Here is a 395,314-nt window from a genome sequence, read left to right on the forward strand (position 1 = left end):
CAGCGCCGGCCAGCGGGCGTCGATGATCGCCTCGGCATGGCCGAGCCGCTGCCACAGTTCGTGGCAGATGTGCGGGGTGATCGGCGCCAGCAGCAGGGCCACGGTTTCCAGGCCCTCCTGGAGCAGGGCACGATCCAGGGCGCTGGCCTGCGGGGCCTTCTCCAGCACGTTCATCAGGGTCATCACCGCGGCGATGGCGGTGTTGAACTTGTGGTGCTGGCCGATATCGGTGCTGGCCTGCTTGATGGCCAGGTGGATGGCGCGACGGACGGCCTTCTGTTCGTCGTTCAGCGCATTCTTGTCCAGTGCCCCCGGCAGGCCCTGGCTGACATGGCCCTGGGCCAGGCGCCAGACGCGACGGAGGAAGCGGCTGCCGCCCTCGACGCCGGAATCGGACCATTCCAGGCTCATGTCCGGCGGCGAGGCGAACATCATGAACAGGCGGCAGGTGTCGGCGCCGTAGGCATCGATCATGGCCTGGGGGTCGACGCCGTTGTTCTTCGACTTGGACATCTTCTCGGTGCCGCCGATCTCCACCGGCAGGCCGTCGCTGGCCAGTTTGGCGGCGACGACCTTGCCCTTGGCATCGCGCTCGACGACGACGTCGGCCGGGTTGAACCAGTCCTTGCCGCCGTTATCGGCGAGGCGGTAGTAGGTGTCGGCCACCACCATGCCCTGGGTCAGCAGGTTCTTGAACGGCTCGTTGGAGCTCAGCAGGCCCTCGTCGCGCATCAGCTTGTGGAAGAAGCGCGCGTACAGCAGGTGCAGGATGGCGTGCTCGATGCCGCCGATGTACTGGTCCACCGGCAGCCAGTGGTTGGCCGCGGCCGGGTCGACCATGCCGCCGGTGTACTGGGGCGAGGCGTAGCGGGCGAAGTACCAGGAGCTTTCCACGAAGGTGTCCATGGTGTCGGTTTCGCGCTTGGCCGGCGCGCCGCACTTCGGGCAGCTGCATTCATAGAACTCGGGCATCTTGGCCAGCGGGCTGCCGCTGCCGTCCGGCACCACGTCTTCGGGTAGCACCACCGGCAGCTGGTCTTCCGGCACCGGTACGTCGCCGCAGCTGTCGCAGTGGATGATCGGGATAGGGCAGCCCCAGTAGCGCTGGCGGCTGATGCCCCAGTCGCGCAGGCGGAACTGGGTCTTGCGCGCGCCGTGGCCGCTGGCTTCGAGGTCGGCGACTATGGCGTCGAAGGCTTCTTCATAAGTTTTGTCGTCGTACTTACCGCTACTGATGGAAACCATCCAGTCTTCTTTGGATGCGTACCAATCCTGCCACTGGGTAGTGTCGACATATTCGTACTGATCAACAGGGCGTTCTACGTCACGGAGTTGATCTTTGATGTAAAGCTTTTTGTAGACCGGCTTAATTTCGAGGCCGTACTTATGGGCGAACTCGAAGTCGCGTTCGTCGTGGGCCGGCACCGCCATCACCGCGCCTTCGCCGTAGCCCCAGAGCACGTAGTTGGCGACCCACACCGGCAGCTTGTCGCCGGTCAGCGGGTGGATGACGTATTCGCCGGTGGCCATGCCCTTCTTCTCCATGGTGGCCATGTCGGCCTCGGCCACGGAGCCGGCCTTGCATTCGGCGATGAAGGCGGCGATCTGCGGGTTCTTCGCCGCGGCGCGCTGGGCCAGCGGGTGCTCGGCGGCCACCGCCACATAAGTGGCGCCCATCAGGGTGTCGGGGCGAGTGGAGTAGACCCGCAACTGGCCGGCTTCGCCGATGCTTTCGAGGTCGTAGTCGAAGACGATGTCGGCCCCGAAGCTCTTGCCGATCCAGTTGCGCTGCATGGTCTTGACCTGCTCCGGCCAGCCGTCCAGCTCGTCCAGGCTGCTCAAGAGTTCATCCGCGTAGGCGGTGATCTTGAAGTAGTACATGGGGATCTCGCGCTTCTCGATCAGCGCGCCCGAACGCCAGCCGCGGCCGTCGATGACCTGCTCGTTGGCCAGCACGGTCTGGTCCACCGGGTCCCAGTTGACGGTGCCGTTCTTGCGGTAGATCACACCCTTCTCGAACAGGCGGGTGAACAGCCACTGCTCCCAGCGGTAGTAGTCCGGCTTGCAGGTGGTGACTTCGCGGGACCAATCGATGGCCAGGCCCAGGCTCTTGAGCTGGGTCTTCATGTACTCGATGTTCTCGTAGGTCCACTTGGCCGGCGCGACCTTGTTCTTCATCGCGGCGTTTTCCGCCGGCATGCCGAAGGCGTCCCAGCCCATCGGCTGCAGCACGTTCTTGCCCTGCATGCGCTGGTAGCGGGCGATCACGTCGCCGATGGTGTAGTTGCGCACGTGGCCCATGTGCAGCTTGCCGCTGGGGTAGGGGAACATCGACAGGCAGTAGAAGGTGTCCTTGCCCGGCTGTTCACTCACTACAAAGGATTTCTGCGCGTCCCAGTGGGACTGCGCGGCGGCTTCGATCTCGCGTGGCTGATACTGTTCGTGCATGGCTACTGGCGCTGGGAAATGGGGCTTGCGGGAAACGCCGTAGCATACATGACCCCCCTCGGCTGAGGGAAACCCTGATTGCGCGGGCTGCCCGTCGCCCGGGGCAGGGGCCGCCGTTGGTCGCCGGGGACTGCCGGATGAAGGGTGGCCGCTAAGCTTGCTAGAGGGGCTGTTCGATCAAGCCTGCGCGAGGTGAAGGATGGGTGAGTTGCGAAGAGCGGATGCGCGCGGCAGTTTGTACGAGCGGCTGCTGCAGCGCCTCGCCTTGGCACTGGATGAGGCTGACAGCATGGGGCGGTTATCCGCCGAGACGCCGGGCGAGTTGGAGTTGCGCGGCCTTACCTCCGCCGAGCTGGAGTTGATTCGCGCCTACCTGGATCATGACCTGAACTGGCTGCGTGGCTGGCATGCGGCGGCGGAGGAGTTGGCGCAGATCGAGCAGTTGCCGGTACGGGCGGCCAAGTCGGAGCGGGCCCTGGAGCGGGCCGTCAGCCGGGCACTGGATACGACCCAAGTGCCTTTGAGTCAACCACTGCAGCTGTGCTGCGCGCTCTGCGGCATAGCGATCGATTGGCAGCCGGGGAGCGGAGTGCAGGCCTGCGCGGCCTGCGGTTCGCAGCTTTTTCGTTCGAGCAATGGCCACCGGCCATAGCTCTGTCGGTGTCTTGCCTGGGCGTGGTGGCTGATTCTGTCCGGGGGCGGGCGATGGCCTGTTAGGCTTGGCTCCCATTGGAGGGCGCCCGATGCCGATTCGCTACATGCTCAAACACCTGTTCATGCCGCCTGGCGGTTTGCTGCTCCTGCTGGTGCTCGGCTGGTGGCTGCGCAGGCGCATGCCACGCGTCGCCAGCTGCTGCTTCGTCCTCGCTGTCGGCGGTCTGTGGCTGATGAGCCTGCCGGTCACGGTGGAGTGGTCGGCGCGGTGGCTGGAGCGTGATCCGGCGCTGGCCGAGGCGCAATGGCCGATGCTGGCCCGGCGGGCCGAGGCGATAGTGGTGCTCGGTGGCGGTCGCGAGCGCGACGACCCGGCCTGGGGCGGCGATCAGCCCGCTTCGATGGCCCTGGAGCGGCTGCGCTACGCCGCACGCCTGACCAGGGCCACGGGCCTGCCGCTGCTGACCAGTGGCGGTTTGCACTATGGCCAGCCGCCCAGCGAGGCGGCCCTGGGGGCCGAGGTGCTGGCGCGGGATTTCGGTGTGGCGGTGCGTTGGCAGGAGGGGGCGAGTCGCACCACCTGGGAGAATGCCGCTCGGAGCGCCGAGCTGTTGGCGGCGGCGGGCATTACCCGGGTGCTGCTGGTGACCCAGGCCTGGCACATGCCCAGGGCGCGCTGGTGCTTCGAACAGCAGGGTCTGGAGGTGGTGGCGGCGCCGCTGGGGTTCTTCGGCGTGGCCAATGGCCGTCCCGCCGGCGGCTGGCTGCCGGAGGCCAAGGCCCTGTGGCAGAACACGCTGCTGCTCAACGAGGCGATCGGGCTGATCGCCTATCCCCTGTTCTATGGCCGGGAGGATGGCGCCGAATGACGGCCTAGACTGTGCGCGCCACTCGGCTGGCCAGCAGCGCCCAGCCCAGTAGCAGGGCGCAGAGCAGTGCCAGGGGCCAGGCGCGCCACTGCAGGTAGGGGGTCAGCTGCTGCATGGGCTGCACCTCGCCATAGAGCACGCCGCGTTCGAACTGTGGCAGCTGGGCGGTGATGCGCCCGAAGGGGTCGATCAGCACGGTCATGCCGTTGTTGGTGGCACGGATCATCCAGCGCCCCGCCTCGAGGGCACGCATCTGCGCCATCTGCAGGTGCTGCAGGGGGCCGATCGAGGTGCCGAACCAGGCGTCGTTGCTCACCGTCAGCAGCAGGTCGCTCTGGGCGGCCAGGCCCGCGGCGAATTCCGGATAGACCACCTCGTAGCAGATGTAGGTGGCGATGCGGTGGCCCCTGGCCTGCAGCAGCGGCTGCTCGGCGTCGCCGCGGGCGAAGTCCGACATCGGCAGGTCGAAGAAGGCGATCAGGCCGCGCAGCAGTTCCTGCAGCGGCACGTACTCGCCGAAGGGCACCAGTTTCTGCTTGAGGTAGTCGCCCGCGCCTTCGCCGACCACGCTGACCGCGTTGTAGTAGCGCGGCTCGCCGCGTTCGTTGGCCTGGCGGATCGGCACGCCGGTGATCAGCGCGGCGCCGCGCTCCCGGGCGAAGCGCGCCATCATCGCCAGATAACCGCTCGCCTGCTCCTTGAGCACCGGCACCGCGGTCTCCGGCCAGACGATCAGGTCGGTCGGCGCGGCGTTGAAGCTCAGGTCGCGGTACAGCACCAGCTGGGCGTTGAGCTGGGCCGGGTCCCACTTGAGGTTCTGCGGCACATTGCCCTGCATGGCGGCGACCTTGAGCGGTGCGCCGCTGGCTGTGGTCCAGGCGCGGTCCTTGAGCGCCAGGCCGGCGATCCAGGGGGTAGCCAGCAGCACCAGGCCGACGGCCAGGAAGGCCTTGCGGGCGCGTAGTCGGGACAGGTTGACCAGCAGGGCGGCGCAGAGCGCCAGGACGAAGGAGATCAGCCAGACGCCGCCGAGCGGAGCGAGTCCGGCCAGCGGCCCGTCGAGCTGGCTATAGCCGGCATAGAGCCAGGGAAAACCGGTGAGAAACCAGCCGCGAAAGGCCTCCTGGGCCAGCCACAGGGCGGCGAAGGCCAGGGCGTCGGCCAGCGGCGCCTCGACCCGGCGCAGCCAGCGCGCCCACAGCCAGGCGGCCAGGGCGAAGAACAGGCCGAGACCGGCGACGAAGCCCAGGGTCAGGAAGGCCGCCAGGGGCGGCGAGGCGGCGCCGTAGTCGTGGATGCTGACGTACACCCAGCTGGTGCCGGCGGCGAACAGGCCGAAGCCGTAGCACCAGCCGCGGCCGGCCGCCGGGCCTGGCTCGAGGTCGCGCAGGCCGAGGTAGAGCAGGGCGATGGACAGCAGCGCCAGCGGCCAGAGATCGAAGGGGGCCAGCGCCAGCGGGGTGAGGGCGCCGGCCGCCAGGGCCGCCAGGTTGCCCGGCCAGCCGGGGCGAGTGATCCAGTGCATCGGTACCGGTCCTTGGATGGAGGAGGCGCAAGAATAGAGTGGAACCCCGGCCGGGTGAAGGCCGGCCGGGGGGGGGCTGGGGCTGGCGCCTCAGCGTGCCAGGGGGGTCAGGCGCAGCAGGTGGATGCGCCGGCTGTCGGCATTGAGCACGCGGAAGCGGAACTCGCCGATCTCGGTCACCTCGTTGCGTTTGGGCAGGTGGCCGAAGGCGCTCATCACCAGGCCGCCGACGGTGTCGAACTCGTCGTCGGAGAACTGCGTCTCGAAGGCCTCGTTGAAGCTGTCGATCGGCGTCAGGGCCTTGACCAGGAAGTCGCCGGAGGGCAGCGGCTTGACGTAGCTGTCCTCCTCGACGTCGTGCTCGTCCTCGATGTCGCCGACTATCTGCTCGAGCACGTCCTCGATGGTCACCAGACCGGCGACGCCGCCGTACTCGTCGATCACCACGGCCATGTGGTTGTGGTTGGCGCGGAACTCGCGCAGCAGCACGTTGAGGCGCTTGGACTCGGGGACGAAGGTCGCCGGGCGCAGCAGGTCTTTGATGTTGAAGCCCGCCTGTTCCTCCTGCAGCAGGAGCGGCAGCAGGTCCTTGGCCAGGAGGATGCCGATCACGTCGTCGAGGCTTTCGCCGATCACCGGGTAGCGCGAGTGGGCGGCCTCGATGATCGACGGCAGGAACTCCCTGGGCGTCTGGCTGGACTTGATGCTGATCATCTGCGAACGCGGCACCATGATGTCGCGCACCTGCAGGTCGGCGACCTGGATGGCGCCCTCGACTATGGCCAACGCCTCGCTGTCGAGCAGCTTGTTCTCATGCGCCTCGCGCAGCACTTCCAGCAGTTCCTGACGGTTCTTCGGCTCTGGAGCAAAAGCCTGGGTCAGCTTGTTCAGCCAGGACTTCTGCTCGTTGCTCGATCGGTCTTCGCTCATGGGGGATTCGGAATCCTTGCTCGTGGGCAATCAGTCGTCGCCGGCGTAGGGGTCGGGATGCCCCAGCTCGGCGAGCAGTGTACGTTCCAGGGCTTCCATTTCCTCGGCCTCGGCGTCCTCGATGTGGTCGTAGCCGAGCAGGTGCAGGCAGCCGTGAATCACCAGGTGGGCCCAGTGGGCCTCCAGGCTCTTGTCCTGTTCGCGGGCCTCGCGCTCGACCACCGGGGCGCAGATCACCAGGTCGCCGAGCAGGGGGATGTCGAGCAGCGGCTCGCCGTCCGGCCCGTCGGGCACCTCGGCGGGAAAGGACAGCACGTTGGTGGCGTAGTCCTTGTGCCGGTAGGTGCGATTGAGCTCGCGGCCCTCGGCCTCGTCCACCAGGCGGATGGTCAGCTCGGAGTCGGCCGTGCGCTGGCGCAGGGCCAGTTCGCACCAGGCGCGAAACTGCGCCTCGCCGGGCAGCCGGTCGGCCCGGCTGGCGACCTGCAGGTCCAGTTCAACCATCGCGGCCGTCCTGCTCGTCGTCGAGTTTGCCGTGCAGGCGGTTGTCGTGCCGTTCGTAGGCCTCGACGATGCGCTGGACCAGGGGGTGGCGCACCACGTCCTTGGGCTTGAAGTGGGTGAAGCTGATGCCGGGCACCTCGTGCAGCACGTCGATCACATGGGTCAGGCCGGAGCGGGTGCCGCGCGGCAGGTCGACCTGGGTGATGTCGCCGGTGATCACCGCGGTGGAGCCGAAACCGATGCGGGTGAGGAACATCTTCATCTGTTCCATCGTGGTGTTCTGGCTCTCGTCGAGGATGATGAAGCTGTTGTTCAGGGTGCGCCCGCGCATATAGGCCAGCGGCGCGATCTCGATCACCTGGCGCTCGATCAGCTTGGCCACCTGTTCGAAGCCGAGCATCTCGTACAGGGCGTCGTACAGCGGGCGCAGGTAGGGGTCGATCTTCTGCGCCAGGTCGCCGGGCAGGAAGCCGAGCTTCTCGCCGGCCTCCACCGCCGGGCGCACCAGCAGGATGCGCCGCACCTGCTCGCGCTCCAGGGCGTCCACCGCGCAGGCCACGGCCAGGTAGGTCTTGCCGGTGCCGGCCGGGCCGATGCCGAAGTTGATGTCGTTGTCGAGGATGGCCTTGACGTAGCGCTGCTGGTTGGCACCGCGCGGGCGGATGCTGCCCTTGCGGGTGCGCAGGGTGACGCCGACTTCGCTCTTGTCGCCGACCGACTCCATGGCCGATTCCTGCAGGAACAGGTGCACCAGGTCGGGGGACAGTTCGCTGCTCTTGGTCTCGCGGTACAGGCGCTGCAGCAGCTGTTCGGCGGCGGCGGTCTGCTCGGCGGGGCCGACCAGTTCGAACTGGTTGCCGCGATTGCGGATCTCGATCGCCAGGCGCTGTTCGATCAGGCGCAGGTGCTCGTCGAATTGTCCGCAGAGGTTGGCGAAGCGGCGAGCCTCGAAGGGTTCGAGGATGAAACGAAGGGGTTCTATGGGTGCGTTCAAGGTCGTAGATGGCCGCCAGTCGGCAGGGGTAGTGAGGCGAAGAATAGCGCTAGCCGTCGAAGGGGGAAAGCTCGGCGGGCTGCGGCTTTAGCCGCAGGCGGGGCGGACCTCGGTCCGCCCCGCTGCCGGTCAGTCCGCCGCCGGCTCGCTCAGCAGGCTGCCGCGCAGCGAATGGGGCAGGGCGTCGTCGATGTGCACGTCGACGAACTGGCCGATCAGGCGCGGGTTGCCTGAACGGAAGTTGACGATGCGGTTGTGCTCGGTGCGGCCCTGGAGCATGCCCGGGTCCTTCTTCGAGTAGTCGCTGACCAGGATGCGCTGGACGCTGCCGACCATTCGTCGGCTGTTCTCGAAGCCCTGCTGGTTGATGCGGTTCTGCAGGATCTGCAGGCGTTGCTTCTTCAGCTCCTCCGGGGTGTCGTCGGCCAGGTCCGCCGCCGGGGTTCCCGGGCGGGCGCTGTAGACGAAGGAGAAGGAGAAGTCGAAGCCGACCTCCTCGATCAGCTTCATGGTCTGTTCGAAGTCCTTCTCGGTCTCGCCGGGGAAGCCGATGATGAAGTCCGAGCTGATCAGGATGTCCGGCACCGCCGCCTTCAGCTTGCGGATGCGCGACTTGTACTCCAGCGCGGTGTGGTTGCGCTTCATCGCCGCGAGGATGCGGTCGGAGCCGGACTGCACCGGCAGGTGCAGGTATTTCACCAGCTCGGGAATCTCGGCGTGGGCCTGGATCAGGGCGTCGGAGAACTCCAGCGGGTGGCTGGTGGTGTAACGGATGCGGTCGATGCCGTCGATGGCCGCCACGGCATGGAGCAGCTCGGCGAAGTCGGCGATCTGCCCGCCCGGGGTCTCGCCGCGGTAGCCGTTGACGTTCTGTCCGAGCAGGGTCACCTCGCGCACGCCGTTCTCGGCCAGGTGGACGATCTCGCCCAGCACGTCGGCCAGCGGGCGGCTGACCTCCTCGCCGCGGGTGTAGGGCACCACGCAGAAGGTGCAGTACTTGCTGCAGCCTTCCATCACCGAGACGAAGGCGCTGGGCCCGTCGACCCGCGGCTCGGGCAGGCGGTCGAACTTCTCGATCTCGGGGAAGGAGATATCCACCTGGGGCTGCTTGGTGGTGCGTGCGGCGTCGATCATTTCCGGCAGGCGGTGCAGGGTCTGGGGGCCGAACACCACGTCGACGTAGGGCGCGCGGTCGCGGATCGCCGCGCCTTCCTGGCTGGCCACGCAGCCGCCGACGCCGATCACTAGCTGGGGATTGGCCTGCTTCAGTTCGCGCCAGCGGCCGAGCTGGGAGAACACCTTGTCCTGGGCCTTCTCGCGGATCGAACAGGTGTTGAGCAGGATGACGTCGGCGTCTTCCGCGCGCTCGGTGACTTCCAGGGCTTGATGCTCGCCCAGCAGGTCGACCATGCGCGAGCTGTCGTACTCGTTCATCTGGCAACCGTGGGTTTCGATATAAAGCTTCTTGGTCATGCGGGCTCAACGGGCTGTTCGAAGGACCGCGCATTATAGTGCCCGGGCGCCTGGCTTCCTAGCCTTGCCTGCCCGGTGGCTGTGCTATGATCTGCGCCCCCCATTTTTCCTTCAGTCCGAACTGCCAGCCATGAGCAAGCGCGAGCCTATCTACAAGATCATTTTCCTCAACCAGGGTCAGGTCTACGAGATGTATGCCAAGCAGATCTTCCAGAGCGATCTGTGGGGCTTTCTCGAGGTGGAAGAGTTCGTCTTCGGTGAGCGTACCCAGGTGGTGGTCGACCCCAGCGAGGAGAAGCTCAAGGCCCAGTTCGATGGCGTGGTGCGCAGCTTCGTGCCGATGCACGCGATCATCCGCATCGACGAGGTGGAGCGCCTGGGCACGCCGAAGATCAGCGAGGCCAAGGGCGGCGGCAATATCATGCCCTTTCCCATGCCGATGCCGGATAAGTAGTTCCATGTAAGGTGGATGTTGCGGTTCGCATCCACCGCTCTGCGATCTGCCGATCGGAGCCGCCCGCTGGAAGCGGCCCGCGATGTCTTCCGTCCCTACGGCAGCGGGGCGAAGGGCGACGGGCTTTCCGCCGTCTGCAGTTCCAGCAGGTAGTTGCGGAAGATCTGCCCCAGTACCTGGCTGGCGATCTCCAGTTCTTCGCGCTGCATCTGCTCGGATACCAGGTCGGCGCTGTCCATGGCCTCGTCCGAACCGTTCACCGCCGCCATCTTCAGCACGATGTAGGCCTGTACGTTGTTCGCCGGCACTCCTTCGCCGCGGAAGAACATCATGCCCAGGCGGTGCTGGGCCTGGGCATGCCCCTGCAGCGAGGCCAGCTCGAACCAGTTCAAGGCCTGTGCCAGGTCGCGTGGCGCCCGTTGGCCGTCGTAATAGAACTCGCCCAGCTCGTACTCGGCCTGGGCGTCGCCGCCCTGCGCCGCTTGCTGGCAGGCGGCCAGGGCATCGGCTAGCTCGGTGGGGGCCGCGTTCAGCGAGCAGCTGCCGGTTGCGGGGATCAGCAGCGAGTTGCCGCCGGCATCGGCGAGCAGCGGCAAAAGAAGCAACAGGCAGCCCAGGGTCAGGGTGCGGCCGGTGCGGTTCATGGAAATCCGTTTACCTCAGGGTGCGGGGCGGGCCTGGGGCCCGGCCGACGAAACGCGTCGGCCGTCACATTATGAAATAAGCCATGGCGATCTTACAAAGTCTTTACCGGCTTTTCTGGGCACTTGGCGCTGCCGGGCAGTGCCAGGAGCAACCAGGCCGCCAGGCCATAGGCCGGCGCCAGCAGCAGCTGCAGCAATTCGAGCCGGCGCAGCGGTTCGGCCGCGAGACCGGCCAGCAGGAACAGGCCGGCGGCCCCGGACGCGATCAGCGGCGGTTGGCGCCGCGGCCACTGCACGGCGCCGGCATAGAGCATCAGCAGCGGGGTCGCCAGGCTGAGCAGCAGGCGATAATCGTCGAGCAGGTTCATCTGCCGGAACAGCTCGAAGAAGGCGCACAGGCCCAGCAGCCCACGGCCCCAGTTGGGCCTGCTCCAGCTCCAGCCGCGGCCCAGGGCCAGGGCGGCGGCGCCGAGCAGCGGCAGGCCGAGGAACGTGCTGGCCTGGCTCAGCCACAGCTGGGCGGCCTGCCCGTCCGGGCCTGGGCCGGCGGGCAGGGTCCCGACAGCGGCCGCAGCAGCCGGCAGGGCAAAACCCAGCAGGGCGCAGAACAGCGTCGGTTGATCGCCTTCGCCATAGCGCCTGCGGGCCCTGCCGATGACGATGGCGCACGCCAGGCAGGCCAGCGCCAACAAGGCTTCGCCGTAGTGCATCAGGCCTTCTTCAGTTGTTCGAAGGCACGCTCGGCGGCGTCCAGGGTGATCGCCAGCTCGGTCTCACCGTGGGCGATGGAGGTGAAGCCGGCCTCGAAGGCGCTCGGCGCCAGGTAGACGCCGCCCTCCAGCATCAGGTGGAAGAAGCGCTTGAAGCGTGCCGCATCGCTGGCCATCACGTCGTCGAAGGTGACGATGGCCTCGCCTTCGCTGAAATACAGGCCGAACATGCCGCCGGCCTGGGTGGTGACGAAGGGGATGCCGGCGGCCTCGGCGCGCTCGCTCAGGCCGGCCAGCATGCGGCGGGTGTAGTCGGCCAGCTCGGCGTGGAAGCCGGGGCGGCCGATCAGCTTCAGGGTGGTCAGGCCGGCGGCCATCGCCAGCGGGTTGCCGGACAGGGTGCCGGCCTGGTAGACCGGGCCGAGCGGGGCGATGCACTGCATGATGGCACGCTTGCCGCCGAAGCAGCCGACCGGCATGCCGCCGCCGATGATCTTGCCGAAGGTGGACAGGTCCGGGGTCACGCCGTAGTGGGCCTGGGCGCCGCCGAGGGCGACGCGAAAGCCGGTCATTACCTCATCGAAGATCAGCACCACGCCATGCTGGTCGCACTGCTCGCGCAGGCCTTCGAGGAAGCCCGGTGCCGGCGGCACGCAGTTCATGTTGCCGGCCACCGGCTCGACGATGATGCACGCCACCTCCTGACCGACCTCGGCGAGCATGCGCTCGACCGCCGGCAGATCGTTGAACGGCAGGGTCAGGGTGTGCCGGGCGAAGGCCGCCGGCACCCCGGCCGAGCTCGGCACGCCCTGGGTCAGGGCGCCGGAGCCGGCCTTGACCAGCAGGCTGTCGGAGTGACCGTGGTAGCAGCCCTCGAACTTGATGATGCTGTCGCGGCCGGTGAAACCGCGGGCCAAACGGATGGCGCTCATGGTCGCCTCGGTGCCGGAGCTGACCATGCGCACCATCTCCATGGACGGCACCAGCGAGCACACCAGTTCGGCCATCTCGGTTTCCATGGCGGTCGGCGCACCATAGGACAGGCCGTGTTCCAGCTGCCGGCGCACGGCGTCGAGCACGTCCGGGTGGCTGTGGCCGAGGATCATCGGCCCCCAGGAGCCGACGTAGTCGACATAGCGCTTGTCGTCCTCGTCGGTGACGTAGGCGCCTTCGGCGTGCTTGAAGAACAGCGGGGTGCCGCCGACGCTCTTGAAGGCGCGCACCGGGGAATTGACGCCGCCGGGGATGTGCTTCTGGGCATTGTTGAACAGGATTTCGGAACGGGACATGGGGCCTCTCAATATGCGTAGCGGGGCGAGTCGGCTCGCCCGGGAAAGCGGTCAGTCTTGGGCGAACAGGGCACCGAAGGCGCGGGCGCGGCGCTCGACCTCGGCGGCCGAGTCGGCGGCGAACAGGGCGTGGACCACCGCGAGCATGTCGGCGCCGTGAGCGATCAGTGGCGCGGCGTTTTCCAGGGTCACGCCGCCGATGGCGACCACCGGCAGCTGCAGATGGCTCTTGGCCTGGTCCAGCAGCTCGACCGTGGCGCCCGGCGCGCCAGGCTTGGTATGGGACTCGAAGAAGCGGCCGAAGGCGACGTAGCTGGCGCCTTCCTTGGCCGCCTGCTGGGCCAGGCCGAAGCGGGCGTGGCAGGTGCCGCCGATGATCGCCTGGGGGCCGAGCAGGGCGCGGGCGGCGGCCAAGGAGCCGTCGCTCTGGCCCAGGTGTACGCCGACGCCCAGGCGTGCGGCCAGCTCGGCATCGTCGTTGATGATCAGCGCCGCACCGTAGCGCTCGCACAGCTTGAGCAGGGCCTCGGCCTCACGCTGGTGAAGGGCGTCGTCGCTCGACTTGTCGCGATACTGCAGCAGGCGGGCGCCGCCGTTCAGCGCCGCCTCGACATAGGGCAGTAGCTTGCCGCCGGCCAGCAGCTGGCTGTCGGTGATGGCATAGAGACCGCGTAGGGTGGTCATGGCTCGCTCTCCTTCAACAGGCGTCCAGTGGCAGGCGACGGGGGATATGCTGGCCGTGGCCGGGCTGTTCGGCGTCGCGCAGGGTGCGCCAGGTGTAGTCCAGGGCCGAGCGCACGGCGCTGACCAACTCTTCGCCCAGGGCCAGGCGTCCGGCCAGGGCGCTGGCCAGGGTGCAGCCGGAGCCGTGGTAGCTGCCGGGCAGGCGCTGGCAGGTGAAGCTGTGGCGGCTGCCGTCGCGGCCGTACAGGCGATTGTGCACCTCATGCTCGTCGCCGTGGCCGCCGGTGATCAGCAGGTGGCGGACATAGGGCAGCAGCCTCTCGGCGCACTGGTCGGCGCTGCCGTCGGGCAGTTCGGCGAGGATGCGCGCTTCCGGCAGGTTGGGCGTGGCGATGGTCGCCAGCGGCAGCAAACGCTCGCGCATGGCGTAGCCGACCTCGTCCTTGCCCAGGGCGCCGCCGCCGCCGGCGCGCAGCACGGGGTCGCAGACCAGGGGTACGTCGGGCAGTTGCTGGCGCAGCTGGACGACGGTGTCGACCATCTCCACCGAGCCGAGCATGCCCAGCTTGATTGCGGCCACCGGCAGGTCGGCGAGCACCGCCCGGGCTTGGGCCAGGACCCAGTCGCGGTCGAGCACGCGGAAGTCGGCCACATCGACCGTGTCTTGTACGGTCAGCGCGGTGACGGTCGGGGCGGCATGGCAGCCCTGCGCGAGCAGGGCTTCGATGTCGGCTTGCAGGCCGGCGCCGCCACTGGGGTCGTGGCCGGACAGGCAGAGCACTACGGGGCGAGAGCAGGGTGTTTTCATGGTGCGCGAGCTTAGCATTATTCGGCCGGCTTGGGCCGTGGCAGGGCGCCGCAAGCGAGCGGGCCGACCCCGCCAGAGAACCGTCGTGCCGACCCGGGCATGGCGCGTAGGTGCTGTGCTAAAGTGAGGCGCACTAGAACAATCGTGCCATGCGAGGCGGCACCACAGCGGGGTGGGCTCTCCGGCGGATTTCGACACAGCCTTTATGGGGCCCCATGCGCTACATCCTGACCCTCCTGCTCGTGCTTTGGCCGTTGTTTTCCGGTGCCGTGGAGTTCGACGAGCACACCCGCGCACTGCCGCTCGGCCAGGCCGTGTATGTTTTCGAGGACGTGCGCGGCGATGCGACCATCGCGGAAGTCAGCTCGGCGGCGCTGCAGGGCAGTTTCCGCCGCCACGACAAGGCGGTGCTCAATGCCGGCTATTCGCGCTCGGTATTCTGGCTGCGGCTGGATCTGGAGTACCGCCCGCAGCAGGCGCAGGGCGCGCACAATTGGCTGCTGGAGTTGGCCTACCCGCCGCTGGACCATCTGGAACTCTATCTGGACGACGGCCAGGGCGGTTATCGCCTGACCCAGAGGACCGGCGACGCCTTGCCGTTCGCCAGCCGGCAGATCAAGCAGAACAACTACCTGTTCGAGCTCCAGTTGCAGCCGGATCAGCCGCGGCGCCTCTATCTGCGGCTGCAGAGCCAGGGCTCGATCCAGGCGCCGCTGACCCTCTGGTCGCCGACCGCCTACATGGAGGAGCAGCCGGGACGCATCTATGTGCTCGGCATCATCTACGGCGTGCTGCTGGTGATGTTGGTCTACAACCTGTTCATCTATCTCAGCGTTCGCGACACCAGCTACCTCTACTACATCCTCTATATCGCCTCGTTCGGCCTCTACCAGGTCTCGGTGAACGGCGCCGGCATCGAGTATTTCTGGCCCAACAGCCCCTGGTGGGCGAATGCCGCGACCCCCTTCCTGATCGGTGCGGCGGCGTTGTTCGGCTGCCAGTTCGCCCGCAGTTTCCTGCACACCGGCGAGCACAGCCCCTGGGTCGACCGCTGCCTGCTGCTGACGATGGCGGCCGGCGGCGTGGTGATGGTTCTGGCGCTGACCGCCAGCTATGCCCTGGCCCTGCGCCTGGCCACCTACCTGGCGCTGCTGTTCACCGTGCTGATCTTCGCCGCCGGGCTCATAGCCTGGCTGCGCGGCCTGCGCGTGGCACGTTATTTCATCATCGCCTGGACGGCCTTCCTGGCCGGCGGGGTGATCAATACCCTGATGGTGCTCGGTTACCTGCCCAACGTCTTCCTGACCATGTACGCCAGCCAGATCGGCTCGGCCCTGGAGGTCGGCCTGCTGTCCCTGGCCCTGGCCGACCGGATCAACGCGATGAAGGAGGAGCGCACACGCATCCTCCAGGAAAGCGGACGCAACCTGGAGGCCCTCAACCAGGAGCTGGCCAACAGCAACCGGCTCAAGGACGAGTTCCTCGCCACCGTCACCCATGAGCTGCGAACCCCGATGAACGGGGTGATCGGCTCCCTGGAGCTGATGCAGACGCTGAAGATGGACGTCGAACTGGCCCAGTACCAGAAGACCGCGGCCGGCTCGGCACGCGACATGATGCGCATGGTCAACGACATCCTCGCCCTGACCGAACTGCAGGCCGGCAAGCTCTACCCGCGCTGCGAGCCGTTCAGCCTGCGCGGGCTGTTCGACGGGCTGCTGACTCAGTACGCGCCGCAGGCCGAGGACAAGGGCCTGCGCTTCGTCCTGGAGCTGGACGAGAGCCTGCCCGATACCCTGGAGGGGGATGCCGGCAAGCTGGCGCAGAGTCTCGGCTACCTGCTGGACAACGCGATCAAGTTCACCGCCCGGGGCGCGGTCACCCTGCGGGTCGCGCGTGGTGGCGGCCAGGACGAGGGCCTGCCGCTCTGCATCGAGGTGTGCGACACCGGCGTGGGTTTCAACGCTCAGCAGGGCACGGCGCTGTATCAACACTTCCGCCAGGTGGACGGCTCCATGACCCGCGCCCACGGCGGTCTGGGCATCGGCCTGGCGATCAGCCGCCAGCTGGTCGAGCTGCTCGGCGGCAGCCTGCAGCACGAATCGCAGCCCGGCCAGGGCAGTCGCTTCCGGCTCGGCCTGAGCCTGGCCCTGCCGGCGCAGAGCGCCGCTCGTCCCGCGCCGGTGCGGCGGGTCAACACCCAGGCCCTGCGCCACCCCGCGCAATGCACCGTATTGGTGGTCGAGGACAACGCCATCAACCAGTTGGTGACCCGCGGCATGTTGCTCAAGCTCGGCTACCAGGTGCGCACCGCCGATAACGGCGCCGAGGCGCTCGAGCTATTGCGCCGAGAGGCAGTCGACGCGGTCCTGCTGGATTGCCAGATGCCGGTGATGGACGGTTTCGCCACCTGTCGGGCCTTGCGCACCTTCCCCGGCTGCGCCGAGCTGCCGGTGCTGGCGATCACCGCCCACAGTCACAGCGGCGACCGCGAGCGCTGCCTGGCGGCCGGGATGAACGACTACCTGGCCAAGCCGGTGAAGTTCGAGGAGTTGCGCGTGTTGCTGCACGAGTGGGTCCTGAGCCGTGCGCTGGAAGCCGAGTGTCCGCCGCCGTCCTGACGCTTTTGCCGGCCGATCTGCCGTAAATCCCGCTTTTTCCCCGACCTGAATCCTGATTCACTGAAACGAAGTGAATCGGGATTCAGGCCATGTCTCAGCACTCGGGCGCGCAGCGCCTCGATCGCGACCAGGAACTGCGCGAGCGCATTCTCGCCTGCGCCCTGGCGCGGGTCACGGAAGGGGGCTTCGCGGCCCTGACCATGCAGGCGCTGGCCGAGGATGTCGGCATCGCCACCGGCAGTCTGTACCGCCACTTCCGCAGCAAGGGCGAACTGGCGGCCGAGGTGTTCGCCGACGCCAGCCAGCGCGAGGTGGAGGCCCTGGCTGCGGTCCTGCGGGCCTCCGGTCGTCCGCGCGCGCGCCTGGCCGCCGGCCTGGGTCAGTTCGCCGCCCGGGCCTGGAACAGTCGACGGCTGGCCTTCGCCCTGATCGCCGAGCCGGTCGACCCCCAGGTCGACGAGCAGCGCCTGCTGTACCGCGAGGCCTATGCCGAGCTGTTCGTCGAGCTGCTGGAGGAGGGCGTCGCCGCGGGCGAGTTCCGGGTGCCGCACAGCGGCCTGGTCGCCGCCTGTCTGGTCGGTGCCATCGCCGAGTCCCTGGTCGGTCCCCTGTCTCCGCCTGCCCGCGCCGCCCGCGAGGCCGGATACCTCTCCCAGGATCTGAGCGACGTCAGCCAGAGCCTGATCACCTTCTGCCTGCGCGCCCTCGGCGCCGAGGAGCCCCAGCCATGAAGCCGAACCTGCTCGCCGAAACCCACGAGGTGTTCAACCAGGTGCCGCCGCTGGATGGCGCCAACCTCTACCGCCTCGACCTGCCGCTGCAGGAGTGGACGCGGCGCTACCAGGGCGACTGGGCCGAGGCGCGGATCGACGCCTACGGCGCCCTGGCCGGCGGCGAGCTGATGGCCGCCGGCTTCCTGGCCAACGAGAACAAGCCGGTGTTCAAGAGCCATGACCGCTACGGCCATCGTCTCGACCTGGTGGAGTTCCATCCGGCCTATCACCAGCTGATGGCCGCGGCCATCGAGCACGGCATCCCCTCCCTGCCCTGGACCGATCCGCGTCCCGGCGCCCAGGTGGCGCGCGCGGCTATGAGCTACCTGCACAGCCAGGCCGAGGCCGGCAGCGGCTGCCCGCTGACCATGACCTTCGCCAGCGTACCGGTGCTCAAACTGCAGCCGGACATCGCCGAACGGTGGCTGCCGAAGATCCTCGCCACCCAGTACGATCCGCGCAACGTGCCGATGGAGCAGAAGAGCGGCGCCACCATCGGCATGGCCATGACCGAGAAGCAGGGCGGCACCGACGTGCGCGCCAACACCACCCGCGCCTACCCGGTCGGCGCCACGGGCCCGGGGCAGGCCTACGAACTGGTCGGGCACAAGTGGTTCTGCTCGGCGCCGATGTGCGACGCCTTCCTCACCCTGGCCTACAGCGACAAGGGCCTGTCCTGCTTCCTGCTGCCGCGCCACCGCCCGGACGGCACGCGCAACGCGTTCTATATCCAGCGCCTGAAGAACAAGCTGGGCAACTGGTCGAACGCCTCCAGCGAGGTGGAGTACCGCGGCGCCCTGGCCTGGATGGTGGGCGAGGAGGGGCGCGGCGTGCCGACCATCATCGAGATGGTGGCGCTGACCCGCTTCGACTGCATGATCGGCTCCGGCGCCCTGATGCGTCAGGCCCTGACCCAGGCCGCGCACCACTGTGCCCATCGCCAGGTCGGCGGGCGGCTGCTGGCCGAGCAGCCTTTGATGCAGAACGTGCTGGCCGACCTGGCCCTGGAGAGCGAGGCGGCCCTGGCCCTGACGATGCGCATGGGCCGGGCCCTGGACCATCCCCAGGACGAGCAGGAGGGCAAGTTCGCCCGCCTGGTTACCGCGGTGGGCAAGTACTGGATCTGCAAGCGCGCGCCGGCGATGATCAACGAGGCCGCCGAATGCATGGGCGGCGCCGGCTACGTCGAGGACAGCATCCTGCCGCGGCTGTACCGCGAGGCGCCGGTCAACTCGACCTGGGAGGGTTCGGGCAACGTGCAGTGCCTGGACGTGCTGCGCGCCCTGGCCAAGGAGCCGGGCGTGCTCGATGCCTTGTTCGCCGAACTCGGCGACGGCCATGGCAACGCCCGGCTCAAGGCGCACATCCAGCGCCTGCAGGCGGACTTCGCCGACACCGCCGAGATCCAGTACCGCGCTCGCCAGCTGACCGAGGACGTAGCCCTGGCACTGCAGGCCAAGCTGCTGCTGGAGGCCGGCAATGCGACGGTGTCCGATGCCTTTATCGCCAGCCGCCTGGGCGCGGGCGGGCGGGTCTACGGCACCCTGCCGCGCGGCCTGGACATGGCTGCGCTGCTGGCGCGCAGTACGCCGCACTTGGTCTAGGGCCATGGAAGGCGAGGCCAGTATCTTCCAGCGCCTGCACGACTGGCTTGGCGGCGGCGCGGGTCGAGCCTATGGCATCTCGGCCTTGCAGGCCGAGGCCGGCTGGACGCGCTTTGCCGCACGACCGATGGCCGAGCACTTCAATCCCCTGGGGACGGTGCACGGTGGCTACACCGCCACCCTGTTCGACGCCGCGCTGGGTTTGGCCGTCTACTCGGCAGCCGAGCCGGACGTCGCCCATGTCACGGCCAGACTCGAGGTGACCTACCTGCGACCGATCGAGGCGCAGGTGCTGCCGCTGAGTGTCGAGGCCCGCCTGTTGCGGCGCGAGGGGCGGGCGGTGCTCGCCGATGCCACGCTGCGTGACTGCCATGGGCGGCCTTGTGCCCAGGCCAGTGCGCGCTTCGTGCAGCCAGGCAGCGCTCCGGGGGTTGACCAGGGGGCCACCCCGGGGTTGCAGGCTGGCGGCTCATCCAGTCTGGAGAACGCGCCATGACCCGCCAGCAAGCCTTCCTCGACGAGTACCGACTGGCCCGCCGGCAACGGGCGGCCGGGGATGTCCGTGGTGAACTGCGGCACCTGGAGCGCGCCCATATCCTCGCCCAGCCGGCCTTCGTCGATCATCTGCGCAGCCACCTGTGGCTGCTGGCCTGGGCCTGGCGTCGGCGCGACTGGGCCGAGCTCGTCGCGCAACTGCTGCGCCTGCCCGGCAGCCTGGGGTCGCTGTTCGGCCTCTATCCCCTGGGCAACCCCGGCACCCGGCGGGTCGGCGCCCTGACGTCGCAGCCGCTGCCGGCCGATCTCGCGCGCCTGCTGCGCTGAGCACGCCGCGCTATGCCAAGGCGCGTCGATGCGGGCAAGATAGGGGCCTGAGTTCAGCCAGGAAGCTTAGCCGTGAGCAGCAGTTCCGAAGACTTCGTCGTCGCGCATACCGCAGAGGAGGCGGTCGATCGTCTCGCCGCCCTGCACGAGCACGCCACCGGCGCCCTGAGCCGGGCGCTCAAGGGCTATCTCAAGGAACGCATCAAGCCGGACGCCGAGCAGCATCGACAGTTCCGCTACCCGGAGTTGCGCCTGACCTATCAGGGCCAGGGCGAGGTGCCGGCCACCGTGCGCGCCTACGCCAAGGTGCAGGTGCCCGGCACCTACAGCGTCACCGTGACCCACCCGGCGGCCTTCCGCAAATACCTGCTGGAGCAGCTGCGCCCGCTGATGCAGGACTTCACCGTGCGGGTGGAGGTGGGCACCAGCCTGCAGAACATCCCCTATCCCTATGTGGTCGAGCAGGGCGACGAGCTGGCCGGCACCGGGGTGACCGCCGCCGAGCTGGCACGGGTGTTCCCCAGCACCGACCTGTCGGCCGCCAGCGACGGCACCGCCGACGGCCTGTATGACTGGGAGAACATCGAGCCACTACCGCTGGCGCTGTTCGATGCCGCGCGCACCGATTTCTCCCTGCGCCGCCTGGTGCATTACACCGGCAGCGACTGGCGCCACGTGCAGCCGTGGATACTGCTGACCAACTACCACCGCTACGTCGACCAGTTCATCCGCCACGGCCTGGACATGCTGGTGGGCGAGTCGCGCTTCGTGCGCATGGTGCTGCCGGGCAACGTGGTGATCGAGCGCGGCATGGCCGAGGGCGAGATGCAGGCGATCATCGAGACGGTGGTCTGGCACCGCTACCAGATGCCGGCCTACCACCTGCAGGCGGCCGACGGCGACGGCATCACCCTGGTCAATATCGGCGTCGGCCCGTCCAACGCCAAGAACATCACCGACCATCTGGCGGTGCTGCGCCCGCACTGCTGGCTGATGATCGGCCACTGCGGCGGCCTGCGCCAGTCGCAGACCATCGGCGACTACGTGCTGGCCCATGCCTACATGCGCCGCGACGGCATCCTCGACCGGGTGCTGCCGCCGAACATTCCGCTGCCGGCCCTGGCCGAGGTGCAGCAGGCGCTGCAGGAGGCGGCCCGGCAGGTCACCGGCGAGCAGGGCGACGAGCTGAAGAAGCGCCTGCGCACCGGCACCGTGCTGACCTACGACGACCGCAACTGGGAGCTGCGCTGGGCCCAGGAGCGACCGCTGATCAACTTGTCGCGGGCGGTGGCGGTGGACATGGAAAGCGGCACGGTGGCGGCCCAGGGCTACCGCCTGCGGGTGCCCTACGGCACCCTGCTGTGCGTGTCGGACAAGCCGCTGCACAGCGAGCTCAAGTTGCCGGGGGCGGCCGGGGCCTTCTACGAGCGGGCGGTGACCCAGCACCTGCATATCGGTATCGCCGCGCTGGACCTGCTGCGCGGCCAGCTCAACTCGTTGCACTCGCGCAAGCTGCGCAGCTTCGACGAGCCGCCGTTCCGCTAGGGGCAGGCCGGCGTCAGCTCAGGCGCAGATGGAGTATCGGGAAGGGCCGCCCATCGCCATCCAGCGGTGAGCGGCGCTCGATCGCGAAGCCCTGGCTGAGATAGAAGCCCAGTGCCTTGGGGTTCTGCTCGTTGACATCCACCCGGGTCGCGCCCAGGCGTTCGATGGCGTCGCCGAGCAGGCGCCGGCCGATGCCTGTGCCGTGGACGAGCGGGTCGACGAACAGCATCTCCACCTTGCCATCGGCATAGCCGAGAAAGCCTGCCACCCTGGCGTCTCCGCCGCGTATGCAGCTGAGCCGTACCTGAGGGAAGTACTGATCGAGCAGGAGCGGCTTGAGCAGCTGGATATCCTGCTCGTCGAGGAAGTCATGAGTGGCGCGTACCGCTGCTTCCCAGACCTCGAGCAGGCGGGGCAGGTCGGCGGCGCCGGGAGACTCGACCGGGTAGTTCATGGCATGAATCATCTGTGGTCTTGGGTGAGCGGGGGATCAGGAGGTGAAGGCGGTGACGTCGCAGGACCAGGTGGCCGAGACCGCCGATGCCGGCCGCGTTGACCCGCTCGGTGGGTTTCACGTCCAACTCCGGCAACGGGCCGAACGCCGTGGAGCCGGCGCTTGGATCACTGCCGGTGATGATGGGGCAGGGTCGTCGGTTACACTGCGCCTCCCGTTCATCGCCTGTGGAAGCCCCATGTCGCGCCCGCCCCGTTCCGCCGTCCATCGCCGTCCGTCCGGCCAGCCTGCTGCGCGTCGCGTGGCCAAGGCGCCGCCGAGCGAGCCGCGGCTGATCCTGCTGAACAAGCCGTTCGACGTGTTGACCCAATTCCACGACGAGCAGGGCCGCGCCACCCTCAAGGACTTCGTCGCGGTCCCCGGGGTCTATCCGGCCGGGCGCCTGGACCGCGACAGCGAAGGCTTATTGCTGCTGACCAACGACGGCCGGCTGCAGGCGCGCATCGCCGACCCCAGGCACAAGCTGGCCAAGACCTACTGGGTGCAGGTGGAAGGCGAGCCGACGGCCGAGCAGCTGCAGGCCCTGCGCGACGGCGTTCAGCTCAACGATGGCCCGACCCTGCCGGCCGAGGCGCGGCGGCTGGACGAGCCGCAGCTGTGGCCGCGCAACCCGCCGGTGCGCTTTCGCAAGAGCGTGCCGACCGCCTGGCTGGAGTTGGTGATTCGCGAGGGGCGCAACCGCCAGGTGCGGCGCATGACCGCGGCGGTGGGCCTGCCGACCCTGCGCCTGGTGCGCGTGGCGATCGGCCCGTGGCGTCTGGAGGGGTTGGCGCCTGGGCAGTGGCGTGAGGTGCCGGCCCGGCTCGATTGATCAGTAGCCCGCCTTGATGATGGCGATGCCCTTGCCCAGCACCTCGCGCCAGGCTTGGCGGGTTTCGCCGCAGCACTGCCCATCATGCTCGCCGATGGTCAGCAGCAGGGCGTCCTGCCACAGCTCATAGAGCTCCGGACGGATATCCAGGCCCGCGCGTGAATGGCTGGCACCCAGTGCGCGCAGTTTGGTGTCGGGCATGCCACGGGCATGCATCACCAGGTTGAGGATGCCTTGGCGCAGCAACTGTTTCTGCCCGGTCATGTCGGTATTGGCGAACTTCTCGCGGATCTGCGGCGAGCTCGCGAGAAAGTGGCGGTAGAAACTGTCGAAAAAGTCCGGGCTTGCGCAGCAGCGTCCATAGCTCTGCATCACGCGGTCGGCGGCGTTCATAGAATCTCCTGAAAAACGCAAGATGCCGCGCTCGGGACCGAGGCGGCCTAGGGAGTGGGGGGCGGCGAGGCGCTCAGCCGATGCCGCGGGCGACTTCGATGATGTAGGTGATCACCGGTTTGGCGGCAAAGGCGAACAGGCACAGGCCGAGGGTGAGGAACAGAATGGCGGTGCCGAGCCGGCCCGCTTTGGATTTCTTCGCCAGGTCCCAGATGATGAAGGCCATGAAAATCATCAGACCGCTGACCAGCACATACATCATCAGCGATTCGAACTGTTCGGTTTCCATGGCGACCTCTGCGGACAATGGCGGTGAATACGCAACGGGCGGCGATTATACGCACCCGGCCCGCCAGGTACTAACCGAGCTGCAACGCCTCAGCTACGCAGGTGCTGCAGCGGCAACTGGGTGCTGGAAAGGATCTGCTGCAGGACGAAACTCGAGCGCACGCTGGACACCCCGTCGATGCGGGTCAGGGTGCCGAGGAGGAATTTCTGGTAGTGGTCCATGTCCGGTACCACCACCTTGAGCTGGTAGTCGGCGTCCATGCCGGTGACCAGGCAGCACTCCAGCACCTCCGGGCACTGGCGGATCGACTCCTGGAAGTGCTCGAAGCGCTCCGGGGTGTGCCGGTCCATGCCGATCAGCACGTAGGCGGTGAGGGTCAGGCCGAGCCGCTTGCGGTCCAGCAGGGCCACCTGGCCCTGGATATAGCCGTCGTCCTGCAGCTGCTTGACCCGGCGCGAGCAGGGCGAGGGCGACAGGCCGATGCGCTCGGCCAGGTCCTGGTTGGACAGGGTGGCGTCGCGCTGCAGTTCGGCGAGGATGTTCAGGTCGTAGCGGTCGAGTCTGTTCATGTTTTCGCGGCTTTTCTTTTTGGATTGCTTTAAATCATGCCTGGATAGTTAAAAATTGCGCAAGGCATGCTCTATTGAGCAATATTAGCAATCCTCTGTCGCGGCCGTTGCCTTAATCTTTACCTCAGTTTCACGGCCCGGACGACTCGTCCACCCGGCACGCCCAATCAGGTGCGCCGGCGCCGCCGGCCCTACCGGGCCGCCACGGCACCCGGGTCCGCACTGCCCAACCAGGCGGGCGACGAAAGCGGCGACATCATCGCCAGTACAGGACACCATTACAGAGGGGAGGCCGCGAGGCCTCCCCTTTTTCTTGCCTGTCGCCGGCATGCGCCGGCCGTCAGTGCTCGACCACCTCGGTCGGGTCGGCGTGCACCAGCACCTCGGCGCGGGGGAACTCGCGGCGGATGGCCGCCTCCACCCGCACGCACAGGGCGTGGGCCTGGGCCAGGCTGATCTCGCCGGGCAGCTCCAGGTGCAGCTGGACGAACCAGCGGGTGCCGGAGATGCGGGTGCGCAGGTCGTGGGCGCCGAGCACCCCCGGCACGCCGCAGGCCAGGGCGTGCATCTGCTCGCTGATCTCCGGCGACAGCTCCTGGTCCATCAGCACCGCCACCGCCTCGCGGACGATGCTGATGGCGCTCCACAGGATGTAGCCGGCGATGCCGATGGCGAACAGCGCATCGAACTGCGGCCAGCCGAGGCGGGCCAGGACCAGGGCCAGGAGGATGCTGCCGTTGAGCAGCAGGTCCGAGCGGTAGTGCAGGGAGTCGGCGTGGATCGCGGTGGAGCCGGTCTGGCGCACCACGTGGCGCTGGAACAGCAGCAGGACGAAGGTCAGCGCCAGCGACAGCAGCATCACCGCGATGCCCAGGGCCTCGGCCGTCAGCGGTCGCGGTTCGAGCAGGCGTTCGACGCCCTGCACCGCCACCAGCACCGAGCTGGCGGCGATGAACAACGCCTGGCCGAGGCCGGCCAGGGCCTCGGCCTTGCCGTGGCCGTAGCGGTGGTCCTCGTCCGCCGGGCGCAGGGCGTAATGCACGGCCAGCAGGTTGAGCAGCGAGGCGGCGCCGTCGAGCAGCGAGTCGGTGAGCCCGGCGAGCAGGCTGACCGAGCCGCTCAGCCACCAGGCGATGGCCTTGGCCAGGGCCAGGGTCAGCGCCGTGGCCAGCGCCGCGGCGGTGGCCAGGCGCATCAGGCGCGCCTGGTGCGCCGTCAGTTTCACGGCTCAGAGGCCCCGACGGGCTGGCGCTGCGCCGGGCGGCTGCGCATCTTAGGCCGCCGGGGCCAGGCCGAAGGCGGCCAGTTGCTCGACGCTGCCGCTGTGGCGGATCAGCCGTGGGTCGTCCAGCGGCAGGCTGTGGCCGGTGTGCTGCTCGATCAGCGCCTTGAGCTTGGCGTTGTCGATGCGACCTTCGGCGTCCACCGCCTGCTTGAGGGTGTCCGGGGCCATGGAGTACTGGCCGTTCGGCAGGTAGATGGCGCCGGTGGCGAAGTCGATGCCGAAGGCGATCAGCCCGGGGATGACGTAGAACAGGATGCCGATGGCGTCCATGGCCACCACCACCGGGTCGACCTTGCCTTCGATCTGGCCGCGGCGATCGGGGAAGAACAGGGTGCCGCAGGCGCTCAGTTGGGTGAACAGGGTGACGGCGAGAACGCCGCCGACAATGCGGGTGTGCAGGGGCATCGAGCATCTCCTTATGAGGGTGGCGCAACTATAGCAAGCCGCTTGTGGCAATACCGCTGCGACGCTTGCCGTTGCCGCTTGGACCCTGCGGGCAGGCGCGCGGTTCGCCGTTATAATCGCCGCCTTGACCCGGAGTGCCCATGACTGCCCTGCCTATCGACGCCCTGCTGGACGACCTGCGCCAGGCCCTCGCCGGCCGCCACGAGGCGGTGCTGGAGGCGCCGCCGGGCGCCGGCAAGACCACCCGCGTGCCGCTGGCCCTGCTGCACGAACCCTGGCTGGCCGGCCAGCGCATCCTCATGCTCGAGCCGCGTCGACTGGCGGCCCGCGCCGCCGCCGAGCGCCTGGCCAGCGAGCTGGGCGAGCGGGTCGGCGAGACCGTCGGCTACCGCATCCGCCTGGACAGCAAGGTCGGCCCCGGGACGCGCATCGAAGTGGTCACCGAGGGCATTCTCACCCGCCGCCTGCAGGAAGACCCGGCCCTGGAGGGCGTCGGCCTGGTGATTTTCGACGAATTCCACGAGCGCAGCCTCGACGCCGACCTGGCCCTGGCCCTGTGCCTCAACGGCCGCGCGCTATTTCGTGAAGCGGCGGGGCGCGGGACGGACAGCGGCGAGCCGCCGCTCAAATTGCTGCTGATGTCGGCGACCCTGGAGGGCGAGCGCCTGGCGGCGTTGCTCGACGAGGCGCCGGTGCTGCGCAGCGAGGGGCGCATGTACCCGGTGGACATCCGCTGGGGCCAGCCCTGGCAGGCCGGCGAGCGGATCGAGCAGAGGGTCACCCAGACCGTGTTGCAGGCGCTTGCCGACGAGCCGGGCAGCCTGCTGGTGTTCCTCCCCGGGCAGGCGGAGATTCGCCGGGTCAACCAGCAGCTGGCCGAGGCCCTGGAGGGGCGCGACGACATCCGCCTGTGCCCGCTGCACGGCGAGTTGGAACTGGGCGCCCAGCGCGCGGCCATCGAGCCGGCGCCGCCCGGCACGCGCAAGGTGGTGCTGGCCACCAATATCGCCGAGACCAGCCTGACCATCGACGGCGTGCGGGTGGTGGTGGATGCCGGCCTGGCGCGGGTGCCGCGCTTCGACCCGGGCAGCGGCATGACCCGCCTGGACACCCAGCGCATCTCCCGCGCCTCGGCCACCCAGCGCGCCGGCCGCGCCGGGCGCCTGCAGCCGGGCGTGTGCTACCGCCTGTGGTCCCAGGCCCAGCACGAGCAGCTGGCCAGCTACTCGGCGGCGGAAATCCTCCAGGCCGACCTGGCCGGCCCGGCCCTGCAACTGGCGCGCTGGGGCGTCGCTCCGGATGAGCTGGTCTGGCTCGATCCGCCGCCGCCGGCCGCCTACGCCCAGGCCCGGGATCTGCTGAGCCGCCTCGGTGCCCTGGACGGGCGCGGCGCGCTGACGGCTCACGGTCAGGCCATGGCCGAGCTGCCGAGTCACCCGCGCATCGCCCATCTGCTGCTGCGTGGCCAGGCCCTCGGCCTCGGTGCACTGGCCTGCGATCTCGCCGCCTTGCTCGGCGAGCGCGACATCCTGCGCGGCGGGGCGGGTGCCGACCTGCACAGCCGCCTGGCCCTGCTGGCGGGTGAGAGCAAGGCCGCGCGCGGCGCCCACCGGAGTGCCGGCCAAGGCGGGGTGCAGCGGGTGCGCCAGCTGGCCCGGCAGTTCCGTCATTACCTGCGCGGCCAGCCGAGCGAGGCGGTGGCCGACCCGGAACATCCGCGCTGGCTCGGCGCGCTGCTGGCCTTCGCCTATCCCGACCGCGTCGCCCGCCAGCGGCGCGACGGCGGGGGCGAGTACCGCCTGGCCAACGGCCGCGCCGCGCAGTTCGGCGAGCCGGATGCGCTGATGAAACACGAGTGGCTGGTGCTGGCCGACCTGGGCAGCCGCCAGGGCCAGCGCGAGGAACGCATCTACCTGGCCGCCGACCTCGAACCGGCGCTGTTCGATTCGGTCCTGGCCGAGCAGGTCGGTGAAATCGAGGTGCTGGATTGGGACGAGCGCGAAGGCGTGCTGCGCGCCGAGCGCCAGCGTCGGGTCGGCGAGCTGGTGCTCAGCCGCGAGCCCCTGAGCGATCTGGACGAGGCCCAGCGCAGCCGCGCCCTGCTCGGGCTGGTGCGGCGCAAGGGGCTGGCGCTGCTGCCCTGGACTCCGGAGCTGCGCCAGTGGCAGGCGCGGGTGCGGCTGTTGCGTGAGCTCGACCTGGCCGCCAAGGGCCAGAGCGACTGGCCGGACCTGTCCGACGCGGCGCTGCTGGCCAGCCTGGAAGACTGGCTGCAGCCATTCTTAAGCAAGGTCACTCGCCTCAGTCACTTCGCCAATCTGGAGCTGGCCGGCATCCTCCACGGCCTGCTGCCCTGGCCGCTGCCGCAACGCCTCGACGAGCTGGCGCCGCGCGCCCTGCAGGTGCCGTCCGGCTCGCGCATCGCCATCGACTACGGCGAGCGGCCACCGGTGCTGGCGGTGCGCCTGCAGGAGTTGTTCGGCCTGGCCGAGACACCGCGCCTGGCCGGCGGCCGCCAGCCGGTCAAGCTGCACCTGTTGTCGCCGGCGCGGCGGCCGGTGCAGGTGACCCAGGACTTGGCCAGCTTCTGGGCCAACACCTATGCCGAGGTGAAGAAGGACCTCAAGGGCCGCTACCCCAAGCACTACTGGCCGGACGACCCGCTGATCGCCGAGCCGACGGCCAGAGCGAAACCGCGGAAGTAAGCCTTTGTGCCGGCTATCGCTGGCCGGCACCTTGACCTCGGGGCCTTGGTGCCCAGGAACAGCAAGCTGAGACACTTTTTCCACCGTCAGCCACGCAACAATCCCCTCTGATCCGATTCAGAGGCCGTAGCGTGAGTGCTTTGCAAGCGATTTCCCTGACCAGCATTGTCGCCGGGCACAAATACAAGATCAGCATCACCTGGCTGTTGGTGGTGGTCGAGAACCTGCTGATGGCGCTGCTGCCGCTGTTTATTGGTTATTCGATAGACAGCCTGATGGCTGGCCAGTATCACGATGTGCTGGTGCTCGCCGGGGTGGTGACGGCCCTGGTGTGGGTGGCGGTGGCGCGGCGCATTTACGACACCCGCATCTATGGCGAGATTCGCATCCAGGTGGGGCTGGATGCCGACAGCCGCCTGCGCGAGCGCCCGGTGACGACCCGCAATGCCCGTTTGGGCATGTCCCGCGAGTTGGTCGACTTCCTCGAGAACGAGCTGCCGCCGCTGCTCACCGCGATCATTCAGTTGCTGGTAACGCTGGTCGTACTGGCCAGTTTCAGCCCCTGGCTTGCCTTGAGCGCCGGCTTGGCGGGGCTGTTGATGCTGGGCATCTATGCCCTGTTTCACCGCAGCTTCATTCGCCTGAACGCCCGGCTGAACAGCCAGGTCGAGCGCCAGGTCGGTGTGCTCAGCGCGCTAACCCCCAGTGGCCTGCAGACGCACCTGCGCAAACTCAAGAACCGCGAGGTGCGCCTCTCCGATACCGAGGCGGCGCTCTACGGCCTGGTGTTTATGGTGTTGTTCGGCTTTGTGCTGAGCAACCTGCTGCTGACCACCCAGCTGCACGCACCCAGTGCCGGGCAACTCTTTGCCGTGGTGACCTATTCGCTGGAGTTCGTCGAAGCGGCCTTGCTGCTGCCGATCACCCTGCAGACCCTCTCGCGCCTGACTGACATCCGTGAGCGACTCAATGCACAGTAATCCCAGGATGCGCCGCGCCCTGCCGCTACTCGGCGCTATCGGCCTGCTGCTGGCGGCCATCGCCGCGGTGATCATCAGCGAACCGGCGCCGATCAGCGCCAAACCGCTCGCCGCTGCCGCACCGCCGGTGACGGTGGTGGCGGTGCGCGCGCAAGCCTTCGCCCCGACCCTCACCCTGCTGGGCACCACCGCCGCGCGCTGGCAGAGCGAGCTCAAGGCCCGCAGCAGTGCACAACTGAGCTGGCTGGCCGATGGCCTGGAGCCCGGCACCCTGGTGCACAAGGATCAGTTGCTGGCCAGCCTCGACACCACCCTGCTGGAGGCCCAGCTGGCGCAGGCCAAGAGCGAGGTGGCCGAGGCTAAACTGCAACTGACCCGCACCCGGCTCGAGCAGACCGTCGCGCTGAAAATGCTGCGTGGCGAGCAAAACACCGCCTTCGGCCGCCGCGAGCCGCAAGTCGCCGCGGCGCAGATCGCCCTGCGCAAGGCGCAGTCCAGCGTGGCCAGCGTGGAAAAATTGCTCGCCGATGCGCAGATTCGCGCGCCCTACGATGCGGTTATTTTCCAGCGCAAGGTCAGCCCGGCGCAGCATGTCGAGCAGGGCCAGGTGCTGTTCGAGATTGCCGCCAGCGACAGCCTGGACGTCAAGCTGCCGCTCAGCGATGGCCAATGGCAACGCCTGTCTGGCGCGCTGGACCAGGCGCAGATCAGCCTGGAAGACCGCCAGCAGCACCGTTGGCCGGCCAGCGTGCGCTATCTGGCGCCGCTGGCCCATGAGGTTACCCGCCAGCGCGAGGTCGTGCTGCGGGTCGACAACCCCTACCAGCGCGCACCGCGCCTGCTGCCCAACCAGCAGGTCAGCGTGCATCTGCGTTTAGCGGAGCAGCGCAGCGCCATGCGGCTGCCTGCGAGCGCACTCACCCGCGACGACGAGGTCTGGACGGTGCAAGGCGCGCACCTGGTCAAGGAGCGCATCCGGCGCCTGCAGCACACCGCCGATAGCGTCTGGGTCAGCTTCGCCGATGCCCCGAGCGAACCGCGCCAGGTGGTGCTGTATCCCCTGCCGTCCATGCTGCCGGGGCAAGCGGTGACGCCGGTGGAGGGCGAGCTATGAACAGCCTCAGCCGCTGGTTTATCGCTAACCCGGTCGCGGCCAATCTGCTGATGGTGGCGATCCTGGTCGCCGGCGTGCTGTCGCTGGGGCAGCTGCGGGTCGAGTCGTTCCCGCAGATTGCCCCCAGCAGTCTGGTGGTGAACGTCGCCTACCCCGGCGGCACGGCGGCGCAGATCGACCAGAGCATCACTCAGCGCATCGAGGCGGCGATCAGCGGCATCGGCGGCATCAAGCAGGTGGTCAGCCAGTCCAGCGCCGGCATGGCCAGCGTGCGGGTACGCAAGACCGCAGCGGCCGACTTGGACAAGCTGCTCGAGGACGTGCGCAATCAGGTCAACGCGATCGAAGGCCTGCCGCAGCAGGCGGAAAAACCGCAGATCACTCGCGAGGAGTTCACCAACCTGGCCGCCTTCGTCATCGTCTCCGGCCCGCGGGACAACAGCGCCCTGCAACCCATTGCTCGGCAAGTCGAGCTGGCCCTGAAGCAGCACCCGCGCATCGCCAAAGTGGCCAACCTGGGCAGCCGCCAAGCGTTGCTGGTGATCGAGCCCGACCTCGACAAGCTGCAAGACCTTGGTCTGAACCTGGAGCAGGTCGCCGAGGCGATTGCCCGCAACTCCCTGGAAACCCGCAGCGGCGAGCTGAAAAATGCCGCCGGGCGCTTGCTGCTGCGCGGCGACGGCTACGCCGATGGCCTGCAGCCACTCAGCCGCATCGCCCTGCACAGCAGCGCGCAGGGAACGGTGACCCTGGGCGAGGTCGCGCGTGTCAGGCGCGACTTCCAAGACGACGGGGCGATCGTGCGCAATAACGGCCAGACCGCCATCGCGCTATTGGTCAGCACCGCCCAGCAGGACAACCTGCTGCAGATCAGCGAGGCCATCGCCGAAACCCTGGCCCGCCAGCAGAGCCTGCTACCGGCGGATATCAGCCTGACCACCATGGCCGACATGGCGCCGTATATCCGCGAACAGCTGGGCCTGTTGGGCGACAGCGCCTGGCAGGGCCTGTTGATCGTCATCGTCCTGCTGGGGCTGTTTCTCGAGTTGAAACTGGCCTTCTGGGTGGCCATGGGCATCCCCCTGGCGCTGGCCGGCACCCTCGGTGCGATGCAGGTGTTCGACTACAGCGTGAACGACATCACCCTGTTCGGCTTCATCCTGGTGCTGGGCATTCTGGTCGACGATGCCGTGGTGGTCGGCGAGAGCATCTACGCCCAGCGGCGCCCCGGGCGCTCAGCGGCCGAGGCCGCCTTGCAGGGCGTCAGCGCGGTATCCGTGGCCACGGTGCTCGGTGTGCTGACCACTATCGCCGCGTTCTCACCGATGTTGTGGATCAACAACGAACTGGCCAAAGTGCTGGCCGGGTTTTCCGCCGTGGTGATCTTCGCCCTGCTGTTCTCCCTGCTGGAAAGCAAGCTGATCCTGCCGGCGCATCTGTGTAGCGGCGACATGCGCATACCCCGCGCGCTACGCCGCGTGCAGCGTGGCGCGCAGGATGGCCTGCAGGGTTTTATCAGCCGCGTGTATCGGCCGCTGTTGAGCACTGCGCTCAAGCACAGCGCCGCCACCCTGCTCGGCTTCGCTGCCTTTATCCTGCTGGCCTATGGGCTGTGGAGCAGCGGCGCGATCCGCAGCGCGATTTTCCCCGAGATCCCCGGCCGCTATCTCACCGCCAGGGTCGACTTGCAGGACGGCGCCCCCCTGGCGCTGCAAGCCCAGGCGCTGAGCCGCCTGACCCGCAGCGCCGAGCAGATCGCCGGCGAGCTGGCGCAGGAATACGCCCTGGCGCAGCCGCTGCTGGTCAACCTGCTGGGCCATTCCGACGGCTATGGCGAGATCGAAGTGACCGCCGAGCTCAGCCATGAAGCCCTGCGCCGTCTGCCCGCCAACCTGCTGCTCCAGCGTTGGCGGGAGCAGGCTGGCGCCTTGGAAGGCGCTTACGCGGTGAGCTTCGCCGCCGCCGAGTCGCCGGCTGGCGGCAGCCTGCTGAGCATCGCGGCCCTGGACCGTGGCCTGGCCCGCCAGGCCAGCCAAGCGCTGGCAGCCAAGCTCTCTGGGCTGCCCGGAGTAGCCGATGTGTATGACGATGGCCAGGGCGGGCAGCCGCAAATCCGCCTCAAGCTCAACGCCTTTGGCCGCCGGCTCGGGCTGAGCCAACATCACCTGGCCAGGTTGGCCGGCGAGGCCTTCGGTCAGCGCGAGATCCACCGCCTGCTGGAAAACGGCCAGGAGACCAAGCTGATTCTGCGCTACCCCGCCAGCGCGCGGCGCAGCACCGAGCAGTTGCTGAGTACCCCGGTATTCCTGGATAACGGCCAAACCGTGCGCCTCGGCGATGTGGCCGAGCTGCGTGTCGAGCGCGAACCCGAGGTCTTGTACCGGCGCAACCGCGAGCAGGTGGTCAACCTGTATTGGCGGCAGAACCGCGACATCCAGGCGCCGGAGCGCACGCTGGAACAACTGCAGGGCGAGATTGCCACGATCGAGGCGCGCTACCCCGGGGTCAGCATCCGCGCTGCCGGGGAGTTCGAGGAAATCGACGAGGTGCAGGATGGCTTCAAGCAGGCCATGTTGCTGACCCTGCTGCTGATCTACATCCTCTTGGCGATTCCGCTCAAGTCGTACTGGCAGCCGCTGTTGATCATGGCGGTGATCCCCTTCGGCTTCGCCGGGGCGATCTTCGGCCACGGCCTGATGGGCTTGCCGATCAGCCTGCTGTCGATGTTCGGCATGCTGGCCATGACCGGCATCGTGGTCAACGACTCGCTGGTGCTGATCACTCACTTCAACCAGCACTATCGCGCCGGCATGGGCTTGCAAGAGGCGCTGATCAACAGCGCCAGCAACCGCTTTCGCGCGATCTTCCTCACCACCGTGACCACCGTGTGCGGCCTGTTGCCGCTGCTCAGTGAAACCAGCGAACAGGCCCAGTACCTCAAACCGGCGGCGGTATCGCTGGTGTTTGGCGAGTTGTTCGCCACCGGCATTACCCTGGTGCTGATCCCCGTGTTGCTCGGCCTCAGCAGTCGGCGCCAAGCCCAACCTGTGCCGGCGGCAGCGACGCCATGACATTGCCCCTCGCCGCGCCGCTGCGCATAGTAGCCACAGACGACCCGTGGCTCCTGGAGCAAGAGCAGATGCGCAATGCCGCCCCCTACATGCTGGCGCCGGAGTACGCGCTGTTGAAAAAACTGCCGCGTCACCAGCGCAAACGGTTCGAGACCGCACTGCAACTCATGCACTCGATGCCAGGCTCGGCGCTGGCCTGGCAGGAGGTGGCCAAGCGCAGCGCCATCTCGCCCTATCATTTCCACCGGCAGTTCACCCGGGTGTTTCATGAAACACCCGGCAGCTACCTCGGCCGCCTGCAGTTGCAATGGGCGGTGTCCATGCTGCTGGACAGCCCACAGAAAAAAATCATCGATATCGCCCTGGCCTGTGGCTTCTCCTCCTCGCAGGCGCTGGCCAAGGCCTTGCAACGCGAGCTGCAGCACACCGCCAAAGCCATCAAAGTGATCGGCCAGAGCGGCACGCTAGAGCAGCTCAGAAGCGTGCTCGAACCGCTGGCGCATCGCGTGTCGGCGGATCAAGCGCCGCTGGAGATCCAGCTGGCGGAAAACCTGCCCTGCCGCCTGGAAGTCTTCGACCAGCGCGCTCTACGCCTGGAAACCCTGCCGGATATCGGCTTCGAAGAGCTCTGCGAGCGGCTGGGCGACAAGCTCTACAGCCGTGCCATCCTCACCCCGGTGAAGCTGCTCGATGTGCCCTGGGAAGACTGCATGCAGTGGTTCGGCAGCTGGTGCCCAGCCAGCGCCGACGGCCCTAAACACAAGCTGATTCCTGCCGGCGAATACCTGACCTGCGAGTGCTATATCGTCTCGGACATGGGCTATCTGGCCGCCCTGGAGGGCATGGAAAAGCAGGCCGCCAAACTGGGCGTCAGCCCCGACTGGGAGGGCCTGTGCGTCGAACAGGTGCTTGAGTTGGATGGCTCGCTGAGCGGCGGCATCGTGCTGCGCGTGGAGGTTCCCGTGCTGCGCGAAGGTGGTCAGGCAGCTCTCAGCGGCTAATGGCCGCCATCGCTCTGTGCTTGAGCCGGTCAGCCATTGAAAAGAGGGAGGCTGGTGCCCTCTGAGCTTCGCGGCGCTGTGGCAAGCGGGACACACACCTGTTGCCTGGCTCGCCATTGAGCCGGGCGGGCCGCTGCGGCAAGCTGCAGGTCTTCCGTCATCCGGGTTCCCCCATGCACGACAGCGACTTCCCCGACGACGCCGCGCAGAGCGAGCGCACCCGCGCGACCATCCTGCGCTATCACCTCAGCTGGAAGCGACGCGACCTGGAGGCGGTGCTGGCGCTCTACCACCCGGACATCGAGTACAACGACTTCTTCCAGCAGCGCAGCATGCGCCTGGCCGAGCTGCGCGAGTACGTGGCCGACAACCTGCCGCGTGGCCCAGGCGAGCTGCTGGAGCATGTCGACCGCATCCGCATCGACGGCCATACCGCCTTCCTTCAGTACCGCTTCGCCTTGCAGGGCAGCGGCGGGCTGGCCTCCTTCCGCACCGGCGAGGCGATCACGGTGTGCGACGGGCTGATCTGGCGGGTCAACGAATACGCCACCCTGGTGCATGAGGCGCGACCGAGTGGCGCGGGCGGCGGTTCGCGTCCGGCCACCAGCCGCCTGGGCCTGTCCGCCCGCCAGCTGAGCGTGCTGGCCCAAGACCTGCAGGATTACTTCCTGCGTCATCAGGCCTTCCTCGACCCGGAGCTGGACCTGCAGCAGGTGGCCGCCGCCACCGGCTACAGCCGCAACCAGATCTCCCACCTGCTCAACCAGGTGCTGGGGCAGAGCTTCTACCGCTACGTCAATCAGGCGCGCCTGCAGTACCTGCTCGACGGTCTGCAGGCCGGCGGCGGCCTGGGGCGCATCGACGAGCTGGCCTTCGCCGCCGGTTTCAACTCGCTGTCGGCCTTCTACAAGTGCTTTCGCGAGCGTATGGGCATGACGCCCAGGGCCTACCTGCAGAAAATTTCCACGCGGGCCCGCACGTAAGACAAAGCCTGCGCCGCCTCACTACTCTGCGTCCATGGATCGATTGGTGGAGACGGCGATGAACGACTGGCGCGACATCAGCCTGTGGATGGACCAGCTCGACGAGCCGCTGGCAGCGCGCCCGAGCCTGCAGGCCGAGCTGCAGGCCGATGTGGCGATAATCGGTGCCGGCTACACCGGGCTGTGGACGGCCTACTACCTCAAGCGCCAGGCGCCGCAGCTGCGCATCGTGGTACTCGAAGCCGAGATCGCCGGCTTCGGCGCCTCCGGGCGCAACGGCGGCTGGCTGATGGGTGGCCTGCTGGGCGAGGACCGCATGCTGACCGCCCTGCCGGCCGCCGCGCGGCGCGCGACTGTCGATTTGCTGCACGGCATTCCCGACGAGGTGGCGCGGGTCACCGAGCGCGAGGGTATCGCCTGCGACCTGCGCAAGGGCGGCGTGCTCTACTGCGCCGCGCGCTATCCCGAGCAGCGGACCGCGCTGCGCCGTCACTTGCAGGAGCTGCGCGAGGCGGGCCTGGGCGAGGCCGACTACCGCTGGTTGGAACCTGCCGAACTGGGCCAGCAGCTGCGCATCGCCAATGCCTACGGCGCGCTCTACAGCCCGCACTGCGCGACCCTCCAGCCGGCCAAGCTGGCGCGGGGACTGGCGCGCTGCGTGGAGGGCATGGGCGTCGAACTCTACGAGCAGAGCCGGGCGCTCGACTGGCAACCCGGGCTGCTGCGCACCGCCGGCGGCAGCGTGCGCGCCGATTGGCTGGTGCCGGCCGTGGAGGGCTACGCCGCCGAGCTGCCGCCGCTGGGCCGCCACCAGCTCCCCGTGCAGAGCCTGATGGTCGCCACCGAGCCGCTGCCGGCGGAGGTCTGGGCCGAGATCGGCCTGGCGCGTGGCCAGGCCTTCAGCGAGGCCAGCCGCCAGGTCACCTACGGCCGGCGCAGCGCCGATGATCGCCTAGTGTTCGGCGCCCGCGGCGGTTACCGCTTCGGCGGGCGCCTGCGCACCGACTTCAACCTCACCGAGGCCGAACGGGAACTGCGCCGCAACCTGTTCGGCGAGCTGTTCCCGCAGCTGCGCGACGCGCGCCTGAGCCACGCCTGGGGCGGCAACCTGGGCATGGCGCGCCGCTTCCGCCCGCACATGTTGCGCGATACGCGCAGTCGCATCGCCCTGTCCGGCGGCTACGGCGGCGAGGGCGTCGGCGCCAGCAACCTGGGCGGTCGCACCCTGGCGGCGCTGATCCTCGGCCAGGACAACGAACTGACCCGCCAACCCTGGGTGCAGGCCGATTCGCCCATTGCCAGCCTGCCCAGCTGGGAGCCGGAACCCTGCCGCTGGCTCGGTTACAACGCCATCATCCGCAGCTTCGCCCACGAAGACCGGGTGTTGGCCGACCTCGACAGCTCGCCCTGGCGCCGTCGCCTGGCGCAGCGCCTGGCCGGCCTGATGGAAAGTTTCATGCAATGACCGCGGAGCAGCCGATGAACATCACCCACTTCAAAAACACCGCCACGCAGGCGCTGGGCGACGCGACCCCGGTGGCCGTGCCGCTCGGCGAGCCGCTGGCGACGACCCGCAGCCACAGCGTCGAGCGCGCCGATGGCGTCGAGACCGGCGTCTGGGAATGCAGCCCGGGGCGCTGGCGGCGACAGATCGTGCAGCAGGAGTTCTGCCACTTCGTCGCCGGCCGCTGCACCTTCACCCCGGACGGCGGTTCGCCCATCGAGATCCGCGCCGGCGACGCGCTGATGCTGCCGGCCAACAGCACCGGGGTGTGGGAGATCCAGGAGACCGTGCGTAAGAGCTTCGTGCTGATCGATTGATCGGCCCCGGCCCCTGTACATCCCCGCCTACCGGGAGATCACACCTAGTCCAGGGCCGGCAGCAGCAGGCGGGCGAGCAGCGGTAGCTGGCCGGAAAGCGCCTCGGCGTCGAGGCGCGACGCCTGGGCATCGAGACGGGTCAGGCGCGGACTGTGCACGAGGCGCTCGAGGCTGCCTGCCTGTTCCGGGCTGGAAATCATCGAGTAGTGCTCGGCCCACCGGCGCAGTTCGCCGTCATCGGCACGCGGCCGGCGCGCTTCCTGGCCGGGCGGGGTCCGGTTGAAGTCGCCGCCGAGCAGCCAGAGCGCGCCGGCATCCTGCAGCGGCGCGAGCAGGCGCTGGGTCGCGGCCAGCTGGTGGCGCTGGGTGTCATCCCCCGGAACCAAGGCGTCCAGCTGGGTATTGATCGCCGTCAGCCGGCCGCCCCCGCGCATGGGCAGGTAGCTGACCAGCAGCGCGGGCCGGGCGGCGAAGGCCTGCAGCAGCGGGTTGCCCGGGCGGCGCGGCAGCTGCACGCGCTCGGCGGATTCGATGTGGTAGCGGCTGAGGGTGGCGAGCTTCAGGCCGATGCGGCCCAGGCGCGGCGGCTGCAGCGTCAAGGGCGCCTTCCAGTAGAAGGCCTGGCTGCTGCAGGGGTAGCCTTCGTCCAGGCGTGCCTGCAGCAGCGCCAGTGGGTCCTGCCGGTCGCGGGTCTGGGCACCGTCGGGCAGCTCCTGCAGCAGCACGACGTCCGGGCGCTCCTCGCGCAGCACCCGTGCCAGCTCATCCAGGCTGGGGGCCAGCTTGCCGTCGGCGTCGCCGCCCAGGTGGCGGAGGTTCCAGGTCAGCACCTTCAAGGCCTGGCCCGGTTGCAGCACCGGCGCTGGGGCGCTGCAGCCGGCCGTGGCCGCTGCCCGTTCGGCCGGGCGCCAGGTCAGGCCATAGAGCAGGGCCAGCAGCAGGGCGAGGACGGATGCCAGGCCGAGCAGGGCGAGGCGCAAGGGGCGCGGCAGGGTCATGGGCGGGCGTGGCCACAGGGCCTTGAACTATGCTGGAAGGACGCGAGCATACCGGAGTTGAACTCCGGCGCCGACCACTGGCTGCGCCGGTTGCGAGGGCGATACTGCCCGTCGCCGTGGCGGTGCAGTCGATTCGCGCACGAGGAAGCAGGCATGAGTGAAGCTCTGATCGCCCAACGCGGTCCCTATGCGGTCGAGGTCAGCGCCGGCCAGGACTATTTCTGGTGCCGCTGCGGGCGCAGCGCGAACCAGCCGTTCTGCGACGGCAGCCACAAGGGCACCGGCCTGACTCCCTTGAAGTTCCGCGCCGCGACCAGCGAGACCCTGTATTTATGCGGCTGCAAGCGTACCGCTACGCCGCCCTGTTGCGATGGCAGCCATAAGCGGTTGTAGTGGGCGCCTGCAATCAGCCGAACAACAAAAGCCGGGGGGCAGGGTATGTACCGCAAGGTGTTCGCCAACAAGGTATTCGATCGCAAGGTGGTGCTGATCACCGGCGGCTGCGCCGGCATCGGTCGCGCCCTGGCCGTGCGCCTGGCCCAGGCCGGGGCCAGGCTGGTGATTCTCGACCTGCAACAGGACGCGCTGGACAGCCTGGTGCAGCATTTGGACGACCATCACAACGCCGAGGCCCTGGGCCTGCGCTGCGACGTCGCCGACGCCGAGGCGGTGCAGCAGGCCGTGGCCCTGGCCATCGAGCGCTTCGGCGGCATCGACGTGCTGATCAACAACGCCGGCATCACCCACCGCAGCAGCTTCGCCGAGACCGATCTGGAGGTGTTCCAGCGGGTCATGGCGGTCAACTACTTCGGCGCCTTGCACTGCACCCGGGTGGCCTTGCCCAGCCTGCTGGCCCGTGGCGGCCAGGTCATAGTGCTCAGCTCCCTGTCGGGCTTCGCCCCGCTGCTCTACCGCAGCGCCTACAACGCCAGCAAGCATGCCCTGCACGGCCTGTTCGAGACCCTGCGCTACGAGCTGAAGGGCTCGGGGGTGAACGTGATGCTGGTGTGCCCGGGGTTCACCGCCACCGATCTGCGCAAGAACGCCCTGGTCGGCGACGGCTCGGTGGCGTCGCAGCCGCCGTTAGCGATGGGCAAGGTGGCCTCGCCCCAGGATGTTGCCGAGGCCATCTACTTGGGGGCGCTCAAGCGCAAGCGCCTGCTGATCCTGTCGAACGTCGACTGGCGCGCGCGGCTGCTCGCGCGGTTCTTCCCGCGGCTGTTCGAGCGGGTGCTGTTGCCGCGTCTGTCGGGCCTCAAGCCCCAGGGCACGGGACGCTAGGCGCCCCTCGCGGGGCTGGCGGGCGCCTAGGCGGGCGCTCCGTCCATGACCTCGGCCGGTTCGCTGTACAGCTCGAACTCCTGGGTCGTATCCCAGAAGGTGGCCTCGATCTTGTGGCCGTCCAGGTCGCGCACGAAACAGCCGTAATAGGGCTCGCCGTATTCGACGCGGGCCCCCGGGGCACCTTCGTCACGGCCCCCGGCCGCCAGTGCGGCGCGATGGAAGGCGTCCACCGCGGCCTTGTCGGGGGCGAAGAAACCCACGTGGGTGCCGTTGCCGACGCTGGCCGGCTGGCCGTCGATGGGCGTCTGCAGCCAGAACTCCGGGTATTCGCGGCCATAGGCCACGGCGCCGGGGTGGGCGAGGATGCGCCGGCAACCCAGGGTCGCCAGCACCTGGTCGTAGAAGGCCAGGGCTTCCTCGAAGCGGTTACTGCCGAGGGACAGGTGGGACAGGATGCTGGGGTTGACGTCGGCCATGGGGGCTCCTCCTTGCAGGTCAGCCCCTACAGCCTAGCTGGCTTTCACTCGGCGGCCGGCAAGGCCTCGCGCAGCATGAACAGGCGGAACAGCGTCACCGTGGCGAACAGTTGCAGGAAGCCGTTGAGGCTGTACAGCAGCAGGCCGAACAGCGGCTCGGCCGCCTCCTCGCTGGCCGGCTGCAGCAGCCAGTCGAGCAGCCACAGCGGCACCATCACCCCCAGCACGCAGAGCAGGATCGGCCAGAAGTAGCCGCTGGTCAGCGCGAAGCTCTCGTGCAGCGCCTGCAGGGGCGAGAACCCGCGCAGCACCAGGAGGAATTCGGCGAAGGCCAGCTTGATCATGATCCACAGCCCCGGAAGGATGAACAGCGAGGCGCCGAGCATGATCGCCAGCGCACTGAGGCCGGCCAGCAGGGCGAAGCGCGGCCACAGGCCCAGGCCGGCGGCGAGCAGGTCGCGCAGGCGCGGCGACTGGCCCTGGCTGCGGGCATCGAGGAAGAGGATCAGCGCGGCGGTGTACAGCGGGTAGAACAGCAGGCCGATCAGCAGGCGATAGGGCAGCGCCGCGTCGAGTCCGACCCGGGCGCCGACCTGGAGCTGGACCACGGCCTCGAGCACCACCAGGGGCAGGCACAGACGGGCGATGGTCGGCAGGTTGTGGCTGAAGAAGAACCAGGCGTCGCGCAGGACGAGCAGGGGATTCATGGTGGTCGGGGTCCTGTGGGGCAGGGCGCCACTCTAGCCGATCGCGGCGGGAGGCTCCAAACCCTGTGCTCAGTCGCCGCGATAGTGCAGCAGCGGGTTGTCCAGCCCGGGAGCAGGCGCGGCAGGCCGGTGCTGGCCAGCTCCAGGGGCAGCTCCGGCAGCCAGGTAGCAGAGCAGGTGGTCGTGGTCGAGGATGGCCTCGTCGTACACCAGGGCGAGGTGGCGTCGGCACAGTTCGCCGAGTGGAGACCCTGTGCCGCGGGGGGCGGAGGCTTACGCCTGTTGCCGAGGCATATCGACCCGCTTGGGGCCGAGTCGGGCATACTGGCGCCTGATTCGAACCCCAGCGCCTGCCCTTGGTCAGCCGCTTGCCGAGGAACCCGGGTGAAGAAGATCGCCGTATTCGCCGATGTGCAGAACCTCTATTACACCGTGCGCCAGGCCTATGGCTGCCATTTCGACTATGCCGCGCTGTGGGCCGATATCGGCCGTGACGGGCAGATCGTCGAGGCCTACGCCTATGCCATCGACCGCGGCGACCCCAAGCAGCAGCAGTTCCAGCAGATCCTGCGCAACCTGGGCTTCAGCGTGAAGCTCAAGCCCTATATCCAGCGCAGCGACGGCTCGGCCAAGGGCGACTGGGACGTCGGCATCTGCATCGACGTGCTGGACGCCGCACCCCGGGTCGATCAGGTGGTGCTGGCCTCCGGCGACGGCGACTTCGACCTGCTGCTGGACAAGGTGCGCAGCCAGGGCGTCGAGGCGGTGGCCTACGGCGTGCCGGGGCTGACCGCGCAATCGCTGGTGCGCGCCGCCAGCCGCTACGTGCCGATCGAAGGCGCGCTGCTGCTGAGGAACTGAGCATGCCCGCCGAACGTATCGCCGTACTCGACTTCGAGACCACCGGCCTGACCCCGGGCCAGGGCGCGCGCGCCACCGAGGTCGGCGTGGTGCTGGTCGAGGCCGGGCGCATCGTCGCCCGCTACCAGAGCCTGATGAACGCCGGCGTGCGGGTGCCGGCCTTTATCGAGCAGCTCACCGGCATCAGCAACGCCATGCTGCGCGACGCACCGCCGGCGACCCGGGTGATGCACGAGGTGGCCGAGTTCGTCGGCGATGCGCCGCTGCTGGCGCACAATGCGGCCTTCGACCAGAAGTTCTGGGATGCCGAGCTGGCCCTTGTCGGTCGCCGGCGCCTGCAGCCCTTCGCCTGCTCGCTGCTGCTGGCGCGGCGCCTGCTGCCCCAGGCGCCCAGCCACAAGCTCGGCGTGCTCAACCGCTGGGCCCGGCTGCCGGATACCGGCCAGGCCCACCGCGCCCTGGCCGATGCCGAGATGGCGGCCAACCTGCTGGGCTTCATGGCCGCGCTGTTGCGCGAGCGCCATGGCGTCGGCGAGGTCAGCCACGCGCTGCTGTGCCGTCTGCAGAAGGTGCCGGCGGCGAAGATCCCCCAGGCCCTGGCGCGACTGAACTAGCGGCAGGCCGGCGCCGGGCTGTTAAACTGCGCGCCTTTGCATTCGCGCGCCGACGCCCGGTTGATACCTCATGACTTTCGCCTCCCTCGGCCTGATCGAGCCGCTGCTGCGCAGCCTCGAGGGCCTCGACTACCAGACCCCGTCCCCGGTCCAGACCCAGGCCATCCCGCCGATCCTCAAGGGCCGCGACCTGATGGCCGCGGCGCAGACCGGCACCGGCAAGACCGCCGGCTTCGCCCTGCCGCTACTGCAGCGGCTGACGATGGAAGGGCCGGTGGTGGCGGCCAACTCGGTGCGCGCCCTGGTGCTGGTGCCGACCCGCGAGCTGGCCGAGCAGGTGCAGCAGAGCTTTCAGGCCTACGGTCAGCACCTGCCGCTGCGCAGCTACGCGGTGTACGGCGGGGTCAGCATCAACCCGCAGATGATGAAGCTGCGCAAGGGCCTCGACGTGCTGGTGGCCACCCCCGGGCGGCTGCTCGACCTGTACCGGCAGAACGCGGTGAAGTTCAACCAGTTGCAGACCCTGGTGCTCGACGAGGCCGACCGCATGCTCGACCTGGGCTTCGCCCGCGAGCTGGACGAGCTGTTCTGCGCCCTGCCGAAGAAGCGCCAGACCCTGCTGTTCTCCGCAACCTTTTCCGAAGCGATCCGCGCCATGGCCAAGGAGCTGCTGCGCGACCCGCTGTCCATCGAGGTCAGCCCGCGCAACGCCGCGGCCAAGAGCGTCAAGCAGTGGCTGATCCCGGTGGACAAGAAGCGCAAGGCCGAGCTGTTCCTGCACCTGTACCGGGAAAAACGCTGGAGCCAGGTGCTGGTGTTCGCCAAGACCCGCAAGGGCGTCGACGAGCTGGAGCAGGCCCTGCTGGCCGAGGGCATCGCCGCCGACGCCATCCACGGCGACAAGCCGCAGCCGACCCGCCTGCGCGCCCTGCAACGCTTCAAGCAGGGCGAGGTGCAGGTGCTGGTGGCCACCGACGTGGCGGCCCGCGGCCTGGACATCGTCGAGCTGCCGCTGGTGGTCAACTTCGACCTGCCGATCGTCGCCGAGGACTACGTGCACCGCATCGGCCGCACCGGCCGCGCCGGCGCCACGGGGCAGGCGGTCTCCTTGGTGTGCGCCGACGAGGTGGAGCACCTGGCGGCCATCGAGACCCTGATCAACCAGGTGATCCAGCGCGTCGACGAACCGGACTTCATCCCCGACCACCGCGTGCCGGTCACCCAGGCCGGCGGCGTGGTGCTGAAGAAGCCGAAGAAGCCCAAGCAGAAACTGATACCCGGCTCGGGCAAGGCCGCCGGCAAGGGCAAGATCCACCTCGGCAACTGGTTCGAGGAAGACGACACGCCCAAGGCCAAGGCGGTGCGCAAGGTGCCGAGCTTCGCCGGCAAGCCGGCCAAGGGCGGCGGGCGTAAGCCGTAGGGTGGGTTAGGCGCGGCTGCCTGTCTCTGGCATCTGCACGGACGCTTGCCGCGCCGTAACCCACCATTGCGCCGGAGCTCCGCCGCCGCTGGGCGGCGTCAGTGCAGCATGGGTATCGCTGTGCTCAACCCATCCTACGTTCAGGGTGCTGCAGCCAGTCGAGCATGCCCAGACCGGCGGCGCGGCCGCTGGCGAAGCAGGCGGTGAGCAGGTAGCCGCCGGTCGGCGCCTCCCAGTCGAGCATCTCGCCGGCGCAGAACAGCCCGGGCAGCCGCGTGCACATCAGTCGTGCGTCCAGCGCCTCGAACGGCACGCCGCCGGCGCTGCTGATCGCCTCATCCAGCGGCCGCGGCCGCACCAGGGGCAGCGGCAAGGCCTTGAGCGCGGCGGCCAGGCGGGCAGGGTCATCGAAGCAGTCTTTCGGCGCCAGCTCGCGCAACAGCGCGGCCTTGACCCCGTCGATGCCCACCTGGCGATGCAGGTGCTTGGCCATGGAGTGACTGCCGCGGGGCTTGCTCAGCGCCGCCTGCACCTTGGCCAGCGGGCTCTGCGGCAGCAGGTCGAGGTACAGGGTGGCGCTGCCGGCCTGGTTGATCCGCTGGCGAATGGCGGCCGACAGGGCATAGACCAGGCTGCCTTCCACCCCGATTTCGGTGAGGACGAACTCGCCCAGGCGCGGCGCCTCGTCGTCCAGGCGCAGGCTGACGTTCTTCAGCGGCGCACCGGCGAACTTCTCCCGCAGCAGTGCACTCCAGCCGCTTACCTCGAAGCCGCAGTTGCTCGGTTGCAGCGACGCCGTCTCGATGCCGCGGCCTGCCAGCAGCGCCGCCCAGGCGCCATCGGAGCCCAGGCGCGCCCAGCTGCCGCCGCCCAGGGCCAGCAGGCAGGCGTCGGCCCGCACGGCGATCTCGCCGCCGGGCGTGGCCAGGCGCAGCGCGCCGTCCGCCGTCCAGCCCAGCCAGCGGTGGCGGGTGTGGACCTGTACGCCCAGCTCGCGCAGGCGCTTGAGCCAGGCGCGCAGCAGCGGCGCGGCCTTCATGTCGGTGGGGAACACCCGCCCCGAGGTGCCGACGAAGGTGTCGATGCCCAGCCCATGGATCCAGGCGCACAGGGCGTCGGCGTCGAAGTCCGCGAGCAGCCGGGCGATCTCCTCGCGGCGCTCGCCGTAGCGCGACAGGAACGCCGCCTTGGCCTCGGAATGGGTGATATTCATGCCGCCGACCCCGGCCAGGAGGAACTTGCGGCCCACCGAGGGCATGGCGTCGTACAGGTCGACGCGCACGCCGGCCTGGGCCAGCACTTCGGCGGCCATCAGGCCGGCGGGACCGCCGCCGATGACGATGGCCGAGCGGGAGGGTTGGGCAGGGGCTTTGATCATGGGACTGGTCGGGATGGCGAGAAGGAGGCGGGCATTTTACCCGAGGGGCGCGGCAGCAGGTTCCACCGAATGGAGCCGCGGTACTCAGGGTTTACCCCACAACTCCGACAGGTTGCCGGCGGGGTCCGCAATCGAGATGGCCTGGGTGCCGTCGCCGTAGTCCCAGCGATTGAGCGGTTCGATGCCTTTATCCCGCAGCCTTTCCAGGGCTTGAGCGACGCTGTCCACCTCGAACGCGAATGCCATCCCGTGTCCGCTTGGGCGGAACTCGGGGTAGGGAAAACGGCCGTCGCGGCCCGTGTGGATGGTGATAGTCAGGCCGCCTGGGGCCTGGAAGCTCTGCCATGGATTGCCCAGCCTGGACTCGCCACAGGCGAGCGTTGGCAACGCCAGGTCGGTGCCATAGAAACTGACCACCCGTGCGAAGAGTTCGTGCTCGACCGGAACCAGAATGCTCGTGCCGCAGATCATGCTGCCCTCCATGGACTAATCCTCCTTACTCGGTTGCAGTATGGGCTTCTAGCGAGCGGAGGCCCTGGCCGCTCCGCGCTAGGTCAAGACAATCTAGCCATTCCTTTGCCTCTACGCGTGAGTTGGCCACGGGCAGCAAGCGGCAAGGCTTTCGCCCGTGCCTCTCTGGATTGCCGGGGAGACGCCTCAGAACCACTGGTCGTTGCGTTTGCGCCGGCGGGTCATGCTTGGCAGGATCAGCCCGAGCAGCAGGCCTGCGCCGGCGATGCCGCCGCCATAGACCAGGTAGCGCATCAGCAGGCGGCTGTTCTCATCGCCCAGCTGTGCCTGGGTGCTGCGCAGCTCCGACTGGGTCGCGCTCAGCTCGGCGGTGAGGGCCTTGCGTGTGGCCTGCAGCTCGTCGATCAGCGCCTTGCGCGCGTCCAGGGTCTCCTGCATGCCCTGGACCCGGGTCTTCCAGCTGTCGTCGATGCGCTCGAGCCGTTCGCTGAACTCGGCCACCTGCTGCTCCAGTTGGGGCAGGCGCTCGGCCTGGCCGGGCATCTCCTGCAGGTCGCGGCTGGGAATCCACACGTTGTCGCCGGATTCGCTGCGCACCCGGCTGTAGTCGCCCTGGGTGGCGAGCAACTCGACCTTTTGTCCGGACTTGAGGGTGCCGACGATGCGGTAGCCGTCGGTCGGGCCGCTTCGCACATAGGTCTGCAGGCTGTCGCTGACCCAGCGCTCATTGCCGGCGGCCTGGGCCTGGCCGCCGAACAGCAAGGCGAGCAGGAGCCAGGGCAGGCGGGAGAGCCGGGTGGAGCGTCGAGGGGATAGGGACATGGCGATCTTCACATGAGAAAGGGATGAAGGCCTCGCGGTACGGGCCGATGACGGCGGGGACGTTGCCCCGCATGGGGTGCCGGCCAACCGGGCGGCGCGCCCGCTGCGGCCGGGCGAAAGGAGGGGCGAAGCGCTGTTGGCCCGCCACATCATCCCTGATGCCTCCCGCACACAGACCGCTTGCGCGGCCCTGGGTTCACTCCGGTTTGGCCGCAGGCATGCCATTGGGCCGTGTCGATGCCGATAGCACCGCTGGATGGACGCCCGCGCTCAGCCCGCTGGGGCCGGCTTGCGCTTGCGTCCGGTTGCCGCCTTGGGCTTGCCCGCCCGACGCTTCTTCTTCCAGGGCGCGGCGCCCGAGCCGGCAGCCGCCGCGCCGCTGATGCTCAGGCGCAGGCCGGCGCAGCGCTGCACCTGCTTGCTCATCCAGGCCGATTGCTTGGCGACGAATTCGTCCAGGCTCATCTCGCCGCTCTGCACCATGTCCAGGGCCTGCTCCCAGATGGCTGTGGTGCCGGGGTCGGCGATGGCCCGGGGCACCGCGTCGATCAGGCTGAAGGCGGCCGGGGTGGCGGCCAGGGCCTTGCCCTGCTTGCGCAGGTAGCCGCGCTCGAGCAGGCCCTGGATGATCCCGGCGCGGGTCGCCTCGGTGCCGATGCCGGTGGTGTCCTTGAGCTTCTGCTTGAGCCGCGGATCGTCCACCAGCCTGGCCACGTTCTTCATCGCCTTGATCAGGTCGCCCTCGGTGAAGGGCTTTGGCGGCTGGGTCTGCTGGTCCTTCAGGTGCACCTGCGCGACCACGCAGGCCTGGCCCTCGCGCAGGGACGGCAGGGTCTGCGTGGCGGTGTCTTCGCCGGTTTTGGCCGCGGCCAGCGCCTGCGGCAGGGCGCGTTTCCAGCCGGGCTCGACGATCTGCTTGCCCACGGCGCGCAGGGCCTGGCCGGCGCAGTCGAAGTCGGCCTGGGTGCGGTCGTACTGGTGGTCGGGGAGGAACTGCGCCAGGTAGCGGGCGCGGATCAGCTCGTAGACGGCTCGCGGCTTGCCGGTCAGGCGGCCCGGCTCCGGCACCGCGGCGGTGGGGATGATGCCGTGGTGGGCGCCGACCTTGGCGTCGTTCCAGGCCCGCGAGCGGCGCTGCGGTTCCAGCCGCCGCTGCAACTCGGCCAGCGCCGGGTCGGCCCGTCCCAGGGCCGCGAGGATGGCCGGCGCCTCGCCGTGCTGGCTCAGGGGCAGGTAGCCGCAATCGCTGCGCGGGTAGGTGATGGCCTTGTGCGTCTCGTACAGCGCCTGGGCGATGTCCAGGGTCTCCTGGGCGCCGAGGCCGAGCTTCTTGGAGCAGACCTCCTGCAGGGTGCCGAGGTCGAACGGCAGCGGTGCCACCTCGCGCATCCGCTCGGTGCGCAGGCGCTTCAGGCGGGCGCTGGCGGCGGCCGTCATGGCTTCGGCCGCCCGCTGGGCCAGGGCCTGATTCAGGCAGCGGCCCTGCTCGTCGCAGGTATCCGGCGCGGCGCGCCACTGGGCGCTGAAAGTCGTGCCGGCGCCCTGCAGCTGCACCTCGATGGCCCAGTAGGGCACCGGCACGAAGGCGGCGATGCTGCGGTCGCGGTCCACCACCAGGCGCAGGGTCGGGGTCTGCACCCGGCCCACCGGCAGCACGCCCTGGTAGCCGGACTGGCGGCCGAGCAGGGTGAACAGCCGGCTCATGTTCATGCCGATCAGCCAGTCGGCGCGCGAGCGCCCGAGCGCCGCGTGGTACAGGTTGAAGGTCGCGGCCCCCGGCTTGAGCGCCGCCAGGGCCTTGCGGATCGAGGCCTCGTCCAGGGCCGACAGCCACAGGCGCTGGATCGGCCCGCGATAGCGGCAGTGCTCGACCAGCTCGCGGGCGATCATCTCGCCCTCGCGGTCGGCATCGGTGGCGATCACCAGCTCGTTGGCCTCGCCGAGCAGGCGCTTGACCGCCTTGAACTGGCCGGCGGTCTTGCTCTTGACCAGCATCTTCCACTTATCCGGGACTATGGGCAGATCGGCGAGGGCCCAGCGCTTGTAGCGGGCGTCGTAGGCATCCGGCGGCGCGGTTTCCAGCAGGTGGCCGATGCACCAGGTCACCGTCACCTGAGCGCCGAGCCAGCAGCCATCGCCACGCCGGTTGGCGCCGAGCACCTTGGCGATGTCCTTGGCCTGGGAGGGTTTTTCACAGAGAAAGAGCCGCATGGCTGCCGTCGTCGGTTGTCGCGATGGCGCCAAGCATGGGCAGAAAGCGTCGTTCGGGCAAGAATTATCTGTATGTATGTACAGTTTATGTGTTGCGGGATCACCTGCCCGAGTCAGCGGGGGGGGGGTCAGCAAAGGGCGCGTCGCGGCGTGTGGCCGTGCTCGAGTACAGGGCTATCCAGGCTAACCGCTCGGTGGGCAAGCGGAGCGTTGTCCACCTTACATGGTCCGCCAGCTCGCGTAGGGTGGAAAACGGCGGAACCTTTTCCACCGGAGATATCCGGGCTACTTGCTGATCAGCGCCTCGCCGAAGCGCAGCCCCCGTCCCTGTTGATCCGCTGGCCAGCGGCTGGTTGTTGACCTCCAGGTCCAACGCCAGGCCGTCGTAGTCGAGTGCCGCGTCGTTGGGGGGCTGTATCCGCAGCTTCAGGGCGAAGCGCATCTCCAGACCCTGACCGGGTAGCGGTTCCAGGCCGACCAGGGCGATGCCGCCGAGCACGGTCGCGCGCTCGGCGGCAGGGGGCGGACAGTCACGGGCCTTCCACGGCAGTCGTCGGTGCGCGGTTGTGGGCGTTTTTTTGACTATCTTGTCATAGTGCGTCACCCGCCTCGCCAGGAGCCTGGACGCTCCCCTTGGCGTGGGGTTGCACCCTCCGTCGGGTGACACTGCTGTCCCTGTCCGAGGCGACGAGAGCAGGGCCCAGCGACTGGACGCCAGCCATCGGCATGCAGGCTTGCCACGTGCATACCAGTCGTCGAATAAAGGCCTGTCGGGCCAGCCTTCGTGCCAAGGTCGCGTCGGGTTCATGGCCAAGGTTGTTCCCCCGTGGTCAGCGCCATTGACCGATCTAGAACGAGTGCAGTTGGAGGCTTGTCGATGGTTCGCGCTAATACTGCGGGTGCCGGAACTAATCCCCACGACCCGCGACACAGTTCGCGCTCGAAGAAATGGCACCTGATGTATTTTTTTCTGGCCGGATTCGACGTATTGGTCGTGGTCCTCGGCGTGCTCCTGAATCATCAGATCGTCAGCTCCTATCATCGCTCCATTCAGGCCAACCAATCCTGGGTTCAGCAGTTGTCGAGTTACTCGGTGCTGGGCAGCTACGCCTCCGACGTCAACGCGCCGGGCAACGACGTGTTCGATTCGCGGGAGGTCGACCGCGAGTCGCGCAAGTTGAACCAGGCGCTGGCGGTGTTCAACGAGCACCTGGCGCTGGGCAAGGCACAGCTTCAGGCTCGGCTGGACGGGCCCGAAGAGCACAGCGCCGAGATACAGGGCTACACCCGGGCGCTGCAGGGGGAGGTGGAGGCGGTCGACGCCGCCATGGGAAAGATGGTCGACGAAGCCTTGCTGATCTTTTCCTACTTCCGGGCCGACGAGCCGGACAACGCGGGCAAGCGCATGGCGACCATGGACCGCAAGTATGCCGAGCTGCTGGCGTCACTGGCGACGGTGCGGGGGCGCGTCGGGCAGATCCAAGGCAAGCTGCTGGAGGAGGAACTGGCGTCGGTCGAGGTGCTGCGCAAGGTCGAGTACGCGATCATGGCCTTCGTGCTGGTGATGGTCAGCGCGGCTGTCGCATACGGGCGCAAGATTCGACGCGAAATGGAGGCCCACGCCGAGGAGCGCGAAGGTTACCTGGAGGAATTGCGCGAGAGCGAAAGACGCTTTCGCCAGCAGGCCTCGCTGCTGGACAAGGCCCAGGATGCGATCGTCGTGCACGGCATGGATGACCGTATTCTCTATTGGAACAAGAGTGCCGAGCGTCTCTACGGTCTGAACGCGCAGCAGACGCCCGAGGAGTCGGCGCGCACGCTGATCTACCAGGGCGACGGCACGCGCGATGCGGCCATCGCGACGCTGCTCGAGTCGGGCGACTGGGCCGGAGAGGTCACGCTCAGGCGTCCGGGCCGCAGCATTACCCTGGAAAGCCGCGCCACACTGGTGCGCGATGAGGCGGGCCAGCCCCAGTCCGTGCTGTCGATCAACACCGACATCAGCCAACGCAAGACCACGGAGCAAGAGGTCAACCGTCTGGCCTTCTACGACCAGCTGACCGGGCTGGCCAACAGGCGACTCATGCTCGATCGCTTGCAGCGCATCCTGGCGGGCAATGCCCGCAGCCTGCGCACCAGCGCGGTGATACTCATCGATCTGGATAACTTCAAGGCGCTGAACGACACCCTGGGGCACGATCGCGGCGACATGTTGCTGCAGCAGGTTGCCCGGCGTCTCGCCGACTGCGTCCGCGAAAGCGATACCGTGGCTCGTCTGGGAGGGGACGAGTTCGTGGTCTTGCTCGAAGACCTGGATGAAGCCCCTGTCGAGGCGGTGGCCCAGGCCCAGGATATCGGCGACAAGATCCTCGGCGCGCTGAACATTTCCTACCGACTGGATGGTTACGAACACCACAGCACCCCCAGCATTGGCATCGCCCTGTTCCAGGGGCAGCTCAGCAGCGCGGACGACATCATGAAGCGCGCCGACTTGGCGATGTATCGCGCAAAAGCCGCAGGCCGCAATACCCTGCGCTTCTTCGATCCGGAAATGCAGGCGGTGGCCACGGCCCGCGCCCGACTGGAAGCCGACTTACGCCGCGGCCTGAAGAGGGAAGAGTTCCTGCTGCACTTTCAGCCGCAGCTGAATAATGCGGGTTGCATCCTGGGGGCGGAGGCCCTGCTGCGTTGGCAACACCCCGAGCGCGGGAGCGTGTCCCCTGTCGAGTTCATCTCGGTGGCGGAGGAAACCGGGCTCATCTTGCCGTTGGGGCGCTGGGTGCTGGAGGCCGCGTGCGCGCAGCTGGTGGAGTGGGCGCAACATCCGGAAACCGCCCAGTTGAGCATGGCGGTGAATGTCAGCGCACGGCAGTTCCACCACCCCGATTTCGTCGAGGAGGTGCTGTCGGTGTTGAACTGCTCAGGCGCCGACCCGAGGCGACTGAAGCTGGAGCTGACGGAAGGTTTGCTGATCGAGGATGTAGAGAATACCGTCGCCAAGATGGTCGAATTGAAAGGCAGTGGCATCGGCCTCTCCCTAGACGACTTCGGCACGGGCTACTCGTCGCTGTCCTACCTCAAGAGCCTGCCGTTGGATGAGCTCAAAATCGACCAATCCTTCGTCAGGGACGTGCTGGTCGACCCGAACGACGCCTCCATCGCCTGCGCGATCGTCAGCCTGGGCCAGAGTCTGGGGCTGGGGGTCATCGCCGAAGGAGTGGAGACAGAAGCCCAGCGCAGCTTCTTGGTCGAGCATGGCTGCCATGTCCATCAGGGCTACCTATTTTCCCCGCCGCTGCCGGCCGGCCCCTTCATGGCGTTCGTGCGCGAGAAACTGATGGTCGAGAGTTGAGCTCCCAGGGCCCTGCTCCGCCCGTTTCACATCGTCCTCAGGGCGGGCCGAAGGCGTAACCCGCCGAGCGATGATGGAGGCTGTGGCGACAGTGCGTAGAGCAGAAGTGCCGGCCGCCATGGAGACCTCGAGCACCGACCCGAGCGGGCCAAATGACCGGCCCGACAAGGCTCGATGAGCCAAGAGCGGCGCTATTTCACCATGGGGTGTGATCGCTGGAGCGTTCGCGCAGGGTGGCAGACGGCGAAGCCTTTTCCACCGCCCAATCTCCGAGCGACCTGCTTTGCCCGGGCATAGGGTTCCGCCCGTAACGGCGATCACCTTTCGGCACTGCCGGGGTGAGCCATATTCAGGCCCGGCATCGCAAGGCCGCGCAAGCGAGTGGCTTGCCGGAAAGGCGCTATGTCATCACAAGGTGAGGGGCGTGAGGTCGCGGGTGGACAAGCTCACGCGCTGTCCATCCTGCGGAAGACCCTGCCCCCGGCTGGGCTACAGGACGATCAGCCCAACTTCAACCCGTCCCAGACCCTGGCCGCGCTGTGATGCAGGATACCGTGGCGCCGGGCCAGGGCGGCGCGGTCCTGGTCGTAGCCGCCGCCTATCACCCCCATCACCGGGATGTCGCGGCCCAGGCAGTGGCGGATCACCGTTTCGTCGCGGGCGGCCAGGCCCTGGTCGGTCAGTTGCAGGTAGCCCAGGGCGTCGTCGCGGTGCACGTCGACGCCGGCGTCGTACAGCACGATGTCCGGCTGATACAGCGGCAGCAGGTAGTTCAGCGTATCGTCCACCACCTTCAGGTAATCGGCGTCGCCCATGCCGCGGGGCAGGGGGATGTCCCAGTCGCTCTCGGCCTTGCGCGCCGGGAAGTTCTGCTGGCAGTGCAGCGACACGGTGATCGCCTCCGGGCAGTCAGCCAGCAGGCGCGCGGTGCCGTCGCCCTGGTGCACGTCGCAGTCGAAGATCAGCACCCGCTGGGCCTTGCCGCTTTCCAGCAGGTAACGGGCGATCACCGCCAGGTCGTTGAAGATGCAGAAGCCGGCCGGATGATCGTAATGGGCGTGGTGGGTGCCGCCGGCCAGGTGGCAGGCCAGGCCATGTTTGAGCGCCAGTTCGGCGGCCAGCAGCGAGCCGCCCACCGCGCGCACGGTGCGCCGGGCCAGGGCCGCGCTCCAGGGCAGGCCGAGGCGGCGCTGGTCCTCGCGCGACAGCTCGCCGTCCATATAGCGGGCGATATAGGCCGGGCAGTGGGCCAGGGTCAGCACCTCGGTCGGGCAGAGCTCGGGGCGCAGCAGCTCGGCGTCCGTGACCAGGCCGCCGTCCACCAGGTGGTCGCGCAGCAGGCGGAACTTCTCCATGGGGAAGCGGTGCCCGGCCGGGAAGGGCGGGCTGTAGTCGTCGTGGTAGACCAGCGGCAGGCGCATACAATAGGGCTCTTTCAGGCTGCGTCCGAGTATGGCGGCGCGGCCCGGCCCGACTCAAGCGGAGGCCCGATGCCCGCCCCGATCGAATTGCACACCCCACGCCTGCTGCTGCGGCCCTGGCGCGACGCGGATCGTGCCCCCTTCGCCGAGATGAATGGCGACCCACAAGTGATGCGGCATTTTCCCGCGCCCCTCAGCCGCGAGGAGAGCGACGGCCTGGCCGAGCGCCTCGAGGCGGATTTCGCCGAGCACGGCTTCGGTTTCTGGGCCTTGCAGCGCAAGGACAGCGGCGCCTTTATCGGCTTCACCGGCTTGCGCGCGGTCGGTTTCGCCGCGCCCTTCTGCCCGGCGGTGGAGATCGCCTGGCGTCTGGGCCGCGCCCACTGGCGCCAGGGCCTGGCCAGCGAGGCGGCGCGCGCGGCCCTGGCCTGCGGCTTCACGCAGTTGGCGCTGGAGCAGATCGTCAGTTTCACCACGCGGGACAACCTGGCATCCCAGGGCGTCATGCAGGCCATCGGCATGCGCCGCGACCCGGCCGGCGATTTCGACCATCCGGCGCTGCCGGCGGAGCATCGTCTGCGCCGGCATGTGCTGTATCGCCTGAGTCGCGCCGACTGGGAGGCTGGCCGATGAGCGAGATCGACCAGGTGCGCGCCTACCATCAACTGAGCCAGCATCGGCCGCAGCGCTTCGCCCCGGGGCCCGGTCAGCTGGACTGGGCGACTCAGCCGGCGCCGTTTCGCCGCTACGCCGGTACGCGGCTGATCGCGCTGTACCAGCGGCCGCAGGAGGAGTCGCCGGGCTACGACGCCGTGTTTGCCGCGCCGCTGGGCAGGCCGGCGCCGCTGAACCGGGCCAGCGTCTCCCAGCTGCTGTACGACAGCCTGGCGCTGTCGGCCTGGAAGGAGGCCGGCGGCAGCCGCTGGGCGCTGCGGGTCAACCCCTCGTCCGGCAACCTGCACCCCACCGAGGCCTATCTGCTGCTGCCCGCCGGCAGCCTGGAAGAGGACGCGCTGCTGGCTCACTACGCCCCGGACGTGCACAGCCTGGAGGTGCGCGCCGCGCTGCCGCCGGCCCTGGCCGATGAGTTGGCCCGGGCGCTGCCGGCCGGCGGCCTGCTGCTCGGCCTGGCCAGTATCCCCTGGCGTGAGGCCTGGAAGTACGGCGAGCGCGCCTATCGCTACTGCCAGCACGACCTCGGCCACGCCCTGGCCGCCGTGGCCATCGCCGCCAGCGTGCTGGGCTGGCAGGTGCGCCTGCTGCGCGGGGTCGCCGAGGCGCGCCTGGACGGCCTGCTGGGGCTGGACCGCGACGGCTTCCACGAGGCCGAGCACGGCGACTGCCTGCTGTGGGTCGGCCCGCCCCAGGACGGCGAGTTCGCCCTGCCGGATAGTTTGCTGCGCGGCCTGGCGTCCCTCGAACTGCAAGGGGCGCCGAATCGCCTGTCGCGCCAGTACCGGCCCTGGCCGGAGCTCGAACGGGTCCACGCCCTGTGTCGCGCACCGGCCCTGGCCCCCGGGCTCTGGCCCGCCGAGCCGGGGCGGGCGGCGGCGGACAACCCCGGTCTGCCGCTGCGGCCGATCCTGCATAGGCGGCGCAGCGCCCAGGCCATGGACGGCAGAAGTGGCATCCACGCCGAGCTGCTGTTGGCCTGGCTGCGCCGTGTGATGCCGGCGAACTCGCCGGTGCCCCTGGCGGTGACCGGCGAGCCGGCGGCGGTCGACCTGTTGCTGTTCGTCCACCGGGTGCAGGGGCTGACGCCGGGTCTGTACTGGCTGGCGCGCAGCGATGGCCTGATCCAGGACGGCCTGCGCGAGGACTTCCTGTGGCAGCGGGTCGACCCCGAGCTGCCCCTGTACCGTCTGCTGGAGGGCGACGCCCGCGGCCTGGCCGGCTTCCTCTCCTGCGGCCAGGACATCGCCAGCGACGGCTGCGTCGCGGTGGCCATGCTGGCGCGCTTCGACCAGGCGCTGGCCGATGGCCCCTGGCGCTACCCGCGGTTGTACTGGGAGTGCGGGCAGATCGGCCAACTGTTGTACCTGGAGGCCGAGGCGGCGGGGTTGTCGGCCACCGGCATCGGCTGTTATTTCGACGAAGCGCTGCACGAATTGCTCGGACTTGCCGACAGCCGCTGGCAAAGCCTTTACCATTTCACCCTTGGCCGCGCCCTGTGGGACGAACGTCTGTCCACCTTGCCGGCCTACCCCGATCCACTTTTGCCGCCGACCTCGGCGGCGCATTAGGAGTGCATGCATGAGTCAGGTATTGGACGAACTGGTCGCCCTGTTGAGCCTGGAGCCCATCGAGGAGAACCTGTTCCGCGGGGTCAGCCAGGACCTGGGGTTCCGCCAGCTGTTCGGCGGCCAGGTGCTCGGCCAGTGCGTGTCGGCGGCCAGCCAGACGGTCGAGGCCGACCGCCATGTGCACTCGCTGCACGGCTACTTCCTGCGTCCGGGCGATGCCAGCCTGCCGGTGGTCTACCAGGTCGACCGGGTGCGCGACGGCGGCAGCTTCAGCACCCGGCGGGTGATGGCGATCCAGAAGGGCAAGCCGATCTTCACTTGCAGCGCCTCGTTCCAGTACGACGAGGAGGGCTTCGAGCACCAGAACCTGATGCCCGACGTGCCGGGCCCGGAGGGCCTGCAGTCGGAGACCGAGCTGGCCAGCCTGGTCGCCGATTCCCTGCCCGAGCGCATCCGCGAGCGGGTGGTGGGCGCCAAGCCGATCGAGATCCGCCCGGTCACGGTGGCCAACCCCTTCGCCCCCGAGCGCAGCGAGCCGGTCAAGCACGTGTGGTTTCGCGCCGCCGGCGAGCTGCCGGGCGATCCGCAGCTGCACAAGTACCTGCTGGCCTACGCCAGTGACTTCAACCTGCTGACCACCTCGATGCTGCCCCACGGCGTGTCCGTCTGGCAGAAGTTCATGCAGGTCGCCAGCCTCGACCACTCGCTGTGGTTCCACGGCAACCTGCGCATGGACGACTGGCTGCTGTACTCCATGGACAGCCCCTGGGCCGGCAACGCCCGCGGCTTCTCCCGTGGCAGCGTGTTCAACCGCCAGGGCCAGCTGGTCGCCTCGGTGGCCCAGGAAGGCCTGATCCGCCTGCGCGAGGACTGGAAGTGAAACTGGGCGAGGCGCGCCACTGGGTGTTCGACATGGATGGCACCCTGACCCTGGCGGTGCACGATTTTCCGGCGATCCGCCGCGTCCTGGAGATTCCCGCCGAGGCGGACATTCTCCACCACCTGGCGGCGCTGCCCGAGGACGAGGCGGCGGCCAAGCACGCCTGGCTGCTGGAGCACGAGCGCGAGCTGGCGTTGGCGGCGCAGCCGGCGCCGGGGGCGGTGGAGCTGGTGCGGGCGCTGCACGGACGCGACTGCCGGCTCGGCATTCTCACCCGCAACGCCCACGAGCTGGCCCTGCTGACGCTGCAGGCCATCGGCCTGGGCGACTGTTTCGCCACCCAGGACATCTTCGGCCGCGGCGAGGCGCCGCCCAAGCCCCATCCCGGCGGCCTGCTGCAGCTGGCCGAACGCTGGCGGGTGGCGCCGGGCGAGCTGGTGATGGTCGGCGACTTCCGCTTCGACCTGGAGTGCGCCCGCGCCGCCGGGGCCCGCAGCGTGCTGGTCAACCTGGCGGAGAACCCCTGGCCGGAGCTCAGTGATGACTTTGCCCGCGATTGTGCCGAGCTGCTGGGGCAGTTGGGCTGACGTCTAGCCCAGCGCTGCGGGGGCGACCAGCAGTTCGCCGCGGGCCACCAGTTGCACATGACCGCCGACCCTGACCCGACCCTCCGCGCCGACGCATACCCTCAGCGTGCTGGGCCTGTGCAGGAAGCGGCCCTGGTTGAGGCTGAAGGTTTCGTCGCGCCCATGCAGCCCCTGCTCGACCAGGAAGGCCGCCACCGGGCCGGCGGCGCTGCCGGTGGCGACGTCCTCGATCACCCCGGCCGGGTCCCAGGTGCGCCCCTCGCGGCTGTCGACATCCAGCAGGAACACGAAGGCGGCGCCGCACGCGCGCAGCTCGGGGTCGAGCAGTCGGCGCTGCCTGGCCCCGGCCAGCCCGGCGGCCGTGACCGGCAGCAGCAGGTAGGGCAGGCCGGTGCTGACCACGGTGGCCGGGTAGCGCAGGTCCAGATGGTCGTCACCCAGGCCGAAGGCATCGGCCACCGCACGAGCAGCGGCGTTGTCCAGCCGTTGGCCGAACTCGGCCTGGCCCTGATCCATCTCGGCGTAGAAGCCCTGGCCCTGGCGCCGGGTGATGACGTGTACGCTCTTGGCACTCAGCTGCAGGGTCCATTCGGCGCATTCGGCAGGCGCGTGCAGGTGGTGCAGCAAGGCGGCCGCGCCGAGAACCGGGTGGCCGGCGAAGGGCAGCTCCTCCTCCGCAGTGAAGATCCGCGCGCCGCACTGCTCGGGGTTGTCGCCGGGCAGCAGAAAGATCGACTCGAATTGGCGCAGCTCCTGGGTCAGCCGCTGCATGGCGGCGGCGGACAGGGCATGGGCGTCGGGGAATACCGCCAGGCCGTTGCCCATCAGGGGGTGCTCGGCGAATACATCCAGCTGCCAGTAGTGCATGGCGGAGTCCTCGTGGTGATGTGCCGTCGCAGCCCATCCGCGACGGCTGTGGCGGCGCATGGTAGCAGGCCGCTCAGGTGCAGCGGCCGCCGGACTCCAGGTCCCTGAGGATGGGGCAGTCCGGGCGCTGGTCGCCCTGGCAGTGGTCCATCAGCTCCTGCAGGGTGTCGCGCAGGCCGCTCAGCTCGGCGATCTTGTGGTTCAGCTCGGCGATATGGCCGGCGGCCAGGGCCTTGACGTCGGCGCTGGCGCGCCCGCGGTCCTGCCACAGGGCCAGCAGCCGGGCCACCTCGGCCAGGGAGAAGCCCAGGTCGCGGGCGCGCTTGATGAAGGCCAGGCGGTGCAGGTCCTGAGCGCCGTACTGGCGGTAGCCGCTGTCGCTACGGCCGGCGGCCGGCAGTAGGTCGATGGACTCGTAGTAGCGGATCATCTTGGTGCTGAGGCCGGTCTTGCGCGCGGCTTGGCCGATATTCACGGGCGCTCCTCCTCTTGTCGGGGCTTCCAGGTCTTGAGCAGCAGGGCGTTGCTCACCACGCTGACGCTGGAGGCGGCCATGGCGGCGCCGGCGATCATCGGGTTGAGCAGGCCCAAGGCGGCCAGGGGGATGCCGACCAGGTTGTAGACGAAGGCCCAGAACAGGTTCTGGCGGATCTTGCTGTAGGTGCGCCGGCTGATGTCCAGGGCGGCCGGCACCAGGCGCGGGTCGCCGCGCATCAGGGTGATGCCGGCGGCGTGCATGGCCACGTCGGTGCCGCTGCCCATGGCGATGCCGACATCGGCGGCGGCCAGGGCCGGGGCATCGTTGATGCCGTCGCCGACCATCGCCACCACGCCGCTGCGCTTCAGTTCGCCGACCAGGCCGGCCTTGTCCGCCGGCAGCACCTCGGCATGCACCGCGGCGATGCCCAGGGCGTCGGCCACGGCCGCGCAGCTGCCACGGTTGTCGCCGCTGATCAGGTGGCTGTCGATGCCCTGGTCCTTGAGCCGTTCGACGGCTTCGGCCGCACCCGCCTTGAGGCTGTCGCCGAAGGCGAACAGGCCCAGCACGCGGGGTTCGGGCGACTGCTCCAGCAGCCAGGACAGGGTACGGCCCTCGGCCTCCCATTGCTGCGCCTGTTCGGCCAGCTCGCCGGGTTGCAGGCCGTTGTCGTCGAGCAGGCGGCGGTTGCCCAGGGCCAGGCGGCGGCCATCGATCTGCCCGGCGATGCCACGCCCGGCCAGGGCCCGGCTGTCAGCCACCTCGGGCAGGCTCAGCGCGCGCTCGCTGCAGGCGTCCAGCACCGCCTTGGCCAGGGAGTGCTCGCTGCCACGCTGCAGACCGCCGGCCAGTTGCAGCAGTTGCGCCTCATCGCCATCGACCGCCAGCAGGTTGACGATCCGCGGCGTGCCGGAGGTCAGGGTGCCGGTCTTGTCGAAGGCCACGGCGGTCACGCCGTGGGCCACCTCCAGGGCCTCGGCGTCCTTGATCAGGATGCCGTGGCGCGCGGCCACCCCGGTGCCGGCCATGATCGCGGTGGGGGTGGCCAGGCCGAGGGCACAGGGGCAGGCGATCACCAGTACCGCCACGGCGTTGAGCAGGGCCGTGGCCAGGGAGGCGCCGAGCGACAGCCAGATCAGCAGGGTGGCCAGGGCGATCAGCAGCACCACGGGGACGAACACCTGGCTGACCCGGTCCACCAGCTTCTGGATTGGCGCCTTGGCCGCCTGGGCGTCTTCCACCAGGCGGATGATCTTGGCCAGCACGGTCTCCGCGCCGAGGGCCGTGGTCTCGATCAGCAGGCGGCCCTCGCCGTTGATCGCCCCGGCCGTGACCGCATCACCCGGCTGCTTGGCCTGGGGCAGACTCTCGCCGCTGATCAGCGCCTCGTCGGCGTGGCTCTGGCCCTCCAGCACCCGGCCGTCGACCGGGAAGCGCTCGCCGGGCTTGACCAGCACCCGGTCGCCCAAGGCCAGGGCACTCAGCGGCACCCTCTCCTCGCGGCCGCCCCACAGGCGTAGCGCCTGGTCCGGGCGCAGGGCCTGCAGGGCGCGGATGGCGCTGCTGGTCTGGCGCTTGGCGCGGCTTTCCAGGTATTTGCCGAGCAGGATCAGGGCGATGATCACCGCCGCGGCCTCGAAATACAGCTCCGGCACCTGCCCGGCCGGGCTCTGAGCCCATTGGTACAGGCTCAGACCGTAGGCGGCGCTGGTGCCGATGGCGACCAGCTGGTCCATGTTGCCGGCGCCGGCGCGCAGGGCCTGCCAGGCCGCGCGGTAGAAGCGCGCGCCGAGGACGAACTGTACCGGGGTGGCCAGGACGAACTGGACCCAGGCCGGCAGCATCCAGTGCAGGCCGAAGGGGGCCAGCAGCATCGGCAGCACCAGCGGCGCGGCCAGCACCAGTGCCAGCAGCAGGTGCCAGCGTTCCCGTTGCAGGCGGCGGTCCGCGGCAGGCGGCTCCGGCTTCTCGAGATTCACCAGGCTGGCGCTGTAGCCGGCATCGGCGACGGCCTTGAGCAGCGGCTGTGGGTCCAGTCTGGGGCTGACCCGCAGCTGGGCCTGCTCGCTGGCCAGGTTGACGCTGACCGCCAACACCCCCGGCTGCTTGGCCAGGGCGCGTTCGACCCGGCCGACGCAACTGGCGCAGGTCATGCCCTCGATGGCCAGCTCCAGGGGCGCGCTGGGCACCTGGTAGCCGGCGCCCTCGACCGCGGCGATCAGCTGCGCCAGGCTGTCCTCGGGGGCCTCGATGCGTGCCTGTTCGCTGGCCAGGTTGACGTTGGCGTTGGCGACCTGCGGCAGCTTGCGCAGGGCACGCTCGACCCGGCCGGCACAGCTGGCGCAGGTCATGCCGGCAATCGGCAGGTCGAAGGTGGTGAGGCTGGTCATGGTCGATCTCCCAGGAAGTCGTCCCTAGGATCAACCTTGACCTATGGGTAAGGTCAAGCCCCGTTTCAGCGGTTCAGGGGGCCGGCAGCAGGTAGAGCCCGGCCTCGCCCTGGGCGATGCGGTAGCGGCTCACCTGCCCGGCCTGCAGGCTGAGGCGCTGGCCATCGGGCGGGAGAATGCCCGGCTGGCAGTCGTCGCCACCGAGGGTGGCCAGGCGCAGCGATACCTCGCCAGGAGGTAGGTTGAAGGCCGCCGACTGGCCCGGGAACAGTCGCGCGGCCAGCCGTTCGTGCAGGTACAGGCCGATCTCGCAGGGCGTGGCCACGATCAGGCGCTCCCGTGAGACGATCAGCAGGGCATCACTCTCGGCCAGGGCCGGCATCTGGGCCGTGGCGGTCACGCCCAGCAGGCCGGCCAGCAGTGAAAGGAACCGGCGCGACATGTCGGCCTCCACAATCCCTAGGGGTACGACCTGAGCTTGGTCGAGTCGCGGGGGTTGGACAAGTGCCGGCTTGACCTTGCCCTCAGGGTAAGCCGGAGACTGCAGGGACCCGGTGAGCGTTCAGGCCGGGTCCAGAACGAAGAGCATTTATGAGGAGATGCAAGATGCAGGTGTTCAAGGTGCAGGGCATGAGCTGCGGTCATTGCGTGCGGGCGATCACCCAGGCCGTCCAGGCGCGCGACCCGGCGGCCGAAGTGCAGGTCGATCTGCAGGCCGCCGAGGTGCGGGTGACCAGCCGGCTGTCGAACGAAGAGCTGCTCGAGGCGATCTTCGACGAGGGCTATACCGTCAGCCTGGCCTGAGGGCGGGGCCGGGCTCAGGCCTGCCAGTCGCGAAGCAGCCCGCGCAGTACGGCATCGATCAGCCCGGCGCTGTCCTGCAGCGGGTCGAACAGCAGCGGGTCGCGGGTCCAGTCGGTGAACAGGCCGACGATCTGGGCGTGCAGGGCGCGGGCGGCCAGGCGCGGGGTGACACCCGGGTGCAGGCGTTCGCGACAGGCGGGCTGAGCGAACAGGGCCTCCACCAGTGCGATGAACGCATCGACGAAACGGCGGTGCTGCAGCTCGGCATCGCGCAGTTCATCGGTGAATTCGCAGCGGTGCAGGAGGATGGTGAAGATGCGCCGCTTCTGTGCATCGCGGGCCAGATTCTCGATGGCTTCGATGACCAGGTCGCGCAACGACAGCAGCGAGGCATCGCCGTCGCAGCCGGACAGGCGTTCGGCCATCTGCTCCGGCGGCAGGCGAACCTGATTGAGCATGGCGTTGAACAGGTCCGCCTTATTGGAAAAATGCCAGTAGACCGCGCCGCGGGTCACCCCGGCCTGGCGGGCGATCTGCTCCAGGCTGGTATGGGCCACGCCCTGTTGCAGAAACAGTGTCTCGGCCGCCGCGAGGATGTCGCAGCGGGTCTGTTCGGCTTGCTCTTTGGTTCGGCGCATGGCGGTCGGGGGCTTTGTGGCTAGGCTTAAGTTTTACGCAACAGCGTGTAGTGATTTTATACACAATGGCCTGTTTACAGACAGCAGTGTATGTAACTAGCATCCCCGCCCCGTGCCTTACCTCTCGCGCTGTCCCGGAGACGCCCATGTCCTTTGTTCGCCACGTCCAACTCGTCCTCGGCGTTCTCGCCTGCGGCTACCTGCTGCCGGTGGCCCTGGCGGCCGAGGCGCCGCCGCCCCCGGAGGTGCTGGTGGAAACCGCCAAGGTCACGCTGCTGCCTCTGGTATTCGAGTACCCGGCCCGCACGGCGGGCTTTCGCGAGGTGCAGGTGCGGGCCCAGGTCAGCGGTATCCTGCAGGAGCGCACCTATCTGGAGGGCAGCCAGGTCAAGCAGGGCCAGGTGATGTTCCGCATCGACCCGCGTACCTATCAGGCGGCCCTGGCCCGGGCCAAGGGGGCGCTGGCCCAGGAGCAGGCGCGCTACCGGCAGGCCGAGCGTGACCTCAAGCGCATTCGCGAGCTGCAGAAGAAGGGCTTCGCCAGCGAGAGCGAACTGGATAACGCGATCTCCAGTTTCGAGCAGAGCAAGGCCAATATCCAGGCCGCCGAGGCCGAGGTGCAGGCCAAGCAGATCGACCTCGACTACACCACGGTGAAGGCGCCCATCTCCGGCATCACCAGCAAGGAAACCGTGTCCGAGGGCAGCCTGATGGTCGCCGGCGACCCCAATGCCAGCCTGCTGACCCGGATCACCCAGCTCGACCCGATCTACGTCAACTTCGCCGCCCCCGACCGCGACGTGGAAAGCGTGCGCGGCGGCCTGCAGAGCGGCGCCCTGGCCCTGGACGGCGAGCAGATGCGCGTGCAGATCCAGTTCGGCGACGGCTCCGTCTACCCGTTGGAGGGCAAGGTGAATTTCACCGACAGCCTGGTCGACCGCAGCACCGGCACCGTCAGCGCCCGCGCCGTGGTGCCCAACCCCGAGCAGGCGCTGCTCCCCGGCCAGTTCGTGCGGGTGCAGGTCTTAGGTATCAGCCTGCCCGATGCCATCACCGTGCCGGAGCGCGCCGTCGCCCAGGGGCCACGCGGCACCTTCGTCTATGTGGTGGACGAGCAGGGCATCGCGCGCACCCGCCAGGTCAGCACCGGGCGCACCGCGGCCGGCCGCTGGGTGGTGGAAAGCGGCATCCACGAGGGCGACCGGGTGATAGTCGAAGGGCTGCCCAAGGTGCGCCCGGACATGCCGGTGAAAGTCGCCGATGGCGACGGCCCGTCCGGCAAACGGTCCTGAGGAGCGCATCCGGTGATCTCACGCTTCTTTATCGACCGGCCGATCTTCGCCACGGTCATCTCCGTCATCATCATGCTGGCCGGCCTGCTTTCCATGCGCGCCCTGCCCATCTCCCAGTACCCGCAGATCCTGCCGCCGCAGGTGTCGGTCAGCGCCACCTATGCCGGGGCCAGCGCCCAGGTGATCGCCGAGACCGTGGCCGCGCCGCTGGAGCAGTCGATCAACGGCGTCGAGGGGATGATCTACCAGCAGTCCAATTCCGGCGGCAACGCCATGAGCCTGGCGGTGTACTTCGAGGTGGGCACCGATCCCGACCAGGCCACCATCGACGTCAACAACCGGGTGCAGTCGGCCCTGGCCAAGCTGCCGGAGGAGGTGCGCCGGCAGGGGGTCAAGGTGGAGAAGAAGTCCTCGGACATCCTCCAGGTGGTCACCCTGTTCTCCCCGGACGGCTCGCGTGACCCGGTGTACATCAGCAACTACGCGCTGATCAACGTGATCGACGAACTCAAGCGCCTGCCCGGCGTCGGCGACGCGCGCCAGTTCGGCTCCAAGGACTACTCCATGCGCATCTGGCTGCGCCCGGACAAGCTGGCGCAGTTCAACCTGACCCCCAGCGACGTGGTCGCGGCCATTCGCGAGCAGAACTCGCAGTTCGCCGCCGGCAGCTTCGGCCAGCAGCCGCTGCAGCAGGCCCAGGATTTCACCTACACCGTGACCACCCAGGGCCGCTTCACCGACCCCGAGGAGTTCGAGAACGTCATCCTGCGCTCGGATGCCACCGGCGCCAGCCTGCTGCTCAAGGACGTGGCGCGGATCGAGCTGGGGGCCCAGGATTACTCGCTGATGACCTCGCTCAACGGCCGGCAGAACGCCGCCTTCGGCATCTACCTGCAGCCCGGCGCCAATGCCCTGGATACCGCCGCGGCGGTGCGCAGCACCCTCGAGCGCCTGTCCCGGGACTTCCCCCAGGGCATCACCTACAAGATTCCCTACGACACCACCAAGTTCGTCAAGGTGTCCATCGACGAGGTGATCAAGACCTTCTTCGAGGCCCTGGTGCTGGTGGTGCTGGTGGTGTTCGTGTTCCTGCAGAACTGGCGCGCCACGCTGATCCCCTTGCTGGCCATCCCGGTGTCGCTGGTCGGCACCTTCGCCGGCATGTACCTGCTGGGTTTCTCCATCAACCTGCTGACCCTGTTCGGCATGGTGCTGGCGATCGGCATCGTGGTGGACGACGCCATCGTGGTGATCGAGAACGTCGAGCGCTCGATGGCCGCCGACAAGCTCGGCCCGCGCGAGGCCACCATCAAGGCCATGCAGGAGGTGACCGGCCCGATCATCGCCACCAGCCTGGTGCTGATCGCGGTGTTCGTGCCGGTGGGCTTTCTCGGCGGCCTGGCCGGGGAGATGTACAAACAGTTCGCCATCACCATCGCGGTGTCGGTGGCGATCTCCAGCATCGTCGCCCTGACCCTGAGCCCGGCCCTGTGCGCCCTGCTGCTCAAGCCCGGACAGCACGAGCCGGCGGCGCCGCTGCGCGCCTTCAACCGGGTGTTCGACCGGCTCACCGACGGCTATGCCAGCGGCGTGCGCTTCTTCCTCAAGCGCACCCTGGTGGGGCTGACGCTGTTCGGCGCGATGATTGCGCTGATGGTGCTGCTGTTCAATCGGGTGCCCGGCTCGCTGGTGCCGGACGAGGACCAGGGCTATGTGATCAACGCCTACTTCCTGCCGCCGGCGGCCTCCTTGACCCGCACCGAGGCGCTGACCAGCGCGGTGACCGAGCAGCTGATGGCGCACCCGGCGGTGGAGGACGTGGTCACCTTCGCCGGCTTCGACATCCTCACCTTCGGCACCCGCAGCAATGCCGGGGTGTCCTTCGTACCGCTCAAGGACTGGAGCGAACGCACCACGCCGGAGCTGGATGCGCGCAACCTGACCCGCGAATTCATGGGCATCGGCGCGGCGCAGAAGGATGGCGTGGTGATGAGCTTCAACCCGCCGCCGATCACCGGCATGAGCACCACCGGCGGTTTCGAGGGCTATATCCAGGACCGCAGCGGCGGCACGACCGAACAGCTGGCGGCCAAGGTCGCGGCCTTCCTCCAGGCGGTCAATCAGCGCCCGGAGCTGGCCGGGGTGCAGAGCACCTTCAGCGCCAACGTGCCGCAGTACTACATCGACCTGGACCGCACCAAGGCCCGCGCCCTGGGCGTGTCGATCAACGATGTGTTCACCGCCATGCAGGCGACCTTCGGCAGCTACTACGTCAACGACTTCAGCCTGTTCGGGCGCACCTGGCAGGTCAGCCTGCAGTCCGAGTCGGAGTTCAGGCGCAAGCCGGAGGACCTGGCCCAGGTCTATGTGCGTTCGGCCGGTGGCGAGTTGGTGCCGCTGTCGAGCCTGGTCAAGGTGCGGCGCATCCTCGGCCCGGACAGCTACGCGCGCTTCAATGTCTATCCCTCGGCGAAGATTCTCGGCGGGCCGGCGCCGGGCTACAGCTCGGGCCAGGCCCTGGCGGCGGTGCAGGAGGTGGCCGGCGAGGTGCTCGGCAGCGACTACAGCATCGGCTGGACCGGCTCGGCCTACCAGGAGCTGGCGACCCAGGGCTCCGGCAGCACCGCCTTCGTCTTCGGTCTGATCATGGTGTTCCTGATCCTCGCGGCGCAGTACGAGCGCTGGACCCTGCCGCTGGCGGTGGTCACCGCGGTGCCCTTCGCGGTGTTCGGCGCGATCCTCGCGGTGTGGCTGCGCGGCATCGACAACGACGTCTACTTCCAGGTCGGCCTGGTCACCCTGATCGGCCTGTCGACCAAGAACGCCATCCTCATCGTCGAGTTCGCCGTGCTCTGCCGGCAGCAGGGCATGAGCATCCTGGAGGCCGCCCTGGAGGCCGCGCGGCTGCGCTTTCGGCCGATCATCATGACCTCGCTGGCCTTCGTCCTCGGCGTCATGCCGCTGGTGGTGAGCAGCGGTGCCGGCTCGGCCAGCCGCCACTCGATCGGTACCGGCGTGCTCGGCGGCATGTTGGCGGCGACCGTGCTGGCGGTGTTCCTGATTCCGATGTTCTACCTGCTGGTGGAGTCGCTGGCGCAGAAGCTGAGCAGGGGACGCAAAGCCGCGGAGGCGGCAGAGTCCTAGATCGGGTTGGCGGCCTGCCGCCAGCCCCAATTCCACGCAGTCGGTAGGGGCGGATGCGCCGCAACCCGCCCGCGCTGCCGGCCCCGGCCTCTGCCATTACCTATCCGGACCCCCATGCCATTACGCCTGCTGTTGATCCTCGGCGCCTTGAGCGCCTTCGGCCCTCTGGCCATCGACTTCTACCTGCCGGCCTTCCCGGCCATGGCGCACGCCTTCGCCAGCGACGTCGAGCACGTGCAGCTGTCCTTGGCCGTCTACTTCGTCGGCCTGGCCATCGGCCAACTGATCTACGGCCCCCTGGCCGATCGCTTCGGTCGGCGTGTGCCGCTGCTGGTCGGCGTTTTGCTGTTCGCCCTGGCATCGCTGGCCTGTGCCCTGGCGACGAGCCTGGAGTGGTTGCTCGTCGCGCGCTTCGTCCAGGCCCTGGGCGGTTGTGCCGGCATGGTGGTGACCCGGGCGGTGGTGCGCGACCTGTGCGATCCGATCGCCTCGGCCAAGGTGTTTTCCCAGCTGATGCTGGTGATGGGCATCGCGCCGATCCTCGCGCCGCTGGCCGGCGGCCTGCTGCTCGGCAGCCTGGGTTGGCAGTCGATCTTCGTCTGCCTGGCGTTGTTCGCCGCGCTCTGCCTGCTGGCGGTGGCCCTGTGGCTGCCGGAGACCCTGAGCCGGGAGGCCGCGCCGGCGCCCCTGCGCGGTGCCCTGGGCGAGTACCGCCGGCTGCTGGGCGATCACCCCTTTATCGGCCACGCCCTGACCGGCGGCCTGTCGATCGCCGGGATGTTCGCCTATATCGCCGGCTCGCCCTTTGTCTTCATCGAGCTGTACGGGGTGGCCCCCGCGCATTACGGCTGGCTGTTCGGCAGCAATGCGGCGGGCTTCATCCTCGCGGCGCAAGTGAATGCCTGGCTGGTGGCGCGCCACGGCCCGGGCTACTGGCTGCGGCGGCTGGTGTGGTTCTATCTGGGCTGCGGCCTGGCGTTGCTGAGCCTCGCCATGGCCCGGCCGCCGGCGCTGTGGCCGCTGTTGCTCCCGCTGTTCGGCTGCATCGCCAGCCTCGGCGTGCTGCTGCCCAACGCCACGGCTTGCGCCATGGCCGGCCAGGGGCGGCATGCCGGCAGTGCTTCTGCGCTGCTCGGCAGCCTGCAGTTCGCCATTGCCGCCAGTGCGGCGGCCCTGGTCGGTGCGCTGCACGATGGCACGGCCTGGCCGATGGCGGCGGTGATCTGCGGCTGCGGCGTGCTGGCCACCCTGGCTTCGCGCCTGACCTTCCGGGCCGAGCGCCGCGCGGTTCAGCCCCTGGGCAGCGACCTGGGCTAGCTAGCCGGCGGACCCTCCGATGGGCGGTGCGGGCCTGCGCCTCGCGGCGAGTGCTGGCCCTGTTGCCGACGGGGGTACCGGCAAGGCCCCGCTCAGGCGCTGGGCCGATGGCTCGCCCATGACGACTGTTCGGTGCTGTGCTGGGCCGCCAGTCCGGCCAGCTGGGCGAAGTCGCTGGCCAGGGTGATGTCCGCGGTGCTGGGCCGCTTGGGCCTGTCGTAGTAGGTGGCCAGGGTACCGATGACCCGGCCCTGCTCATCCTTGAACGGCAGCGACCAGCAGGCATGCAGCCCGGCGGCGCCTGCTGCGGTTCGGTAGTCGCGCCAGTAGGGGTGGCTGGCGAGGTTCTCGGCGATCAGCAGTTCGCCGCTGCACGCGGCGTGGCCGCAGGCGCCGACCTCGAGTTCGGCCGGCATGCCGTCTATGGCCTCGCGATAGGCCGCGCACAGGTCGGGGGCGGCGGCGAGATGCAGGCGTCGCTGGTGGTCCTGCAGCATGATCGATACGCGCATCGGCGGGTTCAACGTCTGCAGGTGGCGGCACAGATCCTCGAGTATCCGGGCCAGCGGTCGGCGCTCGAACAGGGCTTCGAGCAGCGTGCTGCGGGCCTGTTGCAACTGTTGCTTGAGATGGTGCTCGTGGTTGTCGCGCAGGCTGCCGCTGAGGCGGTTGTCCGCCCGGCGGCGAAGTTGCAGCTCGACCCAGCGTAGCTGCCCGTGGCGGGTCAGCAGGCGGTAGTCGCCGCGCAGGGCGGCCTGTTCGCCCTGGGCGACGGCGCTTATCTGCTCGCTCAGGCGGGCGGCGTCCGCACTCTCGAAGAAGCGTGCCAGGGGGCGCCCGAGGCTTTCGTAGCCGATATAGCCGCTGAGCTGTTCCCAGGCCGGGTTGAGGAAGTCCAGGTGGCCGTCGGCATCGGTCGCGACAATCACCTCGGCCAGCTGCTCGACCAGTCCGCGGTAACTGGCTTCGCTGGCGCGCAGTCGCTCATCCAGGCGCTTGTGTTCGCTGATGTCGATATCGATGCAGTAGAGCTCCGGCTGGTCGCGGCTGTCGAGCCGCAGCGAACGGCTGGAGTAGACCCATACCGTGCTGCCGTCCTTGCGCTGCAGCGGCATTTCCCCGGCCTGGGGCGGCGGTCCGCCGAGTAGCCAGTGGTTGAGGGCGCTGGCCACCTGGTTGCGTGCCGGCAGCGGCACGATCAGGTCCTCCAGGCGCTTGCCGATCGCCTCCTGCACGCTGTAGCCGTAGAGCTGGGTGCTGGCGGCGTTCCAGTAGACCACCCGGCGCTCGCGGTCGTACCCCTGCACGGCGAGGCGCGGGGTCTGCTCGAACAGCTGGCGAAAGCGCTGCTCGCTTTCGCGCAGCGCCGCCTCGTCGCGCTTCTGGGCGCTGATGTCCTGCAGGGTGCCGAAGATCTGGCCGTCGGCGTCGACCTCGCCGCGCAGCATCAGCCAGGTAACCTGCCGCCGGTGCGGCTGGTGCAGGCGCGCGCCGATGCTCAGTGCCTGGTGCTGCACGAGGAGCGCCTGAACGGCGCGTTGCACGGCCTGGCGTTCGGCGGGATGGAGCCAGCCGAGCAGCTGCTCGAGGCTGCTGGCGGCGTTACCGGCGTCGCGTCCCAGCAGCTGCAGCGCCTCGGGGCTCCAGTGGAACTGTCCGTGGTATTCCCAGCTGCCCAGGACGGCATCGCGGCGGGCCTGTTGCAGCTGCCGCGACTGGCGCGTCAGGGCCCTCCGCAACTGCCCCTGTTCCTGACGGTCGCGGCGGACGAGGGCGAAGATCAGCAGGCCGCTACCCAGGACGAGGGTCAGGTCCTTGAGCGTCTGCAGGCGTGCGCTCAGCACGGAGTCGGAGACCGTGGCGGCCAGGAGGGCGTCGCTGGACAGTATCCAGAGGGCGCCGGACAGGGCGTAGAGGCCGGCCAGGTGCAGCGGGGTGAATCGTTCGGGTCGCATCCTTACCACCGATAAATAGGATGTTCGCGGGCGCGTGCTGGGCGTGCCGGGCACGCGCGCTGGCTGTCACTGAGCTGATTGCAGTCTAGAGGGTGGCGGCCAGGGGCGAGAGGTGTGACAGGCGCCTGGACCCAGGCCAGGCGCCAAGATAGCAGGACTGTGAATTAATTGCCGTCGTTAGCGCGTCCCAGTTCCAGATAGTTGACCTTGTGCAGCCTGCCCTGACTGTCGAGATAGGTGATGGTGGCGGGAACCACGCCGACCTTGTCCGAGTTGTCGGTGATGTGGATTACCTTGTGTACGTCCAGCTTCATACCATAGTGGTAGTCCACCGGCTCGATCTGGCTGGCGTCCTGCAGCAGCGGGGATTGTGCCAGCGCAGCAGCCGAAAAGCCGAAGGCGGCGACGAGTGCGAGGGGTATAAGGCGTTTCATCTGAGTGACCTCCTGCGTTGCCCTACATGGATATGGACGTGGCAGCACGGAGGCCGTTACGCGGCCGTCAGGCCGTTGGTCGGCATGGTCCCTGGCGGGGCCATGCCAGGACTCAGAAACCCTCGAGGACGATCTTGCCGCGGGCCTTGCCGCTCTCCAGCAGGACATGGGCGCGGCGCAGATTGGCCGCGTCGATGCGCCCGAAGTGTTCGCCGAGGGTGGTCTTCAGCACACCGGCGTCGATCAGTTCGGCGACCCGTTCCAGCAGGCGGTGCTGCTCGATCATGTCGAGGGTCTGGAACAGCGAGCGGGTGAACATCAGCTCCCAGTGCAGCGACAGGCTCTTGCGCTTGAGCGCCATGACGTCCAGCGGCTGCGCCGGGTCGTCGATCAGCGCCAGGCGGCCCTGGGGCGCCAGGACCTCGACCAGTTGCGCGTAGTGCTGGTCGGTCTGGGTCAGGCTGGCGACATGGCTGACCTGGGGCACGCCGATGCGCGCCAGCTCCTCGCCCAGCGGCTTGCTGTGGTCGATCACATGATGGGCGCCGAGTTCGCGGACCCAGGCCTGGGTCTCCGGGCGCGAGGCCGTGCCGATCACCGTCAGCCCGGTGAGCCGGCGCGCCAGCTGGGTGAGGATCGAGCCGACCCCGCCGGCGGCGCCGACGATCAGCAGGCTCTGGCCCAGGTCGGCCTTGCCCTCGACGATCTGCAGGCGCTCGAACAGCAGCTCCCAGGCGGTGATCGCGGTCAGCGGCAGGGCGGCGGCCTCGGCAAAACCCAGGCTCTTCGGCATGTGGCCGACGATCCGCTCGTCCACCAGATGCAGTTCGCTGTTGGCCCCGGCGCGGTCGATGGCGCCGGCGTAGAACACCCGGTCGCCCGGTTGGAACAGCGTCACTTCGCGGCCGACCGCCCGGACGACGCCGCTGGCGTCCCAACCGAGCACCTTGGCCTCGCCGTCCTGCGGCGCGACATGGCTGCGGATCTTGGTGTCCACCGGGTTGACCGAGATGGCCCGGACCTCCACCAGCAGGTCGTGGGGGCCCGGCTTGGGCTCGGGCAGCTGCACGTCCTGCAGCGACTCGGTCTGTTCGGCGGGCAGGGACTGGTAATAGGCGATGGCTTTCATGGGGGCTCCTCTAATGGCTCAGGCGATGCGTTGCATGAGTTGCAGGTCGACGTTCTGCAGCCACTGACCGTAGTGGCGGGTGAAGGCCAGGTAATGCGCACTGCGCTGGTGGGCGGCCAGTGCAGCGGCGTCGTGCCATTGCTCGAGCATCACGAACACCCGCGGATTGTCGCGATGGCGATGCAGGTCGTACTGCAGGCAGCCGGCTTCGGCGCGGCTGGCCGCGACCAGCAGGCGCAGGCCCGCCTCGACGGTGTCGGCCTGGCCGTCTTGGACGCCGATGGTGGCGACAAGGGTGAGCGGGGCGGGCATGGCAGGGTTCCGGTGTAGGACGGTGACCATGTTCGATTATTTGGCTGGCGAGAAAAACGGCGGAGAAGTAGAGTCTGTTTCAATATTCCTTTGAAAATGGGGCGCCCATGCTGCGTTTCGATGACCTGCAGCTGTTCGTGCGTACGGCGCAGAGCGGCAGCCTGTCCGCCGCCGCCCGCCTGCTGGACACCTCCCCGGCGGTGGCCAGCGCCGCGCTCAAGCGCCTGGAGCAGCAGCTGCAGGTGCGTCTGTTCGTGCGCTCCACCCGCAGCCTGCGCCTGACCGCGGAGGGCGAGCTGTTCCTCGAGCCTGCCCGCCAGGCCCTGCAGAGCCTGGAGCTGGGGTGCCAGCAGCTGGCCGGCAGCAAGGCCGAGATCAGCGGGCCGCTGCAGCTCTCGGCCCCCTCGGATTTCGGTCGCAACACCCTGCTGCCCTGGCTCGACGAGTTCCAGCGGGTCCATCCGCGGCTGCAGTTGCGCCTGCAACTCGGCGACCGGGTCAGCGACCTGTTCCGCGAGCCGGTGGATATCGCCCTGCGCTACGGCGCGCCGGAGGACTCCAGCCTGGTGGCTCTGCCGCTCGCCGCGGACAACCGCCGGGTGCTCTGCGCGTCCCCGGACTACCTGGCGCGCCACGGCGAGCCGCAGGGGTTGGAGGAACTGGCCCGGCACAACTGCCTGTTGTACATGCTCGGCGGTCGCTTGCATGAGCGCTGGCGCTTTTCCGACGGCCGCCGCGAGCAGAGCCTGACGGTGGCGGGCGACCGCAGCAGCGACGATGCCGACGTGGTGCGCCGCTGGGCGGTGGCCGGCTGCGGCCTGGTGTACAAGTCCTGGCTGGACGTGGCCGGCGACGTCCAGGCCGGGCGGCTCAAGGTGTTGCTGCCGCGGTGGCGGGGCGAGGCCACACCGCTCAACCTGATCTGCGCCCACCGTGCGCAGTTGAGCAAGCCGGTGCTCCTGTTGCGCGAGTTCGTCCAGGCGCGTTGCGCCGAGTTGCTGGCCAGGGCGCCCTGGCCGACCTAGGCTTGTTGCCAAGCGCACTGCGGCAATAGGCCACGTCTCGCCGCTTTGTCGTGATGCCGCCAACTGCTAGAGTCGCGCCCCATGAAACTGGCCCGTACCGACCGCTCGCTGATCGCCTGGATACTCTATTTCGGAGTTCTGTTCGGCGCGTTCGCCTGCAGCATCGGCCACGGCCAGATGGCCGGCCTGCAGCTCAGCGGCCTGGATGCGCAGTACTGCTCCTTCGAGGGCAACTTCGGTGCCGGCGCCGACCTGACCGGTTCCGGCATCGCCCCGGTCAACCCGGCCACGGGCTCGGGTTGTTCCCTCTGCTCCACCTTCGGCGCCCTGATCCTGGCGGCCTTCTTCGGCCTGCTCGGGTTGCTCGGCGCCGCCGGCCAGCGCTTCGCGCCGTCCTCGTTCGCGCCGCGCCCGCTGCGCTATCTCTGGCCCTCGGCCAACCCCCGCGCCTCCCCCTGGCTCGCCTGAGCCCGCTCTGAACCGTCGCGCCCAGGCGCCGCGGTCGACCCATAACGACATTCGAGCGATCTATTGCCGAGCGCGTCTGCCGCGTCCCTGGGCGTGGCCGGGCGCTGGCGGCACGCGTGCAACAAGGGGAGACACCCATGCGTCATCTATCCAGCCTCAGCCTGCTGGCCCTGAGCATCGGCCCGGCCTGGCTTGGCCTGGCCGGCGCGGCCCTGGCCGAGCCGGTGCAGCTGCAGGACAGCACCGTCATCGGCCGGCAGCAGCCCGACCCCACCGCCCCCACTATCGCCGAGAAGCGCGCCGATTTCGCCCGTATTCCCGGCGGCGCCGCGGTGGTCGATGCCGAGACCTACAAGAGCGGGCGCAGCAGCACCCTGCAGGACGCCCTGGGCATGGCCACCGGGGTGTTCATCCAGCCGCGCTTCGGCGCCGAAGAGGCGCGCCTGTCGATTCGCGGCTCGGGCCTGCAGCGTACCTTCCACGGTCGCGGCCTGTTGCTGCTGCAGGACGGCGCGCCGGTCAACCTGGCCGACGGCAGTTTCGATTTCCAGACCATAGAGCCGCTGGCCGCCGAGCACATCGAGGTGCTGCGGGGCGCCAACGCCTGGCGTTATGGCGCGGCCAACCTCGGTGGGGCGCTCAACTTCGTCACCCCCACCGGCAAGACGGCCCCACCGGCCAGTCTGCGGGCCGAAGGGGGCAGTTTCGGTTACCGGCGCCTGTACGGCGCCTTCGCCCAGGACTTCGGCGACTGGGACGGCTTCGTCAGCCTCGGCGACTACGCCCAGGACGGCTTTCGCGATCACGCCCGGCAGGACAGCCAGCGCTATTTCGCCAACCTCGGTGGGCGGATTAACGAGCGTCTGTCGACCCGCTTCTACCTGACCCATGTGCAGACCGACTCCGAGCTGCCGGGCAACCTGACCAAGGCGCAGCTGCGCCGCGATCCGCAGCAGGCCTCGGCCAGCAGCCGCAGTGGCGACCAGAGGCGCGACTTCGGCCTCAACCGCCTGGGCAACATCACCAGCCTGCAACTCGAGGGCGGGCACAGCCTGACGCTTTCCAGCTTCTACAGCGAGAAGTCGTTGTTCCACCCGATCTTCCAGGTGCTGGATATCGACAGCGAGGACTACGGCCTGCGCCTGGCGCACCAGTGGCGCAGCGACGACGGCTGGCGCTGGACCGGCGGCGTCGAGGCCAGCCAGGGGCGCAGCTGGGACTCGCGCTACCAGAATGTCGGCGGGCACAAGGGGCGCAAGGTCAACGAATTGCACCAGACCGCGCGCAACCTCAATACCTTCGCCGAACTGGAAGTGCCCCTGGCCGAGCGCTGGGCGTTGCTCGGCGGCCTGGCCTGGCTGCATCAGGAGCGCGACGTCGATGATCGCCTGCGGTGCAACGCTTTCGTCCCGGGTTTCTGCCTGGCCCAGGACGAGTCGTTCCAGCAGACCTATGTCGGCCGCACCGGGCGTATCGGCCTGCGCCATGACCCGGCCGAGGACGTGCAGCTGTTCGTCAGCCTCAGTCAGAGCTTCGAGCCACCGACCTTCAGCGAGCTGACCGGCGGCCAGGTGCTGAGCCAGAACGAGGCGCAGCGGGCCGACACCCTGGAGGCGGGCCTGCGTTGGTCGCGCGACTCCTTCGATCTGGACCTGGCGCTGTATCGCAGCGAGATCCGTGACGAGCTGCTGTCGCTCAACGATGCCGCCGGCAACCCCCAGGGCACGGTCAACGCCGCGCGCACCCTGCACCAGGGCATCGAGCTGGGCGGCGCCCTGCGCCTCGGCCAGCTCGTGCTGCGCGGCCAGTACCTGTTCAACGACTTCCGTTTCGACAACGACCCGGTCTACGGCGACAACCGCCTGGCCGGCATCCCGCGCCAGTTCCTCAAGGGCGAGGTGTTGTGGCAGCAGGGCGGTTGGTACGCCGGGCCGACCCTCGAGTGGGTGCCGACCCACTACAGCGTCGACCAGGCCGAAACCCTGTACACCGAGGGCTACGCCATCTGGGGGCTGAAGGGCGGCTACCGGCCTGCAGACGGCCTGGGCTTCTTCGTCGAGGGGCGCAACCTCGCGGACAAGACCTATGCCGCCACCACCGGGGTGATCGCCGATGCCCGCGGCCAGGACAGCGCACAGTTCCTCCCCGGTGACGGCCGCGCCCTGTACGCCGGCCTGGAGTGGCGGCTATGAGCCGCCGTCGAGTGACAGTCGAAGGAGTCGCGTCATGAAACAGCCTACCCCGTCCTTCTACAACCTGGCCTGGCGCTGGCATTTCTATGCCGGGCTGTTCGTCATCCCCTTCCTGATCCTGCTGTCGCTGACCGGGATCGTCTACCTGTTCAAGCCGCAGCTGGATCAGTTGATGTATCCCGAGCTGCTGCAGGTGCCGGTGGCGGAGCAGCGCCTGGACGCCGACCGCCTGCAGGAAGGCTGAGCCATGGCCGGCGCGCACGCTCGTTGTCATACCCCGCACACTTCGTTGACCACCCCAAGGAGAACCACCATGCCCATGAAAAAAGCCCTACTGCTGGCCACCCTGCTCGGCACCAGCCTGCTGGCCGGCGCCCACGAGTACGGCAGCGGCGAACTGCACATCGAACACCCCTGGTCGCGGGAGATGCCGCCGGTGGCGCCGACCGCCGCGGCCTACTTCGTGGTGCACAACAAGGGCGCCCAGGCCGACCGCCTGCTCGCCGTGCAGACCCCGGTGGCCGGCAAGGCGGAGATGCACGAGCACGTGCACGCCGACGGGCTGATGAAGATGCAGCGGGTGCAGAGCGTGGAGGTTCCGGCCGGCGGCGAGGTCAGGTTCGAGCCCATGGGCTATCACGTGATGCTGTTCGACCTCGGGCAACAGGCCAGGGACGGCGAGCGCTTCCCCCTGACCCTGACCTTCGAGAAGGCCGGTGAGGTCGAACTGGAGGTGGCGGTGCACAAGGATGCCCCCGCGCCGGCCGCGCACCAGCACTGAGGCACGGCTGCCGCCCGGCGACGACAGCGCCGAGCGGCGCCCGAAGGGCTAGACCAGGCGGGCGTCCAGGCTGTTCTGCGCCAGGCGCCGGGCCTGTTCCTCGGTCATGCCCAGGTGCTCGTGCAGGGCGGCGAAGTTCTCCCCGACGTAGCCGCCGAAGTAGGCCGGGTCGTCCGAGTTGACCGTCACCTTCACCCCGCGCTCGAGCATCGTCAGGATGTTGTGCTGGCCCATGTGCTCGAACACCCGCAGCTTGACGTTGGACAGCGGGCAGACGGTCAGGGGAATCTGCTCGTCGATGATCCGCTGCATCAGCCGCTCGTCCTCGATGGCCCGTACGCCATGGTCGATGCGCTGGATCTTCAGCAGGTCCAGGGCCTCCCAGATGTACTCGGGCGGGCCCTCCTCGCCGGCGTGGGCGACGCACAGGTAGCCCTCGCTGCGCGCCTTGGCGAACACCCGCTGGAACTTGCTCGGCGGGTGGCCCATTTCCGAGCTGTCCAGGCCCACGGCGATAAAGGCGTCGCGGAAGGGCCGGGCCTGCTCCAGGGTCTCGAAGGCCTCCTCCTCGGACAGGTGGCGCAGGAAGCTGAGGATCAGCCCCGAGCTGATGCCCAGCTGCCGCTTGCCGTCCGCGAGTGCCTGGCGAATGCCGCCGAGCACCGCCTCGAAGGGGATGCCGCGGTCGGTGTGGGTCTGCGGGTCGAAGAAGGGCTCGGTGTGCACCACGCCCTGCGCCTTGCACCGTTGCAGGTAGGCCCAGGTCAGGTCGTAGAAGTCCTGTTCCGTGCGCAGCACGTCGGCGCCCCGGTAGTAGAGGTCGAGGAACTCCTGCAGGTTGTTGAAGGCATAGGCGCCGCGCAGGCTCTCGACGTCGGGCCAGGGCAGTTCGATCTTGTTGCGTTCGGCCAGGGCGAACAGCAGCTCGGGCTCCAGGGAGCCTTCCAGGTGCAGGTGCAGTTCGGCCTTGGGCAGGGCATTGAGCCAGTCGTGCATGGGATGAGCCTCGTGTCGGGTGGGCCGGGGTTGGCCGCAGTTTAACCTGACCTCTGGGGCAGAATCTCCCGGCGCCGCGGCGATCGTTGCGGAGGACGGGCCGAGCGCAGCGCTACCCATGACGCCTGCACCTGTGCGACGGGTTGCGCCGGCCCAACCCAGCCGGGGTTCAGCCGGCGATCAGCGCCCGGGCCGCCTGGCGGTGGTCGGCGATCAGCTGGGCCAGGTCCAGGCCCTCGACCTGGCCGTCGATGACCCGCCAGGTGCCGCCGATCATCATCCGGTCGGCGCGGTCGGCGCCGCACAGCAGCAGGGCCGCGAGCGGGTCGTGACTGCCGGAGAAGCGCAGCTCGTCCAGCTTGAACAGCGCCAGGTCGGCCTGCTTGCCCACCGCCAGCTCGCCGATGTCGTCGCGCCCTAGCAGTCGGGCCGAGCCCTTGCTGGCCCAGCCCAGGGCCAGTTCGGGGGTGACCCGTTCGGCGCCGTAACGCAGGCGCTGCAGGTACAGGGCCTGGCGCGCCTCGAGGATCAGGTTGGAGGCATCGTTGGAGGCCGAGCCGTCCACGCCGAGGCCGATCGGCGCGCCAGCGGCCTGCAGGTCGAGGGTCGGGCAGATGCCCGAGGCCAGGCGCATGTTCGAGCTGGGGCAGTGGCAGATGCCGGTGCCGGCGGCGCCCAGGCGGGCGATTTCCTCGGGGTTGAAGTGGATGCCGTGGGCCAGCCAGGTGCGCGGGCCGAGCCAGCCGACGCTGTCCAGGTAGTCCACGGTGCGCTGGCCGAAGCGCTGCAGGCAGAAGTCCTCCTCGTCCAGGGTCTCGGCCAGGTGGGTGTGCAGGCGCACGTCCAGCTTGTCCGCCAGTTCGGCGCTGGCGCGCATGATCTCCGGGGTCACCGAGAAGGGCGAGCAGGGTGCCAGGGCGATCTGCACCCGGGCGCCGGCGCCGCGCTCATGGTACTGGCCGATCAGGCGCTGGCTGTCGGCGAGAATCACCTCGCCCTGCTGCACCGTCTGCTGCGGCGGCAGGCCGCCGTCGGCCTCGCCCAGGCTCATGGAGCCGCGGGTCAGCATCGCGCGCATGCCCAGCTCGCGCACCACCCCGACCTGCACGTCGATGGCGTTTTCCAGGCCGCCGGGGAACAGGTAGTGATGATCCGCCGCCGTGCTGCAGCCGGACAGCAGCAGCTCGGCCAGGGCCACCTTGGTGGCCAGGGCCAGCTTTTCCGGGGTCAGCCGCGCCCACACCGGGTACAGGGTCTTCAGCCAGGGGAACAGCGGCTGGTTGACCACCGGCGCCCAGGCGCGGGTGAGGGTCTGGTAGAAGTGGTGGTGGGTGTTGATCAGCCCCGGCAGCACCACGTGCTCGCGGGCATCGAAGACTTGGCTGCAGGGGGCTGCGGGCTGTTGCCCGGCGCCGAGCAGTTCGGCGATGCGGCCGTTCTCGATGACCAGGCCGCCGGCGGCGGACTGGTCGTTGGCGGTGAAGACGGCGAGGGGGTTCTTGATCCAGATGCGGGTGGCTGCCATGAGCAGGCTCCTCTGAGGTTGAGTTCAGGTTAGCCAGCTCAGTGTTGACCCTGTCTGCTGATCCAGGTGCGTCGGGCGACGTGGGGCGAAGATACCTGTCCGATAGGTCAGGATCAACCCCGGCCGTCGCATTGCTACAGGCGCCGCAGTTCGATGCGCCCGCGGCTGAGGCCGGCCAGCCACTGCCGCAGCTCGTCGAGCCGTACCGCGGGCAGGGCCAGTTGCAGCTCGGCGCCGCTGGCGTCGAAGCGCTCCTCCTCCAGCTGCGCCTGCAGCTCGCCCAGGCGCGCCTTGAGCAGCGGCAGCTCGGCGAAGGCGCAGTGGAAGCGGCAGCGGCTCAGCGCCACCAGCTCCACCCGCTGGCCGCCCTGCAGGCACTTGCTGGCGCTGCCGCCATAGGCGCGGGCCAGGCCGCCGGTGCCGAGCTGGATGCCGCCGTACCAGCGGATCACCAGCACCGCCACCTGGTCAAAGGCCTGGCCCTCGATGGCGGCGAGGATCGGCCGGCCGGCGGTGCCGCCGGGCTCGCCGTCGTCGTTGAAGCGGTACTGCGCACCGACCTTCCAGGCCCAGCAGTTGTGCGTGGCGCCGGGGTCGCTGGCGCCGGCGATGAAGGCTTGGGCCTCGGCCGTGCTGGTCACCGGGGCGGCCAGGGCGAGGAAGCGGCTCTTGCGGATCTCCTCGCGGTATTCGCAAGGCGCGAGCAGGGTGAAGACCATCAGGCGGTCGCGGGCGGGGTGAGGCCGCAGCCCTTGAGGATGATGCGCACCAGGTTGTCGGCGGCCTCGGCGAAGTCCTGCTTGGTCAGGCGCGAGCGGCCGGTGACCCGGCAGATCTGCGAGGCGAAGTCGGCGTAGTGCTGGGTGCTGCCCCACAGCAGGAAGATCAGGTGCACCGGGTCGATCGGGTCCATCTTGCCGGCGGCGATCCAGGTCTCGAACACCGCGGCGCGGCCGCGAAACCAGGTACGGTAGTCCTGATCGAAGTAGGCCGACAGGCACTCGCCGCCGCCGATCACCTCCATGGCGAAGATCCGCGAGGCCTTGGGGTAGCGGCGGGAAAACTCCAGCTTGGCGCGGATGTAGCGGTCCAGGGCCTCGGCCGGGTCGTCGTCGACGGTGAGGCTGTTGAAGGTGCTGTCCCACAGCTCGAGGATGTTGCTCAGCACCGCCAGGTACAGCCCCAGCTTGCTGCTGAAGTAGTAGTGCAGGTTGGCCTTGGGCAGGCCGACGGTCTGGGCGATGGTGTTCATGCTGGTGCCCTTGAAGCCGTGGCGGGCGAACTCCTCCTCGGCGGCGGCGAGGATCGCCTCCTCGTTCTTCTGGCGGATGCGCCCGGCGGGCTTGTCGGCGGGATTGGCGCTGTGCGCGGGTACTGCAAGGGTCATAGGCGATACCGGAGTGTGCATGGAGCGGGGGCAGTGCACTGATAACCCAGAGGGGGCGAGAGTGACAAGCGCGGCGGCGGAAAAAGCGGCAGTGGATATGGAGATGTCGCGATCAGAACCGGCGGCGCTCATGGGCCCTGGCGCTGGCCGTAGGCGGCCGGCTCGCGGCGTCCGCCCAGGTACCAGCCCAGCGCAGCCCAGACGGCGGCCAGCACGGCGCCGGCCAGGGCGGCGACCAGCGTGCCCTGGGCCAGGCCGTCGAGCAGCGCCTTGAGCCAGGCGCTGAGGGCGTCGCCGCCGCGATAGACCAGGGTGTCGATGACGTTCTTGGCCTTGTACTTGCTGTGCGCGTCCAGCGGGGCGAAGAGCATCTCCCGGCCGGGGCGGACGAAGGCGTACTCGCCGACCCGGCGCAGGATCATCAGGGCCGCCAGCATGGCGAAGGTCGGCGCCAGGGCCAGGCCGAGGAAGCCCAGGCACACCAGCAGCGGCACCCCGGCCAGCAGCGCGCGCAGGCCGAGCTTCTGCGCGACCCGCCCGGTGACGAACAGCTGGGCCAGCAACGACAGCGCCTGCACGGCGAAGTCGAGCAGGCCGAACACGCGCACCTGCTGGATCGGGTCGGGGAAGGTCTGCTGTACCAGGCGCGCCTGTTCGAAGTAGAGGAAGGTGCTGGCGCTGGCCAGCAGGACGACGAAGACGGCGATGCCCAGCAGGTAGGGCGAGGTCAGCACCCGGCCGATGCCGCTGAAGGGGTTGCCCGGCACCGGCTCGCGCGGGTGCTCGCTGGGCGGCGCGCCGGGGCGTCCGGCGCCGCCGACCGCGCGCCAGGCCATCAGCCGGCGCTTGCCTGTCAGCGCGCCGCCCAGCAGCCCGGCGGCGCAGAGCAGCAGGCCGCTATGGCCGATGGTGCCTATCAGCAGGGTGCCCAGTGCCGGGCCCGCCAGGCCGCCGCTGCTGGCGCCGGCGGCGATGAAGGCGAACAGGCGGCGCGCCTGGGCGGCATCGAACACGTCGGCCATCAGGCTCCAGGCCACCGACACCACGAACAGGTTGTAGACCGACAGCCAGACGTAGAACAGCCGCGCCAGCCACACCGAGTCGCCTTGGGCGAAGGCCGCGGCGAAGGCCAGCAGGTTGAGGACGAACAGGCTGTACACCCAGTCGACATAGCGCGAGCGCGGCACCCTGGAATTGAGCCAGGCGAACAGCGGGACGGCCACCAGCATGAGCACGAAGGTGGCGCTGAACAACCACTGCAGGTGCTCCACGCCACCGCGGATGCCCATCGCCTCGCGGATCGGCCTGAGCATGAAGTAGCCGCTGAACAGGCAGAACAGCAGGGCGAAGCCGCTCAGGGCCGCACGCAACTCGGCCGGTTCGGCATTGATGCTGGCGGCCAGGCGCTGGGCGGGCGTCATGGCGCCTCCGAGGTGCGGCCCGGGCTCAGGCGAAGGCCCGGGCGATCCGCTCGCGCAGCGCCGCGTCCGGCAGGCGGCCCCGGCCCGCGCCGAGGTTGTCGGCCATGTAGTGGGCCTTGGAGGTGGCGGGGATGGCCACGGTCACCGCCGGATGGGCGAGGATGAACTTGAGCAGCAGCTGGGCCCAGGAGTCGGCGTCGACCTCCGCCGCCCAGTCCGGCAGCGGCCGGCCGCGCACCCGCTGGAACAGCTGGCCGCGGGCGAAGGGCCGGTTGATCAGGGTGGCGATGCCGCGGTCGGCGCAATAGGGCAGCAGGCGCCGCTCGGCGTTGCGCTCGGCCACCGAATAGTTGAGCTGGACGAAGTCCACCGGCTCCTTGGCCAGCACCGCCAGCAGGTCGTCGTGGGCCGCCTCGCGGTAGTGGGTGATGCCGATGTAGCGCACCTTGCCCTGGGCCTTCAGTTCGCGCAGCAGGGCCAGCTGGGTGCGGGTGTCCTGCAGGTTGTGCACCTGCATCAGGTCGATCCGCTCGCTCTGCAGGGCGCGCAGGCTGGCCGCAAACTGCGCCAGGCCGCGTTCGCGGCCATGGGCCGAGACCTTGCTGGCGAGAAAGGCCCGGGCCTGGCTGCCGGTGCGCTGCAGCAGGGCGCCGGTGACGGCCTCGGCGTTGCCGTAGCTGGGCGCGGTGTCGATCAGGCGACCGCCGCCCTCGATAAAGGTGCCCATCACCTGCTCCAGGGGCGCGAGGCTGGCGTCGTCGAGGCGCACGTGGAAGGTACGCGAGGTGCCCAGGCCTATGGCCGGCAGCGCCTCGCCGCTGGCGGGAATCGTCCGCTGCAGCAGGCCGCCGGGTTCCTGGGCGAAGGTGCGTGGCAGCAGGGGCAGGGTGGCGGCGAGGCCGAGCAGACGGGCGCCGCGCTGGATGAACTGACGGCGGCTGGGCATGGGGCCTCCGGGACGCGTTGGACGGGGCCGGCGCAGGCGCCCACCCTGCGGGAGCGCGCACGCCTCAAACTAGGAGCATAGTCCCCGTGGCGCGGCGCTGCCCCTTCAGTTGCCCGGGTAGTCGCTCAGCACCTGCTCCTCCCCGCGAGCATCCAGGCCGATCACCTGGTAGGCGTCGCGGACATTGCCGCGCTCCATGCCGGGCGAGCCGGTCGGCATGCCGGGCACGGCGGCGCCGAGCAGGTCGGGGCGCTGGCGCAGCTTGAGGATGTCGGCCGCCGGTACATGGCCCTCGACGAACTGGCCGTCGATCAGCCCGGTGTGGCAGGACGACAGGCGCGGCGGCACGCCCAGGCGCTGCTTGACCGCGCCCATATCGGTCTCGACATGGTCGACGACCGCGAAGCCGTTGGCTTGCAGGTGGTCGATCCAGGCCTTGCAGCAGCCGCAGTTGGGGTCGCGGTGCACGTCGATGGTCAGGGGCTCGGCGGCCTGGGCCAGACCGGCGAACAGCCCGGCAAGCAGTAGGACTCGGCGCATTTTGGAAGGCTCCGTACAGGGTCGATGCGCCAGGATAACGCCGCCGCCGCGTCGACCCCAGCTGCCGGCTGTTTCCGGATATGCCGGGCAGGACCTATGCTGCTGGCATCAAGCCATGGGATGGGAGCTGTCGATGCGGTTGGCGCGCGTGATCTTGGTGGTGCAAATCCTGGCCCTGGGCGGCTTCGGCCTGGCCTATTTCATCCGGCCCCACGAAATGGCCAACCTCAGCGGCATGCTGTTGCTGGCACCCGCCGCGGCCACCGACGTGCGCGCCTACTATGGCGGCCTGCAACTCGGCCTTGCGGCCTATCTGCTGCTGGCCCTGGCGCGCCTGGAGCTGATCCGCGGCGCGCTGACCCTGCTGGTGCTGCTGTACAGCGCCCTGGCCCTGGCGCGCATCGGCGGCCTGTGGCTGGACGGCGGTGCCCAGCAGACCTTCAACCTGGCGGCGCTGCTGCTGGAAGCGGTCTCGGCCGGGCTGGCCTTCTGGGCGCTGCGCGGCCTGAACCGACTCTAGCGCTCAGCGCCGTTCCAGCAGCACCCCCGCTTCCATGTGGTGGGTATAGGGGAACTGGTCGAACAGGGCGCAGCGGGTCACCTTGTGGGTGTCGTCGAGCTGGGCGATGTTGGCGGCCAGGGTCTCGGGGTTGCAGGAGATGTAGAGGATGCGCTGGAAGTGCCGGGTCAGCTCGCAGGTGTCCGGGTCCATGCCGGCGCGCGGCGGGTCGACGAACACGCTGCCGAAGTCGTAGCTCTTCAGGTCGACATCGGCCAGGCGGCGGAACGGTCGCACCTCGTTGAGCGCCTGGGTCAGTTCCTCGGCGGACAGGCGCACCAGGGTCACGTTGTCCACGCCGTTGCCTTCCAGGTTGGCCAGGGCGGCGTTCACCGAGCTCTTGCTGATCTCGGTGGCCAGCACCTTGCGCACCCGGGTGGCCAGGGGCAGGGTGAAGTTGCCGTTGCCGCAGTACAGCTCCAGCAGGTCGTCGTCGCGCTGGCCGAGCGCCTCGAAGGCCCAGCCGAGCATCTTCTGGCACACCTCGCCGTTGGGCTGGGTGAAGGCGCCTTCGGGCTGGCGATAGCGGAAGGTGCGACCGGCCACCTCGAGCTCTTCCTCCACATAGTCCTTGCCGACGACGATGCGCTTGCCCCGCGAGCGGCCGACCAGGCTGACGCCCAGCTCGGCCGCCAGCTTCTCGGCCTCGGCCTGCCAGGCCGCGTCCAGCGGCCGGTGGTAGCACAGGGTGATCAGCGCATCGCCGGCCAGGGTGGTGAGGAATTCGACCTGGAACAGCTTGAAGCCCAGCGCCTGGCTGGCCTGCCAGGCGGCCTTCAGGCGCGGCATCAGCGCGTTGATCCGCGCGCTGGCGATGGGGAAGTCGTCCAGCAGGATGGGTGCGTGCTTGTCGCCGGCCTCGAACATGGCGTAGTGGCGATCCTCGCCCTCGCGCCACAGGCGGAACTCGGCGCGCAGGCGGTAGTGCTCGCGAGGCGAGTCGAAGACCTCCGGCGCGGGGGCGGCGAACGGCGCCAGCAGCTCGCTCAGGCGCTGCGTCTTGGCGTCGAGTTGGGCGGCATAGGTGGCGGGATCGAACTGGGGACGGCTCATGGACTACTCGACGGGTTCTACGGCTGAAACGGACAGGAGCGGGACGGGCCCGCTCCTGGAGGACTGGCTGGCCGGGCTCAGGCGAAGAAGCCCAGCTTGATCACGAACAACGCCGAGAGTATCACCAGCGCCGGGTTGAGGTCGCGCCAGCGGCCGGCCAGGACCTTGACCAGGGTCCAGGTGATGAAGCCGAAGGCGATGCCGTTGGCGATGGAGAAGGTCAGTGGCATGGCCAGGGCGGCCACCGCCACCGGCGCGGCGACGGTCAGGTCGTCCCAGTCGATCTGCGCCAGGCTGCTCATCATCAGCACCGCGACGAACAGCAGCGCCGGCGCCGTGGCGTAGGCCGGCACGGCGCCGGCCAGGGGCGCGAAGAACAGGCTGAGGAGGAACAGCAGGGCGACCACGCAGGCGGTCAGGCCGGTGCGCCCGCCGGCGCTGATGCCGGCCGCCGACTCGATGTAGCTGGTGGTGGTGCTGGTGCCCAGGGCGGCGCCGGCCATGGTCGCGCTGCTGTCGGCCAGCAGGGCGCGGCCGAGCTTGGGCATCTTGCCGTCCTGATCCAGCAGCTTGGCGCGCTGGGCCACGCCGATCAGGGTGCCGGAGGTGTCGAACAGGTCGACGAAGAGGAAGGCGAAGATCACGCTGAGCAGGCCGATATCCAGGGCGCCCATGATGTCCAGTTGCATCAGGGTCGGCGCCAGTGCCGGCGGCATCGACACCACGGCGTCGAGCTGGGACAGGCCCAGGGCGATGGACAGGCCGGTGACCGCCAGGATGCCGATCATCACCGCGCCGGTGACCCGGCGATAGGCCAGGGCGGCGATGATGAAGAAGCCCAGGCAGGCCAGCAGCGGGCCGCCCTGGGAGAGGTCGCCGAGGCCGACCAGGGTGGCCGGGTGATCGATGACGATGCCGGCGTTCTTCAGCGCGATGATCGCCAGGAACAGGCCGATGCCGGCGGCGATGCCCGAGCGCAGGGCCAGGGGGATGCTGTTGATGATCCACTCGCGGATCTTGAAGATCGACAGCAGGAAGAAGATCGCCCCGGAGAGGAACACCGCGCCCAGGGCGGTCTGCCAGCTGTAGCCCATGGTTAGCACCACGGTGTAGGTGAAGAAGGCGTTGAGGCCCATGCCCGGCGCCAGCGCGATCGGGTAGTTGGCCAGCAGGCCCATAATCGCCGAGCCGATGGCCGCCGCCAGGCAGGTGGCGACGAACACCGCGCCGTGATCCATGCCGGTCTCGGCGAGGATGCTGGGGTTGACGAAGAGGATGTAGGCCATGGTCAGGAAGGTGGTGAGACCGGCGAGGATCTCGGTGCGCACTGTGGTGTTGTGCGCTTTGAGTTGGAATAGGCGTTCCAGCATGGCGTCTCCCTGTGGCGCAGATGGCGCCGTTGATGTGCAAACCGCAAGCAAAGCACATCCGCGCACGGGCGGCGGTTTTTGCGGGCGATCTGGAAAAGGCGCGCATCATATCAGCTAGGCTTTAGCCGGTGAATTTGTGACCGAAAGGTCAGCGCAATCGCCTTTCCAGTCGAGGAGCAGAGCATGAGCACACGCGCCGTAATCACCGTAGCCGATGGCGTCGAGGACCTCGAATGCGTGACCCTGATCGACGTGCTGCGCCGCGCCGAGATCGAGGTGGTGGTGGCCAGCATCGAGGGCCGGCGGATGATCACCTGCGCCCGCGGCACGCGCCTGACCGCCGACGCCATGCTGGTCGACGTGCTGGCCCAGGAGTTCGACCTGATCGTTTTGCCCGGCGGCATGCCCGGCGCCCAGCGCCTGGGCGAGCACGAGCCGCTGGCCGAGCGGGTGCGCCAGCAGGCCAAGGCCGGCAAGTTCTACGCCGCCATCTGCGCGGCGCCGGCCATGGCCCTGCAGCCGTTCGGCGTGCTCCGCCAGCGGCGCATGACCTGCTACCCGTCCTTCAGCGATCGCCTGTCCGGCTGCAGCTTCGTCGACGAGCCGGTGGTGGTCGACGGCAACTGCATCACCAGCCAGGGCCCCGGCACCGCCCTGGCCTTCGCCCTGTGCCTGGTCGAGCAGCTGCGCGGCAAGGGCACCCGCCGCCAGGTGGCCGAGGCCATGCTGGCCGACTAGGCCCGTGCGAGGCGGTTGGCGGCTCGACTACGCGGCGGTGGTCTGCCTCAGCAGGCAGGACAGCCGGCTGTCGCGGCGCTCGATGAACTGCCACAGGCGCTGCGCGTAGTCCGCTGGCGCCGCCGCCTGCACCGAGGGACGCCGGGCTAATGCCTGGCGCCAGCGTTCGACCTTGTCGAGGCCGGCGAAGGTGGCGAAGTCGGCGATGCGCTCGAATACCAGCCAGTAGCGGAAGACCGGGGCGAAGGCCGCATCCACCAGAGAGAAGCGTTCGCCGGCGAACCAGGGCCCCGTCTGCAGCGTCTCCTCCAGCTGCTCGAAGCGCCGGCGCAGGGCCTGCTGCCGGGCGTCCAGCTGCTCCGCGTCGGCGGCGTTGTAGAAGCGCGCGATGTCGTTGAGCAGGGCCGAGGCGAACTCGATCCAGGCGCGGTGACGGGCGCGCTCGAAGGCGTCGGTGGGGTGCAGGCGCGGCGCCAGGGTTTCGTCGAGGTACTCGGCGATCACCGCCGACTCGAACAGCACGCCGCGCTCGCTGCGCAGCAGCGGCACCTTGCCCAGCGGGGAGAGGGCGAGGAACCAGGCGGGCTTGTCGCTCAGGTCGACGTCGCGGCGGCTGAAGGCCACGTCTTTTTCCGCCAGCACGATGGCCGCCCGTTGCACGTAGGGGCACAGCGGGTGGCTGACCAGTTCCAGTGAGGTGTTCATGGGGTGGCTCCTTCGGCTTTCAGGGCCAGCGGGCCGTCGCCGAGCAGGACGTGGACCAGGGACATGGCGGCGAGGAACAGCGGGTATTCCCAGCCGCCGCCGGGGTTGCTGAAGATCCAGCCGTTGGGCGCATGGATCAGCAGCGCGCCGAGCAGGATCGGCAGCAGCGCCAGGGACACCCAGCGGCCATGGAAGCCGAGCAGGATCAGCAGGCCGCCGAGGCTTTCCGCGACGATCAGCGGCAGGGCAAGGGCCGCCGGCAGCCCCTGGCCGGCCAGCCATTGCGCGAGCCCGGCGACGCCGAAGGTGAACAGCTTGAGCAGCAGCCCGTGGCTGATCCACATGGCGGCCAGGCCGATGCGCAGCAGCAGGCGTGCGGCGGCGGGGTAGCGGGGCAGTGCGAGACTGGGCATGGACAAGCTCCTGTCGGTCGGCAGTAGCGCCTTGACCCCAGGCTATGCTTTGCAATTCGGCGGATAAATTCCCAATATCCGCACAACGCCTATGCGGATTTGCATTGATGGATTGGAGCGACCTGCAGTACTTCCTCGCCGTCGCCCGGGGCGGCTCGATCAGCCAGGCCGCGCGCACCCTGCGGGTCAACCACAGCACCGTGCTGCGGCGCCTGCAGCGCCTGGAGCAGCGCCTCGGCGTGGCGCTGTTCCAGCGCCTGCCCGGCGGCTATGAACTGACCGCGGCGGGCGAGGCGCTGGCCGCGCAGCTGGACGGGGTGGACGAGCAGATCGAACGGGCCGGGCGCCAGCTGCTGGGCCAGGATCTGCAGATTCGCGGCAGCATCCGCCTGACCTCCACCGACACCTTGTTCGCCAGCCTGCTGACCCCGCTGCTGGCGCAGTTTCGCCAGGCCCATCCGGCCGTGCGGCTGCAGTTGGTGACCAACAACAGCTTTCTCAGCCTGACCCGGCGCGAGGCCGACATGGCGGTGCGCGGCACCAACCAGCCGCCGGAGAACCTGCTGGGGCGCTGCGTCGGCCGTATCCAGACCGCCCTCTATGCCTCGTCGGCCTACCTGGCCGGTCGATCGGCGAACCTGCCGTTGAGCGAACACCAGTGGGTCGGCCCCGACGAGAGCCTGGCGCACCTGCGGCAGGCCGCCTGGCTGGCGGCGCGGGTGCCGGCCGAACAGGTGGTGGCGCGCAGCGACAGCCTGGTCGGCATGGTCGAGTGCGTGCGCCTGGGCATGGGCGTCGGCCTGCTGCTCTGCCCGCTGGCCGAGGCGCACGCCGAGCTGGTGCGCCTGGCCGAGCCCGACCCGGCCCTGGATACCCAGGTGTGGGTGCTGACCCATCCGGACCTGCGCGGGGTGGCGCGCATCCGCGCGCTCGGCGAGTTCCTCTACCAGGCGCTGAGCGCCGACCCGCGCCTGCAGCACTGAGCCCTCAGCGCGGGTGCGCCGCCGCGCCGGCCTCCTCGGGCTCCTGCAGGCGGTCGCGCCGGGCCAGGCTCGGGAACAGCCTGATCCAGGCGCCGGTCACCAGCAGGGTGCCGACCCCGCCCAGCACCACCGCCGGCACGGTGCCGAACCAGTGGGCGGTGAGCCCGGACTCGAACTCGCCGAGCTGGTTGGAGGCGCCGATGAACAACCCGTTCACCGCGCTGACCCGGCCGCGCATGGCGTCCGGGGTCTGCAGCTGCACGAAGGCGCCGCGGATGACCATGCTGATCATGTCCGCCGCGCCGAGCACCACCAGCACCGCCAGGCTGAACCAGAAGGAGGTGGACAGGCCGAAGGCGATGGTGGCCACGCCGAACACCGCCACCGCGCTGAACATGGTCCGCCCGACGTTGCGTTCGAGGGGAAAGCGCGCCAGCCAGAAGGACATCAGCAGCGCGCCCACCGCCGGCGCCGAACGCAGCAGGCCCAGGCCCCAGGGGCCGGTGAGCAGGATGTCCTTGGCGAACACCGGCAGCAGGGCGGTGGCGCCGCCGAGCAGCACGGCGAACAGGTCCAGGGAGATGGCACCGAAGATGTCGCGGCGGCTGCGGATATAGCGGATGCCGGCCAGCAGCGACTCCAGCGAGGCGCGCTCCTTGCGCAGCGGCTCCTGGCGCGGCGGCAGGCCGAGCATCAGGGCACAGGCCAGCCCATAGAGCAGGGCGGTCGGCGCGTACACCCACAGGCTGCCGAAGGCGAACAGCAGGCCGCCGAGGGCCGGGGCGGCGATGGTCGCGGTCTGCATCGCCGAGGCGGAGGCGGCCACCGCCGCGGGGAACAGCGCCGCCGGCACCAGGCTGGGCAGCAGCGCCTGGGTCGCCGGCATCTCGAAGGCGCGGGCGCTGCCGAGGAGGAAGGCGAGGACGAAGATCAGCTCGCGGGTCACCTCGCCGCTGCTGCTGCCCAGCACCAGGGCCAGGGCGATCAGCGCCTGGCCCCCCTGGCACAGCGCGGCGACCTTGCGCCGGTCGTAGCGGTCGGCGACATGCCCGGTGTGCAGCATGAACAGCACCCGCGGGAGGAATTCCACCAGGCCCACCAGGCCCAGGTCGAGCACGTTGCCGGTCAGCTGGTACATATGCCAGCCGATGGCCACGGTGAGCATCTGGAAGCCGCTGGCGGTGCACACCCGCGCCAGCCAGAAGGCGATGAAGGGGCGCTGGTGGCGCAGCAGCAGGGTGCCGTGGGTCGACATGGGGTTTTAGTTAGCCAGCTACTGAATGGCTGTCAGCCTAGCATGCCAGACCGGGCCGGCAAGGAGGCTGCGCGACAAATAACCACAGCAGCGGGCGTGGGGCGCGGCGTTACGCTGTAGGCGTCTATTGATCCGGATCAAGGCGGCTGTCGGGTTTGTCTGCTGTAGACGAACGGGCCCGCCGCTCCGCCCCCAGCAACCCGCACGAGGATGTTGCATGCTTGGCTTAGAGGCGCTCGACCTGGCCCGCATCCAGTTCGCCTTCACCATCTCCTTCCACATCATCTTCCCGGCCATCACCATCGGCCTGGCCAGTTACCTGGCGGTGCTCGAGGGGTTGTGGCTGAAGACCCGCGAGGAGGTCTACCGCGATCTCTACCACTTCTGGGCGAAGATATTCGCCGTCAACTTCGGCATGGGCGTGGTCTCCGGCCTGGTCATGGCCTATCAGTTCGGCACCAACTGGAGCGCCTTCTCCGACTTCGCCGGGGCGGTCACCGGGCCGCTGCTGACCTACGAGGTGCTCACCGCCTTCTTCCTCGAGGCGGGGTTCCTCGGCGTCATGCTGTTCGGCTGGAACCGCGTCGGCCCCGGCCTGCACTTCTTCTCCACGGTCATGGTGGCGATCGGCACGCTGATCTCGACCTTCTGGATCCTCGCCTCCAACAGCTGGATGCACACCCCCCAGGGCTTCGAGATCGTCGACGGCCGGGTGATTCCGGTGGACTGGCTGGCGGTGGTGTTCAACCCCTCGTTCCCCTATCGCCTGGCCCACATGGCCACCGCGGCCTTCCTCGCCACCGCCTTCTTCGTCGGCGCCTCGGCGGCCTGGCACCTGCTGCGCGGGCGCGACAACCCGGCGATCCGCAAGATGCTGTCGATGGCCATGTGGATGGCCCTGATCGTCGCGCCGATCCAGGCCATGATCGGCGACCTGCACGGCCTCAACACCCTCAAGTACCAGCCGGCCAAGATCGCCGCGATGGAGGGCCACTGGGACAACAGCAGCGGCGAGCCGACCCCGCTGATCCTGTTCGGCTGGCCGGACATGGAGGCCGAGGAGACCCGCTTCAAGCTGGAGATTCCGGCCCTCGGCAGCCTGATCCTGACCCACAGCCTGGATCAGCAGGTGCCGGCCCTGAAGGAGTTCGCGCCGGAGGACCGGCCCAACTCGACCCTGGTGTTCTGGACCTTCCGCATCATGGTCGCCCTGGGTCTGCTGATGATCCTCACCGGCCTGTGGAGCCTGTGGCTGCGCCATAGCGGCGGCCTGTTCCACAGCCGGCCGTTCCTCCATCTGGCGGTGTGGATGGGCCCCTCGGGCATCGTCGCCATCCTCGCCGGCTGGTTCACCACCGAGGTCGGCCGCCAGCCCTGGGTGGTGCACGGCCTGATGCGCACCGCCGATGCCTCCTCCGGCCACAGCCTGGCGCAGATGAGCCTGACCCTGGCGCTGTTCGTGGTGGTGTATTTCGCCCTGTTCGGCGCGGGCCTGGGCTACATGCTGCGCCTGGTGCGCAAGGGCCCGGTCACCGACGAGGGCAGGGCAGTGGCCCATGGCGGCCCCGGCCAGGCGCGCACGCCGTCGCGGCCGTTGTCCGCCGCCGAGGACGACGAGGATGGCGACCACCTGCAGACTGAGAGGAGCTGAGCATGGGTATCGATCTTTCGCTGATCTGGGCGGTGATCATCGCCTTCGGGGTGATGATGTACGTGGTCATGGACGGCTTCGACTTAGGGATAGGCATCCTCTTCCCCCTGGTCGCCGACGACGGCGAGCGCGACGTGATGATGAACACCGTGGCGCCGGTGTGGGACGGCAACGAGACCTGGCTGGTGCTCGGCGGCGCGGCGCTGTTCGGCGCCTTCCCGCTGGCCTATGCGGTGGTCTTGAGCGCCCTGTACCTGCCGCTGATCCTGATGCTGCTGGGGCTGATCTTCCGCGGCGTGGCCTTCGAGTTCCGCTTCAAGGCCAAGGCGGCCAAGCGGCACATCTGGGACAAGGCCTTCATCGGTGGCTCGCTGACCGCGACCTTCTTCCAGGGCGTGGCCCTGGGCGCCTATATCGACGGCTTCGAGGTGGTGGACCGGGCCTATGCCGGCGGCGCCCTGGACTGGCTGACGCCGTTCTCGCTGTTCTGCGGCCTGGCGCTGATCGCCGCCTACGCCCTGCTCGGCTGCACCTGGCTGATCATGAAGACCGAGGGCCGCCTGCAGCAGCAGATGCACGACCTGGCGCGGCCGCTGGTGTTCGTCCTGCTGGCGGTGACCGGCATCGTCAGCCTGTGGACGCCCCTGGCCCATGCGGAGATCGCCCAGCGCTGGTTCAGCCTGCCGAACCTGTTCTGGTTTATGCCGGTGCCCGTGCTGGTGCTGGTCTGCACCTGGGCGCTGTTGCGGGCGGTGGCGCGCAACGCCAACTACTCGCCGTTCCTGCTGACCCTGACGCTGATCTTCCTCGGCTACAGCGGCCTGGGCATCAGCCTGTGGCCGAACATCATCCCGCCTGCGGTGAGCATCTGGGACGCCGCCGCGCCGCCGCAGAGCCAGGGCTTCATCCTGGTCGGCGCGCTGTTCATCATCCCCTTCATCCTGATGTACACGGCCTGGAGCTACTACGTGTTCCGCGGCAAGGTGCGGGTGGAAGATGGCTACCACTGAGGGCCGCGGGATGAGCGACACGGGCGAGAAGAAGCCGCTGTGGCAGCGCCTGGGCTGGCTGGCGCTGATCTGGAGCGCCAGCGTGCTGGCCCTGGCCGCCGTGGCCGGATTGCTGCGCCTGTTTATGAGCGCCGCGGGGCTGGGCACACCCTGATCGGCTGCCGATCTTCGTGGGTTTCGTCGGGTGGGTTAGCTGCGCAGCGGCGTAACCCACCAACGTGGTGATGCGCCTGCCATGGTGGGTTGTGGCGCAGTAAGGATTGGCCCGACGCCGGTAACTCGGACAGATGCCAACCCTCCCTACTTGATGGCCTTGAGCACCACGAACTTGGGCGTGGCCGCCACCTGCTCGACGCCGCGGAACAGGCGCTTGAGCTTGGCGTGGTAGCCCAGGTGGCGGTTGCCGACTATCCACAGCTCGCCGCCCTTGGCCAGCGCGGCGCGGGCCTGCTGGAACATGCGCCAGGCGAGGAAGTCGCCGACCACCTGCTGCTGGTGGAAGGGCGGGTTGCACAGCACCAGGTCCAGGGAGTCGGCGTCCTGCTCGGCCAGGCCGTCGCCGGCGCGAATGCTCGCCGGCCGCTCGCCCAGGGCCGCGCGCCAGTTCTCCCGCGCCGACTGCACCGCCATATAGGACTCGTCCACCAGGCACAGCTCGGCCTGCGGGCTGCCCAGGGCGTAGGCGATGCCGAGCACGCCGTTGCCGCAACCGAGGTCCGCCACGCGGATGCGTCCCAGGTGCTTGGGCAGGTGCGGCAGCAGGGCGCGGGTGCCGATGTCCAGGCCCTCGCGGCAGAACAGATTGGCGTGGTTGAGCAGTTCCAGGCTCGGCTGCTCCAGGCGGTAGCGGGTCGGGTAGGGCGACACCGGGGCGGCCTTGGTGTCGGGCGTAGCCAGCAGCAGGCGCGCCTTCTTCACCGCCAGCGAGGCCTGCACCGGGCCTATGTAGCGCTCCAGCAGGTCGCCGGCGGCCCGCGGCAGGTGCTTGACCATGGCCGCCGCCACCACCCGCGCGCCCGGCGCCAGCTGACCGTGCAGGCGGATCAGCTGCTCCTCCAGCAGCGCCAGGGTCTTGGGCACGCGGATCAGCACCCAGTCGAACGGCCCTTGCGGCGTCTCGCTGGCCGGGACGAAGTCCACCGCGTCGCCCGGCAGCCGGTTGCGCGCCAGGTTCACCGTCAGGCCCAGGTAACCCAGATGGGAGTCGCCGCTGCTGGTCACCCGCGCCCGGCCGGCCAGGCTGGCGGCCAGGGCGCCGAAGCTGTCGTTGAGCACCAGCAGACGTGCAGCGGCGGGCAGGCCCTGTTCGGCCAGATGCGACAGCAGGTACTCGTCGGCCGCATCGAAGGCCTGCAGCGGCTCGTTGGGTTGCTCGGGGTGGCGGATCAGCTCGAGCTGAGCGAAGGGGCTGGAGAATAGGGGCATCGGTAACTCGGGTTGGCAGGATGACGAGAGCGGCGGGGTAGCCGGCGCTATTGTCGACCCAAGTGCCGGAAAAGTCTCGAAACTGAGAGCTCGTCCGGCAAAACGACTCTTGTACCTCACCGCGCTTTGCCGAAGAATGCCGCCCCCCGCCGGCCCGTCGGTCGTATTCGATACCGCCGAGTCATGCCGGCCGGCGCGCCAATAATAACCAGGCTTCTGAGCTCCGCGCGCAGATACGACCTGGTAGCCCATGATGGTCGAGCGTCCGGCACCCGCCTGCCGATGACGTCGGCCCGTCACCCTGAAAAGCCCAAACCGTTGAGGCCCCTGCCGTTGCAGAGGGCTTCCCGGCGTGCCATCGCATAAGGAAAGTCGATGTTCAAACCCCTGTTAGCCCTGTTCTGTTCCCTGTCGCTGCTGGCATCCCATGCGGCTCTGGCCGAGGCCAAGGCACCGATCGTCATCAAGTTCTCCCATGTCGTGGCGCAGGACACTCCCAAAGGCCAGGGCGCGTTGCTGTTCAAGAAACTGGTGGAAGAGCGCCTGGCAGGCGAGGTGGCGGTCGAGGTCTACCCGAACGCCACGCTGTTCGGCGACGCCGATGAGCTCGAGGCGCTGCGCAGCAACCAGGTACAGCTGCTGGCGCCCTCGCTGTCCAAGTTCGGTGCCTACACCCAGCAATTGCAGCTGTTCGACCTGCCATTCCTGTTCGACGACCTGGCCGCGGTCAAGCGCTTCCAGAAGCGCGACAAGGGCCGCGAGCTGTTGCGTTCGATGGCGCAGCACAACATCTACGGTCTGGCCTACTGGAACAACGGCATGAAGCAGCTGTCCGCCAACCGCCCACTGCGCCTGCCGGCGGACGCCAAGGGGCTGGCCTTCCGTATCCAGCCGTCCGAGGTGCTGGCGGCCCAGTTCGACCAGCTCGGCGCCCAGGCGGTCAAGCTGCCGTTCGCCGACACCGTCGCGGCGCTGCAGAACGGCACCGTGCAGGGCGCCGAGAATCCCTGGTCGAATATCGCCAGCCAGCAACTGGACCGGCTGCAGCCCTTCGTCACCGAAACCGCCCACGGCTCGTTGAATTACATGCTGGTGAGCAACTCGACCTTCTGGAACGGCATTCCCTTCCGTATTCGCTCCGAGCTGGAGGCGATCATCGAGGAGGTCAGCCTCGCGGTGGGCCGTGCGGCCGAGCAGCTCAACCGGCGCGACCGGGCACAGCTGTTGGCGGCCGGCCGGACCCAGTTGATCGAGTTGACGCCTGCCGAACTGGCCGCCTGGCGCCAGGCGATGCAGCCGCTGTGGCAGCGCTACGAGGCGCAGATCGGCGCCGATGTGCTGCGCGCCGCGCAGACCGTCAACCGCCGCTGAGCCCGGCAATAGCCGCAGTGCCTGCGGGTGTTTATCGGGCGGACTTTGCGCAACACTGGAGGCCTATCCGCGACCCGGGGGCATGCAATGACCGTCAGCGAAGAGAAGTTCACCCGCCAGACCCTGAGCGAGGTGCGCGTCTGGTCGCCGAGCCTGTTCAGCCTGCGCTGTTCGCGCGACCCGGGCTTTCGTTTCCGCGCCGGCCAGTTCGCCCGCCTCGGCGTGCAGAAGGCCGACGGCTCCCTGGTCTGGCGCGCCTATTCGATGGTCTCGGCGCCCCACGACGAGTTCCTCGAGTTCTTCTCCATAGTCGTGCCGGGCGGCGAGTTCACCTCGGAGCTGAGCCGGCTGCAGGCCGGTGACAGCCTGCTGGTGGACAAGCAGGCCTTCGGCTTCCTCACCCTCGACCGCTTCGCCGACGGCCGCGATCTCTGGTTGCTGGCCAGCGGCACCGGCCTGGCGCCCTTCCTGTCATTGCTGCAGGACTTCGAGGCCTGGCAGCGCTTCGACCGCATCGTCCTGGTCTACAGCGCCCGCACCGCCAGCGAGCTGGCCTACCAGGCGCTCATCCAGGGCATCGGCGAACTGGAGTATCTGGCCGAGTACGCCGACAAGCTGACCTACCTGCCCACCGTCACCCGCGAGCGGGCCCCGGGCTGTCTGCATGGGCGCATCACCACCCTGCTGGACAACGGCGAGCTGGAGCAGGCCGCCGGCCTGACCCTGAGCCCCGAGCATTCGCGGCTGATGCTCTGCGGCAATCCGCAGATGATCGACGACACCCGGGCGCTGCTGAAACGGCGTGACCTGCACCTGAGCCTGACCCGTCGGCCGGGCCAGGTGGCGGTGGAGAACTACTGGTAAGAACTGGTAACGAATCTCGGCTTAGCGCCGTCTGGGCAATTCTGTAGAGTCGCCGGCCGTGTTTGCTTTTTATGGCCTGTATGGACAGCGATAGCAGTAGACCGCCCTCGGCAATCGGTCCGGGGGCACCCCAGCAAGAAGGCTCGGCCGTCCTCCGGTCTGTGCCGCGTCAGTCATTTAGCCCTGATCTTTCCTCTTCCAGCCGAGCCTTGTCGTGCCGCCCGCGCGGGCGTTCGGCTGGACCCGCTTCCCCCTTCTTTCCTTCGCAAGAGCACCCCTGTAAATGGAATGGATAGCCGACCCTACGGCCTGGCTGGGTCTGTTGACCCTCATCGTCCTGGAAATCGTCCTGGGCATCGACAACCTGGTGTTCATCGCCATCCTCGCGGACAAGCTGCCGCCCGAGCAGCGCGACCGCGCCCGGCTGATCGGCCTGAGCCTGGCCCTGTTGATGCGTCTCGGCCTGCTGGCCAGCATCGCCTGGCTGGTGACCCTCACCGAGCCGCTGCTCGAGCTGTTCGGCAAGACCTTCTCCGGTCGTGACCTGATCATGCTCGGCGGCGGCATCTTCCTGCTGTTCAAGGCCACCATGGAGCTGCACGAACGCCTCGAGGGCAGCAGCCACAAGCCCGGCGGCAACCGCGGCTACGCCCGCTTCTGGCCGGTGGTGGCGCAGATCATCGTGCTCGATGCGGTGTTCTCCCTGGATGCGGTGATCACCGCGGTGGGCATGGTCGACGAACTGCAGGTGATGATGGTCGCAGTGGTCATCTCCATGGGCCTGATGCTGGTCGCCAGCAAGCCGCTGACCGCCTTCGTCAACGCGCGGCCCACGGTGATCATGCTGTGCCTGGGCTTCTTGATGATGATCGGCTTCAGCCTCACCGCCGAGGGGCTGGGTTTTCACATTCCCAAGGGCTATCTCTACGCCGCCATCGGCTTCTCGATCCTCATCGAGCTGTTCAACCAGCTCGCCCGGGCCCGTCGCAAACGCCACCTGCAAGGCGAGCACAGCCTGCGCGAACGCACCGCACATGCCGTGCTGCGCCTGCTCGGCGGCAAGGTCGAGGCCAACGAGGTGGGCGAGGAGATTGCCGACATGCTCGACGGGGCGGGGGGCGAGGCGGCGCTGTTCGACCGTCGTGAGCGGGTGATGATCCGCGGCGTGCTGGGGCTGGCCGAAGCGTCGATCCGCAGGGCCATGACCGACCGCATGCAGGTCGACCGTATCGACCTGGATACACCGCCGGAGAAGATTCATCGGGCGTTGCTCGACTCGCCGCATTCGCGCCTGCTGGTCAGCCGTTGCGCGGCCGACGACGAGCCGCTCGGCTATGTGCACAAGAAGGAGCTATTCAAGGCGCTGCTCAAGGGCGAGCAGCCGGACATCGAGAGTTTGGTGCGAGTACCGCTCAACCTGCCGGACGGCGTCTCGGTTCTCGCGGCCCTGGAGCAGATGCGTCAGGCCTCGACCCATGTGGCCTTCGTGGTCAACGAATTCGGCGGCTTCGAGGGGCTGCTGACGCTCACCGATATCCTCGAGGCGATTGCCGGCGAACTGCCGGACGCCAGCGAGGTGCAGGGGCCGGATATCGAACCGGTGGAAGGCGGTTACCGGGTCAATGGCGCGATCAATCTGGCAGTGCTGCGTAACCGCCTGGGCTTCGCCGCCAGTCCCTGTGACGACTACCAGACCCTGGCCGGACTGGCCATGAGCCTGCTCGATCGCCTGCCGCTGATCGGTGATCAGCTGGAACATGCCGACTGGCACCTGACGGTGACCGCGGTCAAGGATCGTCGGGTCAGCAAGCTGCTGCTGCGGCCGCTCTCCGCCGAATGAGGCGCACCTGCGCTTAGTGAGCCGATGTGAGCGGCCAGGCGAGCGTCACTCGTTGCGTTGCTGGGCCTTGAGCAGGTCGCGGATCTCGGCGAGCAGCTGCTGGTCCTGGGTCGGTGCCGCTGGGGCGGCGGGGGCGGCCTCTTCCTCGCGCTTGAGGCGGTTGATGACCTTGATGCCGAGGAAGATGGCGAAGGCGATGATGGCGAAGTCGACGACGGTCTGGATGAACTTGCCGTAGGCCAGGGTCACCGCCGGCAGGTCGCCTTCGGCGGCCTTGAGCACGATGGCCAGGTCGGAGAAGTCCACGCCGCCGATGAGGATGCCCAGCGGTGGCATCACCAGGTCGGCGACGAAGGAGGAGACGATCTTGCCGAACGCCGCGCCGATGATGATGCCCACTGCCATGTCCACCACGTTGCCTTTGACCGCAAAGGCCTTGAATTCGCCGAGTATGCTCATGCCGTCGCTCCTGGGTGTGCTCGGCTGAGTGTAATCCAGGCGCGCGACCTTGCCAGGGCAGCGCAGGCCAAACCCAGGGCCAGGGCGCGGAGTGGCGCTGGTCCGGGCGCCCGGTGGAAAGCCCCGAGCTGAGCTAGGCTGATGGTAAATACACCCAGCCAGAGGATGCCGCCATGCCATTGCAATATCATCCGCTCAGCCGTGAATTCCCGCAGTTCGAAGCGCAGATGCGCGCCCTGTTCCAGGCTGACGGACACTTCGCCCGGCTGGCCCGGGAGTATGAGGAGCTGGACAAGCGCATCTATGAGGTCGAAGACGGCCGGGTCGCCATGGACGAGATGGAGTTGCTGGGGCTGAAGATGCAGCGGGTCAGTCTGAAGGACGAAGTCGCCGCGATGTTGAGCAACGGCGCCAGCAAATGAGCTGAGCGCAGGCCGGAACCGGTTCCCGGCGGGGGAGTCGTCCGGGGCCGCCTTCGGAGGTCGCGGTACGGCGCGCGAACCTCGATCGCTGTTTGCAGTATTTCCCACCCATTCGAGTTTTTTTCCGAGCCAGGGGCGGTCTGTGCGCGGCCGCTGTCGTGCGGGCGATTGCGCCTGGGCTGTCGCTGCCGTCTCGCTCGCTCGACGTGACAGGCTATGATGCGCGTTTTCCTCCGACGGAGTCCGTGATGGCCAAGGCCAAGCGCATGTACGGCTGCACCGAGTGCGGCGCGACCTTTCCCAAGTGGGCCGGCCAGTGTGGCGAGTGCGGGGCCTGGAACACCCTGGTGGAGACCCTGCTGGAGAGCGGCGCGAGCACCCCCAGCGGGCGCACCGGCTGGGCCGGCCAGCAGGCGCAGATCAAGACCCTGGCCGAGGTCAGCGTCGAGGAGATGCCGCGCTTCTCCACCGCCTCGGGCGAGCTGGACCGGGTGCTCGGCGGCGGCCTGGTGGACGGTTCGGTGGTGCTGATCGGCGGCGACCCGGGCATCGGCAAGTCGACCATCCTGCTGCAGACCCTGTGCAACATCGCCACGCGCTTCCCGGCGCTCTACGTCACCGGCGAGGAGTCGCAGCAGCAGGTGGCCATGCGCGCGCGGCGCCTGGGCCTGCCGGAGGACCGCCTGAAGGTGATGACCGAGACCAACATCGAGGCCATCATCGCCACCGCACGCCTGGAAAAGCCCAAGGTGATGGTGATCGACTCGATCCAGACCATCTTCACCGAGCAGCTGCAGTCGGCCCCCGGCGGGGTGGCCCAGGTGCGCGAGAGCGCCGCCTTGCTGGTGCGCTTCGCCAAGCAGAGCGGTACGGCGATCTTCCTGGTCGGCCACGTGACCAAGGAGGGCGCCCTGGCCGGGCCGCGGGTGCTCGAACACATGGTCGACACCGTGCTGTATTTCGAGGGCGAGTCGGACGGCCGCCTACGGCTGTTGCGGGCGGTGAAGAACCGTTTCGGCGCAGTCAACGAGCTGGGCGTGTTCGGCATGACCGACAAGGGCCTGAAGGAGGTCACCAACCCCTCGGCGATCTTCCTCACCCGCGCCCAGGAGGAGGTGCCGGGCAGCGTGGTGATGGCCACCTGGGAGGGCACCCGGCCGATGCTGGTGGAGGTGCAGGCGCTGGTCGACACCAGCCACCTGGGCAATCCGCGTCGGGTCACCCTGGGCCTGGACCAGAACCGCCTGGCCATGCTCCTGGCGGTATTGCACCGGCATGGAGGCATCCCCACCTACGACCAGGACGTGTTCCTCAACGTGGTCGGCGGGGTCAAGGTGCTGGAGACGGCCTCGGATCTGGCGCTGATGGCCGCGGTGATCTCCAGCCTGCGCAATCGGTCGCTGGCCAGCGACCTGCTGGTGTTCGGCGAGGTGGGCCTGTCCGGCGAGATCCGCCCGGTGCCCAGCGGTCAGGAGCGCCTCAAGGAGGCGGCCAAGCATGGTTTCAAGCGCGCCATAGTGCCCAGGGGCAACGCGCCCAAGGAGGCCCCGGCGGGGCTCTCGATCATCGCGGTGACGCGCCTGGAGCAGGCGCTGGATGCCTTGTTCGAATAGGCAGACGAGAAGGGGCGCCGTGGCGCCCCTTCTGCGATGTTGCTCGCCCCTCAGGCCTGTTCGTCGCCCAGGGCCGCCAGTTCGCGCTCCAGCAGGGCCTCGTCGCCGAGGTTGAGTTCCACCAGGCGGCGCAGGTGGCTGATCGAGTCGAGGTCGATATGCCGGCAGATGAATCCCAGCAGATCGTCCTGGCTGCGCGCCAGTTCCACCTCCATGCGTACGCGGATATCGCCGCCCAGCTCGATCAGGGCCTCGAAGGGGCGTTCGGCGTCGCCGTTCCAGTCCGCCGGACGCCTGATCAGCAGGCCCTTGAGGGACAGGTCGTGCAACTCGGCCGGCCAGCGCTGCTCGCCCTGGACGATCTCGGTGGGGGCGTCGAAGTCGATGCGCTGGAAGCGTCGACGCTCTTGGCTGATTTCACTCATCTACAGACTCCTGGACGATTGCGTCCACTATAGCTAAGGCTCGGGCCGCTGGCGCGGCATTCTTGAGTTGTCCAGGCTGCATCAAGAAAAAGCCCGCCGAGTGGCGGGCTTCTGCGTGACGCAGGCGGTTTACTGGCCGTAGACCGGGAACTTCGCGCACAGCGCCTTGACCTGCTCGCGCACGCGGCCTTCCACGGCCTCGTCGCCCAGGTTGGCGAGCACCTCGCAGATCCAGCCGGCCAGTGCGCGGCATTGCTCTTCCTTGAAGCCGCGGGTGGTCACCGCCGGGGTGCCGATGCGCAGACCCGAGGTGACGAAGGGCGAGCGCGGATCGTTCGGCACGCTGTTCTTGTTGACGGTGATAAAGGCGCGACCCAGGGCGGCGTCGGCGTCCTTGCCGGTGATGTCCTGCTTGATCAGGCTGAGCAGGAACAGGTGGTTCTGGGTGCCGCCGGAGACCACCTCGTAGCCGTTCTCGATGAACACCCCGGCCATGGCCTGGGCGTTCTTCACCACCTGCTGCTGGTAGGCCTTGAACTCCGGTTGCAGGGCTTCCTTGAAGCACACCGCCTTGGCGGCGATCACGTGCTCCAGCGGGCCGCCCTGGCCGCCGGGGAAGACTGCGGAGTTGAGCTTCTTCTCCAGCTCCTCGTTCTTGCGGGCGATGATCAGGCCGCCGCGCGGGCCGCGCAGGGTCTTGTGGGTGGTGGTGGTGACCACGTCGGCGAAGGGCACCGGGTTCGGGTAGACGCCGGCGGCGACCAGACCGGCGACATGGGCCATGTCGACGAAGAGGTAGGCGCCGACCTTGTCGGCGATGGCGCGGAAGCGTGGGAAGTCCAGCACCTGGGAGTAGGCGCTGAAGCCGGCGATGATCATCTTCGGCTGGTGCTCCACGGCCAGGCGCTCGACCTCGTCGTAGTCGATCAGGCCGTCGGCGTCGATGCCGTACTGCACGGCGTTGTAGATCTTGCCGGAGAAGCTGACGCTGGCGCCGTGGGTCAGGTGGCCGCCGTGGGCCAGGCTCATGCCCAGCACGGTGTCGCCGGCGTTGAGCAGGGCCATGTACACGGCGGCGTTGGCCTGGCTGCCGGAGTGCGGCTGGACGTTGGCGTAGTCGGCGCCGAACAGCTGCTTGGCGCGGTCGATGGCCAGTTGCTCGACCAGGTCGACGTACTCGCAGCCGCCGTAGTAGCGCTTGCCCGGGTAGCCTTCGGCGTACTTGTTGGTCAGCACGCTGCCCTGGGCTTCCATCACCGCCGGGCTGGTGTAGTTTTCCGAGGCGATCAGCTCGATGTGTTCTTCCTGGCGCTGGGCTTCCTGCGCCATCGCGGCAGACAATTCGGCGTCGAAACGGGCGAGGTTCAATTCACGGCTGAACATATGGCAATCCCCTGGCAAATCAGCTGGACGGTTGAAAGAGGGCGCGGATTCTACCCCATTGCAGCCGAGGCGGGGCGTGAATGGCGGTCATGGGCCGCGCGAGCGGGATTCATCCAGGGGGCGGCTAGCCCAGCATGAACAGCGCGCCGCCGCCGAACTGGGCGGCGAACTGCGCGGCGGGCATGGGCCGGCCGAGCAGGTAGCCCTGCACCTCGTCGCATTCGTGCTGGCGCAAGAAGTCCAGCTGGGCCTGGCTCTCCACCCCCTCGGCGATCACCGCCAGGTTCAGGCTGTGGGCCATGGCGATGATGGCGCGGGCGATCTGCGCATCCTGTTCGCCATCGGGCAGGCCGTCGACGAAGCTGCGGTCGATCTTCAGCACGTCGATGGGGAACTGCTTGAGGTAGTTCAGCGAGCTGTAGCCGGTGCCGAAGTCGTCGATCGCCAGGCACAGGCCCAGACGCTTGAGATCGGCCAGGATGCCCAGGGCACCGGTCACGTCCTGCATCAGGATGCTCTCGGTCAGCTCCAGCTCCAGGCAGGCCGGGGCCACGCCGCTGTCGGCGAGGATCGCGGCGATGCGCCGGTCCAGATCGCCCTCGGCGAACTGCCGGGCCGACAGGTTGACCGACACCTTGGGCACGCGGATCTTCGCCTGGTGCCAGCGCCTGAGCTGGCGACAGGCCTCGGCCAGCACCCAGTCGCCGACCTGCACCACCAGGCCGAGCTCTTCCAGCACCGGGATGAAGTCGTCCGGCGGCACCAGGCCGCGGCGCGGGTGCTGCCAGCGCAGCAGGGCCTCGACCCCGGTCAGGCGCTGGCCGTTGCCGGCGAATTGCGGCTGGTAGTGCAGCACGAACTCGCCCTGTTCGAGGGCGTGGCGCAGATCGCTCTCCAGCTCCAGGCGCTCCAGGGCGCTGGCATTCATGTCGGCCTGGTAGAACTGGAAGTTGTTCTTGCCGCGTTCCTTGGCGTGGTACATGGCGGTGTCGGCGTTCTTCATCAGCTGGCTCAGCTCCTTGCCGTCCTGGGGGCTCAGGGCGATGCCGATGCTGGCGGTGACGAAGAATTCGCGGCCCTCGAGGACGAAGGCCTGGGCCAGGCTGGCGAGGATCTGCTCGGCGACGTGGATCGCCCGGTTCAGGGCGCTCTCGCGGCTGACGGAGGATTGCAGCAGCAGGGTGAACTCGTCGCCGCCCATGCGCGCCACCGTGTCGTCCTCGTCGACGCAGGCGGCCAGGCGCACGGCCACGTCCTTGAGCATGCGGTCGCCGGCGGCGTGGCCGAGGGAGTCGTTGATCGGCTTGAAACGATCGAGGTCGAGGAACATCAGCACCACCCACTCCTGGTGCCGTTCGCCATGCTGCAGGGCGGTGTGCAGGCGGTCCTGGAACAGGGTGCGATTGGGCAGCTGGGTCAGGGCGTCGTAGTAGGCCAGGCGGTGGATGCGCTGCTCGCTGGCCTTGCGCTCGCTGATGTCGCTGAAGAAGCACACGTAGCTGACCAGGTCGCCGTCCTCGTCCTGCACCGCGGTGATGCCGACCCAGGCCGGGAAGGTTTCGCCGTTGCGCCGTTTGAGCCACACCTCGCCCTCCCAGCTGCCGCGCTGGTTGAGCTGGCCGAGGATGTACTCGAGGTGGCTGGCCTGCTGGCGGTCGGCGGTGAGCATGCCCGGCAGCTGGTCGAGCACCTGGGCCGAGGCGTAGCCACTGACGCGGCTGAAGGCCTTGTTGACCTGGACGATATAGCCGGCCGGGTCGGTGACCAGGATCGCCGCGGTGGAGTGCTCGAACACCGTCGCGGCCATGCGCATGTCCTTCTCCGCGCGGCGCTGCTGGGCGATGTCGCGGCCGACCCCGAGCAGCCCCTCGAAGCGACCGTACTGGTCCCACATGGGCACCAGGCGCACCTCCACCGGAACTCTGCGGCCGTCGCCGCGCAGGCAGTCGAACACGAAGAGCTGCGGCTGCAGTTGCTGGCGCAGTTCGGCCATGTGCTGCGGTGTGGCGAGGGCACCGCGTATCTGATCGAGCAGACGGTCCAGGCTCGCCAGCTGCGCCGGGTTGGTGGCCAGGCCGCGGAAGCCGTTGGCCAGCACCCAGTCGGTGGTGTAGCCCAGAACCGCTTGCACCGAGGGGCTGACGTAGTTCAGGCGCAGGCCGCTGTCGGTGGAGAAGATCATGTCGCTGATGCTTTCGGCCAGCAGGCGGTAGCGCTGCTCGTTGTCGCGCAGCGACTCGCTGCTTTCGATCTGTTCGGTGATGTCCTTGGCGATGCCGAGCAGGCGGCTGACGCGTCCGGCCGCGTCGCGCCGCAGGGCCTGCTCGCGGATGCTGAACCAGCGCCAGGCGCCATCCTGGCGGCGCCAGCGCAACTGCGACTCGAGCAACAGGCCGTCGCCCACCACCTGCTGCAGATTGCGGATGCGCCAGTAGTAGTCGCTGTCGTCCGGGTGCAGGATGTGTTCCCAGAAGGCCTCGCCCATGCCGTTCAGTTCGGCCTCGCTGTAGCCCAGCTGCAGGCCCAGGTGGTGGTTGCTGAACAGCACCTTCTTGTTGCTCACATCGTGCACATAGAGGGTGTCCGGCACGGCACGGACCACATCGGACCAGAAGCGCTCGCGCTCGACCAGCGACAGCTCGATGCGCTTGCGGCTGGTGATGTCGCTGAGGCTCAGGGTCACCGCGCGCAGGTCGTCGGGGTTGTCCGGCAGGCGCAGGACCAGCCAGAAGTGGCGCTCCTGGCCCTGCGGCGTGGTGATCTTGAATTCCTGCTCCAGCTGGGCGGCGCCGTCGAGCAGGGCGTTGAGCAATTGCTGGCGGAATCCCTCGGGGCGCAGCGGGCCGCTGTCGATCAGGTGCTGCCAGCCCTGTTCGGCGCAGCTCACGCCGAGCAGACGCAGCGCCACCTGGTTGGTCTCGGTCAGGCGCATGCGCTGCAGCAGTTCGCCATGGCGCTGCGGGTGAGCCTGCAGCCAGCGATTCAGGCTGGCGCGGTCATGCAGGTGCAGCTGCTGCAGGTAGAGTCGAAGCTCGTACAGGTCGAGCACGCACAGTGCCGTGCCGGTGCCCTCGAAGATGTCCTGGTAGCGGCGCCGGGTTTCCTTCAGCACACGGGTGGCCTGCTGTTCCTCGGTGACATCGCGCAGCACCCAGACGAAGCCCTGGCGCCCGCCGTGCTCGCCGAGTTCGCTGCGGCTGATGGCGAACAGCCGGCTCGTGCCGTCCTGCTGGATTTCCACCAGGTCGGGGTCCTGCTCGCCGTGAAAGGCGGTGTCGTGCAGCAGCAGGGGATCGAGATGTGGAATCAGTTCCAGCAGGTGTCGGCCTTGGGCGTCCTGGCTGGTCGTGCCGAACAGGGTCTCGGCCTGGGGATTGAGGTAGGCGAGCCGGCCGTGGCCGTCGCTGACCAGGACGCGCTCCTCGATGGCGCTCAGGGCACTGGCGGCCTGGTGCAGCGAGCGCCGCGAGGTGGCGTTGAGCTCGTGCAGCCGATGCTGCTCGCGCAGCAGGCGGTACAGGGCGAGGAGGGTGAGCAGGGTGCAGAGGCTGAACAGGGCGAACTTGGCCGCCAGCTTCGGCAACAGCTGCGCGCGAACCCTGTGTTCGTTGAATAGCGCCCGTAGCTGCCAGTCGCTGCCTTTGAGCGGGGTCAGCAGGATGCTCTGGGCCTGGTCTTCGGCGGTCACCGGCGGGAGCGTGGCGGGCAAGGGCGACGGTTGTGCCTGATGGCGAGCGATTACCCGCTGCGTCAGGCGGTCCTCCAGCAGCCACTGGTGTTCGCTCTGGTGATGCTCGTAGAGCCACTCGCGCAACGCCGCGGTGCTCAGGCGCAGAGCCCAGTAGCCGCTCGGCCCGCCACCCTCGGCCTGACGCAGGAGCAGGTAGATGCGCTCGCCGCCGCCGGGGCTGAAGCTGTAGTAGTAGGGCTCGCCCTGGCTGCGCCGGACCAGCTGGCCGAGCAGCAGGGCGTCCTCGGCCAGCCCCTGGCTGTCGCTGCGGATGCCGCCGCGAGGGCCGAGCCAGGCCAGGCTGTGCAGCGTCGGGAAGACGGCCCGCAGGTGGTTCAGGACGGCCTCGCGTGCCGCGGTCGAATCGGGGGGCAGGGCAAAGGGGGCGAGAATCGCCAGGCCGGCGCGGGCCTTGAGGTCCATGCTCAGGCCGAGGTGGTTGGCCAGTTGCGCGTTGAAGCTGTGGTTGAGCCGGCGCTGGTTGTCCCGCAGCTGCTGCGACTCCAGGTGCAGTTGCCACAGCAGCAGCGCCAGCATGCCCAGCACCAGGGCCACCAGGGCGCCCTTGACCGAGCCGCGCAGCGGCCTAGGCGGCTCGCCCGTTGCGCTCGGGAGGGGCAGGGGTGGGGCTGTCGACACGGGGCTGATCCTGCTGCTACTGCTCGATGAAGGCAGGCGGGGCTGAGCGCGCATGGCCTGGTACGCACGAAAAGCAGGCTAGCATGCCATAACCTCAGCAAAGTGCCAGTGTAGCCGACGAGCGCGGTTTGCCCTGCTCGGCGCATTCCGGTAGTTTTGCCGCACGCGCGTAGGGGCGGCAGACGTCGCACGCGCAGGACCGCGCGCCTGCCGGACGGTCTGGTTGCCGTCCCTGCCCAGGCCCGATCGGCCGGCGACCTCGCCGCCGAGCACGCTCCCGTTTTCTGTCACAGAACCCAGGTTATCCATGGCTCAATACGTCTACACCATGCATCGGCTGAGCAAAGTAGTGCCGCCGAAGCGGGAAATCCTCAAGAACATCTCCCTGTCCTTCTTCCCCGGCGCCAAGATCGGCGTGCTCGGCCTCAACGGCGCGGGCAAGTCCACCCTGCTGCGCATCATGGCCGGGGTCGACACCGAGTTCGACGGCGAGGCGCGGCCGATGCCCGAGCTGAACGTCGGTTACCTGCCCCAGGAGCCGCAGCTCGACCCGAGCAAGACCGTGCGCGAGGTGGTGGAAGAGGCCGTCAGCCAGATCAAGGACGCCCAGGCGCGCCTGGATCAGGTCTACGCCGCCTACGCCGAGCCGGACGCCGACTTCGACAAGCTGGCCGCCGAGCAGGCCAAGCTGGAGGCCATCCTCCAGGCATCCGACGGCCACAACCTGGAGCGCCAGCTGGAAGTCGCCGCCGACGCCCTGCGCCTGCCGGCCTGGGATGCCAAGGTCGCCGTGCTGTCCGGTGGCGAGAAGCGCCGCGTGGCCCTGTGCCGTCTGCTGCTGTCGGCCCCGGACATGCTGCTGCTGGACGAGCCGACCAACCACCTGGACGCCGACTCGGTGGCCTGGCTGGAGCACTTCCTCCACGACTTCCCCGGTACCGTGGTGGCCATCACCCACGACCGCTACTTCCTCGACAACGTCGCCGGCTGGATTCTCGAACTCGACCGCGGCGCCGGCATCCCCTACGAGGGCAACTATTCCGGCTGGCTGGAGGCCAAGTCGGCTCGCCTGGCCCAGGAATCCAAGCAGCAGTCGGCCCACGAGAAGGCCATGCGCGAGGAACTGGAGTGGGTGCGCAAGGGCGCCAAGGCGCGCCAGGCCAAGTCCAAGGCCCGCCTGCAGCGTTTCGAGGAGATGCAGTCGCAGGAGTTCCAGAAGCGCGCCGAGACCAACGAGATCTACATCCCGGCCGGCCCGCGCCTGGGCGACAAGGTCATCGACTTCATCAACGTGACCAAGGGCTACGGCGACCGCGTGCTGATCGACGACCTGTCGTTCAGCGTGCCCAAGGGCGCGATAGTCGGGGTGATCGGCGGCAACGGCGCCGGCAAGTCGACCCTGTTCCGCATGCTGATGGGCAAGGAGCAGCCGGACTCCGGCCGTATCGAGATCGGCGACACCGTGCAGCTGGCCTGCGTCGACCAGAGCCGCGACGACCTCGACGGCAGCAAGACCGTGTGGGAGGCCGTCTCCGATGGCCTGGACATGATCAAGATCGGCAACTACGAGGTGCCCTCGCGCGGCTACGTCGGACGCTTCAACTTCAAGGGCGGCGACCAGCAGAAATTCGTCAAGGACCTCTCCGGCGGTGAGCGCGGTCGCCTGCACCTGGCCCTGACCCTCAAGGAAGGCGCCAACGTGCTGCTGCTCGACGAGCCGTCCAACGACCTGGACGTGGAAACCCTGCGTTCGCTGGAGGAGGCACTGCTCGACTTCCCCGGCGCGGCCATCGTGATCTCCCACGACCGCTGGTTCCTCGACCGCGTGGCCACCCACATCCTGGCCTACGAGGACGACTCGCACATCGAGTTCTTCGAGGGCAACTACACCGAGTACGAGGCCGACCGCAAGAAGCGCCTCGGCGAGGCCGCCGCCCAGCCGCACCGGGTACGGCACAAGAAGCTGGCGTAAGCCGGGTCTTCAGTACAGAAAAAGCGGAGCCCCAGGGCTCCGTTTTTTCATCTCGCCAGCCGAATCTCAGCCCTTGACGCACACCACCTGGCGCAGGCTGTGCACCACCTCCACCAGCTCGCGCTGGGCCGCCATCACCGCGTCGATGTCCTTGTAGGCCATGGGGATCTCGTCGATCACGTCCTTGTCCTTGCGGCACTCGACATGGGCGGTGGCGCGCAGCTGGTCGGCCAGGCTGAAGGCCTTCTTCGCCTGGGTGCGGCTCATGCTGCGTCCGGCACCGTGGCTGCAGGAGCAGAACGCCTCCGGGTTGCCCAGGCCGCGGACGATGAAGCTCTTGGCGCCCATGGAGCCGGGGATGATGCCCAGTTCGCCCTTCTGCGCCGACAGCGCGCCCTTGCGGGTGACCAGCACCTCCTGGCCGAAGTGACGCTCCTTCTGCACATAGTTGTGGTGGCAGTCGACCGCCTCCAGCTCGGCCGCGAACGGCTTGCCGATCACCCGTCGCGCCGCGTCTATGACGGCCTGCATCATCAGTGCGCGGTTCTGTCGGGCGTAGTCCTGGGCCCAGCCCACGGCCTCGACATAGTCGGCGAAATGCCGGCTGCCCTCGGCGAAGTAGGCCAGGTCCCGGTCCGGCAGGTCGGCCAGGTGCTGGCGCATGTCGGCCTGGGCCAGCTCGATGAACAGCCTGCCGATGGCGTTGCCGACCCCGCGCGAGCCGCTGTGCAGCATGAACCAGACCCGGTCGGCCTCGTCCAGGCAGACCTCGATGAAGTGGTTGCCGCCGCCCAGGGTGCCGAGGTGCTGGCGGTTGTTGCTCTTCTCCAGGCGCGGATGCTTGTCGGTGATGGCCTTGAAGCGTCCGGCCAGGGCGCGCCAGGCCTGGTCGGCGGCGCGCGGCACCTCGTCCCAGGCGCCCTGATCGTGGCGGCCGAAGGTCTTGCCGTGGGGCACGGCCTGCTCGATGGCGCGGCGCAGGCCGTGCAGGTTGTCCGGCAGGTCGCCGGCCACGAGCGAGGTGCGCACGGCGATCATGCCGCAGCCGATGTCCACGCCCACGGCGGCCGGGATGATGGCGCCGAGGGTGGGGATCACGCTGCCGATGGTCGAGCCCTTGCCCAGGTGCACGTCCGGCATCACTGCCAGGTGCTTGAAGATGAAGGGCATCTGCGCGGTCTTCAGCAGTTGCTGGCGCGCCTCTCGCTCGACCGGCACGCCCTGGGTCCAGAGCTTGATCGGCTTGCCTGGGGCGATCTGCAGGACTTCGGCTGTGGATTGTGTCATCGACTTCGATAGGCCTCGGCGAAGTAATGGCCAGTGCGGGGGGGGGGCCGCCCGCTGGCCCTCGGTCCGCGACTCGCACAAGAGCAAGCCTACACCCTTGCGTTGCCTGGGGGCAGGCGCTGGCGGGCGCTGCACCGTGAACAAGATCTCCCCGGCGGTGTGCAAGCCTGGCGTCAGCGTCCACACTTAGACTAGGTGCAAGACGAGGAGTACCCCCATGTCCGCCTTCGATCCCCGCGCGGCACTCGACGCGCTGCTGGCCGAGTACAGTGCACGGGCCAATGCCATTCGCCAGGACCTGGGCCGCAGTCATTCGCCGGATTTCGCCGAGCAGGCCCTGCAGCGGCAGAACGACGAGGTGCTCGAGGCCCTGCTGGCCGAGGCCGAGGCGGCGCTGCGCCAGGTCGGCCTGGCGAAACTGCGGTTGGCCGAGGGCCGCTATGGCGAGTGCCTGCGTTGCGGCGAGACGATCGAGGCGGCACGCCTGCAGGCGCTGCCCGCCGCGGAATATTGTCTGCGCTGCGCCGACCGCAAGTAGGCGACGGATTGGCGGGGCGGCGTATGGCTTGTCGCCGCGGCCCGATACGGCCATGATTTCCCCCAAGCGAGTGCCCCTCTGTTCAAGGATTCCCGATGCCTGATTCCGTTGCTGCCCATCTGCGGCTAGCGCCCGATGCCCTGACCCGTCCCTTTGCCGCCACCCAGTTCAACTTCGCCACCACCGATGATCTCGAGCCCTTCCGTGGCGTGCTGGGCCAGGCGCGGGCGGTCGAGGCCCTGCAGTTCGGCGTGGCCATGCCGCGTCCGGGCTACAACGTGTTCGTCATGGGCGAGCCGGGCACCGGCCGGTTTTCCTTCGCCAAGCGCTACCTGAAGGCCGAGGCCAAGCGCCTGGCCACGCCCTGCGACTGGGTCTACGTCAATCATTTCGACGAACCGCGCGAGCCCCGGGCGCTGGAGCTGGCCGCCGGCAGCGCCGGCGAGTTCATCGCCGACATCAACCAGCTGATCGACAACCTGCTGGCGACCTTCCCGGCGGTGTTCGAGCACCCCTCCTACCAGCAGAAGAAGAGCGTCATCGATCGCGCCTTCAACAAGCGCTACGACCAGGCCCTGGACGTGATCGAGCGCCTGGCCCTGGAGCGCGGCGTGGCGCTGTACCGCGACAGCAGCAACATCGCCTTCACCCCGATGCTCGAGGGCAAGGCCCTCGACGAGGCCGAGTTCGCCCAGCTGCCGGAGGCCGAGCGCGAGCGCTTCCACGCCGATATCGCCGCCCTCGAGGAGCGCCTCAACGAAGAGCTGGCCAGCCTGCCGCAGTGGAAGCGCGAGTCGAGCAACCAGCTGCGCCAGCTCAACGAGGAGACCATCACCCTGGCCCTGCAACCGCTGCTGGCGCCGCTGTCGGAGAAGTACGCGGAGAATGCCGGGGTCTGCGCCTACCTGCAGGCGGTGCAGGTCAACCTGCTGAAGACCGTGGTGGACCAGCTGGTGGAGGTGGAGAAAGTCGACGTGCAGGCGCGCAAGCTGCTCGAGGAGCAGTACTGCCCGAGCCTGGTGGTGGGCCACCACACCGACGGCGGCGCGCCGGTGGTGTTCGAGTCGCACCCGACCTACGACAACCTGTTCGGCCGCATCGAGTACAACACCGACCAGGGCGCGCTCTACACCAGCTACCGCCAGCTGCGCCCGGGCGCCCTGCACCGGGCCAACGGCGGTTTCCTCATTCTCGAGGCGGAGAAGATGCTCGGCGAGCCGTTCGTCTGGGACGCCCTCAAGCGTGCCCTGCATTCGCGCCAGCTGAAGATGGAGTCGCCCCTGGGCGACCTGGGCCGTATCGCCACCGTGACCCTCAACCCGCAGGTCATCCCGCTGCAGGTCAAGGTGGTGATCGTCGGCGCCCGCCAGCTGTACTACGCGCTGCAGGATCACGATCCGGACTTCCAGGAGATGTTCCGCGTGCTGGTCGACTTCGACGAGGACATCCCCCTGGGTGACGAGAGCCTGGAACAGTTCGCCCAGCTGATGAAGACCCGCACCTCGGAGGAGGGCATGGCGCCGCTGACCGCCGCCGCGGTGGCGCGCCTGGCGACCTACAGCGCCCGCCTGGCCGAGCACCAGGGGCGTCTGTCGGCGCGCATCGGCGACCTGTTCCAGCTGGTCAGCGAGGCCGACTTCATCCGCCAGCTGGCCAACGAGCCGGTCACCGACGTCGGCCATATCGAGCGCGCGCTCAAGGCCAAGGCCACCCGCACCGGCCGGGTCTCGGCGCGGATCATCGACGACATGCTGGCCGGCATCATCCTGATCGACACCAGCGGCGCCGCGGTGGGCAAGTGCAACGGCCTGACCGTGCTGGAGGTCGGCGACTCGGCCTTCGGCGTGCCGGCGCGCATCTCCGCCACCGTCTACCCGGGCGGCTCGGGCATCGTCGACATCGAGCGCGAGGTCAACCTGGGTCAGCCGATCCACTCCAAGGGGGTGATGATCCTCACCGGCTACCTGGGCAGTCGCTACGCCCAGGAGTTCCCCCTGGAGATCTCCGCGAGCATCGCCCTGGAGCAGTCCTACGGCTATGTCGACGGCGACAGCGCCTCGCTCGGCGAGGTCTGCACGCTGATCTCGGCGCTGTCGCGCACCCCGCTCAAGCAGTGCTTCGCCATCACCGGCTCGATCAACCAGTTCGGCGAGGTGCAGGCGGTCGGCGGGGTCAACGAGAAGATCGAGGGCTTCTTCCGCCTGTGCGAGGCCCGCGGCCTGACCGGCGAACAGGGGGCGATCATTCCGCACTCCAACGTCACCACCCTGATGCTCGACGACCGCGTGTTGCAGGCGGTGCGGGCCGGTCTGTTCCACATCTATGCGGTGCGCCAGGTCGACGAGGCGCTGAGCCTGCTGGTCGGCGAGGATGCCGGTACGCCGAACGCCGAGGGCCAGTTCCCCGCCGGCAGCGTCAACGCCCGGGTGGTCGAGCGCCTGCGCGAGATCGCCGAGATCGACCTGGGCGAGGACAAGGGCGAGGACAAGGGCGAGGAAGAAGGCGAGGAGGTGAAGGAGGTCGTTGCCGCACCGGCGAAGCAGCGCAAGCCACGGGAGAAGACGCCCGCGGCCTGATCGCAGGCCGGTGACTGGTCGGTCAGTGAGCGCTTTGCCCGCGACGCCGACCCGTCTGGGCTCCGTCGGCTTGCCCACGTTTCGTGCACAGGCTTATCCACAGCGCTCGTGGATAAGCCTGGGATTTCCCTCCGCGGCGCTGCGGGTGTAGGCTGAAGACCTGATCTAGCGAGGGTCGCCGCCATGCCGCGCAACCTCTGCCTCACTCGTCAATGCCTGGGCCTGGTCACCCGTATCGAATGCGTGGTACTGCCTCTGGCCGGTGAGAATGGACTCTGGACGCTGATCTGTGCCGCCGGAATCTCCGGCGAACAACCCTCCGCCATCAAGGCGCAAGGCCCGTTCTACGGGCCTGTGGTGGCCGAAGGGGTGCTCAGTGGAATCGCCGAAAGCCTGGCCGTACAAGGCTACGAGGAATGCACCGAGATCCCTATCTGGCGTCTGCATATTCAGGCCGAGTTGCGCCGCCTGAATGGCGAACGCTGCCGCCATGTGGGGCACTATCAGTTCCGCCCAGAAACCTGATCGGGTCGCTGGTCGTCTTTTGAACTGCCGGCCCCGGCGCCGGTGGTTGCTGGTGCGCGCCGATCGATCCCGTGGCTCTTCACAGCTTTATCCACAGATTGCGGGGATAACCCGGTGGCCTTGTCTGCCCGAGCGTGCTGGGTATACTCGGCCGCAGTTTTTCGCCCCTACCTGTGAGTGCCCATGGAACGCTTTATCGAAAACGCGATGTATGCCTCGCGCTGGCTGCTGGCCCCCATCTACTTCGGCCTGTCGCTGGCCCTGCTGGCGCTGGCGCTGAAGTTCTTCCAGGAAGTCTTCCATATCCTGCCCAGCGTGTTCGCCATGGCCGAGGCGGACCTTATTCTGGTGCTGCTGTCGCTGATCGACATGGCCCTGGTCGGCGGCCTGCTGGTGATGGTGATGATTTCCGGTTACGAGAACTTCGTCTCCCAGCTGGACATCGACGAGGGCAAGGAGAAGCTCAGCTGGCTCGGCAAGATGGACTCCGGCTCGCTGAAGATGAAGGTGGCGGCGTCCATCGTGGCGATCTCCTCGATCCACTTGCTCAAGGTGTTCATGAATGCGCAGAACATCGATAACACCAAGCTGATGTGGTACGTGATCATCCATATGGCCTTCGTGGTCTCGGCCTTCGCCATGGGCTACCTGGACAAGCTGACCAAGCACGATCACTGATCGCCATTCCTCGTTGCGCCTACCGCCTGCACGTTGCAAAACGGACGGGCGGCGTCCTCGCTGCCTTGTGCTTCTCGGCCCTTCTGCAAAGACTGTACGGGTATGGATCTTCTCCGAACCGTCAGTGCGAGGTGGCTTCATGAATCTGCACGACCTATCCACCCATGCCCGTGCCGGGCATGTCGAGGCGTTGAACCTGATCTCCCTGGAGGGGGGTAACTATTACCTGCTGGAGGCGCGCGTAAGCGGCCAGCCCTTCACCCTGGACGATGGACATGGCCAGCTCCTGCACCTGCGCTCGCTGGAGCATGCCCGCGAGGTGCTGCAGCCCTTGCCGCAGCTCCCCCCTTTCCACCTGGTGCAGGCGGCGGTGCATGACGAGATGTGCGGTTTGCCCGAGGAGCCGGGGAGCCCCACCGAGGGTGGCGCGAAACACTGAGGCGCACCGGGCGCGCCGGTAGGGCGACGTGGGCATCTGTGCTAGGCTGGCCGGCCTTTTTAGCCCCAGCGGAGCAGTGTCATGTCCGAACTCAACCTTTCTACTGACGAAACCCGCGTCAGCTACGGCATCGGTCGTCAGCTCGGCGGCCAGCTGCGCGACAACCCGCCGCCGGGCGTGAGCCTCGAGGCCATCCTGGCCGGCCTGAGCGATGCCTTCGCCGGCCAGCCGAGCCGCGTCAGCGAAGCCGAATTGGCGGCCAGCTTCAAGGTCATCCGCGAGGTGATGCAGGCCGAGGCCCAGGCCAAGGCCGAAGCCGCCGCCGGTGCCGGTCGTGCCTTCCTCGCCGAGAACGCCAAACGTGACGGCATCACCGTGCTGCCGTCCGGCCTGCAGTATGAGGTGCTGAGCACTGGCGAAGGTGCGGTGCCGACCCGTGAAGACAGCATTCGTGCCCACTACCACGGCACCCTGATCGACGGCTCGGTGTTCGACAGCTCCTACGAGCGCGGTCAGCCGGCCGAGTTTCCGGTCGGCGGCGTGATCGCCGGCTGGACCGAGGCACTGCAACTGATGAATGCCGGCAGCAAATGGCGCCTGTATGTGCCGAGCGAGCTGGCCTACGGTGCTCAGGGTGTCGGCAGCATTCCGCCGCACAGCGCGCTGATCTTCGACGTCGAGCTGCTGGACGTCCTCTAAGTCCTGTTGTCGAGGGGGCGGAGCTCGCTCCGAGCCCAGCCCGACAGCTTCGTGGCATCGCCTGCGAAGCTGTCGGGCCGACTGTGTCAGGGGCGCAACGCCCGTGCATAGCAGAACAGAAACAGGCTGCGCACCAGCTCCTTGAGCACCAGGGGTTCGGTGCAGCTGAGTTCCTGCAGGTCCAGGTCGCCCTGGTCGCGCAGCTCGCCCAGCGCGTCTTCCTCCAATACCGCACAGACCTCGCCGGTTTCACGGTGCAGGATGCGCAGGTAGGGTTGGGGTCTATCCAGCCAGGCATCGATCAGGTAGGTCATGACTCATCTCCCTCTTGAGTGGTTTGATGAGAATAATTCCTATTACAGTTATAGCAAGTCTTTATTCGTGCATTTCGTCGCGACATAAAAAAGCCCGTCACGGGGACGGGCTCTTGTGGGCGCGGCGGCGTCAGTGCGTGCGGGCGACGGCGAAGCGGCTCAGCTCGATCAGGGCGTCGCGGTACTCGCTGGGGGGCAGGGCATCCAGGCAGGCGATGGCGCGCTCGGCGAAGTCGCGGGCCTTGTGGGCGGTGTAGTCGAGGGCGCCGGCGGCTTCCACGGCGTTGCGGATGCTCTCCAGGTTCTCGATGCCGCCCTTCTGGATGGCCTGGCGCACCAGGGCGGCCTGTTCGGTCGTGCCTTCGCGCATGGTGTAGATCAGCGGCAGGGTCGGCTTGCCCTCGGCCAGGTCGTCGCCGACGTTCTTGCCCAGGGTGGCTGCGTCGCCGCGGTAGTCCAGCAGGTCGTCGACCAGCTGGAAGGCCACGCCCAGGTGATCGCCAAAGGTGCGCAGGGCTTCGGCCTGGGCGTCGCTGGCGCAGGCCAGGGCCGCGGCGCTGTGGGTCGAGGCCTCGAACAGCATGGCGGTCTTGCCGCGGATGACCTCCATATAGGTGTCTTCCGTGGTGCTGGCGTCGCGGATCTTCGACAGCTGCAGCACCTCGCCCTCGGCGATTACCCGGGTGGCCTTGGAGAGGATCTTCATCACCGGCATGGAGCCGAGTTCGACCATCATCTCGAAGGAGCGCGAATAGAGGAAGTCGCCCACCAGTACGCTGGGGGCGTTGCCCCACTGGGCGTTGGCGGTGCTGCGGCCGCGGCGCATGTCGGACATGTCGACCACGTCGTCGTGCAGCAGGGTGGCGGTGTGCAGGAACTCGATGGTGGCGGCGAGCAGGCGCAACTGCTCGTCGTCGCGGCCCAGGGCCTTGCCGCTGAGCAGCACCAGCAAGGGGCGCAGGCGCTTGCCGCCGGCCGAGATGATGTAGTCGCCGATTTTCTCCACCAGCGGTACGCGCGAGACGAGTTGTTGACGGATGATGCCGTCGACGGCGGTGAAGTCGTCCGCCACCACGCGGTAGAAAGCCTGGGGTTGCATCGGCGACAAGTGCTCCTCTAAGGTTGCGCGGCATGCTAGGGGCCGGGGTGGGGGCTGTCAAGGCAAGTGCCCGGGGTGCTTGCGCGGCGCCCGGGGCTTGCGTACAATCGCGCACCCTGAACTTCCCCCTGGGCATTTCCCTGCCTTACGCAATTGCAAGGGCGTCCTTCCGGCCCCGAGCAGCCATGCCAGCCGATGACCATACCTATAAAGCGCTGGGTGAGCAGGATTAACGGAGATTTACCATGTACGCAGTGATTGTTACTGGTGGCAAGCAATACAAGGTCACCGAAGGCGAATTCCTCAAGATCGAGAAGCTCGAAGTCGCCACTGGCGAGGCCGTGACTTTCGATCGCGTGTTGCTGATCGGCAATGGCGAAGACGTGAAGATCGGTGCTCCGGTCGTAGACGGCGCCAAGGTTGTAGCCGAAGTCGTTTCGCAGGGCCGTCACGACAAGGTTCGCATCATTAAGTTCCGTCGTCGTAAGCACCACATGAAGCGTCAGGGCCACCGTCAGTGGTTCACTGAGATCAAAATCACCGGTATTCAGGCCTGATTCGTTTCGGCCTAATCCCTTAATAGGAGTATTGAACTCATGGCACACAAAAAAGCTGGCGGTAGTACCCGCAACGGTCGCGACTCAGAAGCCAAACGCCTTGGCGTGAAGATGTACGGCGGCCAGGCCATCAAGGCCGGCAACATCATCGTGCGTCAGCGCGGCACCCAGTTCCACGCCGGTTACGGCGTCGGCATGGGTAAGGATCACACCCTCTTCGCCAAGATCGAAGGTGTGCTCAAGTTCGAAGTAAAGGGCGCGTTCAACCGCCGTTACGTGAGCGTCGTCGCGGCTTAATCGCGAGGCTGCTGGAAGAGCCCTGTCCTTGCGACGGGGCTTTTTTGTTTCTGTATCCTAGGGGTTCTTGCCCGATGACCCGGGTTGCCGCGCTCGAGCGCGGGGTCATCCGGCAAGAGCCTGGTGTTCTTAGATTCTGTTGACCCGCAGTGTTGCGGGAGGCGTACCCATGAAATTCGTCGATGAAGTATCGATTTACGTAAAGGCCGGTGACGGTGGCAACGGCATGATGAGCTTCCGTCGTGAGAAGTTCATCGAGAAGGGCGGGCCCAACGGTGGCGACGGTGGCGACGGCGGCTCGGTGTATATCGAGGCCGACGCGAACCTCAATACCCTGGTGGATTACCGCTATACCCGGCGTTTTAATGCGCAGAACGGCGAGAAGGGTGGCAGCACCGATTGTACCGGGCGCAAGGGTGACGACCTGATCCTGCCGGTGCCGGTCGGCACCACGGTGATCGATTCGGCGACCCAGGAGGTGATCGGCGACCTGACCAAGGCGGGGCAGCGTCTGCTGGTCGCCCAGGGTGGCTGGCATGGTCTGGGCAATACCCGTTTCAAGTCCAGCACCAACCGCGCGCCGCGTCAGACCACGCCGGGCAAGCCGGGCGATGCCCGCGACCTCAAGCTGGAGCTCAAGGTGCTGGCGGACGTCGGCCTGCTGGGCCTACCGAATGCCGGCAAGAGCACCTTCATTCGTGCGGTGTCAGCAGCCAAGCCGAAGGTAGCCGACTATCCCTTCACCACCCTGGTGCCGAATCTCGGGGTGGTCAGCGTCGATCGCTACAAGAGCTTCGTGGTGGCCGACATTCCGGGCTTGATCGAGGGGGCCTCCGAGGGGGCCGGGCTGGGGATTCGCTTCCTCAAGCACCTGGCGCGTACTCGCCTGTTGTTGCATCTGGTGGACATGGCGCCGCTGGATCTGAGTGATCCGGCCGAGGCGGCGGTGACCATAGTCGAGGAGTTGACCAAGTTCAGCCCGGCATTGGCCGATCGCGACCGCTGGTTGGTGTTGAACAAGGCCGACCAGATGCTCGAGGAAGAGCGCGAGGCGCGTGTCGCCGAGGTGGTGGCGCGGCTGGACTGGCAGGGGCCGGTCTATGTGGTCTCTGCTCTGGCCCATGAGGGTACCGAGCGCCTCTGTCAGGACATCATGAATTACCTGGAGGAGCGCGCCGAGCGTGCTGCGGAGAATCCGGAGTTCGCCGCCGAACTGGCCGAGCTGGATCAGCGCATCGAGGACGAGGCGCGCGCCCGTCTGCAGGCGCTGGACGATCAGCGTGCGCTGCGTCGGGCCGGGGTCAAGAGTGTCGATGATGTCGACGAGGATGATTTCGACGACGAAGATGACGAGGATGGCCCGGAAATTATCTACGTCCGGGATTAAGCAAGTTTTCAGCGCCGCTTAATAGCGGCGTTTTTGTAACGGCTGAGCGAGCGCTGTCTGGCTAAGGTTGGAAGATCATGCGTGACAAGGTGACCGGCGCGCGGCGCTGGGTGGTGAAAATCGGTAGCGCGTTGCTGACCGCCGACGGGCGCGGCCTGGACCGGGCGGCGATGGCGGTGTGGGTCAAGCAGATGGTGGTGCTGCGCGAGCAGGGTGTCGAGCTGGTGCTGGTGTCCTCCGGTGCGGTGGCGGCGGGTATGAGTCGCTTGGGATGGAATGCCCGGCCGAGTGCCATGCACGAATTGCAGGCGGCGGCCGCCATCGGTCAGATGGTGCTGATCCAGGCCTGGGAGTCGAGCTTTGCCGAGCATGGTCGGCACACGGCGCAGATCCTCCTGACCCATGACGACCTGTCAGACCGCAAGCGCTACCTGAATGCCCGCAGCACGCTGCGTACCCTGGTGCAGTTGGATGTGGTGCCGGTGATCAACGAGAACGACACGGTGGTCACCGATGAGATCCGCTTCGGCGACAACGACACCCTGGCGGCGCTGGTGGCCAATCTGGTCGAGGCCGACCTGTTGGTCATTCTCACTGATCGGGATGGCATGTATGACGCCGATCCGCGGCACAATCCCGGCGCGGCGCTGATCAACGAGGCGCGCGCCGACGATCCGGCGCTGGATGCCGTGGCGGGTGGCGTGGGTGGTGCGCTGGGGCGTGGCGGCATGCAGACCAAGCTGCGCGCGGCGCGTCTGGCGGCGCGTTCCGGTGCGCATACCGTCATCGCGGGAGGAGCGATCGAGCAGGTGCTGGTGCGGCTCAGGGCGGGCGAACAGTTGGGCACGTTGTTGGCGCCGGAGCGTGGTCTGTTGGCCGCGCGCAAGCAGTGGTTGGCCGGGCATCTGCAGACCCGTGGCACCCTGGTGCTGGATGCGGGGGCGGTCAAGGCGTTGACCAAGGATCGCAAGAGTCTGCTGCCGGTCGGGGTCAAGGTGGTGCAGGGTAGCTTCCGTCGCGGCGAGATGGTGGTGTGCGTCGATCTCGAGGGGCGTGAGGTGGCGCGCGGGCTGGCCAACTACAGCGCGCTGGAGGCGCAGAAGATCATCGGTCAGTCGTCGGATGCCATCCAGCGGCTGCTGGGTTATGTCGATGAGCCCGAGTTGGTGCATCGGGATAATCTGGTTCTGGTGTGAGGGGAAAGTGCATGGCGAGAAACTTGTTGGCGGCGTTGTCGATGCTGCCCGTGCTGGTCTCGGCCGAGGAGATCGGCGAGGTCTCCACGGTGTTCAAGCTGCTGGGGCCGAACGACAAGATAGTGGTCGAGGCGTTCGATGATCCCAAGGTGGAGGGAGTGACCTGCTACCTGTCGCGGGCCAAGACCGGTGGGGTGAAGGGAGGGCTGGGGTTGGCCGAGGATCGGGCCGAGGCCTCGATCGCCTGTCGTCAGGTCGGGCCGGTGCGCTTCAGGTCCGAGCTGAAAGAGGGGGAGGAGGTGTTTCGCGAGCGCACCTCCCTGGTGTTCAAGACCATGCAGGTGGTGCGGTTCTTCGATGAGAGGCGCAATACCCTGGTCTATCTGGTGTACAGCGACCGGGTGATAGAGGGCAGTCCGCAGAATGCGGTGACGGCTATCCCTATCCTGCCCTGGCCGCAGCGGCCCTGAGCGTGAGTGGAAAAAAGGCCCGAACCGAGTTCGGGCTTTTTTCTTGGCAATAAAAAACCGGCCCTGGGGCCGGTTTTTCAAGAACAGACAGCTTAGGCTGCTGCAGCTTCGCCGAGCGCCTTGATGTGGGCGTTCAGGCGGCCTTTGTGGCGGGCTGCTTTGTTCTTATGGATGATGCCCTTGTCGGCCATGCGGTCGATGACCGGAACGGCCAGGGTGTAAGCGGTCTTGGCCTGCTCGAGGTCTTTGGCGTCGATAGCCTTGACCACGTTCTTGATGTAGGTGCGGACCATGGAGCGCAGGCTGGCGTTATGGCTACGACGCTTCTCAGCCTGTTTGGCGCGTTTTTTGGCAGAAGGTGTATTGGCCACCGTCAAGCTCCTCGAAAACTGGGGGGTTACAAACAAATAAGGCCGCGAATCATGCCGACCCGATGGGCGCCTGTCAAGCCTGTTGGCGTTCGTCCCTGCTGGCCTGACCAGTGGCAGGTCGCTACACTCGTCGCCTTCGTGCGCCGGTGAAGCATCCGCTGGCGTGCCCGCTCGCGGAAGTCGAATTATTACATGAATCTGCTCAAGTCGCTGGCCGCCGTCAGCTCGTTGACCATGCTCTCCCGCGTGCTGGGATTCGTGCGAGATACCATCATCGCGCGCATCTTCGGCGCCAGCGTGGCCTCGGACGCCTTCGTGGTGGCCTTCAAGCTGCCCAATCTGTTGCGCCGGATCTTCGCCGAGGGGGCCTTCTCCCAGGCCTTCGTGCCGATCCTGGCGGAGTACAAGACCCAGCAGGGCGAGGAGGCGACTCGCACCTTCGTCGCCTACGTGAGCGGCCTGCTGACCCTGGTGCTGGCCCTGGTCACCCTGCTCGGCATTCTGCTCGCACCCTGGATCGTCTGGATTTCCGCCCCGGGTTTCGCCGATGAGCCCGATCGCTTCGCCCTGACCACGGACCTGTTGCGGGTCACCTTCCCCTATATATTGCTGATCTCCCTGTCGTCCCTGGCCGGCGCGGTGCTCAACACCTGGAACCGCTTCTCGGTGCCGGCCTTCGTGCCGACGCTGCTGAACGTCAGCATGATCGTCTTCGCCCTGTGGCTGGCGCCCTATTTCGATCCGCCGATCATGGCCCTGGGTTGGGCCGTGCTGGTCGGCGGTCTGTTGCAGCTGCTTTACCAGCTGCCGCACCTGAAGAAGGTCGGCATGCTGGTGCTGCCGCGGCTGAATCTCAAGGACATGGGGGTGTGGCGGGTGCTCAGGCAGATGGGGCCGGCCATCTTCGGGGTGTCGGTCAGCCAGATCTCGCTGATCATCAACACCGTCTTCGCCTCCTTCCTGGTCGCCGGCTCGGTGTCCTGGATGTATTACGCCGACCGCCTGATGGAGTTGCCGGCCGGCGTACTCGGGGTGGCGCTGGGTACCATACTGTTGCCGGCCCTGTCGAAGACCCATGCCAGTGCCGATCGCCAGGAATACTCGCGGCTGCTCGACTGGGGGTTGCGTCTGTCCTTCCTGCTGGCGCTGCCCAGTGCGGTGGCCCTGGCCGTGCTGGCCGAGCCCCTGACGGTTTCCCTGTTCCAGTACGGCAAGTTCGCCGCTCACGATGCGCTGATGACTCAGCGCGCCCTGATCGCCTACTCCGTCGGCCTGCTCGGCATCATCCTGGTGAAGATTCTCGCCCCGGGCTTCTATGCCCGGCAGAACATCCGCACGCCGGTGCGCATCGCGGTGGTGACGTTGATCGCCACCCAGCTGATGAACCTGGCGTTGATCGGGCCGCTGGCCCATGCCGGGCTGGCCCTGGCCATCGGCCTGGGCGCCTGCCTGAATGCCGGGCTGCTGTATTGGCAGCTGCGCAAGGGCGATTATTTCCAGCCACAGCCGGGCTGGGGGCTGTTTCTCGGCAAGCTGCTGCTGGCAGTGGCGGCCATGGGCGCGGTGTTGCTGGCGGCCATGCATTTCATGCCGGCCTGGAGCGAGGGCAACATGCCGTTGCGTCTGTTGCGCCTGGGGGGGCTGGTGCTGGCCGGCCTGGCGAGCTATTTCGCCATGCTGCTGCTGCTCGGTTTCCGCTTGCGCGACTTCGCCCGCAGGGCGTTACATTGATTGCCGATGGCCTGGTCTTGCCGCCTGTTGTCGGCGGGCGGGTGTGCGTATAATCGGCCACTTTATGAGCAAGAAGCGTGCTATGCAGCTGGTTCGAGGCCTTCACAATCTGCGGCCCCAGCATCGGGACTGTGTCGCCACCATCGGCAACTTCGACGGCGTCCATCGTGGCCATCAGGCCATCCTGGCGCGCCTGCGCGAGCGTGCGGCCGAGTTGGGGCTGCCCAGTTGCGTGGTGATTTTCGAGCCGCAACCCCGTGAGTTCTTCGCCCCGCTGACGGCGCCGGCGCGCCTGACCCGGTTGCGCGACAAGCTTGCGCTGCTGGCCGAAGAGGGCGTCGACCGGGTGCTGTGCCTGGCGTTCAACCCGCGCCTGCGCGAGCTGAGCGCGGCCGAGTTCGTCCGCGAGGTGTTGGTCGACGGCCTGGGCGTGCGCCATCTCGAGGTCGGCGATGACTTCCGCTTCGGTTGCGATCGCGCCGGTGACTTCGCCTTTCTCGCCGAGGCCGGAGCCCAACAGGGCTTTACCGTCGAGGCCGCGGCCACGGTCGAGCTGAACGGCGGCCGGGTCAGCAGCACGCGGGTGCGTGAGGCCCTGGCCAGCGGCGATTTCGCCCTCGCCGAACAGCTGCTCGGGCGTCCGTTCCAGATTGCCGGACGGGTGCTGCACGGGCAGAAGCTGGGCCGCCAGCTGGCCGCGCCGACGGCCAATATCCAGCTCAAGCGCCGCCGCGTGCCCCTGACCGGGGTCTACCTGGTCAGTACCCGGGTGGACGGCCAGGCCTGGCCGGGCGTGGCCAATATCGGCGTGCGGCCGACAGTGGCCGGGGATGGCAGCGCCCATCTGGAAGTGCATCTGCTGGATTTTGCCGGCGACCTGTATGGCCGGCGTTTGACGGTGGCGTTCCACCACAAGCTGCGCGACGAGCAGCGATTCGCCTCACTCGAGGCCCTGAAGACGGCAATTGCTGCCGATATTGCCGCCGCCCGTGCCCATTGGCAGGGCCAACCGCTTAAGTGAAGAGCCTGAGATGACCGACTACAAAGCCACGCTAAATCTGCCTGATACCCAGTTTCCGATGAAAGCCGGCCTGCCGCAGCGCGAGCCGCACACACTGCAGCGCTGGAACGACATCGGCCTGTATCAGAAGCTGCGGCAGATTGGCGAGGGACGGCCGAAGTTCGTCCTGCACGACGGCCCGCCCTACGCCAACGGCAGCATTCACATCGGCCACGCGGTCAACAAGATCCTCAAGGACATCATCACCCGTTCCAAGACCCTGTCCGGCTTCGACGCGCCCTACGTGCCGGGCTGGGACTGCCACGGCCTGCCGATCGAGCACAAGGTGGAAACCACCCACGGCAAGCACCTCTCCGCCGACCAGACCCGCGAGCTGTGCCGCGCCTACGCCGCCGAGCAGATCGAAGGGCAGAAGGCCGACTTCATTCGCCTGGGCGTGCTCGGCGACTGGGACAACCCCTACAAGACCATGGCGTTCGCCAACGAGGCCGGCGAGATCCGCGCCCTGGCCGAGATGGTCAAGCAGGGCTTCGTGTTCAAGGGGCTGAAACCGGTCAACTGGTGTTTCGACTGCCGCTCGGCCCTGGCCGAGGCCGAGGTCGAGTACGCCGACAAGCAATCGCCGACCATCGATGTCGGCTTCCCGGTCGAGGACGCCGACAAGCTGGCCGCGGCCTTCGGCCTGAGCGGCCTGGCCAAGACCGCCTACCTGGTGATCTGGACCACCACGCCCTGGACCATCCCGGCCAACCAGGCGCTGAACGTCCATCCGGAGTTCGACTACGCCCTGGTCGACACCGGCGACAAGCTGCTGCTGTTGGCCGAGGAACTGGTGGACAGCTGCCTGCAGCGCTACGGCCTGCAGGGCGAGGTGATCGCCCGGGCCAAGGGCGAGGCACTGGAGCTGATCCGCTGCCGTCACCCCTTCTACGAGCGCTTCTCGCCCATCTACCTGGCCGACTACGTGGCCCTGGACGCCGGCACCGGCATCGTCCACTCGGCCCCGGCCTACGGCGAGGACGACTTCCATTCGTGCAAGCGCTACGGCATGCACAACGACGACATCCTCAACCCGGTGCAGAGCAACGGCGTCTATGCCGAGTCGCTGCCGTTCTTCGGCGGCCAGTTCATCTGGAAGGCCAACCCGGCGATCGTCGACAAGCTGGCCGAGGTCGGCTGCCTGCTGGCCCACGAGAAGGTCAACCACAGCTACATGCACTGCTGGCGGCACAAGACCCCGCTGATCTACCGCGCCACCGCGCAGTGGTTCGTCGGCATGGACAGGCAGTCGGCCCAGGGCAGCACCCTGCGCGAGCGCGCCATCGCCGGCATCGAGCAGACCGCCTTCGTCCCCGCCTGGGGCCAGGCACGCCTGCACGGCATGATCGCCGGGCGCCCTGACTGGTGCATCTCGCGCCAGCGCAACTGGGGCGTGCCGATCCCCTTCTTCCTGCACAAGGAAAGCGGCGAGCTGCACCCGCGCACCGCCGAGTTGATGGAGGCCGTGGCCCAGCGGGTCGAGCAGCAGGGCATCGAGGCCTGGTTCCAGCTGGACGCCGCCGAACTGCTCGGCGACGAGGCGGCGCAGTACGACAAGATCAGCGACACCCTGGACGTCTGGTTCGACTCGGGCACCACCCACTGGCACGTGCTGCGCGGCTCGCATTCGCTCGGTCATGCCAGCGGCCCCCGCGCTGACCTCTACCTGGAAGGCTCCGACCAGCACCGCGGCTGGTTCCATTCCTCCCTGCTGACCGGCTGCGCCATCGACGGCCATGCGCCTTACAAGGCGCTGCTGACCCATGGCTTCGTGGTCGACGAGAACGGCCGCAAGATGTCCAAGTCCCTGGGCAACGTGGTGGCGCCCCAGGAGGTCAACGACAGCCTGGGCGCCGACATCCTGCGCCTGTGGGTAGCCTCGTCCGATTACTCCGGCGAGATGGCCGTGTCCAAGACCATCCTGCAGCGCAGTGCCGACGCCTACCGACGCATCCGCAACACCGCGCGCTTCCTGCTCTCCAACCTCAGCGGCTTCGACCCGGCGCAGCACTTGCTGCCCGAAACCGAGATGCTGGCGCTGGACCGCTGGGCGGTCGACCGTGCCCTGCTGCTGCAGCGCGAGATCGAGGAGGCCTACGACAGCTACCGCTTCTGGAACGTCTACCAGAAGGTGCATAACTTCTGCGTGCAGGAGTTGGGCGGCTTCTACCTCGACATCATCAAGGACCGTCAGTACACCACCGCCGCCAACAGCGTGGCGCGACGCTCCTGCCAGACCGCGCTGTTCCATATCGCCGAGGCGCTGGTGCGCTGGATCGCGCCGATCCTGTCCTTCACCGCCGACGAGATCTGGCAGTACCTGCCGGGCGAGCGCAACGAGTCGGTCATGCTCAACGGCTGGTATCAGGGCCTGAGCGAACTGCCCCAGGGCTTCGAGCTGGACCGCGCCTTCTGGGAGCGGGTCATGGCGGTCAAGGTGGCGGTGAACAAGGAACTGGAGAACCAGCGCAGCGCCAAGACCATCGGCGGCAACCTGCAGGCCGAGGTGACGGTCTATGCCGAAGATGCGCTGATCGCCGACCTGCACAAGCTGGGCAACGAGCTGCGTTTCGTGCTGATCACCTCCACCGCCAGCCTGGCACCGCTGGCCAATGCGCCGGGCGATGCGGTGGACACCGAAGTGGCCGGCCTCAAACTCAAGGTGGTCAAGTCCGCCCACGCCAAGTGCGGCCGCTGCTGGCACCACCGCGAGGACGTCGGTAGCCATGCGGCGCACCCGGAAATCTGCGGGCGCTGCGTGGACAACATCGAAGGCGCCGGCGAGGTTCGCCACTATGCCTAATGCCAGCCGTTATGGACGCCTGGCTTGGTTGTGGCTGAGCCTGTTGGTGTTCGTGGTCGACCAGGCCAGCAAGCTGTATGCCGAGGATGTGCTGACCCTCTACCAGCAGGTGGTGGTGATCCCCGACTACTTCAGCTGGACCTTGGCCTATAACACCGGCGCCGCCTTCAGCTTCCTGGCCGGCGCGTCCGGCTGGCAGCGCTGGTTCTTCGCCGCCGTCGCCCTGGTGGTCAGCGTGGTTCTGGTGATCTGGCTCAAGCGCCTGAAACCCGAGGAAACCTGGCTGGCCGCCGCGCTGGCCCTGGTGCTCGGCGGCGCCCTGGGCAATCTGGTCGACCGGGTGCTGCTCGGCCATGTGGTCGATTTCATCCTGGTGCACTGGCAACACCGCTGGTATTTCCCGGCGTTCAACTTCGCCGACACCGCCATCACCCTCGGCGCCATCCTCCTGGCGCTGGATATGTTCAAGAGCAACAAGTCCGGAGAAGTCGCCCATGACTGACCTACGCATCGGCCCGGACAAGGAAGTCACCCTGCATTTCGCCCTCAAGCTGGAAAACGGCGAGGTGGTGGACAGCACCGAAGGCAAAGCCCCGGCCACCTTCAGGGTCGGCGACGGCAACCTGTTGCCGGGCTTCGAGTCCGCGTTGTTCGGCTTCAAGGCCGGCGACAAGCGCACCGTGCAGGTGCTGCCGGAGCAGGGCTTCGGCCAGCCCAACCCGCAGAACGTGCAATCGATGCCGCGTTCGCAGTTTCAGGACATGGAGCTGTCCGAAGGCCTGCTGGTGATCTTCAACGACGCCGCCAACGCCGAGCTGCCGGGAGTGGTCAAGGCCTTCGACGAGGCCCAGGTGACCATCGATTTCAACCATCCGCTGGCCGGCAAGACGCTGAACTTCGAGGTGGAAATCATCGAGGTCAAGGCGCTCTGAGGGCTCCGGGGCCGTTCAGCCGGTTCCTCTGAGCGGCCATTCGCCCGCAGTCTGCGGGCGGCGTTACACTCCCTATTCCCGCTTCGCGCCGAGATTCACGCCCATGCACATCAAACTCGCCAACCCTCGCGGCTTCTGCGCCGGCGTCGATCGCGCCATCGAGATCGTCAATCGAGCCCTGGAGGTGTTCGGCCCGCCGATCTACGTGCGCCACGAGGTGGTGCACAACAAGTTCGTGGTCGAGGACCTGCGCGCCCGCGGCGCGGTGTTCGTCGAGGAGCTGGACCAGGTGCCGGACGACGTCATCGTCATCTTCAGCGCCCACGGCGTGTCCCAGGCGGTGCGCAACGAGGCCGAGCGGCGCGGCCTGAAGGTGTTCGACGCCACCTGCCCGCTGGTCACCAAGGTGCACATGGAAGTGGTGCGCTACAGCCGCGAAGGCCGCGAGTGCATCCTCATCGGCCACGCCGGGCACCCGGAGGTCGAGGGCACCATGGGCCAGTACGACGCCAGCAACGGCGGCGCCATCTACCTGGTGGAGGACGAGGCGGACGTGCAGCGCCTGCAGGTGCGCAACCCGCAGGCCCTGGCCTTCGTCACCCAGACCACCCTGTCGATGGATGACACCAGCAAGGTGATCGACGCCCTGCGCCGCAAGTATCCCGACATCGGCGGCCCGCGCAAGGACGACATCTGCTACGCCACCCAGAACCGCCAGGACGCGGTCAAGCAGCTGGCCGCCGAGTGCGACGTGCTGCTGGTAGTCGGCAGCCCCAACAGCTCCAACTCCAACCGCCTGCGCGAGCTGGCCGAACGCATGGGCACCCCGGCCTACCTGATCGACGGCGCCGAAGACCTCAAGCGAGAGTGGTTCGATGGCGTTTCCGGCATCGGCATCACCGCCGGCGCCTCGGCGCCGGAAGTGCTGGTGCGCGGCGTGGTCAGCCAGCTGCAGGCCTGGGGGGCGAAAGGGGAGAGCGAGTTGGAGGGGCGCTTGGAGAATGTGACCTTTTCCATGCCGAAGGAGCTGCGGGTGAAGGCTATCTGACTCATTCCCGAGTCGCTCGGTGGGGGATGCTGTTGCGTCAGAGTGACAATTTATCGATTGGGACTAGGAAAACTGCAATTGCCTCCCAAAGAAGAATGCCCGTAACAACTGTTACGGGCATTCTTTTTGGGCTTATTAGCTGGCTGGTATTGTAGGGGCAGTCTTGGCTGGACTCTGGTTACCAACAGTCCTGTACGGTCAGTGTGCCTGTTTCACCTTTGGTGCCTCGGCTGTCCAATGATAGGTTTCCGCATTGGGTATCGTTCGCCTGTGCGCCTGCTCGCGTAGCGGTTAACTGCACGCAGTCGGCGATGCCGCCACCGCAGGCCTGGGCGCTGATGGTGTAGCGTCCCTCGTTCGAAGGAACTGCCGCATCTGCCGCCACACCATAGCCCAGGCCACCTGCGCCTAGATTGGTGACATAGGTCTGGTTTTGCGAAAAGAAGCGCTCCTGCGCTTGCAGGATTTCCATCAGCTTGGCCTGGCCGTCGGAGCGCCCCGACTTAAGTACATAGCTCTGGTAGCTCGGGTAGGCAATCGCGGCAAGAATGCCGACGATTGCTACCGCAATCATGAGCTCAATCAGGCTGAAGCCTCTTTGGGTCATCAATTTTCTCTCCAGTAAGTGGCTTTTACGGCATCGCCGGCTCGACAGAGCTCTACGCCGTCGACGCAGTCTGGATCGAGCACCTCGGTGCCGGTCACAATGGTAGGGGCGCCATCTCCTCCGATAAGGACTGCGGGAGACGCTGGGATGCCCGAGCGCTGCAGGTCGAAACTACGAACCGGTGTCTTGGTGCCACTGACCGTCTCAGTGAACACTGCGCTGGCGTCCCGCAAACTTAGAGCGTAGGTCCGGCCCCGACCCACGTCCGATCCACAGGCCGAAACGGCTTGGCCGCGGGGGCTGAAGGAGCTGAACAGCACCGTGCCGCGGAAGGAAATCGAGGTGGAGAGCACCTTTTCTCCCTTCGGCAAGCGCAAATAGAAGCCCTTGCTCGCATCCAGCAGAGCCATGTTGGGTGTATAGCTGTTGCCGGGCGTCAGCTGAGCGTATTTTTCGTTGATCTTGATGCGTAGAGCGGGAAGGCCTGTGTCTGGATCACTGGCTTTAGCCAGGGCCTTGTCGATGAGGAATTGATAGGCGTCGAAATAGGCCAGCAAATCGGGAGCGGCCAGCAGCTGGGCTTCGGCATATTGCGCGTCCGAGAGTAGTCCGCTGTCATGGTCGTAGGCCTTGGCTGCCAGGGTATCGGCTTCGTCCTGATATCCCTTGCCTGTGCTGGTGAAGCCGTCACGTTCGGCCGCCAGGGCGTCGATAACTGCCAGGGTGCTGGCCTCGTTGTTGGCCGTCTGAAGCAAGGCGTCACGCTTGCTTGCCTCCTCCCTGGCCAAAAGCTCGCTGGTGCTGAGCGTCGGCGAACCGGCAAGGCCGATGCTGCTTTCCAGCGCGTCTAGTGCCGTCTGAAGAGCCGCTGCGATTGCCGTGGCATCACCGCTGGCAAGCGCATCGTTGACTTCATCGAGGCGGACGACGACCTGTGGCGGGGTGGCGCTGTTGAGTTCGGTACGCTTGTTCACGTATGAGCTGTCGGCGTAATTCTGCCTGAGCGTCGTGAGCTCGGCTTCCAGTGCTGGGATCTGGTCGGAGGGGTAGCTGGGATCGGCCTTGGCGGCGATGATCTGATCCTCCTTGCTGAGGACTTGGCCATAGGCGGAATCCACGGCGTACTGCAGGTTGATCAGTTTTTCATATTCCAGGGCCATGCGATCGCGTTGAGTTGCCAGGTTGGCCGCTGCGGAGTCGTCCCGAAGTGCATTGTCACGCGCCAGCACCGCGTCGTCTCGGGCGGTGGTGGCCGAGTCCCTGATCGCTTGCTTGCTGGCGGCATCCGCCGCGGAGCTATCTGCCGTGCTCTGGGCTGTCAGGTAGTTCTGGTTGGCACTGTCCGCGGTCTGTTGCAGGGGCGCGCGATCATTCTGTGCCTGCAGCAGGTCTGCTTCGGCCTGATTGTACGCGTCGAATTCAGTACCTGACCCCGGGCTCCCTGCAGCCACCCAATCGGCCTTCTTCTGATCCCTATCCGCCTCTTTGCCCTGAATCAGGGTGTCCTGATCGGCCAGTGCCTGATCGGCCGCCTGCTTGTCTTGCTGGGCCTGGGCGGCTGTCGCGGCGTCGGTGTCGGCAGTCGTCTGCGCGGCGTTGTAGGCTGTGGTGGCGTCACTCAAGGCGGTTTCGGCGTCATCGGCAGCGGTCGTGAGTGCGACGGCGTCGGTGCTGTCGGCAGTAGCCTGCGCCTCCGCGCGGGCCTGCTCGACCGCGGCCAGTACGTCATGTGCACGGGTCACGCTGTCCTGGAGGATGCTCTGTTGACGCGTATTGGGTGCATGCTCTGCCAGGTACGGGTCGTTCGCCAGAATGGAGTCGATCTGCTTCTGTCTGGCGTTGGCGTCGCTGTATGCCTGTATCGCTGCGTTCTGTTTGGCGGTGTGGCCGATGCCGGCCTTGTAGGCCGTGAAGTTATCCTGGGCGTCCTTGAGCCCCTGATTGAGTGCAGCCATCTGGGCTTCGAGGGCGGCGATGTCGCTGAGTATCTGTGTGGCCTGAGCATCCGTCAGGTTGACGCTGGATACATCGACCAAGTCGCCTTCAACGATGCTGGTGTAGCTGCCGGGCCTAGTGATTACGTTGAAATCGCGCAGTACATAGAAACGATCATTGGTGTCTTCGTTGAGTGGGCTTTCGCGGAAGCCCGAGCCCAGCGAGATGGTGAAGTAGGTCTTGCCGCCGCGCTCGCGCAGCAGCGCGACATCTGGGGCGGTGAAGAAACGACGGTTGTCCGCCGCAGTTGTGCCGGCCAGACTGGCGATGCGGCCACCGGTGGCGAAGGCATCGGCACCAATGGCGTTGGCGCCGGTGTTGGCACTGTTGAAGTCGAAGCGGAACACCTGGCCGCGCAGGTCCGAGGCATAGATGATGTCGACGAGTCCATCGCCATCGACGTCGACGATGGTCGGGTCAGCCGGCATGCTATTGGTCATGTTGGCCACCTGCAGATTGGCCGTGGTGTCGCCGACGTTGCCGGCGCGCCAGATCAGCTTTCCGGTGTCGGCATCGGCAATGAACAGGCCGTTGCCAATATCGTCGTTCTTCGGGGCATTGGTGCCGACGTTGTCCTGATCCAGATCATAACCACCGGTAAAGACCAATACCTTGGTGCTGACACCATTGAGTTTGATCTTGGCCAGTTTCGGCGTCGAGAAGGTCTGGCCGAGCTTTTCATAGCCGGGCGTGAATCCGGTCGTGGCATTGACATAGGAGCCGTTGGCCAGTTTGGTCTGGGCCGGCCCCTTGATTACCCATTTCAGCCGAGGCGCATCAATGTTGGTGACGTCCAGGGCGTAGTAGTTGCTACCGCCGCGTCGCATGCCAGCGTAGAGGTAGGCCTTGGAAATCGAGCGGGTTTTATTGGTGGTGTTGAGGGAGCCGTACTCGGTCCATAAATTGATCTGACCGTCCATGCCGTACTTCTTGGTCCCTGAGCCCTTGGCGTCCTTCAAGTAGGCGCCAGGGTTGCCCAGTAGCTCCTTGGGGATAAAGGCGAACTTTTCCGCGCCGTTGGTCGGGTCGATGGCATGGATAAAGCCTTCGTTGGAGCCGAAGAACATATACAGCTGTTCTGGTGAGGCCTGGTAGTCTGGATCGGATTGCGGTTTCTGCGAATTGCTCACCCGGACCAGGTCTTCGTCGGTGGTGTAGGCGACAAGCCTGGGCTCGTTGTGCAACACATCGCCGACAGCTAGGCGTGCCGTGCCATTGGCGTTCTTGCCACGGGCCCAGTTGATGAAGCTGCTGCGTTCGGTGCTGTTGGTGGCGCCGAGCATCCCCTGGGTTACCGCGCCGTTGCTATCGAGCACTCGATGAGCGGTGGCGTCGAGGGCCGCGGAGTCGGTAACACCGTTGCTGGCCGTCGGAGTTCTGTCGGCGGCGGTCCAGGTCAGAAGCTTGCGGCTGTCTGGATCGAGTAGCCGTCCAGCTACGCCGCCTTTAGAGACGTCTTGGCCGTCGACGGAAGACCAGAAGCTGGAGGCGTTGTCCCTGAAGAAACCGGTGCTGCTATCTATTGCCGCATTGCCGTTCTTGTCGACGATCAGTGGGTTACCGCTGCTGTCTTTAGTCAGTTTGTAACGCTTGACGTTGCCAGGCCAGCGTGCGCCTTCGGCGGGGCGGAACAGGGCATAGTACAGGTCGTTGCGATAGCCCAGATTGTTGAAGGCACTTACCGCCACGCTGGGGGCGGCGAAGGTGGTGTTCTCCGCCGTGATGTCGACGACGATCTCTTTAAGGGCATCGGTGAGCCCGGACACGTTGTCAGAGGTGTAGTACTTGCCGCCACCTGCATCGGCGGCGTTTTTCAGCAATGGAAGATCGACCGTGAAACCGACGAAGTGCGAAGTCACCGTTTGCTCACGGTTGGTCGGGTCAGAAAAGGGCGTCGGGGCCGGGTACAGGTCCTGGCTGGACATATATTCGGCCAGGTGGGGCAGGCAGGCGCCATTACCATTGCCACAGGTTGAGCTGGGATAACTAATATTCTTCCCGTTGACCAAGGTGCGAACAGCCGCGTTAGAGGCGGTGTCCTGAGTGGGGGCGCCGTCTGTCAGGTAAATGATGTGGGACTTTTGGCAGCTATGCTCGACCGGGGTGATGTACTTTTCACCGGAACGTGATGCGGAAACGCTTTTGTCGCCCCATTTGCGATTACTACCCGTCATATACAGGTACGACTCGTAGTAGGTTTCCAGAAGTGGGGTATTGCCGGAGGCCGGGATAGCGTTAACGACCGTTTTGACTGCACTGGCATTGGTGTTGGTTAGGCGTTGTAGGGGGCTGATCACGTAACCGCCATCATTGCCGTCGAAGCGCATAAAGCCGACCCTGACGTTTTCCTTGGCCTTGAGTTCGTCGATCAGATTATTCACAACCTCCTTCATGACTTGGTTGCGCGTTTTACCCCCGGTGTTTGGAACTTGGGAACCCATCGAGCCGGAGGAGTCGAGTACGAACAATATGTTCGGAGGGACCTGTTGATCTGCCGGCAGGTCTTTAGGAACGTAGATCTCTGTATCGTCCCCGAGGGCTGCTTGGAGCGACAGCAGGCTGTAAATAAATGCACCGACGCCGATGGCAACTGGCTTAAATATCTTCATGGCAAGTCTCCAGTCCCTGACCTAGTAAATAGTGAACTTGATGATCTTGTTCGGGGCATGGTTGGTGACGGTAATCAGTCCCGACCAGTCTGCCTTGGTGCCGATCTGTTCGATGGGGCGTGGCTGCTCATCAATAACCAGTTGAGTGTCGGCACCGAACGTCATGATCTCGGGGGCGCACTCCTGGCAGCGATAGACGATGACGCGGCCGAGGTTCTCGCCTGATGGACTCCAGTTGACAATGAAGTGCTCTACTTCAATGGCCTCCTCTAGTCGTTCAGAACTGGCTTCCTCGGCATGTGCCGAAAGAGTTAAGGTCAGGAGGCATGTCAATACTGAGATAATGGCTTTCATGTTGGTTGCCTCACTTGTTGTTCTGGAAGGTGATGCCTTGGGACTGCCAAGAGTAAGTGCCGCCAGCTAGCTCTGCGGTGGTGTTCATCTCGTAGCTGATACAGACAAACTTCTCGACGCTCGAACCGTCGTCGCAGATTTTGTCCTGGGTGAAGCGCACGGTGTTTTTATCCGCGTTTATGTTGCTCATTTTCGGAGTTATTTTGATCGGTAGGAGTGTCGTAGTCGGCAACGAGGCGAGCGTCGGGTCGGCGAGTAAATCTGCGGGTTGGCGGGGGGCCACGCCCTTACCCATTGCCTGCAGCAAGGGATCTATGTTGGCCTGGTTGGCGTTGAATGCCAGCAACTGCGCGCGTAGTTCGCTCTGGGCCTGCTGGAAGGTCTGGTTGCGCAGTTGGGTGTTGCTGGCCATGCGCTCCTCGAAGGTTGAAAAGCGCATGGCGGTTACGCCGGCCATCGTCAGGATGAGCAGGAACACCAGCGCGACGATCAGGGTCGCTCCAACTTGCGCTTGCGCAAAACTTAGTGAGCGTCGGGTCATGATGGCCTCAGTCGGTGTTCTTGAGCTGGATGGTGGTGGTGAAAATCTGTCGGGCTCGGTTGTCGGAGCCAAGGTTCGCCAGAGTCAGCGGTGTAGCATCGAGCAAAACGTACTGAAGGTTGTTGGCCGGCGGCGGGGTGACCGGGTCAATGGAGTTGGCGAGTACGGCTATTCGTACTGAACGGACTCGGTTCCAGTTGGTGACCCGGTTGGCTGAGACATACTGATTAGCACTGCGAGAATCGCCGCTTGTATCGATGCCATACAGAACCTGCAGGCGATCAATGCCGTCGACCAATGCTTGCAGGTTAGGCCCCGCGTTCCATTGTCCGGTTGCCGAGTTGTAACGCCAGGCGCGACAACCCAGGGCTGCCGGAGCACTGGCCGTGGCCGGTATGATCGCGAAGTGGTTGATGACCAACTGATCATTGCCGACGACCTCGTTACCGCCGCAATCGCGCCGTTTGCCGTCGATTATCGGCGGTTGCATGACGAAGCCGATACTGTCCGAAACGCTACCACCGCCTTCGGTCGAGCACACGGTGGCCGGTGTTGTGCCGGGCAGCCCGGTGCAGGATGTCGCTGCGATTGGCTGCGGCTTATCGCCCAGGTAAATGGGCTCTACGTAGCCGGCATTGCGGGCGCTACGGGAAATGAACTCGAGGGCGAACCGGCCGTTCTCCTGCATGCGGCCTATGGCTTCATTGGCCGCGTAGGTTTGCCGGCTGGACAGGAACACCTGAATGATGCCGGTCATGAGTAGCAGTCCCAGAACCAGGGCGACCATCAGCTCTACGATTGAAAAGCCGGCTTGAAGTTGGCGCAGCTTGCGGGGGTCAGTCATCTCTGCACCTTCAGCTCGGTAGTTTCGGATGTTTTCGCGCCGGAACCCTTGGCGCTTTCCGCCTTGCTCAGCCAATGCCCTTTGATGGTCAGGACATTGTTGGCATTGGTTAGGGTCAGGGAGGCACCAGCAGCTGGCGCGTTGACGAAGTCACGACTCGTATAGCGCCCGCTGATGCCGTTGAAGGGGGCGACACTGGCATAACTGCACTGTGCCTCCCAGCGGTCGAAGGCGGCCATCTGGCTGGCGGTGCAGTTTGCGGCGTTTACCTTGGCACCACCTTGAGGGCTATAGTGGTCGGCGCACATGGTGGCCGGCGCGGCAGTGCAATCGGGGGCAGTCGCGTAATCCCCCGCGGTGCCTTCCGGGTTAGCGCGTATGCGCTCGGCGATGTCCTGCAGAATCCAGGTGGTCTGGGAGCGTTGGGCGCTGTCTGTTGCGCCTTGCAGGGCATTCAACTGCAAGGCCGCCAAGCCGAGCATGCCGACTGTAAATACGAGCAGCGTGACGAGTACCTCGATCAGTGAACTGCCCATTTGCGAATGGCTGTGGTTGAGCATTGCAGGTTCCTGGCTGTTAGCACGCAGTATCACGTGGGACTTTTCTGAGGCTTGGGCGCCCCTGGAGACTGAGGTCGATGCAGCGGGCGTCATTGCCGGTCGCCTTGAGGCGGGGGGATGTGACGGTAAAGGGGCGGTTGCTTATAACGGTGCCGTCGCGTTTGAAGGTCAGCTTTGGATTGGACGCCAGAAAGTCGCTGGTGATGGCTACAGAAGAGGCTCCGGAAAAGGAGCGCAGGCGATCATTGTGCGTGCAGTTGATCATGGATTCCGGGCCCACGCACCAGCCATCACTCCACCCGGTGGTGCTGTTCGTTGCAGGTAGCACCACGATGTTGGCGTTGCGTTTGGCGGCTTCTGCCCGAGCAAAACTCATCGCCAGCATCAGCTCGCTGGCCTGTCCACTGACTCGTTGGCGAATGACGAAGTCGCCCATGGCAGGTGCTGCAAGGCTGACAATGACCCCCAGAAGAGCGATGGAGATCATAAGTTCAATGAGGGTGAATCCTTTGACGCTACGCATGGGGTATCTCACGGATAATCTTCCATGCTGATGCTGGTGTGCAGGACTCGGCTATTCAAGTTTCCTTGGATGGCTGGCCGAATAGCGGGACTAAGTGGTTGGGCTTTTCGTGCAAGGTTGTTCGATCTTGGCAGATCGAGTGCGCCCCTGACGGCTGATGATCAGGCTCAAGCTCTGTTGAACGGTCGGGTGGCATAGGGTAAAGGTCCCGTTGCTGACGAAGGTATGTCCCATGGCGTTGAAGTGAATGGAGTTCGTTGGCTTCATTCCGCGCCAGCTCAGCAAGAGGCGAGCATCGACGTCAATCCGATTGATAGCCTGTTCACCAGGGTCGATCCTCCGGTTTCCGTTTGGGTCGAAAAAAACCGTTATGTTGTCGGCCCATTGGCTTTGGCAGTTGCCGTCATCTGCCAGTGAACAGATTGTGATGCGCTCCCTGTAGGAAAGCGCATCATGTCTGGCACGGCTTACCAGAAGTCGTAGTTCGCTCTGAGTGTTGATAAGTTGTTGCTTGACAAGCAGGCTGGCGAGGGGGGAAACGCTGAAGCTCAAAGCTGTGACTACGGCGAGAGTCGCTAGCATCTCGACCAGAGATACTCCACTAGATGTATTGACGTTCATCCTGAACACCTGACTGCTTCCTTTCGGGCTCAATTATTGTGGCGCTCTGTCGAGAATGCGCCTGGGCCTAATGCAGTGTTGTTATGTAAGTATTTGACGATGGAATGCGTGCGAATGATGCGAGCTTGTGTGGTTGGCGGTGGTGCGATGGGGTTGCTCACGGCGTTGAATCTGGCGACGCAGGGCGCAGAGGTGGTGCTGATCGAGCGAGCAGAAGCCGGCCAAGAGTCCTCCTGGGCCGGTGGCGGCATCGTTTCACCGCTCTATCCCTGGCGCTACAGCCCGGCGGTCACCGCGCTTGCCCATTGGTCCCAGGATTTCTATCCGCGCTTAGGCGATCAGTTGCTGTCCGAGACCGGTATCGATCCCGAGGTGCATGTCACCGGTTTGTACTGGCTGGATCTCGAGGATGAGGCCGAGGCGTTGGCCTGGGCTGGGCGCGAAGGGCGTCCCTTGCGGCAGGTCGAGATGAATGCCGTGTACAAAGGGGTTCCGGCTCTGGCGCGGGGGTTTAGCCATGCGGTGCAGATGCTTGGCGTGGCCAATGTGCGCAACCCGCGTCTGGTCAAGGCGCTACGCACGGCGTTGCTCAAACTGTCGAACGTTACCCTGCATGAACAGTGCGAAGTGACGGGTTTTGCCTGCGAAGCGAGTCGGATAGTAGGGGTGAATACGACTGCAGGTGAGGTCCGTGGAGACCATGTGGTGGTCGCAGCCGGCGCCTGGAGTGGCGAGCTGCTCAAGGGGCTGGGCATCGAGTTGCCGGTGGCGCCGGTGAAGGGGCAGATGATTCTGTACAAATGTGCCGAGGATTTTTTGCCGAGTATGGTGTTAGCCAAGGGGCGTTACGCGATTCCACGGCGCGACGGCCACATTCTGATCGGCAGTACGCTGGAACATGCAGGTTTCGACAAGACCCCCACCGAGGCGGCCCTGGCCAGCCTCAAGGCTTCTGCCGAGAGCTTGTTGCCAGCGCTGGCAGGTGCTGAGGTGGTGGGGCATTGGGCGGGCCTGCGTCCGGGTTCGCCGGAAGGGATACCCTTTATTGGTCCGGTGCCCGGGTATGAAGGGCTGTGGCTGAACTGCGGCCATTATCGCAACGGCCTGGTGCTGGCCCCGGCATCCTGCCAACTCTTGGCCGACCTGTTGCTGGGGCGCACGCCGATCATCGACCCCGCTCCCTATGCGCCGGCAGGGCGTTTGCGCTGACGGGTTGAGGCCTCGCGGGACTGCCGCCCGGCGCCTCAACGGGGCAGAGGCCTCAATCGATCCCCAGCTTCTTCAGCCGGTAGCGCATCGAGCGGAAGGTCAGGCCCAGGCGCTGGGCGGCGGCGGTGCGGTTCCAGCGGGTTTCTTCGAGCGCCTGCATGATCAGCTTGCGCTCGATGTCTTCCAGGTGGTCTTCCAGGTTGTCGATTTGCGCCAGGCTGGCCTCGCCGTTCTCGCCGGGACTGCAGGCATCGCTCAGACGCAGGTCGCTGGCGCTGATGCGGTCGTCCTCGCACAGGGTGTAGGCGCGTTCGAGCATGTTCTCCAGCTCGCGCACGTTGCCGGGGAAGCGGTAGCTCTTGAGCTTCTCCAGGGCCTCGGTCTCGAGTTGGGCGAGGCTCAGGCCGGTGTCTGCGGCCAGGCGCTTGAGCATGGCCGTGGCCAGTTGGGCGATGTCTTCGCGGCGCTCGCGTAGCGGCGGCACGCGTAGCTCGATGACGTTGAGGCGGTAGTAGAGGTCCTGGCGGAAGCGTTCGGCGGCCACTTCCGCGGCCAGGTCCTTGTGGGTGGCGCAGAGGATGCGCACATCGACCACCGCCTCCTGCTGGCCACCGACCGCGCGCACGGCCTTCTCCTGGATCGCCCGCAGCAGCTTGACCTGCATCGGCAGCGGCAGGTCGGCGACCTCGTCGAGGAACAGGGTGCCGCCGTTGGCGGCCTGGAACAGCCCCTGCTTGTCCTCTACGGCGCCGGTGAAGCTGCCTTTCTTGTGGCCGAAGAACTCACTCTCCATCAGCTCCGAGGGGATGGCGCCGCAGTTGACCGGAACGAAGGGCTGCTCGCTGCGCGGCCCCTGTTCGTGGATCAGGCGGGCGACCAGCTCCTTGCCGCTGCCGGACTCGCCGCTGATATACACCGGCGCCTGACTGCGGGCGAGCTTGAGGATCTGCTTGCGCAGTGTCTGCATCGGCGGTGAGTCGCCGAGCAGGCGGCTGTCCACCGGCGTGTTTTCGCCCTCGGTGGTGCGCAGGCGCAGGGCGGTGGCGACCAACTCGCGCAGGCGGCCCAGGTCCACCGGCTTGGTCAGGAAGTCGAAGGCCCCGGCCTTGAGCGCGTTGATCGCGGTGTCCAGGCTGCCGTAGGCGGTGATCATCGCCACCGGTACCTGCGGGTGGCGCTGTTGGATGTATTGCACCAGCTCCAGCCCGGTGCCGTCGGGCAGGCGCATGTCGGTCAGGCACAGGTCGAACGGCTCCTTGGCCAGCCAGTCGCGCGCCTCCTTGACGTTGCGGGCGCTGCGGGTGTCGAGCTTCATCCGGCCTAGGGTGATCTCCAGCAGTTCGCGGATATCGGGCTCGTCGTCGACGATCAGGGCTCTCTGGCGGTTCATGGTCAACTCAGCTTGCGCGGGTGGGCAAAGGTGATGCGAAAGCAGCTGCCGCCGCCCTCGCGGGATTTGTAGTCGAGGCGGGCCTGGTTGCTTTCGCACAGCTCGCGGGAAATATACAGGCCCAGGCCGGTGCCCTTGTTCTCGGTGGTGTAGAAGGGCTCGAAGATGTGCTGCAGTTGCTCGGCCGGCACGCCCGGTCCGTCGTCCAGCACCTCGAGCACCGGCAGCTCGCTGGCCGGGTCGCGGAACAGCTTGAGCCAGACCTGTCCCTGGCGGTGCTGGCGGGCGCTGTAGCGCAGGCCGTTTTGCACCAGGTTGGTCAGTACCTGGGTCAGCTGGTGCGGGTCCATGCGGGTCTGGATGGTGCCGGCCTGGGTCTCCACGTGCAGCGTCTTGCCGGGCGAAGCCGAGCTGCGGAACTCGCTGGCGAAGCGGTGCAGCCAGTATTTGAGGTCGAGCAGCTGGGGCTCGGCCTGGCGCCGGCGCGACAGCTGCAGGACGTTCTCGATCACCAGGTTCATCCGCCGCGAGTGGTCCTGGATGATCTGCGCCAGACGCTGGTCCGGGCCCTGCAGGTCTTCCGACTCCTGCAGCAGCTGCGCGGCGTGGCTGATCGCGCCGAGCGGGTTGCGGATCTCATGGGCGATACCCGCGGTCAGCCGGCCCAGGGAGGCGAGCTTGAGCTGTTGCGCCTGTTGCGCGACCTGGGAGATGTCGTCGAGGAACACCAGGGTCTCGCGTTGCTCGCCGCGCTGCAGGGGAATGAAGCTGGGCTGCAGCACCGGGCCATCGGCCAGGGCCTGCAGGTTGGCCGGGCGCAGGGTCGGGTTGTCCTGCCAGTGTTGCAGGCGCTTGACCAGCTCCGGGCAGTGCGGGTCGAGTATCTTGCCGGCCAGGGCCGCGCAGCCGAGCAGGCTCAAGGCACCCTGGTTGGCCAGGAGCACCCGGTGCTGGTCATCCAGTACCAGGATGCCGGTGCGCATGCGCTGCAGGATCAGGGCGTTGAGGGCCTCGAGGCTGGCGACGTCGGCGGCGCGCTGCTCGGCCAGGCTTTCGCTGGCGTGCAGGCGCTTGGTGATGCCCTGGACGAACAGGGCGGCGGCGAAGCACAGCGCGCCCAGGGCGCCGACCTGCACGTACTGGGCGGTTGCCGCCGGGCGGCTGAGGCTGAGGTAGAAGGTCAGGTAGATCAGGCCGATGGCGGCGACGGCGGCGATCAGCAGGCCGATGCGCCCGCGCAGCATGATATTGGCGATGGCCACCGCGACGATCAGCAGCGTGCCGATGCCGCTGGGGGTGCCGCCGGCGGCATAGAACAGGCCGGACAGCAGGATCACATCGACCAGGGCCAGGCTGAACACCTGGATCAGGCTGCGTGGCCGCTGCACCATCACCGCCACCAGGGTATTCAGGATCAGGTAGAACCAGCTGCCATTGCGGAACAGGCCCGGATGGGCCAGGTCCAGCAGCTCGCTGTCCAGGTCGCTGGAGATCAACAGGACCAGTACCAGGCCGATCGCCAGGCGGTACAGGTGATAGAGCCGCAGGATGCGTCGGCCCTGGACCCCGCCGAGAGGGAGGGACTCAGCGTTCACCGGATTTTGGGCCTTGTTGCAGATGGGCCCGGCTGCAGTACCAGTGCTCATCCTGATTGAGCGCGTGCTCGCGGGGCACATGCACGCCGCATTGAGCACAGCGCACCATGGGCGCGGGTTTGTTGTCGGTGCGTTCGGAGCGTTGTGGGGGGCGGATAAAGCGGCGCCAGAGCCAGAACGCGGCGGCGACGATGGCGATCAGGATCAACAGGCGAAACAGGCCCATAACGCTCTCTTCTCCAGTAGGGCCTGGCAGTTTAGCCAAGGACGTCGATGCCGCCCAGCGGCCAAAGCCGATGCTGTGCATTGTTTCCGCGGGTGGCGATGCGGGACAATGGCGTCCAGTGCGGTGGCGTCGTCGATATCCGGCGGCGCGGGTGGAATTATCTTGCTGTGGAGACGGCCATGAGCCAAACCCTGCGTGTCGTGATGGCCCAGTTGAACGTGCGCGTCGGCGACGTGCACGGCAACGTCGAGCGGATCATCGAGGCGGCCTGTGGCGCCCGCGATCAGTGGCAGGCCGATGTTATCGTGTTTCCCGAGCTGGCCCTGTGCGGCTACCCGCCGGAGGACCTGCTGCTGCGTTCGAGCATGCAGCTGCGCATCGAGCAGGCGCTGCAGCGCCTGCAGGACCAGGTGCACGGTATCTATCTGGTGGTCGGCTACCCCTGGCTGGAGGATGAGCTGCGTTACAACGCCTGTGCGGTGATCGCCGACGGCCAGTTGCTGGCCAGCTATTACAAGCAGAAGTTGCCCAACTACCGGGTGTTCGACGAGAAGCGCTACTTCGAGCCCGGCCATCAGCCCTGCGTGGTGGACATCAAGGGTGTGCCGGTGGCGCTGAGCATCTGCGAGGACATATGGTTCGCCGAGCCCATGGCCCAGGCGCGGGTAGCGGGGGCGCAGCTGATGCTGAGCCTGAACGCCTCGCCCTTCCATTTGGACAAGCAGCGCGAGCGCGAGGAAGTGCTGGCCGAGCGGGCCCGCGAAGGGGCGATGCCGATCGTCTACGTCAACCAGGTCGGCGGCCAGGACGAGCTGGTGTTCGACGGCGGCAGCTGCGTGGTCGATGCCGGCGGCGCGGTGTGCCAGCGGGTCGGCGCCTTCGACGAGGGCCTGTATCCGGTCGACCTGCGGCTCGGCGATGACGGCGTCGTCCCGCGTCTGGCCACCTGCGCGCCGCTGCCGGAGCTGGAGGCCAGTGTCTACCAGGCCCTGGTCATGGGCGTGCGCGACTATGTGCGCAAGAACGGTTTCAAGGGCGTGGTGCTGGGCCTGTCCGGCGGCATCGACTCGGCCCTGACCCTGGCGGTGGCGGTGGATGCCCTGGGCGCCCAGCATGTCGAGGCGGTGATGATGCCCTACCGCTACACCGCGCAGATCAGCCTGGAGGACGCCGAGGCCGAGGCCGAGGCGCTGGGCGTGACCTACCGGGTGCTGCCGATCGCGCCCATGGTCGAGTCCTTCATGGCCACCCTGGCGCCGGTGTTCGAGGGCCTGGGCCGCGACACCACCGAGGAGAACCTGCAGGCCCGCTGCCGCGGCACCCTGCTGATGGCCATCTCCAACAAGAAGGGCTACCTGGTGCTGACCACCGGCAACAAGAGCGAGATGGCGGTCGGTTACGCGACCCTGTACGGCGACATGGCCGGCGGTTTCGACGTGCTCAAGGATGTGCCCAAGACCCTGGTGTTCCGCCTGTGCGAGTACCGCAATACCCTGGGTGCGGTGATCCCGCAGCGGGTCATCGACCGGCCGCCGTCGGCCGAACTGGCGCCGGACCAGAAGGACGAGGATTCCCTGCCGCCCTACCCGGTGCTCGACGAGATCCTCAAGCTGTATATCGAGCACGACCTGTCGGCCAACGCCATCATCGCCGAGGGGTTCGACGAGGACACGGTGCGCCGGGTGCTGCGCCTGGTCGACCTGAACGAGTACAAGCGGCGCCAGGCGGCGGTCGGGGTGCGGGTGACCCAGCGCGGTTTCGGTCGCGACCGGCGTTATCCGATCACCTCGGGCTGGCGCATCGGCGACTGAGGGGGGCGAACAGCACCCATGAAAAAGGGAGGCCAGAGGCCTCCCTTTTTCGTTGCGGCTCGGCGCCGTCAGTCGAACAGGCCGAAGGTCAGGTAGCTGAACCAGGAGCGTCCCTTTTCCGCCTCGGCCGCTTCCTGTTGCGGCGACTTGAGTTCGTCGGGGATCTGCTGCTCGGCGTCTTCGTACTGGCGGATCACGTCCTGGCTGGCGCGGGTCTCGCCCGGCGGCAGCGGGGTGTCGCTCTCGATCAGGCCCAGGGTGGCCTTGGCCAGCCAGGAGCGGCTGTCGGCCTCTTCCTCGCGCGGCACGAACTGGCCGTCGACCAGGCTCGGGTGGTCCGGGTAGTTGAGCTTGAGGGTCTCCAGGCTGGTGGCGGCCAGCTCGTCCAGGGTCAGGCGCTGGTAGGCCTCGGTCATCACCGCCAGGCCGTCGCCGACCGCCGGGGTTTCCTGGAAGTTCTCCACCACGTAGCGGCCGCGGTTGGCGGCGGCGACATAGGCCTGGCGGGTCAGGTAGTAGTGGGCGACGTGGATCTCGTAGGCGGCCAGCAGATTGCGCAGGTAGATCATGCGCTGCTTGGCGTCCGGCGCGTAGCGGCTGGTCGGGTAGCGGCTGGTGAGCTGGGCGAACTCGTTGTAGGAGTCGCGGGCGGCGCCCGGGTCGCGCTTGGTCATGTCCAGCGGCAGGAAGCGCGCCAGCAGGCCGCGGTCCTGGTCGAAGGCGGCCAGGCCCTTGAGGTAGTAGGCGTAGTCGACGTTCGGGTGCTGCGGGTGCAGGCGGATGAAGCGTTCGGCAGCGGAACGTGCCGCTTCCGGCTCGACGTTCTTGTAGTAGGCGTAGATCAGTTCCAGCTGCGCCTGTTCGGCGTAGCGGCCGAAGGGGTAGCGCGACTCCAGGGCCTTGAGCTTGCTGATGGCGCTGCTATAGCTGCGGCTGTCCAGGTCGGTCTGGGCCTGCTGGTACAGCTCGGTCTCGCTCAGATTTTCGTCGACCACCTCGTTGGAGGAGCAGGCGGCGGTGAGGGCGAGGATGGCGATCAGCAGCAGGTGTTTCACGTGCATGGCGGCTTGCGTCCCTGTGACGGCGGCTGTCTTGCGCAAAGCCGTCCTGTTATGATGAGCGCCCCCGGTAGCCCTGGGGCAAAGACGCCGTATTTAACCACAAGCGTGTAGCCGAAACCAAAGGCTGCACCCCCGCCGTTGCCGAGCATGTCTTCTATCAATAAGCAGGCCATTCATTTGACCGCCGAGGTGCCGTTCGATCTGGGCGGGCAACGCCTCGACCAGGTCGCCGCCCAACTGTTCGCCGAGCACTCGCGCTCGCGCCTGTCCGCCTGGATCAAGGAAGGCCGTCTGACCGTCGACGGCGCGGTGCTGCGGCCGCGCGACATCGTCCACGGCGGTGCGCAGCTGGTGCTGGATGCCGAGCAGGAGGCCCAGGGCGAGTGGGTCGCCCAGGACATCGAGCTGGACATCGTCTACGAGGACGACCAGCTGCTGGTGATCAACAAGCCCGCCGGCCTGGTGGTGCACCCGGCCGCCGGGCATGCCGACGGCACCCTGCTCAATGCCCTGCTGCACCACGTGCCGGATATCGTCAACGTGCCGCGCGCCGGCATCGTCCATCGCCTGGACAAGGACACCACCGGCCTGATGGTGGTGGCCAAGACCCTCCAGGCGCAGACCCAACTGGTCGACCAGCTGCAGAAGCGCACGGTCAGCCGCATCTACGAGTGCGTGGTGATCGGCGTGATCACCGCCGGTGGCAAGATCGCTGCGCCGATCGGCCGCAGCTCGGCGCAGCGCCAGCGCATGGCGGTGACCGACGGTGGCAAGCCGGCGGTCAGTCACTACCGGGTGCTGGAGCGCTTCCGCTCGCACACCCATGCCCGGGTCAAGCTGGAAACCGGGCGCACCCACCAGATCCGCGTGCACATGAGCCATATCGGCTATCCGCTGGTGGGCGACCCGGTCTACGCCGGACGCTTCCGCATCCCGCCGGCGGCCAGCCCGACCCTGGTGCAGAGTTTGAAGGAGTTTCCGCGCCAGGCCCTGCATGCGCGCTTCCTCGAGCTGGATCACCCGGTCACCGGCAAGCGTATGAAGTGGGAGTCGCCGTTGCCGGACGATCTGGTCTGGTTGCTGAGCCTGTTGCGTCAGGATCGCGAGGCCTTCATCGGGTGAGCGCCCGGGGCCATGACTGGCTGACCCCGGACTGGCCCGCGCCGGCACGGGTCAGGGCCTGTGTCACCACGCGCAGCGGCGGCGTCAGCCAGTCGCCTTTCGACAGCCTCAACCTCGGTGAGCACGTCGAGGACGATCCTGTTGCCGTCGCCGAGAACCGTCGGCGCCTGGTCGCGGAGCTCGGCTGCCGGCCGGCCTGGCTGCGCCAGGTGCACGGCATCGCCGTAGCCGCTGCCGACCCTGGGGCCCTGTCCGAGGCCGACGCCAGCTGGAGCGCGACGCCGAGCGTTGCCTGCACCGTGATGACCGCCGATTGCCTGCCCGCGCTGTTCTGCGATCGCGCCGGCAGCCGCGTGGCGGCGGCCCATGCCGGCTGGCGCGGCTTGGCGGCCGGGGTGCTGGAGGCGACCCTGGACGCCCTGGGTTGTGCGCCGGACGAGGTGCTGGTGTGGCTCGGCCCGGCCATCGGGCCGCAGAGCTTCGAGGTCGGCGCCGAGGTGCGCGCGGCCTTCGTCGCGGCCCACCCCCAGGCCGCGGTCGCCTTTGTGCCCAGTGCCAACGCCGGGCGCTTTCTCGCCGACATCTACCGGCTGGCGCGCATCCGCCTGGCGGCCCGCGGGGTGACCGCCGTCTACGGTGGCGGCCTGGACACCTACCGCGATCCATGCTTCTTCTCCTACCGCCGCGCCCCGCGTACCGGCCGCTTCGCCTCGCTGATCTGGCTGGCCGACTGATCCGGGTCAAGGCCGTGCGGCTTGAAAGTCGCACAATCGTCCTTATCTAGTCTTCATCTCGGCAGGCATTTTCTCCGGCCTCTTCGGCGTGCCGGCCTGCCCATCGAACAAAGGATGACGCCATGCGAATCGACCGTTTGACCAGCAAGTTGCAGCTCGCCCTGTCCGACGCCCAGTCCCTGGCCGTCGGCCTCGACCATGCGGCCATCGAGCCGCTGCACCTGATGCAGGCCCTGCTCGACCAGCAGGGCGGCTCGATCAGGCCGCTGCTGATGCAGGTGGGTTTCGACGTGGCCGGTCTGCGCAAGGCCCTGACCAAGGAGCTGGACCAGCTGGCCAAGATCCAGAACCCGACCGGGGATGTGAACCTGTCCCAGGACCTGGCGCGCCTGCTCAACCAGGCCGACCGCCTGTCCCAGCAGAAGGGCGACCAGTTCATCTCCAGCGAACTGGTGCTGCTCGCCGCCATGGACGAGAACACCAGGCTCGGCAAGCTGCTGCTCGGTCAGGGCGTGAGCAAGAAGGCATTGGAGAACGCCATCGCCAACCTGCGCGGCGGCGATGCGGTGAACGACCCCAATGCCGAGGAGGCGCGCCAGGCCCTGGACAAGTACTGCATCGACCTGACCAAGCGCGCCGAGGAGGGCAAGCTCGACCCGGTGATCGGCCGCGACGACGAGATCCGCCGCACCATCCAGGTGTTGCAGCGGCGTACCAAGAACAACCCGGTGCTGATCGGCGAGCCCGGGGTGGGCAAGACCGCCATCGCCGAGGGCCTGGCCCAGCGCATCGTCAACGGCGAGGTGCCCGACGGCCTCAGGGACAAGCGCCTGTTGGCCCTGGACATGGGCGCGCTGATCGCCGGGGCCAAATTCCGCGGCGAGTTCGAGGAGCGCCTCAAGGCGGTGCTCAACGAACTGGCCAAGCAGGAAGGGCGGATCATCCTGTTCATCGACGAGCTGCATACCATGGTCGGCGCCGGCAAGGCCGAGGGGGCCATGGATGCCGGCAACATGCTCAAGCCGTCCCTGGCCCGTGGCGAGCTGCACTGCGTCGGCGCCACCACCCTGGACGAGTACCGCCAGTACATCGAGAAGGACGCCGCCCTGGAGCGGCGCTTCCAGAAGGTGCTGGTGGACGAGCCCAGCGAGGAGGACACCATCGCCATCCTGCGCGGCCTCAAGGAGCGCTACGAGGTGCACCACAAGGTGGCCATCACCGACGGCGCGATCATCGCCGCCGCCAAGCTCAGCCACCGCTACATCACCGACCGCCAGCTGCCGGACAAGGCCATCGACCTGGTCGACGAGGCCGCCAGTCGCATCCGCATGGAGATCGACTCCAAGCCCGAGGTGCTCGACCGCCTGGAGCGCAGGATGATCCAGCTCAAGGTCGAGGCCCAGGCCCTGAAGAAGGAGGACGACGAGGCGGCGATCAAGCGTCTGGCCAAGCTCAACGAGGACATCGCCCGGTTGGAGCGCGAGTACGCCGACCTGGAGGATATCTGGAAGTCGGAGAAGGCCGAGGTGCAGGGTTCCGCGCAGATCCAGGAGAAGATCGAGCAGGCCCGTCAGGAACTCGAGGCGGCGCGGCGCAAGGGCGACCTCAATCGCATGGCGGAACTGCAATACGGCGTGATTCCGGACCTGGAGCGCAGCCTGCAGATGGTCGATCAGCACGGCAAGACCGAGAACCAACTGCTGCGCAGCAAGGTCACCGAGGAGGAGATCGCCGAGGTGGTGTCCAAGTGGACCGGCATCCCGGTGGCCAAGATGCTCGAGGGCGAGCGCGACAAGCTGCTGAAGATGGAGGGCCTGTTGCACCAGCGGGTGATCGGCCAGGACGAGGCGGTGGTCGCCGTGGCCAATGCGGTGCGTCGCTCCCGCGCCGGGCTGTCGGACCCGAACCGGCCCAGCGGCTCCTTCCTGTTCCTCGGTCCGACCGGGGTGGGCAAGACCGAGCTGTGCAAGGCCCTGGCCGAGTTCCTCTTCGATACCGAGGAGGCGCTGGTGCGCATCGATATGTCCGAGTTCATGGAGAAGCATTCGGTGGCGCGGCTGATCGGCGCGCCGCCCGGCTACGTCGGCTACGAAGAGGGCGGCTACCTGACCGAGGCGGTGCGCCGCAAGCCTTACTCGGTGGTGCTGCTGGACGAGGTGGAGAAGGCGCACCCGGATGTATTCAACATCCTCCTGCAGGTGCTCGAGGACGGCCGCCTGACCGACAGCCACGGACGCACCGTCGACTTCAAGAACTGCGTGCTGGTGATGACCTCCAACCTCGGTTCGGCGCAGATCCAGGAGCTGGTCGGCGACCGCGACGCGCAGCGGGCGGCGGTGATGGACGCGGTGGGCAGCCATTTCCGTCCGGAGTTCGTCAACCGCATCGACGAGGTGGTGGTGTTCGAGCCCCTGGCCCGCGAGCAGATCGCCGGCATTGCGCAGATCCAGCTGGGCCGCTTGCGTCAGCGGCTCGCCGAGCGCGAGCTGAGCCTGGAGCTCTCCGAGGAGGCCCTGGACAAGCTGATCGCCGTGGGCTACGACCCGGTATACGGTGCCCGCCCGCTGAAGCGCGCGATCCAGCGCTGGGTGGAGAACCCGCTGGCACAGCTGATTCTCTCCGGCCGGTTTGCGCCCGGCAGTAGCGTGAGTGCGAAGGTGGAGGGCGAGGAGATCGTCTTTGCCTGAACCGGCTGGCGCCTCCGCCGGAGGTGCGCGTCAGTGCGCTGCACCACAGTAGTGGTGCGGCGCCGTTAGGGGGGGGCGCCGCTCAGAGGTGTTGCAGCAGCAATGCCAGCGCCGCGGCCTGGTCTTCCGCCAGATCGATGATATGAAAACCGGCCCAGCAGTGCTGGCCGTCCGCCCCGGGGCGGCTCCATAGGCAGTCTGCGCCCAGGGTGATCTCGCCGACCCCTTCGATCTCCTGCTCGCTGACCAGGCGGCACTCCACCAGCACATCGGCCGTCTGTGGTGTGTCGCTGAACAGCATGAAGCCTTCGGCGGAGAGGTCCACCACGCGGCCGAGGCGCTGGCCGGAGTGCAGCTCGAAGACCTCCAGCTGCAGCTCGGTGCCGTGGCGGCTGTGCTGACGACGATCTTCCATGGGGGCTCCTTTAGTGGGACTCGCTTGCGCGCCCGGTAAAGCGCTGCAGTACGCGGTAGATGGCGGAGAGGGCGCGGTCGACCAGTGGCGTGTCGTGGGCCTCGGAGAGTATCCGCGCCAGCCCCTGTTCCATTTCGCGGGCCAGCAGGGCGCGTGGCTTGATCGCCGCGCGCTGGCCACTCTGGTCGACGAACATGTAGTTGTGCGTTGTCGGGCTGAACCAGGACAGCTTCAATACTCTGGCCTGTGCATCGGCGGTGAACTCGAACCAGGTGCCGAACTCGATGTGTGCCAGCTGATTGGCCAGTACCTGGGCGCGGGGCGACAGCTCCGCTCCTTGTGGGGCCAGGCGGGCGAGCTCGGCATCCTCGCCGAGCATGGCGCCGAGCGGGCTGTCCGGCAGTGTGGGAGGGAGCTGGGCGGCAACCTGCGGTTGCTTGGCCTGCACGGCATGCTGACAGGCGACCAGGTCCTTCAGCAGGCGGCGAATGCCCTCCTCGTGGTAGCTGCCCAGTTGTTGCAGGCCCTGGCGCAGGTCGCTCAGCAGGGGCACGCGCAGAGCCTGCAGGCGCTCGCGCCCGGCGGCGTCCAGTAGGGTGCCGCTCCAGGCCAGCTGCTCGGCTACCTCGCAGGCGCGCTGCCATTCGTCGCTCTGTTCGCCGTGGCGCAGGAGGGTGAATACCAGTACGTCGGCCCAGGTCAGCTCCAGGAAGTTGCGTATGATGCTCGGCGGCTCGCGCTCATGCAGGCTGCGGGCGATGATGTCGAGGGCCTGCTGGCGTGCGCCGAGTAACTTGTCGCGGCCCTTGGCGGCCTCCATCGCGCGGCGCTCGCGCAGGTCGACCTTGTGCTTGAGGGCCGCGACGAATGCGTCGAACTCCTCCAGCAGGCGCCCGAACAGCTGCAGGTCGCCGTCGAAGTCCTGGATGACCCGTTCGACCGCCCACTGCATTTTCGCCAGCAGGCCGCGCTCGTCGCCCTCGCCGCCATACAGCACGCCGGCCTGGGCCATGCTGTTGAGCAGGCGGCGGGCGGGGTGATGGTGCTGGGTGAACAGCGCCTTGTCTTGCACGGCGACCTTCAGGTAGGGCGTGTGCAGGTGAGAGAGGATGGTCTTGCAGCTGTCGGGCAGGTTTTCGTCGTCCAGGATGAAGTCGAACAGCATGCCGACCAGGTCGACGATATCGGCTTCCTGGTCCGCCAGCCTGTGTTGCCCGGGTTGGGGGCTGTGGGCCGCCAACTGCTGCTGCAGGTCGACCTTCAGGCCCTCGACTTTGAGCGGCTGGTGCAGGCGCTGCGCCAGCTCGTCGGCGGACTGGCGCTGCATGCGGTTCAGCGCCTCGAGCAGGTCGTTGGCGCTGTAGGTACGGCTGGCATCGCGTGGCGCGAAACTGGCGATGCTGCGGGTACCGCCGAGCAGGGGCGCGTCGATGTCGCGCCGGCGGCGCTCGCCGAGTAGTGCGCCGAGGCCGCTGAGCAGCAAGGCGGGGTCCGCGGGTGGCGGGCCGTCGAGGTCGGGAGGGGGGGGCAAGCCGGCCCCGCCCTGGTCGCCGGTTTCGTGCGCGGTGCCCGGGACGCCCTGATGGTCCGGGGCGGTCTTCGTCGTCGTTGGCGCCGCCGGCGCTCCGTTCGGCGCGTGCTGGCGCCCGGTGGCGTCATTGCGTTGCGCGCCGTATTTCAGATTGGGCAGCACGCCCGCGTCGATCAGTAGCTGGTTCAGTGCTGCATAGAGGCTGTCCAGGCTGTGCATGACATGCTGGTCGAACAGGCTGTAGAGGATCACCTTGATCCGCAGCGGGAAGGGGCAGGGCGCCAGGGCTTCGCGGAAGGCCTGGGCAATCATCAGCGGGCCGAAGGGGTTGGTGTCTTCGCCAAGCTTCTTGCCGCGGTTGAGCAGCGCCAGGCGTTGCTCGAGGCCGTACAGTACCTGGGCGCAGTTCGCCTTGACGCGACTGACCATGTTGCTGACCTGCAGGCTTTCCTCGTAGTCCTCGTTTTGCACCAGGGCCAACTGGTCGGCGTCGACCTCGGCAGCGCTGGCTGGCGGCTTGAGCTTGCCGTCGAGAAAGTCGGAGAAGTTGCGCGAAATTTTCTGGTGGTAGGCGCGCTCGATCTGCGGGCGCAGCTTGCGAATCTCGCGCATGCTGTCGAAGAACAGGGTTTGTACTCGATTGTTCTCGGCGTTCTCCGCGCAGCCGAACAGGGTGTCATCGACCTGGCCGAAGACGCCGGTCAGGTGTTCGGCCAGGCGATTCATCACCAGCTTCCGGCAATTCTGTCCCAGCTCACCGAAGCGTGGCTGAATGCCGCGGCTGGCGAGGGTCGGTGCTGGGGGCGGGGAGTCTGGCGGCGTGTCCTGGGTAGTCATGCATTTTCCTGGCAGAAGCCTTGCGGCTGGCGCGTCCCGCAACGAACAGAGTCCTAGAAGATATAGCAGCCCCTCTCTCACCTGCAAAGCATTGTCATAAAAGCACTTTAAAGGGTTGACAGGGCGTTCTGGAACCGTAAAATGGCGCGCCTCTGAAGCGGTAAACGATGGATGTCGCCAGCCGCGGCGGAGAGCCGAAGGTAATAGTTCCGCGATAGCTCAGTCGGTAGAGCAAATGACTGTTAATCATTGGGTCCCTGGTTCGAGTCCAGGTCGCGGAGCCAATCTTCAGCCGGGGTATAGCGCAGTCCGGTAGCGCGCCTGCTTTGGGAGCAGGATGTCGGGAGTTCGAATCCCCCTACCCCGACCATTTTTTGGGTCGTTAGCTCAGTTGGTAGAGCAGTTGGCTTTTAACCAATTGGTCGTAGGTTCGAATCCTACACGACCCACCACTTCCTCTTCGCATCACTCGGGCTCCAGGCCCAGGGCCGAAATGGCCCGGTCGAGACGCTCTCGCAGTCTCCGATCCATCTCCCTGCTGCACATCAGATAGCGTAACTGCCCCGGCGGAATGTCCGGCATGTTCAGTTGCGCCAGTCGCGCGTCGCGCAGGTCCGCCTCCGCCAGGATATAGGGTAGTTCCCGCTCGTCGACCAGGGTGTAGTCGATGCGCTCGGCCGCGAGCATGCGCACGCTCTGGGTGGGCGCGGCGGTGATATTGCTGCGGCTGGCACGGGCGAGCAGCCCATCCAGCTCACCATAGGAGAAGCCATCGATCAGCCCTAGACGCAGCGGACTGTTCAGCAGTGCGGCGAGGCTGGCATAGGCCTTGATCTGTTCGCTCAGGGTGGTGCGCGTCAGCACGACCATGGGGGCGTCGCGATGAATGGCTCGGGAGAACCAGGCATAGCGGCTGCGTTGCGCGGTCTTGAACCAGCCAACCGAGCAGGCCGGCTGGCGCTCCAGTTGAAACTCCATCTGAATGCGTTTGGCCGGACGCGCTTCGAAGCGCACCTCGATGCCGGCCTGGCTGAATATCGCGCGGGTGCGCTCCAGCAGGAAGCCGGTCGGCTCGCCCTGTTCGCTGTGATAGTAGGGCGGCTTCTCGATGTAGAAGACGGTGACGGGCTCCTTCGCTGCAGACAGCGCCGGAAGCAGTATCAGGCAGAGCCAGGAGAGGCTGCGCATGGGAAGGCCTCGCGGGTGAGTGTCCCATGCGCAGTATAGGTGAGGGGCTCAGTGCAGTTTCAGGCGTGGCTCGGTGCTGCGGCCGATGCGGTCGCTGAGCATCAGCAGCAGGGTGCGCAGCGGGCCGTACAGCGCCATCTGGTGCATGCGGTAGAGCGATACGTAGAACACCCTGGCCAGCCAGCCCTCGAGCATCACGCTGCCGGTCAGGTTGCCCATCAGGTTGCCGACCGCGGAGAAGCTCGCCAGCGAGATCAGCGAGCCGTAGTCGCGGTAGCGGTATTCCGGTAGGGGTTGACCGGCGATGCGCAGCTTCAGCGATCTGGCCAGCAGGGAGGCCTGCTGGTGGGCGGCCTGGGCGCGTGGCGGAACGTTGCGGCCTTCGTTGCCGGGTTGCGGGCAGGCGGCGCAATCGCCGAAGGCGAAGATGTTGTCGTCGCGGGTGGTCTGCAGGGTCGGGCGCACCTGCAGCTGGTTGATGCGGTTGCTCTCCAGGCCGTCCAGGTCTTTGAGAAAACCAGGGGCGCGGATGCCGGCGGCCCACACCTTGAAGCTGGCGGTGATGGTTTCGCCCTGGGCGGTATGCAGGGCGTCGTCGGTTACCTGGCTGACGGCGGCATTGGTGAGTACGGTCACCCCGAGTTTCTCCAGGGTGCGGTGCACGGGCTGGCCGATACGCTCCGGCAGCGCCGGCAGTACCCGCGGGCCGGCCTCGATCAGGGTGATGCGCATGTTCTCGGGGCGGATGCGGTCCAGGCCGTAGGCGGCCAGCTCGTGGGCGGCATGATGCAGTTCGGCGGCCAGCTCCACGCCAGTGGCGCCGGCGCCGACTATGGCCACGCTGATCTGCTCGGTCGTGTCGCCCTGGTTGGCGTGGGCGCGCAGGTAGTGGCTGAGCAGCTGGCGGTGGAAGCGTTCGGCCTGTTCGCGGGTGTCGAGGAACAGGCAGTGTTCGGCTGCGCCGGGGGTGCCGAAGTCGTTGGTGGTGCTGCCAACGGCGATCACCAGGCTGTCATAGCTCAGCTCGCGCTCGGGCATCAGCACCTCGCCGCGCTCGTCGATAGTAGCGGCCAGGGTGATGCGCCGGTCGGCGCGGTTCAGCCCGGTCATGCGTCCGAGCTGGAACTCGAAGTGGTTCCATTTCGCCTGGGCCACGTAGTTCAGCTCGTCCTCCGAGGAGTTGAGCGAGCCGGCCGCCACCTCGTGCAGCAGCGGTTTCCAGATATGCGTCAGGTTGGCGTCGACCAGGACGACTTTGGCCTGGCCGCGCTTGCCCAGGGTTCTACCCAGGCGGGTGGCAAGCTCCAGGCCGCCGGCGCCGCCGCCGACGATGACTATTCGATGGGACATGGAACACTCTCACAAGGCTTTGAAGAAAGCGGCGGGCGTCCGATTGGGCGAGCGCGAAGCAGCTCATAGCGCCAATCGACTCAGTAGACGGCTCAGCAGGCCCAGTCCGATGACCACGGCGAGGATGACCAGCAGCAGGCGCCAGACCCGGAAGGGGGGGCGCTGGACCCGATGCTGCGGAGCGCTCAGGTATTGGTCGACGCGTTGCTGGTCGTCGGGGCTCAGGCGGCTGGACATGGAAACCTCGATGGAGGCGGCGCGGAGTGCGCGGCGGTGTGCTTGTGGCCTGCAGGTGATGGCTATTCTAGCCGTGGCGGTTATAAGGGCTCAACGTGAAGGATGTCGTTCAGTCTAATAATGCCACCTTGCACGACCCGGGCGGTGATGCCGCCGTGGCCGCGTACGGCCTGAAAGGTCCCGGGACCCAGGCGTTCCTCCAGGCGAGCGCAGGGCTGGCACCAGCCGGTGGTTTCCAGGATGGCCTGGCCGAGGCGGAAGCGCCGGCCCTTGAGGCTGAACAGGTTGATGCCGCTGACGGCGATATTGCGGCGCAGCTCCTCGGCGCGCAGCGGCCGCTCGGCGGTTCGACCGATCAGCGCACCGATCACCGCCAGGTGCTCCCACTGAATCAGCGTCACCTGGCGCGCATTGCGCGGACCTGGGCGGCTGTGGTCGCCGGTTAGGCCGGCTTCGCGACGGGCCTCCACCGCTTCCAGTTCGAGCATGGCGCCGCGCGACTCGGGACGCACGCCGATCCAGCGCACCCGACCCTGCTGGGGCACGTTGGCGAGCAGGGACTGCAGCGGGCTCATAGGCTGATACCCACGTCGAACAGCACGCTGCGGCCCAGGTTGCCGCGCAGGAAATCCGGGGCGTCCGGATGGGCGAACAGCACGCGGGCGAAGGTCGGGCCCACCAGGGACAGTGAGCGCCAGCCTTGGCGCAGGTATTCGGTGGGGGGCGGGAAGTGGCTGTTGAAGTCCGGTACGGCACGCTTGAGGTTGACGTAGGCGAGCAAGTCCAGCTCGCCGAGGTCGAGGCCGCGTTCGCTGTAGTTGTGGGCCTTCTTGCGCAGCGTCGGGGCCAGACGTGCCTGCAGTTCCGCGGCGGGAATGCGCCGCGGCTTGGCCTCGCGGCGCACCAGTTGTTTCAGGGAGAAGGCGCTGCGCCGGCGCTCCAGTTCGGCGCGCCATTCGTCGTTCAGGCGCCGGCCTTCGTCCAGGACGAAGAACACCTCGAAGCTGGCCTCGCGAAACAGCACATCGGGTGGCTCCTGTTCCGCTGCGCTGAATTCCTCCAGGCGGTGGTCGATGTTCAGGGCTTGCAGCAGGCGCTGGCAGACCCAGCGCTCGCGCTCCCATTTGCGGGCATTGGAGAGGAAGGCATTGGCCTGTTCGGCCTGGTGCGTGAGCAGGCGCAGATAGTCGGAGTCATCCATAGCATCAGCTTAGCCCGCAGCTTGGGAGGCTTGGTACCCCCGGCCACAATAAGGCCTGGGGCGGCGGCTCTTCGGTCGGCTCCCGGTGTACTGGGCGAGTGCCAAGCCTGCTCCGCCGGGAAAGCGGGTTGCGTGGTGGCGGGGGGGCGGTTGCCGCAGTCCGCAGGTGCGAGTCCAGATAAGGGAGCGGCGGTGTAGACTGGTCGCGTTCATCCGTCCGTTGTTGGAATCTTGTCATGATCGCGGCCGCGTTGCTTTCACCCGCTAGCCTGTGGAGCGGCTGGCTGCTGTATCTTCCCGCGTTGCTCTGGGCCCTGTGGCGCGCGCCATGGCTGGAGCTGTGCAGCGATCTGCGCCGGCAGCATCTGCTGTTCGGTACGGCGTTCGCGTTGGTCTTCCTGTGGCTGGTGCGCCGCGACTTCGATTCCGGGTTGTCCTACCACCTCATCGGCATGACGGCGGTGACCCTGTTGCTCGACTGGCCGCTGGCGATCCTCGCCGGCTTCGCCGCGCAGTTGGGCCTGCTGGCCCTGGGGCGCCAGGAACTGGCGGCGTTGGGGGTGAACGGCGTGTTGCTGGTGCTGTTGCCGGTGCTGATTGCCGAGGTCTGCGCGTTGCGGGTGGAGCGGGCGCAGCCACGCAACCTGTTCGTCTACATCTTCTGCTGCGGCTTCTTTCCCGCGGCGTTGGCCGCCTTGCTCTGCGTCCTGTTCGGGCTCGCTGTGCTCTGGGTCGATGGTTTGTACCCCATGCCGCATTGGCTCGGCGATTTCGTCGGTTATCTCTGGTTGGTGGTCTTCCCCGAGGCGTTCACCAACGGGATGGTGGTCACGGCCCTGGTGGTGTTCTGTCCGGACTGGCTGGAAACCTTCAACCGTACGCGCTATCTATCGGCACCCTGGAAGGACGACGAGAGATAGCGCTGGGGGTGGGGTGCTGTCGGGGCCGTGCAGGCCCGGCCCCTTATCTTGATGGTCGTGCCTGCGCCTCAGTGCTTGCGTGGCGGCAGCTCGCCGGAAAACAGGTCGTCCTCCAGCTCGTTGCCGGGAATGGCGTGCTCTTCCGAGGCCCAGGCGCCCAGATCGATCAGCTTGCAGCGCTCGGAGCAGAAGGGCCGGCTCGGGCTCTGCGGCCCCCATTCGACGGGCGCGCCGCAGGTGGGGCAGGCGACTGTGGTGGGTGCGCTCATGGTTGGCCTCCGCGTAGGCTGAGATAAAAAGTGTGCAGGCGTTCGACTTCGCTGCGCAACCAGTCCAGGTCGCGGTCGTTGACCAGGATGTCGTCGGCATGGCGCAGCCGCTCTTCCCGGCTGGCCTGTGCCTTGAGGATGGCCTGGACCTGCTCGGCGGTGGTCTGGTCGCGTTGCATGGTGCGCTCTATGCGGAGCAACTCGGGGGCGTCGACCACCAGTATGCGCTGGGTCAGTTCGTGCTGGCCCGATTCGATCAGCAGCGGCGACACCAGCACCGCGTAGGGGGATTCGGCCCGGGCCAGGTCATCGACGATCTCCTGGCGAATCAGAGGGTGCAGCAGAGCCTCCAGCCAGCGGCGCTCGTCGATATTGGCGAACACGCGTGAGCGCAGGGTGGCGCGATTCAGTTGGCCGTCGGTCAGCAGGACTTCGGCGCCGAAATGCTCGGCTATCTGCGCCAACGCCGGCCGGCCGGGTTCGACCACCCAGCGGGCGGCCTGATCGGCGTCCACCAGGTGCACACCCTGCTCGATGAAGTGCTGTGCAACCGCGCTCTTGCCGCTGCCGATACCGCCGGTAAGGCCCAGAATCCAGGGCTTCATGATCGAGTTCGACTCTCTAAGCAATATATCGGGCGGGAATTGTAGCCTGGGCGGTTGTGTGCTGGCGAACGAGGGGGCTGTGCAGCGGCATGCCCTGGCGTGGCCCGCCCCGATGTCGAGGGGCGGGTGGTGGTTTGCCTTGGGGCTGGCAGGCTAGTCCTTAGCGGAATCCTGCGAACTGCAGGTAGGTGCCGGTGATCTGCTCGCCCCAGAGCAGGGCGATCCAGCCGGCTATCGCCAGATAGGGGCCGAAAGGGATCGGGGTGCTGGTCTCGGCATTGCGCAGGCGCAGCATGATCACTCCGAGCACTGCGCCGACCAGCGACGACAGCAGGATGGTCAGCGGCAGCACCTGCCAGCCGCCCCAGGCGCCGAGCATGGCCAATAGCTTGAAGTCGCCGTAGCCCATGCCTTCCTTGCCGGTGACCAGCTTGAACAGCCAATACACCGACCACAGGCTCAGGTAGCCGGCGACGGCGCCCCACAGGGCGTCGCCGAGGCTGGCGAACAGGCCGAAGGAGTTGGCGATCAGGCCGAGCCACAGCAGGGGCAGCACCAGGGAGTCCGGCAGCAGCTGGTGGTCGGCGTCGATCAGGCTCATCGCCAGCAGGCCCCAGGTCAGTAGCAGCAGGGCTCCAGCCTGCCAGGTAAAGCCAAAATGCCAGGCAACATAGGCCGACAGCAGGCCGCAGGCCAGTTCCACCAAGGGATAGCGCTTGCTGATGGGCGCCTTGCAACTGGCGCACTTGCCGCGCAGCGCCAGATAGCTCAGCACCGGGATGTTCTCCCAGGGGCGAATCTCGTGGCCGCAGTGCGGGCATTGGGAGTTCGGCAGTATCAGGTTGAAGGTCGCTTGCGCCGGCTCACCGGGCAGATCGAGGATCTCGCGGGCCTGCATCTTCCAGTCGCGCTCAAGCATCAGGGGGAGGCGGTAGACCACCACGTTGAGAAAGCTGCCGAGCAGCAGGCCAACTAGAAGTGAGACTAAAACAAAGGCCAGCCCGTGGCTGGCTAGAAACTGAAGGACAGCCATGATCTATACGACGGAGCCCAGTTGGAAGATGGGCAGGTACATGGCAATGATGAGGCCGCCCACCAGAACGCCCAGAACGGACATGATGATCGGCTCCATCAGGCTGGTCAGCCCGTCAACCATATTGTCGACTTCCTCCTCATAGAAGGTCGCGACCTTGTCGAGCATCTCGTCCAAGGCGCCAGACTCTTCGCCGATGGCGGTCATCTGGATTGCCATGGACGGGAAGGTACCGGTGGTGCGCATGGAGAAGTTGAGCTGCATGCCGGTGGAGACGTCCGCCTTGACCTTGTTGGTGGCGTTTTTGAACACCACATTGCCGGTTGCACCGGCCACGGAGTCCAGCGCCTCCACCAAGGGTACGCCGGCGGCAAAGGTGGTAGAGAGTGTGCGGGCGAAGCGGGCCACGGCGGATTTGTAGAGGATGTCGCCGACAATCGGCATCCTGAGGACGGTGCGGTCAGCCCAGTCACGGAATTTCTGCGACTTCTTATGGATTTCTTTCAGGGCGAAGGCTAGAGCAAAAAGGCCGATCAATATATAGAGCCATGACTCTTGTAATGTTTGGGATATTCCGATGACCATTAGGGTAAATGCAGGGAGCTCGGCACCGAAGTTGGCGAAAACCGTTTCGAACTGCGGCACCACCTTGATCAACAGGATGGCTGAAACGATGATGGCCACGACAACCACCGCGATTGGGTAATTCATGGCCTTCTTGATCTTGGCTTTCAGTGCCTCGGTTTTTTCTTTATAGGTAGCGATACGGTCCAACAGGGTTTCCAAGGCGCCGGCTTGCTCGCCGGAGTCGACCAGATTGCAGTAGAGATCATCGAAGTATTCGGGTTTCTTGCGTAGTGAAGTCGCAAAGCTGTTACCGGCCGCCACCTCTTGCTTTACTTCGTCGACTAGCTTGCGCATGTTGGGGTTGTCGAAACCTTCGCCGATGATGTCGAACGACTGTAGTAGAGGTACACCCGCTTTCATCATGGTCGCCATCTGTCGGGTGAACAGCGCGATGTCCATGGGTTTGATCTTCTTGCCGGCACTGAACAGCGAGGTGGCTTTCTTGCGAACCTTGGTCGGGTTTATACCCTGTTTACGCAACTGGGCCTTGACCAAGGCAGGGTTCTGGCCGTTGAGCTCGCCCTTGACGATGGCGCCCTTCTTGTCTTTGCCTTCCCAGCTGAAAACGCTGGTCTTGAGTGCTTTTTCCGCCATGGTTAATCCTTGGTCACGCGGTTGACTTCCTCAAGGCTGGTAACGCCTTGCATGGCCTTCAACAGGGCTGAGGTGCGCAGGTCATTAAAGCCGTCTTTGCGCATCTGTGCAGAGATGTCGATGGAGTTGCCTTCCTCCATGATAATCCGCTGCAGGTTGGGCGTGTTTTTAACCACTTCATAAATACCGACACGGCCTTTGTAGCCGTCCTTGCAGTTTTCGCAGCCCACGTGGCCGAAAATCTTGAAGGAGCCGATCTTGTCTTCGGGGAAGCCCTCGGCCAGCAGGGTTTCGCGAGGCACGTCGATTTCTTTCTTGCAGTGGCTGCACAGCTTGCGCGCGAGGCGCTGGGCGATGATCAGGTTGACCGAGGTGGCGATGTTGAATGACGGAACGCCCATGTTGCGAAGGCGGGTCAGGGTCTCTGCCGCGCTATTGGTGTGCAGCGTCGACATCACCATATGGCCGGTTTGCGCCGCCTTGACCGCGATGGAGGCGGTGTCCAAGTCTCGAATCTCGCCGACCATGATGATGTCGGGGTCCTGGCGCAGAAACGCCCTGAGGGCCTGGGTAAAGTCCATGCCCTGCTTAGGGTTGACGTTGACCTGGTTGATGCCCTCCAGGTTGATCTCCACCGGGTCTTCTGCGGTGGAAATATTGACGTCAGGTGTGTTGAGGATATTCAGGCCGGTATAGAGCGAAACGGTCTTGCCCGAGCCGGTGGGGCCGGTCACTAGGATCATGCCTTGGGGTTGTTTCAGGGCCGCCATATAAAGCGCTTTCTGGTCCTCCTCATAGCCCAGGGCGTCGATGCCCATTTGCGCGCTGGTGGGGTCGAGGATGCGCATTACGATCTTTTCGCCCCACAGGGTCGGCAGGGTGTTGACGCGGAAGTCGATGGCCTTGTTCTTCGATATCTTCATTTTGATCCGGCCATCCTGGGGCTTGCGCCGCTCTGATATGTCCAGGGCGGCCATTACCTTCAGGCGTGCCGAGATGCGTGGTGCTAGCTGAATCGGCGGGCGGGCTACTTCGTGAAGGATGCCGTCGGTGCGAAAGCGTACCCGATAGGCCTTCTCGTAAGGCTCGAAGTGCAGGTCGGACGAGCCGCCCTTGATGGCGTCAAGCAGCATTTTGTTGACGAAGCGCACGACGGGCGCATCGTCGGCGTCGACACCGCCATCGCTGTCCTGCTTGTTCTCGTCAACAGCCTCGACATCCAGGCCGTCGAGGTCCACGTCTGCCAGGTCCTCCATGCCGCTGGTGGCGGAATCGAAGAACTTGTCGATGGCGTCGCCCAGCTTGTCATCCTCGACCAGAATTGCCTCGGTATTCAGGCCGGTGCTGAACTGGATATCGGTGACCGCCTGGTGGTTGGTCGGGTCGGAGACGCCAATGAATAGTTTGTTGCCCCGGCGCCACAGTGGCAAGGCGCGGTGCTGGCGTGCCAGCTTTTCGCTGACCAGCTCCCGTGGTGCGCCTTCCTTGTCCAGCGTGTTGAGGTCGAAGAAGGCGACGCCAAACTGATCGGCAGCCAACTCGGCCAGTGCTCGGCTCTTTACCAGTTTGTTCTGCACCAGGTAGGTCACCAGCGGCAGTTTGTTGCGCTGGGCCTGCTGCTGGGCCTGCTGAGCGGCTTTCTCGTCGAGCAGTTCGGCCAGCACCATCTGTTTGGCCAGGCCGGTCAGGGACACGCTTTCGTTCATCGCAGACTCCATACGCAATGCGTGCCTTATAACGTAGTTGAACTCTAGCTGCTAGGTGTGGCGGCTTGAGTGACAAAAAATGGCAGAAATTGCCTTGCTGGTGTTGCGCGAGTGGTGGCTTTCCTCGATGTAACTCCATGTTTATCGCTGGGTTTGAAGTTGGCATAGGACCTGCATTCCTTTGCTCAGGTCGTAGGACCTTAACACTTCCAGGAGAAATTCTATGAAAGCTCAATTGCAAAAGGGTTTTACCCTGATTGAATTGATGATCGTGGTTGCGATCATCGGTATTCTGGCGGCAATTGCCTTGCCGGCCTACCAAGACTACACAAACCGCGCTCGGGCTTCTGAGGTTGTGCTCGCGGCGAGTGGGGCACGCACGTGTGTTTCTGAAATCAACCAAAGTGCCTCAACGTTCACTGCTAATAGTTTCAATGGGTGTGCCTCAACACCTTCCTCGCAGTTTGTTAGTACTGTAACCGTCTCCGCTGCTGGTGCGATCCGGGCTACTGGTACCGTTAGTGGGACAGCTGTTGTCGTTAACTTGGTTCCTACTCCCAACGCAAGCACTGGTCCGATCCAGAGTTGGGCCTGCACTGGTACTCCGGTGAATTGGATGCCTGGCAGCTGCAAGTGATCTTCTGGTGAGCTTACCTCCGTGGGACAGTTAGTCAGTCTGTCTCAGGCGGTAAGGATGAGATGCTTTAAAAGGTGCCCCACTTGTAGTGGGGCATTTTTTTGTCTGAAAACATGGTGGCTGGTGATGGATTTGAACCGAGTCGAGCGGTGGTTGGTTGTGTTGTCCGCTATTGCATTTTTAGTGGCTTGGCTTTTACCTAATCATTACTCACCGTGGGCAGTTGCTTATCAGGAGTTTGCGGTCTTCTTGGCCGGAATTCTGCTTGTTTCAACCATGCTGCGGGTGGGGGGGAGGCTCTCGCCGGCTTTAATTGGCTTTTTATTGTTGCCAGTGATACCGCTGCTTCAGATGGTTTTTGGAGTGATCTACTTTGCGGGTGACGCACTTATCGTGTCGCTGTACTTGTTTGGCTTTGCTTTGATGTTGCAGGTTGGCTACAGCTTTCCGTCGGGGTCAGTTAATCACTATTTCTTTGTGCGCTCTTTGGCTGGGTTGTTTGTCGTGGGCGGAGTTTTGTCCACATGGATTGCCTTGCACCAGTGGCTGCAGTTGCCTAGCACTATTTGGGTCGCCGATTTGCCCTTCGGAGCTCGTCCTTACGCCAATATAGGGCAGCCTAATAATATGGCTACATTGCTGTGTATGGGGCTTGCTGGGGGTCTTTACCTTTATGAGAGGCGCCTGCTGAACCCTGTCACTGCTGGACTGTTGGCCTGTTTCCTCTTATTCGGTGTTGCGTTGACGGGGTCTCGTGCTCCATGGCTTGCCGCAATTGCAGTCATTGTTTTTTGGGGCGTCAAGAGCAGAATGTATGCGCCTCGTCTGAGTGTGCGTGGTCTGTTGGCGTGGGTGGGCGTTTATTTGGCTTGCCTCTCTATTATCGGATGGTTTTCCGAGTCCGGTGTAGGTGTCGCGAGGGTAGGGTCGGTTAATGAACGCATTAATATTTGGGTGCAGCTCTGGCAAGAAGCATGGCGAGGGCCTTGGTGGGGCTATGGCTGGAACCAGGTTCCGGTTGCGCAAATGCAAGGCGCCCTGAATTACTCAGCGCCTGCACTTTCTTTAAATGGCCACAACATATTACTTGACCTCATGATATGGAATGGTCCGTTGCTCGGTGGGGTGATCTTTTTCGCTATAGCTACTTGGCTGGCGAGGATTGCTTGGCGCGTGAGTAGTGCCGAGAGCATGTTTGCCTTGGTTGCAGCTGGTTTCGTCTTGGCGCATGCAGTTGTAGAGTTTCCTTATGAGCATGCATATTTGCTATTTCCATTGGGGTTATTGCTCGGAGTGGCGGCTACGGACGGGGGGCAAGGGCGTGAGTTTACGACACCGCGTTGGTTGACTGGCGTCGCTCTGTTTGTATGTGTGGGTTTGTTTGGTTGCTTCTGGAAGGAGTATAGGATCATTGAGGAAGATCACCGCTTGCTGCGTATGGAGCTGGCGCGTGTTGGCCAGTTAAAAGCAGCCCAGCCCGCGCCAGATGTACACCTGTTAAGCCAGTTGCGTGAGTTCATACGTTTTGTGCGGACGCCGCCAAACTCTCACATGAGTCGCGCGGAGTTGGAAAGAATGAGGAAGGTGGTGTATCGATATCCGAGCATTTCCGGCTTGCTTCGGTATGTCGTTGCGTTGGGGATTAATGGTCAGGTCCTAGTGGCTAGAGAGCAATTGACGTTATTTAAGCGGATATACGGTCCAGGCCAGAGAGGGCATGTGCAGGCGATGTTTGAGCTGCAGGAAATGCAGAAGCAATATCCAGAATTATTTGAATATTAACCGGGCAATTAAATAGGGCGTGCTGGATAATCTGCCGCCATGAAAACAGATGCCCGCAAACTCAGCCCCAAGAACAGCGCGAAAAGCGCGCTATTGCCCTGCGAATGCGTGAGCAGGGTTACACCTATGAAGCCATTGGCGAAGCGGTTGGCGTTCCCCCCCACACACACTGTCGCCCACTGGGCAGAGGTCGCCGAGCACAAAGGCGAACAAGCTGCCGTCAGCGGCGGCCAGCGCGGTGTGCGCCAGGGTGAGCGCCGCAGCTTGAGTCCCAGTCAGGAAGTGCTGATTCGCCCCCTGATGAGCGACAAGATGTCCGATCAACTCAAGCTCGGTTTTGCGCTCTGGACACGGGATGCCGTACGCGAACTGATCCGCCAATGCTGTGGTTTGCTCATGCCGGTGCGCACGGTTGGTGAATGCCCCAAGCGCAGGGGCTATACCCCGCAACGTCCACTGCAGCGGGCCTACCAGCAGAAGCCTGAGGTGGTTCAACGCTGGCTGGACAACGACTACCCGCGCATCGCCCAACGAGCCAAGGCCGAGAACGCCGAGATTCAGTGGGGTGACGAGACCGGTATGCGCAGTGACAGCCATGCCGGTCGCAGCTACGCCCCTGCTGGCGAGACACCGGTACGTTTGGTCAGCGGCAGTCGCTTCGCCACCAATATGATTTCCACCGTGACCAATCGCGGCAAGCATGCGCTTTATGCTGTACCGGGAAACGCTGACAGCCCTAGTGCTGATTCGCTTCCTGGCCCGCCTGATTCGGGCTGCCCAGGGGCGCAAGGTGTTCCTGATTCTCGACAATCTGCGCGTGTACCACAGCAAGAAGGTGAGCGCCTGGGGTCGCTGAGCGAAAAGCGCACATCGAACTGTTTTTCTTGCCGGCCTATGCCCCGGAGCTGAATCCTGACGAATACTTGAACGGCGACTTGAAACAGCAAGTGCGCACCGGCTTGCCCGCTCGTAATCAGGAAGACCTGGAAAACCGTGTTCGCTCAGTTATGAAACGCCTGCAATTACGTCCCCACCGAATCCATGCTTATTTCAGGCATCCGCGTATCTCTTATGCGGCTTGATTTGGGATATTTGGTTGCCGGGTTAATATATGCGCCGTCGCACGCCACTCTGCAACGATTGTCCTGGTTGATGCCGCGGAAACGTCAGTCGAATGACGGGTTAGATCGTAGAGTGAAGTCGCCGCAGGCGCTTGCGCTAGTTACCGCGAATCGGGCTGGGGCAAAGCTCCGGTTACAAACTCAGCCGCATCGACAAATCCACCGCCTTGACATCCTTGGTCAGGGTGCCGATCGACACATAGTCCACTCCGGTCTCGGCGATGGTGCGCAATGTGCTCTCCTTGACCCCGCCCGAGGCTTCCAGCTTGGCGCGGCCCAGGGTGATGGCGACGGCCTGGCGCATGTCCTCCAGTGACAGCTCGTCGAGCATGACGATGTCGGCGCTGGCGTCCAGGGCCTGGCGCAGTTCCTCCAGGCTTTCCACCTCCACCTCCACCGGCTTGCCCGGGGCGATCTGTTGGGCGGCCTGCACCGCCTCGGCGATGCCGCCGCAGGCGGCGATGTGGTTTTCCTTGATCAGGAAGGCGTCGTACAGGCCGATGCGGTGGTTGTGGCAGCCGCCGCAGGTGACCGCGTATTTCTGCGCCAGGCGCAGGCCGGGCAGGGTCTTGCGGGTGTCGAGCAGTTTCACCCCGGTGCCTTGCACCAGGTCGGCGTAGTGTTGGCAGCGGGTCGCCACGGCGGAGAGGGTCTGCAGGAAGTTCAGGGCGCTGCGCTCGCCGGTCAGCAGGGCGCGGGCCGGGCCCTCCAGGTGGAACAGCGCCTGGTTGGGCGCCACCCGTTCGCCATCGCGGACTTCCCAGTGCACCGTGACCCGCGGATCGAGCTGGCGGAACACCGCGTCGACCCAGGCCGTGCCGCACACCACCGCCGCCTCGCGGGTGATCACCGTGGCGTGAGCCAGGCGCTGGGCCGGGATCAGTTGCGCGGTGATGTCGCCGCTGCCGATGTCCTCGGTCAGGGCGCGGCGCACGTTGGCCTCGATTTCGGCGGTCAGGTCGGCGAGGGTAAGGTTGGGCATGACGGGCTCCACTGTCTGGGTGGGGCGATTATAGGGATAGCGGGCTGTGGTTGCAGCGGGATTGGCGCTGTTGGCGTTCATCCGTGGCCGTCTCGCTGGTGCGGGACCCGAGTCGGTCACCTGCTACTGTTAATAGGGATAGTGGGCAGGCGCTCCGTGCCGGCGCGCGAGTCGGGGTTTGATATCGCTTGTCCGCTTTGCGCGTGCAATGACGCGTTTGTCGCGCGCGGCTAGCCGTTGGGAGGCTGGCGCGTTACATCTGTGACCTGGGTCATATCTGCAAGAGAAGGCTGCTTGGTGCGCTCGGGGGCGTCCCTATAATGGCTTTACTTTTTGGAATGTTGGCGCCAGGACCTTGACGTTACGGATGACGCCCAGTTGATCGCTGTGCAGATCGGCGTGCCTTTGAGGTGCGGTCTGCAGGAGGCTTGCAATGAAGACTGATGCGAAAGTGGTGCACCTGAGCAAGGTGGCCTCTGCGCAATCGCCCACTTCGCCGGTAGGAAGACTGCCCGTGGCGCTCATCCAGGTGCGTGACAAGGCTGCGCAACAGCTCAAACAGGCGCTGCAGGCGTTGTTCGACAATGCCGACGATACGTTGTTCGAGATGGCCGACCGGGCCACCAGCAACGCCGAGCAGAATGCCTTCTTCGAGGCCATGCGCGATCTGCGGCTGAAACGCAAGAATATCGAGCGCGGCTTCCTGCAGAAGGTCTTCGAGTCCTTCTCCAGCCTCAATCAGTACGAGATCGGTACGCCCCCAGCCTTGGATGCGGTGTCCTTCGACAGCCTGTCCCTGGTGCAGAACGACGAGCTGGAGGAGACGGTGGCGCTGGACGCCATGGTCGCCAAGGTCATGAGCCGTGACAGCATGGCGGTCGGCCACCTGAGCACGCGGCTCAATGCCTTGGTCAGCAAGAAGCTCGACGATCGCAGCAACCCCCTCGGCCCCGCCGCGCTCTGCGAGTTCTTCCTGGAGGCCTGCAGCGGCCTGGGCGTGGAGATCAAGGTCAAGCTGATCATCTTCAAGCTGTTCGAGAAGTATGTGCTGGGGGACCTCGATCAGCTGTATGCCGAGGCCAATCAGGCGCTTGCCGCCGCGGGCGTGCTGCCGGAGCTGAAGTCGGCGCCGGTGCGCCGCCAGACCGGGCGCCCGGCGGGCACGATGCCGGGCGAGCGTGAGGCGGGCGGCGCGCCGGCCGCCGGCGACTACGACGAACAGAGCGTGCAGGAAGTCTTCGGTGCGCTGCAGCAGCTGCTGTCCCAGGCCCGTGGCAGCGTCGTTCCGCGGCGTGAGACGCCGGCCGGTGCTCAGCCTATTTCCAGTCATGACCTGATGCGCCTGCTGTCCTATATGCAGCAGCGTGCGCCGGCCCAGGCCAGCGATGACTTCGACCTGCGCGAGCAGCTGGGGAGCCTGCTCAGCCGCGCCAGCGCCAAGAGCGGCAAGGCCCGGGTGGTCGGCGAAGTCGATGAGGATGTGATCAATCTGGTGGCGATGCTGTTCGAGTTCATCCTCGACGATCGCACCCTGCCGGACTCGTTGAAGGCGTTGATCGGGCGGTTGCAGATCCCGATGCTCAAGGTCGCGGTACTCGACAAGACCTTCTTCGGCCGTGGCAGCCACCCGGCGCGCCGCCTGCTCAACGAGATCGCCTCGGCGGCGCTGGGCTGGAGCGAGCAGGACGACGCCCAGCGCGACAGCCTGTACCAGAAGATCGAGCAGGTGGTGCAGCGCCTGCTCAACGACTTCGTCGATGACCCCGCGATCTTCTCCGAGTTGCTCGCCGACTTTCTCGCATTCACCGGCGACGAGCGTCGGCGTAGCGAGCTGCTGGAGCAGCGTACCCGCGATGCCGAGGAGGGCAGTGCCCGGGCCGAGCTGGCTCGGCGCCAGGTCGAACAGGCGCTGAATGAGCGGCTGCTCGGCAAGACCCTGCCGGAGGTGGTGGTGCGTCTGTTGCAGGAGGCCTGGAGCAAGGTGCTGCTGCTGACCTGCCTGAAGCACGGTGTGGAGTCGGCCGAATGGCGGGCGGCCTTGGCGACCATGGACGACCTGGTGTGGAGCGTGACGCCCCACGAGGATGCGGAGGCGCGCTTGCGCCTGCTGGAGCTGGTGCCAGGGCTGCTCAAGGCCCTGCGCGAGGGCATGGCCAGCGCGGCGTTCGATCCGTTCTCCACCGGCGAGTTCTTCGGTCAGCTGGAGGCACTGCATGTGCAGGCGTTCCAGCGATTCAAGCAGCCCCTGGTCGAGGTCGAGGCGGAGCTGGACGAAGAGCAGCGCGCGGCCCTGGCCGAGGTCGGCATCGACCTGCCGCTGCTGGAGCTGCCGAATGAGGATGTGGAGCCGGAGGCCGAGGCGTTGCCGATGGTCGCCGTGGTCGAAGAGATCGTCCTGCAGGCGCCCGGCCAGCAGCGCTCAACGGAGCCGGAGGTGACCCTGCCGGACGATGACGAGTCGTTGCTGCAGGTGGACAACCTGCGCGTGGGCAGCTGGGTCGAGTTCCAGGAAGACGATGAGCATAAGTTGCGCTGCAAGCTGGCGGCGGTGATCAAGCCGACCGGCAAGTACATCTTCGTCAATCGCACCGGCATGAAGGTCTTGGAGAAAACCCGCATGGGGCTGGCCGTGGAGTTTCGCCGCTGCGCCATCCGCCTGCTCGATGACGCGCTGTTGTTCGACCGGGCCCTGGAATCGGTGATCGGTAACCTGCGCAGGCTCAAGGGCACCTGATCTCGCGACGGCGTCGGCATTGCCATTCCACCGAGCAAGGCTTGGCCGCGCCGCAGGGCTGCTCTAGAGTGGAGGCTCGTTCAAGGAGCCGTTATGCAGCTGGATCCTCGCAGTGGCTGGTGCTCGGGCATTCGCCACTGCCCCTCGCCCAACTTCAACGCACGCCCGCAGGGAGAGGTGTCCCTGCTGGTGATCCACAACATCAGCCTGCCGCCGGGCCAGTTCGGCACCGGCAAGGTCCAGGCGTTCTTCCAGAATCGCCTGTCGGCCGACGAGCATCCCTACTTTGCGAGCATTGCGGCGATGCAGGTCTCGGCGCATTTCCTGATCGAGCGCGACGGCGCCATTACCCAGTTCGTCTCCTGCAACGAGCGGGCCTGGCATGCCGGCCAGTCCAGCTTCCAGGGGCGCGAGAACTGCAACGATTTTTCCCTGGGCATCGAGCTGGAAGGCACTGACGAGACGCCCTACAGCGAGGCCCAGTATGTCGCGCTGCCGGCGTTGATCCACGCGCTGCGAAGGGGCTACCCGGCACTCGCCCCGGAGCGTATCTGTGGGCACAGCGACATCGCCCCGAGCCGCAAGACCGATCCCGGTCCGGCTTTCGACTGGCCGCGGTTGCGCGCCGCGCTGAAGGATAAGAAGGAGGCGTTATGACTTTTCTGGTGCTGTTGCTGGTGCTATGGGTCGAGAAGTTCTCGGCGTGGCGCCATGCGATCCAGCAGGATGGACCCTGGCTGCGCTTGCTGGCGAAGGCCGGGCGGCAGCCGGACTTCGTCGAGAGCCCCTGGTTGGGAATCGTGCTTCTGGTGGTGCTGCCGTTGGCGGGCCTGACCCTGCTGCTGTCGCTGCTCGAACCGCTGGCCTACGGTTGGCTGGCGCTGCCGGTGCACCTGCTGGTGCTGATCTACAGCCTAGGGCGGGGCGACTTGCTGGCGGCGCTCGGCCCTTTCCGCGACAGCTGGCGGCGCGGCGATAGCGAGGCGGCGTACCTGGTGGCCCGTCGCGATCTGGCCCTGGAGGCTGATAGCGAGGGCGCACTGCTGCAGCAGGTGCAGGGGCACATGCTCTGGCAGGCCTATCAGAGCTTCTTTGCGGTGATCTTCTGGTATGCCTTGCTCGGCCCCCTGGCGGCGTTGGCTTATCGCCTGTTGGCCCTGCTCGGCGAGCATGCCGAGCAACCGGCCTTGCGCGAGCGGGCGGTGCATCTGCGCCATGCCTTCGACTGGTTGCCGGCGCGGGTGCTGGCGGCGAGCTTCGCCCTGGTCGGCAACTTCGTCGCGGTCAATCGGGCGTTGCTGCACGAGTTGCTGAGTTGGGATATTTCCGCCGCGCAGCTGGTGATCAAGGTGGGGCGCGTGGCCTGTGAGATACCGGCGCCGGAGCTCGGTGCCGCCGGGGTCGGCAGCCTGGACAGCCTCTGGCAACTGCTGGTGCGCGCCGCCGTGCTCTGGTATGCGCTATTCGCCCTGTGGACGCTGTTCCTCTAGTTCCCCCGGCCGGCGCCTGACTCGGGCCCGGCCAACTCCCCCCTTTGCCCTCGATGCTCCCGGCGCCGCGCTTAACCTTAAGTTACAGAGAAGCGCGTCGATAAGAGGTATATAAGACGCTCGGCGGGGCGGCTGGCCATTTGCCTCTCACGCGGTCGTCGGCCGGCCGCGTCGAGCAGCGCGGCGTGGCGACCCGCCAAGCAGCACAAAACAACTAGAACTGGGGGCGTCTTTGTGAAGACCGTTTTGTATCCAGCCATCGCGCTGATGAACCGCCTCAGCTTCGGCATGAAGTTCAGCCTGATCAGCGTCTTGTTCTTCCTGCCCATGCTGGTGACCAACTTCTACCTGGTGCGCGACTCCTATCGTCAATTCGTCGGCACCCAGGCGGCCCTTGCCAGTCTCGACCTGCTGGGTGCCAGCCTGTCGCTGCGCCGCGACCTGGAAAGCTTTGCCGACCTGGTGAAGATCAACGAGATGATCGGACAATCCGGTCAGGCCGGGGATCTCGAGAATCGCATCGGCCAGGTGCAGACTCGCCTGGGGACTGCCCTGGAGGCGCTGGCGCCCGTGGTTCGGGATGCCGAGCAAGTCGAGGAGTTCGAGGCCAAGCGCGACGAACTCACGGCCGGCCTGCAGGCCGTGCAGCAGGAAACCTCCTTGCAGGGCAAGACGGCGATGGCCAGGCAGCTGCTGGGCAGCTCCCAGGTATTCATCAAGCTGGTCGCCAGCCAGGCGGGGCTGAGCCAGGACCGCCAGCGTGAAGTGCGGCAGATGACCGAGCTGGTCACCGTGGTGACGCCCATGGTGACCGAGCCGCTGCGTGACGGACGGGCCACGGGCTCCTATTCCCTGGGGCAGGGCTTCCTCAATTCGGCGGCGAGCACCCAGTTCGACGAGCTGCTGCTGGAGTTGGAGAAAGTCCATGCGGAGTACGGGCTCAATCTGCAGGACGCGCTGAGCGCCAGCCCTGGCGCACGCGCGGCCTTGGCCGGCCTGGCAGAGGCCAGCCTGACGACCCTGAAGGACAGCGCCCTGCTGTTCGAGGACAAGGTGATAGTCGCCGACAGCCTGGACATGCCGTGGCAGCAGTTCTACGACCAGGTCAGTGCGCAGATGGGCAGGACCTATGAGTTCAACGATGCGGTGCTGGCCTTCCTCGACGAGCAGCTGCAGGCGCGCCTGCAGGACAACCGCGCGCAGATGGTGCTGCTGGCGGTGGCGCTGGTGGTGGTGTTCCTGTTGATCCTCTACCTCTACAGCGGTTTTTACGTGTCCACCCGGGCGACCCTCAAGAGCCTGGGCGAAGTCATGGATCAGGTCGCCGGTGGCGACATGACGGTCAGCTTCAAGGCGCAGAGCAAGGATGAGCTGGGCGAGCTCGGGCAGATGTTCAACGAGACGGTGAAGAAGATCCATCACCTGATCGAGCGTGTCGGCCATACCGTGACCGAGGTCGAGCGCCAGGCCGGCCGTGTGGAGCGGGTTTCCGGCGAGAGCAACCAGGCGGTCGCCGGCCAGCGCAGTCAGATCGAACAGGTGGCGACGGCGATGAATCAGATGTCCGCCACTGCCCAGGAAGTGGCGCGCAGCGCCGCCGCCGCGGTGGGCAGTGCGCAGAGCGTGAATAATGAAACCGTCAGCGGCCGGGCCCTGGTCGAGTCCCAGGTCGGCAGCATCCGGCGCCTGGCGGGGGAGATCGATCAGTCGGTGGCGGTGATCAACCAGTTGGCCAGCGACAGCGCGTCGATCAGCCAGGTGTTGGATGTGATCAAGGGCATCGCCGAGCAGACCAATCTGCTGGCGCTCAATGCCGCCATCGAGGCGGCGCGGGCCGGCGAGCAGGGCCGCGGCTTCGCCGTGGTGGCCGACGAGGTGCGCAATCTGGCCAAGCGTACCCAGCAGTCCACCGAAGAGATCGAGACGATGATCAGCAAGCTGCAGGGCGGCGTCGGCGCGGCGGTCAAGGCCATGGGCGTCAGTCACCAGATGGCCGACGGCACGGTCGGCGAGTCGGGCAAGGTGCAGCAGGCGCTGGAAAATATCCTCGCCGCGGTGGGCATGATCGTCGACCAGAATCAGCAGATCGCCGCGGCGGCCGAGCAGCAGACCGCGGTGGCCCAGGATATCGACCAGAACATCGTCCAGATCAATCAGGCCGGCGAGCGCACCGCAGAGGGCGCCAGCCAGACCGAGCAGTCCAGTCGCGAGCTGTCCGAGCAGGTTTCGCACCTCAAGCAGCTGATCGGTGCCTTCCGGGTCTGACCCGGTTGTCTGCCAGAACGAGGCCCGCCCATTGGCGGGCCTCGTTCTTTGTGCGAATGCGTGCGTCTGCGGACATGCTCGCGCCTGTCAGGAGGGCCAGCCGAACAGCTCGCAGGCGTTGCGGCTGCTGGCGGCGGCCAGTTCGTCTGGGCTCAGGCCCACGAGCGGGGCCAGCTCGGCACAGATATCGGGCAAATATTCCGGGCTGTTGCGCTGGTTGGGGTGCATGGCCGGCGCCATGTCCGGCGAGTCGGTCTCCAGCACCAGGGCTTCGGCCGGCAGCTGTCCCAGGACCTTGCGCAGGCGCTTGGCCTGGGGCCAGGTCGGCGCGCCGCCGAGGCCGAGCCTGAAGCCCAGCTTGAGGTACTCGCGGGCCTCCTCGTAGCTGCCGGCGAAGGCATGGATGATGCCGCCGCGCTTGAGCCGGAAGCGCTTGAGGGTGGCGATGGTCGGTGCGTGGGCGCGGCGTACGTGGAGCAGGGCCGGCAACTCGAACTCGGCGGCCAGGCCGAGTTGCGCCTCGAACAGCGCCTGCTGGCGCGGGCGGTCGAGGTGCTCGAGGAAGTAGTCCAGGCCGAACTCGCCGACCGCGCAGAGTTGCCGGTGACCGGCCAGGCGCTGCAGCCAGGCGCGCAGTTCGTCCAGATGCTCGGGGCGGTGCGCGTCGAGGTAGGCCGGGTGCAGGCCGAAGGCGGCGTGCAGCCCGCCGTCGCCTTGCACCAGGTCCCACAGGCGTTGCCAGTTGTCCCGGTACACGCCGAGCACCACCAGGCGCTCCACGCCCCGGGCGCGGCAGCGCGCCAGTAGCGCGTCGCGGTCGGCGTCGAAGTCGGGGAAGTCCAGGTGGGTATGGGTGTCGATCAGGCGCATGGCGCCAGTGTCCGCCGGGGCGGGACGGGCCGCAAGGGCAGCCCGTCCTCCGGCCTCAGTGGTGCTCGCGGGTGGCGCGGAATTTCACGTCCGGCCAGCGCTCTTCCATCAGGCTCAGGTTGACCCGGGTCGGCGCCAGGTAGGTGAGGTGGCCGCCGCCGTCGATGGCCAGGTTCTCCGCGGCCTTGTTGGAGAATTCCTCGAGCTTCTTCTTGTCGGCGCACTCGATCCAGCGCGCCGACCACACGGTGATCGGCTCGTAGGCGCACTCGACCTTGTATTCCTCCTTGAGGCGGCTGGCGACCACGTCGAACTGCAGCACGCCGACCGCGCCGAGGATGATGTCGTTGCTGCGCTCGGGGAAGAACACCTGGGTGGCGCCTTCCTCGGCCAGTTCCTGTAGGCCCTGGCGCAGCTGCTTGGACTTCAGCGGGTCCTTCAGGCGCACGCGGCGGAACAGTTCCGGGGCGAAGTGCGGGATGCCGGTGAAGCCGAGGCTCTCACCTTCGGTAAAGGTGTCGCCGATCTGGATGGTGCCGTGGTTGTGCAGGCCGATGATGTCGCCGGCGTAGGCCTCTTCCAGCTGCTCGCGTTCGCTGGAGAAGAAGGTCAGGGCGTCGGCGATGCGCACGTCCTTGCCCAGGCGCGCGTGGCGCAGCTTCATGCCCTTCTCGTACTTGCCCGAGCAGATGCGCATGAAGGCGATGCGGTCGCGGTGCTTGGGGTCCATGTTCGCCTGGATCTTGAACACGAAGCCCGAGAGCTTCTCCTCCACCGGCTCCACCACCCGCTCGTGGGCGGCGCGGGCCAGGGGCCGGGGCGCCCAGTCGACCACCGCATCGAGCACGTGGTCGACGCCGAAGTTGCCCAGGGCGGTGCCGAAGAACACCGGGGTCAGCTGGCCGGCGAGGAACTCTTTCTGGTCGAATTCGTGGCAGGCGCCCTGCACCAGTTCCAGCTGCTCGATGAAGCGCTCGTACTCGTCGCCCAGGTGGGCGCGGGCCTCGTCGGAGTCCAGGTGCCGGATGATCTTGGTCTCGGTGCGCTCGTGGCCGTGGCCCGGGGTGTAGACGATGATGTAGTCGCCTGCCAGGTGGTACACGCCCTTGAAGTCGCGGTAGCAGCCGATCGGCCAGGTGATGGGCGCGGCCTTGATCTTCAGCACCGCCTCGATCTCGTCGAGCAGCTCGATGGGGTCGCGGATGTCGCGGTCGAGCTTGTTGACGAAGCTGACGATGGGCGTGTCGCGCAGCCGGCACACGTCCATCAGGGCAATGGTGCGCGGTTCCACGCCCTTGCCGCCGTCGAGCACCATCAGCGCGCTGTCCACTGCGGTCAGGGTGCGGTAGGTGTCTTCGGAGAAGTCCTCGTGGCCGGGGGTGTCGAGCAGGTTGATCATGTGCTCGCGGTAGGGGAACTGCATCACCGAGGTGGTGATGGAGATGCCGCGCTGCTTCTCCATCTCCATCCAGTCGCTGGTGGCGTGGCGGTCGGACTTGCGCGACTTGACCGTGCCGGCCACGGCGATTGCCTTGCCCATCAGCAGCAGCTTCTCGGTGATGGTGGTCTTACCGGCGTCGGGATGGGAAATGATGGCGAATGTGCGCCTCTTGGCGACTTCGGCGGCCTGGATGCTCATGCGTGGGGGAACCCGTCGACTGAATGTCGGTCTGTCAAAAAAGGCGGCGATTATACCGGGAAACGCCGGATCGCGCGGCGCCCAGTGCCCCGGCGGTCGAACCGGGGCGATGGCGGTGCTGTGCAGCATTCCATGGCGCTTCGTTGCGAATCCTCCACGCCGGGTCGTGGCGCGACAAAAAGGGTCGAAAACCCGGCATTTTTTATTGATCTCAGCTCCCCCTGGTCCTACAGTTCGCGCCCGAACGTCCATGCTGGCAACGATCCATCCGGCTCAAGTACTGACGACGAGAGATCGTGCGCGATACTCGGCGACATGCCTTGGGAAGTAGGCGAACCAAAGTGGGGAAACTGATCAGGCGTTCGCGCTTTGCTATTACTTAGTGAGGCATCCCTAACCACCTTTGTCCGTTTTGCCATTTGGAGTCCCCGCATGTCGATTGAGCTCGAAGACTATTACCCGCGCGAAACCTTCCAGAAGATGAAGGCCTTCGCCGACAAGCAAGAAACCCCCTTCGTGGTGATCGACACCCAGATCATCAGCCAGGCCTACGACGACCTGCGCGCCGGTTTCGAGTTCGCCAAGATCTACTACGCGGTCAAGGCCAATCCGGCGGTGGAGATCATCGAGCTGCTGAAGAACAAGGGCTCGAGCTTCGACATCGCCTCGATCTACGAGCTGGACAAGGTCATGGGCTGCGGCGTCGGCCCCGAGCGCATCAGCTACGGCAACACCATCAAGAAATCCCGCGACATCCGCTACTTCTACGAGAAGGGCGTGCGCATGTTCGCCACCGACTCCGAGGCCGACCTGCGCAACATCGCCAAGGCCGCGCCGGGCTCCAAGGTCTACGTGCGCATCCTCACCGAAGGTTCGACCTCGGCCGACTGGCCGCTGTCGCGCAAGTTCGGCTGCCAGACCGACATGGCCATGGACCTGCTGATCCTCGCCCGCCAGCTGGGCCTGGAGCCCTACGGCGTGTCCTTCCACGTCGGCAGCCAGCAGCGCGACATCGGCGTGTGGGACGCGGCCATCGCCAAGGTCAAGGTGATCTTCGAGCGCCTCAAGGAGGAGGACGGCATCGTCCTCAAGATGATCAACATGGGCGGCGGCTTCCCGGCCAACTACATCACCCGCACCAACAGCCTGGAGACCTACGCCGAGGAGATCATCCGCTTCCTCAAGGACGACTTCGGCGACGAGCTGCCGGAAATCATCCTCGAGCCGGGCCGCTCGCTGATCTCCAACGCCGGCATCCTGGTCAGCGAGGTGGTGCTGGTGTCGCGCAAGTCGCGTACCGCGGTGGAGCGCTGGGTGTTCACCGACGTGGGCAAGTTCAGCGGCCTGATCGAAACCATGGACGAGGCGATCAAGTTCCCCATCTGGACCGAGAAGCAGGGCGAGATGGAAGAGGTGGTGATCGCCGGCCCGACCTGCGACAGCGCCGACATCATGTACGAGCACTACAAGTACGGCCTGCCGCTGAACCTGGCCATCGGCGACCGCCTCTACTGGCTGTCCACCGGCGCCTATACCACCAGCTACAGCGCGGTGGAGTTCAACGGCTTCCCGCCGCTGAAGGCCTTCTACCTCTGAGTCGTGCCTCGTAGGTCGCGCCGCTACCGAAAAAACCCGCCCTCTGGCGGGTTTTTTGCGTTTCTAGGGGGGGAGGAGAGGCGCCTGTGCGACGGTCGGAAAAAAGTTCCCTGAGGCCGCAAAATATTTATTGATTGATATTTATTATCAAATAGAATCGCCGCTCCTTCACATCTGGTAGTGATTCTCATGAGCATGCGTGACAAGAGTTTCTGTAGTCTGCCGCAACCCCGTTTATTGGCCTGCGCCATCGCATCCGCCAGCCTGGCATTCGCCTCGACACTGCCCGTCATGGCGGCTGAGACGGACAGCCTGACGCTGGAGCCGATGCAGGTGGTGCAAAAGCGCAACGCCTATGGCGTCGAGCGGACCCGCACCGCCACCAAGACCGACACGCCGCTGCGCAACGTGCCGCAGTCCATCAGCGTCGTGACCGACGAGCAGATCCGTGACCAGTCCATGCAAGGCATGGCGGACGTGGTGCGTTACGTGCCGGGTGTGCAGATGGCTCAGGGCGAAGGTCACCGTGACGCGCCCATCCTGCGCGGCAATGCCACGACCGCGGACTTCTTCGTCGACGGCATGCGCGATGACGTGCAGTACCTGCGCGACCTGTACAACGTAGAGCGGGTGGAGGTGTTGAAGGGGCCCAATGGCATGATCTTCGGCCGCGGCGGCAGCGGCGGCCTGATCAACCGGGTGAGCAAGCAGGCCAACTGGACCGATGGCCGCGAGCTCGGGGTCACCTATGGCTCCTGGGAGAACCGGCGCATGACCGGCGACTTCAACCAGGCGGTCAACGAGCGCCTGGCGCTGCGCCTGACCGCCCTGTTCGAGGACTCCAACAGCTTTCGCGACCATGGCGAGCTGGAGCGCTGGGCGATCAACCCCACGGCGAGCTTCGCCCTGAGCGACGCCACCCTGATCGAGGTCGGCTACGAGCATTTCGAGGACGATCGCACCGTCGACCGTGGCCTGCCGTCCTTCACCAAGGCCGGCAGCAGCCGTGGCGCACCGCTGAAGGTCAACGAGTCCACGCACTTCGGCAGCCCCGACGACAGCTTCTCCTCGGCCGAGGTGGACGCGCTGAACGCCCGCATCACCCATGACTTCGGCAACGGCATGGTCCTGACCAACCAGACCCGCTATGCCGATTACGCGAAGTTCTATCAGAACGTCTACCCGTCCGCGGCCTACAACGCGACCACCAATCAGGTTCAGCTCGGCGCCTACAACAACGCGACCGACCGTACCAACCTGATCAACCAGACCGATCTGACGATCGCCGGCAGCGCCCTGGGCTTCGACCACACCCTGCTGGTCGGCGCGGAGCTGAGCCGCCAGGAAACGGAAAACTTCCGCGAAACCGGCTTCTTCAATGTCGCCGGCACGCAGAAAAATACCTTCGTGACGCCGCAGAGCAGCATTTACCAAGGGCCGGTGGTGTTCCGCCACAGCGCCACCGACGCCGACAACGAGAGCGTCGCCCAGACCGCCGCACTCTACCTGCAGGACCAGATCGCGCTGACCGAGCAGTGGGAACTGCTGGTCGGGGTGCGCTACGACAACTTCAAGGTGGACGTGGACGACTTCAAGGGCGGTGGCCATACCGAGGTGTCCAGCTCGGACGATCTGTTCTCGCCACGCGCCGGGCTGATCTACAAGCCGCTCGACAACCTGTCCTTCTACACCAGCTACTCCATCGCCTATGTGCCGCGGGCCGGCGAACAGCTGGCCTCGCTCAACGCCAGCAATCGCGCGCTCGATCCGGAGGAGTTCACCAACCGCGAAATCGGCGTCAAGTGGGATGTCAGCGAGCGGCTGGCCGCGACCGCCGCGTTCTATAACCTGGAGCGCACCAACGTGGCGACTGCCGATCCGGCCGATCCGACCCGCTCGATCCTGGTCGATGGCCAGCGGGTGCGAGGCGTCGAACTGGAGATCACTGGCCACCTGACCGATGCCTGGCAGGTCACCGGCGGCTATGCCTACCAGAACAGCGAGATTCAGACCCCGGGGCTTGAGGGTAACGAGATCGCCCAGGTGCCGCGCGATTCCTTCTCGCTGTGGAATCGCTACGACCTCGATCCGCAGTGGGGGCTGGGGCTGGGCGTGATCTACCAGAGCGATGTCTTCGCCGCGGCGGACAACAAAGTGGTGCTGCCGAGCTTTACCCGGGTCGACGCCGCTGTCTACTACAAGGTCAGCCCGGAGTTGCGCCTGCAGCTGAACGTGGAAAACCTGCTGGACGAGGAGTATTACGCCTCGGCCCACAACAACAACAACATCACACCGGGCTCGCCGCTGGCCTTTGGTCTGAGCGCCAACGTGTCATTCTGAGTGTGCGCGTGACGGCGGGTCCGTCGCGCTCAAATGTGATCAGGCAGAAGGCCGCCCCTGTGGGCGGCCTTCTGCTGTCTGCAGTAGGGGGACCGACAAGTCGCGCTGTCCGGGTGCATGCCTGCGGGCGGGCCGGGATTCGATCATCCTGGAGCGCACAGCCGCCTAGTGATTGCGCCGCAAACCCAGGCGATCCCGTGATGAAGAGTGGGCGTGCCCCCTTGCTCGGCCAATCTGCGGGCGTTGTCGCGTGAGATGCTTGCTGGGGGAGTTGGGCGCAAGCGTCGTACGGTCGCGGGGCGCGTCTGTTCGTTCTTCTGGCTGCAGAGCAGGTCGGTGACGACGGCCAGCGCAGCCTGCTGTTCGACCTGGACTCGAGCATCCAGCAGCTCAACCGCGAGCTGGGGGCGGGGCATGCCAGCAGCGTGCGGCTGACTGGGGTGTACCACAACCTGTTGCGCCGTTGGGCGGAGCTGTAGGGCGAGCGTATTGGCAGGGAGGGGCGAAGAGTGGAGGGGCGTACTGAGGCGCAGGGGGGGAGGAGTGCGGGCGAGCGAGCTGGGCAATGACCAGCGCCGATGCTTGTCGGGCCGATAACGACGGCGGCCCCGGCCACTCGCTCGAAGTGGCCGGGGCGCCGCTCTAGCCCTTAGAAGCGGTAGTTGGCGCTCAGCTCCAGGCTGCGCGGCGCGCCGGGGGTGATCAGGTCCACCGAGCCGTGGGCCGAGGCATAGTACTCCTTGTCGAACGCGTTACGCAGGCGCAAGGCCGCATCCCATTGCGCCTGGTTGTACAGCAATGCGGCATCGAAGGTGGTGTAGCCGGGCATGACGGTGACGTTGTCTAGGGCGGTGTAACGCTCGTCGACATAGTTGGCACCCATGCCGACGCGCCACTGCTGGTTCAGCGAGCGTACCAGCCAGAGGTTGGCGCTGTGCCGTGGGGTCAGGGTCGGGGTCTGGCCCTGGTTGGCCACGCCATTGGTCTTGCTGTTGGACTTGGTGATCTCCGCGTCCAGGTAGGCGTAGCCGGCATAGACCTGCCACTTGTCGCTCAGCTGGCCGGTCAGGGTGGTCTCGAAACCGTCGGTGCGCTGTTCGCCGGCGAGGATCAGCTTGGCCGGGTTGACCGGGTCGCTGGTCTTCATGTTGGTGCGCTCCAGGCGGAACACCGAGGCGGTCAGCGACAGGCGCTGGTCGAGCAGGTCCCATTTGCCGCCCAGCTCGTAGTTGGTGGTCTGCTCCGGCTCCAGGTCCTTGTTCGAGTTGCTCAGGGGGAAGACCTCGGAGGACGGCTGGTAGGAGCGGCTCACCGAGACGTAGTAGGACTGCACCCGATCCGGCTGGTAGACCAGGCCGACCCGCGGGCTCCAGGTGCGGTCGGTGCGCGAGATGTCGTTGCCGCTCAGGGCGTCCTGGAACTCCTGGTCGTAGACGTCGTAGCGCACGCCGAGCAGGGCCTTCCATTGCGGTGCCAGCTCGATCAGGTCCTGCACGTAGAAGCCGGCGGTGTCCTGGATGTTGCGGCCCTTGTTGGTCTGGCGCGCAGCCTGGAAGGGCACCTCGACTAGGGCGTCGCGGAACACCGGCACCCGGGCCACGTCGTCCTGGCTGAAGAAGGCCTGGTGCTTGTCCTGGCGGCCCAGTTCCACGCCGTAGAGCAGGTTGTGCTGCATGCCGGCGAGCTGGGCCTGCTGCTTCAGCTCGGTCTGGTTGAACCAACCATCCTCCTTGCGCTGCACGTTGCCGCGCTTGAGCTTGACCAGCAGCTCGCCGTTGGCCGCGGTGACGAAGCGATTGGCGTCGGTGTGGGCCAGGGTGTTGTTGCGGTCCAGGTCGTAGTGGTAGTAGCGGCTGGTGTTGGACAGGCTGAAGTCGTCGTTGATCTGGTAGTCGAGGCCGGCGGTGAGGGAGAACACCTCGCTGCGGGTGTAGTCCTGGTCCGGGTCGGCGGAGCCGAAGCGGGTCTCGGGGTCGACAGCCACCGGGCGGCCGTTCAGCGCCGGAATGCCGAAGTCGATCAGGCGCTTGTCGTACAGGTAGCTGGCGCCCAGGTTGAGCTCCAGGTCATCGGACAGCTTGAAGTAGGCCGAAGGCGCCAGGGCCTTGCGCTCGAGGAAGGCGTCGTCGCGGAAGCCGTCGCTGTCTTCCAGGGCGCCGGTGACGCGAAAGGCCTTGTCGCCGTGCTCCTGGTCGGCCCAGCCGGCGTCGAACTGGGTGCGCTTCTTGCCTTCGCTGTCGAAGCTGACGCCCACTTCCTGCACCGGGGCGAAGGTCGGGCGCTTGCTCACGCTGTTGATCAGGCCACCGGAAGAGCCGCGGCCGTAGAGTACGGCGGCGGGGCCCTTGATCACTTCCACCCGTTCGATGTTGGACAGGTCACGGTAGTACAGGGCGTCGTCGCGCACGCCGTCGATGTACTGGTCGCCGATGGCACTGAAGCCGCGGATGGTGACCTGATCGCGCTGACCGTCGCCGTTGGACAGGCCGACGCCGGGCACGTTCTTCAGCACGTCCTCCATCGACTGGGCGCCCTGATCCCTGATCACGCTCTGCGGGATGACGTTGACCGTCTGCGGAATGTCGCGTAGCGGCGCGTCGATCTTCAGCGCGCTCTTGCTGCGGCTGGGTTTGTAGCTGCTTTGTTGTTGCTGGCCGGTGATGGTGGCGGCCGGAATCTCCAGCGCGTTGCCGGAATCGGCCTGCACGGTCTGAGCGGCGAGGGCGCCCAGCAGCGATAGGTAGATCGGATTGAAGCGTAAGACGGTCACCGCGCGACTCCCCATAAAAAGAGCGCGAATGGTATTTCCTCTCATTTGCATATGCAAATTTATTGCGCCTTGTCGCTGAAGAGGAGCCCTGCGAAGAGGGCAGCAGATTGCAAGTGATTAGCCTTGTTAAATAGAATTCATTCTCAAAGTTGCGCCCTGGGCGCTCAACCTCCCGCCGTACCGAGCCTCATTCATGTTCAAGAAAGCCTTGTTTCAACTGCATTGGTTGTTCGGCATCAGTGCCGGCCTGGTTCTGGCCCTGATGGGCGTGACCGGTGCGCTCTACAGCTTCGAAGGCGAGATCATGCGCGCCCTCAACCCGCAGGTGCTCCGGGTCGAGGTGCGCGAGTCGGGGATGCTGGCCCCGGCCGAATGGGTGGCGAGGATCGAGGCGGCCGAGGGCAAGAGCGTATCCGGCCTGTGGGTCGACAGCCGCGACGGCAACGCGGCTCGGGTGTTCTTCACCCCGCCGCCGGGCGAGCGTCGCGGCCCGGCGCGCTATTTCGATCCCTACAGCGGCGAACTGCTGGCGCAACCCGATGGCCAGGCATTCTTCGGTCTGATGCTGCAGCTGCACCGCTTCCTCGCCATGGGCGACAGCGGCAAGCAGATCACCGCCGCCAGTACCCTGGCGCTGCTGTTCTTCTGCCTGTCCGGGCTGTACCTGCGCTGGCCGCGCCGGGCGCTGAACTGGCGCGCCTGGCTGACCCTGGACTGGGCCAAGCGCGGCCGCGCCTTCAACTGGGACCTGCATGCGGTGGCCGGCACCTGGTGCCTGCTGTTCTACCTGCTGGCCGGCCTGACCGGCCTGTACTGGTCCTATGACTGGTACCGCGAGGGCATGACCCGCCTGCTCGGCGATGCACCGTCGGCGCGCCAGGCCAAGTCCGGCCCAGGCACTGGGCGCGGGGCGGCGATGCCTGAGGGCGTGGCCGAGGTCGACTACGATGCGCTGTGGCGCAACCTGCAGAACGCCGCCGGGCCCGAGCTGGCGGCCTGGAACCTGCGCCTGCCGGCGGAGGCCGGCAAGCCGGCGACGGTGTTCTACCTGCTGGCCGAGGCCGAGCATCCGCGCGCGTTCAACCAACTGCGCCTCGATCCGCAGAACGGTCGGGTCCTGGGCCATGAGCGCTACGCCGACAAGAGCGTCTCCGCCCAGTTGCTGAGCAGTGTCTATGCCCTGCACACCGGCGAATACTTCGGCCTGGTCGGGCGCATCCTGATGTTCGCGGCCAGCCTGGCCATGCCGCTGTTCGCCATCACCGGCTGGCTGCTCTACCTGGATCGCCGGCGCAAGAAGCGGGCGGCGCAGAGTGCCCGTGGCGCCTTCGCGCCGAGCGCCGGGCCCGGTGCGGGCTGGCTGGTCGGCTTCGCCAGCCAGAGCGGTCTCGCCGAGCAGCTGGCCTGGCAAACCGCCGGGCAACTGCAGGCGGCCGGGTTGCCGGTGAGCGTGCAGTCCCTGGCCACGCTGGACGAACGCAGTCTGCGCCAGGCGCAGAACGCCCTGTTCGTGGTCAGCACCTTCGGCGACGGCGAGGCCCCGGACAGCGCCCGGGGCTTCGAGCGCCGGTTGCTCGGCGCCGAGTTGGCCTTGGGCGAGCTGAGCTACGCGGTGCTGGCCCTGGGCGACCGTCAGTACCGGCAGTTCTGCGGCTTCGCCCGCCGCCTGCATGACTGGTTGGGACGCCAGGGCGCCAACAGCCTGTTCGCCCCGGTCGAGGTGGACGCCGGCGACAGCGGCGCCCTCGATGCCTGGCAACGCCAGCTCGCGGCCGTCACCGGCGTACGGACCACGCCGCTGCAGGAGCGGCCGTTCGCCGAATGGCGGCTGCTGGGGCGCGAGTGCCTCAACCCGGGCAGCAGCGGCGCACCGACCTATCGAGTCCGTCTCGAGCCCGCGCCCGGCGCCGACTGGCAGGCCGGCGACATCCTCGAACTGCTGCCGCGCAACCAGGCCGAGCAGCAGCCGCGGGATTACTCGATCGCCTCCCTGCCGGCCGACGGCGTGCTGGAGCTGATCGTGCGCCAGGAGCGCCATGCCGACGGCTCCCTCGGCCTGGGCTCCGGCTGGCTGACCGCCGAGGCGCAGCCGGGGCAGGTGTTGAGGGGCCGGCTGCGTTCCAACAGTGCCTTCCATCCGCCGCGCGACGACCGGCCGCTGATCCTGATCGGCAACGGCACCGGCCTGGCCGGGCTGCGTGGCCTGCTCAAGGCACGCATCGCCAAAGGGCAGGGGCGCAACTGGCTGCTGTTCGGCGAACGCAACGCCGCCCACGACTTTTACTGCCGCGAGGAGCTGCAGGCCTGGCTGGCCGGCGGCGAGCTGGCCCGTCTGGACCTGGCGTTCTCCCGCGACCAGGCGCAGAAGGTCTATGTCCAGGACCGCCTGGGCGAGCAGGCCGGCGAGCTGCTGCGCTGGCTGGAGCAGGGCGCGGCGATCTATGTCTGCGGCAGCCTGGACGGCATGGCGTCGGGGGTCGAGCGGGTCCTGCGCGAGACCCTCGGCGGGGCCGCCCTGGAACAGCTGCGCGAGGCCGGGCGCTACCGCCGCGACGTCTACTGATCGCCGGGCGCCGGCCGCGCTCGCCGCGCAAAGCCGGCGCCGGACTTTTCGTCGGGCCGGCTCGGCTCTAAGCTTGTCTCCATGAACAGACGAATACTGCTGAACTGCGACATGGGCGAGAGCTTCGGCGCCTGGAAGATGGGCGACGATGCGCTGGCCATGCCGCTGGTCGATCAGGCCAACCTGGCCTGCGGCTTTCACGCCGCCGACCCACTGACCATGCAGCGCACCGTCGAGCTGGCGGTGCGGCACGGGGTGCGTATCGGCGCTCATCCCTCCTATCCCGACCTGGTCGGCTTCGGCCGTCGCCATGTCGACTGCTCGCCGCAAGAGGTGACGGCGCTGGTGCTCTACCAGCTCGGCGCCCTGGAGGCCTTCTGCCGCGCCGCCGGCACCCAGGTGGCCTACGTCAAGCCCCATGGCGCGCTGTACAACGATATGGTGCGCGACGATGCCCTGCTGGCCGCGGTGCTCGACGCCTGCGCCCTGTACCGCAAGGGCCTGCCGCTGATGGTCCTGGCCCTGGCGGACAACCGCCGCGAGCTGGAGTTTGCCGATGCCGCCGACGTGCCCTTGATGTTCGAGGCCTTCGCCGATCGTGCCTACCTGGCCGACGGCCAGCTGGCGCCGCGGCGCCTGAGCGATGCGGTGCACAAGGAGCCGCAGCGCATTCTCGACCAGGCCCTGGCCATCGCCCAGGGCGAGGCCTTCGCCGACATCGACGGCAAGCCGCTGCAACTCTGCGCCGACAGCCTCTGCGTGCATGGCGACAATGCCGAGTCCCTGGCGGTGCTGCGGCGCCTGCGGGCCCTGCTGGACGCCGCGTGATCCGTCTCGAACCGGCCGGCGCGGAAGCCCTGCTGCTGGTGCTGGCCGAGCACCCCGACGGCCGCCTGCCGCAGCGTATCGCCCGGCTGGCCGTGCGCATCCGCAGTGAGCTGGGGCCGCTGCTGCGGGACCTGGTGCCCGGCTGGACCAGCCTGCTGCTGCACTACGACCTGCGCGCCACCGACCATGAGCAGTTGACCGCGCGCCTGACCCCGCTGCTGGACCTGTGGCTGGCCGAGGCCCTGGGCGACGACGACGGGCGCCTGCATGAGATCCCCATCTGGTACGCCGGCGAGGACCTGACCTCGGTGGCGCGCTCGTGTCGCCTGAGCGTCGAGCAGGTGGTCGAACTGCACAGCGCTGCCGAGTACCGGGTCGGCGCCATCGGCTTCGCCCCGGGCTTCGCCTACCTCGGCGAGCTGCACGAGCGCCTGGTGCTGCCACGTCGGGCCAGCCCACGTACCCGGGTGCCGGCCGGCAGCCTGGCCATCGCCGAACGCCAGACCGCGGTCTACCCCCAGGCCTCCCCGGGCGGCTGGCACCTGCTCGGCCTGTGCCCCTGGCGCCTGTTCGATGCCGGCCGGGAGCCGCCTTGCCCGCTGCTGCTCGGCGACCGGGTGCGCTTCGTGGCGGTGGATGAGGCGACCTTTCGCGCCGAGGGCGGCCCGCTGTGAGCGGCTTGCGGGTGCTCAAGCCCGGCCCCCTGAGCCTGTTGCAGGATGGCGGTCGTCACGGCTGGCAGCATCTGGGCGTATCGCCGGCCGGGCCCATGGACGGGCAGGCGGCGGCCTGGGCCAACCGCCTGCTGGACAATCCCTGGGGCACGCCGCTGCTGGAGATCGCCCTGGGTCATGCCGAGCTGGAGGCCGAGCTGGATACCTGGCTGGCGCTCACCGGCGCCGAGGTCGCCGCGACCCTGGACGACGCGCCGCTGCCGCCCTGGTCGCGCTTCGCCATCCGCGCCGGCCAGCGCCTCAAGCTTGATTACGTCCACAGTGGCCAGCGTGCCTACCTGGCGGTGGCCGGCGGTTTTCAGGCCGCGGCGCTGCTCGGCAGCGTCAGCGCCCAGCAGCGCGAGGGTCTCGGCGGCCTGCACGGCAGGGGCGAGCCGCTGCGCGCCGGCGACCTGCTGGCGTGTCGGCCGGCCAGCCTCGGCGGCGGCCTCAGCGTGCCCTGGCGCTATCGGCCCGACTACCGCGCCATGCCCTTGCTGCGGGTGATCACCGGCGGCGATGCGCGCGACTTCGGCGAGGAGCAGGTGCAGGGCTTCTTCGCCCGGACCTGGCAACTCAGCCCGCAGTCCGACCGCATGGGCGCGCGGCTGCAGGGCGAAGCCATGACGGCGCCACGCCGGCAATGGTCGCTGGGGGTGGCGCGCGGCGCCATCCAGGTGCCGGCGGACGGTCAGCTGATCATTCTCCAGGCCGACCACCAGACCATGGGCGGCTACCCCATCCTCGGCTGGCTGCACCCGCTCGACCAGTACCGCCTGGCCCAGTGCCCACCCCATCACAGCCTGCGCTTCACCCCGGTCAGCGTCGCCGATGCCCAGGCCGAGCTACGTGTCTTCTATCGCTTCTTCGGGCGATGACAGGCCGGCCCATCGCGGCCTAACCCGCCCTACGCCCCTGCGCGCCGCCGGTCCTGGTCTCAGGCGTTGATGGTTTCGGCGTGGTGACAGGCCACCTGCCGGGTATCGAGCAGGCGCAGTGGCGGCAGCTCGCCGCGGCAGCGCTCGCTCGCATGGGGGCAGCGCTGATGGAAGGCGCAGCCCGCGGGCGGATCGAGGGGGTTGGGCAGTTCGCCGGCGATCTTGATCTTCGGCTTGAGCGGATCGGGGTGGATGGCCGGAGTGGCCGAGAGCAGGGCCTGGGTGTAGGGGTGCAGCGGGCGGGCGTAGATCGCTTCGCTGGGGCCCATCTCCACCGGGCGGCCGAGGTACATCACCAGCACCTCGTCGGCGACGTGGCGCACCACCGAGAGGTTGTGGGAGATGAACACGTAGCCGGTCCCGTATTGTTCCTGTAAGTCCATAAACAGGTTGAGCACCTGGGCCTGGATCGATACGTCCAGCGCCGAGGTGGGCTCGTCGGCCACCAGCACCTTGGGCTGCAGCATCATCGCCCGGGCCAGGGCGATGCGCTGGCGCTGGCCGCCGGAGAACATGTGCGGGTAGCGCTGGTAGTGCTCCGGGCGCAGGCCGACCTGCTGCATCATCGTCTGTACCCGTTCCCGCCGTTCGCCGCGCGACAGCCGGGTGTTGATCAGCAGCGGCTCGCCGAGCTGGTCGCCGATCTTCTGCCGCGGGTTGAGCGAGGCATAGGGGTTCTGGAACACCATCTGCACGTCGCGGCGCAGCTGCGCGCGCTGGGCCTTGCTGGCGCCGGCGACTTCCTGGCCGGCGATCTGCAGGCTGCCCGAGCTCGGCTCCTCGATCAGGGTCAGGGCGCGGGCCAGGGTCGACTTGCCGCAGCCGGATTCGCCGACCACGGCCAGGGTCTTGCCGGCGGCCAGGTCGAAGGACACGCCGTTGAGCGCCTGGACCCGGGCGCTGGGCTGGAACAGGCCGCGCGACACGCTGTAGTGGCGGGTCAGGTCGCGGGCGGTGAGGACATTAGCGGCGGACGCAGGCGCGCTCATCAGGCCACCTCGGCATTCAGGTTGAGGGGAAAGAAGCAGCGCACCGCGCCGCGCTCATGGGGCTCCAGGGCCGGCCGCTGCTCGCGGCAGCGGGCCTGGGCATAGGGGCAGCGTGGGGCCAGCAGGCAGCCGGTGGGGCGGTCGTAGCGCCCGGGCACTATGCCGGGCAGGGTGGCCAGACGCCGGGCACCGAGGCTGTGCTCGGGGATCGCCTTGAGCAGCGCCTCGGTGTAGGGGTGGGTGGGGGCGTCGAACAGCTGCGGCACGGCGCCCACCTCCACCGCCTGGCCGGCGTACATCACGCAGACCCGCTGGGCGGTCTCGGCGACCACGGCGAGGTCGTGGGTGATCAGCACCAGGGCCATGTCCTGTTCGCGCTGCAGGCCCAGCAGCAGCTCCATGATCTGCGCCTGGATGGTCACATCCAGGGCCGTGGTCGGTTCGTCGGCGATCAGCAGCTTGGGTTCGGCGGCGATCGCCATGGCGATCGCCACGCGCTGGCTCATGCCGCCGGAGAGCTGGTGCGGATAGGCCTTCAGGCGGCTGGCGGCGGCGGGGATCTCCACCTTCTCGAGCAGTTCGAGGGCCCGCTGGCGGGCCGCCTGGCCCTTGAGGCCGAGGTGCTGGTGCAGCACCTCCTCGATCTGGAAGCCCACGGTGAAGCTGGGGTTGAGCGCGGTCATCGGGTCCTGGAAGACCATCGACAGGTCCTTGCCGACGATGTGCCGGCGCTGCTTGCCCTTCAGGCGCAGCATGTCGGTGCCGTCGAACTGCAGGCTGTCGGCGCTGACGATGCCGGGGGCCTCGATCAGGCCCATCAGCGCCATCATGGTCACCGACTTGCCGGAACCGGACTCGCCGACTATGGCCAGCACCTCGCCGTGGTCGACGCTGATATCCAGGCCGTCGACCACCGGTACCGCCTTGGCGTCGCCGAAGCGCACGCTGAGATTGTTGATTGCTAGCAGGCTCATGGGCGGCTCCTCAGACGGCGTTCTTCAGTTTCGGGTCGAGGGCGTCGCGCAGCCCGTCGCCCATCAGGTTGATCGCCAGCACGCTGAGCAGGATGGTCAGGCCGGGCAGCGACACCACCCACCAGGCGCGCTCGATGTAGTCGCGCGCCGAGGCCAGCATGGTGCCCCACTCGGGAGTCGGCGGTTGCACGCCGAGGCCGAGGAAGCCCAGGGCGGCGGCGTCGAGGATCGCCGAGGAGAAGCTCAGGGTGGCCTGGACGATCAGCGGCGCCATGCAGTTGGGCAGCACGATGACGAACATCAGGCGGCCCAGGCCGGCGCCGGCCAGGCGCGAGGCGGTGACGTAATCGCGGCCCACCTCGCCCATCACTGCGGCCCGGGTCAGGCGCACGTAGGCCGGCAGCGAGACGATGGCGATGGCGATCACCGTGTTGATCAGCCCCGGGCCGAGGATGGCGACGATGGCCACCGCCAGCAGCAGCGAGGGCAGGGCCAGCATCACGTCCATCAGGCGCATGATCGAGGGGCCCAGCAGGCGCGGGAAGAAGCCGGCGACCAGGCCCAGGAGGATGCCCGGGATCAGCGACAGCAGCACCGAGGACAGGCCGATCAGCAGCGACAGGCGGGCGCCGTGCATCAGCCGCGAGAGCAGGTCGCGGCCCAGCTCGTCGGTGCCGAGGAGGAACTGCGCCTGGCCGCCCTCCAGCCACGCCGGCGGGGTCAGGAGGAAGTCGCGGTACTGCTCGCTGGGATCGTGCGGCGCCACCCAGGGGGCGAACAGCGCGCAGAACAGGATCAGCAGCATGAACAGCAGGCCGGCCACGGCGCCCTTGTTGTGGGCGAAGGCCTGCCAGAATTCCTTGAGCGGCGAGGGGTAGAGCAGGCTCTGGTCGATGGCCGGGATGTCGGTGGAAGCATTCATGGTCCGGTGCTCCTCAGCGCTGATGGCGAATGCGGGGGTTGGCCAGGCCGTAGAGGATGTCCACCACGAAGTTGACCAGGATCACCAGGCAGGCGATCAGCAGGATGCCGTTCTGCACCACCGGGTAGTCGCGGGCGCCGATCGACTCGATCAGCCACTTGCCGATGCCCGGCCAGGAGAAGATGGTTTCGGTCAGCACCGCGCCGGCCAGCAGGGTGCCGACCTGCAGGCCGAACACGGTGAGCACCGGGATCAGCGCGTTGCGCAGGCCATGCACGAACACCACCCGGGCCGGCGACAGGCCCTTGGCCCGCGCGGTGCGCACGTAGTCCTCGCGCAGCACCTCGAGCATCGCCGAGCGGGTCATGCGGGCGATCACCGCCAGGGGGATGGTGCCGAGGACGATGGCCGGCAGGATCAGGTGCTGCAGGGCGTCGAGGAAGGCGCCTTCCTCGTCGGACAGCAGGGTGTCGATCAGCATGAAGCCGGTGCGCGGTTCGATGTCGTAGAGCAGGTCGATGCGCCCGGACACCGGGGTCCAGCCCAGGCCCACGGAGAAGAACATGATCAGCAGCAGGCCCCACCAGAAGATCGGCATGGAGTAGCCGGCCAGGGAGATGCCCATTACCCCGTGGTCGAACAGCGACCCGCGCTTGAGTGCGGCGATCACCCCGGCGACCAGGCCCAGGCTGCCGGCGAACAGCAGGGCGGCTAGGGCCAGCTCCAGGGTGGCGGGGAACAGGGTGAGGAATTCGTGCCACACGCTTTCGCGGGTGCGCAGCGACTCGCCCAGGTCGCCCCGGGCCAGGTTGCCGATATAGTCCAGGTACTGGGCATACAGCGGCTTGTTCAGGCCCAGGCGCTCCATGGCCTGGGCGTGCATCTCGGGGTCGACCCGGCGTTCGCCCATCATCACTTCCACCGGGTCGCCGGGGATCATGCGGATCAGCGCGAAGGTCAGCAGGGTGACGCCGAAGAAGGTGGGGATCAGCAGCCCCAGGCGTCTGGCGATGAAACTAAGCATCGTGGCGAGTCACTCCTCATCTGTAGGTTCGCCCACCGTGCTTGTGGCAGGGGTGGACGAAGCGCTTCTGGTTGGGAAGTTCCGTGACAGTCGCAACGACCGCCGCGGGGCTTCCTTCACTCCACCCGGGTAGCGGCGAAGTTGTTGCTGGTCAGCGGGCTGATGGTGTAGCCCTTGACGTTGTCGCGGCGCACATTGAACAGCTTCGGATGGGCTAGGGGAATCCACGGCGCCTGCTGGTGGAACAGCTCCTGTGCCTGTCGATAGAGCTTGGCGCGTTCGTCCGTATCGATGACGCTGCGGGCCTGTTGGGTCAGTCGCTCGAAGTCTGCATGGCACCAGCGTGCCTGGTTTTCCCCGGTTTCCGCCGCCGCACAGCTCAGGTTGGGGCTGATGAAGTTGTCCGGGTCGCCGTTGTCACCGGCCCAGCCGAGCAGCACCAGATCATGTTCGCCGCCCTTGGAACGCTTCAGGAGTTCGCCCCATTCCAGGGCGCGGATAGTCATCTCGATGCCGGCGTTGGCCAGATCAGCTTGCATCATCTGTGCCGCCAGTGCCGGGTTGGGAATGGTCGGCGAGCTGCCGTTGCGCACGAACAGGGTGATCTTCAGCTGCTCCACCCCGGCCTCCTTGAGCAGTGCCTTGGCCCGTTCGGGGTCGTGTGGCCAGTCCTGGATGTCATGGTTGTAGCCGAGCAGTGTAGGCGGATAGGGATTGACCGCCGGACTCGCGGCGCCGGGGCCGAACACGGCGCCGAGGATGGCCTGCTTGTCGATGGCCAGGTTGATCGCCTGGCGCACGCGGGCGTCGTCCAGCGGCGGGTGCTGGGTGTTGATCGCCACGTAGGTGGTCAGCAGGGCGTCGATCTCGTCCACCGCCAGCGTGCCTTCGGCCTTGATCCCCGGCACGTCGACCGGCTTGGGGTAGAGCGCCACCTGGCACTCGCCGGCACGGATCTTCTGCAGCCGCACGTTGGGGTCGAGGGTAATGGCGAACACCAGGTTGTCGATGGCCGGCTTGCCGGCGAAGTAGTCCGGGTTGGCCTTGAAGCGCACCAACGCGTCCTTGGCGTAGCGGCTGAGGATGAACGGACCGGTGCCGATCGGCAGGTTGTTCAACTGGTTCGGCGTGCCGGCGGCGAGCAGCTGGTCGCCGTATTCGGCCGAATAGATGGAGGCGAAACCCATCGCCAGATCGGCGAGGAAGGGCGATTCCGGACGACTGAGGGTGAAGCGCACGGTCAGCTCGTCGAGCTTGTCCACCGCGCTGATCAGCTCGCGCATGCCCATTGCATCGAAGTAAGGGTAGCCGCGTGGCGACAAGGCATGCCAGGGGTGCTTGGGGTCGAGGGCGCGCTGGAAAGACCAGAGCACGTCGTCGGCGTTCAGGGTGCGGCTCGGGGTGAAGTAGTCGGTGCTGTGGAACTTCACCCCAGGGCGCAGGTGGAAGGTGTAGCGCAGGCCGTCGTCGCTGATTTCCCAGCGTTCGGCCAGGCCGGGGACCAGCTCGGTGGTGCCCGGTTTGAAGGCCAGCAGGCGGTCGAACACCGTCTCGGCGGTGGCGTCGGCGGTCACCGCCCCGGTGTACTGGACGATGTCGAAGCCCTCCGGGCTGGCTTCGGTGCACACCGCCAGGTTCTTGGCCTGGACCAGCGGGGCGCTGGCGCCGAGGGCGAGCAGTAGGGGCAGGTGGCGGAATGTCGGATGCATGGCGTCTCTCCTTGTGGCTGGCATCAGAGCAGATTGAACGGGAAGGTGCTGATCCGGCGTACGTCATCGGCGCAGCCGTCGGTCTGGGCGCTGGGCGACTGCTCGCCGGCCTGGCTCTGGCTGCCCGGGGCGAGCAGCGCCAGGGCAGGAGAAACTCGGGTGGGTCGGGATACGCTCATCGCTTTGCTCCAGGGTTATCGCGGCTACAGCGGAACAAGGAGTACCTGTAAGAACCAACCGTTGCCCAGGGCCGAGGCCGGGGCGACGCATACGAGGGCATCCTTGCGAACGTGTGCGGCAGTGACGGGGAAACACTCTTGCGCTCTGCTGGCGGATAGAGCACGCAATCGAATCGGCTGGCCGGCGGGCGGGGACGCCCGCCGGAGGCTCGCGAGGGGCTAGCCGCCGTTGCCGACGCCGTAGAAGGAGTTGCGGCCGAACGGGCTGATCTTGAAGTCCTGCACCGTCTTGCGCATCGGCTGGTAGACCGTGGAGTGAGCGATCGGGCTGATCGGCACCTGCTGCTGGATGATCTGCTGGGCCTGCTTGTACAACTCGCTGCGTTGGCCCGGGTCGGTGATCGACTTGGCCTGCTTGACCAGCTTGTCGTAGCCGGCGTCGCACCACTTGGAGAAGTTGTTGCCGTTGACCGAGTCGCAACCGTAGAGGGTGCCGAGCCAGTTGTCCGGGTCGCCGTTGTCGCCGGTCCAGCCGATCAGCATGGCGTCGTGCTCGCCGGCGTGAGCGCGCTTGATGTACTCGCCCCATTCGTAGCTGACGATCCTGGCCTCGATGCCGACCTTGGCCCAGTCGGCCTGGAGCATCTCGGCCATCAGCTTGGCGTTGGGGTTGTAGGGGCGTTGCACCGGCATGGCCCACAGGGTGATCTCGGTGCCTTCCTGGACGCCGGCGGCCTGGAGTAGTTCCTTGGCCTTCTGCGGGTCATAGGCATGGCCCTGGATGCTCTCGTCGTAGGACCACTGGGTCGGCGGCATGGCGTTGACCGCCAGTTGGCCGGCCCCCTGGTACACCGCCGCGATGATGGCCGGCTTGTTCACCGCCATGTCCAGCGCCAGGCGCACCTCGCGTTTGTCGAAGGGCGCGCGGGTGACGTTGTAGGCGATGTAGCCGAGGTTGAAGCCCGGCGCGCTGGGCACCGCCAGGTTGGGGTCCTGCTGCAGCGACTCGAGGTCGGCCGGGCGCGGGTTGAGGGTGATCTGGCACTCGCCGGCCTTGAGCTTCTGCGCCCGCACCGAGGCGTCGGTGTTGATGGCGAAGATCAGGTTGTCGATCTTCACCTCGCCCGGCCGCCAGTAGTCCGGGTTGCCGGTGAAGCGGATCTGCGCGTCCTTCTGGTAGCGCTTGAACACGAAGGGGCCGGTGCCGATCGGCTTCTGGTTGAGCAGGTGCGCCTTGCCCTGCGCGAGCAGCTGGGCGGCGTACTCGGCGGAGTGGATGGCGGCGAAGTTCATCGACAGGTTCTGGATGAAGGCCGCGTCGACCCGGTTGAGGGTGAAGGTGACCGTCAGCTCGTCGAGCCGCTCCACCTTGGCGATGTTCTTGTCCAGGCCCATGTCGGTGAAGTAGGGGAACTCGCTGGGGTAGGCCTTGCGGAACGGGTGGTGCTTGTCGAGCATGCGGTTGAAGGTGAACAGCACGTCGTCGGCGTTGAATTCGCGGCTGGGGGTGAAGTAGTCGGTGCTGTGGAACTTCACCCCGGGGCGCAGGTGGAAGGTGTAGAGCAGGCCGTCGTCGCTGATTTCCCAGCGGGTGGCCAGTGCCGGCACCGCACGGGTGCTGCCGCGCTCGAACTGGGCCAGGCGGTTGAACAGGGTTTCCGAGGCGGCGTCGAAGTCGGTGCCGGTGGTGTACTGGCCGGGGTCGAAACCGGCGGGGCTGCCCTCGGCACAGAACACCAGGTGGCTGGCGGTGGCGTGGGAAGCGGCGAACATCAGCCCGGCCGCGATCGCAGCCCGGAGCGGGGTAGTCTTGCGCATGCAAACCTCATTGTTGTTTTTCTGAGGGTCTCGTTTGCGGCAGCCTTGTGGGCCGCTGCCCTTGAGTCACTGCGCCGCGGCATCGGGGGGAATCTCGAAGGGACATTCCGGCCCTGACGGCGGCCCCGTTCGCCTGGATATCTCCGGCGAAGTGGGCTCGAATTTAAGTCATGCTAAAAATGCGGTCAACAGAAATTAAGTGTGGCTAATATTTGGCGGTCGGTCCGCGGTGGCCGCTCTGGGCCGCCGGCGTTATGGCGTGCCGTGGTCGCCGAACAGGCCCAGGGTGGTGACCGTGAGCACTTCGGCCACCTCGCTGCCGGCGTTCGCCAGGCAGTGAGTCTTGCCCGCATCGAAGTGCACCGAGTCGCCCGGGCCGAGGGGGTAGTCGCGCCCCTCGATGCTGTAGACGATGCGCCCGGCCAGCACATAGGCGAATTCGCTGCCTTCGTGGGCGATCAGTTCCGACTGGTAGCCCACCGGCATGCTCATCTTCACCGCATTGAGCAGGTTGCCCGGAAAGCTGCTGGTCAGGCGCTCGTAGGCCAGGGGCTGGCCTTCGATGGTGTAGCGCACGCGCTCGCCCTGGTGCGAGTCGGGCTGCAGCTGCGGGGGCTGGTCGAACAGGGTGTTGAGCGGCACCCCCAGCGATTTGGCGATGCTCGCCAGGGAGGAGATCGACACGCCGGTGAGGTTGCGCTCGGCCTGGGACAGGAAGCTGGCGGTCAGGCCGGACTCCGCCGCGACCTGTTCGAGGGTCTTCTTGGCTTCCCGGCGCAAGCGGCGCAAGCGTTCTCCGATTCGATCTGCGGGCATGGGTAGGGCTCTTGAGGGGAGGCGACAGTATACCGATTGGCACCTGTCAGGAAAGGCGCGAGCCTGCCTGGATTTAAGTTGTGCTTAAAATTGTTTTGACGGGAATTTAAGCATTACTTAAATTCTGCGGCTCTCTCATCACCTAAGCCGCAGACCAGGAGTGCCTATGACCGTGGGGGTAGGAGGCAAGACGCCGGAGCAAGCGCTCGCGTTGCTGAACACTATGATCGAGGGCGCGCAGCCCATCGCCTTGGCCGAGTACCAGGCGCGCATCGAGCGGGCCCAGGCCTACATGCAGGCGCGCGATATCGCGGCCATTTACCTCAATGCCGGGAGCAACCTGCAGTATTTCACCGGGGTCAGGTGGCATCCCAGCGAGCGCATGGTCGGCGCCATCCTGCCCGCCAGGGGGGCGCTGGAGTACATCGCGCCGGCGTTCGAGGAAGGCACCGTGCGCGATTTCCGCGAGGTCGCCGGGCACATCAACATCTGGCAGGAGCACGAGAGCCCCTATCGGTTGCTGCTCGACACCCTGCGGCGCATGGGCGTCAGCCCCAGTGGTGAGCAGGCGTCGCGGGTGGGGCTGTGCGCGTCCCTGGCCTTCTTCATGTTCGACGCTATCCGCCAGCTGGCCAGCGGCTATGAGTTCATCGATGCCGGCGAAGTCAGCGGCCACTGCCGGCGGCGTAAATCGGCGGCGGAGATCGCCTTGATGCAGCGGGCTAAGGACATGACCCTGGCGGTGCACAAGGCCGCGGCGAGCATCCTGCGCGAGGGCATCAGCAGCACCGAGGTGGTCGAGTTCATCCATCAGGCGCACCGCCGGGTCGGCGCCCCGGGCTCCACCTTCTGCATCGTGCTGTTCGGCCCGGCCAGCGCCTTCCCCCATGGGGTGAAGCGGGCGCAGACCCTGCGGCGGGGCGACATGGTGCTGATCGATACCGGCTGCCAGGTGCAGGGCTACCTGTCCGACATCACCCGCAGCTACGTGTTCGGCGAACCCAGCGCGCGGCAGCGCGCGTTCTGGAATCTGGAGAAGGCCGCCCAGCTCGAGGCCTTCGCGGCCGCCCAACTGGGCTCGCCCTGTCAGGCGGTGGATGCGGCGGCACGGCGGGTGCTCGAGGCCGGTGGCTTGGGGCCGGATTATCAGCTGCCCGGCTTGCCCCATCGCACCGGCCACGGCATCGGCCTGGATATCCACGAGGGGCCTTACCTGGTGCGGGGCGACGAGACGCCGCTGGAAGAGGGCATGTGTTTCAGCAACGAGCCGATGATCTGCGTGCCCGGGGAGTTCGGCGTCCGTCTGGAGGACCACTTCTACATGAGCGCCGCCGGCCCGCGCTGGTTCACCCAGCCGAGCCATTCGCTCGACGACCCCTTCGGCCTGCAGGCCTGATCGACCGCCGGTCGTCTCAGCGGTCGGCGGCGCGCAGCCTGACCCGGGCGTAGTTGTTCGAGCCCATGGGACTCAGCACGAAGCCCTGGCGCAGATGAAAGGTGTGGCTCAGGCCGTCGGCCGAGATGTCCCAGCGCTCGGCGAGGCCGGGGACGACCTCGGTGTTGCCGGGGGCGGAGCGAACCAGGCGTTCGAAGAGGGTTTCCGCGCTGGCGTCGGCGGTGGTCGCCGCGGTGTACTGGACGATGTCGAAGCCTTCCGGACTGGCTTCGCTGCAGACCACCAGGCTGGCGTCGGCGGCCCGGGCTTGGCCGGCGGCCAGCAGGACGGCGCAGAGCAACAGGCGGATAAAGGCGTAGGGCGTGTTCGGCATAGGGCCTGTTCCCGACGCTGCTCGGGGGGCATGGCGCCGGCCGGACAGGCCGGTGCTGGCGCGGAACCCGGGGCGGCGGGTGAGCCGACCCGGGCATTCACTCAGGGATTACTGGCCGACGCTCACACCGTAGAAGGAGTTGAGCGCGAACGGACTGATCCTGAAGTCCTTAACCTCCTTGCGCATCGGCTGATACACGGTGGAGTGGGCGATCGGGGTGATCGGCACCTCGCGCTTGAGGATGACCTGGGCCTGCTTGTACAGCTCGGTGCGCTCGGCCACGTCGGTGGTGCGCTTGGCCGCCTTGATCAGCTTGTCGTACTCCTCGAAGCACCACTTGGAGAAGTTGTTGCCGTCCACCGCGTCGCAGCCGTACAGGGTGCCCAGCCAGTTGTCCGGGTCGCCGTTGTCGCCGCTCCAGCCGATCAGCATGGCGTCATGCTCGCCGGCCTTGGAGCGCTTGAGGTACTCGCCCCACTCGTAGGTGACGATCCTGGCCTTGATGCCGACCTTGGCCCAGTCGGCCTGGAGCATCTCGGCCATCAGCTTGGCGTTGGGGTTGTAGGGGCGCTGCACCGGCATGGCCCACAGGGTGATCTCGGTGCCTGCCTCGACCCCGGCGGCGGCGAGCAGCGCCTTGGCCTTCTCCGGATCGTAGCCGGCGTCCTTGATGCTGTCGTTGTAGGACCACTGGGTCGGCGGCATGCCGTTGACCGCCAGTTGGCCGGCGCTCTGGTACACCGCGTCGATGATCGCCTGCTTGTTCACCGCCATGTCCAGGGCCTGGCGCACCTGCAGTTGATCCAGCGGCGGATGGGTGACGTTGTAGGCGATATAGCCATCGTTGAAGCCGGCTTGGGACGGCATGTGGATGTTCGGGTCCTTGGCCAGCGAATCCAGGTCGGCCGGGCGCGGGTTGAGGGTGATGTGGCACTCGCCGGCCCTGAGTTTCTGCATGCGCACCGAGGCGTCGGTGTTGATGGCGAAGATCAGGTTGTCGACCTTGACCTCGTCGGGCTTCCAGTAGTCCTGGTTGCCGGTGAAGCGGATCTGCGCGTCCTTCTGGTAGCGCTTGAACACGAAGGGGCCGGTGCCGATCGGCTTCTGGTTGATGTCGGCGGCCTTGCCGGCCGCGAGCAGCTGCTCGGCGTACTCGGCGGAGTGGATCGACGGGAAAGGCATCGCCAGGTTCTGGATGAAGGCCGCGTCCACCTGGTTGAGGGTGAAGCGCACGGTGAGTTCGTCGAGCTTCTCGATCTTGGCGATGTTGGTGTCCAGGCCCATGTCGGTGAAGTAGGGGAACTCGCTGGGGTAGGCCTTGCGGAACGGGTGGTCGGTGTCGAGCATGCGGCCGAAGGTGAAGAGCACGTCGTCGGCGTTGAAGTCGCGGCTCGGCTTGAAGTAGTCGGTGGTGTGGAACTTCACGCCGGGGCGCAGGTGGAAGGTGTAGATCAGGCCGTCCTCGGAGACCTCCCACTTCTCCGCCAGGCCGGGGATCACCGCGGTGCCGCCCCGCTCGAACTGGGTCAGGCGGTTGAACAGGGTTTCCGCGGAGGCGTCGAAATCGGTGCCGGTGGTGTACATGCCGGGGTCGAAGCCGGCGGGGCTGCCCTCGGAGCAGAACACCAGGGTGCTGGCGGCATGGGCGACAGGAGCGCTGGCGATCAGCCCAGCGACGACCATGGCCTGGATGACGGCGTTTTTACGCATAGTGACCTCATTGTCTTATTTTGATTGTCATCGTGAGGGGCCCCTTGTGGGGGCCTCGACAGAAGCTATGCACGGCATATGCCGGAGGCAAGCGACATCTTCTGTACAAGGCCTGAACTGTAGGTCAGCTATAAGTTCTTGTCGCATTTTGGATATTTTGCGGGGAAAACCCGCTAATCCGCCGTTATCTGGCGATAACGGCGGACCGCAGGCAGGCCCCGATCAGGGCATCTGCACCTCGATGACGCCGTCGGCGTTGATCGTCACCTGGCTGGTGCCGGCTTCGATTTCCGGTGTCGCTGCCGCCTCCATCATCGCCATGCCCTTGGCCATGCGCATCGGCATCGGCGGCTGGAAACCGCCGCTGTTGAGGTTGAGACTGACCAGCTTGTAGCCGCTGCCGCCGAGGGCCTGGGTGGCCAGCTGGGCGCGGGCCTTGAAGGCCGCCACGGCATCCTTGAGCAGGGCGTCCTCGTGGCTCTTGCGGGTCGGTGCGGCGATGCTGAAGTCCATGCCGGCCATCTTCAGTGTCTCCAGCATCTGGCCGGTGAGTTTCGACAGCGCGGCGAAGTCGGCGCTTTCCAGACGCAGCTCGGCGCGCTCGCGCCAGGCGGTGATTTGCTGGCGCTTGTCGTCGTAGACCGGGTAGCTGTGGCGGCTGCCGAGGGCCACGCTGACCCCTTTGGCGGCGCGGGCCTGCTTGACGGCGTCGTTCAGGGTGCGGGTGATCTGCGCGGCAAGCCTGGCCGGATCGTCGTCCTGGGCCTCGCTGTAGAGGGTGACGTGCATCAGGTCGTGGGCGATCTCCTGGCTGACCTCGGCACGCAGGGCGACCTGGTTGTAGCGCGCCTCGTCGGCCAGGGCGGGGAGGCTGAGCAGGGTGGCGGCCCCGAGGGCGAGGGCAGTGGCGAGACGGGATAGTGGCTGCATGACGGCTCCTTGTGAGCATTGCGCGCACGGGCGTGCGCATTCCTGGGGTAGACGAAGTTATCCGACTTTCCGGGTTGGCCGCAGTTCCTGTTTTCGCGAAAGAGTGCGAGTCCTGCTCAGGCGTCGTCGAAACACGCCCACTGCGGCCAGTTGCCGCAGTGGGCGGCGCGGAGCCTTGGTTATACTCGCTCGGCTCGCAAACCGCGGCTATCTGGAGAGCCCATGCTCGCACCCGTGCAGTTGTTGTCGGCCAGTCGACAGAACCTCTGGCGCCTGACCCTGATTCGTATCCTGGTGCTGGCCGCCCAGGCCGGCTCGGTGGGCCTGGCCTACCACTCGGGCCTGCTGCCCCTGCCCTGGCTGGAGCTCAGCGTCACCCTGGGCGTGTCCTTCGTCCTCTGCCTGCTCACCGCCGTGCGCCTGCGCGGCCCCTGGCCGGTCACCGAGCAGGAGTACGCGGTGCAACTGGGCTGCGACCTGATCATCCACAGCGTGCTGCTGTACTACACCGGCGGCTCGACCAACCCCTTCGTGTCCTACTACCTGGTGCCCCTGACCATCGCCGCGGCGACCCTGCCCTGGCTGTTCACCATAGTCCTGTCCGGCCTGGCCCTGGCCGGCTATACCCTGCTGCTGGTGTGGTCCCACCCCCTGGAACTGCCCCCGGGACCGCGGGAGAGCCTGCTGATCTACGGCATGTGGCTGAGCTTCGCCCTGGCCGCGGCGCTGATCACCTTCTTCGTCGCCAAGATGGCCGAGGAGTTGCGTCACCAGGAGGAGCTGCGCGCCGAGCGCCGCGAGGAGGGCCTGCGCGACCAGCAGCTGCTGGCCGTGGCCACCCAGGCCGCCGGCGCCGCCCATGAGCTGGGCACGCCGCTGGCGACCATGAGCGTGCTGATCAAGGAGCTGCGCCGCGAACACCGGGAGCCCATGCTGCAGGAGGACCTGGCGGTGCTGCAGGAACAGGTCCGGCTGTGCAAGGACACCCTGCAGCAGTTGGTGCGTGCCGCCGAGGCCGACCGCCGCCAGGCGGTGGTCGAGCAGTCCTGCGTCGAGTGGCTGGAAACCGCGCTCAACCGCTGGCACCTGATGCGCCCCGAGGCCAGCTACCGCTACCAGTGCGTCGGCCGCGGCACGCCGCCGCGGCTGATGCCGCCGGCGGACCTGACCCAGGCCCTGCTCAACCTGCTGAACAATGCCGCCGACGCCTGTCCGGACAAGCTCGACGTGCGCCTGGACTGGGACCACCAGTGGCTGCGCCTGAGCATTCGCGACCATGGCGCCGGCGTGCCCCTGGCCATCGCCGAGCAGCTCGGCCGGCCCTTCTTCACCACCAAGGGCAAGGGCTTCGGCCTGGGTCTGTTTCTCAGCCAGGCCAGCGTCACCCGTGCCGGTGGCACGGTAAAGTTGTATAACCACGAAGAGGGCGGCACCCTCACCGAGCTGAAGCTGCCGCGGGCCTACGGCCGGACCTGAGCCCGGCCAGAAAGGAGTGAGACATGAGTGACGAGCCGCTGTTCGATGGCGAAGAGCAACCCCACCTGTTGCTGGTCGACGACGACCCGACCTTCACCCGGGTCATGGCCCGGGCCATGAGCAGCCGCGGCCTGCGGGTGTCCACCGCCGGCTCGGCCGAGGAGGGCCTGGTCCTGGCCCAGCAGGACCTGCCGGACTACGCCGTGGTCGACCTGAAGATGGAGGGCGACTCCGGCCTGGTGCTGCTGCCCAAGCTGCTGGAGCTGGATGCCGAGATGCGCGTGGTGATCCTCACCGGCTATTCGAGCATCGCCACCGCGGTGGAGGCGATCAAGCGCGGCGCCTGCAACTACCTGTGCAAGCCGGCCGATGCCGACGACGTGCTGGCCGCGCTGCTGACCCAGCATGCCGACCTCGACAGCCTGGTGCCGGACAACCCCATGTCGGTCGATCGCCTGCAGTGGGAGCACATCCAGCGGGTATTGGCCGAGCACGAAGGCAATATCTCCGCCACCGCCCGGGCCCTGGGCATGCACCGGCGCACCCTGCAGCGCAAGTTGCAGAAGCGCCCGGTACGGCGCTGACACAGCGGGCAGGGCGGCTCGGCCAGCGGGCTGGACGCTGCCCGGTAGGGGCGGAAAACCGCGGCGCTTTTTCGGCGATGACGGTACCATTAGCCGGCTAACTAATAGTCCGGGGTCGCCATGCTCGCCGTCGTCCAGCAAACCCTCGCCGTCACCGCACCGGTCTTCGCCATGCTGTTTCTCGGCGTGGTGCTCAAGCGCTTGGGCTGGATCGACACGGCCTTCATCAACACCGCCTCGTCCCTGGTGTTCCGCGGCACCATGCCGACCCTGCTGTTTCTCGGCATCGTCAGGGCCGACCTGAGCACCGCGTTGCAGCCGGCGCTGCTGCTCTACTTCGTGCTGGCGACCCTGGCGTGCTTTTCGATCGCCTGGGGCTGGGCCATCTGGCGTTGCCCCGAAGCCGATCGCGGCATCTATACCCAGGGCGCCTTTCGCGGCAACAACGGCATCGTCGGCCTGGCCCTGGCCACCAGCCTGTATGGCGACTACGGCCTGGCGGTGGGCAGCGTCCTGGCCGGGGTGGTGATCCTCTGCTACAACGTGCTCGCGGCCATCGTCCTGGCGATCTACAGCCCCGTCGGCAAGTCCGACCCCCGGGCAATCGGCCTGAGCATCGTGCGCAATCCGTTGATCGTCGGCGTGCTGCTGGCCATGCCGGTGGCCTACTGGCAATGGCCCCTGCCGAACTGGCTGCTGCTGTCGGGGCAGTACTTCGCGCAGATGACCCTGCCCCTGGCGCTGATCTGCATCGGCGGCACCCTGTCCCTGGCCTCGCTGCGCGAGAGCAGTGCCGTCGCCCTCAGCGCCAGTGCGATGAAGATGGTCTGGCTGCCGCTGCTGGCGACCCTGGGCGCCTGGCTGTGGGGCTTTCGCGGCGCCGACCTGGGCATCCTGTTCTTCTACTTCGCCAGCCCCACCGCCGCGGCCAGTTTCGTCATGGCCCGGGCCATGGGCGGCAACCACCAGCTGGCCGCGGCGATCGTGGTGATCACCACCCTGGCCGGGGTGGTGACCATCAACCTCGGTCTGCTGCTGTTGCAGTGGGCCGGCTGGACCTAGGGCGCGGGCCTCAGGCGGGGCGCTGACGATGCCAGGCGCGGGCGCCGACCACCAGCAGGGTCACCGCGGTCAGCGGCAGGGCATAGCCGAGCATGGCGGCGGCGAAGGTTTCGGCGAAGGGCCGGGCGTTGGCCGTGAGCACCAGGTACAGGGTGTAGGCCGCGTAGTAGGCCAGGAACAGCAGGCCCTCCCAGCGGTTGATGCGGTAGCCGGAGAAGAAGATCGGCAGGCAGGCGATGCTGACTGCGATCATCACCGGGAAGTCGAAGGCCAGGGCGTTGGCCGGCACGGCGATAGGCAGCGGCGACACCAGCGAGGCCAGGCCCAGCACGCAGAGCAGGTTGAAGATGTTGCTGCCGACTATGTTGCCCACGGCGATGTCCCGTTCGCCCTTGAGCACCGCCATCACCGAGGTCGCCAGCTCCGGCAGCGAGGTGCCGACCGCCACCACGGTCAGGCCGATCACCAGTTCCGACAGGCCCAGGGCGCGGGCTAGGCCGACCGCACCCTCGACCAGCAGGTTGGAGCCGCCGACCAGCAGCACCAGGCCGCCGATCAGCAGGCCCAGGTTGATCAGGCCGGCATGGGGCTTGGGCGCCTCGTGCAGGCCGAACTCCTTGGCGAATTCGTCGTCGGCGCCGCCCTGCTCCTTGCGGCTGCTGACGATCAGGAAGGCGGTATAGGCCAGCACCCCGGCGAACAGCAGGGCGCCATCGAGGCGGCCGAGCTGGCCGTCCCAGGCCAGGGCCAGGGCCAGCAGGCTGGCGCCGATCATGATCGGCACGTCCAGGCGGATCAGCTGGCGCGACACCACCAGCGGGGCGATCAGCGCGGTGGTGCCGAGGATCAACAGCACGTTGGCGATATTGCTGCCGAGTACGTTGCCGATGGCCAGGTCGCCGCTGCCGTTCACCGCTGCCTGCACGCTCACCGCGGTTTCCGGGGCGCTGGTGCCGAAGGCCACCACGGTCAGGCCGATGATCAGCGGCGGGATGCCGAACTGCGCCGCCAGTTTGGCGGCGCCGCGCACCAGTACTTCGGCACCGGCTACCAGCAATAGCAGGCCGGCGATCAGGTAAACGAAGGTCATCAGGGTCATGGCGAGGGGCTCCAGAAAGGTGCGGCCAGTGTAGCCATCCGCACGCGCTGGGCTAGAGGGGCAGGGCGGTTATTGGTAACCGCGTGTAAAGGCCGGGCGCGTCAGTCGGCCAGCGCTTGCACGCGCACCGGCACCACGCCGGCGCGGAGCATGTCGAGGCGTGCGGCGGCCTCCTTCGACAGGTCGATGATGCGCCCGCGGGCATAGGGGCCGCGGTCGTTGATGCGCACCACCACGCTCTTGTCGTTGCGCAGGTTGGTCACCCGCACCCGGCTGCCGAACGGCAGGCTGCGGTGGGCGGCGGTCAGGGCGTGCTGGTCGAAGCGCTCGCCGCTGGCGGTCTTCTTGCCGTGGTGGCGCGCGCCGTAATAGGAGGCGCGGCCTTCGGCGCTGTAACCGCCGTCGGCGACGCGCTGTCCGGCGCAGCCGGTAAGGGCTGCGGCCAGGCCGAGCAGGAGGAGGGTTCTGAACATGTGGACTCCGGGTAGGGCGGGGCGGGGCGCGTAGCCGTCGCGCAGCACAACCAGCGGTTGCTGGTGGAAAACGCTGTGCGGTTTTCCTCCCTACGGATGACTCCGGTAGGGAGGATGACGCAGTTCTCATCCGCCACGAGCAATGGACTAGCGGTGCGATTGCCACCCACCGCATAAAGCAACGCCGGGCAGGCCCGGCGTTAGTGGGTGGCATGAAGGCTTACCCTTCGAGCTTCTTCTTCAGCAGTTGGTTCACCTGGCCGGGGTTGGCCTTGCCCTTGGAGGCCTTCATGGCCTGGCCGACGAAGAAACCGAACATCTTGCCGCGCTTGGCTTCATCAGCGGCGCGGTACTGCTCGACCTGTTCGGCATTGGCCGCCAGCACCTCGTCGAGCATGGCCTCGATGGCGCCGCTGTCGGTGACCTGCTTGAGGCCCTTGTTCTCGATGATCGCATCGGCGTCGCCTTCGCCGGCGGCCATGGCCTCGAACACCATCTTGGCGATCTTGCCGCTGATGGTGTTGTCCTTGATGCGCAGGATCATCCCGCCCAGCTGTGCGGCGGACACCGGCGACTGCTCGATCTCCAGGCCTTCCTTGTTGAGCAGGCTGGACAGCTCGCCCATCACCCAGTTGGCCGCCAGCTTGGCGTCGCCGCAGACCTGCTGCACCTGCTCGAAGTAGTCGGCCAGCTCGCGGCTGGCGGCCAGCACGCTGGCGTCGTAGGCCGACAGGCCGAACTCGCGCTCGAAGCGTTCGCGCTTCTGCACCGGCAGCTCCGGCAGGCCGGCGCGGATCTCCTCGAGGAAGCTCGGCTCGATCACCACCGGCAGCAGGTCGGGGCAGGGGAAGTAGCGGTAGTCGTTGGCTTCTTCCTTGCTGCGCATGGAGCGCGTCTCGTCCTTGTTCGGGTCGTACAGGCGGGTTTCCTGCACCACCGTGCCGCCGTCCTCGATCAGCTCGATCTGCCGCTGCACCTCGTGGTTGATCGCCTTCTCGATGAAGCGGAAGGAGTTGACGTTCTTGATCTCGGCGCGGGTGCCGAACTCGGCCTGGCCCTTGGGCCGCACCGAGACGTTGCAGTCGCAGCGCAGCGAGCCCTCGGCCATGTTGCCGTCGCAAATCCCTAAGTAGCGCACCAGGGCGTGGATCGCCTTGACGTAGGCCACCGCCTCCTTGGCGGAGCGGATGTCCGGCTCGGAGACGATCTCCAGCAGCGGCGTGCCGGCGCGGTTCAGGTCGATGCCGCTCATGCCGTGGAAGTCTTCGTGCAGGCTCTTGCCGGCGTCCTCTTCCAGGTGTGCGCGGGTGATGCCGATGCGCTTGACCGTGCCGTCTTCCAGGGTGATGTCCAGGTGGCCCTTGCCGACGATGGGGTGGTCCATCTGGCTGGTCTGGTAGCCCTTGGGCAGGTCCGGGTAGAAGTAGTTCTTGCGGGCGAAGACGTTCTTCGGTGCGATCTCGGCGTCGATCGCCAGGCCGAACTTGCAGGCCATGCGCACGGCTTCTTCGTTGAGCACCGGCAGGGTGCCGGGCATGCCCAGGTCGACCAGGCTGGCCTGGGTGTTGGGCTCGGCGCCGAAGCCGGTGGCGCTGGCGGAGAAGATCTTCGATTGGGTGCTGAGCTGAGCGTGGATCTCAAGCCCGATGACTGTTTCCCATTGCATCTCTATCGTCCTCAGAATCCAGCCGGAGCTTGTTGATGCCAGTCGGTCACCGTCTGGTACTGGTGCGCAACATTGAGCAGGCGGCCTTCCTGGAAATAGGGGGCGAGCAGCTGCACGCCGACCGGCAGGCCGTCGACGAAGCCGGCGGGCATCGACAGGCCGGGGATGCCGGCCAGGTTGGCGGTGATGGTGTAGATGTCTTCCAGGTAGGCGGCGACCGGGTCGTTGCTCTTCTCGCCGAGCCTCCAGGCCGGGTTCGGCGTGGTCGGGCCGAGGATCACATCGACCTCCTCGAACGCCTTGACGAAGTCGTTCTTGATCAGCCGGCGGATCTTCTGCGCCTTGAGGTAGTAGGCGTCGTAGTAGCCGGCGGACAGCGCGTAGGTGCCGACCATGATGCGCCGCTTGACCTCGGCACCGAAGCCCTCGCCACGCGAGCGCTTGTACAGGTCTTCCAGGTTGACCGGGTTCTCGCAGCGGTAGCCGAAACGCACGCCGTCGAAGCGCGACAGGTTGGAGCTGGCCTCGGCCGGCGCGATCACGTAGTAGGCCGGGATCGCGTGCTGCATGTTCGGCAGGCTGATGTCCTTGACCGAGGCGCCGAGCCTCGATAGCTCCTCGACCACCGCCATGACCTTCTCGCCGATGCGCGCGTCGAGGCCGGCACCGAAGTACTCCTTGGGCAGGCCGATGCGCAGGCCGGCCAGCGGCTGATTCAGGGCGGCCAGGTAGTCGTCCACCGGTTGCTCGACGCAGGTGCTGTCCTTCGGGTCGAAGCCGGCCATGGCCTGCAGCATCAGCGCGCAGTCCTCGGCGGTGCGGGCCAGCGGGCCGCCCTGATCGAGGCTGGAGGCGTAGGCGATCATGCCCCAGCGCGACACGCGGCCGTAGGTCGGCTTGAGGCCGGTGAGGTTGGTCAGCGCCGCCGGCTGGCGGATCGAGCCGCCGGTGTCGGTGCCGGTGGCGGCCGGCAGCAGGCGCGCGGCCACCGCGGCGGCCGAGCCGCCGGAGGAACCGCCGGGCACGCGCTCGAGGTTCCAGGGGTTCTTCACCGGGCCGTAGTGGCTGGACTCGTTGGCCGAGCCCATGGCGAATTCGTCCATGTTCAGCTTGCCCAGGCTCACCGCGCCGGCGCTGGCGAGCTTCTCCACCACCGTGGCGTCGTAGGGCGCCTTGAAGCCGGTGAGGATCTTGGAGGCGCAGCTGGTCAGCACGCCCTGGGTGCAGAACAGGTCCTTGTGGCCGATCGGTGCGCCGAGCAGGGCGCCGTTCTCGCCGCTGGCGCGGCGCGTGTCGGCGGCCTTGGCCTGGGCCAGGGCCTGCTCCTCGGTGACGCTGATGAAACTGTTGAGCTGCGGGTCGAGGCGCTGGATACGCGTCAGCAGCTCGCGGGTCAGTTCCTCGGCGGAAAATTGCTTGGCGGCGAGGGCGCGGGCGATCTCGGCCAGGGTCAATTGATGCATGGCGTGGCTCATTCCCTTACTCGATGACTTTCGGAACCAGGTACAGGCCGTTTTCCACGGCCGGGGCGATGGCCTGGTAGGCGTCGCGCTGGTTTTCTTCGCGCACTGCGTCGGCGCGCAGACGCTGGGTGGCTTCCAGCGGGTGGGCCAGGGGCTCGATGCCGGTGGTGTCCACCGCCTGCATCTGGTCGACCAGGCCGAGGATGCTGTTGAGGGTCTCGGTGGTGCGCGGAATATCGTCTTCACTCAGGCCCAGGCGGGCCAGGTGGGCGATTTTTTCCACGTCGGAGCGTTCAAGCGCCATTGGGGTTCTCCAATAGAGGGCAGCCAGTGGAAATGTGAACGGGTCGCCGTGCATGCAAAAAGATGCAGGGAACGGATGCCGTGAGCTGGCGGTCAAAGGCCGCGATGATGGGCTCTGGAGCCCGGAAAAACAGGCAATCTAACATATCGGCGCCTTGCTCAAAATCCCTCCCGTTGTTAGAGTTTGCCGCACTTTTTTACCCACGCGTTGCCTAGGGTCCCTAATCCCATGTTCAAGAAACTGCGTGGCATGTTTTCCAGCGATCTGTCGATCGACCTGGGCACTGCCAATACCCTTATTTATGTCCGCGAACGTGGCATCGTGCTGAACGAGCCGTCCGTGGTCGCGATCCGCACCCATGGCAACCAGAAGAGCGTCGTCGCCGTCGGTACCGAAGCCAAGCGCATGCTGGGCCGTACCCCGGGCAATATTTCCGCCATCCGTCCGATGAAGGACGGGGTGATCGCCGATTTCAGTGTCTGCGAGAAGATGCTGCAGTACTTCATCAACAAGGTGCACGAGAACAGCTTCCTGCAGCCTTCGCCGCGCGTGCTGATCTGCGTGCCGTGCAAGTCGACCCAGGTCGAGCGCCGTGCCATCCGCGAATCGGCCCTGGGCGCCGGCGCCCGCGAGGTGTTCCTGATCGAAGAGCCGATGGCCGCAGCCATCGGCGCCGGCCTGCCGGTGGAAGAGGCCCGTGGCTCCATGGTCGTCGACATCGGCGGCGGCACCACCGAGATCGCCCTGATCTCGCTGAACGGCGTGGTCTATGCCGAATCCGTGCGGGTCGGCGGCGACCGTTTCGACGAGGCCATCATCACCTACGTGCGCCGTAACTACGGCTCGCTGATCGGCGAGTCCACCGCCGAGCGCATCAAGCAGGAAATCGGCACCGCCTACGCCGGCGGCGAGCTGCGCGAAGTCGACGTGCGCGGGCGCAACCTGGCCGAGGGCGTGCCGCGCAGCTTCACCCTGAACTCCAACGAGGTGCTCGAGGCGCTGCAGGAATCCCTGGCGACCATCGTCCAGGCGGTCAAGAGCGCCCTGGAGCAGTCGCCGCCTGAGCTGGCCTCGGACATCGCCGAGCGCGGCCTGGTGCTGACCGGTGGCGGCGCGCTGCTGCGCGACCTGGACAAGCTGCTGGCCCAGGAAACCGGCCTGCCGGTGATAGTCGCCGAGGACCCGCTGACCTGCGTGGCGCGCGGCGGCGGCAAGGCCCTGGAGATGATGGACCGCCACACCATGGACCTGCTGTCCACGGAGTAAGGCGCCAGTCCCTCGTCTCGAGCTGCAAGCCGGGTCCTTATCCGCTTGCAGCTTTTTATTGCCGCCTGACGTCTTGAGGAATCGCCCATCAAACCGCTATTTGCCAAGGGACCTTCGCTCGGTGTACGCCTGTTGGTGCTGACCGTGCTGTCGGTCGCGCTGATGGTGGTGGATGCGCGCTTCACCCTGCTGCAGCCCCTGCGCAGCCAGCTGGGGGTGATAGTCGAGCCGGTCTACTGGCTGGGCCGCTTGCCCCTGACTCTCTGGGAGGGGGCCACCGAGGAGCTCAGTTCGCGCAGCGAGCTGGCGGCGGAGAACGAGAAGCTCAAGGCCGAGCAGCTGATGATGCAGCGCCGCCTGCAGAAGCTCGCCACCCTCACCGAGCAGAACGTGCGCCTGCGCGAGCTGCTCAATTCGGCGGCCCTGGTCGACGACGAGGTGCTCGCCACCGAGCTGATCGGCATCGACCCCAACCCCTTCACCCACCGCATCCTCATCGACAAGGGCGAGAAGGACGGCGTACTGCTCGGCCAGCCGGTGCTCGATGCCCGCGGCCTGATGGGCCAGGTGGTCGAGGTCATGCCCTACACCTCGCGGGTGCTGCTGCTCACCGACACCACCCACAGCATCCCGGTGCAGGTCAACCGCAACGGCCTGCGCGCCATCGCCAGCGGCACCGGTAACCCGGAAAGCCTGGAGCTGCGCCATGTGGCCGACACCGCGGACATCAAGGAGGGCGACCTGCTGGTCAGCTCCGGCCTCGGTCAGCGCTTCCCGGCCGGCTATCCGGTGGCCACGGTGAGCGAGGTGGTCCACGACTCCGGCCAGCCCTTCGCCATCGTCCGCGCCGTGCCCACCGCCAAGCTCAACCGCAGCCGCTATATGTTGCTGGTGTTCACCGACCCGCGCAGCCCGGAGCAGCGCGCGACCGAGTCGGCCGAGGCGCAGGAGGCCGCCGATCGCCAGCGTCAGGAACAGGAGGCGTCGGCGGCTGCGGCGGCCGAGACGGCGGGGTCATCGACTGTCCAGGAGGTTGAGCAATGATCGCCGTTCGCGCGCGCAACGTCTGGGTGATCTGGTTCAGCCTGGCCCTGGGCCTGGTGCTCAGCGTGGCCTCCCTGCCGAGCTTCATGGAGAGCGGCCGCCCCCTGTGGCCGGCCCTGCTGCTGACCTACTGGGTGTTGGCCCTGCCGCACCGGGTCGGCATGGCCACGGCCTGGTTCATCGGCCTGCTCGCCGACGTGCTCAACGGCACGCTGCTGGGGCTCAACGCCCTGGTGCTGACCCTGATCACCTTCCTGGTGCTGAGCCTGCACCAGCGCCTGCGCATGTTCCCCCTGTGGCAGCAGAGCATGGTCTTGCTGGTGGTGTTCGGCCTGGCCCAGTTGCTGCACTTGTGGCTCAATGCCTTGACCGGCAGTCGCCCGCCGACCCTGGCGTTCGTCCTCCCGGCCCTGGTCAGCGCACTGCTGTGGCCCTGGGTCCATGCCCTGCTGCGCGGCGTGCATCGGCGCCTGGGTGTCAACTAAGCGGGGCGCGGCCCCGCCACTACCCCACAGGGAGAGGTCTTGATGGCCACGCTATACCTGGCTTCGGGGTCGCCGCGCCGGCGCGAGTTGTTGGCGCAGATCGGCGTGCCCTTCACCCCCCGTATCGTCCCCGTCGATGAGTGCGTCTTGCCCGGCGAGTCGGCCGAGGCCTATGTCGAGCGCCTGGCGCGGGAAAAGGCGCTGGCCGCACTGGCCACCCTGGAGCAGGCGGCCGATGCCGTGGTGCTGGGCGCCGATACCGCGGTGGTGCTCGAGGGCCGCATCCTCGGTAAGCCGGCGGATCGCAGCGAGGCCCTGGAGACCCTTGGCGCGCTGTCCGGGCGCGAGCACCAGGTGCTGACCGCCGTGGCCCTGGCGTCGCCGGCGCGGGTGGCGTCGCGGGTGGTGGTCAGTCGGGTCGGCTTCCGTGCGCTGAGTCGCGCCGAGATCGAGGCCTACTGGGCCAGCGGCGAGCCCCGGGACAAGGCCGGCAGCTATGGTATCCAGGGCCTGGCGGCGGTGTTCGTCAGGCAGTTGCAGGGCAGTTATTCGGCGGTGGTCGGCCTGCCCCTGTGCGAAACCGCCGAATTGCTCGCCGAGTTCGCCATTCCCTGCTGGCAGGCGCGGCCGGTCGCGGCTTCCCGCCCCAATGCACAAGAGATGGACCCATGAGTGAAGAGATTCTGATCAATATCACGCCAATGGAATCGCGCGTGGCGGTGGTGGAGAACGGCGTGCTGCAGGAGGTGCATGTCGAGCGCACCCAGCGTCGCGGCATAGTCGGCAACATCTACAAGGGCAAGGTGGTGCGGGTGCTGCCGGGCATGCAGGCGGCCTTCGTCGACATCGGCCTGGAGCGCGCGGCCTTCATCCACGCCTCGGAAATCTCCAGCCGCGAAGGCGCGGCGGTGGAAACCATCAGCGCCCTGGTGCACGAGGGCCAGAGCCTGGTGGTGCAGGTGACCAAGGACCCGATCGGCAGCAAGGGCGCGCGCCTGACCACCCAGCTGTCCATCCCCTCGCGCTACCTGGTGTACATGCCGCGCACCAGCCACGTGGGCATCTCGCTGAAGATCGAGGACGAGGGCGAGCGCGAGCGTCTCAAACAGGTGGTCGCCGACTGCATCGGTGACGAAGGCATCGAGGAGGCCGGCGGCTTCATCCTGCGCACCGCCGCCGAGGGGGCGGGGGCCGACGAGATTCTCATCGACATCCGCTACCTGCGCCGCCTGTGGGACCAGATCGCCGTGCAGATGCAGAATGCGCCGGCGCCCTCGGTGATCTACGAGGACCTGTCCCTGGCCCTGCGTACCCTGCGCGATCTGGTCAGCCTGCGTACCGAGAAGCTGCGCATCGACTCGCGGGAAACCTTCCAGAAGATCGCGCAGTTCGTCGCCGAACTCATGCCGGAAATCGCCGACCGCCTGGAGCACTATCCGGGCGAGCGACCGATCTTCGACCTGTACGGGGTCGAGGACGAGATCCAGCGGGCCCTGGAGCGCAAGGTGCCGCTCAAGTCCGGCGGTTACCTGATCATCGACCCGGCCGAGGCGATGACCACCATAGACGTCAACACCGGCGCCTTCGTCGGCCACCGCACCCTCGAAGAGACCATCTTCAAGACCAACCTTGAGGCCGCCACCGCCATCGCCCGCCAGCTGCGCCTGCGCAACCTCGGCGGGATCATCATCATCGACTTCATCGACATGGAGGACGAGGAGCATCAACGCCAAGTGCTCCGCACTCTGGAGAAGCAGCTGGAGCGCGACCACGCCAAGACCAATATCATCGGCATCACCGAACTGGGTCTGGTGCAGATGACCCGCAAGCGCACCCGTGAAAGCCTCGAACAGGTGCTCTGCGAGCCCTGTACCAGCTGCCAGGGGCGCGGCAAGTTGAAGACCCCGGAAACCATCTGCTACGAGATCTTCCGTGAGATCCTGCGTGAGGCCCGGGCCTATCAGCCCGAGGGCTACCGGGTACTGGCCAACCAGAAGGTGGTGGACCGTCTGCTCGACGAGGAGTCGGGCAATGTCGCCGACCTGGAGAGCTTCATCGGTCGTACCATCAAGTTTCAGGTCGAGACCATGTACTCCCAGGAGCAATACGATGTGGTGCTGTTGTGACCGGGTGCTCGCTGTTCAAGGATTGAGCTGAATGGATCGGTTGACCCGCTGGCTCGCCGCCGTCCTGCGCTGGGCGTTGGCCTGTTGTGCCTTGCTGCTGGTGCTGGCGGCGCTGTTCGTCAGCCTCGGCCGCGAGCTGGTGCCCTGGGTCGCCGAGTATCGCCTGGAGGCCGAGGATCGGGGGCGCGCGCTGCTCGGCCTGCCGCTGCAGATCGGCAGCCTGGAAGGGCGCTGGCAGGGCTTCGCGCCGCTGCTGATCGGTCGCGACGTGCGCCTGGGCGAGGGCCCCGGGGCGCTGCACCTGGATCAGCTGCGGGTGCGCCCGGACCTGCTGGCCAGCCTGCTGGCGCGCGAGTTGCGGGTGGCGGCACTGGAGCTGGAGGGGCTGCAGCTCGGCGTGCGCGAGGACGCGCACGGTGCCTGGACGCTCAAGGGATTGGTGCCCGGCGGCGCCGGTGGCGGCGTCGATGTCGCGCAGTTGCTCGGGCGGTTGCAGCGGGTCGAGCGCCTGTCGTTGCTCAACAGCCAGGTGACGGTGGAGGCCTGGGAGCGTCCCGTACAGACCCTGACCTATGTCAACCTGAGCCTGCGCAACGGCGCCAGCCGCCAGCGTCTGGACGGCCGCCTGCTGCTGCCCGACGGCCAGCCGCTGGCCCTACAGCTGCGCTCGCGGCTGCAGGTCGAGCGCTGGCGTGAGGCCGAACTGCAGCTGTATCTGAGCCTGCCGCAGAGCGACTGGGCGCGCTGGCTGCCGCCCAGTGTGCTGCGGCAGTGGCGGCTCGAGCAGTTGCAGGCCGGCGGCGAGCTCTGGCTGTCCTGGGCCGACGGCGCGGTGCGGCGTGCCGTGGCGCGCCTGCACGCGCCACGGCTACGTGCGGGTTATGCCGAGCGCCAGGCGGTGAGCCTGCAGGACCTGGCGCTGAATGCCTACTTCTCTCGTACCGCTCAGGGCTTCGAGCTGCTGCTGGACGATCTGGCGTTGAGCCAGGGCGAGAGCCGCTGGGGCGAGGTGCGCCTGGGCCTTAGCCAGGTGCGCGACAGTGCCGAGGCCGAGGAGCAGTGGCAGTTGGCGGCCGATCACCTCGACCTGGCGCCCCTGGCGCCCCTGGTGAGCGCCCTGGCGCCGCTGCCGGACCAGGCCCTGGGGCTGCTCGAGCGGCTGCAGCCCCGTGGGGCGCTGCGCAATGTGCGACTGGACTATCGGCCGCGCATCGCCGGTGACAAGCGTCTGCAGTTCGCCGCCAACCTCGAACGCATCGGCTTCGCGGCCTATGAGGCCGTGCCGGCGGCGCAGAACATCAGCGGCAGCATCGGCGGCGACCTGGGGCAGGGCGAGCTGCGCCTGGATGCGCAGGACTTCGTCCTGCATCTGGATACCCTGTTCCCCAAGCCCTGGCACTACAGCAAGGCCAATGCCCGCCTGACCTGGAGCCTGGACGAGCAGGCCTTCACCCTGCGCAGCCCCTACCTGCAGGTGGTCGGCGAGGAGGGTGAGATCGCCGGCGACTTCCTCATCCGCCTGCTGCGCGACTCCCGGGGCGAAGACTACATGGACCTGCGCGTCGGCCTGCGCCAGGGCGATGCGCGTTACACCGAGAAGTACCTGCCGACCCGCTCGCCGGGGTTCGAGCCGCAGCTGGCCCACTGGCTGCAGACGGCTATTCGTGGCGGCGTGGTGGATGAGGGCTACTTCCAGTACCAGGGGTCGCTGAACAAGGGCGCGGCGGATGCGGCGCGCAGTCTCAGCCTGTTCTTCGCCGTGCACGATGCCGAGCTGGCGTTCCAGCCGGGCTGGCCGGCCCTGCGCGAGGGGCGTGGCGAGGTCCTGATCGAAGACAGTGGCGTGCGCGTGCGCCTGGCCGAGGGGCGCCTGCTCGACAGTCGGATACGCCAGGCGCTGGCCGAGATTCCCCATGCCGGAGTGGGGCGGGTGCCGCACCTGCAGCTGGATGCCGAGGTGCAGAGCAGCCTGGGCGATGCCCTGCAGCTGCTCCAGGAGGCCCCCATGGGCACGGCCGACACCTTCGCCGGCTGGCAGGGCGAAGGCCCGCTCGATGGTCGGCTCAAGCTCGACCTGCCCCTGCAGCAGGGCTTGCCGGTGGCCGTGGTGGTCGATTTCGCCACCGAGGGCGCTCGTCTCGAACTGGCCAATCCGCAGCTGAAGCTCAGCCGCCTGCGCGGGGCCTTCCGCTACGACTCCGCCACGGGCCTGAGCGCCCCGGATATCCGTGCCCGGGCGCTCGGCCACGCGTTGCGCGGCAAGGCCGTCGCGCAAGGCCGCGGCGGCCAGGCGAGCACGCGCATCGAGGCCCGCGGCCAGGTGCCGCTGGCAGAGCTGAGCGCCTGGCTGGGCGTCACCGCGCCGCTGCCGCTCAGCGGCACTTTGCCTTATCGCCTGCGCCTGAGCCTGGACGGACTCGACAGCCAGTTGCGGGTGGACTCCAACCTGCAGGGCCTGGCCATCGCCCTGCCGGCGCCCTTCGGCAAGTCCGCCGAGGAGCAGCGCTATGCCGACTGGCGCATGACCCTGGGCGGCGCCGAGCGCCGCTACTGGCTGGACTATGCCGAGCTGGCCAGCCTGTCCTTCGCCGCCCCTGCGGACAACCCGGGGGAGGGGCGCGGCGAACTGCGCCTGGGCGATGGCCCGGCGTTGTTGCCGACGGCCAAGGGGCTGCGCCTGCGCGGGCGGCTGTCCGAACTGGACTGGGCCGCCTGGCAGGCCGTCTTGCAGCCTTATCGAAGCCTGGCGCAGGACGACGCTCAGCAACTGTTCAAGGATGCGCAGCTGCAGATCGCCCGCTTCACGGGTTTCGGCGGCAGCCTGGACGATCTCGCCGTGCGCCTCGGGCGCGCCGGCGCCGGCTGGGCCCTGAGCCTGGACAGCCAGACGCTCAAGGGGCAGGTGCGACTGCCGGACGCGGACACCTCCCCGATCGCGGTCAGCCTGGACTACCTGCGCCTGCCGCCGGCCGAGCCGAAGACCGCAGTGGCCGTCGACCAGCCCGACCCGCTGCAGAACCTCGACCCGCGGCAGATTCCGGCCCTGGACGTGCGGGTCGACCGGGTCTTGCAGGGCGAGGAGCTGCTGGGGGCCTGGTCGCTGAAGGCGCGGCCGAGTCCGAACGGCGTGCGCTTCGACGATCTGCGGCTGCAGCTCAAGGGCCTGCAGCTCGATGGCAGCGCCGGCTGGGAGGGCGCACCGGGCGCCAGCGCCAGTTGGTACAAGGGCCGCCTGCAGGGCAAGGACCTGGCCAAGGTGTTGCTGGCCTGGGGCTATGCGCCGACGGCCAGCAGCGAGCGCTTCCGCCTGGATGTCGACGGGCGCTGGCCGGGCTCGCCGGCCTGGGCCAGTCTCAAACGTTTCTCCGGCAGCATGGATGCGGTGCTGCGCAAGGGGCAGTTCGCCGAGGTGCAGGGCTCGGCGTCGGCGCTGCGGGTGTTCGGCCTGCTCAACTTCAACTCCATCGGCCGCCGGCTGCGCCTGGATTTCTCCGACCTGCTCGGCAAGGGCCTGAGCTATGACCGGGTCAAGGGCCTGCTGGCCGCCACCGACGGGGTGTTCGTCACCCGTGAACCGATCACCCTGACCGGTCCGTCCAGCAACCTGGAGCTGAATGGCACCCTGAACATGGTCAACCAGCAGATCGACGCCAAGTTGCTGGTGACGCTGCCGGTGACCAACAACCTGCCGCTGGCCGCACTGATCGTCGGTGCGCCGGCCATAGGCGGCGCGCTGTTCGTGGTCGACAAGTTGCTCGGCGACCGGGTGGCGCGCTTCGCCAGCGTGCAATACGACGTCGAAGGCGATCTGGCGGACCCCAGGATCACCTTCGACAAGCCCTTTGAAAAGCCGCAATAAGCCCGGGCCGGCCATGCAGGCCGAGGCCGAGGCTTGTAAGCTGGGTACCGATAGAGTCCCCGAGATGGAGAGGCCATGACCCTCGCCGTGATTCAGCTGGTCAGTCAGGACGATGTGCTCGCCAACCTGGCCAGTGCCCGGCAGCGCCTGGAGCAGGCGGCGCAGGCCGGGGCGCGCCTGGCGGTGCTGCCGGAGAACTTCGCCGCCATGGGGCGCCGTGACCTCGCCGCCCTGGGACGCCGCGAGGCGCTCGGCGAGGGGCCGATCCTGCCCTGGTTGCAACAGACGGCACGCGACCTGCGGCTATGGATAGTCGCCGGCACCATTCCCTTGCCGCCGGACGGCCAGCCCGAGGCCAAGGCCCATGCCTGCTCGCTGCTGATCGACGAGCAGGGCCAGCGGGTGGCGCGTTACGACAAGCTGCACCTGTTCGACGTGGATGTGAGCGACAGCCGCGGCCGCTATCGCGAGTCCGACGACTACGCCCATGGCGCGCGGGTGGTGGTGGCCGACACGCCCGTTGGGCGGTTGGGTTTGACGGTGTGTTACGACCTGCGTTTCCCTGAGCTGTATGGCGCCCTGCGCGAGGCGGGCGCCGAACTGATCAGCGCGCCCTCGGCCTTCACCGCGGTTACCGGCGCCGCCCACTGGCAGGTGCTGATCCGTGCCCGGGCCATCGAGACCCAGTGCTATGTGCTGGCCGCCGATCAGGGCGGCCGCCATCCGGGCGGCCGCGAGACCCATGGCCATTCGGCCATCGTCGACCCCTGGGGGCGCATCCTCGCCGAGCAGGCCAGCGGCGAGGCCGTGTTGCTGGCGCCGCGCGATGCCGCCGAACAGGCGGCGATCCGCCAGCGCATGCCGGTGGCCCGGCACAAACGATTTTTCGCCGCGGCCGACCCGCGGTTGCCAGATTCGGAACAGTCATGAACGAGATGATGCAGTTATGAGCCAGATGTTGATGTCCGTCAGCGAGCACCTGTTGTCCCCAGGCGGCCTGAGCCTCGACCACCTGCCCAGGGTGCTGGGCGAGCTGGCCGGCCCGGGTATCGACGCCGCCGACCTGTATTTCCAGAGCCAGGTCTCCGAAACCTGGGTGCTGGAGGATGGCATCGTCAAGGAGGGCAGTTTCAACCTCGACCAGGGTGTCGGCGTGCGCGCCCAGTCCGGCGAGAAGACCGGCTTCGCCTACAGCAATGCGATCACGCCCGAGGCCCTGGGCCAGGCCGCGGGCGCGGCCCGCTCGATCGCCCGGGCCGGTCAGCAGGGCCGGGTGCTGGCCTTCAGCAATCCACTGGTCAGTGCCCTGTATGCCCCGGACAACCCGCTGGACGTGATCGACCGGGCGCAGAAGGTCGAGCTGCTCCAGCGCATCGACCAGGCCACCCGCGCCCTCGATCCGCGCATCAAGCAGGTCACGGTGAGCCTGGCCGGGGTCTGGGACCGGGTGCTGGTGGCGGCCAGCGACGGCAGCCTGGGCAGCGATGTGCGCCCGCTGGTGCGCTTCAATGTCAGCGTCATCGTCGAGCAGAACGGCCGCCGCGAGCGCGGCGGCCACGGCGGCGGCGGGCGCACCGATTACCGCTATTTCCTCGCCGAGGACCGGGCCATGGGCTACGCCCGCGAGGCGTTGCGCCAGGCCCTGGTCAACCTCGAGGCGGTCGCCGCGCCGGCCGGCAGCATGCCGGTGGTGATGGGGGCCGGCTGGTCCGGAGTGCTGCTGCACGAGGCGGTCGGCCATGGCCTGGAGGGCGACTTCAACCGCAAGGGCAGCTCCGCCTACAGCGGCCGCCTGGGCGAGAAGGTTGCCTCCAGCCTGTGCACCATAGTCGACGACGGTACCCTGGCCGAGCGCCGCGGCTCCCTGAGCATGGACGACGAGGGCACGCCCACCGAATGCACCACGCTGATCGAGAACGGCGTGCTCAAGGGCTACATGCAGGACAAGCTGAACGCTCGCCTGATGGGCGTGGCCTGTACCGGCAACGGCCGTCGCGAGTCCTACGCGCACCTGCCGATGCCGCGCATGACCAATACCTACATGCTGGCCGGCGAGAGCGACCCGGAAGAAATCATCCGCTCGGTGAAGAAGGGCATCTACTGCGCCAACCTCGGCGGCGGCCAGGTGGACATCACCAGCGGCAAGTTCGTCTTCTCCACCAGCGAGGCCTACCTGATCGAGGACGGCAGGATCACCGCGCCGGTCAAGGGCGCCACCCTGATCGGCAACGGCCCGGAAGCCATGAGCCGGGTGTCGATGGTCGGCAACGACCTGGCCCTGGACAGCGGCGTCGGCACCTGTGGCAAAGACGGCCAGTCGGTGCCGGTGGGCGTCGGCCAGCCGACCCTGAGGATCGATGCGATCACCGTGGGTGGCACGGGAGCCTGATGCTGGAAGCGCTGTTCCACCTGCTGGTTGAGGTGCTGTTGTACGGCAAGGGTTATTGGGTCCTGCGCCTGCTCTCTGTCGGTCGGATCAGGCCAGGGGGCTGGAATGACGGGCTGGTATCGCTGGTGGGGCTGCTGGCGACCCTGCTCTGGGCGGTACCCTTGTTGATCTGGTTGAGCGGGGACTAGCCCGGGCATGGCGTGTAGGGTGGACATTCGCTGCGCGAGATGTCCACCCTACGGATTGCTAAACGTTCAGCGCAGCCCGCGCTGGCTTTCGTCCAGTTCGCGGATGTACTTGAAGATCTTGCGCGCGGCGGCCGGCGCCTTGTTCTGCGCCGCTTCGTGCTGGGCCTGACGGATCAGCTGGCGCAGGTGCTGGCGGTCGGCCTGGGGGTAGTCGCCGACGAAGGCTTCCAGGGTCTCGTCGCTGCCGCCCAGCAGGCGGTCGCGCCAGCGTTCCAGGTTGTGGAAGCGTTCGTTGTACTGGCGCGTGGAGGCGTCCAGCTGATCGAGCAGGTGGGTGATGGCGTCGATGTCCTGCTCGCGCATCAGCTTGCCGATGAACTGGATATGGCGCTTCTTCGCCACATTGGCCGTGTGTTTCGGCGCCTCGGCCAGGGCGCGGCGCAGGGCATCGGTCAGGGGTAGCTTGTTCAGCAGGTCGGGCTTTAAGGTGGTTAGGCGCTGCCCCAGGTCTTGCAGGGCATGCAGCTCGCGTTTGACCTGGGATTTGCTCTTCTCACCGGAGAAGTCGTCAAGGTATTCGGGCATGGGGGTGGTCCAGTGGAAAACGCCGTCATGATAGCAGCAAGTTTCCGGCCGCAAGCGTCCGGTCCATGCGGGACCTAGCTTGTCGCCCATCGCTTAGGAGTGTTTATGAGTGCAGTAGAAGGGGTCGGCCCCGCCGCCGTGCCGCAGTTGCAGGCCCAGGTCGAGCAGATCATCGCCGAGGCCAAACGGCAGGGCGCCAGCGCCTGCGAGGTGGCCGTATCGGTGGAGCAGGGGCTGTCCACCAGCGTGCGCCGCGGCGAGGTGGAGACGGTCGAGTTCAACCGTGACCAGGGCTTCGGCATTACCCTCTATGTCGGCCAGCGCAAGGGCTCGGCCAGTACCTCGGCCAGCGGCGAGGCGGCCATTCGCGAGACCGTGGCGGCGGCCCTGGCCATCGCCAGGCATGCCTCCGAAGACGAGTGCGCCGGGTTGGCCGATGCCGCGCTGATGGCCCGCGAGCTGCCGCAACTGGACCTCTATCACGCCTGGGCGATCAGCCCGGAGCAGGCCATCGAGCAGGCGCTGCGCTGCGAGGCGGCGGCCTTCGCCGAGGATCCGCGGATCAGCAATGCCGATGGCACCACCCTCAATACCCACCAGGGTTGCCGGGTGTACGGCAACAGCCATGGTTTCGTCGGCGGCTACGCCAGCACCCGTCACAGCCTCAGCTGCGTGATGATCGCCGAGGAGGGCGGGCAGATGCAGCGCGACTACTGGTACGACGTCAACCGCCAGGGCGAGTTGCTGGCCGATGCCGCCGATATCGGCCGCCGCGCCGCGCAGCGCACAGTCAGTCGCCTGGGGGCGCGGCCGGTGCCGACCTGCGAGGTGCCGGTGCTGTTCTCCGCCGAGTCGGCCACCGGGCTGTTCGGCCATTTCCTCGCGGCGATTTCCGGCGGCAACCTCTATCGCCAGTCGTCCTTCCTCGAAGGCGCCTTGGGTCAGCAGCTGTTCCCCGCGTGGCTCAAGCTCGACGAGCGTCCGCACATCCCGCGTGCCCTGGGCAGCGCGGCGTTCGACGGCGACGGCCTGGCGACCTACGCGAAGTCCTTCGTCGAGGGCGGCGAGTTGCTGTCCTATGTGCTGGGCACCTATTCCGGACGCAAGCTGGGCATGCCCAGCACGGCCAACGCCGGTGGCGTGCACAACCTGTTCGTCAGCCACGGCGACGAGGACCAGCAGGCGCTCCTCAAGCGCATGGGCCGCGGCCTGTTGGTCACCGAGCTGATGGGGCACGGCCTGAACCTGGTCACCGGCGACTACTCGCGTGGCGCCGGCGGCTACTGGGTGGAGAACGGCGAGATCCAGTTCCCGGTGCAGGAAGTGACCATCGCCGGCAACCTGCGCGACATGTTCAGGCAGATAGTCGCGGTGGGCAGCGATCTGGAGCTGCGCAGCAATATCCGCACCGGCTCGGTGCTGATCGAGCGCATGACGGTGGCCGGCAGCTGACGGCCGACCGCGCAACGCAAGAAGGGCTGCCGGGGCCACGGGCAGCCCCTCTTTTTATTGGGCGCCTGGCTATTCGCCTTCGTCGAAGTAGTTGTTGATCAGCTCGACCAGTGCCTCCAGGGCATCGTGATCCTGCTCGCCTTCGGTGTGCAGGTGGATCGGCGTGCCCTTGCCGGCGGCCAGCATCATCACCGCCATGATGCTCTTGCCGTCCACCAGGCTCTCCGGGGCGCGGCCGACCTTGACCTTGCAGGGATAGCGGCCGGCCACGCCGACAAACTTGGCCGCGGCACGCGCGTGCAGGCCCAGCTTGTTGATGATGGTGATTTCGCGGGAGGGCATCGCGGTGTTTCCTTAGCTGAGGTCGCGGTGGCGAACCTGAACGTTCTTCAAGGTGGGCTTGAGGGTCTCACCCAGGCGATTGGCCAGGTACACCGAGCGGTGGTGCCCGCCGGTGCAGCCGATGGCCACCGTGACATAGGCGCGGTTGCTGGCGGCGAAGCGCGGCAGCCATTTGTTCAGGTAGGCGAGGATGTCCTGGAACATCTCCTCGACATCGGCCTGGGCCGCCAGGTACTCGGCCACCGGCTGGTCGAGCCCGGAATAGTCGCGCAGGTCGGGCTTCCAGTAGGGATTGGGCAGACAGCGCACGTCGAACACCAGGTCGGCATCCACCGGCATGCCGCGCTTGAAACCGAAGGACTCGACCAAAAAGGCGGTGCCCGGTTCCGGTTGGTTGAGCAGGCGCAGCTTGAGGCTGTCGCGCAACTGGTAGAGGTTGAGGTGGGTGGTGTCGACCTTCAGGTCGGCCAGGTCGATGATCGGCCCGAGCAGCTGGCTCTCGTCGGCGATGGCCTCGGCCAGCGAGCGCTGCGCGTTGGTCAGCGGGTGGCGCCGGCGCGTCTCGGAGAAGCGCTTGAGCAGGGTCTCCTCGTCGGCATCCAGGTAGAGCACGTCGCACTGGATATGGCGGCTGCGGACTTCGGCGAGCAGTTCGGGGAAGCGCTTGAGCTGGCTGGGCAGGTTGCGCGCGTCGATGGAGACCGCCACCTGCGGGTGCAGCAGCTCGGTGTGCAGCAGGGCGCGCTCGGCCAGTTCCGGGAGCAGGCCGGCGGGGAGGTTGTCGATGCAATAGAAGCCGTTGTCCTCGAGGACATCGAGGGCGGTGCTTTTGCCGGAGCCGGAGCGACCGCTGACGATGATCAGGCGCATGAGGGAGTCCTAACGGCTGCTTTGTATGTCCACCACGACCTGATACAGGGAGTCGCTGCCTTGTGCTTGACGCAGGCGTTCGCGCACGTCGCTGCGGTCGAGCATGCTGGCGATCTGGCGCAGCAGTTCCAGGTGCTCGTCGGTGGCCGCCTCGGGTACCAGCAGGACGAACAGCAGGTCGACCGGGGCGCCGTCGATGGCGTCGAAGTCGACCGGCGCATCCAGGCGCAGCAGGGCGCTGATCGGCGCACTGCAGCCGGGCAGGCGGCAGTGCGGGATGGCGATGCCGTTGCCGAAGCCGGTGGAGCCGAGCTTTTCGCGGGCGATCAGGCTTTCGAAGATGTCCTGGCCGTCCAGCTCGGGCAGCTCGCGTGCCACCAGGTTGGCAATCTGTTCGAGTACGCGCTTCTTACTGCCGCCCGGCACGTTCACCAGGGAACGGCCGGGGGTCAGGATGTTTTCGAGTCGGATCATGGGAGGTGAGCGAGGTCAGCGGGCCATGGCGCCCTGCTGGCGTTCGAGCTGCTTTTCCTTGTGCTTGATGAGTTGTCGGTCGAGTTTGTCGGTGAGCAGGTCGATGGCGGCGTACATGTCGTCATGCTCGGCGTTGGCGACCACTTCGCCGCCGGCGATGTGCAGGGTCGCTTCGATCTTCTGCTTGAGCTTCTCGACCTCCATGGTGACCTGCACGTTGGTGATCTTGTCGAAATGGCGCTCCAGTCGATTGAGTTTCTCGTCGATGTAGTCGCGCAGGGCGTCGGTCACATCCAGCTGATGTCCACTGATGTTGACTTGCATACCGCTTTCTCCTTGTTGCCGTGTTTATGAGGCAGGCTGTAAAGCCTGCCGCGGGAACACCTTGGCGTGGAAGACGCATCGACAGCGAGTCCGGCATGGGTCTCCCCGGGCCGATTGCGAAGGCCGTTTAGGGGGAGGCTTGGCTGGGGTCGGGTTCTGTCTGTTGATCGGTCTTCCTTTGAGTGTCGCCTTACACCAACCGCTTGCGCTCACTGGAGGGCGCTATACCGAGGGACTCACGGTATTTGGCGACCGTGCGGCGGGCCACTTGAATGCCCTGTGCCTCCAGTAAACCAGCGATCTTGCTGTCGCTCAACGGCTTTTTTGCATTTTCCGCGGCCACCAGTTTCTTGATGATCGCGCGGATGGCGGTGGATGAGCATTCGCCCCCTTCGGCGGTGCTGACGTGGCTGGAGAAGAAGTATTTCAGTTCGTAGATGCCGCGCGGGGTGTGCATGAATTTCTGCGTGGTGACCCGCGAGATGGTCGACTCGTGCATGCCCACGGCTTCGGCGATGTCGTGCAGCACCAGCGGCTTCATCGCCTCGTCGCCGTAGTCGAGGAAGCCGCGCTGGTGTTCGACGATCTGGGTGGCGACCTTCATCAGGGTCTCGTTGCGGCTCTGCAGGCTCTTGATGAACCAGCGGGCCTCCTGCAACTGGTTGCGCATGAAGGTGTTGTCGGCGCTGGAGTCGGCGCGTTTGACGAAGCCGGCGTACTGCGGGTTGACCCGCAGGCGGGGCATGGCTTCCTGATTCAGCTCCACCAGCCAGCGCTCGTTGTGCTTGCGGACGATGACGTCGGGCACCACGTACTCCGGCTCGCCGGACTGGATCTGCGAGCCGGGCCGCGGGTTGAGGCTCTGGATCAGTTCGATGACCTGGCGCAGCTCGTCTTCCTTGAGCTTGGTGCGGCGCATCAGCTGGCTGTAGTCGCGGCTGCCGAGCAGGTCGAGGTAGTCGCTTGCCAGGCGCTGGGCCTCGCTCAGCCAGGGGGTCTTGGCGGGGAGTTGGCGCAGTTGCAGCAGCAGGCATTCGCGCAGGTCGCGGGCGGCGACGCCGGCCGGCTCGAATTGCTGGATGCGGTGCAGCACGGCCTCGACTTCGTCCAGCTCGATGTCCAGCTCCGGGTCGAAGGCCTCGACCACTTCCTCGAGGCTCTCTTCCAGGTAGCCCTGCTCGTTGATGCAGTCGATCAGGGTGGTGGCGATCAGGCGGTCCTTGTCGGACATCGGCGCCAGGTTGAGTTGCCAGAGCAGGTGGCTCTGCAGGCTCTCGCCGCTGGAGGTGCGGGTGGTGAAGTCCCACTCGTCGTCATCGTTGCTCGGCAGGCTGCTGGCGCTGGTCTGGTAGACGTCCTCCCAGGCGGTGTCGACCGGCAGTTCGTTGGGGATGCGCTCGTTCCACTCGCCGTCCTCCAGGTTGTCCACGCTCTGCGTGCTGTCCTGGTAGCCGGCTTCCTGATAGGACTCTTCTTGCTTGTCGGCGGAGGATGGGGTGTCGGCGCCGTCGGCCATGGGGTCGGAGTTGTCGAAGTCGTCGCCGTCTTCCTGGCGCTCGAGCATCGGATTGGACTCCAGGGCCTCTTGGATCTCCTGCTGCAGATCCAGGGTAGACAGTTGAAGTAGGCGAATGGCCTGTTGCAGCTGCGGGGTCATCGTCAGCTGCTGGCCCATTTTCAGGACTAGCGATGGTTTCATTGCAGACCTTCTATACCGGCGTCTGTGCGCGATCCACTACAGGGCGCCGAGGCGCCACAAGGAAAGCAAATTATATGCCCGGTCTCGAGTGGTTTGCCTAGCGCTAGCTGCTGTTCGGTCGAGAAAAGCCGCTGTTACAGGCGGAACTCGTGGCCCAGGTAGACTTCTTTGACCATCTGGTTGGCCAGGATGGCGTCGGCGTTGCCTTCGGCGATCAGCTGACCGTCGTTGACAATGTAGGCCGTTTCGCAGATGTCCAGGGTCTCGCGGACGTTGTGGTCGGTGATCAGTACGCCGATGCCCTTGGACTTGAGGTGGTGGATGATCTGCTTGATATCGCCGACCGAGATCGGGTCGACCCCGGCGAAGGGCTCGTCGAGCAGGATGAACTTGGGGGCGGTGGCCAGGGCGCGGGCGATCTCCACGCGGCGGCGTTCGCCGCCGGACAGGCTCATGCCGAGGTTGTCGCGGATATGGCTGATGTGGAATTCCTGCAGCAGGCTTTCCAGCTCCTGGCGCCGCGCGGCGCGATCGAGCTCCTTGCGCGTCTCGAGGATGGCCATGATGTTGTCGGCCACGCTGAGCTTGCGGAAGATCGAGGCCTCCTGCGGCAGGTAGCCGATGCCGGCGCGGGCGCGGCCATGCATGGGCTGGTGGCTGACGTCGAGCTCGTCGATCAGTACCCGGCCCTGGTCGGCCCGGACCAGGCCGACGATCATGTAGAAGCAGGTGGTCTTGCCGGCGCCGTTGGGGCCGAGCAGGCCGACGATCTGTCCGCTGTCGATGCTCAGGCTGACGTCGCGGACGACCTGGCGACCCTTGTAGCTCTTGGCCAGGTGCTGGGCTTTCAATGTGGCCATTATCACTGCGCCTGCTGGTCGGCTGGTTTGTTCTTCGGCTGAATCACCATGTCGATACGCGGTCGCGGCGTGGACACCTGGGCGCCGGTGGCGCGGCCGGCGTTGACGATCTGGCGTCGGGTGTCGTAGACGATCTTCTCGCCTTCGAAGGTGTTGCCTTCCTGGATCACCTTGGCCTGGTCGATCAGCACGATGCGTTCGCTGGCGGCGAAGTACTGGATGGTCAGGCCGTAGGCCTGGACGATCTGCTTGTCGGCGGCCGGCTTCTGCTCGTAATAGGCGGGCTTGCCCACCGAGGTGAAGATCTCGATCTCGCCCTGGGCGTTCTGGGTGATGGTCACGGTGTCGCCGGTGATCTTCAGGGTGCCCTGGGTGATGATGACGTCGCCGCGGTAGACCGCTACGCCTTGTTTGTCGTCCAGCTCGGCGCTGTCGGCTTGCACGCGGATCGGCTGTTCGCGATCGGATGGCAGTGCCCAGGCGCAGGCGCTTCCGAGCGCGGCGCTCAAACTGAGCAGAAGGGGGAGGGTTTTAACGAACCTCATGCTGGCCTCTTACGTTGGACTGCAGGAGCATCCTGCCGTCGTTCAAGTACGCTTTCATTCCTTGCGCCGTGGTCACCCCATTGGCCGCGTCGATTCTAACGGCTTGCTGGGTCTGCGCATATTCCTTCTCCGGGAATACGGTCAGGCGGCTGGTGGTGAGGATGGTCGGACGGCCCTTGGCGTCGGTGCGCTCGACGCGCACCTGGTCGATCAACTCGACTTCCTTGCCCTCGGGGGCGACCTCGCCGCGCACGCTGCGGACCTTCCAGGGGTATTGAGTACCACGATAGAGGTGCAGGTTAGGCTCGCTCAGCAGGGTGATATCGGTCGCCTTGATGTGTTCCAGCTTGCTGGTGGTCATCTCGTAGTGCAGCTTGCCGTCGGCCTGGTACTGCAGGGTGTTGGCGCCGATCACGTAGAAATCGATGGCGTTGTCCGTGCCGGCCCGTGCCGGTCTGTCGGAGAAGCTCTCGGGGCTGATGTTCCAGTAGCCGACGGCGGCCAGCAGGGCGGCGGCGACGGCGAACAGGGTGAGGTTCAGCAGTTTGCGCAGCATAGTGGGCTCTATAGATAGGCGGCTTGGGCGGCGTCGAGGCTGCCCTGGGCGCGCATGATCAGCTCGCAGAATTCGCGGGCGGCGCCTTCTCCGCCGCGGGCCTGGGTCACGCCGTGGGCGTGTTGGCGGACGAAGCCGTCGGCGCTGGCCACTGCCATGCCCAGGCCGACCCGGCGGATCACCGGCAGGTCGGGCAGGTCGTCGCCGAGGTAGGCGACCTGTTCATAGCTTAGGCCGAGTTCGCCGAGAAGCTCGTCGAGCACCACCAATTTGTCCTCGCGGCCCTGGTACAGGTGCTGGATGCCGAGGTTCTGGGCGCGACGCTCGACTACCGGGGTCTTGCGGCCGCTGATGATGGCGGTGCGTACGCCCGAGGCAATGAGCATCTTGATGCCATGGCCGTCCAGGGTGTTGAAGGTCTTGAACTCGCTGCCGTCGACCAGGAAGTACAGCTTGCCGTCGGTGAGCACGCCGTCCACGTCGAAGATCGCCAGTTTCACCGCCTGGGCGCGTTGCTGCAGTTCGGGATTCATCACATCACTCCGGCACGCAGCAGGTCGTGCATGTTCAGGGCGCCAATGGGGCGGTCGTCGGCGTCGACCACCACCAGGGCGTTGATCTTGTGGTCTTCCATGATCTTCAGGGCCTCGGCGGCGAGCATGTCCGGGCGGGCGGTCTTGCCGTGGGCGGTCATCACTTCATCGATTCGCGCCTCGCGCACGTCGAGGCCGCGATCCAGGGTGCGGCGCAGGTCGCCGTCGGTGAAGATGCCGGCGAGGCGGCCGTCCGCCTCCAGCACCACGGTCATGCCCAGGCCTTTCTGGGTCATCTCCAGCAGGGCCTCGCGTAGCGAGGTGCCGCGTTGCACCTGGGGCAGGCTGGCGCCGGCGTGCATCACGTTCTCCACCTTGAGCAGCAGGCGCCGGCCGAGGGCGCCGCCCGGATGGGAGAAGGCGAAGTCCTCGGCGGTGAAGCCGCGGGCCTCCAGCAGGGCGATGGCCAGGGCGTCGCCGAGCACCAGGGAGGCGGTGGTGGAGGAGGTCGGTGCCAGGTTCAGCGGGCAGGCTTCCTTCGGCACGCGGGCGTCCAGGTTGACCTCGGCGGCCTTGGCCAGCGGCGAGTCGGGGTTGCCGGTCATGCTGATCAGGCGGATGCCCAGGCGCTTGATCAGCGGCAGCAGGGTGACGATCTCCGCGGTCGAGCCCGAGTTCGACAGGGCCAGCACCACGTCGTCGCGGGTGATCATGCCCATGTCGCCGTGACTGGCTTCGGCCGGGTGCACGAAGAAGGCGGTGGTGCCGGTGCTGGCCAGGGTCGCGGCGATCTTGCTGCCGATATGCCCGGACTTGCCCATGCCGACCACCACCACCCGGCCCTTGCTGGCCAGGATGAGCTCGCAGGCGCGAACGAAATCGCCGTCGATCCGTTGCAGCAGCTCTTCGACCGCCTCGAGCTCGAGGCGGATGGTCCGCTGGGCGGACTTGATCAGCTCATTGGGTTGATTCATAGCGTTGTCGAGGCGTGCCGAGGAAAAAGGCGGCGATTATAGCGGGAAAGTGTGGCGGGCTCACCCTCGAATCCTGTGGTCGCCGTCTCAGTGCCGCAGCATCGAGCCGCCTGTGGCTTGGGCGCGGCAATTGCCCGGTGATATAGTGTGCGGCTGTTTCGGCCCGTCCGGCTGGCGTGGTGTCCCCGGAGCGGGGCAGGGCGTCTACCAGGGAGGCTGTTCGCAAGGAGTCCAGATGAGCGCCGACAATCACTACGCGGTCGAGCTGAAAGGCGTGAGCTTTCGGCGGGGCGACCGGGATATTTTCAAGAATGTGGATATCCGCATTCCGCGCGGCAAGGTCACGGCCATCATGGGGCCCTCCGGCTGCGGCAAGACCACGTTGCTGCGCCTGATCGCCGCCGAGCTCAGGCCGAGCCAGGGCGAGGTCTGGGTCAACGGGGTGAACCTGCCCACGCTCTCGCGCAGCGAGCTGTTCGACATGCGCAAGCAGATGGGCGTGCTGTTCCAGAGCGGCGCGCTGTTCACCGATCTCGATGTGTTCGAGAACGTCGCCTTTCCGCTGCGCGTGCACACCAAGCTGCCCGAGGAGATGATCCGCGACATCGTCCTGATGAAGCTGCAGGCCGTCGGTCTGCGCGGCGCCTTCGAGCTGATGCCGGATGAGCTGTCCGGCGGCATGAAGCGGCGCGTGGCGCTGGCCCGGGCGATCGCTCTGGACCCGCAGATCCTCATGTACGACGAACCCTTCGTCGGCCAGGACCCGATCGCCATGGGCGTGCTGGTGCGGCTGATCCGCCTGCTCAACGATGCCCTGGGCATCACCAGCATCCTGGTGTCCCACGACCTGGCGGAAACCGCGAGCATCGCCGACTACCTCTATGTGGTCGGCGATACCCAGGTGCTGGGCCAGGGCACTCCGGCCGAGCTGATGGAGTCGGATAATCCGCGGGTGCGTCAGTTCATGCAGGGCACGCCGGATGGTCCGGTGCCCTTCCACTATCCGGCGGTGAGCTACCGCGACGATCTACTGGGGGGGCGCTGATGCGCAAGACATCTCCACTCGAGCGCGTTCGCCTGTTCGGTCGAGCCGGGCTCGACGTGCTGGCCAGTCTCGGCCGTTCGAGTCTGTTTCTCCTGCATGCGATATTCGGGCGCGGTACCGCGGGCAACCCGCTGCAGCTGCTGATCAAACAGTTGTACTCGGTGGGGGTGATGTCCCTGGCGATCATCGTGGTCTCCGGCATCTTCATCGGCATGGTGCTGTCGTTGCAGGGGTTCAATATCCTCGCCCGCTACGGCTCGGAGCAGGCGGTCGGGCAGATGGTGGCCCTGACCCTGCTGCGCGAGCTGGGGCCGGTGGTGACCGCCTTGCTGTTCGCGGGGCGGGCCGGCTCGGCGCTGACCGCGGAAATCGGCAACATGAAGTCCACCGAGCAGCTGTCCAGCCTGGCCATGATCGGCGTCGACCCGCTCAAGTACATCATCGCGCCGAGGCTGTGGGCCGGTTTCATCTCGATGCCGTTGCTGGCGATGATCTTCAGCGTGGTCGGCATCTGGGGCGGCGCGATGGTCGCCGTCGACTGGCTCGGCGTCTACGAGGGCTCCTTCTGGTCCAACATGCAGAACAGCGTGGCCTTTCGCGAGGACGTGCTCAATGGGGTGATCAAGAGCCTGGTCTTCGCCTTCGTCGTCACCTGGATCGCCGTGTTCCAGGGCTATGACTGCGAGCCGACGTCCGAAGGCATCAGTCGTGCCACGACCCGTACCGTGGTCTACGCCTCCCTGGCGGTGCTGGGCCTGGACTTTATTCTGACCGCTTTGATGTTTGGAGACTTCTGATGCAAAACCGCACACTGGAGATAGGTGTCGGCCTGTTCCTGCTCGCCGGCCTGCTGGCGCTGCTGTTGCTGGCCCTGCGGGTCAGTGGCCTGACCCTGGGTAGCGGCGACCACAGCTACAAGGTCTATGCGCACTTCAACAATATCGCCGGTCTGACCGTGCGGGCCAAGGTGACCATGGCCGGGGTGACCATCGGCAAGGTCACGGCCATCGACCTGGACCGCGACAGCTACACCGGCCGGGTTACCATGGCGCTGGACAACGAGGTGGACAACCTGCCGGCGGACTCGACCGCGTCGATCCTGACCGCCGGGTTGCTCGGCGAGAAGTACGTCGGCATCAGCGTCGGTGGCGACGAGGAGTTGCTGGTCGATGGCAGCACCATCTACGACACCCAGTCGTCCCTGGTGCTGGAGGACCTGATCGGCAAGTTCCTGCTCAATTCGGTCAATAAAGACCAGTCCAACTAACGAGAGCTCTAGTGATGATCAAGATGCTGCGTAACAGTCTATTCGCGCTGCTGGCGGCCCTTCCCCTGTTCGCCCTGGCCGCGCCCACCGCCCACGAAGTGGTGCAGCAGACCACCGATACCCTGCTGGCCGACCTCAAGGCCAACAAGGAGGAGTACCGCGACAACCCGGATGCCTTCTATGCGGCGCTGAACAATATCCTCGGCCCGGTGGTGGACGTCGACGGCATTTCCCGTGGGGTCATGACCGTGCGCTATTCGCGCCAGGCGACGCCCGAGCAGATGGCCCGTTTCCAGGAGAGCTTCAAGCGCAGCCTGATGCAGTTCTACGGCAACGCCCTGCTCGAATACAACAATCAGGACATCCGCGTGCTGCCCGCCAGCGGCAAGCAGAATCCGCAGCGCACCGCGGTGAACATGGAAATCGAGGACGGCAAGGGGACTGTCTACCCGCTGTCCTACACCATGGTCAGCCAGGGCGACACCTGGATGATGCGCAACGTGATCATCAACGGCATCAACGTCGGCAAACTGTTTCGCGACCAGTTCGCCCAGTCCATGCAGAACCATGGCAACGACCTGAACAAGGTGATCGACACCTGGGCCGAGACCGTGGCCAAGGCCCGCCAGGGCAAGGAAGAGTCGTGAGCCGGGCGAGCATTGCCGAGGCCGCGGCGGGCGAGCTTCAACTGAGCGGTGTGCTGGATTTTCGCAGCGGGCCGGCGCTGCGCGAGCAGGGCGGCCGGTTGATCGGCGCCAGCCGTGCAGAGGCCTGCGTGCTCGACTGCTCGGCGGTGGAGAAGTCCAGCAGCGTCGGCCTGGCCCTGCTCCTGGCGCTGCTGCGCGATGCCCAGGCGGCCGGCAAGAGCCTCTCGCTGCGCGGCCTGCCTCAGGACATGCGGGAGATCGCCAAGGTCTCCGGGTTGCTGGAGATCCTGCCGCTGCAGGAATGAGTCGCGGCGAGGTCTGGGCAGCCCGCCATCGCGCGGGGTTAGCGGGCACGGGGCATTTTTTGTATGATGCTCGGCCCGCAGGCCTAGGCTCTGCTGTCGTAAATCAATATGCCGAGCGAGGTTGCGCATGCAGGCCTTAGAAGTGAAGAGCCTCCTGGAGGCCAAACTGCCGAATACCCAGGTGGAAGTTGAAGGTGAAGGCTGCAACTTCCAGCTGAATCTGATCAGTGACGAGCTGGCCGCCCTGAGCCCGGTCAAGCGTCAGCAGCAGATCTACGCCCACCTCAACCCCTGGATCGCCGATGGCAGCATCCACGCGGTGAGCATGAAATTCTTCAGCCGTGCCGATTGGGCCGCGCGCCCCTGAGGCATCGAGATAGCTATGGATAAATTGATCATTACCGGCGGCGTGCGCCTCGACGGCGAAATCCGCATCTCCGGGGCGAAGAACTCCGCCCTGCCCATCCTCGCCGCGACCCTGCTGGGCGACGCGCCGGTGACCATCTGCAACCTGCCGCACCTGCACGACATCACCACGATGATCGAGCTGTTCGGGCGCATGGGCATTGAGCCGGTGATCGACGAGAAGCTCAGCGTGGAGGTCGATGCGCGGGCGATCAAGACCCTGGTCGCGCCCTACGAACTGGTCAAGACCATGCGCGCTTCGATCCTGGTGCTCGGGCCGATGGTCGCGCGCTTCGGCGAGGCCGAGGTGGCGCTGCCCGGCGGCTGCGCCATCGGCTCGCGGCCGGTGGACCTGCACATCCGCGGCCTCGAGGCCATGGGCGCGCAGATCGACGTGGAAGGCGGCTACATCAAAGCCAAGGCGCCGGAAGGCGGCCTGCGCGGCGCGCGCTTCTTCTTCGACACCGTCAGCGTCACCGGCACCGAGAACATCATGATGGCCGCGACCCTGGCCAAGGGCCGCAGCGTGCTGGAAAACGCCGCGCGTGAGCCGGAGGTGGTCGACCTGGCCAACTGCCTGATCGCCATGGGCGCGAAGATCGAGGGCGCGGGCACCGACACCATCACCATCGAGGGCGTCGAGCGCCTGCATGGCGCGCGTTTCAGCGTGATGCCCGATCGCATCGAGACCGGTACCTACCTGGTGGCCGCCGCCATCACCGGCGGCCGGGTCAAGGTCAAGGACGTCGATCCGACTACCCTGGAAGCGGTGTTGTCCAAGCTGCAGGAGGCCGGTGCGCAGATCACCAGCGGTGCCGACTGGATCGAGCTGGACATGCAGGGCAAGCGGCCGAAGGCCGTGACCCTGCGTACCGCCCCCTACCCGGCGTTCCCCACCGACATGCAGGCGCAGTTCATCGCCCTCAATGCGGTCGCCGAGGGTACCGGCACCGTCATCGAGACGGTGTTCGAGAACCGTTTCATGCATGTGCATGAAATGCTGCGCATGGGTGCGCAGATCCTGGTCGAGGGCAACACCGCCATCGTCACCGGCAGCGAGCAGCTCAAGGGCGCCCCGGTGATGGCCACCGACCTGCGCGCCTCGGCCAGCCTGGTGCTTGCCGCGCTGGTCGCCGAGGGCGATACGCTGATCGACCGCATCTACCACATCGACCGTGGCTACGAGTGCATCGAGGAGAAGCTGCAGCTGCTGGGTGCCAAGATCCGCCGCGTGCCGGGCTAAGCCGGCGCGGCGATGCCCTACGTCCGGCCCGCGAGGGCCGGCCTGGTCCAGTTCCAAAGGAAACCCGCTTCATGCTCACCATCGCGCTGTCCAAGGGTCGCATTCTCGACGACACCCTGCCGCTGCTCGCCGAGGCCGGCATCGTGCCGACCGAGAATCCGGATAAGAGCCGCAAGCTGATCATCCCCACCACCCAGGAGGATGTGCGCCTGCTGATCGTCCGCGCCACCGACGTGCCGACCTACGTCGAGCACGGCGCCGCCGACCTCGGCGTGGCCGGCAAGGACGTGCTGATGGAGTACGGCGGCCAGGGCCTGTACGAGCCCCTGGACCTGCGCATCGCCCAGTGCAAGCTGATGACCGCCGGTGCCGTCGGCGCGGCCGAGCCCAAGGGGCGCCTGCGGGTGGCCACCAAGTTCGTCAACGTGGCCAAGCGCTACTACGCCGAGCAGGGCCGCCAGGTCGAGGTGATCAAGCTGTACGGCTCCATGGAGCTGGCGCCGCTGGTCGGCCTGGCCGACAAGATCATCGACGTGGTCGACACCGGCAACACCCTGCGGGCCAACGGCCTGGAGGCCCAGGAACTGATCGCCACCATCAGCTCGCGGCTGATCGTCAACAAGGCCTCGATGAAGATGCAGCACGCGCGCATCCAGGCCCTGATCGACGCCCTGCGCGAGGCGGTCGAGTCGCGACACCCCAGCTGATACCTGTCGTGCGGCAGTCTGCCGCGTGACCGCCAGGGATGGCGGAAATGCCGAAAACGCAGGAGCTTTTTTCGGCCCTGCCGTGTCATAGCCAATTTTCTCGGGCGTCCATGCGGTGGGCTTGGTAGCCTAGCGACGCCCGAGCATTTGCCAATCAAGAGGCCCGCTATGACCAGTCCCATCGCCATCCGCCGACTCAATGCCGCTGACCAGGACTTCGCCCGTCACCTGGATCATCTGCTGAGCTGGGAGAGCGTGTCGGACGAGGGCGTCAACCAGCGGGTGCTGGAGATCATCGACGCCGTGCGTTCGCGCGGCGATGCCGCACTGGTGGAGTACACCCAGCGCTTCGATGCCCTGGAGGTCGCCGCCATGGCCGACCTGATCCTGCCGCGCGAGCGTCTGGAGCTGGCCCTGACCCGTATCACCGCCGAGCAGCGCGCCGCGCTGGAGCTGGCCGCCGAGCGCGTGCGCAGCTACCACGAGCGGCAGAAGCAGGACTCCTGGAGCTACACCGAGGCCGACGGCACGGTGCTCGGCCAGCAGGTCACCCCGCTGGATCGCGCGGGCCTCTACGTGCCCGGCGGCAAGGCCTCCTACCCGTCCTCGGTGCTGATGAACGCCATCCCGGCCAAGGTCGCCGGGGTGCCCGAGGTGGTGATGGTGGTGCCGACCCCGCGCGGCGAGATCAACGAGATCGTCCTGGCCGCCGCCTGCGTGGCCGGCGTCGACCGGGTCTTCACCATCGGCGGCGCCCAGGCCGTGGCGGCCCTGGCCTACGGCACCGAGAGCGTGCCGCCGGTGGACAAGATAGTCGGGCCGGGCAACATCTACGTGGCCACCGCCAAACGCCACGTGTTCGGCAAGGTCGGCATCGACATGATCGCCGGGCCCTCGGAGATCCTCGTGGTCTGCGATGGCCAGACCGATCCGGACTGGATCGCCATGGACCTGTTCTCCCAGGCCGAGCACGACGAGGACGCCCAGGCGATCCTGGTCAGCCCGGATGCCGCCTTCCTCGACCGGGTGGCCGAGAGCATCGAGAGGCTCTTGCCGACCCTGGAGCGCGAGGCCATCGCCCGCACCTCCATGGAGGGGCGCGGCGCGCTGATCCAGGTGGCCGACATGGCCCAGGCCATCGAGGTGGCCAACCGCATCGCCCCGGAGCACCTGGAGCTGTCGGTGGCGAACCCCGAGCAGTACCTGCCGCAGATCCGTCACGCCGGCGCCATCTTCATGGGGCGCTACACCGCCGAGGCGTTGGGCGACTACTGCGCGGGTCCCAACCACGTGCTGCCGACCTCCGGCACCGCGCGCTTCTCCTCGCCGCTGGGGGTGTACGACTTCCAGAAACGTTCGTCGATCATCCACTGCTCGGCCGCCGGCGCTTCCGAGTTGGGCAAGGTCGCCTCGGTGCTGGCCCGCGGCGAGTCGCTGACCGCCCATGCGCGCAGCGCCGAGTACCGCATCAAAGAATGATCCGTCGTGCGGGCTACACCGTTGCACGGTCCAGCCTACGCCAAACCGAACGATTACGAGGAGAGAAGGGCAGATGAGCAAGTTCTGGAGCCCCTTCGTCAAGGACCTGGTGCCCTACGTGCCGGGTGAGCAGCCCAAGCTGGCCAAGCTGGTCAAGCTCAACACCAACGAGAACCCCTATGGGCCTTCGCCCAAGGCCATCGCCGCGATGCAGGCCGAGCTGAACGACAGCCTGCGCCTGTACCCCGACCCCAACGGCGAGCGCCTGAAGCAGGCGGTGGCCGACTACTACGGCGTGCAGACCAATCAGGTGTTCGTCGGCAACGGCTCCGACGAGGTGCTGGCGCACGCCTTCCACGGCCTGTTCCAGCACGGCAAGCCGCTGCTGTTCCCCGACGTGACCTACAGCTTCTACCCGGTCTACTGCGGCCTGTACGGCATCGCCCACGAGGCCATCGCACTGGACGAGGGGTTCCAGATCCGTGTCGAGGACTATGCCCGATCCAACGGCGGCATCATCTTCCCCAACCCCAACGCGCCGACCGGTTGCCTGCTGGCCTTGGAGGCCATCGAGCGGCTGCTGCAGGCCAACCCGGATTCGGTGGTGCTGGTGGACGAGGCCTATATCGACTTCGGCGGCGACACGGCCGTCGCCCTGGTCGACCGCTACCCGAACCTGCTGGTGACCCAGACCCTGTCCAAGTCGCGCTCCCTGGCCGGGCTGCGGGTCGGCCTGGCGGTCGGCCATCCGGAGCTGATCGAGGCCCTGGAGCGGATCAAGAACAGCTTCAACTCCTACCCGCTGGATCGCCTGGCGATCGCCGGCGCGGCCGCGGCCTTCGCGGATCGCCCGTACTTCGAGCAGACCTGCGCCGCGGTGATCGCCAGTCGCGAGGCGGTGGTGGCCGGGCTGCAGGGGCTGGGTTTCGCGGTGCTGCCGTCGGCCGCCAACTTCGTCTTCGCCCGCCACCCCGGGCGCGACGCCGCCGAGCTGGCTTCGCGGCTGCGCGAGCAGGGGGTGATAGTGCGCCACTTCAAGCAGGCGCGCATCGCCCAGTTCCTGCGCATCAGCATCGGTACGCCGGAGCAGAACCAGGCGCTGCTGGATGCGCTGAGGACGCTCTAAGCCGGCGCTTGGCGATGGGCGAAGAAAAGCCGGAGGCGCGTGAGCGGCTCCGGCTTTTTGCCGTCTGGGCTACTCGCGATGGGCTTCGCCGAGGAAGGTCAGGGAGGCGAACAGGCCGCGGGTCTCGATATCGGCATCGTTCTTCACCGGCAGCTCGACCTCGGCGCTGATGACATTCAGTCCCGCGTTGCGCACCGGCACCTGGGCGCGTCCCTCGGCATCGGTCACCGCGCTGACCTGGTGCGGCGCGCCGCGGTAGTCGCCGATCAGCTCGACCCCGACTGCCGGCTTGCCGTCGACCAGCACGCGCACCGGCAGCGGCTTACCCGGGCCGACCCGCAGCGGGTCGGTTTCCGGCAGGATGACCATCTTCAGCTGCGCCAGCTCGGGCAGTTTGGCGCCTTCGGCATGGATGGCCAGGCTGTATTTGAAGGTGTGCAGCGATTGAGTCGAGTTCGGCACCTGGCTGCGGCCCTGGTTGACCCACTGCTGGTCCGGGGTCAGCGACCAGGCGCCGTTGTCCAGCGCCACGGCGAGTACGGCCGGTGGTCGCAGCGGTTGCAGGCGGGCGTGGTCGGCCAGGCGCTCGACGCTGACCGGGATCATCCGGCCGCGGGCGTCGTAGGCCCAGGCGCCGCTGACCTTCTCGGCCTTGAATGCATTGTCCTCGGCGCCATGGCCGTAGATGGTCTCGATATGGCCGCGGCGCTGCTCGGTCCACAGGCCGTGGGCATGGGCCTGGGCGGCCAGCAGGGCGGCACACAGGGCGCCGGTGAGCAGGGGAAGTGCTTTCATTTGGCGATTTCCTTAGAGGTCGAGGCTGAGGTTGAAGCTGAGGTTGCGCGGCTCGCCGGGCATCACCCAGAGGCTGCTGTAGGAGCGTTCGTAGTACGTCTCGTCGAACAGGTTGTTGAGCTGGGCGCCGAGCTTGAGGCGCTCGTTCACCCGGTAGTGGGCCAGCAGGTCCAGGGTCTGGTACGAAGGCAGCTGGAAGTCGCTGCCGCTTTCCCCGGAGCGGTCGCCGACATAGGTGTAGGCCGCGCCGACATCGGCGCCGCGCCAGGCACCGTCCTGGAACTCGTAGACCGCCAGCAGGCTGCCGCTGCGCCGCGGCACCCCCAGCAGGCGGCTGCCGCTGGGCAGCCGGGCGTCCCCCTCGGTGACTTCGGCATCGATAAAGGCCAGGGCGCCGATCAGCCGCAGGGCGTCGCTCAATTGGCCGCTGAGCTGCAGGTCGAAGCCCCGGCTTCGAGCCTCTCCGGCGGCAGCCTGGAAGGCCGGGTCGAGCGGGTCGGCGGTGAGCACGTTCTCCTTGGTCAGGTGGAACGCGGCCAGCGTGGCGCCGAGGCGGTCCTCCAGCAGCCCCAGCTTGACCCCGGCCTCGTAGCCGAGCCCTTCCTCCGGGGCGAAGCTCTGGCCGGCCCTGTCCAGGCCGTTGTTCGGTTTGAACGAGGTAGAGGCATTGGCGAACAGGCCGACCTGCGGGGTCAGCTGGTAGAGCAGGCCCAGGCGCTGAGTCAGGGTGTCGTGGCGCTGGCGGCTGCGTCGGTCGCTGGTGCGGTTGTCGAGGCGTTGATCGAAGTGCTCCCAGCGCAGCCCGGCCAGGCCGTGCAGGCGTTCGCTGAGGCGGATCTGGTCCTGCAGGTTGAGGGCATGGCTGGCCACCTGCTCGTGATGGTCGCTGCCGGAGCGTGCGCCATCCGGGCGTGGGCGCCCGTACACCGGCTGGTAGATGTCGATCGCGCTACGCGGGCGGATCTCGGTGACCCGCTCGTTCTTGCGGTAGTTCTCGTACTCGGCGCCCAGCAGCAGGCGGTGCCGCAGGCCGGCGAGGTTCAGATCGCCGTGCAGTTCGACCTGGGTGATGCTGTCATGCCAACTGGTTTCGCGTTCGCGAAAACGCCGCGTCAGGGTCCGCCTATCGGCGGCCAGCGCGTGGTTCTCACTGGCGAGGCCGTCTAGCGTGCCTTCCTTGAAATGGCTGGCCAGGCGCACGCGCCAGCTGTCGTCGAGGATTTGTTCCAGGCTGGCCTGCAGTTGGTTGTTGTCGTTGTTTATGTGGCCGTCGCTCGGCTCGCCGAGAAAGGTCGAGCGCGATACTAGGCCCAACTCGCCGCCCGGGGCGACGATGCCGCGGTCGAACACCGAGCGGTGGCGCACCACTTCGGCCTCCAGCAGCAGGCGGGTATCCGGAGCGAGCTGCCAGCTCAGGCTGGGGGCGGCGAACACCCGCTGGCTGCCGACGTGGTCGCGGAAGCTGTGGTTGTCCTCCACAGCCAGGTTGACGCGCGACAGCAGATCGCCCTGCTCGTCCAGCGGTGCGTTGACGTCCAGTGCGCTGCGGTAGCGGTCCCAGCTGCCGGCACTGGCCTGCAGGCGGGCGAAGCGCCCGGCCTGGGGCTTCTTGGTGACGATGTTGATCGTGCCACCGGGATCGCCGCGGCCGTAGAGGCTGGCCGCCGGGCCCTTGAGCACCTCGATGCGCTCGATGTTGGCGGCGTCCGGGGTGCTGGGGTAGCCGCGGTTGACGCTGAAGCCGTCCTTGTAGAATGCCGAGGTGGCGAAGCCGCGCACGCTGTATTCGAAGAGGGTCAGGCCGCCGAAGTCGTTCTGTTTGGCGACGCCGCCGGCGAAATCCAGGGCGCGCTCGACGTCGCTGCTGCCGAGGTCGTCCAGCACGCCGGCGGGGATCACGCTGATGGCCTGGGGGATTTCGTCGATCGGCGTGTCGGTCCTGGTGGCGCTGGCCGAGCGGAGGGCGCGGTAACCCCGTACCGGGCCGTCGGCCAGCTCTGGACGGGCGGTGATGATGCTGTCGTCGAGTTGAGCGGGGAGGGGGGGCGCGGCGGCCGCGGCGACCGGGGCGAGCAGTCCGGCGAGCAGGAGGTGGGTGGGGCGCAAAGGGTGGCTCTCTCGCAAATAAGTTATGTAATAACATTACATCTGCGTGAGAGAAGTTATCAAGCGCCGGATTCGGGCCGCGTTCAATTGCCGTTGGCGGGGGGGCGTACGCCGACCACGGCGCTCAGGCGCAGTAGCTCGGCGTTGCGAATGACCTCGATGCTGATGGTGTCGCCCGGCTTGGCGCGGGCCACCTGGTTCATCGAGCGGCGGCCGTCGCTGGCTGCCTCGCCGTCGATGCTGAGGATCAGGTCGCCGGGCTGCAGGCCGGCCTTTTGCGCCGGACCGCCGCGGTAGATGCCGGCGACGACGATGCCGGGCTGGCCGGCCAGGCCGAAGGACTCGGCCAGTTCCGGGGTCAGCGGCTGTACCTCGATGCCGAGCCAGCCGCGGATCACCTGGCCGTGCTCGACGATCGCCTGCATCACCTCCAGCGCCAGCTTCACCGGGATGGCGAAGCCGATGCCCTGGGAGCCGCCGGACTTGGAGAAGATCGCCGTGTTGATGCCGAGCAGGTTGCCGTGGGCGTCGACCAGGGCGCCGCCGGAGTTGCCGGGGTTGATCGCCGCGTCGGTCTGGATGAAGTCCTCGTAGGTGTTGAGGCCCAGCTGGTTGCGCCCGGTGGCGCTGATGATGCCCATGGTCACGGTCTGGCCGACGCCGAAGGGGTTGCCGATGGCCAGGCTGACGTCGCCGATCTTGATATCGTCGGAGCGGCCTAGGGTGATCGAGGGCAGGTCCGGCAGGTCGATCTTCAGCACCGCCAGGTCGGTTTCCGGGTCGCTGCCGATGATCCGCGCCAGGGTCTCGCGGCCGTCCTTCAGGGCCACTACTATCTGGTCGGCGCCGCTGGTCACGTGGTTGTTGGTCAGCAGGTAGCCTTCCGGGCTCATGATCACCGCCGAGCCGAGGCTGGACTCCATGCGCCGCTGCTTGGGCAGGTTGTCGCCGAAGAAGCGGCGGAACTGCGGGTCCTCGAACAGCGGGTGGCTGGGTTTCTCGACGTACTTGGTGGTGTAGAGGTTGGCCACCGCCGGCGATGCCAGACTCACCGCCTCGGCATAGGATGCCGGACCCTCTTGCAGGCGCTGATAGAGCGGGGCCTGGCGCAATTGCACGTCCTGGCCGGGCAGGCCGACCCAGTGGGGGAACTGTTGAATGATCAGCAGTGCCGTCAGCACGCCGACCAGCAGTGGCCAGCCGAGAAATCGCAGGGCCTTGAACATCGATGAAATCCTGAGGGTTGCGAGGGCCTTGGGGCCCCTTTAAGGTGCGCCATTATAGAGGGGCGCCCGCCAATAAATCAGCGCCCGGTAACAGTTGGAGAGAATCTGCATGGCCATTGCCCTGACGACCCTGGTGGAAGAGGCCGAGCGCTATCTGGGTGCGGCACGTATCGCCGACTACTGCCCGAACGGCCTGCAGGTCGAGGGCCGGCCCCAGGTGCGTCGCATCGTCAGCGGTGTGACCGCCAGCCAGGCGCTGGTCGATGCCGCGGTCGAGGCCCAGGCCGATGTGCTGCTGGTGCACCACGGCTACTTCTGGAAGGGCGAGAATCCCTGCCTCACCGGCATGAAGCAGCGCCGCCTGAAGGCCCTGCTGGCCCACGACATCAGCCTGCTGGCCTATCACCTGCCGCTGGACCTGCATCCGGATGTCGGTAATAACGTGCAGCTGGCCCGTCAGCTGGGGATCACCGTCGAGGGTCCGTTGGAGCCGGACAACCCGCGCACCGTCGGCCTGGTCGGCTCCCTGGCCGATCCCCTGAGCCCGGGTGACTTCGCTCGCCGCGTGCAGCAGGTACTCGGTCGCGAGCCGCTGCTGGTGGCGGGGCCGCGGCCGATTCGCCGTATCGGGTGGTGCACCGGCGGCGGCCAGGGCTATATCGACCAGGCCATCGCCGCCGGCGTGGACCTGTACCTGACCGGCGAAGCCTCCGAGCAGACCTTCCATAGTGCTCGGGAGAACGGCATCAGTTTCATCGCCGCCGGTCACCACGCCACCGAGCGCTACGGCGTCCAGGCGCTGGGCGAGTACCTGGCGCGACACTTCGCCCTCGAGCACCAGTTCATCGATTGCCCCAATCCGGTATGAGCCTGCCCATCAGGGGCCTCTGCTGGCTCTGCGGCGAGCGGACAGGGCGGGCTTCGTCGTGTCCTGGCCCTCGGCTCGAGGGGGCTGGCGGGCGAAATTGCCGGCATAAAGCTAGATTTTTTTGATCTAACTGCTCGCCTGTATAGAAGCTTGTGTCGTGCTAGAGTGCGGCCTCGTCCCCCCGGCCCGCCGGCCCAATCACTCAGCAATCCGTGAGTAGCCATGCTCGATAAACTGACGCACCTCAAACAGCTGGAGGCGGAGAGTATCCACATCATTCGTGAAGTGGCCGCCGAATTCGACAACCCAGTGATGCTCTACTCCATCGGCAAGGACTCCGCCGTGATGCTGCATCTGGCGCGCAAGGCATTCTTTCCCGGCAAGCTGCCGTTCCCGGTGCTGCATGTGGACACCCGCTGGAAGTTTCAGGAGATGTACAGCTTTCGCACCCAGATGGTCGAGGAAATGGGCCTGGACCTGATCACCCACATCAATCCCGAGGGTGTGGCGCAGGACATGAACCCCTTCGTCTACGGCAGTGCCAAGCACACCGACGTGATGAAGACCGAGGGCCTCAAACAGGCCCTGGACAAGTACGGTTTCGATGCCGCCTTCGGTGGCGCCCGTCGCGACGAGGAGAAGTCCCGGGCCAAGGAGCGCGTCTACTCCTTCCGCGACAGCAAGCACCGCTGGGACCCGAAGAACCAGCGCCCGGAGCTGTGGAACCTGTACAACGGCAAGGTCAAGAAGGGCGAGTCGATCCGCGTGTTCCCGCTGTCCAACTGGACCGAACTGGACATCTGGCAGTACATCTACCTGGAGCAGATCCCGATCGTGCCGCTGTACTTCGCGGCCGAGCGCGAGGTGGTCGAGCTCAACGGTACCCTGGTGATGATCGACGACGAGCGCATCCTGCAGTACCTGACCCCGGAGCAGAAGGCCGGCATCCAGAAGAAGATGGTGCGCTTCCGCACCCTGGGCTGCTACCCCCTGACCGGTGCGGTGGAGTCCAGCGCCACCAGCCTGCCGGAAATCATCCAGGAGATGCTCCTGACCCGTACTTCCGAGCGCCAGGGCCGGGTCATCGACCACGACGCCGCCGGCTCGATGGAAGAGAAAAAACGCCAGGGCTACTTCTAAGGATCGCGAACCATGAGTCATCAATCCGATTTGATCAGCGAGGACATCCTCGCCTACCTGGCCCAGCACGAACGCAAAGAGCTGCTGCGCTTCCTCACCTGCGGCAACGTCGACGACGGCAAGAGCACCCTGATCGGGCGCCTGCTGCATGACTCCAAGATGATCTACGAGGATCATCTGGAGGCCATCACCCGTGATTCGAAGAAGGTCGGTACCACCGGTGAGGACGTCGACCTGGCGCTGTTGGTCGATGGCTTGCAGGCCGAGCGCGAGCAGGGCATCACCATCGACGTGGCCTACCGTTACTTCAGTACCGCCAAGCGCAAGTTCATCATCGCCGACACCCCGGGCCACGAGCAGTACACCCGCAACATGGCCACCGGTGCCTCGACCTGCGACCTGGCGATCATCCTGGTCGACGCCCGCTACGGCGTGCAGACCCAGACCAAGCGCCACAGCTTCATCACCTCGCTGCTGGGCATCAAGCACATCGTGGTCGCGGTCAACAAGATGGACCTCAAGGACTTCGATCAGGGTGTGTTCGAGCAGATCAAGGCCGATTACCTGAAGTTCGCCGAGCGCATCGACCTCAAGCCGGCCACCCTGCACTTCGTGCCGATGTCGGCGCTCAAGGGCGATAACGTGGTCAACAAGTCCGAGCGTTCGCCTTGGTATGACGGCCAGTCGCTGATGGAAATCCTCGAGACCGTGGAAGTGGCCGGCGATCGCAATTTCGACGACATGCGCTTCCCCGTGCAGTACGTCAACCGGCCGAACCTGAACTTCCGCGGTTTCGCCGGCACCCTGGCCAGCGGCATCGTGCGCAAGGGCGACGAGGTCGTGGTATTGCCGTCCGGCAAGGGCAGCAAGGTCAAGTCCATCGTCACCTACGAGGGCGAGTTGGAGCAGGCCGGCCCGGGCCAGGCGATCACCCTGACCCTGGAAAACGAGATCGACGTGTCCCGTGGCGACATGCTGGTGCATGCCGACAATCGTCCGCAGATTCGCGACAGTTTCGAGGCCATGCTGGTGTGGATGGCCGAGGAGCCGATGCTGCCGGGCAAGAAGTACGACATCAAGCGGGCCAGCAGCTATGTGCCCGGGACCATCGCCGGTATCGCCCACCGGGTCGACGTGAACACCCTGGAGCAGGGGGGCGCCAGCAGCCTGCAGCTCAACGAGATCGGCAAGGTCAAGGTCGCCCTGGACGCGCCGATCGCCCTCGACGGCTACGACTACAACCGCACCACCGGGGCATTCATCGTCATCGACCGGCTGACCAATGGCACCGTCGGCGCCGGCATGATCATCGCCAAGCCGGTCGGTGCGCAGAATGCCGAGGGTCACCACGGCAAGCTCGCCCACGTCTCCACCGAGGAGCGCGCCAGCCGCTTCGGCCAGCAGCCGGCCACCGTGCTGTTCAGCGGCCTGTCCGGCGCCGGCAAGAGCACCCTGGCCTACGCCGTGGAGCGCAAGCTGTTCGACATGGGCCGTGCGGTCTATGTGCTTGACGGCCAGAACCTGCGCCACGACCTGAACAAGGGCCTGCCGCAGGATCGTGCCGGGCGCACCGAGAACTGGCGCCGTGCCGCTCACGTGGCGCGCCAGTTCAACGAGGCCGGCCTGTTGACCCTGGCGGCCTTCGTCGCTCCGGACGCCGAGGGCCGCGAACAGGCCAAGGCACTGATCGGCGCCGAGCGCATGATCACCGTGTACGTCCAGGCCTCGCCCCAGGTCTGCCGCGAGCGCGATCCGCAGGGGCTGTATGCCGCCGAGGGCGACAACATCCCGGGTGAGTCCTTCGGCTATGACGTGCCGCTGGATGCCGATCTGGTGATCGACACCCAGAGCCTGTCGGTCGAGGAGGGCGCCAAGCAGGTGCTGGCGCTGCTGCGCGAGCGCGGCGCGATCTAAGGTCGAACCGCCCACAAAAAAGCCCCGCTCTCGAGCGGGGCTTTTTTGTGGCTCGGCATCAGCAGCCGGGCATCGGGCGGCTGCGTCGTCGGCCTTACTTCTTGGTCTTCAAGCCGTAGCTTTCGTCGAGCATGCCCGGCACGTCGGCGCTTTTCGGCGCGTAGTCCTTGGGCATCTCCTGGTGCGCCGGGGCCTTCAGGCGTTCGCGCTTCTCGCCGCCTTCGCCGGCGAGCAGGGTGGCCAGCAGGCGCTGTCGGGTCAGCTCGTCCAGGGCCAGGCGGTTGGCCCCCTCGGACAGGTGTTGCTGCACCTCCTGCTGGCTCTGGCTGAGTTTCTTCACCAGACTGGCGGTGGTGTTGAAGTGGGTCACCACCTCGCTCTGGTAGGCGTCGAAGCGCGACTGGATCTCGTCCAGCCGACGCTGCGTGCGGTTCGGCGCTGCATTGGGTGCCAGGCGGGCGATCAGGAAGCCGATGGCGACACCGACTACCAGGGTGAGGGCCGGCACCAGCCAGGCTGTGAGTGTCTGTTCCACGAGTCCTTCCTCTCTAAACGGCTTTGCTTTACGTTAACGGCTCGAACCTGCGCTGTATACCGCCATGCAATGCTGTGCGGCGCAGGCTGTCAGCTAGACGTGTCGACCCCGTTTGGGGTCACGGAGTTAACCGTTGCTCAGCCGCGAAACCCCTCTGTTCATCGATGGCCCCTGCGGCCAGCTGGAAGCCCTGTCCCTCGCCGTGCCCGACGCCCGTGGCGTGGCGTTGATCTGCCACCCCAATCCGGTGCAGGGCGGCACCATGCTCAACAAGGTGGTCTCGACCCTGCAGCGCACCGCCCGCGACGCCGGCCTGGCCACGCTGCGCTTCAACTACCGGGGCGTCGGTGCCAGCGCCGGCAGCCATGACATGGGCGGCGGCGAGATCGACGACGCCGAGGCCGCGGCCCGCTGGTTGCGCGCCCAGTATCCGCAGTTGCCCCTGACCCTGCTGGGCTTCTCCTTCGGCGGTTTCGTCGCCGCCAGCCTGGGCGCCCGCCTGGAGGGGCAGGGGGTCGAGCCGGCGCACCTGTTCATGGTGGCGCCGGCGGTGCAGCGCCTGAGCGCCGAGTATCCGGCGGCCGCGCGTTGCCCGCTGACCCTGATCCAGCCGGAGGACGACGAGGTGATCGAGCCGCAGGCCGTGTACGACTGGTCGGCGGCGCTGCCGCGTCCCCATGAACTGCTGAAAGTGGCAGAATGCGGGCACTTTTTTCACGGCAAGCTGACCGACCTCAAGGAGCTGCTTGCCCCGCGACTCTGATTTTCGATTGCCGCCTGCCAGGCGCCTCATCCAATAAGCGAACGCCATGACCACTCGTATCCTCACCGGCATCACCACCACCGGCACCCCGCACCTGGGCAACTACGCCGGCGCCATCCGTCCGGCCATAGTCGCCAGCCGCGCCGCGGATGCCGATTCCTTCTACTTCCTGGCCGACTACCATGCGCTGATCAAGTGCGACGATCCGGCGCGCATCCAGCGTTCGCGGCTGGAGATCGCCGCCACCTGGCTGGCCTGCGGCCTGGACGTCGACAAGGCGACCTTCTATCGCCAGTCCGACATCCCCGAGATCCCCGAGCTGTGCTGGCTGCTCACCTGCGTCGCCGGCAAGGGCCTGCTCAACCGCGCCCACGCCTACAAGGCCTCGGTGGACAAGAACGTCGAGGCCGGCGAGGACCCGGATGCCGGCGTCACCATGGGCCTGTTCAGCTACCCGGTGCTGATGGCGGCTGACATCCTGATGTTCAACGCGCACAAGGTTCCGGTCGGCCGCGACCAGATCCAGCACGTGGAGATGGCTCGCGACATCGCCCAGCGCTTCAATCACCTGTTCGGCCAGGGCAAGGAGCTGTTCACCCTGCCCGAGGCGGTGATCGAGGAAGACGTGGCGACCCTGCCGGGCCTCGACGGGCGCAAGATGAGCAAGAGCTACGACAACACCATCCCGCTGTTCGGCAGCGCCAAGCAGCTCAAGGACGCCATCGCCCGCATCGTCACCGACTCGCGCGCCCCGGGCGAGGCCAAGGACCCGGACAGCGCCCATCTGTTCACCCTCTACCAGGCCTTCGCCACCCCGGCGCAGCAGGCCGCGTTCCGCGCCGAGCTGGAGGGCGGCCTGGCCTGGGGCGAGGCCAAGCAGCGCCTGTTCCAGCTGCTCGACGGCGAGCTGGGCGAGGCCCGCGAGCGCTACCAGGCGCTGATCGCCAAGCCCGGCGACCTGGAGGAGGTGCTGCAGGCCGGCGCCGCCAAGGCGCGGCGGATCGCCACCCCCTTCCTCGGCAAGCTGCGCGAGGCGGTGGGCCTGCGCTCGTTCCGCGAGCAGGTACAGGTGGCGAGCGCCGGCAAGAAGAAGGCGGCCAAGAGCGCGCGTTTCGTCAGCTTCCGCGAGCAGGACGGCAGCTTCCGCTTCCGTTTCCTCTCGGCCGAGGGCGAGGAGCTGCTGCTCTCGCGGCCCTTCGCCGACCCCAAGCTGGTCGGCGCGATCAGCCAGCGGCTGATCGCCCAGGGTCCCGATGCCCTGGAGCTGCGCGAGGACGAGGGCGACCAGTTCACCCTGTGGCTGGATGGCGAGTGCCTGGCCGACAGCCCGGCCTACCCCGACCCGGAGGAGCTGGATGCGGCCATGCTGCGCCTGCGCGACGCCATCGCCGGGCTGGCCGGCTAGTGCCCCGGGTTTCGCCGCGTCGCCGGGTCGACGCGGCGAGGCCGGGCAAACAGCGGCTCTCGATTGCCAAGCGCGGAGGGCGTCGCTAAAGTGTCGGCCCCATTTTTGTTGCCCAGCTAACGAATATGACACCCCTAGAGCGCTACCAGGCAGACCTCAAACGCCCCGACTTCTTCCATGACGCGGCCCAGGAAACTGCGGTGCGCCATCTGCAGCGCCTGTACGACGACCTGATCGCCGGCGAGGCGAGCAAGCCCGGGCTGTTCGGCAAGCTGTTCGCCCGCAAGCCCCAGGGGCCGGTCAAGGGCCTGTACTTCTGGGGCGGGGTCGGTCGCGGCAAGACCTACCTGGTCGACACCTTCTTCGATGCGCTGCCGTTCGAGCAGAAGATGCGCACCCACTTCCACCGCTTCATGAAGCGGGTGCATGAGGAAATGAAGACCCTCAAGGGCGAGAAGAACCCGCTGACCATCATAGGCCGGCGTTTCGCCGACGAGGCGCGGGTGATCTGCTTCGACGAGTTCTTCGTCTCCGACATCACCGATGCGATGATCCTCGCCACCCTGCTCGAGGAGCTGTTCAAGAACGGCGTGAGCCTGGTGGCGACCTCCAACATAGTGCCGGACGGCCTGTACAAGGACGGCCTGCAGCGTGCCCGCTTCCTGCCGGCCATCGCCCTGCTCAAGGCGCACACCGAGATCGTCAACGTCGACAGCGGCGTCGACTACCGCCTGCGCGCCCTGGAGCAGGCCGAGCTGTTCCATTGGCCGCTGGATGCGGCGGCCGAGGAGAGCTTGCAGAAGAGCTTCAGCAGCCTGTTGCCCGAGCATTGCGCGGTGCAGGAGAACGAGGCGCTGATGATCGAGAACCGTGCCATCACCGCGCGCAAGGTCGGCGACGACGTGGCCTGGTTCGAGTTCCGCGAGCTGTGCGACGGCCCGCGCAGCCAGAACGACTACATCGAGCTGGGCAAGATCTTCCACGCCGTGCTGTTGGCCAATGTCGAGCAGATGGGGGTGGCCAAGGACGACATGGCGCGGCGCTTCATCAACCTGGTGGACGAGTTCTACGACCGCAACGTCAAGCTGATCATCTCCGCCGAGGTCGAGCTCAAGGATCTCTATACCGGTGGCCGCCTGACCTTCGAGTTCCAGCGCACCCTCAGCCGTCTGCTGGAGATGCAGTCCCACGAGTTCCTGGCGCGGCCGCACAAGCCCTGATTCGTCGCGCCCACAAAAAAGGCTGCCCTCGGGCAGCCTTTTTTGTGGGCGAAACCCTGGCGCTATCGACCCGGCGCCGGCGCTAGGCGTGCGTGTCCTTGTGCTGGAACTGCCGGCGGTACTGGTTGGGCGACAGCGTGGTGTGCTGGCGGAACAGCCGGGCGAAGAAGCTGGCGTCGTCGTAGCCGACTTCGTAGCTGATGGTCTTGATGCTCTTGCGCGTGGCGCTGAGCAGGCCCTTGGCCGTTTCGATGCGCAGCCGCTGCAGGTAGTGCAGCGGCTTGTCGCCGGTGGCGGCCTGAAAGCGGCGCATGAAGTTGCGGATGCTCATGCCGTGCTCGCGGGCCACGTCCTCGAAGCGGAACTTGTCGCAGAAGTGCTCTTCCAGCCACTGCTGGATCTGCAGGATGGTCAGGTCGTGGTGCAGTTTCTGCCCGCCGAAGCCGATGCGTCCGGGGGTGTAGCTGCGTTGCACCTCGTAGAGGATGTCGCGGGCTACGCCCTGGGCCACGCCGGCGCCACAGAAGCGCTCGATCAGGTAGATGTACAGGTCGCAGGCCGAGGTGACGCCGCCGGCGCAGTAGAGGTTATCGGCATCGGACAGGTGCTTGTCCTGATTGAGTAGCACCCCGGGAAAGCGCTCGGCGAACTCGCCGAAGAAGCGCCAGTAGGTGGTCGCCTCCTTGCCGTCGAGCAGGCCGGCCTGGGCCATCCAGAACACCCCGGTGGCTTCGCCGCAGATCGCGGTGCCCGCGGCGTGGCGCGTCCTGAGCCAGCTGAGTACCTGGGGATGGCGCTGGCAGAGGGCGTCGAAGTCGTCCCAGAAGGCCGGCAGGATGATCACGTCGGCGCTCTCCAATGGCCCGTCCACCGGGATCAGCACATCGCTGAAGCTGCGTACCGGCTCGCCGTCCGGGCTGACCAGGTGGATCTCGAAGGCCGGGGTCAGGCCGCGACCCAGTTGCTTGCCGTAGCGCAGGCTGGCCATATGGAAGAAGTCCTTGGCCTGCATCAATGTGGAGGCGAAGACGCCTTCGGTGGCGAGGATGCTGACGCGCTTGAGCGGCTCGGGCGACTGGCTGGGCATAGGCTGATTCTTATTAGGGCTAAGTGGTCAGGTAACGGCTGGATCGTCTTATTTATTGGCGCTTGTGTCCAGTGCGACCAAGCGTTTGCTTGGCTAGAGTCGGAGTCACCCAAACCTACCTTCTATGCCAGGTGCCGTGATGATTCCCAGAACCCTGTTCAGTTCCGACCATGAGTTGTTTCGCGACAGCGTGCGCAAGTTCCTCGAGCAGGAGGCCGTGCCCTTCCATCAGCAGTGGGAGAAGGACGGCCACGTCGACCGCGGGCTGTGGAACAAGGCGGGGGAGGCGGGGTTGCTCTGCTCCCATATTCCCGAGGAGTACGGCGGCATGGGGGCCGACTTCCTCTACAGCACGGTGGTGATCGAGGAGGTCGCCCGGCTGGGGCTGAGCGGCATCGGCTTCTCCCTGCATTCGGACATCGTTGCGCCCTACATCCTGCACTACGGCTCCGAGGCCCTGAAGCACAAGTACCTGCCCCGGCTGGTGTCCGGCGAGCTGGTCACCGCCATCGCCATGACCGAGCCGGGGGCCGGCTCCGACCTGCAGGGGGTCAAGGCCACGGCCGTGCTGGAGGGCGACGAGTACGTGATCAACGGCTCCAAGACCTTCATCACCAACGGTTACCTGGCCGACCTGGTGATAGTGGTGGCCAAGACCGACCCGCAGGCGGGCGCCAAGGGCACCAGCCTGTTCCTGGTCGAGGCCGACATGCCGGGGTTCGCCAAGGGCAAGCGCCTGGAGAAGGTCGGCATGAAGGCCCAGGACACCTCCGAGCTGTTCTTCCAGGACGTGCGGGTGCCCAAGGAGAATCTGTTGGGTCAGGCCGGCATGGGCTTCGCCTACCTGATGCAGGAGCTGCCCCAGGAGCGCCTGACCGTCGGCGTCAGCGCCCTGGCCTCGGCCGAAGCGGCGCTGCAGTGGACCCTGGACTATACCCGCGAGCGCAAGGCGTTCGGCAAGGCCATCGCGGACTTCCAGAACACCCGCTTCAAGCTGGCCGAGATGGCCACCGAGATCCAGGTCGGTCGGGTGTTCGTCGATCGTTGCCTGGAGCTGCACCTGCAGGGCAAGTTGGATGTGCCGACCGCGGCCATGCTCAAGTACTGGGGCACCGACCTGCAGTGCAAGGTGCTGGATGAATGCGTGCAGCTGCACGGCGGTTACGGCTTCATGTGGGAGTACCCGGTGGCGCGGGCCTGGGCCGATGCCCGGGTGCAGCGCATCTATGCCGGCACCAACGAGATCATGAAGGAGATCATCGCCCGCGCCTTGTAGGGCGGCGCCTGGCGCGGAAAGGCCCGGCATTGTCCGGGCGTATTCCGGTCGGTCGACCGGTTTCAGGGCGCCGGGTTCGGTTGCGTCTGGTGAATGGCCTCGATGCCGGCCAGCACCACGTCGCCGAGCCTCAGCTCGCTGCTGCCCAAGTCGGCTTCCAGCTGCTCCAGGGTGGTGGCGCCGATGATGGTGCTGGTCACGAAGGGGCGGGCCGTGACGAAGGCCAGAGCCATCTGTGCCGGGTCCAGGCCCTGTTCCTGGGCCAGTGCCACGTAGCGCGAGCAGGCGGCTTGCGCCTGCGGGTTGGTGTAGCGGGTGAAGCGGTTGAACAGGCTGAGCCTGGCGTTGGCCGGGCGTGCGCCGCCTTCGTACTTGCCCGACAGCATGCCGAAGGCCAGGGGCGAGTAGGCCAGAAGGCCGCACTGCTCGCGCATGGCGACTTCCGCCAGGCCGACCTCGAAGCTGCGGTTGAGCAGGTTGTAGGGGTTCTGAATCGATACCGCCCGCGGCCAGCCGCGACTCTCGGCCAATTGCAGGAGCCTCATGGTCCCCCAGGGTGTTTCATTGGAGAGGCCGATATGACGGATCTTGCCGGCCCTGACCTGCTCGTCCAGCGCTTCCAGGGTGTCTTCCAGTGGGGTGAAGATGCTGTCCTGGTGGCGATAGCCGAGCTGGCCGAAGTAGTTGGTCGGCCGTTCCGGCCAGTGCAGCTGGTACAGGTCGATCCAGTCGGTGCGCAGGCGCCTGAGGCTGGCCTCGACGGCGGCCTGGATAGTGGGGCGGTCGTGCTTGAGTCGGCCGTCGCGGATGTAGTCGATGGCGTTGCCGGGGCCGGCGATCTTGCTGGCCAGTACCCAGTCGCCGCGGCCGCCGTGCCGCTGAAAGTAGTCGCCGATGATCCGCTCGGTTGTGCCATAGGTCGCGGCCCGTGGCGGCACCGGGTACATCTCGGCGGTATCGATGAAGTTCACCCCGTAGGCCTTGGCTCGGGCAATTTGGGCGAAGGCCTCGTCGGCGTCGTTCTGCTCGCCCCAGGTCATGGTGCCCAGGCACAGGGCGCTGACGTGCAAATCCGTTCGGCCCAGCGGGCGATAGTTCATAGGCTGCTCTTTATCGTGAAATGCCCATGCAGACAGGTTGAATTTATCTGCGCAATCTGCATAATTGCGCACCTCTTTCAGCAGTGGAAGTGATGCGCCGCCTGCCGAAGAATCTTGCCGTGCTACGGACGCGCTGACCCGAGCCCCCGACAGCGTCTGTGTTCGGCTGCCTTTGACTTGTCAAAGTACGCACTATTCAGTAAGATCCGCCGTCTTATTTATCAGGGCGGCCCCTGAGGCTATAAAGAATGAAGACTTTTACTGCTAAACCGGAAACAGTAAAGCGCGACTGGTTCGTCGTCGACGCTGCTGGTCAGACCCTGGGTCGTCTGGCTACCGAAATCGCCACCCGTCTGCGTGGCAAGCACAAGCCCGAGTACACTCCGCACGTCGATACCGGCGACTACATCGTCGTGATCAATGCCGAGCAGGTGCGTGTTACCGGTGCCAAGACCACCGACAAGATGTACTACTCTCACTCCGGTTTCCCGGGCGGCATCAAGTCGATCAACTTCGAGAAGCTGATCGCCAAGGCGCCTGAGCGTGTGATCGAGACCGCGGTAAAAGGCATGCTGCCGAAGAACCCGCTGGGTCGCGACATGTATCGTAAGCTGAAGGTGTACAAGGGTGCCGCTCACCCGCACACTGCCCAGCAGCCCCAAGAACTGAAGATTTAACGGAATAGTTCATTATGTCGGCGACTCAAAACTACGGCACTGGCCGTCGCAAGACTGCAACCGCTCGCGTATTCCTGCGCCCGGGCACTGGCAGCATCTCCATCAACAATCGTACCCTGGACACCTTCTTCGGCCGCGAAACCGCGCGCATGGTCGTTCGCCAGCCGCTGGAGCTGACCGAAACCACCGAGAAGTTCGATGTGTTCGTCACCGTGATCGGTGGTGGTGTGAGTGGTCAGGCCGGTGCGATCCGTCACGGCATCACCCGTGCCCTGATCCAGTACGACGAAACCCTGCGTAGCTCGCTGCGCAAGGCCGGTTTCGTGACTCGCGATGCGCGTGAAGTCGAGCGTAAGAAGGTCGGTCTGCGCAAGGCGCGTAAGCGTCCGCAGTACTCCAAGCGTTAATTCGCTATCTGCCTTCAAAAGCGCCCAGTTTCCTTTCGGAGCTGGGCGTTTTTTATGGGCGTCCGGCTGCTGTGCGACATCATGCCGCAGCCCTGGAGGCCGCGTCCTGCAAGGTGTTGAGAGGCTTCCGGCGGGGTAATTACCTTGTCAGAAAAGGGGCTTTTCTTTACCATTTGGCGAATTTTTTGCGCTACCCGATTTTTACCTAGTAGAGGCCTGAACAACAGGCCACAAAGCTGATGGGAGACGACTGAATGAGCAATGACGGCGTGAATGCAGGCCGGCGTCGCTTCTTGGTGGCGGCCACCTCCGTGGTGGGTGCTGCTGGAGCGGTGGGTGCCGCGGTCCCGTTCGTGGGGTCATGGTTCCCGAGCGCCAAGGCTAAAGCTGCCGGTGCACCTGTGAAGGTGAACGTCAGCAAGATCGAGCCGGGCCAGCAGATGGTTGCCGAGTGGCGGGGGCAGCCGGTGTTCATCGTGCGCCGTACCGAGGAGATCCTGAGCAACCTGGGCAAGCTCGAGGGGCAGTTGGCCGACGTCGAGTCCCAGGCCTCCGTGCAGCCGACCTATGTCGACCCGAAGACCCGCTCGATCAAGCCGGAAGTGCTGCTGCTGGTCGGGCTGTGCACCCACCTGGGCTGCTCGCCGTCCTTCCGCCCGGAAGTGGCGCCGGCGGATCTCGGTGCCGAGTGGGTGGGGGGCTACTTTTGCCCGTGCCACGGCTCGCGCTACGACCTCGCCGGCCGTGTCTACAAGGCCCAGCCAGCCCCCTTGAACCTGCCGGTGCCACCGCACATGTACGAGTCGGATGATGTGATCGTCATCGGTGTGGATCAGGAGCAAGCATGATGAGCAAATTCATGGAGTGGATGGATGCGCGCTTCCCCGCGACCAAGATGTGGGAAGACCATCTGAGCAAGTATTACGCGCCGAAGAACTTCAACTTCTTCTACTTCTTCGGCTCGCTGGCCCTGCTGGTGCTGGTCAACCAGATCGTCACCGGTATCTGGCTGACCATGAGCTTCACCCCGTCGGCCGAGGAGGCGTTCGCCTCGGTCGAGTACATCATGCGCGATGTCGAGTACGGCTGGATTCTGCGTTACCTGCATTCCACCGGCGCCTCGGCGTTCTTCGTCGTGGTCTATCTGCACATGTTCCGCGGCCTGCTCTACGGCTCCTACCAGAAGCCGCGCGAGCTGGTGTGGATCTTCGGCATGCTGATCTACCTGTTGCTGATGGCGGAAGCCTTCATGGGCTACCTGCTGCCTTGGGGCCAGATGTCCTACTGGGGCGCCCAGGTGATCATCTCGCTGTTCGGCGCCATTCCGGTGATCGGCGACGACCTGACCCAGTGGATTCGCGGCGACTACCTGATTTCCGGCATCACCCTGAACCGCTTCTTCGCCCTGCATGTGGTGGCCCTGCCGATCGTGATCCTCGGCCTGGTGGTGCTGCACATCCTGGCGCTGCACGAGGTGGGTTCGAACAACCCGGACGGCGTCGACATCAAGAAGAAGAAGGATGCGAACGGCGTTCCGCTCGATGGTATTGCCTTCCACCCCTATTACACCGTGAAGGACATCGTCGGTGTGGTGGTATTCCTGTTCATCTTCTGCTTCGTGGTGTTCTTCTTCCCGGAAATGGGCGGTTACTTCCTGGAGAAGCCGAACTTCGAGCAGGCTAACCCGTTCAAGACTCCCGAGCACATCGCGCCGGTGTGGTACTTCACCCCGTTCTACGCGATCCTGCGTGCCGTGCCGGACAAGCTGCTGGGCGTCATCGCCATGGGCGCGGCCATCGCCGTGCTGTTCGTGCTGCCCTGGCTGGACCGTAGCCCGGTCAAGTCGATGCGCTACAAGGGCTGGTTGAGCAAGATCTGGTTGCTGGTGTTCTGCGTGTCCTTCGTCATCCTGGGTGTGCTGGGTGTACTGGCGCCGACTCCGGGCCGCACCCTGCTGTCGCAGGTATGTACCTTCCTGTACTTCGCGTACTTCATCCTGATGCCGTTCTACACCAGGATGGAAAAAACCAAACCGGTTCCGGAAAGGGTGACAGGCTGATGAAGAAGCTATTTGCTGCACTGATTTTCGCTGCAATGCCTGCCCTGGCTCTGGGGGCGGGTGGCAACTATCCGCTGGACAAGGTCGATATCGACCTGACCGACAAGGCGGCCATGCAGGACGGTCTGCGTACCTTCGCCAACTACTGCATGGGCTGCCATGCGGCCAAGTTCCAGCGCTACGAGCGGGTTGCCGATGACCTCGGCATTCCCCATGAGCTGATGCTGGACAATCTGGTGTTCAACGACGCCAAGATCGGCGACCACATGAAGATCGGCATGAAGCCCGAGGACGCCAAGACCTGGTTCGGCGCGGCGCCGCCGGATCTGACCCTGGTCGCTCGCGTACGTGGCACCGACTGGCTGTATACCTACCTGCGCACCTTCTACGAAGACCCGAGCCGTCCGCTGGGGGCGAACAACAAGGTCTTCCCGAACGTCGGCATGCCGAACGTGCTGGCCGAGCTGCAGGGGCGCCAGTACATCGGTTGCAAGCAGGTGCAGGTGGTCGAGGACGGCAAGAAGCAGTTCGATCCGCTGACCGGCACGCCCATCACGCACGAGGCCTGCGATCAGCTCACCATCGAGCCGAAGACCGGTGAGTTGACCGAGGAGCAGTTCGACGAGAAGGTCAAGAATCTGGTGACCTTCCTGGCCTATTCGGCCAACCCGGTGAAGCTGGAAAGTCAGCGCATCGGCACCTACGTGCTGCTGTACCTGGCGTTCTTCTTCGTATTCGCCTATTTGCTCAAGCGTGAATACTGGAAGGACGTGCATTAAAATCGTCGCCGTTCCGTCCCAGACCTGCGCGCCCCCTTGGGCGCGCAGGTCTTTCTGCTTCAGATAACCTTATAAGCGAGGAGGATCGCCATGGGCGTGACCAATAGGTTGGCCTGTTATTCCGACCCCGCCGACCACTACTCCCACCGTGTGCGTATCGTGCTCGCCGAGAAGGGTGTCGGCGCCGAGATCATCAGTGTCGAGCCGGGCCGCTGCCCGCCTCAACTGCTCGAGGTCAACCCCTATGCCAGCCTGCCGACCCTGGTCGATCGCGACCTGGCGCTGTACGAGTCGACGGTGGTGATGGAGTATCTGGATGAGCGCTATCCCCATCCGCCGCTGCTGCCGGTGTATCCGGTGGCCAGGGCCAACAGCCGCCTGCTGATCCACCGCATCCAGCGCGACTGGTGCGCCCTGGTGGACCTGATTCTCAATCCGCGCAGCAAGGAGTCGGCTCGGGTTCAGGCGCGCAAGGAGCTGCGCGAGAGCCTGACGGGCGTCTCGCCGCTGTTCGCCGACAAGCCGTACTTCCTCAGCGAGGAGTTGAGCTTGGTGGACTGCTGCCTGCTGCCGATTCTCTGGCGCCTGCCGTTGCTGGGCATCGAGTTGCCGAAGCCGGCCAAGCCGTTGCTCGATTATATGGAGCGTCAGTTCGCCCGGGAGGGCTTTCGGGCCAGTCTGTCCGCTGCCGAGCGCGAGATGCGTTAATACCTGAGGAGGTTCCGATGAACTCCAGTCGTCCCTATTTGGTTCGTGCCCTCTACGAGTGGATCGTCGACAACGACTGCACCCCCCATCTGCTGGTCGATGCCGATTTCGCCGGCGTACAAGTGCCGCCGGGCTTCGCCAGCGACGGCCAGATCGTGCTGAACGTGTCCCCCGGGGCGGTGCGCCATCTGCATATGGACAACGAGGCGGTGAGCTTCGAGGGGCGTTTCGGTGGGGTGGCGCACAGCCTGTACATCCCCTCCGCGGCCGTTATGGCGATCTATGCCCGGGAAAACGGTCAGGGCATGGTCTTCGATCTGGAGCCGCCGGTGCCGGATGACGAGGATGGTGACGGGCCCGACGATCAGGGCCCGCCGGATGGCGAGCCGCCACGACCGAGCGGGCGGCCCAGCCTGAAGGTGGTCAAGTAAACGAAAAAGGCGATCCGAGGATCGCCTTTTTCGTGGGTCGGATGGCGGTCAGTTGGTGTACTGGAACAGCTTGACGATCTTCTGCACCCCGGACACGCCCTGTACCAGGGCGGTGGCCTGATTGGCCTCCTGGCGCGAGACCAGGCCCAGCAGATAGACGATGCCGTTCTCGGTGATCACCTTGATGCGCGAGCCGGGAACGCTGGCGTCCGCGAGCATCTGGGTCTTGATCTTGCTGGTCAGCAGGGTGTCGTTACTGCGTGCCAGCAACGAGGTCGGCTGCAGTACCTGCAGTTCGTTATGCACCTTGCTCACGCCCTGGACCCGGCGCGCGGCCTGTTCGGCCATGCCCTTGAGGTCGCTGCGTGGGGTCTGGCCGGCGAGCAGGACCACGCCGTTGTAGCTGGTGACCACTATGTGCGAGGTGGGGCTGGTCAGGTCGACATGGGCGCGGGCGATGTTGTTCTCGACCGCGGGGGCGATGAATTGGTCATCGATCTTGTTGCCGATGCTGCGGCTGCCGCAGCCCGCGAGGGCAAGGGTGAGGGCCAGAGCGGCGAGGAGCAGTGGGTTGCGCGTCATTCTTCACTCCCGAACAGTTGGCTGTCGATCAGGTCGCACAGGCAGTGGATGGTCAGCAGGTGCACTTCCTGAATGCGTGCGGTGATGCGCGAAGGCACGCGGATCTCCACGTCTTCCGGAAGCAGCAGAGAGGCCATGCCGCCGCCGTCGCGGCCGGTCAGGGCGACTACTATCATCTCGCGGTCGTGAGCGGCCTGGATGGCCTGGATCACGTTGGCCGAGTTGCCGCTGGTGGAGATGGCCAGGAGCACGTCGCCCGGTTGGCCGAGTGCGCGGATCTGCTTGGAAAACACCTCGTTGTAGCTGTAGTCGTTGGCGATCGAGGTGATGGTCGAGCTGTCGGTGGTCAGGGCGATCGCCGGCAGACTGGGGCGCTCGCGCTCGAAGCGGTTGAGCAACTCGGAGGAGAAGTGCTGGGCGTCGCCGGCCGAGCCGCCGTTGCCGCAGGTGAGGATCTTGCCCTCGCTGAGCAGTGCCTGAACCATGACCTGGCTGCCCTGCTCGATAAAGGGTGCGAGGACTTCCATGGCCTGTTGCTTGGTTTCGATGCTGGCTTGGAACAGCTGGCGAATACGGGCTTGCATGTCCATCGGAGATATAACCTTCAGTGGGGTGTCTGCTCAGGTATCAAAGGCGTTTCGAATCCAGTCCAGTCGCGGGGCTGTACTGCCGTGGGCGTCGATGGCGACCACGTCGAAGCGGCAAGGGTGTTTCGCCCAGCGGGTCTCCCGCTGGAGAAAGTGCAGGGCGGCAGTGGCCAGCTTGTCGCGCTTGCGTGCATCGACACTGGCCGCGGCGCCGCCCCAGGCGGCGTGCCGCCGGTAGCGGACCTCGACGAATACTACTGTATCGGCGTCGAGCATGACCAGATCGAGCTCGCCGCGGCGGCAGCGCCAGTTCTGCGCCAGCAGCTGCAGGCCGTGGCGTTCGAGGTGTTGGCGGGCCAGGTGCTCGGCGATCTGGCCGCTGTTGTGCTCTGGCTCGCTCAATTGAGGCTGTCGGGCAGTTGTTGGATCTGGCCGTCGCGGAACTCGGCCCAGGGCAGCTGGCGCTCGATGCGCTGTGCCGGGTTCAGGCTGAGGCTGCCGGACAGGCCGTCGAGCCGGCTGTCAGGCAGGGCCTTGAGCTGGTTCAGGCGCGGCGTCAGGCGGTAGGCGTCGATGCCCATGGCATAGAGGCGGCCGAGGCTGCCGCCGGCCTGGGGCCATTGGCTGCTGACCTGCTGGCGCAGGGGCGCGTCGGCGTTCAGCAGCCAGGGCGTTTCGCAGAAGCGGATGCCATTCAGGTCCAGGTACTGGGCCTGGCTGTGGTTGCCGGTAAACAGGTGGGAGGTGGCGTAGACCGGAACGTCGCCGGCGTACTGGAAGGCCAGGGTCGGCTTGATCTGCTGGGCCTGCTGCGGGGTGGCGGCGAGGAAGATGAAGTCGACATCCTGGCGCCGCGATGGCTGTGCGGCGATGGCCGTGCCCAGGGTGTTGCGCAGGCGCCGAGCGCGCGCTTCGCTCTGGCGCAGCTGGAACAGGTCGGCGATCTGTTGCGCCAGCTCCACCGGCTGGTCGACGTGTTCGGCGGCGATCAGGGTGCCGCCGGCGGCTTGCCAGCTGTCGCGGAAGGCGGCCAGAACCCGGTCACCCCAGTCGCCGCGTGGCACCAGGGCGGCGGCCCGGCGCATGCCGTCGGCCCAGGCGCGGCGGGCGACCTCGCGGGCCTCGTCCTCGGCGGCCAGGCCGAACTGGAACAGCTGGGCCGGGCCTTCCTGGGCCGATTCGCTGTAGTTCAGGGCCAGGGTGGTGATCGGCAGCTGCTCCTGGCTGCTGAGCTGGGTCACCAGGTGCTTTTCCAGGGGGCCGACCACCAGCTGCACGCCGGCGGCCTGGGCCTGCCGGTAGAAGTCGTCCATGGAGCGCAGTTGGGCGCTGTCGTAGAGGCGTATGTTGGGCGGGTTCTGTCCGCTCTGCTGAGCCTGGTAGTGGGCGGCGAGGAAGCCATCGCGCAGGGCGCGGGCGACCGAGGCCAGCTGGCCGTCCTGCGGCAGCAGCAGGGCGATTTCGCTGAGTGGCTGGCTGGACAGTTCCTGCAGTTCGCGCAAAGGGGCGGGCAGGCGCAGGGCGGCGGGGTGCTGGGGGTGCTGCGCGCGCCAGTCGTCGATGGCCGCTTGCTGGGTCTGCAGGGGGCCTAGGGCCTTGGCCGCCTGGGCCAGGCTCAGCCAGCCGCTCAGGTCGGCGTCGCCGTTGGCCGTGAGCTGCTCGACGGGCAGGCTGGCGACCAGCTCCCAGATGGACTCATGGTTGCGCTCGGTCGCCTCGGCATCGAGCAGGGGGGCGATAAAGATGCGTTCGCGGGCGGCGGCGAGGATCTGGCCGCTCGCCTGTAAGGCCTTGGCGCGGGCCAGCTGGGTGCGGACCTGTTGCTCGACCGGCAGTTCGCCCAGGCGGGCGAGGCTGGGGTGGCCAAGCGCCTTGAGGGCGGCCTTGGGGTTGTCGCGGCTCAGGGCCAGCTCGGCATTCAGGGTGCTGGCGTAGACCTGCTGGGCCGGTTTGAGGTCGGCAAGGCTCACCTGCTCGAGAATGGCGGCGGCGCGGGCGAACTTCTTCTGCTGGTAGGCCAGGTCGGCGGCCGACAGGCGCAGCAGGTTGGCCTGTTCGGACTGGCTGTCGCCGGCCTGCTGCAGCAGCTGCTCGATACTGGCTTGAGGGGTGCGCGGCAACTCGCCAAGGTTGGAGGTGGGCGAGCTGGCGCAGGCGACCAGCAGGCCGGCGAGGCTGAGGGCGTAGAGCGGACGCAGGCAAGCGATCATGTAGGCCTTCCCGATACTTGAGCAAATGAGCGGCGAATTGTACCCAAGCCCCGGCGGCGGTGCGATGTCGATGCCGTGAAACGGGCTACAATGCGCGCTTTCGCGATATGAAGAGGCACGTGCTGTGACTGCACCCGGTGGTACGACCCCCGCCCCTGGCACCCTTTATGTGGTGGCCACGCCCATTGGCAATCTGGACGACATCGGCGCGCGGGCGCTCAGGGTGCTCGGCGAGGTGGCCCTGATTGCAGCGGAGGATACCCGGCACTCGGCGCGGCTGCTGCAGCACTTCGGCATCGCGACCCCCTTGGCGGCCTGTCATGAGCACAACGAGCGCGACCAGGGCGGGCGCTTCCTCGCCCGCTTGCAGGCGGGTGAGGACGTGGCGCTGATTTCCGACGCCGGCACGCCGCTGATCTCCGACCCGGGCTACCACCTGGTGCGCCAGGCGCGGGCGGTGGGGGTGCCGGTGGTGCCGGTACCGGGCGCCTGTGCCCTGATCGCGGCGCTGTCGGCGGCCGGGCTGCCCTCCGATCGCTTCATCTTCGAGGGGTTCCTGCCGGCCAAGGCGGTGGGGCGTCGCGTGCGTCTTGAGCAGGTGCGGGAGGAGCCGCGCACCCTGATCTTCTACGAGGCGCCCCATCGCATCCTCGAGTGCCTGCAAGACATGCGGGCGGTGTTCGGCGATGAGCGCCCGGCGCTGCTGGCCCGGGAGCTGACCAAGACCTTCGAGACCCTCAAGGGGCTGCCGCTGGGCGAGCTGTGCGCCTGGGTGGCGGCCGACAGCAATCAGCAGCGCGGCGAATGCGTGGTGCTGGTGGCGGGTTGGCAGGCGCCGGAAGGCGAAGAGGCGATCAGCGCCGAGGCGTTGCGGGTGCTCGACCTGCTGCTCGGGGAGATGCCGCTCAAGCGTGCGGCGGCGTTGGCGGCGGAAATCACCGGGGTGCGCAAGAATTTGCTCTATCAGGCGGCGCTGGAGCGCCAGTCGCGCGACTAATCCTTGTTCTATGGCGGGCACGCCGTTACCCTTGGCAACGGAGAGTCGATCGGACAGTCGCTGCCGTGTTTCGTTCTGCGAGATGCGGGGGAGGAAAGTCCGGGCTCCATAGGGCGGAGTGCCAGGTAATGCCTGGGGGGCGTGAGCCTACGGAAAGTGCCACAGAAAATAACCGCCTAAGCGTTTCGGCGCCGGTAAGGGTGAAAAGGTGCGGTAAGAGCGCACCGCACGGCTGGCAACAGTCCGTGGCTAGGTAAACCCCACTCGGAGCAAGACCAAATAGGGTTCCATTGGCGTGGCCCGCGCTGGAACCGGGTAGGTTGCTAAAGGCGTGCAGTGATGTACGTCGTAGAGGAATGACTGTCCTCGACAGAACCCGGCTTATAGATCGACTCTCCACCTTTTCCTTCTAGCTGCTTTGCTGTTTCCCTCGCGTTTTCATGCTTAAAAAATCTTACTCTTCATAAATCACTTTAAGTTTGTGATTGAGCCTATTGCCCTGGCTGATTTTTATCCTGCCCGGCTCTCTGCCAAGCTCCGAGTGTCTCCCCTTAGATTCGCTAAATTACCGTCCTGTAAGGATTTTTCCCCTCTGGCGCGCCTTGACGGTGGGGTGGGCGCGTTCCTATAGTGTGCCCAGGTGGTAAGAAGTGGCATGAAGTGGGTTTTTTTGGGCATGGATAGCTAATTACGGGGGAGCGCAGCCGTGTTTCGCGGAGCCAACGCCATCAGTCTCGACGCCAAAGGGCGACTCGCGATGCCAAGTCGGTATCGGGACGAGCTCGTGTCGCGCTGCTCCGGCCAGCTCATCGTGACCATCGATGCCATTGACCCTTGCCTCTGCGTCTATCCGTTGTCGGAATGGGAGCTAATCGAGAACAAGCTGCGCGAGCTGGCTTCCTTTCGCGAGGAGAACCGCCGCTTGCAACGCCTGCTGATCGGTAACGCCGTCGATCTCGAGCTGGACGCCAGCGGCCGTTTCCTGGTGCCGCCCCGTCTGCGCGAGTACGCCAAGCTGGACAAGCGCGCGATGCTGGTCGGCCAGCTGAACAAATTTCAACTGTGGGACGAGGATGCCTGGAATGCCGTGGCGGACGCCGATCTGGCCGCCATCAAGCAACCCGGCGCCCTGTCCGACGAACTACGTGACCTGATCCTGTGACCATGACCGATAGCCTCCGCCATATCACCGTCCTGCTCGACGAAGCCGTCGCCGGACTCGCCGTGCGTGCCGATGGCTGCTACCTGGATGGTACCTTCGGGCGCGGCGGGCATAGCCGGCTGATTCTCGAGAAGCTCGGCCCGGATGGCCATCTGTTGGGGTTCGATAAAGACCCCCTGGCGATCGCGACGGGGAATGCGCTGGCGGCCGAAGACGGCCGCTTTGTCGTTGTGCAGCGCAGTTTTGCGGAACTCGGCGAGGAAGTCGCTGTCCGCGGGCTGGCCGGCAAGGTGGCCGGGGTCCTGCTGGACCTGGGGGTCTCCTCGCCGCAGCTGGACGATGCCGCGCGCGGTTTCAGCTTCCTCAACGACGGCCCGCTGGACATGCGCATGGACCCGGCCCGCGGTGTCAGTGCCGCGCAGTGGATCGCCAGCGCCGCCGAGGACGAGATCGCCCGGGTGTTCAAGGAATACGGCGAGGAGCGCTTCGCCAAGCGCATGGCCCGTGCCGTTGTGCAGCGGCGCGCCGAGCGCCCTTTCGAACGCACCGCCGACCTGGCCCAGGTGCTGACCGACGCCAATCCGGCCTGGGAGAAGGGCAAGCATCCGGCGACTCGCGCCTTCCAGGGGCTGCGTATCCATATCAACAACGAGCTGGGCGATCTCGAGCGGGGCCTGGATGCGGCCCTGGAGGCCCTCGAGGTGGGGGGGCGGCTGGTGGTGATCAGCTTCCACTCCCTCGAGGACCGCATCGTCAAGCAGTTCATGCGCCGCCATGCCAAGGGCGAGCAGGACAAGCTGCCGCGTGACCTGCCGATCATTCCCAAGGCCTTCGAGCCGCGCCTGAAGCTGATCGGCAAGCCGCAGTACGCCTCGGATGCCGAGCTCAAGGCCAATCCTCGCTCGCGCAGCGCGGTGATGCGCATCGCGGAGAAGGTGCGATGAGCCGCGTATTCGCCAAGCCCATGCCGGCCGGCAGCCTGTTGCTGCTGGTGCTGTTCCTGGCGGTGCTGGGATCGGCGCTGGCGGTGTCCCTCTGCGCCCACTGGAACCGTCAGCTGCTCAACGGCCTGTATGCCGAGCTGAGCGTGCGCGACAAGGCACAGGCCGAATGGGGCCGGCTGATCCTCGAGCAGAGCACCTGGACGGCCCACAACCGCATCGAGACCCTGGCCAGCGAGCGGCTGAAGATGCGCATTCCCGATGCCGCCGAAGTGCGCCTGGTGACGCCATGATCCGGCTCGAGGGCGCACTCTACCCCTGGCGTTTCCGCCTGGTGCTGCTGCTCCTGGCGCTGATGGTCGGTGCCATCGTCTGGCGCATCGTCGACCTGCAGCTGATCGACCGCGATTTCCTCCAGGCCCACGGCGACGCGCGTAGCGTGCGGCATATTCCGATTCCGGCGCACCGCGGCCTGATGACCGACCGCAACGGCGAGCCGCTGGCGGTCAGCACCCCGGTGACCACCCTGTGGGCCAACGGCCGGGAGTTGCAGGGCGCCGCGGCGCAGTGGCCGGCGCTGGCGGCGGCCCTGGGCCAGGAGCCGAAGGCCTTCGCCGCGCGCGTGCGGGCCAGTGCCGAGCGCGAATTCATGTACCTGGTGCGGGGCCTGACTCCGGAGCAGGGCCAGCGCGTGCTCGACCTCAAGGTGCCCGGGGTGTACGCCATCGAGGAGTTCCGGCGCTTCTACCCGGCCGGTGAGGTGACCGCCCATGTGGTCGGCTTCACCGACGTCGACGACCGCGGGCGCGAGGGCATGGAGCTGGCGTTCGACGAGTGGCTGGCCGGGGTGCCGGGCAAGCGTCAGGTGCTCAAGGACCGCCGCGGCCGGCTGATCAAGGACGTTCAGGTCGCGCAGAACGCCAAGGCCGGCAAGGCCCTGGCGCTGTCGATCGACCTGCGCCTGCAGTACCTGGCCCATCGCGAGCTGCGCAACGCCCTGGTGGAGTTCGGCGCCAAGGCCGGCAGCCTGGTGATGATCGACGTGAAGAGCGGCGAAGTGCTGGCCATGGTCAATCAGCCGACCTACAACCCGAACAACCGCCGCAGCCTGCAGCCGGCGGCCATGCGCAACCGGGCGATGATCGACGTGTTCGAGCCGGGTTCGACCATGAAGCCGCTGTCCATGGTCGCGGCCCTGGAGAGCGGGCGCTGGAAGCCGACCGACACCGTCGATGTCTACCCGGGTTCCCTGCGCATCGGCCGCTACACCATTCGCGACGTCTCGCGTGCCACGGGGCCGCTGGACCTCACCGGCATCCTGATCAAGTCGAGCAACGTCGGCATGAGCAAGATCGCCTTCGATATCGGCGGCGAGTCCATCTTCAACCTGATGCAGCAGGTCGGCCTGGGCCAGGACACCGGCCTGGGCTTCCCCGGCGAGCGGGTCGGCAACCTGCCCAACCACCGCAACTGGCGCAAGGCCGAGACCGCCACGCTGTCCTACGGCTACGGCCTGTCGGTGACGGCCGTGCAGCTGGTGCATGCCTATGCGGCGCTGGCCAACAACGGCCGCAATGTGCCGCTGTCGCTGACCCGTGTCGACCACACCCCCGACGGCGTGCAGGTGATTCCGGAGGACGTGGCCAAGATCATGCAGGGCATGCTGCAACAGGTGGTCGAGGCTCCGGGCGGCGTGCACCGGGCCAAGGTGCCGGGCTATCACGTCGCCGGCAAGAGCGGCACCGCGCGCAAGGCCAGCGTGGGCTCGAAGGGCTACACGGAGAATGCCTACCGCTCGCTGTTCGCCGGCTTCGGGCCGATGAGCGATCCGCGCATCGCCGTCGCGGTGGTGATCGATGAGCCGAGCGAGGGCGGCTATTACGGCGGCCTGGTTTCGGCGCCGGTGTTCGGCAAGGTGATGGCCGGTGCGTTGCGCCTGATGAACATCGTTCCCGACGACCTGCCGCCCGTCGAATCCCAGGAATTGGCAGTGAACACCGGCACAGGAGGGCGCCTCTGATGCCCATGCCTCTTAATCAGCTATTGCCACAGGCGGGCAGCAGCCTGCTGATCCGTGAACTGACCCTGGACAGCCGCAAGGTGCGTCCGGGGGACCTGTTCCTCGCCGTGCCGGGGGGGCAGCAGGATGGCCGTCTGCATATCGCCGACGCCATCGCCCGCGGCGCCGCCGCGGTGGCCTACGAGGCCGAGGGTGCGCCGGCCATCGATGCCGGCGCCGCCGAACTGGTGGCGATCAAGGGGCTGGCCGGGCAGTTGTCGGCGATTGCCGGGCGCTTCTATGGCGAACCGAGCCGTGGCCTGCACCTGGTCGGCGTCACCGGCACCAATGGCAAGACCAGCGTGACCCAGCTGCTGGCCCAGGCGCTGGATCTGCTCGGCCAGCCCTGCGGCATAGTCGGTACCCTCGGCAACGGTTTCTACGGCGCCCTGGCCCAGGGGCGCCACACCACGCCCGACCCGATCGGCGTGCAGGCGACCCTGGCCGACCTGAAGAAGGCCGGCGCCCGCGCGGTGGCCATGGAGGTCTCCTCCCACGGTCTGCACCAGGGGCGGGTGGCTGCCCTGGCGTTCGACGTGGCGGTGTTCACCAACCTGTCGCGCGACCATCTGGATTACCACGGCACCATGGAGGCCTACGCCGAGGCCAAGGCCATGCTGTTCAGTCTGCCGGGCCTGCGTTGCCGGGTGCTCAATCTGGACGATGCCGCCGGGCGCAAGCTGGCCCTAGATGAGCGCGAGTCCCGCCTGATCAGCTACAGCCTGGAGGATGCCGGCGCCTACCTGTGCTGCCGCGACACCCAGTTCGATGATCAGGGCGTGCGTGCCCGTCTGGTCACCCCCCGTGGCGAGGGCATGCTGCGCAGCACGCTGCTCGGCCGCTTCAATCTGAGCAACCTGCTGGCCGTGGTCGGTGCGCTGCTCGCCATGGACTATGCGCTGGACGAGATCCTCAAGGTATTGCCGTGCCTGCAGGGGCCGGCCGGGCGCATGCAGCGCCTGGGCGGCGTGAAGCAGCCGCTGGTGGTGGTCGATTACGCCCATACCCCGGATGCCCTGGAGAAGGTGCTCGAGGCATTGCGTCCCCATGTGAAGGGGCGCCTGCTGTGCCTGTTCGGCTGCGGTGGCGATCGCGACCGCGGCAAGCGTCCGCTGATGGCGGCGGCGGCCGAGCGTCTGGCCGATGCCGTGCTGGTGACCGATGACAACCCGCGCAGCGAGGCGCCGGAGCAGATCTTCGCGGACATTCGTGCGGGCTTCGTCGACCCCGAACGCGTGCGCTTCGTGCATGGCCGTGGCCAGGCTATCGCCCAGTTGATCGCCGAGGCCGGCGCGGACGACGTGCTGGTGCTGGCGGGCAAGGGGCACGAGGACTATCAGGAGATCAGCGGCGAACGCCAGCCGTTCTCCGATCTGGACGAGGCGGCCAAGGCCCTGATCGCCTGGGAGGCCGCCCATGCTTAAGGCGTTGCGCTTGAGTGAAGTGGCGGACGCCCTGGGCGGCCGCCTGATCGGCGCGGATGTGGCGTTCGAGGCGGTCGGCAGCGACAGCCGGGCAATCCGTCCGGGACAGCTGTTCGTCGCCCTGGTCGGGCCGCGTTTCGACGGCCACGACTACCTGGCCGAGGTGGCCGCCAAGGGCGCCGTGGCGGCGCTGGTGCAGCGCGAGGTGGCGGAGGCGCCGCTGCCGCAGCTGCTGGTCGCCGACACCCGCCTGGCCCTGGGGCGCCTCGGCGCCCTGAACCGCCAGGCCTACGACGGCCCGCTGGCGGCGGTCACCGGCTCCAGCGGCAAGACCACGGTCAAGGAGATGCTCGCCAGCATCCTGCGCGAGGGGTTGGGCGGCGCCGTGCTGGCCACCCGCGGCAACCTCAACAACGACCTCGGCGCGCCCCTGACCCTGCTGGAGTTGGCGCCCGAACATCGGGGGGCGGTGATCGAGCTGGGCGCCAACCATGTCGGCGAGATCGCCTACACGGTCGGCCTGACCCGGCCCCGGGTCGCCATCCTCACCAACGCCGGCAGCGCCCACGTCGGCGAGTTCGGCGGACCGGAGAAGATAGTCGAGGCCAAGGGCGAGATCATCGAGGGCCTGGGCGAGGACGGTATCGCCGTGCTCAACCTGGACGACCAGGCCTTCGCCATCTGGCAGCGCCGGGCCAAGGGCCGTCGGGTGCTGAGCTTCGCCCTGACCAACCCGGCGGCGGATTATCACGCGGCCGACCTGGCCCGCGACGCCCGCGGCTGTCCGGCCTTCACCCTGCGCTGCGCCGCGGGGCAGGCGCGTATCCAGCTCAATCTGCTGGGCGAGCACAACGTGGCCAACGCCCTGGCCGCCGCCGCCGCCGCCCATGCCTTGAGCGTACCGTTGGTCGATATCAAGGCCGGGCTGGAAAAGCTGCAACCGGTCAAGGGCCGCGCGGTAGCGCAGCTGGCGACGAACGGCATGCGGGTGATCGACGACAGCTACAACGCCAACCCTGCTTCGATCTGTGCGGCCATTGATATACTCGCCGGCTTCTCCGGGCGCACCGTCCTGGTGCTCGGGGACATCGGGGAATTGGGCGCGTGGGCCGAGCAGGGCCATCGCGAGGTGGGCCGCTATGCCGCCGGCAAGGTGGATGCGCTCTACGCGGTGGGACCGCTGATGGCCTATGCGGTCGAGGAATTCGGAACAAATGGCCGGCATTTCGCCGATCAAGCCAGCCTGATCTCGGCGCTTGGCGCCGAGCAGGGCGATACCACCATTCTAATCAAGGGTTCACGCAGTGCCGCGATGGAGAACATCGTCGCGGCGCTCTGTGGCACATCGGGGGAGAGTCACTAAATGCTGCTGCTGCTGGCCGAGTACCTGCAACAGTTCCACAAGGGTTTCGCCGTGTTCCAGTACCTGACGCTGCGCGGCATCCTCGGCGTCTTGACCGCCCTGGCGCTGGCGCTGTGGCTGGGGCCCTGGATGATCCGCACCCTGCAGATCCGCCAGATCGGCCAGGCGGTGCGCCATGACGGCCCGCAGTCGCACCTGTCGAAGAAGGGCACGCCGACCATGGGCGGTGCCTTGATCCTCTCCGCCATCGCCATCAGCACCCTGCTGTGGGCCGATCTGTCCAACCGCTATGTCTGGGTGGTGCTGGCCGTCACCCTGCTGTTCGGTGCCATCGGCTGGGTCGACGACTACCGCAAGGTGATCGAGAAGAATTCCCGCGGCCTGCCGAGCCGCTGGAAGTATTTCTGGCAGTCGGTGTTCGGCCTCGGCGCGGCCGTCTTCCTCTATATGACCGCGCAGAGCCCGGTGGAAACCACCCTGATCCTGCCGCTGCTCAAGGACGTCAGCATTCCGCTGGGCGCGGGCTTCGTGGTGCTGACCTACCTGGTCATCGTCGGTTCGAGCAACGCGGTCAACCTGACCGACGGCCTGGACGGCCTGGCGATCCTGCCCACCGTGATGGTCGGCGGTGCCCTGGGCATCTTCTGCTACCTGTCGGGCAACGTGAAGTTCGCCGAGTACCTGTTCATCCCCTACGTGCCGGGCGCCGGCGAGCTGATCGTGTTCTGCGCCGCGCTGGTCGGCGCCGGCCTGGGCTTCCTCTGGTTCAACACCTACCCGGCCCAGGTGTTCATGGGCGACGTCGGCGCGCTGGCCCTGGGGGCCGCGCTCGGCACCATCGCCGTGATCGTCCGCCAGGAGGTGGTGCTGTTCATCATGGGCGGGGTGTTCGTCATGGAGACCCTGTCGGTGATCATCCAGGTGGCGTCCTTCAAGCTGACCGGCAAGCGGGTGTTCCGCATGGCGCCGATCCACCACCACTTCGAACTCAAGGGCTGGCCCGAGCCACGGGTGATCGTGCGTTTCTGGATCATCACCGTGATTCTCGTGCTGATCGGCCTGGCCACCCTGAAACTGAGGTAATAGAGAGTGTCGTTGATCGCTTCCGACCAGTTCCGCATCGTTGTCGGCCTCGGCAAGAGTGGCATGTCCCTGGTGCGCTTCCTGGCGCAGCAGGGCGTGCGCTTCGCCGTGGTCGATACGCGGGCGAACCCGCCGGAGCTGGCCACCCTGCGTGAGCAGTTCCCGCAGGTGGAAGTGCGCTGCGGCGAGCTGGACGTGGAGTTCCTCTGCCGCGCCAGCGAACTGCTGGTCAGCCCCGGTCTGGCCGTCGCCACCCCGGCGCTGCAGGCGGCTGCGGCCCGCGGGGTTAAGCTGTCCGGCGACATCGACCTGTTCGCCCGGCATGCCAAGGCACCGATCGTCGCCATCACCGGCTCCAACGCCAAGAGCACCGTGACCACCCTGGTCGGCGAGATGGCCGCGGCGGCCGGCAAGAGGGTGGCGGTCGGCGGCAACCTGGGCACGCCGGCCCTCGACCTGCTCAGCGACGAGGTCGAGCTGTACGTGCTGGAGCTGTCCAGCTTCCAGCTGGAGACCACCGAGCAGCTCAATGCCGAGGTGGCCACCTGCCTGAACATCAGCGAAGACCACATGGATCGCTACGCTGATCTGCAGCACTACCACCTGGCCAAGCACCGCATCTTCCGCGGCGCCCGCCAGGTGGTGGTCAATCGCGACGATCCGCTGTCGCGGCCGCTGATCGCCGACCAGGTGCCGTGCTGGAGCTTCGGCCTGGGCAAGCCCGACTTCAAGCGCTTCGGCCTGATCGAGGAGGGCGGCGAAAAATACCTGGGTTACCAGTTCGAGCGCCTGCTGCCGACCGCGGAGCTGAAGATCCGCGGTGCCCACAACCAGTCCAACGCCCTGGCGGCCCTGGCCCTGGGCCATGCGGTCGGCCTGCCGCTGGCGCCGATGCTGCAGGCCCTGAAGGCGTTCGCCGGCCTGCCGCACCGTTGCCAGTGGCTGCGCGAGCTGCGCCAGGTGAATTACTACGACGACTCCAAGGCCACCAACGTCGGCGCCGCCCTGGCCGCCATCGAGGGGCTCGGCGCGGATATCGCCGGCCGGCTGCTGCTGGTCGCCGGTGGCGACGGCAAGGGCGCGGACTTCTCCGCCCTGGCCGCGCCGGTGGCGCGTTACTGCCGTGCGGTGCTGCTGCTCGGCCGCGATGCCGAGCGCCTGGCTGCAGCCCTGGGCGATGGCGTGCCGCTGATTCGTGTCGCCAGTCTGGACGAGGCGGTGCAGCGCTGCGCCGAGCTGGCCGAGCCCGGCGATGCCGTGCTGCTGTCGCCGGCCTGCGCCAGCCTGGACATGTTCAAGAACTTCGAAGAGCGCGGACGCCTGTTCGCCCAGGCCGTGGAGGGGCTGCAGTGATGCTCGGGCAACTGCTCGCCGCACCCTCGCCGCTGCGCACGCGGCGCGGCATCGACCTGGACTTCCCGCTGCTGGCCGGTTGCCTGGCGCTGCTCGGCCTGGGGCTGGTGATGATCGCCTCGGCGTCCACCGAAGTGGCGGCGGCGCTGTCCGGTAACCCGCTGTACTACATGGTGCGCCACCTGATCTACCTGGCGATCGGCGTGACCGCCGCCCTCATCACCCTGAGCATTCCCATGGCCCTGTGGCAGCGCCTGAGCGGCGTGCTGCTGCTGGCGGCCTTCGTCCTGCTGGTCCTGGTGCTGCTGCCGGGTATCGGCCGCGAGGTCAATGGCGCCAAGCGCTGGATAGGCTTCGGCCTGTTCAACCTGCAGCCGTCCGAGCTGGCCAAGCTGTTCACCGTGATGTTTATCGCCGCCTACCTGGTGCGCCGCCAGGCCGAGGTGCGCGAGAAGCTCACCGGCTTCCTCAAGCCGCTGCTGGTGCTCGGGCCCATGGCCATGCTGCTGCTGGCCGAGCCGGACTTCGGCGCCACCGTGGTGCTGGTCGGCGCGTCCATCGCCATGCTGTTCCTCGGCGGGGTCAACCTGCTGCGCTTCATCCCCCTGGCGGCCGGTGTGCTGGCCGTGGGCGGGCTGGTGATGACCAGTCAGGCCTATCGCCTGGAGCGCCTGACCAACTTCATCGACCCCTGGGCCGACCAGTACGGCGCCGGTTACCAGCTGAGCCAGGCGCTGATCGCCTTCGGTCGCGGCGAATGGTTCGGCGTCGGCCTGGGCAACAGCATCCAGAAGCAGTTCTACCTGCCGGAGGCGCACACCGACTTCGTCTTCGCCGTGCTCGCCGAGGAGCTGGGCATGCTCGGTGCCCTGGCCACCGTCGCCCTGTTCGTCTTCGTCAGCGTGCGCGCCCTGTATATCGGCCTGTGGGCGGAGAAGGCCAAGCAGTTCTTCTCGGCCTATGTGGCCTATGGCCTGGCATTCCTGTGGATCGGCCAGGTGCTGATCAACATCGGCGTGAACGTCGGCCTGCTGCCGACCAAGGGCCTGACCCTGCCGTTCCTCAGCTACGGCGGCAGCTCCCTGGTGATCTGCTGCGTCAGCCTGGCGCTGCTGCTGCGCATCGAATGGGAGCGACGCACCCAGCTGGGCAGCGCGGAGGTCGAGTTCGTCGAGGCGGACTTCGCCGAAGACGGTCACTCTGAGGAGGTGGCCCATGCCCGGTAACGTGCTGATCATGGCCGGCGGCACCGGCGGCCACGTGTTCCCGGCGCTGGCCTGCGCCCGCGAGTTCCAGGCGCGCGGCTACCGCGTGCACTGGCTGGGCACGCCGCGGGGCATCGAGAACGAGCTGGTGCCGGCGGCCGGCCTGCCGTTGCACCTGATCCAGGTTTCCGGCCTGCGCGGCAAGGGCAAGCTGTCGCTGCTCAAGGCCCCCTTTCAATTGCTCAAGGCACTGTGGCAGGCGCGCAAGATCGTCCACGAACTGCAGCCGGTCTGCGTGCTCGGCATGGGCGGTTACGTCACCGGACCCGGCGGCCTGGCGGCCCGGCTCTGCGGCGCGCCGCTGGTCATCCACGAGCAGAACGCCGTGGCCGGCACCGCCAACCGCAGCCTGGTGCCGTTTGCCAGCCGCGTCTGCGAGGCCTTCCCGGAGACCTTCACCAGCAGCGCCAAGCGCCGCACCACCGGCAACCCGGTGCGCGAGGAGCTGTTCCTCGAGACCCCGCGCGAGGCCTTGCGCAATCGCCGCCCACGTCTGCTGATCCTCGGCGGCAGCCTGGGCGCCGAACCGCTCAACAAGCTGCTGCCTGAGGCCCTGGCCCAGGTGTCCGCCGAGCTGCGCCCGGAGGTGTTTCACCAGGCCGGCAAGCAACATGCCGAGGTGACCGGCGAACGTTATCGCGCCGCCGGCGTCGAAGCGCAGGTCGCGCCCTTCATCGGCGACATGGCGCGGGCCTACGCCTGGGCCGACCTGGTGGTGTGCCGGGCCGGGGCCCTGACCGTCAGCGAGCTGGCCGCCGCGGGGCTGCCGTCGTTCCTGCTGCCGCTGCCCCACGCCATCGACGATCACCAGACGCAGAACGCCGGCTACCTCGCCCGTGAAGGCGCCGCCGTGCTGCTGCCGCAACGCTCCACTGACGCCGCCACGCTGGCCGCGCAGCTGACCGAGGTTCTGATGCACCCCGAACGATTGAACGACATGGCGCGCACCGCGCGCCGCCTGGCCAAACCCGACGCCACCCGCAACGTGGTCGAGATCTGCCTGGAGGTGGCCCGTGGTTGAGAGTCGCAAAGCCATGCCGCAACCGGAAATGCGCCGCATCCGCCGTATCCACTTCGTCGGCATCGGCGGCGCCGGCATGTGCGGCATCGCCGAGGTACTGCTGAACCTGGGCTACCAGGTGTCCGGCTCCGACCTCAAGGGGTCGGCGGTGACCGAGCGCCTGGAGCGGTTCGGCGCGCAGATCTTCATCGGCCACCGCGCCGAGAACGCCGAGAGCGCCGACGTGCTGGTGGTCTCCAGCGCCATCAATACCGCCAACCCGGAAGTCGCCACCGCCCTGGAGCGGCGCATTCCGGTGGTGCCGCGGGCCGAGATGCTCGCCGAGCTGATGCGCTACCGCCACGGCGTGGCGGTGGCCGGCACCCACGGCAAGACCACCACCACCAGCCTGCTGGCCTCGGTGTTCGCCGCAGGCGGCCTGGACCCGACCTTCGTCATCGGCGGCCGCCTGAACGCCGCCGGCACCAACGCCCAGCTCGGCACCAGCCGCTACCTGATCGCCGAGGCGGACGAGAGCGACGCCAGCTTCCTGCACCTGCAGCCGATGGTCGCGGTGGTCACCAACATCGACATGGACCACATGAGCACCTACGAGGGCGACTTCAACAAGTTGAAGAAGACCTTCGTCGAGTTCCTCCACAACCTGCCGTTCTACGGCCTGGCGGTGGTCTGCGTGGACGACCCGGTGGTGCGCGAAATCCTGCCGCAGGTGGCGCGTCCGACCGTCACCTACGGCTTCGGCGAGGACGCCGACGTGCGTGCGATCAACGTGCGCCAGCAGGGCATGCAGACCCACTTCACCGTGCTGCGGCGCGAGCGCGAGCCGCTGGAGGTGTCGGTCAACATGCCGGGCAACCACAACGTGCTCAATGCCCTGGCGACCATCGCCATCGCCACCGACGAGGGCATCAGCGACGCGGCCATCGTCCAGGGCCTGTCCGGCTTCCAGGGCGTCGGCCGGCGCTTCCAGGTGTACGGCGAGCTGCCGGTCGAGGGTGGCAGCGTGATGCTGGTCGACGACTACGGCCACCACCCGCGCGAGGTCGCCGCGGTGATCAAGGCCGTGCGCGGCGGCTGGCCGGAGCGCCGCCTGGTGATGGTCTACCAGCCGCACCGCTTCAGCCGCACCCGCGACCTGTACGACGACTTCGTCCAGGTGCTGGCCGATGCCAACGTGCTGCTGCTGATGGAGGTCTACCCGGCCGGCGAGGAGCCGATCCCCGGCGCCGACAGCCGCCAGCTGTGCCACAGCATCCGCCAGCGCGGCCAGCTGGACCCCATCTATATCGAGCGCGGCATCGAGCTGGCGCCGCTGATCAAGCCGCTGCTGCGCGCCGGCGACATCCTCCTCTGTCAGGGCGCCGGCGACATCGGCGGCCTGGCCCCGCAACTGCTGCAGAGCCCGCTGTTCGCCGCGGGCCAAGGTGAGTCGAAATGAGCGCCGAGAACCTGAAATCGCAAGTGCCGGTGGCGGCCTTCGGCCGCGTGGCCGTGCTGTTCGGCGGCAAGAGCGCCGAGCGCGAGGTGTCGCTGAAGTCCGGCAATGCCGTGTTGCGCGCCTTGCAGAACGCCGGGGTGGACGCCTTCGGCATCGATGTCGGCGACGACTTCCTGTCGCGTCTTCTGGCGGAAAAAATCGACCGCGCCTTCATCGTGCTGCACGGCCGCGGCGGCGAGGACGGCAGCATGCAGGGCCTGCTCGAGTGCGCCGGGATTCCCTACACCGGCAGCGGCATTCTCGCCTCGGCCCTGGCCATGGACAAGCTGCGCACCAAGCAGGTGTGGCAGAGCCTGGGCCTGCCGACGCCGCGCCACGCGGCGCTGGCCAGCGTCGAGGACTGCCGTGCGGCCGCCGCCGAGCTGGGCTTCCCGCTGATCGTCAAGCCGGCCCACGAAGGCTCGAGCATCGGCATGGCCAAGGTGCAGTCGGTGGACGAGCTGATCGCCGCCTGGCAGGACGCCAGCCAGTACGACTCGCAGGTGCTGGTGGAACAGTGGATCAGCGGTCCCGAGTTCACCGTCGCCGTGCTGCGCGGCCAGGTGCTGCCGCCGATCGCCCTGGGCACGCCGCACAGCTTCTACGACTACGACGCCAAGTACCTGGCCAGTGACACCCAGTACCGCATTCCCTGCGGCCTGGCGGCGGCCCAGGAGAATGAGTTGAAGGAACTGACCGTGCGCGCCTGCGAGGCGGTCGGCACCCAGGGCTGGGCGCGGGTCGACGTGATGCAGGACGCCGTCGGCCAGTTCTGGCTGCTGGAAGTCAACACCGTGCCGGGCATGACCGACCACAGCCTGGTGCCGATGGCCGCCCAGGCCGCCGGCCTGGACTTCCAGCAGCTGGTGTTGGCGATCCTCGCCGACAGTCTCGAGGCACGGGGTTAAGCCATGGGGGCCGTCCTTCGTCATCAGCCAGATTCGCCACGCATTCCCGTGCGCGGCAAGTCTGCGCCGCGCGGCGCCAGCCGCCTGGTGGCCAAGGAGCCGATCGGCGCGCGCCTGCCCAAGCCCAGCTTCGGTCTGCTCAAGCGCATCACCTGGCCGTTGCTGTTATTGGTGCTGGGTGTCGGCGCCTATGAGCTGGCCCAGCGCCTGTTGCCTTATGCCGATCGGCCGATCGCCAAGATCAGCGTCGAGGGCGATCTGAGCTACATCAGCCAGCAGGCGGTGCAGCAGCGCATCGCGCCCTTCGTCAGCGCGAGCTTCTTCAGCGTCGACCTGCTGGGCATGCGCCACGAGCTGGAGCGGATGCCCTGGATCGCCAGCGCCGAGGTGCGCCGGGTCTGGCCGGACCAGGTGCTGGTGCGTCTGGAGGAACAATTGCCGATCGCCCGCTGGGGCGACGAGGCGCTGCTCAACAACCAGGGCCAGGCTTTCGCCCCGCGGGAGCTGGCGCACTACGAGCACCTGCCGCAGCTGTATGGGCCCAAGCGCGCGCAGCAGCAGGTGATGCAACAGTACCAGGTGCTCAGCCAGATGCTGCGACCGATGGGTTTCTCGGTGGCGCGTCTGGAGCTGCGCGAGCGCGGCAGCTGGTTCCTGTCCACCGCCCAGGGCATCGAGCTGCTCCTGGGGCGGGACCATCTGGTGGAGAAGATCCGCCGTTTCAGTGCCATCTACGACAAGGCGCTGAAGGCGCAACAGACGAACATCGCGCGCATCGATCTGCGTTACGCCAACGGCCTGGCCGTGGCGTGGCGCGAGCCGGTCGCGCCGGCGGCGGCCGACAAGGTGGCCGTGCAGTGAATCAGGAGAAGACAGGACAAATGGCAAACGTGCAGAGCGGCAAGATGATCGTCGGCCTGGACATCGGCACCTCCAAGGTGGTGGCGCTGGTGGGCGAGGTGACGGCCGACGGCCAGCTGGAGATCGTCGGCATCGGTACCCACCCCTCGCGCGGCCTGAAGAAGGGCGTGGTGGTGAACATCGAATCCACCGTGCAGTCGATCCAGCGGGCGGTGGAGGAGGCGCAGCTGATGGCCGGCTGCCGCATCCACTCGGCCTTCGTCGGCGTGGCCGGCAACCATATCCGCAGCCTCAACAGCCACGGCATCGTCGCCATCCGCGACCGCGAGGTCAGCCCGGCCGACCTCGAGCGGGTGCTGGACGCGGCCCAGGCTGTGGCCATTCCGGCCGACCAGCGGGTGCTGCACACCCTGCCGCAGGACTACGTGATCGACAACCAGGAGGGCGTGCGCGAGCCCCTGGGCATGTCCGGCGTGCGTCTGGAGGCCAAGGTGCACGTGGTCACCTGCGCGGTGAACGCGGCGCAGAATGTCGAGAAGTGCGTGCGCCGCTGCGGCCTGGAGGTCGACGACATCATCCTCGAGCAGCTGGCCTCGGCCTATGCCGTGCTCACCGAGGACGAGAAGGAGCTGGGTGTATGCCTGGTCGACATCGGCGGCGGCACCACCGACATCTGCATCTTCACCGAGGGGGCGATCCGCCACACCGCGGTGATCCCGATCGCCGGCGATCAGGTCACCAACGACATCGCCATGGCCCTGCGTACCCCGACCCAGTACGCCGAGGAGATCAAGATCCGCTACGCCTGCGCCCTGGCCAAACTGGCCGGGGCCGGCGAGACCATCAAGGTGCCCAGCGTCGGCGACCGGCCGCCGCGCGACCTGTCGCGCCAGTCCCTGGCCGAGGTGGTCGAGCCGCGCTACGACGAGCTGTTCACCCTGATCCAGGCCGAGCTGCGGCGCAGCGGTTACGAGGACCTGATCCCGGCGGGCATCGTGCTCACCGGCGGCACGGCGAAGATGGAAGGCGCGGTCGAACTGGCCGAGGAGATCTTCCATATGCCGGTGCGTTTGGGCGTACCCCACAGCGTCAAGGGCCTGGCCGACGTGGTGCGCAACCCGATTTATTCCACCAGCGTGGGCCTGCTGCTCTATGGCCTGCAGAAGCAGGCCGACGGCATCTCCATGTCGTCGCTCGGCGGCTATGGCGATGAACCCAGGGCACCGGTACTGGAGCGGCTGAAACGCTGGGTCCAGGGCAATTTCTGATGTACAGCGGCGTGTGCAGTAGGCGTTACAACTAGAACAGGAAGGAGAGGGATTATGTTCGAACTAGTAGACAATGTTCCGCAAAGCGCGGTCATCAAGGTAATAGGCGTGGGCGGCGGCGGTGGCAACGCGGTCAACCACATGGCGAAAAACAACATCGAGGGCGTCGAGTTCATCTGCGCCAACACCGATGCCCAAGCGCTGAAGAACATCGGCGCGCGTACCGTGCTGCAACTCGGCCCGGGCGTGACCAAGGGTCTGGGCGCCGGCGCCAACCCGGAAGTCGGTCGTCAGGCCGCGCTGGAGGATCGCGAGCGTATCGCCGAAGTGCTGCAGGGCACCGATATGGTGTTCATCACCACCGGCATGGGCGGCGGCACCGGCACCGGCGCCGCCCCGGTGATCGCCGAGGTGGCCAAGGAGCTGGGCATTCTCACCGTGGCGGTGGTCACCCGGCCGTTCCCCTTCGAGGGCCGCAAGCGCATGCAGATCGCCGACGAAGGCATCCGCGCCCTGGCCGAGAGCGTCGACTCGTTGATCACCATTCCCAACGAGAAGCTGCTGACCATCCTCGGCAAGGACGCCAGCCTGCTGTCGGCCTTTGCCAAGGCGGACGACGTGCTGGCCGGCGCCGTGCGCGGCATCTCCGACATCATCAAGCGTCCAGGCATGATCAACGTCGACTTCGCCGACGTGAAGACGGTGATGAGCGAGATGGGCATGGCGATGATGGGCACCGGCTGCGCCAGCGGTCCGAACCGCGCCCGCGAAGCCACCGAGGCGGCGATCCGCAACCCGCTGCTGGAGGACGTCAATCTGCAGGGCGCCCGCGGCATCCTGGTGAACATCACCGCCGGTCCGGACCTGTCCCTGGGCGAGTACTCGGACGTGGGCAACATCATCGAGCAGTTCGCCTCCGAGCACGCCACCGTCAAGGTGGGCACCGTGATCGATCCGGACATGCGCGACGAGCTGCACGTCACCGTGGTCGCCACCGGTCTGGGCGCCCGCATCGAGAAGCCGGTCAAGGTGGTCGACAACACCGTGCAGGTCAACGCCACCGTGGCGGCTCCGGCAGCCCCGGCGCGTGCCGAGCAGAGCGTCAACTACAAGGACTACGAGCGGCCTACCGTGCAGCGCCAGAGCCATTCCGGTGCTGCCACGGCGGCCAAGATGAACCCACAGGACGACCTGGATTACCTGGATATCCCGGCCTTCCTGCGTCGCCAGGCCGATTGATGGAATGTATCAGGAGTATTAGGGTGATTGGTGTTCAGCAAAGGCCGGTTCTGCTATTATCGCCGGCCATTGTTGAAAACAATTCGCAACTAGTGCTATAGCGGCCAGAGCCATGATCAGACAACGCACCCTGAAGAACATTATCCGCGCCACCGGCGTCGGCCTGCATTCCGGGGAGAAGGTATACCTGACCCTGAAGCCGGCACCTGTGGACACCGGGATCGTGTTCCGTCGTACCGATCTCGACCCCGTGGTGGAAATCGCCGCGCGGGCGAGCAATGTCGGTGAAACCACCATGTCGACCACCCTGGTCAATGGTGACGTCAAGGTGGATACGGTAGAGCACCTGCTTTCGGCCATGGCAGGCCTGGGCATCGATAACGCCTACGTCGAACTCTCCGCGTCCGAAGTGCCGATCATGGATGGCAGCGCCGGTCCCTTCGTATTCCTGATTCAATCCGCCGGCCTGCAGGAGCAGGAGGCGGCGAAGAAGTTCATCCGCATCATCCGCGAGGTCACGGTGGAGGAGGGCGACAAGCGCGCCACCTTCGTGCCTTTCGATGGTTTCAAGGTGACCTTCGAGATCGACTTCGATCACCCGGTGTTCCGCAACCGCACCCAGTCGGCCAGCGTGGACTTCTCCAGCACCTCCTTCGTCAAGGAAGTCAGCCGGGCGCGCACCTTCGGCTTCATGCGCGACATCGAGTTCCTGCGTTCGCAGAACCTGGCGCTCGGCGGCAGCGTGGACAACGCCATCGTGGTGGACGAGTACCGCGTGCTCAACGAGGACGGCCTGCGTTACGAGGACGAGTTCGTCAAGCACAAGATTCTCGATGCCATCGGCGATCTCTACCTGCTGGGCAACAGCCTGATCGGCGAGTTCAAGGGCTTCAAGTCGGGGCATGCGCTGAACAACCGCCTGCTGCGCACCCTGATCGAGCAGACCGATGCCTGGGAAATGGTGACTTTCGAGGATGCCACGTCCGCGCCGATCTCCTACATGCGCCCGGTTGCGGCCGTGTAAGCGACACCTCCTTCCGTTGTTGAGTCGAGGCCACCCCCGGGGTGGCCTCTTTTTTTCGGGTGTTGCGCTCGAACTCGGCGCTCAGTCGGCGCCGCGGTGCTTGGCCAGACGCTCCAGGGCGGCGCGCAGCTTGGGATCGCTGATGCCCTCGGCGGTGGCCTGAATGTTCTCGGCGGCGCTGTCGGACAGACCGATAGTGCGACCGGGTGCACGCCTTTCGGCAGTCGGCGGTTGCACCTTGAAGAGGATTTTCGCTAAGGTCGCGAACTCTTCGAGTGCCTGCAACTGCCTGAGCAGGCGCCGTTGCTGGTAACGCAAACGGGTGGCCCAGTGGCCATCGGTGACGATAAGAAGCAGGCAACCCTCGCGCCACGACGCCACATGGCAGTGCTCGCGGGCCGCAGGTTGCAGCTGGCTCTCCAGCAAGCGCTGCAGATGATCGAGGCGTTGCGCCTGGTTGAACAGTGCTTTCAGGGGCTTCGCTTCGCGCAACAGCGCGGCGGGGGCTCGAGCCGGCAAGGGACGAAAGGTCATGGCAGGACGCCTGAAATTGTGGAGCCGCCATGGTAGCAGAAACCCTGCCGCCGCCTTGGGCCCCACCTTATAGGGGAAGCCATGCAAATCATCTTACTCAGTCGGCGCCACGGCGCCGCGCGCTCGCTCAGCCTGGAGTTGCGCTGGCTGCTGCTGACGCTGGCGGCGCTGGTCGCCATCGCGCTCGGCAGCGGGGTGGCGGTGGGCGCCTGGTGGGCGCCGCAGTCGCCCGGCCTGCAGGACAATGCGCAGATCGCCGAGGCCCTGGATCGCCAGCGCGCCGAGGTCGGCGCGGTGCGTGTCGATGCCCAGCGTCAACTGGACGCCTTCGCCGCCCATGTCGCCGAGCTGCAGGCGCGCCTGACCCGCCTGGATGCCCTGGGCGAGCGCCTGACCGAACTGGCCGAGCTGGATTCCAGCGAGTTCGACTTCTCCCTGGATGTCGGTCAGGGCGGTCCGGAGGAAATCCTCGACGGCGCCGCCTATGCACCGCCACCCTTTATCAGCACCCTGGACGAACTGGCCCTGCGCCTGGACAGCCGCGAGCAGCAGCTCGAAGTGCTGGAGCAGCTGCTGGCCGAGCGTCGTCTCGACGAGGCCGAGTACCTGGCCGGTCGGCCGGTGCTACAGGGCTACGTCTCCTCGCCGTTCGGCCGCCGCACCGACCCGTTGAGCGGTCGGCCGAGCGTGCACAAGGGCGTGGACTTCGCCGCCAAGGCCGGCAGCGCCGTGGTGGCCGTGGCCGCCGGGGTGGTCACGGCCTCCGGCCGGCGCTCCGGTTACGGCAACACGGTGGAGATCAGTCATGCCGACGGCTATGTCACCCTCTACGCGCACAATCGGCGAAATCTGGTGCAGGTCGGTGACCTGGTTCAGCGTGGTCAGACCATCGCCGAGGTCGGCAGCACTGGGCGCTCGACCGGCTACCACGTGCACTTCGAAGTCAGCAAAAATGGCCGGGTGGTCAACCCCACCAGCTTCATCGCGCGGGTCAGCGGCGTGGAATAACGCCGCTTTCCTCATCCCCGTTTCCGGGTAGAATGCCCCCTTCGCACGCAGCCATGAGGGCTGCCATGGGCCGTCCGCGGGCCGCCCTCCATCCATACGCCTGGAAGATCCTGTCGATATGTTTGCGCCTTTGTTGAAGAAACTCTTTGGAAGCAAGAATGAGCGTGAAGTCAAACGCATGCTCAAGATGGTGCAAACCGTCAATGCCTTCGAGGAGCAGATGCTCGCACTCTCGGACGAGCAGCTGCGCGCCAAGACCGACGAATTCAAGGCCCGCCTGGCGCAAGGCGAAACCCTCGATCAACTGCTGGCCGAAGCCTTCGCCGTAGCCCGCGAGGCGGGCAAGCGGGTGATGGGCATGCGCCACTTCGACGTGCAGCTGATCGGCGGCATGACCCTGCACGAAGGCAAGATCGCCGAGATGCGCACCGGCGAAGGCAAGACCCTGGTGGCGACCCTGGCGGTCTACCTCAACGCGCTGTCCGGCAAGGGCGTGCACGTGGTCACGGTCAACGACTACCTGGCCCGCCGCGACGCCAACTGGATGCGCCCGCTGTACGAATTCCTCGGCATGTCGGTGGGCATCGTCACGCCCTTCATGCCGCCGGAAGAGAAGCGCGCGGCCTATGCCGCCGACATCACCTACGGCACCAACAACGAATTCGGCTTCGACTACCTGCGCGACAACATGGCCTTCAGCCTGGACGAGAAGTTCCAGCGCGAGCTGAACTTCGCGGTGATCGACGAAGTCGACTCGATCCTCATCGACGAGGCGCGCACCCCGCTGATCATCTCCGGCCAGGCCGAGGACAGCTCCAAGCTGTACACCGAGGTCAACCGGCTGATCCCGCGCCTCAAGCGGCACATCGAGGAAGAGGAGGGCGTGGTCACCCAGGAAGGCCACTACAAGGTCGACGAGAAGACCCGCCAGGTCGAGCTGAACGAGGCCGGCCATCAGTTCGTCGAGGACATGCTGACCCAGGCCGGCCTGCTGGCCGAGGGCGAGAGCCTCTACTCGGCGCACAACCTGGGCCTGTTGACCCACGTCTATGCCGGCCTGCGCGCCCACACCCTGTTCCAGCGCAACGTCGAGTACATCGTGCAGAACAACCAGGTGCTGCTGATCGACGAGCACACCGGCCGCACCATGCCGGGGCGGCGCCTGTCCGAGGGCCTGCACCAGGCCATCGAGGCCAAGGAAGGGCTGCCGATCCAGGCCGAGAGCCAGACCCTGGCTTCGACCACCTTCCAGAACTACTTCCGCCTGTACGCCAAGCTGTCCGGCATGACCGGCACCGCCGACACCGAGGCCTTCGAGTTCCACCAGATCTACGGCCTGGCCGTGGTGGTGATTCCGACCAACCGGCCGCTGGCGCGCAAGGACTTCAACGACCTGGTCTATCTGACCCAGGAAGAGAAGTACGCGGCCATCATCACCGACATCAAGGAGTGCCAGGCCCAGGGCCGGCCGATCCTGGTCGGTACCGCCTCGATCGAGACCTCCGAGTACGTCTCGGCGCTGCTGAACAAGGAAGGCATCGAGCACAAGGTGCTCAACGCCAAGTTCCACGAGAAGGAAGCCGAGATCATCGCCCAGGCCGGGCGCCCGGGCGCCCTGACCATCGCCACCAACATGGCCGGCCGCGGCACCGACATCCTCCTGGGTGGCAACTGGGAGGTCGAGGTGGCGGCGCTGGAGAGCCCCACTGCCGAGCAGGTGGCGCAGATCAAGGCCGATTGGCAGAAGCGCCATCAGCAGGTGATCGAGGCCGGTGGCCTGCACGTGATCGCCTCCGAGCGTCACGAGTCGCGGCGCATCGACAACCAGCTGCGCGGCCGCGCCGGCCGTCAGGGCGACCCGGGCTCCAGCCGCTTCTACCTGTCGCTGGAAGACAGCCTGATGCGCATCTTCGCCTCGGACCGGGTGAAGAATTTCATGAAGGCCCTGGGCATGCAGGCCGGCGAGGCGATCGAGCACCGCATGGTGACCAACGCCATCGAGAAGGCCCAGCGCAAGGTCGAGGGGCGCAACTTCGACATGCGCAAGCAGTTGCTGGAATTCGACGACGTGGCCAACGAGCAGCGCAAGGTGATCTATCACATGCGCAACACCCTGCTGGCCGCCGACGACATCGGCGAGACCATCGCCGAGTTCCGCCGCGAGGTGCTGGACGGCACCATCAGCGCCCACATTCCGCCGCAGTCGATGCCCGAGCAGTGGGACATTCCCGGCCTGGAGGAGGCGCTGCACAGCGGCTTCGGTGCGAAACTGCCGGTCCAGCAGTGGCTCGACGAGGACGCCAAGCTGTACGAGGAAACCCTGCGCGAGCGCATCCTCCAGGAGCTGGTCGCCGCCTACAACGAGAAGGAAGAGCTGGCCAGCGCCGAGGCCCTGCGTACCTTCGAGAAGCAGATCCTGCTGCGGGTGCTGGACGACCTGTGGAAGGACCACCTGTCGACCATGGATCACCTGCGTCACGGCATTCACCTGCGCGGCTATGCGCAGAAGAATCCCAAGCAGGAGTACAAGCGCGAATCCTTCACCCTGTTCCAGGAACTGCTCGATTCCATCAAGCGCGACACCATCCGCGTGCTGTCCCATGTCCAGGTGCGCCGCGAGGACCCGGCCGAGGAAGAAGCCCGCCTGCGCCGCGAGGCCGAGGCGCTGGCCGAGCGCATGCAGTTCCAGCATGCCCAGGCGTCCGCCCTGGCTCAGCCCGAGGCCGTGGCCGAGGACGGCGATGTGGCGGTGGCCGCGGCGCCGGTGCGCGCCGAGCAGAAGATCGGCCGCAACGAGCCTTGCCCCTGCGGCTCCGGCAAGAAGTACAAGCACTGCCACGGCCAGGTCAGCTAAGGCCCCGCCGGGCATCGCCCGGCAGGTCTCGGCTATGCTGGGTCCAGGCTTGCAACGCCGCGAACGGTCGACACCGCTCGCGGCGTTTTACCATCGAATCCGGTCCTGTCCCCTGGCAGGTCCTCTATCCACAGGGCGTCGATGCCGGGCGAGCCTCGCCGCGTTCGACGTCCAGTTCTGCATACTCAAGGAGCACTTTCATGGCTGTTGGTCTTGGCCCGCTGTCTACCCTGCACCCGGTTCCAGGTTTCGAGCTGGGCATCGCCTCGGCCGGCATCAAGCGTCCCGGGCGCAAGGATGTGGTGGTGATGCGCTGCGCCGAAGGCTCCAGCGTCGCCGGGGTGTTCACCCTCAATGCCTTCTGCGCCGCGCCGGTGCTGCTGGCCAAGCAGCGCGTATCGGGCGCCGTGCGCTACCTGCTGACCAACACCGGCAACGCCAACGCCGGCACCGGCGAACCGGGCCTGCAGAACGCCGCGCGCACCTGCGCCACCCTGGCGCGCCTGGCCGGGGCCGACGAGCAGGCGGTGCTGCCGTTCTCCACCGGGGTGATCGGCGAGCCGCTGCCGGTGGAGAAGATCGAGGGCGCCCTGCAGGCCGCCCTGGACGACCTGGCGGAGGACAACTGGGCCGAGGCCGCCACCGGCATCATGACCACCGACACCCTGCCCAAGGGCGCCAGCCGCCAGTTCGAGCACGACGGCGTCACCGTCACCGTCACCGGCATCAGCAAGGGCGCCGGCATGATCAAGCCGAACATGGCGACCATGCTCGGCTACATCGCCACCGACGCCAAGGTCGCCCAGGGCGTGCTGCAGGACCTGCTACGCGACGCGGCGAACAAGTCGTTCAACCGCATCACCATCGACGGCGACACCTCGACCAACGACTGCTGCATGTTGATCGCCACCGGCCAGGCGCCGCTGGCGGAGATCGGCCAGGCCAGCGGCGCGCTGTTCGCCAAGCTCAAGGAGGCGGTGTTCGCGGTGTGCATGGAGGTGGCCCAGGCCATCGTCCGCGACGGCGAGGGCGCGACCAAGTTCGTCACGGTGACGGTCAACGGCGGCGCGACTCACCAGGAGTGCCTGGATGTCGGCTATGCCGTGGCCCATTCGCCGCTGATCAAGACCGCGCTGTTCGCCTCCGACCCCAACTGGGGGCGCATCCTCGCCGCGGTCGGCCGGGCCGGCGTGGCGCAGCTGGACGTGAGCAAGATCGATGTGTTCCTCGGCGACGTGTGCATCGCCAGCCGCGGCTGCCGCGCGACCAGCTACACCGAGGAGCAGGGGGCGGCGGTGATGGCCCGGGAGGAGATCGGCATCCGCATCGAGCTGGGGCGCGGCGCCTGCAGCGAGACCATCTGGACCACCGACCTGTCCCACGAGTACGTCAAGATCAACGCCGAATACCGCACCTGAGCGCGTCCTCTGTCCGCCGTTAGCCTCCCTATTCCCGTTATTCATGCCCCCATGAATAACGGGAATTTGCTATTCGCAGGGCCGCCTTTTACCGTCGTTCGAGCTTTCCCCATCCAGTCACGCAAGGAGCGACCCCATGTCCCTGACCCTGGTCATCGGCGATAAAACCTACTCGTCCTGGTCGCTGCGCGCGGCCCTGGCCCTGGAATTGGCCGAGGCGCCCTACACGGAAGTGTTGATCCCCCTGGACCGTCCGGACAGCAAGGCGCGCATCCTCGAACACTCGCCCAGCGGCAAGGTGCCGTTGCTGAAGACCGAGGCCGGTCCGGTGTGGGACTCCCTGGCGATCGCCGAGTACCTCGCCGAGCGTTTCCCCGAAGCCCACCTGTGGCCCCGTGGCGAGTATGCCCGGGCCCTGGCCCGCAGCCTGTGTGCGGAGATGCACAGCGGCTTCGCGGCCCTGCGCACCCATCTGCCCATGGACCTCAAGCGTGACCAGGCGCTGGACGCGATGCCTGCCGAGGCCCGGGCCGACATCGAGCGCATCTGCGCGCTGTGGGCGCAGTGCCGCGCGCGTTTCGGCCAGGACGGCCCCTTCCTGTTCGGCCATGCCAGCCTGGCGGATGCCTTCTTCGCTCCGGTGGCGGCGCGGTTGCGCGGTTACCGGGTCGAGCTGCCCGAGGTGGCGGCGGCCTATGTCGAGACCCTCTACCAGTGGCCGGCGTTCCAGCGCTGGTACCAGGCGGCCCAGGAGGAGCGTTGGCGGTGAAGCGCGTGCATGTGGCGGCGGCGGTGATCCGCGCCGCGGACGGTCGGGTGTTGCTCGCCAGGCGTGGCGACGATCAGCATCAGGGCGGCCTGTGGGAGTTCCCCGGCGGCAAGGTGGAGGCCGGCGAGGCGGTGCAGGCGGCCCTGGCCCGGGAGCTGGAGGAAGAGCTGGGCATCCGCCCGACGGCGGCGCGGCCGCTGATCCAGGTGCGTCACGACTACCCGGACAAGCAGGTGCTGCTGGACGTCTGGGAGGTCTCGGCCTTCGCCGGCGAGCCCCACGGCGCCGAGGGGCAGCCGCTGGCCTGGGTCGCGCCGCGGCAGCTGGACGACTACGCGTTTCCCGCGGCCAATCGGCCGATAGTCGCCGCCGCGCGGCTGCCCGAGCGCTACCTGATCACCCCCGACGGCCTGCAACCGTCGGAGCTGTTGCGCGGCGTGCGGGCCGCGCTGGACGACGGTGTCCGTCTGCTGCAGCTGCGCGCACCGGCCATGTTCGATGCCCAGTACCGCGACCTGGCAGTAGATGTCCAGGGACTGTGCGCCGGACGCGCCCAGTTGATGCTCAAGGGGCCGCTGGAGTGGCTCGGCGATTTTCCCGCCGCCGGCTGGCACCTGACCTCCGCCCAGCTGCGCGAGCTGGCGGCGGCCGGGCGGCCGCTGCCGGCGCAGCGCTGGCTGGCGGCCTCCTGTCACGGCGGCGAGGAACTGGCCCTGGCCGCGCAGCTGGAGGTGGACTTCGTCACCCTGTCGCCGCTGCAGGCCACCGCCAGCCATCCCGAGGCGCCGCCCCTGGGCTGGGCGCGGGCGCGGGAGCTGCTGCAGGGCTTCGATCGGCCGGCCTATCTGCTCGGCGGCGTCGGTCCCGCCGAGGTCGAGCGGGCCTGGCAGGTCGGGGCGCAGGGGGTGGCCGGTATTCGCGCATTCTGGCCCGGCTGAGCGGTGCCTTGACGCGGGGTGCGGCGGACGCTGTATAGTGCCTGCCCCGAAATGGTGCGTGAAAGGCGGAAGTTCCGGCGGTGAATAGTTTCAAAGGCTGGTTGCAGGCGTTCTGGCCAGAGCCGATGGCGGTCAGCCATGGCGAGCAGCTGCTGAGCAGCCTCGGCGTGCTGCTGGGGCTGCTGTTCAGTGGCTGGGTCGCGCGTCAGGCGCTGGGTGACGCGGGGCTCTGGCTGGTGGCCCCCATGGGTGCCTGTGCCGTGCTGCTGTTCGCCGTGCCCTCCAGCCCGCTGGCCCAGCCCTGGTCGGTGCTGGGCGGTAATCTGGTCACTGCCCTGGTCGGCGTCGCCTGCGCCCACTGGCTGGGGCATAGCCTGCTGGCCGCCGGGGTGGCGGTGGCCATCGCCCTGGTGGCGATGTTCGTGTTGCGCTGCCTGCATCCTCCGGGCGGCGCGGTGGCCCTGACCGCCGTGCTGGGCGGCGAGGAGGTCGCCCGGCTCGGCTACTACTTCGCCCTGTATCCGGTGGCGCTCAACAGCCTCGGTCTGTTGCTTATCGCCCTGGTGTTCAACAATGCCTTCCGCCGCCGCTATCCCCATCGCGCGACCCAGGTGGCCAACCCGCACAAGACCCGCGATCTGCCGCCGCGCGACCGCCTGGGCTTCACCGCCGCCGACCTGGATGCGGTGCTCGCCGAGCGCGACGAGCTGCTCGACATCGCCCGCGAGGACCTGGTGCAGATCCTCCGTCAGACCGAGGAGCGCGCCTACCGCAGGCGCTTCGGCGAAATACGCTGTGCCGACATCATGTCCCGCGACGTGCTGTGTCTGGCGCCGGAAACCAGCCGGGCCGAGGCCTGGGCCAAGATGCAGGACCACCGCCTGACGGCCATGCCGGTGCTCAACCCGCAGCGCCAGTTGCAAGGCATGCTCTATCTGCATGACTTGCTCCAGACCGAGGGCGCCAGTGGCGAGGAGCCGGTGCGGGCCTTGATGCGCACCCAGGTGCCGAGCTGCGGACCGCAGTGGCCGAGCATCCGCCTGGTGCAGCGCCTGGCCAGCGGCGAGGTGCACAAGGTGCCGGTGCTGGACGAGGACGGAGTGCTGCTGGGTATCGTCACCCAGACCGATCTGGTGGCGGCCCTGTACCGTCGCTCTCTGGAGAGCGAGCCGCTGCCGGCCGCCGAGGCCGGTGACTAGGGCCATCGGCAGCGGGAGATGACCCCGGAGCCGGACGCCGGGCCTGGGCCATGAGGCTGCCGGCGCCGACGAGTGTCTTTGACGCCAGGCGGCGGGCTGCGGCCTAATAGCGGGCCAGTCCGCCGCCGTCCGCCGAATCGCATCATGTCCGTAACCGCCCGTTCCCCGTCCAGCCTGCGCCCGAGCACCCTGCATCTGCCCCCAGGCGACTGGGCCACGGTGCTCGACTGCCTGGCGGCGCATTTCCCGGCGATCGGCCGCGAACAGTGGCTGCAGCGCATGGCCCGGGGGCGGGTGCTGGATGCCCAGGGCGCGCCGATCGACCCGCAGCGGCCCTACCGGGTCGGGTTGCGGGTGCACTATTTTCGTGAGGTGGCGGTCGAGACGCCGATACCCTTCGAGGAGACTGTGCTGCATCTCGACGAGCACCTGCTGGTGGCCGACAAGCCGCACTTCCTGCCGGTGATGCCGGCTGGCGAGTATGTCGAGCAGACCCTGCTGGCGCGTCTGGCCAAGCGCCTGGGCAATGCCGATCTGGTGCCGCTGCACCGCATCGACCGGCATACCGCCGGCCTGGTGCTGTTCTCCACCAATCCCGAGAGCCGCGGCCGCTATCAGGCGCTGTTTCGCGAGCGGCGCATCGACAAGTGTTACGAGGCCCTGGCCCCGGCGTTGCCGCAGCTGGCGTTTCCCCTGCTGCGGCGCACCCGGTTGGTGGCCGGTGAGCCGTTCTTCCGCATGCGCGAGGAGGCCGGCGCTGGCAACAGCGAGACGCGCATCGAGGTCGCCGATAGGCTGGGCGAGCTGTGGCGTTACGCGCTCTATCCGATCACCGGCAAGAAGCACCAGCTGCGCGTGCACCTGGCTGCCCTCGGCGCGCCGATCTGCAACGACCCCTTCTATCCCGAGGTGAGCGACGCGGCCGATGCCGCGGACGACTATGCCAGGCCGCTCAAGCTGCTGGCCCGGGGGCTGGCGTTCGTCGATCCGCTTGGCGGCCAGTCGCGCCGCTTCGAGAGCCGGCTCAGCCTGCTCCCCTAGCTAGGCCTGCGGCTTGGCGGCCTCCTGCCAGAGCACTTCATCGACCTGCTGGCGCCGGGCGATCAGCCGGGCGGCGACGAACAGCAGGTCGGACAGGCGGTTGACATAGGCCAGAGCGACGCCGCGCAGCGGCTCCAGGGCGTTGAGCTGCTGGCAGCGGCGTTCGGCCGTGCGCGCCAGGCTGCGACAGACATGGGCCTGGGCCACCAGCCGCGAGCCGCCGGGGAGGATGAAGTTCTGCAGCGGGCCGAGCTCGGCGTTCCAGCGGTCGATGGCCGCCTCCAGGCGCACCACCTCGGCCGGTTGCAGGGCCTGGTAAGCCGGCATCGCCAGTTCGCCGCCGAGGTCGAACAGGCGATGCTGGCAGGGCGCGAGCACCTCGATCACCTCGTGCAGGGCCGGGCAGGCACCGACCTGTTCGCCGAGCAGGGCCAACAGCAGACCGAGCTGGCTGTTGAGGCTGTCCAGCTCGCCCATGGCCTCCACCCGCGGATGGTCCTTGGGCACCCGACGGCCGTCGCCCAGTCCGGTCTCGCCGGCGTCGCCGGTGCGCGTGTAGATCTTCGACAGTCGATTGCCCATGTTCAGGAACCCGTATGTTCGGCGGCGGTAGTCAGGGGCAGGCGCAGGGTGAAGCAGGTGCCCTGGCCGCGCTTGGACTGCACCTCCATCTGCCCCTTGTGGTTGTTGGTGACGATGAAATAGGAGACCGACAGGCCCAGTCCGGTGCCCTGGCCGACCTCCTTGGTGGTGAAGAAGGGCTCGAAGACGCGCTTGCGCACCGCATCGGGCATGCCGACACCGTTGTCCTCCACCTGGATCTCCGCCCAGGGCGGTGCCAGGCGGGTGCGCAGGGTGATCTGCCCGGGGGCATCGGCATCGGTGCGCTGGTGGATGGCCTGGGCGGCGTTCTTCAGCAGGTTGAGCAGCACCTGTTCCAGTTCGTTGGCGGTGCAGGGCACCGGCCCCAGCTCGGGGTCGAATTCGCGCCGGATGAGCAGGCTCTTGAAGTCGAAGCGATCGGTCAGGTCGAAGTCGTTGCTGGCGATCTCCAGGGCCTGGTCGATCAGCGCCGGCAGCAAGCAGGGTGCCAGTTGGCGAGTGCTGCGGCGGCTGAAGCTGAGCATGTGGCTGACGATGCGTGCGGCGCGGGTGCCGGCCTGCTGGATGCCGTCGAGCAGCGGTGGAATCTTGCGGGCTTGCAGGTACTGGTCGATGGCTGCCAGGCACAGGCCCAGTTGCTCGGCCTGCTCGCGGTTCTTCTCCAGCTCCGGCGACAGGCGCCGGCGGATGTTCTGCACGTTGTGCAGGATGGCGCCCAGGGGATTGTTGATCTCATGGGCCATGCCGGCGGCCAGGCTGCCGACCGAGAGCATCTTCTCCGACTGCACCATCATCTCCTCCAGGCCCAGGCGCTGGGTGATGTCGTCGATGCGGATCACCACGCCGCGGCCGGCGCCGCCCATCAGCGGGTAGAAGGTCAGGGCGTAGTGACGCGGTTCCTCGTCCTTGCTCCAGGTCACCCGCTCGATCTTCTCCACCCGGTGCTCCTCGGCGGTGCGCCTGAGCTGGGCGAGAAACGGCTTGAGCGGCGGGAAGGCGAGGAACACCGGCTGGTTCAGCGCCTCGCTCAGGGAAGTGCCGGACAGGACGCTGGCCTCCTGATTCCACTGGGTGACGTAAAGCTGTTCGTCCAGGGCGATCAGCGCCGAGGGCATGGAATCGATGATGCTGTTGAGGTAGTTCTGAAAGCCGGTGAGTTTCTTCTCGATCTTGCTGCGCACCTGCACTTCCAGCTCCAGCTTGCGGTTGGAGTGGCGGGTCTCCTCGGCCAGGCTGTGGGCCTGGTCGAAGGCCGCCTGGGCGTCGTCGCGGGCGCGCTTGAGCTGTTGTTCGCGGGCCTCCATGCGCATCAGCATGGTATTGAAGGCCTCGGCCAGGCTGCCGATCTCGTCGCGATTGCCGCGGCGGGCGCGCAGGGCGTAGTTCTCTTCGCGGGTGACCTGGCGCGACAGCTCCTCCAGCTTGCGGATCGGCTTGGTCACCAGCCGGCGGATCTGCCGGGCGACGATCAGCCAGAGCAGCACGCTGAAGGCGAGGATCGCGCCGCTGGCGGTCAGGGTGCCGGTGTAGAAGGCGCCGGGCAGCTCCCCCGAGGCGATCAGCAGCAGGTAGCCGGGGCGCCGGCCCGGCTGCGCCAGCTCGACCAGATGGGTGGTGCGGAACTCGTGTTTGCGCCAGGCCTCCAGTTCCTCGATGCGTTGCGGCAGCTGCAGCTCCTCGCCGCGTTGCAGTTGCGCCAGGCTGACCCCGTCGCCGTCGTAGAGCACCGCGGCGCGCAGGGGCGGGTAGTCGTCCAGGCGGGCCAGCAGGCGTTCGGCGGCGCCTGCCGAGCTCAGCGCCTCGTGGCTCAGCGGCGGGCTGGCGATCAACCGGCCGAGGGTGTGCAGGGCCTGGGGGGCGACGCTTTGCTGGGAGATCCAGTAGGCGGCGCTGATAAAGGCCAGGTTGGCCGCCAGCAGCACGGCCGCCAGCAAGACCAGGAGCGCGGCGAGCAGTTTGCGGCCGACCGGCAGGTTTTCGAGGCGCTGGCGCAGGGACATGGGCGGGTCGCGGTGGCGGAAGTGCGGGCAGGTTAACGCGGGCCTTAGTGGCGGGGCAATCCGCGTTCGGCCAGGTGCCCGAGCAGGCGCTGGTGCAGGGCCTCCAGGTGCGGCAGCAGCAGGCGGTGACGCCGTGCGGTGGCGCAGGCATGGCCCAGCAGGTAGGCGATCTCGGTGCGGCGGCCCTGGGCGACGTCCTGATGCATCGACGAATAGTTCGCCGCGGTGGCCTGGATCACCCGTTGCACCTCGTCGTGCAGCGCGCTGGCGGCGTCGGGCTGGCCGCAGCAGCGCAGCAGTTCGGCGAGTTCGCCGCAGAGCGTGGCGACCTCCGCCGGATGTTGCAGTAGGCCGCCGTTGCGGCAGTCGTAGAGCACCGTCAGCGGGTTGATCGCGCAGTTCAGCGCCAGCTTGCGCCACAGCCGGGCGAGGATGTCCAGGCTCCAGTCGTGGGCGATGCCGGCGCGCTGCAGGTCCGCCAGCCAGGCGGGCGCGGCGAGATCCAGCGGGTCGCCGAGCCAGGTGTGGCCGTGACCGGCGAAGACCACCCGCCAGGCGCCGTCACGGAAGGCGCCCTCGGTGCTGGAGGCGAGGATGCAGCGGGCCTGCGGCAGCCGCGCGGCGACCGCGTCCTGGCTGCCCAGGCCGTTCTGCAGCAGGATCACCTCGGCGCCACCTGCCAGGCGTGGCGCCAGGCCGGCGACGGCATCCTCGGCGTCATAGGCCTTGCAGGCCAGCAGCAGACGCCGGATGGGCGTGGGGTCGGCGGCGGTCTCGGCGTCCAGCGAGTAGCGCCGGGCCTGGCCCTGCTCGACCAGGCTCAGGCCGCCGGCACGGCGGTAGGCCGCCAGGCGCTGCGGGGTGCGCAGGATCAGCCGCACCGGCACCCCGGCGCGGGCCAGGCGCACGGCCCACAGGCTGCCGAGGCTGCCGGCGCCGAGTATGTGCCAGGTCGTTGCGTTGCTATCGCTCATGGGCGGCAAGTCTATCGCGGCGGGCGCCGGGGAGTCCTCTTATTGCCGTGCAGGGAGGCGCATGGCGGCGATCCGGCCACTGGCATAGGACTCGGGCAGCAGGCCAGCGGCCCGCTCGATCAGGCTGTCCGGGTCGAGCGGCAGGCTCTTGGCGTCGAGGCTGACCAGGCCGATGCCGGCCTTGAGGCCGATGAAGCCCTCGCTGGTCTTGAACGCCTTGAGGTTCAGGCCTTCGTACAGGCGGCGGAAGCTGTTGGGCGAACACTCGTGCAGGTCTTCGGGCAGGGTGAGCAGGGCGAAGTGGTGGTCGTCCAGGCGTACCAGCACGTCCAGCGGCCGTACCAGCTGCTGCAGGCGCCGGGCGGCGCCGTGCAGCAGCTCGTTGTAGAGATTCTGACCGTGCTGCTGCAACAGCTCGCCGGCTTCCTGCAGGCCGATCAGCAGGTAGCACAGCGCACCGCCGCGGGCTTCGATCTGACGCAGGCTGTCCTGCAGCTTCTGGCGCAGGTAGCGCGAGTTGCCCAGGCCGGTCAGGGTATCGACCAGGTTGCGTTGTTCCAGGCTGGAGATGTTCTGGGTCAGCAGGCGATTCTCCTGGAGCAGGCGCTGCAGGGTGTTGCACAGGCGGTCGGCGGCGAACACCCGCGGTACCAGCTGTTCGTTCATCGCCGCCTTGTTGATGAAGTCGTCCACGCCGCGATCGAAGGCCTCGCCCAGGACGTTTTCGCCTTCCTTGCCGGTCAGCAGCATGACGTAGGTGTAGTGCTCGGTCATCTCGTCCAGCTGGCGCACTCGTCCGGTCAGCTCGAGGCCGTCCATCTCAGGCATCAGCCAGTCGGCCAGGAGTACGCTGGCGGGACGCTGCTCGAGCTGGCCGATGGCTTCGGCGGCGCTGCTGGCGAAGCGCAGGTCTTGATAGCCCGCCTGTCTAAGGGCGCGGCCGATCATGGCGCTGGAAAACTTGGCGTCGTCCACCACCAGAATGCTGAGATGGGGGTTGGGCATGGCGGCAGGCTCGCAGGGCGGTCGTGTTGGCCCGGTACATCGCCGGGCAGTGTGTATGGCTAAGGATATATACTGGCTCGGTTTTTTCACCGTCAAGCCAGGCGTACCCGGTCCGTGATTTGGGTCGCGCCGTTTATCAGGAGGAAGCCCATGCCTTCATTCGACGTGGTGTCCGAACTGGACAAGCACGAAGTCACCAACGCCGTGGACAATGCCGTCAAGGAACTGGAGCGTCGCTACGACCTGCGTGGCAAAGGCAGCTTCGAGTTGAAGGAGCTGACGGTCAACCTGACCGCCGACGCCGACTTCCAGCTGGAACAGATGCTGGAGATTCTCAAGCTCTGCCTGGTCAAGCGCAAGGTCGACGTGCAGTGCCTGGAGTTCAAGGACGCCTATCCCTCGGGCAAGAGCGTCAAGCAGGAGGTGATCCTGCGCGAAGGCATCGACAAGGACCTGGCGAAGAAGATCGTCGCCCACATCAAGGACAGCAAGCTCAAGGTGCAGGCCGCGATCCAGGGCGAGCAGGTGCGCATCACCGGCAAGAAGCGCGACGACCTGCAGGAATGCATCGCCAGCCTGCGCGCCAAGGACTTCGGCATGCCGCTGCAGTTCAACAACTTCCGCGACTGATCGCGAATGATTGAACCTCTGCGCGGCGATGGCGTCGCAGCAAGGGTGATAGCACTTTGACCGCCATGGCTCGCCATGGCGGTTGCGTTTCATGCATTGGAAACCCCTGGTGGGCGAAAGACTAAGAAGGAGCGAAGGATGGAAATGAGCGTCGAGCAACTGGTGAAGATGTCGGAGACCTGGCTGCCGGTGGTGCTGAACTACGGCGGCAAGCTGACCCTGGCGCTGCTCACCCTGCTGATCGGTTGGTGGCTGATCAACGCCCTGACCCGCAAGGTCGGCGGCCTGATGGAGCGGCGCAACGTCGACCGTGCCCTGCACGGTTTCATCGGCAGCCTGGCCGGTATCGTCCTCAAGGTGTTGCTGCTGGTCAGTGTGGCGTCGATGGTGGGCGTGGAGACCACCTCGTTCATCGCGGCTATAGGTGCCGCCGGCCTGGCCATCGGCCTGGCCCTGCAGGGCAGCCTGGCGAATTTCGCCGGCGGCGTGCTGATCTTGCTGTTCCGTCCGTTCCGCGCCGGGGACTGGATCGAGGCCCAGGGCGTGTCCGGCAGCGTCGACAGCATCCAGATCTTCCATACCACGCTGAAGACCGCCGACAACAAGGTGGTGATAGTGCCCAACGGCAGCCTGTCCAACGGTCACATCACCAACTACTCCCGTGAGCCCAAGCGCCGCGCGGAAATCAAGGTGGGCATCGATTACGCCAGCGATATCAAGCGAGCCCGCGAGGTGCTGTTGCAGATCGCCGAGGATGCCCGGGTGCTCAAGGACCCGGCGCCGGTGGTCTATGTGGTCGGCCTGGGCGATAACTCGGTCGACCTGGCGCTGCGGGTGTGGGTGGAAACGGCGGATTTCTGGCCGGTGACCTTCGAGTTCACCGAACTGGCCAAGGAGCGCCTGGACCAGGCCGGCATCGGCATTCCCTTCCCGCAGCGGGTGGTGCACCTGGTGCAGGCGAGCTGAGCGCCCGCATCCGGATGACCTCGGGGCGAGCCCGGCCTAGCTCGGCAAACCCTTGAGCTCGCGGCCAAAGGCCGCGCGGTAGGCGTCGAGCAGCAGTTGCCAGTCGCTATCGTTCCACGAGGAGTGGCGTCTGAGCTGCTGCATATCGTGCAGTGAGGCCTGGGAGGCGGTCAGGCGCCGGCGGCATTTCTCCAGGTCGAGCAGCGCGGCTTCCGCCAGGGCGTCCTCGCCCTCGCCGCTGACTCTCACGAAGATGTGCTTGATATACAGGCAGCCGTGCTGCCAGCGAGCCCGGTGCAACTGGGCCAGGTTGCCGGCCACCTGTTGCAGCAGACGGCTGTGCAGGCGTTCGCCGTGACGTTCGCGACCGCCCTCGGCGTACCAGTCCTCGATCGGTTTAAAACCCTCCAGCGCGGCGGTGACCAGGAGGGCGCGCCAACCTTCATGGCCCTGATCGGCGGCACAGTAGACGATCTCCGGCACGCGCACGCCGGCCCGACGGGCGCCGAGCAGGGCATCGTACTCGCGCAGCACGGTAGGGCGACCGAAGGGGTGACGCAGGCTACGGTAGAGGTGGCCGGTCTGGCGCTTGGCATAGAGCAGGCGGCCCTGGTCGTCGCGGATGCGTTGCACGCCGCTGGCGCCGCCACGGCGCTCGTTGGGGGGCTCTACCCAGTCGCCCTGGCGTTGCCACCAGCTGTCGAGGATGCCGTCCCTGGCGATCGTGGCTGAATCTGTGTCTGCGTTCATAAGCTGCCTTATATTGAGGAGTTCAGGCGAGTCGACCGCTAGGGCGGCCTCTATGCGACCTCTCGACGGGCGGCACGTGGCCGCGGTTCGGTAACGGCGGGGGTTACCATAGTGCCCAGCAGCCGCGCCGCAGGTGCCGTATCGGCCATGTGCCCGCGCGCCGCCCCATGCCGCCGGCTCGGCTTGCACCAGTCCCGCAAGCCTCAGCCCAGAGGGGCTGGGGGTAGATGAAGAGGTGCAGGGCCCGCCATCGGCTGGGGCCCTCGGGCGTCACGACCAGGGCTTGCCTGCAATGTCCGTTCCCGCCCCGCAGGGCCCGGCAGGACGTAGCACAGGGCTTCCCGTCATGCCTGCTCAGGGGGCGCGACCGGTGCCGAGCCGTTGGCCTGGGGGCCTTCGCGGCGCCATTGGAGGATGATCAGGATCAGCGTGGGAATGCCGAGCAGGGCGGTGGCGAGGAAGAACTGGGCGTAGCCGAGCTTCTCCACCATCACCCCGGAGTAGCCGCCGATCAGCCGTGGCAGCAGCAGCATGATGGAGCTGAGCAGGGCGTACTGGGTGGCGGAGAACTTCAGGTTGGTCAGGCTCGACAGGTAGGCGACGAAGGCCGCGGTGGCCAGGCCGCCGCTGAAATTGTCGGCGCTGATGGTCAGGACCAGCATCTGCAGGTGCGGGCCCATGCCGGCGAGCACGAGGAACAGCAGGTTGGTGGCGGCCGAGGCGACGCCGCCGATGAACAGGATCGGCAGGATGCCGAAACGCACGATCAGCAGGCCGCCGACGCCGGCGCCGAGCAGGGTCATGACCAGGCCGAACAGCTTGCTGACGCTGGCGATCTGGTCCTTGGTGAAGCCCTGGTCGATGTAGAAGACGTTGGCCATCACCCCCATGACGGTGTCGGACATGCGGTAGGTGGCGATCAGCCCGAGCAGCAGCAGGGCCTGCCAGCGGTAGCGGACGATGAAGTCGTTGACCGGGGTCAGCACCGGCGCCAGGCCGCGGCGGCCCATGGTCGACAGGCACAGGCCGGTGAGGATGGTGTAGAGCAGGGCGCGGAGGAAGGCGCGGTCCTCCAGCAGCAGGTCGAGCAGGCTGGCCTCGCCGCGCACCAGGCTGGCGAAGTCGGTGTGGTAGAGCTGGGTGAACATCGCCGGCACCGAGACCAGCAGGACGATCAGCACCAGCACCGAGACGATCTGGTGGCTGAAGCCGTAGCGCGCCGCGGCCAGCTGGGTCTTGAGCGGCACCGGCGGCTCGCGCATCCACAGGCTGGTCAGCAGGCCCGGCAGCATCAGCAGGGCGAACACCAGGTAGGTGCCGGCCCAGGCACCGTGTTGGTAGCTCAGCACGGTGGAGCCGAAGCCCTCGGCGAAATACAGCGCGCCGGCGGTGGCGAGCAGGGCGGCGATGCGATAGCCGGCCATGTAGCTGGCGGCCAGGGCGGCCTGGCGGCTGTTGTCGACGATCTCCAGGCGGTAGGCGTCGATGGCGATGTCCTGGGTGGCGGAGGCGAAGGCCACCAGCACCGCCAGGGCGATCAGCCAGGTCAGGCGGGTCTGCGGGTCGCACAGGGCCATGCCGGCCAGGCCGGCGGCGATCAGCACCTGGGACAGCACCAGCCAGGAACGGCGGCGGCCCATCCGGCCGAGCAGCGGCAGGCGCCACTGGTCGAGCATCGGCGCCCACACCCACTTGAAGGCGTAGGCCAGGCCGATCAGGCTGGCGAAGCCGATGGTCTCGCGGGCCACGCCAGCCTCGCGCAGCCAGACCGACAGCGTCGAGAACACCAGCATGTAGGGCAGGCCGGCGGCGAAGCCGAGCAGCAGGAGTACCAGGGTGGCGGGGCTGGAGTAGGCGGCGATGGCATCGCGCCAGCTTTTTCGAGGCATTGGGCGGTTTTCGGCCTGGGGATGATCTGACAAAGGCCGCACTCTAACCGCTGTGCTCCATCGGGCGCCAGCCGTGCCGTCGGATATCCACCCGTTCCTGGCGGATCGCTACTCCTTCGGCACGCAGGCGTGCCCGCTGCTCGGCGCCGGACGGGCTGCCCGCGGGCAGGCTCAGGCGCCCGCCGGCGGCGATCACCCGGTGCCAGGGCAGGCTGCTGCCTTCCGGCAGCTGGCCGAGGGTGCGCCCGACCCAGCGCGCCGCCCGGCCGAGGCCCGCCAGTTCGGCCAGTTGGCCGTAACTCACCACCTTGCCGCTGGGCACCTGGGCCAGCGCCAGGTAGAGCGCCTCGCGCCGCGCCTGCTGGCTTGCCGCCGAGGCGGGTGGGGCGGCATGCTTGCCGGCTTGCCCCTGTTCCCCCTGTGGTCGCTTGCTCATGCTGTTACGCATCCTGTCGTTCTCTATCCTGCTCACCCTGGCCTCGCCGTTGTGGGCCGACACCGTATGGTTGGCCAATGGTGACCGCCTGAGCGGCGAGATCGTGCTGCTCGACGGCGGCAAGCTGGCCCTGAAGACCCGCTATGCCGGGCAGGTGCTCATCGACTGGCAGGATATCGACACCCTGCGTTCGGACAAACCCCTGCTGCTGCGCCGTCAAGGGTTGGACAGCCAACACAGCCAACAGTTGGCCGCGGCCGGCAGCGGCATGGTGCGGGTGCTCGGGGCGAAGACCGAAACCGTGCCTTTGGCCAGCATCACCCGGCTGGTGCCGCCGCGTCCGCTGCTGCGGGATCGGGTGTGGGAGGGCAACCTCGATGCCAAGCTGGATCTGGATCGCAACGAGAATGCCAGCGACGAGTGGCAGGTCAAGGGCAGCAGCCGCGTCGAGCATGGGCGCTGGCGTCATGTGTTGGCCGGCGAACTGGAGCGGGAAACCAAGAATGGCAGCGTGGTCGACGATAACTGGCGGCTGGAGTACGACCTCGACCGTTTCTTCAGCCAGCACTGGTTCTGGCGTACCGGGGTCGAGCAGCAGGAAGACGGCTTCGAGTTCTTCAGCCGCCAGCGCATAGTCGGCAGTGGACCGGGCCACCGTTTCTGGGACGACGAACTGGGGCGCTTCGACCTGATCGGCCAGCTCAATCGGGTGCAGTTGTGGTCCCAGGGCGGCGATTTGGCGTTCAACTCCCTCTCCCTGGAGTGGGACTACAAGCGCCTGTTGTGGGGGACCCGTCTGGAACTCTTCAGCAACGCCGAGCTGCAGGTGCCGGAGATCGAGGCGGTCGACTACGTGTTCGACAGCGAGTTCGGCCTGCGCTATCGCCTGAACAGCTGGGCGCGCCTGTCGCTGCTGTACGAACTGGACCAGATCCGTGGCTTCGGCCAGAGCACGTCCGAGCGCCACTACCTGATCGGTCTGGGCGTCGGCTGGTAGCGGTGCGTCGGTCGCCGTCCCGGAACTCCCGTGGCTTCCGTCGGTCAGTTCTTGCTCTGTCGTCGGGCCTGCGGATAATGCCCGGCCTTTACCAAACCGAGCATTTCCGGTCCTTCCCATGTATTCCCGATCCCTGCTGTGCCTGGCCCTTACCCTGGCCGCTTCTCCGCTGCTGGCCGATACCGTCTGGTTGAAGAACGGCGATCGCCTGACCGGCAAGATCAAGTTCTTCGACGGCGGCAAGTTGTTGCTGCAAACCGACTACGGTGGCGCTATCACCCTGGACTGGAAGAAGGTCGCCACCCTGGAGAGCGATCAGGAACTGCTGATCAAGGAGGACGCGGTGAGCGGCGAGCGCGCCAAGAGTCTGCATGCCGCCGAGCCGGGCAGGGTCATCCTGGCCAACGGCGAGACGCCGCGCACCGTCGAATTGGCCAGCATCCAGCAGATCATGAAGCCCAAGCCACTGGTCGAGGATCTGACCTGGAAGGGCAATGTCGATGCGGCGCTGGACTACAAGCGCGGCGAGTCCGCCACCGATGACTATGACATCGACCTGAAGACCCAGGCTCGCCATGGCCTGTGGCGGCATGGCGCCGAAGCCGGCTACAACCGCCGGTACCAGGATGGCGTAGTGGCCAGCGACAACTGGAATGCCGAGTACGCCCTGGACCGTTTCCTCGACGAACACTGGTTCTGGCAGGGGCGCCTGGAATACAAGCATGACCAGATCGAGGAGTTGGAGCGCCAGCGCACTCTGGGTACCGGACCGGGTTACCAGTTCTGGGACAACGAGTTGGGCGCCTTCTCGGTCACCGGCCTGCTCAACCGCAGCGACTACCTGTTCGCCGACGGTCAGAAGGAGAACTTCTACGCCCTGAGCACCAAGTGGGACTACAACCGCTACCTGGTCGGCAAGAGCATCGAGCTGTTCAGCAGCGGCGAGGTCGGCAAGCCGCTGGCCAACGTCGCCGACTACACCCTGGATGCCGAGGTCGGCCTGCGCTACAAGGTCAACAGCTGGGCCTCGCTGAACATGAAGGCGGAGAAGGACCTGGTCAGCGGCGCCGACGGCGAGCTGGACGAGACCCATTACAGCCTGGGCTTCGGCGTCGGCTGGTGAAGGGCAGCGAGCCGGAAACCGAAAGCCCCGCCTAGGCGGGGCTTTTCATGCCGCGAGGAGAGGCTTACAGGCGCAGGCCGCCGTCCAGCTCCAGGATGCGCCCGGTGTAGTAGTCGTTCTCCAGGATATAGGCCACCGAGTGGGCGATCTCGGCGGGCTTGCCCATGCGCCGCAGCGGAATGCCGGCGGTCATCTTGTCCAGGGCCTCGGGCTTCATGCCCAGGGTCATCTCGGTCTCGATGAAGCCCGGCGCCACGCCGGCGACGCGAATGCCGTAGCGCGCCAGTTCCTTGGCCCAGACCACGGTGTCGGCGGCGACGCCGGCCTTGGCGGCGGAGTAGTTGGCCTGGCCCATGTTGCCGGCCCGGGAGATCGAGGAGATGTTGACGATGGCGCCCTGGTTCTGCAGCTCGATCATCTTCGCCGCCACTTCGCGGGTGCAGAGGAACACGCCGGTCAGGTTGACGTCGATCACCGCCTGCCACTGGGCCAGGCTCATCTTGCTGATCTCGCCGTCCTTGACCTTGAGGGTCAGGCCGTCGCGCAGGATGCCGGCGTTGTTCACCAGGCCGTTGATCGCGCCGAAGTCGGCGGCGACCTGGGCGACCATGTGGGTCACCTGCTCCTCGTCGGCGACGTTGCAGATATAGCTGCGGGCCTCGCCGCCGGCGGCCTTGCAGGCAGCCACGGCCTCGTCGAGCTTGTCCTGGTTCAGGTCGACCAGGGCCAGTTTGGCGCCCTTGGCCGCCAGGTACTCGCCCATGGCCCGGCCCAGGCCCTGGCAGCCGCCGGTGATGATGATGACTTTGTCTCTGAGTTGCATCGCTGTATCCCCTAAAGGTGCTGCTTTTGCCCCGCTGGCGCACGCGAACCGCTATTCTAGGGCGCCTGTCCGTTTGTGACGGATTCTTTGCGAGGAGTCATGAGGTGAGCGTGAAAGCCGGCAAGCATGCCCGAGAATTGCTGCTCAAGGAATACCGGGGGGTGCTGTCCACCCATTCGAAAGCCATGCCGGGCTTTCCGTTCGGATCGGTGGTGCCCTACTGCCTGGATGCCCAGGGCTGGCCGCTGATCCTGATCAGCCGCATCGCCCAGCACACCCATAACCTCGGGCAGGACGCCAAGTGCTCGCTGTTGGTCGGCGAGCGCGGCGCCGAAGATGTGCAGGCGGTCGGCCGTCTCACTCTGCTCGCCGAAGCGCGACAATTGTGTGACGAGGCGGCCATCGAGGCGGCGGCGACGCGCTATTACCGTTTCTTTCCCGAGTCGCAGAACTATCACCGCGCCCACGACTTCGATTTCTGGCGCCTGGAACCGGTGCGTTGGCGCTATATCGGCGGCTTCGGTGCCATCCACTGGCTGGAGCAGGTGGCCCTGGCCAACCCCTTCACCGGGGACGTCGAGGTCGACATGCTCGAGCACATGAACCGCGATCACGCCGCGGCCATTGCCCATTACGTCGAGCTGGCCGGTCTGCCACGCCACGCCCCGGCCGAGTTGGTCGGCATCGATGGCGAGGGGTTCCACCTGCGTATCGGCCAGGCCCTGCACTGGCTGCCCTTCCCGGTGCCCTGCGACAGCCCGGGGGCGGTGCGCCAGGCGCTGGTGCAGCTGGCCCGTGCCGCGGTCTGGCCGACCGACGGTGTCGCTGCGCCTTGAATTGCCGGCAAGGCCCCCTATCTCAGTAGTACTGGAAGCAGTTCTTCCGTTTAAGGACCCTCGATGCGCGTTTTCCTGTTGTTGTTCCTGCTGTTCCCGATCCTCGAACTGGCCGTGCTGATCAAGGTGGGGGGCGCCATCGGCGTGTTGCCGACCCTGTTGCTGGTGATCGCCACGGCCATTCTCGGCAGCGTGCTGTTGCGCGTGGCCGGCGTCGCCACCGCCTGGCGCGCCCGCGAGAAGCTGGCCCGCGGCGAGCTGCCCGAGCAGGAAATGCTCGAAGGCCTGCTGATCGCCGTGGGCGGGGGGCTGTTGCTGCTGCCGGGCTTCATCAGCGACATCTTCGGCCTGTTCTGCCTGATTCCCTTCACCCGTCGCCTGCTGGTCGCCAAGCTGCGCCAGCGCGCCGCCGAGCAGGCCATGCGTCAGCGCGCCTTCGCCGACGACCTGGCCGCACGTTCCGGACCCGCTCGGCCGGGTGCCAAGCAGCCGGACGTGCTGGAGGGCGAGTACGAGCGCCGCGACTAGTCGCCCGCCTTCTGCCCCTGGGCCCGGCGCTATCCGCGAGGGCGCAGGCGGCAAAAAATTTCTGCGCTGCCCTTGAATTCCCCTGGTACGCCCTTATGTAGCGGTCACCGCAAGGTTTTCTGTCGGCTTCGGCAGAACAGACTTTCGCGTTGTGCCAGGCACAGCGCAACCGGCACCGCCGGACTTTGCTAACCCGCCGGTGAAGACACCGGCCGATGAAAACAACCTAGTTGGGAGAGATCGACAATGAAGCTTCGTCCTCTGCATGACCGCGTCGTGATCCGTCGCAGCGAAGAAGAAACCAAGACTGCGGGCGGCATCGTGCTGCCGGGTTCCGCTGCCGAGAAGCCGAACCAGGGCGAGATCGTCGCCGTCGGCACCGGTCGCGTGCTGGACAACGGCGAAGTCCGTCCGCTGGCCGTCAAGGTCGGCGACAAGGTGGTATTCGGCCCGTACAGCGGCAGCAACACCGTCAAGGTCGACGGCGAAGACCTGCTGGTGATGGGCGAGAACGAAATCCTCGCCGTCATCGAAGCCTGAGTCCCGCGAATCTCCGTCTAACCGTCAAGAATTGAGGATCAATCACCATGGCAGCTAAAGAAGTCAAATTCGGCGACTCCGCCCGCAAGAAGATGCTCTCCGGCGTCAACGTCCTGGCCGACGCGGTCAAGGCCACCCTCGGCCCGAAAGGCCGCAACGTGGTGCTGGAGAAGAGCTTCGGCGCTCCAACCATCACCAAGGACGGCGTGTCCGTGGCCAAGGAAATCGAGCTGAAGGATCGCTTCGAGAACATGGGCGCCCAGCTGGTCAAGGACGTCGCCTCCAAGGCCAACGACGAGGCCGGTGACGGCACCACCACCGCTACCGTTCTGGCTCAGGCCATCGTCAACGAAGGCCTCAAGGCCGTCGCTGCCGGCATGAACCCGATGGATCTGAAGCGCGGTATCGACAAGGCCACCATCGCCATCGTCAAGGAGCTCAAGGAGCTGTCCAAGCCGTGCGCCGACACCAAGGCCATCGCCCAGGTCGGCACCATCTCCGCCAACTCCGACAGCTCCATCGGCGACATCATCGCCCAGGCCATGGAGAAGGTCGGCAAGGAAGGCGTGATCACCGTCGAGGAGGGTTCGGGCCTGGAGAACGAACTGTCGGTCGTCGAAGGCATGCAGTTCGACCGCGGCTACCTGTCGCCGTACTTCATCAACAAGCCGGACACCATGGTCGCCGAGCTGGAGACCCCGCTGATCCTGCTGGTCGACAAGAAGATCTCCAACATCCGCGAAATGCTGCCGGTGCTGGAAGCCGTCGCCAAGGCCGGTCGTCCGCTGCTGATCGTCGCAGAAGATGTCGAAGGCGAAGCGCTGGCCACCCTGGTGGTCAACAACATGCGCGGCATCGTCAAGGTCGCCGCCGTCAAGGCGCCGGGCTTCGGCGATCGTCGCAAGGCCATGCTGCAGGACATCGCCATCCTCACCGGCGGTACCGTCATCTCCGAAGAAGTCGGCCTGAGCCTGGAAGGCGCCACCCTGGAGCACCTGGGTAACGCCAAGCGCGTGGTCCTGAGCAAGGAAAACACCACCATCATCGACGGTGCCGGTCAGCAGGTGGACATCGAAGCCCGCGTGGCGCAGATCCGCAAGCAGGTCGAAGACACCACTTCCGACTACGACAAGGAGAAGCTGCAAGAGCGTCTGGCCAAGCTGGCTGGCGGTGTTGCGGTGATCAAGGTCGGCGCCGGTACCGAAGTCGAGATGAAAGAGAAGAAGGCCCGCGTCGAAGACGCCCTGCACGCGACCCGTGCAGCCGTCGAAGAAGGCGTGGTGCCTGGCGGTGGCGTGGCCCTGGTGCGCGCACTGCAGGCCATCAGCGAGCTGAAGGGCGAGAACGACGACCAGAACGTCGGTATCGCGCTGCTGCGCCGCGCCGTCGAAGCGCCGCTGCGCCAGATCGTCGCCAACGCCGGCGACGAGCCGAGCGTGGTGGTCGACAAGGTCAAGCAGGGCGAAGGCAACTACGGCTACAACGCCGCGACCGGCCAGTACGGCGACATGATCGAGATGGGTATCCTCGATCCGGCCAAGGTCACCCGTTCGGCCCTGCAGGCCGCCGCTTCCATCGGCAGCCTGATGATCACCACCGAGGCGATGATCGCCGAAGTGGTCGACGACAAGGCCGCTCCGGCCATGCCGGACATGGGCGGCATGGGCGGCATGGGCGGTATGGGCGGCATGATGTAAGCCACCCGGCACCCTGAGCTGTAACGAAAACCCCGCGCTTGTCGCGGGGTTTTCTTTTTTCGGCGCAGGCATCTTTTCGCCATCCGACGGGCGCCGGGCAAGGCGGTACGTAAATTGCGCGTTTTCTCCTCGCGCCACCGGATTGGGGGCGTCGCATGACCGAGGTGCACCGCACAGGCCTCGGCTCCTTCGTGTTTACTCAGATGGAAGTGCTCTGGTCCGGGTGTCTGCGCGGGGCGGGTGGTGGTCCGCGCCTGGCCCCGTGCCGGCAGCAGGCTCCGGTGCGCGCGGCCTGAAAGCGGGGGCGTGGGCACTAAGGTGACTCCAGGGTGTTACTCGGCTTCAGCTCGCCGCAGACCGTGGCCCAGTCATGAGCGGGTGACCGTTTGTCGTGGCGGCCGACGAAGCGGCGAGGGCTGGGCTAGGGTTAGCGAACAGCGTTTGGCAGCGCTATCAAGAGGTTGCAGTGATGAAACTAGAAATAGCTCGAAGTCTGTTCCTCGCCGCCTCGCTCGGCGTGGCCTCCCTGGCGGTGGCGGCTTGGCAGGAACCGGGCCCCGAGGTGATCACCCGCAATGGCCTGGGCTACTGCCCGCTGCCGCCCCAGCCGCGGCCGACAGCCGAGGTCAGCCCGGATCGGGACCTGCTGCTGTTTATCTTCGGCCTGAGCCAGGGCATGGGCTTGCGGGGCTGAGGCCTGGTCCGGCGGGACCGGAGCGTCCACTAAAAAGCCCCGCATCGGCGGGGCTTTTTAGTGGCGTGGCTCAGCGTGCGACGACAGGCTCGGCGCTCGGTACCGGGTCGGGACGGGCCAGCAGGCTGTACACGCAAGGCAGCACGAACAGGGTGAACAGGGTGCCCACCGACATGCCGGTGGCGATCACCAGGCCGATGTCGAAGCGGCTCACCGCCCCGGCGCCGCTGGCGAGGATCAGCGGCACCATGCCGAAGACCATGGCCGCGGTGGTCATCAGCACCGGGCGCAGGCGGATCGCCGCGGCCTGCTCCACCGCGGCGCGGCGCGACAGGCCCTGCTCGCGGCGCAGCTGGTTGGCGAACTCGACGATCAGGATGCCGTGCTTGGTGATCAGGCCGATCAGGGTCACCAGGCCTACCTGGGTGTAGATGTTCATGCTGGAGAAGCCGAGGAACAGCGGCACCAGGGCGCCGCAGATCGACAGCGGCACGGTCACCAGGATCACCAGCGGGTCGCGGAAGCTCTCGAACTGCGCGGCCAGCACCAGGAAGATCAGCGCCAGGGCCAGGCCGAAGGTGACGTACAGCGCGCTGCCTTCCTGCACGTACTGGCGCGCGGCGCCGGCGTAGTCGGCGGCGAAGCCGGCCGGGGCCTCCTCGAGCATGATCTGCCGCACCGTGTCGATGGCCTCGCCCATGCTGACGATCGGCACGCCCTGGATGATCGCCGAGTTGAGTTGCTGGAACTGGTTGAGCTGGGTCGGCCGGGCGCGGTCGCTGACCTTGACCAGGGTCGACAGCGGCAGCATCTCCCCGCTCTCGCTCTTGACGTAGTAGCTGCCGAGCCAGCCCGGGTTGTCGCGGTAGGCGCGCTCGACCTGGGCGATCACCTTGTAGCTGCGGCCGTCGATGGTGAAGCGGTTGATCTCGCCCTCGCCGAGCAGGCTGGCCAGGGTCAGCCCCAGGTCCTGCATGGACACGCCCATCTGCGCGGCCTTCTGCCGGTCGATCTCCACCACCACTTCCGGCTTGTCGAAGGCCAGGTCGATGTCGAGGAAGGCGAACTTGCCGGACTGTTCGGCGCGTTGCTTGACCCGCTCGGCCACCTGCAGCAGCGACTCGTAGTCGTTCGGGGTGTTGATCACGAACTGGAACGGCAGGCCCTCGCCGGTACCCGGCAGGGACGGCAGGTTGAAGCCGAAGATCTGCAGCCCGGGAATCTGCGCCAGGCGCCCCTGCACCTCGGGCAGCAGCTCCATCTGGGTGCGCTCGCGCTCGTCCCAGGGGGTCAGGAGGAAGCCGCCGATGCCCGACTGCACGCCGTTGAAGCCGTTGATCTGGAAGGACGAGTAGTACTCGGGGAACTCCTTGAAGATGGTCACGAACTGGTCGGTGTAGCGGTTCATGTACTCCAGGTTGGTCGGTTGCGGCGCGTTGGCCATGATGAACACGATGCCCTGGTCCTCCTCTGGCGCCAGCTCGCTCTCGGTGAACTTGAGCAGCGCCGGGATCAGGCACAGCACGATGAGGGCAAACACCAGCACCACCGGACGGGTCTCCAGGGTGCCGTGCAGGGCGCGCTGATAACGCTGCTTGAGGCGCTCGAACAGCACATCCAGGCGGTGCGCCAGGCCGCTGGGGTTCTCCTCGTGGCGCAACAGCTTGGCGCACATCATCGGCGACAGGGTCAGGGCGACGATGCCGGAGATGATCACCGCGCCGGCCAGGGTCAGGGCGAATTCCTTGAACAGCGCCCCGGTCAGGCCCTCGAGGAAGCCGATCGGCGCATAGACCGCGGCCAGGGTGATGGTCATCGACACCACCGGCACGGCGATCTCGCGGGCACCCTCCAGGGCCGCGTCGAAGGGCGTCTTGCCCTCTTCGATATGGCGGTGGATGTTCTCCACCACGACGATGGCGTCGTCCACCACCAGGCCGATGGCCAGGACCATGGCCAGCAGGGTCAGCAGGTTGATCGAGTAGCCCATCAGCTGCATGAAGAACAGCACGCCGATCATCGACAGGGGGATGGTGATCACCGGGATCAGCACCGAGCGGAACGCGCCGAGGAACAGGAACACCACCACGATGACGATCAGCACCGCCTCGCCCAGGGTCTTCACCACCTCGTCGATCGAGGCCTGGATGAAGCGGGTGGCGTCGTAGGCGATGGCCACCTTGAGGCTCGGCGGCAGCTGGGCCTCCAGCTCGGGCATGATGCCGCGCACCTCCTTGATCACGTCCAGCGGATTGGCGCTGGGCGTGCCCTTGATGGCGATGTAGACGGAGGGGATGCCGTCGAAGGAGCTGAGCGAGTCGTAGTTCTCCGCGCCCATCTCCACCCGCGCCACATCGCGGATCAGCACCCGGCTGTCGCCGGCGGTCTTCAGCGGGATGGCGGCGAAGGCCTCGGGGGTCTTCAGGTCGGTCTCGGCGTTGAGGCTGGTGACCACGTACTGGCCCTTCACTTCGCCGGCAGCGGCGAGGAAGTTGTACTGGCGCACCGCGTCGTTGACGTCGGCGGCGGTGACGCCATAGGCGGCCATCTTCACCGGATCGAGCCACAGACGCATGGCGAAGACCTGGTTGCCGAGAATCTCCGCCTCGGCCATGCCCGGCAGGGTGGCCAGCTTGGGCTGGATGACCCGCGACAGGTAGTCGGTGATCTGCGGGTTGGACAGTTCGTCGCTGTAGAAGCTGATGTACATCAGCGCCGTGGAGTCGGCCGCCTCCTTGCTCAGCACCGGGTCCTCGGCGTCCTGGGGCAGCTGGTTCTTCACCTCGTTGGCCTTGGCCAGCAGCTCGGTGAACAGGCGGTCGCTGTCGGCGCCGATGCGCGCGTAGATCGACACGACCGACAGGTTCTGCCGGCTGACCGAGGTCATGTAGTCGATGCCGTCGGCGCTGGCCAGGCTCTGCTGCAACGGCTGGGTGATATAGCCCTGGATGGTCTCGGCGTTGGCCCCGGGGTAGGCGGTGGTCACCGTGATCAGGGCGTTTTCCAGCTGCGGGTACTGGCGGATGGTCAGCTTGTTGAACGCCTGCAGGCCGAGCAGGATGATCAACAGGCTGACCACGGTCGCCAGCACCGGGCGACGGATAAAGGGATCGGTAAAAGCCATGATTCAGTTCCTTTGCGCCGGCGTCGGCTACTGCGCGCCGCCGGTCTGGCTGTTCGTTGCGAGGGCCGGGTCGGCGACGATGGCGACGTGGGCGCCGTTGTCCAGTTTCAACTGGCCGGCGGTGACCACCTGTTCGCCGGCCTCGAGGCCCTCGAGGATCACCACCTGGCCGTCGCGGCGCTCGCCGGTCTCGACGAAGCGCCGTTGCACCGCCAATTGGGGCTGGCCTTGGTCGTCCTTCAGCGCCTCGCCGTCTTCGCCCTGGCGCTCGCCGATCACGTACACCGAGTTGCCGTACAGGGTGTAGGTGATGGCGGTTTCCGGTACCAGGATATGCTGCGGCTCACCGGGCAGCAGCACTTCCAGGTTGGCGAACATGCCCGGCAGCAGTTTGTCGTCCGGGTTGTCCAGGGTGGCGCGTACCTGCACGTTGCGGGTGCTGGCTTCGACCTTGGGGTTGATCGCGTCGATCCGGCCCTCGAACACCTCGCCCGGGTAGGCGGCGACACTGAAGCGCACGCGCTCGCCGAGGGCCAGCCTGGGCACGGCCTGCTCGGGCAGGAAGAAGTCGACGAACAGGGTCGACAGGTCCTGCAGGGTGGCGATGGTGGCGCCGGGCGACAGGTAGTCGCCGACATCCACCTGGCGGATGCCGATGGTGCCGGAGAAGGGCGCGAGGATGCGCTTCTTCGCCAGCTGCGCGCGCAGCTGGGCGACGCTGGCGTTGGCCTTCTGCAGCTCGGCGGAGAGACGGTCGAACTCGCTCTTGGAGATGTTCGAGCGGCTGACCAGGCTGCGCCCGCGTTCGAACTCGACCCGCGCCAGGCCCAGCTCGGCCTCGGCGGTGGCCAGGCTGGCACGCTCGACCTCGCTGTCCATCTGGATCAGCGCCTGGTCCCGCGCGACCTTCTCGCCGGAGCGGAACAGCACCTCGCGCACGGTGCCGCCGACTTCCACGGTCAGGTCGACGCCCTGGAAGGCCTTGAGTGTGCCGATGGCCGGCAGGCGGCTCTGCCAGGGGCGTGCTGCGGCGGTGGTGGCCGACACGCCGATGGCCGGCTGCGGCGCCGAGAATTGCTGGATTTGTTGGTAGATGGTGAAGCCTTTGTAGGCGGCGAGGGCGAGCACCACGAGGGCGACGACGCCCAGCATGATGAGCATGCGGCGCAGCAACATATTCCGGTTCCTTGGCAGGGCTGATTGGGCCTGGGAATAGGCAAGAGAGCGACCATAGACCCAAGGCGCGGGCAAGTCAAAAGGGCGCATTTGCAAAAGATTGCGAGCGCCTGTTCTGGCAACGGAGTGTTCGAGCTATCGACGCAATTGCCGGTCGATAGTGGCATTTTGCTGCGCGGTGGCCACCGGCGGAGGGGAGGGGCGCCGCTGCGGGCCGCAGCGGCGCCGGCAGTCAGGACTGGAGGCGCTGGGTCACCTCGCCGAGCTGGCCGGACAGGCTGTGCAGGTGCTGGCTGGCGGCCTCGGTGCGCTGGACGTTCTCCTGGTTGGTGGTGGCGATCGCGGTGATCTCGGTGAGGTTGCGCGAGATGTCTTCGGCCACCGAGGTCTGTTCCTCGGCGGCGGTGGCGATCTGCCGGTTCATGTCGCGGATCGCCTCCACCGCGCCGGTGATGCGCTGCAGCATGGCGCCGGCCTCGGTGACCTGGGTGACGCCTTCCTCGCTGCGGTTCTGTCCGCTTTCGATGGCGCGAACCGCGTTCACCGCGCCGCTCTGCACCGTGTCGATGATCTGGTGGATCTCCGCGGTGGACTCGGCGGTGCGCTGGGCCAGGGTGCGCACCTCGTCGGCGACCACGGCGAAGCCGCGGCCCTGTTCGCCGGCCCGGGCGGCTTCGATGGCGGCGTTGAGGGCCAGCAGGTTGGTCTGCTCGGCGATACCGCGGATCACCTCCAGGACCTTGCCGATGCGCCCGCTGTCGGCTTCCAGGCGGCGGATCACCTCGGCGGTATTGGCGATCTCGCCGCGCATGCCGGTGATGGTCTCGATGGTGGCGCGCATCACCTGCTCGCCCTGCTGGGCGGAGTGGTCGGCATCGTCCGCGGCGTGGGCCGCTTCGGCGGCATGGCGGGCCACTTCCTGGGCGGTGGCGGACATCTCGTGCATCGCCGTGGCGACCTGATCGGTGCGCGAGAACTGCTCGCGCGAGCCCTGGGACATCAGCGTGGCGATGGCGTTGAGCTCGCCGCTGGCGCCGTCCAGGTCGGCGCTGCCGCGCTGCAACTGGGCAAAGGTGTCGGCGAGAAAGTCGCGCAGGGTGTTGGCGGCGCCGGCCAGGTGGCCGAGCTCGTCCTGGCGGCTGGCGTCGACCCGTTGACCCAGGTTGCCGCGGCTGAGCTGGCCGATGTGCTCGATCAGCCTGCGAATCGGCTCGACCAGGCTGCGATTGACCAGCCACAGGCTGAACAGGCCGATCAGCAGGCTCGACAGCAGCAGCACCGCCAGGCCGAGTTGTGTCGTGCGCTCGGCCGCGTTGCTGATGGCCGCTGACTGGCTCAGGCCGCGTTGGCTGAGCCGCTCGACCAGGGCGCTCATCTGCTCGCTGGCGCCGCGGTCGATGCCCTTGACCGCGGCATCGCCGACCGCCGCGTCGGCGCCGGCGGCGACGAAGGCGGCATGGCCCTGGCGGTAGGCCTCGCCCATGCTGCGGTGCTCGCTGCGCAGGCGTTCGACCTGGCTCTTCAGCTCGGGGTCCTGTTGTTCGCCGGCGACCTGCAGCAGCTCGCCGAGGAGTTCCTGCACCTTGCCTTCCTGGGTCTGGAACTGGCGCCAGTACTTGTCCAGGTCGGCGGGGTTCTTGCCACGCAGCAGGACGTTCTTCCACTCCTGCACCTGTACCTTGAACTCGAGGTTGGCGCCGTCCACCAGGCGCGAGGCGTGCAGGGTGCCGCCGACCAGCTCGCGGTAGGACTGCACGCCGCTGGAGAGGAAGGAGAAGCAGGCCAGGGCGATCAGCAGGATCAGCAGCAGGCTGCCGCCGAGCAGGGTGAGGATCTGGGCGCGCAGGGAGCGTTGCAAGGGCATGGGTCGGGGTCTCGAGTCAGCGGATGGAGGTCGGTAGCCGCGGCGTCCGGGCTAGCGGGGAAACATGACATCCATGTGACGTAGAGCGAGGTGCGGGACCTGCGTCTGGCTATCGGCAGGTCGCGGCCAGGCTTGAGTGGTTCTGCTGCGGAGTCCCGGGGCGGCACCTAGGCCAGGCGCAGGTGGTTGTCCCACAGACCGGCCGGTAGCTGCAGTGGGCGGCTGGCGATGTGGGCCGTTCGACAATCGAACAGGCGGCAGCGGGCGACCCCGGAGCTGACCACGAAACCCTCGGCCACCGCGCCGACGCCGGCGCAATCGGGCAGGGGGGTGTCCAGGCGCAGGGCGCCGCTGTCCAGGTCCCAGATGAAGAAGCGGTTGCCGCGCGGGGCGGTCAGGGCCAGCAGGCGCAGTTCGCTGTGGATCGCCAGGCTGGCGGTGTACTGGTTCATGGCCAGGCGCTGGGGCTCGCCCAGGGGAAAGGCCTGGAAGGCCTGGCCCGGTCGCTTGATCGCCAGCAGGGGGGCGTTGTCGTCGGCCGCCCCCATGTACTGCTGGCCACTGACGATGGTGCCGTCGCTGGCCACCGCGAGGTGGCGCACGCTGTTCTGCCGTTCGGGCAGTTGCTCCTTGCTCAGCAGGCTACCGTCGCGCGCCAGCAGTACCAGGCTGGACGCCATGGCATCGAGGTTCATCTCCACCCGGCTGTCGGCCTCGGTGCGGATGCCGCCATTGGCCACCACCAGGGTCTCGCCGTCGGGCAGCCACAGCAGCTGATGCGGGCCGACGCCGTGGCTGGACAACTCGCCGTTGCGCTGCAGCTGGCCGTCCTGCAGGCGGTAGCGGCCTATCACCCCGCGGCCGGGCTCGCCGGTGTCGTTCTCGGTGGCATACAGCCACTCGCCGTCCTTGTGGAACACCGCGTGACCGTAGAAGTGCCGCTGCGCCGGTGTGTTCAGGGTCTGCAGCAGGCGCCCGTCGCGGGTGTCGATCAGGTAGCTCTGGGTGCTCGGCCGGCGTCCGACGAACAGCGCCAGGGGCCGCTGCGGGTGGGGCACCACGTCGTGGCAGCGCTCGCCGACCTCGGTGGCGAAGGCCCGGCTGCCGTCCAGGCGGTAGCCGACGGCATAGTGGCGGCCGTCGCCGTCGTCGCGGGCGGACATCAGCAGGGGCGGGTGGTCGTTGCCGATCAGCCGCCAGCCGCCGAGGGCGCCGGCGGCCAGGGCCGCGGCGCCGAGGCCGAGGAAGGTTCTGCGTTGCATGGCGTGATGGCCTCAGTCGCCGTCGTGGGCGTTGAAGCCCAGCTGGATGCCCAGGGCCTTGGCCAGCTCCGCCTCGTGCAGGCGGTGCAGGCTGTCCAGGCTGTCGTACAGCGCGTTCAGCTCGGCGCGGCCGGCGTCATCGGCGAGCAGTTCGCCGAGCGGGCGCTGCTGGGCGGCGAGGCGCTGGCGGGTGTCGGCATAGGCGTCGTCGATGCGCTGGCCGAGGGCCTGGTGCTCGCCGGCGAGCAGCTGCTGCAGGCCATCGTTCTCGACGCCTCGCCAGAGGCGCTCGGCGCCGGCGAGGGCGGCGGCCAGGCTGGCCAGGCTGGCATTGCTGCGCCAGGCCTCGGCCTGGTAGGGCTGAGGCTGGCCCTTGGTCTGCCGGCCGAGCGGGGTGCCGAGCTTCTTCTTCAGGCCATCGAGGGCGCTGACCTGGGTGCGCAGCAACTCGGCCACGGCCTCGCCGGCGTCGGCGAAGCGATCGTTGGGGAACTCGCGCAGCTGTGCGGCCATGCCGTCGGCGGCCTGCCACTGCGCCAGCATGTCTGTCGCCAGGTTCTGCTGGTGCTGGCCGACGGCGGTGAGCAGCGGGCAGTAGCGCGCGCGTTGCTGGGCATCGTCGAGGTCGATGGCGGCATCGAACAGCAGGTATTCGTAGGCCGTCAGGCCCTGGACCACCACGCTGGACTTGTCCAGGTCGGCGGGGCTCAGCTGTGGCTTGCGCTCAAGCAAGGCGCCCACCTGGCGCGCCACCAGGTTCTTCTTGTCCGGCCAGAACTGCACCTGCCAGGCACGGTTGCCCTCGGCCAGGGGGCCGATCAGCATGGGTTGCAGCCCGGCCCAGGCGCTCTGGGCGGCGAGGAAGGCCTGGCGGGCATCGCCGAGGCCCTGCTGACCGCTGCAGAAGGCCTGGGCGCTGGCGGCCAGCTGGCGGTCGGTTTCGGCCCAGCTGCCGTAGGCCGGCAGCAGCACGCCGTCGGTCAGCGCGACGCTGACCCGCTGCTGCGGGTCGCTGGGCGAGCATGCCGCCAGTGCCAGGCTCAGCAGGGCGAGGGTGAAGGGCGAGCGGATCATGAACGGCTCCTTACAGCGAGTTCAGGAAGGCCAGCAGCGCGGTGCGCTGCTCGGCGTCGAAGGTGAGGACCTGTTGCCGCGCGGCCTCGGCCTCGCCGCCGTGCCAGAGGATGGCCTCCAGCAGGTTGCGGGCGCGGCCGTCGTGGAGGAACTGGGTATGGCCGTTGACCGTTTCGGTCAGGCCGATGCCCCATAGCGGTGGCGTGCGCCACTCGCGGCCCGAGGCGAGGAACTCGCTGCGCTCGTCGGCCAGGCCGCTGCCCATGTCGTGCAGCAGCAGGTCGCTATAGGGGCGGATGGTCTGGTTGGCCAACTCGGGTTCGGCGGCGTCCGCCGCGGTGGTGAACTTCGGGGTGTGGCAGCGCTGGCAACCGGCCTGGAAAAACAGCCCCTTGCCGGCCAGCACCTGGGCATCCTCGACCCGGCGCCGCGCCGGCACGCCCAGGTTGCGGCTGTAGAACAGCACGCTGGCGAGGATGCTGTCGCTGACCTCCGGCGCGCCACCGTCGGGGGCGGCGCGACAGTCGGCCTGCCGCTCGCTGCAGTCATCGGCGGTCACCAGGGCGCTGGTCAGGCCCATGTCGCCGGCGAAGGCGTGGGCGTTCTGCTGGTTGAGGTTGGGCTGCCCGGCCTTCCAGCCGAAGCGGCCGAGCACGGTGCGCTGCAGGGCGTCGTCCCAGACCCGGTTGGGCCGGCCGGAAATGCCATCGCCGTCTGCGTCCTCGGGGTCGGCGTTGGCCAGCAGTGCGGCCTCCGGAATGGCCTCGAGCAGGCCGAGGCCGATCATCGGCGGGGCGATGCGTGGGGAGAACTGCGTATCCGGGTGCAGCGGGCCGTAGCCGAGCTGGCTGATCTGCAGGCTCGGGCGGCGCAGTTCGACCTCGTGGCCGTCGGCGAACTTGACTGTCTGCGGGCTGTAGCTCACGCGTACCTTGCCCTCGGCGGCGACCCCGGGGTTGGCCATATCCTGCAGCTGGCCGCCGTAGGTCGGCTCGGGCAGCACGCCCAGGCGCTTCAGCGTTTCGCCATGCTCGGCACCGGCCGGCAACGACAGGCGCACCAGCAGTGAGGTGGCGCTGAGGGCATCGGCCTCGGGGGGATGGCCACGGCCGTCCTTGATGTGGCAATTCTGGCAGGCGTTGGTGTTGAACAGCGGGCCCAGGCCGTCGCGCGCGGTGGTGGTCGCGGGGGCCGTCACCCAGGGGTTGCGGAAGAAGCTGTTGCCCACGCTGAAGTCCAGGCGCCGTGATGGCGAGAGATTGGCCGCGGGCAGGGAGTAGGCATTGTGGTCGGTCTTGAACACCGTGGCACTGCCGCCGGACAGGGCCTCGCCGGGCTCGGCCTGGGTGAAGCGGGGCGCCTGGTCGCAGGCCGTCAGGGCGCAGGCGAGCAGGATGCACGATAGGGCGGGCAGGCGGGGCAGGGGGGCACGCATCGAACGGGTCCGCGGCAGCAGAATCGGGCGGGCAATCTTAACAGCCCGGTCCGCGTTAAATAAGAGCGATTTGCGTTTGTTGTGCGGGCGAATGGTCGCACCCCATAAGCGGACCAGTCGCGATGATGCCCTGCTGGGGCAACCGCGGACGAAAAAAAGCCGATGCGCCCGGAGGCGCATCGGCTTGGTGTTGCCGCGCCGGCTTAGAACTGGTGGTCGGCGGTGTCCGGGTTGAGGTCGCCGATGCCCAGCTTGCCAGCTGCCTGCTCGATGGCGCCGGTCTGCGCCACCAGGGCGGCGATGGCGTCGCGAACGATCTGCTGGCCGGCGGCGTTATCGGCGGCGATCAGCTGGTCGAAGTGCTGGTCGTTCTTCTCGGCGCTGTCGACCAGGGCCTGCAGCTTGGCCTCGGTGGTTTGCAGGTCGCTCTGCAGGGTGCTGTCGGCCTGGGCGTCGACCTTGGCGAGCAGGGCGGACAGGCTCGGGCCGCTCAGGGTGCTGCCGTCGACCTTGCGGTACTCGCCGAGGTAGACGTTGCGGATGCCCTTGGCGTTGTAGAAGTGCGAGTTGTGGGTGTTGTCGCTGAAGCAGTCGTGCTCGTCCTCGGTGGAGTTGGCCTCCAGGGCGACCTTCATGCGCTCGCCGGCCAGTTCGCCGAGAGACAGGCTGCCCATGCCGAACAGCATCTTGCGCAGGCCGTTCTCGGGCGACTCGGCCTCCAGGCTGGCGCGGTAGTTGTCGGCCACGCCCGGCTGCCACTGGCCGACCATCTCGTCCAGGTCGGCGACCAGCAGTTCGGTGGCGGCCTTCAGGTAGGCGCGGCGACGCTCGTTGTGGCCGCCGGTGGCGCCTTCGCCGACCAGGAAGTCGCTGGCCGGACGCTCACCGGCACCCGGATTGCTGCCGTTGAGGTCCTGGCCCCAGAGGAGGAACTCGACGGCGTGGTAGCCGGTGGCGACGTTGGCTTCCGAGCCGCCCAGCTCGTTCAGGCTGGCGAGCAGTTCCGGGGTGATTTCGGCTACGTCGAGCTGATCTTCGCCCAGCTGGATCTGGCTGTTGGCGATGATATTGGCGGCCGCGCCCGGGTTGCCCAGGGCGTGCTGGTAATCGCTGGCGACGTAGTCGATCAGGCCCTCGTCCAGCGGCCAGGCGTTGAGCTGGCCTTCCCAGTCGTCGACCACGGCATTGCCGAAACGGAACACCTCGCTCTGCATGTAGGGCACGCGGGCGGCCAGCCAGGCCTCGCGAGCCGCCTGCAGGGTGGCCGGGGTCGGGTCGGCCAGCAGCGCGTCGATGGCGCCCTGCAGGGCCTTGCCGGTGCTCGCCGCGTCGCTGAACACGGCCAGCGCCAGGTCGGCGTAGTGGCTGACCACGGCCTTGCCGGCGGCTTCGTCGATCGTGCTGACCTTGGCTACCGCCGCGGTGGCGGCGGGGACGGCAGCTTGCGTGGCAGGGGCCTGGTCTTCGCCGCAACCGGCGAGGGAAATGGCGATGGCCAGCAGGCTGGCGGAAGCCAGGGGCATACGAATCATGACGACATCCTTTGCGTGATAAGTGAGAGGCATGAGCGATTGCGCTCAGAAAAGTCGCAACATAATGCGAAAGATTTGCATTAAGCGCAAAGGAATATTGCGCTGCGCCGGCACAAAAGCCGTGCGCCGCGTCTGCGCCTGCCGCCCGGGATGCCGGTAGAATGCCGGCTCGCATCCTTTGTCGATCATCACGGCCCGTCGTTATGGAGAACACCCCATGAGCCTCAGCAGCGTCGCTACTCTCGTCATCCTGATCCTGGTCGCCGCCTATGCGGTGATCCTCTACAACGGCCTGGTGCGCCTCAAGCACGGGGTCGGCAAGGCCTGGGCCAATATCGATGTGCTGCTCAAGCAGCGCCATGAGGAGTTGCCCAAGCTGGTGGAGACCTGCAAGCAATACATGCAGCACGAGCGCACCACCCTGGAGCGGGTGATCGCCGCCCGCAGCGCCGTGGCCAGCGCCCGCGAACAGCATGACGTGGGCGCCCTGGGCAAGGCCGAGAGTGGCCTGCGCGCCGGACTGGGCCAGCTGTTCGCCCTGGCCGAGAACTATCCGGACCTCAAGGCCAACGACAGTTTCCAGCACCTGCAGCAGCGCATCAGCGGCCTGGAGAACGGCATCGCCGATCGCCGCGAGCTGTACAACGAGGCGGTCAACCTGAGCAACGTGCGCATCGAGCAGTTCCCCGACGTGCTGCTCGCCCGTTTCTTCGCCTTCAAGAGTGCCGAGCTGTTGCAGTTCAGCGAGGCGGAGAAGGCCGACGTCGACCTCAAGACCCTGTTCGGCTGAGCCGTGGCGATCGAGGAACTGCTGTTCGGCCTGGCCCTGAGCCTGGCCGCGAGCGTCGGCGGTGCCTGGTGGGGCCTGCGCCGCCTGAGCCAGGCGCGCCACCTGCTGGACACGCCGACTTCGAAGATCCGCTCGGCGGCCCAGGGCTACGTCGAGTTCTACGGCGTGCTGCAGGAGCAGGCCGATACCGCGATAGTCGCCCCCCTGACCGGCAAGCCCTGCCTGTGGTGGCGCTTCAAGATCGAGGAATACCAGTCCAACGGCAAGAGTCGCAGCTGGCGGGTGGTCGAGAGCGGCCGCAGCGAGGGCTGGCTGCTGCTGGGCGACGGCACCGGCCAGTGCCTGATCGATCCGCGGGGCGCCGAGGTGCGCCCCTCGACCCGCGAGGTCTGGCGCGGCAACCTGCGCCACCCGCGCGGCGTGGCCAAGGGCGGCTGGATGGCCTGGCTGGACGGCGGCAAGAGTTACCGCTACACCGAGGAGCGCCTGCATAGCGGCCAGCCGTTGTACGCCATCGGTGAGTTCCGCAGCAGTGGCGGCGGCCGCCAGGGCCTCGACCTGGATGCGGCACAGGGGGCGGTGATCCGCGAATGGAAGGGCGACTTCGCCGGCCTGCTGCAGCGCTTCGATAGCGATCGCAACGGTCGGCTGGACGAGCAGGAGTGGAGCCGCGTGCGCCTGGCCGCGCAGCTGGAGGCCGAGGATCGCCATCGGCAGACCAGCCAGCGGCCGGCGCAGCATCACATGGGCAAGCCGCGGGAGGCACAGCCCTTCATTCTCGCCAGTGCCGGGGAAGACGAGCTGGCGCGGCAGTTCTACTGGCAGGCTACGGGAGGCGCGCTGCTGTGCCTGGCCGGCGCGTTGGCGACCGCCTGGTTGCTGGGCGGCACCCTGGCCTGAGCGAACGGCCTGCGGCAAGGCGGCGCTGGCGCATCGCGCGTGGGCGCGAACGAGCCCGCCGGGCGGCGGGCTCGTAGCGGACGGCAGTCACAGCGTGGCGGGGTTGGCCACGGTCGCGAGGCGGCGGGACTGCTTGAGGAACTGGGTCAGCTCGCGGGTGGGCAGGGGTCTGCTGTACAGGTAGCCCTGCCCCTCGTGGCAGCCCTGGGCGATGATGTAGCTCTCCTGTTCGGTGGTTTCCACCCCTTCGGCGATCACCTGCATGCCCAGGCTGGTGCCGAGCTGGATGATGGCGCGCACTATGGTGGCGTCGTCTTCGTCGTCCATCAGGTCCTGCACGAAGCTCTTGTCGATCTTCATCTTGTCCAGCGGCAGGCTCTTGAGGTAGCTCAGCGAGGAGTAGCCGGTACCGAAGTCGTCGATGGCGATCAGCGCGCCGGAGCGGCGCAGGCTCAGCAGGTGCTGGGCGGCGGTGGTGATGTCCTCCATCAGGCCGGTCTCGGTGACCTCCAGCTCGAGGCTGCGCGAGGGCAGGCGATAGACCTGCATCAGGTTGTTGACCACCCGCGGCAGTTCGGCGTGGTGCAGTTGCACGGTGGACAGGTTGACGGCCATGCGCAGCTCGTTGAAGCCCAGGTCGTGCCACTCGCGCAGCTGGCGGCAGGCCTGGTCGAGCACCCATTCGCCGATCGCGATGATGGTGCCGTTCTGTTCCGCCAGGGGGATGAACAGGTCCGGCGGGATCAGGCCGTGTTGCGGATGCAGCCAGCGCAACAGGGCCTCGACGCCGACCACCCGGTGGTCGCGGTAATCCACCTGGGGTTGGTAGACCAGGCTGAACTGTTGCAGGGTCAAGGCTTCGCGCAGGTCCTTTTCCAGCTCCCGGCGCCGCCGCATCTCGCTGTCGACGCTGGCGATGTAGAACTGGTAGCGATTGCGCGAACGGGTCTTGGCCAGGGTCATGGTCTGTTCGGCTTTTTGCAGCAGCTTCTCGGTGTTGTCGCCGTCTTCCGGGAACAGGGTGATGCCGATGGTGGCCCGCAGGCGCACCTCCTGCCCATCGAAATGGAACGGGCCCTCCAGGTTGTCCAGCACGCTCTGCGCCAGCTCGGCGGCCTCGTAGGGTTGCTCGATGTCGGCCTGGACCAGGGCGAACTGATCGCCGCCCAGGCGGGCCAGGGCGCCGAGGCGGCCACTGTGGCTGCGCAGGCGGTCGGACAGGGCCAGCAGCAGCTGGTCGCCGGTCTGGTAGCTGAACTGTTCGTTGACCCCCTTGAAGTCGTCCAGGCCGACGCACAGCACGGCCACGCGGCGCTGCCGACGGCCGGCCTCCTCGAGTATCTGGTCGAGCTGCTGCTGCAGCTGCTGGCGGTTGGGCAGGCCGGTGAGGAAGTCGTGCTGGGCCATGCGCAACAGGCTGTCTTCCGCCTCGCGGCGCAGGTGGGTGTTGCGCTCGATGGACTCGAGCAGCTGATTGGCGGTGCTGATCCACAGCCCCAGCTCGTTCTTCTCGTTGCCCTTGAGCATGGGCAGCTTGTGTTCGCTGGGGCGATCGGGGTTGATGCGGCTCAGGTGGTCGATGATCTTCGACAGGGGCTTGGTCAGCAGCAGGTGATAGACCAGGTACAGCACCAGGCCCATGGCCAGGGCGCGCAAGACGCCGGAGATGAAGATGATCACCGAGCTGGTGATGAAGTTCTGGCCATAGAGCGCGGTGTCGAGGGTGATCTTGAGGTCGCCGTAATACTCGCTGTAGGGCGCACGACCGACCAGGCGGGTGGTGAAGCTCTGCTCCTCGCCGAGGATCGGGTCGGTCAGCCAGCGGGTCGGCAGGGCCAAGGGCTCGCGCTCGCGTTCCGCGAGCATCGGTTCGTCCGGGTGGCCGATGGCGGCCATGCGCACCGAGTCGTGCTGGAACAGGCCCTCGACGACCTGCAGGCCCATCTCGCGGTCCAGGCTGTAGACCGCCTGGGTCGAGGGGTCGCGGAACATGCCGAGAATCCGCTGGGCATCGTTGGCCACGGCCTGGCGCGCTTTGTACACGTCGAAGACGATCTGTGCGCAACTCAATACCACGCCAACGGCCAGGGCCGAGAGCAGCACCACGCGCAGCAGCTTCAATGACAGGCTGTTCCGGAGTTCCAGCTTCAAATGGCGATTCCTTGTGCGATGCGCGAGGCGTCAGACCGGTGTGAGTATTGGCAAACTCGCGTTGGCCGTCAAAGGGCCATTATCACGAGTCGCTCGCAGTCGGGCGATGCCGCGGCCGCAGGCTTGCCTTGTTGTGTTCTTGTATTGTGTCGGTGCGATGACGTGAGAACTTGAGGGGCAACGGTGCCACAGCCGCGCCATCGCGTCATCTCGATTAGTCGATAGTTGCAGGGACTGGGGCGTGCGCATCTATCGAGCCGCTGAGGGATTCGGCGCACTCGGGTGGATGGGCCGAGTGGATCGTCGGCGCCGCTGCGGAAGTCCGGCCGGGGCATTCCATAGAACGCAAAAAACCCGGCATTCGGCCGGGTTTTTTGTGCGCGCGGGCGCGGTCTTAGGCGGCGTAGTTCTTGGCTACGAAGTCCCAGTTGACCAGGTTCCAGAACGCCTCGACATACTTCGGACGCAGGTTGCGGTAGTCGATGTAGTAGGCGTGCTCCCACACGTCGCAGGTCAGCAGCGGGGTGTCGCCGCTGGTCAGCGGGCAGCCGGCGCCGATGGTGCTGGCCAGGGCCAGGGAGCCGTCGGCCTTCTTCACCAGCCAGCCCCAGCCGGAGCCGAAGGTGCCGATGGAGACCTTGCTGAACTCTTCCTTGAACTTGTCGAAGGAACCGAAGGCCGCGTTGATCGCGTCGGCCAGGGCGCCGGTCGGCTGGCCGCCGCCGTTCGGGGTCATGCAGTTCCAGTAGAAGGTGTGGTTCCAGATCTGCGCGGCGTTGTTGAAGATGCCGCCCGAGGAGGTCTTGACGATCTCTTCCAGGCTCTTGCCTTCGAACTCGGTGCCCGGCACCAGGTTGTTCAGGTTCACCACATAGGTGTTGTGGTGCTTGCCGTGGTGGTATTCCAGAGTCTCGGCGGAAATGTGCGGTTCGAGGGCGTTCTTCTCGTACGGCAGCGGCGGCAATTCGAAAGCCATGGTCTATCTCCTACTCAGGTCAGGTGCGGTGTGCGCGAGGCCGTTCACGGGCGGCCGGACAAGCGGCGTGAGTTTCTACTCCTTGGCGCCGCAGACCCGGGATCATAGCACCGGGGGCGGGGCATAACCACGCAGCAACTGTGTGGAAAAGCTCGTGCCAGGGCCTTGTGCCGGTACGGCCCCGGCATGCGGGAGGGTTGCCTGACTCAGTGGGCGAGCAGCAGCTGCGCCGCGATGGCGAACATCATCGCCGCGACGCCCAGTTCGATCAGCCGCCAGGTCGCCGGGCGCGCCAGCCAGGGGGCGAGCCAGGCCGCGCCGAGGGCCAGGCCGAGGAACCAGAGCAGCGAGGCGCTGGCCGCTCCCAGGGCATAGGCGCCGGGCATCGGCTGCTGGGCACCGAGGGAGCCGATCAGCAGCACGGTGTCCAGGTACACGTGCGGGTTGAGCAGGGTCACGGCCAGGGCCGCCAGCAGTACCCGGCGCCGCGAACGCGGGACGCCCTGGCCGCTGGCGTCCAGGGCCTGCGGGTTCCAGGCGCGGCGCAGTGCCTGGGCGCCGTACCAGAGCAGGAAGGCGGCGCCGCCCCAGCGGGCGATGCCCAGCAGCAGCGGACTCTGGCTCAGCGCCGCGGCCAGGCCGAACACTCCGGCGCTGACCAGCAGGGCATCGCAGAGGATGCACAGCAGGGCCACCGGCACATGGTGCTCGCGGCGCAGGCTCTGGGCCAGGACGAAGACGTTCTGCGTGCCGATCGCCATGATCAGGCCGATGGCCACCAGCAGGCCGTTGCTGTAGCTCTGCCACATGCCGGTCACTCCGGGGTCGCCGTAGCCGCCAGGGCCAGGAGGGTGGACAGGGCACGCTCGGCCCGTTCGACGGGCACGAACAAGTGGTCGTGGTAATAGCCGGCCACCACGTTGCAGCTCACCCCGGCGCGGGCCAGGGCCGCGGAGAAGGAAGCGGTCAGGCCCACCGCGGCCAGGGAGGAGTGCACGCGCAGGGTGATCCAGGCCGCGACGTAGTCGTAGCCCAGGCCCCGGGCATCGGCCTGGGCACGGGGGAGCACCAGGGTCAGGCCTTCGCCCTCGCGCATGCTGGCGACCGGTTCCAGTCCCTGGCAATCGGCGTCCTGGGGCAGGCTGCAGAAGACGTATTGGCCAGGGTTCAGTTGCGGCTGCATGCTTTGCAGCAGGCGGTATAGATCGGTTTCGCCGGACATGACGGGCTCCTCGGACAGCGGTGGGATGTGGCCAGTCTGGGGCCTTAGGCTGTATAAGGAAAATACATGATGCTGATGTCTCATTAGGAAAACTGATTTGTTCGACTACAAGTTGCTGGCCGCCCTGGCGGCGGTGGTGGAGCAGGCCGGCTTCGAGCGGGCCGCCCAGGCGCTCGGGCTGTCGCAGTCGGCGGTGTCGCAGCGGATCAAGCTGCTCGAGGCGCGGGTCGGCCAGCCGGTGCTGGTGCGCGCCACGCCGCCGGCGCCCACCGAGATCGGTCGGCGCCTGCTCAACCATGTGCAGCAGGTGCGTCTGCTCGAGCGCGACCTGCAGGGCCAGGTGCCGGCCCTGGACGAGGGCGGCCTGCCGGAGCGCCTGCGCATCGCCCTCAACGCCGACAGCCTGGCCACCTGGTGGGGCGGCGCGGTGAGCGAGTTCTGTGCCGAGCAGGGGGTGTTGCTGGACCTGGTGGTGGAGGACCAGGACGTCGGCCTCAAGCGCATGCGCGCCGGCGAGGTGGCCGCCTGCGTGTGCGCCGCCGAGCGGCCGGTGGCCGGGGCCCGCTCCCTGCCGCTGGGGGGCATGCGCTACCGGGCGCTGGCCAGCCCGGGGTTCCTCGCCCGGCACTTCCCGGACGGCGTCCAGGCGCAGCGGTTGGCGCGGGTGCCGGCCATCGTCTTCGGCCCGGACGACCTGCTGCAGCATCGCTACCTGGCCAGCCTCGGCGTGGAGGGGAGCTTCGTCCACCACCTCTGTCCGTCCTCCGAGGGTTTCGTGCGCCTGGCCTGCGCCGGTTTCGGCTGGGGACTGGTGCCGGAGCTGCAGGTCGAGCGCGAGCTGGCCGCCGGGGCGCTGGTGGAAGTCCTGCCCGAACGGCCGCTGGATGTGCCGCTGTACTGGCATCACTGGCGCAATGGCGGTGAGCTCCTGGCCACGCTCACCCGCCACCTGGAGCGGGCGACCCGCGCCCGCCTGGTGCGCCCGGTCGACTAGAGGCGGAAGTGCGCCACCAACTGCTCCTGGCTGCCGGCAAGCGTGCGCAGCTGTTCGCCGCAGTCGCGGGTATGGGCGGCGGTCTGGCGGTTCTCCCCGGTCATCTCGTGGAGCTGGTGCATGTGCCGGTTGACCTCGGCGGTGGTCGCCGCCTGTTGTTCGGCGGCCGCGGCGATCTGGAAGGCCAGGGCGTGCACGCCCTGCAGCGAGTCATCCAGACGCCCGAGCGAGCCGAGCACCGCCTGGGTCTCGTCCTCCAGGGCCTGGGCCTGTGCGCTGGCGCCCTGCATGCGGGTCAACGCCTGGCTGGCGGAGTCGCCGAGGGCGTCGATGATCGGCACGATCTCCTCGGTGGCACTGCGGGTACGCAGGGCCAGGTGACGGACCTCGTCGGCCACCACGGCGAAGCCGCGGCCCTGCTCGCCGGCGCGGGCGGCCTCGATGGCGGCATTGAGGGCGAGCAGATTGGTCTGCTCGGCGATGCCGCGGATCACCGCGAGCACCGCGCCGATCTGCTGGCTGTTGCCGGCCAGGGTATGCACCACCCGGTCGGCCTGGCGCAGGCCGTCGAGCAGCTGGTCCTGGCGGCCGATCATGTGCTGCAGGGTGGCCTGCATGGCGGCGAAGGCTTCGCGGGCGGCGGCACTGCCGTCGGCGCTCTGGCTGGCGTTGGCGGCGATCTCCTGCACGGTGGCGGCCATCTGGTCGACCGCGCTGACCACCAGTTCCAGGGCTTCCTGCTGCTGGTCCAGGCGGCTGCTGGTCTGCCCGGCGGCGCCGAGGATGTCGCCACTGGCCGCGCCCACCGCCTGGCTGGCCTGACGCAGCCGCGCGATCACCTCGCGCCAGGCCGTGGCCATGTCCTGCAGGGCCTGCATCAGGCCGCCGTGGGCGGCGCCGTCGCCCGCCAGTTGCAGCTCGCCGGCCGCCAGGCGGCGCGCCAGGGCGGCCATGCTGCTCGGCTCGCCGCCCAGCGGGCGCATCACGCTGCGGCTGACCAGCCAGGTGGCCAGGGCCACCGCGGCGATGGTCAGCAGGGCGAGGGTTAGCAGTTGCCACAGCAGGGCGCGTACCGGGGCGAAGGCCTGGGCCTGGTCCATCTCGGCGATCAGGGCCCAGCGTTGCCCGGCGAAGGCCAGGGGGACGAAGGCCTTGAGCGCCGGGCGGCCGTCCAGGCCGGCTTCGCTCAGGCGCCCCTGTTCGCCCTGCAGCGCGCGGACGATGGCGGCGCCGGCGAGCGGCGCGGCCGGGTGCGCGGCGCGCTCGACTCGCTGCCCCTCGACGCGCACCGAGTCGGAACGCAGGCGTAGGTCGCCGCCCACCAGATAGGTTTCTCCGGCGTCACCGAGGCCCTGGCGCGTCTGCATCACCGCGTTCAGCGGGGCGAGCGGCAGCTCCAGGGCCAGCAGGGCTATGACCTCGTGCTCAGTGATGATGGGGGCGACCAGGAACTGACTCGGCTCGCCGGTTTGCGGGTTGACCGCCAGGTCGCCGATGAGGGCCCGGCGTTCGTTCAGGCTGGCCTGCACCAGATGCGCCAGGGGCGAGTCGCGTCCGGCGTCGGCGTCGCGCTGCACGCCGAAGATCTGCTGACCGTCGCCGGCGATCAGCTTGAGGTCGCGGAAGCCGAAGGTCTCGATGAAGTTCTCGAAGATCGGCCGGTCGTAGTTGGCCGCGCTGATCAGCGCGTTGCGGTCGAGGCCCTGGTAGTTGCCGGCGAGGTTGGCGGCCAGGCTGCTGAGCTGGTTGTGGCGGGACTGCCAGCCGTCCAGCAACTGGCGTTGTTTGATATTCGCTACGGCCTCCAGGGTGTTCAGCGTTTGCTCCCTGAGAGTCTGGCTGGCCTGCTGGTAGGCCATGAAGGCCATGAGCAGCACCGGTATCAGGCCGATTGCCAGGTAGCTGAGCACGAGTTTGAGGCGTAGGGGCATGTCCTGGAACTCCGCGGGTAGAAGGGTGACAGAGGGGGCGTGATGTTGAATATTCTGCAAGAAGCGTGCGAAGTAATTTACGGTCGTCAATAAAAACGAGCGCGGGTGCGTCAGAAGCGCCGCACGGCCCGGTAACCGGGCGTGGGCAGGGGTGCGAGATGGCGGGTTCAGGGGCAGCGGACAGTCCGTTCGTGCCGTCGCTCGGCGCGGTTGGGTAACGCCGGCCCGGGGTGGGCCGGAGCTGGTGCGGCTCAGGAAACGAGGATCTGCCCCGAGTCGGGCAGGCGTTCGACGCAGCGTGCGCCCAGCAGTTGCGAGGGGGTGAAATAGCCGCCGGGGCCCCGGTAGCCGAGCAGGTGACGCAGGGCCAGGAGCACGCCATGCACCGTCACCGTGTAGCCGTTGGCCGTCTCCAGGCGGGCGCTCCTGATCTGGCCGTCGGCGTTGCGCACCTCGCCCCAGAGCCAGCTGCGGTGACGCTCGCGGCGGGGCAGGTCGGGCCCGCGGACGCGCCGTTCGAGCAGGCGGGCGAGCCAGTCCTGCAGGCGTGGCTGCCCGAGCAGCGGGCGCAAGGGGTCGAGCAGGCGCATGCCGACGGCCAGGGCTGTCGGCGCCGGCAGGTAGACCTCGACATTGCCGATGCCGGTGGAAAAGTAGGCGGTCGCCACGTCGCCCCAGGGGATGGTCACAGCCGGCTTGGCACCGCGGCCGAAGTCGATACGGCGGCGCTTGAAGCCCAGCGGTACCGCGGTGATGAAACCGTCGCGGCGCACCCGGCCGCCCAGGGGGAGCCCCTGGAGCAGGGTCCTGGCGGTGCCCGGCGACAGGCCTCCGCCCGTGTCGAAGCCCAGCGTCAGCTGCTCGGCATCCGGCAGCGCCTGCTGCAGGCAGGCGGCCAGGCAGTCGCTGGGGAGCACGTCGAAACCGACCCCGGGGCAGATCACCAGGCCTTGCTCGCGGGCCTTCTGGTCGAAACCATGGGCCGTCTCGAATACGTCGATTTCGCCGGTGATGTCCAGGTAGTGGCTGCCGCTGGCCAGGCAGGCCGCGAGCATGGACAGGCCGGTGGCGGAGAAGGGGCCGGCGCAGTGGGCGACCACCGCCACGTCGGCCAGCGCCTCGTGCGCCCGTTCGGGGTGCTGCAGGTCGAAGATCCGGCACTCCAGACCGAGCCGGCTGCCCAGGGCATGCACCGCCGCCGGGTTGCGTCCGGCCAGTATCGGCTTGAGCCCCTGGCGCTGTGCCTCGCGGGCCAGCAGGTGGCCGGTGTAGCCATTGGCACCGTAGATCATCCAGGGTCGTGTGGCCATGCGGGGCTCCTGTCGCGGGCAATGGCTAATAGCGTAGCCGCTATCGCCGCAGCAGCCGCGATTGCCGGCCGGGGCCGCAGGGCCGCCGTTCTGGCCGGCTCCGACAGGGCACACCCGCCACGGCGCTGCTAGAGTGCGCCTCTGGACGACAGCAGGGGGCGGGGCAATGAAGATTCTGGTTACCGGGGCAAGCGGTTTCATCGGCGGCCGTTTCGCCCGTTTCGCCCTGGAGCAGGGCCTCGCGGTGCGGGTCAACGGGCGCCGGGCCGAAGGCGTGGAGCACCTGGTCAAGCGCGGCGCCGAGTTCGTCCAGGGCGATCTGGGCGATGCCGAACTGGCCCGGCGGCTGTGCCACGACGTCGAGGCGGTGGTGCACTGCGCCGGCGCGGTGGGCGTGTGGGGGCGTTACGAGGATTTCCATCGGGCCAATGTGCAGGTGACCGAGAATATCGTCGAGGCCTGCCTGAAACAGCAGGTGCGGCGCCTGGTGCACCTGTCGTCGCCGTCCATCTACTTCGACGGCCGGTCCCGTGTGGCGATCCGGGAAGAGCAGGTGCCCAAGCGCTTCTTCGACCATTACGGCAAGACCAAGTACCTGGCCGAGCAGCGGGTGTTCGGCGCCCAGGAGTTCGGCCTGGAGGTGCTGGCGCTACGGCCGCGCTCGGTCACCGGGGCCGGCGACACCAGCATCTTCCCGCGGCTGATCAACATGCAGCGCAAGGGGCGCCTGGCGATCATCGGCAACGGCCTGAACAAGGTCGACTTCACCAGCGTGCACAATCTCAACGACGCCCTGTTCGCCGCCCTGCTGGCCGCCGGCCCGGCCCTGGGGCGGGCCTACAACATCAGCAACGGTGCGCCGGTACCGCTGTGGGATGCGGTCAACTATGTGCTGCGCGGCCTCGGCCTGCCGCCGGTGACCCGGCACCTGCCCTATGCCCTGGCCTATGGCGCGGCGGCGCTCAACGAGGGCGCCTGCCGACTGCTGCCCGGGCGCCCCGAGCCGACCCTGTTCCGCCTGGGCGTGGCGATGATGGCCAAGGACTTCTCCCTGGATATAGGGCGCGCTCGCGAATACCTCGACTACGACCCCCAGGTCAGCCTGTGGACGGCGCTGGATGAGTTCTGCCAGTGGTGGAAGGCCCACCACCCCGGTTGAGGGACGCTCAGGCGTGGATGCGCTGGCCGCGATAGATGCGCTGCGAGGCGCGGGACGGACGCTCGGTCACGGCGCCGTCCTGGGCGGCTTGCGCCGCCTGCCCGGCGGCTGGGGCGAAGGGCTGGTCGCTGTAGCGTGCCAGGCGCTGGCCGAGTCGGCGGGTGTCCTCATCGTTCGAGCCGAGGCAGGCGGCGAGCATGGCGCCGACCGCATCGGCCTGGCTCAGGCGGATGTCCAGCGCCAGCTCCTCGCGCAGGCGGCGGCGCAGGCTCTTCATGCAGTCCAGTATCTCTCTGTTGAGTTCCATGCTCGGTTTCCTGTCGATTGACGCTGGGCGGAATGCCCTTTGTCGTGCCGGTCGCCCGCGGGACCGAGCAAGCGGCGTACCAGGTCACCGCGTGGCGTCACTGCGGGCCGGGCAGGCAGCGGGTGGACGAGGGCACGCGCCCAAGTGGTGCGTGCCGCACCGACAAGGCGCGACGCTGAAGCCGGGCGTGCGAAACGTTATACTGCGCGGCACTTCGCTTCCCGGCGTTTCTTGAAGGTTTACCCATGCGTAACGATGCTCACGACGAACTCGATCATGTGCCCAGCCTGACCCCCGAGCGGGATCGCGATGAATTCGAGGCCGATCACCCCGAGCCGGCGCGCACGCCGGCCTATGGCCGCGGCGCCGCGGCGGCCCCCGCCAAGGGGGCCGGCACCGGGCCGTTGTGGGCCCTGGTCGGCGCGCTGACCATAGCCCTGGGCGGACTCGCCTGGTGGAGCTTCCAGCAGATCAGCCTGATGGAGCAGCAGCTGGTGGCCACCCAGGAAAGCTTCGCCCGCATCAGCGAGGAGGCGGCCGGGCGCATCCAGGACATCTCCGGCAAGGTGGTGGCCACCGAGTCGACCGTGACCACCGGCAGCGAGGCGCTGAAGCTGCAGGTCAAGCAGTTGGAGAGCCGCCTGGCCGAGCTGAACAAGCAGCAGCAGGGCGTCGCCGGCCAGTCCAGTGGCCAGGACAAGCGCCTGGAGCAGCTGGCCGCCGAGCTGAAGAGCCAGCAGGGCGCAACCGGCCAGTACGATGCCGCGTTGAAGAAGCTCGGCGGCGAACAGGCGGCGCTGAAGGCCGAGCTGGCGTCCCTCAAAGGCGCCCAGAATGGCCTGGGCAAGCTCGAAGGCCAGCTCAAGAGCCTGAACGAGGAGGTCGCCGCGCTGAAGAAGATCGGCAACCCGAACCAGGCCATCGCGCGCCTGGAGCAGGACATCCTGGTGCTCAAGAGCGATCTGGAGAACCGTCCGGCGCCGAAGAGCAACACCGCCGAGTTCGATGCCTTCCGCGCACAGATGACCCGCAACATCAGTACCCTGCAGGCGCAGATCCAGAACCTGCAGGCGCAGATCGACGCCCGCTGATCGGCGCTGCAACGCAGAAGCCCGCATCGCTGCGGGCTTTTTTCTGCCGGTCGAATCGACCGGCCGTTACAACCGCGGGTAGTCGATGTAGCCGACCGGTCCGGCGCCGTAGAAGGTCTGCGGTCGCGCCTCGTTGAGCGGCGCATCCTGTTCCAGGCGCGCCGGCAGGTCGGGGTTGGCGATAAAGGGGATGCCGAAGCCTACGGCGTCGGCCTTGCCCGCGGCCAGCCAGGCGTTGGCTTGTTCCTTGGTGAAGCGCTCGTTGGCGATGAACACGCCGCCGAAGGCCTCTTTCAGGCTTGGCGCCAGGCTGTCGTCGGCCTCCTGCTCGCGGGCGAAGAGGAAGGCGATGCCGCGCTTGCCCAGTTCGCGGGCGACGTAGCCGAAGGTCTCGGCGCGATTGCTGTCGCCCATGTCGTGGGCATCGGCCCGTGGCGACAGGTGCACGCCGACCCGGCCGGCTCCCCAGACTGCGATGGCCGCGTCGGTCACCTCCAGCAGCAGGCGGGCGCGGTTCTCGATGGCGCCGCCGTAGCGGTCGCTGCGCTTGTTGGTGCTGTCCTGGAGGAACTGGTCGAGCAGGTAGCCGTTGGCCCCGTGGATTTCCACGCCGTCGAAACCGGCGGCCTTGGCGTTTTCCGCGCCCAGGCGATAGGCCTCGACGATGTCGGCGATTTCCTCGGTCTCCAGGGCGCGCGGGGTGACGTAGTCCTTCAGCGGGCGCACCAGGCTGACGTGGCCCTTGGCGGCGATGGCGCTGGGCGCCACCGGCAACTCGCCGCCCAGGTAGAGCGGATCGGAGATGCGTCCGACGTGCCACAGCTGCAGGACGATCTTGCCGCCGTGGGCGTGTACCGCCTTGGTGATGTTGCTCCAGCCGCGCACCTGCTCGTCCGACCAGATGCCGGGGGTGTCCGGGTAGCCGACGCCCATCGGCGTGACCGCGGTGGCCTCGCTGATGATCAGGCCGGCCGAGGCACGCTGCACGTAGTACTCGGCCATCAGCGCGTTGGGCACGCGGCCGGCGTCGGCGCGGGTGCGGGTCAGCGGCGCCATGATGATGCGGTTGGCGAGTTCCAGCTCGCCGATCTTGATCGGGTCGAAAAGCGTAGGCATGGGGATTTCCTCCGGGTGGGATCAGTCGTTCAACGCGAGAGCGGGTTCGGGGTTGTGGGTGCTGAAGGTCAGCAGGGTGGCGAGCAGTGCCAGCACGGCCAGCACGGCGGCCGCCAGCGGCACGCGGGTGAGGCCGAAGCCTTCGGCGATGGCCAGGCCGCCGATCCAGGCGCCGAGGGCGTTGCCGAGGTTGAAGGCGCCGATGTTCAGGGTCGAGACCAGGTTCGGTGCGCTGCGGCCGAAGGCCACCACATTGACCTGCAGCGCCGGCACGGCGGCGAAGGTGGCGGTGGCCCAGAGAAACAGGGTGAGCTCGGCCGGGATCGGCGCCCGGCTGGTCCAGGCGAACAGGGTGGAGACCAGGGCCATGGCGGCGAACACGCCGAGCAGGGTGGTCCTCAGGTGCCAGTCGGCCAGCCGCCCGCCGAGCACGTTGCCCAGGGTCAGACCGAGGCCGATCAGCAGCAGGGTCCAGGTGATGCCGCTCGGTGAGAGGCCGGTGACCTCGCCGAGCAGCGGGGCGATATAGGTGAACAGGGCAAACATCGAGGCGGAGAACAGCACCGTGCTGCTCAGGGCCAACCACAGGCCGGCGCTGCCCAGGGCGCGGATTTCGCCGCGCAGGTCGGGTTTGCCTGCAGGTTCCGCCTTCGGCAGCACGCGCCACAGGCCGACCAGCGCGACTATGCCGATCAGCGTCACCGCCCAGAAAGTCGAGCGCCAGCCGGCGTATTGGCCCAGGGCCGTGCCCAGGGGCACGCCGAGCACATTGGCCAGCGTCAGGCCGGTGAACATGAGGGCGACCGCCGAGGCACGCCGGTTGGCCGGCACCAGGCTGGCGGCGACCACCGAGCCGATGCCGAAGAAGGCGCCGTGGCACAGGGCGGTGATCACCCGAGCCAGCATCAGCATCTGGTAGTCGCCGGCCAGGGCGCAGAACAGGTTGCCGCCGATGAAGATGCCCATCAGCGCCAGCAGCGCGGCTCGCCGTGGCCAGCTGGCGGTGACCAGGGCCATGAACGGCGCGCCGATGGCCACGCCCAGGGCATAGCCGGTGACCAGCCAGCCGGCCCCGGGGATCGATACGCCGAGGTCACCGGCCACCTCAGGCAGCAGGCCCATGATGACGAACTCCGTGGTGCCGATGGCGAACGCGGACAAAGCGAGGACGAGAAGCGCATGTGGCATCGAGCCAGCTCCTGGAGAAAGGGGTGAACGAGGGGCGTCGCGCTACAGTTCGTGGCTGATATGCCGCAGGAACGCCTGGATGTTGGCTTCGTTACGTTTGAAGAAGTGCCATTGGCCGACCTTCTTGCTGGTCACCAGCCCGGCGCGTTGCAGCGTCGCCAGGTGCGCCGATACGGTCGACTGCGACAGCCCGGTGCGTTGGTCGATCTTGCCGGCGCACACGCCGATATCCAGCGAGTGCTCCTGATCGGCGAAATAGGCCTCGGGGGTCTTCAGCCAGTGCAGGATGTCGCGGCGCACCGGATGGGCCAGGGCCTTGATCACCTCGTCTATATCGATGGCCATCTGCGTTCTTCCTCGAGTGGCGGTATTGCTCTATCGCGATGGAACGAACCTTATATCGGGAGAGAGCGATATACAGATCGTTCGTGGCGATAGTGAACATCGACCGCCCTGATGTGTAAGCTCGCGGGTATGAACTACCTCGCACATCTGCACCTGGGCGGCGATGCGCCGGCGCAGCTGCTCGGCAGCCTGTATGGCGACTTCGTCAAGGGCCCCTTGGCCGGGCAGTGGCCGGGCGACATCGAGGCGGCGATCCGCCTGCACCGACGCATCGATGCCTTCACCGACGCACATCCGTTGCAGGCCCGCTCGCGGGCGCGCTTCCCCGCCGCGCGGCGGCGCTATGCCGGCATCCTCCTGGACCTGTTCTTCGACCACTGTCTGGCGTTGCACTGGAGTGACTATGCCGAGCAGCCGCTGGACGAGTTCACGGCCCGGGTCTACCGCCTGCTGGCTGGCGAGGCGGCACTGCCCGGTCGCCTGGCGCTGATCGCGCCGCGCATGGCCGCCCAGGACTGGCTGGGCAGTTACCGCGAGTTCGCCGTGCTGGAGCAGGTGCTCGCCGCCATGCAGCGGCGCCTGTCGCGCCCCGAGGGGCTGGATGGCGCCATGGCCGAACTGGAGCGGCTGTATGAGCCGCTGAGCGAGGACTTCCGCCTGTTCTATCCGCAACTGCTGCGCTTCGCCGCCGCTCAGCGTGGCGGCGACTGAAGGGGCCTAAGCCGCCTCTCTTTGCGCCTGCGGCGCGCCGAACAGCGCGTCGCTCACCGCCGCCTGGGCGCGCCGGGCCAGTTCGTTGCGGCTCAGCGCGTCGCTGGCGATGGGCGTCAGCAGCTGCACTTCCACCTCGGCCACCTCGCTGGCCAGCAGGCGCAGCAGGTGCGAGAGCATGTCGTCGTCGCCGATGAACGGGGCGATGGCGCAGGGCTCGCCGCCACGCAGGTAGCGGATGGCCACCGGTTGCAGCGCCACGCCGCTGTCGATGGCGCTGCTCAGCAGGCGGCCATGGAAGGTGCGCACGCCCAGGCCGTCGGTGGTGGTGCCCTCGGGGAAGATCAGCAGCGGGCGGCCACGGCGCAGGTGGCGGCCGAGCTGCTGGCCGAGCAGGCCGCTGTCGCCCGAGCCGCGGCGGATGAACAGGGTGCCGGCCTTGTGTGCCAGCCAGCCGGCCAGGGGCCAGCTGCGCACCTCGGCCTTGGACAGGAAGGACAGCGGCGTGAGCATGCCCAGCAGCGGGATATCGGTCCAGGACACGTGATTGCTGACCCACAGCATCGGCGCGCGCGGCAACTCGCCGGCTACCCGCAGGCGGAACGGCAGGGCGTCGGCGAGGCGGGCGAGGAACCAGCGGGTCAGGCGTTGCCGGGTGGCCATCAGGTCGTGCCGCACCAGGCGCTCGAGCAGGCCCACGGCGGCCCCCAGCAGGGTGCCCAGGGCGAGCACGGCCGCCAGGCGCAGCAGGCGCCAGCACACACGCAGTTTCTTCATCGGCTACTCCAGCGAACAAGGGCAAGAATGCCGGCATTGTCTACAGCCTGCCGGCGACTCGTGCAACTGCGCCCTGGTGTGGCGCCCCGGCATCGGTCGCTCAGACCGCCGCCTTGAAGTGCCGGGCGTAGCGCGGGCAGAGTTCGTCGCGCTTGAGCAGGATGAACACGTCGGCGACCTGGAAGTCGCGGTCCCAGCAGGGCTCGCCGCAGACCTTCGCGCCCAGGCGCATGTAGGCCTTGAGCAGCGGCGGCATCTGCGCGATGACGTTGCCCGGTACTTCCAGTACCGGCAGCGGGGTCTTGGGTTCGGCGCGCAGGTGCTCGGTGCACAGGTGGCGCTCGCGCAGGCGCTGCATGATCGCCTGGGCCTGCATGCCGCCGTCCTGCATGGGGATGCTGGCGCAGCCCATCAGGTAGCGGTAGCCACCCTGGTTGAGCACCTCGGCCAATTCGCTCCAGAGCACCGCGATGGTCGCGCCGTTGCGGTAGGCCGGGGCCACGCAGGTGCGACCGATCTCCAGCACCGGCCCCTCGAGGTGGCGCAGGCCGTGCAGGCTGAACTCCTCCTCGCTGTAGAAGCGGCCCAGGCCGGCGGCGGCCTGGTGGTCGAGCAGGCGGGTGGTGGCGACCAGTTCGCCGCTGCCCAGGTCGCGTACGCCGATGTGGCTGCAGTGGCTGTCGTAGTCATCCATGTCCAGGCCCTGCTCGGCGCCCTTGAGCTTGGCGTCGAATTCGGCGCTGAATACCCGATAGCGCAGCGCCTGGGCTTCACGCAGGGCGGCCGGGCCGATCAGGCGTTCGGCTTGCAGGCGACGTGCTGCGGTGGTGCGGTCCTGATTGAGGGCGATCTGGGTCATGCCTAGCCTCCATAAGCCGGCTTGCCACTTGCGGCCGGTCGATCTTGTTGGGCAAGCTCAGGCTAGGCAGCACCGGTGTCACCCCCGTGAATATTCGGTGATGCTTGTGTGACAGCGCCCCCTTCATCGGCTGAGGATTTCCCATGCCCTGGCAACGCCTGCTGCAACCCCACGAGCGCCTGCCCGCCGCCAGCCTGGACGATTGGTACGCGGCGCTGCTGGAGCGTCTGGTCAAACCGACGTCGTTCGAGCTGGCGTTGCTCGGCGGCCGCCTGGCGGCCACCCCCGGTCTGGCCTTTCTCGCCGGTTACCAGGGCGCCCTGCGTGTGCTCTGGCCTTCGGCGCCCTGGTCCCTGGGGGCGCTGTGCGTGACCGAGAACAACAGCCTGCGCCCGGCGGACCTGAGCACCCGTCTCAGCGGCCTGGCGCTGAGCGGGCGCAAGGATTTCGTCACCGCCGCCGATGCCGCCGACTGGCTGCTGGTCGCCGCCCGCGAAGAGGCCAAGGGCGAGGCGCCGCGCCTGGCCCTCGGCGTCGTGCGCAACGGCGCGCCGGGGGTGCGCGTCGAGCCCCTGCGGGCCATGCCGCTGATGCCGGATATCGGCCATGCCCGCTTGCACCTGGAGGCGGCGCACTGCGAGCGCCTGGCCGGCGATGGCTGGGACGACTACGTCAAGCCGTTCCGCAGCATCGAGGACCTGCATGTGCTGACCGCCGTCTGCGCCTGGCTGCACGGCGTGGGGCGTGAATCGAACTGGCCGCAGGACTTGCAGTTGCGCCTGCTCGGTCTGCTGGCCGGCTGTGCCGAGGTGGCGCGGCAGAACCTCACCAGCGCCGCCAGCCACCTGCTGCTGGGCGGGCTGTTCGCCCAGTTCGCCGCCATGGCCGCCGAGCTGGACAAGGCCTGCGCCGCCGGGCCGGAGCATTGGGCGGGCATGTGGCGGCGCGACAAGGGCCTGCTGGAAATCGCCGAAACCGCCCGCGGCAAGCGCCTGAGCAAGGCCCTGGCGGCCCTGGGCTGAACCCGCGGCGTGCCCCTGGCTGGCGCCGTCAGGCTGTCATCTACCCGTGCTAGGGTGCTGCCTGGTTCGTTGCCGAGGCCGCCCCATGGCTGTTGTTCCGTTGCGCCGGCTGTTCCTGCTGCTGGCGGCAGTCCTGCTGCCCGGCCCGGCCCTGGGCGAGGTCTGGCCCGACAGCGCATGGCCGGTTGCCGAGGTGACGCCCGGCCCGGCCATCGACGCGCTGACCGCCTACGCCTTCCCCCCGCGCGACGACGCCAGCCGCAGCGGGGTGCGCACCGACGCCCTGCTGGTGATCCGTGACGGTCGCCTGGTCTACGAGCGCTATGCGGCGCCGACCCACGCCGACACCGCGCACCTGACCTGGTCGGTGAGCAAGAGCCTGCTGGCCAGCGTGCTCGGGGTCGCCTATGGCCAGGGGCGTTTGCGACTGGAGGCGCCGGTGGCGCAATACTACCCGCCCTTCGCCGCGCATCCCCGGATCGAGGTCGGCCACCTGCTCAACTGGGCCTCGGGTCTGGACTGGCAGGAGGACTACGAATATGCGCCGCTCAAGTCCTCGGTGGTGGCCATGCTCTATACCCGTGGCCGCGCCGACATGGCCGCCTTCGCCGCCGCTCACGAAGGCGCGGCCGAGCCCGGGTCGCGCTTCCGCTACTCCAGCGGCGACAGCAATGTGCTGGCCGCCGCGCTCAAGGGCATGGTCGGTGCCGCGGCCTATGCCGACTATCCCTGGACCGCGCTGTTCGAGCCCCTGGGCATCCGTTCGGCGGTGTGGGAGACCGACGCCGCCGGCACCTTCGTCGGCTCCTCCTATGCCTACATGACCGCCCGCGACCTGGCCCGCGTCGGCCTGCTGCTGCAGCGTGGCGGGCGCTGGCGCGAGCGCCAGCTGCTGCCGGCGACCTGGGTCGAATTCAACCGCACGCCGTTTGCCCATTACCGGCCGCAGCCCGACCAGCCCGGCGAGGCGGTGCCGGGCGGGCACTGGTGGTTGAACGTCAAGCTGCCCGGCGCCCCCAGGCCCTGGCCGGATGCCCCGGGCGATACCTTCGCCGCCCTCGGCCATTGGGGCCAGGCACTCTATGTGCTGCCCAGCGAGCGCCTGGTGGTGGTGCGCTACGCCGACGATCGCGACGGCAGCTACCGCCATAACCAGTTGCTCAAGCGGGTGCGCGCCGCCTTCGGCGAGGCGGCGCAGCCATGATCCGCCGCCCGCTGCGTAGCGTGCTGCTGCCGGTCGCGTCGCTGCTGGCCCTGCTGGCTTGGCACAACCGTGCCGATCTGCAAGCCTTCCCCGCCATTCTCGGCGCCTATTCGGCCAAGGAGTACTGCTCCTGCCGCTACGTGGTCGGCAACCCGGCCGCGTATTGCACCGCCTATGTCGAGCAGTACCTGCCGCTCAGCGCCTTGGTCGACGAGCCGTCCGCGCGGCGGGTGACCGCCCGCGGCCTGGGCAGCACGCAAAGCGCGCAATGGCTGGGGCCGAGGCAGGGCTGCCGCCTGCTGCCGCAGGCCGCGCCGCTGCCCTAGCAGCGCGCGCCGGGTGCCGGCCGCGACCTGGGCCGGCGCGGCGGTTTGCTCGGGCACGCGCGGGCGGCTATGGTGGCGCCAGCGTCGCCTTCCTGCCGAGGATCTATGCGCCAGCCGCACGCCCCGTGGCGTTCCACTCCACCGCCCTTGACCGCCTGCTGATGCCCGGGACGATCTTCCCCTGGCGCAGCGGCAACAGGTTCGTCCTGTTGCGCGACGGCTCGACCTTCTTCCCGCGCATGCTCGCGGCGATCGAAGGCGCCGAGCGGCAGGTCGAGCTGGAGCTGTACCTGATCGAGAGCGGCGCCTGCAGCGACGCCTTGGTGCTGGCGCTGTGCAAGGCGGCGCAGCGCGGCGTCGAGGTGCGTTGCCTGTTCGATGCTTACGGTTCCCAGGGCCTGCGCCAGGCCGACAGGCTCCGGCTGAGCCTGGCCGGGGTGCAGCTGCGCTGGTACAACCCGCTGCGCTGGAAACACGGCATGCGCAATTTCTACCGCGACCATCGCAAGCTGCTGCTGGTCGATGAGCGCCTGGCCTTCGTCGGCGGCACCGGCTCGACCGACGAGTTCTGGCAACCCGGCGTGGCGCCGAGTCTCTGGCACGAGGTGATGGTGGAGATCGCCGGCCCCCTGGTCGCGGACTGGCAGCAGCTGTTCGCCCACCAGTGGCAGGCCTGTGCTACCCGTCAGGCCTGGCGCCCCCGAGGCTTTTCGGCGGTCAAGCGACTGCCCTCGTCGCCCTCCGAAGGCACGGGCTGGGGGCGGCTGGCCTATGCCGATGCGCGCCAGCACCGCGATATCCTGCAGGCCCTGGTGCGCGCCCTGCGCGGCGCCGAGCGGCGCATCTGGCTGGCCACGCCCTACTTTCTGCCCACCTGGAAGGTCCGCCGCGCCCTGCGCAAGGCCGCCGCCCGGGGCGTCGAGGTATGCCTGCTGACCAGTGGCCGGCATAGCGACCATCCACCGGTACGCTTCGCCGGCGAGCGTTACTACCCCAGGCTGCTCAAGGCCGGGGTGCGGGTCTTCGAATACCAGCCGCGCTTTTTGCACCTGAAGATGGTGCTGGTGGACGACTGGGTCAGCGTCGGTTCCTGCAACTTCGACCACTGGAACCTGCGCTTCAACCTCGATGCCAACCTGGAGGCCCTCGACCCCCAGCTGACCGAGGCGGTGCTGGCCAGCTTCCGCACGGATTTCGCCGACAGCCTGGAGATCAGCCTGGACGCCTGGCGGGCCCAGCCCTGGTGGCAGCGGGTGCAGCAACGCCTGTGGGGCTGGCTGGACCGCCTGGCGGTGAACCTGCTCGATCGCCGCCGCTAGGCGGGCGTAGTTCCGGGCTATTACCTGTCTACTCCTTAGGCGGCGGATACTCCTTTCGCCCGTAACCTTGTTCAGGAGAACCCCATGGCAGCGAAAAAGATTCTGATGCTCGTCGGCGACTACGTGGAAGACTACGAGGTCATGGTGCCGTTCCAGGCCCTGCAGATGGTCGGTCACTGCGTGCATGCGGTGTGCCCGGACAAGACCGCGGGGCAATCGGTGCGCACGGCCATCCATGACTTCGAAGGCGAGCAGACCTACAGCGAGAAGCCCGGGCATCACTTCGCCCTGAACTTCGACTTCGCCGAGGTGCAGGCCGAGCATTACGACGCCCTGCTGATTCCCGGCGGTCGCGCCCCTGAATACCTGCGCCTGAACCCCCGGGTGCTGGAGCTGGTACAGGCCTTCGCCAAGGACGCCAAGCCGATCGCCGCGGTCTGCCACGGCGCCCAGCTGCTGGCCGCGGCCGGCGTGCTCGAAGGGCGCGAGTGCAGCGCCTACCCGGCCTGTGCGCCGGAGGTGCGCCTGGCCGGCGGTCGCTACATGGACATCGCCGTGGACCATGCCCACGTCCAGGGCAACCTGGTCACTGCCCCGGCCTGGCCGGCGCATCCGGCCTGGCTGGCCGCCTTCCTGGGGCTGCTGGGCACCAGGATCAGCCTGTAAGCTGGCCGCCCGACCCCGAGGAGGCCTGCGGCCATGTGCGAGCTCTATGTCAAAGCCGATCCGATTCTCTACGAGTCCCGCTCACGCTCGTTGCGCATCGGCGGGGTGGTGACCACCCTGCGCCTGGAGAACCAGTTCTGGGACATCCTGCAGGAGATCGCCGAGGTCGACGGCATGACCACCAACCAGCTGATCGGCAAGCTGTACGAGGAGGTCATGGACTACCGTGGCGAGGTGGTCAACTTCGCCTCCTTCCTGCGCGTCAGTTGCAGTCGTTATCTGGCGCAGCGGCGCGAGCGGGGCGGTGGGCCTATCCAGTTGGCGGGGCGCGCCGCGTCCTAGGCGCTGTACGGGAGGTCGTCGAGCGCGGCATCACCGGGTGCAGGCGCTTTGCGTACAGGTCCTGGGCTGCCGACCATTGGTCGGCGCAGGGCCTGCAGGGAGTGCCGATCTTGATGCGGATCAACAGGACGGCAGCTGTGCTCGTCTAGCCTGGTACTGTTCGTGGCGATCCCAGGGTGGTCAACATGCACGACAGACTGTTCGAGCTCGGGGCCGAACTCCAGGCGCTGGAGGCGCGGGGTGGCTGCTGGGCCTATCCGGACCCGCTGGCCAGCGTACCGGCCGCCGCAGCCATCGGGCGTTACCTCGAGTCGATTGGCTACAGCTCGACGCACACGCCCCAGGATGTGCGGCGCTTCATCACCCAGGCCCGCGCAGGCGATCCGGAGGCCAGCGAGCCCCTGGCCGAGCTGCATCGGCAACTGGTGGCGCGGCTCTCGGCGGATTGCCAGGGCCGCGGCCTGCCCTTGTCCGCGTTGATCGAGGAGGGCAGCCTCGGCTTGTGGCAGGCCGTGCAGACCTACGACCTCGATTCGCGCTGCGATTTTTCGGTCTACGCCGCCTGGCGGGTGCGCCGGCAGATCGATCATGCCTTGCAGAGTGGCACCCGCAGCACCCGCCTGCCGGTGTCCGTGGCGCGCCAGCTGTACCGTTATCTGCGCGGCCTGCGCGGGCCGCTCTGAGGCATCCACCCTTCCCTGCAATCCGCCAGCCGTCCAGGGGCCGTGCGCCGGCAGATAGCGGGAGGCTAGAGACTGGGCGCTCGGCTCAAGCGACCTGGGCGATCCAGTCGTTGAGGTTGTAGTAGTTGCTGATGCGCTTGATCTTGCCGCCGTCGATCTCGAAGAAGGCGCCGGCCGGCAGCAGGTAGGTCTGGCCCTGGGCGGGCGGCAGGCCCTCGTCGTCGGCCAGGTACTCGCCGTGCACCACGAACTCGGCGGCGGCGCGGTTGCCGTCGGCGTTCTGCATCACCACGATGTCGCTCAGGCGCTCGCGGTAGCAGCGGTTCATCTTGTCCATGAAAGCGGCGAAGGCGACCTTGCCGGTCTGCCGCTCGCCCTGGTTGATGTCGTGCACCACCTGGTCGTCGAGCAGGGCGAGGAAGGCGGGCATGTCGCCGGCGTTGAAGGCGGCGTAGTAGGCCTGCACCAGTTCGGTAGCGGTCATGGCAATGCTCCAGTCGCAATGGGGAAAGTAGAAACGGGTCGACATGATAGTTTCGGGCACTCATGCCGGCTTAGCTGCCTGCGTCACCTCCCTGCGACGGAACGACCTGACCATGGACATCCGCCTGCTGCATGGCGCCGCCATCGCGCCCTACATCGAGGACCTCGCCCGCCTGCGCATCGCCGTATTTCGCGAGTTTCCCTATCTCTACGACGGTTCCCTGGCCTACGAGGCCGACTACCTGAACACCTACGCGCAATCGGCCGACAGCCTGTGCGTGCTGGTGCTCGATCATGAACGGGTGGTCGGCGCCTCCACCGGCCTGCCCCTGGCCGACGAGACCGCCGAGTTCCAGCGGCCCTTCCTCGAGCAGGGCTGGGACACCCAGCGCATCTTCTACTTCGGCGAGTCGCTGTTGCTCCCGGAGTACCGCGGCCAGGGCCTGGGCGTGGGCTTCTTCGCCAAGCGCGAAGGCTTCGCCCGGCGCCTGGGGCGCTTCGACTGGTGCGCCTTCTGCGCGGTCGAGCGGCCGGCCGATCACCCCCGCCGGCCGGCCGATTACCAGCCGCTGAACGCGTTCTGGGCGCGGCGTGGCTACCAGCATCATCCGGAGCTGCGCACCGAGTACGTCTGGCAGGACCTGGACGAAAGCCAGGAGTCGGCCAAGCCCCTGTCGTTCTGGCTGAAGGAGATCCGGCCGTGATCCGAGTCGCCGCCTGCCAATACCACATCGACCTGCTGGAGAGCTGGGAGGCCTACGCCGCCCACCTCACCGCGCTGTGCGAAGACGCGGCGGGGCAGGGCGCCCAGCTGCTGCTGCTGCCCGAATACGCCGGGTTGGTGCTCAGCGGCCAGCTGCCGGCCGCCCAGCGTGGCGAGCTGCAGGGTTCCATTGCCGGCATCCAGCCATTGCTGCCGGCCTGGCTGGACCTGTGCGAAGACCTGGCGCGGCGCCTCGGCGTCTACCTGCAACCCGGCTCGCTGCCGGTGCTGGACGCCGACGGTCGCTACCGCAACCGCGCCTGGCTGTTCGGCCCCGAGGGCAAACTGGGCAGCCAGGACAAGCTGATCATGACCCGCTTCGAGCGCGAGCAGTGGCGGATCGAGGGCGGCGAGGGGCTGCGGGTGTTCGACACCGCCCTGGGCAAGCTGGGCATTTTGATCTGCTACGACAACGAGTTCCCCCTGCTCGCCCGGCGCCTGGCCGAGGCCGGCGCCGACCTGATCCTGGCGCCCAGCTGCACCGACACCGAGGCGGGTTTCCACCGGGTGCGCATCGGCGCCCAGGCCCGCGCCCTGGAGAACCAGATCGCCGTGCTGCAAGCGCCCACCGTGGGCCTGGCGCCCTGGTCGCCGGCGCTGGACGAGAACATCGGCCGCGCCGCCCTCTACCTGCCGCCGGACTACGGCCTGCCGGCCGGCGGCGTGCTCGCCGAGAGCGCCGAGCTGTGCCCGGCGCAAAGCCAGTGGCTGCTCTGCGACCTGGACCTGGACGGGGTGCGCCGGGTGCGCGAGCAGGGCCAGGTGTTCACCCGCCGCGACTGGCCGGAGCAGTTCGACGCGGCGCGCCTCGCACTCCTGTAGCGCCCGGGCGCGGCGTCAGCCGCGCTGCGTCACGCGGTATTGCAGCGGGGTCATGTGGCAGCGGCGGGCGAACACCCGGGACAGCTGCTCGTCGGAGGTGAAGCCGGCCGCCCGCGCCGCGGCCTTGACCGAGGCGCCGGCCTCCAGCTGCTCGCGGGCGACTTGCAGGCGCAGCGCCTCGACGAAGGCCGCCGGACTCTGGCCGGTCTCGGCCTGGAAGTGGCGGTAGAAACTGCGCGGCGATTCCCCCACCTGCTCGGCCAGGCGCTCGACCGGGAGCGGCTCGCGCAGGTGCCGGCGCAGCCAGTCGATCAGCTGCGCGTAGCGCCCGGCCTGGCTCTCCAGAAGCGAGGAGAACTGCGACTGGTTGCCCAACCGGCGCACCGGCAGGATCAGCTGCTTGGCCACCCGCGCGGCGACGGCCCGGCCGAGGTCTTCCTCGACCATCGCCAGGCACATGTCGATGCCCGAGGTCACGCCCCCGGCGGTCCAGACCCGGCCATTGCGCACGTAGATGGCGTCGGCCTGCACCTCGATGTCCGGATAGCGGCGCTGCAGCTGGGCCGCCGCCGCCCAGTGGGTGGTGGCCCGCAGGCCATCGAGCAGGCCCCATTCGGCGAGGGCGAAGGCCCCCGAGCAGACCGAGCCGAAGCGCCGCGCCGTAGCGGCCGCGCGGCGTACCCAGGCGCTCAGGGTACGATCCTGAATCGCCTCGTTCAGGCCCTGGCGGTTGCCGCCGGCGAGGATCAGGGTGTCCAGGCTGTCGGCCACCACTTCGTCCGCTGCGACCGTGGCGATGTCGATGCCGCTGGTCGTGGCGGTGTTGCCGCCCCGGGCCGACACGCTGAGCAGCTCGTACAGGGGATGGGGATGGGGGTGGAAGCTGTTGGCCATCTCGAACACGTCGGCCGGCCCGGCAACGTCCAGTAGCTGCACGCCGGGGAAGGCGACCAGGGCAATTCGACGGCGCGGGGGGAGGGCAGTGGCCTGGGGCACGGGGACGCTCCGGGTTTGGCAGGAATCGGCAATTTATTGTCATTGATGCCAGTGCGGCCCGCAAGAACAATGGGGACACCGAGCGCCGTGGTGCGTTCTCAGCCCCAGGAGCCAGCAGCGATCATGCCCTTCAGAATCGGATTCCTCCTCTACCCCCACCTCACCCAACTGGACCTGACCGGGCCCGCCCAGGTGCTGGCGGCCATGAGCGACAGCGCGCTGCACTTCGTCTGGAAGAACACCGAGCCGGTGCCCAGCGATGCCGGCATCGGCCTGCTGCCCAGCGACACCTTCGCCTCCTGCCCCGCGCTGGACATGCTGCTGGTGCCGGGCGGGCCCGGGCAGCAGCGGCTGATGGACGATGGCGCCGTGCTCGGCTGGCTGGCGCGCCAGGGCGCCCAGGCCAGCTGGGTCACCAGCGTCTGCTCCGGCTCGTTGCTGCTGGGCGCGGCAGGCCTGCTCAGGGGCTATCGCGCGGCCAGTCACTGGGCCTATCGCGACTATCTGCCGGCCTTCGGCGCCCGCATCGACGAGGGCCGGGTGGTGGTGGACCGCAATCGCATCACCGGCGGCGGCGTCACGGCGGGCATCGACCTGGCCCTGCAGGTCGTGGCCCGGGTGCGGGGGGAGGAGGAGGCCAGGGCCATCGAGCTGCAGCTCGAATACGCCCCCCAGCCGCCGTTCGCCTGCGGCCGTCCGGAGCTGGCCGGTGCGGCCTTGACCGAGCGGGTCCGGCGCCGTCTGGCGGACGCCCTGCACGCCCTGGGCGATGCCTGAGGGGCGGGCGTTACGTCGCCAACTCCGCTCGGGCCGGCGGGGTGCTCACCGAGAGCGCCGAACTGTGCCCGGCGCGGCCGGCCTGATGCGGCCGTCTCAGTCGAGCGGGGTGCTGGCCCGGGCCAGGCGGTCGCTCACCGCCGCCCAGGCCTCGTCCGCCGGTGGGCTCTGGATCAGCAGGCGCTGCAGGCCCAGCGCGTCCAGGCGATAGAGCGCGGCATACAGGCCCTGGGCATAGTCGGCCGGGTCCGCGCCCAGGTCCAGGGCCGGGCCGGCGCTGGGCCGTGCCTGGCCGCACCAGAGCCAGCCGCAGGCGGGGTCGTCCAGGGCCTCTTGCGGCAGCTGGCGAAAGCGCCAGCTCGGGGTGCCCGGGGCGTAATGCCGGTGATGCTGGCCGGGCGCCCGCACGGCACCCTCGCTGCCCCGGTTCAGGGGCTGGCCGAGCAGCGCTTCGATCTCGCCGGCCGCCAGCATGCCTTCGCGCAGCAGCCGCGGCGCCTGGCCCGGCAGCAGGCTGACGATGGTCGACTCCAGCCCCACCCGGCATTCGCCACCCTCGAGGATCAACAGATCGGTTTCGGCGAACTGCTGGGCCACGTGGGCGCTGCAGGTGGGGCTGATGGACATGTAGCGGTTGGCCGAGGGCGCCACCAGGGCGCCGGCGAAACGCTCCAGCAGCCGGCGCGCCAGAGGATGGGCCGGCACCCGCAGGGCCACGCTGTCCTGGCCGGCGGTGATGCTGCGCGGCACCCAATCGGCAGCGGGCAGCACCAGGGTCAGGGGGCCGGGCCAGAAGCGTGCCATCAGGCGCTGGGCATCCGGCCCGATGCTCGCGGCCCAGTCGGCGGCCTGGCTCGCCTCGGCCAGGTGGACGATCAGCGGATTGCTGCTGGGCCGGCCCTTGAGGGCGAACACCCGCGCCACCGCCTCGGCATTGCGCGCATCGGCGGCCAGGCCGTAGACGGTCTCGGTGGGCAGGGCAAGCAGTTGGCCGGCGCGCAGGCGGGCGCAGGCGAGGTCCAGGTCGGTGGTGAATTCGGGCATGGCGGTTCGGCGGAGCGGAATCGGGGGCGCTATTGTGCCTGTTACGCCGCCGCCGGGCATGGGTCAGTGGTCGCAAAATGCCAGGGGAGCGCTCGCGCCGGGCCGCCGGACAGGCCCGAGCCACGCGGCTGGCGCGGCACGGGCAATGGCTCAGTCGACCACGAAGCTGCGGCTGGCGCCGCCGTACTCGTGCAGCTTGAAGGTCAGCGGCGCCTTGCGCGTGCCGCTGTGGCGCAGGCGATAGGTGCCCGCCGGGACGCTGGCGTCGATGTCCCATTCCAGGGTCGCCTGAGAGGTCCCCCAGATCGGGTCGACGCGTTTCCAGCGGAAGCGTGTCGACCAGTCGTTGTCACCGGCGACGGTCTGCCACTGATTGCCAACCAGGCGCTGCACCTGGAGGAAGCTGCCCTGGGGGCGCAGGTTGTTCTTCGGGTGGCCGGCCCAGAACACCGCCTTGGCGGCCTGCCCGCGGCTGTAGCGCTGCGCGGGCTGGCTGACCACGTCGCCGATGCGCTTGAACAGCGGCGCCTGGTCGTGCACTACGCCGGTCTGCAGGGTCAGCTGCTTGTCCTTGAGGTCGCGGGGTTGCGGCTCGCCGGCATACATCAACGGCTGGCCGCTGGCCAGGCTGCTGGCCTGTTCGTGCAGGGCCTGGCGGTAGGCGGCCAGGGTCCAGGGGCCGAAGTGGGTGGAGCCCCCTTCGTAGTGGCCCAGGCTGTATTCCTCCTGCGTGGTCACATAGCCGGCGTAGGCGTTGCTGTAGCCGGCCACCACCAGGTGCTGCAGGCCGCTGCCCGGCACCGCGGCGACCGTGCTGCGCAGGCGGCGGCCGGCCATGACGGTGAACTCGCCCGGCACGGCCAAGAGGCCCAGTTGGCCGATCTTGAGGATCGATACCGGCAGCACCTCCGGCGACCAGGGATAGGGCTTGAAGTTGCCCTGGGCCAGCAGCAGGCCGCGGGGAGCGTGACAGGCCTTCTGCGCCTCGGTCGGGGCGGTGAGCATGGCGGTCAGCGCCTGCCAGAACAGGTTGCCTTGCAGCTGGCCCTCGTTGAAGAAGTCCATGCCGCGGCCATCCTCGGTGCCGGCGCCGAAGCCGTAGCCCAGGGCGGCGGTGCAGGTGCGATGGCTCTGGCCGTCCTCGGTGAAGGGGGCGGCCACCTGCTGGGCACTCATGTCGTAGTACTTGTGGCGAAAGTCGATCGGGCCGCTGAGCGCTTCGCTGGCCTGCTCGAATAGCTGACGGGCCAGGTCGTATTGGCGCTGGCCGATGAGTCGCAGGCTCTGTTCGGGGGTGTGGCCCGGGCCGCTGCCGTCGAGGTTGAGGTTGGGCGTCATGTCGCCGCTGTTGCTCTGGGCGAAGGCGGCGACGAAGGCGCCGGGGCCGTAGTCGCTGCCCATCAACTGCTTCTCGAACAGGTAGGCGGCATAGCCCTTGTTGTCGCCGGAGAGCAGGGTGTTGCTCTGCGGCAGGGACACGCCATGGGTGGCGAACCAGCTGATCATGCCCACCGGCTGGCCGTTTCTGACCAGCTTGAGCACGGTCATCTCCGGGTCGATGTCCGGATACTGAGCGGCGTCGCGGTTGGCGTAATAGGCCTGCTGCGAGCGGTTGGCGCTGGCGTTCCACAGCTCGCCGCGGGCCAGCAGGATACGCCCGGGTGCCAGGTCCTGGTGGGCCCGTTCGATGGCCGCGACGATGCCGTTGACCTGAGCCTTGTAGTTCTGCTCGATATAGCCGTTGGTGGTGATGTTGTAGAGCGCGTAGTGGGAATGGCCGCCGGCCGCCGAATGGGTATGGGTGGCGCTGATGACCAAGTTGCGCGCGTCGTAGAGGCTGCCGAAGCGGGTCTTGAGCGCCGCGCCGACCCCCTGGACGACGCCCTGGAAGGTGGCGCCGCTGTCGATCACCACGAACACCACGCGCTTGCCGCTCTGCGGATCGGCGACGATGAAGGCGCGTGCCCATTGGCGGTCGTGGATGCCGCTGGCGCTCTGGTCCAGCGAGCCATAGCCGAACAGGCTGGCCTCGGCGGCCGGGCCGGTGATGTCGTAGATGCCGCGACCGATCAGGTAATTGTCCGTCTGGGCGAGCAGGGTGGCGGGTAGCGAGAGGGCCGCCGCCATGAATATGCGAAGCAGTCGTTTCACCGAGTTTCTCCTTTATCTTTTTTGTTCTGTTGTCGTAGCCGCTTCGACCGAGTACGCGTGTGGCAACGGCGAAAATGGAACTTTAGTACCTGCTTTGAGTGGGTAAAGGCGTTTGCGCGCAATCGCCCGAGCGTTGCGGCGGTCGGTCGTCGGCTGGCGGCCCTGGGGCTCGGGCGTCATCTAGGCTTGAGGTGTCGTGTGATGGCGGCCGGGCGCCGCCGGCGCGCGACTCGCCCCTTCATCCAGGAGCCTGCCGATGACCAGACAAGCCCAGGCGGCGCCAGCCCTCGAGGCCGAGCAGGCGTCTCTGCACCAGCGTTACCGCTTGGTGCGCGCCCAGAGCGAGCGGCTCTGCCAGCCTCTGCTGGTGGAGGACTACGGCATCCAGAGCATGGCGGACGTGAGTCCGCCGAAATGGCACCTGGCCCATGTCAGCTGGTTCTTCGAGGCCTTCCTGCTGCGGCCCTACCTGGCCGGCTACCGGGTGCTGGACGAGCGCTACGACCACCTGTTCAACTCCTACTACCAGACCCACGGCACGCCCTTTCCCCGCGCCCAGCGCGGCCTGCTGTCGCGGCCCAGCGTGGCCGAGGTGTACCGCTACCGGACCCATGTCGACGAGGCCATGGGCCGGCTGTTGGCGCAGCCGCCGGCCGAGCAGGCGGCGGAAATCGCCCGCCGTGTGGAGCTGGGCCTGCAGCACGAGCAGCAGCACCAGGAGCTGCTGCTGATGGATATCAAGCACATCCTCGCGCAGAACCCGCTGCTGCCGGCCTACCGCAGCGACCTGCGCGCCGCGGTTGTGCGCTCGGCCGAGCCGCTGCGCTGGCACCGCTATCCCGGCGGTATCGGCCATATCGGCCATGGCGACGCGGGCTTCGCCTTCGATTGCGAGCGGCCGCGCCACCGGGTGTTCGTCGAGGACTTCCAGTTGGCCAGCCGGCCGGTGAGCAATGCCGAGTACGCCGCCTTCATCGCCGATGGCGGCTACAGGCGCAGCGACGGGTGGCTGGCCGATGGCTGGGACCTGCTGCAGCGGGCCGGCTGGCAGGCGCCGCTGTACTGGCGGCAGGTCGACGGTGCCTGGCAGGAGATGACCCTCGGCGGCCTGCGCGAGCTGGACCCGCAGGCGCCGGTGTGCCACCTGAGCTACTACGAGGCCGAGGCCTTCGCCGCCTGGGCCGAGGCGCGGCTGCCGAGCGAGGCCGAGTGGGAGTTGGCGGCCCAGAGCGAGCCGATGACGGGCAACTTCCTCGAGCAGGACTGGCTGCAGCCGATGGCCGTAGCGGCCCAGGAGAGCGGCCCGGCGCAGCTGTTCGGCGATGTCTGGGAGTGGACCGGCAGCGCCTTTCGCCCCTACCCGGGCTTCCGCGCCCTGGAAGGCAGCCTGGGGGAATACAACGGCAAATTCATGTGCGGGCAGATGGTGCTGCGCGGCGGCTGCTGTGCCACCCCGCAAGCGCATATCCGCGGCAGTTACCGCAACTTCTTCTACCCGGCCATGCGCTGGCAGTTTTCCGGGCTACGCCTGGTCAGGGGGGCATGAGCATGGCGACGGCGATTCACTTCCACGACCAGCATCCACAGACCCACAGCGACTCCCTGCGCGAGGAGAGCCTGCTGGGGTTCGCCCGCACGCCCAAGGCCATCTCGCCGAAATTCTTCTACGACCATCGCGGCTCCGAGCTGTTCGAGCAGATCTGCCGCCAGCCGGAGTATTACCCCACCCGCACCGAGGAGCTGATCCTGCGCCGGGCGGCCGGCGAGATCGCCGAAATCGCCGGGCACAACGCCAACCTGGTGGAGCTGGGCAGCGGCGCCAGCCGCAAGGTGCGCCTGCTGCTGGAGGCCCTGCACCCGAGCAGCTATTTGGGCATCGACATCTCCCGCGACTTCCTGCTCAGCAGCGCCCGGCGCCTGGCCGCCGACTATCCCTGGCTCGAGGTGCATGCGGCCTGCGCCGACTTCAGCCAGCCCATGAGCCTGCCCGAGGACGCCCTGGGCGAGCAGCCCCTGGCCTTCTTTCCGGGCTCGAGCATCGGCAATTTCGACCCGCAGGAGGCCCAGGCCTTCCTGGGTAACCTGCACAGCCTGCTGCCGGCGGGTGCCGGGCTGCTGATCGGCGTGGACCTGATCAAGGACACCGAGATACTGGAGGCCGCCTACAACGACCAGGCCGGGGTGACGGCGGCCTTCAACCTCAACCTGTTGGAGCGCCTGCGCGGCGAGCTGGACTGCGACATCGATCCGGGCCGCTTCGAGCACCAGGCCTTCTTCAACGAGGCCGAGTCGCGCATCGAAATGCACCTGCGCAGCCCCGAGGCGCAGCTGGTGCGCATCGAGGACGCGCATTTCGCCTTCGCCGCCGGCGAGACCCTGCACACGGAAAACTCCTACAAGTACAGCCTGGACGGCTTCGTCGCACTGGCCGCCCGGGCCGGCTTCGAGGCGCAGGCGGTGTGGACCGATCGGTGCCAGCTGTTCAGCGTGCACTACCTGCTGCGCCGCTAGGAGGGCCACCGTCCAGCCCCGCGGCGGCGGGGCGACAGGGCCATGCACTAAACTGATAGAGCAGGCCGGGTTCGCGCCCGGTCTGCGGCGGGGGCAGGGAGGCTCCCGACGGCGTGCTGCCGGCGCAGCGCGCCAGGGCCGGTCGCCAGGGCGCCGGCACTCGCGGGTTTCATCGGGACGATGGGGCCGGCGTCGATCCTCAGGCCAACGGCAGGAGGTGCATCATGACCATGGCCAACCGTTTGCAAAGCTACCTGTCGGAGCATCACTCGCGTTACGACATGCTCCAGCACGACCCCTCGATGACCACGCGCGAAGCGGCCCGGCGTGCCGGCGTGCCGCCGCACCTGATGGCCAAGTCGGTGATCCTCGACGACTTCCAGGGCCACTGGCTGATGGCGGTGGTCCCGGCGACCCGTCAGGTCAACCTCAACAAGGTGCGCAAGCTCACCAAGCGCCACTGGCGCCTGGCGCGGGAAAACGAATTCACCCCGCGCTTCAGCGACTGCGCCAACGGTGCGATACCGCCGGTGGGCAGCGCCTTCGAGATGGACACCGTCATCGACGAGTCGCTCAAGGACGTCGAAGACCTGTACTTCGAGTCCGGCGACCACGAGGGGCTGGTGCACATGAGCTCCAAGCAGTTCCTCAAGCTCATGCCGAGCGCCCAATGCGGCGCCATCAGCGAGTGACTCCGCCCCAGGCGGCGTCCTACTAAGGGCGCCGCGCCTCTTGTGCTCTGCGGCTATGCGCCGCAGAGGCGCTGTGCTGCATCCACGTAGTATCTCTTAGCGTTAGCCGACCCGTGCGGCGGCGGGGCTGGCCCCGTTGCTGCATGGGGCAATTGTCACCTGGGTGGCCGATCATCGCGGGCAAGGCGTACCGAGGCGCCGCAGCGTGAAGATCGACTGGGCGGAACGACTGCGTCACCGGGGCCTGTCGTCGTGCACCGCCCTCGCGGTACGCGCCCTGCTGGGCAATGCCCCAATTACGCGTTTTCGTGCAGCCTGCTGGCCGGCAAGCCCAGCTGTCATAGTTTCTGGACTGATTTGAGGTAATCGAGGATGAAGTGGGCCGTAAGCAGCCGCAAGCGTATGCATGATGGGGCAAATTCCATCGGGAATCTGTTGGTCGAGGGGTTTCACTACCTGGGCTTGTTCGCCATCGGCGCGGCCACCGCCTGGGCCTCGGTGATGGCGTTCATGGCGATGTTCGACAAGGGGCAGGCGAGCATCGACGACATCCTCCTGCTGTTCATCTACCTGGAGCTGGGGGCGATGGTCGGCATCTATTTCAAGACCAACCATCTGCCCATCCGCTTCCTGCTGTACATCGCGATCACCGCTTTGACGCGCTACCTGATCGGTGACGTGTCCCACCACAGGGCGCCGGATATCGGCCTGCTCTACCTGTGCGGCGGGATATTCTTTCTGTCGCTTTCGGTCTTGGCGGTCAGGTTCGCGTCTTACAAGTTTCCTTCCAGCAAGGCGATAGACGCGACCGGGGATGTGATCGGGGACAATGTTCTGGATAGATGATGTGCGGGCGGCATGCGGGCCCGCGAGTCGGACGAGGAATATCCGCACGCCTGCTGTGGGGTTCCCTTCGGCGGGGCGCTCGAGGGTGAGCGTTCGCCCGCCTCACTCCAGCGGCGCGAACAGGGCGGCCAGGTCGTCCTCGGTCATCTGCCACTGCGCCTGGCTGCCGCCCTCCAGCACGCCCTGGGCCAGGTTGGCCTTGGCCTGCTGCAGCTGCTGGATCTTCTCCTCGACGCTGCCGCGGGCGATCAGCTTGTAGACGAACACCGGCTTGTCCTGGCCGATGCGGTAGGCGCGGTCGCTGGCCTGGGCCTCGGCCGCCGGGTTCCACCAGGGGTCGAAGTGGATCACCGTGTCGGCGGCGGTCAGGTTGAGGCCGGCGCCGCCGGCCTTGAGGCTGATCAGGAACACCGGGAACTGCCCGGCCTGGAACTGCTGCACCGGGGTGCGGCGGTCCTGAGTGCTGCCGGTGAGCTTGGCGTAGCCGATCCGCCGGGCCTGCAGCTCGGTTTCGATCAGGCTGAGCATCGAGGTGAACTGGGAGAACAGCAGCACCCGCCGGCCTTCCTCGACCAGTTCCGCGAGCATCTCCAGCAGGGCGCTGAGCTTGCCCGAGTCGCCGCTGTGCAGGCCGGTATCCCCTTCCTCGCCGAGCAGGCGCAGGTCGCAACAGGCCTGGCGCAGGCGCAGCAGCGCCTCGAGGATGACGATCTGGCTGCGCGCCAGGCCCTGGCGGGCGATCTCGGCGCGCACCTTCTTGTCCATGGCCAGGCGCAGGGTCTCGTAGCGGTCGCGCTGGGCGTCGCTCAGTTCGACCCAGTGGGTGATCTCGGTCTTGGGCGGCAGCTCGCGGGCCACCTGCTCCTTGGTGCGGCGCAGCAGGAAGGGCTTGATGCGCCCGTGCAGGTGGGCCAGGCGTTGCCCGTTGCCCTGCTTCTCGATGGGCGTGCGGTAGTCGCGGGTGAAGGCCTTGCTGTCGCCGAGCCAGCCGGGCATCAGGCAGTTGAACAGCGACCACAGCTCGCCCAGGTGGTTTTCCAGCGGCGTGCCGGTCAGGCACAGGCGCTGCGCCGCCTGCAGCTGGCCCGCGGCCACGGCCGCCTTGCTGCGCGGGTTCTTGATGTTCTGCGCCTCGTCGAGGATCAGCAGGCGGTAGGGCTGCGCCGCCAGCACCTTGAGGTCGCGGGGCAGCAGGGCGTAAGTGGTGAGGATCAGGTCGTGCTCGGCGATCAGCGGAAACTGCGCCCGGCGCTTGGCCCCGTGCAGGGCCAGCACCCGGAGTTGCGGGGTGAAGCGCGCGGCTTCGTCCTGCCAGTTGGGGATCAGGCTGGTGGGCATGACGATCAGCGCCGGCCGCTGCAGGCGCCCGGCCTGCTTCTCGCCGAGGATATGCGCCAGGGTCTGCAGGGTCTTGCCCAGGCCCATGTCGTCGGCCAGCACGCCGCCCACCTCCAGTTCGGCCAGCGCCTGCATCCAGGCCAGGCCCTGCAACTGGTAGGGGCGCAGCTTGGCCTGCAGGCCGGCCGGCGCCTTGGCGGGCCTGTTCGGCAGCGCCTGCAGGCGCTGGGCGAAGCCGCGCAGGCGTTCGCCGCCTTGCCAGTTCAGCGCCGGGCCCTGCTCCAGGCCGCTCAGGCGCGCGGCGTCGGCGCGGCCCAGGCGCAGGCGCGGGCCGAGTTCGTCGGGGTCGCGGAAGAACAGTTCGCCCAGGGTGGCCAGCAGCGGCTTGAGGCGGGCGAAGGGCAGGGCGATGCGCCGGTTGCCGTGGGGCAGGCTGACCAGCAGCAGCTCCTCATCGGCGCGCTGGGCCAGGGCCTCGCCGGTGAGCAGCCAGGGCTTCTGGCGGATCGCCTGCAGCAGGATCGGCAGCAGGCTGATGCGCTGCCCCTCGACCTCGATGCCCAGTTCCAGGTCGAACCAATCGTGCTCGGGGGCATCCTCGACCTCGGCGTACCAGTCGTCCACTTGCGCCAGGTCGTAGTGGAAGTCCGGTTGCATGCGCACCTGCCAGCCTTCCGCCTGCAGCCGTGGCAGTTGCTGCTGGACGAAGGTCAGCCAGGCCGCCTCGCTGGCCAGCTCGAAGTGTTCGCCGGGGTGCTCGGCCAGGGCTTCGCTCTGGCGCAGGGCGACCTGCAGGCCGGTGCCTTCCAGGCGCTGGCGCAGGGCGGCCTCGGCGGCGGCGTCGCGGACGATGCACAGGTTCAGGCTGGCGCTCTGGCGCACCAGCACATCCTTGGCGGCCTTGCCGTAGGCCGGGTGGCCCTGGTAGTCGAAGGCCAGTGCCGCGCGGTGCTGGGTCTGCTCGTGCATGCGTCCCTTGCGCGCGTCGTAATGCACCCGCACGTGGCTGCCCAGGGTCAGCACCGGCCGGGGCGCCACGCCTTCGAGGCGCTGCTCGGCGGCGTCCTTGCTCGGCACGATCAGCGGGCTCAGGTCGATGCCGGCGCGTTGCTGGCGCTCCAGGGTCAGCAGGGCGGCGACCACATGCTTGCAGTTGAAGCCCACCGGGCAGTCGCAGTGGCCGGTGACGTCCCAGTGCTGGCCGCGGGGGTGCAGGCTGATGCGCTGGCGGTAACTCTGCGCGCCGGAACCGCGGCAGCTGGCCAACAGGGTGTGGTCCTTGAGGCTGAGCAGGCGGCTGCGGCCCTGTTCGGCATAGCCGACGCCGCGCTGGAAATCGCCCGCGCCGACGGCGGCCCGCCAGTCGGCCTGGTGCAGATGCAGGATATCCAGGCTCATGATCTGAGCCCCGGGTGTGGCGAGTCGAGACTGGGCATGGCGGCGCCGAACGCGGAACAGCCAATAATTTTGACACAGCCGCGGGGGCTTGCGGGGCTCAGCCGGCGAATGCGCTGCGGTACTGCCCCGGCGTGGCGGCGAAGGCCTGGCGGAAGCGGTTGCTGAAATGGCTGGCGCTGGCGAAACCGCAGGCCAGGGCGACCTCACCGAGGGGCAACTGGGTCTGGCGCAGCAGTTCCTGGGCGCGGGCCAGGCGCCGGTTGAGCAGGTAGCGGTGCGGCGGCAGGCCGAAGCTCAGCTGGAACATGCGCGCGAAATGGTATTCGGACAACGCGCAGAGGCCGGCCAGCTGCCCCAGGCTCAGGGGCTCGGCCAGCTGGCTGTCGATGAACTCGCGCAGCCGCCGGCGCTGTACCGGGGCCAGGCCGCCGGTCAGGCGCAGGCCCTCGCGGCGGCCGACCTGGGACAGCAGCGCGTGGTCGAGCAACGCGTGGGCCAGGCTACTGGTCAGCAGGCGCTCGCCGGGCTCCTGCCAGTTGAGCCGGCACAGCTGGCGAAAGCGCAGGGCCTGCTGCGGGTCGTCGAGGAAGATGCTCTCGCGCAGCTCCAGCTCCCTCGGCTCGCGGTCGAGCAGGCGTACCGCGCCGAGGGCGAACTGCTCCTGGCTGACATACAGATGCGCCAGCTGAATCTCGCCGTCGATCACCCAGGCCGACTGGTGCCCGGCCGGCAGGATGCACAGCTTGTCCGGCGCGCCCTTGCTGCCCGGGCGCCCGCGGTGAAAGGTGCCGGTGCCGCCGGCCAGGTAGCAGGACAGGGTGTGGTGGCTCGGCGCCTGGTAATCGCGGCTGTCGTCGCGGTTGCTCCACCGCGCCGCGCTCAAGCCGTCGCCCAGCTCGGCGCTGCCCTGCAAACGGGCGTGGGGCGAGCGGCTCATGCTCTGGAAGACCTGCAACTGATCGAATTGCGCCATAGCTGTTTTCTCCAACCCAGCCATGCTACGCCGCTGCGGCGCGGCTGCCAGCCCATGGGGGCGAGAAAAGCGCAAGATTGGGCAAGTGCCGTGCAGGGGAACGCACCCGACACAGCGGCAGGGCTCGCCCTGGATGCTCGCCCCGTGGAAACCACGAAGCGGATTCACCAGCGGTTGCTCGGGCGAACTCGCTTGTGACCGACACCCCCGGCGGACCGTCGGTGATGGGGGCTTGAAGGGTAGCCCGCCGGAGTTCCCGGCGGGCTGTCTGTGGCAAGGTCGATTGCCGGCTTACAGCTGCAGGCAGGTCTTCCTGGCCTGGTGGTTGCCGCCGAACGGCGAACACAAGCGCTGGTGCACCCGGCTGAGGAAGCCGATCTCGAACGCCCGGCGCTGCGCTCCGGGGGGCAGCGCGTCGCGCTCGATGATCAGGTTGGCCCACAGCCAACCGGTGTCGTCGTTGCTCAACCAGGCCTGGGCGCTGGCCACGCCCCGGTCGAAGGCCTCATGGCAGTTCACCGGCCACTTGATGATCGCGCCGCGATGACCGTCATGGGTGGGCAGGTGGCTGGTGCAGGGTCTATTCATCGCCGGCCCTCCCTTGCGCCTGGGCCAACGCGCGGCGGTACAGCACCAGCACGTCGCTCAACAGCGCGCGGGCGCTGTCGCAGGCCTCATGCAGCGGCCCTGCGCCGGGGGTGGACGCCTCCATGCGCGCCAGGATGTCGAACAGCTTATGCAGCATCGCCACCCGCAACTCGGCCGCCGCCTGGAAATGGCAGCCCTGGCCATCGAGGCAATCGAGTGGTGCGTAGCGTCTGGGGAAGGGAACGACAACGGCGTTGAATCTAGCCATGACGCACCTCCAGGCAGGAGGCGAACGACAAGGCAAACAGCCCAAGGTGGAGCCCTTGGGTAAAAGGTGGATAGCGCATTTTCCTTATGCTCCTCGAACTGATTAAGGAGCCGTCACCCACCGTTGTCACGCGGTTTGGGTGGCGGACCGTACGGGGGTGACAAACCGGCGTCCGAGGGAACCGGCCAGGCCGAAGCCTGCCCCGCACGGCCCACCATAGAAATGCGATAGCCGGGCACAAAAAAAGCGCCGGCTATTCAGCTATGGCGCTACCGCGCCTCAGACAATACGGGTTGTCACGCCCGGCCACGGGATTGACCGTGACCGGCGCACTCTAGCCCGGTGCAATGGGCAGGGCAAGCCCGAAGAAACGAGGGGGCGCTTCGCCCCAACAACTTGTGACGACACTCCGCATTCGGGTAGTTTCAGCCCACGCAATGACGCACCCCGCAGGCAGGACGCCGAATAGCTTTCCCCTGCTTGCGTCGACTGTTTCAACTGAGCCATCCGCCGATGCAAAAATGGCACGCCAATGCTTACCCAGGGTTGCCGATGCGCCACCCCAGGTGCATAACACCCCACAAGGACCCCGCCACAGGCCGGAAGCCTCAAGCTAGAGAGGTTGCGCTGATAATGGCAGGGAATGTTATCCACCCAATGGTGCGTTTAAACGCACCAGTTGGTGTCTATTTATAGTTAGGCAATCACCACTCAGGGCTACTAATGCAAATATCCAATATTCCCTTCGGGACAACCGACTGGCCCAGTATTAAACCAACCGAGCATGCTGGCGAAACAGGTTATGCCTATTGGCACACCCAACACTTTGGAAATATCAGAGTTCGTATGGTGGAGTACACACCTGGCTACTTAGCTGATCATTGGTGCACCAAAGGGCATATACTTCTATGTATCGAGGGTGAGTTGCATACGGAACTCGAAGACGGCCGAAAGTTCACTCTCAAACCCGGCATGAGCTACCAAGTCGCGGACAATGCTGAACCACATCGTTCATACACAGATATCGGTGCAAAGCTATTTGTTGTCGACTGAACGAAATGCCTAACAACTGGTTCAATCCGTTCGCTGCGCTCACTGGGACGGGCTAAAGCCCGCCCCTTAACCAAACGTTATACGCTTCTCCATACAGCACATCGAAACCAAGTGGCTATTAGGGCGCAATATGGAAATTGAAATCCCAACTGCTAAATCTCTATTTATAGAAATGTACTTTGGAGAGACTCTGCTTAGCTCTGGAACTGCGTTTCTAGCAGCCAACGATAGAGAATCACATTGCGCACTTATTACCAATAGACACAATGTTACCGGGCGAAACCAAGAAACAGGAAAATGTATTTCCCCGCATGCGGCTGTACCGGACAACATAATCATCCATTTTCACAAAAATACTGAAAATTTCGAAGACATCGGTAATGAGTGGATAAAAATAAAGCTACCGCTCTATCGAGATGATGAAACACCATATTGGATTGAGCACCCAAGATTAGGTGCAAACGCAGATATTGTAGCGCTAAATCTAACCTGGGGCAGTGATGTAGCTAAATATCCATACTATTTTGACACCAATCTTGATCACTTTAATTTGGTAATAAGTCCAGCCGAGAATGTCAGTGTCATCGGGTTCCCATTTGGTTTGTCATCCTATGGAAAATTACCTATTTGGGCTACCGGATTTTTGGCTCAGGAATTAAGTTTAATAAACCCAGACAACCCTGTTTTTTTAATTGATTGCAGAACTCGCCAAGGGCAATCAGGTTCACCAGTTATTGCCTTTCGCCCGTCAGGTTATAGGTCTATTAAAGACGGAAAAATCTCTAGCACTTTATCGGGAAACAAGGCTTGGGAGTTTCTAGGCGTCTACTCTGGCCGAGTTAACGCCGAGTCTGATCTTGGGATGGTTTGGCATGTAACCGCTATAAGAGAGCTGCTTGACGCAGCTGCAGCTGACAACGCCAGAAGAATTGCAGCAGCTAAACAACGCGCCACCAACACTCTTAGCTAAAGCGTATAACAAATGGTTCAAACCGTTCGCTGCGCTCACTGGGACGGGCTAAAGCCCGCCCCTTAACCAAACGTTAGGCATTTATAAGGAAACTCTGTGATCACCTGCTATCTCAAATATATAATCGATCCATACAAGCTTAAAGAGTTTGAAAACTACGGAAAGCTATGGATTCCTCTGGTTGAGAAATTTGGCGGCAAACATCATGGTTACTTTTTACCATCGGAAGGTGCTAACAACGTTGCGCTCGCTATGTTTAGCTTCCCAAGCTTGGCTGAGTACGAGCAGTATCGGGAAAGGTCTCTCCAAGATGCGGATTGCATAGCTGCCTTCAAATACGCCGAAGAACAAAAGTGCATCATCAGCTATGAGCGAACATTCTTTAGGCCTGTGTTCAACGCCTAACAATTGTATATGGACTCTCCCCGCAAGCGGTGAGGAATAGCTTTTCCAACCCTGTCGTCAGCGCGGTTGCATGCGTATATCCGGCCTGTGTTGGGCGCTATCGCCCTGGCCATTCTGTAGTTCGCGCAGCGGGGGCCAAGCGTTCAATCGATCACCAGGATCATGATTGTTATCGGCCTTGTTCCGCTGCAGGACTCGCCTGTTCCGACAGTGCTGCTGCTCACCACAACCCCATGAAAACCTTCACCCCATCCTGATTACCCCCGCCGTCAGGCGGGCTTGGCGCTGTGCCAATCGCCGCTGAAGCGCCGCGCATGGCACCACCGCGGCCAGCCGATCCGCACCAGTTTGTTCGCCAGGGCCACCGCCGCCTCGTTGTGGCCGATGGGCGCCACTGTCTGCGTGGCCCGGCGTTGCAGCGCTGGGCTCCTAACAAGGAGCGAGGAAATAAGCGGCCCTACGTGCGCACTGTTGCGCACGGTGAAACAACTCGCCCACACTGCCGGCATCCGCACAGGAGCCGCTAATGGATCGTTTCCAGGAAATGCAGGTGTTTCTGGCCGTGGCCGAGGCGCAGGGTTTCGCCGCGGCCGCACGCCGCCTGAACATGTCGCCGCCCAGCGTGACCCGCGCCGTGGCCGCCCTGGAGGCGCGCATCGGCACCCTGTTGCTGGCCCGCACCACCCGCAGCGTGCGCCTTACCGAGGCCGGCCAGCGCTATGGGGAGGACTGTCGGCGCATCCTCGCCGAGCTGGAGGAGGCCGAGGAGTCGGCCGCCGGCAGCCACGCCGTCGCCCGTGGCCAGCTTACCGTCACCGCGCCGGTGCTGTTCGGCGAGCTGTTCGTCACGCCGCTGCTGGTGGATTACCTGAAGCGTCATCCGGCGGTGCAGATCAAGGCCCTGCTGGTGGACCGCGTGGTGAGCATGGTCGACGAGGGCGTCGATGTGGCGGTGCGCATCGGCAACCTGCCCGACAGCGGCCTGCACACGGTCAAGGTCGGCGAGGTGCGCCAGGTGATCTGCGCGGCGCCGGCCTACCTGGCCGAGCACGGCCGCCCGAGGCGTCCGCAGGACCTGCGCCTTGGGGATGCGGTGGTCGCCGCCAGCAGCAGCCTGGTCAGCGACTGGCAGTTCAGTGGCCCGGGCGGCCCGCTAAGCGTGCGGCCGCAGCCGCGCCTGGTGGTCACCGCCAACCAGGCGGCCATCAATGCCGCCTGCCTCGGCTGGGGGCCGACGCGGGCCCTGTCCTATCAGGTTGCCCGCCAGGTCGCCGCCGGCGAGCTGGAGATCGTCCTGGCCGATTACGAACTGCCGGCGCTGCCGATCCATGTGGTCCACCTGGGGGGCCGCAAGGTCGCGGCGAAGGTGCGCACCTTCGTCGACTTCTGCGCCGCCGGCCTCGGCGCCAATGCCGCGTTGAACCCGCAGCGGCGGGGCTGAGGGTGGACCGCTACCAGGAGCTGCGGGTATTCGAGGCCGTGGCCGCGGCCCGCGGCCTGGCCGCCGCCGCGCGCCGCCTGGGGCTCTCCGCGCCGACGGTGACGCGGGCCATAGGCGCGCTGGAGGGCCGCCTCGGCGCCGTACTGCTGTCGCGCGGCCCCCGTGGCGTGACGCTGACCGAGGCCGGCGAGGGTTTTCTCGTCGACTGCCGGCGCATCCTCGCCCAGGTCGCCGAAGCCGAAGCCTCGGCCTGCGGCCTGCATGTGGAGGCCCGCGGCCGACTCCATCTGGTCGTGCCGCTGCTGTTCGGCCAGCAGGTGCTGACGCCGATCCTGCTCGATTACCTGGGTGCCTACCCCGAGGTGCAGATCTTCGCCCAGTACCAGGATGGAGTGCCCAACCTGCAGGAGGAGGGCGTGGATGTGGCCATCGCGGTCGGTGCGCTGGCGGATTCGTCGCTGTTCGCCCGCCGGGTCGGCGCGGTTCGCCGGGTCGTCTGCGCCAGCCCGGCTTACCTGGCCGAGCAGGGCGAGCCGCGGCAGCCCGCGGAGCTGACGGATCATCGCCTCATCCACTCCAGCGCGGATTCGCGCCTGCCGGAATGGCGCTTTTTCGAACAGGGGCGCTGGCGCAACCTGGGCTTCGTCCCGCGCCTGAGTTGCGCCACCGACCAGGCGGCCATCGCCGCCGCCTGCGGTGGCGCGGGCCTGATCCGCTGCATGAGTTATCAGGTCCACGGGCTGCTGCAACAGGGGCAGCTGCGCCGCGTGCTGAGCGACTTCGAGCCGCCCGAGCTGCCGGTACAGCTGGTCTATCGCGAGGGCCGGCGCGCCGCGGCGCGGGTGCGCAGCTTCGTCGACTTCGCCGTCAGGCGGCTGCGAGAGCATCCGGCTCTGGGCTGAACGGCCCCCGCTTTATTTCGCTGAGTGAAAGAAAGGATTGCCGGTTCTGGTGATTCTGTCTTGCGTCTTTGCCGGACAAGATGACCCCACAGCAGCGCGGACCGGCCCGGCAACGCCACCGCCTGAGTCACTCACCCGAATGCGGAGCTCATCATGTCCCATGCCATCAAACTCTTCCGTCACCCGCTGTCCGGCCATGCACACCGCGTAGAGCTGATGCTCTCGCTGCTCGGTCTGCCGACCGAAGCGGTCTTCGTCGACCTGGCCAAGGGCGCCCACAAGCACCCGGAGTTTCTCGCGATGAATCCCTTCGGCCAGGTGCCGGTGATCGACGACAACGGCACGCTGCTCAGCGACTCCAACGCCATCCTGGTGTACCTCGCCAAGCAGTACGACAGCAGCGGTCGCTGGCTGCCGGACGAGCCGGTGGCTGCCGCCCGGGTGCAGCGCTGGCTCTCGGTGGCGGCCGGGGCCCTTGCCTCGGGGCCGGCCAGGGCGCGGCTGATCACCGTTTTCGCGGCGCCCTACGATGCCGAGGCGACCATCGCCAGCTCCCACGCCCTGCTCGGGGTCATCGACCAGGAGCTGGCCGGCAGCCCGTTCCTCGCCGGCAGCGCGCCGACCATCGCCGACGTGGCCGGCTACAGCTACATCGCCCATGCCCCGGAGGGCAATGTGTCCCTGGCCGGCTATCCCAACGTGCGTGCCTGGCTGGCGCGCATCGAGGCCCTGCCGGGCTTCGTGCCGATGCCGCGCAGCGCCGTCGGCCTGCAGACCGCCTGAGCGCGCGGCGCCCGACGCACCGTGCAAGCGGTGCGCTGCCCTTTCTCCGATCGAGGAGCCGTCGCCATGCACACAGTAGCCAGCCCTTCCTCACCCTGGCACGCCGGGGAGCAGCACCTGCAGGCCCGCGCCGGCGTGGCCGAGCGCATGGAGGCGGTCGGCCGCAAGGTGATTCGCGATTACCTGCCCGACCAACACCGCGACTTCTACCGCCAGCTGCCCTTCGTGCTGATCGGCGCGGTGGACGAGCAGGGACGTCCCTGGGCGGGGCTGCTCGAGGGCCAGCCGGGATTCGCCCGGGCGCCGACGCCGGACAGCCTGCAACTGCACGGCCGCCGCGACCCGCGCGACCCCGCTGCCCGGGCCCTGGGCGAGGGCGCGGCCATCGGCCTGCTCGGCATCGAGCTGCACAGCCGCCGGCGCAATCGCCTCAACGGCCGGGTCAGCCGCTGCCAGCCCGAGCGCCTCGACATTCGGGTCGAGCAGAGCTTCGGTAATTGCCCGCGCTACATCCAGCCGCGCCAGCTCGAGCCCCGGCCGGCGGCGGTGGACACCGGCCAGCCCGCCGAGCGCCGCGATCACCTCGATGCCCGCGCCGCGGCCATGATCGGGGCGGCGGACACCTGCTTCGTCGCCAGCTACGTGGTACAGGCCGACGGGCGCCCGGCCGTGGACGTCTCGCACCGCGGCGGCCGGGCCGGTTTCGTGCGGGTGGCGGGCAATCGCCTGAGCATTCCGGACTTCGCCGGCAACCTGTACTTCAACACCCTGGGCAACCTGCTGCTCAACCCCCGTGCCGGCCTGCTGTTTATCGACTTCGCCAGCGGGACGCTGTTGCAGCTCAGCGGGCGCACCGAGCTGACCCTGGAGGGCGAGGCGCTCCGCGCCTTTCCGGGCGCCGAGCGGCTCTGGCATCTGGATGTCGAGCAGCTGGTGCGGCGGCCGGCGGCGCTGGCCCTGCGCTGGCGACTGCCTGAGACGCCCTGAGCATTCGCTGAGCGGGCGCTCGCCGAACTAACCTTTCACCCCCATCAGGAGGACATCAGCATGACCCATGAAAGCCGCCCACCCTTTCCGCCCTTCAGCCGCGAAACGGCCGCGCAGAAAGTGCGCATGGCCGAGGACGGCTGGAACAGCCGGGACCCCGAGCGCGTGGCCCTGGCCTATACGCCGGATAGCCGCTGGCGCAACCGCAGCGAGTTTCCGGTTGGCCGCGAGCAGATCCGCGCCTTCCTCGCCGCCAAGTGGCGGCGCGAGCGGGAGTACCGCCTGATCAAGGAACTCTGGGCCCACGACAACGACCGGATCGCCGTGCGCTTCGCCTACGAGTGGCAGGATGCCGACGGCCAGTGGTACCGCTCCTATGGCAACGAGAACTGGGCGTTCGACGAACAGGGCCTGATGCGCGAGCGCCACGCCAGCATCAACGACCTGCCGATCGAGGAAAGCCAGCGCCTGTTCCGCTGGCCCCAGGGGCGCCGTCCCGACGACCATCCGGGCCTCAGCGAGCTGGGCCTGTGAGCTGACCCGGCGGCAATCGCCCCGTCGGATCGGGACGGGGTTTTGCCGTTCGGCGGCTATTGCGTCAGCGTCAGCAGGATGTCCGCGTACCAGGTGCAGTTCAGGCCGAGGGCCTCGTCCAGCTGCAGGTCGCGGGTGCCCAGGTCGAGGCGTGCCGAGTGCACGCCCAGCAGGCGCCAGGGCAGCTCGTCCGCTGCGCCTTGCCGCTCGGCCAGGCGCAGCACCACCGGGGCGCCGCTGGTGCCGCGGTGGGTGCGGCCGTCGGTGAGGAAGTAGCCCTGGCCCTGGAAGCGCAGGCCGAAGGAGGAGGCGAGCACCGCGTGGCGCACCACCGGCATGTGGTGCAGGGTGTCGTGGAAACCGAGGGGGAAGCCCACCACCAGCAGCGACGAGCCGACCTCGACCGGCTCCTCCGGGCCCGGCAGGTGCTCGGGGGTGAAGGCGCTGTAGACCATGGCCTCGGGCAGGGCGGCGCGGTCCAGCTCGATGGCCGCCACGTCGATCTCGCCGGCGCTGTCCAGGCCCTGGCGCCAGAGACTCTTGCCGTCGCGGTACAGCGGAATGGAGAAGTCGGTGGAACTGGCCATGTTGGCCTCGGCGGTGTGCACCTCGATGACGATGCGATCGGGAAAGTGCTTGCTCGGCTCGTCGATCATCACGTGGCGGCTGGTCACCAGGAACAGGCGTTCGCCGCGGGCGAAGAAGAAGCCGCTGGCGTTGGTCAGCTGGTGCTGGCCGTCGTAGGTGCAGATGCGCGCCGCGGTGAGCAGCAGGGACTCGATCTTCGGCATGGCTGGGCATTCTCCACAGGAGCCTGGCCACTATAGCCCCATCGGCCAGTCCGTCCCTCGGTCGAGTGCGCGCTGTTGCACCCGCGCGCCGTCGCTCAGTTCGGCGCCGGGGAACAGTATGGGCGCTGGCCGGCCAGGCTCAAGGCGCGGAAAAAGCGCAACTTTGCGCAAGCGCCCGGCACAGGCGGGCCCCAGACTGGAGGCCAATCACTGGGAGCCGTGCGATGAGCCTGTCGTTGTATCTGTTGACCGTCCTGATCTGGGGCACCACCTGGATCGCCATCAAGCTGCAGGTGGGCGAGGTGGCGGTCGCCGCGTCCATCGCCTACCGCTTCGCCCTGGCCGCCGCGGTGCTGTTCGCCGTCCTGCTGCTCAGCGGCCGGCTGCAACGAGTCGACGGCCGCGGTCAGCTGATCTGCCTGGCCCAGGGGCTGTGCCTGTTCTGCCTCAACTTCCTGTGCTTCTACACCGCCAGCCAGTGGATACCCAGCGGCCTGGTGGCGGTGATCTTCTCCACCGCGACGCTGTGGAACGCGCTCAATGCGCGGCTGTTCTTCAAGCAGCGGATCGCCGCCAAGGTGCTGGCCGGGGGCGCCCTGGGCCTGGGCGGGCTGCTGTTGCTGTTCTGGCCGCAGGTGGCCGACCACCCGGCCAGCCGCGAGTCCCTGCTGGGCATCGGCCTAGCGCTGCTCGGCACCCTGTGCTTCTCCGCCGGCAATATGCTCTCCAGCCTGCAGCAGAAGGCCGGCCTCAAGCCGCTGACCAGCAATGCCTGGGGCATGCTCTATGGCGCCGTGATGCTGGCGGCGATCTGCCTGGTCAGCGGCACGCCCTTCGCCTTCGAGTGGAGCACGCGCTACGTCGGTTCGCTGCTGTACCTGGCGATTCCCGGCTCGGTGATCGGCTTCACCGCCTACCTGACCCTGGTCGGGCGTCTCGGCCCGGAGCGCGCGGCCTACTGCACCGTGCTGTTCCCGGTGGTGGCGCTGAATATCTCGGTGTTCGCCGAGGGCTACCAGTGGAGCGCACCGGCGCTGCTGGGCCTGGCCCTGGTGATGCTCGGCAACGTGCTGGTGTTCAGCAAGCCCAAGCCGCTGCTGCCGCTGGCCCAGACGCTGGGCGGCAAGGCCGGCTGAGCCGGCGCGCGGCGCTCATTGCCAGGCCGAACGGGCCTCCCAGGCGAGGACGCGGTTGCCCGGCAGTGGCCGGCAGATCCTGAAGCCCTGGGCAATGTCGCAGCCGAAGTTGCCCAGGCGGGTCAGGGTCTCCTGGTTCTCCACGCCCTCGGCGACCACCTCGAGGTCGAGGTTGTGGGCCAGTTCGACGATGGAGCGGACGATCTTCGCCGAGTCGTCATCGTCGCTGAGCATGCCGGCGACGAAGGACTGGTCGATCTTCAGCGCGTCCACCGGCAGCCGCTGCAGGTAGGCCAGGGAGGAATAGCCGGTGCCGAAGTCGTCGATGGTCAGGCGGGTGTCGAACTTCTTCAGCTGCACCAGGGTTTCCAGGGCCGTGCTCGGGTCGTCCATCAGCGCGCTCTCGGTCAGCTCGAACTCGATCCAGTCGGGTGCGGCGCCCCAGGTGGCGAAGGCGCCACGGATGCGCTCGACCAGCTTGGGGTCGCGCAGGTCGCGGGCCGAGAGGTTGACCGAGATCGGCCGCGAGTCGCCTTCCTCGCGCCAGGCGTAGCCCTGGCTCAGCGCATTGTCGAGCACCCAGTAGGTGAGCGGGGTGATCAGCCCCGAGCTTTCCGCCAGCTGGATGAACTGGTTGGGCGCCAGCAGGCCGCGCTGCGGGTGCTGCCAGCGCAGCAGGGCCTCGGTGCCGCACACCTTGTTGGTGGCGATCTGCAGCTGCGGCTGGTAGTGCAGGCGCAGCTGGTTGGCGTCGATCGCCCGGCGCAGGTCGCTCATCAGGGTCAGGTGCTGGGCGCAGGCGCGCTCCTGTTCATCGTGGAACAGGGCATAGCCGGCACCGGAGCGCTTGGCCCGGTCCAGGGCGCTGCCGGCTCGGCGCAGCAGGGCGTCGGTCTCGGTGCCGTGGCCGGGATAGAGGGCGATGCCGATGCTGGCGCGGGCATCGAGGTACAGGCCGGACAGGTCGATCGGTTCGTACAGCGCCTCGAGTATCTGCTGCGCCAGCTGGGTGGCCTGTTCGGCGCCGCCGCTGGGCATCAGCACGGCGTATTCCTTCTCGCCGATCCGGGCCACCGGCATCCGCGGCCCGACCGCCTGCACCAGGCGGGCGGCGATGGCCTGCTGCAGGCGATCGCCTTCGCGGTAGCCGAGGGTATCGTTGATTTCCTGGTTGCTGCCGACTTCCAGCTGCAGCAGGCCCAGCGGGCGATGCTCCTGCCGGGCGCGGGCGATGGCGTCCTCCAGCAGCTCGCACAGGTGCAGGCGGTTGGGCAGCTCGGTGAGGCCGTCGGTGTAGGCCATGCGCCGGATGGTGGCCTCGGCCTGAGCGGCCCGGACCCGGGTGCGCAGGGTACTGATGCCGAAGCCCAGGTCCTTGGCCGTGGCCCCCAGCAACTCGACCTCGCGGGCATCGAAGGCGTCGGCTTCCGCCGCCATGATGACCAGCATGCCGATCAGCTCGCCCTCGAGTCGCAGCGGCAGCACGATGGCTGCGGCGAAGCCTCGGGCGCGGGCCTCGTCGCGCAGCGGAGGGTTGGCATGGCTGAGGATGTCGCGCAGGACGAACGGCCGCCCTGTCTCCATCGTCGCCTCCAGCCTGTGGATGAAGGCCAGGCCTTCGGTGCTGGCACCCCAGGCGTCGCCCAGCATCAGGAAGCCCCGGTCGAGCCCGGCATGGGCCTCGGGGCGAAAGCGTTGTGGCGCCTGGTCCTGGCGGTAGGCGACGCAGGCCAGGCGGTAGCCGCAGTCCTGTACCAGCACCCGGCAGATGTCCTCGAGCAGGGCCGGCTCGTCGCTGGCATGGATCAGCGCATGGTTGACCGCGACCCGCGTCGCCAGGGCGCGGTTGAGGCGCTGGATTTCCACTTCCGCCTGGTTGCGCCGGGCCTTGATGCGCAGGGCCTGGAGGCCGAAAGCCAGGTCTTCGGCCGCCTCGCCCAGCAGGTCCAGTTCCTGGGGGCCGAAGGCATCCGCCTCCGGGGCGCCGATGGCCAGGACACCGAAGATGTCGCCGCCGACCCGCAGCGGCAGTGACAGCACCGAGGCGATCTCGTGGCGGATCGCGCCCTCGCGCCAAAGCGCGGTGTTCGGATCGGTCAGCAGGTTGCGCGACAGGCTCGGTTGGCCGGTGCGGATCGCCCTGCCGCTGGGACCGCGGCCGCGTTCGTTATCCGCCCAGCTGATGTGCAGCGATTCGATGTAGCTGCGCTCGACCCCGGCGAAAGCCATCGGTGTGACGGTCTTCGCCGCGTCCTGTTCGGCGCGGCCGACCCACGCCATGCGATAACCGCATTGCTCGACTATGACGCGGCAGATTTCCTGCAGCAGGGTGGCTTCGTCGCCGGCGCGCAACAGCGCCCGGTTGCAGCCGCTGAGGGTGCGCAGCGCGCGGGTGAGGTACTGGTGTTCCTGACTGGCGGGGTCTGGTTCTGGCATGGCCGGCCTCCAACCCATGCAGGCCCTGGGTGGCATATAGAACCGCCGCTTGCGAGCCCGGTTCCACCGGCAGGACGGGCGGAAGCCCCTGGACCTACGGGCGCGGCGGGGCGAGCCACGAGAAGGTCCGCTTGGAGAACAGCAGCGCGGCGCTCGCCGGGTAGCACAGGTAGTGCAGGGCGAAGATCAGCACGCCCATGGGGCCTGGGCTGTCCTGCAGGCTCATCATCCCCAGCAGCGCCAGATAGAGCAGCGCGAGCAACCCGCCATAGAGCCAGAGCAGGCGCCGGCGCTCCTGCGGCTGGGGCGCGCGGCGGGCCTCGGCGGCAAAGCACAGGGCCATGGCGGCGGCGACCGTCACGGCGATCAACAGGGTGGCCGGCAGGCCGCCGAGCTTCACCAGGCTGCGCAGCAGCAGGTTGAGCAGGACCACGGCGGCCACCCCGCCGAGGGCGTAGCGCAGCATGGCCACGCGCTGCGGCGGCATCAGGGCTGGGTCGTCAGCTGTTGATAGAGTTCCCAGGCGCTGCGCTCGACCCAGCACTCGGCCAGGCGGCCGTCGCGCACGGTCCAGATGGCCACGCCGCTGAAGGCGATCGGCCGGCCGTCGGCGGGGGTGCCGAGCATGCCATTGTTGCGCCCCGAGCAGCGCCAGCGCGACACCACCCGGTCGCCGGCGGGGTTGGCGAAGACCTCCAGGTTGTCGGTGCGCGCGTCCAGCAGCAGTTCCTGGAACGCCTTGACCCAGGCCTTGAAGGCGTCGCGGCCGCGAATGGTCTGGCCGCCGGAGGTGATGACATAGTCCTCGGTCATCAGCTCGTCGATGGCATCCAGGTCATGGGGCGGCTGCCAGACCCGGTCGAGAAAGGTCAGGGCCAGGCGTTCGGCCTGGCGGTTCGCGGTGGCGTCGAATGGCTGGGGCATGGCGGGTCTCCCGTTCGGTGGTGCGCGGCCCGCGTCGGCGGACGGAGCCGTCTCAGAGTTGCACGTTGAGGCCGAAGCGCTTTCGCAACAGCGCGCTCAGCCAGGGCCTGGGCAGTAGCGCGGCCATCAGCGGCATGGCGCGGCTGCCGTTGCCCAGGCGCAGCAGCTGCGGACGCTTGCGCCGCTGCACCGCGGCCAGCAGCTCGGCGGCGAACTGCGCGGTCGGGGTCGGGTTGTCCTGGGAGGCCTTGGCGCGGGCGCGGATGCCTTCGCGCAGCGGCCACCAGGGCGAGCCCTCGCCGAGCAGCTGTTCGGCCTCGCGGCTGGCGTTGGCGCCGAAGCTGGAGGCGATGGCCCCGGGCTGCACCTCCATCAGCTCGATGGCGAAGGGTGCCAGTTCCAGGCGCAGGGCGTCGGAGAGGGCGTGCACCGCGGCCTTGGAGGCGCAGTAGGCGCCGGCGAAGGGGGTGGCGAGGACGCCGGAGACGCTGCCGATGTTCACCACCAGGCCGCGGCTGCGGCGCAGCAGCGGGAACAGGGCGCGGGTGACGCCGACCAGGGCGAACACGTTGGTCTCGAACTGCCGGCGCAGGGCCTCCACGCCGCCGTCCAGCAGCGGGCCCATGGCGCCGTAGCCGGCGTTGTTGATCAGCACATCGAGACCGCCGCTCTCCCGTTGCAGGCGCTCGGCCAGTCGCTCGAGCGCGGCGCCGTCGTTGACATCCAGCGGCACCGCGGCAAAGCCGGCGGCTTCCAGGGCGGCGAGGTCCTCGGCCTTGCGCGCGCAGGCCCAGACCCGGTAGCCGGCGGCCTGGAAGGCGTCGGCCAGGGCGCGGCCGATGCCGCTGGAACAACCGGTGATCAGAACGCTGGGCGGGGTCATGGGGCTTCCTTTCTCTGGTTCGGGTGGACGGGGGTATCCGTGCAGTCTGGATTCAATCGGCGAAGCTGCCCTGCAGGCGTTCGGCGCGGAATTCCAGGGTGCTGGCGCGGTAGCCGCTGCGCAGGGTCGGCAGCGGCAGGCAGTCCTGCCAGCTGGCGCCGGGCAGCAGGTCGCCGGGGCCGCTGTAGCGCGGCGACTCGTACAGCCGGCGGGCCAGGTTGACCGTCTCGCCGGGGCGGTAGGCGGCGATCTGCCAATGCAGCTCCCGCAGGACGGCGTCGCTGCCGTTGGTCAGCTCCAGCGCCAGCGGGCGGTTGTCCGGGCAGCGCTGCGGGGCGTACTCCAGGCGCAGTTGCAGGTGGGCCAGGTGGCGGCTTTCCCGGCTCTCCTGCCAGAGCACCCAGCTGGCCACCAGGCCCAGGCCGAGCAGGGCGGCCATGGAGATCGGCAGGGCCTTGCCCGGATAGCGGATCAGCAGGATGAACCAGGTCAGCAGCAGGAAGGCGCCGATTAGCATGGCGATGGCCTTGGCGGATGGACACCTTGCCATCCTACACAAGGCCGGGGCGACGGGCATGGGGCGGCAGGCTAGTCCCGCCGCCGGGGCGAGTTCAGTCCAGCGGCTGGTCGCGCAGGAACACCAGCTTGTCGGCCGTGGAGTGCCCGGCCGAGTAGCGATAGCCCTGGGCGTCGAAGCCCTTAAGGGCCTCGGGATCGGTCAGGCGGTGCTTGATCACATAGCGGGCCATCAGCCCCCGGGCCTTCTTGGCGTAGAAGCTGATGATCTTGTACTGGCCGTTTTTCAGGTCCTTGAACTCGGTGTCGATGATGCGCGCGTCCAGGGCCTTGCGCTTGACCGCGCCGAAATACTCGGTGGAGGCCAGGTTGAGCAGCACCCGGTCGCCCTGGGCCGCCAGGGCCTCGTTCAACCAGCCGCTGATGCGCTCGCCCCAGAAGGCATAGAGGTCCTTGCCTCGCGGGTTGGCCAGCTTGGTGCCCATCTCCAGGCGGTAGGGCTGCATCAGGTCCAGGGGGCGCAGCACGCCGTACAGGCCGGAGAGCATGCGCAGATGCGTCTGGGCGAAGTCGAAGTCGTCCTCGTCGAAGTCCTCGGCATGCAGGCCGGTGTAGACGTCGCCCTTGAACGCCAGCAGCGCCTGCTTGGCGTTGTCCGGGGTGAAGTGCGGCGTCCAGCTGGCGAAGCGCGCCGCGTTGAGCCCGGCGAGCTTGTCCGACAGGTGCATCAGTTCGGCGATCTGCACGGGGCTGAGGTCGCGCAGCTGGCTGATCAGGGCCTGGGCGTGGTCGAGGTGTTCGGGCTGGCTGTAGCGCTGGGTCGCCGGCGGCGTCTGGTAGTCGAGGGTCTTGGCGGGGGAAATCACCATCAGCATAGGGGCTGCTCCTGAAAGTCCTGGCGGCGATTCTAGGCCGAGCGGCGCCCCTGGCTCTACCTATCGCGGCGATTGAGTGCCCGGCGGTAGCCCTCGGCCACGCGCGCCGGGGAGGGTTGACCCGGGGGCCGCCCCGGTCTTTTAGTGTGGGCTGGTACCCATGGCCAACAAGGAGTCGTTATGACCGCCTGCAACCACTCGCGCTGGGAACCCTCCCACGATTACCGCCCACTGGAAAGCCGTGCCGAACGCCAGGCCTGGCGCGTCACCGCCCTGACCGGGGCGACCATGCTGGTGGAGATCGCCGCCGGCTATGCCTTCAACTCCATGGCCCTGCTGGCCGACGGCTGGCACATGGCCTCGCATATGCTCGCCATCGGCCTGACCGCGCTGGCCTACCTGCTGGCCCGGCGCTATGCCAACGACCGGCGTTTCGCCTTCGGCACCTGGAAGATCGAGGTGCTGGCGGGCTTCGCCAGTTCCATCCTGCTGCTCGTGGTCATCGCCATGCTCGCCTTCGAGTCGTTGTGGCGCCTGTGGCAGCCGCAGCAGATCGCCTTCGACATGGCCCTGCTGATCGCCGTGATCGGCCTGCTGGTCAACCTGGCATCGGCCTGGATGCTCGGCGGCGAGCACAGCCACGATCATGGCCATGCTCACCACGACCACGACCACGACCACGACCACGACCACGGACCGAGCGGCGGGCGCGACCTCAATCGCCACGCGGCCTTCGTCCACGTGCTGGCCGATGCGCTGACCTCGGTGGCGGCGATCATCGCCCTGCTCGGCGGCTGGTGGCTGGGCTGGACCTGGCTCGATCCGCTGATGGGCGTGATCGGCGCGGTGATCATCGCGGTCTGGGCCAAGGGCCTGTTGCTGGAGACCGGCAAGGTGCTGCTCGACCGGGAGATGGACAGCCCGCTGGTGGCGCGGGTACGCAGCGCCCTGGTCGCGGAGCCGGACACCGAACTGGCGGACCTGCACCTGTGGCGTGTCGGGCGGGCGCAGTTCGCCTGCATCGCCAGTGTGGTGACCCATGGCAATGGCTCGGCGGATCGCTACAAGGCGCGCCTGCAAGGGATCGGCGAACTGGTGCACGTGACGGTCGAGGTCAACCGCTGCGCCGAGAATGGGCACGCCGGGTAAGGCGGCAGAGAAGAGGCGGGAAAATGGCGTCAATCGCGCCGGTAGGACTTTTGACTGTAACGGGCTGGGGGGGCATCGCCAAGGGTTATTCGTCGACAGGCAAAATAAAGTTCAAAAAGTTGAAAAGAACGTTTGCCTGTCATGTTTTTTGGAGTAATTAAAAAGCAAGACCGCCGAATCCTGCAGACAGGTGGCGGCCATCGGCCCTCATCCTGCTTGCACCTTCTCAGCCCCGCCTGAGTCGTCGGCGGCCTCCCGCGGCGGAGCGCTGCTGTGGCATTCCGTCGCATGGCTACTACAAGAAGGTGACCGAGTATGGATGACCATGGACGCTCCACGCCCACCGCTCCGACCCTCTACGCTCTCGACACCAATGTCCTGATCCACGATCCCAATGCGTTGCTGAATTTTCAGGAACACCACGTCGCCATCCCCATGACCGTGCTGGAGGAACTGGACAAGCTGAAGACGGGCAAGGCCGGCGTCGCCGCCGAATGCCGCCAGGCCATCCGCCTGATCGACAAGATTCTCGGCAGTGCCGCGCCCGACGAGGTCGAGCTGGGCGTACCCATTCAGCGGGAGAAGAGCGGGCCCTGCGGGTTCCTGTCGATTCTCATGAGCAAGAGCGCCTCGCCGATCACCTGGCTGCCGGAAGACCTCAACGACAACAAGATCATCAACCAGTTGGTCGAGCTCAAGTCGCGGCGTCCCGGGGTGGCCGTGGTGCTGGTGACCAAGGACATCAACATGCGCCTGAAGGCGCGGGCCTGCGGCATCGATTCGGAGGACTACCACACCGACCAGCTGGTCGACGACGTGTCCCTGCTGTCCCAGGGTTACCACAGCATGGAGGGCTCGTTCTGGGACCGCGTCAGCACCGTGGAGACCCGCCAGGATCATGGCCGTACCTGGCACCGGGTGCAGTTGATCGACAACCTGCCGGCGGTGCACGTCAACGAGTTCATCGTCGACGGGCAGGGCTTCGTCGGCTGGATCAAGGGCATCGAGGCCAATGAGCTGGTGATCCTCGACCTGCACCAGGAACCCCTGATGCACCAGGAGGCCTGGGGCCTGCGCCCGCGCGACATCTACCAGGCCCTGGCGCTCTATGCCCTGCTCGACCCGGACATCCACCTGGTCAACCTGTCCGGCGCCGCCGGTTCGGGCAAGACCATCCTGGCCCTGGCCGCGGCCATCGAGCAGACCATGGTCAGCAAGCGTTACCGGCGCATCATCGCCACCCGCAGCGTGCAGGGCCTGGACCAGGAGATCGGCTTTTTGCCCGGCACCGAGGCGGAGAAGATGGAGCCCTGGCTCGGCGCCATTACCGACAACCTGGAAGCGCTGCACATGGAGGACGAGAACACCCACGGCAGCGTCGACTACATCCTGCAGAAGGTGCCGCTGCAGTTCAAATCGCTGAACTACATCCGTGGGCGCAGCTTCCAGCAGAGCCTGATCCTCATCGACGAGTGCCAGAACCTCACCCCGCATCAGATGAAGACCATCATCACCCGCGCCGGCAGCGGCTCCAAGGTGGTCTGTCTGGGTAACCTGGCGCAGATCGATACGCCCTACCTGTCGGCGCCCAGCTCGGGTCTGACCTACCTCACCGAACGCTTCAAGGACTTCGAACACGGCGTGCACATCACCCTGCAAGGGGTGCCGCGCTCGATCCTCGCCGAGTTCGCCGAGAGCCATATGTAACCCACCCTCCCGTCCTATCCGCCGCGTCGGGCCTGTGCCCGGCGCGGCGGTGGCGACTGACCATCCGATTCCATGGCATTCACAGGTGCCGAAAGCTGACCCGCGGGTTTACAATCGGCCGATACCCGCCTGGAGCAAACCTGTGTTGACCCATCTCGATTCCCAAGGTCGCGCCAATATGGTCGACGTCAGCGACAAGGCCCTGACCGTCCGTGAGGCCGTGGCCGAAGCCCGGGTGCGCATGCGCCCGCAGACCCTGCAGATGATCGTCGAGGGCGAGCACCCCAAGGGCGACGTGTTCGCCGTGGCGCGCATCGCCGGCATCCAGGCGGCGAAGAAGACCGCCGACCTGATCCCCCTGTGCCATCCGCTGATGCTGACCAGCGTCAAGGTCGAACTTACGGCCGAGGGCGATGACGCCGTGCGCATCCGCGCGCGCTGCAAGCTCTCCGGGCAGACCGGCGTGGAGATGGAGGCGCTGACCGCCGCCAGTGTCGCCGCGCTGACCATCTACGACATGTGCAAGGCGGTGGACCGCGGCATGATCATCGAGAGCGTGCGCCTGCTGGAGAAGCTCGGCGGCAAGAGTGGCCACTACAAGGCTGGGGACGAGCAATGATCCGCGTGCAGTACTTCGCCCGCTACCGCGAAACCCTGGGCCTGGATGGCGAGCAGCTGCGCGACAGCCAGGGCTTCGCGACCCTCGACGACCTGCGCCGCCACCTGCTGGCCCGTGGCGGGGTGTGGGAGGTGCTGGCCGAGCAGAACCTGATGTGCGCGCGCAACCAGGAACTGTGCGGTCTCGACGAGCCCCTGGCGGAGGGCGACGAGGTGGCCTTCTTCCCCACCGTGACCGGGGGCTGAGCATGGCCATTCGCGTTCAGCACGAGCCGTTCGATCCGGGTGCCGAGACCAACGCGCTGCATGCGGCCAATGTCGGCGTCGGTGCGGCGGTCAGCTTCGTCGGTTACGTGCGCGACTTCAACGAGGGCCGCGAGGTCGGCGGCATGTTTCTCGAGCACTTCCCCGGCATGACCGAGAAGGCCTTGGGCAAGATCGCCGCAGAGGCCGGGCGGCGCTGGCCGCTGCTGAATATCCAGATCATCCACCGCATCGGCCGCCTGGAGCCGGGCGAGCCTATCGTCTTCGTCGGCACCAGCAGCGCCCACCGCCAGGCCGCGTTCGACGCCTGCGCCTTCGTCATGGACTACCTCAAGACCCGCGCGCCGTTCTGGAAGAAGGAAGACACCAGCGACGGCCCGCGCTGGGTCGAGGGCCGCGCCAGCGACCAGGGTGCCGCTGCGCGCTGGGGCAAGGCCTAGGCGTACCGGCGCGGCGGTGCGCGCCTGACGGCACTGCCGCCGTTGCTCCCCTGACCAGGCCGAGTCGCGCGCCCCGCGGCTCGCCTATCCGGCTGCCCGGTTGACGATGTGTACCCAAGAGTCCAGTATGGACTTATAAGTACAATACGAGGCCGGCCGATGCCCGCTCCGCCAGCGCTATCGCTCATCCGCTCCCGCCCGGTAGCAGTCCCTCTGCGCCTGTCTTTCGTGTTGCCGCCTTCCGCGCGGCCGCGGCGTCTGCCCGTGGTCGCCAGCCCTGTCACCCACCCCGCAGGAACCCGCACCATGAAGAAACTCGCCATACTGGGCGGCTTCGCCCTGAGCCTGATGACGTCCAGCCTGTTCGCCGCCGACAAGCCCTTGCGCCTGGGCATCGAGGCGGCCTATCCGCCGTTCGCCTTCAAGACCGCCGATGGCCGCATCGACGGTTTCGACCACGACATCGGCAACGCCCTGTGCGCCGAGATGAAGGTCGAGTGCCAGTGGGTCGAGCAGGAGTTCGACGGCCTGATCCCCTCGCTGAAGGTGAAGAAGGTCGACGCCATCCTCTCCTCCATGACCATCACCGACGAGCGGCGCAAGTCGGTGGACTTCACCGGCAAGTACTACTACAGCCCGGCGCGCCTGGTGATGAAGCAGGGCAGCGAGGTCGACGCGGACTTCGCCGGCCTCGCGGGCAAGCGCATCGGCGTGCAGCGTTCGACCACCACCGACCGCTTCGCCAGCGAGGTGCTGGCGGCCAAGGGCGTCGAGGTGGTGCGCTACAGCTCGCAGAACGAGATCTACCTGGACCTGATCTCCGGGCGCCTGGACGGCACCCTGGCCGACGCCGTTCCGGTGGACGAGGGCTTCCTCAAGACCGACAACGGCAAGGGCTTCGCCTTCGTCGGCCCGTCCTTCACCGACCCGCACTACTTCGGCGAGGGCGCCGGCATCGCCGTGCGCAAGGGCGACGCCGAGCTGCTCGGCAGGCTCAACGCGGCGATCCAGGCGATTCGCGCCAGTGGTCAGTACCAGAAGATCCAGAGCAAGTACTTCGACTTCGACATCTACGGCGACTGACGCCTCCTGACCTGCAAAAAAGCCGCGCAGTGCGCGGCTTTTCCATGGGCGCTCGGTGAGCGCGGCGGCCAGCGCAGGGATGCGTGGTCCGGGCTCAGCCCTCGCCCTTGATCTCCTTGAGGTGCTTGTACACGGTGGCGCGGCCCATGTTCAGCACGTTGGCCACGTAGTTGGCGGCGCTCTTGCCCTTGAACGCGCCCTCGGCGTGCAGCGCCTCGACCAGTTCGCGCTTGTGCTCGCGGGTCAGCAGGTTGAGGCCGAGCTGGCGCTGGCGCAGCCAGTTGTGCAGGAAGGTGTTGATGCGCTCCTGCCAGTCGTCGCGAAACAGCGCGTCGGGCTGGGGGATCAGCCGGCCGGGGGCGAGGAACAGGTCCAGCGCCTGCTTGGCGCTCTCGAACAGCGAGATGTTCAGGTTCAGGCACAGCACGGCAATCGGCGTGCCCCGGGCGTCGCGCAGCACGCTGCTGACCGAGCGGATCTTCTGCCCGTCCCAGTTGAGCTTCTCGTAGGGGCCGATGGTGCGCTCCTGTGTGGCGCCGTCGAGCATGTCCTCCAGCGCCGCGTCGTCGCCGACCTCGCGCTTGGAGAGGTTGTTGGCGATGTAGTCGATCTTCTGCGTGCGCAGGTCGTGCAGTACCACCTCGGCGTGGGGGAAGAACAGGGTGGCGATGGCGTCGGCGATGGCCCGGAAATTGTCCAGGTCGGCGGCGGGTGTCGGCTTCATCGGGGAAGGGCTCCAGTCAGCGCCCGGCACGAGGGGCGCTGCGAGTGTGCCGCAAAGTGTCCGTAGCGTCATCTTCGCTCAGCGGAGGAGGCGGGCGGGGGACAGCTGTTCGGCGCTCAGGCCGAACTGGCGCAGCGCTGCGGGCAGCGCTTCACCGCGCACCAGGGCGGCGCAGGCCTGGCCCATGGCCGGCGAGGTCTGGATGCCGTAGCCGCCCTGGGCAGCGCACCAGAAGAAGCCCGGCGCCAGTGGGTCGAAGCCGCCGACCAGGTCGCCGTCGGCGACGAAGGAGCGTAGCCCGGCCCAGGTATGCGCTGGGCGGCGGATGCTCAGGTGGGTGTGCTCCTCGATCTGGTAGATGCCCAGGGCGATGTCCAGTTCCTCCGGCTGCACGTCGTGGGGCTCGACCGGGTCGGCGTTGGCCGGCGAGCCGAGCAGCAGGCCGGCGTCGGGCTTGAAGTAGAAGGACTCGTCGAGGCTGACCACGCAGGGCCAGGCCTGGCAGTCGAGGCCTTCCGCGCCCTGGAAGGTGAAGGCGGCGCGGCGCTTGGGCACCAGGCCGATCGGCGCCACCCCGGCCAGGGCGGCGATCTGGTCGCACCAGCCGCCGGCCGCGTTGATCAGCACCCGGGCGCGGTACTGGGCGCTGCCGCAATCGACCCGCCAGCCGTCGCCGTCGCGGGCGATGGCCTGCACCTCGCGCTGGTTGTGGATCTCGCCGTCGTGCTGGCGGATGCCGCGCAGGTAACCCTGGTGCAGGGCGTCGGTGTCGATGTCGGCGGCGCTGGGGTCGAGCATGGCGCCCCGCACCTTGTCGCGGCGCAGCACCGGGACCAGGGCGCAGTCCTGGTCGGCATCCAGCAGGCGCATCTCGGCCACGCTGGCCTGGGCGCTGGCAAACTGGCGCTGCAATTCCTCCGGGTCGCCGCTGAAGTCGACGACCATCTCGCGGCGCGGGCTGAGCAGCGGGTGTTCGGCAAAGCCCGTCGGTGGGCTGTCGAAGAACGTCCGGCTGGCGGCACTCAGGGCCCTGACCTGGGGCGTGCCATAGGCCAGGGTATAGAGGGCGGCCGAGCGTCCGGTAGCGTGGTAGCCGGGCAGACTTTCACGCTCGAGCAGGACGGTCTTGCCGTGGGGGGAGAGGAAGTAGCCAGTCGATGCCCCGGCGATCCCGGCGCCGATGATTAGGTAGTCGACGTGCTGCATCAGGCGACGACCTCCTGCTGGCACTTGAGTCGATAGAGCGCGTGGGCCAGGGCGATATCTTCCAGGCCCAGGCCGATCGAGCGGAAGAAGGCGTGGCGGCGGTAGTCCGGCAGCGGCGCCTGGTCGCTGAGCAGTTGCGCCAGGTCGCCGCGGATCTGGCTGCGATCCCAGCCGTGGTCTTCGCTCGCCAGGCACATTTCGCCGGCGCTGGCGGGGGTGGTGGCGCGGTAGTCGCAATACACGTCCATATCGTCCAGCGACTGCGGCGGCACCTCGTGGGCGCGCGGCGCGTTGGTGCTGATCGAGGTGATCAGTGCCGGTCGGCCCAGCTTGGTGGGGTCGAGCACCGGGCCGGCAGAGGAGGTGCAGAGCATGATCACCTCGGCGCCGTCGGTGGCCTCCTCCAGGCGGGCGCACAGCTGCAGGCGCGGGTCCAAGCGCTGCAACTGCTGCAGCTGCGCCGGGTCCTGCTCGAGCAGGCCCGGCGAATAGATGGCGATGCTCTGCCAGGCGCGCAGGCCCCTGGCGTAGTGTACGTGGGCGCGGGCCACGGCGCCGCTGCCGATCACCGCCAGGCGTCGTGCCTGGGCGGGCGCCAGGGCGTCCACGGCGACCGCGGTGGTGGCGGCGGTGCGCGCGGTGGTGAGCAGGCCGGCGTCGCACAACAGCAGCGGCTGGCCGCTGTGCATCGACATCAGCAGGGTCCAGGCGCTGACCAGCGGACCCTGCTGGCGAACGATATAGGGCGAGGTCTTGACCCCGTACACGCCGGCTTCGGCCAGTACGCCGAGGTAATTGATGAAGTCGCCGGCGGCGTTGGGGAACTCGACCAGCTGCTGCGCCGGCTGCACTGCCTCGCCCGCCGCCAGGCTGCGGAACATGGCGAGCATGATCTGGTGGACGTCGATCTGGCCGAGCAGCTGCTCGGCTTCGGCCTGCTGGATGACATAGGGGGTGACGCACGCCATAGGACGCTCCGGAGTCGAGTTATACAAAAAGTCTATTCTGGACTTTTATGTGTTGTTCGACAAATACCCGGGCGGCGGCGACTTACGTTCCGGCGACCTCGCAGGAAGAAAAAAGGCGAAGCCGGGGCTTCGCCTTGTCCTGTCGCTGTGCCGTCAGTGCTTGCGCGGCACCGGCTTGAGCAGCGCGTCCGGCGGCATCTCGCAGTTGATCTTGCGCCCCAGCAGCGCCTCGATCGGCGGCAGGGCGAAGGCGTCGTCCTCGCCGGCGAAGCTGATGGAGGTGCCGCTGGTTCCGGCGCGGCCGGTGCGGCCGATGCGGTGCACGTAGTCGTCCGGGTCTTCCGGCAGGGTGAAGTTGATCACATGGCTGATGCCTTCGACATGGATGCCGCGGCCGGCCACGTCGGTGGCCACCATCACGCGGATCTTGCCCTCGCGGAAGCCTTCCAGGGCGCGGATGCGCTTGTGCTGGGGCACGTCGCCGGACATCTGCACGGCGCTGACGCCGTCGCGGGTCAGGCGCTCCTCGATGCGCCGCACCTCGTCCTTGCGGTTGGCGAAGACCATCACCCGGCTCCAGTCGTTCTGGGTGATCAGGTTGTACAGCAGCTTGTACTTGTCGGCGCTGGCGACCGCATAGACGTGCTGTTCGACCGTGTCGCTGGCGACGTTCTCCGGCTCGATCTCGACGATGGCCGGATTCACCGTCCACTGCTTGGCCAGGTTCATCACGTCTTCGGTGAAGGTGGCGGAGAACAGCAGGGTCTGGCGTTCGCCCTTCATCGGGGTCTGGCGGATGATCTGCCGCACCTGGGGGATGAAGCCCATGTCGAGCATGCGGTCGGCCTCGTCGAGCACCATCACCTCGACCATGTCCAGGTGCACCTCGCCGCGCTGGTTGAAGTCCAGCAGGCGGCCCGGGGTGGCCACCAGGATGTCGCAGAAGCGCGATTCCAGTTGCTTGAGCTGCTTGTCGAAGTCCATGCCGCCGACGAAGCTCATCACGTTCAGGCCGCTGTACTTGGTCAGGCCGATGGCATCGTTGGCGATCTGCACCACCAGCTCGCGGGTCGGGGCGATGATCAGCGCGCGCGGCTCGCCCATGTAGCGTTCTTTCGGCGGCGGGGTCTGCAGCAGCTGACTGATGATCGAGACGAGGAAGGCCGCGGTCTTGCCGGTGCCGGTCTGGGCGCGGCCGATGGCGTCCTGGCCCTTGAGGGTGTAGCCGAGGACCTGGGCCTGGATCGGCGTGCAATAAGGGAAGCCGAGGTCGTGGATGGCGTGCATCACCCGCGGATCGAGGTCGAAGTCGTGGAAGCGGGTCTTGCCTTCGGCAGGTGCCACCACGAAGTCTTCCAGCTTCCAGTTGTCGACGGGCTTGGCCGCACGCTCGCGGCGTGGCTTGCTGGCGTTGCCCTTGCCGCCGCGTGCCGGTTTGGTTGCGGCATTGTCTGGCGCCTCGGCACTGTCAGTGGCCGCACGTCCGGCGTCTCTGGGCTTGGCGGGGCGGTTGGGCTTCTCGTCTTGGGCGTTTTGGCTGCGAGGCGCTGCGGGCGCAGTGAGCGTATCGGCTTGCTCGCCCTCGGCTTTGCCGAACATCTTCTTGAGTGCTTTGAGCACGGTCATCTCGTCAATTGGTTAAGGAGTGAACGGCGGCCAGTGTAAAGCAAGAAGTCGGCGCGGCGAAGCACCCTGCTCGGGCGACTTGTCAATGCCTGTGCGGCATTTTCCTCAAGGGGCTGCCTGACTGCTCGGTCAGTCCGGCGGCAGGGTCGCCAGCAGCAGGCGCTGGACGTTGCCGCCCATGATCGCGGCGATCTCGGCATGGCTGAAGCCGGCCGCCTGTAGGCCCTCGGTCAGCTGCGCCAGGCCGCTGACATCGAAGGGCGCGCGGATGGTGCCGTTGAAGTCCGAGCCGAGGGCCACATGTTCGACGCCGATCAACCCGCTGGTGTAGCGGATCGCCCGTACTATGGCCTCGACCGAGGTGGCGCAGACGGCCGCGTCCCAGTAGCCGATGCCGACCAGCCCGCCGCTGGCGGCGATGCCGCGCAGCTGCGGGTCGCTGAGATTGCGCGGGCCGGGGCAGGTGCCCGCGACGCCGGTGTGGGATACCAGCAGCGGTCGTCGGGCCATGGCCAGCACGTCGTCGATCAGGGCGGCGGAGGCGTGGGCCAGGTCGATCAGCATGGCCTTGTCTTCCAGGCGGGCGATCACCCGGCGCCCGAACGGGGTGAGCCCGCCCTTGTCCAGGCCGTGGGCGGAGCCGCCGACTTCGTTGTCGAAGAAGTGGGTCAGGCCGGCGATGCGAAAACCGGCGTCATACAGGCGCTCGAGGTTGTCCAGGTTGCCTTCCAGCGGGTGCAGGCCCTCGGTGGCGAGCAGCGCGGCCACCCGCCGCGGGTCCTGCTGGCGGGCCTGGATAAAGGCCGCTAGGTCTTTCCGGCTGCGGATCAGCACCAGGCGACCCTGGCTGGCGGTCGCCGCCTGCCGGAGTTTAGCGGCCTGGTACAGGGCCCGTTGCAGCAGGCTGTCCCAGGTCGCCCTTGGCCAGCGCTGGGCCAGCGCCAGCAGGGTGATGTTGTCGCTGTCGGCGGCGTTGCGCTGGTAGTTGAGCCCGCGCGGGGTCTTGGTCACGGCGGAGAATACCTGCAGCGCCACGCCGCCTTCGAGCAGCCGCGGCAGGTCGGAGTGGCCGTAGCTGTGGCGTTCGAGGAGGTCGCGCTGCCAGAGCAGCGCATCGTCGTGCAGGTCGGCGACGAACAGCTGCTGGTGAAGACGTCGCGCCGATTCGCTCGCCGAGTAGGGCGGGGCGACGGCGACGCCGTTGAGCAGGCGGTCGAGCAGCTGAGGCAGGCTGAAAAAGAGCGCCCCAGCACCCATGGCGAGCAGCAGGATAAGCAGGAGCTTGCGCATGGGGTCTCCGGAGGTGCGGGGCGAGCAAGGCATGGCGCTGGTATGAGCCTAGCCAAAGGTGAGGCAGGTTCATCCGGGGCTTCTGGAGGCCTCGGTTGGGCGCACGCCCAGAACGCCGGGAATCCACCGGCTGAACAATCTACCGAGAGGTCGCCGCTAGCCGTACAGGCAGTTGCGGCCCTGTTGCTTGGCCCGGTATAGCGCGCTGTCGGCCCGGGCGATCAGGTCTGATAGCTCATCCCTCTGGCGCATCAGGGCCAGGCCGATGGATACCGTTACCCCCGGCAGCACGCCGCTGGGCGCGTAGAAGGAGGGGATCTGCTGCAGGGCCATGCGCAGGCGCTCGCCGATGCGCCGACCGTCGTCCTCGCCGATCTCCGGCAGCAGGATGACGAACTCCTCGCCGCCGTAGCGGATCAGGCTGTCCTTGGGCCGCAACTGCTCGCGCAGCGTGTGGGCGACCATGCTCAAGGCATAGTCGCCGGCCAGGTGCCCGTGCCGGTCGTTGTAGGCCTTGAAGTGATCGACATCCAGCATCAGCAGGCACAGCGGCTGGCTGTTGAACGCGCAGCGGGTGCTTTCCCGTTCGAATACATGCTTGAGCCAGCGGCGGTTGAACGCGCCGGTTAGGGCATCGATATTGGCGCTCTGTTCGCTGTCCAGGAGAATGCGGTTGCCTGAACGCAGCCGTTCGCAGAGCAGGCTGAGCAGGTTGTGCATCAGTTGCGGCGATTGTTGGAACAGCTTGATCAGGGCTTCACGATGCAGGCGTAGCACGCTGCAGGGCGTACTCGCCACCACGTAGGCCGACGGCGCCTGGTTGTCGATGAAGCTGATCTCTCCCGCACAGTCGCCGACGTTCAGGGTATTCACCGGCTGGTTGTCCAGTGAGCCGAGATAGACCTTGAGTTGGCCACTGAGCAGCAGATACAGGTGCTGGTTGCGCTGGAAGGGCGAGAGCAGTATCTCGCCGGCTTCCAGCTCGCAGGCCCGGAAGGACTTCAGCACCTGGTTCACGCAGCTGGCGGCGACGTTGTTGAACAGTCGCAGTTGATGGATACGTTGCGGGTCGACTTGCCAATGCGCTTCTTTCATGGCGAAGGCGCGCGGCGCTGGCTGTGAAGGGGGGCGGGCATCGCGAACACTCCCTGTTGTCAGGCGATCTCCAATCCCGACAGTATGCCGGCGAGCCGGGGCTGGCAATCCTCAAGCTGCCTTGCACGACCGATGGCTGAGGAATCTGACTAGCTCGTCACGTTTCGGCGCCGCCGGCAGGGCCATGACGCAGGAGCCCCCTACGCCTTGCCCGGCATCATGGCACCTGTCCGGATGCCGCCCCGTTGTCGCCCAAGCGCTCCTCCAGCCAGTCGGCTATATCGCGAATCTCCTCCGGCAGGACTTCGTGAGCCATCGGGTATTCGCGCCAGCGCACCTCCACGCCCTGGGCCGCAAGCGCATCATGGGCGGCGCGGCCCAGGGTGGGCTGTACCACATCATCGAAGGTGCCGTGCAGGCAGAGCACGGGTAACTGCTTCTTGTCATCGGCCAGTTGCGTGTCGCCGTCGAGGGTCGGTGCATAGGTGGACAGCGCCAGCACTCCGCCGAGCGGCCCCTGCCAGCGCAGGAACGCGGCATGCAGGGCCACGGCACCGCCCTGGGAGAAGCCGGCGAGGAAGATGCGCCGGGGGTCTATGCCGCTGTCGCGCTGGGCCTCGATCAGCGCTAGCACCTGTTGCGCCGATGCCTCCAGTTGTTCGCGGTTGATCGCGCGAGCCGGGCTCATGGTCAAGATGTCGTACCAGCTGGGCATGGCCCAGCCGCCGTTGATGGTCACCGCCTGGGTCGGTGCCTGCGGCAGGACGAAGCGGGTGCTGGGTAGTCGCTCCTGCAGCGCTTCGGCCACCGGCAGGAAGTCGTAGCGGTCGGCGCCCAGGCCGTGCAACCAGACGACGCAGGCGTCTGCGCGAGGTGTGGGGTGAAGAATCAAAGGATCGCTCATGGCGGGGCTCCAGTCTGGTGCGGCCGTGTCTATTGGAGGGCGGCAGCGCTTTGGCTAGGTGACTAATCTGGGAAGAATATGTCGCAAGATTACAAGTTTTACGCTTGACCTGTCCGTATGGTGGTAATGGCAAGGTGCTGGTATGGGCTTTGCTATGGCCAATAGGACTGATGACGTTGCCCGGTGCGGTAACACCTGTACCAGGCCGGGAGCGGAGCAGACGGGAAGCCGATTTGATGGGGTTTCCAAAGGTTCGTCTAGCATTGCATGCCGGGCGAGGAGCAAATGGCTATCCGTCTCCGACCCATTCGACCAGTGGGTACACGAGAGTTTCTTGGCTTAAGGAAGATTCGCCAACTAGACTCTCGAAGAGGTCTGATCCGCCGGTTTGACGCGTTGCTGCCGACGCATCCGACGAGCCCCAAAAGGGCAGGGTGGTAGGACCGAGACTCCAACACAACAAAAGCAACTGGAGGTTTTAATGAAGATGGTGAAATCCACCCTGGCGGTACTGACTACCGCAGCCGTTCTCGGTGTCAGCAGCTTCGCTCAGGCGGGCGCTACCCTGGACGCGGTGCAGAAGAAAGGTTTCGTGCAGTGCGGTATCAGCGATGGTCTGCCGGGCTTCTCCTACGCGGACGAGAAGGGCAACTACCTGGGGCTCGACGTCGATGTGTGCCGTGCCGTGGCAGCCGCCGTATTCGGTGACGCAACCAAGGTCAAATACAGCCCGCTGACCGCCAAGGAGCGCTTCACCGCGCTGCAGTCCGGCGAAGTCGACATCCTTTCGCGTAACACCACCTGGACCAGCTCGCGCGACTCCGGCCTGGGCCTGAACTTCGCCGGCGTGAACTACTACGACGGCCAGGGCTTCCTGGTGAATAAGAAGCTCGGCGTGTCCAGCGCCAAGGAACTCGATGGCGCCACCGTCTGTATCCAGGCCGGTACCACCACCGAGCTGAACCTCTCCGACTACTTCCGTGCCAACGGCATGAAGTACACCCCCATCACCTACGATACCTCCGACGAGAGCGCCAAGTCGGTGGAAGCCGGCCGTTGCGACGTGCTGACCTCCGACCAGTCGCAGCTGTACGCCCAGCGCATCAAGCTGGCCGCGCCGGAAGAGTACGTGGTGCTGCCGGAAGTGATCTCCAAGGAGCCGCTGGGTCCGGTCGTGCGCCAGGGTGACGAAGAGTGGTTCGACATCGTGCGTTGGTCGCTGTTCGCCATGCTCAACGCCGAAGAACTGGGCATCGACTCGAAGAACGTCGAGGAGATGGCCAAGTCCACCAAGAACCCGGACATCGCTCGCTTGCTGGGCGCCGAGGGTGAGTTCGGCAAGGACCTGAAACTGCCGAAAGACTGGGCGGTACAGATCGTCAAGCAAGTGGGTAACTACGGCGAAAGCTTCAATCGCAACGTCGGTGCCGGCAGCGAGCTGAAGATCGAACGTGGCCTCAATGCCCTGTGGAACAAAGGTGGTCTGCAGTACGCACCGCCGGTGCGCTGACCGTCTTTGCCGGTGTCCCGTCCTGGGGCGCCGGCATCGTTCTGACGACGTGAACCCCTGGCCCGCGGACGCGGGCGAGGGTGTTCCAAGAGGGCTCCTATGCAAAATACCGCAGATACCTCGCACCCCAAGGGCTCGGTCTGGACCGATCCCAAGGTACGCGCATGGATATTCCAGATTCTCGCCGTCATCGCCGTCATGGCGATCGGCTGGTACCTGTTCGATAACACCCAGACCAACCTGGAGAAACGCGGCATCACCTCCGGCTTCTCCTTCCTCAACAACAGCGCCGGCTTCGGCATCGCCCAGCACCTGATCGACTACACCGAGAGCGACACCTACGGACGGGTGTTCGTCATCGGCCTGCTCAACACCCTGTTGGTCTCGGTCATCGGCATCGTCTTCGCGACCATCCTGGGCTTCATCCTCGGTGTCGCGCGGCTGTCCAAAAACTGGTTGATCAGCCAACTCGCCACCGTCTACATCGAGACCTTCCGTAACATCCCGCCGCTGTTGCAGATCTTCTTCTGGTACTTCGCGGTCATGCTGTCCTTGCCGGGCCCGCGGCAGAGCCTGGAGGTCGGGCAGAGCTTCTTCCTCAACAGCCGCGGCCTATACATGCCGGCGCCTAGCGCGTCAGACGCATTCGGCACCTTTATCGGGGCGGTGCTGATCGCGATCATCAGCATCGTGCTGATCGGGCGCTGGGCGAAGGCGCGTCGAGAGGCGACCGGTAAGGTCTTCCACGTGTCGATCGCCGCAGTGGCGCTGATCGTCGGGCTTCCGGGCCTGGCAGTCGTGGTGGCGGGTAATCCGCTGCAATGGAGCATGCCCGAGTTGGCCGGTTTCAACTTCCGCGGCGGCTGGGTGATGATCCCCGAGTTGATGGCCCTGACCCTGGCGCTGACCATCTATACCGCGGCCTTTATCGCCGAGAACGTGCGTTCCGGGATCATGGCGGTCAGCCATGGGCAGACCGAGGCGGCGCGCTCCCTGGGCCTGCGCGGCAGCTATACCCTGCGTCTGGTGATCATTCCCCAAGCCCTGCGGGTGATCATTCCGCCGCTCACCAGTCAGTACCTCAACCTGGCGAAGAACTCCTCCCTGGCGGCCGGTATCGGCTATCCGGACATGGTCTCGTTGTTTGCCGGCACCGTGCTCAACCAGACGGGGCAGGCCATCGAGGTGATCGCCATCACCATGAGCGTCTACCTGGCCATCAGCATCAGCATTTCCATCCTGATGAACTGGTACAACAAGCGCATTGCGCTGATCGAGCGGTAAGGAGCAGCCCATGCAAACCCATACCTTCAGACCCGACATGCCGCCACCCGTGCTGAGCGTCGGTGTACTCGGCTGGCTGCGGGCCAACCTGTTTTCCAACTGGTTCAACACCCTGCTGACCCTGTTCGCCGTCTACCTGGTCTGGCTGATCATCCCGCCGATCATCCAGTGGGCCTTCATCGAGGCCAACTGGGTCGGTACGACGCGGGCAGACTGCACCAATGAAGGCGCCTGCTGGGTGTTCGTGCAGCAGCGCTTCGGCCAGTTCATGTACGGCTTCTACCCGGAAACCCTGCGCTGGCGCGTCGACCTGACGCTGTGGATGGCGATAATCGGCGCGGCGCCCCTGTTCGTCCCGCAGATGCCGCGCAAGGCCGTGTACGGCCTGGCCTTCCTGGTGCTGTATCCGCTGCTGGCCTACTGGTTGCTGCACGGCGGTTTCTTCGGTCTGTCGACCGTGCCGACCAGCCGCTGGGGCGGTCTGATGCTGACCCTGGTGATCGCCTCGGTGGGGATCGCCGGCGCCCTGCCATTGGGCATAGTGCTGGCCCTCGGTCGGCGTTCGGACATGCCGGCGATCCGCGTGCTGTGCGTGACCTTCATCGAGTTCTGGCGCGGCGTGCCGCTGATCACCGTGCTGTTCATGTCCTCGGTGATGCTGCCGCTGTTCCTGCCGGAAGGGCTCAGCTTCGACAAGCTGATGCGCGCCTTGATCGGGGTGATCCTGTTCCAGTCGGCCTATATCGCCGAGGTGGTGCGTGGCGGTCTGCAGGCCATCCCCAAGGGGCAGTACGAGGCGGCCGCGGCCATGGGCCTGGGCTATTGGCGGATGATGGGGCTGGTGATCCTGCCGCAGGCCCTGAAACTGGTGATTCCCGGCATCGTCAACACCTTCATCGCCCTGTTCAAGGACACCAGCCTGGTGATCATCATCGGCCTGTTCGACCTGCTCAACAGCATCAAGCAGGCGACCACCGACCCGGCCTGGCTGGGCATGGCCACCGAGGGCTATGTGTTCGCGGCGCTGATTTTCTGGATTTTCTGTTTTGGTATGTCCCGCTACTCCATGCACCTGGAGCGCAAGCTGGACACTGGCCACAAGCGTTAGGAGTTATGTCATGAGTGAAGCTATCAAGCAGTCGATCAGCGCCGCGCCGGGGATCATCCAGATGGACGGCGTGCACAAGTGGTACGGCCAGTTCCATGTGCTCAAGGACATCAACCTGAACGTGCAGCAGGGCGAGCGCATCGTCCTCTGCGGCCCGTCCGGTTCGGGCAAGTCCACCGCCATTCGCTGCCTCAATCGTCTGGAGGAACATCAGCAGGGGCGAATCGTCATCGACGGCACCGAGCTGACCCACGACCTCAAGCACATCGAGGCGGTGCGCCGCGAGGTCGGCATGGTGTTCCAGCACTTCAACCTGTTCCCCCACCTCACCGTGCTGCAGAACTGCACCCTGGCGCCGATGTGGGTGCGCAAGATGCCCAAGCGCGAGGCCGAGGAAGTGGCCATGCATTACCTGGAGCGCGTGCGCATTCCGGAGCAGGCCAACAAGTACCCGGGGCAACTGTCCGGCGGTCAGCAGCAGCGCGTGGCGATCGCCCGGGCGTTGTGCATGAAACCGAAGATCATGCTGTTCGACGAGCCGACCTCGGCCCTCGACCCGGAAATGGTCAAGGAAGTGCTGGACACCATGGTCGGCCTGGCCGAAGACGGCATGACCATGCTCTGTGTGACCCACGAGATGGGCTTCGCCCGTACCGTGGCCAATCGGGTGCTGTTCCTCGACAAGGGCGAGATCGTCGAGGAGGCCGACCCGGACACCTTCTTCACCAACCCGAAGAACGAGCGCACCCAGCTGTTCCTCAGCCAGATCCTGCACTGACCCATCGGTAACGTGCCGCATAAAAAAGGGAGCCAGGAGGCTCCCTTTTTTATGCAGCCGTATTCGGCCTGCCGGGCTACAGCCGCGGCTCAGGTCGTTTGGCGCAGGCGCTGGCGGAAGGCGCCCGGAGACTCTCCGCACAGCTGCTTGAAGCGTTTGGCGAAGGTCGCGCGGTCGCCGTAGCCGACCCGCTCGGCAATCTGCTCCAGAGAGTGCGTCGGGTCGCTCAGGGCGCGCTGCGCGGCAGTGATGCGCAGGCGCTGCAGATAGTCGTTGGGCGTCAGTCCGGTGCTGGCCTTGAAGCGCCGCAGCAGGGTGCGTGGCGAGCAGTTGGCCCGCGCGGCCAGGCGGTTGAGGTCGATCGGTTCGGCGTGATGCTGATGCAGCCAGTGCAGCAGCGGGCCGAGCTGCGGGTCGTCGCGACTGTCCTGGGGGAGCAGCGGAGCGAAGCGCGCTTGCTGGCCGCGCGGGCTGTCGAACACCAGGGCGTTGGCAACCAGCCGCGCCAGGTCGTCCCCTGCATGCCGGGCGATCAGGTACAGGCACAGGTCCAGGCCGGCATGGGCGCCGCCGGAGCTGAGCAGGTTGCCGTCGTGGCAGAGCATCTGCTCGACATCCAGCGCAATTCTCGGGAAGCGTCTACGGAACGCATCGGCCAGGGCCCAGTGGGTGGTGGCCCGGCGACCGTCGAGCAAGCCGGCGGCGGCGAGCAGGAAGGCGCTGCTGCACAGGCTGGCGATCTGCTGGTGGGCGGGGCGCTGCGCCAGCCAGGCCAGGAACGCGGCATTCGCTGTCAGGTTGGCGTCGATGGCGCTGCCGGTCGCCGGCACTATCAGCAGCTCGGCGCGGGCTGCCAGCTCCAGGCCGCCGTCGACCCGGATGCAGGCGAACTCCAGTTCGACCGGCCGGGCATCGGCGCTGAAGCGCTGCAGATTGAACAATGGCCGTCCGGCCAGGCGGTTGGCCAGGGTGAAGGCATCGTGGGCCATGCTCAGGCTGGAGCACGAGGTTTGCGGGCAGACATGCAGCGCGATCTGGAGCATGGGGGTAGGCTGTCGACAGGAGTTTGGCGATTATTGACACAAGATTGTCGATTGCGCCAATCGCGTCGCGGCGTAGCTGCACCCATACTCATGGGCCTCATATCTTTGGAGCCGGGCCTATGCGTCATCCCAATGCCGAACTGATCAGCCGGTTCTACCGGGCTTTCCAGCAACTGGATGCCGAGACCATGGCCGCCTGCTACGCCGAGGACGTGCGTTTCGACGATCCGGTGTTCGAGGGTCTGCGCGGAGCCGCGGCGGCGGACATGTGGCGCATGCTCACGGCGCGGGCCCAGGACTTTTCCCTGACCTTCGACCGGGTGCAGGCGGACGACCGCCAGGGCAGTGCCCGCTGGGTCGCCCGTTATCGGTTCAGCCAGACCGGCCGGCGCGTGGTCAACCCAATCGAGGCGCACTTCCTGTTCCGCGACGGCAAGATCATCGAGCACCGCGATAGTTTCGACCTGTGGCGCTGGTCTCGCCAGGCCCTGGGGCTCAAGGGGTGGGTGCTGGGCTGGGCGCCGCCGGTGCAGCAGGCCATCCGCCGTCAGGCGCTCAAGGGCTTGGCGCAATTCAGGGCTACGCGCTAGCGGCGCCTGGTTCGGCTGCCTAGGTAGGTGACCGGGGGCGGTGGTAATCTCTGTGCCCCGTGCTTTCATCCAAGATAGCGGCGGCCTGCACAGCCGCGCTGTCCGATGACCATGAGCATCGCCTTTCAGGAAGCCCGACCGTGAGTGAACTGCTGCTATCGCTGAACAAGGCCAAGGCCTGGACCGTGCACGCGGTGACCGCCAGCGGGGTGATTCTCGCGCTGCTGGCGTTGCTGGCGGTGCTCGACGGGCGGCCGCAAACCTGCCTGCTGTGGCTCGGCCTGGCCCTGCTGGTGGACGGCCTGGATGGCACCCTGGCGCGCAAGTTCGACGTCAAGGGCGTGCTGCCGCATTTCGACGGGGTGACCCTGGACCTGGTGATCGACTACCTCACCTATGTGTTCATTCCGGCGATCTTCGTCTATCGCTTCGTGCCACTGCCCGACTACACCCTGCTGCCGGCGGTCGGGCTGATCCTGCTGTCGTCGTTGTTCTGCTTCTGCAACGTCAACATGAAGAGCCAGGACAACTACTTCGTCGGCTTTCCGGCCGCGTGGAACGTGGTGGTGGTCTACCTCTACCTGCTGGATTTCGCCCCCTGGCTGAGTTTTGCCACCATCCTCCTGCTCGCGGGGCTGACCCTCACGCGGATGAAGTTCCTCCACCCCTTCCGCGTCCGCCAGTTCATGCCGCTCAATATCGCCGTGACCCTGGTGTGGATGCTCGCCTGCCTGGCGCTGATCCTGCGCTACCCCAGCCAGCCGATCTGGCTGCTGGCGATCTGGCTGTCGGCCTCGGCCTATTTCGTCGGCATCTGCCTGTGGCGCTCGGCCCGGGAGTGGTTTTCCGCCGATGAGTGAGGCGGGGGGCAAGGTCTGGTTCGTCTACCTGGTGCGCGCCGGCAACGGCGCGCTGTACTGCGGCATCAGCGACGACCCGCAGCGGCGCTTCGTCCAGCACCGCAGCGGCAAGGGCGCGCGCTTCTTCCATTCCAGCCCGGCGGTGGCCTTGGTCTACACCGAGGCCTGTGCCGGCAAGGGCGACGCCCTGCGCCGCGAGCGGGCGATCAAGCGCCTGGGCAAGGCGGCCAAGGAGGCCCTGGTCGCCGCCGGCGGCCTTATCGGCGCGCCTGATGGCGTACTATCAGGCTAGGCAGGTAGGCCGGCGCCGGCCGGCCGGGTAAGCTTGTTACTTCCCCCTAGCGACACGGAGCCAGTCATGCACGAGTTGATCCTGCACCATTATCCGACCTCGCCGTTCGCCGAGAAGGCCCGCCTGATGCTGGGCTTCAAGCAGCTGTCCTGGCGTTCGGTGATGATCCCGCCGCTGATGCCCAAACCGGACCTGACCGCGCTGACCGGCGGCTATCGCAAGACCCCGGTGTTGCAGGTCGGCGCCGACATCTACTGCGATACGGCGCTGATCGCCCGGCGCCTGGAGGCGGAGAAGCTCACCCCGACGTTGTTCCCCGAGGGCCAGGAGTTCAATGTCGCGACCCTCGCCCAGTGGGCCGACTCCGTAGTGTTTCAGCACGCGGTGAGCCTGGTGTTCCAGCCCGAGTCCATCGCCGTGCGCTTCGCCACGCTGCCGCCGGAGTTCCTCAAGAGCTTCATGGCCGACCGCGGCGCGCTGTTCAGCGGCGGCCAGGCCTCCCGCCTGCCGTTGGAGCAGGCCAAGCACCAGTGGCCGACCCTGATGGCGCGCCTGCAGCAGCAATTGGCGCGTGAGGAGGGCGACTTCCTGTTCGGCGAGCCCTCGCTGGCCGACTTCGCCCTGGCCCATGCGCTGTGGTTCCTGCGCGGCACGCCGGTGACCGCGCCGCTGGTCGACGACTACCCGGAGATCGCCGCCTGGCTGGCGCGGGTGCTGGGCTTCGGCCACGGTTCGCTCAGCGAGATGAGTGCCGAGGAGGCCATCGCGGTGGCGCGCGAGGCGACGCCGGCGGCGTTGCCGGAGGAGGCCTTCGTCGATCCGAACGGCTTTGCGCCCGGGCAGCGGGTGGCGATCGCGGCCGTGGATTACGGCGTCGATCCGGTCGAGGGCGAGTTGCTGTTCTGCGGTGCCGAGGAGCTGATCCTGCGCCGCGAAGACCCGCGTGCCGGCGTCGTGCATGTGCACTTCCCGCGTCTGGGCTTTCGCCTCGAGACGCGCTAGCTAGTCCGGTTCGGCCTGGCGCAGGCGCGGCAGCTGCCTGGCCAGGCTGCGGAAATGCGCCAGGCTCTCGTAGCAGAGCACGACCTCGGCGCCGTTGCGACTGTACCAGGCGTCCGCGGCGCCGCAGTTGCTCAGGCGCAGGGTCAGCGGGCGGGGGAGGCGGTAGGCCTGGCTGACACGCTCGGCGATGGCCTCCACCACCCCGGACTCGCGCACCCATTCGAGCAGGCGCGGGCCGTCCTTGAGGCGCGGGCTGGGCGGGTCGTAGAGCACCTTCAGGCGATGCTCCGGCGGCGCGCCCGGCGGCCGTCCGTGTTGCTGCGCGACCCAGGCCAGGGCCCGGCGCACCTGGGCATACTCCTGGTCGCAGTACAGCGCGCGTTCCACCGGCAGGCCGGTGATGTGCGGCACCCACTCCAGCTCATCCGGATCGCTGCCGTAGATCAGGCACGCCAGGTTATAGAAGCGCTGGGCATCCAGGCCGTGGCTGTCCCAGGCATGTACCTCTTCGTAGGCCGGTTTCGGCCGCTGCCATTCCAGGCGCCAGTAGTCGGCGATATCCAGCAGCTTGGCGTAGAAGCCGGCGTCGTGGTGGCGGTCGTAGGAGAGGAACAGGCTGATGAAACCCAGCTGGTCGGCGGCGTCCTCCTCGCGGCCGAGCACCGGCAGTTGCAGTTCGGCGATCAGCAGATGGCCCATCTCGTGCAGCAGGGTGAACTCGGCGTTGGCGGTGACGAAGCGGGCCTCGTTCGAGCGCAGGGCCGCCGCTGGCGGCGTGCTCTGCGCCGTGCTGGGGCCGCTCTGCAGCAGTACCAGGGCGCACAGGCACAGCGCCCGCGCCTCAGCCCAGGCGGCCATGGTGCCGCGGCTGGGTAAGGTTGGCGCCCTGGCGGACGCCAGCAGGTCGGTCGGGTTCGCGCATATCGGCACCTCGACGGAACGGCGTGGGTGCCTGTTTGACTCTAGCAGTTGGGGCGCCGATGGCCGTCGGCATGAGGGGCCCCTTGCGGGGGGCCGCCCTCGCGGCATTCAGTCCTTGCGGCGCTTGAGCTGATCGGTCAGCTGGGTCGGCAGGTGGCGGATGATCAGGCAGTCCTGGGCCTCGTCGTACTCGATCTTCGAGCCGAGCAGGTGCGACTCGAAGCTGATCGACAGGCCCTCGGCGCGGCCGGTGAAGCGGCGGAACTGGTTGAGGGTGCGCTTGTCCGGCGGAATCTCCGGCGACAGGCCGTAGTCCTTGTTGCGGATATGCTCGTAGAAGGCCTGGGGACGCTCCTCGTCGATCAGCCCGGAGAGCTCCTGCAGGGTCATCGGCTCGCCCTGCTTGGCCTGGCTGCTGGCGTAGTCGACCAGGGCCTTGGTCTTCTCCCGCGCCGACTCTTCCGGCAGGTCCTCGCTCTCCACGAAGTCGCTGAAGGCCTTGAGCAGGGTGCGGGTCTCGCCGGGGCCGTCGACGCCCTCCTGGCAGCCGATGAAGTCGCGGAAGTATTCCGAGACCTTCTTGCCGTTCTTGCCCTTGATAAAGGAGATGTACTGCTTGGAGTTGGCGTTGTTGCGCCACTCGGAAATGTTGATGCGCGCCGCCAGGTGCAACTGGCCGAGGTCCAGGTGCTTGGCCGGGGTCACGTCCAGGCTCTCGGTCACCGCCACGCCCTCGCTGTGGTGCAGCAGGGCGATGGCCAGGTACTCGGTCATGCCCTGCTGGTAGTGGGCGAACAGCACATGGCCGCCGGCCGATAGATTGGACTCCTCCATCAGCTTCTGCAGGTGTTCGACCGCCTGGCGGCTGAAGGCGGTGAAGTCCTGGCTGTCGTCGAGGTAGGCCTTCAGCCAGCCGCTGAACGGAAAGGCGCTGGATTCCTCGTGGAACAGGCCCCAGGCCTTGCCCTGCTTGGCGTTATAGCTCTCGTTGAGGTCGGCGAGCAGGTTCTCGATGGCCTGGGAGGCGCCCAGCTCGGTGTCGCGGGCATGCAGCACGGCGGGGGAGCCATCGGGCTTCTTGTCGATCAGGTGGACGATGCAATGACGGATCGGCATGGCGGTTCTCTTGGCAAGCTTCGGCGGTGAACGGGGCGTGGAACT

General features: G+C 67.2%; 369 protein-coding genes, 3 tRNA genes, 1 other RNA gene and 9 pseudogenes (1 of these 382 only partly in view). 205 read left to right on the plus strand and 177 right to left on the minus strand.

What is annotated here, in order from left to right:
• Positions 1–2,448, minus strand: the 5' portion of a protein-coding gene (leuS, locus tag ACSX1C_RS19020) for a leucine--tRNA ligase (RefSeq protein ID WP_439887417.1). It extends 213 nt beyond the left edge of the window; the window shows 2,448 of its 2,661 coding nt (coding positions 1–2,448); its start codon is at positions 2,446–2,448; its stop codon lies beyond the left edge, outside the window.
• Positions 2,449–2,647: 199 nt separating this feature from the next.
• Between leuS and ACSX1C_RS19025 the strand changes: the two genes are divergently transcribed.
• Complete coding sequence (locus ACSX1C_RS19025; RefSeq protein ID WP_439887418.1) at positions 2,648–3,100, plus strand: hypothetical protein; 453 nt, start codon at positions 2,648–2,650, stop codon at positions 3,098–3,100.
• A gap of 91 nt (positions 3,101–3,191) precedes the next feature.
• Complete coding sequence (locus ACSX1C_RS19030) at positions 3,192–3,971, plus strand: YdcF family protein (protein WP_439887419.1); 780 nt, start codon at positions 3,192–3,194, stop codon at positions 3,969–3,971.
• 4 nt (positions 3,972–3,975) lie between these two features.
• Here the strand turns inward: ACSX1C_RS19030 and lnt are convergent, their stop codons facing one another.
• The 5 genes from lnt to miaB all read right to left on the minus strand — a co-directional run bounded on the left by lnt (position 3,976) and on the right by miaB (position 9,397).
• The gene (gene lnt / locus ACSX1C_RS19035) at positions 3,976–5,496 is read right to left on the minus strand and encodes an apolipoprotein N-acyltransferase (RefSeq protein ID WP_439887420.1); all 1,521 of its coding nucleotides are present in this window, start codon (positions 5,494–5,496) and stop codon (positions 3,976–3,978) included.
• Between the two features lie 90 nt (positions 5,497–5,586).
• Positions 5,587–6,426 carry an HlyC/CorC family transporter gene (locus tag ACSX1C_RS19040; RefSeq protein ID WP_439887421.1) on the minus strand — a complete coding sequence of 280 codons (840 nt, stop codon included), beginning with the start codon at positions 6,424–6,426 and terminating at the stop codon, positions 5,587–5,589.
• Positions 6,427–6,456: 30 nt separating this feature from the next.
• A complete protein-coding gene (gene ybeY, locus ACSX1C_RS19045) occupies positions 6,457–6,930 on the minus strand; it encodes an rRNA maturation RNase YbeY (protein ID WP_439887422.1) in 474 nt (157 codons plus the stop codon).
• The gene (locus ACSX1C_RS19050; protein WP_439887423.1) at positions 6,923–7,924 is read right to left on the minus strand and encodes a PhoH family protein; all 1,002 of its coding nucleotides are present in this window, start codon (positions 7,922–7,924) and stop codon (positions 6,923–6,925) included. The genes ybeY and ACSX1C_RS19050 overlap by 8 nt, the downstream gene beginning before the upstream one ends.
• A gap of 129 nt (positions 7,925–8,053) precedes the next feature.
• Positions 8,054–9,397 (minus strand): tRNA (N6-isopentenyl adenosine(37)-C2)-methylthiotransferase MiaB, encoded by a 1,344-nt coding sequence (miaB, locus tag ACSX1C_RS19055; RefSeq protein ID WP_318643621.1) that lies wholly within the window; start codon positions 9,395–9,397, stop codon positions 8,054–8,056.
• 130 nt (positions 9,398–9,527) lie between these two features.
• Between miaB and ACSX1C_RS19060 the strand changes: the two genes are divergently transcribed.
• The gene (locus ACSX1C_RS19060) at positions 9,528–9,851 is read left to right on the plus strand and encodes a DUF1820 family protein (protein WP_213641408.1); all 324 of its coding nucleotides are present in this window, start codon (positions 9,528–9,530) and stop codon (positions 9,849–9,851) included.
• 95 nt (positions 9,852–9,946) lie between these two features.
• Here the strand turns inward: ACSX1C_RS19060 and ACSX1C_RS19065 are convergent, their stop codons facing one another.
• The 5 genes from ACSX1C_RS19065 to ACSX1C_RS19085 all read right to left on the minus strand — a co-directional run bounded on the left by ACSX1C_RS19065 (position 9,947) and on the right by ACSX1C_RS19085 (position 13,986).
• Positions 9,947–10,495 (minus strand): tetratricopeptide repeat protein, encoded by a 549-nt coding sequence (locus tag ACSX1C_RS19065; protein ID WP_439887424.1) that lies wholly within the window; start codon positions 10,493–10,495, stop codon positions 9,947–9,949.
• Between the two features lie 92 nt (positions 10,496–10,587).
• On the minus strand, positions 10,588–11,205 hold the full coding sequence (locus ACSX1C_RS19070) for a DUF6962 family protein (RefSeq protein WP_439887425.1): 618 nt from the start codon (positions 11,203–11,205) through the stop codon (positions 10,588–10,590).
• Complete coding sequence (gene hemL / locus ACSX1C_RS19075) at positions 11,205–12,494, minus strand: glutamate-1-semialdehyde 2,1-aminomutase (protein ID WP_439887426.1); 1,290 nt, start codon at positions 12,492–12,494, stop codon at positions 11,205–11,207. The genes ACSX1C_RS19070 and hemL overlap by 1 nt, the downstream gene beginning before the upstream one ends.
• Before the next feature lie 51 nt (positions 12,495–12,545).
• Positions 12,546–13,178 carry a thiamine phosphate synthase gene (thiE, locus tag ACSX1C_RS19080; RefSeq protein ID WP_439887427.1) on the minus strand — a complete coding sequence of 211 codons (633 nt, stop codon included), beginning with the start codon at positions 13,176–13,178 and terminating at the stop codon, positions 12,546–12,548.
• Positions 13,179–13,191: 13 nt separating this feature from the next.
• Positions 13,192–13,986 carry a hydroxymethylpyrimidine/phosphomethylpyrimidine kinase gene (locus tag ACSX1C_RS19085; RefSeq protein WP_439887428.1) on the minus strand — a complete coding sequence of 265 codons (795 nt, stop codon included), beginning with the start codon at positions 13,984–13,986 and terminating at the stop codon, positions 13,192–13,194.
• Between the two features lie 215 nt (positions 13,987–14,201).
• Here ACSX1C_RS19085 and ACSX1C_RS19090 point away from each other — a divergent pair, with 215 nt between their 5' ends.
• From ACSX1C_RS19090 to amn, 6 genes are all read left to right on the plus strand, one after another.
• The gene (locus ACSX1C_RS19090) at positions 14,202–16,607 is read left to right on the plus strand and encodes a 7TM diverse intracellular signaling domain-containing protein (protein WP_439887429.1); all 2,406 of its coding nucleotides are present in this window, start codon (positions 14,202–14,204) and stop codon (positions 16,605–16,607) included.
• A gap of 89 nt (positions 16,608–16,696) precedes the next feature.
• The gene (locus ACSX1C_RS19095) at positions 16,697–17,338 is read left to right on the plus strand and encodes a TetR/AcrR family transcriptional regulator (RefSeq protein WP_439887430.1); all 642 of its coding nucleotides are present in this window, start codon (positions 16,697–16,699) and stop codon (positions 17,336–17,338) included.
• On the plus strand, positions 17,335–18,984 hold the full coding sequence (locus ACSX1C_RS19100) for an acyl-CoA dehydrogenase family protein (RefSeq protein WP_439887431.1): 1,650 nt from the start codon (positions 17,335–17,337) through the stop codon (positions 18,982–18,984). Before ACSX1C_RS19095 ends, ACSX1C_RS19100 begins: the two co-directional genes overlap by 4 nt.
• Before the next feature lie 4 nt (positions 18,985–18,988).
• Complete coding sequence (locus tag ACSX1C_RS19105; protein ID WP_439887432.1) at positions 18,989–19,480, plus strand: PaaI family thioesterase; 492 nt, start codon at positions 18,989–18,991, stop codon at positions 19,478–19,480.
• The gene (locus tag ACSX1C_RS19110) at positions 19,477–19,806 is read left to right on the plus strand and encodes a DUF3703 domain-containing protein (protein WP_439887433.1); all 330 of its coding nucleotides are present in this window, start codon (positions 19,477–19,479) and stop codon (positions 19,804–19,806) included. Before ACSX1C_RS19105 ends, ACSX1C_RS19110 begins: the two co-directional genes overlap by 4 nt.
• A 72-nt stretch (positions 19,807–19,878) precedes the next feature.
• Positions 19,879–21,351, plus strand: coding sequence for an AMP nucleosidase (amn, locus tag ACSX1C_RS19115; protein WP_439887434.1), 1,473 nt, complete (start codon positions 19,879–19,881; stop codon positions 21,349–21,351).
• 13 nt (positions 21,352–21,364) lie between these two features.
• On the opposite strand, the gene ACSX1C_RS19120 is transcribed toward amn, so the two are convergent.
• Entirely contained in the window at positions 21,365–21,805 is a 441-nt protein-coding gene (locus ACSX1C_RS19120) for a GNAT family N-acetyltransferase (protein ID WP_439887435.1), read from the minus strand.
• Between the two features lie 301 nt (positions 21,806–22,106).
• Here ACSX1C_RS19120 and ACSX1C_RS19125 point away from each other — a divergent pair, with 301 nt between their 5' ends.
• Positions 22,107–22,676 (plus strand): pseudouridine synthase, encoded by a 570-nt coding sequence (locus tag ACSX1C_RS19125; RefSeq protein ID WP_439889443.1) that lies wholly within the window; start codon positions 22,107–22,109, stop codon positions 22,674–22,676.
• On the opposite strand, the gene ACSX1C_RS19130 is transcribed toward ACSX1C_RS19125, so the two are convergent.
• From ACSX1C_RS19130 to ACSX1C_RS19150, 5 genes are all read right to left on the minus strand, one after another.
• Positions 22,677–23,069, minus strand: a complete 393-nt coding sequence (locus tag ACSX1C_RS19130; RefSeq protein ID WP_439887436.1) for a globin — start codon at positions 23,067–23,069, stop codon at positions 22,677–22,679. It abuts the gene before it with no gap.
• Positions 23,070–23,142: 73 nt separating this feature from the next.
• Positions 23,143–23,358: a DUF2788 domain-containing protein gene (locus ACSX1C_RS19135; RefSeq protein ID WP_318643598.1), complete on the minus strand. Its 216-nt coding sequence runs from the start codon at positions 23,356–23,358 to the stop codon at positions 23,143–23,145.
• A gap of 89 nt (positions 23,359–23,447) precedes the next feature.
• A complete protein-coding gene (locus ACSX1C_RS19140) occupies positions 23,448–23,927 on the minus strand; it encodes an Lrp/AsnC family transcriptional regulator (RefSeq protein WP_318643597.1) in 480 nt (159 codons plus the stop codon).
• Between the two features lie 340 nt (positions 23,928–24,267).
• Positions 24,268–25,122 carry a cation diffusion facilitator family transporter gene (locus tag ACSX1C_RS19145; protein WP_439889444.1) on the minus strand — a complete coding sequence of 285 codons (855 nt, stop codon included), beginning with the start codon at positions 25,120–25,122 and terminating at the stop codon, positions 24,268–24,270.
• Positions 25,123–25,200: 78 nt separating this feature from the next.
• Positions 25,201–25,617, minus strand: coding sequence for a polyribonucleotide nucleotidyltransferase (locus ACSX1C_RS19150; RefSeq protein WP_369958693.1), 417 nt, complete (start codon positions 25,615–25,617; stop codon positions 25,201–25,203).
• A 140-nt stretch (positions 25,618–25,757) separates the two neighbouring features.
• Between ACSX1C_RS19150 and hrpB the strand changes: the two genes are divergently transcribed.
• The 8 genes from hrpB to ACSX1C_RS19190 all read left to right on the plus strand — a co-directional run bounded on the left by hrpB (position 25,758) and on the right by ACSX1C_RS19190 (position 37,292).
• Entirely contained in the window at positions 25,758–28,322 is a 2,565-nt protein-coding gene (gene hrpB / locus ACSX1C_RS19155) for an ATP-dependent helicase HrpB (RefSeq protein ID WP_439887437.1), read from the plus strand.
• Between the two features lie 131 nt (positions 28,323–28,453).
• A complete protein-coding gene (locus ACSX1C_RS19160; protein ID WP_439887438.1) occupies positions 28,454–29,302 on the plus strand; it encodes an ABC transporter six-transmembrane domain-containing protein in 849 nt (282 codons plus the stop codon).
• Positions 29,292–30,416, plus strand: a complete 1,125-nt coding sequence (locus tag ACSX1C_RS19165; RefSeq protein WP_439887439.1) for an efflux RND transporter periplasmic adaptor subunit — start codon at positions 29,292–29,294, stop codon at positions 30,414–30,416. Before ACSX1C_RS19160 ends, ACSX1C_RS19165 begins: the two co-directional genes overlap by 11 nt.
• Positions 30,413–33,487 (plus strand): efflux RND transporter permease subunit, encoded by a 3,075-nt coding sequence (locus tag ACSX1C_RS19170; RefSeq protein WP_439887440.1) that lies wholly within the window; start codon positions 30,413–30,415, stop codon positions 33,485–33,487. The genes ACSX1C_RS19165 and ACSX1C_RS19170 overlap by 4 nt, the downstream gene beginning before the upstream one ends.
• Positions 33,484–34,488 carry a helix-turn-helix transcriptional regulator gene (locus ACSX1C_RS19175; protein ID WP_439887441.1) on the plus strand — a complete coding sequence of 335 codons (1,005 nt, stop codon included), beginning with the start codon at positions 33,484–33,486 and terminating at the stop codon, positions 34,486–34,488. Before ACSX1C_RS19170 ends, ACSX1C_RS19175 begins: the two co-directional genes overlap by 4 nt.
• A gap of 173 nt (positions 34,489–34,661) precedes the next feature.
• Positions 34,662–35,471: a helix-turn-helix domain-containing protein gene (locus ACSX1C_RS19180; RefSeq protein WP_439887442.1), complete on the plus strand. Its 810-nt coding sequence runs from the start codon at positions 34,662–34,664 to the stop codon at positions 35,469–35,471.
• 58 nt (positions 35,472–35,529) lie between these two features.
• Positions 35,530–36,936 carry an NAD(P)/FAD-dependent oxidoreductase gene (locus tag ACSX1C_RS19185; RefSeq protein WP_439887443.1) on the plus strand — a complete coding sequence of 469 codons (1,407 nt, stop codon included), beginning with the start codon at positions 35,530–35,532 and terminating at the stop codon, positions 36,934–36,936.
• A gap of 14 nt (positions 36,937–36,950) precedes the next feature.
• Positions 36,951–37,292 carry a cupin domain-containing protein gene (locus ACSX1C_RS19190; RefSeq protein WP_439887444.1) on the plus strand — a complete coding sequence of 114 codons (342 nt, stop codon included), beginning with the start codon at positions 36,951–36,953 and terminating at the stop codon, positions 37,290–37,292.
• A 44-nt stretch (positions 37,293–37,336) separates the two neighbouring features.
• Here ACSX1C_RS19190 and ACSX1C_RS19195 read toward each other — a convergent pair whose 3' ends face one another.
• On the minus strand, positions 37,337–38,290 hold the full coding sequence (locus ACSX1C_RS19195; RefSeq protein WP_439887445.1) for an endonuclease/exonuclease/phosphatase family protein: 954 nt from the start codon (positions 38,288–38,290) through the stop codon (positions 37,337–37,339).
• A gap of 153 nt (positions 38,291–38,443) precedes the next feature.
• Here ACSX1C_RS19195 and ACSX1C_RS19200 point away from each other — a divergent pair, with 153 nt between their 5' ends.
• Both ACSX1C_RS19200 and ACSX1C_RS19205 read left to right on the plus strand, forming a co-directional pair.
• The gene (locus tag ACSX1C_RS19200) at positions 38,444–38,683 is read left to right on the plus strand and encodes a CDGSH iron-sulfur domain-containing protein (protein ID WP_439887446.1); all 240 of its coding nucleotides are present in this window, start codon (positions 38,444–38,446) and stop codon (positions 38,681–38,683) included.
• Between the two features lie 45 nt (positions 38,684–38,728).
• Positions 38,729–39,571 (plus strand): SDR family oxidoreductase, encoded by an 843-nt coding sequence (locus ACSX1C_RS19205; RefSeq protein WP_439887447.1) that lies wholly within the window; start codon positions 38,729–38,731, stop codon positions 39,569–39,571.
• A 26-nt stretch (positions 39,572–39,597) separates the two neighbouring features.
• Here the strand turns inward: ACSX1C_RS19205 and ACSX1C_RS19210 are convergent, their stop codons facing one another.
• Positions 39,598–40,050 (minus strand): VOC family protein, encoded by a 453-nt coding sequence (locus tag ACSX1C_RS19210; RefSeq protein WP_439887448.1) that lies wholly within the window; start codon positions 40,048–40,050, stop codon positions 39,598–39,600.
• 44 nt (positions 40,051–40,094) lie between these two features.
• Positions 40,095–40,757, minus strand: coding sequence for a hypothetical protein (locus ACSX1C_RS19215; RefSeq protein WP_439887449.1), 663 nt, complete (start codon positions 40,755–40,757; stop codon positions 40,095–40,097).
• A 384-nt stretch (positions 40,758–41,141) separates the two neighbouring features.
• Here ACSX1C_RS19215 and ACSX1C_RS19220 point away from each other — a divergent pair, with 384 nt between their 5' ends.
• The 3 genes from ACSX1C_RS19220 to ACSX1C_RS19230 all read left to right on the plus strand — a co-directional run bounded on the left by ACSX1C_RS19220 (position 41,142) and on the right by ACSX1C_RS19230 (position 43,652).
• A complete protein-coding gene (locus tag ACSX1C_RS19220) occupies positions 41,142–41,618 on the plus strand; it encodes a LabA-like NYN domain-containing protein (RefSeq protein WP_318643586.1) in 477 nt (158 codons plus the stop codon).
• Between the two features lie 2 nt (positions 41,619–41,620).
• A complete protein-coding gene (locus ACSX1C_RS19225; RefSeq protein WP_439887450.1) occupies positions 41,621–42,232 on the plus strand; it encodes a 3'-5' exonuclease in 612 nt (203 codons plus the stop codon).
• Positions 42,233–42,302: 70 nt separating this feature from the next.
• Entirely contained in the window at positions 42,303–43,652 is a 1,350-nt protein-coding gene (locus ACSX1C_RS19230) for a DEAD/DEAH box helicase (protein ID WP_439887451.1), read from the plus strand.
• Between the two features lie 124 nt (positions 43,653–43,776).
• Here the strand turns inward: ACSX1C_RS19230 and ACSX1C_RS19235 are convergent, their stop codons facing one another.
• From ACSX1C_RS19235 to ACSX1C_RS19255, 5 genes and pseudogenes are all read right to left on the minus strand, one after another.
• Positions 43,777–45,030, minus strand: coding sequence for a TIGR03862 family flavoprotein (locus tag ACSX1C_RS19235; RefSeq protein ID WP_439887452.1), 1,254 nt, complete (start codon positions 45,028–45,030; stop codon positions 43,777–43,779).
• 84 nt (positions 45,031–45,114) lie between these two features.
• Positions 45,115–45,513: a VOC family protein gene (locus ACSX1C_RS19240; protein WP_318643582.1), complete on the minus strand. Its 399-nt coding sequence runs from the start codon at positions 45,511–45,513 to the stop codon at positions 45,115–45,117.
• Between the two features lie 174 nt (positions 45,514–45,687).
• Positions 45,688–46,323, minus strand: coding sequence for a TIGR04211 family SH3 domain-containing protein (locus ACSX1C_RS19245; RefSeq protein WP_439887453.1), 636 nt, complete (start codon positions 46,321–46,323; stop codon positions 45,688–45,690).
• Positions 46,324–46,593: 270 nt separating this feature from the next.
• Positions 46,594–48,534: a DNA topoisomerase III gene (locus ACSX1C_RS19250; RefSeq protein WP_439887454.1), complete on the minus strand. Its 1,941-nt coding sequence runs from the start codon at positions 48,532–48,534 to the stop codon at positions 46,594–46,596.
• Between the two features lie 100 nt (positions 48,535–48,634).
• Positions 48,635–49,021 (minus strand): annotated as a pseudogene (locus ACSX1C_RS19255) (LEA type 2 family protein); the annotation flags it as partial.
• A gap of 390 nt (positions 49,022–49,411) precedes the next feature.
• Here ACSX1C_RS19255 and ACSX1C_RS19260 point away from each other — a divergent pair.
• Positions 49,412–51,886, plus strand: coding sequence for a putative bifunctional diguanylate cyclase/phosphodiesterase (locus tag ACSX1C_RS19260; RefSeq protein WP_439887455.1), 2,475 nt, complete (start codon positions 49,412–49,414; stop codon positions 51,884–51,886).
• Between the two features lie 500 nt (positions 51,887–52,386).
• Here the strand turns inward: ACSX1C_RS19260 and ACSX1C_RS19265 are convergent, their stop codons facing one another.
• Positions 52,387–53,307, minus strand: coding sequence for a histone deacetylase family protein (locus ACSX1C_RS19265; protein ID WP_439887456.1), 921 nt, complete (start codon positions 53,305–53,307; stop codon positions 52,387–52,389).
• Positions 53,308–53,376: 69 nt separating this feature from the next.
• On the opposite strand from ACSX1C_RS19265, the gene ACSX1C_RS19270 reads away from it, so the two are divergent.
• The 4 genes from ACSX1C_RS19270 to ACSX1C_RS19285 are packed head-to-tail and all read left to right on the plus strand — an operon-like array spanning position 53,377 to position 57,017.
• A complete protein-coding gene (locus ACSX1C_RS19270) occupies positions 53,377–53,940 on the plus strand; it encodes a GNAT family N-acetyltransferase (RefSeq protein ID WP_439887457.1) in 564 nt (187 codons plus the stop codon).
• On the plus strand, positions 53,937–55,550 hold the full coding sequence (locus tag ACSX1C_RS19275; RefSeq protein WP_439887458.1) for a SagB/ThcOx family dehydrogenase: 1,614 nt from the start codon (positions 53,937–53,939) through the stop codon (positions 55,548–55,550). The genes ACSX1C_RS19270 and ACSX1C_RS19275 overlap by 4 nt, the downstream gene beginning before the upstream one ends.
• 10 nt (positions 55,551–55,560) lie before the next feature.
• Positions 55,561–56,430, plus strand: coding sequence for an acyl-CoA thioesterase II (tesB, locus tag ACSX1C_RS19280; RefSeq protein WP_439887459.1), 870 nt, complete (start codon positions 55,561–55,563; stop codon positions 56,428–56,430).
• A complete protein-coding gene (locus ACSX1C_RS19285) occupies positions 56,427–57,017 on the plus strand; it encodes an HAD family hydrolase (protein WP_439887460.1) in 591 nt (196 codons plus the stop codon). Before tesB ends, ACSX1C_RS19285 begins: the two co-directional genes overlap by 4 nt.
• A 3-nt stretch (positions 57,018–57,020) precedes the next feature.
• Here ACSX1C_RS19285 and ACSX1C_RS19290 read toward each other — a convergent pair whose 3' ends face one another.
• From ACSX1C_RS19290 to ACSX1C_RS19305, 4 genes are all read right to left on the minus strand, one after another.
• Entirely contained in the window at positions 57,021–57,884 is an 864-nt protein-coding gene (locus ACSX1C_RS19290) for a PhzF family phenazine biosynthesis protein (protein WP_439887461.1), read from the minus strand.
• 73 nt (positions 57,885–57,957) lie between these two features.
• Positions 57,958–58,359, minus strand: a complete 402-nt coding sequence (cueR, locus tag ACSX1C_RS19295) for a Cu(I)-responsive transcriptional regulator (protein ID WP_439887462.1) — start codon at positions 58,357–58,359, stop codon at positions 57,958–57,960.
• Positions 58,356–60,752, minus strand: a complete 2,397-nt coding sequence (locus ACSX1C_RS19300) for a heavy metal translocating P-type ATPase (protein WP_439887463.1) — start codon at positions 60,750–60,752, stop codon at positions 58,356–58,358. Before ACSX1C_RS19300 ends, cueR begins: the two co-directional genes overlap by 4 nt.
• A gap of 73 nt (positions 60,753–60,825) precedes the next feature.
• Positions 60,826–61,194 (minus strand): hypothetical protein, encoded by a 369-nt coding sequence (locus tag ACSX1C_RS19305; protein WP_439887464.1) that lies wholly within the window; start codon positions 61,192–61,194, stop codon positions 60,826–60,828.
• A 164-nt stretch (positions 61,195–61,358) separates the two neighbouring features.
• Here ACSX1C_RS19305 and ACSX1C_RS19310 point away from each other — a divergent pair, with 164 nt between their 5' ends.
• Positions 61,359–61,556 (plus strand): heavy-metal-associated domain-containing protein, encoded by a 198-nt coding sequence (locus ACSX1C_RS19310; RefSeq protein WP_439887465.1) that lies wholly within the window; start codon positions 61,359–61,361, stop codon positions 61,554–61,556.
• Between the two features lie 14 nt (positions 61,557–61,570).
• Here ACSX1C_RS19310 and ACSX1C_RS19315 read toward each other — a convergent pair whose 3' ends face one another.
• A complete protein-coding gene (locus ACSX1C_RS19315) occupies positions 61,571–62,194 on the minus strand; it encodes a TetR family transcriptional regulator (protein ID WP_439887466.1) in 624 nt (207 codons plus the stop codon).
• A gap of 146 nt (positions 62,195–62,340) precedes the next feature.
• Here ACSX1C_RS19315 and ACSX1C_RS19320 point away from each other — a divergent pair, with 146 nt between their 5' ends.
• From ACSX1C_RS19320 to ACSX1C_RS19330, 3 genes are all read left to right on the plus strand, one after another.
• Positions 62,341–63,486, plus strand: coding sequence for an efflux RND transporter periplasmic adaptor subunit (locus tag ACSX1C_RS19320; protein WP_439887467.1), 1,146 nt, complete (start codon positions 62,341–62,343; stop codon positions 63,484–63,486).
• A gap of 12 nt (positions 63,487–63,498) precedes the next feature.
• Positions 63,499–66,630, plus strand: coding sequence for an efflux RND transporter permease subunit (locus ACSX1C_RS19325; protein WP_439887468.1), 3,132 nt, complete (start codon positions 63,499–63,501; stop codon positions 66,628–66,630).
• A gap of 114 nt (positions 66,631–66,744) precedes the next feature.
• Entirely contained in the window at positions 66,745–67,947 is a 1,203-nt protein-coding gene (locus ACSX1C_RS19330; protein WP_439887469.1) for a multidrug effflux MFS transporter, read from the plus strand.
• 92 nt (positions 67,948–68,039) lie between these two features.
• Here the strand turns inward: ACSX1C_RS19330 and ACSX1C_RS19335 are convergent, their stop codons facing one another.
• The 4 genes from ACSX1C_RS19335 to ACSX1C_RS19350 form a co-directional block, all read right to left on the minus strand.
• Positions 68,040–69,902: a PAS domain S-box protein gene (locus ACSX1C_RS19335; protein WP_439887470.1), complete on the minus strand. Its 1,863-nt coding sequence runs from the start codon at positions 69,900–69,902 to the stop codon at positions 68,040–68,042.
• Positions 69,903–70,066: 164 nt separating this feature from the next.
• Positions 70,067–70,336 carry a DUF2790 domain-containing protein gene (locus tag ACSX1C_RS19340; protein ID WP_439887471.1) on the minus strand — a complete coding sequence of 90 codons (270 nt, stop codon included), beginning with the start codon at positions 70,334–70,336 and terminating at the stop codon, positions 70,067–70,069.
• 112 nt (positions 70,337–70,448) lie between these two features.
• The gene (locus ACSX1C_RS19345) at positions 70,449–71,465 is read right to left on the minus strand and encodes a zinc-binding alcohol dehydrogenase family protein (RefSeq protein WP_439887472.1); all 1,017 of its coding nucleotides are present in this window, start codon (positions 71,463–71,465) and stop codon (positions 70,449–70,451) included.
• Positions 71,466–71,483: 18 nt separating this feature from the next.
• Positions 71,484–71,777 carry a putative quinol monooxygenase gene (locus tag ACSX1C_RS19350; RefSeq protein ID WP_439887473.1) on the minus strand — a complete coding sequence of 98 codons (294 nt, stop codon included), beginning with the start codon at positions 71,775–71,777 and terminating at the stop codon, positions 71,484–71,486.
• A gap of 107 nt (positions 71,778–71,884) precedes the next feature.
• On the opposite strand from ACSX1C_RS19350, the gene ACSX1C_RS19355 reads away from it, so the two are divergent.
• The 5 genes and pseudogenes from ACSX1C_RS19355 to ACSX1C_RS19375 all read left to right on the plus strand — a co-directional run bounded on the left by ACSX1C_RS19355 (position 71,885) and on the right by ACSX1C_RS19375 (position 76,243).
• Positions 71,885–72,802, plus strand: a complete 918-nt coding sequence (locus ACSX1C_RS19355; RefSeq protein WP_439887474.1) for a LysR family transcriptional regulator — start codon at positions 71,885–71,887, stop codon at positions 72,800–72,802.
• Between the two features lie 81 nt (positions 72,803–72,883).
• On the plus strand, positions 72,884–73,270 hold the full coding sequence (locus tag ACSX1C_RS19360; protein WP_318643559.1) for a DUF2946 domain-containing protein: 387 nt from the start codon (positions 72,884–72,886) through the stop codon (positions 73,268–73,270).
• Positions 73,271–73,407: 137 nt separating this feature from the next.
• Positions 73,408–75,462: a TonB-dependent receptor family protein gene (locus tag ACSX1C_RS19365; protein WP_439887475.1), complete on the plus strand. Its 2,055-nt coding sequence runs from the start codon at positions 73,408–73,410 to the stop codon at positions 75,460–75,462.
• Between the two features lie 34 nt (positions 75,463–75,496).
• A pseudogene (locus tag ACSX1C_RS19370) lies at positions 75,497–75,700 on the plus strand (PepSY domain-containing protein); the annotation flags it as partial.
• A 75-nt stretch (positions 75,701–75,775) separates the two neighbouring features.
• Positions 75,776–76,243 carry a copper chaperone PCu(A)C gene (locus tag ACSX1C_RS19375; RefSeq protein WP_439887476.1) on the plus strand — a complete coding sequence of 156 codons (468 nt, stop codon included), beginning with the start codon at positions 75,776–75,778 and terminating at the stop codon, positions 76,241–76,243.
• 48 nt (positions 76,244–76,291) lie between these two features.
• Here ACSX1C_RS19375 and ACSX1C_RS19380 read toward each other — a convergent pair whose 3' ends face one another.
• The 7 genes from ACSX1C_RS19380 to ACSX1C_RS19410 form a co-directional block, all read right to left on the minus strand.
• A complete protein-coding gene (locus ACSX1C_RS19380) occupies positions 76,292–77,239 on the minus strand; it encodes an adenosine deaminase (protein WP_439887477.1) in 948 nt (315 codons plus the stop codon).
• A gap of 169 nt (positions 77,240–77,408) precedes the next feature.
• Positions 77,409–78,764, minus strand: a complete 1,356-nt coding sequence (locus tag ACSX1C_RS19385; protein ID WP_439887478.1) for an 8-oxoguanine deaminase — start codon at positions 78,762–78,764, stop codon at positions 77,409–77,411.
• Positions 78,765–78,898: 134 nt separating this feature from the next.
• Positions 78,899–79,483, minus strand: a complete 585-nt coding sequence (locus tag ACSX1C_RS19390) for an IMPACT family protein (RefSeq protein ID WP_439887479.1) — start codon at positions 79,481–79,483, stop codon at positions 78,899–78,901.
• Positions 79,483–80,151, minus strand: coding sequence for a TetR/AcrR family transcriptional regulator (locus ACSX1C_RS19395; protein ID WP_439887480.1), 669 nt, complete (start codon positions 80,149–80,151; stop codon positions 79,483–79,485). The genes ACSX1C_RS19390 and ACSX1C_RS19395 overlap by 1 nt, the downstream gene beginning before the upstream one ends.
• Before the next feature lie 128 nt (positions 80,152–80,279).
• Complete coding sequence (locus ACSX1C_RS19400) at positions 80,280–81,572, minus strand: NTP/NDP exchange transporter (protein WP_439887481.1); 1,293 nt, start codon at positions 81,570–81,572, stop codon at positions 80,280–80,282.
• A gap of 25 nt (positions 81,573–81,597) precedes the next feature.
• Positions 81,598–82,518: an aldo/keto reductase gene (locus ACSX1C_RS19405; RefSeq protein WP_439887482.1), complete on the minus strand. Its 921-nt coding sequence runs from the start codon at positions 82,516–82,518 to the stop codon at positions 81,598–81,600.
• Positions 82,519–82,623: 105 nt separating this feature from the next.
• Positions 82,624–83,058 carry a DUF411 domain-containing protein gene (locus ACSX1C_RS19410; RefSeq protein WP_439887483.1) on the minus strand — a complete coding sequence of 145 codons (435 nt, stop codon included), beginning with the start codon at positions 83,056–83,058 and terminating at the stop codon, positions 82,624–82,626.
• Positions 83,059–83,191: 133 nt separating this feature from the next.
• Between ACSX1C_RS19410 and ACSX1C_RS19415 the strand changes: the two genes are divergently transcribed.
• On the plus strand, positions 83,192–83,578 hold the full coding sequence (locus tag ACSX1C_RS19415; protein ID WP_439887484.1) for a DUF4345 family protein: 387 nt from the start codon (positions 83,192–83,194) through the stop codon (positions 83,576–83,578).
• A gap of 3 nt (positions 83,579–83,581) precedes the next feature.
• On the opposite strand, the gene trmA is transcribed toward ACSX1C_RS19415, so the two are convergent.
• Together trmA and ACSX1C_RS19425 are read right to left on the minus strand one after the other, a co-directional pair.
• Entirely contained in the window at positions 83,582–84,670 is a 1,089-nt protein-coding gene (gene trmA / locus ACSX1C_RS19420; RefSeq protein WP_439887485.1) for a tRNA (uridine(54)-C5)-methyltransferase TrmA, read from the minus strand.
• Between the two features lie 77 nt (positions 84,671–84,747).
• Positions 84,748–86,040 (minus strand): NCS2 family permease, encoded by a 1,293-nt coding sequence (locus tag ACSX1C_RS19425; protein WP_439887486.1) that lies wholly within the window; start codon positions 86,038–86,040, stop codon positions 84,748–84,750.
• A 183-nt stretch (positions 86,041–86,223) separates the two neighbouring features.
• Between ACSX1C_RS19425 and ACSX1C_RS19430 the strand changes: the two genes are divergently transcribed.
• A complete protein-coding gene (locus ACSX1C_RS19430) occupies positions 86,224–86,778 on the plus strand; it encodes a DJ-1 family glyoxalase III (protein WP_318643545.1) in 555 nt (184 codons plus the stop codon).
• Positions 86,779–86,805: 27 nt separating this feature from the next.
• Here the strand turns inward: ACSX1C_RS19430 and ACSX1C_RS19435 are convergent, their stop codons facing one another.
• The gene (locus ACSX1C_RS19435) at positions 86,806–87,483 is read right to left on the minus strand and encodes a glutathione S-transferase family protein (protein ID WP_439887487.1); all 678 of its coding nucleotides are present in this window, start codon (positions 87,481–87,483) and stop codon (positions 86,806–86,808) included.
• Positions 87,480–87,896 carry a DoxX family membrane protein gene (locus tag ACSX1C_RS19440; RefSeq protein ID WP_439887488.1) on the minus strand — a complete coding sequence of 139 codons (417 nt, stop codon included), beginning with the start codon at positions 87,894–87,896 and terminating at the stop codon, positions 87,480–87,482. Before ACSX1C_RS19440 ends, ACSX1C_RS19435 begins: the two co-directional genes overlap by 4 nt.
• Before the next feature lie 107 nt (positions 87,897–88,003).
• Between ACSX1C_RS19440 and ACSX1C_RS19445 the strand changes: the two genes are divergently transcribed.
• Positions 88,004–88,879: a LysR family transcriptional regulator gene (locus ACSX1C_RS19445; RefSeq protein ID WP_439887489.1), complete on the plus strand. Its 876-nt coding sequence runs from the start codon at positions 88,004–88,006 to the stop codon at positions 88,877–88,879.
• 4 nt (positions 88,880–88,883) lie between these two features.
• Here ACSX1C_RS19445 and ACSX1C_RS19450 read toward each other — a convergent pair whose 3' ends face one another.
• Positions 88,884–90,134, minus strand: a complete 1,251-nt coding sequence (locus ACSX1C_RS19450) for an MFS transporter (protein WP_439887490.1) — start codon at positions 90,132–90,134, stop codon at positions 88,884–88,886.
• Between the two features lie 217 nt (positions 90,135–90,351).
• Between ACSX1C_RS19450 and ACSX1C_RS19455 the strand changes: the two genes are divergently transcribed.
• From ACSX1C_RS19455 to ACSX1C_RS19465, 3 genes are read left to right on the plus strand one after another with little or no spacing between them, the layout of a single operon-like run.
• Entirely contained in the window at positions 90,352–91,785 is a 1,434-nt protein-coding gene (locus ACSX1C_RS19455; protein WP_439887491.1) for a cytochrome ubiquinol oxidase subunit I, read from the plus strand.
• Positions 91,786–91,787: 2 nt separating this feature from the next.
• Entirely contained in the window at positions 91,788–92,795 is a 1,008-nt protein-coding gene (gene cydB / locus ACSX1C_RS19460) for a cytochrome d ubiquinol oxidase subunit II (protein WP_439887492.1), read from the plus strand.
• Positions 92,796–92,805: 10 nt separating this feature from the next.
• Positions 92,806–92,949, plus strand: a complete 144-nt coding sequence (locus ACSX1C_RS19465; RefSeq protein ID WP_369958724.1) for a DUF2474 domain-containing protein — start codon at positions 92,806–92,808, stop codon at positions 92,947–92,949.
• Between the two features lie 146 nt (positions 92,950–93,095).
• Here ACSX1C_RS19465 and ACSX1C_RS19470 read toward each other — a convergent pair whose 3' ends face one another.
• Entirely contained in the window at positions 93,096–94,220 is a 1,125-nt protein-coding gene (locus ACSX1C_RS19470; RefSeq protein ID WP_439887493.1) for a methyltransferase, read from the minus strand.
• Positions 94,221–94,595: 375 nt separating this feature from the next.
• Between ACSX1C_RS19470 and ACSX1C_RS19475 the strand changes: the two genes are divergently transcribed.
• The 3 genes from ACSX1C_RS19475 (at position 94,596) to ACSX1C_RS19485 (ending at position 98,295) form a co-directional block, all read left to right on the plus strand.
• Entirely contained in the window at positions 94,596–95,591 is a 996-nt protein-coding gene (locus ACSX1C_RS19475; RefSeq protein ID WP_318643537.1) for a DctP family TRAP transporter solute-binding subunit, read from the plus strand.
• An 87-nt stretch (positions 95,592–95,678) separates the two neighbouring features.
• Positions 95,679–96,455, plus strand: a complete 777-nt coding sequence (locus ACSX1C_RS19480) for a ferredoxin--NADP reductase (protein ID WP_439887494.1) — start codon at positions 95,679–95,681, stop codon at positions 96,453–96,455.
• 283 nt (positions 96,456–96,738) lie between these two features.
• Positions 96,739–98,295: a TerC family protein gene (locus ACSX1C_RS19485; protein ID WP_439887495.1), complete on the plus strand. Its 1,557-nt coding sequence runs from the start codon at positions 96,739–96,741 to the stop codon at positions 98,293–98,295.
• Between the two features lie 45 nt (positions 98,296–98,340).
• On the opposite strand, the gene mscL is transcribed toward ACSX1C_RS19485, so the two are convergent.
• Entirely contained in the window at positions 98,341–98,754 is a 414-nt protein-coding gene (gene mscL / locus ACSX1C_RS19490) for a large-conductance mechanosensitive channel protein MscL (RefSeq protein WP_439887496.1), read from the minus strand.
• 173 nt (positions 98,755–98,927) lie between these two features.
• Between mscL and ACSX1C_RS19495 the strand changes: the two genes are divergently transcribed.
• Together ACSX1C_RS19495 and radA are read left to right on the plus strand one after the other, a co-directional pair.
• Positions 98,928–99,176, plus strand: a complete 249-nt coding sequence (locus ACSX1C_RS19495) for a YdcH family protein (protein WP_318643533.1) — start codon at positions 98,928–98,930, stop codon at positions 99,174–99,176.
• A 248-nt stretch (positions 99,177–99,424) separates the two neighbouring features.
• Positions 99,425–100,789 (plus strand): DNA repair protein RadA, encoded by a 1,365-nt coding sequence (gene radA, locus ACSX1C_RS19500; protein ID WP_318643532.1) that lies wholly within the window; start codon positions 99,425–99,427, stop codon positions 100,787–100,789.
• A 50-nt stretch (positions 100,790–100,839) separates the two neighbouring features.
• Here the strand turns inward: radA and ACSX1C_RS19505 are convergent, their stop codons facing one another.
• The 3 genes from ACSX1C_RS19505 to ACSX1C_RS19515 form a co-directional block, all read right to left on the minus strand.
• Positions 100,840–101,214, minus strand: a complete 375-nt coding sequence (locus ACSX1C_RS19505; protein ID WP_318643531.1) for a PilZ domain-containing protein — start codon at positions 101,212–101,214, stop codon at positions 100,840–100,842.
• Positions 101,215–101,343: 129 nt separating this feature from the next.
• Positions 101,344–102,597 carry a serine hydroxymethyltransferase gene (gene glyA / locus ACSX1C_RS19510; RefSeq protein ID WP_439887497.1) on the minus strand — a complete coding sequence of 418 codons (1,254 nt, stop codon included), beginning with the start codon at positions 102,595–102,597 and terminating at the stop codon, positions 101,344–101,346.
• A 124-nt stretch (positions 102,598–102,721) separates the two neighbouring features.
• A complete protein-coding gene (locus ACSX1C_RS19515; protein ID WP_439889445.1) occupies positions 102,722–106,864 on the minus strand; it encodes a sensor domain-containing protein in 4,143 nt (1,380 codons plus the stop codon).
• Between the two features lie 409 nt (positions 106,865–107,273).
• On the opposite strand from ACSX1C_RS19515, the gene ettA reads away from it, so the two are divergent.
• On the plus strand, positions 107,274–108,938 hold the full coding sequence (gene ettA / locus ACSX1C_RS19520; RefSeq protein WP_439887498.1) for an energy-dependent translational throttle protein EttA: 1,665 nt from the start codon (positions 107,274–107,276) through the stop codon (positions 108,936–108,938).
• 66 nt (positions 108,939–109,004) lie between these two features.
• On the opposite strand, the gene ACSX1C_RS19525 is transcribed toward ettA, so the two are convergent.
• Positions 109,005–110,225, minus strand: coding sequence for an RtcB family protein (locus ACSX1C_RS19525; protein ID WP_439887499.1), 1,221 nt, complete (start codon positions 110,223–110,225; stop codon positions 109,005–109,007).
• Positions 110,226–110,442: 217 nt separating this feature from the next.
• Here ACSX1C_RS19525 and ACSX1C_RS19530 point away from each other — a divergent pair, with 217 nt between their 5' ends.
• The 6 genes from ACSX1C_RS19530 (at position 110,443) to ACSX1C_RS19555 (ending at position 115,680) form a co-directional block, all read left to right on the plus strand.
• Entirely contained in the window at positions 110,443–110,763 is a 321-nt protein-coding gene (locus ACSX1C_RS19530; protein WP_439887500.1) for a TraR/DksA family transcriptional regulator, read from the plus strand.
• Positions 110,764–110,858: 95 nt separating this feature from the next.
• Entirely contained in the window at positions 110,859–113,339 is a 2,481-nt protein-coding gene (locus ACSX1C_RS19535; protein ID WP_439887501.1) for a Lon protease family protein, read from the plus strand.
• Between the two features lie 183 nt (positions 113,340–113,522).
• Entirely contained in the window at positions 113,523–113,864 is a 342-nt protein-coding gene (locus tag ACSX1C_RS19540; RefSeq protein ID WP_318643525.1) for a PA4575 family protein, read from the plus strand.
• Between the two features lie 183 nt (positions 113,865–114,047).
• Positions 114,048–114,542, plus strand: a complete 495-nt coding sequence (locus ACSX1C_RS19545) for a TIGR00645 family protein (protein ID WP_213641316.1) — start codon at positions 114,048–114,050, stop codon at positions 114,540–114,542.
• A gap of 139 nt (positions 114,543–114,681) precedes the next feature.
• Complete coding sequence (locus ACSX1C_RS19550) at positions 114,682–114,981, plus strand: DUF6482 family protein (protein WP_439887502.1); 300 nt, start codon at positions 114,682–114,684, stop codon at positions 114,979–114,981.
• 81 nt (positions 114,982–115,062) lie between these two features.
• Positions 115,063–115,680 (plus strand): FKBP-type peptidyl-prolyl cis-trans isomerase, encoded by a 618-nt coding sequence (locus ACSX1C_RS19555; protein ID WP_318643520.1) that lies wholly within the window; start codon positions 115,063–115,065, stop codon positions 115,678–115,680.
• An 86-nt stretch (positions 115,681–115,766) separates the two neighbouring features.
• On the opposite strand, the gene ACSX1C_RS19560 is transcribed toward ACSX1C_RS19555, so the two are convergent.
• Positions 115,767–115,994, minus strand: coding sequence for a PA4570 family protein (locus ACSX1C_RS19560; protein WP_318643518.1), 228 nt, complete (start codon positions 115,992–115,994; stop codon positions 115,767–115,769).
• Positions 115,995–116,124: 130 nt separating this feature from the next.
• Positions 116,125–117,093, minus strand: coding sequence for a polyprenyl synthetase family protein (locus ACSX1C_RS19565; RefSeq protein WP_439887503.1), 969 nt, complete (start codon positions 117,091–117,093; stop codon positions 116,125–116,127).
• Positions 117,094–117,338: 245 nt separating this feature from the next.
• Between ACSX1C_RS19565 and rplU the strand changes: the two genes are divergently transcribed.
• The 5 genes from rplU (at position 117,339) to ACSX1C_RS19590 (ending at position 121,000) form a co-directional block, all read left to right on the plus strand.
• A complete protein-coding gene (gene rplU, locus ACSX1C_RS19570; protein WP_318643514.1) occupies positions 117,339–117,650 on the plus strand; it encodes a 50S ribosomal protein L21 in 312 nt (103 codons plus the stop codon).
• Positions 117,651–117,689: 39 nt separating this feature from the next.
• Positions 117,690–117,947, plus strand: coding sequence for a 50S ribosomal protein L27 (rpmA, locus tag ACSX1C_RS19575; protein ID WP_318643512.1), 258 nt, complete (start codon positions 117,690–117,692; stop codon positions 117,945–117,947).
• A gap of 169 nt (positions 117,948–118,116) precedes the next feature.
• Positions 118,117–119,334 carry an Obg family GTPase CgtA gene (gene cgtA / locus ACSX1C_RS19580; protein ID WP_439887504.1) on the plus strand — a complete coding sequence of 406 codons (1,218 nt, stop codon included), beginning with the start codon at positions 118,117–118,119 and terminating at the stop codon, positions 119,332–119,334.
• A gap of 77 nt (positions 119,335–119,411) precedes the next feature.
• Positions 119,412–120,530, plus strand: coding sequence for a glutamate 5-kinase (proB, locus tag ACSX1C_RS19585; RefSeq protein WP_439887505.1), 1,119 nt, complete (start codon positions 119,412–119,414; stop codon positions 120,528–120,530).
• An 11-nt stretch (positions 120,531–120,541) separates the two neighbouring features.
• Entirely contained in the window at positions 120,542–121,000 is a 459-nt protein-coding gene (locus tag ACSX1C_RS19590) for a CreA family protein (protein ID WP_439887506.1), read from the plus strand.
• Between the two features lie 92 nt (positions 121,001–121,092).
• Here ACSX1C_RS19590 and rpsT read toward each other — a convergent pair whose 3' ends face one another.
• A complete protein-coding gene (rpsT, locus tag ACSX1C_RS19595; protein WP_213641307.1) occupies positions 121,093–121,371 on the minus strand; it encodes a 30S ribosomal protein S20 in 279 nt (92 codons plus the stop codon).
• 192 nt (positions 121,372–121,563) lie between these two features.
• On the opposite strand from rpsT, the gene murJ reads away from it, so the two are divergent.
• The 6 genes from murJ (at position 121,564) to ispH (ending at position 128,945) form a co-directional block, all read left to right on the plus strand.
• Positions 121,564–123,102, plus strand: a complete 1,539-nt coding sequence (murJ, locus tag ACSX1C_RS19600) for a murein biosynthesis integral membrane protein MurJ (protein ID WP_439887507.1) — start codon at positions 121,564–121,566, stop codon at positions 123,100–123,102.
• A gap of 82 nt (positions 123,103–123,184) precedes the next feature.
• Positions 123,185–124,123, plus strand: coding sequence for a bifunctional riboflavin kinase/FAD synthetase (gene ribF / locus ACSX1C_RS19605; protein WP_439887508.1), 939 nt, complete (start codon positions 123,185–123,187; stop codon positions 124,121–124,123).
• 10 nt (positions 124,124–124,133) lie between these two features.
• A complete protein-coding gene (ileS, locus tag ACSX1C_RS19610) occupies positions 124,134–126,965 on the plus strand; it encodes an isoleucine--tRNA ligase (RefSeq protein ID WP_439887509.1) in 2,832 nt (943 codons plus the stop codon).
• A complete protein-coding gene (gene lspA, locus ACSX1C_RS19615; protein WP_439887510.1) occupies positions 126,958–127,467 on the plus strand; it encodes a signal peptidase II in 510 nt (169 codons plus the stop codon). The genes ileS and lspA overlap by 8 nt, the downstream gene beginning before the upstream one ends.
• Positions 127,460–127,897 carry an FKBP-type peptidyl-prolyl cis-trans isomerase gene (locus ACSX1C_RS19620; RefSeq protein ID WP_439887511.1) on the plus strand — a complete coding sequence of 146 codons (438 nt, stop codon included), beginning with the start codon at positions 127,460–127,462 and terminating at the stop codon, positions 127,895–127,897. The genes lspA and ACSX1C_RS19620 overlap by 8 nt, the downstream gene beginning before the upstream one ends.
• 103 nt (positions 127,898–128,000) lie before the next feature.
• Positions 128,001–128,945, plus strand: a complete 945-nt coding sequence (gene ispH / locus ACSX1C_RS19625) for a 4-hydroxy-3-methylbut-2-enyl diphosphate reductase (protein ID WP_439887512.1) — start codon at positions 128,001–128,003, stop codon at positions 128,943–128,945.
• Between the two features lie 178 nt (positions 128,946–129,123).
• Here ispH and ACSX1C_RS19630 read toward each other — a convergent pair whose 3' ends face one another.
• The 8 genes from ACSX1C_RS19630 to ACSX1C_RS19665 all read right to left on the minus strand — a co-directional run bounded on the left by ACSX1C_RS19630 (position 129,124) and on the right by ACSX1C_RS19665 (position 137,599).
• A complete protein-coding gene (locus tag ACSX1C_RS19630; RefSeq protein ID WP_439887513.1) occupies positions 129,124–129,552 on the minus strand; it encodes a type IV pilin protein in 429 nt (142 codons plus the stop codon).
• The gene (locus ACSX1C_RS19635; protein WP_439887514.1) at positions 129,552–134,156 is read right to left on the minus strand and encodes a PilC/PilY family type IV pilus protein; all 4,605 of its coding nucleotides are present in this window, start codon (positions 134,154–134,156) and stop codon (positions 129,552–129,554) included. The genes ACSX1C_RS19630 and ACSX1C_RS19635 overlap by 1 nt, the downstream gene beginning before the upstream one ends.
• Positions 134,157–134,177: 21 nt before the next feature.
• Positions 134,178–134,510, minus strand: coding sequence for a hypothetical protein (locus ACSX1C_RS19640; protein ID WP_439887515.1), 333 nt, complete (start codon positions 134,508–134,510; stop codon positions 134,178–134,180).
• Between the two features lie 10 nt (positions 134,511–134,520).
• Positions 134,521–135,051 carry a pilus assembly PilX family protein gene (locus tag ACSX1C_RS19645; protein ID WP_439887516.1) on the minus strand — a complete coding sequence of 177 codons (531 nt, stop codon included), beginning with the start codon at positions 135,049–135,051 and terminating at the stop codon, positions 134,521–134,523.
• Between the two features lie 7 nt (positions 135,052–135,058).
• Positions 135,059–135,895, minus strand: coding sequence for a PilW family protein (locus ACSX1C_RS19650; protein WP_439887517.1), 837 nt, complete (start codon positions 135,893–135,895; stop codon positions 135,059–135,061).
• Positions 135,892–136,455, minus strand: a complete 564-nt coding sequence (gene pilV / locus ACSX1C_RS19655; RefSeq protein WP_439887518.1) for a type IV pilus modification protein PilV — start codon at positions 136,453–136,455, stop codon at positions 135,892–135,894. The genes ACSX1C_RS19650 and pilV overlap by 4 nt, the downstream gene beginning before the upstream one ends.
• A 16-nt stretch (positions 136,456–136,471) precedes the next feature.
• Positions 136,472–136,978, minus strand: a complete 507-nt coding sequence (locus ACSX1C_RS19660; RefSeq protein ID WP_439887519.1) for a GspH/FimT family pseudopilin — start codon at positions 136,976–136,978, stop codon at positions 136,472–136,474.
• A gap of 90 nt (positions 136,979–137,068) precedes the next feature.
• The gene (locus tag ACSX1C_RS19665; RefSeq protein WP_439887520.1) at positions 137,069–137,599 is read right to left on the minus strand and encodes a GspH/FimT family pseudopilin; all 531 of its coding nucleotides are present in this window, start codon (positions 137,597–137,599) and stop codon (positions 137,069–137,071) included.
• Between the two features lie 99 nt (positions 137,600–137,698).
• Here ACSX1C_RS19665 and thiO point away from each other — a divergent pair, with 99 nt between their 5' ends.
• Positions 137,699–138,808 (plus strand): glycine oxidase ThiO, encoded by a 1,110-nt coding sequence (gene thiO, locus ACSX1C_RS19670; protein ID WP_439887521.1) that lies wholly within the window; start codon positions 137,699–137,701, stop codon positions 138,806–138,808.
• A 52-nt stretch (positions 138,809–138,860) separates the two neighbouring features.
• Here the strand turns inward: thiO and ACSX1C_RS19675 are convergent, their stop codons facing one another.
• From ACSX1C_RS19675 to ACSX1C_RS19685, 3 genes are read right to left on the minus strand one after another with little or no spacing between them, the layout of a single operon-like run.
• Positions 138,861–140,198 (minus strand): sigma-54-dependent transcriptional regulator, encoded by a 1,338-nt coding sequence (locus ACSX1C_RS19675; protein WP_318643476.1) that lies wholly within the window; start codon positions 140,196–140,198, stop codon positions 138,861–138,863.
• 2 nt (positions 140,199–140,200) lie between these two features.
• Positions 140,201–141,793: a two-component system sensor histidine kinase NtrB gene (locus ACSX1C_RS19680; RefSeq protein ID WP_439887522.1), complete on the minus strand. Its 1,593-nt coding sequence runs from the start codon at positions 141,791–141,793 to the stop codon at positions 140,201–140,203.
• Positions 141,783–142,019 carry a PP0621 family protein gene (locus tag ACSX1C_RS19685; protein WP_318643472.1) on the minus strand — a complete coding sequence of 79 codons (237 nt, stop codon included), beginning with the start codon at positions 142,017–142,019 and terminating at the stop codon, positions 141,783–141,785. The genes ACSX1C_RS19680 and ACSX1C_RS19685 overlap by 11 nt, the downstream gene beginning before the upstream one ends.
• Positions 142,020–142,198: 179 nt before the next feature.
• Here ACSX1C_RS19685 and ACSX1C_RS19690 point away from each other — a divergent pair, with 179 nt between their 5' ends.
• A complete protein-coding gene (locus ACSX1C_RS19690) occupies positions 142,199–143,830 on the plus strand; it encodes an NAD+ synthase (RefSeq protein WP_439887523.1) in 1,632 nt (543 codons plus the stop codon).
• Between the two features lie 68 nt (positions 143,831–143,898).
• On the opposite strand, the gene ACSX1C_RS19695 is transcribed toward ACSX1C_RS19690, so the two are convergent.
• Entirely contained in the window at positions 143,899–144,891 is a 993-nt protein-coding gene (locus ACSX1C_RS19695; RefSeq protein ID WP_318643468.1) for an outer membrane protein assembly factor BamD, read from the minus strand.
• A gap of 147 nt (positions 144,892–145,038) precedes the next feature.
• Here ACSX1C_RS19695 and rluD point away from each other — a divergent pair, with 147 nt between their 5' ends.
• The 3 genes from rluD to clpB all read left to right on the plus strand — a co-directional run bounded on the left by rluD (position 145,039) and on the right by clpB (position 149,434).
• Positions 145,039–146,013 (plus strand): 23S rRNA pseudouridine(1911/1915/1917) synthase RluD, encoded by a 975-nt coding sequence (rluD, locus tag ACSX1C_RS19700; RefSeq protein ID WP_439887524.1) that lies wholly within the window; start codon positions 145,039–145,041, stop codon positions 146,011–146,013.
• Positions 146,010–146,747 (plus strand): peptidoglycan editing factor PgeF, encoded by a 738-nt coding sequence (gene pgeF, locus ACSX1C_RS19705; protein WP_439887525.1) that lies wholly within the window; start codon positions 146,010–146,012, stop codon positions 146,745–146,747. Before rluD ends, pgeF begins: the two co-directional genes overlap by 4 nt.
• Positions 146,748–146,869: 122 nt before the next feature.
• Positions 146,870–149,434, plus strand: coding sequence for an ATP-dependent chaperone ClpB (gene clpB, locus ACSX1C_RS19710; protein WP_439887526.1), 2,565 nt, complete (start codon positions 146,870–146,872; stop codon positions 149,432–149,434).
• 82 nt (positions 149,435–149,516) lie between these two features.
• Here the strand turns inward: clpB and ACSX1C_RS19715 are convergent, their stop codons facing one another.
• Together ACSX1C_RS19715 and ACSX1C_RS19720 are read right to left on the minus strand one after the other, a co-directional pair.
• Entirely contained in the window at positions 149,517–149,849 is a 333-nt protein-coding gene (locus tag ACSX1C_RS19715) for a PilZ domain-containing protein (protein WP_439887527.1), read from the minus strand.
• A 10-nt stretch (positions 149,850–149,859) separates the two neighbouring features.
• Entirely contained in the window at positions 149,860–152,217 is a 2,358-nt protein-coding gene (locus ACSX1C_RS19720; RefSeq protein ID WP_439887528.1) for a DUF1631 domain-containing protein, read from the minus strand.
• A gap of 208 nt (positions 152,218–152,425) precedes the next feature.
• Here ACSX1C_RS19720 and ACSX1C_RS19725 point away from each other — a divergent pair.
• From ACSX1C_RS19725 to ACSX1C_RS19735, 3 genes are all read left to right on the plus strand, one after another.
• Positions 152,426–152,501, plus strand: a tRNA-Asn gene (locus tag ACSX1C_RS19725).
• 9 nt (positions 152,502–152,510) lie between these two features.
• Positions 152,511–152,587 (plus strand) — tRNA-Pro (locus ACSX1C_RS19730).
• Between the two features lie 6 nt (positions 152,588–152,593).
• Positions 152,594–152,669, plus strand: a tRNA-Lys gene (locus ACSX1C_RS19735).
• Between the two features lie 13 nt (positions 152,670–152,682).
• On the opposite strand, the gene ACSX1C_RS19740 is transcribed toward ACSX1C_RS19735, so the two are convergent.
• The 5 genes from ACSX1C_RS19740 to ACSX1C_RS19760 form a co-directional block, all read right to left on the minus strand.
• On the minus strand, positions 152,683–153,405 hold the full coding sequence (locus ACSX1C_RS19740; RefSeq protein WP_439887529.1) for a substrate-binding periplasmic protein: 723 nt from the start codon (positions 153,403–153,405) through the stop codon (positions 152,683–152,685).
• A gap of 48 nt (positions 153,406–153,453) precedes the next feature.
• Positions 153,454–154,755, minus strand: a complete 1,302-nt coding sequence (locus ACSX1C_RS19745) for an NAD(P)/FAD-dependent oxidoreductase (protein WP_318643455.1) — start codon at positions 154,753–154,755, stop codon at positions 153,454–153,456.
• A 63-nt stretch (positions 154,756–154,818) separates the two neighbouring features.
• Positions 154,819–154,992 (minus strand): DUF3094 family protein, encoded by a 174-nt coding sequence (locus ACSX1C_RS19750; protein ID WP_318643453.1) that lies wholly within the window; start codon positions 154,990–154,992, stop codon positions 154,819–154,821.
• 80 nt (positions 154,993–155,072) lie between these two features.
• Positions 155,073–155,567 carry an MOSC domain-containing protein gene (locus tag ACSX1C_RS19755; protein WP_439887530.1) on the minus strand — a complete coding sequence of 165 codons (495 nt, stop codon included), beginning with the start codon at positions 155,565–155,567 and terminating at the stop codon, positions 155,073–155,075.
• Complete coding sequence (locus tag ACSX1C_RS19760) at positions 155,564–156,193, minus strand: DUF1780 domain-containing protein (protein ID WP_318643449.1); 630 nt, start codon at positions 156,191–156,193, stop codon at positions 155,564–155,566. The genes ACSX1C_RS19755 and ACSX1C_RS19760 overlap by 4 nt, the downstream gene beginning before the upstream one ends.
• A 236-nt stretch (positions 156,194–156,429) precedes the next feature.
• On the opposite strand from ACSX1C_RS19760, the gene ACSX1C_RS19765 reads away from it, so the two are divergent.
• Complete coding sequence (locus ACSX1C_RS19765) at positions 156,430–157,113, plus strand: energy-coupling factor ABC transporter permease (RefSeq protein WP_439887531.1); 684 nt, start codon at positions 156,430–156,432, stop codon at positions 157,111–157,113.
• Positions 157,114–157,181: 68 nt separating this feature from the next.
• On the opposite strand, the gene yacG is transcribed toward ACSX1C_RS19765, so the two are convergent.
• From yacG to pilB, 5 genes are all read right to left on the minus strand, one after another.
• The gene (gene yacG, locus ACSX1C_RS19770) at positions 157,182–157,382 is read right to left on the minus strand and encodes a DNA gyrase inhibitor YacG (protein ID WP_369958746.1); all 201 of its coding nucleotides are present in this window, start codon (positions 157,380–157,382) and stop codon (positions 157,182–157,184) included.
• Positions 157,379–157,987: a dephospho-CoA kinase gene (gene coaE / locus ACSX1C_RS19775; RefSeq protein ID WP_439887532.1), complete on the minus strand. Its 609-nt coding sequence runs from the start codon at positions 157,985–157,987 to the stop codon at positions 157,379–157,381. Before coaE ends, yacG begins: the two co-directional genes overlap by 4 nt.
• Before the next feature lie 160 nt (positions 157,988–158,147).
• A complete protein-coding gene (locus ACSX1C_RS19780; protein ID WP_439887533.1) occupies positions 158,148–159,020 on the minus strand; it encodes a prepilin peptidase in 873 nt (290 codons plus the stop codon).
• Positions 159,021–159,023: 3 nt separating this feature from the next.
• Entirely contained in the window at positions 159,024–160,241 is a 1,218-nt protein-coding gene (locus tag ACSX1C_RS19785; RefSeq protein WP_439887534.1) for a type II secretion system F family protein, read from the minus strand.
• 2 nt (positions 160,242–160,243) lie between these two features.
• Positions 160,244–161,947, minus strand: a complete 1,704-nt coding sequence (gene pilB, locus ACSX1C_RS19790; protein WP_439887535.1) for a type IV-A pilus assembly ATPase PilB — start codon at positions 161,945–161,947, stop codon at positions 160,244–160,246.
• 223 nt (positions 161,948–162,170) lie between these two features.
• Here pilB and ACSX1C_RS19795 point away from each other — a divergent pair, with 223 nt between their 5' ends.
• The 3 genes and pseudogenes from ACSX1C_RS19795 to ACSX1C_RS19805 all read left to right on the plus strand — a co-directional run bounded on the left by ACSX1C_RS19795 (position 162,171) and on the right by ACSX1C_RS19805 (position 165,448).
• Positions 162,171–162,584, plus strand: a complete 414-nt coding sequence (locus tag ACSX1C_RS19795; protein ID WP_439887536.1) for a pilin — start codon at positions 162,171–162,173, stop codon at positions 162,582–162,584.
• Positions 162,585–162,743: 159 nt separating this feature from the next.
• Entirely contained in the window at positions 162,744–164,366 is a 1,623-nt protein-coding gene (locus tag ACSX1C_RS19800) for a Wzy polymerase domain-containing protein (RefSeq protein WP_439889446.1), read from the plus strand.
• A gap of 39 nt (positions 164,367–164,405) precedes the next feature.
• Positions 164,406–165,448 (plus strand): annotated as a pseudogene (locus ACSX1C_RS19805) (IS630 family transposase).
• 172 nt (positions 165,449–165,620) lie between these two features.
• Here ACSX1C_RS19805 and nadC read toward each other — a convergent pair.
• Positions 165,621–166,469 carry a carboxylating nicotinate-nucleotide diphosphorylase gene (gene nadC, locus ACSX1C_RS19810; RefSeq protein ID WP_439887537.1) on the minus strand — a complete coding sequence of 283 codons (849 nt, stop codon included), beginning with the start codon at positions 166,467–166,469 and terminating at the stop codon, positions 165,621–165,623.
• A gap of 433 nt (positions 166,470–166,902) precedes the next feature.
• Between nadC and ACSX1C_RS19815 the strand changes: the two genes are divergently transcribed.
• From ACSX1C_RS19815 to ACSX1C_RS19835, 5 genes and pseudogenes are all read left to right on the plus strand, one after another.
• Positions 166,903–169,203: a DUF1631 domain-containing protein gene (locus ACSX1C_RS19815; RefSeq protein WP_439887538.1), complete on the plus strand. Its 2,301-nt coding sequence runs from the start codon at positions 166,903–166,905 to the stop codon at positions 169,201–169,203.
• Positions 169,204–169,296: 93 nt separating this feature from the next.
• Complete coding sequence (ampD, locus tag ACSX1C_RS19820) at positions 169,297–169,860, plus strand: 1,6-anhydro-N-acetylmuramyl-L-alanine amidase AmpD (RefSeq protein ID WP_318643430.1); 564 nt, start codon at positions 169,297–169,299, stop codon at positions 169,858–169,860.
• Positions 169,857–170,693, plus strand: coding sequence for a regulatory signaling modulator protein AmpE (gene ampE, locus ACSX1C_RS19825; protein WP_439887539.1), 837 nt, complete (start codon positions 169,857–169,859; stop codon positions 170,691–170,693). Before ampD ends, ampE begins: the two co-directional genes overlap by 4 nt.
• A 1,203-nt stretch (positions 170,694–171,896) precedes the next feature.
• Positions 171,897–172,100, plus strand: a pseudogene (locus tag ACSX1C_RS19830) (HAMP domain-containing protein); the annotation flags it as partial.
• A 342-nt stretch (positions 172,101–172,442) separates the two neighbouring features.
• Positions 172,443–172,958 (plus strand): annotated as a pseudogene (locus ACSX1C_RS19835) (methyl-accepting chemotaxis protein); the annotation flags it as partial.
• 87 nt (positions 172,959–173,045) lie between these two features.
• Here the strand turns inward: ACSX1C_RS19835 and ACSX1C_RS19840 are convergent.
• Together ACSX1C_RS19840 and ACSX1C_RS19845 are read right to left on the minus strand one after the other, a co-directional pair.
• Complete coding sequence (locus tag ACSX1C_RS19840) at positions 173,046–173,828, minus strand: TatD family hydrolase (RefSeq protein WP_439887540.1); 783 nt, start codon at positions 173,826–173,828, stop codon at positions 173,046–173,048.
• A gap of 55 nt (positions 173,829–173,883) precedes the next feature.
• Entirely contained in the window at positions 173,884–175,467 is a 1,584-nt protein-coding gene (locus ACSX1C_RS19845; RefSeq protein ID WP_439887541.1) for a peptide chain release factor 3, read from the minus strand.
• A 432-nt stretch (positions 175,468–175,899) separates the two neighbouring features.
• Here ACSX1C_RS19845 and ACSX1C_RS19850 point away from each other — a divergent pair, with 432 nt between their 5' ends.
• The 3 genes from ACSX1C_RS19850 to ACSX1C_RS19860 all read left to right on the plus strand — a co-directional run bounded on the left by ACSX1C_RS19850 (position 175,900) and on the right by ACSX1C_RS19860 (position 179,882).
• A complete protein-coding gene (locus ACSX1C_RS19850; RefSeq protein ID WP_439887542.1) occupies positions 175,900–177,063 on the plus strand; it encodes a type III PLP-dependent enzyme in 1,164 nt (387 codons plus the stop codon).
• Positions 177,064–177,354: 291 nt separating this feature from the next.
• On the plus strand, positions 177,355–179,403 hold the full coding sequence (locus tag ACSX1C_RS19855; RefSeq protein ID WP_439887543.1) for a TonB-dependent receptor: 2,049 nt from the start codon (positions 177,355–177,357) through the stop codon (positions 179,401–179,403).
• A 317-nt stretch (positions 179,404–179,720) separates the two neighbouring features.
• Positions 179,721–179,882: a hypothetical protein gene (locus ACSX1C_RS19860; protein ID WP_439889447.1), complete on the plus strand. Its 162-nt coding sequence runs from the start codon at positions 179,721–179,723 to the stop codon at positions 179,880–179,882.
• Between the two features lie 170 nt (positions 179,883–180,052).
• On the opposite strand, the gene ACSX1C_RS19865 is transcribed toward ACSX1C_RS19860, so the two are convergent.
• Complete coding sequence (locus ACSX1C_RS19865; RefSeq protein ID WP_439887544.1) at positions 180,053–182,173, minus strand: TonB-dependent receptor; 2,121 nt, start codon at positions 182,171–182,173, stop codon at positions 180,053–180,055.
• 193 nt (positions 182,174–182,366) lie between these two features.
• Here ACSX1C_RS19865 and ACSX1C_RS19870 point away from each other — a divergent pair, with 193 nt between their 5' ends.
• The 4 genes from ACSX1C_RS19870 to ACSX1C_RS19885 all read left to right on the plus strand — a co-directional run bounded on the left by ACSX1C_RS19870 (position 182,367) and on the right by ACSX1C_RS19885 (position 187,155).
• Entirely contained in the window at positions 182,367–184,736 is a 2,370-nt protein-coding gene (locus tag ACSX1C_RS19870; protein ID WP_439887545.1) for a PepSY domain-containing protein, read from the plus strand.
• Positions 184,737–184,817: 81 nt separating this feature from the next.
• Positions 184,818–185,564, plus strand: a complete 747-nt coding sequence (locus ACSX1C_RS19875) for a 5-oxoprolinase subunit PxpA (RefSeq protein ID WP_439887546.1) — start codon at positions 184,818–184,820, stop codon at positions 185,562–185,564.
• Positions 185,561–186,238, plus strand: a complete 678-nt coding sequence (pxpB, locus tag ACSX1C_RS19880) for a 5-oxoprolinase subunit PxpB (protein WP_439887547.1) — start codon at positions 185,561–185,563, stop codon at positions 186,236–186,238. Before ACSX1C_RS19875 ends, pxpB begins: the two co-directional genes overlap by 4 nt.
• On the plus strand, positions 186,235–187,155 hold the full coding sequence (locus tag ACSX1C_RS19885; protein WP_439887548.1) for a biotin-dependent carboxyltransferase family protein: 921 nt from the start codon (positions 186,235–186,237) through the stop codon (positions 187,153–187,155). Before pxpB ends, ACSX1C_RS19885 begins: the two co-directional genes overlap by 4 nt.
• 59 nt (positions 187,156–187,214) lie before the next feature.
• On the opposite strand, the gene ACSX1C_RS19890 is transcribed toward ACSX1C_RS19885, so the two are convergent.
• From ACSX1C_RS19890 to ACSX1C_RS19925, 8 genes are all read right to left on the minus strand, one after another.
• Entirely contained in the window at positions 187,215–188,204 is a 990-nt protein-coding gene (locus ACSX1C_RS19890) for a peptide ABC transporter ATP-binding protein (RefSeq protein ID WP_439887549.1), read from the minus strand.
• Positions 188,204–189,178, minus strand: coding sequence for an ABC transporter ATP-binding protein (locus ACSX1C_RS19895; protein ID WP_318643394.1), 975 nt, complete (start codon positions 189,176–189,178; stop codon positions 188,204–188,206). The genes ACSX1C_RS19890 and ACSX1C_RS19895 overlap by 1 nt, the downstream gene beginning before the upstream one ends.
• Positions 189,179–189,188: 10 nt before the next feature.
• Positions 189,189–190,100 (minus strand): ABC transporter permease subunit, encoded by a 912-nt coding sequence (locus tag ACSX1C_RS19900; protein WP_439887550.1) that lies wholly within the window; start codon positions 190,098–190,100, stop codon positions 189,189–189,191.
• 13 nt (positions 190,101–190,113) lie between these two features.
• Positions 190,114–191,124 carry an ABC transporter permease subunit gene (locus ACSX1C_RS19905; protein WP_318643390.1) on the minus strand — a complete coding sequence of 337 codons (1,011 nt, stop codon included), beginning with the start codon at positions 191,122–191,124 and terminating at the stop codon, positions 190,114–190,116.
• A gap of 116 nt (positions 191,125–191,240) precedes the next feature.
• Positions 191,241–192,833, minus strand: a complete 1,593-nt coding sequence (locus ACSX1C_RS19910) for an ABC transporter substrate-binding protein (protein WP_439887551.1) — start codon at positions 192,831–192,833, stop codon at positions 191,241–191,243.
• Between the two features lie 23 nt (positions 192,834–192,856).
• On the minus strand, positions 192,857–193,012 hold the full coding sequence (locus ACSX1C_RS19915; protein ID WP_439887552.1) for a hypothetical protein: 156 nt from the start codon (positions 193,010–193,012) through the stop codon (positions 192,857–192,859).
• Between the two features lie 219 nt (positions 193,013–193,231).
• Complete coding sequence (locus ACSX1C_RS19920; RefSeq protein WP_439887553.1) at positions 193,232–194,830, minus strand: ABC transporter substrate-binding protein; 1,599 nt, start codon at positions 194,828–194,830, stop codon at positions 193,232–193,234.
• A 252-nt stretch (positions 194,831–195,082) separates the two neighbouring features.
• Positions 195,083–195,646 carry a helix-turn-helix domain-containing protein gene (locus tag ACSX1C_RS19925; protein ID WP_439887554.1) on the minus strand — a complete coding sequence of 188 codons (564 nt, stop codon included), beginning with the start codon at positions 195,644–195,646 and terminating at the stop codon, positions 195,083–195,085.
• Positions 195,647–195,812: 166 nt separating this feature from the next.
• Here ACSX1C_RS19925 and ACSX1C_RS19930 point away from each other — a divergent pair, with 166 nt between their 5' ends.
• A complete protein-coding gene (locus ACSX1C_RS19930; RefSeq protein ID WP_439887555.1) occupies positions 195,813–197,042 on the plus strand; it encodes a M24 family metallopeptidase in 1,230 nt (409 codons plus the stop codon).
• Between the two features lie 82 nt (positions 197,043–197,124).
• On the opposite strand, the pseudogene ACSX1C_RS19935 reads toward ACSX1C_RS19930, so the two are convergent.
• From ACSX1C_RS19935 to ACSX1C_RS19945, 3 genes and pseudogenes are all read right to left on the minus strand, one after another.
• Positions 197,125–197,415, minus strand: a pseudogene (locus ACSX1C_RS19935) (ABC transporter substrate-binding protein); the annotation flags it as partial.
• Positions 197,416–197,523: 108 nt separating this feature from the next.
• The gene (locus ACSX1C_RS19940) at positions 197,524–199,125 is read right to left on the minus strand and encodes an ABC transporter substrate-binding protein (protein ID WP_439887556.1); all 1,602 of its coding nucleotides are present in this window, start codon (positions 199,123–199,125) and stop codon (positions 197,524–197,526) included.
• Positions 199,126–199,347: 222 nt separating this feature from the next.
• On the minus strand, positions 199,348–200,055 hold the full coding sequence (locus ACSX1C_RS19945) for an SIMPL domain-containing protein (protein ID WP_439887557.1): 708 nt from the start codon (positions 200,053–200,055) through the stop codon (positions 199,348–199,350).
• Between the two features lie 222 nt (positions 200,056–200,277).
• On the opposite strand from ACSX1C_RS19945, the gene ACSX1C_RS19950 reads away from it, so the two are divergent.
• The 3 genes from ACSX1C_RS19950 to ACSX1C_RS19960 all read left to right on the plus strand — a co-directional run bounded on the left by ACSX1C_RS19950 (position 200,278) and on the right by ACSX1C_RS19960 (position 203,177).
• Positions 200,278–201,531, plus strand: a complete 1,254-nt coding sequence (locus tag ACSX1C_RS19950; RefSeq protein ID WP_439887558.1) for an ATP-binding protein — start codon at positions 200,278–200,280, stop codon at positions 201,529–201,531.
• 23 nt (positions 201,532–201,554) lie between these two features.
• A complete protein-coding gene (locus tag ACSX1C_RS19955; RefSeq protein WP_318643372.1) occupies positions 201,555–202,115 on the plus strand; it encodes a response regulator transcription factor in 561 nt (186 codons plus the stop codon).
• Between the two features lie 120 nt (positions 202,116–202,235).
• Positions 202,236–203,177: an AEC family transporter gene (locus tag ACSX1C_RS19960; protein WP_439887559.1), complete on the plus strand. Its 942-nt coding sequence runs from the start codon at positions 202,236–202,238 to the stop codon at positions 203,175–203,177.
• 10 nt (positions 203,178–203,187) lie between these two features.
• On the opposite strand, the gene ACSX1C_RS19965 is transcribed toward ACSX1C_RS19960, so the two are convergent.
• The 5 genes from ACSX1C_RS19965 to gatC form a co-directional block, all read right to left on the minus strand.
• On the minus strand, positions 203,188–204,276 hold the full coding sequence (locus tag ACSX1C_RS19965) for a calcium/sodium antiporter (RefSeq protein ID WP_439887560.1): 1,089 nt from the start codon (positions 204,274–204,276) through the stop codon (positions 203,188–203,190).
• Between the two features lie 101 nt (positions 204,277–204,377).
• On the minus strand, positions 204,378–204,749 hold the full coding sequence (locus ACSX1C_RS19970; RefSeq protein WP_439887561.1) for a septal ring lytic transglycosylase RlpA family protein: 372 nt from the start codon (positions 204,747–204,749) through the stop codon (positions 204,378–204,380).
• 220 nt (positions 204,750–204,969) lie between these two features.
• Positions 204,970–206,415 (minus strand): Asp-tRNA(Asn)/Glu-tRNA(Gln) amidotransferase subunit GatB, encoded by a 1,446-nt coding sequence (gene gatB / locus ACSX1C_RS19975; RefSeq protein ID WP_439887562.1) that lies wholly within the window; start codon positions 206,413–206,415, stop codon positions 204,970–204,972.
• An 11-nt stretch (positions 206,416–206,426) separates the two neighbouring features.
• Positions 206,427–207,878, minus strand: a complete 1,452-nt coding sequence (gene gatA, locus ACSX1C_RS19980) for an Asp-tRNA(Asn)/Glu-tRNA(Gln) amidotransferase subunit GatA (protein WP_439889448.1) — start codon at positions 207,876–207,878, stop codon at positions 206,427–206,429.
• Between the two features lie 16 nt (positions 207,879–207,894).
• A complete protein-coding gene (gene gatC, locus ACSX1C_RS19985) occupies positions 207,895–208,182 on the minus strand; it encodes an Asp-tRNA(Asn)/Glu-tRNA(Gln) amidotransferase subunit GatC (protein WP_318643362.1) in 288 nt (95 codons plus the stop codon).
• A gap of 228 nt (positions 208,183–208,410) precedes the next feature.
• On the opposite strand from gatC, the gene mreB reads away from it, so the two are divergent.
• The 9 genes from mreB to ACSX1C_RS20030 all read left to right on the plus strand — a co-directional run bounded on the left by mreB (position 208,411) and on the right by ACSX1C_RS20030 (position 219,539).
• Positions 208,411–209,448 carry a rod shape-determining protein gene (mreB, locus tag ACSX1C_RS19990; protein WP_213641231.1) on the plus strand — a complete coding sequence of 346 codons (1,038 nt, stop codon included), beginning with the start codon at positions 208,411–208,413 and terminating at the stop codon, positions 209,446–209,448.
• A 135-nt stretch (positions 209,449–209,583) separates the two neighbouring features.
• Positions 209,584–210,492 carry a rod shape-determining protein MreC gene (mreC, locus tag ACSX1C_RS19995; protein WP_439889449.1) on the plus strand — a complete coding sequence of 303 codons (909 nt, stop codon included), beginning with the start codon at positions 209,584–209,586 and terminating at the stop codon, positions 210,490–210,492.
• Positions 210,489–210,977 carry a rod shape-determining protein MreD gene (mreD, locus tag ACSX1C_RS20000; RefSeq protein ID WP_318643358.1) on the plus strand — a complete coding sequence of 163 codons (489 nt, stop codon included), beginning with the start codon at positions 210,489–210,491 and terminating at the stop codon, positions 210,975–210,977. The genes mreC and mreD overlap by 4 nt, the downstream gene beginning before the upstream one ends.
• A 42-nt stretch (positions 210,978–211,019) precedes the next feature.
• Positions 211,020–211,649 (plus strand): Maf family protein, encoded by a 630-nt coding sequence (locus ACSX1C_RS20005; protein ID WP_439887563.1) that lies wholly within the window; start codon positions 211,020–211,022, stop codon positions 211,647–211,649.
• Positions 211,646–213,103, plus strand: coding sequence for a ribonuclease G (gene rng / locus ACSX1C_RS20010; RefSeq protein ID WP_439887564.1), 1,458 nt, complete (start codon positions 211,646–211,648; stop codon positions 213,101–213,103). The genes ACSX1C_RS20005 and rng overlap by 4 nt, the downstream gene beginning before the upstream one ends.
• Positions 213,104–213,134: 31 nt before the next feature.
• Complete coding sequence (locus ACSX1C_RS20015; protein ID WP_439887565.1) at positions 213,135–216,962, plus strand: YhdP family protein; 3,828 nt, start codon at positions 213,135–213,137, stop codon at positions 216,960–216,962.
• Between the two features lie 75 nt (positions 216,963–217,037).
• Positions 217,038–217,892, plus strand: coding sequence for a carbon-nitrogen hydrolase family protein (locus ACSX1C_RS20020; protein ID WP_439887566.1), 855 nt, complete (start codon positions 217,038–217,040; stop codon positions 217,890–217,892).
• Between the two features lie 16 nt (positions 217,893–217,908).
• Positions 217,909–219,351 carry a metalloprotease TldD gene (gene tldD, locus ACSX1C_RS20025; RefSeq protein ID WP_318643348.1) on the plus strand — a complete coding sequence of 481 codons (1,443 nt, stop codon included), beginning with the start codon at positions 217,909–217,911 and terminating at the stop codon, positions 219,349–219,351.
• Positions 219,351–219,539, plus strand: a complete 189-nt coding sequence (locus ACSX1C_RS20030; protein ID WP_439887567.1) for a hypothetical protein — start codon at positions 219,351–219,353, stop codon at positions 219,537–219,539. Before tldD ends, ACSX1C_RS20030 begins: the two co-directional genes overlap by 1 nt.
• 66 nt (positions 219,540–219,605) lie before the next feature.
• Here ACSX1C_RS20030 and yjgA read toward each other — a convergent pair whose 3' ends face one another.
• Complete coding sequence (gene yjgA, locus ACSX1C_RS20035) at positions 219,606–220,124, minus strand: ribosome biogenesis factor YjgA (protein WP_318643345.1); 519 nt, start codon at positions 220,122–220,124, stop codon at positions 219,606–219,608.
• Positions 220,125–220,229: 105 nt separating this feature from the next.
• Here yjgA and pmbA point away from each other — a divergent pair, with 105 nt between their 5' ends.
• Positions 220,230–221,576 carry a metalloprotease PmbA gene (pmbA, locus tag ACSX1C_RS20040; RefSeq protein ID WP_439887568.1) on the plus strand — a complete coding sequence of 449 codons (1,347 nt, stop codon included), beginning with the start codon at positions 220,230–220,232 and terminating at the stop codon, positions 221,574–221,576.
• A gap of 69 nt (positions 221,577–221,645) precedes the next feature.
• On the opposite strand, the gene ACSX1C_RS20045 is transcribed toward pmbA, so the two are convergent.
• From ACSX1C_RS20045 to ACSX1C_RS20090, 10 genes are all read right to left on the minus strand, one after another.
• Positions 221,646–221,918 carry an HPr family phosphocarrier protein gene (locus ACSX1C_RS20045; RefSeq protein ID WP_318643341.1) on the minus strand — a complete coding sequence of 91 codons (273 nt, stop codon included), beginning with the start codon at positions 221,916–221,918 and terminating at the stop codon, positions 221,646–221,648.
• A gap of 12 nt (positions 221,919–221,930) precedes the next feature.
• Positions 221,931–222,788 (minus strand): RNase adapter RapZ, encoded by an 858-nt coding sequence (rapZ, locus tag ACSX1C_RS20050; RefSeq protein WP_439887569.1) that lies wholly within the window; start codon positions 222,786–222,788, stop codon positions 221,931–221,933.
• A gap of 9 nt (positions 222,789–222,797) precedes the next feature.
• A complete protein-coding gene (ptsN, locus tag ACSX1C_RS20055; protein ID WP_318643337.1) occupies positions 222,798–223,262 on the minus strand; it encodes a PTS IIA-like nitrogen regulatory protein PtsN in 465 nt (154 codons plus the stop codon).
• Positions 223,263–223,277: 15 nt separating this feature from the next.
• A complete protein-coding gene (gene hpf, locus ACSX1C_RS20060) occupies positions 223,278–223,586 on the minus strand; it encodes a ribosome hibernation-promoting factor, HPF/YfiA family (RefSeq protein WP_255837325.1) in 309 nt (102 codons plus the stop codon).
• A gap of 190 nt (positions 223,587–223,776) precedes the next feature.
• Positions 223,777–225,285 carry an RNA polymerase factor sigma-54 gene (locus ACSX1C_RS20065; RefSeq protein WP_439887570.1) on the minus strand — a complete coding sequence of 503 codons (1,509 nt, stop codon included), beginning with the start codon at positions 225,283–225,285 and terminating at the stop codon, positions 223,777–223,779.
• Between the two features lie 134 nt (positions 225,286–225,419).
• On the minus strand, positions 225,420–226,145 hold the full coding sequence (lptB, locus tag ACSX1C_RS20070; RefSeq protein ID WP_318643330.1) for an LPS export ABC transporter ATP-binding protein: 726 nt from the start codon (positions 226,143–226,145) through the stop codon (positions 225,420–225,422).
• Positions 226,146–226,147: 2 nt separating this feature from the next.
• Positions 226,148–226,690, minus strand: a complete 543-nt coding sequence (gene lptA / locus ACSX1C_RS20075) for a lipopolysaccharide transport periplasmic protein LptA (protein WP_318643328.1) — start codon at positions 226,688–226,690, stop codon at positions 226,148–226,150.
• Positions 226,677–227,246 carry an LPS export ABC transporter periplasmic protein LptC gene (gene lptC, locus ACSX1C_RS20080; RefSeq protein ID WP_439887571.1) on the minus strand — a complete coding sequence of 190 codons (570 nt, stop codon included), beginning with the start codon at positions 227,244–227,246 and terminating at the stop codon, positions 226,677–226,679. The genes lptA and lptC overlap by 14 nt, the downstream gene beginning before the upstream one ends.
• A gap of 8 nt (positions 227,247–227,254) precedes the next feature.
• On the minus strand, positions 227,255–227,779 hold the full coding sequence (locus tag ACSX1C_RS20085) for a KdsC family phosphatase (RefSeq protein ID WP_318643323.1): 525 nt from the start codon (positions 227,777–227,779) through the stop codon (positions 227,255–227,257).
• On the minus strand, positions 227,779–228,753 hold the full coding sequence (locus ACSX1C_RS20090) for a KpsF/GutQ family sugar-phosphate isomerase (RefSeq protein ID WP_439887572.1): 975 nt from the start codon (positions 228,751–228,753) through the stop codon (positions 227,779–227,781). The genes ACSX1C_RS20085 and ACSX1C_RS20090 overlap by 1 nt, the downstream gene beginning before the upstream one ends.
• A 235-nt stretch (positions 228,754–228,988) precedes the next feature.
• Here ACSX1C_RS20090 and ACSX1C_RS20095 point away from each other — a divergent pair, with 235 nt between their 5' ends.
• From ACSX1C_RS20095 to hisC, 10 genes are all read left to right on the plus strand, one after another.
• Positions 228,989–229,798 carry an ATP-binding cassette domain-containing protein gene (locus tag ACSX1C_RS20095; protein WP_318643319.1) on the plus strand — a complete coding sequence of 270 codons (810 nt, stop codon included), beginning with the start codon at positions 228,989–228,991 and terminating at the stop codon, positions 229,796–229,798.
• Positions 229,798–230,595, plus strand: coding sequence for a lipid asymmetry maintenance ABC transporter permease subunit MlaE (gene mlaE, locus ACSX1C_RS20100; protein WP_439887573.1), 798 nt, complete (start codon positions 229,798–229,800; stop codon positions 230,593–230,595). The genes ACSX1C_RS20095 and mlaE overlap by 1 nt, the downstream gene beginning before the upstream one ends.
• Positions 230,595–231,065 (plus strand): outer membrane lipid asymmetry maintenance protein MlaD, encoded by a 471-nt coding sequence (gene mlaD, locus ACSX1C_RS20105; RefSeq protein ID WP_439887574.1) that lies wholly within the window; start codon positions 230,595–230,597, stop codon positions 231,063–231,065. Before mlaE ends, mlaD begins: the two co-directional genes overlap by 1 nt.
• Positions 231,066–231,079: 14 nt before the next feature.
• Positions 231,080–231,712 carry an MlaC/ttg2D family ABC transporter substrate-binding protein gene (locus tag ACSX1C_RS20110; RefSeq protein WP_439887575.1) on the plus strand — a complete coding sequence of 211 codons (633 nt, stop codon included), beginning with the start codon at positions 231,080–231,082 and terminating at the stop codon, positions 231,710–231,712.
• Positions 231,709–232,017: an STAS domain-containing protein gene (locus ACSX1C_RS20115; RefSeq protein ID WP_369958783.1), complete on the plus strand. Its 309-nt coding sequence runs from the start codon at positions 231,709–231,711 to the stop codon at positions 232,015–232,017. Before ACSX1C_RS20110 ends, ACSX1C_RS20115 begins: the two co-directional genes overlap by 4 nt.
• 127 nt (positions 232,018–232,144) lie before the next feature.
• Positions 232,145–232,384, plus strand: a complete 240-nt coding sequence (locus ACSX1C_RS20120) for a BolA family protein (protein WP_213641207.1) — start codon at positions 232,145–232,147, stop codon at positions 232,382–232,384.
• A gap of 15 nt (positions 232,385–232,399) precedes the next feature.
• The gene (gene murA, locus ACSX1C_RS20125; RefSeq protein ID WP_439887576.1) at positions 232,400–233,665 is read left to right on the plus strand and encodes a UDP-N-acetylglucosamine 1-carboxyvinyltransferase; all 1,266 of its coding nucleotides are present in this window, start codon (positions 232,400–232,402) and stop codon (positions 233,663–233,665) included.
• 71 nt (positions 233,666–233,736) lie between these two features.
• Complete coding sequence (gene hisG, locus ACSX1C_RS20130) at positions 233,737–234,372, plus strand: ATP phosphoribosyltransferase (protein ID WP_318643305.1); 636 nt, start codon at positions 233,737–233,739, stop codon at positions 234,370–234,372.
• A 168-nt stretch (positions 234,373–234,540) separates the two neighbouring features.
• Positions 234,541–235,851, plus strand: a complete 1,311-nt coding sequence (hisD, locus tag ACSX1C_RS20135) for a histidinol dehydrogenase (RefSeq protein WP_439887577.1) — start codon at positions 234,541–234,543, stop codon at positions 235,849–235,851.
• Between the two features lie 73 nt (positions 235,852–235,924).
• Positions 235,925–236,977, plus strand: coding sequence for a histidinol-phosphate transaminase (gene hisC / locus ACSX1C_RS20140; protein WP_439887578.1), 1,053 nt, complete (start codon positions 235,925–235,927; stop codon positions 236,975–236,977).
• A 69-nt stretch (positions 236,978–237,046) separates the two neighbouring features.
• On the opposite strand, the gene ACSX1C_RS20145 is transcribed toward hisC, so the two are convergent.
• From ACSX1C_RS20145 to algW, 3 genes are all read right to left on the minus strand, one after another.
• Positions 237,047–237,772 carry a DUF4198 domain-containing protein gene (locus tag ACSX1C_RS20145; RefSeq protein WP_439887579.1) on the minus strand — a complete coding sequence of 242 codons (726 nt, stop codon included), beginning with the start codon at positions 237,770–237,772 and terminating at the stop codon, positions 237,047–237,049.
• 12 nt (positions 237,773–237,784) lie between these two features.
• A complete protein-coding gene (locus ACSX1C_RS20150) occupies positions 237,785–239,878 on the minus strand; it encodes a TonB-dependent siderophore receptor (RefSeq protein WP_439887580.1) in 2,094 nt (697 codons plus the stop codon).
• A gap of 83 nt (positions 239,879–239,961) precedes the next feature.
• Positions 239,962–241,104: a Do family serine endopeptidase AlgW gene (gene algW, locus ACSX1C_RS20155; protein ID WP_439887581.1), complete on the minus strand. Its 1,143-nt coding sequence runs from the start codon at positions 241,102–241,104 to the stop codon at positions 239,962–239,964.
• Between the two features lie 109 nt (positions 241,105–241,213).
• Here algW and ACSX1C_RS20160 point away from each other — a divergent pair, with 109 nt between their 5' ends.
• From ACSX1C_RS20160 to cysN, 3 genes are all read left to right on the plus strand, one after another.
• On the plus strand, positions 241,214–241,972 hold the full coding sequence (locus tag ACSX1C_RS20160; RefSeq protein WP_439887582.1) for a Nif3-like dinuclear metal center hexameric protein: 759 nt from the start codon (positions 241,214–241,216) through the stop codon (positions 241,970–241,972).
• A gap of 222 nt (positions 241,973–242,194) precedes the next feature.
• On the plus strand, positions 242,195–243,112 hold the full coding sequence (cysD, locus tag ACSX1C_RS20165; protein ID WP_439887583.1) for a sulfate adenylyltransferase subunit CysD: 918 nt from the start codon (positions 242,195–242,197) through the stop codon (positions 243,110–243,112).
• Positions 243,113–243,124: 12 nt separating this feature from the next.
• On the plus strand, positions 243,125–245,026 hold the full coding sequence (gene cysN, locus ACSX1C_RS20170; protein WP_439887584.1) for a sulfate adenylyltransferase subunit CysN: 1,902 nt from the start codon (positions 243,125–243,127) through the stop codon (positions 245,024–245,026).
• A gap of 94 nt (positions 245,027–245,120) precedes the next feature.
• Here cysN and ACSX1C_RS20175 read toward each other — a convergent pair whose 3' ends face one another.
• A complete protein-coding gene (locus ACSX1C_RS20175) occupies positions 245,121–245,561 on the minus strand; it encodes a YhcB family protein (protein WP_318643290.1) in 441 nt (146 codons plus the stop codon).
• 133 nt (positions 245,562–245,694) lie between these two features.
• Between ACSX1C_RS20175 and ACSX1C_RS20180 the strand changes: the two genes are divergently transcribed.
• The 3 genes from ACSX1C_RS20180 to zapE all read left to right on the plus strand — a co-directional run bounded on the left by ACSX1C_RS20180 (position 245,695) and on the right by zapE (position 248,949).
• Positions 245,695–246,324 carry an alpha/beta hydrolase gene (locus tag ACSX1C_RS20180; protein ID WP_318643289.1) on the plus strand — a complete coding sequence of 210 codons (630 nt, stop codon included), beginning with the start codon at positions 245,695–245,697 and terminating at the stop codon, positions 246,322–246,324.
• A gap of 46 nt (positions 246,325–246,370) precedes the next feature.
• A complete protein-coding gene (locus ACSX1C_RS20185) occupies positions 246,371–247,729 on the plus strand; it encodes a tryptophan--tRNA ligase (RefSeq protein WP_439887585.1) in 1,359 nt (452 codons plus the stop codon).
• A gap of 125 nt (positions 247,730–247,854) precedes the next feature.
• Positions 247,855–248,949 carry a cell division protein ZapE gene (gene zapE, locus ACSX1C_RS20190; protein WP_439887586.1) on the plus strand — a complete coding sequence of 365 codons (1,095 nt, stop codon included), beginning with the start codon at positions 247,855–247,857 and terminating at the stop codon, positions 248,947–248,949.
• Between the two features lie 82 nt (positions 248,950–249,031).
• Here the strand turns inward: zapE and ACSX1C_RS20195 are convergent, their stop codons facing one another.
• The gene (locus ACSX1C_RS20195) at positions 249,032–249,937 is read right to left on the minus strand and encodes a GlxA family transcriptional regulator (protein ID WP_439889450.1); all 906 of its coding nucleotides are present in this window, start codon (positions 249,935–249,937) and stop codon (positions 249,032–249,034) included.
• Positions 249,938–250,175: 238 nt separating this feature from the next.
• Between ACSX1C_RS20195 and ACSX1C_RS20200 the strand changes: the two genes are divergently transcribed.
• The gene (locus ACSX1C_RS20200; protein ID WP_439887587.1) at positions 250,176–251,312 is read left to right on the plus strand and encodes an acyl-CoA dehydrogenase family protein; all 1,137 of its coding nucleotides are present in this window, start codon (positions 250,176–250,178) and stop codon (positions 251,310–251,312) included.
• Positions 251,313–251,374: 62 nt separating this feature from the next.
• Here ACSX1C_RS20200 and ACSX1C_RS20205 read toward each other — a convergent pair whose 3' ends face one another.
• Positions 251,375–252,412: an NADP(H)-dependent aldo-keto reductase gene (locus tag ACSX1C_RS20205; protein WP_439887588.1), complete on the minus strand. Its 1,038-nt coding sequence runs from the start codon at positions 252,410–252,412 to the stop codon at positions 251,375–251,377.
• A 248-nt stretch (positions 252,413–252,660) separates the two neighbouring features.
• On the opposite strand from ACSX1C_RS20205, the gene rplM reads away from it, so the two are divergent.
• The 7 genes from rplM (at position 252,661) to ACSX1C_RS20240 (ending at position 257,473) form a co-directional block, all read left to right on the plus strand.
• A complete protein-coding gene (rplM, locus tag ACSX1C_RS20210) occupies positions 252,661–253,089 on the plus strand; it encodes a 50S ribosomal protein L13 (RefSeq protein WP_213641192.1) in 429 nt (142 codons plus the stop codon).
• A 14-nt stretch (positions 253,090–253,103) separates the two neighbouring features.
• Positions 253,104–253,496: a 30S ribosomal protein S9 gene (gene rpsI / locus ACSX1C_RS20215; RefSeq protein ID WP_439887589.1), complete on the plus strand. Its 393-nt coding sequence runs from the start codon at positions 253,104–253,106 to the stop codon at positions 253,494–253,496.
• Positions 253,497–253,750: 254 nt separating this feature from the next.
• Entirely contained in the window at positions 253,751–254,344 is a 594-nt protein-coding gene (gene petA / locus ACSX1C_RS20220) for a ubiquinol-cytochrome c reductase iron-sulfur subunit (RefSeq protein WP_318643276.1), read from the plus strand.
• Complete coding sequence (locus tag ACSX1C_RS20225; protein ID WP_318646360.1) at positions 254,344–255,555, plus strand: cytochrome b; 1,212 nt, start codon at positions 254,344–254,346, stop codon at positions 255,553–255,555. Before petA ends, ACSX1C_RS20225 begins: the two co-directional genes overlap by 1 nt.
• A complete protein-coding gene (locus tag ACSX1C_RS20230; protein WP_439887590.1) occupies positions 255,555–256,334 on the plus strand; it encodes a cytochrome c1 in 780 nt (259 codons plus the stop codon). Before ACSX1C_RS20225 ends, ACSX1C_RS20230 begins: the two co-directional genes overlap by 1 nt.
• A gap of 90 nt (positions 256,335–256,424) precedes the next feature.
• Positions 256,425–257,042 carry a glutathione S-transferase N-terminal domain-containing protein gene (locus ACSX1C_RS20235; RefSeq protein WP_439887591.1) on the plus strand — a complete coding sequence of 206 codons (618 nt, stop codon included), beginning with the start codon at positions 256,425–256,427 and terminating at the stop codon, positions 257,040–257,042.
• Between the two features lie 17 nt (positions 257,043–257,059).
• Positions 257,060–257,473 (plus strand): ClpXP protease specificity-enhancing factor, encoded by a 414-nt coding sequence (locus ACSX1C_RS20240; protein ID WP_318643270.1) that lies wholly within the window; start codon positions 257,060–257,062, stop codon positions 257,471–257,473.
• Positions 257,474–257,521: 48 nt separating this feature from the next.
• Here ACSX1C_RS20240 and ACSX1C_RS20245 read toward each other — a convergent pair whose 3' ends face one another.
• The 4 genes from ACSX1C_RS20245 to ACSX1C_RS20260 are packed head-to-tail and all read right to left on the minus strand — an operon-like array spanning position 257,522 to position 260,852.
• Positions 257,522–258,055: a BON domain-containing protein gene (locus tag ACSX1C_RS20245; RefSeq protein ID WP_318643268.1), complete on the minus strand. Its 534-nt coding sequence runs from the start codon at positions 258,053–258,055 to the stop codon at positions 257,522–257,524.
• Complete coding sequence (locus ACSX1C_RS20250; protein ID WP_439887592.1) at positions 258,052–258,645, minus strand: phosphoheptose isomerase; 594 nt, start codon at positions 258,643–258,645, stop codon at positions 258,052–258,054. Before ACSX1C_RS20250 ends, ACSX1C_RS20245 begins: the two co-directional genes overlap by 4 nt.
• Positions 258,646–258,675: 30 nt before the next feature.
• Positions 258,676–259,044, minus strand: coding sequence for a YraN family protein (locus ACSX1C_RS20255; RefSeq protein WP_439887593.1), 369 nt, complete (start codon positions 259,042–259,044; stop codon positions 258,676–258,678).
• A complete protein-coding gene (locus ACSX1C_RS20260) occupies positions 259,041–260,852 on the minus strand; it encodes a penicillin-binding protein activator (RefSeq protein WP_439887594.1) in 1,812 nt (603 codons plus the stop codon). Before ACSX1C_RS20260 ends, ACSX1C_RS20255 begins: the two co-directional genes overlap by 4 nt.
• Positions 260,853–260,976: 124 nt before the next feature.
• Between ACSX1C_RS20260 and rsmI the strand changes: the two genes are divergently transcribed.
• From rsmI to lpxC, 18 genes are all read left to right on the plus strand, one after another.
• On the plus strand, positions 260,977–261,849 hold the full coding sequence (gene rsmI / locus ACSX1C_RS20265; protein ID WP_439887595.1) for a 16S rRNA (cytidine(1402)-2'-O)-methyltransferase: 873 nt from the start codon (positions 260,977–260,979) through the stop codon (positions 261,847–261,849).
• Positions 261,850–261,890: 41 nt separating this feature from the next.
• Positions 261,891–262,249: RNase P RNA component class A (gene rnpB, locus ACSX1C_RS20270), an RNA gene on the plus strand.
• A gap of 306 nt (positions 262,250–262,555) precedes the next feature.
• Positions 262,556–263,011 carry a division/cell wall cluster transcriptional repressor MraZ gene (gene mraZ / locus ACSX1C_RS20275; protein ID WP_318643258.1) on the plus strand — a complete coding sequence of 152 codons (456 nt, stop codon included), beginning with the start codon at positions 262,556–262,558 and terminating at the stop codon, positions 263,009–263,011.
• Positions 263,012–263,013: 2 nt separating this feature from the next.
• Positions 263,014–263,955 carry a 16S rRNA (cytosine(1402)-N(4))-methyltransferase RsmH gene (rsmH, locus tag ACSX1C_RS20280; protein ID WP_439887596.1) on the plus strand — a complete coding sequence of 314 codons (942 nt, stop codon included), beginning with the start codon at positions 263,014–263,016 and terminating at the stop codon, positions 263,953–263,955.
• Positions 263,952–264,245 (plus strand): cell division protein FtsL, encoded by a 294-nt coding sequence (ftsL, locus tag ACSX1C_RS20285; RefSeq protein ID WP_439887597.1) that lies wholly within the window; start codon positions 263,952–263,954, stop codon positions 264,243–264,245. The genes rsmH and ftsL overlap by 4 nt, the downstream gene beginning before the upstream one ends.
• Positions 264,242–265,972 carry a peptidoglycan D,D-transpeptidase FtsI family protein gene (locus ACSX1C_RS20290; RefSeq protein ID WP_439887598.1) on the plus strand — a complete coding sequence of 577 codons (1,731 nt, stop codon included), beginning with the start codon at positions 264,242–264,244 and terminating at the stop codon, positions 265,970–265,972. The genes ftsL and ACSX1C_RS20290 overlap by 4 nt, the downstream gene beginning before the upstream one ends.
• Positions 265,972–267,435, plus strand: coding sequence for a UDP-N-acetylmuramoyl-L-alanyl-D-glutamate--2,6-diaminopimelate ligase (locus ACSX1C_RS20295; protein ID WP_439887599.1), 1,464 nt, complete (start codon positions 265,972–265,974; stop codon positions 267,433–267,435). The genes ACSX1C_RS20290 and ACSX1C_RS20295 overlap by 1 nt, the downstream gene beginning before the upstream one ends.
• Positions 267,428–268,798, plus strand: a complete 1,371-nt coding sequence (locus ACSX1C_RS20300; protein WP_439887600.1) for a UDP-N-acetylmuramoyl-tripeptide--D-alanyl-D-alanine ligase — start codon at positions 267,428–267,430, stop codon at positions 268,796–268,798. Before ACSX1C_RS20295 ends, ACSX1C_RS20300 begins: the two co-directional genes overlap by 8 nt.
• Positions 268,799–269,881 (plus strand): phospho-N-acetylmuramoyl-pentapeptide-transferase, encoded by a 1,083-nt coding sequence (gene mraY / locus ACSX1C_RS20305; RefSeq protein ID WP_439887601.1) that lies wholly within the window; start codon positions 268,799–268,801, stop codon positions 269,879–269,881.
• A gap of 6 nt (positions 269,882–269,887) precedes the next feature.
• A complete protein-coding gene (murD, locus tag ACSX1C_RS20310; RefSeq protein ID WP_439887602.1) occupies positions 269,888–271,234 on the plus strand; it encodes a UDP-N-acetylmuramoyl-L-alanine--D-glutamate ligase in 1,347 nt (448 codons plus the stop codon).
• A complete protein-coding gene (ftsW, locus tag ACSX1C_RS20315; RefSeq protein ID WP_439887603.1) occupies positions 271,234–272,460 on the plus strand; it encodes a putative lipid II flippase FtsW in 1,227 nt (408 codons plus the stop codon). The genes murD and ftsW overlap by 1 nt, the downstream gene beginning before the upstream one ends.
• Positions 272,450–273,520, plus strand: coding sequence for an undecaprenyldiphospho-muramoylpentapeptide beta-N-acetylglucosaminyltransferase (murG, locus tag ACSX1C_RS20320; RefSeq protein WP_439887604.1), 1,071 nt, complete (start codon positions 272,450–272,452; stop codon positions 273,518–273,520). The genes ftsW and murG overlap by 11 nt, the downstream gene beginning before the upstream one ends.
• Before the next feature lie 13 nt (positions 273,521–273,533).
• Entirely contained in the window at positions 273,534–274,958 is a 1,425-nt protein-coding gene (gene murC / locus ACSX1C_RS20325) for a UDP-N-acetylmuramate--L-alanine ligase (RefSeq protein WP_439889451.1), read from the plus strand.
• Positions 274,955–275,905 (plus strand): D-alanine--D-alanine ligase, encoded by a 951-nt coding sequence (locus ACSX1C_RS20330; protein WP_439887605.1) that lies wholly within the window; start codon positions 274,955–274,957, stop codon positions 275,903–275,905. Before murC ends, ACSX1C_RS20330 begins: the two co-directional genes overlap by 4 nt.
• Before the next feature lie 3 nt (positions 275,906–275,908).
• Positions 275,909–276,766: a cell division protein FtsQ/DivIB gene (locus tag ACSX1C_RS20335; protein ID WP_439887606.1), complete on the plus strand. Its 858-nt coding sequence runs from the start codon at positions 275,909–275,911 to the stop codon at positions 276,764–276,766.
• 20 nt (positions 276,767–276,786) lie between these two features.
• Positions 276,787–278,034 carry a cell division protein FtsA gene (gene ftsA, locus ACSX1C_RS20340; RefSeq protein ID WP_318643236.1) on the plus strand — a complete coding sequence of 416 codons (1,248 nt, stop codon included), beginning with the start codon at positions 276,787–276,789 and terminating at the stop codon, positions 278,032–278,034.
• A 54-nt stretch (positions 278,035–278,088) separates the two neighbouring features.
• Positions 278,089–279,273 (plus strand): cell division protein FtsZ, encoded by a 1,185-nt coding sequence (ftsZ, locus tag ACSX1C_RS20345; protein WP_439887607.1) that lies wholly within the window; start codon positions 278,089–278,091, stop codon positions 279,271–279,273.
• Positions 279,274–279,385: 112 nt separating this feature from the next.
• The gene (gene lpxC, locus ACSX1C_RS20350; RefSeq protein ID WP_318643233.1) at positions 279,386–280,297 is read left to right on the plus strand and encodes a UDP-3-O-acyl-N-acetylglucosamine deacetylase; all 912 of its coding nucleotides are present in this window, start codon (positions 279,386–279,388) and stop codon (positions 280,295–280,297) included.
• Between the two features lie 81 nt (positions 280,298–280,378).
• Here the strand turns inward: lpxC and ACSX1C_RS20355 are convergent, their stop codons facing one another.
• The gene (locus tag ACSX1C_RS20355; RefSeq protein ID WP_318643231.1) at positions 280,379–280,831 is read right to left on the minus strand and encodes a DciA family protein; all 453 of its coding nucleotides are present in this window, start codon (positions 280,829–280,831) and stop codon (positions 280,379–280,381) included.
• Positions 280,832–280,912: 81 nt separating this feature from the next.
• Here ACSX1C_RS20355 and ACSX1C_RS20360 point away from each other — a divergent pair, with 81 nt between their 5' ends.
• From ACSX1C_RS20360 to ACSX1C_RS20390, 7 genes are all read left to right on the plus strand, one after another.
• A complete protein-coding gene (locus tag ACSX1C_RS20360) occupies positions 280,913–281,839 on the plus strand; it encodes a M23 family metallopeptidase (RefSeq protein WP_439887608.1) in 927 nt (308 codons plus the stop codon).
• A 118-nt stretch (positions 281,840–281,957) separates the two neighbouring features.
• A complete protein-coding gene (secA, locus tag ACSX1C_RS20365; protein WP_439887609.1) occupies positions 281,958–284,693 on the plus strand; it encodes a preprotein translocase subunit SecA in 2,736 nt (911 codons plus the stop codon).
• Positions 284,694–284,893: 200 nt separating this feature from the next.
• Positions 284,894–286,111, plus strand: coding sequence for a bifunctional glutamate N-acetyltransferase/amino-acid acetyltransferase ArgJ (gene argJ / locus ACSX1C_RS20370; protein ID WP_439887610.1), 1,218 nt, complete (start codon positions 284,894–284,896; stop codon positions 286,109–286,111).
• 136 nt (positions 286,112–286,247) lie between these two features.
• Positions 286,248–286,880: a glutathione S-transferase family protein gene (locus tag ACSX1C_RS20375; RefSeq protein ID WP_439887611.1), complete on the plus strand. Its 633-nt coding sequence runs from the start codon at positions 286,248–286,250 to the stop codon at positions 286,878–286,880.
• A complete protein-coding gene (locus ACSX1C_RS20380; RefSeq protein ID WP_439887612.1) occupies positions 286,877–287,818 on the plus strand; it encodes a Nudix family hydrolase in 942 nt (313 codons plus the stop codon). The genes ACSX1C_RS20375 and ACSX1C_RS20380 overlap by 4 nt, the downstream gene beginning before the upstream one ends.
• Positions 287,819–287,898: 80 nt before the next feature.
• Positions 287,899–289,017 (plus strand): HPP family protein, encoded by a 1,119-nt coding sequence (locus ACSX1C_RS20385; protein ID WP_439887613.1) that lies wholly within the window; start codon positions 287,899–287,901, stop codon positions 289,015–289,017.
• Between the two features lie 144 nt (positions 289,018–289,161).
• Positions 289,162–290,058, plus strand: coding sequence for a pseudouridine synthase (locus tag ACSX1C_RS20390; RefSeq protein WP_439887614.1), 897 nt, complete (start codon positions 289,162–289,164; stop codon positions 290,056–290,058).
• On the opposite strand, the gene ACSX1C_RS20395 is transcribed toward ACSX1C_RS20390, so the two are convergent.
• Genes ACSX1C_RS20395 through ACSX1C_RS20410 form a run of 4 tightly spaced genes read right to left on the minus strand, consistent with a single transcriptional unit; the run spans position 290,059 to position 294,640 of the window.
• Positions 290,059–290,640 (minus strand): cob(I)yrinic acid a,c-diamide adenosyltransferase, encoded by a 582-nt coding sequence (locus ACSX1C_RS20395; RefSeq protein WP_439887615.1) that lies wholly within the window; start codon positions 290,638–290,640, stop codon positions 290,059–290,061. It lies immediately after the preceding gene.
• Positions 290,641–290,642: 2 nt separating this feature from the next.
• Positions 290,643–292,661 (minus strand): sensor histidine kinase, encoded by a 2,019-nt coding sequence (locus tag ACSX1C_RS20400; protein ID WP_439887616.1) that lies wholly within the window; start codon positions 292,659–292,661, stop codon positions 290,643–290,645.
• 44 nt (positions 292,662–292,705) lie between these two features.
• Positions 292,706–293,635, minus strand: a complete 930-nt coding sequence (locus tag ACSX1C_RS20405) for a putative 2-dehydropantoate 2-reductase (protein WP_439887617.1) — start codon at positions 293,633–293,635, stop codon at positions 292,706–292,708.
• Between the two features lie 39 nt (positions 293,636–293,674).
• Entirely contained in the window at positions 293,675–294,640 is a 966-nt protein-coding gene (locus ACSX1C_RS20410) for a response regulator (RefSeq protein ID WP_439887618.1), read from the minus strand.
• Between the two features lie 150 nt (positions 294,641–294,790).
• Here ACSX1C_RS20410 and ACSX1C_RS20415 point away from each other — a divergent pair, with 150 nt between their 5' ends.
• Together ACSX1C_RS20415 and ACSX1C_RS20420 are read left to right on the plus strand one after the other, a co-directional pair.
• Complete coding sequence (locus ACSX1C_RS20415) at positions 294,791–295,270, plus strand: YajQ family cyclic di-GMP-binding protein (protein WP_439887619.1); 480 nt, start codon at positions 294,791–294,793, stop codon at positions 295,268–295,270.
• 138 nt (positions 295,271–295,408) lie between these two features.
• Positions 295,409–296,236 carry a mechanosensitive ion channel family protein gene (locus ACSX1C_RS20420; RefSeq protein ID WP_439887620.1) on the plus strand — a complete coding sequence of 276 codons (828 nt, stop codon included), beginning with the start codon at positions 295,409–295,411 and terminating at the stop codon, positions 296,234–296,236.
• Between the two features lie 36 nt (positions 296,237–296,272).
• Here ACSX1C_RS20420 and ACSX1C_RS20425 read toward each other — a convergent pair whose 3' ends face one another.
• From ACSX1C_RS20425 to ACSX1C_RS20435, 3 genes are all read right to left on the minus strand, one after another.
• On the minus strand, positions 296,273–296,986 hold the full coding sequence (locus ACSX1C_RS20425; protein WP_439887621.1) for a lipopolysaccharide kinase InaA family protein: 714 nt from the start codon (positions 296,984–296,986) through the stop codon (positions 296,273–296,275).
• A gap of 344 nt (positions 296,987–297,330) precedes the next feature.
• The gene (locus ACSX1C_RS20430; protein WP_439887622.1) at positions 297,331–298,875 is read right to left on the minus strand and encodes an AmpG family muropeptide MFS transporter; all 1,545 of its coding nucleotides are present in this window, start codon (positions 298,873–298,875) and stop codon (positions 297,331–297,333) included.
• Positions 298,876–298,918: 43 nt separating this feature from the next.
• Complete coding sequence (locus ACSX1C_RS20435) at positions 298,919–299,311, minus strand: MGMT family protein (protein ID WP_439887623.1); 393 nt, start codon at positions 299,309–299,311, stop codon at positions 298,919–298,921.
• Here ACSX1C_RS20435 and ACSX1C_RS20440 point away from each other — a divergent pair.
• Positions 299,310–300,308, plus strand: a complete 999-nt coding sequence (locus tag ACSX1C_RS20440) for a DUF481 domain-containing protein (RefSeq protein WP_439887624.1) — start codon at positions 299,310–299,312, stop codon at positions 300,306–300,308. The two genes, ACSX1C_RS20435 and ACSX1C_RS20440, sit on opposite strands and share 2 nt — an antisense overlap.
• 118 nt (positions 300,309–300,426) lie before the next feature.
• Complete coding sequence (locus ACSX1C_RS20445) at positions 300,427–301,431, plus strand: DUF481 domain-containing protein (protein WP_439887625.1); 1,005 nt, start codon at positions 300,427–300,429, stop codon at positions 301,429–301,431.
• A gap of 64 nt (positions 301,432–301,495) precedes the next feature.
• On the opposite strand, the gene ACSX1C_RS20450 is transcribed toward ACSX1C_RS20445, so the two are convergent.
• Positions 301,496–302,254, minus strand: coding sequence for an SDR family oxidoreductase (locus ACSX1C_RS20450; protein WP_439887626.1), 759 nt, complete (start codon positions 302,252–302,254; stop codon positions 301,496–301,498).
• A 104-nt stretch (positions 302,255–302,358) separates the two neighbouring features.
• On the opposite strand from ACSX1C_RS20450, the gene ACSX1C_RS20455 reads away from it, so the two are divergent.
• The 5 genes from ACSX1C_RS20455 (at position 302,359) to ACSX1C_RS20475 (ending at position 306,549) form a co-directional block, all read left to right on the plus strand.
• Entirely contained in the window at positions 302,359–303,090 is a 732-nt protein-coding gene (locus ACSX1C_RS20455) for a HugZ family protein (RefSeq protein ID WP_439887627.1), read from the plus strand.
• A 63-nt stretch (positions 303,091–303,153) separates the two neighbouring features.
• On the plus strand, positions 303,154–303,618 hold the full coding sequence (locus ACSX1C_RS20460) for an FxsA family protein (RefSeq protein WP_439887628.1): 465 nt from the start codon (positions 303,154–303,156) through the stop codon (positions 303,616–303,618).
• Positions 303,619–303,864: 246 nt separating this feature from the next.
• The gene (locus tag ACSX1C_RS20465) at positions 303,865–304,158 is read left to right on the plus strand and encodes a co-chaperone GroES (protein ID WP_021445335.1); all 294 of its coding nucleotides are present in this window, start codon (positions 303,865–303,867) and stop codon (positions 304,156–304,158) included.
• 47 nt (positions 304,159–304,205) lie between these two features.
• A complete protein-coding gene (gene groL, locus ACSX1C_RS20470; protein ID WP_439887629.1) occupies positions 304,206–305,855 on the plus strand; it encodes a chaperonin GroEL in 1,650 nt (549 codons plus the stop codon).
• Positions 305,856–306,324: 469 nt separating this feature from the next.
• Positions 306,325–306,549 (plus strand): hypothetical protein, encoded by a 225-nt coding sequence (locus ACSX1C_RS20475; protein ID WP_439887630.1) that lies wholly within the window; start codon positions 306,325–306,327, stop codon positions 306,547–306,549.
• A gap of 70 nt (positions 306,550–306,619) precedes the next feature.
• On the opposite strand, the gene ACSX1C_RS20480 is transcribed toward ACSX1C_RS20475, so the two are convergent.
• The 9 genes and pseudogenes from ACSX1C_RS20480 to ACSX1C_RS20520 form a co-directional block, all read right to left on the minus strand.
• Complete coding sequence (locus ACSX1C_RS20480) at positions 306,620–309,673, minus strand: multidrug efflux RND transporter permease subunit (protein WP_439887631.1); 3,054 nt, start codon at positions 309,671–309,673, stop codon at positions 306,620–306,622.
• Between the two features lie 27 nt (positions 309,674–309,700).
• Positions 309,701–310,849: an efflux RND transporter periplasmic adaptor subunit gene (locus tag ACSX1C_RS20485; RefSeq protein WP_439887632.1), complete on the minus strand. Its 1,149-nt coding sequence runs from the start codon at positions 310,847–310,849 to the stop codon at positions 309,701–309,703.
• 232 nt (positions 310,850–311,081) lie between these two features.
• Positions 311,082–311,849, minus strand: coding sequence for a methyl-accepting chemotaxis protein (locus tag ACSX1C_RS20490; protein ID WP_439889452.1), 768 nt, complete (start codon positions 311,847–311,849; stop codon positions 311,082–311,084).
• 165 nt (positions 311,850–312,014) lie between these two features.
• A pseudogene (locus ACSX1C_RS20495) lies at positions 312,015–312,713 on the minus strand (methyl-accepting chemotaxis protein); the annotation flags it as partial.
• Positions 312,714–312,880: 167 nt separating this feature from the next.
• On the minus strand, positions 312,881–313,975 hold the full coding sequence (locus ACSX1C_RS20500; RefSeq protein ID WP_439887633.1) for a DUF1513 domain-containing protein: 1,095 nt from the start codon (positions 313,973–313,975) through the stop codon (positions 312,881–312,883).
• 12 nt (positions 313,976–313,987) lie between these two features.
• Complete coding sequence (locus tag ACSX1C_RS20505; RefSeq protein ID WP_439887634.1) at positions 313,988–315,049, minus strand: imelysin family protein; 1,062 nt, start codon at positions 315,047–315,049, stop codon at positions 313,988–313,990.
• A gap of 10 nt (positions 315,050–315,059) precedes the next feature.
• Positions 315,060–316,484, minus strand: a complete 1,425-nt coding sequence (locus ACSX1C_RS20510) for a di-heme oxidoreductase family protein (protein WP_439887635.1) — start codon at positions 316,482–316,484, stop codon at positions 315,060–315,062.
• 203 nt (positions 316,485–316,687) lie between these two features.
• Positions 316,688–318,016: an imelysin family protein gene (locus ACSX1C_RS20515; protein WP_439887636.1), complete on the minus strand. Its 1,329-nt coding sequence runs from the start codon at positions 318,014–318,016 to the stop codon at positions 316,688–316,690.
• A 45-nt stretch (positions 318,017–318,061) separates the two neighbouring features.
• Positions 318,062–318,205: a hypothetical protein gene (locus ACSX1C_RS20520; RefSeq protein WP_439887637.1), complete on the minus strand. Its 144-nt coding sequence runs from the start codon at positions 318,203–318,205 to the stop codon at positions 318,062–318,064.
• Between the two features lie 28 nt (positions 318,206–318,233).
• On the opposite strand from ACSX1C_RS20520, the gene ACSX1C_RS20525 reads away from it, so the two are divergent.
• Together ACSX1C_RS20525 and ACSX1C_RS20530 are read left to right on the plus strand one after the other, a co-directional pair.
• The gene (locus tag ACSX1C_RS20525; RefSeq protein WP_439887638.1) at positions 318,234–318,806 is read left to right on the plus strand and encodes a LemA family protein; all 573 of its coding nucleotides are present in this window, start codon (positions 318,234–318,236) and stop codon (positions 318,804–318,806) included.
• 3 nt (positions 318,807–318,809) lie between these two features.
• Positions 318,810–319,706, plus strand: a complete 897-nt coding sequence (locus ACSX1C_RS20530; RefSeq protein WP_439887639.1) for a GIDE domain-containing protein — start codon at positions 318,810–318,812, stop codon at positions 319,704–319,706.
• Positions 319,707–319,793: 87 nt separating this feature from the next.
• Here the strand turns inward: ACSX1C_RS20530 and ACSX1C_RS20535 are convergent, their stop codons facing one another.
• The 4 genes from ACSX1C_RS20535 to ACSX1C_RS20550 all read right to left on the minus strand — a co-directional run bounded on the left by ACSX1C_RS20535 (position 319,794) and on the right by ACSX1C_RS20550 (position 324,055).
• Positions 319,794–321,857 (minus strand): putative bifunctional diguanylate cyclase/phosphodiesterase, encoded by a 2,064-nt coding sequence (locus ACSX1C_RS20535; protein WP_439887640.1) that lies wholly within the window; start codon positions 321,855–321,857, stop codon positions 319,794–319,796.
• A gap of 394 nt (positions 321,858–322,251) precedes the next feature.
• Positions 322,252–322,833 carry a superoxide dismutase [Fe] gene (gene sodB, locus ACSX1C_RS20540; RefSeq protein WP_439887641.1) on the minus strand — a complete coding sequence of 194 codons (582 nt, stop codon included), beginning with the start codon at positions 322,831–322,833 and terminating at the stop codon, positions 322,252–322,254.
• Between the two features lie 206 nt (positions 322,834–323,039).
• Positions 323,040–323,642 carry a LysE/ArgO family amino acid transporter gene (locus ACSX1C_RS20545; protein ID WP_439887642.1) on the minus strand — a complete coding sequence of 201 codons (603 nt, stop codon included), beginning with the start codon at positions 323,640–323,642 and terminating at the stop codon, positions 323,040–323,042.
• Positions 323,643–323,647: 5 nt separating this feature from the next.
• Positions 323,648–324,055, minus strand: coding sequence for an ACT domain-containing protein (locus tag ACSX1C_RS20550; protein WP_439887643.1), 408 nt, complete (start codon positions 324,053–324,055; stop codon positions 323,648–323,650).
• A gap of 97 nt (positions 324,056–324,152) precedes the next feature.
• On the opposite strand from ACSX1C_RS20550, the gene ACSX1C_RS20555 reads away from it, so the two are divergent.
• Positions 324,153–325,049: a LysR family transcriptional regulator ArgP gene (locus ACSX1C_RS20555; protein WP_439887644.1), complete on the plus strand. Its 897-nt coding sequence runs from the start codon at positions 324,153–324,155 to the stop codon at positions 325,047–325,049.
• Here ACSX1C_RS20555 and ACSX1C_RS20560 read toward each other — a convergent pair.
• Together ACSX1C_RS20560 and ACSX1C_RS20565 are read right to left on the minus strand one after the other, a co-directional pair.
• The gene (locus tag ACSX1C_RS20560) at positions 325,046–326,980 is read right to left on the minus strand and encodes a methyl-accepting chemotaxis protein (RefSeq protein ID WP_439887645.1); all 1,935 of its coding nucleotides are present in this window, start codon (positions 326,978–326,980) and stop codon (positions 325,046–325,048) included. The genes ACSX1C_RS20555 and ACSX1C_RS20560 overlap by 4 nt on opposite strands.
• A 251-nt stretch (positions 326,981–327,231) precedes the next feature.
• Positions 327,232–328,290: a saccharopine dehydrogenase family protein gene (locus tag ACSX1C_RS20565; RefSeq protein WP_439887646.1), complete on the minus strand. Its 1,059-nt coding sequence runs from the start codon at positions 328,288–328,290 to the stop codon at positions 327,232–327,234.
• 166 nt (positions 328,291–328,456) lie between these two features.
• Between ACSX1C_RS20565 and ACSX1C_RS20570 the strand changes: the two genes are divergently transcribed.
• Entirely contained in the window at positions 328,457–329,449 is a 993-nt protein-coding gene (locus ACSX1C_RS20570) for an NAD-dependent epimerase/dehydratase family protein (protein ID WP_439887647.1), read from the plus strand.
• A gap of 7 nt (positions 329,450–329,456) precedes the next feature.
• Here the strand turns inward: ACSX1C_RS20570 and ACSX1C_RS20575 are convergent, their stop codons facing one another.
• The gene (locus ACSX1C_RS20575) at positions 329,457–329,756 is read right to left on the minus strand and encodes a hypothetical protein (RefSeq protein ID WP_439887648.1); all 300 of its coding nucleotides are present in this window, start codon (positions 329,754–329,756) and stop codon (positions 329,457–329,459) included.
• 245 nt (positions 329,757–330,001) lie between these two features.
• Between ACSX1C_RS20575 and ACSX1C_RS20580 the strand changes: the two genes are divergently transcribed.
• Positions 330,002–330,847, plus strand: a complete 846-nt coding sequence (locus tag ACSX1C_RS20580; protein ID WP_439887649.1) for an ATPase — start codon at positions 330,002–330,004, stop codon at positions 330,845–330,847.
• A 66-nt stretch (positions 330,848–330,913) separates the two neighbouring features.
• Here the strand turns inward: ACSX1C_RS20580 and ACSX1C_RS20585 are convergent, their stop codons facing one another.
• Genes ACSX1C_RS20585 through ACSX1C_RS20595 form a run of 3 tightly spaced genes read right to left on the minus strand, consistent with a single transcriptional unit; the run spans position 330,914 to position 333,496 of the window.
• A complete protein-coding gene (locus tag ACSX1C_RS20585) occupies positions 330,914–331,963 on the minus strand; it encodes an alkene reductase (protein WP_439887650.1) in 1,050 nt (349 codons plus the stop codon).
• A 21-nt stretch (positions 331,964–331,984) separates the two neighbouring features.
• A complete protein-coding gene (locus ACSX1C_RS20590) occupies positions 331,985–333,151 on the minus strand; it encodes an MFS transporter (protein ID WP_439887651.1) in 1,167 nt (388 codons plus the stop codon).
• Positions 333,152–333,193: 42 nt separating this feature from the next.
• A complete protein-coding gene (locus ACSX1C_RS20595; RefSeq protein WP_439887652.1) occupies positions 333,194–333,496 on the minus strand; it encodes an ArsR/SmtB family transcription factor in 303 nt (100 codons plus the stop codon).
• Positions 333,497–333,625: 129 nt separating this feature from the next.
• Between ACSX1C_RS20595 and ACSX1C_RS20600 the strand changes: the two genes are divergently transcribed.
• On the plus strand, positions 333,626–334,207 hold the full coding sequence (locus ACSX1C_RS20600) for an ACP phosphodiesterase (protein WP_318643136.1): 582 nt from the start codon (positions 333,626–333,628) through the stop codon (positions 334,205–334,207).
• A gap of 6 nt (positions 334,208–334,213) precedes the next feature.
• Here ACSX1C_RS20600 and ACSX1C_RS20605 read toward each other — a convergent pair whose 3' ends face one another.
• Positions 334,214–334,984 (minus strand): lysophospholipid acyltransferase family protein, encoded by a 771-nt coding sequence (locus ACSX1C_RS20605; protein ID WP_439887653.1) that lies wholly within the window; start codon positions 334,982–334,984, stop codon positions 334,214–334,216.
• A 100-nt stretch (positions 334,985–335,084) separates the two neighbouring features.
• Entirely contained in the window at positions 335,085–335,843 is a 759-nt protein-coding gene (gene olsB, locus ACSX1C_RS20610; protein ID WP_369958810.1) for an L-ornithine N(alpha)-acyltransferase, read from the minus strand.
• 143 nt (positions 335,844–335,986) lie between these two features.
• Here olsB and ACSX1C_RS20615 point away from each other — a divergent pair, with 143 nt between their 5' ends.
• From ACSX1C_RS20615 to ACSX1C_RS20645, 7 genes are all read left to right on the plus strand, one after another.
• Positions 335,987–336,865 (plus strand): acyl-CoA dehydrogenase family protein, encoded by an 879-nt coding sequence (locus tag ACSX1C_RS20615; protein WP_439887654.1) that lies wholly within the window; start codon positions 335,987–335,989, stop codon positions 336,863–336,865.
• An 85-nt stretch (positions 336,866–336,950) separates the two neighbouring features.
• Positions 336,951–338,069 carry a serine hydrolase domain-containing protein gene (locus ACSX1C_RS20620; protein WP_439887655.1) on the plus strand — a complete coding sequence of 373 codons (1,119 nt, stop codon included), beginning with the start codon at positions 336,951–336,953 and terminating at the stop codon, positions 338,067–338,069.
• Positions 338,066–338,395 (plus strand): amidase, encoded by a 330-nt coding sequence (locus ACSX1C_RS20625; RefSeq protein WP_439887656.1) that lies wholly within the window; start codon positions 338,066–338,068, stop codon positions 338,393–338,395. Before ACSX1C_RS20620 ends, ACSX1C_RS20625 begins: the two co-directional genes overlap by 4 nt.
• 161 nt (positions 338,396–338,556) lie before the next feature.
• Positions 338,557–339,714: a phospholipase D-like domain-containing protein gene (locus tag ACSX1C_RS20630; RefSeq protein ID WP_439887657.1), complete on the plus strand. Its 1,158-nt coding sequence runs from the start codon at positions 338,557–338,559 to the stop codon at positions 339,712–339,714.
• A gap of 84 nt (positions 339,715–339,798) precedes the next feature.
• Positions 339,799–340,380 (plus strand): DJ-1/PfpI family protein, encoded by a 582-nt coding sequence (locus ACSX1C_RS20635; protein WP_318643125.1) that lies wholly within the window; start codon positions 339,799–339,801, stop codon positions 340,378–340,380.
• Positions 340,381–340,413: 33 nt separating this feature from the next.
• Positions 340,414–340,722 carry a ribbon-helix-helix domain-containing protein gene (locus ACSX1C_RS20640; RefSeq protein WP_318643124.1) on the plus strand — a complete coding sequence of 103 codons (309 nt, stop codon included), beginning with the start codon at positions 340,414–340,416 and terminating at the stop codon, positions 340,720–340,722.
• A gap of 185 nt (positions 340,723–340,907) precedes the next feature.
• A complete protein-coding gene (locus tag ACSX1C_RS20645; RefSeq protein ID WP_439887658.1) occupies positions 340,908–341,405 on the plus strand; it encodes a sigma factor in 498 nt (165 codons plus the stop codon).
• Between the two features lie 85 nt (positions 341,406–341,490).
• Here the strand turns inward: ACSX1C_RS20645 and ACSX1C_RS20650 are convergent, their stop codons facing one another.
• Positions 341,491–341,889 (minus strand): nuclear transport factor 2 family protein, encoded by a 399-nt coding sequence (locus ACSX1C_RS20650; protein ID WP_439887659.1) that lies wholly within the window; start codon positions 341,887–341,889, stop codon positions 341,491–341,493.
• A gap of 112 nt (positions 341,890–342,001) precedes the next feature.
• On the opposite strand from ACSX1C_RS20650, the gene ACSX1C_RS20655 reads away from it, so the two are divergent.
• The gene (locus ACSX1C_RS20655; RefSeq protein ID WP_439887660.1) at positions 342,002–342,592 is read left to right on the plus strand and encodes a GNAT family N-acetyltransferase; all 591 of its coding nucleotides are present in this window, start codon (positions 342,002–342,004) and stop codon (positions 342,590–342,592) included.
• The gene (locus tag ACSX1C_RS20660; protein ID WP_439887661.1) at positions 342,589–343,473 is read left to right on the plus strand and encodes a carbon-nitrogen hydrolase family protein; all 885 of its coding nucleotides are present in this window, start codon (positions 342,589–342,591) and stop codon (positions 343,471–343,473) included. The genes ACSX1C_RS20655 and ACSX1C_RS20660 overlap by 4 nt, the downstream gene beginning before the upstream one ends.
• 15 nt (positions 343,474–343,488) lie before the next feature.
• Here the strand turns inward: ACSX1C_RS20660 and ACSX1C_RS20665 are convergent, their stop codons facing one another.
• Positions 343,489–344,469 carry a GlxA family transcriptional regulator gene (locus tag ACSX1C_RS20665; RefSeq protein WP_439887662.1) on the minus strand — a complete coding sequence of 327 codons (981 nt, stop codon included), beginning with the start codon at positions 344,467–344,469 and terminating at the stop codon, positions 343,489–343,491.
• A gap of 123 nt (positions 344,470–344,592) precedes the next feature.
• On the opposite strand from ACSX1C_RS20665, the gene ACSX1C_RS20670 reads away from it, so the two are divergent.
• Positions 344,593–345,246, plus strand: a complete 654-nt coding sequence (locus ACSX1C_RS20670; protein ID WP_439887663.1) for a DJ-1/PfpI family protein — start codon at positions 344,593–344,595, stop codon at positions 345,244–345,246.
• A 96-nt stretch (positions 345,247–345,342) separates the two neighbouring features.
• Here the strand turns inward: ACSX1C_RS20670 and ACSX1C_RS20675 are convergent, their stop codons facing one another.
• Both ACSX1C_RS20675 and ACSX1C_RS20680 read right to left on the minus strand, forming a co-directional pair.
• Complete coding sequence (locus tag ACSX1C_RS20675; protein WP_439887664.1) at positions 345,343–346,290, minus strand: L-threonylcarbamoyladenylate synthase; 948 nt, start codon at positions 346,288–346,290, stop codon at positions 345,343–345,345.
• A gap of 150 nt (positions 346,291–346,440) precedes the next feature.
• Positions 346,441–348,441, minus strand: a complete 2,001-nt coding sequence (locus ACSX1C_RS20680) for a neutral/alkaline ceramidase (protein ID WP_439887665.1) — start codon at positions 348,439–348,441, stop codon at positions 346,441–346,443.
• Positions 348,442–348,697: 256 nt separating this feature from the next.
• Here ACSX1C_RS20680 and egtB point away from each other — a divergent pair, with 256 nt between their 5' ends.
• From egtB to ACSX1C_RS20700, 4 genes are all read left to right on the plus strand, one after another.
• Positions 348,698–349,987, plus strand: a complete 1,290-nt coding sequence (gene egtB / locus ACSX1C_RS20685; protein ID WP_439887666.1) for an ergothioneine biosynthesis protein EgtB — start codon at positions 348,698–348,700, stop codon at positions 349,985–349,987.
• Positions 349,988–349,989: 2 nt separating this feature from the next.
• On the plus strand, positions 349,990–350,952 hold the full coding sequence (gene egtD, locus ACSX1C_RS20690; protein ID WP_439887667.1) for an L-histidine N(alpha)-methyltransferase: 963 nt from the start codon (positions 349,990–349,992) through the stop codon (positions 350,950–350,952).
• Between the two features lie 224 nt (positions 350,953–351,176).
• Positions 351,177–351,644: an aminoacyl-tRNA deacylase gene (locus ACSX1C_RS20695; protein WP_439887668.1), complete on the plus strand. Its 468-nt coding sequence runs from the start codon at positions 351,177–351,179 to the stop codon at positions 351,642–351,644.
• 372 nt (positions 351,645–352,016) lie between these two features.
• Positions 352,017–352,490 (plus strand): phosphate-starvation-inducible protein PsiE, encoded by a 474-nt coding sequence (locus ACSX1C_RS20700; RefSeq protein WP_439887669.1) that lies wholly within the window; start codon positions 352,017–352,019, stop codon positions 352,488–352,490.
• Between the two features lie 102 nt (positions 352,491–352,592).
• On the opposite strand, the gene ACSX1C_RS20705 is transcribed toward ACSX1C_RS20700, so the two are convergent.
• The 4 genes from ACSX1C_RS20705 to ACSX1C_RS20720 all read right to left on the minus strand — a co-directional run bounded on the left by ACSX1C_RS20705 (position 352,593) and on the right by ACSX1C_RS20720 (position 357,055).
• Complete coding sequence (locus ACSX1C_RS20705) at positions 352,593–355,226, minus strand: DEAD/DEAH box helicase (RefSeq protein ID WP_439887670.1); 2,634 nt, start codon at positions 355,224–355,226, stop codon at positions 352,593–352,595.
• 97 nt (positions 355,227–355,323) lie between these two features.
• Positions 355,324–356,199 carry a helix-turn-helix domain-containing protein gene (locus ACSX1C_RS20710; protein WP_439887671.1) on the minus strand — a complete coding sequence of 292 codons (876 nt, stop codon included), beginning with the start codon at positions 356,197–356,199 and terminating at the stop codon, positions 355,324–355,326.
• Positions 356,200–356,490: 291 nt separating this feature from the next.
• Positions 356,491–356,787: a LasR-specific antiactivator QslA gene (locus tag ACSX1C_RS20715; RefSeq protein WP_318644653.1), complete on the minus strand. Its 297-nt coding sequence runs from the start codon at positions 356,785–356,787 to the stop codon at positions 356,491–356,493.
• Positions 356,780–357,055 carry a hypothetical protein gene (locus tag ACSX1C_RS20720; RefSeq protein ID WP_439887672.1) on the minus strand — a complete coding sequence of 92 codons (276 nt, stop codon included), beginning with the start codon at positions 357,053–357,055 and terminating at the stop codon, positions 356,780–356,782. The genes ACSX1C_RS20715 and ACSX1C_RS20720 overlap by 8 nt, the downstream gene beginning before the upstream one ends.
• Positions 357,056–357,778: 723 nt before the next feature.
• On the opposite strand from ACSX1C_RS20720, the gene ACSX1C_RS20725 reads away from it, so the two are divergent.
• From ACSX1C_RS20725 to ACSX1C_RS20735, 3 genes are all read left to right on the plus strand, one after another.
• The gene (locus ACSX1C_RS20725) at positions 357,779–358,108 is read left to right on the plus strand and encodes a DHCW motif cupin fold protein (RefSeq protein ID WP_439887673.1); all 330 of its coding nucleotides are present in this window, start codon (positions 357,779–357,781) and stop codon (positions 358,106–358,108) included.
• Positions 358,109–358,238: 130 nt separating this feature from the next.
• Positions 358,239–359,078 carry a serine protease gene (locus ACSX1C_RS20730; protein WP_439887674.1) on the plus strand — a complete coding sequence of 280 codons (840 nt, stop codon included), beginning with the start codon at positions 358,239–358,241 and terminating at the stop codon, positions 359,076–359,078.
• A 96-nt stretch (positions 359,079–359,174) separates the two neighbouring features.
• Positions 359,175–359,483, plus strand: coding sequence for an NIPSNAP family protein (locus ACSX1C_RS20735; protein ID WP_439887675.1), 309 nt, complete (start codon positions 359,175–359,177; stop codon positions 359,481–359,483).
• A 269-nt stretch (positions 359,484–359,752) separates the two neighbouring features.
• Here ACSX1C_RS20735 and ACSX1C_RS20740 read toward each other — a convergent pair.
• Positions 359,753–359,902, minus strand: a pseudogene (locus tag ACSX1C_RS20740) (IS110 family transposase); the annotation flags it as partial.
• Positions 359,903–360,009: 107 nt separating this feature from the next.
• On the opposite strand from ACSX1C_RS20740, the gene ACSX1C_RS20745 reads away from it, so the two are divergent.
• The 5 genes and pseudogenes from ACSX1C_RS20745 to ACSX1C_RS20765 all read left to right on the plus strand — a co-directional run bounded on the left by ACSX1C_RS20745 (position 360,010) and on the right by ACSX1C_RS20765 (position 364,130).
• A complete protein-coding gene (locus ACSX1C_RS20745; protein WP_439887676.1) occupies positions 360,010–360,924 on the plus strand; it encodes a LysR family transcriptional regulator in 915 nt (304 codons plus the stop codon).
• A 2-nt stretch (positions 360,925–360,926) separates the two neighbouring features.
• Positions 360,927–361,826 (plus strand): LysR family transcriptional regulator, encoded by a 900-nt coding sequence (locus ACSX1C_RS20750; protein WP_439887677.1) that lies wholly within the window; start codon positions 360,927–360,929, stop codon positions 361,824–361,826.
• 153 nt (positions 361,827–361,979) lie between these two features.
• Positions 361,980–362,609 carry a glutathione S-transferase family protein gene (locus ACSX1C_RS20755; RefSeq protein ID WP_439887678.1) on the plus strand — a complete coding sequence of 210 codons (630 nt, stop codon included), beginning with the start codon at positions 361,980–361,982 and terminating at the stop codon, positions 362,607–362,609.
• 66 nt (positions 362,610–362,675) lie between these two features.
• Positions 362,676–363,578, plus strand: a pseudogene (locus tag ACSX1C_RS20760) (FAD-binding oxidoreductase); the annotation flags it as partial.
• Positions 363,579–363,656: 78 nt separating this feature from the next.
• Positions 363,657–364,130 carry a DUF1348 family protein gene (locus ACSX1C_RS20765; protein ID WP_439887679.1) on the plus strand — a complete coding sequence of 158 codons (474 nt, stop codon included), beginning with the start codon at positions 363,657–363,659 and terminating at the stop codon, positions 364,128–364,130.
• A 56-nt stretch (positions 364,131–364,186) separates the two neighbouring features.
• Here the strand turns inward: ACSX1C_RS20765 and ACSX1C_RS20770 are convergent, their stop codons facing one another.
• Complete coding sequence (locus ACSX1C_RS20770; protein WP_439887680.1) at positions 364,187–364,921, minus strand: S1 family peptidase; 735 nt, start codon at positions 364,919–364,921, stop codon at positions 364,187–364,189.
• Positions 364,922–365,145: 224 nt separating this feature from the next.
• Here ACSX1C_RS20770 and ACSX1C_RS20775 point away from each other — a divergent pair, with 224 nt between their 5' ends.
• The gene (locus ACSX1C_RS20775; RefSeq protein WP_439887681.1) at positions 365,146–366,057 is read left to right on the plus strand and encodes a DMT family transporter; all 912 of its coding nucleotides are present in this window, start codon (positions 365,146–365,148) and stop codon (positions 366,055–366,057) included.
• A gap of 15 nt (positions 366,058–366,072) precedes the next feature.
• On the opposite strand, the gene ACSX1C_RS20780 is transcribed toward ACSX1C_RS20775, so the two are convergent.
• The 6 genes from ACSX1C_RS20780 to yaaA form a co-directional block, all read right to left on the minus strand.
• Positions 366,073–368,493: a bifunctional diguanylate cyclase/phosphodiesterase gene (locus ACSX1C_RS20780; protein WP_439887682.1), complete on the minus strand. Its 2,421-nt coding sequence runs from the start codon at positions 368,491–368,493 to the stop codon at positions 366,073–366,075.
• A 94-nt stretch (positions 368,494–368,587) separates the two neighbouring features.
• Entirely contained in the window at positions 368,588–368,980 is a 393-nt protein-coding gene (locus ACSX1C_RS20785) for a hypothetical protein (protein ID WP_439887683.1), read from the minus strand.
• Positions 368,980–369,417 carry an ester cyclase gene (locus tag ACSX1C_RS20790; protein WP_369958840.1) on the minus strand — a complete coding sequence of 146 codons (438 nt, stop codon included), beginning with the start codon at positions 369,415–369,417 and terminating at the stop codon, positions 368,980–368,982. The genes ACSX1C_RS20785 and ACSX1C_RS20790 overlap by 1 nt, the downstream gene beginning before the upstream one ends.
• A gap of 52 nt (positions 369,418–369,469) precedes the next feature.
• Positions 369,470–370,300 carry an SDR family oxidoreductase gene (locus ACSX1C_RS20795; RefSeq protein ID WP_439887684.1) on the minus strand — a complete coding sequence of 277 codons (831 nt, stop codon included), beginning with the start codon at positions 370,298–370,300 and terminating at the stop codon, positions 369,470–369,472.
• A 52-nt stretch (positions 370,301–370,352) separates the two neighbouring features.
• A complete protein-coding gene (locus ACSX1C_RS20800) occupies positions 370,353–370,817 on the minus strand; it encodes a multidrug transporter (protein WP_318643063.1) in 465 nt (154 codons plus the stop codon).
• 94 nt (positions 370,818–370,911) lie between these two features.
• Positions 370,912–371,691 carry a peroxide stress protein YaaA gene (yaaA, locus tag ACSX1C_RS20805; protein WP_439887685.1) on the minus strand — a complete coding sequence of 260 codons (780 nt, stop codon included), beginning with the start codon at positions 371,689–371,691 and terminating at the stop codon, positions 370,912–370,914.
• A gap of 180 nt (positions 371,692–371,871) precedes the next feature.
• Here yaaA and dmeF point away from each other — a divergent pair, with 180 nt between their 5' ends.
• The 6 genes from dmeF to ACSX1C_RS20835 all read left to right on the plus strand — a co-directional run bounded on the left by dmeF (position 371,872) and on the right by ACSX1C_RS20835 (position 376,952).
• Positions 371,872–372,840, plus strand: a complete 969-nt coding sequence (gene dmeF, locus ACSX1C_RS20810) for a CDF family Co(II)/Ni(II) efflux transporter DmeF (RefSeq protein ID WP_439887686.1) — start codon at positions 371,872–371,874, stop codon at positions 372,838–372,840.
• Positions 372,841–373,155: 315 nt separating this feature from the next.
• Positions 373,156–374,547, plus strand: a complete 1,392-nt coding sequence (locus ACSX1C_RS20815; RefSeq protein ID WP_318643057.1) for a PhoH family protein — start codon at positions 373,156–373,158, stop codon at positions 374,545–374,547.
• 142 nt (positions 374,548–374,689) lie between these two features.
• Positions 374,690–375,166 carry a cyclic pyranopterin monophosphate synthase MoaC gene (moaC, locus tag ACSX1C_RS20820; RefSeq protein WP_439887687.1) on the plus strand — a complete coding sequence of 159 codons (477 nt, stop codon included), beginning with the start codon at positions 374,690–374,692 and terminating at the stop codon, positions 375,164–375,166.
• Positions 375,163–375,411, plus strand: coding sequence for a MoaD/ThiS family protein (locus ACSX1C_RS20825; protein WP_439887688.1), 249 nt, complete (start codon positions 375,163–375,165; stop codon positions 375,409–375,411). The genes moaC and ACSX1C_RS20825 overlap by 4 nt, the downstream gene beginning before the upstream one ends.
• Positions 375,412–375,413: 2 nt before the next feature.
• Positions 375,414–375,869, plus strand: a complete 456-nt coding sequence (moaE, locus tag ACSX1C_RS20830) for a molybdopterin synthase catalytic subunit MoaE (protein ID WP_439887689.1) — start codon at positions 375,414–375,416, stop codon at positions 375,867–375,869.
• 306 nt (positions 375,870–376,175) lie between these two features.
• Positions 376,176–376,952 (plus strand): ABC transporter substrate-binding protein, encoded by a 777-nt coding sequence (locus ACSX1C_RS20835; protein WP_439887690.1) that lies wholly within the window; start codon positions 376,176–376,178, stop codon positions 376,950–376,952.
• 94 nt (positions 376,953–377,046) lie between these two features.
• Here ACSX1C_RS20835 and ACSX1C_RS20840 read toward each other — a convergent pair whose 3' ends face one another.
• The 7 genes from ACSX1C_RS20840 to ACSX1C_RS20870 form a co-directional block, all read right to left on the minus strand.
• Positions 377,047–377,676 (minus strand): helix-turn-helix transcriptional regulator, encoded by a 630-nt coding sequence (locus ACSX1C_RS20840; RefSeq protein ID WP_439887691.1) that lies wholly within the window; start codon positions 377,674–377,676, stop codon positions 377,047–377,049.
• A 78-nt stretch (positions 377,677–377,754) separates the two neighbouring features.
• Positions 377,755–378,882, minus strand: a complete 1,128-nt coding sequence (locus tag ACSX1C_RS20845) for an NAD(P)/FAD-dependent oxidoreductase (protein ID WP_439887692.1) — start codon at positions 378,880–378,882, stop codon at positions 377,755–377,757.
• Positions 378,882–379,850, minus strand: coding sequence for an ornithine cyclodeaminase family protein (locus ACSX1C_RS20850; protein WP_439887693.1), 969 nt, complete (start codon positions 379,848–379,850; stop codon positions 378,882–378,884). The genes ACSX1C_RS20845 and ACSX1C_RS20850 overlap by 1 nt, the downstream gene beginning before the upstream one ends.
• A 153-nt stretch (positions 379,851–380,003) precedes the next feature.
• Positions 380,004–381,470, minus strand: a complete 1,467-nt coding sequence (rhlB, locus tag ACSX1C_RS20855; protein WP_439887694.1) for an ATP-dependent RNA helicase RhlB — start codon at positions 381,468–381,470, stop codon at positions 380,004–380,006.
• Positions 381,471–381,605: 135 nt separating this feature from the next.
• Complete coding sequence (locus ACSX1C_RS20860; RefSeq protein WP_439887695.1) at positions 381,606–382,766, minus strand: dipeptidase; 1,161 nt, start codon at positions 382,764–382,766, stop codon at positions 381,606–381,608.
• Positions 382,767–382,922: 156 nt separating this feature from the next.
• A complete protein-coding gene (locus tag ACSX1C_RS20865; protein WP_439887696.1) occupies positions 382,923–383,861 on the minus strand; it encodes a GGDEF domain-containing protein in 939 nt (312 codons plus the stop codon).
• Positions 383,862–384,078: 217 nt separating this feature from the next.
• Complete coding sequence (locus ACSX1C_RS20870) at positions 384,079–384,765, minus strand: alpha/beta hydrolase (RefSeq protein WP_318643040.1); 687 nt, start codon at positions 384,763–384,765, stop codon at positions 384,079–384,081.
• Positions 384,766–385,246: 481 nt separating this feature from the next.
• Here ACSX1C_RS20870 and ACSX1C_RS20875 point away from each other — a divergent pair, with 481 nt between their 5' ends.
• From ACSX1C_RS20875 to ACSX1C_RS20890, 4 genes are all read left to right on the plus strand, one after another.
• Positions 385,247–386,275 carry an amino acid ABC transporter substrate-binding protein gene (locus ACSX1C_RS20875; RefSeq protein ID WP_318643038.1) on the plus strand — a complete coding sequence of 343 codons (1,029 nt, stop codon included), beginning with the start codon at positions 385,247–385,249 and terminating at the stop codon, positions 386,273–386,275.
• A gap of 99 nt (positions 386,276–386,374) precedes the next feature.
• Positions 386,375–387,559, plus strand: a complete 1,185-nt coding sequence (locus tag ACSX1C_RS20880; RefSeq protein ID WP_439887697.1) for an amino acid ABC transporter permease — start codon at positions 386,375–386,377, stop codon at positions 387,557–387,559.
• Between the two features lie 10 nt (positions 387,560–387,569).
• Positions 387,570–388,667, plus strand: a complete 1,098-nt coding sequence (locus tag ACSX1C_RS20885) for an amino acid ABC transporter permease (RefSeq protein ID WP_439887698.1) — start codon at positions 387,570–387,572, stop codon at positions 388,665–388,667.
• A 10-nt stretch (positions 388,668–388,677) separates the two neighbouring features.
• Positions 388,678–389,445 (plus strand): amino acid ABC transporter ATP-binding protein, encoded by a 768-nt coding sequence (locus ACSX1C_RS20890; RefSeq protein ID WP_439861135.1) that lies wholly within the window; start codon positions 388,678–388,680, stop codon positions 389,443–389,445.
• A gap of 89 nt (positions 389,446–389,534) precedes the next feature.
• On the opposite strand, the gene ACSX1C_RS20895 is transcribed toward ACSX1C_RS20890, so the two are convergent.
• On the minus strand, positions 389,535–390,488 hold the full coding sequence (locus tag ACSX1C_RS20895) for a GlxA family transcriptional regulator (RefSeq protein WP_439887699.1): 954 nt from the start codon (positions 390,486–390,488) through the stop codon (positions 389,535–389,537).
• 119 nt (positions 390,489–390,607) lie between these two features.
• On the opposite strand from ACSX1C_RS20895, the gene ACSX1C_RS20900 reads away from it, so the two are divergent.
• The 4 genes from ACSX1C_RS20900 to ACSX1C_RS20915 all read left to right on the plus strand — a co-directional run bounded on the left by ACSX1C_RS20900 (position 390,608) and on the right by ACSX1C_RS20915 (position 393,232).
• A complete protein-coding gene (locus tag ACSX1C_RS20900) occupies positions 390,608–391,078 on the plus strand; it encodes a nuclear transport factor 2 family protein (RefSeq protein ID WP_439887700.1) in 471 nt (156 codons plus the stop codon).
• Between the two features lie 140 nt (positions 391,079–391,218).
• Entirely contained in the window at positions 391,219–391,938 is a 720-nt protein-coding gene (pcsA, locus tag ACSX1C_RS20905) for a phosphatidylcholine synthase (protein ID WP_439887701.1), read from the plus strand.
• The gene (locus ACSX1C_RS20910) at positions 391,931–392,230 is read left to right on the plus strand and encodes a GIY-YIG nuclease family protein (RefSeq protein ID WP_318643026.1); all 300 of its coding nucleotides are present in this window, start codon (positions 391,931–391,933) and stop codon (positions 392,228–392,230) included. Before pcsA ends, ACSX1C_RS20910 begins: the two co-directional genes overlap by 8 nt.
• A gap of 66 nt (positions 392,231–392,296) precedes the next feature.
• A complete protein-coding gene (locus tag ACSX1C_RS20915; protein WP_439887702.1) occupies positions 392,297–393,232 on the plus strand; it encodes a glutathione S-transferase family protein in 936 nt (311 codons plus the stop codon).
• On the opposite strand, the gene ACSX1C_RS20920 is transcribed toward ACSX1C_RS20915, so the two are convergent.
• Together ACSX1C_RS20920 and yejK are read right to left on the minus strand one after the other, a co-directional pair.
• Positions 393,233–394,090, minus strand: a complete 858-nt coding sequence (locus ACSX1C_RS20920; protein WP_439887703.1) for a DUF4344 domain-containing metallopeptidase — start codon at positions 394,088–394,090, stop codon at positions 393,233–393,235.
• A gap of 171 nt (positions 394,091–394,261) precedes the next feature.
• Positions 394,262–395,269 (minus strand): nucleoid-associated protein YejK, encoded by a 1,008-nt coding sequence (gene yejK, locus ACSX1C_RS20925; protein ID WP_439887704.1) that lies wholly within the window; start codon positions 395,267–395,269, stop codon positions 394,262–394,264.
• Positions 395,270–395,314 lie beyond the last annotated feature (45 nt).

This window comes from Pseudomonas sp. MBLB4123, from assembly GCF_051904775.1.
Lineage (GTDB): Bacteria > Pseudomonadota > Gammaproteobacteria > Pseudomonadales > Pseudomonadaceae > Aquipseudomonas > Aquipseudomonas benzenivorans_B.

Bases quoted from the DNA above. Each gene is read 5' to 3' on its own strand.
- ACSX1C_RS19025 (WP_439887418.1), top strand. From the start codon at position 2,648: ATGGGTGAGTTGCGAAGAGCGGATGCGCGCGGCAGTTTGTACGAGCGG.
- ACSX1C_RS19030 (WP_439887419.1), top strand. From the start codon at position 3,192: ATGCCGATTCGCTACATGCTCAAACACCTGTTCATGCCGCCTGGCGGT.
- lnt (WP_439887420.1), bottom strand. From the start codon at position 5,496: ATGCACTGGATCACTCGCCCCGGCTGGCCGGGCAACCTGGCGGCCCTG.
- ACSX1C_RS19040 (WP_439887421.1), bottom strand. From the start codon at position 6,426: ATGAGCGAAGACCGATCGAGCAACGAGCAGAAGTCCTGGCTGAACAAG.
- ybeY (WP_439887422.1), bottom strand. From the start codon at position 6,930: ATGGTTGAACTGGACCTGCAGGTCGCCAGCCGGGCCGACCGGCTGCCC.
- miaB (WP_318643621.1), bottom strand. From the start codon at position 9,397: ATGACCAAGAAGCTTTATATCGAAACCCACGGTTGCCAGATGAACGAG.
- ACSX1C_RS19060 (WP_213641408.1), top strand. From the start codon at position 9,528: ATGAGCAAGCGCGAGCCTATCTACAAGATCATTTTCCTCAACCAGGGT.
- ACSX1C_RS19065 (WP_439887424.1), bottom strand. From the start codon at position 10,495: ATGAACCGCACCGGCCGCACCCTGACCCTGGGCTGCCTGTTGCTTCTT.
- ACSX1C_RS19070 (WP_439887425.1), bottom strand. From the start codon at position 11,205: ATGCACTACGGCGAAGCCTTGTTGGCGCTGGCCTGCCTGGCGTGCGCC.
- hemL (WP_439887426.1), bottom strand. From the start codon at position 12,494: ATGTCCCGTTCCGAAATCCTGTTCAACAATGCCCAGAAGCACATCCCC.
- thiE (WP_439887427.1), bottom strand. From the start codon at position 13,178: ATGACCACCCTACGCGGTCTCTATGCCATCACCGACAGCCAGCTGCTG.
- ACSX1C_RS19085 (WP_439887428.1), bottom strand. From the start codon at position 13,986: ATGAAAACACCCTGCTCTCGCCCCGTAGTGCTCTGCCTGTCCGGCCAC.
- ACSX1C_RS19090 (WP_439887429.1), top strand. From the start codon at position 14,202: ATGCGCTACATCCTGACCCTCCTGCTCGTGCTTTGGCCGTTGTTTTCC.
- ACSX1C_RS19095 (WP_439887430.1), top strand. From the start codon at position 16,697: ATGTCTCAGCACTCGGGCGCGCAGCGCCTCGATCGCGACCAGGAACTG.
- ACSX1C_RS19100 (WP_439887431.1), top strand. From the start codon at position 17,335: ATGAAGCCGAACCTGCTCGCCGAAACCCACGAGGTGTTCAACCAGGTG.
- ACSX1C_RS19105 (WP_439887432.1), top strand. From the start codon at position 18,989: ATGGAAGGCGAGGCCAGTATCTTCCAGCGCCTGCACGACTGGCTTGGC.
- ACSX1C_RS19110 (WP_439887433.1), top strand. From the start codon at position 19,477: ATGACCCGCCAGCAAGCCTTCCTCGACGAGTACCGACTGGCCCGCCGG.
- ACSX1C_RS19120 (WP_439887435.1), bottom strand. From the start codon at position 21,805: ATGAACTACCCGGTCGAGTCTCCCGGCGCCGCCGACCTGCCCCGCCTG.
- ACSX1C_RS19130 (WP_439887436.1), bottom strand. From the start codon at position 23,069: ATGAACGCCGCCGACCGCGTGATGCAGAGCTATGGACGCTGCTGCGCA.
- ACSX1C_RS19135 (WP_318643598.1), bottom strand. From the start codon at position 23,358: ATGGAAACCGAACAGTTCGAATCGCTGATGATGTATGTGCTGGTCAGC.
- ACSX1C_RS19140 (WP_318643597.1), bottom strand. From the start codon at position 23,927: ATGAACAGACTCGACCGCTACGACCTGAACATCCTCGCCGAACTGCAG.
- ACSX1C_RS19145 (WP_439889444.1), bottom strand. From the start codon at position 25,122: ATGCGCCTGGCCACCGCCGCGGCGCTGGCCACGGCGCTGACCCTGGCC.
- ACSX1C_RS19150 (WP_369958693.1), bottom strand. From the start codon at position 25,617: ATGCCCCTGCACACCCGCATTGTCGGCGGCGTTCTCGCCGTCACCCTG.
- hrpB (WP_439887437.1), top strand. From the start codon at position 25,758: ATGACTGCCCTGCCTATCGACGCCCTGCTGGACGACCTGCGCCAGGCC.
- ACSX1C_RS19165 (WP_439887439.1), top strand. From the start codon at position 29,292: ATGCACAGTAATCCCAGGATGCGCCGCGCCCTGCCGCTACTCGGCGCT.
- ACSX1C_RS19170 (WP_439887440.1), top strand. From the start codon at position 30,413: ATGAACAGCCTCAGCCGCTGGTTTATCGCTAACCCGGTCGCGGCCAAT.
- ACSX1C_RS19175 (WP_439887441.1), top strand. From the start codon at position 33,484: ATGACATTGCCCCTCGCCGCGCCGCTGCGCATAGTAGCCACAGACGAC.
- ACSX1C_RS19180 (WP_439887442.1), top strand. From the start codon at position 34,662: ATGCACGACAGCGACTTCCCCGACGACGCCGCGCAGAGCGAGCGCACC.
- ACSX1C_RS19185 (WP_439887443.1), top strand. From the start codon at position 35,530: ATGAACGACTGGCGCGACATCAGCCTGTGGATGGACCAGCTCGACGAG.
- ACSX1C_RS19190 (WP_439887444.1), top strand. From the start codon at position 36,951: ATGAACATCACCCACTTCAAAAACACCGCCACGCAGGCGCTGGGCGAC.
- ACSX1C_RS19195 (WP_439887445.1), bottom strand. From the start codon at position 38,290: ATGACCCTGCCGCGCCCCTTGCGCCTCGCCCTGCTCGGCCTGGCATCC.
- ACSX1C_RS19200 (WP_439887446.1), top strand. From the start codon at position 38,444: ATGAGTGAAGCTCTGATCGCCCAACGCGGTCCCTATGCGGTCGAGGTC.
- ACSX1C_RS19205 (WP_439887447.1), top strand. From the start codon at position 38,729: ATGTACCGCAAGGTGTTCGCCAACAAGGTATTCGATCGCAAGGTGGTG.
- ACSX1C_RS19210 (WP_439887448.1), bottom strand. From the start codon at position 40,050: ATGGCCGACGTCAACCCCAGCATCCTGTCCCACCTGTCCCTCGGCAGT.
- ACSX1C_RS19215 (WP_439887449.1), bottom strand. From the start codon at position 40,757: ATGAATCCCCTGCTCGTCCTGCGCGACGCCTGGTTCTTCTTCAGCCAC.
- ACSX1C_RS19225 (WP_439887450.1), top strand. From the start codon at position 41,621: ATGCCCGCCGAACGTATCGCCGTACTCGACTTCGAGACCACCGGCCTG.
- ACSX1C_RS19230 (WP_439887451.1), top strand. From the start codon at position 42,303: ATGACTTTCGCCTCCCTCGGCCTGATCGAGCCGCTGCTGCGCAGCCTC.
- ACSX1C_RS19235 (WP_439887452.1), bottom strand. From the start codon at position 45,030: ATGATCAAAGCCCCTGCCCAACCCTCCCGCTCGGCCATCGTCATCGGC.
- ACSX1C_RS19240 (WP_318643582.1), bottom strand. From the start codon at position 45,513: ATGGAGGGCAGCATGATCTGCGGCACGAGCATTCTGGTTCCGGTCGAG.
- ACSX1C_RS19245 (WP_439887453.1), bottom strand. From the start codon at position 46,323: ATGTCCCTATCCCCTCGACGCTCCACCCGGCTCTCCCGCCTGCCCTGG.
- ACSX1C_RS19250 (WP_439887454.1), bottom strand. From the start codon at position 48,534: ATGCGGCTCTTTCTCTGTGAAAAACCCTCCCAGGCCAAGGACATCGCC.
- ACSX1C_RS19260 (WP_439887455.1), top strand. From the start codon at position 49,412: ATGGTTCGCGCTAATACTGCGGGTGCCGGAACTAATCCCCACGACCCG.
- ACSX1C_RS19265 (WP_439887456.1), bottom strand. From the start codon at position 53,307: ATGCGCCTGCCGCTGGTCTACCACGACGACTACAGCCCGCCCTTCCCG.
- ACSX1C_RS19270 (WP_439887457.1), top strand. From the start codon at position 53,377: ATGCCCGCCCCGATCGAATTGCACACCCCACGCCTGCTGCTGCGGCCC.
- ACSX1C_RS19275 (WP_439887458.1), top strand. From the start codon at position 53,937: ATGAGCGAGATCGACCAGGTGCGCGCCTACCATCAACTGAGCCAGCAT.
- tesB (WP_439887459.1), top strand. From the start codon at position 55,561: ATGAGTCAGGTATTGGACGAACTGGTCGCCCTGTTGAGCCTGGAGCCC.
- ACSX1C_RS19290 (WP_439887461.1), bottom strand. From the start codon at position 57,884: ATGCACTACTGGCAGCTGGATGTATTCGCCGAGCACCCCCTGATGGGC.
- ACSX1C_RS19300 (WP_439887463.1), bottom strand. From the start codon at position 60,752: ATGACCAGCCTCACCACCTTCGACCTGCCGATTGCCGGCATGACCTGC.
- ACSX1C_RS19305 (WP_439887464.1), bottom strand. From the start codon at position 61,194: ATGTCGCGCCGGTTCCTTTCACTGCTGGCCGGCCTGCTGGGCGTGACC.
- ACSX1C_RS19310 (WP_439887465.1), top strand. From the start codon at position 61,359: ATGCAGGTGTTCAAGGTGCAGGGCATGAGCTGCGGTCATTGCGTGCGG.
- ACSX1C_RS19315 (WP_439887466.1), bottom strand. From the start codon at position 62,194: ATGCGCCGAACCAAAGAGCAAGCCGAACAGACCCGCTGCGACATCCTC.
- ACSX1C_RS19320 (WP_439887467.1), top strand. From the start codon at position 62,341: ATGTCCTTTGTTCGCCACGTCCAACTCGTCCTCGGCGTTCTCGCCTGC.
- ACSX1C_RS19330 (WP_439887469.1), top strand. From the start codon at position 66,745: ATGCCATTACGCCTGCTGTTGATCCTCGGCGCCTTGAGCGCCTTCGGC.
- ACSX1C_RS19335 (WP_439887470.1), bottom strand. From the start codon at position 69,902: ATGCGACCCGAACGATTCACCCCGCTGCACCTGGCCGGCCTCTACGCC.
- ACSX1C_RS19340 (WP_439887471.1), bottom strand. From the start codon at position 70,336: ATGAAACGCCTTATACCCCTCGCACTCGTCGCCGCCTTCGGCTTTTCG.
- ACSX1C_RS19345 (WP_439887472.1), bottom strand. From the start codon at position 71,465: ATGAAAGCCATCGCCTATTACCAGTCCCTGCCCGCCGAACAGACCGAG.
- ACSX1C_RS19350 (WP_439887473.1), bottom strand. From the start codon at position 71,777: ATGCCCGCCCCGCTCACCCTTGTCGCCACCATCGGCGTCCAAGACGGC.
- ACSX1C_RS19355 (WP_439887474.1), top strand. From the start codon at position 71,885: ATGCTGCGTTTCGATGACCTGCAGCTGTTCGTGCGTACGGCGCAGAGC.
- ACSX1C_RS19360 (WP_318643559.1), top strand. From the start codon at position 72,884: ATGAAACTGGCCCGTACCGACCGCTCGCTGATCGCCTGGATACTCTAT.
- ACSX1C_RS19365 (WP_439887475.1), top strand. From the start codon at position 73,408: ATGCGTCATCTATCCAGCCTCAGCCTGCTGGCCCTGAGCATCGGCCCG.
- ACSX1C_RS19375 (WP_439887476.1), top strand. From the start codon at position 75,776: ATGCCCATGAAAAAAGCCCTACTGCTGGCCACCCTGCTCGGCACCAGC.
- ACSX1C_RS19380 (WP_439887477.1), bottom strand. From the start codon at position 77,239: ATGCACGACTGGCTCAATGCCCTGCCCAAGGCCGAACTGCACCTGCAC.
- ACSX1C_RS19385 (WP_439887478.1), bottom strand. From the start codon at position 78,764: ATGGCAGCCACCCGCATCTGGATCAAGAACCCCCTCGCCGTCTTCACC.
- ACSX1C_RS19390 (WP_439887479.1), bottom strand. From the start codon at position 79,483: ATGGTCTTCACCCTGCTCGCGCCTTGCGAATACCGCGAGGAGATCCGC.
- ACSX1C_RS19395 (WP_439887480.1), bottom strand. From the start codon at position 80,151: ATGACCCTTGCAGTACCCGCGCACAGCGCCAATCCCGCCGACAAGCCC.
- ACSX1C_RS19400 (WP_439887481.1), bottom strand. From the start codon at position 81,572: ATGACGCCCGCCCAGCGCCTGGCCGCCAGCATCAATGCCGAACCGGCC.
- ACSX1C_RS19405 (WP_439887482.1), bottom strand. From the start codon at position 82,518: ATGCCCAGCCGCCGTCAGTTCATCCAGCGCGGCGCCCGTCTGCTCGGC.
- ACSX1C_RS19410 (WP_439887483.1), bottom strand. From the start codon at position 83,058: ATGCGCCGAGTCCTACTGCTTGCCGGGCTGTTCGCCGGTCTGGCCCAG.
- ACSX1C_RS19415 (WP_439887484.1), top strand. From the start codon at position 83,192: ATGCGGTTGGCGCGCGTGATCTTGGTGGTGCAAATCCTGGCCCTGGGC.
- trmA (WP_439887485.1), bottom strand. From the start codon at position 84,670: ATGAGCCGTCCCCAGTTCGATCCCGCCACCTATGCCGCCCAACTCGAC.
- ACSX1C_RS19425 (WP_439887486.1), bottom strand. From the start codon at position 86,040: ATGCTGGAACGCCTATTCCAACTCAAAGCGCACAACACCACAGTGCGC.
- ACSX1C_RS19430 (WP_318643545.1), top strand. From the start codon at position 86,224: ATGAGCACACGCGCCGTAATCACCGTAGCCGATGGCGTCGAGGACCTC.
- ACSX1C_RS19435 (WP_439887487.1), bottom strand. From the start codon at position 87,483: ATGAACACCTCACTGGAACTGGTCAGCCACCCGCTGTGCCCCTACGTG.
- ACSX1C_RS19440 (WP_439887488.1), bottom strand. From the start codon at position 87,896: ATGCCCAGTCTCGCACTGCCCCGCTACCCCGCCGCCGCACGCCTGCTG.
- ACSX1C_RS19445 (WP_439887489.1), top strand. From the start codon at position 88,004: ATGGATTGGAGCGACCTGCAGTACTTCCTCGCCGTCGCCCGGGGCGGC.
- ACSX1C_RS19450 (WP_439887490.1), bottom strand. From the start codon at position 90,134: ATGTCGACCCACGGCACCCTGCTGCTGCGCCACCAGCGCCCCTTCATC.
- ACSX1C_RS19455 (WP_439887491.1), top strand. From the start codon at position 90,352: ATGCTTGGCTTAGAGGCGCTCGACCTGGCCCGCATCCAGTTCGCCTTC.
- cydB (WP_439887492.1), top strand. From the start codon at position 91,788: ATGGGTATCGATCTTTCGCTGATCTGGGCGGTGATCATCGCCTTCGGG.
- ACSX1C_RS19465 (WP_369958724.1), top strand. From the start codon at position 92,806: ATGAGCGACACGGGCGAGAAGAAGCCGCTGTGGCAGCGCCTGGGCTGG.
- ACSX1C_RS19470 (WP_439887493.1), bottom strand. From the start codon at position 94,220: ATGCCCCTATTCTCCAGCCCCTTCGCTCAGCTCGAGCTGATCCGCCAC.
- ACSX1C_RS19475 (WP_318643537.1), top strand. From the start codon at position 94,596: ATGTTCAAACCCCTGTTAGCCCTGTTCTGTTCCCTGTCGCTGCTGGCA.
- ACSX1C_RS19480 (WP_439887494.1), top strand. From the start codon at position 95,679: ATGACCGTCAGCGAAGAGAAGTTCACCCGCCAGACCCTGAGCGAGGTG.
- ACSX1C_RS19485 (WP_439887495.1), top strand. From the start codon at position 96,739: ATGGAATGGATAGCCGACCCTACGGCCTGGCTGGGTCTGTTGACCCTC.
- mscL (WP_439887496.1), bottom strand. From the start codon at position 98,754: ATGAGCATACTCGGCGAATTCAAGGCCTTTGCGGTCAAAGGCAACGTG.
- ACSX1C_RS19495 (WP_318643533.1), top strand. From the start codon at position 98,928: ATGCCATTGCAATATCATCCGCTCAGCCGTGAATTCCCGCAGTTCGAA.
- radA (WP_318643532.1), top strand. From the start codon at position 99,425: ATGGCCAAGGCCAAGCGCATGTACGGCTGCACCGAGTGCGGCGCGACC.
- ACSX1C_RS19505 (WP_318643531.1), bottom strand. From the start codon at position 101,214: ATGAGTGAAATCAGCCAAGAGCGTCGACGCTTCCAGCGCATCGACTTC.
- glyA (WP_439887497.1), bottom strand. From the start codon at position 102,597: ATGTTCAGCCGTGAATTGAACCTCGCCCGTTTCGACGCCGAATTGTCT.
- ACSX1C_RS19515 (WP_439889445.1), bottom strand. From the start codon at position 106,864: ATGCTGGCGCTGCTGCTGTGGCAACTGCACCTGGAGTCGCAGCAGCTG.
- ettA (WP_439887498.1), top strand. From the start codon at position 107,274: ATGGCTCAATACGTCTACACCATGCATCGGCTGAGCAAAGTAGTGCCG.
- ACSX1C_RS19525 (WP_439887499.1), bottom strand. From the start codon at position 110,225: ATGACACAATCCACAGCCGAAGTCCTGCAGATCGCCCCAGGCAAGCCG.
- ACSX1C_RS19530 (WP_439887500.1), top strand. From the start codon at position 110,443: ATGTCCGCCTTCGATCCCCGCGCGGCACTCGACGCGCTGCTGGCCGAG.
- ACSX1C_RS19535 (WP_439887501.1), top strand. From the start codon at position 110,859: ATGCCTGATTCCGTTGCTGCCCATCTGCGGCTAGCGCCCGATGCCCTG.
- ACSX1C_RS19540 (WP_318643525.1), top strand. From the start codon at position 113,523: ATGCCGCGCAACCTCTGCCTCACTCGTCAATGCCTGGGCCTGGTCACC.
- ACSX1C_RS19545 (WP_213641316.1), top strand. From the start codon at position 114,048: ATGGAACGCTTTATCGAAAACGCGATGTATGCCTCGCGCTGGCTGCTG.
- ACSX1C_RS19550 (WP_439887502.1), top strand. From the start codon at position 114,682: ATGAATCTGCACGACCTATCCACCCATGCCCGTGCCGGGCATGTCGAG.
- ACSX1C_RS19555 (WP_318643520.1), top strand. From the start codon at position 115,063: ATGTCCGAACTCAACCTTTCTACTGACGAAACCCGCGTCAGCTACGGC.
- ACSX1C_RS19560 (WP_318643518.1), bottom strand. From the start codon at position 115,994: ATGACCTACCTGATCGATGCCTGGCTGGATAGACCCCAACCCTACCTG.
- ACSX1C_RS19565 (WP_439887503.1), bottom strand. From the start codon at position 117,093: ATGCAACCCCAGGCTTTCTACCGCGTGGTGGCGGACGACTTCACCGCC.
- rplU (WP_318643514.1), top strand. From the start codon at position 117,339: ATGTACGCAGTGATTGTTACTGGTGGCAAGCAATACAAGGTCACCGAA.
- rpmA (WP_318643512.1), top strand. From the start codon at position 117,690: ATGGCACACAAAAAAGCTGGCGGTAGTACCCGCAACGGTCGCGACTCA.
- cgtA (WP_439887504.1), top strand. From the start codon at position 118,117: ATGAAATTCGTCGATGAAGTATCGATTTACGTAAAGGCCGGTGACGGT.
- proB (WP_439887505.1), top strand. From the start codon at position 119,412: ATGCGTGACAAGGTGACCGGCGCGCGGCGCTGGGTGGTGAAAATCGGT.
- ACSX1C_RS19590 (WP_439887506.1), top strand. From the start codon at position 120,542: ATGGCGAGAAACTTGTTGGCGGCGTTGTCGATGCTGCCCGTGCTGGTC.
- murJ (WP_439887507.1), top strand. From the start codon at position 121,564: ATGAATCTGCTCAAGTCGCTGGCCGCCGTCAGCTCGTTGACCATGCTC.
- ribF (WP_439887508.1), top strand. From the start codon at position 123,185: ATGCAGCTGGTTCGAGGCCTTCACAATCTGCGGCCCCAGCATCGGGAC.
- ileS (WP_439887509.1), top strand. From the start codon at position 124,134: ATGACCGACTACAAAGCCACGCTAAATCTGCCTGATACCCAGTTTCCG.
- lspA (WP_439887510.1), top strand. From the start codon at position 126,958: ATGCCTAATGCCAGCCGTTATGGACGCCTGGCTTGGTTGTGGCTGAGC.
- ACSX1C_RS19620 (WP_439887511.1), top strand. From the start codon at position 127,460: ATGACTGACCTACGCATCGGCCCGGACAAGGAAGTCACCCTGCATTTC.
- ispH (WP_439887512.1), top strand. From the start codon at position 128,001: ATGCACATCAAACTCGCCAACCCTCGCGGCTTCTGCGCCGGCGTCGAT.
- ACSX1C_RS19630 (WP_439887513.1), bottom strand. From the start codon at position 129,552: ATGACCCAAAGAGGCTTCAGCCTGATTGAGCTCATGATTGCGGTAGCA.
- ACSX1C_RS19635 (WP_439887514.1), bottom strand. From the start codon at position 134,156: ATGAAGATATTTAAGCCAGTTGCCATCGGCGTCGGTGCATTTATTTAC.
- ACSX1C_RS19640 (WP_439887515.1), bottom strand. From the start codon at position 134,510: ATGAAAGCCATTATCTCAGTATTGACATGCCTCCTGACCTTAACTCTT.
- ACSX1C_RS19645 (WP_439887516.1), bottom strand. From the start codon at position 135,051: ATGACCCGACGCTCACTAAGTTTTGCGCAAGCGCAAGTTGGAGCGACC.
- ACSX1C_RS19650 (WP_439887517.1), bottom strand. From the start codon at position 135,895: ATGACTGACCCCCGCAAGCTGCGCCAACTTCAAGCCGGCTTTTCAATC.
- pilV (WP_439887518.1), bottom strand. From the start codon at position 136,455: ATGCTCAACCACAGCCATTCGCAAATGGGCAGTTCACTGATCGAGGTA.
- ACSX1C_RS19660 (WP_439887519.1), bottom strand. From the start codon at position 136,978: ATGCGTAGCGTCAAAGGATTCACCCTCATTGAACTTATGATCTCCATC.
- ACSX1C_RS19665 (WP_439887520.1), bottom strand. From the start codon at position 137,599: ATGAACGTCAATACATCTAGTGGAGTATCTCTGGTCGAGATGCTAGCG.
- thiO (WP_439887521.1), top strand. From the start codon at position 137,699: ATGGAATGCGTGCGAATGATGCGAGCTTGTGTGGTTGGCGGTGGTGCG.
- ACSX1C_RS19675 (WP_318643476.1), bottom strand. From the start codon at position 140,198: ATGAACCGCCAGAGAGCCCTGATCGTCGACGACGAGCCCGATATCCGC.
- ACSX1C_RS19685 (WP_318643472.1), bottom strand. From the start codon at position 142,019: ATGGGCCTGTTTCGCCTGTTGATCCTGATCGCCATCGTCGCCGCCGCG.
- ACSX1C_RS19690 (WP_439887523.1), top strand. From the start codon at position 142,199: ATGAGCCAAACCCTGCGTGTCGTGATGGCCCAGTTGAACGTGCGCGTC.
- ACSX1C_RS19695 (WP_318643468.1), bottom strand. From the start codon at position 144,891: ATGCACGTGAAACACCTGCTGCTGATCGCCATCCTCGCCCTCACCGCC.
- rluD (WP_439887524.1), top strand. From the start codon at position 145,039: ATGTCTTCTATCAATAAGCAGGCCATTCATTTGACCGCCGAGGTGCCG.
- clpB (WP_439887526.1), top strand. From the start codon at position 146,870: ATGCGAATCGACCGTTTGACCAGCAAGTTGCAGCTCGCCCTGTCCGAC.
- ACSX1C_RS19715 (WP_439887527.1), bottom strand. From the start codon at position 149,849: ATGGAAGATCGTCGTCAGCACAGCCGCCACGGCACCGAGCTGCAGCTG.
- ACSX1C_RS19720 (WP_439887528.1), bottom strand. From the start codon at position 152,217: ATGACTACCCAGGACACGCCGCCAGACTCCCCGCCCCCAGCACCGACC.
- ACSX1C_RS19740 (WP_439887529.1), bottom strand. From the start codon at position 153,405: ATGCGCAGCCTCTCCTGGCTCTGCCTGATACTGCTTCCGGCGCTGTCT.
- ACSX1C_RS19745 (WP_318643455.1), bottom strand. From the start codon at position 154,755: ATGTCCCATCGAATAGTCATCGTCGGCGGCGGCGCCGGCGGCCTGGAG.
- ACSX1C_RS19750 (WP_318643453.1), bottom strand. From the start codon at position 154,992: ATGTCCAGCCGCCTGAGCCCCGACGACCAGCAACGCGTCGACCAATAC.
- ACSX1C_RS19755 (WP_439887530.1), bottom strand. From the start codon at position 155,567: ATGAGCCCGCTGCAGTCCCTGCTCGCCAACGTGCCCCAGCAGGGTCGG.
- ACSX1C_RS19760 (WP_318643449.1), bottom strand. From the start codon at position 156,193: ATGGATGACTCCGACTATCTGCGCCTGCTCACGCACCAGGCCGAACAG.
- ACSX1C_RS19765 (WP_439887531.1), top strand. From the start codon at position 156,430: ATGATCGCGGCCGCGTTGCTTTCACCCGCTAGCCTGTGGAGCGGCTGG.
- yacG (WP_369958746.1), bottom strand. From the start codon at position 157,382: ATGAGCGCACCCACCACAGTCGCCTGCCCCACCTGCGGCGCGCCCGTC.
- coaE (WP_439887532.1), bottom strand. From the start codon at position 157,987: ATGAAGCCCTGGATTCTGGGCCTTACCGGCGGTATCGGCAGCGGCAAG.
- ACSX1C_RS19780 (WP_439887533.1), bottom strand. From the start codon at position 159,020: ATGGCTGTCCTTCAGTTTCTAGCCAGCCACGGGCTGGCCTTTGTTTTA.
- ACSX1C_RS19785 (WP_439887534.1), bottom strand. From the start codon at position 160,241: ATGGCGGAAAAAGCACTCAAGACCAGCGTTTTCAGCTGGGAAGGCAAA.
- pilB (WP_439887535.1), bottom strand. From the start codon at position 161,947: ATGAACGAAAGCGTGTCCCTGACCGGCCTGGCCAAACAGATGGTGCTG.
- ACSX1C_RS19795 (WP_439887536.1), top strand. From the start codon at position 162,171: ATGAAAGCTCAATTGCAAAAGGGTTTTACCCTGATTGAATTGATGATC.
- nadC (WP_439887537.1), bottom strand. From the start codon at position 166,469: ATGCCCAACCTTACCCTCGCCGACCTGACCGCCGAAATCGAGGCCAAC.
- ACSX1C_RS19815 (WP_439887538.1), top strand. From the start codon at position 166,903: ATGAAGACTGATGCGAAAGTGGTGCACCTGAGCAAGGTGGCCTCTGCG.
- ampD (WP_318643430.1), top strand. From the start codon at position 169,297: ATGCAGCTGGATCCTCGCAGTGGCTGGTGCTCGGGCATTCGCCACTGC.
- ampE (WP_439887539.1), top strand. From the start codon at position 169,857: ATGACTTTTCTGGTGCTGTTGCTGGTGCTATGGGTCGAGAAGTTCTCG.
- ACSX1C_RS19840 (WP_439887540.1), bottom strand. From the start codon at position 173,828: ATGCGCCTGATCGACACCCATACCCACCTGGACTTCCCCGACTTCGAC.
- ACSX1C_RS19845 (WP_439887541.1), bottom strand. From the start codon at position 175,467: ATGAGCATCCAGGCCGCCGAAGTCGCCAAGAGGCGCACATTCGCCATC.
- ACSX1C_RS19850 (WP_439887542.1), top strand. From the start codon at position 175,900: ATGTCGATTGAGCTCGAAGACTATTACCCGCGCGAAACCTTCCAGAAG.
- ACSX1C_RS19855 (WP_439887543.1), top strand. From the start codon at position 177,355: ATGGCGGCTGAGACGGACAGCCTGACGCTGGAGCCGATGCAGGTGGTG.
- ACSX1C_RS19870 (WP_439887545.1), top strand. From the start codon at position 182,367: ATGTTCAAGAAAGCCTTGTTTCAACTGCATTGGTTGTTCGGCATCAGT.
- ACSX1C_RS19875 (WP_439887546.1), top strand. From the start codon at position 184,818: ATGAACAGACGAATACTGCTGAACTGCGACATGGGCGAGAGCTTCGGC.
- ACSX1C_RS19890 (WP_439887549.1), bottom strand. From the start codon at position 188,204: ATGAGCGCGCCTGCGTCCGCCGCTAATGTCCTCACCGCCCGCGACCTG.
- ACSX1C_RS19895 (WP_318643394.1), bottom strand. From the start codon at position 189,178: ATGAGCCTGCTAGCAATCAACAATCTCAGCGTGCGCTTCGGCGACGCC.
- ACSX1C_RS19900 (WP_439887550.1), bottom strand. From the start codon at position 190,100: ATGAATGCTTCCACCGACATCCCGGCCATCGACCAGAGCCTGCTCTAC.
- ACSX1C_RS19905 (WP_318643390.1), bottom strand. From the start codon at position 191,124: ATGCTTAGTTTCATCGCCAGACGCCTGGGGCTGCTGATCCCCACCTTC.
- ACSX1C_RS19910 (WP_439887551.1), bottom strand. From the start codon at position 192,833: ATGCATCCGACATTCCGCCACCTGCCCCTACTGCTCGCCCTCGGCGCC.
- ACSX1C_RS19915 (WP_439887552.1), bottom strand. From the start codon at position 193,012: ATGAGCGTATCCCGACCCACCCGAGTTTCTCCTGCCCTGGCGCTGCTC.
- ACSX1C_RS19920 (WP_439887553.1), bottom strand. From the start codon at position 194,830: ATGCGCAAGACTACCCCGCTCCGGGCTGCGATCGCGGCCGGGCTGATG.
- ACSX1C_RS19925 (WP_439887554.1), bottom strand. From the start codon at position 195,646: ATGCCCGCAGATCGAATCGGAGAACGCTTGCGCCGCTTGCGCCGGGAA.
- ACSX1C_RS19930 (WP_439887555.1), top strand. From the start codon at position 195,813: ATGACCGTGGGGGTAGGAGGCAAGACGCCGGAGCAAGCGCTCGCGTTG.
- ACSX1C_RS19940 (WP_439887556.1), bottom strand. From the start codon at position 199,125: ATGCGTAAAAACGCCGTCATCCAGGCCATGGTCGTCGCTGGGCTGATC.
- ACSX1C_RS19945 (WP_439887557.1), bottom strand. From the start codon at position 200,055: ATGCAGCCACTATCCCGTCTCGCCACTGCCCTCGCCCTCGGGGCCGCC.
- ACSX1C_RS19950 (WP_439887558.1), top strand. From the start codon at position 200,278: ATGCTCGCACCCGTGCAGTTGTTGTCGGCCAGTCGACAGAACCTCTGG.
- ACSX1C_RS19955 (WP_318643372.1), top strand. From the start codon at position 201,555: ATGAGTGACGAGCCGCTGTTCGATGGCGAAGAGCAACCCCACCTGTTG.
- ACSX1C_RS19960 (WP_439887559.1), top strand. From the start codon at position 202,236: ATGCTCGCCGTCGTCCAGCAAACCCTCGCCGTCACCGCACCGGTCTTC.
- ACSX1C_RS19965 (WP_439887560.1), bottom strand. From the start codon at position 204,276: ATGACCCTGATGACCTTCGTTTACCTGATCGCCGGCCTGCTATTGCTG.
- ACSX1C_RS19970 (WP_439887561.1), bottom strand. From the start codon at position 204,749: ATGTTCAGAACCCTCCTCCTGCTCGGCCTGGCCGCAGCCCTTACCGGC.
- gatB (WP_439887562.1), bottom strand. From the start codon at position 206,415: ATGCAATGGGAAACAGTCATCGGGCTTGAGATCCACGCTCAGCTCAGC.
- gatA (WP_439889448.1), bottom strand. From the start codon at position 207,878: ATGCATCAATTGACCCTGGCCGAGATCGCCCGCGCCCTCGCCGCCAAG.
- gatC (WP_318643362.1), bottom strand. From the start codon at position 208,182: ATGGCGCTTGAACGCTCCGACGTGGAAAAAATCGCCCACCTGGCCCGC.
- mreB (WP_213641231.1), top strand. From the start codon at position 208,411: ATGTTCAAGAAACTGCGTGGCATGTTTTCCAGCGATCTGTCGATCGAC.
- mreD (WP_318643358.1), top strand. From the start codon at position 210,489: ATGATCGCCGTTCGCGCGCGCAACGTCTGGGTGATCTGGTTCAGCCTG.
- ACSX1C_RS20005 (WP_439887563.1), top strand. From the start codon at position 211,020: ATGGCCACGCTATACCTGGCTTCGGGGTCGCCGCGCCGGCGCGAGTTG.
- rng (WP_439887564.1), top strand. From the start codon at position 211,646: ATGAGTGAAGAGATTCTGATCAATATCACGCCAATGGAATCGCGCGTG.
- ACSX1C_RS20015 (WP_439887565.1), top strand. From the start codon at position 213,135: ATGGATCGGTTGACCCGCTGGCTCGCCGCCGTCCTGCGCTGGGCGTTG.
- ACSX1C_RS20020 (WP_439887566.1), top strand. From the start codon at position 217,038: ATGACCCTCGCCGTGATTCAGCTGGTCAGTCAGGACGATGTGCTCGCC.
- tldD (WP_318643348.1), top strand. From the start codon at position 217,909: ATGAGCCAGATGTTGATGTCCGTCAGCGAGCACCTGTTGTCCCCAGGC.
- ACSX1C_RS20030 (WP_439887567.1), top strand. From the start codon at position 219,351: ATGCTGGAAGCGCTGTTCCACCTGCTGGTTGAGGTGCTGTTGTACGGC.
- yjgA (WP_318643345.1), bottom strand. From the start codon at position 220,124: ATGCCCGAATACCTTGACGACTTCTCCGGTGAGAAGAGCAAATCCCAG.
- pmbA (WP_439887568.1), top strand. From the start codon at position 220,230: ATGAGTGCAGTAGAAGGGGTCGGCCCCGCCGCCGTGCCGCAGTTGCAG.
- ACSX1C_RS20045 (WP_318643341.1), bottom strand. From the start codon at position 221,918: ATGCCCTCCCGCGAAATCACCATCATCAACAAGCTGGGCCTGCACGCG.
- rapZ (WP_439887569.1), bottom strand. From the start codon at position 222,788: ATGCGCCTGATCATCGTCAGCGGTCGCTCCGGCTCCGGCAAAAGCACC.
- ptsN (WP_318643337.1), bottom strand. From the start codon at position 223,262: ATGATCCGACTCGAAAACATCCTGACCCCCGGCCGTTCCCTGGTGAAC.
- hpf (WP_255837325.1), bottom strand. From the start codon at position 223,586: ATGCAAGTCAACATCAGTGGACATCAGCTGGATGTGACCGACGCCCTG.
- ACSX1C_RS20065 (WP_439887570.1), bottom strand. From the start codon at position 225,285: ATGAAACCATCGCTAGTCCTGAAAATGGGCCAGCAGCTGACGATGACC.
- lptB (WP_318643330.1), bottom strand. From the start codon at position 226,145: ATGGCCACATTGAAAGCCCAGCACCTGGCCAAGAGCTACAAGGGTCGC.
- lptA (WP_318643328.1), bottom strand. From the start codon at position 226,690: ATGAGGTTCGTTAAAACCCTCCCCCTTCTGCTCAGTTTGAGCGCCGCG.
- lptC (WP_439887571.1), bottom strand. From the start codon at position 227,246: ATGCTGCGCAAACTGCTGAACCTCACCCTGTTCGCCGTCGCCGCCGCC.
- ACSX1C_RS20085 (WP_318643323.1), bottom strand. From the start codon at position 227,779: ATGAATCCCGAACTGCAGCAACGCGCCCAGGCGGTGAAACTGGCGATC.
- ACSX1C_RS20090 (WP_439887572.1), bottom strand. From the start codon at position 228,753: ATGAATCAACCCAATGAGCTGATCAAGTCCGCCCAGCGGACCATCCGC.
- ACSX1C_RS20095 (WP_318643319.1), top strand. From the start codon at position 228,989: ATGAGCGCCGACAATCACTACGCGGTCGAGCTGAAAGGCGTGAGCTTT.
- mlaE (WP_439887573.1), top strand. From the start codon at position 229,798: ATGCGCAAGACATCTCCACTCGAGCGCGTTCGCCTGTTCGGTCGAGCC.
- mlaD (WP_439887574.1), top strand. From the start codon at position 230,595: ATGCAAAACCGCACACTGGAGATAGGTGTCGGCCTGTTCCTGCTCGCC.
- ACSX1C_RS20110 (WP_439887575.1), top strand. From the start codon at position 231,080: ATGATCAAGATGCTGCGTAACAGTCTATTCGCGCTGCTGGCGGCCCTT.
- ACSX1C_RS20120 (WP_213641207.1), top strand. From the start codon at position 232,145: ATGCAGGCCTTAGAAGTGAAGAGCCTCCTGGAGGCCAAACTGCCGAAT.
- murA (WP_439887576.1), top strand. From the start codon at position 232,400: ATGGATAAATTGATCATTACCGGCGGCGTGCGCCTCGACGGCGAAATC.
- hisG (WP_318643305.1), top strand. From the start codon at position 233,737: ATGCTCACCATCGCGCTGTCCAAGGGTCGCATTCTCGACGACACCCTG.
- hisD (WP_439887577.1), top strand. From the start codon at position 234,541: ATGACCAGTCCCATCGCCATCCGCCGACTCAATGCCGCTGACCAGGAC.
- hisC (WP_439887578.1), top strand. From the start codon at position 235,925: ATGAGCAAGTTCTGGAGCCCCTTCGTCAAGGACCTGGTGCCCTACGTG.
- ACSX1C_RS20145 (WP_439887579.1), bottom strand. From the start codon at position 237,772: ATGAAAGCACTTCCCCTGCTCACCGGCGCCCTGTGTGCCGCCCTGCTG.
- algW (WP_439887581.1), bottom strand. From the start codon at position 241,104: ATGTTCAAGGCCCTGCGATTTCTCGGCTGGCCACTGCTGGTCGGCGTG.
- ACSX1C_RS20160 (WP_439887582.1), top strand. From the start codon at position 241,214: ATGGCCATTGCCCTGACGACCCTGGTGGAAGAGGCCGAGCGCTATCTG.
- cysD (WP_439887583.1), top strand. From the start codon at position 242,195: ATGCTCGATAAACTGACGCACCTCAAACAGCTGGAGGCGGAGAGTATC.
- cysN (WP_439887584.1), top strand. From the start codon at position 243,125: ATGAGTCATCAATCCGATTTGATCAGCGAGGACATCCTCGCCTACCTG.
- ACSX1C_RS20185 (WP_439887585.1), top strand. From the start codon at position 246,371: ATGACCACTCGTATCCTCACCGGCATCACCACCACCGGCACCCCGCAC.
- zapE (WP_439887586.1), top strand. From the start codon at position 247,855: ATGACACCCCTAGAGCGCTACCAGGCAGACCTCAAACGCCCCGACTTC.
- ACSX1C_RS20195 (WP_439889450.1), bottom strand. From the start codon at position 249,937: ATGGCCAGCCTGCGCTACGGCAAGCAACTGGGTCGCGGCCTGACCCCG.
- ACSX1C_RS20200 (WP_439887587.1), top strand. From the start codon at position 250,176: ATGATTCCCAGAACCCTGTTCAGTTCCGACCATGAGTTGTTTCGCGAC.
- ACSX1C_RS20205 (WP_439887588.1), bottom strand. From the start codon at position 252,412: ATGAACTATCGCCCGCTGGGCCGAACGGATTTGCACGTCAGCGCCCTG.
- rplM (WP_213641192.1), top strand. From the start codon at position 252,661: ATGAAGACTTTTACTGCTAAACCGGAAACAGTAAAGCGCGACTGGTTC.
- rpsI (WP_439887589.1), top strand. From the start codon at position 253,104: ATGTCGGCGACTCAAAACTACGGCACTGGCCGTCGCAAGACTGCAACC.
- petA (WP_318643276.1), top strand. From the start codon at position 253,751: ATGAGCAATGACGGCGTGAATGCAGGCCGGCGTCGCTTCTTGGTGGCG.
- ACSX1C_RS20225 (WP_318646360.1), top strand. From the start codon at position 254,344: ATGAGCAAATTCATGGAGTGGATGGATGCGCGCTTCCCCGCGACCAAG.
- ACSX1C_RS20230 (WP_439887590.1), top strand. From the start codon at position 255,555: ATGAAGAAGCTATTTGCTGCACTGATTTTCGCTGCAATGCCTGCCCTG.
- ACSX1C_RS20235 (WP_439887591.1), top strand. From the start codon at position 256,425: ATGGGCGTGACCAATAGGTTGGCCTGTTATTCCGACCCCGCCGACCAC.
- ACSX1C_RS20240 (WP_318643270.1), top strand. From the start codon at position 257,060: ATGAACTCCAGTCGTCCCTATTTGGTTCGTGCCCTCTACGAGTGGATC.
- ACSX1C_RS20245 (WP_318643268.1), bottom strand. From the start codon at position 258,055: ATGACGCGCAACCCACTGCTCCTCGCCGCTCTGGCCCTCACCCTTGCC.
- ACSX1C_RS20250 (WP_439887592.1), bottom strand. From the start codon at position 258,645: ATGGACATGCAAGCCCGTATTCGCCAGCTGTTCCAAGCCAGCATCGAA.
- ACSX1C_RS20260 (WP_439887594.1), bottom strand. From the start codon at position 260,852: ATGATCGCTTGCCTGCGTCCGCTCTACGCCCTCAGCCTCGCCGGCCTG.
- rsmH (WP_439887596.1), top strand. From the start codon at position 263,014: ATGACCGATAGCCTCCGCCATATCACCGTCCTGCTCGACGAAGCCGTC.
- ftsL (WP_439887597.1), top strand. From the start codon at position 263,952: ATGAGCCGCGTATTCGCCAAGCCCATGCCGGCCGGCAGCCTGTTGCTG.
- ACSX1C_RS20290 (WP_439887598.1), top strand. From the start codon at position 264,242: ATGATCCGGCTCGAGGGCGCACTCTACCCCTGGCGTTTCCGCCTGGTG.
- ACSX1C_RS20295 (WP_439887599.1), top strand. From the start codon at position 265,972: ATGCCCATGCCTCTTAATCAGCTATTGCCACAGGCGGGCAGCAGCCTG.
- ACSX1C_RS20300 (WP_439887600.1), top strand. From the start codon at position 267,428: ATGCTTAAGGCGTTGCGCTTGAGTGAAGTGGCGGACGCCCTGGGCGGC.
- mraY (WP_439887601.1), top strand. From the start codon at position 268,799: ATGCTGCTGCTGCTGGCCGAGTACCTGCAACAGTTCCACAAGGGTTTC.
- ftsW (WP_439887603.1), top strand. From the start codon at position 271,234: ATGCTCGGGCAACTGCTCGCCGCACCCTCGCCGCTGCGCACGCGGCGC.
- murG (WP_439887604.1), top strand. From the start codon at position 272,450: ATGCCCGGTAACGTGCTGATCATGGCCGGCGGCACCGGCGGCCACGTG.
- murC (WP_439889451.1), top strand. From the start codon at position 273,534: ATGCCGCAACCGGAAATGCGCCGCATCCGCCGTATCCACTTCGTCGGC.
- ACSX1C_RS20330 (WP_439887605.1), top strand. From the start codon at position 274,955: ATGAGCGCCGAGAACCTGAAATCGCAAGTGCCGGTGGCGGCCTTCGGC.
- ACSX1C_RS20335 (WP_439887606.1), top strand. From the start codon at position 275,909: ATGGGGGCCGTCCTTCGTCATCAGCCAGATTCGCCACGCATTCCCGTG.
- ftsA (WP_318643236.1), top strand. From the start codon at position 276,787: ATGGCAAACGTGCAGAGCGGCAAGATGATCGTCGGCCTGGACATCGGC.
- ftsZ (WP_439887607.1), top strand. From the start codon at position 278,089: ATGTTCGAACTAGTAGACAATGTTCCGCAAAGCGCGGTCATCAAGGTA.
- lpxC (WP_318643233.1), top strand. From the start codon at position 279,386: ATGATCAGACAACGCACCCTGAAGAACATTATCCGCGCCACCGGCGTC.
- ACSX1C_RS20355 (WP_318643231.1), bottom strand. From the start codon at position 280,831: ATGACCTTTCGTCCCTTGCCGGCTCGAGCCCCCGCCGCGCTGTTGCGC.
- ACSX1C_RS20360 (WP_439887608.1), top strand. From the start codon at position 280,913: ATGCAAATCATCTTACTCAGTCGGCGCCACGGCGCCGCGCGCTCGCTC.
- secA (WP_439887609.1), top strand. From the start codon at position 281,958: ATGTTTGCGCCTTTGTTGAAGAAACTCTTTGGAAGCAAGAATGAGCGT.
- argJ (WP_439887610.1), top strand. From the start codon at position 284,894: ATGGCTGTTGGTCTTGGCCCGCTGTCTACCCTGCACCCGGTTCCAGGT.
- ACSX1C_RS20375 (WP_439887611.1), top strand. From the start codon at position 286,248: ATGTCCCTGACCCTGGTCATCGGCGATAAAACCTACTCGTCCTGGTCG.
- ACSX1C_RS20390 (WP_439887614.1), top strand. From the start codon at position 289,162: ATGTCCGTAACCGCCCGTTCCCCGTCCAGCCTGCGCCCGAGCACCCTG.
- ACSX1C_RS20395 (WP_439887615.1), bottom strand. From the start codon at position 290,640: ATGGGCAATCGACTGTCGAAGATCTACACGCGCACCGGCGACGCCGGC.
- ACSX1C_RS20400 (WP_439887616.1), bottom strand. From the start codon at position 292,661: ATGTCCCTGCGCCAGCGCCTCGAAAACCTGCCGGTCGGCCGCAAACTG.
- ACSX1C_RS20405 (WP_439887617.1), bottom strand. From the start codon at position 293,635: ATGAGCGATAGCAACGCAACGACCTGGCACATACTCGGCGCCGGCAGC.
- ACSX1C_RS20410 (WP_439887618.1), bottom strand. From the start codon at position 294,640: ATGCCCAACCCCCATCTCAGCATTCTGGTGGTGGACGACGCCAAGTTT.
- ACSX1C_RS20415 (WP_439887619.1), top strand. From the start codon at position 294,791: ATGCCTTCATTCGACGTGGTGTCCGAACTGGACAAGCACGAAGTCACC.
- ACSX1C_RS20420 (WP_439887620.1), top strand. From the start codon at position 295,409: ATGGAAATGAGCGTCGAGCAACTGGTGAAGATGTCGGAGACCTGGCTG.
- ACSX1C_RS20425 (WP_439887621.1), bottom strand. From the start codon at position 296,986: ATGAACGCAGACACAGATTCAGCCACGATCGCCAGGGACGGCATCCTC.
- ACSX1C_RS20430 (WP_439887622.1), bottom strand. From the start codon at position 298,875: ATGCCTCGAAAAAGCTGGCGCGATGCCATCGCCGCCTACTCCAGCCCC.
- ACSX1C_RS20440 (WP_439887624.1), top strand. From the start codon at position 299,310: ATGCTGTTACGCATCCTGTCGTTCTCTATCCTGCTCACCCTGGCCTCG.
- ACSX1C_RS20435 (WP_439887623.1), bottom strand. From the start codon at position 299,311: ATGAGCAAGCGACCACAGGGGGAACAGGGGCAAGCCGGCAAGCATGCC.
- ACSX1C_RS20445 (WP_439887625.1), top strand. From the start codon at position 300,427: ATGTATTCCCGATCCCTGCTGTGCCTGGCCCTTACCCTGGCCGCTTCT.
- ACSX1C_RS20450 (WP_439887626.1), bottom strand. From the start codon at position 302,254: ATGCAACTCAGAGACAAAGTCATCATCATCACCGGCGGCTGCCAGGGC.
- ACSX1C_RS20460 (WP_439887628.1), top strand. From the start codon at position 303,154: ATGCGCGTTTTCCTGTTGTTGTTCCTGCTGTTCCCGATCCTCGAACTG.
- ACSX1C_RS20465 (WP_021445335.1), top strand. From the start codon at position 303,865: ATGAAGCTTCGTCCTCTGCATGACCGCGTCGTGATCCGTCGCAGCGAA.
- groL (WP_439887629.1), top strand. From the start codon at position 304,206: ATGGCAGCTAAAGAAGTCAAATTCGGCGACTCCGCCCGCAAGAAGATG.
- ACSX1C_RS20475 (WP_439887630.1), top strand. From the start codon at position 306,325: ATGAAACTAGAAATAGCTCGAAGTCTGTTCCTCGCCGCCTCGCTCGGC.
- ACSX1C_RS20480 (WP_439887631.1), bottom strand. From the start codon at position 309,673: ATGGCTTTTACCGATCCCTTTATCCGTCGCCCGGTGCTGGCGACCGTG.
- ACSX1C_RS20485 (WP_439887632.1), bottom strand. From the start codon at position 310,849: ATGTTGCTGCGCCGCATGCTCATCATGCTGGGCGTCGTCGCCCTCGTG.
- ACSX1C_RS20490 (WP_439889452.1), bottom strand. From the start codon at position 311,849: ATGTCCCAGGGCTCGCGCGAGCAGTTCTCGCGCACCGATCAGGTCGCC.
- ACSX1C_RS20500 (WP_439887633.1), bottom strand. From the start codon at position 313,975: ATGCAACGCAGAACCTTCCTCGGCCTCGGCGCCGCGGCCCTGGCCGCC.
- ACSX1C_RS20505 (WP_439887634.1), bottom strand. From the start codon at position 315,049: ATGATCCGCTCGCCCTTCACCCTCGCCCTGCTGAGCCTGGCACTGGCG.
- ACSX1C_RS20510 (WP_439887635.1), bottom strand. From the start codon at position 316,484: ATGCGTGCCCCCCTGCCCCGCCTGCCCGCCCTATCGTGCATCCTGCTC.
- ACSX1C_RS20515 (WP_439887636.1), bottom strand. From the start codon at position 318,016: ATGATTCGTATGCCCCTGGCTTCCGCCAGCCTGCTGGCCATCGCCATT.
- ACSX1C_RS20520 (WP_439887637.1), bottom strand. From the start codon at position 318,205: ATGATCGACAAAGGATGCGAGCCGGCATTCTACCGGCATCCCGGGCGG.
- ACSX1C_RS20525 (WP_439887638.1), top strand. From the start codon at position 318,234: ATGAGCCTCAGCAGCGTCGCTACTCTCGTCATCCTGATCCTGGTCGCC.
- sodB (WP_439887641.1), bottom strand. From the start codon at position 322,833: ATGGCTTTCGAATTGCCGCCGCTGCCGTACGAGAAGAACGCCCTCGAA.
- ACSX1C_RS20545 (WP_439887642.1), bottom strand. From the start codon at position 323,642: ATGTGGCAGAGCTACAGCAACGGCCTGCTGGTGGCCATCGGCCTGATC.
- ACSX1C_RS20550 (WP_439887643.1), bottom strand. From the start codon at position 324,055: ATGTCCGGCGAAACCGATCTATACCGCCTGCTGCAAAGCATGCAGCCG.
- ACSX1C_RS20560 (WP_439887645.1), bottom strand. From the start codon at position 326,980: ATGCCCCTACGCCTCAAACTCGTGCTCAGCTACCTGGCAATCGGCCTG.
- ACSX1C_RS20565 (WP_439887646.1), bottom strand. From the start codon at position 328,290: ATGGCCACACGACCCTGGATGATCTACGGTGCCAATGGCTACACCGGC.
- ACSX1C_RS20570 (WP_439887647.1), top strand. From the start codon at position 328,457: ATGAAGATTCTGGTTACCGGGGCAAGCGGTTTCATCGGCGGCCGTTTC.
- ACSX1C_RS20575 (WP_439887648.1), bottom strand. From the start codon at position 329,756: ATGGAACTCAACAGAGAGATACTGGACTGCATGAAGAGCCTGCGCCGC.
- ACSX1C_RS20580 (WP_439887649.1), top strand. From the start codon at position 330,002: ATGCGTAACGATGCTCACGACGAACTCGATCATGTGCCCAGCCTGACC.
- ACSX1C_RS20585 (WP_439887650.1), bottom strand. From the start codon at position 331,963: ATGCCTACGCTTTTCGACCCGATCAAGATCGGCGAGCTGGAACTCGCC.
- ACSX1C_RS20590 (WP_439887651.1), bottom strand. From the start codon at position 333,151: ATGCCACATGCGCTTCTCGTCCTCGCTTTGTCCGCGTTCGCCATCGGC.
- ACSX1C_RS20595 (WP_439887652.1), bottom strand. From the start codon at position 333,496: ATGGCCATCGATATAGACGAGGTGATCAAGGCCCTGGCCCATCCGGTG.
- ACSX1C_RS20600 (WP_318643136.1), top strand. From the start codon at position 333,626: ATGAACTACCTCGCACATCTGCACCTGGGCGGCGATGCGCCGGCGCAG.
- ACSX1C_RS20605 (WP_439887653.1), bottom strand. From the start codon at position 334,984: ATGAAGAAACTGCGTGTGTGCTGGCGCCTGCTGCGCCTGGCGGCCGTG.
- olsB (WP_369958810.1), bottom strand. From the start codon at position 335,843: ATGACCCAGATCGCCCTCAATCAGGACCGCACCACCGCAGCACGTCGC.
- ACSX1C_RS20615 (WP_439887654.1), top strand. From the start codon at position 335,987: ATGCCCTGGCAACGCCTGCTGCAACCCCACGAGCGCCTGCCCGCCGCC.
- ACSX1C_RS20620 (WP_439887655.1), top strand. From the start codon at position 336,951: ATGGCTGTTGTTCCGTTGCGCCGGCTGTTCCTGCTGCTGGCGGCAGTC.
- ACSX1C_RS20625 (WP_439887656.1), top strand. From the start codon at position 338,066: ATGATCCGCCGCCCGCTGCGTAGCGTGCTGCTGCCGGTCGCGTCGCTG.
- ACSX1C_RS20630 (WP_439887657.1), top strand. From the start codon at position 338,557: ATGCCCGGGACGATCTTCCCCTGGCGCAGCGGCAACAGGTTCGTCCTG.
- ACSX1C_RS20635 (WP_318643125.1), top strand. From the start codon at position 339,799: ATGGCAGCGAAAAAGATTCTGATGCTCGTCGGCGACTACGTGGAAGAC.
- ACSX1C_RS20640 (WP_318643124.1), top strand. From the start codon at position 340,414: ATGTGCGAGCTCTATGTCAAAGCCGATCCGATTCTCTACGAGTCCCGC.
- ACSX1C_RS20645 (WP_439887658.1), top strand. From the start codon at position 340,908: ATGCACGACAGACTGTTCGAGCTCGGGGCCGAACTCCAGGCGCTGGAG.
- ACSX1C_RS20650 (WP_439887659.1), bottom strand. From the start codon at position 341,889: ATGACCGCTACCGAACTGGTGCAGGCCTACTACGCCGCCTTCAACGCC.
- ACSX1C_RS20655 (WP_439887660.1), top strand. From the start codon at position 342,002: ATGGACATCCGCCTGCTGCATGGCGCCGCCATCGCGCCCTACATCGAG.
- ACSX1C_RS20670 (WP_439887663.1), top strand. From the start codon at position 344,593: ATGCCCTTCAGAATCGGATTCCTCCTCTACCCCCACCTCACCCAACTG.
- ACSX1C_RS20675 (WP_439887664.1), bottom strand. From the start codon at position 346,290: ATGCCCGAATTCACCACCGACCTGGACCTCGCCTGCGCCCGCCTGCGC.
- egtB (WP_439887666.1), top strand. From the start codon at position 348,698: ATGACCAGACAAGCCCAGGCGGCGCCAGCCCTCGAGGCCGAGCAGGCG.
- egtD (WP_439887667.1), top strand. From the start codon at position 349,990: ATGGCGACGGCGATTCACTTCCACGACCAGCATCCACAGACCCACAGC.
- ACSX1C_RS20695 (WP_439887668.1), top strand. From the start codon at position 351,177: ATGACCATGGCCAACCGTTTGCAAAGCTACCTGTCGGAGCATCACTCG.
- ACSX1C_RS20700 (WP_439887669.1), top strand. From the start codon at position 352,017: ATGAAGTGGGCCGTAAGCAGCCGCAAGCGTATGCATGATGGGGCAAAT.
- ACSX1C_RS20705 (WP_439887670.1), bottom strand. From the start codon at position 355,226: ATGAGCCTGGATATCCTGCATCTGCACCAGGCCGACTGGCGGGCCGCC.
- ACSX1C_RS20710 (WP_439887671.1), bottom strand. From the start codon at position 356,199: ATGGCGCAATTCGATCAGTTGCAGGTCTTCCAGAGCATGAGCCGCTCG.
- ACSX1C_RS20715 (WP_318644653.1), bottom strand. From the start codon at position 356,787: ATGAATAGACCCTGCACCAGCCACCTGCCCACCCATGACGGTCATCGC.
- ACSX1C_RS20720 (WP_439887672.1), bottom strand. From the start codon at position 357,055: ATGGCTAGATTCAACGCCGTTGTCGTTCCCTTCCCCAGACGCTACGCA.
- ACSX1C_RS20725 (WP_439887673.1), top strand. From the start codon at position 357,779: ATGCAAATATCCAATATTCCCTTCGGGACAACCGACTGGCCCAGTATT.
- ACSX1C_RS20730 (WP_439887674.1), top strand. From the start codon at position 358,239: ATGGAAATTGAAATCCCAACTGCTAAATCTCTATTTATAGAAATGTAC.
- ACSX1C_RS20745 (WP_439887676.1), top strand. From the start codon at position 360,010: ATGGATCGTTTCCAGGAAATGCAGGTGTTTCTGGCCGTGGCCGAGGCG.
- ACSX1C_RS20755 (WP_439887678.1), top strand. From the start codon at position 361,980: ATGTCCCATGCCATCAAACTCTTCCGTCACCCGCTGTCCGGCCATGCA.
- ACSX1C_RS20765 (WP_439887679.1), top strand. From the start codon at position 363,657: ATGACCCATGAAAGCCGCCCACCCTTTCCGCCCTTCAGCCGCGAAACG.
- ACSX1C_RS20770 (WP_439887680.1), bottom strand. From the start codon at position 364,921: ATGCCGAAGATCGAGTCCCTGCTGCTCACCGCGGCGCGCATCTGCACC.
- ACSX1C_RS20775 (WP_439887681.1), top strand. From the start codon at position 365,146: ATGAGCCTGTCGTTGTATCTGTTGACCGTCCTGATCTGGGGCACCACC.
- ACSX1C_RS20780 (WP_439887682.1), bottom strand. From the start codon at position 368,493: ATGCCAGAACCAGACCCCGCCAGTCAGGAACACCAGTACCTCACCCGC.
- ACSX1C_RS20785 (WP_439887683.1), bottom strand. From the start codon at position 368,980: ATGCCGCCGCAGCGCGTGGCCATGCTGCGCTACGCCCTCGGCGGGGTG.
- ACSX1C_RS20790 (WP_369958840.1), bottom strand. From the start codon at position 369,417: ATGCCCCAGCCATTCGACGCCACCGCGAACCGCCAGGCCGAACGCCTG.
- ACSX1C_RS20795 (WP_439887684.1), bottom strand. From the start codon at position 370,300: ATGACCCCGCCCAGCGTTCTGATCACCGGTTGTTCCAGCGGCATCGGC.
- ACSX1C_RS20800 (WP_318643063.1), bottom strand. From the start codon at position 370,817: ATGCTAATCGGCGCCTTCCTGCTGCTGACCTGGTTCATCCTGCTGATC.
- yaaA (WP_439887685.1), bottom strand. From the start codon at position 371,691: ATGCTGATGGTGATTTCCCCCGCCAAGACCCTCGACTACCAGACGCCG.
- dmeF (WP_439887686.1), top strand. From the start codon at position 371,872: ATGACCGCCTGCAACCACTCGCGCTGGGAACCCTCCCACGATTACCGC.
- ACSX1C_RS20815 (WP_318643057.1), top strand. From the start codon at position 373,156: ATGGATGACCATGGACGCTCCACGCCCACCGCTCCGACCCTCTACGCT.
- ACSX1C_RS20825 (WP_439887688.1), top strand. From the start codon at position 375,163: ATGATCCGCGTGCAGTACTTCGCCCGCTACCGCGAAACCCTGGGCCTG.
- moaE (WP_439887689.1), top strand. From the start codon at position 375,414: ATGGCCATTCGCGTTCAGCACGAGCCGTTCGATCCGGGTGCCGAGACC.
- ACSX1C_RS20835 (WP_439887690.1), top strand. From the start codon at position 376,176: ATGAAGAAACTCGCCATACTGGGCGGCTTCGCCCTGAGCCTGATGACG.
- ACSX1C_RS20840 (WP_439887691.1), bottom strand. From the start codon at position 377,676: ATGAAGCCGACACCCGCCGCCGACCTGGACAATTTCCGGGCCATCGCC.
- ACSX1C_RS20845 (WP_439887692.1), bottom strand. From the start codon at position 378,882: ATGCAGCACGTCGACTACCTAATCATCGGCGCCGGGATCGCCGGGGCA.
- ACSX1C_RS20850 (WP_439887693.1), bottom strand. From the start codon at position 379,850: ATGGCGTGCGTCACCCCCTATGTCATCCAGCAGGCCGAAGCCGAGCAG.
- ACSX1C_RS20860 (WP_439887695.1), bottom strand. From the start codon at position 382,766: ATGCGCAAGCTCCTGCTTATCCTGCTGCTCGCCATGGGTGCTGGGGCG.
- ACSX1C_RS20865 (WP_439887696.1), bottom strand. From the start codon at position 383,861: ATGAAAGAAGCGCATTGGCAAGTCGACCCGCAACGTATCCATCAACTG.
- ACSX1C_RS20870 (WP_318643040.1), bottom strand. From the start codon at position 384,765: ATGAGCGATCCTTTGATTCTTCACCCCACACCTCGCGCAGACGCCTGC.
- ACSX1C_RS20875 (WP_318643038.1), top strand. From the start codon at position 385,247: ATGAAGATGGTGAAATCCACCCTGGCGGTACTGACTACCGCAGCCGTT.
- ACSX1C_RS20880 (WP_439887697.1), top strand. From the start codon at position 386,375: ATGCAAAATACCGCAGATACCTCGCACCCCAAGGGCTCGGTCTGGACC.
- ACSX1C_RS20885 (WP_439887698.1), top strand. From the start codon at position 387,570: ATGCAAACCCATACCTTCAGACCCGACATGCCGCCACCCGTGCTGAGC.
- ACSX1C_RS20890 (WP_439861135.1), top strand. From the start codon at position 388,678: ATGAGTGAAGCTATCAAGCAGTCGATCAGCGCCGCGCCGGGGATCATC.
- ACSX1C_RS20895 (WP_439887699.1), bottom strand. From the start codon at position 390,488: ATGCTCCAGATCGCGCTGCATGTCTGCCCGCAAACCTCGTGCTCCAGC.
- ACSX1C_RS20900 (WP_439887700.1), top strand. From the start codon at position 390,608: ATGCGTCATCCCAATGCCGAACTGATCAGCCGGTTCTACCGGGCTTTC.
- ACSX1C_RS20910 (WP_318643026.1), top strand. From the start codon at position 391,931: ATGAGTGAGGCGGGGGGCAAGGTCTGGTTCGTCTACCTGGTGCGCGCC.
- ACSX1C_RS20915 (WP_439887702.1), top strand. From the start codon at position 392,297: ATGCACGAGTTGATCCTGCACCATTATCCGACCTCGCCGTTCGCCGAG.
- ACSX1C_RS20920 (WP_439887703.1), bottom strand. From the start codon at position 394,090: ATGGCCGCCTGGGCTGAGGCGCGGGCGCTGTGCCTGTGCGCCCTGGTA.
- yejK (WP_439887704.1), bottom strand. From the start codon at position 395,269: ATGCCGATCCGTCATTGCATCGTCCACCTGATCGACAAGAAGCCCGAT.